Origin of the sequence: Acinetobacter sp. A22 (assembly GCF_030913345.1) — a bacterium.
In the GTDB taxonomy this organism is placed as follows: domain Bacteria; phylum Pseudomonadota; class Gammaproteobacteria; order Pseudomonadales; family Moraxellaceae; genus Acinetobacter; species Acinetobacter junii.
The window spans coordinates 2,421,181-2,882,553 of sequence record NZ_CP133162.1 but is presented as its reverse complement, the minus strand read 5'-3'; the positions used below and the strand labels follow the sequence as shown (position 1 = coordinate 2,882,553).

The window sequence follows — 461,373 nt, the reverse complement described above, 5'->3', positions numbered from 1 at the left end:
TCTTCATTCAAACGTCCTTCCAAGAAAGAACGCGCATAAATACCAGGTGCACAGTGACCTTGGTAGTAAATCATGTCGCCACCAAAATTATCAGAGGCAGCGCGGAAGAAATGGTTAAAACCAACATCATATAACGTCGCAGAAGATGCGAAACTAGCAAGGTGACCACCTAAGTCATCACCTGTTTTGTTTGCACGTAAAACCATTGCAAGTGCATTCCAACGAATCAAGGCACGAATACGTCGCTCCATGTCTTGATCGCCTGGCATTGCTGGTTGTTCTTCAACTGAGATCGTGTTGAGATAAGGTGTATTTAAGCGTTGGATCGGCACATGTTTTGCAATCGCACGTTGATATAGTTTTTCTAGTAAGAAAGCAGCACGTTCTGTGCCCATGTGTTGTAATACTGAATCAAATGCTTCTTGCCATTCCTGGGTTTCTTGCGCGTCAGAGTCGCCATAAAACGCCATACAATTCACCTTTTCCCTTAAGTTATTTTGACGTTCTATTTTTATCATGTTTTGACTTCATAAAGGTATCGCCCCAAATGAATACAAAATGCCTTAATATTTTCTCACTAAATAGTCATTGACCTAAATAAAACAAAAGACATAAAAAATCGCCAATAATGGCGATTTTCTCAGAATTAATATACAAATGTTATACAAATGATTTAAGGCAGCATCGCTAAGTATGTTGATGGATTTTTACGTTGACCATCTTTAACAACTTCAAAATGTAAATGTGGACCAGTACAACGACCAGTACAACCTACATTTGCAATGTGTTCACCTGCACTCACTCGATCACCAGCATTTACGATTAAACGCGAAGCATGAGCGTAGCGTGTGATATATCCATTGCCATGATCAATTTCAACGTATTGACCATAACCTGAACCCCAACCAGATTTTGTTACAACGCCAGGACCGGTTGCATAAATCGGAGTTCCAGATGGTGCTGAAAGATCAATACCTGAATGGTGACGAGTAGAACCGAGTAAAGTACGAGTTCCCCAAGATGAACTTACACGCCCTTCTTCCAACGGATGGCTCACTAACCAAGAATAACCCGTATTTGATGAAAATGATGATGTAGATTTTTCTTTCGGAGTAGAAATTGCCGAACGGCCATATTTCTTTTCAATCATTGCGTTGTTTAATTCAATCGTCTTTTCACGCAACTGAACAGATACATTTGAAACTGCTGGTAGATCTATATCATCTGGATGATTATAAGAACCTTGAGCAAGTGTTTTTGATAATTCTTCTAAACGGTCATCACCCGTAGTTTGAGTGATATTTTGATAATCTGCAAAGGCAACCGATGCTGCAGAAGCAGCTAATGAAAATGCGAGTAAAATACGACGCGTATGATGCATAAAAAACCTCTTGAAACCGTCCTTACTAAAGTTCCTTTATCATCTCTTCCTTGAAATCAGCTGAAGTGAACGCTTAAGATGAACATCTAACCTCGTGGGAAGTTAAAATGTCTGAACCTACAAACGTCTTTCAACAGAAAGGACAACACATAAAAACAGGAAACTTAACGTTTCTGACTACGCAAGTCACACAATGGAAACAACTTACGAAAATTATTCAACCATTATTGCCCCAACCAGAACAATGGCAGGTTGTTTGTTATCAACATGGCGTTTTGACCATAACAGGTGAAAATCAAGCAATGATTAGTCAGCTCAGTTATTTACAAAGTCACTATGTTGCGCAGTTAGCTCAGCTTGAAGGTCTCAGAGATTTAAGAAAAATCCAAGTCCGTTTAAGAAATAAGACCGTGGTTTCTCAACAAGTCTCTCCCCCGCCTCAAGCACTTTCTTCAGAGACAAAGGAGCTATTACGCAGTGCCGCTGAATATGTGAGCGACCCTAAGCTTAGCCAAGCTTTACTACGTTTGGCAAGCAATAAAAAGTAAAGGACCGATATTGACGATCGAAACACTCAATCAAATAATGAGAATCACATCACAATTTTAATTGTTATATTATAACATACACAATATAAGACAATGACTTATGTCACACTTACATACGGAATCGGACATTCATTCTCGTTAATAAATGTTACAATTTCATAGCTGCTTGGATCGTTTTGAACATTGCGAAGAAGCTGATTATTCAGAGCGTGTCCTGACTTATAGCCATCAAATTTCGCAATAATTTGATGCCCTAATAGATATAAATCACCTACTGCGTCTAAAATCTTATGGCGAACAAACTCATCGGCGAAGCGCAGCCCTTCTTCATTGACCACACCTGTATCATCAACACCAATCGCATTTTCCAAACTTGCACCTAATGCAAGATTGTTGGCTTTTAAATAATCCAAATCTTTCATGAAACCAAAAGTTCGGGCTTCGCTAACTTCATAGACAAAGGTTTCTGTAGAGAAGTCGATACTGACAGATTGATATTCTTTTGCGAAGGCGGGATGATCAAAATCGATCGTAAAATTAAGTTGAAAACCTGAATGAGGGGTAAAAATAGCACGCTTATCCTCAAGCAGCGCTTCTACAGGTTTTAAAATTCGGATAAATTTCTTCGGTGCATTTTGCTCTGCGAGCTCACCTTGCATAAGAAGATAGATAAATGGACCAGCACTACCATCCATGATTGGCACTTCAGATGCAGACACTTCAACGATAAGGTTATCAATCCCCAATCCTGCAATCGCACTCATCACATGCTCAATCGTTCCGACTTTAATGTCTTCTCGAACGAGATTGGAGCACATAAAGGCTTCTTGGATAAGTAAAGCATTTGCTGGAATATCAACTGGCGGATTTAAATCAATACGGCGAAAGACAATACCTCCATCAATATGGTGTGGAACAAAATTAATCAGCACCTTTTGACCACTGTGCAGACCAATACCGCTCGCTTTCACCACACGTTTCAAAGTACGTTGTTTCACCATGCCACGCCAACTTCATTTGCAAAAACCGATATAACTTAGCATATTTTGCCATTTTAAAAAAATAAAAAAGGGGACAATTACTGCACTGCTGTCCCATAGTTTGCTTTAAATAAAAAAACCTGAGTCTGAATAGTTAAAATATGAGTGCAAACAAACACTTTAACTATAAAGGACTCAGGTTTTGTCACATCAGAATACCGTATTTCATCAATTACTCAAACCCATTCTAAGACAAGATTTTGAACGTCTGGCTAAACTGCACCACTCTGGGCAAAAATTAAGATCAGCCACCCGCTGGGATCAGTTTGTTGCCATATTGATGTCCCAACTTTCTTGTCGGCAAAGCTTAAGAGACATTCAATCCAATCTCGAATCCCAGCAGGAAAAGCTCTATCATCTTGGCGCGAAGAGAATTGCGCGAAGCACCTTAGCAAGACTCAACGAAGAACAGCCCGCCAGCCTGTATCAGCAATTGTTCACACAGCTGCTTCAGCGCTGTGAAAACTCTAAAACTGCACATAAATTTAGATTCAAAAATCCGCTGTATTCACTAGATGCCAGTCATATTGATCTTTCACTGTCATTGTGCGCATGGGCAAAAGTACATGAATCCAAAGCCAGTATTAAACTCAGTGTTGGCTTAAATCACAGCAATACCATTCCTGAATTTGTAGCACTTGGGGATGGTATTGAAAATGATATGGTGCAAGGCAGAGCATTTAAATTTCCTGCTGGCAGCATTATCGTCTTTGATAAAGGATATGTTGATTATCAATGGTTTGCTCAGTTGACACTTCAGAACGTCAGCTTTGTAACCCGGCTACGCCCAAAGACAGTTTATCAAGTTAAATCAAGCCGCAGCGTATTAGCGACTAAAGGGATTATTGCGGATGAATGTATTGAATTGAGCAGTGCGTATGCCAAGAAAAGAGGCGCACCTGAATTATTAAGACGTATAGAGTTTTATGATACAGATAAGAAAAGAACATTCGAATTTCTGAGCAACAACTTTCATCTGGCAGCATCCACCATTGCTGCAATTTATAAAGACCGCTGGAAGATTGAGTTATTCTTTAAAGCCATCAAGCAGAATTTAAAACTGAAGTCATTTCTAGGTCGAAGCCGCAATGCGATACAAACGCAAATATGGATTGCATTAATTGCCTATTTGCTGGTGAACTTCGCTAAACACATGGCACAAGAAGGATGGAGTGTTCAGCGTTTACTGAGAATTATTCAGGTCAATTTATTTGAAAGGAAACTTTTAAGGTCACTCTTTGTGCCTGATAAAAAATGGCGAAAACAAGAAGAACCTCAATTGAGGTTCTTCTTGTGATATTTGTGGGACAGCAGTGACAATTACTGTCCCCCTTTAGCTAAACATATGATTTTGTTATTTACGCTGTTGATTTTTCAGATAGTCCTGAATGCTCATCGGCGAAGAACGCGGGGTTGAACTTGGTGCGTTCGCTACTGGTGATTCAGCATTTGTACGCTTACTAATTGCAGGTACATCATCTTCATCAACTGATTGTTGGGCTGTATGTGCTGTGGCATGATGCGTTGTCGTAACGCGCTTCTTCGCCTCAACTTCGCTCGCATTACGAGTCAGACCAGTTGCAATTACAGTCACACGAAGTTCATCACGTGCATCAGGATCAAATACCGTACCGTAGAAGATTTCACCTTCGTCCAAATCAACAATTTGATTGACCACATCGGTAATAATTTCTGTTTCACGTAACGTAATATCATCACCACCAGTAATATTGATCAATACACCTTTAGCATTGATAATATTCACGTTATCGAGTAATGGGCTACGGATTGCTTGTTCAGCTGCTTGGCGAGCACGGTCTTCACCACGTCCCAAACCAGCACCCATCATTGCATAACCACGTGTGCTCATCGCAGTTTTTAAGTCAGCAAAGTCTAGGTTAATGTGACCACGATTTACCACTAAGTCAAAAATACTGCGAACAGCATTTAACAATACATCGTCTGCCTTTTTATAGGCATCTTTCATTGAGATGTCACCATACACGCTGAGTAAGCGTTGATTTGGGATAATAATCAACGAATCTACATGTGCTTCAAGTGCATCGATACCTTTTTCAGCTGATTTTTGACGACGACGACCTTCAAAATTAAAAGGGGTTGTCACAACACCAACGGTCAAAATACCCATTTCTTTAGCTACTTCGGCAACCACAGGTGCTGCACCTGTACCTGTACCACCGCCCATACCTGCGGTGACAAAAACCATGTCCGTGCCTTCGAGATGTTGACGAATCACTTCACGGCTTTCTTCAGCAGCAATCTGACCAACCTCTGGATTTGCACCTGCACCTAAACCACGAGTACTTTGCTCACCCAGCTGGATCTTGAATGGAGCATTCATGCTATCTAGGGCTTGTTTATCCGTGTTTGCACAAACAAACTTTACGCCTTTGATGTCTGACTGCACCATGTGTTGAACAGCGTTACCGCCACCACCACCCACGCCAAATACTGTGAAACGGGCTTGACCGTTGCCATCGTCTAGTTCATCTTCTATAAATTCAAATGAGGCCATGACCTTTAGATTTCCTAATATATAAATGGCAGTTACTTCAGCCCGTTACTGCCTTGATTTTTAAAACTACTGATGCCTAGGATGCTGTTCAATATTACTCAGCTTGTCAAGTCCAGTGACTTACTATTACAACTTCCTAACAATTTTTCCCCAAAATACCTACAAGTTAGAAAATCGCCTTAAGCTTGCTATTGAGTGCATTCCAACCGTTTGCGACACGATCCATAAAACTTCGATCATTCGCTTCTTCAGGTTCTTCAACAGCATCTTGTAAGTCACTTTGGCTAAACATCAACAACCCTGCCGCTGTCGCATACATTGAACGGCGCAATGCAGGTAAGTGCTGATCTTCAGCATAAACTTGCAAAGGCGGATTACCCAAGTGTGCAGATACACCAAGCATACGACGCGCCAAATTCACCATTCCTTCAATTTGACAAGCATCACCTGTGAGTACAACACCATGATATAAACCATGAATTGCACCACTATGTTCTAACTCTTCACGGATAGATGTAAAGATTTCTTCATAACGTGCAATTACAATTTCTGCAAGCTCAATACGACTGATGGTTTGTGTACCATCAATACCTTGAACTTGAATCATATGGTCTGGTTTGACCACACTGATATCGACACAACCATGTAAAATTTTGATACGTTCGGCTTCTTCAGTTGTAGTCTGTAAAACTGCTGCAATATCACGTGTCACATTTTCACCGCCACGCGGTAAAGTACGTGCTAATGCCAAACGTCCATCCAAATAAACCGCAATATTGGTAATACCTGCACCAATATCAACTAAACAAACACCATATTCTTTTTCATCTTTCAACAAGCTCGATTCAGCTGTTGCAAGGCAAGATACCACCATTTTCTCAACACCAATGTTCGCACCTTTCATCGCGCGATCAAGGTTTTGCATGGTACTGATCGGCATCATCATCAACTGATAGTGTCCTGTCATGCTATGTGCTGACATATTCACAGGATTTTGTACCCATTCAACAGAGTCACCTAACTCAAAACCTAAAGGCACAGCACTTGCCAAATAATAATCAGGGGTCACATGGCTCGCTTTAGCCAACTCTAACGCTCTAACTACTTCATTTGTCGTAATAATATGATCATGATTTGCGACAGGAGTGCGACCTGAAGCATAAAAACTTTGTAATTCAGTACTTGGTATCGACACCCATGCGCTATGAATACGACATTCCGCCATATCTTCTGCTTCGGATACTGCATTTTTAATGGCAGCAATCACTTTGTCTAAGCTGACAATCTTGCCTTTAACCATACCTCGGTTGCGAGCAGTTGCCATGCCGATCACTTGGATTTTATCCGGTGCATGGATCTTACCAATCAAAACTGAGACTTTATGAGTCCCAATATCAATCGCAACAACTGAGGGAACAGCTTCACTCATTACTTCAATACCATATCTTTTGTTGTTTATACGGGCAAAATTGCCTGTTATTTTCAAGCCACGTATTATGGCTTTGCCTGAATTGCACCCGCAAGGTTTGTGTCATCAATCGTTACAACTAATTGACCATTGACAATCTTTGGCGGCATTGCATTTCTCCACTGAATGGCTAAACCATTTCGGTAACGTAAATCAATCGCCGAGATTTTTGACCATACAGGTTTTAAATCCGTTTGTGCCAATTGGCTCAAGCGTTGTAACTTATTCATGGTTTGATCTTGGTCAACAATAATACGTAAACCTGAGTCAAACTGCATGAACCATGTCATACGCTCTGTTAAATAAAGCTCTTTTAACCGCAAATTTGCAGGATAAAACAACTGATTAATTTCATTATAGCGACGCATCATCATTTTGGATTGGCTGACTGGACCATGCAAAAGCGGCAAGTTTGGATGTACCTTTGGCACAGCTTCGCTAAATACATCGCCATTATCACTGAGCAAGCGCCCTGTTCCCCAACGTGCAATCGCATGTCGCGGCATCACCCGCACACGAATTGCATTTGGCCAAGCTCGTGAAACTACCACCCGATCAACCCATGAGACTTGTAACGCCTGATCACGAATTAATTCTAAATCTGAAGTGAAATAATTATCTTTAATTATAGGATTGAGATGTTGAACCAACTGTTGGTTCTCAACTTCTGATTGAGTACCCACCACCTGCAATTGTGCAACAGTTGCATCTGTCATGACTTTATATAAGCCATAAAGACCAACTGCAAGCACGGCAAATGCAACAACAAGAAGCAGCCAACCACCCGCGTTCACCATTTTTTGTTTAGGCGAAGGCGGTTTCTCATGAATAGAGCTGATGGCAGGTCGTGTTTTACGACGCATTGATGCAGGAAGTTGAGCCATGAATAATTAAGCCGACTTTGTTAAAGTTTGCTCTAAAATTGCTAGGCAAAGCTCATCAAAACTATAACCGACCGCTTGTGCAGCTTTAGGTACAAGCGAGTGGCTGGTCATACCAGGTACAGTATTTACCTCTAACAACCAGAAATTACCTTGCTCATCTTGCATCGCATCAATACGTCCCCAACCTTCTGCACCTACTGCTTGAAATGCACGTAAGCATAGCGCTTGCAAAGACTTTTCTTCAGTTTCACTCAAACCACATGGAATACCATATTGCACATCATCGCGTTGGTACTTCGCTTCATAGTCATAAAATGCGACATCAGCTGGGGGTTGCAAACGAATAACTGGCAACGGTTGACCATTCAGGAAAGAAATCGTGAATTCACGACCCGTAATCCATTTTTCAGCCATGACCACTGCATCATGTTGGGTCGCTTTCTCGATTGCAGCAGCAAAATCTTCAGCTTTTTCAACCTTACTCATCCCGACACTCGAACCTTCATGTACAGGCTTGATGATCACGGGCAAGCCTAGATCAGCTACAACTGAGTTCAAATCAGAATCTTTTGTAATAATGCGGTATGGAGCTGTTGGCAAATCACTACCCTGCCAAATTTGTTTGGTTTTGACTTTATCCATACCAATCGCAGAGCCTTGAACGCCCGTTCCTGTATATGGAATATTTAACCACTCAAGCACACCTTGAATTTGTCCGTCTTCACCACCACGACCGTGCAATACAATAAATGCACGATCATAGGCAACAAGCTCAGTTACGCTTTTTTCCTGTGGATCAAATGCTTCTGCTTGTACACCTGAACGCAATAAAGCCTCTAATACAGCTTGACCACTGTCTAATGACACAGCACGCTCAGCCGACTTCCCACCAAATAACACAGCAACTTTTCCGAATTTTGCAGCATTTGACACGTTTATATCCTTAAAACTTTTCTAAATTCTCTAAATCTTCCCGCCCCATCTTTATGAAAGAGGGGAACTCCGCCCTTTGTTAAAAGAAGGTTGGGAGGAATTTTCTAAAACTACTGGGCATACAAGCGATGCTGAGCCAATTCTACCGAAATTGCACCGACGTTACCCGCACCTTGTGTTAATAACAGGTCATTCGGTTGTAACACTTTTTGCAAAACGTTTGGTAAATTTCCTTCAACAGGATCAACTAAAATCGGCTCAACCTGACCACGCAAACGAATACTACGCGCAAGAGCACGGCTGTCTGCACCCACAATCGGCTTTTCACCCGCTGGATAAACTTCTAACAATAAAAGTTGATCAACTTGCGAAAGAACATCCACGAAGTCATCAAAGCAATCACGAGTACGACTAAAACGATGTGGTTGGAACATCATGACTAAACGGCGATCTGGATGACTGGCACGCGCTGCTTTAATCGTTGCTTCAACTTCTTTTGGATGATGACCATAATCATCAACGAGTTTAACAGTGCCTTCACCAACCTCAAATTCACCTTGAACTTGGAAACGACGACCAACACCGCTAAAGCCTTCTAAAGCACGACAAATCGCACCATCAGAAACACCTTCATCTGTCGCAACACCAATCGCCGCAAGCGCATTTAGGACATTGTGCAAACCTGGTTGGTTAATCGTGACACGTAATGGTTCACGATCTTTACGTAATACAGTGAAATGTGAACGCATACCATCTTGTTCAACGTCAACGGCACGTACATCATTATCTTCATTAAAACCATAGGTCAGTACTGGACGACCAACACGCGGTAAAATTTCGCGAATATTGGCATCATCACCACATACCACAGCCAAGCCATAGAACGGCAAGTTATGTAGGAATTGAATAAAGGTATCTTTTAATTTATCGAAACTACCTTCATAAGTGTCCATATGATCGGCATCGATGTTGGTCACAATCGCGGCCATTGGCTGCAAATATAAGAAAGAAGCATCTGACTCATCTGCTTCTGCCACGATAAAACGGCTTTCACCCAGTGCCGCATTTACCCCTGTACTATTCAGCAATCCACCAATCACGTATGTCGGGTCAAGATTTTCTTCCGCCAACATCGTTGTTAATAAACTAGTCGTTGTAGTTTTACCATGTGTACCTGCAACTGCAATACCATGACGATAACGCATCAACTCACCAAGCATTTCAGCACGACGTACAATCGGTGTACGTTGTTCAATCGCGGCTTTAATCTCTGGATTTTCAGAATCAATCGCTGTTGAAACAACAAGGACGTTGGCATTTTTAATATTGTCAGCGCTATGTCCAATAAAGACTTTAACGCCATTCGCTTCGAGTTGCGCTGTGGTTTTTGAGGCTTTAATGTCTGAACCTGAAATTTTATAACCTTGGTTGGCTAATACCTCAGCGATACCGCACATCCCCGCACCACCAATACCAACAAAGTGGATGTTTTTAATACGGCGCATTTCAGGCACTTTGATTAGCTTTTTGGCTTGGTTTGGATTTGTAGGTGACATAGATGGACTCGAATTACAATTTTTTAATCAGATCAACCACATGCTGTGTAGCATTTGGTTGTGCTTGTTGACGTGCTTTAACTGCCATTTCAGAAAGTAACTGACGATTGATCAAGCTACTTAGCAGTTTATCCAACACATCAGGTGTCATTTCTGCTTGCTGACAAATCTTAGCCGCACCAACATTTGCTAAAAACTTCGCATTTGCAGTTTGGTGATCATCTACAGCGATCGGTAGTGGAACAAAAACAGCAGCAACCCCTGCTGTCGCAACCTCTGTGACGGTTAACGCACCCGCACGACAGATAATCAAATCTGCTTCACTATACGCCTTTGCCATATCATGAATGAATGGCTGAACATCAACTTTTAATGTCGCTGGCGCATCTTGATAACGCTCAAGCGTGACATCCTGTTGGTTCTGACCACATTGATGGAATACATTGAGAGGCGCATTTATTTTTTTCAATGCTGCGGGTAGGCGTTCATTCAACGCTTGTGCCCCCAATGACCCTCCCACAATCAAGATGCTAATCGGTTGATGCTCCTGCTCTCGGGTTTGATAACGCCAAGAAGGATTCAAAATCGAACTAATTTCCGCACGTACAGGATTGCCTGTGGTGACGACTTTATCACTGTTTGGGAAAGTATTTGGAAATGCCTGACACACGGTTTTGGCAATACGAGCCAATTGGGTGTTGGTAAATCCTGCAATCGCATTTTGCTCATGAATTAATACAGGAATACCAAGTAAACGTGCAGCTAAACCACCCGGCCCTGCGACATAACCACCAAAGCCTGCAACTGCATCAACTTTCAACTGTTTCATGTAGCGCATAGCGCTTAAGGTCGCTTTTAAGATTTTAAAAGGTGCGCTGAGCTTACGTAATAAACCATTACCGCGTACACCTTGAATATCAATTTGATAGATTGGAATGTTTTGATCTTTGAGTAAGCGATTTTCCATACCCGATGGTGTCGCTAACCATGAGACTTGGCAACCTTCTTGTTGAAGTTGTTTCGCAACTGCAAGTGCTGGAAAGACATGTCCACCTGTACCAGCGGCCATCATCATGACATGTTTGGGTTTGTTCTGTGGCGAATTGGTCACGGTCTAATTCTTCAACTCAAAAAAGAAGGTTATCGTCTATTGTTTTCGGGAGTTATTTTAATCCTAAAGCTTCATTCACGAAAAGCGAATTTCACCTGTTTACAACAGAAAGCGTGGCTTTTTTCAATTGTTTGCTAAAAACATGGTTCTGTCGACATCTAAATGCCCATTCGTATGTTAATTTTCGCAAAAAACAAATGGGCATTTGGGTCAAAATCTAACAGCTTGATTAATTTGAACGACCTGCTTCTAAGACATTAAATAGATCGTCTGCAATCGATGTTCCAAATTGTGCATCAATCTCGCGGATACAGGTTGGGCTCGTGACATTAATCTCTGTCACATAATTACCAATCACATCAAGACCGACAAAAACTAAGCCTTTTTCACGCAGGAAAGGACCCACTTTTGCTGCGATCATTTTATCATTTTCAGTGAGTGGACGCGCCTGACCTAGACCACCCGCAGCCAAGTTACCACGCACTTCGCCATTTTGTGGAATACGTGCCAAACAATACGGTACAGGTTCACCGTTCACCATCAAAATACGCTTATCTCCTTCGACGATTTCAGGAATATAACGTTGCGCCATGATTGGACGTGTGCCCATTTCGGTGAGCATTTCTAGAGTTGAACCGATATTTACGCCATCTTGATATAAACGGAAAATCCCCATTCCACCCATTCCATCGAGTGGTTTTACGATCACATCGCCATGTTCTTTAATAAATTCACGAATCAGGCTTTGTTGTGAAGTCACTAAAGTGGGCACTTGAAGTTCTGGGAATTGAGTTGCAAACAATTTTTCATTGCAGTCGCGTAGGGATTGGGGTTTGTTAATAATCCACGCGCCTTCACGTTCTGCTTGTTCCAAAATATAAGTGGTATAGACAAAATTCATGTCAAATGGCGGGTCTTTGCGCATCAACACCACATCGTAGTCAGCCAATGACTCTTTGCGCTTGTCACCCAACTCATAATAATGATCATAATCTTCAAAGACTTTAAGCGGTGCAATCAGACCAAATGCTTTACCTTGATCAATATATAAATCGTGTTGTAATGCATAACCCAATTCATGCCCGCGACGACTTGCCGCCCATAACATAGCCATCGTGGAATCTTTCTTAAGATTTACCGTTTCGATTGGGTCCATCACTACAAGTACACGCATAATTTGACGCTCGTATTTTTAATCTTGGCAAAAAGTATAGCGAAGTTTAGTGATGATGTTTAAACAAGTTATGTAATTCTTAAATCTAAAAAATTCTAATTTATTCAGATCACTAGATTCTATTTATTTTAATAGACGATTTTCTGAGTGATAAAAATTATAAAATTACTGGCAAATGATTTCATCGCCAGTAATTCGTGCAACATTCGCTTTCAGCGTCGAATTAAGCCAAAAGTTTTTGAATATCTTTGCCAATTTTTTCAGGTTTGGTCGTTGGAGAATAACGTTTAATCACTTCGCCATTTTGATTAATCAAAAACTTGGTGAAATTCCATTTGATGCTTTCACTACCTAAAATACCTTTGGCTTCTGAGGTGAGGTATTTATAAATCGGATGTGCATTTGAACCATTCACATCGACTTTGGCAAACATAGGAAATGACACACCATAGTTGCGTTGACAGAAGCTGCCAATTTCTTCATTGCTTGATGGGTCTTGGTTAGCAAACTGATTACATGGAAAGCCTAAAATCACCAAACCTTGTTGTTGATAGTCTTGATATAGCTTCTCAAGTCCTTCAAATTGTGGGGTTAAGCCACATTGACTTGCAGTGTTCACTACCAATAAAACTTTGCCTTGATAGTCTGCAAGGTTCTTTTGCTCGCCTTCTAAAAGTTCAGCCTGAAAATCATAAATTGTGGTCATACAACATCTCGCTCTGATTCAATCCATCTTATTTGCTTAATAGCTTTGTCTATTTGTTCAGCTATGTGAATTAATATTGCATACAATTATCTTGCATGCAAGTTAATTACGCACAATATACTTTTCCTATTAACCAAACTATACTGTGAGCTCGCAAAGGTGACCTTGAGGAGTAAAGCATGACTGAATTTTCTTACTTGGATAATCAAGTGTGTTTTGCAATGTATTCCGCGACCAATGCAATGATTCGTCAATATCGTCCCTTACTTCAGGAATACGACCTAACCTATCCTCAATTTATCGTACTGTTGGCTTTGTATGAAAAGGACAATGTAACGTTGTCTGAAATTGGTCAGAAGACCTTTTTTGATTCGGGCACGCTGACGCCAATTATTAAAAAACTTGAAGAAAAACAGTTTTTAAAGCGCGTTGCAGTCAAAGAAGATGAGCGTATGAAAAAAGTGATCTTGCTTGAAAAAGCACTTGCTGCAAAAGATGAAATTACCTTAATTCCGTTTAAACTCGCCTGCTCTTTGGGTCTCGATCCCAATGATTTGGTGGCAATTCATAATCTATGTCATCGCTTCTTAAAGGGTTTGGAAAGTTCTAAACTCGAAAGCATGAGTGAATAAATGCAACAGGCCATTGTTGGATTTCATCTGGATGAGGAAAGACATTACGTTGCTGACCTCGCTTGTGGTCATGGTCAGCATGTACGCCATGACCCACCGTGGCAAAATCGTCCTTGGGTGTTGACGGAGCAAGGGCGTAAGGAAAAGTTAGGGGTGATGTTGGAATGTAAAAAGTGTGATGAACTGTAATTTGTGTAACGCCGACTACGTTAAATGTCGAGATATGAAGCACTTTAAGCTTTACAACAAATATTTTTCTTATTCAGAATTAATCACAACCAAACTCTATCATTACTTTAAGACCAACCTTGTATAACTCTATATTTTTTATATATTTAAAAACAGCACTCTATAAATTAAAGCACAATTCTATGATTATGAACCTAAATAACCCATTCACAGATCATCAATATTATTGTAATAAATTCAATTATTTATACAAATTAATAAGAATAATAAATATATATATAAGTTAATCTTATTTTTTAGTGTATACTCAGCTTAACTAGAAAAAAGTTTTGTCTCGGTAAATCTTCTTGCAGTATCGTAGTTTTAGTAATAATCCTTCGTTTTTTAGATTTTAAGTTTCATTATTTATTATTTTCAAAGTTACAATATTTTAAACAAACTATTAAAAATCAATAGGATATATTATGTCAAATTCAAATACTGTTAAAGGTACTGTAAAGTGGTTCAATGAAACTAAAGGCTTTGGTTTTATTCAACAAGAATCAGGTCCAGATGTTTTTGCTCATTTCAGCGAGATATCGAATTCAGGATTTAAAACCTTATTTGAAGGTCAAATGGTTGAATTCAGTATAGCTCAAGGTCAAAAAGGACCAAATGCTGTAAATATTACAGCCCTCTAATGAATAAAAGATTATAAAAAGTACCGACACGTACTTTTTATAATTTAAAACTTGTTTTTTTAGATCAAAATTAAAAAAGGATATCAATTGTTAGAAACACATGATTTGATTGCAAAATCTCCAAATGGTACTGAAATTATAGTTTCATTAATTCCTATAAATAAAATGCAAAGTACGCGTCAAGGTTTTAAAAAAATTGAAGTTGGCAAAAAAGTCCTTTTACAATCAGGTATTGAAGTTGATTTAAACTTAGATGGTCGTACCTTTTATACCTCTTTAAATCAATTATTTAAATTTAATCAAAAGGTTATTTAAATAAAATTAAAACATTGTTTTTTAATTATTTCTAAGAATTTTATGAAGGTGAATAGATGTTAAAGCAAAGTATCAGCGTAAAAGATCAATTTGGTGTTAAGCACTTTATTCAAGCAACCGTAAATAATAACTTCGAAAACCCCCAGTTATTTTCTGATATAAAACACATTACAGTTGAAGGTGAAAACATAAGACCCAGTCTTGAAATGTTTTTTCAAAGTAACCTAAGCGGAAAAATTTTCGAGATAGTATGAATATTTAGAATTATTGAAAATTATCTTATTTAAATGAAATACTAAGTAAGTAGAAACCCGATATAAAGTCGGTTTTCAAAACTAAAAAAGGAAGCTTTCGCCACTGCTGTCCCACAAATATCACAAGAAGAACCTCAATTGAGGTTCTTCTTGTTTTCGCCATTTTTTATCAGGCACAAAGAGTGACCTTAAAAGTTTCCTTTCAAATAAATTGACCTGAATAATTCTCAGTAAACGCTGAACACTCCATCCTTCTTGTGCCATGTGTTTAGCGAAGTTCACCAGCAAATAGGCAATTAATGCAATCCATATTTGCGTTTGTATCGCATTGCGGCTTCGACCTAGAAATGACTTCAGTTTTAAATTCTGCTTGATGGCTTTAAAGAATAACTCAATCTTCCAGCGGTCTTTATAAATTGCAGCAATGGTGGATGCTGCCAGATGAAAGTTGTTGCTCAGAAATTCGAATGTTCTTTTCTTATCTGTATCATAAAACTCTATACGTCTTAATAATTTAGGTGCGCCTCTTTTCTTGGCATGCGCACTACTCAATTCAATACATTCATCCGCAATAATCCCTTTAGTCGCTAATACGCTGCGGCTTGATTTAACTTGATAAACTGTCTTTGGGCGTAGCCGGGTTACAAAGCTGACGTTCTGAAGTGTCAACTGAGCAAACCATTGATAATCAACATATCCTTTATCAAAGACGATAATGCTGCCAGCAGGAAATTTAAATGCTCTGCCTTGCACCATATCATTTTCAATACCATCCCCAAGCGCTACAAATTCAGGAATGGTATTGCTGTGATTTAAGCCAACACTGAGTTTAATACTGGCTTTGGATTCATGCACTTTTGCCCATGCGCACAATGACAGTGAAAGATCAATATGACTGGCATCTAGTGAATACAGCGGATTTTTGAATCTAAATTTATGTGCAGTTTTAGAGTTTTCACAGCGCTGAAGCAGCTGTGTGAACAATTGCTGATACAGGCTGGCGGGCTGTCCTTCGTTGAGTCTTGCTAAGGTGCTTCGCGCAATTCTCTTCGCGCCAAGATGATAGAGCTTTTCCTGCTGGGATTCGAGATTGGATTGAATGTCTCTTAAGCTTTGCCGACAAGAAAGTTGGGACATCAATATGGCAACAAACTGATCCCAGCGGGTGGCTGATCATAATTTTTGCCCAGAGTGGTGCAGTTTAGCCAGACGTTCAAAATCTTGTCTTAGAATGGGTTTGAGTAATTGATGAAATACGGTATTCTGATGTGACAAAACCTGAGTCCTTTATAGTTAAAGTGTTTGTTTGCACTCATATTTTAACTATTTAGACTCAGGTTTTTTTATTTAAAGCAAACTATGGGACAGTAGTGAGCTTTCGCTTCCTTTCCTAACATTTAAAACTTAAATGCCATATTTTTCACGATAAGCCTGCATATTTGCCAATGCTTCTTTCTCGCCTTTTGCATCCAAATAATCCATCAAATCTTTCATTGTGATTAAAGCATGCACTGGGATTTCGAGTTCTTTTTGTACTTCCTGAATCGCAGAAAGTTCACCTTGACCACGCTCTTGACGATCTAACGCCACTAATACCCCTGCAATCGTTGCACCAGCATTTTTTAAGATAGTCACAACTTCACGAATCGCAGTCCCCGCAGTGATCACATCATCAATGATCCAAACTTTTTGACCTGCAACCGATGCACCAACCAACACCCCCCCTTCACCATGATCTTTGGCTTCTTTACGGTTAAAACCCCAAGGAACGCTCTTACCATGTACTTGAGACAACGCAACCGCAGTTGCTGCTACAAAAGGAATGCCTTTGTACGCAGGACCAAAAATCACACCGACATTGTCACACTGAACCAATTTATCTGCATAGCCTTGTGCTAAAAGAGAGAGTGCTTCACCATCATTTAACAAACCTGCGTTAAAGAAATAAGGACTGACACGACCTGATTTTAAGGTAAACTCACCAAATTTAAGCACACCACGTGATAATGCGAGTTCAATAAAAGCTTGCGGATTAAATGACACAGGCGTTGTCATAAGGTGCTCCAAATTCATCAATTGAGGTTAAACATACGCATGATACCAAAGGATAGCTATCCAAGTGATGTAAAAATTCTTCGAGTCGTCTCAATTAACGTAAATGGGCTACGTTCATCAGTAACCAAAGGTCTACTCGAATGGTTAGAACAGTCCGATGCGGATGTCGTATGTATGCAAGAAAGCCGCATCACCCATGAACAATGGACTGATAAATTCAAACCTGAGGGTTGGTATACGCACTTATTTCCAGCTGAACGTGCAGGCTATGCAGGTACAGCAATTTATAGTCGTTTGCCATTTATTACGGTGAAAAATGGACTTGGCTTTGAACTTGCTGACTCGCAAGGGCGTTTTATCACGGCGGAGTTTGATTTAGGACTGTCACATCCTGTTCATATTGCTTCTCTATACTTACCATCAGGTTCAAGTGGTGAAGATGCACAAGCACGTAAAGATTTATTTTTACTAGAATACGCCAAGATTTTAAAACAATGGCGAGATGAAAATAAATCGATCATCGTGTGTGGTGACTATAATATCGTGCATAAACGTATTGATATTAAAAACTGGTCAGGCAATCAAAAATCATCAGGCTGCTTACCACATGAACGAGCATGGCTTGATCACATTTATGATGATTTGGGCTATGTGGATACTTTCCGTGAAGTCCGCCAAGAAGCAGAATTATATTCGTGGTGGTCAAATCGCGGTCAAGCCCGTGCGAAAAATGTCGGGTGGCGCATCGACTATCAAGCTTGCTCTCCAGACTGGAAAGCTCGTACAGCTAATGCATGGGTCTATAAAGAACAATGGTTTAGCGACCATGCCCCTGTGATTATCGACTACAAAATAAACGAATAAGTGAACAAGTGTTCACTTTGACCGCTTCTTTAGCTTACATACCGTGTCGTTTTTTGTGTATTTTTATTTATCCCCTGTAACGGCATTATAGCACCACGGCACAGGGAAGCGGTCAGGATGACCAGAAGGGATAGGACGCCGTAGGAAGATAAAATAAACTTAGTTTAAGTTTATTTGCAAGGATGAGACATTGGACGTTGAAATGAGACCCGCATGATCAGGATGATTAGATGCGGGTTTTCTCTTTTTTAGATATTCGATTTTTTTCTTGACGCTGTCTTTAGCTTTTATGCTCAAATATATAAGAACAATTTAATCAATCACCCATCTTTTAGAAATCTCTCAATCAACTTTATAAACAATATCGATTGGCAACTGAGTCAGTTTTTACGTTAGGCTTTCGAATAAATCTTTTCATCAATCTATATGGTTTTTCAGTATGTTTAAAATTTACGGTATTAAAAATTGCAATTCAATGAAAAAAGCTTTCGATGCTTTAACTGCCAAAGGAATTGCTTACGAATTTCATGATTATAAAAAACAAGGCATTGATGCTGAAACTTTAACAGTCTGGCTGAAAGAGATTGGCGCAGACAAAGTATTAAATAAAAAAGGCACCACATGGCGCAAACTCAGCGAAGCGGAACAAAATCATGCGACTCGTAACGAATCAAATCTGATTGAAACATTGATCGCACAACCGAGCTTGATTAAACGCCCAGTTTTACAAACTCCTCAAGGTTATGTGATCGGTTTTGATGAAGCGGCTTATGCAAATTTATCGGCTTAAAATAAGCAAACAATAAAAAACCGAGTGGATTTACACTCGGTTTTTTTATATCGAATTCGGTTTAGTTGGTACGAATCCAAGTTTGGTTACGACCTAATGCTGCAACGCCGATGTAGCCACGTAATTTAAGCTTTTTACCACCATCGATGATTTCAGCTTTCAATTTATAAGTTTTACCATTTTTAGGATCAATGATAGAACCGCCATCATAATTTGTACCGCCTGCATTTTTAAGACCATGAACAATTGTCACGCCTTTCAGCGGTTTATTTTTAAAAGTACCTTCACATTTAGTGCAGGCATTTTCCTGACCAGCCACTAAAAATTTTTGAATTGATGCATTGAGCGTACCGTCTTTTTGCTCTGTAAACTTCACAATCGCTTTCGGTTGTTTAGTATCATCATCAATCGTTTGCCAAACACTCCCGTTAAGCACATCTGCCGCATTGGCAAAAGTTGTTAAACCGAGCAATCCAAATGCTAAAGCAATTTTCTTCATTTTTGTAATATCCTTAAGGGGGTCTTTTCAAGACCAAGAGTATTGAGAATTTCTATCAATATTGCAATTCTTGATTATGACTATTGGGTATAGCCTGAGCAACAACAAAACATTGCTGTAATTACAGTGCAAGGCACATGAGTCAAAACTCTCTTAGTTATATACTGAACTAACAATATGGAAAAATTATGAAATTTGGTACTGTTTGGAAATATTATTTTACTGAATCGTTACTAAAAGCGACTATTCGCACACCGAGTCAGTTTAATTTAGCACCGAATGCGTTACGACCTGTTTTAGCTCAACTTTGTCGCTTGTTTCCTCAGAATCCAACAGTACAAATTCGACCACTACATTTGGCGGGTGTTCGCGGTGAAGAAATCAAAGCTCAAGCTTCTGCAACCCAACTGATCTTTCATATTCATGGAGGTGCCTTTTTCTTAGGTAGCCTAAACACACATCGTGCGTTAATGACTGACATCTCAGCTCGTACTCAAATGCAGGTGATCCATGTAGATTATCCACTCGCACCTGAACATCCATTCCCAGAGGCGATTGATGCAATTTTTGATGTATACCAAGCACTACTGGTACAAGGAATTAAACCCAAAGATATTATTGTCTCTGGCGACTCGTGTGGGGCTAACCTTGCATTGGCGCTTTGCTTACGCTTGAAGCAACAGCCTGAACTGATGCCAAGTGGTATGATTTTAATGTCACCATATTTAGATCTGACACTCACCAGTGAATCATTACGTTTCAATCAGAAGCATGATGCTTTACTTTCGATTGAAGCTTTACAAGCAGGAATCAATCATTATTTGAAGGATGGGATTCAAGCGGATGATCCTCGCGTATCTCCTTTATTTGATGATCTAAAAGGTTTACCGCCAACGTTGGTTCAAGTCGGCTCTAAGGAAATCCTATTGGATGATTCAAAACGCTTTAGAGAAAAGGCGGAAAAAGCCAATGTCAAAGTGAACTTCAAACTTTACACAGGTATGTGGCATAACTTCCAAATGTTTAATGCATGGTTCCCTGAAGCGAAACAAGCACTAGCGGATATTGCTGAGTTTGCTCATTCCTTAGATCAAAATTAACTCATTTTCTCCAAATGAAAAAATGGTCAGCAATGGCTGACCATTGTCACTCTTAATTTATTTTTGTCATAATAGTTAAAATTTGATCGATTATTTAGATAACCAAGCCTTTTTCCAAAAAATTTTCCCTTGCGATTTAACATTAAAAACCGAGAGCTAGACTTTTTTCTCAATCTAAAGATGCTATTGTAATTTCAATAATCGTTTTTCAATTTTTTTGATGACAAATTTACACTTATAACCGTTCTTAGGAATCTCATTGCATAAAGGATGCATGTCAATCATGAAGGTTCACTTTAAGAGTTTAGCAAAACGTGAAAAATGGAATTTCTCACAACTTTGGGAGCATGAACCGCTTATCAATTGGGACATGCTGAAAAAAAGTATTTTGTTGCTAATACTCGCTGCACTGATGAGCTTGTTTGGAATTTTGTGGGACAGTTTTGTCTTGCTGAATCCTAGTACATGGCAATGGGTGAATTTACCACTTGTTCGCTCAAAACTACTCACCAACTTGATCATGCTGATCGTTTTTCTCAGCTTGATTATTCCTAGTTATTTTTACAAAGATCGAGTGTGGGTTCAGGAAATTATTCCTATTTTGAGTGTACAGATTTTTACAGTATTGCTTTGCCATACAGGCTATCTGATCGGCAGTTTTAGTCCTGCGACCATGGTGACATACGCTAGTGTAGTCGGTGTCGGTCTCATCTTGTTTGATCGTCGCATGATCTACTGCGCATTGATTCCCGCGACTATTGCTCTGCTCTTTTGTAATTTCCTCAGTATGTATGGCATCCTTCAGTATGCGCCAATATTTAATCCTGAGATCTTAAATCAAGCGGAAATGCACCCTTTCTGGGTTGGCAGTATGTTCTTCTTTCTGCTCCCAATTCTATTGGCTTGTTTGTATTTATTTGAAATTTTACTGCAACAATGGCGTACTCGTGAAACTGCCATTCAAGCTCTGAGCCGCCTCGACCCTTTAACCAATGTCATGAATCGTAGAAGCATTAGTAATCAGCTAGAGAAGCTCAATCAACAAGCCGATCAGTTGTATTCTGTGATTTTGCTCGACCTTGATCATTTCAAAAATATTAATGATCACTTTGGACATAGTTTAGGGGATGAAGTATTAGTAAATGTCGCGAAATGCTTAACTGAAAATCTACGTGATCAAGACATGATTGGTCGCTTTGGGGGCGAGGAATTCATTATTTTGCTTCCCAACACCAGTACAGCACAAGCAAAAAGCATTGCTGAACGTTGTCGAATTGCGATTTCACAATTAAGTTTTATTTCTGAAGATCATCAAGAATTTTCGGTTAGTGCTAGTTTTGGAATTAGCAGCTCACAAAATGCCAGTGAGTCACACTTAATTATTAGTCAAGCTGACCAAGCATTGTATGCAGTCAAAGCAAATGGACGTAACCAAGTCAAAGTATTTAGTGAGCTGGTGGGTTGATCAATAAAAGAGGGAAATTCCCTCTTTTACTTTTTGTCTATTTCTTTAAATATTCATCTCGAGTCTGACGATATGGTTCATCAAATGGTACAAACATTTGCTCTTGTTTTGCTTCCGCAATCCACTGTTGAACCGATGGTAAAGACAAAATCTTGTCTATATAGCTTTTGCCTGATGCTGAAATAGGTAAGTCAAAACATTCAAAACGCATCACCACTGGTGCATAAAATGCATCGGCAATACTAAACTCACCACACAAAAACTGATCTTCGCGTGGTCGCTCTGACCAAATTTGAACAATACGTGCGACTTCATTACGCAGTTGCTCATGCTCAGCCCAAAGCTGTTTTCCAATATGGGATAAATCCGCTTCAACATTCATCGGACAAAGATTGCGTAAATTCTGAAAACCACTATGCATTTCTGCACTAATACAACGTGCGCGGGCACGTAACTTTTTATCTTGAGGTAATAAATTTTTATCAGGATGTTGTTCAGCAATATATTCTGCAATCGCCAGACTATCCCAAACAATAATATCCTCATCAACTAAAGCAGGTACTTTTCCTGTTGGATTAAGTTTTAGAATTTCAGTTTTAAACTGGCTATCTGGCTCAAAACTATCAAACTGAATCCAATGTTCTTGGAACGCAATACCCGCCTGTTTTAACAAAATCCACGGACGCATCGACCATGTGGAGTAATTTTTATTTCCGATGAACAGTTGATAACTCATAATGATTTCTCTTTTAATGCAGCGAGTTGTTGTATTAGTTCAGATTTCTGGAATGCACCCGTCAAACGTAAAGCACGTATTTCTTTCTTTTGTTGATCTAAGAATAAATAAGTTGGCGGACCTAATATGTCCCATTGATTGAGTAAGTTCTGATGCGATAGATCATACTGACTGAGGTCAAGCTTGATCAAATAATAAGGAGCCAAAGCATGTTGGACCTCTGCATCTTTTAAAATCCGATGCTCAATCGGTTGGCATGCCACACACCAGTCTGCATACACATCAACCACGATCATTTGATCTTTCGGCGCAGTTGCAAGAAGTTGTTCAAACTCATCTGCTGTTCGTGCAATATGCCAAGTAGCAAGTTGATCAGCTTGTTGCGTTGTCAAATTCTGTACATGTTGATATTGATTAAATGCTAAAAAAGGAACAACAACCAACAACAATAATGCGTATAGCCATTTTAATTGGCTCGTCTTCACAAAGAGTCGATACGCTGCAAAGACAATAAATCCAATACCTAATAATAGACTGAGAATCTGCATCGCCAATTCAGGTAGAAGTGGTCGAATAAAATACAAGCTGAGCGCCAACATCAAAAAGGCAAAAATCACCTTGATTTGATGCATCCATTCTCCCGCTTTAGGAAGTGCTTTTGCACCAAGTACACTCGCCAAAAGCAAAGGTATACCCATCCCGAATCCGAGCGTAAACAAGAGTAATGCACCTTGCCATTGACTTTGGGTCTGTGAAATAAACAGTAGCGTTCCAGCAAGTGGAGCAGTCATACATGGACCAACCAACAAAGCTGAAATCATCCCCATCACACTTGCGCCAATTAAGGTGCCACCTTGTTGCACCGATTGCATTCGATCAAGATGATTGACCCATTTTTGTGGCAGTTTAATTTCAAATAAACCAAATAAATTGAGTGCGAAAACCACAAACAATAAACTAAAGGCAATTAATGTCGCTGGCTGTTGAAGCCATCGTTGAAAGTTCAGCCCTGCGGCTGATGCGATTAATCCCAGTACCGCATATACCATCGCCATGCTGATCACAAACGTCAATGCAATCATCCATGCTTTAACACCTTTATGTTCACGCACGATCAATGATGTCAAAATAGGCAGCATCGGCAATGAACATGGCGTGAATGCCAGTAAAATCCCTAATCCTAAGAATAAAGCCAAACTATAAGCTAAAGAATGTTGTTCTAATGTGCTCGACCATTTCTGATCTTGGGCCATAACAGTATTGTTGCTGTCTACCGTTGATTGGTCTTGTGGCGTTTCACTTAATTCTGCGTTATTTGTATTCGCTGCCTGAGCAGATCGAGCAACATCTAAAAAACGCTTTTGAGAGTTTGCAGTGGTATTTTGCATACTCACCAAACCATCAATATCGGTTTGAAAGTCAATCGTTTGAGGTGGGTAACAAATTCGATCTTTGGCACAACCCTGCCATGTGACACGGTAGTGCTGCGATGCTAGTGTCGGAATATTGAATTCAACTTGCTGATAATAAACTTGGCTATGACCATAGTTTTCATCATATTGATCAACGGCTTTGGGCAAATCCAACGCAACAGCTTGATTGCCTTGCTGAACTTCAAATTTATGTTGATATAAATAATAGTTTGGCTGAATTTCCCAACGCAATCGTGCTTGATCTGTTTGCGTCGATTCAACTGAAAATGTAAATGCCTCTTCAGGGCTTAATAATGGTGCTGCTGAATTTTCTTGGGCGTAGGTTAAAGACCCACATAACAGCAATAATGTACCCAAAAAGTATTGGATCAGCGAGACACTAGCCTCACCCCGAACATGCATTTTCATATCATCTCTCTATGTTCTCTCAAATGCCCGATTTCTTGAATGGCAGTTCAACATAGAGCATTTGAGAGATCATCTATCAGAATAAAACGGATACGCCTAAACCACCGTTATAACTTCTCACATCACCATCTAAATCAACACCCACACTTGCATCAAGCTGTGCACGATCATTGATGGCATAAACCAGACCAGTCCCTAAACCATATTGATAGTCTTGGCTCTCTGCTTTGCGATAAATAAACTCAGAATATCCTGATAATTTACCTGCAATTTTATAATCAATGGTTGGAATCGCTGTCACTGCCCAATTACTATTTTGTGCTTCATAACGCATGGTAATTGACGTACCGATTAAATCACTAAACTCATAGGCAACAGCTGAAGTTAAGCTGTAAATATCATCATGTGCAGTGAATTCATCGTTACCCGTTGCAATAATCGCTTCAGCTAACACCGCCATCGATAAACGATCATCTTTCAGATCAATCGCTTTCTTTAAACCAATACTGACATCGCCTAAACCATCAGTTTCAGTTTTAAATCCAGCTCGCTTGTGTTGTTGCCATACTGGACCTTGCCAACCCAATTGCAGTTCTAGACCATTTGCTAAACCTGTACGCAACAACATATCGCCATTTAGGGTTAAAGTTTTATCTTTTACACCTTCAATATTTTGTTCTTGGTAACTTACTGTTGGTAAGCCCTGTTCCCAAGCAAGTTGACCAACAGGTGTAATCCCTGTTCCGATCCCTGCACCAGGAGGATCAAATGAAAATTCTGCCGCAAAAGCCGTGCTTGCTAGCATTGACGCAGCCACAAAAGTTAAAGCATTAAGCTTCTTCATGATGAACCCCTTTTCCTTGTTTCCGCTAAACTTATGCTGTTAGCTCTTTTGACATTTTGGCGCCATGCTGACGCAATAATTCGAGTGTCTCGCGCTCTTCTTTCAGCGATTCTGACCAATCAATTTCATCAAAATCACAATCAAAGAATAATTGGCTAATCGAAGATAAAATCGTTAGTCCTTCTTCATCACGTGTATTTGGATCAACTTTTTCGTCTAGTAAACGCTGTACCACAGGGACACATGCCGAGCTTGCAGCATCCCAAAGCGGACCATAAAATTCTTCAGCATCCCACAAATGTAGATTTGCTTTGGCTTGAATCAATGCATCTAAAATAGCAAGATAAACGTGAAGTTCTTGTTGTTTTTCATCTTCACTTAATGGCTTGCCAGCTTCATAAGCCTCACAAATTTTTTCCCACCACGCAAACAAACCATCACAAAGAACTGAAACAGGTGGTCCTTGTTCTGGATCAATAAAGTTTGGGTCAAGTCCTTCAGCAAGTAATGCTTGTACTTGGTCTAAATCGAGTTGTTGTATGGCTTGCACCAAGGCCTGTTGCTGATTGCTTAACATGACCAATTCTCACAAAGTATTTAATTCGCCTATTATGCCGAATATCCCATCGGGATTTTATAAAACGACCTAAAAATCATGTATAAATTTGATACAGGCATAAAAAAAGCCCAATACTGGGCTTTTTTTAAACGCGCTCACTACGCCTCATCATCTACTTTTATATCATCATCGACATCAACATATTCTGGTAAAGCTCCACGATGGTGGTCTTTTTTCTCATATAAATGTTCCAAACTACGTTGTAATTTATCAATTGCACCATGGATAGATGCATCGATATTTGCAGCTTTGTGTGTCACAGCTACAGGTTTCATACCTGCTGGACGGGCTTCGATCATACAGCGTTTGTCATGATCTCCCGTTTTTTCCCCATTTTCATCACTAATATGAACCGAAAAATGTGTAATACGTTCGCTATAACGTTGAAATTCTTGTTTAAGCTCTGCACGGATATAACTAATTAAACGTTCGCTACCATGGATGTTTTTATCTGTACGGATTTCAATATTCATAAATATCTTCCTCTCTTCTATATTGAGACGGTTCTACGAAGCTTTTTATTCAGCACACTTTGAGCATGCATTCATTCAGTGCAGTTGTATATTCTGATTATGTAAATGCTTGTCGTCTCCTTGCTTCACATCAGTTGTGTTTCAGTTATTTAGAAGATCTTCTATAATTCCAATATCTGTCTTTCATCAGAAATATGCAAGCTGATTTTTGACATTTTTATTAAAACTTGATCAAAAAGATTCTCTTACCGAATCTTATCTTTGGCAGACCTTTTACCGTATACAATTCTTTTGAGCATTTGGTCAAATTTGGCTTTATTTTTGCTTCATAACTTGTATGCTTTACACGCCTTTTGTGGGGGAGATTTTTTAAATGCAATTGAAGCAACTTGCGGCTACATCTTTATTGTTATCTACAGCAGTTTTCGCTCAAGCGAAACCAATTTGGCAGGATTTCAGCCTAACGGGTTTATACGGCGAAAACTACGAAGTGGTTGATGAAAAACAAACAACTTTAACAGTTGAATATGCGGCAAAAGTAAAATATGCCGATGTGTTCTTCTTTATGGATCGTATGCGTGGTAGCGACGATCATAAAAGCACTTATTTCGAGCTTTCTCCACGCTTGAGCTTGGGTGAGGTTTCAGGTCAGAAACTTGCTTTTGGTCCGATTAAAGATGTGTTGATCTCAACGACTTGGGAAAGTAACAATGATGACTTTTCTAGTTTTGATAACTTCTTATACGGCGTAGGTTTCGATCTTGCAATTCCTTATTTCCAATATGCGAATGTCAATTTCTACCGTGCAAACAATGAAAATACAGCAGATGACTATCAAATGACTATCGCTTATGCGGTTCCATTTAAAGTATCTAGCGAAGATTTCTTAGTTGATGGTTTCCTTGACTGGTCTACAGCAGAAAAAGACCATGCAAGTGAACTTAACTGGACAACCCAATATAAATGGAATGTAGGTAAACACATTTCACCTGAAACACGTTTATATTTGGGCGTAGAACATTCTGTTTGGAATAACAAGTTTGGTATCAAAGGCAGCGACGAAAATAATGTCAGTGCTTTAGTGAAATACCATTTCTAAACGGTTTTGACTGATCAAAACAGCAAGGAATTCCTTGCTGTTTTTTTTTAGATCGCGCATATTGAAATAGATGAATTTTCTTTTATTTTGTTATGTCTCACGATCTTATACTTGCAACGCACATACTACAAAACTCTTATCAAATTCGTTTTGCAACTACTGATGATCTCGAGCAGATTCTCACCATTTATAATCATGAAATCATCACGGGCACAGCCAACTGGAATGATCAAGCCGTTACTTTAGCGCAATATCAACAGCGCTTTCAGGAGATGCAACAACAGCAATTTCCTATGATTGTCGTCGAAGATCAGTCATTGAGAAAAATTACGGGTTATGCCTATTACTCTGCCTTTCGTAGTATTACAGGCTATCGACACAGTATTGAACATTCTGTTTTTATTGATCCGAATTATGCTCGTCAGGGTTTAGGTAAAGCCCTCATGCAACAACTGATTCATCTTGCGACTCAACAGCATATGCATGTCATGGTGGCTGCGATTGATAGCGAAAATATGGGTTCAATCGTATTACACCAACAATTGGGTTTTATTCAAACTGGCTATATGCCACAAGTGGGACAAAAGTTTGGCAAATGGCGTGATTTAGTTTTAATGCAGCTACAATTGAGTCGTTCATAAACAGAACAATTTCATCTCTACTATGCATATGTAGTTGGTTAGAATAAAAACATCTCATTTACAAAATAATTTAAAACATGAAAATTTCACAACTCGCTTTAATCATTACATGTGCTTCAGCAACAACCGTTAGTTTTGCAGAAACATCTTTTGAGCAAGAATTACAGCAAGGCTGTGCCAAAGTAAAACAATACGCTCTAAATGGGAAAAAGCTCTACGACCAAAAGCAATATGCCAAAGCAGTGAAACAATTTGAAGATCAAGCCGCATGGGCACATTTCTGCCAAATAAATGCTGAAGAAAGCGGTATTAAAGTGACTGATCGAGAGATTGAAATAGCCAATAATAATGTCGGGTTGAGTTATGCAAAATTAGGTAAACCACAATGGGCACGAGTGTGGTTTTTACGGGATAAAGATTCAAAAACCAGTCAATACAACTTAAAACAACTTCCTAAACCTCATATCAGCAAAGACTTACAAGGCACTTATGTAAGAGCCAATGGTTTTGGGCAATGGGATTACATCACGGTAAAGAAACAACAAAATAAATATCTAATTAATTTTGAAGGTTATTATTTTGGCATTCGTGGTCTGATTTATGGTCCAAATTTAGGTGAGTTTGACACCACAATGCCGATCACTGCAAAGCAAGCCAACTATCGCTATGGGGACTGTCAGATTAAGCTTCAATTTGCGAATGATACAAATAATGGTCAAAAAATTGAGGTGAAACAAAATAACGGCGAGTCTGGATGTGGTTTTGGGCATAACGTCTATGCGGGCGGCACGTTCTATAAGGTTGAAGGTAAATAAATGATCTTTACCCTCAAACTCAACAAAAAATTTAAGAAAACTTATGAGTCTCGGAAACGTCATTCACAACCTGCGTAATCTTTGAAAGATATTGTTTCTGCGAAACAATAGAAAAAATCCAAGAATTGAACAGGTTTTGTGAATGACAATGCCTTTGGTTACTTTGGGCAAAACCAAAGTAACTCCAGCAGAAGGCGTATTTAAAAATTAGAAGACTACTAGGTATGACTCCGAAAGATAATCATTTTTTTAATATCTAGTTTCTAAATAGTAAAATGAGATATATAGGGTCGATACTAAATCGCCACCAACTCCCTTATCCCCTTTTCAGGCATATCGCCCCCCTGTCCTTGCGCGATCACTTGACCACGCGCCATCACCGTATAGTTATCTGCCAGTTCTTCAGCAAAATCGTAAAACTGCTCCACCAAAACGATCGCCATTTCACCCTGATCTGCCAATTTACGAATCACTCGACCAATGTCTTTGATGATCGAGGGCTGAATCCCCTCAGTCGGTTCATCCAAAATCAAGACTCTTGGCTCCGAAGCCAACGCTCTCGCAATCGCGAGCTGTTGCTGTTGACCACCTGACAAATCTCCACCACGGCGATGCTTCATTTCATCCAAGACAGGAAAAATTTCGTAGAGATGACTCGGTACTTTTCGAGTTTTCGCACCTGAAAATTTCGCCATACCAATTAAGATATTTTCCTCTACGGTTAAAGTTGAAAAAATATCTCGTCCTTGCGGCACGTAAGCCAATCCTGCACGTACTCGTTGCTCAGGGGACATTTTGGCAATATCTTTGCCATCTAGCAAAATCTGTCCTGATTTAATCGGGAGAATCCCCATCAAGCATTTCAGCAACGTGGTTTTACCAACGCCATTCCGTCCTAGAACAACACTGCATTCCCCTACAGGCGCTTGAAAAGACACGTCACGCAGAATATGACTACCACCATAAAACTGGTTAATTTCTTTCACTTCTAACATGGCAGTCTCCTAGCGTCCCAAATACTTTTCAATCACATCTTCATTGGCTTGTACCTCTGCCAATGTGCCCTCTGCCAAAATTGCACCTTGCGCCAGTACCGTGACTTTTTCACTAATGGTGTCAATAAAGCTCATGTCATGCTCCACGACCACCAGCGTATGATTTTTTTTCAATTCCAAACACAATTCAGCAGTGCGTTCTGTTTCCGCATCAGTCATTCCTGCCACAGGCTCATCCAATAAAATCAGCTTCGGACGTTGCATCAATAACATACCGATTTCTAACCACTGCTTTTGACCATGAGATAATAATCCTGCGGGCTTTTTTACAAATTCCTTTAAGCGAATTTGCTCCAAACTTTCCTCCAGTGCTAACTGTGCTTCTGGATCAAGTCGGCTAAACAAACTTTTTTTCACTCGCTTATCGCGTGGTGCAGCGAGTAGTAAATTTTCCATCACAGTGAAATTTTCAAATACCGTTGGTTTTTGAAATTTTCGTCCAATCCCAGCTTCTGCGATTTCCTCGGTACTCATTTTGGCAAGATCATAGTTTTGTCCAAAAAAAGCAGTGCCCGTGGTTGGACGAGTTTTCCCTGTAATCACATCCATTAATGTGGTTTTCCCCGCACCATTTGGTCCAATGATGCAGCGTAATTCACCCTCAGCGATGTACAGTGATAAATCATTTAACGCACGAAACGAATCAAACCACACACTGACTTTTTCTAAATACAAAGCAATCCCGTGACTAAAATCTGCACCTTGGGTTTTGGCACGACCATAGCCCTCACCAAGTTGACCGCCATGTTGAGCTGAGTCTATGAATAAATCACTCATTTAATTGCTCTCCTTTTTAAAACGATCAAATAAACCAATCACGCCTTTAGGTAGGAAAATCGTCACTACGATAAATAGCGCACCTAAGATCAGTAACCATGCTTCGGGCGCAGCCACAGTGAAATAAGTTTTCACTGCATTAATCAAACCTGCACCTAAAATCGCCCCAATCAAGGTGCCACGCCCCCCTGCAGCCACCCACACTGCCATTTCAATCGAATTGACTGGATTCATTTCACTTGGGTTGATAATACCAACCTGTGGCACATACAACGCACCTGCGATACCTGCGATCACAGCCGACAATACCCATGCTGAAAGCTTGTACCACAGCGTACGATAACCCAAATATTGCAAACGGTTTTCGCTGTCACGAATCGCCCCCAACACACGCCCATAAGGACGATTCATCAGTTGACGTAAGCCGATAAAGCACAGCATTAACACCAAAGCAGTGACAAAACATAAACTGGCACGCATTGGCGCAGAAGTGATATCAAAACCCAATAAGGTTTTAAAACCCGTGAAGCCATTGTTTCCACCAAAACCTGTCTCATTGCGGAAGAACAAGAGTGCCGCTGCAAAGGTCATGGCTTGGGTAATAATTGAGAAATACACACCCTTGATTTTTGAGCGGAAAGCAAAGAAACCAAAAATAAACGCAACTAAGGCAGGTACAGATAAAACCAAGATCATCGCCCAAGCAAAATGCTCAGTGCCAACCCAATACCAAGGGAGTTCTGTCCAACTGAGGAAACGCATGAAATCAGGTAAACCATCACCTGCGGATTCGCGCATCAAATACATGCCAAAGGCGTAACCACCGAGGGCGAAATATAAACCGTGCCCCAAGCTTAAAATCCCTGCATAGCCCCACACTAAATCCAATGCCAAAGCGACCAAAGCCAAGCACATGATTTTGCCAATCAACGTAATCCAATACGCTGACAGATAAAATGCCGAATCAGGGGATAACAGATGTAACCACGGTAAGCTCAATAACACGGCAAAACAAATGGCAATCGCGATTGCGCTATACGGTTTATCTGCAAATAAAGAAGTGATTTTCATTGGCTTACTCCACGAAACGACCTTTGATGGCAAACAAACCTTGTGGACGCTTTTGGATAAACAAAATCACAAGAACCAAGAGAATAATTTTTGCTAAAACTGCACCTAAGCCAATTTCCAAAACTGTACCGCTAATCCCTAAACCTAAGGCTGCAAGTACTGCCCCCCATACTTGACCCACACCACCGACGACAACGACAAGGAAGGCATCAATAATGTAGTTTTGCCCGAGATCAGGGCCAACATTGCCGACTTGTGCTAACGCACAACCTGCCAATCCAGCTAAGCCTGAACCTAAGCCAAATGCCAGCATGTCGATACGTGCAGAACGAATGCCCACGGCACGCGCCATTTGACGGTTTTGTGTCACAGCACGGACAAATAATCCGAAACGGGTTTTATTTAATAAGAAAACTAAAAGCAGTAAGACCGCCACAGTAAAACCAATAATCGCAATACGGTTATACGGCAACATCAAGCTTGGCGTCAGGGCAATTCCACCACTAAGCCATGCGACATTCGACACTTCAACATTCTGTGCACCAAAGATCATGCGAACCGATTGCATCAAGATTAAGCTCACACCAAAGGTTGCCAATAATGTTTCTAGTTGGCGACCATACAACGGGCGAATCACCGTGCGTTCAATCAACATACCAATCAGCGCACTCACCAGAAATGCAGCAGGAATCGCTGCCAATAAATACCAATCAACCAAGCCTGCAAAGTGCGTTTTAAAAAAACTTTGAATGACGTAAGTGGTATAAGCACCGATCATGATGAGTTCACCATGTGCCATATTGATGACACCAAGCAAACCATAGGTGATTGCAAGACCAAGTGCTGCTAAAAGTAAAATACTAGCGGTACTGAGACCTGAAAATACATGCCCTGACCATTCACTGATTTGAATGCGCGTTTTAATTTTATTTTGTGCTTCAAGCAAAGCTGCTTTTAATGCAGGATTACTTTGTGGCTGTTCTAAGCTTTGGTTGATCAACGCCAATACATCTGGACGATTTGAATCCGCCAAAACTTTTACTGCTTCGATCTTGGTGAATTCATCTGAGCTATTAAAATCTAAACGTGCTTTCAGTTGTGCCAAACGTGCTTTAACCGCTTCACTTTTTTCATTGAGATAGAGTTGCTTAACTGTAGCAACATCGAGCTCATCTAAATTATTTTCTAAAATATCAACAGCGGCTAAACGTTGTGATGCATCATCAGAATTCAATTTAACTTTGGCTTGTCCAAAGTTCAGCGCCTTACGCAAAGTATTGACCAAAGTCACTTGAGACAAGTCTGAAGGCCAAGTTTCGACGACTTGTAGTTGTGGGTAACTTAATAATTCTTCATCGTTTTTTAGAATATAAGTATTGCCTGAACTATCACTATATAACTCATTTTGATCAATATATGCCACCAACTGATCGAGTTGCTCAATACTGGCTGGCCATTGATTCAACATGGCACGGCGAGTAGCAAAGTCAGATTTAACAAAAGTTTGGATGGCATCCTGAGAAGTTGTAGACGTCACAGTTGTTGGTGAAGTAACTTCTGCCCATGCAGGATTAAACATGATCTGTGCCATGATGCAGAGCATTGCCAAAACATAGTGTTTCGCCATAAGACTCCCCTTATATTTTCTATTTAAACCAATCAATAAGAAATAAAACTAAGAAAAACCTGCTGCCGAAACAGCAAGTTGCATAGGAAAATTATTTAGGAATGTATGGGCTCCAAGGCTCAGCTTTGATGGTTTGAGGCGTTTTATAAACCACATCAAATTGCCCATCACCACGGATTTGCCCAATCATCACAGGTTTATGTAAATGGTGATTGGTTTCATCCATTTTGAGGGTATAACCCGATGGTGCTGCAAAAGTTTGACCTGCCATTGCATCACGAACTTTATCAACCTCTGTAGAACCTGCTTTTTCAACGGCTTGTTTCCACATATTGATACCAACATAAGTCGCTTCCATCGGATCGTTGGTCACAACTTTATCGGCATTTGGAAGTTTGTACTCCACCGCATATTGCTTGAATTTATTCACAAACTCGGTGTTTTTCGGATTTTTAACTGACATGAAATAGTTCCATGCCGCTAAATGACCCACCAATGGCTTGGTATCAATACCACGTAACTCTTCTTCACCAACGGAGAATGCCATGACTGGAATATCAGCCGCTTTAATACCTTGGTTACCAAGCTCACGATAGAAAGGAACGTTAGAGTCACCATTGATGGTCGAAATCACCGCAGTCTTTTTGCCTGCAGAGAATTTCTTAATATTGGCAACAATGGTTTGATAATTACTATGACCAAACGGTGTGTATTCTTCCATGATGTCTGCATCGGCAATGCCTTTAGACTTCAAGAATGCCCGTAAGATTTTATTGGTCGTACGTGGGTAGACGTAATCTGTACCAAGTAAAACAAAACGTTGTGCTTTACCGCCCTCTTCTCCCATCAAATACTCAACTGCAGGAATCGCTTGTTGATTCGGTGCTGCACCTGTATAGAAAATATTTTTAGACTGTTCCTGACCTTCATATTGCACTGGATAGAACAATAAACCATTTAACTCTTCAACCACAGGAAGAACCGACTTACGTGATACTGATGTCCAGCAACCGAAAATAACGGCAACTTTGTCCTGAGTAATTAACTGACGTGCTTTTTCAGCAAATAGCGGCCAATCTGATGCTGGGTCAACAATGACAGGTTCGAGTTTTTTACCCATCACCCCGCCATTGGCATTGATTTCATTAATGGTCATCAATGCAGTATCTTTCAGAGAGGTCTCAGAAATTGCCATCGTGCCAGAGAGTGAATGTAAAATCCCGACTTTAATGGTGTCACCGCTTGCAGCTGGTGCCGCTTTCGTTTCAGTTTTTGTTTGTTCTGTTTTTTCGGCTGGTTTTGAACAACCTACCAGTCCTACCCCCATCATCGCTGCCATAAGAACGGACATTGACATTAATTTGTTTTGCATCTTTGTTCTCCACAGATTGATCTTTTCATTTTTACTGAGTGGAGTTATTCAATATCTGTGCCAACACATCAAGGCATTGTTTTATAATAAAATTAATTCAAACCAGTAGAAAAAAAATCCAATCTTGTATACAACATTGCATACAAAAAATACATGCTGAACTAAAATGAAGCACAATTAATCAAAATAAAAAATTGATACCTTGCTCAGATAAAGAATATTTAACTTTTTGATCCAGAAGATTCAAAAAATCAGATTGTTTCAACGAATCCAAGTGGCATTTCGGTATTTAAAACATAAAGCACACATGGTGACAGCTAAGCTATACGACCCAATTAAAGCAATCCAAAACCCATCAATACCCAATGGAATAATTTCAAAGATCCACCAATCCATTCCCCAATATGCCAATAGCTGTCCGCCACCTAAACCAAAGATCAACAATGAAGTGCTATAAATCATGCTTGGCACAATCGTTATGCCCCAACAGCGTAATACCGTTGCAAAAATACATAACATTGCATCTGCTAAATGAAACAAAATTCCGAGGATAAAGAGGGAGGTCGTGATTTGAATAACCGCTAGGTCTTGGGTAAATAGAGAAATGAACTCATCTCGAAGAAGCAGTAATACACTGCATAAAGTGACGGCAAAAATAAAGATAAGCAGAAAGGCTTTTTTTGACCAAAGCAAAGCAACTTGTTTCTGTTGGGCGCCAATTTTTTCAGATAACATTAAACTGAAAGCAACAGAAAATGCAGCAGGTAAAATATATAGCATGGAACAAATACTAGCGACCACCTGATGCGAGGCAATCACAATACTACCAAGTGGTAATGCTAGAATCGAAATTGCCATAAAAGCAATCACATCAATCACGATCATCAGTGCGGTAGGTATTCCAATTCGAAGAAAACGGCGCAACAATTCATAACTAAAGGAAAAGTGACTCAGATCAAGTTTAAAAATAGCTTTGCCACGTATATAACCATATAACAATATCAACATCACACTATCCCAAAGCAATGTCGAAAATACGGCGCCATAGACACCCCAAGGTGCAATATCAAAGTACGCTACACCGTTGATCAAAGCGTAGGACAGAGGCAACTTAATCAATAAAAAAATTACGCCTATATAAGTTGCGATAATTGGACGATCAAGAACCTGTATTTGTATGGTTAAGATACGGCAACATAGCCGAACCACTAGATCGACTGAAAAAATCATCAAACAATTTTTAACCAATAACAGGACGGTATCTGATGCTTGAAAAAAGGTTAATAAATGCTCGGTATTGTTGATCAAAACAATCGCAACAATACTAAACACAGCTGCGATTAATACGGCCAAACTCACGACGTTAGTTAATTTTTGTTGATTGATTTCCCGCCCTTTTTCTTCTGCGAGGATTTGAAACATTCCTTGTAGTAATCCGTAGCCCACCACAAAAACAATCATATAAACTGAGAGAGAAACCGATAAAGCTGTTAAATGCACATGGCTATAGTGAGATAAAAATGCGGTATCAATGACACCACTCATAATAAAAATCGTATTACTAAACAGAATTGGGAAAAAAATACTTAAAAAACGCTTCATTCTATTTTCACTATTATCATTTAAGAATTTGATATATTTGAATTTTAAAATCTTAAAAACAAACAAGATATTTTGACCAATGCGCTTCAAATGTTAGATAAAATTTTACCAAGAGATAAAAAGCAAATAGCATTCCATGTTTGTTTTTCAGCTTATGAATTTAAATTTTTTAAAAAGGCATAAAAAAAGCCCAGATCAACTGGGCTATGCAAAAATCGATTCAAATCAAACCACAATATCCGCCAAATTACCTTTCTGCTCTAACCAGTGTTTACGATCAGCCGCTCGTTTTTTCGCGAGTAACTTGTCTAACAAACCTGCAGTTAAATGTGCATCATCTAAATCTAGTTGCACCAAACGACGTGTATTTGGATCCATGGTGGTTTCACGTAATTGACTGGCATTCATTTCACCCAGACCTTTAAATCGAGTGATTTGTGGATTTTTATTACCTTTTACTTTTTTCAGAATTGCCTCTAACTCATCATCATCTAGGGCATAGTGCACATCTTTGCCAATATCAATACGATAAAGCGGTGGCATCGCGACAAATAAATGACCGTCCTCAACTAATGCTGGAAAATGTTTCACAAACAATGCACAGAGTAAAGTTGCGATATGTAGACCATCTGAGTCCGCATCGGCAAGGATACAGATTTTGCCATAACGTAGTTCAGACAAATCATCACTACCTGGATCAACACCAATCGCAATCGCAATGTCATGGACTTCCTGAGATGCCAAGACTTCATCCGAAGAGACTTCCCAAGTATTTAGGATTTTTCCACGAATCGGCATAATCGCTTGGAAATTTTTGTCCCGTGCTTGTTTGGCACTGCCACCTGCGGAATCCCCTTCGACAATAAACAGCTCACTGTCTTCACGGGTTAAGCCGACACAATCTGCTAATTTTCCAGGTAATGCTGGACCAGCCACAATCTTCTTACGTTCGACTTTCTTAGCTGCTTTTAAACGACGACCTGCTTTAGCGATTGCCATTTCAGCTAGTTGCGTTGCGATCTCAGCATGTTGGTTTAACCATAACGCAAACGCATCTTTGGCAATATTGAGCACAATATTCGAAGCTTCACGACTCGAGAGACGCTCTTTGGTTTGTCCTGAAAATTGTGGCTCTTGGAATTTTAAAGATAGGATGAAATTCACCCCATCCCAGACATCTTCTGCCGAAAGTTTCATGTTACGCGGTAATAAATTACGTAATTCACAGAACTCGCGTAAAGCCTCCGTGACCCCCGAACGCAATCCATTCACATGCGTACCGCCTTGCGCAGTTGGAATCAAGTTGACATAACTTTCTTGAATCTGTTCACCACCCTCAACATTCCAGCAAATTGCAAATTCACATGCGGCTCTTTCTGCTTGTCCACTACTCACAAAAGCAGGTGCTGGTAAAATCTCTCGATCTTCCAATTCATCCATTAAATAGTCAACGAGACCATTTTCGAACTGCCATTCGATTTTTTCATTATTGATTTTATCGTCATAAATAATTTTTAAGCCTGCTGCCAATACAGCTTTGGCTTTTAAATTATGTTTCAGCGCTTTTAATGCAAACTTAGGACTATCAAAATATTTAGCTTCCGGCCAGAAACGAACGGTTGTCCCTGTCGCACGTTTCGCAACTTTACCTTCTAACACAGACAATGGCGCAACGGGCTCACCTTGCTCAAATGCCATTTGATACAAGTTACCCTGACGTTGTACAGCGACTTCAACCCGTGTAGATAAAGCATTGACCACAGAAATACCAACACCGTGCAAACCACCTGAAAACTGATAGTTATCAGTACTGAACTTACCACCTGCATGTAGCTTGGTCAGAATGATTTCAATACCACTTTGACCATACTCTGGATGGATATCGACAGGCATACCTCGACCATTGTCTTCAACTGACAACGAACCATCCTCATAGACCGTCACACAAATTTGGTCGGCATGTCCTGCCAGCGCCTCATCGACAGCATTATCAATCACCTCTTGCGCCAAATGGTTTGGGCGTGAGGTATCTGTATACATCCCTGGACGACGACGAACAGGATCTAAACCAGAAAGAACTTCGAGGGATTGTGCCGTGTATTGTGTCACTTGATCTGACTTCCTTTTTATATGCCTGCCGACAAAAATTCGAGTACTAAGGGTAATTTGTCTTTGAAATCATCCATTGCATGATTACCACCCACATCCGTTAATATCAATGCAGATGGATGTAGGGCACTATAATAACGTTGTGCCTGACGATAATCCAAGACTTCATCATCTTGTTGCAACAGCACGAGAATTTTATCAGCCTGTTCTGGTTTCGTATCAGCAATTGATTGTAATTGCTGCAATTGATCGTGATCAAGCGTCCATGATTCAGTGACTTTGAGTGGGATTTGCTCAATACCAAACAATTCTTGAAAGAGTTGCCATGGTTGCATAGCAGGATTGATCAGTACAGCAGGACAATCATATTTGGCGACAAAATATGTCGCATAGAATCCACCCAAACTGCTACCGACCAAGACAACTTGATCGAGTGGTAAACTTTCGATTAAATTAGAAACGTATTTTAAGACCACTTCAGGTGGTTGATTCAAATCGGGCAAATGCACGTGAATATGATCGTGATTTGCACAATATTGATACAGCTCTTGCCCTTTTTTTGACAGTGGGCTGCTTCTAAAACCATGTAAATAGATAATTTGCATATGCACCAAATTAGACAAGCGCTTGACTTATTGTGAAATAAATCACATTTTTTTGCGTAATGATTAAACATATAACAATATAAATTACATTTAAGCTCGATATTGTCTGACATAAAAAACGATACTGAATTCCATTCATCAGTATTCTAAAAAAATTAGTTCTGAAAGACATAAGATGTAAGAGTTTGTTGTAGTTTATCTAAACAATGTTAAGTTAATAACTTCAAACCTTCGGTATATATATCAAGGATGGGGAAAAATAATATGCCAAGTTTAACACCTCTGCATGAAACCTACTGCAAATGGGACAGTACGCCCCCAAGTCAGGCAGATGTTTTGGAAGGTTTGGCACAATTAGTGAGCACAAGTTTAAGTGGTGTTCATGAACTGGTGCAATTAATTCAAACTGAAGTGTTAAGGACTACGCTCGGTTTAAGTGCACAAAAAGCCAAAAAATTACAGAAACATCCACAATTACAGAAATTCTATCAATTTTCATATGATGCTATTCAAAAATACGGAAGTAGCTTTCTTGCTCCTAGTCTGCGTCATATCGTTGAAAAATTTCCAGTTCTACACGATAAACCATTAACGCCAAGCCTTCATTTTGTTGTAGGGGCATTGAATGGGATTTTTGGGGATTTCTTCCTAAAACAACATAACCCAATGGCATTACCGATGGTGTTATATGATCACTATGGATCATTACAACAAGGTGAACTTACTGGGCGTATCGTAATACTTACACATGGTTTATGTATGAACCATTTGAGTTGGTCAAATCATCGTTATGGTGGAATCGGTGAGCGTTTACTTGCTCAGCGCGACAATAACACGATGCTGTATTTAAATTACAATACAGGTCGTCGAATCTCTGCAAATGGTCGCAGTTTTGCCAACGTATTAGAAGATTTGATCCAGAGAAACCCTCGTATTACCAGTATCGATTTGATCGGACATAGTATGGGTGGACTGGTTTCACGCAGTGCGCTTTTCTATGGCAAACAAAATCTACATCAATGGGTACATATGGTAGAAAATCTCGTATGTATCGGTTCCCCACATCACGGTGCCGTACTGGAACGATTTGGTTTTGTCTTACAAGACAAATTAGGGGCATTCCCTTTTATCAGCCTGATCGGTCAATTAGTAAATGTACGCAGTAATGGGATACTCGATCTACGTTATGGTAGTGTTCGTGATGATGACTGGGAACATAATGATGCGCGTATCGGCTTCGCGGACGACAATCGTAAACCTGCACCATTACCATCTCATATCAACACATTCCTGATTGCTGGAACATTAGAGTTTGAGAAAGTTAAAAATAAAGCACTTAAAGTGATAGGTGATTATCTCGTCAGTGTTAAAAGTGCTCTTGGTGAACATCCGAACCCTCGTTTTCAGCTTAAATTGCCAGATACACATAAAGCTGTTTTCTATGGTTTGAATCATTTTGAAATCCAATACCATTCGAGTGTTGCTGAGCAAATCACGAGATGGCTTTATCCAGAAGTTGGGGAAGTCGTTGAAGAAGGTGTTCAAACACATATGATTAATGTACCCAACAATTATACCTTTGATGATTTAGAAGGGATTGTTGAGACATAAAAGTAAAAAAGCTCAGCTGTATAGCTGAGCTTTTTTTAGATTTTTGAGATTAAATATTCAGATTAATTTTGCTTAACTGTAATTCTAATCATAAAATTCACTGTATCTTAGGTAAAAAAAATCTAAATTTAGAGCATTACTCCTCATAATCGCTGCAATCAATTTTATTGTTTTTCAAATTTTCATCAGTTGTATAGCCAATTTTAAAATTTAAATTCAATAAATCTTCTTTTCTAAAAACCTTAGGAACAATATTCCAAACATTTTTTCCATTAGTGACAAAAACTAAATTAAATTCTGGTACTTTATTATTATTAGTATCAATTTGATACTCTACAGAAAATTCGTCTTTTTTATTACCAACAATATTATATATACGTGGTTCATTTAATTTTTGATCACAAGCCTGATATATATATATCTTGTTTTTCAAAATCTTAATTATACTTTCATCACAATAACAACCACCTACTTCTAACTCTTTTATAATACCATCTTGATACTTAAATGGTTTTATTAAGCTCCGTTCCAAGCTATCAAAATCTAAATATGACTTTCTTAAATCTTTAATTTTTGAATTATTAAAATCACTTAGACATTTATAGTTTTCATAATTTGCTTCTTTTCCATTAAAATCACATTTTAAATTTCTATTTTTCAACCAAGAGCGTTGAGTATCAACAAGATATTTAACTTCATTTTTATTATCACTGATATAGCCTTTTATATCTGAATATACACTATTCAGATCATACTCACTATTACTATATATTTTTTTCTTGTCTAACCGTTGTGGTTTATAATCTGCAGCATTTGAATAGATACTCAAACTAGAGACTAATAAAACGTTAGAAAACTTAGTGAAACTATTTCTCACTATATGTACCTTCAATAAAAATCAAAACTCAGACAAGTTGCTATTTTTATAGTTTTTTTCTAATCCTAAAAACAAATATCACACCTAAGTTATTCATTTTAATAAACTATATTAGGTTGAAAAATGTAAGACTTACCATTCTTACATTTTTATTCAAAAAGAAAAACTAAATCAGTTTACCTGCTTAAAATATACTTTTTCCCCTTCGGAACATACTCCATAAAAAACCCCATAAGATTCATTCTTTACAGAGGGATTATTCAAATAACTATTACAGTCCAATACTAAATCTCCAGCATTTTTCTTAAAAAATATTTTTTGCTTTTGATAATATGGAGCACCCGTATAATTATCAGCTAAATAATAGATTCCCGATTTAAAATTCTTTGATTCAGCCTGTTTGGTTGCATATCCATTTTTTATAAAATCAATCCCTCCCAAGGCGAGGTTAACTTTATCAATATTTAAACTCAACTCACTACTATTATTTTTATCCGCTTTACCTTCTGCCCATCCAATTTGAACATCTTCACTATAAACATTTTTATAATATAAGGTAAAATTACCATTATTATCTTTTATATAAAATTCATCATATGCAGGATCAAGTCTTTTAAAGAGATAATTATCCATCTTTTTTGTAGGTGTAAAATTATTACACTTTCCTAACTTTTCACAGATTTGATATGAAAAATAAAGTTTTGTGTTACTTGATTTAGGCTGATCAGCTTCAGTTGTACATGCATACGTTAAACTAATTAAAAATACAAGAAATAATCTGCTCATCATTGCATAGTCTCTATGTGCATAGCACCTTCACCAGCTACATCTGCTAAAATAAAATATATTGAAACATTTGATACTTAATTTTGAACATCAACTGTTTTACGTAATTTAATATCAAATATTTTAGTTAAATATAATTAATAGTAATACATACCATCTTACACCTAATCTTATTACTTAAATAAGATTAGGTGTAAATAATATTATTCTCATATCAAGTACTTAGTCTCTCTAATTTATAAAAGTAAAAAAACTTACCACTCTTGCTATAAAGTTAAAGAGTTAATATAGTAAAAAACAACCTTGGTTATAACTCTGGAATTTCTTTAAAATAAATTTTTTCCTTATCAGAACAAACGCTATAGAACATGCCTGAATAATTATTCTTCGGATCTAAATCTTTCATATAACTTTTACAATCAAGTAAAAGCTGCTTATTTTTCTTTATAAAAGTTAATTTTTGATATTGTTTGAAAGAGTAACCATCATAGAAGTCATTAATTATATACATATCTTTTCTATAGTTTCTCGAGGGAACATAATTAGAGTTATCACCACTACCTATAGAATTATAGTTTCCTAAAGTTTGAAATATCTTATTAGTTTCCATAACTAGATTATTTTCATTATTTGTAACTATTTTCATTTGTGCCCACCCCATTTCAACACCTTCTGAAAAGATATTTTTATATATAACATAATATTTATTATCTTTTATTTCTATATAAAATTCATCTACCGGAGGCTTATAAGCAAACAATGCATAGCTGTTTTGATTTTTTGTATAATTAAATTCATTACAAATGTTTTTTAAAGTGCATTTTTTATATGAATAATAAATTGTATTAGCTGTATTAGCTGTATTAGCTGTATTAGCTGTATTAGCTGTATTAGCTGTATTGAAACATCCAGAAATTAATAAAACTAGTATTAATAATAAAGTATTTTTCATTGGGTTATCTCTATATGCATTGCACCTTCTCCAGGTTCATCCCCAGAAATAAAGCCACTAATGATACCATTAAGCTTAGCATCCTTACAGGCTTGCTTAAATTTTTTCCCTTGTGCATTCAAGTGACTATTAGTACCAAAACCATTACTATTCGTACCTAAATCAATAATATTATTTTTTCTATATTGCTCTTCTGAAACGCAGTGTTTCGAAACTCTTACCCCTTTATTTTCTATCAAAAAATCAATAAACTCACCATGTGTAGGCGTATCAAATTTAACAGTAACAATATTATCTGTTGGTTGTAGTATACTAAATTTACCTATATCATCTTGTGCATTACTTAAAATATTAAAATCTATATTACACACGCCATTTAAATTATTTCTACACTCATAATCTTTTACTAACATATTTGTTAATTGATTAGTAAAAAACCTAGAAATAGTTTTTATACCAGCATTCTCAATAATTTTATTTCCATCTACAGGATAATTTTTATATAAATTCGTGATTAAACTTTTTGAGTCTTTAAAACATTTCTCATCATTACTTGCATTTGTAATACCAAAGAAAAAGGATAGAAAAATAAATGTAAATAATTTGTATTTCATAAATTATACCTAAGCTGATATCTTATTTTACAAGGAAAATTATAAAAAATATCGCAACAATTTTTATTTTTATTTACATTTTTTGAAACTAATAGGGGAAATATTTACTCTTTGAATATCTTCCTTGTGAAAAATACTTTGACATTTATGTAATAATAAAAATATTACTAGTTTTCTCAAAATTTTCATTAAAAATTTCTATCTGAACCCCAAATCTATTGGGGTTCAGTCAAAGTATATATTAGTTTAATTTTTAAGACCATTCTTATTTTAAATTTTTCTTTAAAATTTTACCATTTTCATCTTTATAAGTTATCACTCCTGAACTATCAATTGAGTAATAATCTCCTATTTTCTCCACTTTTAAATCAGGCTTTATTTTGATTAAATAAAATTCGGAACTAGAACTTTCATCTGTATCTATATATTTCTCAGCAATAGAATAAAAACTATCTGTTAGTTGAGGAAGGAACCTAAATGTATTTACGTTCAATGATTTTATTTTTGTGTCATTAAATATATTTATAAAATCAGGAGATATTTTTCTTAATTCAGATAAAGAATAAGCCCGATTATTAGAATTTTCAAGTTGCGTGCATTTCTTAGCTGAGTTTTTCTCGTTACATTTGGAGAAAAAATCTGAAGAAATTGGAGTTTTTAAATAAACTAGTGACTTATTATTAGTTTTTTGATTTATATTTTCTACAATACTAACCTTTACAAAAGCATCATCAATAATTTTAAAACATGCTTTTGAATTTAAATATGTATCTCTATAAGAGTATAAATCTCCAGTTATACACAATTCATCTTTTTCAACAGAATAATTAAAGTTAGCTTTATTTTTACTCATTTGATAATTTAGAGGATAAACCACATAATTTTTTTGGTTTAATACAGACAATCTATAATATTTACCATCCTCAATCTTTATTACAGAATAATCTTTGTTAAAATCTGGCTGTATACCAATGTTATTTTCAAAAATTTTTAGTTTATCTTTTTTACAATAATAGTTATCTACATCATAATCAAAACCACAAGGCTCAACTTTAATACTCTTCAGGTTTTTTGGCTCTACTGATTTAGCATTACAACCTACTGTAAGGCCTATTGCAGATAATAATAATACGTATATTAGTCTTTTCACTGTTCCTCTCACTTTTGATGTTGCTGATGTTATTTCAAAATTTTTTCCAAAATTTCTTTAACCATTTTTGTAGAGCCCATATTTGCATGATTGGCCTTACTTTTATAAAAATATTTTGTTCAATCTGAAAGAAAACCATCATTCTCTTTAATAATTTTTAAGCTATTGACACCTTTTATATTTCAATTCAACATTTAAATTGCTTTACAAAGACAATCAAACTAACAATAAATCTACAAAATTTAAGAGTCAAAATAGTTAGCCTCTCAATATTAAATAGGTAAAATTCTATAATTTATCTTTTAAATTATTTTAATTTTAAAAAGTTCATTAAACCATCTTTATGATTAATTTTATTTTAGGAGAAGACTAAACACCAAATTTTCAAATTCAAAAAATAAAAAAAACAGTAAAAAGTTACTGTTTTTATCAATCATTTATTTTTTGAAATTTATATTTTATATTAATTTTTAATATTTTACTTTAATTTTAATATTTTTTCTTTATTACCATCTTTATAAATTAAATTATAGTTTTTATCGATTACTACATTTTTTTTTGCAGATATAGTTTTTTGTTCCACCAGGCCAAAAGCATTGATAATAGAAATTTCTAACTGGGGGCCTTCATATTCATTGTCTTCAAAAGGAGAAACAATTATTTGTTTACTATCATCTGTTTCAGGTAATACAACGCTATCTCCATATGCTGGTGAAATAAACGAATAGTATTTAGTTAAATTAGATGATTTTACTAAGTTAACTTTAGAACAACTATTTGCTTCATTTGTCATGATGCATTTAAGATGATCATTGGAGTTATATGGTAAATATGTTAATTCTAAACCATGAATATTTTTGTCACTTTTCTTAACTTTTGAATTGTCTGCATATGCTGATACACTTAAACTCAAGGTTGCTAATAACCAACCTGTATAAAACACATACTTTTTAAACATATTAAATTCCTTTAAAACCATAAGGTAGAACAATTTTAAACGGTTTGGGCATTTTATCTCTTAACTCTTAAACCTTTTCGTGGCATGTATAGCTTTACCTGTATCAAGTATCATACCATTTTTCACTGCCTTGTTATGAAATTTATCTACCCAAGCTTTTCTATTCTTTTCATCTGAATAATATTTATTTATATATTTTAAATTCTCTCCAATAATTGATTTTTCCATTAATCCACTCTATAAAATAACTATTAACAAAATTTTTAATTTTTTCTTACATGTGGCATACACATATTTTCAAAGCTCATATATCAATTCAGAATCTTTGGTCTAGTAATTTTAGAAAATCAATATCAGTATTCATACATTCTCCACACTATCTTCCATACCCTTAATTTAGTTTTTTTAGTCATATTAGCTTTAAAAATATCAAATACCTTTATATTAATTTTTATTAATTAAAAAAAGAAGATCTACTACTTAATTACTAGATTTCAAAAATACTTTTTTATTTTATCTTAAAAACAATTATCTTTAGTCATATATTTTAGCTATAATTTATAATTAATGATAGTACACAAAAAATCTACTAATTAAAATAACTTCAATAAGATATTATTAGTATATTTTATTATGTACTCATCTAAACTTGGATTATAGTTTCAAATTTCTATAAGAACACATCAATTTGAATACATTTTATTTAAAGATTTCAATTCTAACAATCTACTTTTATCACTGTTTAGTAAACAAGATTCTATAACTGTCTCTGCTCCATCGCCTTGAGCGTTAGCTGCTTCTTTTCCCATAAATTCTTTGCAATATGTATTTTTATATTGTGCCCATTTTATTTGTGAAGCTTTTAATTCACTAACATTATCTACTGACTTATATAAATTTTCTAGTATTCTTTTCATTTCAGAATTAGTTGAACTTGATGCACTTCTAATACAACTTAGATTATCAAAGTCTGTTTTACATGTAGATACGGGTTTGGCTATTACACTACATCCGCAAATCATAGTAATAACAGAAGTAATTATTAAACTTTGTTTTTTCATCTCTTTTGACTCTTAGTTTACAATCTTAATTTTAAATGAAGCAGGTTTATGCGGCTTCATATCTGATGTTGTACCATGATAATGTATGAAATCACCTCTACCAAAGATATAACCTGTTTTTTTTGCTTGATTTACTACATCTGCAACCCATTTTTTAGTACTTTGGCTAGCTTCTTGTAATTGGGTAGGATTTGCGTAATTTAATTCACTGCCAATAATAGAAGGTTTGCCATTAACTCTGTCATTAATATATTTATTAAAAGCTTTTCTATGAGCATCCGTTACTCTAGACCAAGGTACATTTTGTACACTACCATAAGCTGTAGGACGAGTGGAGTTAATATCAGAGAAAGCCCATTGTTCATTTAAAACTTTTCTGATAGTAGACCATTTATTTCTACCAGTCATTCTTCTATTTAACATAGTTTCAACAACTCCGCCCATTTGCTGGTACGTCATATCTTCATTATTTTTGAATATATGTACTTCTGTAGCTGCAGCTTTTAATAAGTCATCTAAATCCTGCTTTGTTAATTCCAAAACAGTTCCTGTGGTCTCTACAGAAAGTTTATTATTCGTAGGAATTTGACCTGAGCAATTTAATATAGAATTTAAAGAATTTTCTTTTATTAAAGTCAAGAGCTTAACACCATTAAGAGACTCTACTTTTTGTTTGAACAAATTATTGTTAAGGTATTTGTTTGAAAACGCTGTAACATCAAAATGTACCCATGTTTTTGCACCAGCCTCTCCACTTCTAAAGACTTTAGGTTCTAAATAAATTTTATCTCTGATTCTTTGTTCAGATGCTCCCATTTTTTTTGCCATAATATTTTTTCGAATAAATTCCATATCACTTAATTCTCGTGTCCTAACTCCATTTTTATGAAAATGTATATCCAGCGCTAGCCCCATATGGTTTACAGATGTTCTCTCATGTTTCTTATTATTTTCAATGCATCTATAACCAGATTCTATATATGCCACATTAATTTTCTTATCTTTAAACTCATTTTTTAAATAAAAATTTAAGGTTTTTAGTATCCAAATTAAAGACCTATGAATACCCGGATATTCATTAGCAGTATTTATACCTGATCGCACTCCCATCTTTCCATTTCCAAAACCAGAACACTTACCACAATTACATGCAGCTTTTCCCATGAAGCTAGAAATGGGGTATTCATCATAAAATTGATCTAAAGCAGCTAAAACAGAACCACAAATCTTCCCAGTATCTGGAACCCCCATATAATCCCGTTGAAATTGTTTAATACATGTTGCTGTTAGTTCTGTAAATTCATCTGTTGGTAATGCTCCACCAAAACCTGCTAAGCGAATATTAACTTCTCTGATTAACTCACTTTTACCACTGGAAATACATTGAGGATTGGTTTTACAAATATTTGTAGTATTTGCTTTAGGAGTACCTCCATCTTGACTACGATCATCAATAGTCAAAATTTTAGAAACTGAACTTGCAGCTTCATTCAATGCTTTTTTAGTATCTTCATAAAGTTGATGTACTTTTTCTGGAAGCCCATTTTCTTGTTTTGTTTGAGAAGCAGGATTAGCTGGCCTTTTTGCTGCTGGAGCTGGGGTAGTTTTTGTACTGCTCGTAGTAGATTTATTTGTAGATTGAGCTGAGTGCTTGTGCTTAGGTTTGTCTTGGTGTGAATGATTTCCAGAAGCAGGGATATGAACTGGCAGTTTAATTACTTGACCAATACTAATCTTATTTGGATCGTCTATTTTATTTAAACGTTCTAGTGCTCGAACGGTCGTGTGATTTTTTTGTGCTATTTCAAATAGCGTATCACCCTTTTTAACAATATGTGTTTTTCTTTTATATTGCCCATTATTACCTTGATTTGTTAATGTTTTTAAATTTAAAAGTACTTTGGGACTTGTAATTTTTACGACCATTCGGTCTTTAGACATTACAAAACTTTGTACTTTAACCATTGAGCCTTTAAACATACTTTTAATATATACATCTAAAGCAGTTCCTTTATCTCGGCTGATTTCAACAATACATCCAGATGAGTTTGTTGTTCCAGCAGCGATAACTTGCCCCGTTCTCTGATTTTTTACTTCATATTGTGCTTTTGAAATTGGGCTACCAAATAAATCTAAAATTTGTATTGTAACTAATGATTTTTTATTCATTTTCAGCCCCTATCTTCAATATTATTATCAATTGCAGAGTTATTACTATTTATGCTCTGATCTTCCAAAATGTCATCTTCATCAAAACTATCAATTAAAAGTCCCCATTCATCATCAGAGCCAATTAAAACTTGAACATTTGTTGGATCAGGAGTACCGATTTTTCCTGTTCGTCCATGCTCATCTATAGCTCCTGAAGTAAATGAATTTGTCTCTGGCATGAACGCTTTATAGCTAAGTTTGCTAAAATCACTTTCCCAAAATAGATCATAAATATCTAAACGGTTACTAAAAGTTGGGGTATTCGGTAACTCAGGAAGCTCATAAGAAACCTTTGCCCCCCCGTAAATAAATGCTGCCCAGCTTTACTTTCAAACTTACCGCCTGTTGTTGAAAATACGCCATCCGCATTAATTTTGAGCTGTGACCCACCTGCTGTTAATACAATTTCTTTTGGACTGGTAAGCTCGATTTTTTCTTCAGTAGAAATAAGCTTAATCACCTTCTTCGCAATTGCCTCAATCGCATCATCTTGTGCTTGTAGTTCGAGCTTTCCTTTCGCTGCATAAGCACGCAAACCCTTTTGCGCAGCAAACAAACTGATTTTGTCTTGTGCGTGCCCAATAATATTTTTTTGCGCACTTAAATTAATAGAACCGCTGGCACTTTCGGCAATATCTTGCGAAGCTTGCAAAATAATATTTTCAGGCGTCGTCAAAGCAATACCATTTGGCGATGCTAACAACATAAGGGCTTGTCTGAAGATCTTGCCTTGCTCTTGTTGTTTAGTATCGGAACTGCTTTCTAAACCTTGGGTATAACCCTCCATAAAGCCTTGTAAAGAACTCAATGCTTTAGAAGGTGATACTTCCAATTTACTGCCTTTACTAAAAGTTCCGCACGTACTCATCAAATCAAAGTCTTTAGTCTCGACATTTGCTAAGACTCTCCCGACCTCTTGAATACTTTCAAATGGATTTTTATGAATTCGGTCTTTAATACTTGCGAGTTTTCCTTTAACAATATCAGGGCCATGTTCTTCAACGTTTTCGATGAATGCTTTTAAATTTTCTACCGCATCTTTGGCATCGCTAAAGAAAGAATTAAATTCATCTACAACGCCTTTTGCGTTTCCTCCTAGTGCACCGATGTCTTGAATAAAGCCACCGCAGTCTTTTAGGGCATGGATAGGATCCTTATTAATTCCTTCTTTGAATAGGTTTACCGTACTATTTAATGCCTGACCTGTGGTTTTTAACTCAAGTGACTGAATGAATTTAGGTAAGCGATTAATCACGTTCAAAGCATCAGTTTGTTGCTTGGCTGCAACTTCACTGAGCATTTTCATGCTTTCATAGCCTTGTGAAAGTAAAGATTGTGCTTGTGCAGCCTCTAAATGGTCTGCAATTGCTTGCTCTTGTGCATAGGTACTAATGAGCATACCTTTACCCGCACGCACAGCTCCCCAAGCATCTGTTCTTAGCTCAAAGCCTTCACCACGACCTTGGCTCGTCGCTTGTTCTTTAGGGTGGCTTAAGTTCCCTAAATTCAGCTGTGTTGCTGCATGGCTGCTTTGTAGTTGAGTACTGATCTGCCCTGTTGTGTCATCAAAGCGTAATTGGTTGAAGCCATTACCATTGATTTCCTGACTGCGAATCCCGCTCAGTTTTTTAGTATCAGGAAGCTGCCCTTTTACATCGAATTTAGTTGGTGAACGCTGTGCTTCATGGATGCGACCAGTCACAAATGGACGGTCAATATTGCCATCAAAGAAATCAATGACCACCACTTCACCAATACGCGGCAAGAAACGTGCGCCATAGCCTTCTCCCGCCCAAGGTGTTAACACATCGACCCATGCTGAATCGGTATCATTGTCATTACTGCCCGCACCGCCATCATGTCCATGATCATCACTTCGGGTAAACAGAAAGCGAACCTTAATACGCCCCCACTCATCTACATAGATAGTTTCCCCTTCTGGTCCAACAACTTTAGCGCGTTGTGGATAAGCGATTGGGCGATGCTGTAGAGGATCATATTCTGGTGTAATTTTGATTTGACGGCGAATCAATGTCAGTTCATTTGCCTGCCGCTCAGCCCCTTCATCTTCAAGTGCATGCCAACGACTTTGTTTTAATAATTGGCGTACCTGTTGCTGTAAATCTTTCGGTAAATTATTTTGATTGTAGAACGTTTTAGCAATAATCAAGAACTCTTGATCTACGACGTCATGCTGATTAATTTCTGGATGATCAATAAGGTTGAACCAATATCCTACTTGGCTGTCACGCACAGAACTATAAGCTTTAAAAAACTTGGCCTGAAAAGCATACCTATCATTTAATATTTGATTTTGCTTTTCTAATTGGCTGTTACCTGAAGCTGTAGCTTGATCTTCACCTTTTAAATCCTGCATCCATGCTGGACTTACATGCCATGCTTGTTCAAGACCTAAACTGACTGAGTCAAAACTTGTGGAATGACTATGTGTGGTGATGACTGAACCAGCGCCTTCGTCTTGTGCTAAAGCATCAGGCTGCCAACGTTGCAAATGAACAGCAGTGGGTTGCAAACTTCGCACTGCGACAAAACCTGTAATACTGTCTTGGTATTCGGTTGCACTACTTCGATGATAGCGAATACTGCGTCGAGCTAAAGCTTGATATTGACTATTATCATCAATCAATCTTAGCTTTTGTGATTGAATCGGTATGGAAAAATGCGGAACAAAAAGCTCTGCTTCATCAATGAGCCAACTAATCCCTTCACTACGCCATAAGCGTGTAAGAAAATCATAATCAGATTCATTATGCTGCATCACAAATGGACGCACATCATAACTTTGCTTTAGTCCATTCAGGTCAAGACTCAAACTTGCCGCAAATAATGGGCTTTTTTCTTGCCATTCTTTGAATAAAACTTCTGTAACTTCAACGATTGTTTTATTCATAAAAACACGACTATTACGGCGTTTATGCCATAAGTTTGTCGCATCATTCAGAGTCAGTTTATATAGAGTTAAGGCACCATCACTTTGTCCATAGCACGCTTCAGTTACTATGCCAGTCATACGGAACAACTGTCCTGAATCTGTGACTTGATCCACAGCCAGTTGAACACCGATAAATTGTTTTAATGCAATATGAGCATTGGTAGAGAGGCAAATTAATTCCGCATGTAAGCCATCATTCAGTTGATGCTTTCCCTCGATACGCTGTAAAAAAACTTGGTTATTTAATTCTTCATTAGAAAATTGTACGTGTATTGCACGTTTTTGTGCATTTAGCCCTATTTTTTCTAATACATTAGATATATTAAAAAGCATTTTTTTATAATCATAGGATAAAGAAACGGCTGCACTTTATAAAAAACAGACCTATCTGTCTATAATTATGTTTTATTTTTAGCAAATCTTTACATTTCGCTTATCAATAAAAAAAGAGCCTATAAATTTCGGCTCTTTTTATTCAAAATGGTATTTTAAGCTTTAGTAGAATCATATTTTCTAAACAACTGCCACAAACAAATCAGCAGAATAAAACTAAAATATACCAAAGACCAAACAGGTAACGACTGACCTAAAAAAGTCCAATCGATCAAGGCACATTCACCAGAACCTGTTAGCACTTGCTGTAAAACCGTTTTCATCGGCAAAGCTTCTACCAAATAATCCAAACCAGGACCACAACTTGGCACTTGATCAGGTGGTAGATTCTGCAACCAAACATGACGTGCAGCAACACCCGCAGACCAACCAATTGATAAGGTCGCTAATAATGCATAAAAACGTTTGAAGCCATTCGAAATCGGATTATGAATAAAAGCAATCAATGCGATAAATCCCATACCGATCAAACCAATACGTTGGAAAACACAAAGTGGACATGGCTCTAATCCTTGTACGTGTTCTAAATACAAGGCAAATGAGATACCAATAATACTGGTTAGAACAAGTAAAGCACTGACCAAACGGTAATTCCAACGCATGGGAAATCCTCTAAAAAATTTTTAACGGTATTTTGCAAGATATTGGCTAAAACTCATGTCGTTATCTTGTTCAAGTTCAGCCTGTTTTTGCAACGAAGTTTGTGCCAGCTCATCAAAATACTGTTTTCTTTCTTGGTTTAATACATGCTGATCATAATATTGCACATGTTGCTGAGCCATAACACTGCCAAAACTCCATGTACCACCATGCTTCAAGGTATCTTCAATGACATGTGCTGAAAGCGTATTTTCAACATGTGCTAAGCGTTGTTGCATCACAACAATTGCGTCTTGATACAACTGTGTTTGATTCGCTTGATCAAGTAAAGTCGCACATTGTTGAATAGTAGCTAAATGCTGCTGTGCCCAAGCTTGAAAAGTCATTGTATTCTTACCAAGCTCAATCTTTACATCAGCTGCACGACCTCGATTCACAACCTCTGTTTGATTGCGATCAATCTGTTCTTGTTCATCTGCATACAACTCTGGACTATCACTCAGTAAACAATATAAAGCTAGACTTTCAAGAAAACCTGCAGCGATCTCATCAATACCGATTGAACTATACGGATTTACATCAACAGCACGAAGTTCGACATAACCAACACCACGATTTTTCAACGCTTGTGATGGCGTTTCACCGGCCTGAGGAACTTGTTTTGGACGGACCAAACTATAGTATTCATTTTCGATCTGAAGCACATGATCATTAATTTGGATAGGTTCACCAGACTCATCGTCTAAGCCCAACGCACTAAACTCTGGATAAGGTGTATGAACTGCTTTCTGCAATCCATCCAAATAGTCATGCAGATCGTTATAATGAATGCCTAATTCTTTCTGTGCTGAGTTTTGGTATCCCAAACGCCCCATACGTAAAGCCGTAGCCTCTGGTAAATACAAAGTGCCTTTAACCAAAGGTTGTAAATGATGTTCACGACCTGTCAGGAAACAACGACAAACGGATGGACTCGCTCCTAATAAATACATCACCAAAGGAGTTAAACGAATAAAATTACGAATTAAGCCAAAATAACGATGGCTACGATAATCTTGAGCACTGAGTTGTTTTAATTCTTGATCGCTCTCTTGCTGTTGTAACTCAGCAAACAATTGATCAGGGAAAGATAAATTATAATGCACCCCTGAAATCGTCTGCATACGGCGACCATAACGCACACCTAAACCACGGCGATAAAGCGTTTTAAAACGACCAATATTCGAGGTTCCGTACTGTGCTAATTGGATATTCTCTTCATTATCATCCAGCATACATGGCATCGACAGTGGCCATAAGCGCTCACCTTCTTCTAGGTGTTGATGCACCACGGTGTGAATATCTCGCAACTCATCTAATGCCGCTGCAATAGTAGATTGAGGAGTGGTAATAAACTCCATCAATGCTTCTGAATAATCAGTTGTAATATGAGGGTGCGTGAGTGCAGACCCTAAAGCTTTTGGATGATTTTTTTGTGATAAAAATCCATTGCTTTGCATTCTTAAACTTTCACGTTCTATGCCGCGTAACATCCCCTTCAATAGCGAAGCATCTACCCATGTTGGAATCACAGAGGAAGAAAATGTGTTGGGTTGATTCATAATTTATATGCTCGCTTATTCAAGATCGGCCAACAAGATAAGTGTTAGCGACTTCGTTATTCTGCCAATTATAACGACAATTGTGATCTAGTCATCTGATTTAATTTGGCAATTTTTATCACAATCTTGTTACATAAGACACGCTGAATTTGTGATTTTATTAAAATAATCGATCTTTCATTTGGCACTTCTTCATGCAAGCACAAGACATTCTCGACTTTTGGTTTGATCCGAATCATCGTTCACTTTGGTTCGCGAAAAGTGATGCTTTTGACGATAAAATTCGCGAGCAATTTCAAATAATTCACCAGCAAGCAAGCCAAGCAGAACTTTGGTCTTGGCGCAAAACACCAGAAGGTCGTTTGGCTGAAATCATTGTACTCGATCAATTCTCTCGTAATATCTACCGTGACCAAGCACAAGCATTTGCTTATGACAGTTTGGCATTGGCACTGGCACAGGAAGCAATTAGCTTACAACTTGATGCGCAATTGAGTCCTGAACAACGTTCTTTCTTATATATGCCGTTTATGCACAGTGAATCTAAATTGATGCATGAATATGCCCTCAAGCTTTTTCAACGCTTGGGTAATGAAATCAATCTGAGTTTTGAAAAGAAACATAAGATCATTATTGATCGTTTTGGCCGCTATCCACATCGAAATGAAATTTTAGGTAGAACATCAACGGCGGAAGAGTTGGAATTTTTAACCCAACCCAACAGTAGCTTTTAAGTCAGTTTTACAGACATTGAAATAGGAATTGCATATGAAAACTGTATTGAAATGCACCCCTCTCCTTGTCGCATTGGCATTTACAGGGTGCGCGACCATTCCACAACAACCCAAAACCTTTGATCAACTTGGTCACTTCACCGCTTATCCATTAAATAGCAAAACGTATCGTATTGGTTTTCAAGCAGGTCCAAATCTAAGTTATGGTACAGCTGAAGAAATTACCTTATTAAAAGCTGCTCAAACAACACTCAAAAATGGATACCGTTATTTTACGGTTGTGGATGACCCAAGTAATGCACGGAATAAAGCACCGCGTCAGACTGTGATTTATCCATCGCCTAGCTATTATCCATATGGCTACTATCGTCGCCATCCAGGCTTTTGGCCCGATCCATTCTATGATATGCCACAAGTGGTCAATATTGATCCAATCCAAGTATCGTATACTATCGAGTGTTTCAAGACTCAAGACCAATCTCCAGATGCTTTTGACGCGCAAATGATTTTGCAATCATTAGGATCAAAGTACGGATTGAGTCCATCAGGAGATGTGTTACAGCCCGCTGTGCCCACTCAAAACAAAAAGTGAATAAAGGATGACTAAATGAATTCAGTCGAAGAAATCCACGTACCTAGTCTCCAGAGAAGTAAATACTTCGCCACGATGGCACTGATTATTGCGGTAGTGTCATGGATTGGCTTAATGGTCGCGGCGCATTTTTTTCCTGAATATAAATGGATCATCCATATATTTATGCTTGGCGCGGAAGCAGGCGTAGTTGGTGGTTTAGCAGACTGGTATGCGGTCACAGTACTATTTCGTAATCCTTTCGGCAAAATGCCTTTACCGAAATTACTCCGTGACCACACGGAAATTATTCCACGTAATAAAGCCCGTATAGCCGAATCGATGGGTCGCTTCGTCCAAGAAAACTTTTTATCACCGCAAATCGTAGAACGTAGTCTCAAAAATGCAGACATGAGTTTGGCAATTGGTGAATGGTTAGCCAATCCTAAAAACAATACGCAAGTGGTGCAGATGATTCAGCACACAATCCCTAGAATTTTTGAATTTGTCAGCCAAGATCAAATTGCTCACTTTGTACAGAACAATAGTGTGCAATGGGTGCGTAGCACCAAAATAAACAAACTTGCCAGTGAAATGTTACGTGCTGTTTTAGATAATGATTTCCACCAAGATGTATTGCAACGTGGGCTTGATCTAGCACATGAATGGATGGTGTCTCATCCTGAAGAAGCACGAGACCTATCTCGTAAATTATTTCAAGAATTAGGCGTATGGAAACTGGCAAAAGGTGCGAGCTGGATTGGGATCGATGTACAACAACGGACGATTGATTCACTGATCGAAAAAGTTGAATCGATGTTAGCCAACCCTGATCACCCATGGCGCCAAGACATTGAAGCCACAACACATGCGCTCATGTTACAACTTGCTGATAACGATAGTGAAGCCAGTCTACGTCTAAATAGTGGCAAGGATGCTTTGCTCGATAGTCCTCAGGTGCTCAATTTTATTAGTGGTGCCATCGCGATCCTGTGTGATGCAATTAAAACGGATTTAATGCAAGAAGATTCAGGTATCGCGACGAATTTAAGAACTGCGATTCAACAGCTTGGTATAAGCTTGATTCAAAATGAAAAAGTTCGTGAAGTTTTGAATGAAAAAATGGTCGGCTTAGCAACCAACTTCAGTGAACAATATAGCGATAAAATTATTCGTTATATCAGTGAGCGCATCCACGAGTGGGATTCTAGAGAAATGATCGCCAAAATCGAAAGCGAAGTGGGCGGCGATTTACATATGATCCGTGTGAATGGTGTGATTGTCGGGGCATTTATTGGTTTGGCACTTGGTGTCATTCGTGCAATTGTTGAAAACGTTTTATAAACGATAGAGCCATATACGGTAGAGTCTTTCGACTTTGCCGTCTTTTGCCCTAAGCACCCTGTGATTAGGGCTCATCCATCTTCCCAACAAAAACACATAAAGAGAAGGGTCTCTTTTCCTGTCATTCATCAGCAAACCAACTGCTTACTTTCTTGATAATAGCGTGCCAAAGCTTCGGTATCTTGTTTTAAAAAGGCAGTTAAGTACGCTTTTACTTGAACCAGTGACAGATGGCTAAAATGAATTCGCTCTTTTGCCTGAAATTGTACTAAACCAAAGATTTGTTTTTTAGCAACGACCACAGGAATATCTGTTTTTACCGTGAAGCTCAACTCTTGAGATGAGGCATAGGGATTTAAAACGATTTCGATGGTGTGTTCTGTATTACCATCTGTAATGGTAAAAGTCGGGCTTGCACCGTCGAGCTGCAACCAACGATTGAGTTGTTGTTTCCAACCCATTCTGTCAAATCGAGTTAATACCCCAATGGTATTTAATGCTCCACATTGTTCCACATCATTTAAATCAAGATGATGCGGATAGCGTATTTTTAGATCGAAATTGTCCATTGCTTAATGTCCTATTTCACAATTATTCGTATTTATTTTAATCTCTCGATATAAATTATATCGCTTAAATAATTAAATTAAAACACCATATGTGATTGAAAAATAATAATTTATTAGACAAATTTAACTAAAAAATGACCAATTCTGTCACTATTGTTTTGATTAAGACACTATTCCACTATTTCTCTTGATATTTAGCACATTATTGAAGCAAGGAAGAGACGTAAATCTCTGTTCGCACCAGTTGCGACGATTTGGATATCTCATCCTTTTACCGATACAATCAACTCAAAACAAAACTTCAATTAGGTTAATCACCATGCTGCAACTTCAGTCAAAACTTCCAAGTCAAGGTGTGACCATTTTTAGTGTAATGACTGAACTCGCTCACAGGCTCAATGCCTTGAACCTATCACAAGGTTTTCCTGATTTTCCTGCCCCACCCGCTCTGTTAGAAGCACTTAGCCAAGCAACATTAGATGGCTATAACCAATACCCAGCAGGAGATGGTGTACTAGCTCTGCGCGAACAGTTAGCACAACAATTTCTGCAACGTGATCAATTAAATTGCGACCCCATCACCGAAGTTACCATTACACCTGGTGCAACCATTGCCATTTTCTGTGCAATTCAAGCCTGTATCCACGCAGGTGATGAAGTTATTATTTTTGATCCAAGTTATGACAGTTATGCACCTGCGGTACAACTCGCAGGTGGTAAGTCGATTCATATTCATTTGGAAGCACCCTCATTTCAGGTAGATTGGCAAAGGGTTCAAGACAGCATCACTGCCAAAACTCGCATGATTATTGTCAATACACCACATAATCCTACAGGAGCAATTTGGTCAGAGCAGGACTGGCAACAACTGATTCAACTTATTGAAGATAAAAATATTGTTGTATTGTCTGATGAAGTTTATGAACATCTGGTCTTTGATGGGCAAAAACATTTTAGTGCTCTAAGTTTTCTCGAACTGCGTGAACGTAGTTATGTTATTGGTTCTTTCGGAAAGACCTATCATGTCACGGGTTGGAAAACAGGATATTGTGTTGCTGCACCAGAATTAATGCGTCTATTTCGACAGATTTATCAGTACGCAAATTTTTGTGGTACTACACCATGCCAAATCGCACTGGCTAATTATATGCAGCAGCATCCTGAGCATATTCAAGAACTTCCTCATTTCTACCAAGCAAAACGTGATCGTTTTAATGCTCAAATCCGAGACTCACGTTTTAAATTTCTACCATCTCAGGGAACCTATTTCCAAAACCTCGACTATAGTGAAATTCGACCTGATCTAAATGATGTGGAGATGTGCCAATTCCTTGCAGAGCAACACAAAATTGTCGCTATCCCAATTTCCGTCTTTTATCAGCAGCCTCCTGAATCACTCAGACTCATTCGATTTTGTTTTGCTAAAACCGATATAACCTTGCAACGTGCGGGAGAAATCCTCGTACAGTGTTGATCAACAAAACATAAACTGAACTCAACCCAAGCTCGTGCTGCATATGTTATTTTGAAGAGATGATTTGCGTTTCCAATAGACGCGTAAAGGAGTTTAAATGACGCCACGCCAAACGTTGGTGATGCAACCCAATCTCTGGAAAACCTTTTTTGTTTTTCTTGTCCCGCTAATCGCCACAAATATTTTGCAGAATCTTTCAGGTACGATTAATACGATTTTTGTCGGTCAGATGATGGGCGTGGATGCGATTGCAGCCGTTTCTGTATTTTTCCCTATCCTGTTTTTTCTCTTGGCTTTTGTGATTGGAATTTCAGCAGGCACTACCGTATTAGTTGGGCAAGCATGGGGAGCACAAAATCTTGAAAAGGTTCGCTGTGTCATCGGCTCAACATTATTTATTACCCTGATTGGGGGCACCTTGATTGCCATTTTAGGTCTGGTATTTGCTGAGCAGATTTTAAATGTGTTGGGCACCGACCCTAAAGTCATGCATCTATCATTACCCTACGTTCAATGGATGCTAGTGGGTAGTCCGTTATTATTTGTTTATATTATTTATACCTCGATTTTACGGGGTGTTGGCGATAGCGTGACACCGCTAATTGCCTTGAGTTTAACCAGTTTAATTGGCTTGGTGGTTACACCTGTTTTATTAAAAGGCTATTTTGGTTTTCCTGAATTAGGCATTATCGCACCTGCAGTTGCCACCATCATGGGTTACGCGGCTGTACTCATTTTTCTAGCTTTCTACTTAAATTATAAAAATCATCCTCTTAAAATTGATCGACAACTGATTCGAAGTATTCGTCACGATCCAAATTTAAGTAAGTTAATTTTAAAACTGGGTATTCCGACAGGCGTACAAATGGTCACCACGTCTTTGGCTGGCTTAGTGATTATTGGCTTAGTTAATCGTTATGGCGCACACGCAACTGCCGCATATGGCGCAGTCAATCAAGTTCTGAACTACATTCAATTCCCAGCCATGTCGATCTCCATAGCGGCATCAATCTTTGCCGCGCAAGCAATTGGGGCTGGAAAATCCGACTTATTGGCAAAAGTGACACGGACTGCCTTAGGCATGAATATCTTGTTTACAGGAACACTCATCACTTTGGCTTATCTATTTTCTAAGTATTTAATGGCACTTTTTATCACCGATCATAGTGTGGTGGTATTAGGGCAACAGCTATTATTTATTGTGCTATGGTCAATTTTGTTTTTTGGTGCAAGCGCTATTTTTGCTTCAATCATGCGTGCCAGTGGTACAGTCAATGTCCCAATGATGATCAATATTTTGACCATCCTTCTGATCGAAGTGCCTTGTGCTTATTGGTTTAGTTCTATGTGGGGCTTAAATGGTATTTGGACAGCTTACGCGCTCGCCTTTGTATGCCTATGTATTTTCCAAGCAAGTTATTATCAATTTGTCTGGAAAAAACGTGATATTAAACGACTCATCTAATAAATAAAAAAGCCATTCAAATCTGAATGGCTTTTTGATCAAGCATATAAAGCTTAAAGCATCTTAGTTGCAAAAGCTGCAATACGTTGATAGCCCGTAGGGAATAGACGTTGGAAAGAATCTAAAATTCGAGCATCTGTTCCAATCAACAAACGGCGTTTATCTTTTAATACCGCATTTAAAATTTGACGTGCAGCTTCTTCTGGTGGTGTACGCAAGAATTTATCAAACTGCTTGATTGATTTGCCTGGATCCATACCTAGGCTCTTTAAGCTGTCGTTCATTTTTGCAGCTTTGGCAATATTGGTACGAATACCACCTGGGTGTACGCAAAGTGAACTTACACCGCTCTTTTCAATATCAAGTTCTTGGCGTAATGACTCTGTGAAACCGCGTACCGCAAATTTTGTTGCGTTATAAGCAGATTGAGTTGGTTGTGATGTCAAACCAAAAATACTTGAGATATTGATGATGTGACCATCTTTAGTTTGTTTGATGAATGGAAGGAATTCTTTTGTTCCATACACCACACCCCAGAAGTTAATTCCGACGATCCACTCTAAATCTTCGTAGCTTGCACCTTCAACGGTAGAACCCAATGCAACTCCTGCATTGTTAAAGATCATATTGACACAACCATGATCTTGAACTGTTTCTTGTGCCCATTGTTTTACCGCTTCGCGATCAGAAACATCAAGCACTTTGGTTGTAACTGTAATTGGATTATCTTTAACAAGCTCAACAGTTTGTGCTAAGCCTTTTTCATTGATATCGCTCAATGACAAGTGACAACCTTGTTTAGCCAATAAAACTGCCAGTTGTTGTCCAATCCCAGAACCTGCACCTGTGATCGCTGCGACTTTATTTTTAAAATTTTTCATTGCCTATCCTTTGTATTGCGAATGAATTGCACACATTTGAGTAGATCATGTGCAGTTTGAGTTATAACCAATATAATTTTGACAATACATATTGTCAATATAGTACAATATCACTTTAAGACAAATGGCAAGAATCAACATATTGCTTGTCATATTAGGTCTATTTACATTTCATGACCTAAGATCTTGGAACGAGACAAAGCATATTGTGTGGAATTTAGTTATGCTAGAGCCGCATAAAGAATCGACAATTAGTAAAAAATGTTATTGTCGAGAGTGTTAGGGCTAAGATGTTTCCCCAAACTTCGTTATAAAATTTAACATGGGGAATAATTTTATCTACCTTTTGCAAGTTGTGGTATGGATGGTCATCCTCATGATTTTTGATCTGAAATGACAGTAATTCAATGCAAACTCGTCCGAGCCACACGATTTAAAGATTTTTTAGGGAACGGTTTTTCTAATGACGACTCAAGATCAGGCGACACGTAAAAAAAAGAATGTTGACGCGAAAGAACGCCAATTTAAAGGGCTGTCTTTGAGTGAGCGTAAAGAAGCGCGCCGAGAGAAACTGATTGAAGCGGGTATCGCCACTTACGGGACACAAGGTTTTTTCTCTGTCACTGTGAAAGATGTCTGTAATGAGGCAAAACTTACTGAACGCTATTTCTATGAATCTTTTAAGAAAAGTGAAGAATTATTCCAAACCGTTTTCTTAAAAATGATTGGAAAAATGCAAACTTGCTTGACCCAAGCGGTCATCATGGCTGCCCCTGAACCTAAAAACATGGTGACTGCGGGTTTATCTGCATTGCTCACTGCGATTAAAGATGATCCGCGTATGGCACGTATCATTTATATTGATGCCATGCTCGTTCAAGACTTACATAACCAAGCCACAATTCAAGAAACATTGACGCAATTTGACCGTATTATTCAGGCTTTCGTCATGATCACGATGCCGAATGCACCTCAAGGCAATGATGAAGTGTCGTTAATGGCAACAGGGCTGAATGGATACGTGACCCATATTATTATTCGTTGGGTCTCTGAAGGCTTCAAACAACCACTTGATGAAGTTCTTGCAGCCTGTTGTGCCGTGTTTTTATCCTTTATCGAAACCACATCACAAAAAAATTAAAATCATTTTACAGTTTTGTTACAAAGCATATACTTAAATGATGATTAGATTAAACAAATGAATTCATTTGATTTATTAATCAGCAACCTGTCATCATTTGGTCATTGCTCTGCCCCACAATTGTCACAATTTATTGCTAAATTCGACTTTATTAACTCTTTTGCAATGATATTGTCATAATTAATCTTTGTAATAAGCCTGTCATAACAACAAAACGGTTCACCGTTACAGATATTAAGGGTATTGCGCTGTGAAAGATGACTATATTTTAATTGTCGATGATGAACTACCGATCCGCGAAATGATCCATACATCTTTGGATATGGCAGGCTTCCAATGTTTGCAAGCGGAAGATGCTAAACAAGCGCATCAGATTATTGTTGACCAGCGTCCTGCTCTTATTTTGCTGGATTGGATGCTACCAGGTGGTGTGAGTGGTGTCGATTTGTGCCGTCGCCTAAAACGCGATGAAAACTTAGCAGAAATTCCTGTGATCATGTTGACTGCACGTGGTGAAGAAGACCATAAAGTTCAAGGTCTTGATGCTGGTGCTGATGACTACATGACCAAACCATTTTCGACTCGTGAACTGGTTTCACGTATTAAAGCAGTGTTACGTCGTGCCAATGCTTTGAGCGGTGAAAAAGTTATTGATGCCAATGGCTTAATGCTTGATCCTGTCAGCCAGCGTGTGAGTTTTGGAAACAGCATCCTCGAGATGGGGCCGACTGAATATCGTTTGCTTGCTTTCTTTATGACTCACCCTGAACGTGCATATACACGTGCTCAATTACTTGACCAAGTTTGGGGCGGCAATGTATATATCGAAGACCGTACTATTGATGTACATATTCGTCGTTTGCGCAAAGTGTTAGAACCCTTTGGTGTTGATCGTTTTGTTCAAACGGTACGTGGCACTGGTTATCGTTTTTCTACACGAGCTGACTTAGCAGCAGGTTAAAACCCTTTATGTATGAACCTTATCCCGTCCCTGAACTGGCACGTGAGCACCAACAATTTCGTTACAGCAGTTTGTGGACGTTTGCAAAACAAGATTTAAGACTGTTGATGTTTTTCTTATTGATTGCAAGCTTAATTGGATTTGGGGTTGGATACTTTTGGAGCTGTATCTTTGTTGCCTTTGTTGTTTTTTTTCTTTTTCAGCTCCGCTCGCTTTATCTAGTCAATGATTGGATTTCAAACCGTCCCTACGATATGCCACCTAATCTAAATGGCATTTGGGGCGCACTATTATTTAATGTCTATCGCGCACAACGCCAAGAACGAATCGTACAAGCGGAGATGGTGGGATTAATAGATCGTGCTCAGTCATCATTAGTTGCATTAGCTGAAGCGGTGGTTTTAATCGATGATCAGCATCAGATTGAATGGTGGAATCCTGCTGCTGAAAAGTTATTGGGGATTAATCCTTTAGATCGTGGTCGCAATTTACTCTCTATTTTGCGCCAACCTAATTTCATTGAATATTTCAAAAATAGTGATCAAGCGCCAGATGGAATTCGTCTTCAAGCACAGATGGACGAAGAGCGTTATGTACAAGTTAAAATCACACGTTTTGGTGGGGAAAGTCGTCTCTTGGTTGCACATGACATTACTCGTATGCATAACCTTGAACAGATGCGTAAAGATTTCGTGGATAATATTTCCCACGAGCTACGCACGCCACTGACGGTATTGAGCGGATACCTTGAAACCTTTACCGATCAAGATGATATTACCCCACGTTGGAAACGTGCATTTACCCAGATGCAGTCGCAAACCAAACGTATGAATGCTTTGGTCAATGATTTATTACTATTGTCCAATTTAGAGAATAATAAAAAAGTCGCTAAAAATCAGATTATTGATATGGCAAATCTGATGAATCAATTATTTGATGATGCACGTGCCTATAATCTCGACTATGGTCATACACTTAATTTAGATATTGATAGCCACTGTGATCTGATTGGTTCAGACATGGAAATTGCTAGTGCTTTCAGCAACTTAATTACTAATGCCATTAAATACACCCCCAAAGGTGGAATTATTACCATTGGTTGGCACGAAGATGGTGATCATGCCTATTTTTCTGTCCAAGACAATGGTATTGGGATCAACCCTAAACACCTCCCTCGTCTCACGGAGCGTTTTTATCGGGTTGATAGCGCTCGCAGTCGTCAAACAGGCGGCACAGGTCTAGGTCTAGCGATCGTTAAGCATGTGCTGATGCAGCATGGTGCACATCTCGAAATCACCTCTAAAGAAAATGAAGGCTCTACATTTACAGCCGTGTTCCCGAAAGAACGCCTTTACCATATGATCTAAAATAATTACAGGGAACTGCCAAGTTCCCTGATTTATGATGTTTTTCTATACTGTTAAATAATATAATAAGTTGTTGTTTCATTTCGCTATTTCTACACTTCATCTCGATGTAAAAACGACTTATGATTATTTCTTTAATTCGCAGTTTTGCGTTACTCCTCGGACTCAGTACTGCTTTTCATATTCAAGCAAGCCCTTTTGATCCTTTAATTGGTACATGGAAAGTTGTCGATGAACGCACTGGTTCTTATGTATCAGATATTGTGATTCGACGCAATTCTAAAACAGAACAATACAGTGCTGTCATCGTCAAAATGTATCCCTCCGCTAAAGAGGTCGCTCCGACTACTTGCACAAAATGTACAGGTGCGTTGAAAGATCAACCTATCGTCGGTATGGAAGTATTAACTAAGCTCAAAAAACTCAATCAAGATGAGGAATTTGGTCAAGGTGTCTGGATCAACCCTTATGATGGTCATAAATACAGTATTCAAGGACGTTTAAGCAAAACTGGTAAAATGCTAAATATCAGTGCCAAACATCCAAGTAATAATAGCTTTCGTAATATGACATGGATTCGCTTATAAAAATATACATCGCTTAATATCATAGATAAAACATGGGGGCTTTTATAAGTCCCCATATTTATATGCAATCATGATTGCTTGAATAGGCTTTGATTTAAATTAAAGCTTAGTCGTTGAAGGCAATGGCTTAGTTTCAAGCAAGTGACTTGGCAAGCCAAACAAATGATCAAAAAAGTAATTATAAACAAAGGTATAACATGGGATGATGATCATCAAACTAAAATCTAATAAGAAGGCTTTGACTAAACTGATTTGCATCCACCAAGCAATCAATGGAATCAAAATAGTGACTAAGACCACCTGAAAACCGATAGCATGCACGACACGTCTAAAAATGGTTCGTGTCTTAGAATGCTGTCGTTTTTCCCACCATTCAAAGGCATAGTTGTAAAAGAAATTTACGCTGACAGCGATCACCGCAATTAATAATGACAAAGGTCCAGTGTGACTGATTGTTGAGCCTGAAAGTACAGCCAAAATCATCGCACAAATCAAAAAACTGAGTACTTCATAGAAAAATACATAGGTCACTCTTCTTTTCATTCCTTGCATGACAGCACCTCAAAATCAACAAAACGTGGATTTTACGCGCTCTTTCTGATAAAAAAAGTTAATCGTGATCAGTTTTACTGACAAGCAAGGCAGAGATAAATATGAATAGTGAACAGCTGGAATTAATTCTTGAAGTGATTGATCGAGGCAATTTCTCTGCTGCAGCACGTGCTTTAAATCGAGTTCCTTCGGCTGTGAGTATGGCCATTGCGAATTTAGAAGCAGAATTGAATTTAAAATTATTTGAACGTAGCAAAAATCATTTAGAACCTACCGAGATTGCCCTATCTATTGAACCACATGCACGATTAATTGTGACCAAATTGCGTCAACTTGAAATGCATCTCACAGAGCTTTCTATGGGATTGGAAACAAATCTTAAAATTGGTGTTGCGGCTGATATTAATCAAAAAATCGTATTGGCAGGCATCGAAGATTTAACGCATCGCTATCCGCTGTTAAATATCGAAATGCACTGCGCAGCACAGCAAGAACTCAAAGCACGCCTTAGAAATAATGAAATCGACCTGTATGTTGCTTATAGTTCATCTACGATTGATACCAATGAACGCTTCCGCTTATTGGGTGTTGAAAAATTTGTTGCTGCGATTTCCCCTAAAGAAGCACAACAGCTTCGGGCACAACATAAAAATGAGCTGACGATGTTATCTGAGCTTCGACAAATTATTGTGGCAAGTAAAAATTATCCTCTCCCTGACCCACGTATTTTGGTCTCAGATGCCTACTGGCATACAGATAATTTATCCATGGCGATTGGGATGGTGGAGCAAGGACTCGGCTGGGGTAATTTTCCGTTGTCCATCGTCCATGAGCATTTTGCTAAACAAAGTTTGGTTCGTTTGGAGTTTAGTGATACCACCAACGGACTAGATATGCCAATTCATGCGATTTGGCCAAGCTACAAACCGCTCAGCCAATCTCTGCAATTTCTTATTGAGTTTTGGGCAAAACAAATTCAAATCGAATAAAAAAAAGCCCGACATCCTGTCGGGCTTTTTCGTATTTCGCACTTTAGGTATAACTCCTGTTCTACCTCACGTCCTGATGCTCAAACTTATTATTATTGTTTTATGTTTTGGAACTTCCTGTTCCTGATGAGTTGATATTAGAGAATTTAACTTAGGCTGAAAATGGGACATTGACGTTAATCGGTGTAGGAAATGGCTTACACGGTTAGTTTTATGCTTGGTCAGAAACATCAAACATGCTTAAAAAGCAGCCGACTTGTATCTAAGTCAGTTTCTTTATCTTTTTTAGGACGGTATAAAAACCATTAAGGAATTGATTTAATATAATTTTTCCAATATGATTTCACATAAGCGCCACTATGTTAAATGAATGGGATAAATTAAGCTAAAATTAGGATTTTAATTTAGAGAAAGTAATGTCTCAGATAAAAATTTATGCTTTAGATGAAACTATAGAATTACATCGTGATAATTTAAGTAAAGCTATCCATCAGGCTTTAGTTAGAGAGTTAAAATACCCTGAAGAAAAAAGGTTTCAACGTTTTATTCCACTACAATCCAAAAATTTTATATATCCAGCAGACCGCAGTACATCTTATATAATTATTGAAATTTCCATGTTCGATGGACGAACAAAAGAGACTAAAAAAGCATTTATTAGATCCCTATTCGAAAATATAAACAATCTATGCGGTATTGATTCAAATGATGTTGAGATAACTATATTTGAAACCCCTAAAGAAAACTGGGGCATTAGAGGGGAAAATGCGGATGAACTACAGTTAAATTATAAGGTAAATGTTTAAATTTCCTAAAATTAACATAATACGCCTTATGCGAAATACGTAAAACAAAAAGCCCCTATCTATAGGGGCTTTTTATAATTTTATTGATTAAATCGAATGACCTAAACGCTCACCCATCACCACAGTCGAGTTCGCTTTAAACTGCTCTTCCCATACCATTTTATCTTTTTCAAATAAAACCACAGCAGTAGAACCTAAGTAGAAACGACCTAACTCAGCACCTTTATCTAACTGCATTTGATGATGCTGTAATTCAACTTTACCTGAAGGTTTTACCTTACCTGTTGCAACAGTTTCAATACCCGCAACAATCATCGCACCAACTAAAACCACCGCCATACGACCAAGTTCTGTATCAAACAAACATACCATCCGCTCATTACGCGCAAACAAACCTGGTACATTTTCAGCAGTCGTTTGATTAACTGAGAACAACTCTCCTGGAATGTATAAAGTTTCAGTCAATGTACCTGCAAATGGCATATGTACACGGTGATAATCTTTTGGTGATAAATAAACAGTTGCAAACTGACCATCTACAAATGGCTTTGCAAGTTGCGGATCACCAATCAATTTCTCTACAGAAAAACTTTGACCTTTGGCTTGGAAAATATCCCCTGCCTCAATCTTACCCAACTGAGAAATTGCACCATCTGCAGGACAAACAATACTATCCGCACGCTCGTCCACACCACGTACACCTTCCTTCAATGCACGGGTGAAGAACTCATTAAATGATTTATATTGATTCGGATTAGTCTGCTCAGCAATGCTCATGTCAATGCCGTATTTCGCTTTGAATGCCTGAATCACAGCAGTTTTTACCAAAACATTTTCACTGGCTGCCACTTTGCCGATGACACGGCTCAGTTGATGTTGAGGTACTAAGTTTTGTGCTTTGATAAAAAGTTGTTTTTTTAGGTCTGCTGAAAAACTCAAGATGGTGACTCCCCTGAAATAATAGGACTATCGAGGCGATTGCCCCATTCACTCCACGCACCATCGTAGGCTCTCACTTGCCAATTGAGTAATTTTGCCAAGATATACGCCAAACCCGAACGGTGATGTGACTGACAATACACCACCACAGGTTGTTGTAAATTAAAGCCTAATTGTTCCAAACGTTGTTGAGTGCGTTCAAGCGGGTGTAATTTTAGATGATTTTCACGATTTAGGGCAGTACTCCATTCAAAATGCAAAGCATTTGGGATGTGACCACCGCGTCGCGCAGCAAGACGTAAACCCGTATATTCATCTATGGTACGACAGTCCCAAAGTTGAATATTCTTATGATTGACTGCATTGAGGAGTTCATCATATTCAATACGATGCTGTTGTACCGCCTGCTCATCAATAGCAACTAACTCTGCAACAGGTTTGTATGGTTCAACTTCAGATGTGGTTGGCAAACCTGCACCTAACCAGCCGTGAATACCACCATTAATCAAACTGGTACGTGTGAAACCTAAGCAGTGTAAATTCCAAATCAAACGCCCTGCCCAAGCACCACCCTCGTCGTCATACACTACTACATGATGTTGCGGTGAAATATTTAATTTCTCAATCAAGGTTTTTAAACCATCGACATCTGGCAATACACCATTCGCTTGTTCATTCTGCGCAACTAAATATTTAGGTTGCAAATGAATGGCATGTGGAATGTGCAGTTGCTCATAAACCGAAGCTCGGCTTAGATCGATCACTCGAATCAACTCATGACCCAAGTATGGTACAAGTTGTTCAGGTTCAATCAATAAACCTAATTTAAAATCTGTGTCAGTCATTGTTATGGTGTCTTATGATTACAGCATTACATCAAATTTTAGCATAGCTCACTTTTTATCTTTGTCTGATTTTTCATATTCATTTAGCAGAAAACAAGATATAGGAAAAAACCCAACGATTTTAGATTTAAAGCATAAAATTTGCTGACAATTTCGAAAGTTAAGCCATATAAACCTGTCGAAAAAATTTACTGGTGCAGAGGCGGCATCCATGCCGGCTGTGTAGCTGCCTTGCGCTGCTTTCAAAGCGTTGCTTTGAAATTGCTCAGGATGAGCCGTCAGTTCAACAAAAAAATGTTACTTTGGATCTTTCAAAAGTAAAGAGTACCTATTACAGATCTCTCATAACATTTGAGCGATTCCACAGCCGTACTAAATTTTGAGTATGAAAGAATAACTAGGCCTCTTCAATCTCAAACACCTGACGCAAATACGCCAAAAACGTTTCATTATCGCTCATGGTCTTGCCTGAACTATCAGAAATTTTTGCTACCGATTGCCCATTACATTCCACCAGTTTTAAAACAATATTAAGCGGTGTCTGTCCCATGTCATTGGTGAGATTAGTTCCAATACCAAAACTAACCTGAAAGCGATCTTTAAAATATTGGTGCAATAACCATGCTTTCTCTAAATTTAAACCATCACTAAAAGTTAACATTTTGGTCTTGGTATCTATTTTTAATTTGCGATAGTGCGCAAAGGCTTTATCACCCCATTCATAAGGATCACCACTATCATGGCGCAAACCATCAAATAATTTAGCAAAATACAGATCAAAATCTCGCAGGAAAGCATCCATCCCAACCACATCGGTCAAAGCGATACCCAAATCCCCTCGATACTCTTGTACCCACGCTTCTAAAGCCGCTTTTTGGAAATTACGTAACCGAACATCCAATGCCTGAAAAGCCTGTAAAAACTCATGTGCCATGGTTCCGATCGGGCTAATGCCTAATTCTTTAGCTAACAGCACATTGCTGGTGCCACGGAAAACTTTGGGTGCAGCTGAGTGAAAGGCTTGAACTACATGTTTTTGCCATTCAAAACTGTAACGTCGTCGTGTTCCAAAATCTGAGACCAAGAATGGAGGATCATTTTCTTGCTGTTGCTGAGCATAATCTTGTAGTTGAACCAGCTTCTGCTGTAAACGGCGCTCGCCTTCTACAAAAACGTCATCATTACGGATGCGTTGGAAATACAGCTCATTGACGATAGCTAAAACGAAAATCTCAAACATCATGGCTTGTACCATTGGACCTTCGATTCGAATATCGAGCCGACCTGCCTCATCCATACTGGCTTGGATAAAACGACGTTTAAGTTGAAATAACTCTAAGTAATCAACAAAATCACTTTTAATAAAACGCAAGGAACGTAAATACTGTAACTCATCATCGGTGAAGCGCAGCTCACACAACAAATCAAGTTGATGGTTCAAATCATCCAAAATCTCAACTAGAGGATAAACCGTGTCATCTAAATTGCGGCAACGAAATAAATAAACACTGTGAGTTTGCGGAAACTGATGTAGCACGACTTGCAACATCGTGAATTTATACAAGTCCGTGTCGAGTAAAGATCGAATAATGGCAGGCATAAAGGATGGTTTTAACCAATTTTTATTAGATATCTGTTGTTATACAACCAAACGCTGGAGATTGAATAGTAGACTTTTGCTGCACGACTCATTTTTATCCTTTTGCTCTGCTAAAATTGCGCATCTCCTATCATCCAATTTTTAAAGTTATGCGTGCATTAATTCAGCGAGTTCTTGAAGCAAAAGTGGTTGTGGACGGACAAACGACGGGCGAGATTGAAAAAGGCTTATTGGTTTTTCTAGGCTTAGGGAAAGACGATACTTTAGAAAAGGGTCAGAAACTGATAGATAAGATTCTCAAATATCGAATCTTTGACGATGAAAATGGCAAGATGGGGTGGAATGTGAGTCAAGCCAGTGGCGGTATTTTATTGGTATCTCAATTTACCCTCATGGCACAAACTCAAAAAGGGTTACGACCAGACTTTGGACCTGCGATGCCACCTTCAGATGCCAAAGCACTCTATGAGCAATTGGTTGAATACGCACAACAGCAATTTGAAAATGTACAAACAGGTATTTTTGCTGCGGATATGAAAGTACATTTGGTGAATGATGGACCTGTGACTTTTAACCTAGAGATTGAATAACTTTAGGCAATAAAAAACTCCCATCTAGGGAGTTTTTTTCAGGCTTGTTATTTACCTGTTTTTTCTTTAATAAACGCACGTGCTTGGCGAATTTTTTCTTTTACAGGTTTTGGTACTTTAGGTGGAATCAATTTCGCTGCTTGGTTGAACCAAACCAATAAGCTAAAGTCACCTTCCATTTTAATGCTACCGTCTTGCATACCTGTCATGAATGCTGTTGGGTCGCCTTTTACTAAAGTTTTTACGCCTTGCTCACTTGAAGCAAATTGCAAAATAAAATCCGCTTTTTCAGGATTGCCCGCAACTGTATCGATCTTACCGTGATTGACAATAATCTGACGTGCCATACCCAAGTCTGTACCAATTTGAATACGAAATTCACGATCATGAACTAACTCAATAAACTTAGGGCTAGTACGTGCCAATTGCTTCATACGCAACGCCAAACCTGCCACCAACAAATCCAGTGGATCTGTACTTACGTCAACGATAGGTAACTTAACCACAGGTAGAGAAGAAAGCTTCATGACAATTATGCCCACAGTATAATGATGAAAATTAAGACAACCCGTATCCTAGCACAATTGTGAAGAACTCTGTAAAAGCTTTGTTTCAGAAAGTGAATGTAAAAAAGGCGTGCTGAGCACGCCTTTGATGTGATTAGAATTATTATGTATTTATCGACTAGAACATTGTTGTTGGTCATCCTTATAAACAGGCGTGTGTTCAATATACTGGCGATTTGCCAGTTGTTTTTGTGCTTGTTTGTCTTCACGTAAAAGAATAAATGTCACCGTCACCATCGCAAGGCTGAGCGCTGTCAGATAACTATAAGCGACAGACATTTCGAACATGGTTTGCACACCAAAGCGTACCACTTCGAGCAGTCCCCAACTAATCATACCCGCCAACATAAAACCTAACCAACGACGATAAGGAGAGAAGAAAACAGCAATAACTGCGACAGCGATCAAGCCAAATCCAACCCACATGGTGAAATTCGCTGCTTCCATAGAAACCTCCGTCTTTAAAAGGATGTCTGAATCAACGTTCAGACCTTATATTGTTCTGTAATCTCTAACAGTACTTCGTGTTGCATTAACGTCTTTATGCATTATGGAGCGTTTTTTTTAGAAAAAAAGAGCTTAAAATTAACGATACGACACAAGATGTCGCAATATGCTTTTGTAATTACATTTTTTAAAAATCAAAATTCTGAAATTTCTATATAGCATCAATTACTGAGTGTCATTACAAAAAAATACGCTTAATTTTGACCTCAAAAAAACTTTTTTCTGAATTTTTTAATTGTAGGTTTTCTATACATTTAGACATAAATATGACGAAGTGATGACAGCCAATAAAATCAATAAAGCCACATGATCTGTGGCTTTATTTGAAGGCTGAAATCTACACTTATCTATGCTCGATTGAGGTCTTTATCATGCATACCTAAAAGATAAAGCACGCCATCTAAACCCACACTCGAAATTGCCTGATTAGCATTTTGACGAACTAGAGGTTTGGCACGGAATGCCACACCTAGTCCAGCGATTGACAGCATTGGTAAATCATTTGCGCCATCACCAACAGCCATCGCCTGCTCTAGTGAGATACCCATTTTATCAGCCAACTGGCGTAACAGCTCTGCTTTACGCGCACCATCAACAATCGCACCTTTCACTTCGCCAGTGACAAGCCCATCTTGCACATCCAAAATATTGGCATGCACTTCATCAATGCCAAGTTTAGCTTGTAAATACTCTGCAAAATATTGGAAGCCACCCGAAAGAATTGCTGTCTTATAACCCAAGGCTTTCAACGTTGAAATTAAGCGCTCTGCACCTTCTGTCACAGTTAGACGCTCAGCAATTTTAGGCAGAACAGATGCATCTAAGCCTTTTAACAACGCAACACGTGCACGGAAACTTTGTTGGAAATCAAGCTCACCTTGCATTGCACGTTCTGTAATTTCAGCAACTTGCTCACCTACACCCGCTTCTAATGCAAGCTCATCAATCACTTCTTGCTCAATCAATGTAGAGTCCATATCAAAGCAAACCAAGCGACGATTACGGCGATAAGCATTATCTTCTTGTACGGCAACGTCGATGTTTAACTCACCTGATAAACTCAAACAAGCAGCACGCATTGCTTGTGCATCTAGCATTTGTCCACTTAATCCGAACTGAACGCAAGCGCGTCGTGGGAACTGACTTTGTTCTTCTAGTTCTAAACGTCCTGATAAACGTGTTACCGTTTCTATGTTAAACCCTTGACCCGAAACAATTTGAGTCACAGCTTGCAAATGTGCAGCGGTCAGTTCAGGTGCAAGAGCCGTCACGATATAGCGTGTACGTCCGCCCTCACTCACCCATTGGTCATATTCTGCGTTGCTGATTGGTTTAAATCGCACAGTTAAGCCAATATCATGTGCTAAAATCAGAATCTCTTTCATTGCTAATGCTGTTGCAGTCTCGTTATCTGATGCAACAACGATCCCAAGGGTCAGTTGATTGTGAATAACCGCCTGACCGACATCGAGTATTTGCAAAGAATGTACGGAGAGTACCTGCATTAATCGAGTAAACTGATTCGGTTGATCTGGTCCTAAAAAGGATATAAGAATGATTTCTCGCATGAATTGACTCGTGTTAGAGCGACAACTATTGTAAGAATCATAACATAACCCATGAATCTATTTGCCTTGGAAGTTTAACTTGAATGCGCCTCGCCAAGGGCTATTTGCTAGCCTACTGATCGTTAGTTTTGCCTTGCATACCTTTTTATTGGTGATTGCAACGACTCATCAACTCAATGAAAACCGCGCCAGCCAAGGACAACTGATGACCAGTCAGTTAGTGGCAGATACTCTTTCTGAAATGGAACCCGCCAATACTGTTTCTTTAGCATTGGTTGCTAATCGCTATGCGACCAATCCAAGTGTTGCCTCAATCCGCATTTTGGATGCCAACAAACAAGTGTTAGCAACTAGCGGTATGGCTAAAACTCGTCAAGGCGAAGTATTTGTCCGTGATGCCTTACAGAATGAAAAGAAAGTGGGAACAGTCGAAATAACGCTGATACAACCAAGTATTGGTGAAATTTTACGCACACAGTGGTTAGCGATTCTCTTGTCTCTCTTGATTCATGGATTAATTTGGTTAGGCTACCGTGCTATTGCACGCCCAACGCGAACCGAATATCTTGCTCGTATCAATCAAGAAAATCATCTCAAGCATGAAATTCAACGTTTAACTCAAGCTTTGGCATTAGAAAAACAAAATACCGTTACTTTGGTCGCTCAAGCACAACAACAAGCAAAAGTACAACCCAAAACTCGAGTTGAGAAAGTCAACACTGAAACACCTCAAGTTGATCAGCATACATTGGCGCTTAACATCCAGTTTTATGATCCAAAACAACTCTTAAATAGTGTTAACCAATCCGTTTCATTGCCTTATTTTAAGCTATGTCAGTTATTTTTGGATAAAAGTATCGATCTATGTGCTAAACATTATCAAATTGATCCATCTAAAATTTGTGTTGAACAAGAGTTTAATGCTGAAGGGGCAACCTTAAGTACTCAGTCAGATCAAACACATGCTTTAGAATGTCTTATGATGATTGGTGCTGTTTTCCAACTGCTCGCAGAAGTACTGTATAAACGTTATCGCGAAGACAAACGCTTTGCCTTGCAAACGCGTGGTTCTGTTGCTAGCCCTGTAGATGCCATGCAGATCGACGCAATTGAAGCTTCAAAACGCCTAACTCAACATTTACATGCAAAAGAAGCTGCCTTGCATTTGAATCACGAGCAATTAAAAGCGATTCAACATAGCTATGAATTAGTTGCTATGCCTAACCCAAGCAACATCATGACACGTCATGCATTTATGATTAATGGTATGAATGAGGAGTGTGCAACTTTAGCTCAAAATCTGCGCACTGAAATTTTAATGGGTAAAAAGGCAAAAGTCTCATCTGAATCATCCAGCCTTTCGTAATTCACCTCGATAAAATATCCCCATTTTTTAAGTATAGAATGGGGTTATTATTTGAATAATGATAAAGTTCATTCCATCAAAAAGTGCTTGATTTGCCTAAATCATCAACACACTCAAACTATTTTCTTAAATCGATTCAATGCAGCTTGAGTTAAAAATTATTGTAAAATAATGAAATTTTTAGAAAAAACAAAATATTATATTCTGAATCAAAACCAAATATTTAGATCAATAAAAGCGTTTACTCAGCATGATGTATAAATTCGTCACGAGCGATAAGAAGCACAGGCGAAAAGTTTTAAAATGCGGTAAACTATGCCAAATTTATCGAATACTAATGCCTTAAAAGGCTGCTTAAAAGGTGAAAGCGAATGCCGCTGAGTCGTGTTGAAGAACTTGTCGCAGATATTCGTGCAGGCAAAATGGTTATCCTTATGGATGACGAAGATCGAGAAAATGAAGGTGACTTAGTCATCGCTGCTACCCATGTTCGTCCTGAAGACATTAACTTCATGATTACACATGCACGTGGTTTGGTCTGCCTGACATTAAGCCGCGAACGTTGTAAGCAACTCAACCTTCCGCTTATGGTTGATCAAAACGGCGCTCAACATGCCACGAACTTCACCCTTTCAATCGAAGCAGCCGAAGGCATCAGCACAGGTATCTCAGCAGCAGAACGTGCACATACTATTCGCACAGCTGTAGCTGCCCATGCTAAACCAAATGATATTGTTCAACCTGGTCATATTTTTCCATTAATGGCTCAACCAGGTGGTGTCTTACACCGCGCAGGTCATACCGAAGCTGGATGTGACTTAACACGCTTAGCAGGTTTAGAGCCTGCTTCAGTGATCTGTGAAATTATCAATGAAGATGGCACTATGGCGCGCCGTCCTGATTTAGAAGTATTTGCAGAAAAACATGGTCTCAAGATTGGTACGATTGCGGATTTAATTCACTACCGCATGACCAACGAGCAAACTGTTGAACGCTTATCTCAAGAAACCATTCAAACTGAATACGGGACTTTTGATCTTTATAAATACCGTGAAATCGGTAACCCAGACATTCATTTAGCTTTGGTAAAAGGTGAGCCGAAAGAAGGCGTGACCACTGTTCGTGTTCATGGATTCAATCCTGTTCGTGATCTTTTAAAGCTCAATAAAGCTGATGGTTCTCCAGCATGGAATCTTGATCTTGCAATGAAAACGATTGCTGCAAGTGACCGTGGTGTATTGGTTTGGATTGGACAAGATCACTTGGAAGATTTAGGTCATGCCATTCATCATTTGAACCAACCAAAGCCACTGAAATCAAATGCAGCGCTATCGCAGCAATATCAAACAATTGGTGTCGGTGCACAAATTTTACGTGATCTTGGTGTTGAGAAAATGAAGTTGTTGAGTTCTCCGCTTCGTTTCAATGCTTTATCAGGATTTCATTTAGAGGTGGTGGAATACATCACTGCCGATCAAATCACAGCAAAATAATCGAGGTTGCTATGGCAATTCGCCGAATTGAAGGTTTATTACATCTCGCAAGCGAAGGTCGTTATGCGATCTTAGTTGGTCGTTTCAACAGCTTCGTTGTAGAACATTTACTTGAAGGTGCGATCGACACATTAAAACGTCACGGCGTTGCAGAAGATGCGATCACCGTGATTCATGCACCAGGTGCATGGGAGCTGCCGATCGTTGCGAAGAAATTAGCGGCTTCAAACAAATTTGATGCCATCATTGCTTTAGGTGCAGTAATTCGTGGTAGCACACCTCACTTTGACTTCGTTGCTGGTGAATGTGCTAAAGGTCTAGGTGTTGTAGCACTTGAAAGCACAATGCCTGTGATCAACGGTGTTTTAACTACCGATAGCATCGAACAAGCGATTGAACGTTCAGGTACGAAAGCAGGTAATAAAGGTAGCGAAGCTGCACTTACTGCTATCGAAATGGTTAACTTATTAAAGGCAATTTAAAGCATGTCGCAAACACTTCAGGCCGCTTATGCAGCGAAACGCAAAGCACGTCGTTTTGCTGTACAAGGGATTTATGAATGGCAAATGAGTCAAAATCCTGTTCATGAAATTGAAGCACGTACACGTGTTGAAAATGCCATGCACAAGGTTGACCTCAACTACTACCATGAATTACTCACTCAAGTGGTTGCTCAACATGAAGCTTTAGATGAGTTACTCATTCCTGTACTTGACCGTGAGCTATCTGCACTTGATGGTGTAGAACTTGCAACCTTACGATTGGGCGCTTATGAATTACGAGATCACCTCGAAGTTCCTTATCGCGTTGTACTTGATGAAGCAATTGAGCTAGCAAAACACTTTGGTGGTGCAGACAGCCATAAATACATCAATGGTGTATTAGATCGTCTTTCTTCAAAGCTTCGTGAAGCTGAAAAACAACAAGCGAAATAATAGGCTTGATGTTTCATGGCTGAGTTTTCAATTATTGACCGTTACTTTAAACGAGCATCTCATCAGGATGTCAGTTTAGGTATTGGTGATGACTCAGCCATTCTCACCCCTCTTACCTCGCAACAACTCGTCATTTGCACAGACACTCTAGTCGCTGGTCGCCATTTCCCTTTAGACACTTCCGCACATGCTGTGGGTTGGAAAAGTGTAGCCGTAAATTTATCAGATATCGCGGCAATGGGAGCTCAACCACACAGTATCTTGCTTGCACTTAGTTTACCAAGTGTAGATGAGACATGGTTGGCTGAATTCAGTCGAGGACTCTTTGAATGTTGTGACCAATTCAATGTTGCATTAATCGGCGGAGATACAACGCAAAGCTCCCAATTAACGATTACAGTGACAGCGCTAGGTTGGATCGAACAAGGGCAAGCAATTACGCGAGCTGGTGCGCAAGTCGGTGACTATATATGCGTGAGTGGGCAAGTCGGTGATGCTGCGTATGGACTGCACCATTTAGGTCATGCACTACAACAACGTTTAGATTATCCAACACCGCGTTGTGATTTAGGTCAGCGACTGAAAGGTCAAGCGACCAGTATGATCGATGTCTCGGATGGTTTAGCACAAGACTTAGGACATATTCTGAACGCCTCTGGCGTGGGTGCGACCTTATTTTTAGATCGTTTGCCAATAGATTCAGCGCTAAAAGCATTAGATCAACAACAAGCTTGGCAATATGCGCTCGCTGGAGGGGATGACTACGAATTATGCTTTACAATATCACCGCAAAAATTCGAAGAACTATCGCGACATCAATCTGATGTACCGTTTACAATAATCGGCGAAATTACCCAACAAACTGGATTGTTATTTAAGTATATGGGCGAAGTTTACCCATTACATGTTCATGGATATCAACACTTTGCATAAACCCCCTATTCACTTTAGCCAAATGACTTGGTTTGACCGCTTTATTGTGTTCTGCGGTGTAGGATTTGGCTCTGGTCTCAGTCCCAAAGCCCCTGGTACTTTTGGGTCAGCGTTTGCTCTTCTTTTCGTCCCCCTGTGGCTAATACTTGGCTTCAATGCCAGTGTTTTTGCAATCCTACTCATGTCGATTGCAGGTATTTATATTTGTGGTCACACTGCCAAAGTGATTAATGTCCATGATGATGGTCGTATCGTTTGGGATGAATTTGCTGGACAATCGATTACCTTTTTACCTCTGCTTTACTTACAGCAAATGAATTGGTTATGGGTCATTGCGGGTTTTATTTTTTTCCGTATATTCGACATTTGGAAACCATTTCCAATTAATTGGGCCGACCAGAAAGTTTCCGGTGGCTTTGGTATTATGCTTGATGACCTGATTGCAGGACTTTGGGCTGCATTATGTATTTTTCTTATTCAATTTTATTTTTTGACCTAACACATTAATATTAGGGTTAATTATGTCAACAACCGTCATTATTCTAGCTGCAGGGAAAGGAACGCGAATGCGTTCAAAGCTTCCTAAAGTATTACAACCACTTGCAGGTCGTTCACTTTTGGGACACGTCATTGAAACCGCAAAAAAACTCAACGCCCAAAATATTATTACCATTTATGGGCATGGCGGTGAACTTGTTAAACAAAGCTTTGCACAAGAACAGATTGAATGGGTTGAACAAGCTGAGCAATTAGGTACTGGTCATGCTGTACAGATGACCTTACCCGTTTTACCGCAAGATGGTATCTCACTCATTTTATATGGTGATGTACCTTTAGTTCGACTTAGTACTCTTGAACAATTACTAGAGGCATCTAGCCAGTCGGGTATTGGGATGATCACACTCGATGTCGAAAATCCAACGGGCTATGGTCGTATCGTTCGTCAGGCAGGAAAAGTTCAAGCCATTGTTGAGCATAAAGATGCCAATGAAGAACAACGTCAGATCCAAGAGATCAATACGGGGATCTACTGCGTTAGCAATGCAAAATTACACCAATGGCTACCAAAGCTGTCGAATAACAACGCACAAGGTGAATATTATCTTACCGATATCGTAGCGATGGCGGTTGCAGATGGTCTAGAAATCGCTTCCATTCAACCTGAACTGGCATTTGAAGTTGAAGGCGTAAATGATCGTCTACAACTCGCTACGTTGGAACGTCAATTTCAACAACAACAAGCCAAAGAATTAATGCAACAAGGCGTTCACTTAATTGATCCAAATCGTTTTGATCTACGTGGCACATTAAAATGTGGGCAAGATGTTCAAATCGATGTGAATGTTATTATTGAAGGTCACTGTGAGCTCGGTGATAACGTACAACTTGGTGCAGGCTGTATCCTAAAGAACACGCGTATCGCAGCAGGCACTAAAGTTCAGGCTTATAGTATTTTTGAAAATGCAGTAGTAGGCGAAAATACTCAAATTGGTCCTTTTGCTCGTTTACGTCCAGGCGCAAATCTTGCAAATGATGTGCATATCGGTAACTTCGTAGAAGTTAAAAATTCTAATATTGGTGTAGGTTCTAAAGCCAATCATTTCACTTATCTTGGTGATGCTGATATTGGTGCGGATTGTAATATCGGTGCAGGTACAATTACTTGTAACTATGATGGCGCAAATAAGCATAGAACTATTATTGAAGATCATGTATTTATTGGCACCAATAATTCACTGGTTGCTCCGATCAAAATCGGTACTGGTGCTACAACTGGCGCTGGTTCAACCTTAACACGAGATGTGGCTGACCATAGTTTAGCTGTCGAACGATCTAAACAGTTTGAAAAAGCAAATTATCAACGTCCCCAAAAGCTGAAAAAATAAGAGGATAAAATTATGTGTGGTATTGTTGGAGGCGTTGCTGAACGTTGCGTAACTGATATTTTGATCGAAGGACTTAAGCGTCTTGAGTATCGTGGTTACGACTCTGCTGGTTTAGCATTACTCAATAATCAAAAAATTCTACGTGAGCGTCGCGTAGGGAAAGTTGCCAATCTTGCCGAAGCTGTTTCAGAACAACATTTAACGGGTCATATCGGAATTGCACACACACGTTGGGCAACTCATGGTAAACCAACTGAAAATAATGCACATCCACACGTTTCTGGAAATGTCGCTGTCGTACATAACGGTATTATTGAAAATTACCAAGTATTAAAAGACGATCTACAAGCCTTAGGTTATGTATTTACCTCCCAAACAGATACCGAAGTTGTTGCTCATCTCGTACATGATGCATTAAAACAGACCGATAGCTTGCTTGAAGCCGTACAAAAAGTTATTCCTCAACTGAAAGGTGCTTACGCGCTTGGGATTATTCATACTGAACATCCAGATGAATTAATCACTGTCCGTGAAGGTTCTCCTCTCGTGATTGGTGTGGGTATCGGTGAAAACTTTATCAGTTCAGATCAATTGGCTCTACTTCCAGTCACGAATCGCTTTGTTTATCTAGAAGAAGGCGATATTGCTCGCTTAACTCGTACGAGCATTGAAGTTTTTGCGCAAGGTGAAGCTGTTCAACGCCCAGTGAAAGAACTGGATGCTACGGTTAGCAACGCATCTAAAGGTGAATATAAGCACTTCATGCTCAAAGAAATTTATGAGCAGCCAGAAGCGATCCAGCAAACCATTTCACAAGCCTTAAATGGCAATTATTTGCGTGAAGATTTTCTTCAATATGCTAATGCTGATTTTGCTAAAATCCAACAGGTACAAATTATTGCCTGTGGAACCAGCTATCACGCAGGTATGATTGCAAAATATTGGTTTGAACAATTAATCGGCGTACCTTGCCAAGTCGAAATTGCCAGCGAGTTCCGCTATCGTACGCCTGTCATTGTGGCAAATACGCTGTATATCTGTATTTCTCAATCTGGTGAAACGGCAGATACCCTAGCAGCCTTACGTGAAACCCAAAAACGCGCTAAAGCCAATACGATTGACATTAGCACGATGACGATTTGTAACGTTGCGACATCATCGATGGTTCGCGAAACTGATCATCATTTGCTCACTCTTGCTGGCCCTGAAATTGGTGTTGCTTCAACTAAAGCATTTACCACCCAACTTGCTGCATTAATGTTACTGATTCTAAAAATCGGTCAAGTGAAGCAACGTCTCTCTGATGCCCAGTTAACAGAAATTACTGAAGCTTTATGGCATTGCCCGAAAGTAATTCTAGATACTTTGCAGCACAATACTTCGATTCTTCGTTTGTCTGCGTTATTTGTAGAAAAGAACCACTGTTTATTCCTTGGCCGTGGAACACACTTCCCAATCGCACTGGAAGGTGCTTTGAAGCTCAAAGAAATTTCATATATTCATGCTGAAGGTTATGCGGCAGGTGAACTCAAACATGGTCCATTGGCATTAGTTGATAATGAAATGCCTGTGGTGATTTTGGCACCAAATGATGACATGCTCGATAAATTAAAATCGAATATGGAAGAAGTACAAGCGCGTGGCGGCGAGCTTTTTGTTTTTGCTGATGAAAATAGCGGAATCCAAGAAAAAGATCGCCAACACGTGGTTCATATCCCAGCAGTCAATGAATGGTTAGCACCTATTGTTTACAGTATCCCTGTACAGCTTCTGTCATATCATGTCGCTGTATTGCGTGGTACTGATGTGGATCAGCCACGTAACCTTGCAAAAAGTGTAACGGTCGAATAATAAAAAATGGAAGAAAGGTTCGCCTTGTGTTTGGACAATATAGTTTTAAACTAAACATTAAAGTTCTAAACTGTAACAATATAGTTCTAAACTAGACATTAAAGTTGTAAACTAGCTAAACCCAGCTATACTGATTAAAAAGTAGGCTGGGTTTTTCTATGAGTAGAGCACCGAGATTCTTCACACAAGAACAAATTAGCAAAAGAATAAAAAGTGGTCGTGGACAAGGTATGGGAAAAGATTACCAACCATGGCTGACTATTCAGGATGTACCCTCTCGTGGGGTCTCTCATCGTATTTACTCTCATAAAACGCAAAGAGTTCATCATTTACTTTCTAATTTGGAACTGTATGTTTTTTTGATTTTAGATTGGTCTAGTTCTGTTCAGGATATTCGGGAACAATTTCCTTTGAATCTAGATGACACAAAAGAAATCTGTTTAGAGCATGGTTTGAGACATCCCAGCATACAAGGCTCGGAACAGGTCATGACTTCCGATTTTCTGATTGATACAAATGATAAGAAAAAACCTCAATTCGTTATTCAGGTGAAACCATTAAAAGAACTCATCAAAGAAAGAACAATTGAAAAACTCGAAATTGAACGTCGATACTGGGAGGTTAAAGAAATCCCATGGAGTATTGTGACGGAACAAAATATTCCCACAACTGCCCGAAAAAATCTTGAATGGTTGAGCCCTTTTATTACTGAACATTTAGAACCTGATATCTGGGATAGCCTACATACAATTTCTTATTATTTGTCAAAAAAACCAGGGGTTTCTATCATTAAACTCTGTACAGAAGTGGATACACAGGAAAAAACTACCTCTGGAACAACCCTACAATATTTAAGAACACTTATAGCAAATCGTTTAATTAAATTTGATATCCAACAGCCATTCCAGAAATTAAAAGGGTCTGACCTGCTGTTTGATTTAGAGGTGTCATATGTGGCAAATCAATGAGGTCGTTAAATTTGATGAAAGCCACTACCGGATTTTATTCTTTCAATCTGGCGAAATCATATGGATTCATATGGAGGAAACCAAAGGAGTTCCATCTTTAGTTCTTGAAGAACAACTTTCACAATGGATTGATGAAAAACGCTTATTTAGAAGTTCAGACCCTTTTGAATATCTTAAGTCTATAGAGCCACCCGTAAACTCAGTCGCTTTTGAAAAACGTGCTCAGGCTTACCGAATTATTGAACCAATCGTATATGACACGGGCTGTTTTAATGAAGAGATTAGAGCTAAACGGGTTCGTTTAGTAGAACAGACAAATATCGCAACTAAGGCGACGATATACAAATACCTACGCCGCTATTGGCAAAGAGGCCAAATTCCAAATGCCTTATTGCCAGATTATAGAAATGCTGGTGCACCAGGAAAGCCAAGAACCTTAGCTGGTTCTCAAAAATCTGGAGCAAAGCGTAAATTTGGTAATGGAACTGGTATTAAAATTACACCAGAAATTGAACGGCTCTTTCGATTAATCGTTGAATCTGAATTATTAAATGACAAGAAAATCAATATCACATCGGCTCATCGACAATTTGAAGAACTTTTTGTCCAACATTACCCACATATAAAACAGGGAGATATTCCGACACGTAGACAGTTTGACCATTTCTACAAACGTGAATACGAACTTCCACAGAGAATAGAAGCCAGAACTCCTGTCTTGAGTTTCCAAAAAGATGTACGGCCATTAAGTGGAACTGCTACAGCTAATACCCTTGGGCCAGGTAGTCGTTATGAAATTGATGCAACTATTGCTGATATCTATTTAGTTGCTGATGATGATCGAAGCAAGATTCTAGGTCGTCCGATCCTATATGTAGTGGTTGACGTTTTTAGCAGAATGGTCGTGGGATTCTATATCGGATTTCATAATCCATCCTATGTTGTTGCTATGCAGGCGATTGTAAATGCTTGCAGTGATAAAGTCAGTTTATGCAAATTGCTTGGAATTGATATCGAGCCAGAACAATGGCCAACCCTAGGCTTGCCCGATGTCATCCTTGCTGACCGTGGTGAAATGATGAGTCATCAGGTCGAACGCTTAATCCAAGGCTATAATGTTCGTATTGAAAATGCGCCTGCTTATCGAGGGGATGCAAAAGGTATTGTTGAACGCTATTTTGGAACATTACAGGCAGAATTCAAACCTTATGCCCCTGGGGTAGTCAAAGGAAATCGTATTCAAAAACATGGTGAAAAAGATTACCGTCTTGAGGCGGTTGTACCTATTTCAGCCTTTGCCAAGATAATCATAAAGACCATACTTTATCGTAATCAGTATCATGTATTGGATACTTATGACAGAGATGCAGATTTCCCTCCAGACTTACCCTCAATTCCATTACATATATGGAACTGGGGAATCCAAAACCGTACAGGCCATCTTCGTACTGTAGATCCAGATACTTTACGGATCATGATACTACCTCGTAAAAAAGTTTCCATTTCCACTTCTGGTGTCAATTTATGGGGCCTGTATTACATTGGATCAGAGATACTTAGAGAAGGCTGGTTACATCGTAGTAAAGAAGTCACTCGCCCACAGGATCTCCAAGCTGCTTATGATCCAAGTTGTGTAGATAAGATATATTTATTCCCAAAACACGATAGTACGATCTATTGGGAATGTTCTTTATCAACCAAAAGTCGTCAATTTGCGGGTATGTCATTTTGGCAAGTGTGGGAGATACAAGATCAAGAAAAGAATCTACATGCAATTGAAAAAGATAACAGTAAAACTGCCCGTAGAGAGTTGGATCAATTTATTCGTGACACCATTGCTGAATCAAAAAAAATGGCGACCAACTCTGGTGTATCCAATCGCCAGCGTTTATCTGAAATTAAATCGAATAAAAAGTCTGTTCGTGAAAATGAGAAATTATCAAATACTTCCTTAAAAACTGATAAACACCCTAAAGATCAGGGAACAATTATTTCATTTAAGCCAAAACAAGATGAATCAAGCTATCCACAGTTCGTTCCAGGTCTTTTTGATGATGAGGATGATCAGTCATGACAAATCATATAATAAGTAATGCAGAATATCAGGACACTGGTGTTCATGCTTATAAAGATAACCCGTTCATTGAGGCTCTACCGCCTATTCAAGAACCTTTTGAAGATACAAAAAATCTTATCTCAAAAGTAACGCCTACTCTTGATGATCTAAAGCAAAAAAGAGTCATTCGTGCCCATAATATCCATCAGATCACAGGTTCTTTTTTTCAGCCTTTAGCAATGCATATGTTACTGAGTGAACGTATTTCTCTCATGATTCGTGGAGGATATGTTGGTCGTAATCCAAACACAGGAAAGTTGCAACAACACCTGCAAAATGGTTATGAAAGATTGCAAACACGTGATTTGAATGCCAAACGCTTTGATGAAACCGAATCAACTGCTCATAGCATGGCCATCATTGGCTGTTCAGGCAGTGGCAAGACGACCTCTTTACGAAGAATACTAGGGTCATATCCTCAAGTCATTTTTCACCCAGCATTAAATCGTCATCAGATCGTCTATTTAAAGATAGATTGCTCACATGATGGTTCACTTAAAGAACTTTGTCTCAATTTTTTTCGGGCGATTGATAAAATCATCGGTTCAAATTATGAGAAAAAGTATGGGATGAAAAGACATGGCGTAGAAACCATGCTTGCTCTCATGGCTCAAACAGCCAATATGTTTGCTTTAGGCCTGTTAGTCATCGATGAGATTCAACATTTAAGTCGGGCAAAGTCTGGTGGTTCAGAGAAAATGCTCAACTTCTTTGTCACTATGAGCAATACTATTGGTATTCCTGTACTTTTTGTGGGGACACCTAAAGCAAGAGACATCTTTGATCTTGATCTACGTTCCAGCCGACGTGCTGCTGGTCTAGGGTCTATCTTTTGGAACCCAATACCACAATACCTACCGGATCAGAAGAGTCAAAATCCTGAGTGGATAGCATTTACTAATACGCTTTGGAAGTTGCAGTATTTGCAGAAAAGAGACCCTATCTTAAGTGATGAGATTCGAGATACCTGGTTTGATTTGAGCCAAGGTATTCTCGATATTGTAGTAAAACTTTTTATTTTGGCCCAGTTACGTGCCCTCGCAACGGGAGCAGAAACGATTACTGTAGAGCTACTCAAGCGTGTTTATGAGGATGAACTGAAACTTGTACATCCTATGCTCAGCGCATTACGTTCAGGTATACCTGAAAGAATCGCTCAATTCTCAGATTTGGCTGTACCCGATATGGATAAGAAAATCATCCATCTTATTCAGAAAATCTCCGCATCTACGGTTGAATCCGAAGAAGACCGAGCCTTAAAACAGTTGAATAATGATGATCAACGACGTATCTACTTGATGCTAAAAGATGAGTTTCCGTCAGACTCCATCATCTTTGCCATTCAAAAAATTGTAGCGTTAAAACCCCAAATATCTAGACAACAGCTCTTGGCTGCTATTATTCAAGCAATGGAAACAGACAATACAACGTCACAAGTACCAGTAGTCAAAAAGAAAAACCAACGGATTAGCTTAAAACAATGGAATGAGCTGGAGGATACCGATCTTCGTCATGTTTTCTCAATGAACCCAACCAGCCCAGAAAGTATTTATACCCAATTAGACCATCAAGGTTTAATTCTGCAAATGTCAGACCTGTTGTCATAGTATGGGGTAAGAATCATGTGGAATTTTCCAACACCGCTTCCTGATGAGCTGATTTACAGTACCATCGCCCGTGCTGGATTACACCATGGCATTCAAAGTCCTAAACAGCTACTTGATGAGGTTTACCAAGATAGAAAAGTCGTTGCTACCATAGACTTACCCAGTCATTTAAATGCTATCGTACATTTATTAGAGCGAACTGGCTGTTTTACTTTAATAGACCTGATTTACAAACATACGATGTTTGGCTTATATGCACCTTTTGTTCAGGAATCCCATCGACAAAAAGCAATCATTTTAATGGCTGAGCAGGCATCTGGATCTATTCATCTTATGCTTGGTCTGAATGCTTCCAGAGTCCCCAACAACACCAAATTCCACTACTGTCCAATCTGCATACAGCAGCAACGAGAAACTTATGGAGAGTATTTCTGGAATCGGGCTTGGTTTCTACCCAATCTTTCAATCTGCCTGAAACACAATTGTTCACTTCTGTCTCAGGATTATATTCAACAACAGCATCGGCATCTTTTCTTGCCCTTATTACCAAATCAAACTCAAGACTCTGCTCATTCCTATTACAAGGAAGACTTCATATTAGGGCAAATGGCTGTAGATTTATTACAACTCGATCCTCAATCATCCCCAAGCTATGAACAATGGACTAGATTCTATCTGGAAATTGCTGATGCAAAGAATTTCCGTAGGGGGAATCATGTTTGTCATGATCAGACCTATGAGCAGGTGATTAATAAGTTTAACGATGTCTATCTCAAATCTAAGAATTTAGGGATTGATCCTGATCAAGATACGTCCTGGTTTAGATCGATTTTCAGAAAACATCGCAAAGCCTTTAGTTTCTTAGAACATTGTATTGTCTGGTCTTCATTTATACCCGAAATGTCACCTAAAGAAATTATGCAATATGTGGGTTCTATTTCAACAACCCCATATTTTGTAAAACGACCTATTTCTACTGAGAATGTTCCTCCTATAAAAATAAGAGAGATTAGACAAAAATGGCAAAATATCGTGCTACTTCATGGTGTAACGACTGGCCGTAATATTAAGTCAGGTCAGGCAATTTATATGTGGCTATATAGAAATGATCAAAATTGGCTACTGACCTTTAATTCAAGACATTTATCACAACCTCAAGTCCGAAAAAATAAAGTAAATTGGCTTATACGTGATTTTTCAATAACCAAAGAATTATTCAAAGTTTTATATCGTTCAAATGATGATTTAGCTTGTCCAAGAATGTCAAAAAATTGGTTTCTCAATCAGTTATCCAAAGGAAATTCCATTTCCAAACATTTGCACCAACTGCCTTTAAGTTCCAAATTTCTTTCAACTTATTCTGAAGATACAATGACTTATCAAATACGGAGAATTACCCATGCCATGATCAAGCTTGGTTATACCCAATCCAGTACTACAGATAGATGGCGGATATTACGACTTGCAGGATTAAGTAAAGAAAGAATTACTCAAGAAGCCCAAATTTTCCTAAATATGATTTGTGAGAAGAAGATTTATGCACATTAAACGCCTCCCTTTAGATACATTGATTACAGGTATAGGACGACTATTTAAATATGATGATAACCCCTGGTTTATTAATCTGTGGGGAGAATCCGAAGAATCTAAAGCAAAATATAACACCTCTTTTTCCCACATGCATTTGTTAGCCAAACGTCGCATTATCAACTCCACACAAAATGAGCATCGAAAGTCAGGCTTTTACCTAAAATTTAGATGTCCCCTACCAGCAGAGTGGATGTCTTTTGCCCAGTCTAAATCACAATTTCACTTTTTTGGGTTTGATGCTCTGGCAACGTTTTCAAATGAAGTTCAAACCGTTAAGCAAGTCCATATTCAATTGCCTCAGCTTGAGTTGGCAAGAGCTTTCTTCTTCCAGAATGCTTACCTAACTCGATCTGCGCTTGAGTTGAATGTGCTGGCAGAAGACTTTGACATTCAGAACAGGGCTGATCATTACTTGATTAATGTTCTTCCCTCATGTGAGGGTTCACTTGCACTTTCTCATTTCAATAAGCCTGGGTTTCGTCGATTTCTTGCATATTTACTCCTAAATAAAAACATAAGAGCTTCATACGAAAGCATCGCTCAACAGTGTCAGGCTTTTGAAAGTATCAATAATACGGTAAGAACATGGAACTTTAGTTTCATCCCACCCAATTTAACAGACGTGAACATTGAAGCGCATGGTTACTATGACAGGTTAACCAATACATTTAAGATAGATGAAATCATTGGCTTTTCTGGGCTCTCCACCCATATTGATAAGCCTGTTTATTTTCATCATGATAAATTTTCTAAAGCCTCAAAAAAATCGGGTAATACCAGTACCATACCACCAAAGCCGAATCATGCAGAGCCCAAACTCAATGATGAGGAAGAAGCAACGCCTAGCAACAAGCCTACTATTGTAGATGCTCCAACCACTTTACTTGATTTTAATGATCCATTTGAAACAAGGAAAGTCGCAGATAAAACTGGTACAAAAAACGCTGTTATCGTGGATGATGCTCAAGAGTATATTGATGAATTAATTGGTGATGTGAATGCAGATGAACCAGGAATTGGTGGTTCAGTTAAAGCGGGTGATTTTGAGGGTGCAAAGGATCAAACTGATGATGCCCATTTATACCTAGACCGTTTCTCCGCTTTTATGCAGATGCTTTATAAACTTGAGGAAAAGTATGGGATACAGTATTCACTAACTCTAAAAGTACTACCTGAAGTAGAAGGATTTACCAAACATCTAAAAGCAGATAAAAATCCACGCTGTATTGCTGAAGTACATTTCATTTATCGAGGCCAACATTTCATTTTACTAGAAGTTGATACATCCGATAATGCGACCCGTCTTTCAACGCAATTATTAACGATAAAAGATATGAATAGTTGGGAAGAAGATTATGAAAAACTTCGCAAGTTTGTGGTTCAAAAAACGCTTAACTGGCCACTTGGCTTTATCAAAAAAATAGCAATGCGACAGATCCGATTGAATCACCCTCGTATTGATGAAGGTCAAAACGTCGCTCTTGCAGACTTAGAAAGCTGGGCTAGTCGGATTTATACAGGTTTAACCCAATAAGAGTAGAAAACTATTAATAGCTATCTTCTAAATTTACACTTGTTTGGATGCTATTCTCTCATTCAATATTATAGATACTTTGTAAAGTGTAAATAGTGACTTTTTCATACTGGAGTCCTTGCTCAATGAAAGCTCTAAGGTTTCTTCGAATACTACCTTTTACGGCCCTCGCTTTAGCCAGTATTTGGGCTGCTAATCGGGCGCCTGATGGTCGTCGTCCTCCGCAGATGGACTTCACCGTTACGTTTGAAACAATCACCAATGCGCTTACCAAGGTTCCGCACATAGCGTCCATGGTTATGCTGTTTATTCTTGCAGTACTCGCAACTGGCTATTCTCGCACTTGGCTTGCTGCCATACTGACATTTCTTGTGGGAGTGAGCTGGGAACTCGTTCAGACCACCGTAATTGGCCACAATCCTCGTGTTGTTGACCTGTTTCCCAACCTCGTTGGCATTATCCTTGCCTGGATCATCGTATCGGTATCATTTTTTCTATGGCGCTCATTCCGTTCCCGCTTTCCAACCTATCGTTGAAAACATAGTATTGAAGGTTTAGAAAGTTGGGCTAATCGGATTTACAATCGGTTAATTACTCTTTAATAGGAAACCAGCTCTTTACTTTGGAATTTGAGAATGTACTAGAATGAATTTCATGCGATCAATCACCAATTTTAAAATTGGTGATTGCCATCCACAATATATGTAATTCAAAAATATATTTTTTCTTATTTCATCAAACTAAAATCATTTTGGATGGAATAAGAAAACTATCAGGTGGTGTTTCAAAAAGTATGCTGACATTAAATGAAGCCATTATTGATGTAAAAAAAGGTTAAGTCGAAAGCTTTAAAATGGTTTTCAATCTTTTTTGAAAAATTACAACTCCTTCTAAAACCGCGCCTAATTCGATGCCTTATTTTGCAATTATTACCTTCAATACCTACAGTAAAAAATTTACCAATACTTTGCTTGCAGTTTTTAAAAGCAGTTATGAAACTGTCCCAATGATCACTTGCAATTCGGGTGTAGTGAATACCTAATTGTTTAAGCTTTGCCTTCAATCGTTGAACTGTAGCTAAGTCTCTTTTACCCCAAACATAAGCAACAATCTCACCTATTTCTCGATGGTAGGCGTAAATAAGCCATTGTTTATTATTTTTATTTCCCACAAAAGTCCAAAACTCATCAACTTCAAGAGACTCATAATGACTTTGTTTAGGCTGAATTTGGTAGGTCGATTCGGTTAAAGTACGTAAAACTTTACCGATACTGATTCGCTCAACTTCAGCGATATCTCGTATACCACTACCTCTGACCATCAACTGTAATATTTTTCCAGTAATGCCTGAATGACATCCTAGATAGCTCAGAGCATGGCCACCAATAAACTGACGTTTACAGTCTTTGCACTGATAGTTTTGTTTCCCATCTACTTTGATGCCATTTTTCTTTATACTGTCACTGAGGCAGGTTGGACATTTGATTTCTAGAGTTATTCGCATTTCTCTATTTTATCAAAATTCAACCTGCTTTGTTTCAGCATACTTTTTGAAACACCACCCTTTTTCATTGATACAGGGACTGTTTTTGGGGGATTCTTAACAGTTTTAGAAATTTAAAAAGTTGTTCATTCGTAGTTAAGCTAATGCCATACATTTAATGCAATTAAAGGCCAGTCACATCGTAAAAATAAGAATATTTAAAAAAATAATTAACAGCGAGGCATATCAACGAGCGAAGCCCGACAATCAGAGTATTCTTAATTTTTTATCAAAGAAATCATAATGTTAATTAGATATCTATCCCAATAAAAAATTCCAAATATTGTTTTAAGAAAAGTGATTTTGTTATATGATAGGACTTACGCACTATCATTTATAGATTCTCTGTGGTAGCAGATGATTTTTATCGAGAATAAAGTCATCAATGAAGTCTTTGATGATTGGTCTAAATAATTTCTTCTGCCAACGATATACATTTTCAAAGATCCGCTCAAACTGGTTCTTTTGTATCTCGACGTAGGCCATCAAGGCTGCAAAAATATGATTCAAAATCAGTTTAGATCGTCTTACTTGAAACTTTTCAATATGACAAACCTGTTTAATCACTCGGTGATATTGTTCTATTTTCCAATGACTTGAATGTAATTCATGAAAACCCTCAAAGGACAATAAATCATCTTCATCTTGATGCACAATATAAAACCTCTGCTGTTCTTTTAACTGAGTCTTAAATAATTGTACAAAGCCAAAATCTTTGAGCCAGACTACTTGACCCTGATGAAAATTCGGCAATAAACGCAGTTGAAACCATTGTCCTTTTTCAGGGGAAACCTTACGGTTACTGTCGACACCAAACATAAATCGAATACCATATTTTCTTATGGTTTTTAGATTTGCAGTCGATGAATACCAACTATCACCTGTAATAAATTGAATCTTTGCACCCCAATCGAGTACTTCACTTAACATCTCCATAAAGTAATCATTCTTGGTTTTACTTGCTGACTTATCATAAATTCGAAAATTAATTGGAATATTTTGACCATTTTGATCTGTCGCATACAAGGTAATGAGATTAATACCCTTGACGGATCGGTGGTGTTTGCCTGACCAAAAATAGCTAACCAAGTCCATATGTTGACTATATGGCTTATCTAAAACAGTATCATCAATACTGACTATAAGTTTATTATTATCAATATGTTGAATTGCTTCTTGATATAGGTCGTGAGGTGTGTAGTCTTCCCGCTCTAGAAAGCGATTTACACTATCATGCGAGATGTTATAAGTCTCAGCAAGTTGTGTGCAGCTAATAGAGTTCGGTTCTGTCATGAGAAAACCCATATAAATGGGTAGAGTACAGGTTGCTGTAGAAACATGTTTAATTCGTCTAATCACAGATACTTTATAAAGCATTTTAATACTTTTTTGAATCCGTCAATGCGTAAGTCCTATATGATTTAGTATTTCATGCAATACAATTATTAAATATGACTGATGTACTTATTATTTGTGCCTTACGCGATGAATACAATGCCTTACTAAAAACACTAGGTGGTGAAACCTCTTGGAAAGAAGAGGTTGTTGATGGATGGACTGTTGCTAAAGCAACTATAGCAAGTGCATCAGGCACTTTATCTCTAATGGCTACTTGGCAAAACTTTATGGGCCGAGAGCAAGCAATTGCTGCAACCACCTCTTTACTACAACAAGAAAAAAATAGAATAAAGTGCATCTGTATGACGGGTATTTGTGCAGGAAGAAGAGGAAAAGTTCATCTTGGTGACGTTATATTTGCCGATAGGTTATGGTCATATGATGCTGGTAAATCAGTCGTTATTGGAGGTGTCGAAAGTTTTCAAGGAGATCAACTCCAATTTAGACCTAATCCTAAAATTTTACAGAGAATGCAAAGCTTTAAGCTTGAAGAAGAAAAATGGTTAGAATTTAGACCCCAATACTCATTAGACTATCAAGAAAGATGGCTTATTTTACAGCTATTTGAAGGAATCCAACCATCTGATAATGAAATATTTAAGACGTATTGTCCTAGCTTCTCTGAAGTAATTAAACGTTTAAAAAAGCGTAACTGGATTACACCACAGGGATTTAATTTAACTGATGTAGGTTTAAAGGAAGCAGCAACATTAAAAGAGGAATATCTTTTTGGTCTCCCCAATGATCCTGATTTTTCACTCCATATTGCACCTATGGCAACTGGAAGTACTGTGAAAGAAGATGAGAACATATTCAATTACTTAGCTGATCGAGATATGCGTAAAGTCTTAGGGATAGATATGGAGGCAAGTGGATTAGCAGCCTTAGGCGAAATATTAGATATTCCTATCATAATTTCCAAAGCTGTTTCAGATTACGGTGATACTTTTAAAGATGATACGTATAGACATTTTGCATCGCGAGCCGCAGCTGAATGCTTGATCAAACTTTTAATAAATTGTTCTGATTTAATTCTAGGCAATCAAGAAATAAATGAACTTATTCCTGGAGTTTCTGCCTTATCTAATAAAGGTCTAATTAATGAGTTATCAACTTTATATTATGATGTAAATAGTATAAGAAGTATTTGGGTTAAATCAGGCGGTAAACCTTCAGATATTTCTAATATCTCAAATATTTCTGACCTCTGGTTTGAGTTGATACATAAAGCAACTAATGGGGCAAATGTTACTATTGATGATTTAATTAAAAATATTTTAGTAGATTTTCCTAAAAATAAATCTCTTAGCAAATATGTAAATTAAAAGGAATTATCTAATGAGTATGAGTTTTTTAGAAGCTTTAAATAAAGCTGGTTGCATTGATAAACAAATTACTGAAAGTGATGATCGCTTTGATAAAGTAAATGCTGCGGCTGAAAAGTTTGCAAATGATATGGAGCCAAATCTCTTAATTGATGGATTTCATTCTTTAATTAAAGAGTCTTTTTTTGAGACAAATGTGGCAATGCAATCCGCATATTCTACATTGAAAGAGTATTGGATAAATGTTGGTTTTATTTATCCTGATGAAAAGCCCCATAGATTACTTACAGCAATGGTTCTATATGCATGTGTGAAACTTGCAGAAAAGAATAATAGCTATGCATCTATGTTGGCATTAAACATAGTTGATATTTGGCCATATTTATCTGTTCATAACCCTCATATAATTCTAAGTAAAGAGTTAGTTGATGAATGGAACAAAAAACTTAATATTTATTCTTATTCTACTTATACAGAAAGTGTAGAAATTAAAGGATTAAAAAATAAAACTTTTAAGTCTGAAATTTTTCAAGCTGACGGTGAAGTTGAAGTCTCTGCTGAAAAAGTTGCAAAGAATTTTACAGATACATTTAAAGAATTAAATGATCAGATAAATTCTGTTTCCTCAGCATTAAAAAGTCCTTTTGAATATCAAAATGAGCAATTAAATATACTCTGGTGGTATGAAGCAAAGTATTCACAAAGTTTTTTTAAAAGCTATCGAGAAATCGATCCTTTACTTAATCCATTAGTAATGGCAATCGATCTATTACAACTCATTAAAGGATATCCAGCTCCTGTTAGTTCAACTTATATTTTAGCTGAATCAATTAACCAAACAGAAAATGCTAATTATGATACAAAGTATCCATTAATAGATATTCTAAAAAAAATTAGAGAAAATAAAGCGGAGCTATTGACTAAAGATATCTTTAATAATCTTGAACTTTCTTCGAATCAAAATTGCTTGAATATAAGAGATCTTATCGTTTCAGCATTTAAAACTGATATTGATTTAGAAACTTTAAAAAATCAATGTATTATACAAATTGACGAAATCTCTTTACCAAATCTAGCCAAAGCCATTTATAGACAAGAGCAAGTTTATAGATTTCAGGAATAAAAATGTATAAATGTAATAATCCAGAATGTGGTATCGCAGATGGTATAAGCTGTGAAAAAGGTCATCTTCATATGACTGATTGTGAAGATTTTATTAAACCTGAGGAAACCGATGAACAATTAGTCGAGGATACATCTAAATCTGCATATAAAGTTTTTTGGAGTGGAACACATCTAGGTTTTAAAGGTCTACAAAAATTATCCGATGTTCGGAAACCTTTAATTATTGGTATCGTAGGTCCAGCAGAAGCAGGTAAATCTACAATTCTACTCTCACTATATTTACAGATTTTAAGTGGTAAAAAATTAAAATTTGGAGATTTTTGGGCAAGTTATACTCTTGAATCATGGGAGGCCCTAGCAAAAAACTCTAGATTCGCCTCTCCCTTATCCTCACCAGACTTTCCTCCTCGAACACCAAGGGGAGATGCGAGAACACCAGGTTTTTTACATCTATCTTTTAGAGATGAAAACGATGGAATTCGAGATGTTATATTTATAGATGCTCCAGGGGAATGGTTCAATCAATGGGCAACTAATCCTAATTTAGCTCAAGGTGCAAATTGGGTAATAACTCATTCTGACTTACTCATTATAACTTCTGATTCAGAAAAACTTTCACACAAAGATGCTAAAATCCGTGGAAGCACCAGAAATGATATCTCAAGTATTTTTGATCGATTAAAAGACTATCGTTATGCAAAACATATTGCTTTAGTTTGGACTAAAGCGGAAGAAAACAATAATATCCCGAAAACTATTCGTGATTTAATTACTCGTAATCTTAATTCAATCAACTTCTGCTCAACGTCTAATCATTCTTGTTCAATAACACAACCAGATGAAATGTTTACTATAATTAATGAATTAATTTCAAATATTTCAGTAGAACATAAAGAAATCACTGATCATATTATTGGTAATTCTATATTTGAGTCTTTTAGAGGAAACCATGGATAAAACTAATTCTATTATGGTATTAGGAAAGCCAAATAGCGGTAAAACTGTTTATTCAGCTCAACTATATGGAAGATTAACTCGAGGCGTAGAGCAACAAATTGCTATACGTAATACTCCAGAAAATCTTGATATCTTTCAAGAAGCTCTAGAAAGGTTAGCTGAGGGTAATAATCCTCAAAGAACAACCTCTTCTCAGTTTGCGAATGTATCATTACCTTTAGTCATAAAAAATGAAAAAGAAGTAGATCTTACTTGGTTCGATTATGCTGGCGAACAGTTGACTCATATTTTTGAAAGCAGATCAGTAAATGAAAAATGGGCCGAAACTTTAATCAATGCAAATGGTTGGATGGTATTTATTCGCCTGAATGATGAAACTAAATATAAACATAAAATTGAGGATCTATTAACAAATCGAGATGTAATAAAAAAAGGAAAGACAAAACAAGAGGACACAGATAGTGTTGATGCTAACATCTGGTGGATTGAACTATTTCAAATCATACTTCATGTTTGTAATTTGAAAAGAAGTAAAAGAATTTCAAAACCTAAACTTGCAATTGTCTTATCTTGTTATGATCAGATCTCTAACTCAACTAGCACTACTACACCTAAAGAAATTTTTGAAAAAGAATTACCATTATTAAATCAATTTTTACATTCTAACTGGGAAAAAGATAGAATCTCTATATGGGGGTTATCTTCACTAGGCAGACCTTTAGATAAAAGATCACAAAATACTTTTGTAGATAATGGTCCTGAAAATCAGGGATGGATTATTTCTCCAGATAACCCTGAAAGAAGTGCTGATCTAACCTCACCTATAGTTTGGATTTATGGTTAATAATAATGGATAAAATGGCTTGGCCTAAGTATTTAGTATTTGGATATACTTCTCGAGGTCATAAACTAATATCTGAAACTGATATTGAATTTCCTATAGAATTAGTTAGTCTAACAGATATCCCCCCCAGCCAACCTTCAAGCTGGGAATATACCCTTAATTGTGGAACTATAGATACCTATTTCGCTATTTGGTATACAACACCAGATTTAACCCAAACAAGATCTGGCTCAGTAAAGAGTAACGTCGCAATCTGGCCCATCACTCATCTACTGGAACAAGAAGAAATTGATACGGTACTCAATCAATTAATGGGTAAAAATATCATAAATTTTTCTTTACCCCATGATGAATGTTTAACTATTTTAAATACATTAATAGACTCAAATTCTGTATGTTTAACGAACAATATTGAGCAATGGCCCAATATTATTAGTTTTTTATGGAAGTCTTTATGGCCAAAAGCACGTCAAAACTTATCTCTGCATTGTGTATTTAAAGAGCAAGATACAACATCTTTGTTAAACCCAATATTATACTGTGTATTAGGTAACTATGAGCTTTCTTGGACAGATAGATTTAGTAAAGTTAAAAGTCATAGTATACAAAACAGAAAAAACATTTCAGAATTTCTACTGAACAAACACAGTGAAGGTTTTTTATTTTTTAAAGAACTAATTTGTGACTATAACAACTTAAATGAATTAAGAATTGTAGAGAAAATAATAAACAATTATCAGGAGTACAAAAAAAATCCCAACATACCAAACTCTATTAAACTATTAAGAGCTAGTTTATCAACAGGTAAGGATAAAAATTCACTAATTATAAAATTAGTAGAGGAAACTACTGATTTTATAAATAAAAATATAAATAATTTAGATATTGATCAATTGTTTACTCTTGCCAATATTCCTTTACCTCCAGACTATAGCATTGATATATACAATTGGATGATCTCAAATCTAAGCAATAATTTTAATCTAGAAAAAATTGAAATTATCCTTAAAACAGCTAGTGAAAAAAAGTCTTATAAATGGTGGAGTGAAATAGTTTTAGCTGGATTTAGTCACAATATAAATAAAACCAATGGGTTAGCGTCTGAATACTTATCACTATTATCCAATCCTATCATTTCACAAATTATAGAAAATATTCTTACTGATAAAAAATCCTTTGAAGTTAAGTTGTGTGATAAGTCTCAATTTTCAGAAGAAAATATTACTAAAAACTTCTTAGATTTTTGCAAGAAAAATAATTGGTATCATGCACATGCATTAGCCGCAGGATACTTTTATGATGCTAAAGAATCTCTTACACATCAATTAACTTTCAATAACTCACAGAGCTTACAAACCTTGGTAGATAATTATCCTAATTCAGAGATAATTTACGCTATCATTGAATATAAAAATACCAGTATTTTAAAATTTGTAACAAATAGAATTTTATTAGATAAAAAAATATTAAACAATATTGACCTAGGTAATTACATTTGGCTTAAAGTATGGCTTAACTGTCTTGATATCGACAATAAAATTCTTCCAACTAAAGAAACAAAAGAATATTATATTCTCTATATTTTAAGTGAAATTATTAGCAACAATAATCCAGAAAAAATTCTCAACAAAATAATTCAAATTTTGCATATAGATGACGAAATCTCTAATATTTTTTTAAATTATGATAATAGAGATTTAATATGGTCACATATTGAAAACCCTCAAAAAAATTTAATACTTCATTCTGTAGCTGAGAAAATATTGACTCTACTAGCAGTTAAAAATATTAGCCAACCAGAATCATTACTTAGTCAAAAAATCATTCAACTTGCTCAACAAAAAAGCTCTTTACCTTTAAATACGATTATACAACTAATCCAATGGCGCTCTATAAATGAGGAAATTGCAAGATATCTACTTAGCCATGGAAGTTGGAAAAGTCAGGGAAATATGATTGGTATTATAATTAGCCAAAACAAGTGGAAAAACATTGCAAAAGATATCTATTCTTCTTATAAGAGTGGAGACAAGACATTTAAGGAAACTATTCCACATATTAAGGCCTTATTATCTAAGACAGAAAGACTTAAGTTAAAACTATTCGAGGCCAGAAGCTTTCCTACAAGAAATACGATTATTTCTCATCATGAAATTAATGAAATAATTATAGAGTTATGTGCGGAGCTTTTTGCTGACAGATTAAAAACTATATGGCTAAGAGCTGGTGGAAATGCTAGTGATCTAGTTACTAACGGCACCATTTACGATCAATGGGTTCATGCGATTAATGTAGCGTCTCAAGGTAAAATTCATAAATATCCAAAAAGTATTGCAAATATTTTATCTCAAGAATTTCCACGCAATGAAGATGTGAGAAATCTTGTTCAACTTCTAGGATAGGTCAAGCTTTTTTTGACCTATTCGCTAGGCTGTAAAAGCAATGATACTACTTTCATAGTCTATACATGCCCTATCTAAAGTTAAATAAAACTTAAAAAATTTAAAAAGAGCTCTTTTTTATTCCATACCAAAAATATTTTGACATTTACTTGTTTGGACATTAATTTGATATCAAGCATCGATACTATGCTTGTCAGTCCACCGCTCAATTTTAGTTGAGTTGGCGAATGTCCCCTTGTGATAATGTATATTTCTTGTCTTGAGATGAATATTCCTATCCTTATTGTAATGCCATAAGGGTGATGTGGGCTGCACAGTAAAAATGGCAAGCTATAAGGTTAGCACTTATGCAAAACTTAGTTTTCCCATCAGGATTGTCTGTTCAGAGAGCAAAAAAACGTGCCAAAGAACTTGTCAAAAGTGAACAAGCTGTATATCACACTCAAAATCTGCCACCCATTTCACTTTAAAATCTACCACTCTTAAAGAGTGGTAGTTGTATCTAGCATTACAGTTTTCCTCATTGAGTCACCATCTATTTCCAGTGTATAAGAGTTATGGATAATTCGATCTAGAATTGCATCAGCAATGGTAGGATCTTGGAATTTTGTGTGCCATAAATCATATGAGAATTGACTTGTAATAAGTAAGCTGCCGCATATTGAATAATTATCAATAAATTCTAGTAAAAGACTTTCTATTTTTGGAGGAATATTACTAAGACCAAAATCATCAATTATAAGTAAATCATATCTAATCAATTTTTTAATAAAAAGCTTTTCATTTGATTGATCTATAGCTTGTTCTAATGCTTCAAAAAACTCAGATGCTCTATAAAAAATAGTCTTATAACCTTTTTTACATGCTTCAGTTGCGAAAGCACATGCAAGCCATGTTTTTCCTACCCCAGTTGGACCTTGTATGCTCATGTTCTTATGTAAATTAATCCAAGTGCACTCTGAAAATCTATTAACAAATTGCTTTGATAAGCCACGACGTTCTATATCAAACTTAATTTCATCAATACAAGCATGAGGATATCTTAGATGCGCATTTCGTATTAGTCGTTCAGTGAGCTTTCGTGCCCGAGTTAACAACTCGGTTTTACAAGCATCAATCATAGCTTCTTCAAAATTGATTTCACCTGAATAAACAGCATCAATATTAGAATCTAATGATTGAGTAAAACCATGCAATTTCAACTGTGCAAGTAATGTTGATAAATGAGGATTTAACATTTATTTATCCCCTTTATAATAACTGGAACCACGCAGATTTTTATGTTCTTTTACAACATCTTGTTGATCAAACTGGCTTTGTTGCATAAATAAATTTCATCCCCATACATGTTAGATGAATACACAATCAAAAAGCCGATACAAAACAACGAACTGGTCTGAGTACAATCAGGCTTTACGTCAACGGGGTGCTTTCACCATTTGGTTTGATCCCCAAATGCAATGGTCTGCAACACCTACTGGAAAAAAAGGACGTCAACCTACCTACACTGATATAGCAATTCAATTTGCCCTCACGATACGAAACCTGTTCCAACTGGCTTTACGCCAAACACAAGGTTTCATTCAAAGCCTTTTTCAAATGGCTCACCTCGACTGGAATGTTCCAGACTTCTCAACATTGAGTCGGCGAGCAGATAAGCTCCAGCCACTTCTACATAAATCAGCAAAAAATCCACAGGAAGACTTGCATATTTTAGTTGATAGCACAGGGATCAAAGTTACAGGCGATGGGGAATGGGTGCGTAAAAAACATGGCGTAAACCAACATCGTCAATGGCTGAAATTACATCTTGCGACAGATGCAAACAGTGGAGAAATACAAGCGGTTGAAGTCACGACCTGCCAATATGGTGATGCTGAAATGCTCCCACCTCTTTTAGATCAAATTGATGAACCCATTGCATCTGTCACGACTGATGGTGCTTATGACACAGTGAATTGTTATGATGCGATTTTGAAACGGCAAGCAAATGTAATTATCCCTCCTCGTTCCAATGCTGCTTTATGGGTAGAAAATGAAATTGGTAAAGCAAGGAATCATGCAGTACAAGGCTGTTGGGACAAGGGTCAAAAGCAGTGGAAACGAGATATTGGTTATCATCGACGATCCAGAATAGAGGCTAAAATGTTTGCCTTGAAACGACTTGGACAAGGTGTATCTAGTCGATGCTTTAATCGTCAGGTGGTTGATTTGCAAATAAGAGTCGATATTTTGAATAAATTTACTCAACTTGGTACAGCTAAAACGGTGGCTGTTGCATAAATATCTGAAGATTAGACAACTCTACCTTTCGTCTATTTGTGCAACAAAGCCGATCAAACTCCAAATATGATCTTGATTCAAAATTAGTAAGGACTTGATTTTTGATACAGTTTCACGAGAGATTTCTACAATTTTAGCTATTTCTCGATTGCTTTTATGACTAAATATATAGCTAATTACTAGCCTAATTTTTTCAATAGATGTGTTCATAATTATACCTCAGAATAAAAAATGAGGCAGAAAACACCCTACAACATTGATTAGAATATCAATGTCTTTTAGAATGAAATTGTCTTGGACCTACAAGTTAAAGACAAATTCATAAAGACTCATGTTCCCGCATGGGTCTTTATGTTTTCTGCAGTAAAAAAGAATAATTAACAATTAATCCATAGTTTTTTGCTCCTTAATACCTAGTTTTACTGCGATTCTGTGACTCTCTCCGCGTAGTGGGACTTTATTATTTTTTAAAATTCGATATACAAGATCAGGTGAGAAATTATTAATACGTGCCCATTCGGCTATAGAAATTCCAGACTGAGAAAAATCATCTCGAACTTGCTTAATTGACTTGATCATATCAGACTAATTTTGAATAAATTTGACGAAAAAATATCGGATGGGCATGCTTAAGTCAAGTAATTATTTTTTATTTTAAGCTATTGTTTTTACTATAATAAATTAATTGAGAAACGTTTATTTATTCATTATATCGTCCATTAATTTAATATTTGATTTTATATTTTTAATATCATTCTCCATAGTTTCTTTATAGTTAATAAAATATTTCTCTAACGTTTTATCATCTGATAATAATGACTGTAGAAATTCAATATTATTTTCTTTATCTTTGATCTGATCTAAAAATTCTGCTTTCTTTTTAGAAAAAATCTCTTCCAGTTTTTGCTTCTTTGTTCGATTCCTGAGTTCATTCATACGTGGTGTTTCCGTATAAGAAAAGATATTTTTTTTGGATATTGAAGGATTTACTTCCAAATATTGAAGTTGCATTAAAACTCTTAAACCAGAATACATAAGCCTCTTAGTTTTTTCATTTCTGTTGTTCTGACTAATATTAAGTTTTTCCCAAAATTGTTTGGCTTCCCAATTTTGAATTTCATAGTTATCGAATAATTCTAAGAATTTCTGATACAACGGCAAATGTACAGGTCTCTTCATGTTCAGTCTTTTAATCTTTTATTAAAAATGAGGATTATAGTCCGTGGATATTTAATCCTCAATTAGTGATATTTCTATTTTTGAACAATTTATTTTAAATGTTAGAATTATCTATTGAGATTGGTCAATTAATACGCAAAAAAAGAAAAGAGAAAAAAATTACACAAGAAGCTTTAGCGTTACAGTGTGGTATTGACCGTAGTTATCTTGGTCGTATTGAACGTGGAGAGGTCAATATTACAGTTTTAAAGCTTTATGAAATCGCTCATATTCTTAAAGTTGAACCTTATCATTTACTACCTAAAGATTAACCAGATATGAACTTTTTGCTAGAATTCTAAATTATGGTATAAATTTTTACGATAAAGGCTTATAGCATTCTGCTTAGTATGAGCTATTTGTTTGGGGTGCTAATTTTTGTTTCATTTTTTAATTTTGTAAGTTCCTCTACTAGCAAATTTTTTGGCGAGATCGGGGTTACGTCTAAACAATTGTTTAATTAAGATGGGATCACCATTTGGAGCCTTACTCCATACAGCATCATTCTTTACATACAGTACTGTTTCGGTGCGTGCAGCCTCAATAAATCTTTCTTGCAGTACCTTAGCTGCTGTGGCAGCTATCTCCCTTTCATCTTCTATACTTTGAATTTTCATGTCTAAAACCTTATGTTGCTTTAAATGGGTTAAATTATAGACTAGCAGAATAGATACATTAGTACAGAGCCTCGTGATTTGGAATGATATAAATATAACGCCAAACCCTGTCGCATCTGCTTTAATTCAAATAGCTTTTTTTGTTGATTTCTCCCACAATACTCTCAAAGAAATTTGAGAGTCATCAGCGTGATAACAGGCGAGATTAAAAGCAAAATTGACCAGATTTGGAATGCATTTTGGAGTGGCGGTATTTCCAATCCTTTAGAAGTCATGGAGCAAATGACTTATTTGCTCTTTATTCGCCGACTAGATGAAATTCAGATCACTAAAGAGAAGAAAGCCAATCGTTTAAAAAAAGACGTAGAACATCCTATTTTTACCCCAGAGCAAGATCATTTACGTTGGTCGAAATTCATCACTTTAGGCGATGCTGCAACTTTATATAATACCGTTGCCAATGAAGTCTTTCCTTTCATTAAAAACTTAGGTGCAGAAGACGAAACCACCTATAGCCACCACATGAAGGATGCCCGTTTTACCATTCCTACGCCTGCGCTACTCACCAAAGTGGTGGATTTGGTTGCCGATGTGCCCATGGATGATAAAGACACCAAAGGTGATATTTACGAATACATGCTCGGTAAGATCGCTTCAGCAGGTCAAAACGGTCAGTTCCGTACTCCTCGCCATATCATCAAGATGATTGTGGAGCTGATGCAACCAAAACCCACAGATACCATTTGTGACCCTGCGTGTGGTACAGCGGGCTTTTTAGTCGCTGCAAGTGAATATTTAAATGATCATTACAGCACTGAGATTTTTGCCAATCCTGAAGCTGCAAAGCGTTTTAGTGAAGACACTTTCTTTGGTTATGATTTTGATAGCACTATGCTTCGTATTGGTTCAATGAACATGATGCTGCACGGTGTAGAAAACCCAAGTATTGAAAACCGTGATTCTTTAAGTGAAGCGCATTCTCATATTGCTGAAAAATACAGTCTGATCCTTGCCAATCCACCATTTGCAGGCAGTTTGGACAATGAAAGCTGTGCCAAGAACATTCAAGCTGTAGTCAAAACCAAAAAGACTGAATTACTGTTTTTAGCGTTGTTTTTACGTTTGCTGAAAACTGGTGGTCGTGCTGCGGTGATTGTGCCTGATGGTGTGTTATTTGGTTCATCAACTGCACATAAAGCATTACGTCAAAAGATTGTGGAAGAGCAAAAACTTGAAGCAATTATTTCGATGCCATCTGGTGTATTTAAGCCTTATGCTGGGGTTTCAACTGCCATTATGATTTTCACCAAAACCATGTCGGGCGGTACGGACAAAGTTTGGTTTTATGATATGCAGGCAGATGGTTATTCACTGGATGATAAGCGTAATGAGCTAGATGCCTCTAAGCATGAAAATAACAACATTCCTGACATTATTGCCCGTTTTAAAAATTTAGAGGGTGAAAAAGGCCGTAAAGCCACAGAGCAAAGCTTTATGGTGGATAAAGCCGATATTGCTGCCAATGGTTATGATTTGTCGATTAACCGTTATAAAGAAGTGGTGTATGAGCAAGTGGAATATGAAGCACCAAGTAAAATTTTGGCGGATTTAGAGGTACTTGAGCAGGATATTTTAAAAGGAATGGCTACGCTTAAGGAGATGCTTAAGTGACTTATCCTCAAGTAGATTTAGGCTCAGTTGTTGATCTTCAGGCTGGTATTGGATTTCCAACAAGGTTACAGGGTAAAACATCTGGAAAGTTTCCATTCGCAAAAGTTGGTGATATTTCTCGTAATGGTAGAACAGGTAAACCAATACTATCAACAGTGGATAATTATATAGATCAAACAGATGTTGAATCTTTACGAGCTAAGATAATACCTGAAGGTAGTATTTTATTTGCAAAAATTGGTGAAGCAATCAAGCAAAATCATAGAGTTATTTCTCATCGAAGTTTATTGATAGATAATAATGCTATGGCAGCAATACCATCAGAAAAAATTGATAATCTATATCTCTATTATTTTTTGAAACAAGTTGACTTTTATCGTCTAGCTCCTGCTACGACAGTGCCAGCATTACGTAAAAGTGATTTAGAAAAAATAAAAATCCCACTCCCACCACTTGCCGAACAACGCCGAATTGCGTCTATTTTAGATCAAGCGGATGAGCTACGCCAAAAACGTCAGCAAGCGATTGAAAAGTTAGATCAGCTTTTACAAGCCACCTTTATTGATATGTTTGGTGATCCAGAAAAAAATCCTAAAAAGTGGAATAAAGTAGTTTTAGGGGATATTTGTGATCAAAAAGATAGGGTTAATTATGGAGTAGTTCAGCCAGGAAATGAGTTTGAAGGAGGAGTTCCACTTATTAGAGTTGGTGATATAGATGGAGGAATATTATCTTTTCATTTGATAAAAAGAATAGATCCTGAAATTGAGAAAGACTACAGTCGTTCTAGAATTAAGGGAAATGAAGTTTTAGTTAGCTGTGTTGGGTCAATCGGTACTATTGCTAAAGTTCCAAATGAAGCAATTGGTTTTAATATTGCAAGAGCAATCACACGAGTCCCTTTACAGGATAAAAGAATCATTAATTTTGTTGCTGAGTGTCTGAAAACCGAAGCGATTCAGAATTACTTCAAAAAAAATACTCGTACAGTAAGTCAACCTACTCTAAATGTCTCTTTTGTGAAAGAAACTGAAATTATTTTCCCAAATGAAGAGAAGATATTAGATTTTTGTAAAATAGTTGATAAAGTTGAGTTCCAGAAAGAATTACTGCAAAAGGCTCTTGTTATGCAAGAGAGTTTATTTCAATCATTACAAAACCAAGCATTTAACGGCACTTTATAAAATTTAATTAAAAATATGAGGGTATATACATGAGCAACTTCTCGTTTTTAGAACCTGAATTTAAAAGCTTGGCAGCCACTGCCAAAGAAGCCGAAAAGCTCACGTATATATCCCCTCAATTTGCCCTTGCTGCGGCTCGTACATCACTCGAAAACCTTGTACTGTGGCTGTATCAATACGACAAAAAACTGAACCAACCTTATGACCCGTCACTGCATAACTTACTCAACGATCTCAAGTTTAAAGACCTGATTCCACCCTATATTTGGGACAAAATGGACAACATCCGCATGGTCGGCAACAGTGCCGTACATGGGAAAAAGTTCAAGCAACTGACCACAGAAGAAACCGTTAAACACATCAGCCATTTATTCCTGATGTATGTCTGGTTTGAGCGTAATTATGGCTCTCCATCAAAAGACCGTTCTCAGTCGATTATATTTAACCCAAAACTGATTCCAAATACTGATAACACTCAGCAAATCACTGTCAATAAAGAACAACTGCAAAAAGAAACCGAAGCCAAAGAAAAACAATTTGCAGAACAACACAAAGCCCTACGTGAACTCGAACAACGCCTATTTGAACAATCTGCAAACTTAGAAGAACGAGAAAAACTACTCGCTCAAGCAGATGCGGAACGAGCGCAGATCCGTCAGCAAGTCGAACAAGCTAAAATTGCCAACAGCAAAATCGAAGACCATACCGACTATAAAGAAGACGAAACTCGAAAACTTAAAATTGACCTCATGCTTGAAGAAGCAGGCTGGGAAATAGGTACAACGGTTCGAGAGGAAGTTGCTGTAACAGGTATGCCGAGTCCATCGGGTAAAGGTGCAGTGGATTATGTGCTATATGATGCTAATGGCTTGCCTTTGGCAGTGGTTGAAGCTAAACGTACATCAACCGACCCTGATATTGGACAACAACAAGCCAAGCTCTATGCAGACTGTTTAGAGCAACAAACAGGACAACGCCCTGTCATTTTCTATACCAATGGCTACAAAACCCGAATTTGGAATGATGTGCAAGGTGGTCCACCACGCTTAGTTCACGGCTTTTATACGCAAGCAGAACTCAAGCGTCTGATCGAAAGACGTAAAAACAATCCTGATTTAAGTAGCTTCCCGATCAATGCGGACATTGTCGAGCGTTACTACCAAACTCGTGCCATCAAAGCCATGCTTGCAGCCTATCAACGTAAAGAACGTGCAGGCTTACTGATTATGGCAACAGGCACAGGTAAAACACGTACTGCCATTGCACTGGTCGATGTGCTGATGAAAGCCAATGTAGTGCAAAAAGCCTTATTCCTTGCAGACCGTACTTCATTGGTCAATCAGGCACACAATGCCTTTAAAGCCAATTTAAAAGATGCTTCATTCGTCAATTTGCTTGAAGATAAAAACCAAGTCGGTCGAGTGTATTTCTCTACCTATCAAACTATGATCGGCTTGATTGACGAAAAAAATGCCGATGGTACACGCCAATTCGGCACTGGCATGTTTGACCTGATTATTATTGATGAAGCACACCGCAGCGTTTACCAAAAATTTGGCGAGATTTTTAAATACTTCGATAGCTTGCTTGTCGGTTTAACCGCAACGCCACGAGATGAAGTAGATCGTGATACATACGCACTGTTTGGCTTAGAAAGTGGTGTCCCAACCGATTACTACGACCTTGATCAAGCCATTGCCGATGGTTATCTCGTGCCACCGAAAGCTTATTCTGTCCCACTTAAATTCATGCGTGAAGGCGTGAAATATGACGAACTTTCCGAAGAAGAAAAACAACATTGGGATAGCCTAAATTGGGGCGATGAAGATGCACCTGAAGAAGTCTCAGCATCCAAGATTAATAAAGAGCTGTTTAATACAGGCACGATTGATTTAATGCTCAAGCACTTGATGGAAAATGGCATTAAAACCGAAGGCGGTGATCGTCTTGGTAAAACCATTATCTTTGCCGTCAATCAAAAACATGCCCAGTTTATTGCTGATCGCTTCAATGAAAACTATCCGCAATATGATGGCAAGTTTGCCCGTGTCATTACCCATGCAACCAAGTATCCACAAAGCTTAATTGATGACTTTAGCAAGAAAGATTTAGCTGAGCCACAGATTGCGATTTCAGTGGATATGCTCGATACAGGGATTGATGTACCTGAAGTGGTCAACTTAGTATTCTTTAAAGCTGTACGTTCTAAAGTGAAGTTTATGCAGATGATCGGGCGTGGCACACGACTCTGCAAAGAACTGTTTAGCCCTGAAGAAGATAAAAAAGAATTTTATATCTTCGACTATTGCTCTAACTTTGAATACTTCAATGAAAACCCTGATGGTGCACCTGTTGCGACCACAGAGCCACTCGGACAACGCTTGTTTAAAGCACGTTTAAATATCCTGAGTTTACTGAATGCAAAGGACGATGCCACCGAAGAATTAAAAGCTGTACAGCAAGATATGCGTCAAAGCTTACAGACCGAAGTGAAGTCCATGAACAATGAGAACTTCATTGTGAAATCTGAGCTTGAGCATGTTGAGCATTTCAAAAATGATGATGCTTGGAACAACTTAGATGACCTTGCCATCGGTACATTACGAGAACACATCTCTAAATTACCGAATCAGCTTGAGCCTGAAACCTTAGAGGCCAAACTGTTTGATATGCTTTGCTACAACCTTGAGTTGGCAGTATTGGAAAAGAACAATACAGCGATTCAGAGTTATGCCAATCGAGTGATTGAAATTGCTTCTAAACTGGAAAGCAAAGAAAATATTCCTGTGGTTGCAGAACAAATTGCATTAATTCAAGACATTCAAACCGTTGAATACTGGAAAGGCATCACCTTGCCAATGCTTGAGGCGATGCGTAAGCCTATTCGCGGCTTGGTCAAACTGATTGAAAAATCCACATCGACTGTTGTGTATTCCATGCTAGATGATGAAATTGGAGAAATGCAAGCGGTTGATATTCCTGTCGTATCAAGTGGTGTCAATCTTGCACAGTACCGTAAGCGTGTAGAAAGTTTCATCAAAGCGAATGAAAATCATATTACGATTGCAAAGTTAAAACGTGGTTTGACTCTTACACCGACTGATTTAAGTGAGTTAGAACGCTTTGTTTTTGAAGCGCAAGAAGTTGAAAGCCGAGATAAATTTGAAGAATGCTTTGGTACAGATCAATCATTGCCAATGTTCATCCGCTCATTGGTCGGTTTGGATCGGAAAGCCGTACAAGAAGCCTTTTCTAAGTATTTACAAGGCTCAAGCTATAACGAAAAGCAAATCCGCTTTATTGAAATGATGATTGATCATTTGACTCAAAACGGTGTGCTGGATGCGGCACAACTTTATGAAGCACCTTTTAATCAAATCCACTATGAAGGAATTGACGGTGTGTTTAGCGAAGCAGATGCTGACAACATATTTGGGGTTGTTGAAGCATTTAATGAAGCGGTGGCGTAATAATTAAGGGTAAAATGATGAAAATTGATAAAGTAATTCTAAAAGGTTTTAGAAATTATAAAGATGCGACAATAAATTTTAATAATAACACTTTAATTATTGGTGAAAATGATGTTGGTAAAACTAATCTCATTTATGCATTACGCCTCATGTTAGACAGAAGTGTTTCTGAATTGGATATAGAGCCATCAGAGTTGGATTTTCATGTACAGGGTGGTGTCCAGTCTGAAAATTTAGAAATCATAATTAAATTCTTTGATATTAAAGAAGAAGCTGCATTATCCATTTTGAAAGAACACGTAAGTGATGATGGAGAATGTGTTTTTAAATACATGGCTTCTAAAGAAAATCTAGATTACAAATTATATCTTGGTCAAAATGAGACAGACTTATCTGAAATTCAAAGTCGTTATTATTTAAAATATATCAATTTAAAGTATATTTCTTCCCAAAGAGATTTAAGCAAATTTATTGCTAAAGAGAAAAAACAATTACTTAGGATCTCCAAAACAAAGATTACTGAAGAACAAGAAAAGCTTGATCGAGAAAACGTACTAGAAATTTCTAAGCAATTGGTTGACCTAGACGATAAAGTTGCACAATTAGAATATGTAAAAACTGCTACTCAAGAAGTTAATTTAGAATTAAAGAAATTAGCTTATGCCCATGATGATTATGATGTAAAACTAAATGCTAGCGGTATAGAAGTGGATGATTTTATTAATAAATTACAATTAGGGGCAATGAGCGGTGGCTCAAATGTTATGTTGGGTGGTGATGGACGTAATAATCAAATTTTAATTGCTTTATGGAAGGCACTGAGCGAATTTGAACACGATTCAAATGATGAAGTAGTGTTTTATGTTGTTGAGGAGCCAGAGGCACATTTACACCCACATCAACAAAGAAAATTAGCTAGTTATTTATCTTCAGAATTACAAAGTCAATGTTTAATAACAACACACTCTCCGCAAATAGCCTCAAGTTTTTCGCCAAGTTCTATTATTAGATTATTTAAGAAAGATTTCTCTACAATTGCGGCCAGTAATGGTTGTACAAAAGAACTAGAAAAAGCATGGGAAGAATTAGGTTATAGGATGAGCATTATCCCTGCAGAAGCATTTTTTTCAAGTGGTGTTTTTTTAGTTGAGGGCCCATCTGAAGAAATTCTATATAAGGAACTGTTGCTTAAAAATAAAGTTGATATTGATTACTACAATTTATCCGTTTTTGCAGTTGGAGGAATTCAATTTAAAGTATTTGCAGCCGTTTTAAGAGCTCTAGAAATACCTGTTTCATTAAGAACTGATAATGATATTAGTACTGTAGAAATGAATTGTAAGGTTTCTAGTTACACTAGAATTGATGGTGTAAATCCTTGCTATGTATATAAAAGGATTGAAATTAATTATAAAGAAGAAAAATGCAAAAAATGGCAGTATTTGGGGGTTAATAGATGCTATGGAGTTTTAAATGAAAATTCTGAAAAGTGGGAACATAGCCTTTATCCTTTAAATAGAGCTAAGATTCTAGGTGATAAAAGGTGGAAAGCTTTTGAAAAGATGATTAATTCTAAAGGCATATTTATGTCAAATAGGGATTTAGAGTTGGACTTAGTAAGTGTTGCTTCAGAAGAAATTAAAAAAGCTTTAAGTAAAAAAACTGATACTAGCTCGGTTGATTTTCTTAAAACCAATAAGGCACTAAATATGCAGATATTAGTATCAAAATTAGAAGATGAAGGGTTTAAGAAAATTTATGAAAGTTATTTTGGTGAGCCTATAAGATATTTAATAAAAATATTAATGAGTAAGCCTATATTAAAAACTGAATCGGAAATTGAATTAGAAACTGAATATGCTCAAGAAGAAGGTGCAGCATGAAACTTACTGATGATCAAATAAGAGCAATTCAAGATTTAGAAAATAATTCAGTAATCATGGCATGCCCTGGGAGTGGTAAGACCACCGTTCTTATCAATAAAATGAGTTTATGTTGTGAAAAGTTAAAAAGGCATAATGGAGTAATAGGATTATCTTTCACTAGGAAATCTAGTGCAGAGTTGAAAAGAAAATTTCAAAAAAAGATGCGAAATTCTAATCTTAACTTTCTAGGTACTATAGATAGTTTTTTAATCAATGAAATTATTCGACCATTTTTGCCAAAATTATGGGATATTGAAATAGATGATATTGAAATTATAAATATTTTGTCAGAAGAAGAATCTATTCCATTTGTTCAAGAGTATATTACAAGAGAAATATATTTAAGTGATATAGAAGGTGATATTGCTTTTCGAGGGTTATTTTTACAAGGAAAAGTTTGGCAAAAAACAGTAACACCTTTGGCTTTGTTTGTACTTAGAAATTCATCAATCTGTAGAAGATATATATCATCTAGATATAAATATTTATTTGTAGATGAATATCAAGATACTTCCTCAGGACATCATTTAATTTTTCTAGAAATTTTAAAACTAGGATTGAAATTTACAGCAGTAGGAGATATTGATCAGTCAATTTATAGATGGCGTGATGCTATTCCTGAAAATCTTACTTCACTCGTAAAAAATTACGAATTTAAAGAATATATTATTGATCAAAACCATAGGTGTGATCCATCTATTGATTTGTATGCGAGAGTTTTCTTAAAAGACCTAGATCTAGAAGAAAATGATGAAAAAAAAATATTTAGATTACATATAAATGATTCAGGAAAACACAGATATTCTAAATTAGATGATTTTATACAGAAAATTAAAGATGAGAATAATTTAGAATTCTCAGATTTTTTGATATTAGCAGCTAATAATGCAACACTTAAACATTATGCTATGAATACGCGGCATAGCTATAGAATTTATGAAGATGATCCTCTTGAGAGTATGAATCATTATATTGCACAATTATGTTCTGATTTGATTCAGTATAAATTTTGTAACAATTATTCAAGTTACTCAATATATGAAAATTATAAAGGTAAACTTATTAGTATTAAACTTAATGATTTCAAGGCTATAGCAAAAAAAATAAGGTGTCAAAATGATACTGATACGATTTGTGAAATAATTGAAGAGATGATTAGAAAAATTAAATATAAAGGTGACTATGAAAATTATATCTTAGCAGCAAGAAATATTTTGAATGATGAGTTTCTATTGAAAAAATATAAACCAAATAATAAGAATGAATTACAAATAATGTCAATCCATAAGTCAAAAGGTTTAGAGTTTAAAGCTGTTATCCATCTAGGTTTAGAAGCATGGGTATTCCCTAGAATGACTCGACGACACGGTCAATGGATTTTACAAGATTTAGATGGGGACAAAAATTTACATTATGTCGCGATCACAAGAGCTGAAAAATTATGCTATTTAGTAAACATGTCTATAAGAGTGAATTCACAATTTGAGGAAAGGACTGCGGAAAAGTCTGAGTTCTTATGCATCGAAAAACTAAACAAGCATATTGTTGATCTAGGAGTTATGTAGCTATTCTTAGATGTAATTTGGATTTAGAGATTTCTCTAGAACTATTAATCAGGAATCGGTGGACTATTCTTAATTGGAATCGGTGGACTACTCTTAATTGGAATTAGTGGACTACTATTGGTGATATATACAAACAAGCAAAAACACAGACTGATGCACTTGATGTAATTTCTTTCAAAGAAGTGAATAAGCCATGGGCTTTAGCAATGGCGCAACTTCAAAAAAAATCAGACTCTTTAAATCATTTAATTACATTGGCTGATATTGAAAGAATTCTGGAGCAAGAACCTCTACTAGACTATAACGGCTTTGGCCACTCTGACTCATACCATGAATCTTTTTATAAACGGTATACGTTTCAGGACTCTAAAGCTGAATATCTTCAAAATTTTAAAAAGAATAGAGAAAGTCTAAAAAAAGCGCTTGATGAATGCCAGCGATGCTGTATGTATCTACAACATCTGAAAAAAATAAAAGCTACTCGCTACAATCTAGGTAGTTATACATTTAAACATAGCGTTGAATACTATCACCGTCAATTGAACCACTTTGATAATGCATATGTGTCAAATGGAGCCTTTATTTGTGCAGCACTACATATGGGCTTTAAAGTAATTCGGAAAAATGACACTAGCCCTAATGCTTGGATCTGTGCCAGTATACAATCAGATATTGTTATGTGGGGTAGACTACTTGATCAACAAAATTCTTTAGAGCCTAAAGAACTAAAGCTTTTAGCAAAGTTGGAAAAGAAGATTGGTCTCTGATCAAGTAGGCATTTTTAGTTTACAACTATATTGTTAAATGGAAAATTAAAGTCTTAAACTTAGTTTAAGACTTTAATGTAAAAATTGAATGGTATAAAATTTTTAACTCATTGATTTTATTAAACCATAAGTTTACAACTTTATTGTTCAAACACACGCCTTTCTTCCATTTCCTTTTGAGAAACTTTTAATCGTATTAAGCAATATAACGACTGGTTTTATGATTCAATAAAATAATTAAATTTAAAATTACCGCACCCAAAATTGAAAATAGAACTAACTTCCAATCCACATAAAATAACGATGCCAGTAAAATTGCAACATCGATGCCCATCTGTACTTTTCCAGCAGGAATTTTAAATCGCTCTTGCAGATATAAAACCAACAAGTTAATTCCACCTAAACTCGAACGATGTCGAAATAAGATCAAAAAACTGACTCCCATCAACACATTTGCAAAGATAGTTGCATAAATCGGATTGACATCAGACAACTGAAAAAAATGTGGAATGGTCTCTGTAAAGCTAGCCAGCAAAGCAACAGCAATGAAGGTTTTGACCACCAATCCCATACCCATCTTTTTATAAGCAAAATAATAAAATGGAATATTAATCAGGAAAAAGAGTACCCCGAATTTAATATCGGTCACATAGTGGATGAGTAAGGATAGACCTGCTGTACCACCTGTCATAATGCCCGCTTGCTGCAATAGCGTCATCGCAAAAGATAAAATGAAGGTACCGATTAACATGGCCAAGGCATCCTCAATCTTAGAATGCTGATCTATTGCAGACATGACTGGACTTACCAAAGATACATTTTGATCGGTATTCATAATGGTATAACTCAATAGGAGAACAACAGAAGGGAGAGATCTTTAAAAAAGATATGACATATTTGATCATTTTTATTTAATTTTCGCAATTTTTTCTTATATTTTTATCATAAATGCAATTTATATTCACAATAACGGATTTCGAATGATCAATCAGATATGAATATCCAGCAATTTGACTAATCAGCTTTTAGCGTCATAGATCAAATTTTTTTATTTCATCGCGATGCCATTTTCTTTTAATTTTTCTAAAACAATTGAGGTATTTAAGTTACTTACACCAAAATCACTTGAGGACAAGATCCCAATCAGTTTTACCATTTCATCTAAGCTTTTAACAGCGACTTTAAGTGCAAAGTCATAACTGCCTGTAAGTTTATGAATATCTTTAACCGCAGGTTCTCTTAAGAGAAAGTCGACAAAGCGATCATGCGTCGCATCATTATAATTCTGCAATTTAACTTCAATAATTCCCATAATTGGCGTGGGATCTGCGCTTAGAGCCACCTGAGCATAATATCCTGTAATCACTTTGGTCTGTTCTAAATGGATTCGTCGACGAGAACATTGCGAGGTCGAAAGCCCCACCAGCTCAGCCAATTCTTGATTAGCTAAACGACCATTGAGTTGTAAATGATGAATAATTTTTTTATCAAAATCATCTAATTCGTCAATCATACAACTCTCAAATAAATCTGGGTAAATACAAAGCATCACTCGATAAAGTGTAGCTGTTTTGGGATATAAACCACAAGTTTAAAGCAAAATGCTGGAGGCTTCGATGCGATGCACGCCCTTCTGCGACATATCTTGCCATGCTTGTTGCAAAGAGCCGTTTAAATCAATTGCCTTGCAGGCATCTTCTATCACATAAGTATCAAAACCCAGTTCAGCAGCATCAATCGCAGTCCAAGCGACACAAAAATCTGTAGCAATCCCAACGATATACACAGTATTTATCTGATGTTCTCTCAAATATCCATTCAATCCAGTTGGTGTCTTACGATCTGCTTCCATAAAAGCTGAATAACTATCAATATTTTGATGGCAACCTTTTCGAATAATCAGTTGGGCTGTCGGGATATTTAAATGGGGATGAAATTCAGCATCATGCGTCCCTTGAACACAATGTTTAGGCCATAATACTTGGCGACCATAATCCAATTCGATGGTCTCAAAGGGCTTTTTATTGGGATGATTATCTGCAAAAGAAATATGTTGGTCAGGGTGCCAGTCCTGCGTTAGCACAATATGCTCAAATTTTTGTGCAAGTTGATTAATCTTCGGAATAATTTCATCGGCGTTTGCCACCGCTAAATTTCCTCCTGGCGTGAAACCATTCTGCACATCCACTACAATTAAAACACTTTGTTTTACTTGCTTAAGCATTTGATCACCCTATTTAAATTCCATCATTTTAAAATACGCTGCTGCTTGTTCTATGGCTAGTCATGTTTAACTTTTTCAGCAAATGAAAAGAATTCAATACAAAGATCAATTAAAGTTTTCCACAGTTTAACTAAAGCATATTGTTCTTATGTCGCTGATCAGTCATAATTTGCATAATTGTCATTCAACTCACCATATTGATTGAGTGACGAATCAAAATACTGCAACCATCCAATATTTCGTTTCAAATACTTCAATCTCGGATGGGAAAATAGGATATTTTTTCAAAATGACTCAGCTAGCACAGAATATTCAAGGCTCAATTGTCGCAATCGTCACCCCTATGTATGAAGATGGCAGCGTAGATTGGAAGAGTCTTGAGAAGCTTGTTGAGTGGCACATCCAACAAGGTACTCACAGTATCGTTGCGGTCGGCACAACAGGCGAAGCATCGACCCTTAGTATGGAAGAACATACTCAGATCATTAAAGAGGTGATTCGTGTTGCAAACAAACGCATTCCGATTATTGCGGGTACAGGTGCAAACTCAACACGCGAAGCGATTGAGCTGACCAAAGCTGCGAAAGAATTAGGCGCAGATGCAGCATTACTTGTAACGCCATATTATAATAAACCAACTCAGGAAGGCTTATACCAACACTATAAAGCTATCGCTGAGGCCGTTGATATTCCACAAATTCTTTATAATGTTCCAGGTCGTACGGGCGTGGATATGCAAAATGAAACTGTTATTCGTCTTGCAGATGTGAAAAATATTATTGGTATCAAAGATGCAACAGGCGATGTTCCACGCGGACAAGCTCTCATCGAAGGTTTAGCTGGTAAAATGGCTGTTTACTCAGGCGATGATGAAACTGCTTGGGAACTGATGCTACTAGGTGCTAAAGGCAACATCTCTGTAACTGCGAATGTTGCACCAAAGCAAATGAGTGACGTCTGTGAAGCTGCTTTTGCTGGCGACAAAGAAAAAGCTCAACGTTTAAATCAACAAATTGCAAATCTACACAATATTTTGTTTTGCGAATCAAACCCAATTCCTGTGAAATGGGCTTTGCATGAGATGGGTTATATCAGCACTGGTCTTCGTTTACCGCTAACCCCTCTCGCTGAACAATATCGTGAACCTATCCGTAACAGTCTAAAAGCTGCGGGAATAATTTAATACGAGCAATTTATGATGCAATTACGTCTTGGTGTTGTCCTTGTTATTTCAGCTTTAAGTTTGGCTGGTTGTGGTCGCTTTGCCCTCAATAATCACTCATTAGATTATAAAAATGCGAAAACACTGGAACCTCTCAAATTCCCTGAGAATGCAACGGTAAGACCATTTACACCATTGTATCCAGCTCCAACGGTTGATCCACTTGCGATTCAACATGCACCTACATTCGAAAATAAAAGTGGCAACCGTTACGCTTTACCTCGCCCTGATCCGATGCAGGCAACAGCGAATACCAGTGAAGCGACTACAGCAACTTTAGGTCGCCCTCAACTTGTAATGGATGGCAATAAAAACCCATTACTTAAAGTTGAAGGTCCAACTGCTGCAGCTTGGCAATACACTTTCGCAACATTGAGTAGTCTCAACTATAAGATCATCTCTCAAGCAGACAATGGTTATGAGGCGACGATTACTGTAGGTGATCAAAATTACCTACTCAAACTCTCTGCTGTGGGCTCAAGTAATACTGTTGCTCTGTTTAAGCTAGATACAACTTTTGCTGACCCTACTGTCGCAACTGAAGTATTAGCCCAGATTTATCAAAATTGGCCAGCCTAGTCGTTTACTAGGCATATTTTTCAAAAGGTTCCCCCATGTTAAAACAAACCTTGCTCTATACTGGTAAAGCAAAATCTGTGTATGAAACAGATAATGCTGACCACCTGATTTTAGTCTTTCGTGATGATGCCTCTGCGTTCAATGGCGAAAAAATCGAACAACTAGATCGTAAAGGCAAGGTCAACAACCGTTTTAACGCCTTCATCATGGAGAAGTTGGCTGAAGCAGGTATCGAAACTCATTTTGAAAAGTTACTTTCTCCAACTGAAGTACTTGTTAAAAAGCTTCAAATGATTCCTGTAGAGTGTGTCATCCGCAACTATGCTGCTGGCTCACTTTGCCGTCGTTTAGGTGTTGAAGAAGGCAAAGAGTTAACGCCTCCTACATTTGAATTATTCTTCAAAGATGATGCTCTTGGCGATCCAATGGTCAATGAGTCTCAAGCAATCGCTTTAGGTTGGGCAACTGCTGATCAACTTGAAAAAATGAAAGAACTTACTTACCAAGTGAATAATGTACTTAAAGCATTATTCGATGCAGGTAATATGATTCTTGTTGATTTCAAACTTGAGTTTGGTGTGTTCCATGACCGCATCGTATTGGGTGATGAATTCTCTCCAGACGGTTGCCGTTTATGGGATAAAGATACCAAGAAAAAATTAGATAAAGACCGCTTCCGTCAAGGTTTAGGCGGTGTGGTTGAAGCTTATGAAGAAGTTGCTGCGCGTTTAGGCATTAACTTAGATGATATCTAATCATTTTAAGCATTCATGATTTATAAAAAACCAGCTCCTTTGAGCTGGTTTTTTTATGTCTACATTTTGACTACTGCTGATAAATAAGTTTACCTTCTTTATAGGTCGCCAAAACTTTAATTTTTTTGATTTCTCGGCTTGGTACAGTCAGTGGGTTCTTATCTAAAATCACTAAATCAGCGAGCTTTCCTTGCTTTAAGGTACCCTTATATTGATCTTCAAAATATTGATAAGCAGCCCAATCTGTCATGAATTTTAAGGCAAGATAAGGACTTATACGTTCATCGGCACCTAGAACATAATCACTACGCGTCACGCGATTGACTGTAGCATCTAGCATCATCATGCTATGTGGCGGAACAACGGGGGCATCATGGTGCTCGGTAAAGATTAAATTTTTCTTTAGTGCAGTTGCTGTCGGGGAAATATGTGCTGCTCGCGTCTCGCCTAGTGTTTGTTGGCGATGCCAATCCCCCCAATAATAGGTATGTAATGAGAAGAACGAAGGAATAATATCTAAAGCCTTCAATTGGTCTAGTTGATCATCTCGAATCGTTTGCGAGTGAATCAATACACTTCTGCGGTCTGCTTTACCTTGTTTTGCCGTAGCATCTTTGACAGCACCTATAAACTGATCTATTGCCGCATCTCCATTGGCATGAGCGAGCACTTGCCAGCCATGTTTGAAGGCTACATTAATATATTGATCGACCTGTTGATCGTCTTTGATCGCTGGATAGCCTTTATAATTTTTATCTTTACCTTCAGGTGGAATCTTATAGGCTTGAGTTAACCATGCAGTCTTACCTTGAGGTGAACCATCTAAACTGATTTTAACGCCACCTATACGGAAGTGATGATCGTATTGTCGGCTACTTCCTTGCTTAAGCATATATTCTTGGCTAGTGGTGATATCAGGATAAGACACGACATCTATCGGAAGTTGATTTTGCTTGGCAAGAGCCTGCCACATCTCCGTCGTACCTTGATCTGCTCGTCCCTCTTGTACTGTAGTGAAACCATTTTTGACATAAGCATCAAGACCTTTACGAGCAATTTCAAACATCACTTGCGGTGGCACATCTTTGAATATTGAACCAATCGCAGTAAATAATGCGGACTCTTCCAGCACCCCATTAGGAACATTCGAATTTGCTTCTCGACGAATAATCCCCCCTGCTGGATTTTCAGTATTTTTATTGATATTTAGCTTTGTGATTCACTGAAGCGAGATGCCCTGATTGATGTAAGATCATCACGGGCTGATCTTTGGAGACTCGATCTAAATCGGTTGCTGTCAGATGACGCTGTTCACTTAATTGCGCATCATCATAGCCATTTCCCAAAATCCACCCCCCATCGTTTGAATGACTTGAGGATTTTGCTTTTTCCATTGTGTTAATACTTGAACCAAAGAATCAATATCAGAAACTTGACCGTCTGGCGCAGGATAAAGATTTGCAACCATCTGATGGAATCCAACCATATTTACATGGCTGTGTGCATCAATAAAACTTGGCAAAAGTGTTTTATTCTTTAAATCAATGGATTGAACATTCGAATTTGCTAAATGCTCTGCTTGTTTTTTTGAACCAACAAAAATGATCTTTCCATCTTTAACCAGCAAGGCTTCTGCATATGTTGGCGTCATACCTTCCATCGTTAAGATCGGACCACCAAAGAACAATTGTTCTGACCGATCTTGATCAAGTGGAGTACTTGCACAGCCTGATAAGGTAAAGGCGCTGATTGTTGCTGTCGTCAGTTTATTCAAATATTTAAAAGTCATAGATTAAAACCATATTTTTATTATGCCTTTTTAGATTAAAGCTCATTCTTTCTGATATAAAAAGGCATAACTTGTTATTTTTGTAATGCTTGATAAATTTTTGAATCAATAAACAGTTTAAACCATTGATCAATAGCTATTTCACCAAGCTGATTTGAATAAAAATCACTGTTTGTTTATGACTTCGCCTTTGTCGCCAACCAACACAGTATAGAACCTACACACACCATCAGCGCACCATACCAAAAAGAAAGACCCAATGGCGTACTCAGTAACAATGCAGCAAAAAAAGCGGAAAGCACAGGAATAAAATAAGATGCTCCTGCCAGTAATGTCACATTACCATGCAAAATTCCAACATTCCAAGCTGCATAGCCGAAGCCCATCGCAGCAGCAGCAAAAACCAAGGAAATAGAGGATGACCAATCAAAAATAAAGCTATTACCCCCCATCACAAGATATTTAATCCAAAGCACGATCGAAACCAAAATAAAGAATAAAGTAATTCCATTTGCTCCCTGAGCGATTCGTGCTGTAAGGGTACAATAAGCCGCCCACAACAATGTCCCTAGAAATGCCAATCCATAACTCAGTGGGTTCTGTTGAATATTGTTAGCCATGCCAATCAAATCAAATCCTTGCTCTCCTCCCAAAACCCAACAAATACCGAGTAGAGAAACAACGAAGCCAGGAATGATCAGAAAATTTGCTTTTTGTTTATTAAATAAAATCGCCGCAACCATCGTGAAAGTTGGCCATAAATAATTGACCATTCCAACTTCAATTGCTTGTCTATTTGTTTGGCTATATCCAATTGAAAGTGAAAGACAAATTTCATAGGCGACAAATAAAAAAGCACCCCAAATCAAATAAGTTTTTGGAAAACTTTTGAGAGGCGTCCAACCAACAGAAAGTAATAAGAATATTGAAGCAAGTGTATAGATTAATGCAGCACCACCAACTGCACCAAACTGAGTACTTACTTCTTTAATGAGCGCAACAATTAAACTCCAAAGCAAAATGGCAAGCAGTCCAATCAGTGTTGCTGTTTTTGAGTTCATATTGATATCAATTGAATCTTGGAACCAAAGCAACATGCCATCAATCGGGACTAGAATGCTGCTTTGGTAAATTTAAAATGAGGCATGCGCCCAGAAAGAATTATTGCTGTTGCTGTTCTTGCTGCCAGCGGCGCTGTTGCAAACGTTCAGCTTCAACTTCACGTTTATTTAAGGCTCGTTCATACAGCTTCGTACCACGCAATTCAGGTGGTAAATAGTCTTGTAATACAAAATGTTCAGGATAATTATGTGGATACAAATAATCCACCCCATATCCTTGTTGCTTCATCAGTTTGGTTGGCGCATTGCGCAAGTGCAATGGTACAGGCAAATTCGCCGTTTTCTCTGCCAGCTCTAAGGCACGATTGATGGCTAAATAGGTACTATTACTTTTCGGGCTGGTTGCCAAATAAACTGCGCATTGTCCTAAAATAATACGCGCCTCAGGCATACCCACCGCTTGAACTGAACGGAAGCACTCACCTGCAAGTAACAAGGCATTTGGATTAGAATTTCCAATATCTTCTGATGCCGCAATCAACATGCGACGAGCAATAAATACTGGGTCTTCTCCACCTTTCAGCATTCTTGCCATCCAATACAAGGTAGCATCTGGATCACTTCCCCGAATCGATTTAATAAATGCTGAAACCAAATCGTAGTGCTGCTCACCTGACTTGTCATAACGCGCAATATTCTGCTGTGCAACTTTGACGACAATCGCGTTGGTCACGACATTTTCAACATCAGCTTCAAAGGTACTGGCGATTAAATCGATCAGATTAAGCGCCTTACGCGCATCACCTGCAGCAAATTGAATCAATGCATCATATTCTTCAACTTGAATAAAACGCTCTTTGAGAAACTTATCACTTTGAATCGCTTTATTGATGAGTGTTTGAATTGCATCAGCATCCAAACTATTCAGCGTGTAGACCTGACAACGCGATAGTAAAGCGCTATTAACTTCAAAAGATGGGTTCTCTGTGGTTGCACCGATCAGCGTAATTTTGCCTTTTTCGACTGCATTTAGTAACGCATCTTGCTGTGATTTATTAAAGCGATGAATCTCATCAATAAACACCACTGGAGTCAGCAGATCACCACTTTCCGCAATCACTTCTCGCAGCTCTTTTACACCAGTATTCAGCGCAGATAAGCTAATAAATGGGCGATCAACTGCTTGCGCCAGCAATAATGCGATCGTAGTTTTACCTACCCCTGGCGGACCCCAAAAGATAATCGAAGGTAAATGCCCTTGATCTATCATTTGGCGCAAAGGTGCATTTTCACCTAACAAATGATCTTGTCCGATAATTTCGGATAAGTCACGAGGACGTAAACGTTCAGGTAAAGGAATATGCGTATCTGACATCATCACTGGCTTTATGCTGTTTTATCCTAGTCTATTGTGTCTGAATCAAATCTACAATTTGAATCTACCAACAACTGATCAAGTTAAGGGGCTGCCTTCTGTTTCAGAATCTGCTGCATCGCTTGATAGGTTGCTTTAATACGCGCTTCATTTGGGAAATTGGTATTGGCGAGCATCACCATACCGATTTTATGCTGAGGGACAAATGCGGCATAAGCTCCAAAGCCATTGGTAGATCCTGTTTTATTAAAATAAGTGGATTGTGAGGCAATTTGGGGGTGTTTGATCAGCGTTACTGCATGGCTTTCTAAAGCCATTTTACTTGAGTTGCCTTGTAAAAGTGTTTCAAGCTTAACGGGATAAGCATATTGCTCCCATCCCAAACCCTGCGTCATTGCACCGACTTTATAATAACCGATATGGGTATTTTCAACGGCTTGACGAATTTGCCGATCTAATTGAGCTGAATTAATCTGTGCATCTAAAAATTTCAGCATATCCGAACTACTGCTTTTAACACCATAGGCTTCAGCATCAAACATCCCCGCTGATACACGGATTGCTTCATTATTCTTATAGCCCCAAGCATATTGTGACATCTTTTGTTCAGGGACATGAATATAACTCTGCGTCATTCCTAATTGAGGAAGTAAGGTTTTCTCTATCAATTCCGCATATGGCTTTTTCATCGCCAAAGCTGTGACATAACCCATTAAACCAATACTCGGATTTGAGTATTGACGAGCCTCCCCGATTTTGGTTTTTGTTTTCCAGTTTTGAAAATATTGAACCATATCCTGCTGAGTAACAACTTCATCTGGAAATTGCAGTGGAAAGCCACCTGCACTATAAGTTCCCAAATTCAGCAATGTAGCCTGATTCACGGCTGTATTTTTAAGTTCAGGGAAGTATTTGGCAGGATGATCCGATAATGACAACCGCCCTTGTGCTTGCGCATACCCCGCTAAAGTCGCATTGAACGTTTTACTGACTGAACCAAGTTCAAACAAGGTACTATTGGTCATAGCTTGGTTGCTTTGTAGCGAAGCAACACCATAATTTACAAAGTAATGTTGACCATCTAAAGTCACGGCAACGGCTAAGCCAGGAATTTTATATTCCTCTAAAAGTGGTTTAAACTGCTGATCTACAATCTTTTTTATCTGTAGCTCAGTTAAAGGTTGTGCCCATAAACTAGAGCTAGAGAACAATAGCCCAATCAACATCAATGTTTTATTTGAAAATAAATTTTGGTATTCCGACTGCATCATTAATCTTTTCACTTTGAGTTCATATTTAGTTTGCATTGAGCTTTAGCAATTTTGCTTGTGGACCATCTTGAATCACCCAAATCGAACCGTCTTGTGCTTGTTGTAACCCACGAATTCGTTGCTTCATATCCAAACGTTGCACTTCTTTAACGGGTTGCGACTTTAAATCAACCACAACAATCGACTTGGAAGACAAACCGCCAATCAAAGCTTTCTGCTGCCATAACGGGAATTTATCACCCGTGTAAATAATCATGCTTGAAGGTGAAATCACAGGTGTCCAATCGATTGCTGGTGCTTTAAATTCTGGGCGTGTTTTGTGATCTGGAATTGGTAATCCTGAGTAATGATCGCCATTCGATACGATTGGATAACCATAGTTCGCGCCTTTAAGAATCTGATTAAGTTCATCACCTCCTTTCGGCCCCATTTCCACTACCCACAATTGTTTTTGGTCATCAAACGCCATACCCAGTGGATTACGATGACCCAATGACCAAATTTCAGCAGTCACGCCACCTTGTTGGCTAAAAGGGTTATCTGATAAAGGAGTTCCGTCTTCATTTAAACGTAGAATCTTACCCAGATTGCTTTTCATATCTTGGGCAGGATCGAATTTTTGTCGCTCACCTGAACTTACCCAAAGTTTTCCATCAGCACCAAATAACATACGATGAGCATAATGTCCTTGCCCTGACACTTTAGGTACTTGCTGCCAAATTCGTTTTAAATCCGTTAATTTCGGTTGCTCAGGATTAGATAAATCAAGTTTGGCACGAGAAATTTCAGCACCATAACCACCACTGCCTTGCACAGCATAGCTGAGATAAATCCAATGATTATTTTTAAAATCAGGATGCAAGACTACATCACCTAAGCCACCTTGCCCCCCATAACTTACAGTTGGGATGCCTTGAACATTAAGATTCTTCTTCGTTTTAGGATCAAATAATTTTAACTGTCCTTTACGCTCAGTGATCAGTAAACGCTGATCAGGTAATACAACAACAGCCCAAGGTTCATCAAACTGGGCAAAAGTATCAACTTGAAAAGTTTGGTTGAGCGTATTTTGAGTATGTTGAACAGAGTTTTCTGGTGCCTTAGAGTTGGTGTTATTGGGACCACAAGCGAGTAGCAAAAGTACACTGCTACAAATTAAAGGTGCTACAAATAATTTTGACATGACTGATCTCCCTTCGCATTCATTCATATTACGGAGATCAGCGCATAGAAATACTGTAAAATTGTTGTTTTTGATCAAGATCCATTTAACCAAATGATATGATTAAAAGATCAACGCACCCACCGTACGACATAATCTTCAATGTCATCTTCATTAATTTCAGTTTCTGAAATACAACGTCCTGCCGCAGATTTTTTTGCTTTTAGAACACTCTGACGAGAGCCAGTATTCAAATAATGCCATGACGGAAGATTTTTCCCCTCATTCAAACGTCTGTAAGCACAGCTTGGGGGCAACCATGTAATCGTTTGCAAACGTTCAGGGGTTAATTGTAGACAATCAGCAACATGCTCTTGGCGGTGTGCATAGTCTGAACAGCGTGCCGTTTTACAGTCTAGAAGCTTACATGCCACTTTGGTATATACGACTTCTGCGGTGTCTTCATCTTCAAGCTTGACCAAACAGCACAAACCACAGCCATCACATAGGGCTTCCCACTCAGCAGGGTTTAGCTGATCAAGTGAGTAGTTTTTCCAAAAGTTTGGACGCAATTCTAAAGACATGATTTTAAGCTGAAGAGGAGAATGCGCATAGTATAGCATTCCAATTCAAAAAACTGAGTTACTGAAATCATTCGCTTTTTAACACTTCTTTCTATAGTGAACATTTCAACCACAGAAACACCACATTTTGCTCAAAAAATACACGCTATAGTAAAAACATAATAAAATTAGGAGGGTAACTCATATGTTCCGTTGGGCTATAATATTTGCAATCATCGCATTAATTGCTAGTTTACTTGGCTTTGGTGGTGTAGCAGGTTTATCCAAAGATTTTGCCGTTATTTTACTGGTTGTCGCTGTTATTCTCGCTGTCGTGGGCTTTTTGTCACGTGGCAAAGTATAGAAAATTAACATCTCAATTTATAAAAAGAAGAATCTTTGTATTCTTCTTTTTTATTGCCATTATTTAACAAAAGCAACAGTTTATTAGTTTTCTCAGCGTATCAACTTTTGCTTTTTATGTTTTAATCAATGCATTCTAAAAATACAGATTAGGATTTGAAAATGAGCTTCCCGATTACAACTCGTGAAATTGAATATACAGCACCAGATGGTCAACGTTTGGTAGGTTATTTTGCTGCACCTGCAATCGATATGCCGACGGCAGGCGTAATCGTTGCACCTGAATGGTGGGGACGTAATGAATATACAGAACAACGTGCACGTGAACTGGCTGAACACGGCTTTGCTGCTCTCGCAATTGATATGTATGGTGATAAGAAAGTAACAACAGCTTCAGCACAAGCATACGAATGGATGATGCAAACGTTTGAGCATGTGGATACTGTAGTTGATCGTGCACAAGCAGGTCTAAATACTTTGGCAAATCAGCCTGAGGTAAATGCCGAAAAACTTGCAGCGATTGGCTTCTGCTATGGCGGCAAAGTGGTATTGGATCTAGCTCGCTCAGGTGCTAACTTAAAAGCGGTAACAACGTTCCATGCGAATCTCAGTCCCAAAGCTCCTGCTGAAAAAGGTAAGCTAAAAGCAGAAATCTTAGTGTTACATGGTGAACTAGATAGCATGGTGACTTTGGACGATGTTGCAAGTTTCCGTGAAGAAATGCACGCTGCTGAAGTGAACCATGAAGTAATTATTTTCGAAGATGCTAAACATGGTTTTAGTAACCCTCAGGCTGATGAGCGTGCTAAAGCCAATAACGTAGATTTGGGCTATAACGCAGAAGCAGAGCGTCAAGGTCTTGAAGCGATGTATGAGTTGTTAGATAAGCATTTAAAGTAATTTTAAAATTCGTATTTATACCAATACTCGCCAACATTGACTTGCGAAACGGCGACATGGATGTCGCCAACAGAATGTAAATTTTTTCGAGAGTTTTTAGAAATTTCAGATGATCCTCTCATCCTCCTAGATAGAAATCGTAAAGCTCATAAGCTCCTCACACAAACCCTCTAGTGCATATTTCCGCTATACTATAATTCTACTTTTCAATGTTCTGATTCATGTCTGATTTCTCATTTTCTGATGCTTTACTTACATGGTTTGATCAACATGGTCGCCATGACCTACCTTGGCAAGTTGCCGATGACCCGTATAAAGTTTGGGTGTCAGAAATTATGTTGCAACAGACTCAAGTCAAAACAGTGTTGCAATATTTCGATCGTTTTATTCAACGCTTTCCTACCGTAAATGATCTAGGTCAGGCAAGCTGGGATGATGTTGCTCCTTTTTGGGCGGGTCTTGGATATTATGCAAGAGCAAGAAATTTGCACAAAGCCGCAGCGATTGTTCATCAGCAAGGTAAATTCCCCGCAACCTTAGAACAATGGATTGAACTTCCTGGGATCGGACGCTCAACCGCAGGGGCGCTCATGTCGCTCGGTTTGCGTCAATACGGTGTGATCATGGATGGCAATGTGAAACGTGTTTTGGCTCGTTTCTTTGCGATTGAAGATGATTTGTCCAAGCCACAACATGAACGTGCTTTATGGAAAATTGCTGAAGATTTATGTCCAGAACAGCGAAATCATGACTATACCCAAGCCATTATGGATTTGGGTGCAACAGTCTGTACTCCGAAAAAACCTCTCTGTTTATATTGCCCTATGCAACAACACTGTCAGGCATATCAACAAGGCCTAGAACAAGAGTTGCCATTTAAAAAGGCCAAGAAGCCTGTTCCTGTTAAAACAGCAAGTGTCGTTGTGATTCAGTCAGGTAAAGAATGGTTTTGGCAACAGCGTGAAGCTCATGGTCTTTGGGGTGGATTGTATTGTCTTCCTATCATTGAAAGTGCAACTGAATTACAACAGATCGAACAGCACTTTAAGTTACAAGCTCAAGTATCATCCTTACAGATCAGTCATAGTTTTACACACTTCACATGGTTGCTCGATGAAAAAATGTTCCACGTGGAACATGATCAGAAAGAACAACTGAGCATAGAATTAAATGGGATATGGCTCACACCAGAATCTGCGATTGCTAAAGGTATTCCAACCGCGATGAAGAAACTGATCAATGCAAAACAAAAAACTTAAACACTTTAAAATGCGATGGATCAAAACATAGGAGTTTATGTGCGACATTCAATTTCGTATACGGTGATTGGACTGCTCATTATTTTTCTATCTGCGTGTACCACTACACCCCAAAAACCATCTCCTTTACGCAGCGCACAAGTCAGCAAATTAAAAAATATGCGCTTAGACACTCGCCTCCCCATACCTGTAAAAGGTGTTCGCAAAAACGAGTTACGCGATACTTGGGGAGCTGCACGTAGCCAAGGACGAAGCCATGAAGGGATTGATATCATGGCAGAGCGTGGCACGAAAGTGTATAGTGCAACCGAAGGACTCATCGCAGATTTACGCAATAATAATTTGGGTGGCAAGGTCATTTGGATCTTAGGACCATCAGGTTCTTGGCACTACTATGCACATCTGGATGACCACAAACGCGGACTTAAAGTTGGGGATTATATTCGCAAGGGTGATGTGATTGGCTATGTCGGCAATACAGGTAATGCACGTCATACTGCTCCGCATTTACATTACGGTATTTATTTAAATGGCAAAGGGCGTGGAGCAGTCAATCCATACCCATATTTACGTTAGGAACACACAATGTCAGAAGCATTGATAGAACGTCTGGTTACATTTGCAGAATCAGGAAATCAGCAAAAAATTATTCTGAATGGCACCAGCTATCAAGGTTGGATTATGGAAATCACAGAAGATGCTTTGCTGATCAGCACAGGTTTCGCAGATAAATCTGGTAAAGACTTTTGGTTGAAATTCACTGATTTGAGTTCTGCTGAGTTGTATTATTGGGATACTCGCCCAAATGAATGGGTTGCATTCAAACTTTAATTTTCTCGATATTTATAACGATAAGGAGCATCAAAATGACAAGTCAACGCTGTGGTTGGTGCTCTGATGATCCCCTGTATATCGCTTACCATGATGAAGAATGGGGTAAGCCTGAATACGATGAAGCGCGTTTATTTGAAATGCTTTGCCTAGAGGGTCAACAAGCTGGCCTTTCTTGGATTACTGTACTCAAGAAAAGAGAACACTACCGTGCTCATTTCTTTCAACATCCTGTAGCAAAAATTGCCGAGCTTACAGATGATCAACTGGAACATAAACTGAGTGATACAGGTCTGATTCGCCATTTAGGTAAACTAAAAGCAATTCGAGACAATGCGATTGCTTGGCAACAATTAAAGCAGGATGTGGACGATGTCTCTGCATGGCTGTGGGCTTTTGTCAGTCACGATGTATTGAACAATGATGTGATCAATTATCGAGAAGCCACAGCACAAACAGAGATCAGCCAAACCCTCTCTAAAACCTTAAAAAAGCGTGGATTTAAGTTTGTGGGTCCAACGACTTGTTATGCATTCATGCAAGCTGTGGGCATGGTCAACGATCACGAAAATCATTGTCCCTTTAAATAAAATACAATCCTATCCAAAGGAGTCCTTCCATGAGCAACAATCAAATACGTGCTTATGCTGCGATGCAAGCAGGTGAACAACTGGTTCCTTATCAATTTGACGCAGGCGATTTACAAGCCCATCAAGTCGAAGTCAAAGTTGAATATTGTGGTTTATGTCATTCAGATATTTCAGTGATTAATAATGATTGGCGATCATCTACTTATCCTGTGGTTGCTGGTCATGAAATTATTGGAACCATCACTACTCTTGGTTCTGAAGCGAAAGGGCTCAGAGTAGGTCAACGTGTTGGTATCGGATGGACAGCAGAAAGTTGTCAAGCTTGTGATCCCTGCATCGGTGGTAATCAAGTGTTATGTACTGGCGGCAGTGTTGCAACGATCGTAGGACATGCTGGTGGATTTGCAGATAAAGTTCGTGCTGGCTGGCAATGGGTGATTCCGCTACCCGATGATTTAGACCCAGAAAGTGCAGGTCCTTTGTTATGTGGTGGGATTACAGTTTTCGATCCTCTACTTAAACATAAAATCCAAGCCACGCATCATGTCGGTGTTATTGGTATCGGTGGCTTAGGTCACATGGCGATTAAACTGCTCAAAGCATGGGGTTGTGAAATTACGGCATTTAGCTCAAATCCTGAGAAAACTGATGAGCTGAAAGCCATGGGTGCAGATCACGTTGTGAATAGCCGCGATGCGCAGGCCATCAAAGCTCAACGAGGAAAATTTGATTTATTGTTGAGTACAGTCAATGTGACGCTAAACTGGCAAGCCTTTCTCAGTACTTTAGCACCTAATGGCTCATTGCATTTTCTAGGTCTGACTTTAGAACCTATTCCAGTTTCAGTCGGTGCTTTGATTGATGGTGCCAAATCAGTAACAGGTTCACCGACGGGTTCTCCTTTAGCACTTCGTCAACTTCTTCAATTTGCAGCACGTAAAAATATCGCCCCGCAAATTGAACTCTATCCTATGTCACAGCTCAACGATGCCATTGAGCGACTTCATTCAGGTCAAGCACGTTATCGCATCGTCTTAAAAGCAGACTTCGACTAACTCAATTTCGACTTGAGACTTTCTCTGACCCAATCCGCCAACTGCTGAATAGCTTGGCGGATTTCATCAGTCAAAGCATGGCCAGCGTTTAATCGTAGAAAATGCTGATAACGCTGATCTTCACCAAATACCTCACCTGGAACGATATTGATTCCATATTGCTGCGCGCGATAATACAACTCTAAACCTGTAATGGTGTTTGGTAGTTGCATCCACAGCACATATCCACCACTCGATTGGCTAAGTGCGATCGGAATCCCCTGAAACTGCTCCAAAATACATGCACGATATTGTTCGACTTGCTGCATGAGAGCAGGTCTTAAACGCTCCAAATGCTCTCGATAGGCACGACTATAGATAAAGTCGGCTAAACCAAGCTGTAAGGGGGTATTAACCCCAACATTATTTGCTAACAGAGCTGGTCTTAAGTGCTGTAATTGTTGACCTAAACAAAACCACCCCACACGATAAGCACTGGATAAAGATTTAGAAACAGAACCACACCAAATTACATAGCCCTGTTGATCCCAATAACGAATCGGTAAAGGGCGTTCTTTTTGAAAACTACATTCAGCATAAATATCATCTTCCAAAACAAAGCATTGATACTTTTGTGCCAACTCGGCAATTTTTTGTTTTTGCTGATTGCTCAGACAATAGCCCAAAGGATTTTGAAAATTCGCAGTCAGTAAGCATAACTTCGCACTACCCTGCTGCATAAAATATTCTAACCGCTCTAGGTCTATGCTTTGATGATCCGCAGGTATTTCAATAATTTTACGTTTCAATCCTGCAAGGAGCTGAAGCTGACCGTTAAAGGTTGGTGTTGGAACGATAATACTATCGCCCTCTCGACTCATTTGCTGAATCAACAGTGACAGTGCAGGCATACATCCATTACTAATAAAAGTATCGTCTGGGGCGATATAGATACCATCCTCACGCCAATGATCAGAAAGTGCTTGTCGGAGCTGTAGATGTCCTTGTTTATTACAGTACAAAAAATCTTCAGGTTGGCAATGCTTCAAAGCTCGCTGCAAAGAACGGCGCAAACCATCCACAGGTATTAAATGAGGAGATAACTGAATCGCACCTAAGGGCGTTAAATGACTTTGTATGGATGCCGTTTGGATTTGATTTTGCAACTCTAAATTTGAAACTCGTCTTGGCATCGATTCAAATTTTGGGCTTTCAGGTACCGGACTTTGGTATTGTCTCGAGCTAACAAAGTAACCTGATTTGGGTTTGACATAGATCAAGCCTTTGGCTTCTAACAATTCATAACATTGCTGCGCTGTGCTTAAACTGATTTTTTGTTGGCGTGCAAATTCCCTTAATGAACTTAACTTCTGTTGCGGTTGCAGTTCATGTTGGTAAATCTTTTGTGACAGCTGTTCCGCCAAGCGTTGATATTGAAATGTCATGTCTGTACTGATTTTTTAAAAATTTCTGTATCTGTATTGGTTTATACAACACCTTTAAGCTATAAAAATCAACAGCAGAGGAGTAAAACAATGAAAATTAATAACTTATTTTTAGTAAGTATATTGCTACTTACAGGTTGTCAGTTGCCTGATCAGAAAACACATCAGCAGCAAGAAATTTGCAAATCTCTCGCTGAAGGTTATTTGAAAATTCAAAACCGACAAGGTTATGAGCTATGGAAACTAAAAAATCATAACCCTCAAACCAAAACAGATACGGTAGAGTTGACCTATAAAAAACCCAATGAAAATGGTGTGGTCGTAAGCGCATCATTATTACCGACAGTTGTTTTGGAGTGTACGCGCAAAGAGCAACAGATTGTCATGTCTATCCCTCAAACAACAGGAGAATCTATTCCTGTTCTCGAAGTTCAAGTTCCACCCACGTCTACTGACACACAGAAAAACCTTGGCTTAGTTGCTCAGACAAAAATTCAATAAAGAGACGAACACGTTTGGGTAAATGCTCTTGTTGGTAATAAACAGCATGGATGCTTTGATAAGAGTGCTCAATTTGGTCTTCAAATAATGCGACCAAACGTCCTTGGTTTAAATCTTGCCAGATTTCGAACTCAGATAATCGTGCAATTCCCTGTCCTCGTAGACACAATTGCCGTACTGTCTCCCCACTAGATGCTTTGATTTTGGCTTGTGCAAAGAAGTATTCATCATCTACTTTAATCGGCCACTGATTAATATGAATCGGGCGTGTGAAGCCAATTAAATCATGCTGTAACAATTGTTTTGCTTGCGTCGGTGTCCCCATCCGTTTTAAGTAATGTGGACTTGCCACAATATACAAGCGACTTTTACATACCAATTTTGCATGAAGACTTGAGTCATGTAATTCACCAAAGCGAAATGCGACATCAGTTTTATGCTCTAGTAAATCAATCACTTGATCATTACTGTTTAATTCAATTTCAATATTCGGATAGCGCTGCCGAAATACACGCATCAAAGGAGCAATCACATGCAAGATAAATGGCGCGGCCGAATCAACACGAATCAAACCAGATGTATCTTGATCTGAACGCTGCAAAGCTTCTTCGGCCGCACTCAAATCATTTAAAATCTTTCGGGCATGCGCTAAGAACTGCTGACCTTCTTGAGTGAGTTTTAATTTTCGTGTGGTGCGTTCCAGCAAAGTCACTTCAAGCTTAGACTCTAAACGACTTAAAGAACGACTCAAGCCAGATGCTGTTTGACCTAATCGCTCAGCAGCTGCAATAAATGAACCTGTATCAACAATCGTTATAAAGGCGAGCAATTCCTCAATACTTGATTTCATCATCTCCCCCTATTGTTGATATTCAGTCAACTATATTTTGCAAATTCATCTATTTTTTAGCAACAATAATCATCGCAAAATTGCCTTCATCAACAAATTAGACTCTTTTGAGTTAAAAAATTAGGTGAAGAATATGCAAATTCCTCAATTTGGTTTAGGTACTTATCGTTTAAATGATCAAATCCTGATTGATTCAGTCAAAACTGCCTTAGATGTCGGCTATCGCGCTATTGATACAGCACAAATTTATGAGAATGAAGCAGCAGTAGGACAGGCTATCCGTGAAAGTGGGATTGCTCGCCAAGATTTATTCTTAACTACAAAAATATGGATCAATAACTTTTCTGAGCAATGCCTGATCCCAAGCCTAAAAGAAAGTTTGCAAAAATTAGGCACTGAAGCAGTTGATCTGACCTTAATCCATTGGCCAGCACCATCGCAAGGAACAGATATCACAGAAGTGATGCAATTATTATTAGAAGCCAAACAACAAGGCTTAACCAAACTCATTGGGATTTCAAATTTCAATATTGCACTTACTCAACAAGCGATTGATAGCATTGGCGCAGAACATATTGCCACCAATCAAATCGAACTAAGCCCTTATTTGCAAAATCAAAACTTGGCAAATTACCTGACACAACAACAGATTGATGTGACCTCTTATATGACTCTTGCTTACGGGAAAGTGCTCAAAGACCCAACTTTGCTTGAGATTGCAGCACAACATCAGGCTACTTCAGCACAAGTTGCTTTAGCTTGGGCATTACAAAAGGGTTATGCGGTTATTCCATCATCAACCAAACGTGAGAACCTGATCAGCAACTTGAAAGCACAAGAATTAAAACTAAGCGAACAAGAAATGCAGCTGATTGCGGAACTGGATCGTAATGGTCGTGAAATTGACCCACCTGAACTTGCACCAGTATGGGATAAATAAACATGAAGCAGCGCATCAATCTTCCTTTGCTCGCATTAGCTATTGGTGCGTTTGCCATTGGAACCACTGAATTCTCGCCTATGGGCTTATTGCCGAACATTGCCCATGATCTTGGTGTTTCGATTCCAAGTGCAGGTATGTTGATTACAGGTTATGCCTTGGGGGTGATGCTAGGTGCCCCAATCGTCACTTTATGGTTCGGTGGTTTTGCTCGTCGCAATGCTTTAATTCTTCTGATGGCCATTTTTACCATAGGCAACTTAATTGCGGCATTTGCACCAAATTATATGAGCCTGATGGGCGCACGCTTGATTACCAGTCTCAATCACGGTGCTTTCTTCGGGATTGGCTCAGTCGTCGCTGCGAGTGTCGTACCTGCACATAAACAAGCCAGTGCTGTAGCTACCATGTTCATGGGACTAACAATTGCCAATATTGGTGGCGTTCCTTTAGCGACATGGGTAGGACAAACCATAGGCTGGCGGATGTCTTTTCTTGCGATTGCGGTGTTGGGTGTAGTGACGATGTTTTCTCTATGGAAAGCACTGCCTGTGGGTGCTGTTGGAAAAAAAACCGACGTTAAAATGGAATTAAAAGTTCTCACTCGGCTCCCTGTGATTTTGGCACTTCTTACGACTGTGTTCGGTGCCTCAGCAATGTTTACCCTTTACACCTATATCGCCCCGAGTTTAGTTGCTTTCAATCACGCCTCACCGATGTTTATCACCACGATGTTAGTTTTAATTGGGGTTGGTTTTTCGATTGGAAACCATCTAGGTGGCAAGCTTGCAGATCGATCTATTGATAAGACTTTAATTGGTTTCTTCATCGCCTTGATTGTATTGATGGCCGTTTTCCCTCTGCTGGCTCAAACCCAAGTCGGAGCAGCTGTTGGGCTGGTTCTATGGGGCGCGGCAGCATTTGCAATTGTACCATCACTGCAAATGCGGGTTATGTCGGTAGCACATGAAGCATCTGGTCTCGCTTCCTCTGTAAATATCGGAGCATTTAACTTAGGCAATGCAGTTGGTGCGGCGGCTGGAGGAGCTGTTTTAAGTCTAGGTCTGAGCTATGCCTCAGTATCAATGATCGGAGCAGGTCTTGCAGCGATTGGATTACTTTTGGTGTTTATCCAAATCTTTCTCGCATCTCGATCTAAGCTTAACTATCAGCACTGCACCCAAACCTAGAACATAAAAAAGCCTGATTGAATCAGGCTTTTTTATTACTTCAGTACATCTGGTAATTTAGGTTGTGCATACAAAGGATTATTCACTTCCTTTTTCATTTTCATCAGCATTTGATAGGGTTGTTGCTGTACAAACATATTCACAAAACTAAGCGGAATTGCACCAGCTGGATCTGCATAACCTGTTGTTGATACTTTGACTTTATTATTTGCTAACTTTTGAAAAGTCCAATCACCCTCATAGCGGGTTAAACGAATCACATCAGGCTGTTCAGGATAGTTATTTTTAATGGCATTGTTTTTAATACTAATACTGCCATCCGCATTTTTACTCATTTTCCCTTTAATCACCACATCGCGATCTTTTAATGGAAAAGGAAAATCAAGCACCATATATAACGTGAACTCGCCCTTCTTCTCATCTCGAGATAATAGTTGAGCCTTACCCACATAAGGAACCCATTGTGGGGTGCGTTCAACATCTAGAACTACGGCTACAGCCCGTTCTAATGGCACATCAAAAGTTGTTTCTGCTTTATATTGGAATACTGGATTATTTTCAGTTTGATATGTCCAAACTTTAATATTATTTCGGTGCAAACTGAGTTTCGGAGCTTCTGCGGCACTGACGACCAAACTCGTCGCACTTAGCAGCGTAGCAAGAACAATATGTTTTTTATTCATGTCATGCTCAATTGTTGTAATGAGGTTTGGAGCTTATCGTGCTTTTTGGGATGTATTGAAAGCGCAATAAGCTCTTTTTATAGTGCAAAAAGGGAACTTTTTATACTTGAATATCGTTAAAGCCTAAGACATCTTTCATGTCATATTTGCGAGCTTCACGCCCTACAACCCATGCTGCTGCACGTACTGCACCCGAAGCGAAGTTCATACGGTTTGTCGCTTTGTGCGTCACTTCAACACGTTCACCTTCACCGATAAACATAACGGTATGCTCACCCACAATATCGCCACCACGAATGGTTTCAAAACCGATAGTTTGACGATCACGTGGACCCGTATAGCCTTCACGACCATAGACTGCAACTTCTTTTAAGTTGCGCCCTAAGGTATCAGCGATTGCTTCACCCATCATAAATGCTGTGCCAGACGGTGCATCTACTTTATGACGGTGATGTGCTTCAATGATTTCGATATCGACCGTATCACCAAATACTTTTGCTGCAAGTTCCAAAAGTTTGATTGATACATTTACACCTACAGAATAGTTTGCAGCATAAACAACTGGGGTTTGAGTTGCTGATTCATCTAAGAATACTTTTTGTTCCTCGGACATGCCCGTCGTTCCAATCACCATCGCTACACCAGCTTCACGACAAAGCTTTAAGTGTTGTTCTGTTGCGGCTGGTGCAGTGAAATCAATCACCACGTCACAATCTTTTAATACTTCAGCTAAACTGCCAACGATCTTTACGCCCAAACTTCCAACGCCTGCAAGCTCACCTGCATCTGCGCCGACTAAACTGCTTTCAGGGCGTTCTACTGCTGCTGCAAGTTGATAGCCTGCTTCTTGTACAGCCTGAATCAGAATACGGCCCATGCGTCCGCCAGCACCTAAGATCCCAATGCGTGGAGAAGTTGACATAATGTTTCCCAGTCTTTTATTTAAACAATTTCGCTACTATAGCAAATGAATGGCATCTATACATCTATAAAGTATTACTTATCATAGACTTAAATCCCACTAACACCTCTTTAAAAATAGAGGGTAAATTTCTGCTAATTCAGTATGTTATAGGATAGACAATGCGCCCTCATTTGAAAAATGAAGGTTGCGGAGGATTTAAAATTTCCCATAAAAAAACCTGCCGAAGCAGGTTTTTTATTGATGCCTATTAATCAAAGAGGCGATCAAAGAATGATTTTTTCTTTGGAGACGATGCATGACCATCACCATCTAAAGAGGCTTGTAATTCTTTAAGTAACTCGCGTTGACGGCTGGTTAAATTTACTGGGGTTTCTACAACGATGCGGCAAAGTAAATCACCCACCATACTGCTACGTACAGGACGAACACCTTTGCCACGTAAACGGAACAATTTACCCGTTTGAGTTCCCTCAGGAATCTTCAAACTCACACGACCGTCCAAGGTTGGGATTTCAATTTCTTTACCCAAAGCGGCATCCGCGATACTAACTGGCACATCCATATATAGATCAGCGCCATCACGTTGGAAAATTTCATGCTCGCGCACAACCACTTCAACGTATAAATCACCTGATTGACCATCACGAATCGCTTCGCCTTTACCTGTTAAGCGAACACGATCACCGTTGTCCACACCCGCAGGGATGGTAACTTCAAGTGTTTGTTGACGATCTGCAACACCAGAGCCATGACAAGTATTACATGGATTTTTAATAATTTTGCCTTGACCACGACAGGTGCTACAAGTTTGCTGCACAGAGAAGAAGCCCTGTTGCATACGAACTTGACCTGAACCATGACAAGTACGGCATGTTTCGACATCGTTTGGATTTTTAGATCCTTTACCATCACAAGTTTCACATGGCGCAGGAGCCGTAAAAGTAATGGTTTTTTTAACGCCTTTAACTGCTTCTTCTAAGGTCAATTCCATCACATAGCGGAGGTCTGAACCACGGCGTTGGCGTTGCTGCTGGCGACCGCCACCAAATGCACCACCAAAAATATCACCAAATTGGCTGAAAATATCTTCGGCACTAAAACCGCCACCGAAGCCACCACCACCACCAAAACCGCCTTCAAATGCACTATGTCCAGCACGGTCATACATACTGCGCTTTTCACTGTCAGATAGGATTTCATAGGCTTCTGATGCTTCTTTGAATTTTTCTTCAGCTTCAGCGTTGTCAGGGTTACGGTCAGGGTGATACTTCATCGCCAACTTACGATAGGCTTTTTTGATCTCATCATCACCTGCGGTTTTCGAAACGCCTAAAACCTCATAATAATCACGTTTAGCCATGGTTGGCGATGCTCCTCACGGAATTTATTAAATCTCTACGAATAAATAGGCTCTGTTGATCTTATTTTTGAGATCAACAGAGCCTAGATAGGGGCTATATTACAAATTTACAAGGTCTAAGTTAATAAAAAAGCAGCTTTATTAGAAAACTGCTTTATTTTTTAAATACTTAGAAAGTCCTTTCAGCCAAGCATTCAACAAGAATAACCAAGCAATTGAACTAAATACGACACCTGCGACTGTTGTAGCAGTCACCCAAATTGCACTGTCCCATGCAAAAAAGAACAATGGGATAAACCACAAAGAGGCAAAAAAAGCCATCATAATAAATAACAGCACATTACGCATGATCCATAGGGCATGCGCATGAATCCAAACTTCGGCATTATCCACAATCGCAACTTTTCGTGCAAACATGTATGCAAACGCAGCAAACAAAATTGTAAATAATGCAAGAAACATGAACACGTAAGAAATCGCTACATAGCGACGATGCTGCTCAATATTGTCTTGCCCCATGCTCTATTTCACCTCAATCCATGCATTTTGCCAAATCAATCATGCAATGAAATTCAATTATTTTTTGGTCTTAAAATATAGGTGCTACTATATTGAAATTTTCAATATTTCGCACCTTTATTCACAAAATAATTACGTTAGATATGTTGCTTTTTTGACCTTAAACCACGCTGCATAGAGTGCAGGCAGGAAAAATAGGGTCAATAAGGTCGCAACAATCAATCCACCCATAATTGCAACAGCCATTGGACCAAAGAAAATACTGCGTGAAAGTGGGATCATTGCAAGAACTGCAGCAAGTGCTGTCAGTACAATCGGACGGAATCGTCGCATCGTCGCATCAATCACCGCATCCCATGCTGCTTGTCCAGCCTGAATATCTTGCTCAATCTGATCAATCAAGATCAATGAGTTACGCATGATCATACCAGACAAGGCGATTGTCCCAAGCATAGCCACAAAACCAAAAGGCTTATTAAACAATAGCAAGAATGCAACAACGCCTATTAACCCTAATGGTGCGGTTAACAATACAATCGTCGCACGCGACATACTGCGTAATTGAATCATGAGCAAAGTCATCACTACAGCTAGGAATAATGGCATTCCTGCATTGACTGAACTTTGACCCTTAGCAGATTCTTCAACAGTTCCCCCAACTTCGAGCAAATAACCATTTGGCAGATCATCACGCACGTCCTGCATCTGATCAGCTAACTGCTGAACTACCGTGGCAGGTTGTAGATGGCTACGAATATCTGCTCTTACAGTAATGGTTGGTAAACGGTTACGATGCCAAATCAAGCCTTCTTCAAATCGTGATTCTATTTTTGCAATCTGTGCCAATGGGACTGTTGTGCCCTGCGTTGTCGGAACGGCTAAAGATGCTAAAGATGCCACTTCTGCACGCTCAGCCTGATCTCCTCGCAAGCGAATTTCAATTAACTCACGTTTTTCGCGATACTGATTCATCACTGTACCAGTCACCGAAGCATTCAAGAAATTGGCTAAATCAAAACTCGTAACACCCATTTGACGCGCACGGTCTTGATCGATTTCGATAGCAATAATCTTGCTTGGCTCACCCCAATCTAAATGCACATTGGTGGTATTCGGATCTTCACTCATCACTTTTGCCACTTTTTGTGCCCATAGACGCACGGTGCTTAGATCTTCTCCTGAAACACGATATTGCAATGGGTATCCCACTGGTGGACCATTTTCGAGCAACGAAACACGCGTACGCACTTGAGGCAATAATTGCTTGATTTGCGTTTCTAAAGAACGGCGAATTTCATCACGATCATCTAAAGACGATGCGAGTACGACAAACTGCGCAAAACTGGCTTGCGGTAGTTGTTGGTCTAAAGGTAAGTAAAAGCGAGGAGAACCTGTTCCAACGTAGGCAACATAATTATCGATCCCTTTTTGTTTAGATAAGAATGACTCCACCTTTTTAACAGCCTGTTCAGTCGCTGTCAGTGACGCACCTTCTTCAAGCTTTAAATCCACTAAGATTTCTGCACGGTTAGATTGTGGAAAGAATTGTTGAGGAACGAATTTAAACATCGCAACTGATAAAACAAAGATTGCCACCGTGACTGCGATTACTGTTTTACGGTACGTAATACAGAGCTCTACCATACGACGGAAAGACTGATAAAACTTGGTTTGATAGGGATCATGGTGCTGTCCATGTGCCTGTACAACAGGTTCAGGCTGTTTCCGCAATCTCGCCCAAAGCCTCAAATACCATGCTGCTTTCTGTTGTTGCTTGGTGAAGTCAGGGAGTAATTTTTCACCCAAATATGGAACAAAGAGTACGGCTGCTATCCATGACACAATTAACGCAATGGTTACGACTTGGAAAATAGAACGTGTATATTCACCAGTGCCTGATTGTGCCGTTGCAATCGGTAAGAAACCTGCTGCGGTAATCAATGTTCCTGTCAGCATTGGAAATGCCGTGGTTTGCCACGCAAATCCTGCTGCTTTGAGTCTGCTATAGCCCTGCTCCATTTTAATTGCCATCATTTCAACAGCAATAATGGCATCATCGACCAACAAACCGAGTGCAAGAATCAAGGCACCGAGGGAAATCTTATGCAGACCGACATCAAATAGATTCATCCCTGCAAAGGTCATTGCCAAAACGAGTGGAATAGACAAAGCCACCACCAGTCCTGTGCGAAAACCCAATGAAAAGAAGCTGACCAATAAAACGATAATGACCGCTTCAGCCAATACCTTTAAAAATTCCTGAATACTGCGTTGTACTGCGACTGGTTGATCTGAAACTTTTTGAAGTTTCATGCCCACAGGCAATGATTTCTGCAAATGATTAAATTCGGTTTCTAAGTTTTTGCCCAAAGCGATGATGTCACCGCCTTTGCGCATCGAAACCGCGATGCCAATGCCATTTTCCCCCATAAAACGCATACGAGGTTGAGCAGGTTCACTGAAGCCCCGATAAACATCAGCAACATCCCCCAATTGAATGGTTTTATCACCGACCAATAGCGGCATTTTTTTCAGATCATCTACACTGTGCAAATGTCCACTGACGCGAAGTTGAATACGATCTGTGCCAGTTTCAAAGAATCCTGCACTTGCCATATCATTTTGCTTTTGTATCGCTTCTTGAATGGCTGTCACAGGTACACCGAGCTGCACCGCTTTGGTATTGGATAATTCAATCCATATTTTTTGATCTTGTAATCCGACTAAATTGACTTTGCTCACATCTTTGACTCGTTGCAATTGCAGTTGCAAACGATCGGCATATTCTTTCATTACCGCGTAGTCAAAGTCGTTCCCTGTAAGGACATAGATGTTGCCAAAAGTATCGCCGAACTCATCATTGAAAAATGGTCCTTGTACACCACTGGGTAACTGATGGCGAATATCATTGACCTTTTTTCTGACGTTGTACCAAACATCAGGTATTGCACTCGAAGGTAAACTGTCTTTAGCAACAAAAGTCACCAAAGATTCACCGGGACGTGAATAAGCCATGATGCGGTCATACTGACCTGTGGTCATCAATTCTTTTTCAATTCGATCGGTCACGAGTGTCGAGACTTCTTTAGCCGTTGCACCAGGCCAGTAAGTCTGTACCACCATCACTTTAAAGGTAAAAGGTGGATCCTCACTTTGCGACAGCTTGGAATAAGACATAATCCCGACGATGCCGAGTAGCAGCATAAAATAAAGCACAATGCCTTTATTTTTCAGTGCCCATTCTGAGAGGTTAAATTTCATGATTAACCTCCAGTTTTGATCGTGACTTCACGATTCTCTCGGTCTACAGGATGAATCTTTTGTTGCTCACGTAACAAATGCACACCGCCAACCACAACCCAGTCTGTTGCTTTTAAACCAGACAGGACAGGAACACTATCTCGACCATAGGCGCCTAAGCGAACTGGAACTTTACGTAAGGTCTTATTTGTCGTCACGACCCATACAAATGCCTGCTGATCATTAGCCGTCACACTAGAGAGTGGGACGCTGAGGACATTTGTTTGATTTGCAACAAAGAATACACGCGCACTTTGTCCCAACTGAATGCTAGATTGACCTTCCAATAAGGAAACCTTGACCGTAAATGTTCGAGATTGATCAGCAGCAGGAGAAACCTCTCGTACTTTAGCTGCAAAGCGAAGGTCTGGCTGAGACCACAGTGTGACCCAAGCAGGCTGCCCCACTTTAATCGTTGCGACTGCTTGTTCAGGGACTCCAAATACAACTTCACGCTCTCCATCAATCGCGAGCAGATAGGCAGCCTGTCCTGCTGCAACCACCTGACCCACTTCAATTTGACGTTCGGTAATCACGCCATTTTTATTGGAGATCAGTTGGTTATATCCCGTTTGATTCGAAGAAACTTCATAGTTTGAGCGTGCTTGTTGCAAACTTGCTTGCGCTGCTTCGTATTGATTTTTGATCGCATCAAATTGTGAGCGACTGACTGCATTTACTGGCAATAATTGCTGATAACGCTGATATTCTTGCGCTGCAATTTTTGCTGCTGCTTGTGCACTGTCTAGCTGTGCTTTAGCTGCATTAAGTTGTAACTGAGCATCTTTAACATCTAACTTCGCTAATACTTGCCCAACTCTGACTCGATCACCAACATTGACAAAGCGTTCGGTAATTTGTCCTCCAACACGAAATGCCAATGCCGTTTGCTGTCTCGCCTGTACATCACCTGCATAGCTTTTTTGATCAATATGATTACTACTCGGTTGCGCGACCATGACATAAGGAATTTCTTCCGTCTTTGGAACCTCTTTTTGACATGCTGTTAAAGTGACACTGCTGAGTACGAGCAATCCCACAATTACATGATTTAGCAGATTCATCTCTTTTTCGCTCTTATTCAAATTGATTTTTTAAGGCACAATATGAATATCATGATAAATTGTTTATTTTTTAATTAATATACCCATGAGTACACTAATTAAAAATTAAAGTTATTTATTTGATTTTTAATTTAATTAAAAGAGAACGATAACGTGCAAAACAGTAGTGGTCGCCCTAAAGATTTGGAAAAAAGAGCTAAAATTTTACAGGCTGCGAAATCTCTTTTCCTGAAAATGGGGTATCACGCTGCCAACATGAATCAAATTGCCAAAGAAGCAGGCGTCACGAAACTGACCGTGTATAACCACTTTCAAGACAAAGCCAATTTATTTATCTGTGCAATTGAAGAAACCTGTGAAGAATCTATTTGTGCTAAAGAAATCATTCTCACGGCAGAAACCAATTTTACACAAGCACTCTATCTGATGTGCCATCGTGCTTTAACTATTATTTATCTTCCTGAGGCATTAAAACTTGATCGTTTATTGTTCGAACTCGCAGCAGAACAAAGCCCTTTAACACAGCAGTTTTTCGATGCTTCACATACACGTATGAGCAATGTTTGGTGTAATTTTTTTGAGCAGGCAATTGCACTTAAATTTATTCGTGCTGACGATCCTTTAAAACAAACTGAATTATTCGTGTCTTTAATGTTGGGCTTACGTCATTACCGAGTTCTACTCGGATTGGATGAAGTGCCGACCGCGAATGAAATCGATCAGATGATTCAACAAGCGATTGAGCTTTTTTTGCTTAAATATCAACCCAAAAATTAAATAAAATTCACATTTTTTACGTTCTGCTCTTGGATTGTCTCTCAATCGCGTTATAGTCGAATGAGAACATCAGGAGAAATAGAATGATTCAACAAATCACAGCTCCATTACGAGAAGACGTCCGTTTATTGGGCAACTTACTCGGCGAAACATTAAAACTACATGCTGGGCAAGATTTGTTTAATCAAATTGAGCAAATTCGCGCTTTAGCAAAAGGCGCACGTGACGGTCAAATAGAAGCAGAGAAGCAGTTAGAACAGCTTTTTCTTGGGCTAAAAGATGAGGAGATTTTGCCTTTAACACGAGCATTCTCACATTTTCTTAACTTCGCTAATATTGCTGAACAATATCACGTGGTACGTAGTCGACGTCATGCGGAGTTTGACGAGCATGCGCCTAGCCCCAATCCGCTCACTCACCTGTTTGAAAAATTTAAAAATCAGCAAATTTCTGAACAGCAATTATTTCAACAAATTTGCGATCTAAAAATTGAGCTAGTACTGACAGCGCATCCAACAGAAGTTAGTCGTCGTACCCTGATCCAAAAATATGATGATATTACGGATTGTCTATCACAGCTTGATCAAAAGAAATTAACGCCTCGTGAACGTCAACAGACCATCGCCACACTCAAACAGCTAGTCACCTCTGCATGGCAAACCGATGAAATCCGTCAACACCGCCCGACGCCTGTAGATGAAGCAAAATGGGGGTTTGCAACGATTGAACAAACGTTATGGAATGCTGTACCTAAATTTATTCGTGAATTAAATGAATTAACACAACAGCATTGCCTGCAAGCTTTGCCTCTCAGCATAGCACCGATCCGTTTTGCCTCATGGATGGGTGGCGACCGCGATGGTAATCCGAATGTCACTCATCAAGTGACACAGGAAGTCCTGTGGTTATCGCGTTGGCAAGCTGCAGATTTATACCTCCGAGATATTGAAAATCTACGTTGGGAACTTTCTATCCAAAATTGTTCTAAAGAGCTTAGTGAAGCTTTAGGTTATGAACATCCTGAGCCATACCGTGAATATCTACGCATTACCCGTGAACGACTTAAAGCAACACGTTATTGTTTAGGTCAACGTTTACAAGGTTTGGATGCCGACGATAGCAATATCATTCGAAATAAAGATGAATTATTGGCTCCTCTTCTGCTTTGCTATCGCTCCCTTGTGGACAGTAACCTTGCTGAAATCGCCAACGGACAACTGCTCGATTTTATCTATCGTGTGAATTGTTTCGGAATTGAACTACTCAAACTCGATATCCGCCAAGAATCAGGTCGTCATCGTCAAGCCATTTCTGCGATTACGGAATATTTAGGTTTGGGTAATTTCGAATCGTGGACAGAACAAGCGCGTCAAAACTTCTTGATTCAGGAATTACAAAGTAAACGTCCATTATTACCTAAGTATTTGAATGAGCCAGAAGGTAGTCTCATTCAACATCCAGATGTGCTCGAAGTGTTTGCCACTATGCGTACTCTAGCTGAGCAACCAGCAGAGAGTTTAGGGGCTTATATCATTTCAATGGCTGAATATCCTAGTGATGTGTTGGCTGTATTGCTCTTGCAAAAAGAAGCGGGCATTCAAAATCCTCTGCGTGTCGTGCCATTGTTCGAAACCTTGAAAGATTTGGACGGCGCTGCCAAAACCATGGATACCTTGTTTAATATGCATTGGTACAAGCAGCATATCCATGGCAAACATGAAGTGATGATTGGTTATTCTGACTCTGCCAAAGATGCAGGCTTTATGTCAGCAAATTGGGCTCAATATCGTGCACAAGAAGAACTCACCGCGGTTGCAAAAAAACATGATGTGCAATTAACCCTATTCCATGGTCGTGGTGGTTCAATCAGTCGTGGCGGTGCTCCAACCCAACAAGCACTCTTTTCTCAACCACCAGGCTCAATCTCAGGTGCTATTCGTGTCACTGAGCAAGGTGAAATGATCCGCTTTAAATTTGGTTTAGAAGGGATTGCCTTACAAAACTTGGAAATCTATACTGCTGCGACCTTAGAAGCGACTTTATTACCACCGCCAGAACCTAAGAAAGAATGGCGTGATTTGATGAATCAGATGACGGATCTCTCCGTTAAGGTATATCGCCAAACGGTTCGTGAGAATCCAAATTTTGTGAGTTATTTGCGTACGGTTACACCAGAATTAGAGCTGCAAATGCTGCCATTGGGATCACGCCCAGCAAAACGAAAAGTCAGTGGTGGCATCGAATCCTTACGTGCAATTCCATGGGTATTTGCTTGGACACAAATTCGTTTGATGTTGCCCGCTTGGCTGGGAACTGGCACCGCAATTAATCAAGTGCATGAACAACATAAAAATACGCTCAATGACATGCTAGATCAGTGGCCGTATTTCCAAACCTTAATTGATATGTTGGAAATGGTATTGTCTAAATCAGATGCAGACATTGCGTTGTATTACGAATCTCATTTGACTGATGATCAGGACCTCAAAGCACTCGGAATAGAGTTAAGACAACGATTACAAAATGCGGTTGATACACTTTTGAATCTGAAAGGTGAGTCTAAACTTCTGAGCAATAATGAGGTCTTAGATCAGTCGATGCAGGTTAGAAAACCTTATCTATTGCCACTTCATTTGTTGCAAGCTGAGTTGATGAAACGTCGTCGTTTATATTTAGCTGAGCATCAAACAGAACATACACCTGTTGATCATGCCTTAATGGTGAGTATTGCAGGTATTGCCGCAGGGCTTCGCAATACAGGTTAATCATTCTCTATGTCTAACCCTCATCAAATAATTCAGTTTGATGAGGGTTAAATTGGCAAAATATGCCAACCGGACAAAATTTTTTTAAATTTATTTTAAAAATTAAATTGAGCTATTTTGCAAATACAACAAGCAAAATCAACAATGAATTCTAAAGTTTATTTACATATATATTTTACCAAAAGGTAAAAATATGAAATTTATGACCATTTGCGTTCATTCAGATCAATGACCAATAGATGAAAGCATAATTTAAGACAGGGTATCATACGCGCTGATATCACATAATGAGTCTACTTTATGTCAAATTGGTTTCCAAAATGGCAGCCGTATCAGGGGAAGATTGATCATCGCCCTGTTGCGACAAACGAATATTTACCGCCCTTACAAAGCGCGGTACTCGGGGTACAACACGCATTTGCAATGTTTGGAGCAACTGTTCTTGCGCCATTGCTGATGGGTTTTAATCCAAATCTCGCGATTTTAATGTCAGGGATTTGTACGATTATCTTCTTCTTGATCACAGGTGGACGTGTACCGAGTTATCTCGGTTCAAGTTTTGCGTTTATTGGTGTGGTTGCAGCCGCTACAGGTCACATCACGGGCTCTGGTGCAAACCCGAATCTATCAGTTGCACTTGGAGGTATCGTTGCTTGCGGTATCTTGTATGCTTTAATTGGCTTTGCCGTCATGTTGACAGGCACACGTTGGATTGAAAAATTAATGCCACCTGTTGTAACAGGTGCGATCGTAATGATCATTGGTTTAAACCTTGCCCCAGTAACAATCAAAGGCGTTGCAGGTCAGCCTTTTGAAATGTGGATGGCGCTCATCACTGTGCTGAGCATGGGTGTTATCGCGGTATTTACCAAAGGCTTATTACAGCGTTTATTACTGTTGGTAGGTTTACTGATTGCCTATGCCATTTACGTCATCGTGACGAATGTGCTTGGATTTGGAAAACCAATCGATTTTTCACAAATCGCGGCAGCACCATGGTTTGGTATTCCAAGCTTTTCTCATCCTACTTTTGATATGAATGCCATGTTAATTATTGCACCTGTTGCATTAATTTTAGTTGCAGAAAACTTAGGTCATATCAAAGCAGTGGGTGCAATGACAGGCGAAGACCTAACCCCTCAACTAGGTAAAGCATTTGTTGCCGATGGTTTAGCAACCACGTTATCAGGTGGTGTGGGTGCACCAGGGATGACGACTTACGGTGAAAATATCGGTGTCATGGCTGTTACCCGTGTTTATTCAACCATCGTCTTTGTAATCGCTGGTGTCTTTGCAATCTTTTTAGGTCTATCACCAAAATTTGGTGCCGTGATCAGCACAATTCCTACCGCGCTACTTACGGGTGCCTCAATTGTGGTCTTTGGTTTAATTACTATTGCTGGCGCAAAAATCTGGATCGAAAACAAAGTCGACTTCTCTAATAATAAAAATCTGATCGTTGCATCTGTGACAATTATCTTGGGTGCGGGTAATTTCGAGTTATTATTCGGAAGCTTTAACTTAGGTGGAATTGGTACAGCAACCTTCGCCGCTATCTTTCTAAATGTTCTGTTTAGCCTAAAAAAATAAAAATTTAATTATCAAAGGCAGCATGAGCTGCCTTTTTTACTGTAAAGCATCATTTAACTGCTGAATGTTCCCCAACCATAACTCATATTCATCGGACTCTAGCCACAATTCCTTGAGTTCAGAATCATCAGCAACTATTCGTTCCAAAACACGCTTCGCCAATGACAACAGATCATCACTTGGTTGCTCCGAAATGGTTTCTAACCATTGATCTACTTTCTCAGTGTAAACATCGGATTGAGTCCCTTCGCCAAGACGCTTTGCAATGACTTCAACCGCAGCAATGGCTTCCATCGCTAAATCAGCATCTAAATACTCATCGCCCTCATCAAGTGCCACCTGTAAAGCAGCCTCAATCACTGCAAAGTCTGTCGCATCCTCTAGTTCGTATGCCCAGTCATTTGCAGTGTCATTTCCAAACGATTCATGTGACCACGTTCCCATCATTTTTTCCTTTTTTATTGTTCAGTATTAAAATGCTCAAAGTTACTCTTGGCTTTGTTGTTTATACTTTTCTTCTAAAACATTACTAATAATGCTTTCAATCATCCACACTCGATACAAACTATTAAACACATAAGTTTGTCCGTCTATACGAAACTCTAAGACTGGAAAATCAGGTTGATGCTTTTCCTGACACAGAACATCATTTTGCTTTAAGCATTGTTCAACATCTTGTTCAGTCAGTTGGTCAATATCCAAACGCTTTTGCATTTTTTGAAAATGCGCCTTAAAGGATAAATCTTTTCCACGTGTCCAAACCGCTTCTAAAATCTCATGCATGCAGTCGACTTGTTGCTCAACAGGGACGCTATAAAACAATTTTGCCATTTCATAGGTTGCCTCTTTGGTTGGTCGACAAAAAGGTGTAAATGCAACTTGTGTCCGCTTAGACACTCGTGTTGCCAAACTCCAATCAAACCAATCACGTCCGTGATAACTTAATGGATACACGCTTAATTGGATATTGTAATAATTTGCCAGTTCTTCTTTGATGTAGGCGAGTAATAGCCAGCTCATTGGATCTTCAAGAGCGATATATAAATCCAGCTCTGGATGCAAACCTTGAACTTCAGTTATAGACTCACCGTCATTGATTAAATGCTCTCGCCACTCAATATGATTAATCAAAAAGATGGGATTACCCGTAAGTAGTTTTTGTTGTTTTAAACGGCGGGTCAAACGTAATAAATCATCAACAGCTTGATACTTACGCTCACCAAATTCGAAATAGCTAGCAATCACTGGCACATCTTTAAAAATGCGTTCTGGGTAATTTTGTGGAGTTTGATGCTTGCTGGCCATAGCATGCAAAGTACGTAATTTTCCATATTGCTGCTGCCAAAGCATATGAAAGACATCTTCTAGTAAATGTAAAAAATTTTGTTCTCTTAATGGCGTATTTCTTAGAATTGTTTCTGCTTGTTGTAAGGCTTCTGCTGTTGGTATTTCAGGTGTATCGTCAAATCCAAAACGATGCTGTTTTGCTAGAATCTTGGCATCATTTAGACAATATTGAAGCCAATCTTCGGCTGTCATTCCATTTGGGGGTTCTGCACCCTGTCTAGATATAATCACCTTTAATGGTTTGAGTTCGTCACTCAAAATCTCATTCAACTGATCCAGTTGTTGTACCGCAAGATAACTATAAACATCGTCTAAACGAAGATAAATGCTTAAACCCTGTTCCGTGGGTAATTCCGCCTGACGAGAAGGTTTTTGGTAAAACCAACGCGATCGGATGGGATCAAACCAACGACGTAACAAAGACATGTCGATAGCCTCTAATGGTCATAAAATCTGTAAGTGAATGAAATTGTACTCACGTATCAATTTATACGTCAGCAAAAATTATCTTCAGTATCTAATAAAATCAAAAAAAAATCCCCCTTTTATTGTAAGAGGGATCTCGCCGCTTTAAGGGGCGATCAGAATTACAGAACGCGAACGGCGCCTTTTGCTGCGCTCGTAGAGTGCATTGCATAAATCTTAAGTGATTTAGAAACTTTACGCTTGCGCTCTTCAGCTGGATGCCAGCCTTTCGCTTCTTGAACCGTACGACGATGAGCCATCGTTGCATCATCTACATTCAAGTGAATCGTACGATTTGGAATATCGATTTCAATGGTATCGCCATCTTCAACCAATCCAATCGCACCGCCTTCAGCAGCTTCAGGAGACACGTGACCAATTGATAAGCCTGAAGAACCACCAGAGAAACGACCATCCGTAATCAAAGCGCAGTCTTTACCTAAACCTTTTGATTTCAAGTAGCTTGTTGGATACAACATTTCTTGCATACCTGGACCACCGCGTGGACCTTCGTAGCGAATCACAACAATGTCACCTGCAACGATTTTATGATCTAAGATTGCTTCAACCGCTGAATCTTGGCTTTCAAAAACACGTGCTGTGCCGGTGAATTTCAGAATCGATTCATCTACACCCGCTGTTTTAACGATACAACCATCTAATGCGATGTTACCGTAAAGTACAGCCAAACCACCGTCTTTAGAGAAAGCATGTTCCGCATTACGGATTACGCCTTTCTCACGGTCACCATCAAGCGTTGAATAATAACGGTTTTGTGAGAATGCTACTTGCGTAGGAACACCGCCTGGAGAAGAGCGATAGAACTCATAAACATCAGGATCTTCAGTGCGAATAATATCCCACTTATCTAAAGCATCTTTCAGTGTTTTTTCATGTACGGTTGGGCATGAAGTATTCAGTAGATTGGCACGATCAAGCTCACCTAAGATCGCCATAATACCGCCCGCACGATGCACATCTTCCATATGTACATCAGATTTTGCAGGTGCAACTTTAGACAACACTGGTACTTGGCGAGACAAGCGGTCAATATCATCCATTGTAAAATCAACTTCAGCTTCATGTGCAGCTGCAAGTAAATGTAATACAGTGTTGGTTGAACCACCCATTGCAATATCAAGCGTCATTGCATTTTCAAACGCAGCTTTAGTTGCAATTGAACGTGGCAAAATGCTGTCATCATTCTGTTCGTAATAACGTTTCGCAAGTTCAACAACTAAACGACCCGCTTTTAGGAATAATTTTTCACGATTGGCATGAGTTGCAACAATTGAACCATTGCCTGGTAATGATAAACCTAATGCTTCTGTTAAACAGTTCATCGAGTTTGCAGTAAACATACCTGAACATGAACCACAAGTAGGACACGCAGAGCGTTCGAAAGCAGCAACTTCTTCATCGGTATAGCTTTCATCAGCAGCAACAACCATCGCATCAACAAGGTCAATCGCTTTTTCATCACCTCGGAATTTAACTTTACCCGCCTCCATTGGGCCGCCAGAAACGAAAACCACTGGAATATTAAGGCGCATAGCCGCCATGAGCATTCCTGGTGTGATCTTGTCACAGTTCGAGATACAGACCATCGCATCTGCACAGTGCGCATTTACCATGTATTCAACTGAGTCCGCAATCAAATCACGTGATGGCAATGAATACAACATGCCGTCATGCCCCATCGCAATACCATCATCTACCGCGATGGTATTAAATTCTTTCGCTACACCACCAGCAGCTTCAATTTCTCGTGCAACCAGTTGCCCTAAATCTTTAAGATGCACGTGACCTGGAACGAATTGGGTAAATGAGTTGACGACCGCAATAATAGGTTTGCCAAAATCTTCATCTTTCATACCTGTCGCACGCCATAAACCGCGCGCGCCAGCCATATTTCTTCCATGTGTTGATGTTTTCGAACGATAATCAGGCATTTTTTATTCCCAACAAGTTTGTGCTCGAGATGAATAGGACATTCTCTCTGGCGAAATGATACTGAGCTTTTCCCATCATACTACAAGTTATCGTTTAACTGATGACCAGCGAACCTATCTTTTTTTGTTCAAAGACAATTCCTTTCACCTAATTAGGGGCTAGTGGCTTTTTGGCTTATAATTTGGGGTAAATTTTCTGTGGATTATCTTTGTGAAGATCATTTTTGCTGGTACGCCTAAATTTGCGGCAACCGCATTGGCGGCATTATTAAAAACACCACACCAGATTATTGCGGTTTACACTCAACCTGATCGTAAATCAGGACGCGGACAAAAGCTTACGCCTTCTCCTGTAAAGCAACTTGCACTTGAACATGGCTTACCTGTTTTTCAACCGCTGCATTTTAAAGCGTCAACTGAAGAAGGTTTAGCTGCTCAACAAGAGTTAGCAGCTTTGGGTGCTGATGTCATGGTAGTCGCTGCTTACGGTCTGATCTTGCCACAAACAGTGTTAGATACACCTAAATACGGTTGTTTAAACATTCACGGTTCTCTATTACCTCGTTGGCGTGGAGCAGCTCCGATTCAACGTGCAATCGCAACAGGAGATGCCGAAACAGGCATCACCATCATGCAAATGGCAGCAGGTTTGGACACAGGCGATATGATGTACAAAACCTATTGCCCAATTACTGCAGAAGATACCTCTGCAAGCTTGCATGACAAGTTGGCAACTCAAGGTGCTGAAGCCATTTGTACCGTGCTTGAATCTGAGCAAAGTTTGCAATCATTTATTGCCAAACGTGAAGCTCAAGATGAATCCCTGACGGTTTATGCACATAAATTAGTGAAATCAGAAGCACGTATTGATTGGACACAAACTGCAATCCAAATCGACCGCAATATTCGTGCGTTCAATCCTTGGCCTGTGGCTTTTATTCAATTGGATGAAAATAACGCTTTACGTGTTTGGAGTTCAATGCCCTCCGAGATCAGTAAAGCAAATGCTCAATTAGGTGAAATTCTTGCAATTGATAAGCAAGGCGTACATGTCGCTTGTGGTGAAAACAGTGTCGTGTGCTTAACCAGTTTACAGTGGTCAGGGGGTAAAGCGCTTAATCCTGTACAAATTGCCCAAACTCAAAAATTACATCTTGGACAAATTCTCCCATGAGCCAATCGAATCAATCATCTACAAAAAATTTGAATCTACGTGCGCAAGTGATCAAAACACTTTTGGCTGTTCAAAATGGGCAATCTTTGACTTCTGTATTGAATCAACATATCAATATGGTCTCTGAACGTGATCGTGGTTTATATCACGAACTGACTTTAGGTTGTTTACGCCAGTGGTTTTCATTAAAAGCCATTACCTTACCATTGCTCACCAAACCGTTAGACAATGAAGCATTAGAAAGTTGTTTATATCTTGGCTTATATCAAATTTTATGTACCCGTATTCCTGTACATGCTGCAATTTCGGAAACTGTAAATGCTGCTAAGCAATTAGGTTTCGAGCCAATGAGTGGTTTGGTCAATGCGATTCTGCGTCGTGTTTCACGTGAAACAGATGAATTTCAAATAGCTTTGAATAATACACATGGTTTACCAAGTTGGTTATTCAAACGAATCAAAAAAGATTGGCCTGAGCAAGCAGAGCATCTGTGCCAAGCCTTAAAACAAGTCGCGCCACTCACCCTGCGCGTCAATGAACGCCAAGTTAGTCGTGATGAATATTTAGAGATTTTGGACGAAGAACAGATTAATGCTCGTCCTTGCATGCTTTCTGACGTTGGTATTGTTTTGGAACAAACGGGCAATATTACCCATTTACCAGGTTTCGAAGAAGGTGGCTTTTCTGTTCAGGATGAACATGCACAATTGTGTGCCACGCTTTTACCGAACCTAGATAGCAAAGTGGTGGTTGATGCTTGTGCTGCACCAGGTGGAAAGACAGCACACATCCTTGAGCGCTTTAATCCTAAAAAGCTAATCGCATTAGATCATGATGCAAAACGTTTATTGCGTGTTTCTGAAAATATCGAACGTCTTGGCTTAGATCAAACTGAAGTGGAGATTATCGCAGCCGATGCCACCACATGGCAGGCACCAGAACCCGTCGATTGTATCGTGCTGGATGCACCTTGTTCTGCAACAGGTGTTATTCGTCGTCATCCTGATATTCGCTTGCTCAGACAATCCACAGACATCGCACAAACCGTGGCTTTACAGCAACAGATTTTGAGACAGATGTGGCAACAGCTTAAAGTTGACGGTACGCTGCTTTATATCACCTGCTCAATATTAAAAGTCGAGAATGAGCAGCAGATGGTCGAGTTTTTTGCAGACCATCCCGATGCAAAAGAAATTAAAATCTCTGCGGATTGGGGTATAGAACAGATCCATGGTCGTCAGCTGTTGCCTTCAAATCAATCAGGTGATGGTTTCTATTATTGTCATATCCAAAAACAAGCGTAATAAAAAAGCAGGCTTAAAAGCCTGCTTTTTTTTAAGAATCAATTACAGCGTATGCTGATCTTTAACTTCTTCAAGAACATCATCTAAATCTTCTGGATTCTTCATTAGGTGGCGAATCGACAAAGCGAGTCCACCCCATAAAAACACCATTGAAATAATCATCATTACGATTGCTGAAGTATTCATAATTTTATTCTCCTAGCGATCTTTCATTCTGCTTAAAACGAGCGCAACGACAGCACAGAAAATGACACTGCCCCATCCAAACACGCCTTGTAAGCTCATACTGTAAGTATCGTAACCGTTCTTAATCAAGTTAATCACTGTCATGCTCAAAGTCGTTAACAGGATCAATGATGTGATCACAGTAAGCGTAAACGCCCAACCTTTACCTAACTGAATCGTAGAAATACGGTTCACATGATCACGAAGTTCAATCAAAGCAGAGCGTTTAAACCAAGCAATACTAATGATAGAAACCAATGCTCCGCCAATAATACCGATGTTATTGATGAAGTGATCCACAATATCCACCAGCTTAATGGCATTAACGCTTGAGAATAAAATCACTGAAACTAGCGCACTACCACCACCGATGATCGTTACTGCCTTCTTGCGTCCCCATTTCAATTTATCCTGCATTGCTGCGATTGGCACTTCAAGAATACTCACCATCGATGAAATACCAGCAACAAACAACGATGAGAAGAACAACAGACCAAATACGTCTGCGCCTGCACCTAAGCTTGAAATAATTTTAGGGAATGCAATAAATGCCAGACCAATACCACCACTTACGACATCTTTAACTTCTGTACCCGCAGCATGTGCCATAAAGCCGAGTGCAGCAAAAATACCAATACCAGCAAGGATTTCAGTCGATGCATTGGCAAAACCAACGATCAAACCAGAGCCTGTTAAGTTAGTTTTAGGCTTCAAGTAAGATGCATAGGTCACCATGATCCCAAAACCTACAGAAAGTGAGAAGAACGTATGACCATAAGCTGCTAACCAAACTTTATAGTCCATCATCGCTGCCCAGTTTGGCGTAAAGAAAGCATTTAAGCCTTGAACCGCACCAGGTAAACGTAAAGATTGAACAACAAGGATAGTGAACAATACGAACAGTAAAGGCATGAAAATCTTGTTCGATAGTTCAACACCTTTTTTAACCCCACCATAAAGAATGATGAGTGTTAATGCCCAAATTCCCACAATTGGCCAGAATAGATGACTAACAAACTGAAAATCAAAACCTGAAGCTTTCGAAGTTTGTAGGTAAGTATTAAAGAAGAAGCTTTCAGGATCACTACCCCACGCTTGCCCGATCGAGAAATAAATATAACTTCCCGCCCAAGTCAAAACACTAGCGTAATATAAACCGATGATAATACAGACACAGACTTGCCACCAACCTAATGTTTCACCGCCTTTAAACAAAGAACGATAAGCTTTCGGTGGAGAATTACGAGCACGATGACCTGTGGCATAATCTAAAAACAAAAGCGGTAAACCCGCAGTGATAAGTGCCAATAAATACGGGATAAGAAAGGCACCACCACCATTTTCATAGGCAACATATGGAAAGCGCCAGATATTACCTAAACCTACAGCTGAACCTACAGCTGCAATAATAAAACCAGATCGTGATGTCCAGTTTTCACGAGAATCTGCCATAGAACACCTAATATATTCATGTGGCACTTTTCAAACTGCGTTCACTTGTTATTATCCAACAGAGAGAAAAGTACCGTAAAAATCTTGTTTTGCTTGCATGAAAGTTCAACCTTGTGGGTCTCTTATTTCCATGTACAAACAAGCAAAAACCAAACCATCTTCCTTAAAGATTGGATTTTGTTTTTCTGCTTTTAATAGCTGAACAATACCTGTTTTTATTTCTTTTTACTGTAAATTCCTGACGAAAAAATCACACTTTTCGAGCGATTGATTATTTTTCAACTCAGTCAATAGTTGACCTTATAGTCAAATGATAAATTTAAGATACAGAAAACTATTAGGTGCAGAATCACAAGGTCTACCTGAATAATCTATTGCTTGATCGCCAGCAACCGTTCTTCCTGCATATCTCGAATCGCGGATTGAATTCCCTCTCGACCTAAGCCTGAGTCTTTCACACCGCCATACGGCATATTATCGACACGGAAGGTTGGCACATCATTGATAATTACACCTCCTACATGTAAATGGTCCCATGCATACAACATTTTATTGAGATTTTGTGTATAAACTCCTGCTTGTAATCCAAAACGACTTTGATTAATTGTTGCAATTCCTTGCTCGAAATCCTTATATTTTTCTAAAATGGCAACAGGGCCAAATGCTTCATCTTTATAAATTTCTAAAGTTGAATCAACATTTTCCAATAAGGTCGGTTCAAAACAAACACCATCTAAAACACCACCAACAAGTATTTTTGCACCTTTCTTTTCGGCTTTATCAATCCATTTTTTCAGTCGAATCGCTTCAGCTTCTTTAATCATTGGACCGACCAACGTCGTTGCTAAGCTTGGATCATCAACTTTAATCTTTTTTAATTTTGTGATTAATTTCTTTTTTAGATCCGCATAAATATCAGCATGCACTAAAATCCGCTGCACGCTGATACAAATCTGACCTGCATGACCATAAGCTGCACCAATTAAACGGTCAATCAAAGCATCATCAATGATTGCATCCGCCTCAATCATCACCGCAGCATTACCCCCCAATTCAAGCGTAACCTTTTTACGACCTGCTCTCGCTTTCATATCCCAGCCGACTTGATCAGAACCCGTAAAGCTGAGCAACTTAAAACGATCATCCGTAACTAAAATATCCGCCGCTTGACGATCACAAGGCAATACTGACCATGAACCTTTAGGCAAATCTGTTTCAGCCAATATCTCTGCAATTTTAAGCGAACTAATTGGCGTTAAACTTGCTGGTTTCAGCACAAAAGGACAACCCGCTGCAATCGCAGGTGCAATCTTATGCGCCACTAAATTCAAAGGAAAATTAAATGGACTAATTAAGGAAACTGCGCCAATCGGCACCTGTTTAACCATCCCACGATAACGAGAAGCTGCTGGTGTGACCGCTAAAGGTATTATTCGACCATCATCCATTTGAGTCACTGCATCCGCAGCCAATTGGAAGGTATTAATCAGCCGTTCAACCTCAGCACTTGCTGCACCACGAGGCTTGCCGCCTTCCGCAATCAAAATCTCAGTCAATTCACCACGCAATTCATTGAACCGTTTCACGCAATGCAACAATATTTTTTGTTTTTCAAAAGGTTTTAAAGCAGCCATTTCAGCTTCAGCTTTAACAGCTGATGCAATTGCCTTTTCTAGTGTTTTAGCATCAGCCAAAGCAACTCGTGCGAAAACATGAGCCTGATATTTATGATGTACATCTAACCACACTGCTGTCTTTACCGCTTTACCAGCCAAATATAATGGATATTCAACAACGTTTTCTTGCTCTTTCATTTCTTATTCTCTTTTCAAAAAACTAAAATTAGACTACTGCATAATTTTACAGATCACTATATCATTCGCCCAATCTATGATGAATTCACAACAATTCATTACGGTTTACGCTCATAAATTAGGGTCTGTTGAGAATTACCGAGAGTTAATTACACTCGCGCACAATTGAATCATGGCTTCAAAACTCGTATCTGTTTTACAACTACGCATCGCTATACGTTTAAATTCTTTTAACTTACAGAAATAGTTTTCAATGAGATGACGCCATTTATACATAGTCGTATCAAATGCTCTCATTACTTTTCGATTAGATTTGGGTGGGATCACCACTTTCACTTTACGTTCATTGAGTTCTTGGATGAGCCAATCTGCATCAAATGCTTTATCAGCTAGTAATGCTTGAAAATCAACATCTTCAATTAAAGGTTTGGTTTCTACTAAATCGTGATATTGACCAGGCATTAATCGAAACTTAATGAGGTTGCCTAGACTATCCACTAAGGCAAGAATTTTACAGGTCATTCCACCTCGAGATTTACCTATAGACTGTTTGAAAGTCCCCCTTTTGCACCTTGCCCATGTCGATGAACTTTAACAATCGTTCCATCAATCATGGCGTATTCCAAATCAACATCTTCATTTACAGATGCAAAAATAGTTTCAAATACACCAGCTTTAACCCAGTCACGGTATCTTTTAAAGACGGTATTCCATTTACCAAAATGAGCAGGTAGATCACGCCATGGACTGCCTGTACGGGCAATCCATAGGACTGCTTCTAAAAATAATCGATTATCTTTTCCACTACGACCTCGATCGGTCACTTTACCTAGGCAAAAAGGTTCCATTTTTGCCCATTGGGCATCAGTAAGTATGTATCTATCCATAGTACTATTATAAATTAATCAGTAGTCTTTGTTAATTCTCAACAAGCCCTAGGACTATACGATGAAAATTTTAAAAATATCGATGCTTGCTTTAGGAACAAGCCTTTGTGGTTTAGCACAAGCAGATGTTATTGGTGTCAAAGGTGATGTGAGCTACTGGGCATACGACGGTAAAGCAAACATGGCAACCCAAACTTCTGCTCAAGATCAAGACCTTGACCGTAAAGGGGCTGCGCAAATTTCTCTTGCTGTTGAACACCCTGTTCCATTAATTCCAAATGCAAAAATCCGTTATGTGAATTTAAAAACACAAACTGAAAATGAAGTTTTAGGTCAACCTGTTTATGACTTAGATATCGATCATACCGATTTCATTCTATATTATGAAATTCTCAATAACGTTGTGAATGCAGATGTTGGTTTTGGTGCAACCAATTTGAATGGCGATGTCAAAACGTTGAATTTAACAAAAACTGATATCGATAAAACAATTCCAGTGATCTACGGTTCAGCTGGGGTCAAACTACCGTTTACAGGTTTAAGCGCAAAAGCGGAATTGTTATATAGCAACTTTAATGATGCTAAAATCACAGATGCCCAAGCAGAATTACAATATAACTTTATTGATAATTTATTGGTCGATGTTGGCTTAAAAGCAGGCTACCGTATTTTAAACATCGAATTAGATGATTATGAAAAAAATGATCTTAAATTTGATTTTAAAGGGCCATATGTTGGTTTAGACATTCATTTCTAAATCAAATTAATAAAAAAGCGGAGTCTGATGATTCCGCTTTTTTATTATAAAGCATATATTTGCCATGTAAGCTTAAGCCTACAACCATCGTCGTCATTGGCGAATAGTTTAATTTAAAACTTTGCCTTATCATACAAAACATAAAGAGAAAGGAAGTCTCATTGAAAATAACAAGATACGCAGGAAGCGGTCGTTGATAAGGAATATAAACGACTAGAAACTGAATACTAAGAAGCCCCGTCAGGATGATGGGGCTTCTTTTTATTTATCATTTTATGCGTGATTTAAAGACTTTTGAGATACGCGACTACATCGCGATGCTCTGCCATTTCTGCAAGCTGCAGCGCAGTATATTCGCCTTTATACGCAACATTTGCTCCTTTACTCACTAGTAGCTTCACCACCGCCAAATGATCATTCTCAGCCGCAGCCTGTAATGCACTATAGCCTTCGTCATCAGTTTGGTTTGGGTCTATACCGTCAGCCAATAATTGCTCGACTTGTTCCACATCACCAAGGGATGCCCAATAGACCAGCTCAGGAAGATGCAGTTCATCATCGTTTTCAGGGAGTGGAGAGAATGAATTGAGTTTCATAAGGAATGATCCTTTTTCTAGTGCTAACTAAAATTAAAATCTAAATTTTGTAGTGTATCTATCTCAAATTTTATGGAAATCTTATACCCGAGTTAAGTGAATTAAAATATGCTTTGGTTTATTCAACTTCAAATGTTGTTTCTGACCATAGCCTCCGCAATCTCAGTCAGTATGCCAAAATACATCTGGCTTACCATCTGAACGCTGGGGAATTGAGTCTCTGAGAGGATTCTCGAAAACCCACTCCTCACCACGTTGTACTGCAGTATAAAAGTCATATCCACCTTCTTTGCGTTTCAACTCTACATATTGAGTCCACCTCCCATTACGGGCAGTCCACTCAATCTTGAAGCGAATTGATGACTTAGTCATATCACACGGCACTATCTGGTTTTGCATGACAGCCAAATTTGGCTGCACTGTCCCGCAATTAAATTTCACATGATGCTTGAAAAAGTCATGCATATTACCAGTGCGCTTAAGTTCCTCAACTCCTAAACTTACTTTATCCAAATCCAGAACACTAGCGTGGGCATCAATAAGAGGATAATCCCCCTCAACATGGGCAGTGATATTCCTAATGACTCCACCCTGCGGATTAACAAGCATCAACCACCCGACACTCTTTCCACCAGAAGTTTACCCTTCCAATCGCTCAGCCACCTTTGTTAGCTCGTCCAGTAAGCTCTCTTGTTTCTGCACGATACCACTAAATCCGTTCTCAACAGATTGTTGCTTTTTTACACGAAACCATTGCGCAAACGCCCAACAGGCTAAAAAAAAGGAGGGACCAAAAATTGAGATGGCGTTAACCAAATTCCTCTTATCGGGAGCAACTACAAGACTGTAGATTGTCCAAATAACTGCTATCAGCAAGGGAAATCCCATCTCGCGGCCAAGCTGTCGTAATACATGTAAGATATTAGGCACCCAAGTTTGCTCCACAAACAAATAAAACTTCTATGTCATTATTCACAGCACTTTTAATATTTATCGCTATTTTGATTTTATAAACTATATATCTTTTCAATCATATGTATTCCACCCTATTTTCTTCTCACTATTTCCTCTTAAATATCTCTCGCGCAATAAAAAACACCCCCTCTGCATTAGCGGAGGGGGTGTTTTAGAATTAAAAGCTGGCGATGACTTACTCTCACATGGCAAACGCCACACTACCATCAGCGCGAAGAGGTTTCACTTCTGAGTTCGGGAAGGGATCAGGTGGTTCACTCTTGCTATTGTCGCCAGCAAACTGTTGTGGTGTTTTCGGGTCTTATTCACATTAATTAATAATGTTTGCCTTACTTACGATCCAAAGAGTTATTAACGGATTAGATAATTGGTCTGTATTGTAACTAGTTTGTACACTAAATCAAGTTGTGTATTGAATTTATCTTGAATACAACAACCGTTTGGGTGTTGTATAGTCAAGCCTCACGAGCAATTAGTATTGGTCAGCTTCACACGTCACCGTGCTTCCACACCCAACCTATCAACGTCCTAGTCTCGAACGGCTCTTTAGAGGAATAAATTCCTAGGGAAATCTTATCTTGAGGTAGGCTTCCCGCTTAGATGCTTTCAGCGGTTATCCCTTCCGAACATAGCTACCCGGCGATGCCACTGGCGTGACAACCGGTACACCAGAGGTTCGTCCACTCTGGTCCTCTCGTACTAGGAGCAGATCCTCTCAAATTTCCAGCGCCCACGGTAGATAGGGACCGAACTGTCTCACGACGTTCTAAACCCAGCTCGCGTACCTCTTTAAATGGCGAACAGCCATACCCTTGGGACCTGCTTCAGCCCCAGGATGAGATGAGCCGACATCGAGGTGCCAAACACCGCCGTCGATATGAACTCTTGGGCGGTATCAGCCTGTTATCCCCAGAGTACCTTTTATCCGTTGAGCGATGGCCCTTCCATACAGAACCACCGGATCACTAAGACCTACTTTCGTACCTGCTCGACTTGTGGGTCTCGCAGTTAAGCGCGCTTTTGCCTTTATACTCTACGCGTGATTTCCGACCACGCTGAGCGCACCTTCGTACTCCTCCGTTACTCTTTAGGAGGAGACCGCCCCAGTCAAACTACCCACCAGACATGGTCCTCGTCCCGGATTACGGGACAGAGTTAGAACCTCAACATTACCAGGGTGGTATTTCAAGGACGGCTCCATTGGAACTAGCGTTCCAACTTCAAAGCCTCCCACCTATCCTACACAAGTAAGGTCAAAGTTCAATGTCAAGCTGCAGTAAAGGTTCACGGGGTCTTTCCGTCTAGCCGCGGGTACACTGCATCTTCACAGCGATTTCGATTTCACTGAGCCTCTGCTGGAGACAGCGCCGCCATCATTATGCCATTCGTGCAGGTCGGAACTTACCCGACAAGGAATTTCGCTACCTTAGGACCGTTATAGTTACGGCCGCCGTTTACTGGGGCTTCGATCAAGAGCTTCGCTTACGCTAACCCCATCAATTAACCTTCCAGCACCGGGCAGGCATCACACCCTATACGTCCACTTTCGTGTTTGCAGAGTGCTATGTTTTTAATAAACAGTTGCAGCGGCCTGGTTTCTGCGGCTGCCAACCGCTCAGGGAGCAAGTCCCATCACCGTCAGCAGCGTACCTTCTCCCGAAGTTACGGTACCATTTTGCCTAGTTCCTTCAGCAGAGTTCTCTCAAGCGCTTTGGTCTACTCGACCTGACCACCTGTGTCGGTTTCGGGTACGATTCCTGTGTAACTGAAGCTTAGAGACTTTTCCTGGAAGCATGGTATCAGCCACTTCACTGTACAAGTACAGCTTGCTATCGACTCTCAGCATAGAGCACCCCGGATTTGCCTAAGATGCATGCCTACGGTCTTCCACCTGGACAACCAACGCCAGGCTGACTTAACCTTCTCCGTCCTCTCATCGCATTACACAGAAGTATTGGAATATTAACCAATTTCCCATCGACTACGCCTCTCGGCCTCGCCTTAGGGGTCGACTCACCCAGCCCCGATTAACGTTGGACTGGAACCCTTGGTCTTTCAGCGAACGGGTTTTTCACCCGTTTTGTCGTTACTCACGTCAGCATTCGCACTTCTGATACCTCCAGCATACTTCTCAATACACCTTCATCGGCTTACAGAACGCTCCCCTACCACGTATACAAAGTATACATCCGCAGCTTCGGCACATAGTTTTAGCCCCGTTACATCTTCCGCGCAGGCCGACTCGACTAGTGAGCTATTACGCTTTCTTTAAAGGGTGGCTGCTTCTAAGCCAACCTCCTAGCTGTCTATGCCTTCCCACATCGTTTCCCACTTAACTATGATTTTGGGGCCTTAGCTGGCGGTCTGGATTGTTTTCCTCTTGACTACGGACGTTAGCACCCGCAGTCTGTCTCCCGGATAGTACTCATTGGTATTCGGAGTTTGCATCGGTTTGGTAAGTCGGGATGACCCCCTAGCCGAAACAGTGCTCTACCCCCAATGGTATTCGTCCGAGGCGCTACCTAAATAGCTTTCGGGGAGAACCAGCTATCACCAGGCTTGATTAGCCTTTCACCCCTATCCACAAGTCATCCCCTGGCTTTTCAACGACAGTGGGTTCGGTCCTCCAGTTAGTGTTACCCAACCTTCAACCTGCTCATGGATAGATCGCCTGGTTTCGGGTCTATACCCAGCAACTAAACGCCCTATTAAGACTCGATTTCTCTACGGCTCCCCTATTCGGTTAACCTCGCTACTGAATATAAGTCGCTGACCCATTATACAAAAGGTACGCAGTCACCGAACAAGTCGGCTCCCACTGCTTGTATGCATGCGGTTTCAGGATCTATTTCACTCCCCTCACAGGGGTTCTTTTCGCCTTTCCCTCACGGTACTGGTTCACTATCGGTCAGTCAGGAGTATTTAGCCTTGGAGGATGGTCCCCCCATATTCAGACAAGGTTTCACGTGCCTCGCCCTACTCGTCATCATTATGTGTGCCCTTTCGTGTACGGGAATATCACCCTCTACGTTCGCACTTCCCAGAGCGTTCCACTAAAACACACATAACTTAATGGGCTGCTCCCCGTTCGCTCGCCGCTACTAAGGGAATCTCAATTGATTTCTTTTCCTAAGGGTACTGAGATGTTTCACTTCCCCTCGTTCGCTTCATAAACCTATGTATTCAGTTTATGATACCCGCCTTATAGCGGGTGGGTTCCCCCATTCAGAAATCTCCGGATCAAAGGATATTTGCCGCCTCCCCGGAGCTTTTCGCAGGCTATCACGTCTTTCATCGCCTCTGACTGCCAAGGCATCCACCACATGCACTTAATTACTTGACTATACAACCCCAAACAGTCGCTAACCCTTACAAGTAAGGTTAGGACAGATTGCCATGTTCGTTTTTCAACTTACATCGCTCTCATCCAGTTTGTTGTTTCGTGAACTTAATCACCGTACAGCTTCAATCTAAATTCATATACCAAAACGCTTGATTCAGTGTTTTTGCTAGTTCTCAATATGTTTAAATCAATCAAATTACTTCGATCAACTTAAATTCTTGAGTGAACAATTTATTTCAGACTCAATTTTCTAATCTGTTAATGATTAACTACCACCTCGTCGGTGCGTAGTAAACTGTGATAAATCACAGAAGTTAAGAAGCTATTTGCTTACTAAGTTCTGTAATCTTTAGCTCTAAGCTTCGTTCTATGTGTGCCTGCGCACAGCATAGCTGTTTGCTTAAATTCTCGGACAAAGCGTTGCTTTGTTTACCCTCGAATTTGGTGGAGACTAGGAGAGTCGAACTCCTGACCTCCTGCGTGCAAAGCAGGCGCTCTACCAACTAAGCTAAGTCCCCAGCTTTAATCATAATGAACGACATATCTTTTTATCTAGCAGCTTGTGATTATTCATCACTTCGTCAGTAGTGGTGGGTCTGACAAGACTTGAACTTGTGACCCCACGCTTATCAAGCGTGTGCTCTAACCAACTGAGCTACAGACCCTCAGATACATCTTCGAAGAACAACTTGTTGTGGATTCTTACCGGTCACCAATCTTTCGTTAAGGAGGTGATCCAGCCGCAGGTTCCCCTACGGCTACCTTGTTACGACTTCACCCCAGTCATCGGCCACACCGTGGTAAGCGTCCTCCTTGCGGTTAGACTACCTACTTCTGGTGCAACAAACTCCCATGGTGTGACGGGCGGTGTGTACAAGGCCCGGGAACGTATTCACCGCGGCATTCTGATCCGCGATTACTAGCGATTCCGACTTCATGGAGTCGAGTTGCAGACTCCAATCCGGACTACGATCGGCTTTTTGAGATTAGCATCACATCGCTGTGTAGCAACCCTTTGTACCGACCATTGTAGCACGTGTGTAGCCCTGGCCGTAAGGGCCATGATGACTTGACGTCGTCCCCGCCTTCCTCCAGTTTGTCACTGGCAGTATCCTTAAAGTTCCCATCCGAAATGCTGGCAAGTAAGGAAAAGGGTTGCGCTCGTTGCGGGACTTAACCCAACATCTCACGACACGAGCTGACGACAGCCATGCAGCACCTGTATCTAGATTCCCGAAGGCACCAATCCATCTCTGGAAAGTTTCTAGTATGTCAAGGCCAGGTAAGGTTCTTCGCGTTGCATCGAATTAAACCACATGCTCCACCGCTTGTGCGGGCCCCCGTCAATTCATTTGAGTTTTAGTCTTGCGACCGTACTCCCCAGGCGGTCTACTTATCGCGTTAGCTGCGCCACTAAAGCCTCAAAGGCCCCAACGGCTAGTAGACATCGTTTACGGCATGGACTACCAGGGTATCTAATCCTGTTTGCTCCCCATGCTTTCGTACCTCAGCGTCAGTATTAGGCCAGATGGCTGCCTTCGCCATCGGTATTCCTCCAGATCTCTACGCATTTCACCGCTACACCTGGAATTCTACCATCCTCTCCCATACTCTAGCTTCCCAGTATCGAATGCAATTCCCAAGTTAAGCTCGGGGATTTCACATCCGACTTAAAAAGCCGCCTACGCACGCTTTACGCCCAGTAAATCCGATTAACGCTCGCACCCTCTGTATTACCGCGGCTGCTGGCACAGAGTTAGCCGGTGCTTATTCTGCGAGTAACGTCCACTATCCAAGAGTATTAGTCTCAGTAGCCTCCTCCTCGCTTAAAGTGCTTTACAACCATAAGGCCTTCTTCACACACGCGGCATGGCTGGATCAGGGTTCCCCCCATTGTCCAATATTCCCCACTGCTGCCTCCCGTAGGAGTCTGGGCCGTGTCTCAGTCCCAGTGTGGCGGATCATCCTCTCAGACCCGCTACAGATCGTCGCCTTGGTAGGCCTTTACCCCACCAACTAGCTAATCCGACTTAGGCTCATCTATTAGCGCAAGGTCCGAAGATCCCCTGCTTTCTCCCGTAGGACGTATGCGGTATTAGCATTCCTTTCGGAATGTTGTCCCCCACTAATAGGCAGATTCCTAAGCATTACTCACCCGTCCGCCGCTAAGATAAGGTGCAAGCACCTCATCTCCGCTCGACTTGCATGTGTTAAGCCTGCCGCCAGCGTTCAATCTGAGCCATGATCAAACTCTTCAGTTAAAATCATTTTGCACCTTAGTTAAGACAAGGTGCTAATTCTGGCTCATCAATTTTCTGACTAAAAATTCGCTCAAATAAACTTCGAGAAATTTCTACCATTCAATCAATGAAAATTATTTCGATCGATCAACCAGTAAAAATCCACACAAGTTGTTCTTCTATTCTCTTAATGATCTTCTCGATGATTCGTCATCATCAAGCTAGGTCGGCTATATTACTCTAAATTTCTTTAAAGTCAACAGGCAATTTAGATATTTTTAAAACTTATCAACCAACTCAAGAATCCAACCACTTTAGCCAAATCCTTGTTTCTCAACAAGTTTTTATCCGCATCACCGCCGATGGATGTGCATTCTACAGTATTTCAGTATGGTTGCAACCCTGTTTTTTATTATTTTCTTTTGCATGTTTCTTTTTTCTACAAATCTGATGTTTTCGTTGTTTTTATCATCTATTTATGTACAAAAAGCAGGTTCATGGCCTGCTTTTTATTTTTTCCATTGCCGTATTAGTCAGTAAACGTCACACGGGCGATGGCTTTTTTACCAGACTGAATAATATAAGTTCCATTCTCTTTTACAGAGAAACTCATATCCACAACATTCCAATCGACTTTAACTGCACCACGTCCAACGGCATCTTTAGCTGATGCTGCATTCGGATTTAAACCCGCCACACGTAAAATAGTTGCAATAAATAATTCACCACCAAATTCAGCACGAGAAATGGTTACTTCAGGCGTATCTTCAGGAACTTCACCTTCAGTGATTCGATTCCCTGCACTCTTATGTGCATTTTCTGCTGCTTCTGCATCATGGAAACGTTCAACAAGCTCAAGTGCTAAGATGCGTTTAATTTCTTGTGGATTACGACCTGCAGCCATTTCCTCAAGTAGAACTTTAATTTCATCTAATGACTTAAAGCTAAGTAGATCAAAGTAACGTTCAATTAAACTATCTGGCATCGACAATATTTTTTGATACATTGCACCTGGTGTGTCGAACACGCCAATGTAGTTGCCTAAAGATTTAGACATCTTATTTACGCCATCTAAACCTTCAAGAATAGGTACTGTAATACACACTTGTGATTCTTGACCATAACGACCTTGCAAGGTGCGCCCCATTAACAAGTTAAAGGTCTGGTCTGTACCACCTAACTCAACATCTGCTTCAAGCGCAATTGAGTCATAACCTTGTACTAATGGATATAAGAACTCATGAATGGCAATAGGCTGATGATTGTTATAGCGCTTAGTAAAGTCATCACGTTCTAACATACGTGATACGGTTTGTTGGCTCGCCAATTGGATCAAATCAGCAGCAGACTTCTGATTGAACCATTCTGAGTTAAAACGGACTTTAGTTTTATTTGGATCTAAGATCTTAAAGACTTGTTCTTGGTATGTTTTTGCATTGGCAAGGACTTGTTCTTTTGACAACGGCGGACGTGTTGCACTTTTACCCGTTGGGTCACCAATCATCGCAGTATAGTCACCGATTAAGAATGTGACTTCATGCCCTAAATCTTGGAAGGTTTTTAACTTATTGATGAGAACAGTATGTCCTAAATGTAAATCAGGAGCCGTAGGGTCAAAGCCTGCTTTTACACGTAGTGGACGATTCTCTTTGAGTTTTTTCAATAAATCTTCTTCAGAAATAATCTCGTGCGTGCCTCGTTGGATGAGAGCAAGCTGTTCTTCGGCGGGCAAGAAATTTGACATCACAAAACCTAAACACATCAGTTATTCAATTTGTGCGATATACTAACATTTTTTCAGCGTCTTGCAGGGGAAGTTGTATATGAGCGCAATCTATATTGGTGTAATGACTGGCACAAGCATGGATGGTGTTGATATTGTTGCAGCTTCTTTTAATCCTTTAACTTTGCACGCAACCCTGACTGTTCCGTTTGATCCAGAATTACGTGATGAATTGATGGCGCTCACTTTGCCTGATGATAACGAAATCGATCGTATGGGCAAAGCTGATGTGGCTCTGGCACAGATGATTGGACATGGTATCAATGAACTGATCAAACAAAATAATTTAGATCGAAATCAAATTAAAGCCATTGGCTCACATGGGCAGACCATTCGTCATCGTCCTGAACATGGGTTTACCTTGCAAATTGGTGATCCCAATATTATTACTGAAATCACTCAAATCCCTGTTATTTCTGATTTTAGACGTCGGGATATGGCTGCTGGTGGTCAGGGCGCACCTTTAGTTCCTGCTTTTCATCAGGCCTTATTTCAGCATGACAGTATTCATCGCGTCATCTTAAATTTGGGCGGAATTGCAAATGTCAGTATGCTACCTGCAAACAATGCAGACGGCGTATATGGATTTGATACAGGTCCAGCCAATATTTTGATGGATGCATGGTGTCATCGTCATACAGGTCATCCATATGACGAGAATGGTGACTGGGCTGCATACGGCAATCCCATTCGCTCATTGCTAGATCGTTTACAAACACACGAATTTTTTGCAAAAGAACCTCCGAAGAGTACGGGTCGTGAAGACTTTAATTTAGAGTGGTTGGATGAGCAGCTCAGCGATTGGCGAAGTGATTTAGAATACGATGAACTTGAAGATACACCAGAGAATGTTCAAGCAACCTTAATGAAACTGACAACTCGTGCAATTAAGAAAGCAATTTATCGCAGTAAAGATGCTATGCCGACAGGTGAAATTTATGTTTGTGGTGGTGGTGCATATAATTCATATTTACTTGAACAACTACGCTGGCGTTTGCGCAAGCATAATTGGTCTGTGCAAACTACAGATGCGCTGGGTCTTGCTCCAACGTGGGTTGAAGCCACAGCTTTTGCTTGGTTAGCGATGCGTTTTATGAAGCAACTCAGTGGTAATTTACCAGCTGTCACGGGTGCATCAGGAAATCGTATCTTGGGGACAATTACTGCGGTGTAAATAGCAAAAAGCTTCTCGTATCGAGAAGCTTTTTTATATTTTTTTTAAACTTAAATCGAGAAAGAAGATCCACAACCACACGTCGTTGTTGCATTTGGGTTTTGTACAACAAAACGTGAACCTTCCAAACCTTCTAGATAATCAACGACTGAACCGACTAAATATTGATAACTTAATGAGTCAACCAACATTTTGACATCACCATTGGTAAATTCAGCATCGTCTTCATTGGCACTTTCTGCAAAGTTAAAACCATAAGAAAAGCCAGAACAACCTCCACCTGTTACATAGACACGTAACATAAGATCATTATTCCCTTCACTTTCGCGTAATTGGCGAACTTTTTTGGCAGCATTATCTGACAATTCAAGAGCTTGTGCGTTCATGATGGATATTCCTCGACTTTTCTTTGTCTTTCATACATAAAAGACCCGATATTCAGTATAGCATACTCAATATCGGGTCTGTATTTGAAGTTTTAAAGGGCTATTCAAAATACTTTTACAAGATTATTTGTAGTTTTCGTCTTGTAAGCCACATTCAAAATTCTTTGGATTTTCTTTACAACGGAATTGCCATAAAAGCTTCATCATGCGTTTATCGTAAATCCCTTTTGCTGTCAGGTTAATACGTGATTCACGCATAAGTTTTTGATAGCCTGGCTTATCAGACTCAGGAACTTCCATCCAATATTTTTGCGGAATATCCGCCTTCATTTTACCGAGGATACCAAATGCACGTGGTAGTTGGCTTTTAACCCACTCGCGTGACTTTTGACCAAATCCTGCTGGGAATTTATCTGGATGAATAATCAAATTACCTGTCACTTGTAAGATCGGATAATTCACAATTGCGCCTTTTGTACCCAAACCTTTATGCAATTCCAAAGGTTTAAATGCAGCTGCTGGCGCACCAATAATATCAACCTGACCGTTATTAAATTTTGCACCAAAGTTTGTAATATCTGAACTTACAGCCTGCGCTCCGACTTGTGAAGCCATAATTTTTTGTGCTTCATCATAGTCTAATACCGCAATTTTCTTACCTGCAGCTTTTGCCACCGTATTGATATTACGATCATTAACAAGTAAATAAGCATCACCGACTGGGATCACACCGACAACTTCATATTTGCCATTGACCATCGATTTTCCGAACACTGGGCTAGCAAGACCTTGCATCACTTTAACTGCAAGTTTTAAGTCAGTGATTGCGCCAATTGCATCGAGAGAACCTGTAAATTTATTGAATTGGCGACCACGCATTCCTGTGATACTCACACCATCACATTTTCCAGCTTTAAAGTCTTCAGCAATTACAGCCTCATTGGTGCCAACTTTCAATTCGATATCAGCGCCCCAAGTCTTTGCAGCGAGCTGATAATCTTTCATAAGTGCGTAAACATCGCCACTTTTACCAACAATATCAAATACACAGATTGTTTGCTTTGCTTGAGCGCCTGCGGATACGACTGCAACACCTGTTGCAAGCATTAATGTTTTAAACCATTGCATGTTCTTTTTTCCTTTGCATTTTGGTGATTGTTGTGACATCACACCCAAAATCGTAGAACCACGTTTAATTCCCTAATGGTATATAAACGAAATCCCTCATCATCAATCGTAAATCTTCCTGATCAAAATATATTTTAATCTTCACGATTTCATTTGATTTTTATCTCATTATGATTACGAGATTTTAAAGTAAAGGCTATGACTTAAATGACGATCACAAAAAAACAAAAAGCCTAGATAAATCTAGGCTTTAAGTGTCATTTTTGGCAATTACTGATTATTCACCAGGTAATGCACATTCAAAGTTTGATTTGTTCACTGAACAACGAGATTTTTTCAATACAGACATCATACCTGCATCGTAAATACCACGCTTAGTCAAATCCATACGACCATCACGTAATAATTTTTGATACTTCAATGTATCTTCTGCGCTTAAGTTCATTTTGTACTTCGCTGGAATTTCAGCTTCGTAACGTTTGATCATTGCGAATGCTTTTGGAAGTTGCTTCACAAAGTAATCACGAGATTTTTGACCAAAACCAGCAGGGAATTTTTCTGGACGAATAACAAGATCCGCAGTTACTTGTAAAACTGGGAAGTTGAAGATACCACCATTAGTACCTAAACCCTTGCTCAATTCTAATGGTTTGTATGCATAAGCAGGCGCACCTACCATATCAACTTGACCATTGTTAAATTTAGCAGCGAAGTTAGAAATATCAGAAAGTACTGCTTGAGCGCCTACGCGTTGTACCATGATTTTTTGAGCATCATCGTAACCCAATACAGCGAATTTCTTACCAGCAGCTTTTTCAATTGAGTTAATGTTCTTGTCACGTACGAAGATATACGCAGCACCCAATGGAGAGATACCCGCTACTTCATATTTGTTACCACCAAGATTAGTCGTCATCTTCGCAGCATTACGAGCATCTAGAACGTAAGTAATCGCACGTTGAGCAATTTCATTGCTCGGCGCACCACCTAAAGAATCGATAGAACCCGCGAATTTGTTGTATGGGCGAGCACGCATTGCTGTCATTGCTACAGCAGCACATTTACCAGCCTTGAAATTATTGTCAGCAACTTGCTCATCAGTGATTGCTAGAAGGTTAACGTCAGCACCCCAACCTTTTGCAGCAAGTGCCCAGTCTTGCATCATTTTGTATGATTCACCTGACTTCCCTAATAAGTCGAATACACACACATCGATTTTTGCTTGAGCAGATGCTGACATGCCCATCATCGCAGTTGCTGCAATAGCTAATGCAATTTTTTTCATATTTTTCATCCTTTCACAAACTTTATGTTTGTCTCCTTGTTCGAAGCAAATATTAATCATGTTTTCTGAAAAAAAATAGAGCTTGTGCTCTATTTTTATGTCAGGATTGTTTAATATTTGTCCTTTTTTATATCATCCACTTCTTTTATTAGACATTTTTGTGATAAGTCAAAAGTTGTACGCTAAGGTTCACGATTTGAAATAACGTAAAACTTCTATTCTCCACTCAATGTACATTCAAAGTTTGTACGTTCAACAGTACAACGTGCACGTTTGAGTACGTTCATCATAGTAGCATCGTAAACGCCTTGTTTTGTTAGATTCATACGCCCTTCTCGTAACATTTTTTGATAGCGTACTTTGTCTTCATTCGATAGGTTAATTTTTCGGGCATTCATGCCTGATTCTAAACGTTGCACCATGGCAAAGTTACTTGGAAGTTTATTGATGAACCATTGTCTCGATTGAGTACCAAAATTTGCAGGAAATTTACCTGGACGAATAATCAGATCACCTGTGATATTCACAACAGGGAAATTAAACAAAGCACCATTTGCCAATCCTTTGCTAATTTCTAACGGTTTATAGGCATATGCTGGTGCAGCAATTACATCGACCTGACCGCTGTTAAATTTTTTCACAAAATCAGAAATATCGGATGGCACAGCAATCAGATCTAAGCTTTCAACAATTGTTTTTTGTGCCTGATCGTAATGCAAATAAGCGAATTTTTTTCCTTTCGCTTTTTCTATCGTATCAATTCGTTTATCCCGCACAAAAATATAGGCAAGACCGACTTCAATGATTCCCGCAACTTCGTATTTTTCCCCATTGACTGTTGCAGTCAGACGGCTTTTATTACGTTTGTCGAGCACATAACTAATTGCTTTTTGCGCAATTGCATTACTCGTTACTGCACCCACAGCATCAATCGAACCAGCGAATTTGTTATATTTCCGCGCACGCATTGAGGTCATGTAAACCCCATCACACTTACCAGCATCAAAGTCTTGTTCAGCTTTTTGTTCATCTTGATAAGCAATTAACTCAACGTCACCCTGCCAAGTTTTTGATGCAAGCTTCCACTCTTCAATCAGTTTATAAGACTCCCCAGCCTTGCCTAACAAATCGAATACACAAATTTCTTGTTTTGCCTGCACAGAAGTGGTCATGGCAAAAAGCGTTGCAGCGCTCAGTGCCCAAAGTCCTTTTTTCATCTTGTTTTCCCTTAATTGCTGTTTTTGCATATTTTTCCACCAGCTAAGGACAAATATAGTCAGGTTTTATTTAAAAGCCTAGTCCTTTTGTCTACATATGTCGGGTTTTTCAGATATTTAACTATCCTGATCACACTTTCTAAAGAGTCAATTGACGATGTCTCATAGCAAAGCATTTGATTGAAATATTTGGACTAATCAGAACTAGGATCAGGATATTTACTATTCAGCACCTAAGGAGCATTCAAAGTTTGTGCGTTCTACCGTACAACGTGCGCGTTTCAGAACACTCATCATAATCGGATCGTATACACCTTGTTTCGTCAGATTTATACGTTCGTCTCTTAGTATTCGTTGATAGCGAACCTCATTTTCTTTACCTAAGCTCAATTTATATTTCGCGGGTATAGAGTCTTCTAGGCGTTTAACCATCGTAAAGCTTTTCGGTAGCTGCTTAACAAACCATTCCCGTGACTTTAATCCAAAATTAACAGGAAACTTTTCAGGACGAATAATTAAATCTCCTGTGATATTTACAACTGGGAAGGTAAACATGACACCCGACTTTGCAATCCCTTTTTCAATCTCGAGTGGCTTATAGGCGTACGCAGGTGCAGCAATTACATCGACCTGCTTGCTATTGAATTTTTTACAAAATCAGAGATTTCTGAAGGTACTGAAATCATTTGTAAACTATCTACTACTGCTTTTTGAGTTATATCGTAGTGAAGATAGGCAAACTTTTTTCCTTTGGCTTTTTCGATCGTATTTAAATTTTTATCTTGTACAAATACATAAGCCAAACCAAATTGTAAAATGCCAGCAACTTCGTAGTTTTGATCATCAACTTTTGCCAGTAATTGGTGCTTATTGCGTTTATCTAAAGCAAAACTAATCGCCTTTTGTGCTACATCATTACTGGTCACACCACCAATCGCATCAATCGAACCTGCAAAACGATTGTATTTGCGGGCCCGCATAGAGGTCATATACACACCATCACAGATTCCTGACTCGAAGTCTTTTTGTGCCTTCGCCTCATCCTGATATGGGATCAATTGAATTTCAGCTTGCCAATTTTTAGCCGTGACAGCCCATTCTTGCGTCACTCCAAATGTTTCACCTGCTTTTCCTAATAAACCAAATACACATACTTTTTGTTTTGCTTGAACAGTCGTTGCAAACCCCATCAATGTTAAGATTGATAAAGCAAATAGCCCCTTTTTCATTTTTCCCCCTATAAAAAAATAAAAACACACTTTAAAAAAACAAAAAATTATTCACCACCAAGACTGCATTCAAAGTTTGTGCGTTCAACCGTGCAACGTGCACGTTTTAAAACACTCATCATGGTTGAATCATAAATATCACGCTTGGTTAAACTGATTCGTTCTTCACGTAGAATTTGTTGATAACGGGTTTTATCTTCCTGACTTAAATTAATTTTGTATTTTGCAGGTAAATCCGCTTCCATGCGTTGTATCAAGGTGAAATTACTTTTTAAGCGTCCAAGAAACCAATCTCGTGAGTTTTGTCCAAAATTACTCGAAAATTTTTCAGGACGAATAATCAGATCTATTGTCATATTTACAGCTGGAAAGGTAATGATTGCTCCATCCTCTCCAAGCCCCTTATATAGCTCTAGAGGCTTATATGCGTAGGCTGGTGCTGCCATGATGTCAGCTTGACCACTATTAAATTTCTTTGCGATATCCGAAATATCTGACAATACTGCTTGCCCACCTAGACTTCGAACGACAATTTTTTGTGCTTCGTCATATCCAAGCACCGCAAATTTTTTCCCTTTGATTTTCTCAATGGTGTTGATCTTTTTATCTCGGACGAAGATATATGCCAGAGCAATTTCTGATATACCTGCAACTTCTTAGCTCTGATTTCCAACCCTACTTACCAAACGACGCTGATTACGTTTATCTAAGGCAAAGCTGATTGCTTTTTGGGCTATTGCGTAGGTTGGAACTGCACCAATCGCATCAACAGACCCAGCAAATTTATTGTAAGTTCGCGCGCGCATAGAAGTCATATACACGCCATCACATTTCCCTTGTTGAAAATCCTTTTCAGCCTGAGCTTCATTTTGGTAACTGATCAGATCAATATCACCACGCCAAACTTTTGCAGCTAACGCCCACTATTCAATCATTTTGTAAGCCTCTCCTGACTTACCTAATAGATCAAATACACAAACTTTTGCCGCATTTGATGATGTGTTTACCCCCAAAATTAACATTGCCCCCAATGCCAAAATTCCCTTATTCATCCTGAATTCCTGTCGTATAGTTTTGGTCTTGTTACTTATTTTTTCATCTAAACTAAATAATAATCTGATTTTAAACACAGAAGTAGAGTTTTTACTCTATTTTTATCATCTAAACGCATTTGATTTCAGCTTTGCATAAATTCATATAAAAATTTGCAATCGCTTCGGATCACCTTAAAATGCGGCTATCTATTCGCTATTTTGCATACTCATGATCCAATTTGACCAAGTTTCTTTACGCCGTGGTGGGCGCGTTCTCTTCCAAAAAGCATCTATGCAACTTCATCCAGGCTGGAAAATTGGTCTCACAGGCGTAAATGGCGCAGGAAAATCTACGTTATTTGCAGCACTTTTAGGTGATTTGGTCGCTGATGAGGGAAATCTAAGTCGTCCGTCTGTTTGGACAGTGGCTCATATGGCACAAGAAATTAAAGCCTTAGATATTCCTGCCATCGACTTCGTACTTTCAGGTGACGAAGAGTATTGGACGATTCAAGAAAAGCTCACGCATCCTGATCAATTGAGTAATGAGGATTTGGCACAGCTTCATGGTCGTTTTGATGAAATTCATGGCTATGCTGCCCCTGCTAAAGCAGCACAACTGATGGCTGGACTAGGCTTTTTAGATCATCAAATTCGATTAAATGTAGCCAGCTTTTCAGGTGGATGGCGCATGCGACTTAATCTTGCTAGAACACTGATGAGTCGTTCAGATTTATTATTATTAGATGAACCAACCAACCATTTAGATTTAGATGCAATTTTATGGCTTGAGGACTGGCTTAAAGCTTATGAGGGTACTCTGGTTTTAATCTCACACGATCGTGATTTCTTGGATGCAGTCACTGATCATATTCTGCATATCGAAAACCAAGAATTAACCTTGTATACAGGAAATTACTCAACATTTGAGACCACACGAAGCGAACGTTTAGCACAACAACAACAAGCTTTTGAGAAGCAACAAGAAACACGTGCTCATTTACAGAAATTTATTGATCGTTTCAAAGCAAAAGCCACCAAAGCCCGCCAAGCCCAAAGTCGGATTAAACAATTAGAACGTATGCAGCAATTAGCACCTGCACATGTGGATACACCTTTCACCTTTAGCTTCCGTGAACCTACCAAAATGAGTTCCCCATTACTCAGTCTTGATGGTGCAACGATCGGTTACGGTGACAAAGTCATCGCTGAAAAAATTCGTTTGCAGATTACGCCAAGCTCTCGAATAGGCTTACTCGGAATGAATGGCGCTGGTAAATCCACTCTAATCAAAACCTTGGTTGGTGACTTGCCACTATTAGCTGGAGAGCGTAAAGCTTCTGAACTTCTTAATATCGGTTATTTTGCTCAGCATCAAATGGATGCTTTAGACGCGCATGCAAGCCCAATGCTTCAACTGGCACGTATCGCAGATAAACAAATCAGTGAAGCATCTTTACGCTCTTTCTTGGGTGGCTTTGGCTTCAGTGGTGAACGCATGGACACACCATGTGAGAGCTTCTCTGGTGGAGAACGTGCTCGTCTGGCTTTAGCTTTAATTGTTTGGCAACGTCCTAATGTACTGATTCTAGATGAACCGACTAACCATTTAGATTTAGATATGCGCCACGCTTTGACCATGGCATTGCAAGATTTTGAGGGTGCAGTGGTCTTGGTTTCGCATGAACGTCAATTGATTGCAAGTGTGTGCGATGATTTGTTACTTGTTCATGCAGGAAAATGTACAGAGTTTGAAGGTGATCTTCAGGACTATGCAAAATGGTTACGTGAAACGCGCCAACAACAAATAAATGCACAGAGTGCTTCACAACAAGAGAGCCATTCATCTCAAGCTGCTACTCCTAAAGTTGATAAAGAAGCTCAACGTAAAGAAGCTGCTCGCCGTCGTGAACTGACTCGACCTATCCGAAAAGACATGGAAAAAGTCGAATCACAGATTGGTAAAATTCAACCACGACTCATTGAGATCGAAGAACTTCTAGGAGACACGACGCTTTATGAAGCAAATCGCAAAAATGATCTCATGAAGCTCATGAATGAACAAAATGAACTCAAAGCCAAATTGGAAAATTTTGAAGAGCAATTACTAGAATTCATGATGAGTTTAGAGGAACTTGAAGGCTCATTTGAAAACTAAGCAACATCCCCTAACCACACCAAATGTGTGGTTAGGTTTTTTCAATTTAATCAATACAAGAAAAATAGAAACTCAAACTCAATTACATTGATACTCCACATTTAAATACCATGTTTTTTTCTATCTAATCAGTTAAATTAAAAAATGGAAATTTCCTCAAAAATTGAGCTTTGTGTTTAGGCTCGATATACTCAGCTCCCATCATTCTAAAGTTGTGACTTTCGATTGACGTTTAAAACGTCTACTTTCTTAATATTTTTTGTACTTCAATTTGGTAAGTACCTGATTTGGACTCATACAAACTGAATGAATTCTTTAGATTTTATTTTTAATTTTGAACATTTTCTTCCAATCTTGATCCAAGAGTATGGCGTTTGGATCTACGCTATTCTTTTTTTAATTATATTTGCAGAAACCGCTTTTGTTTTTATGTTCTTCCTCCCTGGTGATAGTTTATTACTCACTGTTGGTGCACTCTGCTCAGTCATTGAAATGATGCATCTTGGCTATATGATTAGTTTATTGTTTGTAGCCGCAACATTGGGCTATATGGTGAATTATCATATTGGTCGTCATTTTGGTGATCGTATTTTTAAAATGGATTCACGCTTTATCAAACAAGAATATTTAAGAAAGACTAATACATTCTTCCTAACTCATGGTGGTAAAACGATTCTTCTGGCACGTTTTATTCCTTTTGCGCGCTCTTTTGCCCCTTTAGCAGCGGGCTCTGGCAACATGAATTATATGCGTTTCGTAGTCTATAACGTTTTAGGCGCATTGTTATGGATCAGTGTTTTAGTCACCGCTGGATATTTATTTGGTCATGCCTTAATTCAGGTGAATGATTTGGTTGACCAATAGCAAAGGTTCCACGTGGAACAAAAAAGAGCTTAAAACCAGTTTAGTTTTAAGCTCTTTTTTATAATGATCTTAAAGTTAATCTAAGTATCATTTAAATTGTTGGTGATACTCATTGCGCAATTTAACCAACTCTAGTGCCTGTACTTTGGCTTGTTCGAGCTGCCCCTTTTCAACCAAAGCATTGACTGAATCAATTTGAGCTAACAATAGATCTAAGCCATGTTGATATGCTTTAAGCTGTTCATCATCTTTAGACACACCTTCAAGCTTATGCGGTGAAGAAGCCTTTGATGCAACAGCTGCTTTGCGCATAAGCATCAATTGTTTCTTCGCTTCTGCTAAATCCTGAGTTTGAGCAAAAGCCGTCATACTTTTAGCCAATACTCGCATATCTGTTTCAAGTTGATGAGCAGATACACCTTGATTGAACATCAACACACTTGCAAATAAAGTAGCTAAGCAAAATCCTTTTTTCATTAAAAATATCCTTTTTAGCGCTTAAGCATCAATATCTGCATTCAAGGCATTCTCTTCAATAAATGCACGACGTGGTTCAACATCATCACCCATTAAACAAGAGAACATACGATCAGCTTCAATGGCATCATCAATCGTCACTTGGAGCATATGACGGTTTTCAGGATCCATCGTGGTTTCCCAAAGCTGCTCAGCATTCATCTCACCCAAACCTTTATAGCGTTGGATCATCATGCCGCGACGAGAATCTTGCAAAATATGCTGCCATACTTGATGGAAACTATTCACCTGAATACGACGATCACCCTTCTGCAAATAAGCGCCCGTTTCGAGCAACGTAAACCAGCTCTTCGCATTCTTCAGTAAGCGTGCATATTCAGCAGAGTTTAACAATCCTGCGTCAAGCAAATATGAATGTGGCAAGTTATGTACATACACGGTGACACGTGGCCAATAATGAGCTGATTTCTCGCCGTGTGAGTTCTCACGTTCAAATGATTCTAAAGAAATCTCTGGACGTAAACTTGGTTGGAGTTTCTCAATTGCAGCACGTAATTGTTCTGCCCAAGACTCAACATATTCACGCTCATGATTGTGATCCGCTTTAAAAGCTTCTAGTTCAAGCAGACCATCTAACAAACTCGCAGGATAACGTAGTGTTAAACGCTGCAAGCTTTTTTGCGACACTTGATAATCTGCGATAACTTTAGCCAAAGCTTCACCTGTAATCGCAGGCGAATCTGCACTTATATGCAAAGCAAGTTCATCAATCGCATTCGAAATAAGGTAGGTTTCTAATGCATCATTATCTTTGATGTATTGCTCCTGCTTACCTTTCTTTAATTTATACAAAGGTGGCTGAGCAATATAAATATGACCACGCTCTACCAATTCTGGCATTTGACGGAAGAAGAAAGTCAACAACAAGGTCCGAATGTGTGAACCATCAACGTCCGCATCCGTCATGATAATGATTTTGTGATAACGTAATTTATCAGGGTTGTATTCTTCACGACCGATACCACAGCCTAAAGCTGTGATCAGCGTTCCGACTTCCTGACTTGAAATCATCTTGTCAAAACGTGCTCGTTCAACGTTTAGGATTTTACCTTTCAACGGCAAAATAGCCTGCATCTTACGGTTACGACCTTGCTTGGCACTACCACCCGCAGAGTCACCCTCGACTAGATACAGTTCAGACAATGCTGGGTCTTTTTCCTGACAGTCGGCTAATTTCCCTGGCAAACCTGCAATATCTAAAGCGCTCTTACGACGTGTCATTTCACGCGCTCGACGAGCTGCATCACGTGCACGAGCTGCATCAATAATTTTGCCCGCGATTGATTTTGCTGCTTGAGGGTTTTCAAGCAAATAAGCTGAAAACTCTTTATTCATTGCTTGTTCAACAGCAGGTTTAACCTCACTCGAAACTAACTTCTCTTTGGTTTGAGAAGAGAATTTTGGATCAGGAACCTTTACTGAAATAATTGCAGTCAAGCCTTCACGAGCATCATCACCTGAAACAGCCACTTTCTCTTTTTTGAGTAAGTTTTCATTTTCCATGTAGCTGTTTAAACCACGGGTCAAAGCCGCACGAAAACCAGCTAAGTGAGTACCACCATCTTTTTGTGGAATATTGTTAGTAAAGCAACGAACATTCTCTTGATAGCTATCATTCCACTGCAATGCCACCTCTACACCAATGCCATTGTCAGCATCAGTCGTGAAGTGAAAAATTTCATTGAGATGTGTTTTGCCTTCGTTAATGTATTTAACGAATTCTGATAAACCACCTTCGTAATCATAAACATTTTCGAGATTTACGCGTTCATCACGCAATACGATACGCACACCCGCATTCAAGAAAGAAAGCTCTCTTAAACGACGTGCAAGGATATCCACACTAAAAATAGTCTGACTAAAAGTAAGCTCACTTGGCCAGAAACGAACAGTTGTTCCTGTTTTATCTGTCTCACCCACAACCTTCAATGGATATTGAGGATCGCCATGGCAATATTCTTGCTCATGAATTTGACCCGCACGTTGAATGGTCAAATGTAATTTTTTAGACAGGGCATTTACAACTGAAACACCGACACCGTGTAAACCACCAGAAACTTTATAACTGTTGTCATCAAATTTACCACCTGCATGCAGGATAGTCAGAATCACTTCTGCCGCAGATACACCTTCTTCAGGGTGAATATCTGTCGGAATACCACGACCATTATCAGATACGCTAACAGATTCATCTTCATGAATCGTCACTAGAATTTCATCACAGTGACCTGCTAGTGCTTCATCAATCGCGTTATCCACCACCTCAAACACCATATGGTGCAAACCTGTACCATCATCGGTATCCCCAATGTACATACCAGGACGTTTACGAACCGCGTCTAATCCACGTAATACTTTAATGCTAGAGGAATCATAAGCCTTTTCATTTGTTTGTTCTGTTTGAGAGACTGATTGAGACTCTGAACTCATGGTTACTCCCTAGTTAATATCGAATCTATCCAAAAATGAGGAAATAAAATTATGGTGCAGCAAGACTGACTTGACCGTGTACAACATGGAACAATTGAAAGGAAATCGACAAATCATGTAAGTGTTTTAATACCGACGCATGGTCTAAGGTGGTCAGAAAAACCTGACTTCCTAACTGACTCAGTCGCTCAATTAAACGTTGTTGTGCAGCTACATCTAACTCTGCTGTCAGATCATCTAATAATACCACAGTTTCCTTATTACTCGCATGTAGCATTGCAATTTGTGACAGTTTTAATGCCATGATTAACAACTTTTTTTGCCCTCGAGACAACACATCATCAGCGTTACCTTGTGGGGTTTTTAGACGTAAATCAGCCCGATGTGGACCGTATTCAGTATATCGACGCTCAAGGTCTTTTTGATGCTGTTGAATAAGGTCTTGAAATAACCCTTGCTCAGTATGAAATCCTGAATAGTATTCGAGTTCAATATCAATATCTGGCAAAAGCTGCTGTAAATCCTCACGAAAATATTGATTCCATTGCTCAACGATACTGATCCGTTGTGAATGTAAAATTTCACCATATTCACTGAGCATTTTGTTCCACGGCTCAAGTTCAGACAAACTGAGATTTCGACGTGTTTTTAATAAACTGTTTCGTTGTTTCAGAGCACGTGAATAATATTGCCAAGCAAAATAAAACTCAGGTTCCACGTGGAACATCAACCAATCCAAGAGCTGACGACGAGGTTTAGCACCATGATCGATAATATCGGTACTTTGCGGATCAATATGCTGCAAAGGGAGCAACTTTGCTAGCTGCCCTTGCGTTGCAATCGTATCGCCATTGACCTTAATTAATTGCTCACCAGAAATGAGTTTTTTCATGCCGACACGCTCAGTTGCGGACTGAGCAAATACGATCGCATCATTACACTGATGCTGAATATAATGTTTTGGAATATGCGTGCGAAAAGAGCGTCCAGTTGCTAACAAATGAATAGACTCTAGAATTGATGTTTTTCCTGAACCATTTGCACCATAGAAAATATTAAACGGCTGCAACTCAGTGAGTGCAACCGTCTTCAAATTTCGTACACGTTCTATATTTAAACGCGTGATTTGCATGATTTAAACCTAATACAACAATGCAAATTAAACTCGCATAGGCATAACAACATAAGTTTGATCAGGATGTGCAGGATCTTGTACCAATACCGACTGATTCGCCTCTGTCATACTCATTCGCACATCATCACCATCAAGAACACTCAACACATCAAGGATATATTGAGCATTAAAAGACATTTCAAGAGGTGCATCTTGATATTGGATTACTAAATCTTCACTCGCCTCGTCCTGTTCAGGGTTATTGGCGCGTAATTGCAATGTATCTTGGCTAAAGTTCAAGAAAACACCACGCAATTTCTCATTACTTAAAATTGCAACGCGTTGTAGCGATTGCTTAAATACATCATGTGCAATCAACACATGTTTGTCACCACCGCGAGGAATCACACGGCGATAGTCAGGGAATTTACCATCAATCAACTTAGTCGTAAAACGAACTGTAATATCACCCTGTTCCTTATCTCGACTTGGCGTATTGATAGTTACATTCAACAACTCACGACCGATTAATAAAGTGAGTTGTTCATCTTCAATACTGAGCAAACGTTGTAACTCCCCTACTGCCTTGCGAGGAACGATCGCTTGAATTGAAGATGTCGCTGTTGATGAAGCTAACACTTCACACAATGCTAAACGATGACCATCTGTTGTCACTGTACGTAACTGATTTTGATCAATTTCTAGTAATGTCCCTGTTAAATAAAAGCGAACATCCTGAACTGCCATAGCAAATGCAGTCTTTTCAAATAAACGTTTGAGTTCACGCTGAGTGACTTGAACTTGCGTGCCTAAACTATTCTCAGTAGAAAGTAGTGGATAGTCTTCAGCTGGAAGAGTACCCAATACAAAACGACTGTTACCTGATTTCAAGATACAACGTTGATCTTCTGTGATTTGTAAATAGATCAAAGCCGCACTAGGGAGTGACTTACAAATTTCGACTAATTTACGCGCAGGAACCGTCGTTTCACCTGCTTCAATACAAGCACCATCAGCTAAGGTCGTACTTGCCACCAACTCAACTTCCAAATCAGAACCTGTGATCGTCAAGGCCTGCTGTGTGGTTTGAATTTTAACGTTTGAAAGAATATTCAACGTATGACGGCGCTCAACCGCACCCACAACGTGTGACAAAACATTGAGTAAACTTTCTTTAGCGATTTTCAAACGCACGATTTTATTCCTCTTACAACGGAAGCCGATAAAAATGTTAGCAGTGTACTATGCTGCACTTAAAACGAGTTTGCAACTCTGAAAATGAGTTTAACTTTGTAACAGACGAAGTAGATTTTTATAATCTTCATTAAAAATCGGATCTTCTTCGCGAAGACTTACAACCTTTTCACAAGCATGCATCACCGTACTGTGATCTCGACCACCAAAGGCCATTCCAATCTCAGGGAAACTATCCCCTGTCAATTCACGTGCTAGACCCATTGCTAACTGACGAGGGCGAGCATAAATACGGGTACGCTTCGGTCCAACCAATTCTTTTAAGGGAATACGGAAATACTCACTCACGACACGTTGAATATTCTCAACACTAATCGTTCTCGCTCGAATCGCTAACACATCTTTCAATGATTCACGTACCACATCAAGATCAATAGAGGTACCTTTAAAGCGAGAAATAGCGACAACCTTATTCAACGCGCCTTCAAGTTCACGAACGTTTGCCACTACTTGTTGAGCGATAAATAAAGCACAATTTCGAGGTAAATCAACACCACTATTTTCAGCTTTTTTAAGCAAAATCTCGATACGAGTTTCAATATCTGGTGGTTCTACACCCACCGATAACCCCCATGAAAAACGAGAAACCAAACGAGGATCCAATTCAGTTAATTCTTTTGGATAACGATCTGAAGTTAAAATAATTTGCTTGGATTCATCTAACAGAGCGTTAAATGTATAGAAGAACTCAACAAGACTTGCCTCTTTACCTGCAAGTAAATGAATATCATCGACCAATAACAAATCTAGAGAACGACAGTTTTTCTTAAATTCTTCAACCTTGCCTTTTTGCAAAGAGCTTACAAAGTCTTGTACAAAACTTTCAGAAGTCATGTACATCACACGCGCATTCGGTTTTGCTTGTAACAGCGCATTTCCGACAGCTTGCATCAAATGCGTTTTACCCAAACCTGTAGGGCCATAGAGAAACAATGGATTATGTTGCGATGCACCAAGCTGCGTTAAAACTTTTCGACAAGTTTCAGCTGCCATCTGGTTTGAACGACCTTCGACAAATAAAGAAAAAGTGAATAAAGGGTTTAATTGTCTTTTCTTAGGAATTTTAGAAACTGGGGGATTCGCTTGAACCAATTCAGCTTCTTTTTTTACTTTCATTGGGGAAGGCACTGCTGTGCTCAAAGCAGCTGTCGTTGTTGCAGGCTGTTCACTCGAAGATAAAATCGTTCCAGGTCTTGAATCGACCAATATCTCTACTTGACGCACTCGCCCTTCAGACAGTTGTTCAGCCAATATAGAAATCAACTCGAGATGATTATCTTGAATATAACGAGTCCAATAAGGGTTGGGTGCATATAAACGCATCACACCATCCACTTCTTCTGCAACTAACGGGCGAATCCACATCGCAAAGACGTTATCAGATAGCTCTTGTCGCAAGCGAGTTAAGCAGTCTGTCCAGAGCATGTGCATCCCCTATATATCCATTTTTTTAAATTTAAAAGTAAAAAAGCCTACACCCCACCTTTCGAAGGGGTCGCCATTCTAACCAAGTTATCCACATCTGTCAGGCAAATTTATGGGACTTTTGCCGAAAAAGAAAGCGTTTGTTTATAAATTTAAATTCAAAAGCACTTGTGAATAACTTTTAGCACAAGCTGTGGATATTTTTAACACCAAAGTTATCCACAAAACATAAAACCATTAAAAACACACTTATCCACACCGTAATCTAATGATTAAAAATGAAAATAGTATGATTTCCACAAAAAACATCAACCCTAATAGTAATAAATTTAAATTTTAAAATTTGAATTTACTTATAAGTGAGATTCCAAATGTGGATAACTAAAATGTTTTAAATTTAAATTCAAAATACCGGAACTAAATTTAAAATCAAAAATGAATTGTTGATAACCTTGTTGGTATGATGTGAATATAAGGTATTTCATATAAAATTTAAATAGATAGCTTGTGAATAATTATTTTTCTTAATTTCATATATTTAGTTGAGAACAATCAACTTGCTGTAAAACAAAGCAAACAATATGTAAAGTTTTTGCATTTTGATTGACAGAATAAAGATTGCGCAATAAAATCGCGGACCTTTATAGAAAGATCATTTTTGGGAGTTTCGATATGAAACGTACTTTCCAACCATCTGAATTAAAGCGTAAACGCGTTCATGGTTTCCGTGCTCGTATGGCAACTAAAGCTGGTCGTCAGGTTTTAGCTCGTCGTCGTGCGAAAGGTCGTCACAGCTTAACTGTTTAATTACTGTTAAGCCGACCAGACTTGGGTGATGGCACTTTACAGTTTTGGCACTGAATCTCGTATTCGTTGTGCTGCAGATTATAAAAGTGTATTTGATGGTGCGCTTTTTAAAGTGCATCAGCCCCATTTCCTTTTTTTAGCAAAATTAACCGAACAGCCGAATAGCCGTTTGGGTATTGTCGTTGCTAAAAAAAAGGTGCGTCGTGCACATGAGCGAAATCGAATAAAACGTCTTGCTCGGGAGAGCTTTCGTTTACATCAAGCACAGTTTGATGCAGACATTGATATTGTGGTAATGCCTAAAGTGGGTATAGAAGCAATTGCGAATAAAGAATTACATCAGCAATTAGATTTTGCTTGGCAAAAATTACAACGTTTAGCAAAAAAGCATTCTAAAGTCGTTGTGACCTCCCTCCAAAATTAGAGATCTCCAATGGTACGTCTACTGCATTGGTTGATAAGATGTTATCAAATCGCAATCAGTCCATTATTGGGGCCTCGGTGCCGTTATATTCCAACTTGTTCACAATATGCGCTTGAAGCTTTACAAACGCATGGTGCGGCAAAAGGTGTATGGCTTTCTACCAAGCGGATTTGTCGTTGCCATCCATGGGGTGGATCAGGCTATGACCCAGTACCACCCAAAGCACTTCGTTTTATTTCGTTTCATCAAATAGATTCTCAAATGCATCACGTTGCTGTACCCTTTCGTGATCGTTTACTCAAGCAAAATCTCTCTAACCATTTGGGATAATAGATATGCAACAATGGGCCAGATTTGCAATTCTTGGAGCCATGTTTGTTACCGCATATTTGCTAATTTTGGCTTGGCAAAAAGATTATGGTCATGCACAACCTGCTCCGCAGCAACAAGCAGCAGCAGTCACCACGCATGAAGTATCTGCAGATTTGCCAAATGCTCAAAATGCAACAGCGGCTTCAGACTTGCCACAAGCAAATGTGACTGCATCACAAACCACAGAAAAGTCATCTGTGAATCAGCAACTGATTTCTGTTAAAACGGATCTTTATCATCTTTGGATTAACCCAAAAGGTGGAGATATTGTCCGTGTTGAACTACTAAGCCATGATGAAAGCAAAGACAGCGAAAAGCCGTTTGTTATGCTTGAAAGTGATGCGAAACGTACTTATGTCGCTCAATCCGGTTTAATTGGTTTGAATGGTCCTGACAGTAGCCGTAGTGGTCGTCCGACTTATGATGTTGAAAAAACAACATATACTTTGGCTGATGCAAAAAGCATAACGACGCAGGATGGAAAAAAACAACAGGTCTTAACAGTACCTTTGGTTTTCAAAACACCTGAAGGCGTAGAGATCATCAAATCATTTACCTTCACGCAAGGTGATTATCCGATTACAGTCAAGCACCAAGTCATCAACCGTAGCCAGCAAAACTGGCAAGGTCAAATGTTTGGTCAGCTGAAACGTGATAATTCTGATGATCCAGGGAAGTCTTCTCAAGGTATTTTCACACTAGGTACCTATCTAGGTGGAGCATGGGGTACACCTGAAGAGCCGTATAATAAGTTGAAATTTGCTAATTTCTCAGATGAAAAACTGAGTTTAGAAGCAAAAACAGCATGGGTTGCAATGGTTCAGCACTACTTTGTGAGTGCTTGGGTACCAGGTAATTTAAAACTGACACAAGCAGATGGTCAGCCTTATGTTGCCAAGTTAGAATCTCGTCAATCTACCGATAATATGAATATTATTGGCTTCACTTCACCAGTGATCAATGTACCCGCTGGTACTTCAATGGAAGTGGATGCTAAACTTTATTCAGGTCCAAAAATTCAATCAGAACTCAAAGATTTAGCACCTGGTTTGAACCAAACTGTAGATTATGGTTGGTTATGGCCAATTGCTAAATTATTGTTCTTAGGCTTACAGTTTTTCCATAACCTCGTAGGTAACTGGGGTTGGTCAATTATTCTATTGACGATTCTTGTGAAAGCGATTTTATGGCCACTTTCTTCGAAAAGTTATCGCTCTATGGCGAAAATGCGTGTGATTGCACCTGAAATGCAACGCATGAAAGAAGAGTTTGGCGATGACCGTATGCGTTTCTCTCAAGAAATGATGGCATTGTATAAGCGTGAGCAAGTTAATCCGTTATCAGGTTGTCTACCATTACTATTACAAATGCCAATTTTCTTGGCTTTGTACTGGGTATTGATGGAATCTGTAGAGCTACGTCACGCACCTTGGTTAGGTTGGATTCAGGATTTATCTGCGATGGATCCATGGTTTATTCTGCCGTTGATCATGGGTGTCACCATGTATGTTCAGCAGATGCTTAACCCACAACCAACTGATCCAATGCAAGCAAAAGTATTCCGTATCATGCCGATCATGTTTACGGTATTTATGTTGTTCTTCCCAGCAGGTCTAGTGCTTTACTGGATTGTGAACAACAGTATTACTATTTTGCAGCAATCGTTCATCAATAAAAGCGTTGAGAAAGATCGTCTGAACAAGTCAGAGTCAGCGTCTTAATCTCGAACTTTTACTGAATAAATCCGCTTAAGATGGTAATCTTAAGCGGATTTTTCTTTGGCTGTTTTTTGGATTTTTTAGATGAACACTATGCAACATCAAACCACTATTGCGGCGATAGCTACTCCCTTAGGTCGTGGCGGTGTTGGCGTGATTCGTTTGTCAGGACCAAAAGCGTATGCGATCGCTGAACAACTTACAGCGAAAGGTTTACCAGCAGCTCGTATGGCTGGATTTCGTCAGTTCTATGATGCTGATGGTACGGTCATGGACGAAGGAATTCTCTTATGTTTTCCAAATCCACATTCCTTTACAGGTGAAGATGTGGTGGAAATACAGGGACATGGTGGTCCTGTCATTCAAAATGCATTACTTGCCCGATTACTTGACTTAGGTGCTGTAGCAGCCAAAGCAGGTGAATTTTCAATGCGTGCCTTTGAAAATGGCAAAATGGATTTAGTACAAGCTGAAGCGATTGCAGATTTAATTGATGCAAGCTCTCAAGCGGCTGCACGTTCAGCAGTTCGTTCACTACAAGGTGCCTTTTCCACCAAAATCAACACCGTATTAGAAAAATTAATTCATTTACGTTTGCATGTTGAAGCTGCAATTGATTTTCCAGAAGAAGAAATTGATTTCCTTGCGGATGGAAAGATTCTAGCGTTGTTGGATGATGTACAAAATTCAGTTAAGGCAGTACAACAATCTGCGCGTCAAGGTCAGTTGTTACGCGAAGGATTACAAGTTGTGATTGCAGGCAAACCAAATGCTGGTAAATCGAGCCTCTTGAATGCGCTCGCAGGACATGAGCGTGCGATCGTTACCGATATTGCTGGTACGACACGTGATGTGTTGCATGAAAAAATTAGTTTAAATGGGTTACCGATCACATTGACGGATACAGCAGGTTTGCGTGAAACAGGAGATATTGTTGAACGTGAAGGGATCCGCCGAGCAATCAAAGAAATTGAACAAGCTGATCTATTGTTACTGGTTTATGATTTAAACCAAAACGATGATCCATTGTTGTTGGCTCAAGAATATTTTGCTGAACATTTAGAGCCGAAACGTTTACTTTTAATTGGAAACAAATGTGATTTGACAGGACAAGCGGCCGAATTAAGCGATTATCAGGGCTTCCGTCATATTCGTGTTTCAGCAAAACAAGATATGGGTGTTCAGGCATTGATAGATGCGATTACAGCGCATGCTGGCTTCCAACCAGAAGAAGATACCTTTATTGCGAGAACTCGTCATTTAGACGCAATGAAGCGTACTCAGCGCTATTTAGCAGAGGCGCGTGAGCAACTCCTTGTGTTTAATGCAGGAGAATTGGTTGCTGAATCATTAAGACTTGCTCAAAATGCCTTGGGCGAGATCACAGGTGATTTTAGTGCTGATGATTTGTTGGGTAAGATTTTCGGTTCATTTTGTATTGGTAAATAATAAATAAGCCTAGTTACTTTACAGGGAACTAGGCTTTTTTCTTGTGTCAAAGCTATTAAGCTTCTTCTTGCTCCTCAACTTCCTCTTCTTTGACCATGTTCAGTGAAGTGGTTGAAACCGGCATCCCATCTTGGCGTGAACTTTTTAATTTAATTTGCAAGCGTAACTCATTGACAGAGTCGGCGTTACGCAATGCTTCATCGTAACTAATTGCACCTTCGTTATATAGATCAAACAAAGCCTGATCAAAGGTCTGCATACCTAACTCGCGAGATTTGGTCATGATCTCTTTGAGCACATGGAATTGCCCTTTCAAAATATTGTCTGCGATTAATGGCGTATTGAGGAGGATTTCAATGGCAGCTCGACGACCTTGACCATCTTGAGTTCGCACGAGACGTTGAGAAATAATCGCTTTCATATTGGATGAGAGATCCATCAACAGTTGATTGCGACGTTCCTCTGGGAAAAAGTTAATAATACGATCCAGTGCCTGATTGGCATTGTTGGCGTGCAGTGTTCCCAAACATAGATGCCCTGTTTCAGCAAAAGCAATCGCATGTTCCATCGTTTCAGTATCACGTATTTCACCAATTAAAATCACATCTGGTGCTTGGCGTAGCGTATTTTTCAACGCGTGATGCCATGTATGACAATCAACTCCAACCTCACGGTGCGTGATCATGGATTTTTTGTGTTTATGGACGTATTCAACAGGATCTTCAACGGTAATGATATGTCCAGCAGAGTTCTCATTTCGATGATCAATCATGGCTGCTAAAGAGGTTGATTTTCCTGATCCTGTTCCGCCAACCACCAGTACCAAACCTCGTTTTTCCATAATCACATTTTTTAGTGATTCTGGGAGTTTTAGTTTTTGAAAGGTTGGAATTTCAGACGTAATGGTTCGAATCACCATGCCTATTTGTAATTGTTGTTTGAATACATTGACCCGAAACCTTGAAACATTCGGGACATTAATGGCAAAGTTACATTCCCAATCATTTTCGAAGTCTAGACGTTGTTTGTCATTCATTAAACTATAAGCAAACAACTTGGTTTTTTCTGCCGTAAGCGCTTGTTGTCCTAAAGGGCGCATCAAACCCTGTAACTTAATGCTAGGTGGGAAATCTGCGGTAATAAATAAATCAGATCCCCCATACTCAACTACTTTAGTGAGCATATGAAACATAAAGGTTTTGGCTTCTTCTAATAATTCAGTGGTATACATGGGTCAACCTAAAGTAAAAACGAGACTTATGAATGTTGTTTGTTGGAAAATGGTTCATCAAAAGAAAACATCTCCTTGTTTCTTTTAAATGAAGGACAACACGGTTTTTTGAATCATCAGATTATTTCAAAAAGCGACCAAACGTTCTACTTTTAATATATTTTTTGTTTTTATATCAATGTTCTGTGATAATTTTTGTCGCTTTTTTACTTCGCGTGTTTGTAAAAGTGTGATCCATTTCAAATCGAATTTAGCGCTATGATGTTCCACGTGAAACATTGCTGTATTTAGTTCAAGTTTGGTTGTATCTCGGTAAGCTCTGCTACACCCGAAATATGATATGCGTACAATACGGAAAACCTTTTATTCGAGTTGCACTATGCTAAAAAAAATTGGAATGCTGGCTGTGTTGGGAGGAGTGTCTACTCTAGCAATGGCGAATGTTGAGACATTGAAAAGCAATTTAAGCAAACAGTATCCAAATATGGAGATCACAAATATCCAAAAAACAGAAATGTCAGGCTTGTATAGTGCCAATCTTGATAATCAAATTATTTACTTGGATGAAAATGCACAACATATGTTCATAGGATCTATGATTCGCCTGCAAGATCAGAAAAATCTGACCAAGGATTTAGTGCTCAAACAAAACTCTATTGATTGGAAACAACTTCCTCTTCAGGATGCAATTAAAACGGTAAAAGGTAGTGGTAAACGTCAGTTGGCTATTTTCTCAGATCCGAATTGCCCGTACTGCAAACAGCTAGAAGCAGAACTTGATAAACTTAATGATGTGACTATCTATACATTTATTTATCCATTAAAAGCACAATCACTCACTGTATCTAAGCAGGTCTGGTGTGAGCAAAATCAAAGTGTAGCGTGGAAAAACTTGTTACAAAAAAATGTTCAGCCGAAAGCAAAAACATGCGAAAACCCAATTGAGAGAAACCTGAGCTTAGGACGTAAATTGGATGTGAATGGTACGCCAACCTTAATCTTTTCAAATGGTTTAAAAATGGTGGGTGGGCGAAGTGCCGCTGATATTCAAATGATTTGGAAAGAACTAGGTTTATAACATCAGATGCTCCCAATTCAAGCTAATGATTTGGGAGCTATCAGACTGATTAGGTTTTTTTCATAATTAAATTATAAATAAACAGAATAATCACTGCCCCTATCACAGAAGCAATAAATCCTGCTGCTGAATTTTCGCCATAAAGCCCCAATAGTCGACCACCATAAGTCGCGAGTAAAGAACCTGCGATACCAAGCGCGGTCGTCACTATAAAGCCTGCTTTATCATTTCCTGGATGCAAAGCGCGAGCAATCAAACCCGCAAAGAAACCAACGACGATTGCTACAATAAGAGACCACATTGTATTTTCTCCTTGTTTTAACATTAGTATTTTGTCTTATCCTGCTAGATTTCACCTTGAAATGTCTGTAGTCAATTGCCCACTTATGTCGTATTTTTGTGCAAAATTGAACAGTGTTTGATGAAAGCTCAAGTATAAAAAAAGGTACGCAAGCGTACCTTATCAATATTTAATCTGCTTTTAGTTATGACAGCATCGTTATCAAAAAATGCTAAGAACCTATGCCAATTAAAGACCAATTTCTCCAATGAATGGGAGATGACGGTACTTCTGATCGTAATCTAGGCCGTAGCCGACAATAAAACGATCTTCGACTTCAAAGCCTAAGAATTTCACTTCTAAATCAATTTCACGGCGTGATGGTTTGCTCACCAGAGTGCATAGTTCGATTGAATTTGGATTACGTGTTTTGAGCATTTCAACAACTTTGCTCAAGGTATTCCCAGAGTCAATAATATCTTCAACAACCAGGACATCTTTGCCGTTAATCTCACCATCGAGATCTTTTAATATTTTGACATCACGCGTGGAAACCGTACCACCGCCATAACTTGAAACCGTCATAAAGTCGAGTTCATGTGGCTTTTCAATTGCACGGCATAAATCTGCCATGAAAATGACTGAACCACGCAATAAGCCAATCAATACCAGTTCTTTATCACTTTGAGCATAGTGTGCGTTGATTTTGTCACCAAGTTGTTTCACTTTGGCTTGGATCTCTTCACTGGAAATCATTACGCGCATTGCAACAGTCATCGATAGATTCCTAAAACTTTAAAAATGGGAAAATAAAAAAGGTGTTGACCTGCAACACCTCGAAATCTTGAGTTAATACGAGAATTTTAAAACAAAATGAATTTTCATGCATCTTTTGATGCTGATGAAAATGTATCATTTTGAGAGGAATGACTGTCTCGTCGAAGTAAGACAGCACATCCGATCGTCAATAAGAGAAGTCCTAAGCTTTTTGAATTAAATGCTTTGGTTTTGCTGATAGGCTTTTTGTCCATAAATATAAGTCGCCTCAATATTGCGGTCATCGCCCATGGTAAATAGGGCAAACAAACTGTCTTCGATGGATTTAGCACGTGATTGACGCAATTGTTGTAATGCCGTTGCTTTAAGATCAAGTACTACAAAATCCGCTTCTTTACCTACAGTAAAGTTACCCAGCTTATCATCTAAATCCAGAGCTTTTGCACCACCTAGAGTGGCATGGTACAATGATTCATATGCGGATAATTTATCACCTTGTAGTTGTTGTACCTTGTAGGCTTCATTGACTGTTTGCAATAGGCTAAACGAAGTTCCTGCACCAATATCTGTACCGAGTCCAACTTTGACTTGCTGATCCCATGTTTTCTTTAAGGGAAATAAGCCACTGCCTAAGAACAAGTTTGATGTTGGGCAAAAAGCAATTGCTGAGTTTGTATCATGCATACATTTCCACTCAGTATCCTCTATATATACACAGTGTGCGAAAACGGAGCGCTGACCTGTTAAACCATAGTGGTGATAAACATCAAGATAACCATTTTGATGAGGAAATAAATCTTTCACCCATGCAATTTCATCTTTATTTTCACTTAAATGCGTGTGCACATACACATCAGGGAACTCTGCTTTAAGTTGCCCTGCTCGTTCAAGTTGTTCTGGTGTCGAGGTTGGTACAAAACGTGGGGTAATCGCATAAAGTGCGCGACCTTGACCATGCCACTTCTGTATTAACGCTTTAGAATCAACATAAGCGCTTTCTGCGCTATCACATAGCGCTTCAGGTGCATGACGATCCATCATTACTTTGCCTGCGATTAAACGCATTTGGTGCTGTTCTGCGGCTTCAAATAAGGCATCAACAGACTCTGGATGTACGGTACAAAAAACTAAAGCTGTGGTCGTACCATTTTTGAGTAGTTCATTAACAAAAAATTTGGCAATTTCTTGTGCATAGGCTTTGTCTTTAAACTGGATTTCTGTTGGAAATGTATAGGTATTTAACCAACTTAATAATTGTTCACCATAAGCACCCACCATTTCAGTCTGTGGGAAGTGAATGTGCGTATCAATCATTCCAGGAATGATCAGTTGTTCTGGGTAATGTTGAATCTCAACATCTGTAGGAAGATGATCTTGAGCAGCATCCCAAGGGCCAAACCAGCGAATTTTGCCCTGTTCAGTGATCAGAACACCATCCTCAATATAACGAACCTGCTCTGCGATCTCTGACGCGTGTGAAACTGTGTTTTGAATATCTAAGAAGCGACCACGAACAACCGTGATGGGAGTAGCCAAAGTCATAACAACCTACAATTTTACTTTTTTCGGTTGATTGTACCTGATTTTGATCATTTTACTGGATTGTTCTCATATTTTGACGCAGTAAAATGGATTGAAGTGAACTAATCATCTGAATCAATTCACTTTACTTTTAAGCTCAAATGAGTAAATTGTCAGCAATAATTATACTTTTTGGAAAAATAAGCATGTATTTTTGGAATACCAAAGCACTTGCACATGAACTTGCCGAAGATACTTTGAGCAAACAGCATTATAAAAATTATTATTTAGCTGCGGCTTTGGTCGTGAGTGTGGTGTATTACTATGGGATGTATTCACCTTATTATGATGTACGTGTGATTAGCCTAGAAGCCATTTTAACTTTATTGATTATGCTGATTGGTATTCAACGAACTTATCAAGCCAATGGTGCTGATGAGGGAATCAATTTTTTGAATCGGATCACCGCCCTCTCCTTTCCTATTTTGATTCAAACCACGGTTGCTGGTGTGGTTTTTGGAGTTGTTCTCTTGCTGATCTATCAATATTTTGGATTGGCTCAGACTGCATTTGCAATATGGTATGAATGGTGTGTGTCAGCCTTTACAATTTTTCTGCAAATTTTATTTTTTACACGTCTAGTATCTTATATGAAACGTGTGGCAGCACATACGATTTAAACTTGATACGGTCAGGATGTATCTCATTAAATCCTGACCGATTGATGATTGTTATCTAGATTTACTCTATAAAATAATGCGCTGCGAAATGTGCATCATTGCCAATAATGTCATAACAGTCTTCACGAATCGACATGCCTGCACATTGATGTCCGACCATCCATAACCCCAGTGTCGGTAACTGACCAGAAAATAACGGCGTGTCGACCCACTTCTGAATCACATAACCATATTTGTCATAGTCATCAAAATAAAAACTACCTGAAGCAGCGCCCTGATCCTGACCATCTTGCAAGACACGGATATTTGCCCCTTCTCTCGCCAAGATTGGTTTTTTTACCCATTTTCCACTGAAGTGTTGTTCAGGGTCATAGGCATAGGTTTCAACCAACAGTGGGTGATTTGGATACCGCTTCCATAGCTCAACTAAAATCGCTTTATTGGAGAGCAACATTTTCCAACACGGTTCGATCCAGTTCGTTTCTAGCTGAAGATACTGGGCAAATGATTCTTCCCAAATCCATTCCCACGGATATAACTTAAATAGATTTTGAATCGGTCGATTGTTTAGATCTACAAAACTCTGACCATTCCAACCAATATTTTCCATCGACAGTTCAGAGACCTGTAAATGAGCTTGAAAGGCAGTATCCATTAAGTATTCTAAATTGCCCCAATCTTCTCGCCCTGCTTCCTGACAAGCTGCAAAGTGGAGATGGCTCCCGCGAGGTAAAATAGTTTTCCAACGCTTAATCAGGTCTTCGTGAATGCTGTTGAATTGATCTCGATTTGGAATGCCTGAGACTTGTTCGATCCATAGCCATTGCGCTACAGAGGCTTCCAATAAACCCGTGGGTGTATCAGCATTGTATTCCAGCATTTTGATCTGCAATCCATCATAGGCGAAATCAAAACGTCCATAGAGCATCGGACTATTTCGTCGCCATGAATGCTCAATATGTGGAATAGCAGCCTGTGGAATCTGGAAATAATTGGGATAATCACCACGTTGAATTAAATCCCCTACTACAGCTAAACACATTTGATGAAGTTCGTTTGCTGCATCTTCCAACTGTTCGATTTGTTTTAGCGTGAACTCGTAGGCGACACCTTCCGACCAATAAATAGAACCGTCCAATGAAGGTAGATTAAAATAATCGAAACCAATCTTTTGGTGTTCAAGCTGCCAATCGGTACGTGGGGAAAATAATTTTCTTTTCATATTGTTGTTCTAATTTAACCACCGAAAGACATGCCACCACGTCCAAATCCGCCACGGATTGGAGAAGATAATGAAGAACTTTTCAGCGTAGTTGAAACAGTGGGTTGTCCCACACTAAGATTGCTTCTAGGTCGTAAAGTATGACCTCTAAACGAGACCTCACGATTATTTTGGTAGTATTGTGGCCCTAGATAACGGTTTGATCCATAACTACCTGCATAATAACCACTACTCACGTTGTTATTCTCTTCTTCACAAGTGTCAGTATTCCAGTCAGCTGCGCAGTCATATTGGTTGTTGTAAACATCTTGAACCAATGGACCATCATTATGGCTACATGCAGTTAATAATAGCGGGACGACAACGAGATTGATTTTTTTAGAACGCATAATCTGCCACTCATTTAATTTAGTTGTAAGCGCCTTCATAGCGAAGCAACTTTGTTTATTATGTTTCTAATCAGAAAGATAAAAGCGTAAAGCCGACATATCATATTGATCTGTTTTTTTAATGTACAGTCTAATTTTAGGTTTTTAAATCTCAAGACATCTGAAGCTCAGATGTCTTGAGTGATTCGCTTAGGATTGTAGCTGTTTTTTGTTATGACGCAGAGAAAGGTAAGCTGTAATGCTTAAGACGAGGACGATGAAGCCTAATGAAATCCAAATCGGCATGTGGAACACGTCGAGCATCAGCATTTTTGCACCAATAAACAGTAAGATAATCCCTAAACCGTATGGTAAGTAATGCAATTTCGTTGCCGCACCAGCCAACAAGAAGAACATTGCGCGTAAGCCTAAAATCGCCATTAGGTTTGCAGTCAATACGATAAATGGATCACTTGTTACCGCAAAAATCGCTGGAATTGAGTCGACCGCAAAGATAACGTCGGAACCTTCAACCAAAATCAGAACTAAAAATAATGGTGTTGCCCACAACAAACCATCACGGCGAACAAAGAATTTTTCACCCTCAAGCTGTGGCGTGATACGCATATGTTTGCGTAACCATTTTAAGGTTTTGATATCTTCGATATTGGTTTCTTCGTCTTGTCCTTTTAGGAATTTGAAACCGGTATAGACCAAGAACGCACCGAAAATGTAAAGAACCCATGAAAACTCTTGAACGAACCATGCACCGATAAAAATAAAGATGGTTCTTAATACGATGGCACCTAATACGCCGTAGAGTAAGATTTTACGTTGCAGCGCAGAAGGAATCGCAAATGCAGAGAAAATCATTAACCAAACAAAAACGTTGTCAATCGCTAAAGATTTTTCTAACAAATAACCTGCAAAGTATTCCATGGTTTTTTGGTTGGCTATACCTACCCCAACAGTTTGTTGTAAATAGAACCACAAACCACCACCAAACATTACCGCAACTGAAACCCAAGCAATACTCCAATAAGCCGCTTGCTTAATTGGAACATCCTGATTTTGCTTTTGTTTAAAGCCCAAAAAATCGATCAGTAGCATCACGATGACGATGCCAAAGAAGATGGCATATAGCCATATATTACCGATAGTGTCCATCACAACTCCCTATCTGGCAAATGGGCATAAAAAAACCTTGACCAGTTGCCAGATGAATAAAAAACATCTGTTTCAACATGATCAAGGTCTTGCCTACATCACAATGTACTGTGATGCTCAGAGTCCGACTTTTTGCAAAGTGTAATGACGAAACTCTGACACCGAAGGCATGATATGCACTTGGGCTTGGAGGAGGCTACTCCCCTTGTCAAACTAATTCTGTATGGACGGTAACATCCAAATATGTATATAGGATTACATAATTTGTGTGTTTGTGCAATTTTTGAATGAATAAATTTTCAACAATATTTTATCATGCTCGTTGTTGCCCTTTCATTCTGAAGGATTTTCTTTGCAATGATGAACAAAATACAGCGTAGAGAAAAAACATATGAGTGCTGAAAAACTTCACCACACAACATTAAAGGCATTTGCCCCACGAGATCCCCAAGAATCACATCGTGCCGCTACCCCTTTGGAGTTGTTATTTGATTTGGTTTTTGTTGTTGCGATTGCAACTGCAGGTCAACAACTGCATCACGCTATGGTCGAAGGTCATTTGTGGCATGCTTTACCGACCTACTTTATGGTGTTTTTTTGCACTTTGGTGGGCATGGATGAACTTTTCTTGGTTTGCTTCAGCCTATGACAATGACGATACGCTGTATCGTTGTTTGACCTTTGTGCAAATGGCTGGTTCTTTAGTCATGGCGGCAGGTATTCCTGCGGTATTTCAGCAGCATAATTTTGACATGATCATTATCGGTTATGTGATTATGCGTTTGGCTTTGGTGACCCAGTGGATTCGTGTCGCTAAACATGATCCTTTGCGAAAAGTAACCGCCTATCGATATGCCATCGGCATTGTATTAGTTCAATTAGGTTGGTTGATTACTAATTTTAGTTCGATTCATCTTAGTCAGTTGCTCTTTCTAGTCTTGGTAATATGTGAATTAGCAGTACCATTCTATGCCGAAAAACATGCGATCACACCTTGGCACCCACATCATATTGTGGAGTGTTATGGTTTGTTGACGATTATCGTATTAGGTGAGTCGATTATTGGATGTTTTGCTGCCACTCAAGATGCATTTTCGAATCAGGTATTGAATCTCGAAGAGATTTTTCTGATTGTAGGTGGGCTATTGATGATGTTTGCGATGTGGTGGGTTTATTTTGATCGCAGTCATCACCACCATCAACGCCGTGGTGTACAACCATTTTTATGGGGTTATGGGCACTTTCTCATTTTTATTAGTATTGCTGTGTTAGGGGCTGCATTAGCCGCTGCGGTCGATGTTTCAACGAAACATGCCGAAATTTCAGCTCAAATGATGGGTTTGATTATTGCCGCAAGTTTAGTTGTTTATAGCACCTGCGTATGGCTATTTTATGAAGCGTTTTATTTAAAGGGATGGAGACGTTAGATTTATCCAATCACGGTTTTTATTCTATTGTGTATGCCATTTATCTTTAATCAGATTGGACACATTGTGTTTGCGATGGCGATTGTCTACATCCTTCGTCTTATGTTGTCTAAAGCTTTTTGATGAATTGTGATGATGAGCAAAGCATCACAACGCATTAAGCTTCCTTTCCATTTGAACTACCACCAAGTTTGGCGTTTTAATACGCTAACTTGGTAGGCTCAAAAAATTTTCAAAATTTCATTTCGAAGAAACTGATGGCGAGGATTCTTTCTGACGTGTTCGTGCCAATACATCCCCATTTTAATTTTAGGCAGCTCGATGGGTAACTGATGTATTTTTAAATCTTGCGCATAATGCAGATGTTTTAAAATACTGTGAGGAATGGTGAGAATCGCCTTGGGATACTGAGCCAAGACTTGTAAGGCAGTGGAATAGTGCTGACAGCGCATAAAAATTTGTCGAGAAAGTTGCTGTCGATTGAGATAAATATCTTCAAGCAATAATCCTGTTCGCCGAGAGGACACACCGATATGTGGTGAGGATAAATAGAGCGATAAATCCATCTCTGTTTGAAGTGTACACGCCACAAAATGATCTTCAATCAAGTTTTCAAACTGTAAATTTTCTTGATAGGGTTGTACTAGATCAATCACAAAATCAATTTGTTGTGCTGAAAGATCAGCCAGCATATTTTTTCGATCAAGTTTGGAACTCAAAAACTGAATATCGAGATTGAGTTGACTAAAATGATGCACTAATTGAGGAAAAATAATCGGTTCAATTTCATCATGAATTGCGATTTTCAAGCTTTGTAGCATGCTAGGATCAAAGTCGTGTTGTGGAATCGCAATATTTTGAATCGTTGATAACGCCGTTTGAATCGGTTGATAAATTTGTTCGGCAAAAGGTGTGGGAAGCATTTTTTGTCCACTACGCACAAATAATTCATCTTTAAGTTGCAGACGCAAACGTTGTAAAGCATGACTGACCGCAGATTGACTAATACAAAGAAGTTGAGCGGCCTTAGAAATGCTTTTTTGCTCAAAAATCGCAATAAAAAGTGGATACAGATTGATATCAATACGAAGGAAGTTACCCACTTCCAATGGATTTGTATTATGAATCTGATTCATAGTTTTGCATAAAATAAAATCATTTCATTCATAATAAGTTTTCGCTTAAGGTGATGTAAAGCAGCGAATTCAGTTTCGCCACATATTTACCTTGAGGGAAATGATGATGTTTGCATTATCTGAACGTGCACAGGATTTTATTGCTCGCACACAGGCGTTTATCCAACAAGAAATAGAACCAATAGAAAAAGCATTTTGGGATGAAACACATCGTTTAAATGTCGATGGTGACTGGACCAAATGGCAATGGCCGGCACAACTTGAACAACTCAAAGCGAAAGCCAAAGCAGCAGGCTTATGGAATATGTTCTTGCCTGATAGTGAACTGGGTGCAGGTTTATCGGTACAGGAATATGCACATATTGCTGAATTGACGGGGCGTAGTTTACTGGCTCCGACAGTATTCAACTGTAATGCGCCTGATAGTGGCAATATGGAGCTGCTATGGCGTTATGGTAGCGATGAGCAAAAACGACAATGGCTACAACCCCTGCTTGCTGGTGAAATCCGTTCAGTGTTCTGTATGACGGAACCCGCCGTTGCTTCCAGTGATGCCACCAATATGCAAGCCACGGCAGTGATTGATGGCGATGAAATTGTTCTGAATGGGCGTAAATGGTGGTCGTCTGGTTTGGGTGATCCGAATGCCAAAGTGATTATTTTTATGGCCTACACCCCTGACCCAAGCAAAGACCGTCACCATCAACATTCGATGGTACTTGTGCCGATTGAAACGCAAGGCGTAACGATTGAACGGATGTTGCCTGTATTTGGTGATTACGATGCACCGCATGGACATGGACAGGTCAGTTTTGACAATGTGCGTGTGCCAGTGAGCAATTTTATTGGTGGTGCAGGTCAAGGATTTGAAATTGCTCAAGGACGCTTAGGGCCTGGTCGTATTCACCATTGTATGCGTTGTATTGGTGCAGCGGAAAAAGCGTTAGAACTCATGATTGATCGTGGCATGTCACGCAAGGCATTTGGTAAAGAAATTCTTAAACTTGGCGGCAATTTAGAACGTGTCGCGGAAGCCCGTGTGCAGATCGATCAAGCTCGCTTATTAACGCTGTATGCTGCTTATAAGATGGATACCTTAGGCAATATGGCAGCACTCACCGAAATTTCTGCAATCAAAGTCGTTGCACCGACTGTATTGCAAAACGTCGTTGATATGGCGATCCAAATTCACGGTGGTGAAGGTGTATCACGCGATACTCCGCTGACAGCATTTTTCAATCAAGCACGCAGTTTGCGTTTAGCTGATGGACCTGATGAAGTGCATAAGGGCATGATTGCTAAATTAGAATTGAAAAAACGTGGCTATGGTCGTTAATAAGGATAAAAAAATGACAATGATTGATATCGGCGGTCAGGTTCGTCACGGTGAAGAATTGGATATTTCCGCTGTTGAAAAGTGGTTAAAGGATCAAGGTGTTCAACTGCAAGGTCAAGCACAAGTCACTCAATACTCAGGGGGTGCTTCGAATTGGACCTATCGTTTGCAATACGACAATCAAGATTTAATCCTACGACGTCCACCGAAAGGTACTAAAGCCAAATCAGCGCATGATATGGCGCGTGAATACAATGTGCAGAAGCATCTTGCGCCGTTCTACCCTGTCTTACCTGAAATGGTTGCATTGTGTCAGGAAGAGAACGTAATAGGTTGTGATTTCTATGTCATGAAGCGGATTGAAGGCATCATTCCGCGAGCTAATTTACCCAAAGAATTACAATTGAATCAGTCACAAGTTCAACAGTTGTGTCTGAATGTTTTGGATAAATTAATTGAATTGCATCAAGTGCCATATCAAGGTACAGAACTGGAAAAACTGGGCAAAGGCGAAGGCTATTGCCGCCGTCAAGTTGAAGGTTGGGATGCACGTTATAGTAAAGCGCTTACGCCAAATGTACCTGATTTTAGCTTTGTGCGGGAATGGCTACAGCAACATATTCCAGCGGATTCTAAAACTTGTGTCATTCATAATGATTGGCGTTTTGATAATGTCATTTTAGATCCACAACAACCAACTACAGTGATCGGAGTACTGGACTGGGAAATGGCGACTATTGGTGATCCGCTGATGGATTTAGGCAGTGCTCTCGCCTACTGGATTCAAGAAGATGACGATGCTTTGATGAAGTCTAGTCGTCGTCAACCGACCAATCTACTAGGCATGCTGACACGTCAACAGGTGGTAGACTACTACTTGGAAAAAACTGGTTTGCAACCTGCCAATTGGGCATTTTATGAAGTATTTGGTTTGTTCCGTTTGGCGGTGATTGCTCAACAGATTTATTATCGTTATTACCATCAGCAAACCGATAATCCAGCCTTTAAGGATTTCTGGATCATGATCCATGCCTTACATATTCGGGCACTTAAATTAATTGCACAAAACAATGCTGAAGCACAGCAGTTAATTCCTGAATATGGGGCGAAATTACAGGATATTTTAAAACGATGACCACGATCTATTTGGTACGACATGGGCAGGCATCATTTGGTGCTGCGAGTTATGATCAGCTTTCAGCCAAAGGTGAACAACAGGCGCAGGTGGTGGGTGATTTTTTTAAACATACCTTGAAAGAACATCCTTTGGTGCTTGCAGGGTCAATGCAGCGGCATCAGCAAACAGCACAATTAGCCTTGGCTCAAGGTTTTGATGATGCGCCAATTCAAACAGAGTCGGCTTGGAATGAGTTTGATCATCAACAAGTATTTGCCAAATATGATGAACGTTTTAATCAACCAGAGTTATTGAAGCAGGATGTTGAGTTAATTGCCAATCCACGTGCTTATCTTGCCAAAATCTTTGATGGCGCGATTGAACGCTGGACAGGAGAGCACTATGACCATGAATATCATGAGACATGGTTAGGCTTTCAAACACGTGTAGAAGGTGCTTTGCATGGTTTATGTCAGCACATTGATGCCACGCAACCACGTCAGGCTGTAGTGTTTAGTTCAGGTGGTGTGATTTCTGTGGCGGTTGGCAAGGTTCTAGGTTTGAATGCTAAACAGATTTTTGCGCTGAATTGGTCGATTGCCAATGCCAGTATCACCACATTGCGTTGGACAGATGGTCGTTTGCAATTACTCAGTTTCAATGAGCATCATTATTTGAAAGCGCGTGATGCTGAACTCTTAACATGGATATAAATAAGAATAGGTGAAGGAAATGACAAAGACGATTTTAATTACAGGTGCAAGTTCAGGTTTAGGCGCTGGGATGGCACGTGAATTTGCAGCCAAAGGATACAATTTGGCATTGTGCGCACGCCGTTTAGATCGTTTGGAATCCTTACAACAAGAATTGCAAAGCCAATTTGCAATTCAGGTCAAAATCAAAAGTCTTGATGTGACTCATTACGATGATGTTTTTACGGTTTTTAAAGCTTTTCAGCAGGAATTTGGGACAATTGATCGGATTATTGTCAATGCAGGTGTAGGTGATGGTCGTCGTATTGGTAAAGGGCATTTTGAAGTAAATCGTGCCACAGCGGAAACCAACTTTATTTCAGCATTGGCACAGTGCGAAGCAGCAGTTGAAATCTTCAGAGCGCAAAATAAGGGTCATTTGGTGGTGATCTCCTCAATGAGTGCAATGCGCGGTTTACCGAAGCATTTGTCGACCTATGCTGCGAGTAAAGCAGCAGTGGCACATTTAGCGGAAGGTATTCGTGCAGAGTTGTTGGATACGCCAATTAAAGTTTCAACCATTTTCCCTGGCTATATTCGTACTGAAATGAATGAGGGTGCGAAAAAACTACCGTTTGAAGTGGATGAAAAGACAGGTTGCAAGGCGTTGGTGAAAGCCATTGAGAAGGAATCAGTAAAGGCTTATGTACCGCAGTGGCCATGGTTGCCAATGGGCATAGCAATGAAGATTTTGCCGTTAAAATTGGTGAATAAACTGAGTTAATTACTATTCAAAATAGATCGGAGATATCTCTATTTGGAAAGTTTGACAGCCTCATATAGGCTGAATCATTGACCTGTTTGGATATAGGCGTTTCCTTACTTTTCATGGGTGAGGAGTTTACTCCGCAAGGTAACAAAAATCCTTTGTTGGACTGATGGTATATCCCTATACCACAGTCCAACGGGCGGCATGGATGCCGCCTGTCACGATAGTGAATACCGTGACAAAATTAGATGATTAAAATAGGCTATTGGCTAAATTACGACAAAGCCTTAATTAACTTTTGGTGTAAACCACCAAAACCACCATTGGACATGATCACCACAGCATCGCCCTCGCCTGCTTCATTCACTACACGGGTAATGATGTCATCCAAAGAGCGGCTGACTTCAGCCTTGTTTGAAGATGCTGAGATTACAGGTTGTAAATCCCAGTCTAAACCTTCTGGTTGATACCAAATTACCTCATCCGCTAAACGCGCAGAGTGCGCCAAACCATCTTTATGACTGCCCATACGCATAGTGTTAGAACGTGGTTCAATGATTGCCCAAAGTTTACGTTCACCAAGACGTTTACGTGCGCCGTCGAGTGTAGTTTCAATCGCAGTTGGGTGATGGGCAAAGTCATCATAGACTTCGATGCCACGCACAGTACCTAACAGCTCCATACGGCGCTTTACACCACCAAAGTTAGATAATGCTTCACAGGCTTGTTCAAGGCTGACACCGACATGCTGAGCAGCAGCAATCGTTGCCAAAGCATTGGCTACACTATGCTGTCCTGTCATATTCCATTTTACTTCCCCGATTGCCTTGCCATTTTCAAGGACTTTAAAATGACTACCATCGGCACTGATCAGCTCCGCTGATAAAGCAGCTTGGTCATTAGGTTCAAGACTGGTGCGAACCACAGGCGTCCAACAGCCTTGTGCTAATACTTCATCAATATTGGTTTCAGTAATTGGAGCAATAATACGACCTTCGCTTGGAATGGTGCGTACTAAATGATGAAACTGTTTTTGAATCGCAGCAAGATCATCAAAAATGTCAGCATGATCAAATTCAAGATTGTTTAAAATCGCAGTTTTTGGATGATAATGGACGAACTTAGAACGCTTATCGAAGAAAGCAGAATCATATTCATCAGCTTCCACACAGAAATATTTGCCACCACCTAAACGTGCGCTTTCGCTAAAACCAAGCGGTACACCACCAATTAAGAAACCTGGATTTAAACCTGCTTGATCGAGTACCCACGCCAACATTGTAGTCGTCGTCGTTTTTCCATGTGTACCCGCGACACCTAAGACATGTTTACCTTGTAGCACATGATCAGCTAAGAATTGTGGGCCAGAAATATAAGGTAAACCTTCATTGAGCATATACTCGATGGCATCAATACCACGTTTCATGGCATTGCCGACGATCACGAGATCGGGATGTGGTTGCAAATGGCTACGATCATAACCTTGCATCAGTTCGATGCCTGCATTTTCGAGTTGAGTCGACATCGGTGGATAAACATTGGCATCTGAACCTGTGACTTTATGTCCTAAATCTCGTGCTAATAGAGCCAAAGACCCCATAAATGTGCCACAAATACCCAAAATATGCAGATGCATAACTCGCCTACTCCACTGCTTTGCATACAGCACGGAACACGTGTGTATGATTGTCGTTATCAATAAAATTCAATCGCAACGATAGCAAGGCTTGCAGTGAAAAGATAGTCAAAATTCGTTGTTGTTCTTCACTTAAAATTTAAGCGAGAAGTGTTAAGATTTCATCGTTTTTAAGATGTATCTATCTCCCTGTTGTCTTTATTTTCCGAATCAGAAGGACGCTATTTTGAGCCCGACGCTTTTAGCCCTGTGTTTATTGATTATTTCAAACTGTTTTATGACCTTGGCATGGTATGGACATCTCAAAATCTTACACGATGCTCCGCTATGGCAAGCGATTCTATTTAGTTGGTGTATCGCTCTACTCGAATACAGTTTTATGATCCCTGCAACGAAATTATTAAATCAATATGGCTGGAGCTTGGGGGAAATGAAAATTACTCAAGAAGTCGTGACACTATTGGTTTTTGTTCCGTTCATGATTTTTTTATTTAAACAGCCATTTAAATTAGATTATATCTGGGCAATGTTGTGTTTGCTTGGGTGCGTCTACTTTGTTTTTCGTAATCAGAGCTAGTTTTTCTATGCGATGCTTAATCGTTTCTGTAGTTGGGGATGCCTGAAAAAAACGCTATAATATCCCCCAATTTATTCCTTTGTGCTTGGCGCAAGTCGAGACACTCTCCTCTTTTTATCTTGTTTTGGAAAAGCCAATGAATGCGGTCGCAACAGATAACCAACCTTTAGTCGGGATTATCATGGGTTCTCAATCGGATTGGGCAACACTTGAACATACCGCAAACATGCTCAAACAGTTGGGTGTGCCTTTTGAAGCTGAAGTGGTTTCTGCGCACCGCACACCAGATCGTTTATTTGAATATGCTGAAACAGCACGTGATCGTGGTATCCAAGTGATTATCGCGGGAGCTGGTGGTGCTGCACATTTACCAGGAATGTGCGCAGCAAAAACTGATTTGCCAGTGCTTGGCGTGCCAGTAAAATCTTCGATTTTAAACGGTGTTGATTCGTTGTTATCGATTGTGCAGATGCCTGCAGGTATCGCGGTAGGCACATTGGCAATTGGCCAAGCTGGTGCAACCAATGCAGCAATTATGGCAGCTCAAATTCTAGGTTTAACACGTCCAGAGATCGCAAAAAATGTTGCAGATTTCCGTACTGCACAAACTGAAAAAGTATCGAGTAATAACATTCCTGGTCAAGTATAACGAGGTTGATCATGAATAAAACCATCGGTATTTTTGGTGGCGGACAGCTTGGACGCATGATGGCGCAAGCCGCTTTACCACTCAATATTCAATGTAGCTTTTTCGAAGCAGAAACAGATTGCCCTGCGGCTATTCTAGGTCCTGTATTTTCAAGTAAAGATCCACAAGCACTTCAAGCTTTCATCGCAAGTGCTGAAGTATTCAGCCTTGAGTTTGAAAATACGCCTGTAGCTGATGTGGATGTTCTGACTCAGACAAAAACATTACACCCTCCTCGTCTTGCTTTGGCGACTGCTCAGAACCGTTTAGCTGAAAAAGGCTTGTTTGATGAGTTAGCTATTCCTGTTGCGCCCTATCGCGCAGTGGATAGCTTGCAAAGTTTAAAGCAAGCTGTTGATGAATTAGGCTTACCGATCGTATTAAAAACCGTAACAGGTGGCTACGATGGTAAAGGTCAGTTCGTATTGCGTTCAGAAGATCAAATTGATACAGCTTGGGCTGAACTTGGGCCTGCAAAAAGTCTAATCGCTGAAAGTTTTGTGAAATTCAGTCGAGAAGTATCGATTATTGCAGTACGTGGACAAGATGGCGATGTCAAAACGTGGGCATTGGCAGAAAATCATCATCACAATGGTATCTTGTCACACTCGATTGTTCCTGCGCCAAACAGCACAGATCTACAGCCTGTTGCACAAGATTACATTACCCGTTTATTGAACCATTTGAATTATGTGGGTGTGCTTACGCTTGAGTTATTCGTAACTGAGCAAGGGCTTTATGCCAATGAAATGGCATGTCGTGTACACAACTCAGGACATTGGTCGATTGAAGGTGCGATTTGTTCGCAATTTGAGAATCATATTCGTGCAGTTGCAGGCTTACCACTTGGTGCAACGGATGTTGTTCGTCCAACTGTGATGGTAAATATCATCGGGCAACATCCTAAATCTGAGGACATTTTAGCTCTGAAAGGTGCTCATTTACATCTTTATAATAAGTCTGAGCGTGCTGGTCGTAAGTTAGGACATATCACTTTGATGCCGAATAATTCTGATGAATTAACAGATTTATGCCGTCAATTGGCTCAAATTTTACCTGTGCCTTTAGCTTTGACGACTGATATGAATATCTAAGTTATCCACAATGCAACGAAAAGCGATCTTCGGATCACTGCTGTCCCACAAATATCACAAGAAGAACCTCAATTGAGGTTCTTCTTGTTTTCGCCATTTTTTATCAGGCACAAAGAGTGACCTTAAAAGTTTCCTTTCAAATAAATTGACCTGAATAATTCTCAGTAAACGCTGAACACTCCATCCTTCTTGTGCCATGTGTTTAGCGAAGTTCACCAGCAAATAGGCAATTAATGCAATCCATATTTGCGTTTGTATCGCATTGCGGCTTCGACCTAGAAATGACTTCAGTTTTAAATTCTGCTTGATGGCTTTAAAGAATAACTCAATCTTCCAGCGGTCTTTATAAATTGCAGCAATGGTGGATGCTGCCAGATGAAAGTTGTTGCTCAGAAATTCGAATGTTCTTTTCTTATCTGTATCATAAAACTCTATACGTCTTAATAATTTAGGTGCGCCTCTTTTCTTGGCATGCGCACTACTCAATTCAATACATTCATCCGCAATAATCCCTTTAGTCGCTAATACGCTGCGGCTTGATTTAACTTGATAAACTGTCTTTGGGCGTAGCCGGGTTACAAAGCTGACGTTCTGAAGTGTCAACTGAGCAAACCATTGATAATCAACATATCCTTTATCAAAGACGATAGTGCTGCCAGCAGGAAATTTAAATGCTCTGCCTTGCACCATATCATTTTCAATACCATCCCCAAGCGCTACAAATTCAGGAATGGTATTGCTGTGATTTAAGCCAACACTGAGTTTAATACTGGCTTTGGATTCATGCACTTTTGCCCATGCGCACAATGACAGTGAAAGATCAATATGACTGGCATCTAGTGAATACAGCGGATTCTTGAATCTAAATTTATGTGCAGTTTTAGAGTTTTCACAGCGCTGAAGCAGCTGTGTGAACAATTGCTGATACAAGCTGGCGGGCTGTTCTTCGTTGAGTCTTGCTAAGGTGCTTCGCGCAATTCTCTTCGCGCCAAGATGATAGAGCTTTTCCTGCTGGGATTCGAGATTGGATTGAATGTCTCTTAAGCTTTGCCGACAAGAAAGTTGGGACATCAATATGGCAACAAACTGATCCCAGCGGGTGGCTGATCTTAATTTTTGCCCAGAGTGGTGCAGTTTAGCCAGACGTTCAAAATCTTGTCTTAGAATGGGTTTGAGTAATTGATGAAATACGGTATTCTGATGTGACAAAAACTGAGTCCTTTATAGTTAAAGTGTTTGTTTGCACTCATATTTTAACTATTTAGACTCAGGTTTTTTTATTTAAAGCAAACTATGGGACAGTAGTGTCTTCGGATCGCTTTTTTATTGGCTTAATGTTTTTGAATTTAAAAATGTATAATGAATTTGGTTGTGGATAACTCTTTCTGGTGTTTTGAATTTAAATATGATGTCCTTAATTTGAATTTAAAACTGAGTTTTGGTTGTTAGGATGTTTTTAAATTCAAAAGTATTGGGTGAGATTTAAATTTAAACTTGATGATTTAAGTTGTTTTGAATTTAAATTTTAGTGATGTGTATCAATGACTATATACTGATTTTAAAGAGATAATTGGCTTAATTCATCTTCTTGATTGTTTTAGGATGATTGCTAAAGAAATAAATTTAGGGGCTTAGGAAGTTAAAGAGGATTGTTACGGAGTAATTTAAGCAAATCGAGATATAAATTACCGTTCCGATGATTGAAGCGATACTCCGTTTCTTTTAGATGCAAATAAAACATCTTTTTGTCAATTCCATTAAACTTGACGAGTCGCTTTTTAGCATATCCCCAGAATGATTCTATGCCGTTAATATGACGCTCCCCGCATGCAAATTCGTTGTCCCCATGATTCACTCTTAAATGTTTGTCAAAACCAATATCAACTAAACCATCATAGCCTCTCCATCCATCTGTATTGATCACAGAATCAAGCTCTATATGCCCCCGAATAATACCCTGTAGCGTAGCTTTGGGGCACTCAGGCACAATTTCTGTGTATACGTTTCCATCTCTTTTGAGTAGTCCAAATACAATGGTTTTTCCTGATGCACCACGTCCACGTTTTCCTCGAATACGACGAGCACCAAAGTAGGATTCATCAAGTTCAACGATACCGTTGAAAGGAGATATTTCCTCACATTGTGCCGCAATCTTTTTACGCAACCTGATGTAAATTGTATTGATGGAACGTACAGAAATATTGGTGAGTTTAGCTGTATCTGAAGCAGTTAAATCCATGGCAAAAAAGCGAATGATCTGTCTGAATTTTGCCTCTGTGATTCTTGAACGGGAATAGTATCTATTTTTTGCTTTCATATAAGGAAGTTACCATACTTTTTGATATGCTTAACTTCCTAAGCTCCTAAATTTAAATTGAGTGGTTTTTTTGAATTTAAAACAAACTGTATCACTTGGATTGTGTTTTGAATTCAAAAAAAGATAGGTCGAAGTTTTAAATTTAAAAATCGCAAGTTTTATGAATTTAAAATATTCATTTAAATTTAAAAGACAAGAAATGAATTCAAAGTTACGATTCCAAACGATACATGCTGTTGCTGCATGCTATCTTGAATATGAAATTTAAATTTAAAAATTCTGGTTAAGACATGAAACATTCTTTGCGTTTTTTTCTAGGCACTGCCTTATTCACTTTATTAAATCAAGCTCATGCGGAACTGGTGATTAATGGTGCTACCATTTCAGCTACCACTGTAACGCCAACTAGCAACGTTTATTCTCCAAGTTCAAATTTTCAGGGATGTTTGGCAAATTTACGTTCTCAAGCCATCGCATCTGGTGTTTCTGCTTCGACCTATGATCGTTATACGCAAAATCTAACGCCAGATTATTCAGTGATTGATAAATTAAATTATCAACCTGAATTTTCGACGCCGATTTGGGATTATTTATCAGGTTTGGTTGATAACGAGCGTGTGCAAGCAGGTCAACAGAAACTTACACAGCATCAAGACGTACTACGCCGAGTAGAACAAGCCTATGGTGTTCCAGCAGAGACAGTCGTTGCTGTTTGGGGAGTTGAGAGTAACTATGGTGACATTTCAGGTAAATATCCTTTATTACAGGCTTTAGGCACTTTGAGTTGTGAAGGACGTCGCCAAGGTTATTTCCGCGGTGAGTTTTTTGCAACAATGCGTATTTTACAGCGTGGAGATTTAACCCAAGACCAACTTTATGGTTCATGGGCTGGAGCATTTGGACATACGCAATTTATGCCATCAACCTATGAAAGCTTAGCTGTAGATTTTGATGGAGATGGTCGCCGTGATTTGGTTTCTAGTACAACCGATGCGTTAGCCTCTACAGCAAATTTCTTGAAAAGAGCAGGTTGGCAAACAGGAATGCCATGGGGATTTGAAGTCAAAATTCCTGATGGAATGTCGATTTCAGGTGAAAGTCGCCGTAATAAAAAATCACTTAATCACTGGATTGCACAAGGTCTTACACGTGCCGATGGTACCGCTTTAATTCAAGGAAATCTCTCTGGTAGTACATTGGCAGGTTTAATGGCACCAGCAGGTTCAAATGGTCCAGTATTTTTGGTCTTCAAAAATTTTGATGCGATTTATAGTTATAACGCTGCGGAAAGTTATGGATTAGCGATTGCTCATTTATCTGACCGATTACGTGGAGGTACGCCATTTTTAACTTCATGGCCGACGGATGATGCGGGTACTTCACGCGCGGAACGCCGCGAAATTCAACAATTTTTACTACAGCGTGGCTATGATATTGGTGCAGTAGATGGGCTAATAGGTGATAAGAGTCGTCAAGCTATTCGACAAGAACAAACACGACTTGGCTTAAATCCAACTGGACGCGCAGGGCAGCAGATATTACGAGCTTTCCGTCAAGAACAAGCAAAACAAATGATGCAATAAATCATTTATCAATAATTTAAAAATAAAAAGGTCTACTTAAAGTAGACCTTTTTCTTAGGGTTCAACGTCTAATTTGACTGCTTCTAAGATATCAAAAATTACCGCAGTCACATCTTGGCTCAAATCTCGATCATTAAAGATTTCATAAGCAGTAATAGTGACATCTGTATCGCTTGGTAATTGTTTTTGTTCTTCTTCAATCAGATGTTCGATAGGTAATAGCGTTTGTTTTACTTCTAGATGAAGAATCTCATCATAAGTCACATTTTCATCTTCAAGTTCAACGATTTGTTCATTGAAATATGGAATCAAAATCGAGTGGAGATAAGGGCTAATATCTTGAATATTCAAGATCTCAATATCACGAGTTTGTTCAATCGTACTGATGTGGTCGTTCACTTCAATGAGGATATGATAATAACTCATGTTGATCTCCGTTAAGACTAAGATGATGTTTTATCAACACAATAACACGAATAAATCCAAAGAATCGACCTATTCTTGTTACCTGAATAGAAATGTAGATTTCATGTGATTTTATAGAGGGATCATCATTAATTTGTATGATTTAACAGTGCGAGATCAGTTGCTGTTAGTTGGAAGTTTTTGGGATCTTGCTCCTTAATTCGTGGATACATCAATGATTTAGGATTATGTGTGTGTTTCAATCCCAAAGCATGTCCAAATTCGTGGGCTAGGGTTAAGCGTAAATCATCAATCGAAGAAAACTCATAAATAAAGATCTGTTTTCCTTTAAATTGCCCTTTATGAACGAGTTGAGGTGCAAAGTTTTGATTAAATCGATCAACGGACTGAGTTAGCTGTTCATGAAGTTGTTTTAATTCATCTGTTTTAACCTGAATTTGTTGATGGTTACGATCATGATCATTGATCAGGATTTTTAAGACGTCTCTTTGCTGATTGAGTAGTTTTGTGCGCTCTTGAAGTAAGTTTAAATTTTTTGTATTTGATTTATTGAGATATTTATTCTGAGCGCTTGCATAAGCATTGAGTTGGGCCTGATATTTAATTTTTTGTAATTCTAATTGGGTGTGTAATTGTTGAGAGTCTTGCTTCAGTTTTAGCAGTTTTTGATTATCATCTAACCAGAGCTGCTTTTCCTGTTCTAAATTTTTGAGATTTTCAGTTCGTTTCATACTACGAACTTGACGCTGATCAAAGACCAAATTTACAGTAAATGTTGCTTTGGGATCATAAACAAAATAGCGTTTACCCGTACCTTGTTCCCAAATAGCGGCAGCTTCTTGACTAATTTCAATCATTTTTTGCTTACTAATGTTTAAGCGAGGATCAAGATCGGCAATACGATAGTGTAGAGGCGAATCATCATCTTCCGCCTCATTCAGATGTTGTGACACAGGGTGAGCATGAATATGGATTGAGGTAAATGCTGAAATAATGATAAACAACAGCCAAGATAATGGATGCATATACAGGAGATAAACTGGAAAAAGGATGTATTTTATTTAGTTAAAATGATCAGTCAAATTTCTAAAAAAACCATTTTTACTATTTTTTCTTAATAATGGAGTTCTAAATAAAATAGGGAATTGGCTTTAAAATTGCCATTTTTTGTGTTTTTTATGTACAAAATTTGAATAATAAAAATAATTACAGCATGTTAGATTTAATAATAAACTTTAAATATTATGTGAAATTAATTTCAATATTTACTTTCTTATTCATCTAATAAAAAAGTTTGTTTGTCTAATAAATATACCGAATGGTTAAATTGATCGGTGCAAATCAAGTTCTTAATATGATTAATTGACGGCACGAACCAACTCTTGTTGATCTGCATGTGCTAGCGCAAATCGTTCCATATTTTGTTTTTGAATGACAGGATACATTAATGACGTTGGATCATCAGTATGATCTAAACCTAAGGCATGACCGAACTCATGCGCAAGAGTCATACGTAAGTCATCTTTGGAAGAGAACTCATACACAGAGATTTGTTTTCCATTAAATTGACCTTTGTGGAAAAGGCGTGGTTGGAACGTTTGGTTAAACTGATTTGCTGAAAGTGCCAATTGTTGATTGTTTTGGTTTAACCCTTTGATTTGTTGATTTAGTTGTTGCGTTTTTTGACTGTGTTGTTGGATTGCTTGTTTCAATTCAGCAGATTGTTGCTGTAGTTGTTTTTGACGTTGTGCTAGTTGATCTGCCCATTCTTTAGAGGAAGATCGCATTTGATTGAAGCGTTGTACATCTGCATTGTATTGTTGGAATTGTGCAGTGAGTTGGCTTTGTTTGCTTGCAATTGAGGCGGTTGCACGTTGTATCTCATCTTTTACTTGTTGTATTTGTAGAGAGTCGATTTCCCATTGTTGCTGTTGTTGCTTAAGTTGATTGAGACCTTGTAGGCGATTTGAGGTGTGTTGTTGACGGTCATCGTAAACTAGATTGATTGTAAATTCAGCATTTGGATCATAAATGAAATGCTTTTTACCCGTTTCTTCTTCCCAAATTTTTGCAGCTTGCTGAGTCAGTTCAAGGACTTGTTTGCTACTCAAATTAAAACGAGGATCTATTGGAGCGATACGATAGCGTAGGGGCATGTCAGCAACTTGATGCTGATGCGAAGTTGCATTGTGCGGGTTATTTTGAGCATGGCTTAAACTGCTAATATTTAGACTCAAACACGCAACAATAATGGACAAAGCTTGATAACGCATGAGCAACATCCCCCCAAATAAAATTCATTTTTGAGCAAAATTTTGATGTCGTCAAAACGCTATCTAATTAATAATTAATATGAAAAAGTGTGATTTTTTTCCTTAAAATAAAAAAAATAATGCGATTCATAGCACAACGAAATAAAAGAGAGATGGAGTCTATATTGTTGTTTTTTTTATTCATAACATTAGATTAATCAATGCTTTAAAATTGATCAATTGACCGAAAGTGCATAACTTAAGCTTCTTTTTAGTTAAAAATCAAATTGTTATTTTTTGTAATTTAATTTTTAAGTGAGATATACATCACCTTCTATAACTTTCTCTATTGCACGCTTTGAAGTAACTCCAAATCAGCAGGTTTTAAACGGAAATCATTGAGGTCTTGATCTTGCATTAATGGATACATCAATGCTTGTGGATCATTATGATGGGCGAGCCCCAGTGCATGTCCAAATTCATGAGCAAGGGTGAGCCGTAGATCATTTTCAGATTGGAATTCATATATCAAAATCTGTTTTCCGTTAAATAGCCCTTTGTGAAAAAGGCGTGGCTGAAAGCGCTGTCGATATAATTTTACAGAACTATCAAGCTGTTGATCTAACGAATTTAAGCTGTCAATTTTTCTATTCAGTTCGACAATGTTCTGATTAAAGTTATCAATCTCAAGCCTGAGTTTTTGTACAAGCTGTTGTAATTCGTATTGTTGCTGTTGGAAATATTGGCGATCATGATCAGTAGCATTTTGTTTAGCCAAAAGTACTTGATGGTTATAGTTGTCAATTTGTTGATTTAGTTCTTGTTTTTTTAGATCTAGACTTTGTTTATTGAAGGCCAATTGCTGTTCCATTTGATCTAATTCTTGTTTTTTATTGATCCATTCTTGTTGATTCATTTTGAGTTGATTGAGATGAGCGCGTTGTTGTTCACTCTCAAATTGACGCTCATCATAGATCAAGTGAATTGTAAGCTGAGCATTTGGATCATAAACAATATATTGCTGACCTGTTCCATCGTTCCAAATCATCGCTGCTTGTTCGCTAATTTGTCGTACTTGTTCGATGCTGAGTTTAAAACGTGGATCAACATCGCCGATACGATAACGTAGGCGGGTATCAAAAGGATGAAGCACTCGATCTGAAAGCGCATTAAACTTGAGTTGTGGATGTTCCCGACTTTGATAATTCAGCCAAAATACAGCAATCAGTATAAATACAACTATCAGAAGGCGAGGCATTTTTGAATATTCTTGTCTAAGCTTACATTGCATCAATCTTGTAGAAGCATATTAACTTCATACATAAAGTAGCACTACTGTAAAAGAGTGGATTAAGAAAATATATCATTGTGTTTAGGCTTTTGCTTTAATAACGCAATACTTGGAATGATAAAAATAATCAAGGAATGCAGATGCGCAACTATTTATTAAAAGTACCTGATCACCAGTGGAATGCGAGTTCACCAGCAAAAAGTAGTTTCCAAAATTTAAAGATTCAATACTTGGGAACAGCAGGATTTATCCTTTCAGATCAACATCGAACTATAGTTTTGGATCCTTTTATTAGTCGTCCGAATTTTTGGCAAACATTCACGCAACCTTTGCTCAGTGACCCAACTTTAGTCAAAAAATATATTCCAAATGCCGATGACGTGTTAATTGGGCATGCGCATTACGATCATATCTTGGATGCACCAGAGGTATGTAAACAAACAGGTGCACGCCTAATTGGTTCGAAGGCTACTTTGATGTATGGGAGATCGGCAGGTTTGTCTGAAGCACAAATGCTGGAAACCAAAGGTCGGGAAATAATTGAATGTGGGCAATGGCAAGTTGTTGGGCTGCCGTCGATTCATGGCAAAGCATTGTTTGGTCGGGTGCCATTACCAGGGGATATGACTACACCGCCACCTTATCCACCGAAATTTCATCACCTGCGGCATGGTCAAGTGTTTAATTGGTGGATTAATACGGGGCATCTTCGCGTTGTACACATTGATTCAGCTGATTTTATTGAACAAGAATTACAAGGGAGGCAAGCAGATATTGTTTGTCTATGTGCGATTGGACGCAAATATCGCCCGAACTATGTCAAAGATGTCGTGCGCTTGCTGAAACCTAAATACATTATTCCATGTCATTGGGATACGATGCTTACGCCTATTGATCAACCACCAAAATTATTACCTGGTGTGAATATCCCTGAATTTTTAGAAGAAATAAAAGCTTCTGGAGTCGAACCATTATTTATGCCGATTTCGGGTGAACTATATTTCGATCAAAATAATGAATCTTAAAATAAAAAAAACCGCGCTTTCGCGCGGTCTTTTTTAAAGAGACAAATTATTTTTTGTCATCTTTAACTTCTGTGAACTCAGCATCTACAACGCCATCGTCCGCTTTTTGTTGTTGACCCGCATCACCACCTTGGAATGCATTTGGATCAAAACCTTCTGCGCCGCCAGCACCTTGTGCTTGTTCATAAGCACGTTGAGTGATTGGCATCAAGATGTTTTGTAAAGCTTCAGTTTTCGCTTTGATGTCTTCAACATCATTTTCTTTAGTTGCTGCTTCAAGCTCAGAAACCGCTGTAGCGATTGCAGTTTTTTCATCTTCAGTCACTTTGTCACCTAGATCTTTAACTGCTTTGTTTGAGCTAGATACTAAAGCATCTGCTTCGTTACGAGCTTTCGCTAACTCTTCAAATTTGCGGTCTTCTTCAGCATTCGCTTCAGCATCTTTAATCATTGCTTCGATTTCAGCATCAGACAAACCTGAGTTCGCTTTAATCTGGATTGATTGCTCTTTACCAGTGCTCTTATCTTTAGCCGATACTTTTAATATACCGTCAGCGTTGATGTCGAATGATACTTCAATTTGCGGTACGCCACGTGGAGCAGGTGGGATATCGCCTAATTGGAAGTTACCCAACAATTTGTTTTGTTGAGCCATTTTACGTTCACCTTGGTAAACAGAAATATCTACAGCAGGCTGGTTGTCAGCAGCAGTAGAGAACACTTGTGATTTCTTCGCAGGAATCGTAGTGTTCTTCTCAATGATTGGTGTTAATACACCGCCCATTGTTTCGATACCTAAAGTTAATGGTGTTACGTCTAATAAAAGAACGTCAGTTTTGTCACCAGACAATACTGCACCTTGAATCGCAGCACCGATTGCAACCGCTTCATCAGGGTTGACGTCTTTACGTGGCTCTTTACCAAAGAATTCTTGTACCTTTTGTTGTACAAGTGGCATACGAGACTGACCACCAACTAAAATTACGTCAGAGATGTCTGAAGTCGAAAGACCAGCATCTTTAAGCGCGATTTTGCAAGGCTCGATTGTACGAGCAACTAAATCAGCAACTAAACCTTCAAGTTTTGCACGCGTTACATTGATCACTAAGTGTTTAGGACCAGTTGCATCAGCGGTGATGTATGGAAGGTTGATTTCAGTTGCATTTGATGAAGAAAGCTCGATTTTTGCTTTTTCAGCAGCTTCTTTCAAACGTTGTAACGCAAGTGGATCATTTTTCAAATTCACACTTTGTTCTTTCTTAAATTCTTCAACCAAGAATTCAATTAACGCGTTATCAAAGTCTTCACCACCAAGGAAAGTATCACCATTTGTTGATAACACTTCGATTTGTTGGTCGCCATCAAGGTCTGCGATTTCAATGATTGATACGTCGAATGTACCACCACCTAAGTCGTAAACTGCAACTTTACGGTCGCCTTCTTTTTTGTCCATACCGAACGCAAGTGCCGCAGCAGTTGGTTCGTTAATGATACGTTTAACATCAAGACCTGCAATTTTACCCGCATCTTTAGTTGCTTGACGTTGAGCATCGTTAAAGTAAGCAGGAACTGTAATCACTGCTTCAGTAACTGTTTCACCTAAATAGTCTTCTGCAGTTTTCTTCATCTTTTTCAAGATTTCAGCAGAGATCTGTTGAGGTGCTAATTTTTTGTCGTTTACTTCAACCCAAGCATCACCATTGTCTGCTTTGATGATTTTGTAAGGTACAAGACCGATGTCTTTTTGTACCGCTTGATCTTCATAACGACGACCGATTAAACGCTTGATTGCGAATAAAGTGTTTTTCGGGTTTGTTACAGCCTGACGTTTAGCGCTTTGACCAACTAAAATTTCACCATCTTTATAAGCGATGATTGATGGAGTTGTACGTGCGCCTTCAGCGTTTTCGATTACTTTTACTTTATCGCCTTCAAGTACAGCAACACATGAGTTGGTAGTACCTAAGTCAATACCAATAATTTTTGCCATTTGGGATGTTCCTCTAAAATTTTGTGAACCCCCTGATTTCCTATTTAATAAATGGAATTTAAAAGGGGATTTGCTTGTTATTCGATATGAGAGTCAATCGGTTTTTTTCAAGCATTTTTATGAAAAAAAATCAAAAAACTCTCGAATTATTGTGTTTTGAGCAAAATTTTAAATGCTCAACGTCAATTTATTGACCTACCATCACCATTGCTGGGCGGAGTAGGCGACCATTTAAGGTATAACCTTTTTGCAATACGGTGCCGATTTGGTTCGCTTGAGCATTTGGATCGATACCGACTGCTTGATGAAGGTCTGCGTTGAAACCATTTTGTGTATCTGCTTCAACCACACCAAATTTTTCAAGTGTTGTCAGTAGCGATTTCAAAGTCAGTTTTACACCTTCAAGTAAAGGTGTTTGTTCATCACCAGCGGCTTGAATCGCACGTTCAAGATTGTCGACTGAATCCAACAACTCTTTAGCAAATTTCTCAAGAACGGTATCTTTGTGTTTTTCAGATTCACGCTGGATACGTTCAACACTCTTTTGTGCTTCGTACACGGCATTTGCAGTACGGGCTTTTTCAAGTTTCAAGCTTTCTTCGAGTTTGGTGATTTGCGCTTGTAAATCTTCAACGCTAAGCTCGTTTGCTTGCTCTACACCTTCAGCTTGAGTTTGTTCAGTTTGTTGCTCATTTTGAATGTCTTGAGCTTGCTCATTTTGCTCATTAGCCATTGATGATCTCCGTTGAAAAAAGTTCTTAAACATGTACAGTCCTTTTGGCGTGAATGCTCATAGGGTTAAACCCGAACTGCCACATCTTGGTCATTCATAGATAGGGATGAAGTATGGGCAAGGCGACAAAATTCAAGCGTTCAGGTTGATTTAAATCTTTTAATTTTGCTGATTTAAGTAAAAATTTAAGTTTTCGATGACAAAAGCAATAAATTCTTGTGTGATTTTCGGTAAATGTTGCCTTGATGCATAGACTAACGACAAGGTTAGGTCAGGTGCAGAAAAATCTGTAAATACCTGTTGCAAACGATGTTGTGCTATATCCTGACGCACCAATAGCGTTGGTAACATGGCAATGCCTTCTGCTTTGAGACACATTTGATAGAGCGCAATCACATCATTACTTTTAAACGTAACATTTAATGGATAATTCTGAGGTTGTTGATCTGTATCAAACAAAGTCCAATACTGATTATGCGTATGGTGGGCTATACATTCATGCTGAATCAGTTGGCTTGGGTGTGAAAGGGGAGTGTGATCTTGTAAATAATGTGGATGCGCACAAAAGATATATTCAATATCACAAACAGGCCGAGTAATTAAACCATCAGCAACTTTTTGTGTAATTCTGAGTGCAAGATCAACCTGAGCATCCATCAAATCAACAGTATTTTCAGTTAAATACACATCAAAATGAATGTGTGGATATAATTTTTTAAATTGCTTAATGCATTCATTTACCCCTAGTTGAAACAAAAACAAACCACAAGTAAAACGGATCGTACCACTATGTTGTTCAGGTGCAGCCAAACCTTCAAGCAACTGTTGCTGCTGTAAAATATTCTCACAATATACCAAGGCTTTTTCACCCGCAGGGGTAAGAGAAACTTTACGTGTATTACGCTGAAATAGGCTAGTAGAAAAGGTTTGTTCCAAGTGTTCAAGATAGCGTGACACCATCGCTTTCGAATAGTCTAAATGTTCCGCTGCTTTACTCAAATTGCCTTGTTGAGTAATACATACAAAAACTTGAATGGCTTTTAAAGTATCCATATAGAATTCTTATTGTTGCAATTTATGCAACATTTTATCTTAATTTAGGGTGTTTATTTGGCAATAATTGCAACTTAAAGTGTTTCTTATCAAATAGGAGACATATTAATGAATATCAAATCATTCACACTTGCACTAACTGCATTAGCGGCAACATCAACAAGCTTTGCACAGGATTTAAAAATTCAGAACTTCCTAGCAAAGCCTGAACATTTTGGCGTAACTTCAACATTAATCGAAGGTGACAAAGAAGTCTTACTGGTCAATGCGCAATTTTCTAAATCGGAAGCTTTACGTATTGCGGCAGATATTTTAGACAGCGGTAAAACTTTAAAAACAATTTTTGTCAGTTACGGTGACCCTGACTTCTATTTTGGCTTAGATGTATTTAAACAATATTTCCCAAATGTGCAAATCATTGCAACTCCTGAAACGGTAAAACATATTCAAGATACTCAGGCTTTAAAAGTTGCTTATTGGGGACCCAAAATGGGAGCCAATGCACCGAGTCAAATTATTGTTCCGCAAGCGTATACGGCTAAGATCTTAAAATTTGAAAATGAAAATATTGAGATTAAGGGAAAAAATGAGCTGACTTATTTGTGGATTCCAAGTGCTAAAGCCGTTGTAGGCGGTATTCCAGTCTCTTCCGGGATTCATTTATGGATGGCAGACACCCCAACAACAAAAGATCATAACGAAGTGGTACTGGCATTAGAAAGTATCAAATCATTAAAACCGAATGTTGTTGTTCCAGCACACATGAAAGCGGGTGCAGCAGAAGGATTGGATGCAGTTAACTTTTCTATCGATTATTTGAAGCAATATGAGAAAGCAGCAAAAGTTACGAAAACATCGACTGCTTTAATTCAAATGATGCAAAAAGAATATCCAACTTTAAGCGAATCAAGCAGTCTCGAATTTGGTGCTAAAGTGGTTAAAGGTGAGATGCAGTGGCCTTAAATTCGCTGTAAACGAAGAAAACCGTGATTAATTTTCACGGTTTTTTATTTTTAATACATCTATTGTTAACTCAAACTTTTTAATTGTAAGTTTTTAGCAGTGTTAATAGCACTTTGTATAAATGATAAATATTGAAGATAAGACTATATTTGTATGATCTGATCCGAATCGTATTGCAGAAAAATAATAAATTATAAATATTTAATCTAATTCAAAGAATTGCAAAATTAAGTGAATGCTCATCTAAACTGGTTTAATAAAAATTGCAAAACAATACGGCTTAAACAACAAACTGCAACCAATCCTCACCACGTTCATCGAAAAAATTGTGAATCATAGGCAACGCAAAGACAACTTTGCTTTTTGTCATAATGAAAGGAAATACACAATGAAAAAGTTAGCCCTAATCTCTATGGTTGTATCAGGTGTTGCATTCACAGCTGTAGGTTGTTCAACACAAGGTGGTCTTGATGCTTCTGGTTCAGCACAAACTAGTGTTAGCCCTTCAGGCGTACAAGGTGGCGTAGGTGTACAAGCGGGTTCATCTGTTGATGTTCAACCTGGTGGCGCTTCAGCAGGTGTTTCTGGTTCTGTTTCAGGCTCAGCAGATGCTTCGGCACAATAATTTCTTCGTTCTTGAGTAAAAGATATGATTAATTGGTGTGATAGATGCCCAATCCAATTGATCAAAATGTACTGCTATACATTGCATCAATTTACTCGTTAAGCACAAATGGATATTGATCCAGAGGATGAGAGTGAATAGAAAAAACTCTCATCCTTTAATGACGCTCATGAAGCATTTTTTGACATAGATTGGCAAAATAATCAGTTTGGATTAAGCAGAATAGTTAATGACTTTTTAAGCTTAGCTCTTTAGCGTACATCATATTTTTGAAATCTTGATCTTGATCTCTGGCTTTATAAAAGCATATAGTCGGAAAGAACAAGAATTATGAACAGTGCGATAAAGGGGACAAACGTGACAGCATTACCTCAGAAAATTCAAACGATTTTAGATAAAGGACAAGGTACAGCTGCACGTGCATTAGATAAACTTCCCAAAATAGTTCAAGAATCTCTCGCAAAAGTTTTAGGTTATCCTTATCAATATCCTGACTTAGACGCCTTTACCAAGTGCTTAATGGCGGTGCAAATTAAACAAGGGCGTATAGGGTTTATCGGGGAAGATCCAATTGAATCACGCCGCCAGTTTGATGCACAAATGTTGGCTATCCTAAACAAAGCGACACAGATTGAATCGGTAGAAGACATTCGATTACCTTTACAAAGTGGAACAGTCTTCGCTAGACATTATCATCCTGCACCCAATAAAAAACTACCTATGATCTTGTTCTATCATGGTGGTGGTTTTGTGGTTGGTGGATTGGATACTCATGATGAGGTGTGTCGACTCGTTGCCAAATATGCCAAAGTACAGGTGTTAAGTATTGATTATCCACTTGCACCTGAAGCTTCTCCGCAACTTTTAATCAAATCATGTGAAGATGCATTAGCATGGGTCTATCAGAATCGCCGACAATTAAAGATTTATAAAAATAGAATTGCTGTTGCTGGTGATAGTGCCGGCGGAAATATCAGTACAGTCGTTGCACAACACACAGCTGGTAAATCTTATGCTCCACAAGCTCAGTTACTTATATATCCAGTTGTAGACTTCAAAAGTAGACATCCATCATTTTATGCATATGGTGAAGGGCTGGTATTGACGAGTAAGGATGTTGATTATGTTACTCAGTATTATGCGATTCAACACAACATCGCTTTGGATAATCCACTGATCTCTCCAACCTATGGTAATTTGAGAAAGCTAGCACCTGCGTATGTTATTACAGCTGGGCATGACTTGCTTCATGATGAAGGGGAAATTTACAGCCATAAATTGAGACAAAGCGGAGTTAAAGTTCAATATGTAGATTATCCAGATCAAACACATGGATTTATCAATTTGACACCTATTTCTAGCAAGGCTAAGCGCAATACAATCGAAATAGCCAAGAACTTTAGAAAATTTTGGGATAAGCATAGCTGATTCAAAAAATGCCGATGTTTCACGTGGAACATCGGCATGCTTTAATTAACAATTAGAAATAGCAAAATTATAGATAGAAAACTAAAATCGGTACCCATTCTAAATAGACTTTAAATTGAGAACAGTAATCATGAAAAAACTATTCCTCGCAACCAGTTTGGTTTTAGCAAGTGGTCAGCTATTTGCAAATACAATTATTGATATGAAAACCTCAATGGGGAATATTGAAATTGAACTTTTTAATGATAAAGCACCCGTATCAGCAAAAAATTTTGAGAGTTATGTAAAAAGTAACTTTTATGCTGGAACCATTTTTCATCGAGTCATCCCAGGATTTATGATTCAAGGTGGGGGGATGGATGCCAATATGATTGAGAAGGCGACGAAAGCTCCAATTATTAATGAGGCAAATAATGGTCTCAAAAATGCAAGGGGAACTTTAGCAATGGCACGCACAAATGATCCTAATTCTGCCACGAGTCAATTTTTTATTAATGTTGCTGATAATAGCTTCTTGAATCGTTCAGCTATGGATGCAGGTTATGCCGTATTTGGTAAAGTCACCAAAGGAATGAATGTTGTTGATAAAATCGTAAATGTGCCTACAGGTAATTATGGAATGCATCAAAATGTACCAAAGCAACCGATTAAAATTATCAGTGTGCAAATAAAGAAATAACGAATGAATTAAAAGAAAACCTAATTTATTTTTTAAATTCAATATTTTAATGTAGTTTTCACTGTGTTTTTATGGGTGTTGTGGGTAAAAAAACAACACTCGTCACAATCTTTTTCTAAAAACACTTGCGCACCAAAAAAAACCTCCTATAATGCACACATCCCGACGCAATGAAGCAAATAACTTAGCTTTAAACGGTTAAGTTGATTAACTTTATTGTGTTAAATTTTTCACTGACGAGGTGAAAAAAGATCATTAAGAGAATAGAAGAACAACTTGTGTGGATTTTTACTGGTTGATCGATCGAAATAATTTTCATTGATTGAATGGTAGAAATTTCTCGAAGTTTATTTGAGCGAATTTTTAGTCAGAAAATTGATGAGCCAGAATTAGCACCTTGTCTTAACTAAGGTGCAAAATGATTTTAACTGAAGAGTTTGATCATGGCTCAGATTGAACGCTGGCGGCAGGCTTAACACATGCAAGTCGAGCGGAGATGAGGTGCTTGCACCTTATCTTAGCGGCGGACGGGTGAGTAATGCTTAGGAATCTGCCTATTAGTGGGGGACAACATTCCGAAAGGAATGCTAATACCGCATACGTCCTACGGGAGAAAGCAGGGGATCTTCGGACCTTGCGCTAATAGATGAGCCTAAGTCGGATTAGCTAGTTGGTGGGGTAAAGGCCTACCAAGGCGACGATCTGTAGCGGGTCTGAGAGGATGATCCGCCACACTGGGACTGAGACACGGCCCAGACTCCTACGGGAGGCAGCAGTGGGGAATATTGGACAATGGGGGGAACCCTGATCCAGCCATGCCGCGTGTGTGAAGAAGGCCTTATGGTTGTAAAGCACTTTAAGCGAGGAGGAGGCTACTGAGACTAATACTCTTGGATAGTGGACGTTACTCGCAGAATAAGCACCGGCTAACTCTGTGCCAGCAGCCGCGGTAATACAGAGGGTGCGAGCGTTAATCGGATTTACTGGGCGTAAAGCGTGCGTAGGCGGCTTTTTAAGTCGGATGTGAAATCCCCGAGCTTAACTTGGGAATTGCATTCGATACTGGGAAGCTAGAGTATGGGAGAGGATGGTAGAATTCCAGGTGTAGCGGTGAAATGCGTAGAGATCTGGAGGAATACCGATGGCGAAGGCAGCCATCTGGCCTAATACTGACGCTGAGGTACGAAAGCATGGGGAGCAAACAGGATTAGATACCCTGGTAGTCCATGCCGTAAACGATGTCTACTAGCCGTTGGGGCCTTTGAGGCTTTAGTGGCGCAGCTAACGCGATAAGTAGACCGCCTGGGGAGTACGGTCGCAAGACTAAAACTCAAATGAATTGACGGGGGCCCGCACAAGCGGTGGAGCATGTGGTTTAATTCGATGCAACGCGAAGAACCTTACCTGGCCTTGACATACTAGAAACTTTCCAGAGATGGATTGGTGCCTTCGGGAATCTAGATACAGGTGCTGCATGGCTGTCGTCAGCTCGTGTCGTGAGATGTTGGGTTAAGTCCCGCAACGAGCGCAACCCTTTTCCTTACTTGCCAGCATTTCGGATGGGAACTTTAAGGATACTGCCAGTGACAAACTGGAGGAAGGCGGGGACGACGTCAAGTCATCATGGCCCTTACGGCCAGGGCTACACACGTGCTACAATGGTCGGTACAAAGGGTTGCTACACAGCGATGTGATGCTAATCTCAAAAAGCCGATCGTAGTCCGGATTGGAGTCTGCAACTCGACTCCATGAAGTCGGAATCGCTAGTAATCGCGGATCAGAATGCCGCGGTGAATACGTTCCCGGGCCTTGTACACACCGCCCGTCACACCATGGGAGTTTGTTGCACCAGAAGTAGGTAGTCTAACCGCAAGGAGGACGCTTACCACGGTGTGGCCGATGACTGGGGTGAAGTCGTAACAAGGTAGCCGTAGGGGAACCTGCGGCTGGATCACCTCCTTAACGAAAGATTGGTGACCGGTAAGAATCCACAACAAGTTGTTCTTCGAAGATGTATCTGAGGGTCTGTAGCTCAGTTGGTTAGAGCACACGCTTGATAAGCGTGGGGTCACAAGTTCAAGTCTTGTCAGACCCACCACTACTGACGAAGTGATGAATAATCACAAGCTGCTAGATAAAAAGATATGTCGTTCATTATGATTAAAGCTGGGGACTTAGCTTAGTTGGTAGAGCGCCTGCTTTGCACGCAGGAGGTCAGGAGTTCGACTCTCCTAGTCTCCACCAAATTCGAGGGTAAACAAAGCAACGCTTTGTCCGAGAATTTAAGCAAACAGCTATGCTGTGCGCAGGCACACATAGAACGAAGCTTAGAGCTAAAGATTACAGAACTTAGTAAGCAAATAGCTTCTTAACTTCTGTGATTTATCACAGTTTACTACGCACCGACGAGGTGGTAGTTAATCATTAACAGATTAGAAAATTGAGTCTGAAATAAATTGTTCACTCAAGAATTTAAGTTGATCGAAGTAATTTGATTGATTTAAACATATTGAGAACTAGCAAAAACACTGAATCAAGCGTTTTGGTATATGAATTTAGATTGAAGCTGTACGGTGATTAAGTTCACGAAACAACAAACTGGATGAGAGCGATGTAAGTTGAAAAACGAACATGGCAATCTGTCCTAACCTTACTTGTAAGGGTTAGCGACTGTTTGGGGTTGTATAGTCAAGTAATTAAGTGCATGTGGTGGATGCCTTGGCAGTCAGAGGCGATGAAAGACGTGATAGCCTGCGAAAAGCTCCGGGGAGGCGGCAAATATCCTTTGATCCGGAGATTTCTGAATGGGGGAACCCACCCGCTATAAGGCGGGTATCATAAACTGAATACATAGGTTTATGAAGCGAACGAGGGGAAGTGAAACATCTCAGTACCCTTAGGAAAAGAAATCAATTGAGATTCCCTTAGTAGCGGCGAGCGAACGGGGAGCAGCCCATTAAGTTATGTGTGTTTTAGTGGAACGCTCTGGGAAGTGCGAACGTAGAGGGTGATATTCCCGTACACGAAAGGGCACACATAATGATGACGAGTAGGGCGAGGCACGTGAAACCTTGTCTGAATATGGGGGGACCATCCTCCAAGGCTAAATACTCCTGACTGACCGATAGTGAACCAGTACCGTGAGGGAAAGGCGAAAAGAACCCCTGTGAGGGGAGTGAAATAGATCCTGAAACCGCATGCATACAAGCAGTGGGAGCCGACTTGTTCGGTGACTGCGTACCTTTTGTATAATGGGTCAGCGACTTATATTCAGTAGCGAGGTTAACCGAATAGGGGAGCCGTAGAGAAATCGAGTCTTAATAGGGCGTTTAGTTGCTGGGTATAGACCCGAAACCAGGCGATCTATCCATGAGCAGGTTGAAGGTTGGGTAACACTAACTGGAGGACCGAACCCACTGTCGTTGAAAAGCCAGGGGATGACTTGTGGATAGGGGTGAAAGGCTAATCAAGCCTGGTGATAGCTGGTTCTCCCCGAAAGCTATTTAGGTAGCGCCTCGGACGAATACCATTGGGGGTAGAGCACTGTTTCGGCTAGGGGGTCATCCCGACTTACCAAACCGATGCAAACTCCGAATACCAATGAGTACTATCCGGGAGACAGACTGCGGGTGCTAACGTCCGTAGTCAAGAGGAAAACAATCCAGACCGCCAGCTAAGGCCCCAAAATCATAGTTAAGTGGGAAACGATGTGGGAAGGCATAGACAGCTAGGAGGTTGGCTTAGAAGCAGCCACCCTTTAAAGAAAGCGTAATAGCTCACTAGTCGAGTCGGCCTGCGCGGAAGATGTAACGGGGCTAAAACTATGTGCCGAAGCTGCGGATGTATACTTTGTATACGTGGTAGGGGAGCGTTCTGTAAGCCGATGAAGGTGTATTGAGAAGTATGCTGGAGGTATCAGAAGTGCGAATGCTGACGTGAGTAACGACAAAACGGGTGAAAAACCCGTTCGCTGAAAGACCAAGGGTTCCAGTCCAACGTTAATCGGGGCTGGGTGAGTCGACCCCTAAGGCGAGGCCGAGAGGCGTAGTCGATGGGAAATTGGTTAATATTCCAATACTTCTGTGTAATGCGATGAGAGGACGGAGAAGGTTAAGTCAGCCTGGCGTTGGTTGTCCAGGTGGAAGACCGTAGGCATGCATCTTAGGCAAATCCGGGGTGCTCTATGCTGAGAGTCGATAGCAAGCTGTACTTGTACAGTGAAGTGGCTGATACCATGCTTCCAGGAAAAGTCTCTAAGCTTCAGTTACACAGGAATCGTACCCGAAACCGACACAGGTGGTCAGGTCGAGTAGACCAAAGCGCTTGAGAGAACTCTGCTGAAGGAACTAGGCAAAATGGTACCGTAACTTCGGGAGAAGGTACGCTGCTGACGGTGATGGGACTTGCTCCCTGAGCGGTTGGCAGCCGCAGAAACCAGGCCGCTGCAACTGTTTATTAAAAACATAGCACTCTGCAAACACGAAAGTGGACGTATAGGGTGTGATGCCTGCCCGGTGCTGGAAGGTTAATTGATGGGGTTAGCGTAAGCGAAGCTCTTGATCGAAGCCCCAGTAAACGGCGGCCGTAACTATAACGGTCCTAAGGTAGCGAAATTCCTTGTCGGGTAAGTTCCGACCTGCACGAATGGCATAATGATGGCGGCGCTGTCTCCAGCAGAGGCTCAGTGAAATCGAAATCGCTGTGAAGATGCAGTGTACCCGCGGCTAGACGGAAAGACCCCGTGAACCTTTACTGCAGCTTGACATTGAACTTTGACCTTACTTGTGTAGGATAGGTGGGAGGCTTTGAAGTTGGAACGCTAGTTCCAATGGAGCCGTCCTTGAAATACCACCCTGGTAATGTTGAGGTTCTAACTCTGTCCCGTAATCCGGGACGAGGACCATGTCTGGTGGGTAGTTTGACTGGGGCGGTCTCCTCCTAAAGAGTAACGGAGGAGTACGAAGGTGCGCTCAGCGTGGTCGGAAATCACGCGTAGAGTATAAAGGCAAAAGCGCGCTTAACTGCGAGACCCACAAGTCGAGCAGGTACGAAAGTAGGTCTTAGTGATCCGGTGGTTCTGTATGGAAGGGCCATCGCTCAACGGATAAAAGGTACTCTGGGGATAACAGGCTGATACCGCCCAAGAGTTCATATCGACGGCGGTGTTTGGCACCTCGATGTCGGCTCATCTCATCCTGGGGCTGAAGCAGGTCCCAAGGGTATGGCTGTTCGCCATTTAAAGAGGTACGCGAGCTGGGTTTAGAACGTCGTGAGACAGTTCGGTCCCTATCTACCGTGGGCGCTGGAAATTTGAGAGGATCTGCTCCTAGTACGAGAGGACCAGAGTGGACGAACCTCTGGTGTACCGGTTGTCACGCCAGTGGCATCGCCGGGTAGCTATGTTCGGAAGGGATAACCGCTGAAAGCATCTAAGCGGGAAGCCTACCTCAAGATAAGATTTCCCTAGGAATTTATTCCTCTAAAGAGCCGTTCGAGACTAGGACGTTGATAGGTTGGGTGTGGAAGCACGGTGACGTGTGAAGCTGACCAATACTAATTGCTCGTGAGGCTTGACTATACAACACCCAAACGGTTGTTGTATTCAAGATAAATTCAATACACAACTTGATTTAGTGTACAAACTAGTTACAATACAGACCAATTATCTAATCCGTTAATAACTCTTTGGATCGTAAGTAAGGCAAACATTATTAATTAATGTGAATAAGACCCGAAAACACCACAACAGTTTGCTGGCGACAATAGCAAGAGTGAACCACCTGATCCCTTCCCGAACTCAGAAGTGAAACCTCTTCGCGCTGATGGTAGTGTGGCGTTTGCCATGTGAGAGTAAGTCATCGCCAGCTTTTAATTCTAAAACACCCCCTCCGCTAATGCAGAGGGGGTGTTTTTTATTGAATTTTTAAAATTTATAAAGAAAATTAAGGTGAGTACAGTTTAGTCTGGCTTTTGCATATGACAGCTTAAGACGTTCATAAATGAATTAAGGTATTTTTTAAACTTAAAATCTAGCATGCTATAACAAATAATAAATTTCCCAATATTTTATGCAAGAAAGACCTTATATTAGAGCTGTAAAGTTTAAGTCGCCTGAGTCTTTGGATTGGGCTAGACCCTTATGTCGAGCCAGCTGTTAACGATTTAGAAAGCATCAAGTTCCACCCACAAATAACTTTCTTTGTCGGGGAGAATGGTTCAGGGAAATCGACCATTCTTGAGGCCTTAGCACTTGCTTTGGGTTTTTCAGAAAAAGGTGGAACGCGTAATGTACAATTAAATACAGCGACCACAGCTTCTGATTTGCATCAGGCGATTCGAACGATAAAAAGCTATAAGAAGCCTCAAGATTATTACTTTTTACGTGCCGAGAGCTTTTATAACGTTGCAACTTATATGAAGCAAGTGAACTATTTGGTGGAGATATACACTTACGCTCACATGGGGAGGCTTTCTTAAAATTATTAACAATAAAATTAAAAGGGAAAGGTTTATACCTTTTAGATGAATCAGAAGCAGCCTTGTCTCCAACCATGTTGATGACAACCTTATCGGTTTTAGATCGTTTATGTCAGGAGCAATCTCAATTTATTATTGCTACCCATTCTCCTATTTTATTGGCTTATCCAAATGCCAAAATTTATCAGTTTTCGGACACAGGGATTAGAGAGATATCTTATGAGGAAACAGAACATTTTAGAGTGACAAAGGATTTTTTAAATAAGGGGCTTAGGAAGTTAAAGAGGATTGTTACGGAGTAATTTAAGCAAATCGAGATATAAATTACCGTTCCGATAATTGAAGCGATACTCCGTTTCTTTAAGATGCAAATAAAACATCTTTTTGTCAATTCCATTAAACTTGACGAGTCGCTTTTTAGCATATCCCCAGAATGATTCTATGCCGTTAATATGACGCTCCCCGCATGCAAATTCGTTGTCCCCATGATTCACTCTTAAATGTTTGTCAAAACCAATATCAACTAAACCATCATAGCCTCTCCATCCATCTGTATTGATCACAGAATCAAGCTCTATCTGCCCCCGAATAATACCCTGTAGCGTAGCTTTGGAGCAATCAGGCACAATTTCTGTGTATACGTTTCCATCTCTTTTGAGTAGTCCAAATACAATGGTTTTTCCTGATGCACCACGTCCACGTTTTCCTCGAATACGACGAGCACCAAAGTAGGATTCATCAAGTTCAACGATACCGTTGAAAGGAGATATTTCCTCACATTGTGCCGCAATCTTTTTACGCAACCTGATGTAAATTGTATTGATGGAACGTACAGAAATATTGGTGAGTTTAGCTGTATCTGAAGCAGTTAAATCCATGGCAAAAAAGCGAATGATCTGTCTGAATTTTGCCTCTGTGATTCTTGAACGGGAATAGTATCTATTTTTTGATTTCATATAAGGAAGTTACCATACTTTTTGATATGCTTAACTTCCTAAGCTCCTAAATAATTATCAAAAAAGAATTCAGCAATTGCTAGAGAAAGAATAGATAAAAAGAAGCCCCATCATCCTGACGGGGCTTCTTAGTATTCAGTTTCTTGTCGTTTATATTCCTTATCAACGACCGCTTCCTGCGTATCTTGTTATTTTCGATGAGACTTCCTGTCTCTTTATGCATCTTATATTAGCGGTCAAGTCAACAGTGGAATAGACGTAAATCTACCTGATCAATGTACGCCTAGACGTACAATTAGGCGATATTATATTTCTGTAATTTGGCAACGAGTGCTGCTAATCCTTTTACTTCAAATTCATTGGCTTCAAATTTTTCGTCTTTATTACGTTTAAAGATGTCGCGAATTTCAATCACTGCATTTGGATCAATAATTCCTAAGCTTGAAGTTACTTGACGAATTTGGCTAATTGAACGTGAACCATTGGTTGAACCATAGCCGATAAAAGCTGCAGCTTTGCCTTGCCATTCTTTACCAATATAATCCAAGGCATTTTTCAGTGCTGGACTATAGCCATGGTTATATTCAGGGCTAATAAATATGAATCCTTGTGCTTGAGCAATTTTATCTGCCCAAGCTTGCTGTTTAGGCTGATCATAGATACCTGTTGCGGGTGGGTGAGCACCTGCAAATAACGGTAAATCCCACTCTTTAAGATCGACGATTTCTGTTTGAAGATTATTTAACGTGAGCTCAGAGATTGCTTGTTGTACCCAGTTTGCAACTTTAATTGCAGTTCGACTTTCACGAACACTGCCGACTATAATATAAATGAGCATATTTAAATTCCTGTGTTATTGCTTTGATTTTAAAAATGAATGCCTTTAAATGATCTTATACTTTTTTTAGGCGATAAAAAAAGCTCTCATTTGAGAGCTTTTGTGTTACATCAATTTGATGCCTTGCTGACCTGCTGGGGTCACTTTAAAGATTTCAACTTCAAAGGTAATATTTTTACCAGCAAGTGGATGATTAAAGTCAATCTCTGTGATGTCATCATTGACTGATTTTACGATGCCAAACAAGGTTGCTTTAGCTTTATCTTCAAATTCAATCATATGCCCGATGATAGGACGTTGTTCAAACTTCACGGTATCAAAAGTTTGAATATTTTCAGGATTCCATGGACCAAATGCATCTTCTGGCGGTAAATGTACAGTACGACGATCGCCTGCACGTAAACCAAATAATGCCTTTTCAAATCCAGGGAGTAGGTTGCCATCCCCAATGACTAGACTAACAGGCTCTTCACGACCACGGGTATTATCAATTTCAACACCATTTTCGATCGATACTGAAAAATGTAAATCAACTTTTGAACCATCTTCAATCCGAATTTCTTCGTTTGGTTGGATAATTTCAGACATTTTTTGTTTCCGCATTTTGGATACGTTTCTTTTCAAGGAAGAAAGTATCAATAAGTAGCAGGATTGTTCCTAAGGTAATCGCACTATCTGCAATATTAAAAGCAGGGAAGTGACTGTCTTGATAATAGACATGAATAAAGTCAACGACATAACCCAATGAGACGCGGTCTATAAGGTTGCCTATAGCACCACCGAGAATTAATGCAATTGCCATCGGAAGGATGATCATTTTTTTTGGCATTTTCATTAACCAAAAAATAAAGATAATCGAGACAAAGCCTGCTAAAGAAGTAAAAAAGTAACGTTGCCAGCCACCAGCATCAGAAAGAAAACTGAATGCAGCACCATAGTTATGCAGTAATGTCCAATTCAGGAAAGGTAATACAGGAACAGGATCGGCATAGTTTAAGTGTGTACTTGCAATCCATTTTGTCCATTGATCTAACACAATGGCAAGGACTGAAAGTCCAAGCCACATGAGATTATGAGGATAAAACTGGAACAAGCCTTTTTTTGCTTGTGTATTAGGCATACTTTCTCACTTCGCCACTACCAGTGACATTGACGATACAACGAGCGCATAAACCAGCATGACCAACGTGGGTATTCACGTCTGGCAATACATGCCAGCAACGTACACATTTTTCACCATCAGCCGCAGAAACTTTGACACGTAATCCTGTTAAGTCAGTGCTTTCACCTTGTTCAGCATACGGGTAAACGATGACTTGAGACGTGATCAAGACGAAACGTAATTCATCAGCCAACTGATTTAATAATGTTTGTAATGCTTCATCTGCCCAAAGTTCAACTTTTGCAGATAAGTTACTACCAACGAGTTTAGCGTTACGTGCTGCTTCAATCTGTTTATTTACTGCTGATTTTACGCTAATCAATGTTTGCCAATCTGCTTCTGAAAGCAAATTTGCTGTTGATGCCGTTGGGATATCATACCATTCAGCAGTAAATACATATTTCTCAGTTTGCTCTGGGATCAATGGCCAAGCTTCTTGAGCAGTAAAGCTCAGGATTGGTGACATCCAGCGCACAAAAGCTTGTACTAAATGATACAGCGCAGTTTGTGCTGAACGACGAGCTTGTGAATCCGCTTTGGTGGTGTACTGACGATCTTTGATGATGTCGAGATAGAAACCACCTAAGTCATTGATACAGAAATTGGTCAATGCGTTAGTTACAATGTGGAAGTTCATCTCTTCATAGGCTTGCTGAATGGTTTTTTGTACTTCAGCCGCGCGTTGCAAGATGTATTGGTCTAATGCGATCAATTCGTTTACAGGTAAAGCATCTGTTGATGGCTTGAAACCATTTAAGTTTGCCAACAAGAAACGTAACGTGTTGCGGATACGACGATAACCATCAGACGCACGGCTAAAGATTTCTTTACCTGCGGTCATTTCATAGCGATAGTCAGCAGATGCGATCCAGAAGCGTAAACCATCTGCACCCATATCTTTGATGATGTCTTGTGGGGTGATGATGTTGCCTAATGATTTAGACATTTTACGACCTTTCTCATCCACGACGAAACCGTGAGTGAGTAGACCTTTATATGGTGCACGTTCATTGATCGCAATTGAAGTTAACAATGACGATTGGAACCAGCCACGATGTTGGTCTGAACCTTCAAGATACAAATCTGCAGGGTCTTGTAACTCTTCACGTTCACGCAACACTGCATAATGTGTAGTACCTGAGTCAAACCAAACGTCAAGTGTATCGCGTACGGCATTGTACTGTTCAGTATCTGCGCCAATGAAGTCGCTAGCATCGCGGTTATACCAACCATCAATACCTTCTTGTTCGATCAGTTGAGCAACTTCTTCAATGAGTTCAGGTGTACGAGGGTGTAATGCATTAGTATCTTTATGTACAAAGAATGGGATTGGTACGCCCCAAGTACGTTGACGTGAGATACACCAGTCAGGACGACCTTCGATCATCGATTGAATACGATTTTTACCCCAATCTGGAACAAATTCGATGTCATTTTCAATCGCATTTAAAGCAGTTTGACGCAAACCTTTGGCATCCATGCTGATAAACCATTGTGGTGTTGCACGGAAGATAATCGGTGTTTTATGACGCCAGCAATGTGGATAGCTATGTTTAATTGGCTGATGTGCCCATAAACGACCTACAGCACCCAAAGCTTCGATAATTTTTGGATTGGCTTTGTAGATGTGCTCACCCGCAAAAATCGGTGCAGTTGGTAAATATACGCCATTACCACCGACTGGATTATCGACTTTTAGATTGTATTGCAGACCGACTTTATAGTCGTCCACACCGTGTCCAGGAGCAGTGTGTACAGCACCTGTACCGCTGGTTGCGATAACGTGTTCACCTAAAATAACAGGCACTTGGCGATCAGTAATCAGAGGATGTTGTAATAAGACATTCTCGATTGCTGAACCTTTAAAATCAGCGAGTACCACTGGATTTTCAAGTTTATAGCGCTCAATTGCAGATTCAACCAGATCTTTGGCAAGAATAAAGTTTTGCTTGCCATGTTCAGTTGTCACTTGAACCAATTGATAGTCAATTTCAGCATGGAGTGCAACGGCTTGGTTAGCAGGCAACGTCCAAGGTGTGGTTGTCCAGATCACAATATCCGTCACATCTTGGACATCAACACCAAGACGGCTGCTTAAATCTTTAAGGTCAACAACGGTGAAACCAACGTCAATTGCATCAGACTTTTTATCTTCATATTCAACTTCAGCTTCTGCGAGCGCAGAACCACAATCCAAGCACCAGTTCACAGGTTTTAAGCCGGGTTCGATATGACCTGCTTTGGCAATTGCGCCAAGCGAACGAACAATGTCTGCTTCTTGCTTAAAATTCATGGTGAGGTAAGGATTATCCCAATCACCAAACACGCCCATGCGCACGAAGTCTTTTTTCTGTAATTCGACTTGGGTGTAGGCATATTCACGACACGCTTTACGGAAAGTTGAAGCATCGACTTTAACGCCCACTTTGCCTACTTTTTCTTCGACTTTCAGTTCGATTGGCAGACCGTGACAGTCCCAACCTGGTACGTATGGCGCATCGAAGCCATCCATAACACGGCTTTTAATAATAATGTCTTTGAGGACTTTATTGACTGCATGACCCAAATGGATTTGACCATTGGCGTATGGAGGACCGTCATGAAGAACATATTTTTTCTTGCCAATACGCGATGCACGAATCTGCTGATAAATGTTGTCGGCATACCACTCTTCTAACCATTTGGCTTCACGCACAGCCAAATTTGCTTTCATGGCAAATTCAGTATCTGGCAAATTGAGTGTGGCTTTATAATCCACTGCATTTTCAGGAGTTTGCTTATCGCTCATGCAAGTTTTCTTCCAGTTTTATCAGTCTAAACTGACATGTATTACAAATGAAATTTAAATTTAAAAAGGAAATTCTGGTGTGCGTTCACGATAGTCTCGTAATTTTTGCACATCATCATCGATTCCAGCTTTGAGTGCTTCAAGCGAAGGGTAATTCAGTTCACCATGTAGATAGTGAAGAAAAGTTACCCGCATCAATAAGCCATACAGATTAGCAGAAACATCAGGGAAATGTACCTCTAATCGCCATTCTGGTTGGTCTTGTTTGATGGCGGGGCGTGTCCCGACATGACCTGCACCAAACAAACTGTCAGTTTGATAGCCTGTTATCCCGTTGAGGGCAGGATCTGAATGTTTTATTTTTGCATTTAATGATGCATTTTCACAGACCACATCCACTGCATAAATCCCGTTTAAACAAGGTTTGTGACGGTTTAAACGGACATTAATGGTTGGAAAATCAAGGGTGCGACCAATCTGATCTCCATATTGCACTCGGCCTGTGATGCTATAAGGACGGCCCAAGAGTTTGGCTGCTAATGCCAGATCACCTTCTTGTAGAACCTGACGAATACGGGTTGAACTGACACGTTCACCATTTAAAGCGACGGTATTTAAATTGGTCACGTCAAAGCCATAATCGCGTAAAAATTCGCTGTTGCCTTGGCGGTCTTTGCCAAAATGAAAATCATCACCTAGCACTAAGCTTTGTGCATTGAGTTTTAATTTGAGTAGGTCGGCAAATTCAGTGGCATTTAAGCTTCTAAAATATTGATCAAACTTCGCAACTGCAATGTAATCAACACCGAGTTCAGTTAAATATTCTACTTTTTCTCTGAGCGAGCTGATGCGAGGAGGTGCATCATAACCTTTAAAAAATTCAAGTGGTTGCGGCTCAAAAATCATCACCAATGTTTTTAAGCCTTTGGTATCTGCCAATGTTTTGAGTTGGGCAATCATCGCTTGATGACCAAGATGGACACCATCAAAATTGCCAATCGTTACCGCAGTCGGCGGTAACTGAAAATCTGGCGATAATGCGTTGAGACGAAGCAACTTCATGGGCGTTAAATACAGTGATTTTGCAAAGGCTATATATTGCCATATTCTCAGCGTTTCGTCTTGTTGTTGTGTTTTTCATCAGTAAAAAATTCGGAGAAAGGCTTTTTAGGGTGATTGCTTAGCCCGCTTTATTCTGGTGGATAATTCGCTACACTACGCATTTTAAATTGTTGGGTGATCACGATGCAGTCTGATATTGCTTTAATCATGGCATTGCCGAATGAATCAAAGGGTCTGTTTGAGCAGGCAGGCATTCAGGTTCACTATAGTGGCATTGGCAAAATCAATGCGGCGTTTAAAGCCTTTGAAGTGATTCAGAAAACTGGCTGTAAAACCCTGATCAATCTGGGCAGTGCAGGCAGTCCACATTTTGATGCCCACAGTCTGGTTGAGGTGATTACCTTTGTGCAACGCGACATGGATGTGTCTCCACTGGGTTTTGCGGTGGGTGTGACCCCAATGGATGAGGACATTCCTGCCGAAATCCATGTTCAGCCGCATTTTGAACATTTACCTAAAGGGATCTGTGGTACAGGTGACTCCTTTGAAACAGGACAGCCAAAAGTATCCTGTAATCTGGTGGACATGGAAGCCTATGCCCTCGCCAAAGTGTGCCAGAAGCTTGGGGTGCGCCTGATTTCAGTCAAGTATATTACCGATGGGGCCAACGATACCGCGCATCTGGATTGGGAGGAAAATCTGCTGCTTGGCGCACAAAAATTATTGGCGCTGTATCAAGCCCATTTTTAAATGCAATGGTTGAATGCTGTGGTATGTAATTAGTGGACATATTTGTGGTGGGTGAGTTGTTGAAACTAAAGTGTTATTTTGTGTTGTGTTATTCACCAATTAAAATGTCTATGTTGTTGTTGAGTTCGCATAATGCCCATTATGTTAAATAGTTCTCTTTTTATATAAATATACATGTTTTCAATACATGCTAATTAGAGATTTTACACTCAAGCAATTCTATAAAATTTTAACTTATGTGTACCTCTACTTTTAACTTCGGTTATTTATGGGAGGATTACCCAACAGTACCCACGAAATAGCCAGTAGTAGTAGCTTTTGGTCAAAAAATACGTGCATTTTATTTTTATTTGAGTAATGTGTTAATTATTGTAAATCAAGCAGAAGAAGTGCTTCATGATTAACATTGAGCAGATGTCCATAGTTCTTGATACATTACCAGACCCTGCCTTTATCTTGTCCCGAAGTGGAAAGTACGTTGCGGTATTTGGTGGTCGTGATAAGCGCTATTATCACGATGGTTCCGGTCTCGTTGGTCTGTATATTTCGGATTTAATCAAGCCTGATAAGGCCAACTGGTTTCTTGAACAGATTGGCCGGACTCTGGAGTCTGGAGAACTAATCATCGAAGAGTACGAATTGAGCAACAGTGATGTAAAAGGTCTACCCGATCATGGTCCTGAAAAACCGATTTGGTTCGAAGGACGCATCCAGCCACTTAGTTTTTCTGTGGACGACGAAGATGTGGTGCTCTGGGTCGCAAGTAATATTTCAAAGCGACACGACCTGGAAATCAGACTGAGAGAACTAGGCGATACCGATCAGCTAACTGGCCTTTTCAACCGAAGAAAACTAGAGCATGAGTTGACGCTAGACTATGAGTCATACGTACGGTATTCAGTGCCAACTTCCATCTTGATGTTGGATCTTGATAACCTAAAAAAAATCAACGACGGCAAGGGGCATCACGTGGGAGATGAGGCGATTCGGGCAGTAGCTAACTTTCTTCGCTCAACACTACGGAAGACTGATTTTGCCTGCCGCTTGGGTGGTGATGAGTTTGTTGTTGCCTTGCCCAATACTGAGCATGAGCAGGCAATTCAGTTTGCCAAGCGTATACATGACAGTTCCAAAAAAGAGTTAAGCCAGTTTTCAGTGGACAGTTCAGTTGTCACGCTTAGTATTGGGGTGTCAGTTATAGTGCCGGAAGATCGTTCATACAAAGACACTATCAAACGAGCTGACCTAGCTCTATATGAAGCTAAAAATGCGGGGAAAGACAGAATTGTATCGGCCTGAGAGCGCTGTTACGAATAAGGACTTAAGTCAATGATATTCGATTCAAAAAAATCTTAGAGACCAAAAACGGTACTATTATTTCCATAATGCTAACACACGGTTTTGATTCTTTTCGGCTTTTTTGCATGAAGCTTTAAAATATAGAGTTTCTCTAAGCTAAACAAATTTAAGTGACAATTCGGGTATGTGGTCGGCCTAACTCTTTAACTTTGTTTAAAGCTGCTATATGGATATTAAAAATTAAGTTTATCTAAAATTAACATAATACACCTTATGCGAAATTCTTTAATTTTCCTTTTATTATCAATATCTTAAATAAATTCGTTTCAGTAAACAGCGTTCTGGAACGGTTTTTCTTGATCTTTTACGTTTCACGTGTGTTTATTAATCAATTTTCTATATTTTTGATGAGCTCAATTGAATAATCGCCTTAATTATTTGGCAAGAAAAAGCGACTAACACAGTCGCTTTTTTTGTGTACGCCAATCGCTAAAATTAAAGCTTGTAACTAAAGAAAATTTAACGTGGTAATACGCCGTATAACATCATATGCACAGTGTGCTCAACCGTGCGTTGAAACATGCTGCGATTGCGTAAAGTTTTGCCTGTCACCATCTCCATTTGTGTAGCAAAATCCGCATAATTCTGCGTAATTGACCAAATGTTAATAATTAACAGTTCTGCATCGATTTCTTTTGAGATTTTCCCTTGTTCCTGCCAAGTTTGGATCACTTTAGTTTTGCGTTTAAATAGCTTTCTCAAAGGTCCTTTTAAGATCGGCAAGATATGTGGAGCACCTTGGATGATCTCTAAAGCAAACAAACGAGATGCTTTAGGTTGGTCGCGTGAGCTTTCGAGTTTTTGAATGAGATAGTCAGTAAGTGCTTGAGTAGGCTCAAGTTCTGCTTCTAAAATTTGCAAAGGTGCAAGCCATTTCTGTAATACAGTTGTCAGCACCTCAACATAAAGCGATTCTTTATTTTCATAGTAATAGAAAATATTCGATTTATGCATATTTGCAAGTTGTGCAATCTCATCCAAACTTGCGCCGCTGAACCCATAGACGGAAAAAACATCTAGGGCAGCATTCAGCAGTTGATTGCGCTTTTGTGTACTTTTTTTCTGTTCCATCTGCGAGCTTGATTCAAAAAATGTCCTTGACATTGTAAGATAAATTCATATATCTGTGCACAAGAACACATTTTTTTTTAGCAAAAATCGTTCAGTTCTTAGATTAACGGTAACGTTCTGTTGATTAACGGTAAAAACTGACCATTTGGGGTATCTTCTGCCGCTTATTTTGTAGACAAAAACAGAACGATCAGTCATTTTTCTTAGTCGTAAAACATATAGCTCAAGTGGCTAAAACAGCCTCTAAAACCTGCTGTTCTAGGCGTGTGAAGGCAATATTCTTAACGCGTGGACGAGCTAAATCTACGTTGAAACTCTGTTTAATGTGACCTTGATCGAGCAAGATAATACGATCTGCCAGTTGAACGGCCTCACTAACATCATGGGTCACTAAAATAGCGCTAAAACCTTGCTCATTCCAAAGTTGTTCGATGAGATTTTGCATCTCTAATCGTGTGAGCGCATCTAATGCACCTAATGGCTCGTCCAGTAGTAGAATGCGAGGCGCATGCGATAGAGCACGCGCTAAAGCAACACGTTGACGTTGTCCCCCTGAAAGTTGAGTGGGCCAATGTTCGGCTTTATCTTTTAAGCCCACTTTTTCTAGCAATTGCTCGGTAAATTTATATTTTTCTTTGGCTAATCCAAGTTGCGTATTTTTCAATACACTTTTCCATGGTAGTAGACGTGGATCTTGAAACATGACCCTAATATCAGCATTGGTAATCCCTTCTCTAAAATGGCGTGCAGATTGATATTTGATTTCGCCATAACTTGGTTTTTCCAGTTGGGCGATTAAACGTAACAAGGTGCTTTTACCACAACCACTACGTCCAACAATTGCAACAAATTCACCTGCTTGAATATCTAAATCTAGATCTTCTAATACTTTGACATCACCATAATATTTATAGAGTTGCTCAATTTGAATAGCAGCCCCATTGCTATTGTCATCCTTTGATAGTGAGTCTTGGGTGCGAGATTCACTTAAGAATTTTAGGTTGAGATTCGTCATAAATTGATCCTTTTTATTTTTGATAGCCTGCATGCCAACGCAATAAATAACGTTCTAATATCTGTGCAAAAACATCAGCTAGTTTTCCAAGTAGGGCATAGAGCAAAATGCCGACCAAAACGATATCTGTTTGTAAAAATTCACGTGCATTCATAGTCATATAACCAATACCAGATTGCGCTGATATCGTTTCAGCTACGATCAGAAGCACCCAAACCAAGCCGAGTGAAAAACGAAAACCGACTAAAATCGAAGGCATGGCCCCAGGTAAAATAATTTCTTTATACAGTTGCCAGCGACTCAGACCATAACTTTTTCCCATTTCGATTAGTTGAGGGTCAACAGAACGAATACCGTGATAAGTGTTGATATAAATTGGGAAAAACACACCGACTGCAACTAGAAATAATTTGGCTGTTTCGTCAATACCGAACCATAAAATAACCAATGGAATCAGTGCTAAAGCAGGGATATTGCGGATCATTTGTAGAGTGGTATCGAGTAAGGTCGATGCGATCCGTGATGAACCATTCAACAACCCGAGCAGTAGACCTAGTCCGCCTCCGATGAGTAATCCTAGTAATGCCCGTCCAGCGCTGACCTTTACGTGCTGCCAAAGCTCGCCACAAATTAGTAAGTGCCAAAAGGCACCCACTACAGCGGTCGGTGCAGGAAGAACACGACTTTGCAAGAGACCCGAACTTGATGCAACTTGCCATATCACGATCAATAAAATAGGGAATAGCCACGGTAAAAGATTGGTAAAAATGCGTTGTGTTCCACGTGAAACATTTTGTGTAGTCATGCGGTCTCCTTGTTTAACACTTTAGGCTGTTTGACTTCGGGCACATAATTGTTAGCAATAATTTCACCAAAGGGGCCTGTTAAATGAGGTTGTGCAAGTTTCTCTCGTGTTTTTAGTGGCAATAACGGAAACACCAATTCTGCAAAACGGATTGATTCTTCTAAATGTGGATAGCCTGAGAAGATAAAAGTATCGATACCCAACTCAGCATATTCTTGAATACGAGCAGCAACGGTTTCTGGATCACCAACCAAAGCTGTGCCTGCGCCGCCACGAACTAAACCGATACCTGCCCATAAGTTTGGTGAGACTTCTAATTGATCTTTACGCCCGCCGTGCAAAGCTGCCATGCGCTGCTGGCCGACAGAGTCCATTTGTGCAAATTTTTTCTGCGCTGCTGCAATAGTCTCATCATCTAAATATTGAATTAATTCATCGGCTGCAGCCCAGGCTTGTTGGTTAGTCTCGCGTACTATCACATGTAAACGGATTCCATAATTCAAGCTACGGCCTTTGGAAGCAGCCTTAGCTTTTAAATATTCGATTTTTTCTTTTACAGCAGCTGGTGGTTCACCCCATGTTAAATAGGTATCCACTTGTTCCGCTGCAAGTTCAGTAGCATCTTCCGATGATCCACCAAACCAAAGGGGAGGATAAGGTTTTTGCACAGGTGGGTACAAAAGTTTGGCATCGTCAACGCTTAAGCGCTCACCATGAAAAGTGAATGATTCACCAGTATGTGATCGGCTTAGGATTTCACGCCAAATTTTTACATATTCAGATGCCGTTTGATAACGCGTACTATGGTCTTCATATAAACCATCACCTTTGAGTTCTTGCTCATCACCACCAGTCACAAGATTTAATAAAATACGACCATTTGATAAGCGATCAAATGTGGCAGCCATTCGTGCAGCGAGTGCAGGCGTCGTGATTCCTGGTCGAAGTGCGACTAAAAATTTAAGCTGTTTTGTGGCATCGATTAGGCTTGCTGCGGTGATCCAAGGGTCTTCACAAGAGCGACCAGTTGGAATTAATACTCCTGCATAGCCAAGATTATCTACAGCAACCGCAATCTGTTTCATATAAGCATGATCGACCTGACGAGCACCCTTGCTGGTGCCTAAATAACGACTGTCACCGTGAGTGGGAATAAACCAAAAAATATTCATGTCGATGTTCCTTATGAAAGTAAAATAAGCATTTATTTGGTAGACCAAACGCTGCGCTGAACGTCAATTTGCACAGGGATCAATTGCTCTTGTTGAAATAAATCGGCAATCTCTTGTTGGTGGAGAATTACCTCTGTTGTGAGAGGACGAACAGGCGAAGGTTTTGGTCTTTTGTCTAAAACACGTTGAGCAACTTGACTATCTAAGCCTGTACTGCCTGCATAGATTTTTAAGGCTTGATCTTGGTGTTTTACGATCCAGTGATCTGCATCATTGATCGCATTTATGACTTTCTGTACAGCTTGAGTATGCTTCTGGATGAAATTTGGGTTGCCAATATAAAAAGAATAAGTGGTTGGGAAAGATCGCCCGTCAATCAACGCTTTGGTATGACCCTGTAATTCCGCAGTGCCCAAATAAGGTTCCCAAATTGCCCAAGCATCTACCGCTTGTTTGTCAAATGCAGCACGTGCATCAGAGGGCGGTAACCAAATGGGTTCGATATCTTGCCAAGACAATTGAGCTTTCTGTAAGGTCTTAGCGAGCAGCTCATGTGCACTAGAACCTCTTTGCACAGCAATTCGTTTACCTTTCAAATCTTGTAGTGTATTGATTTGGCTATTGGGGTGAACCAATATGGCTTGTGCAGTAGGTGCGACAACTTCATAAGCCACATAAGTTAATGGCTTGGCAGCTGCTTGAGCAAAAATAGGTGGTGTATTTCCAACAGAACCAAAATCGACAGCACCAACAGCCAATGCTTCAAGTAATTGTGGACCTGCAGGAAATTCACGCCATTCAATTCTGGCATTTGGAAAGGCTTGCTCGAATAATTTCTGTTGTCTTGCGACCAGTAGATTCAGCGAAGATTTTTGGAAGCCGATAGAAAGTGTTTTTACCGCGCTATTTTCAGTAGAGCTCGCTGTGTCTACCAACGGCTGTTCGATTTTTTGACAGCCTCCGATTGTCACAGCCGCGATCAATACACCCAAAATTGAAACGCTAGAAAATACCTTCATCGAGATCTCCAATTATTTAACATCGTTTTTTAGGATGGCATCTTGGATGACAAGCTGTTTTGGAATAAGTTTTTGCGCAAAAAATGCATCAGCAACGTATTGTTGTTCTTTAGCGACTTTTTCAGAGATTGGTTGAACGCCGAAACCCATACGAGAGATTGATGTTTTTAAAACCGCAAATTCCAGCCCTGTCGGTTTTTCGAGTAATTTAGCTGCGTCATCAGGATGTGCTTTGACCCAGTCAGTTGTTTGATTCAGAGTGGCAACCAGAGTTTTCAAAACTGCTGGATTGGATTCAGCAAACTTACGATCAGCCAAATAGAATTGATGATTACTGACCAGATGTTCACCGTTCGCAATTACTCGAGCTTGGATTTGATGTTCAGCAGCAGAGAAGAATGGGTCCCAAATCACCCAAGCATCGACGGCACCTTTTTCAAAAGCAGCACGGGCATCAGAAGGAGGGAGATAAACGGGCTGAATGTCATTGAGCGTAAGGTTATGCGCTTCAAGCAGTTTTAATAAAAGATAATGAACGTTTGAACCTTTGTTTAAAGCAACACGTTTACCCTTCAAATCTTGTATTGATTGAATCGGTGAATTTTTCTGCACAATCAGAGCTTCAGCAGTAGGTGCAGGTGGTTGGTTTGCAACGTAAACTAAGTTAGGGTTCGCTGCTTGAGCAAAGATAGGTGGTGCTTCACCTGCTTCACCAAATACTACGCTCCCAACATTTAAACCTTCCAAGAGTTGAGGACCCGCTGGAAACTCAACCCATTTAATATTCACACCCTGAGCAGCAAGACTTTTTTCTAATTCACCTTTTGCTTTGACAATCGGCAAGATGCCATATTTCTGGAAGCCGATGTTTAATGTTGTGGTTTCTTGTTTTGTTTCTGCTTGCTGCTCAGGTTTTTTAGCACAACCAGAAATACCCAATAAGCTGCTAAGACTTGCAGCAAGAAGTGTGTATTTTAGCCATGAAGAATGCATTGAAATGTTCATAGTGGTTGTGCTCCCCGTAAATCCAAAAAGATCTAAATAAGTGAGCAACTAAACTAGAACGCTTTTTATTGCAGAAAAAATAAATAATCAGGCTTTAGTTATCAGTAAAAGTGCAAAATAGAAAAAAGAATAAGTTTAGTGATTTATTGAATAATGAAGGAATTAAAAAATATAACCTAAGCTAATGTTTATTATATTTTTTTAAATTTTATTTAAGGTTTTAGATCAAATTAAATTAAAACAATAATCACAGTATTGAGCGATTCGAAGATATCTTTATCAGAAATAAAAATATCTTCACGTACTGGAATTAGTTTAATGCCTTTTTAAACACAAGTGAATTTCTTTGATAATTATAGAGCGCTTGGCGAGCGTTGGGTAAGTCATCCACAGTGGCAGGAATAAATCCTTGCTCTAAAAACCAGTGGCCTGTTCGAGTGGTGAGAACGAATAATTGTTGTATACCTTGCTGTTTGGCTTTGCTTTCCAAGAATTGCAGAATTTGGCTGCCACGATTGGATTTTCGATAGCTAGAATCGACTGCAACACAGGCAATTTCCGCTGAACGAATTTCATCGTCCTGTGCAGGTATTGGATACAATGCAGCGCAAGCCAAGATCATGCCATCTCGTTCAATCACTGCAAATTGTTCAATCTCACTCTCAAGACGTTCCCGAGAGCGATAAACCAAAATACCTTCTTGTTCGAGTGGACGAAGTAGATTAATGAGACCACCAACATCATGGATATTGGCAATTCGAACTTCTTCATAATGTGCATCGGTAATCATGGTACCTATACCATCACGAGTGAATAACTCCTCGATCAATGCACCATCATAAGCATAAGAAATTAAATGTACACGATGAACCCCTGATAAAGAGGCTTGTTGAGCTTGTTTTAAATGTAATGAAAATTCAGGATTATTTGCTTGGAACTGTTGAATATAAGGTTCAAGTTGACGAGGGCTTAGTTCACGAAGCAAGTGCTGTTTTTGATTCATTAAACCTTGTTTTTCACCCAAGAAAATGAGTTTATCGGCTTTAATCGCAGTTGCAGTTTTGGTTGCAACCTCCTCAGCCAGTAAATTAAACACCTCACCTGTGGTGGAGTAGCCTGTCGGTCCTAGCAATACAATATTGTGATTATCTAAATGACGCTGAATAGCATCTGTATCGATCGAACGTACATCACCTGTCAGTTGGAAATCGATACCATCACGAATACCATAAGGTTTTGCGGTGACAAAATTACCCGATACAACATCAATACGGGCGCCGTACATCGGTGAGTTCGCAAGGCCCATAGACAGTAGTGCTTCGATTTCTAAGCGAATCGAACCAACAGCATTCATAACGCCGCGTAAAGACTCGCGTGTCGTTACACGACGATTTTGATGAAAAGGTGTTTCAATTTTGCGTTCAAGCAAATTTTGATTAATTTGAGGACGTGCACCATGTACTAGGATCAGACGAATACCTAACGAGTGCAGCAAGGCAATATCATGGATGATATGCTGGAAATTATCATGTTGAACCGCTTCACCGCCAAACATCAGGACGAATGTTTTATCACGATGAGCATTGATATAAGGTGCTGAATGGCGAAACCAATGTACATAATCTTGCGCTGTACTATTTGAAGTTTCAGTGATTTGGTTCGCCATGTCGATCTCAGATTTACTGCAATTTATTTGATTCTAACCAAAAAAAGTAAAAGATAAATCTCTTAGTGCTGTTGTGGCGAATTTAAATTGCTCAACTGAGGTTTTTTAAGGTTTAGAAACCGACAATACGAATAATACTATTATCATCGGAATTGACTAGAATGTAGTCATTATTGATTTTATACCATTGTTCATTTCGACCCGGTTTCGGAAGATTATTTTGTTTATAATCAACTTTATAACCATTACCTCGATAATGTTGAGGCATTACATAACCTGCTTGCCAACGATGTTGTTTCAAACGTTCAACACCACGTTCTTCGCGCATACGACGTTCACGCATACGATTTTCATTATCCGAGTTATCTAAACCACGACCTTGCCAACCACCTCGTGCGTCTTCTCCGCGATCAAAGTGGGGACCTGCGATGCTGTTCATACTACTTAATACAGCGGTTGAACCTAAAACAAAGATAATGAAAATTTTTTTCATGATGCACCTTAGTGACTTCGGATGTCTCTCATGTGAAAACTGTAACTTAAAAATGCAGAGAAACTGTGAAGATCAATTCATGATTCGTTTAAAACTATGAAGATTCCTTCAGCAGCCTCTCTCACTCATCCATTAGAATTTTTATCATTCTAGCTTTGAGCATCTATGCTTTGACCGTTCATTTCTAAACTGTCATCACCCATCAAATATAAATAGGCAGGCATGATGCTATCTGGTGTTGGTAAAACCTTTGGATCCTCTTCAGGATAGGCTTTTGCTCGCATGGCTGTTCGCGTCCCACCAGGATTGATGCAGTTGAATCGAATATTCGGATAAGTGTTTTCAGCTGCAAAAATTTTACTCATCGCTTCAATCGCAACTTTTGAAACGGAGTAAGCTCCCCACAATGCACGAGCTTCTCGACCTACACTTGAACTGGTAAATACAACTGAAGCGCGATCAGACTTTTCGAGTAAAGGTAATAATGCTTGAGTTAATGCAAAAGGCGCTCTTAGATTAACGGCCATAACATCATCCCAAACATCTACAGGATAATGTGCTAATTCGACGCGATCACCTAACATGCCTGCATTATGTAAAATACCGTCTAAACGCCCAAACTGTTGCTCGAGTGTGTCGACCAATAGCTCATAGTCATGGCTTGATGCGGTAGACAGCTGTAAAGGTAAAATTGCAGGTTGAGGTGCACCTAAGCCCTCAATTTCATCATAAATAACTTCAAGCTTATTCAGTGTGCGACCATGTAATACGACGGTAGCGCCATGCAAGGCATAACTAATAGCAGCCGCACGCCCAATTCCATCACCCGCACCTGTAATCAGAATAATGCGGTCTTTTAATAGATCAGGACGAGGTTGATATTCTGAATATTTCATTGTTATGCCTCCTATAATTATCTTTAATGTTTAACCCATCATACGCTGATTTTCTGACAAAACAGTGATTTTCTGTTTGAGCAATTCATGTAATTCCGGAACTGTTTGGATAATCGCATCTGCATTCCACGCATCAAGGTCATCACGAGATTCAATTGGTAAATAACCATACGCTGCCAAAATCGTATACATACTCGCATTACGACCTGCATCGATATCACGAGGATGATCACCAACATAGATGATTTCTTCGGCAGCAATTTGAAGTTGTTTTGCAGCCAAATACATCGGTTCAGGATCTGGTTTAGTATTTCGAACATCTTCGGGGCAAACCAAGACGGAACAACGTGAGCTGAGATTTAACTCTTTAAGCAGTGACTCACTCAGACCACGTGGTTTGTTGGTTACGATACCCCATGGAATTTGTTTTGCTTCTAGCTCTTCGAGTAAAGGATACATACCATTAAAAAGGTCTGTATCTACAACGATATTTTCACCATATACATCTAAAAAGCGTTGGCGATGAGCGAGAAACACTGGATCAGTCACGTCTAATTCTGGATAGACCAATTTCACCATGGCTCGTGCGCCTTCTGACACTTGAGTTCGAATTAACTCCGCATCAACAACTGGACGTTGCTCATCACGACACATCTGTTGAATGATGCGAATAAAGTCAGCCGCAGTATCTATGAGCGTTCCATCAAGATCGAATAATACCGCTTTCATTAGGCACCTGTATTGGTAGTATGAACCATATAATTCACATCGACATTTGGCGCTAACCAATAGTGTTTGGTGATTGGATTATAGTGAAGACCAATCATTTCTTTTAAGCTAAGACCAGCGTTACGAATATCGTGTGCCATTTCTGAAGGGCGGATGAATTTATGATAATCATGTGTGCCTTTTGGCAGTAAACGTAACACGTACTCAGCGCCAATGATCACAAACAAATACGATTTAGGATTACGGTTGATCGTTGAAAAGAATACATGACCGCCTGGTTTCACCAAACTTTGACATGCTTTTACAATCGAAGCTGGATCAGGCACGTGCTCCATCATTTCCATGCATGTGACAACATCGTATTGACCTGCTTGCTCTAGCGCAAGCTGCTCAACAGGGATTTGGCGATATTCAATGTTTTGTACATTTTCTTGTTGTGCGTGTAGACGACCGACAGCGAGTGGGGCTTCGCCCATATCAATACCGAGAACATCTGCACCACGACGTGCCATGCTTTCTGCGAGGATGCCACCACCGCAACCGACATCCAAAACTTTCTTGCCTGCCAATCCACCTACACGCTCATCAATCCAGTTTAAACGTAATGGGTTAATTTGATGGAGAGGGCGGAATTCAGAATGTTGATCCCACCATTTGGCAGCCAGTGCTTCAAATTTTGCGATTTCTTGTGGGTCAACATTCAATTGCGACATGGTGTCACCTCTATTTATTGGCATAATGATCTAGGTCTAGTGTAGCGATTCTTGAAAAAAAAGCGATAAATCCTATAAAAAACTTCACAGAAGCAAAACAAATTGATCGTGTTTGATTTATATTTAGCATATAAACTTACGAAAAATGCTTAGAGGAAAAGCAAACTCAATGAAAAAGTTAGTATTAGGTGGTTTAAGTGCGGTTGCAATGGCGTTTTCAATGAATGCTATGGCGGCTAATTTTGTTGCTGGTAAAGATTATACTGTGGTTGCGAATCCAGTGAAGACCGCTGCACCAGCAGGCAAACTCGAAGTACGTGAATTCTTTTGGTACGGATGTCCACATTGCTTCACACTTGAGCCACATATGCAAACGTGGTTAAAGAAGATTCCAAGTGATGTTTATTTCTTACGTACACCTGCTGCGATGAATAAAGTATGGGAGCAGGGCGCACGTGGTTACTACGTTTCTGAAGCGCTTGGCGTACGCAAGAAAACCCATATTCCATTGTTCCATGCGATTCATGAAGGTGGTCAACAAATCTTTGACCAAGCTTCTCAAGCAAAATTCTTTGCACGTTATGGTGTGCCAGAACAGAAATTTAACAGTATGTTCAATTCATTCCCAATTACTGCAAAAATTGCTGAATCTAACAAATTAGCTCAACAATATCAGTTGACGGGTGTTCCAGCAGTTGTAGTAAATGGCAAATATGTGGTGCAAGGTGGAGATGCTAAAGTGACTCAAGTCGTTGACTTCCTACTTGAGAAAGAGCGTAAAGCTAAATAATTGGCATGCTTAAATAAAAAAAGGACTGTCATCACAGTCCTTTTTTTATTTAAGCGTTTTCATCGAGCTGAAATTCTTTTAGATCGATCTGTACTGTTTGAGTAGGTAAAGATAGTGCTTGGCTGACATAGAGATTAATCAGTTTTTGGCGAGAGCCAATTGAACGTTGGTAATAGCTTGAGTTCAATAATAGTGCTGCGCCATAAGTCAGAGACCAAATATAAGATAAATAGTCTCGAATCGACATATCGTAGTTCTGTGATTTTAAATATTTTTCAGTCATGTCTTTGAGTGAAACAATACGTTGTTGGCGAACAGCGTATAGTTCATCAAACAAATGTTTGAGTTTCGACTCTGTCATGGTCAGATGTTCTTCTAACTGATGTAAAAGAATCGTACGACTCGGCGCCGTTAAATGATGCAGCATATAACGAGGGGCATATTCTTTGAAATCTGTATTGTATTGATCCGAAATCTTGAGAATTTCTTTTTCATTTTGAATGATCAGTTCAAGTAACAATTCATTTTTGCTACGGAAATGCTTATATAAGGTGCCTTTTGCGATATCCAGTTCGGCAACCAGTTCATCGAGGGTCATTTCTTGGTTGTTTTCTAATAATAGCTTTTCCGCAACCTGCAAAATTTTTTCTTTACGTATTAAGAACTGAGTATGACGATCAGGATTCATGATGCTTTTAAGCTCCTCATAGTGTTCTAAACGGCATCGCGCTATTGTCTAATGCATCATAACGCTTAGCAATGCTTTTATATATCAACCTTTCATATTGATATAATCAAGCGTTTTGAGGTTCCCAGTTTGAGATCCCACGAAATAGTAAGCGCACTTGAGTCGCTGCATTATCGATAAATAAATTTTGCTGCTCTAACAAATGATCAATCGTGAACTGTTTCGGTAAGTTGATCCATGTCATCGCCCATGTAAATGACATATTAATCAAAATCGTTGATAAGACTTGGAGGTCTTTGGCTTCCTTAATATGTTTAAAGGTTTCGAGTTTGCACAGGTCAATGGCAAGATCTTCAATCAAAAATTCGATTTCACGGGCAATCGCGATTCGTACTGTTTCAGAACCACCCCAACGTTCAGCGATCATAAATTGCCACTGTTGAGGGCTATGATTTACTGCTTGGACAAACAACTCAATGCTAGTTCGTGTTTTCGCAGACCCGCTGTGTTGTAAATAACTTTGCCCCAGTTGATGAATCAGGCTTTTGAGATGCAAAGAAACTTGATCAACGAGTTCTTGCCCTAACGCTTCCATGTCTTGGAAATGACGATAAAACGCCGTTGGTACTAAACCAACTTCGCGAGCCACTTCACGCAAACTGATACTACTAAATGAGCGTCCAGAAGTACTGAGATGGAGTGCTGCATCAAGCAGAGCTTGTCGGCTCTGTTGTTTTCGTTCATCTCTAATCGACATGAAAAAGATCCATTGAATTCATACAGCAGAGTCTAGCAAAAAAAACATGATTTTTTTAGCCCTGAGCGAGGATTAAACAAAGCAACTTTGTCCTGAGAAGTGTCTAAAGCCTAGCAAGAAAATGAGCAACTAGGCTGCAAATAGAATTTATACCAATACTTTCTTTGTTCTCATAACCATTTAATGCCTGTTAAGAGGTGAAGTTGCCAAGCGATAATAGGAACATGTTTTGTTAGGGCTAGATTTGTTGATTAATCCATTATTTTTTTCTCGTCATTTTAGCGATTTATAAAAAAGTATTAAAAATAACCAAAAATTAGTGAACAAGTGTTGACTCAGTGAACACAAATTAATATAGTGTACACATGTTCACTACATGAACATTTGTTCACTCAATATAAATAGCCAGATACAAAACGAGGAACGTATGAACGCTAAGTTAAATTATCAACCGCATTGGATTCGTGAAGATTTTGTTGATTTTATCCTTGCAAAAGTTAACCCGATGTGGGCTTTGCGCCGCATTATGGCAAAGATCGAAGCGATTGAGCCGATTGCAGATGAAATGATCAAGGTCACTTTAAGCAGTAACAATAAATTTACAACCTATCAGCCTGGTCAATTTGTGATGGTGACGGTTCGTATTGATGGTGTGCTGCATCAACGAGCGTATAGCTTGGTAAGTTCACCAAGTCACGACAAATTGGTATTGGGTATAAAAAAACAAGGTCGTGTATCTAACTATTTAGCCAACAGCGCACGTGCTGGTGATGTGATTGAAATTACTCAGGCGATGGGCGAATTTACGCTAAAAGACTTTGATACAGAAGAAGGTAAACAACCAATTCTTTTGGTATCTGCAGGTAGTGGTATTACGCCGATTATTCCGATTGCGAAACAGGCTTTAGCACGTTCAAATCAACCTGTAACGTTGATTTATTACTCACGTGATCCAGCGTTCCGTACTGAATTGGAAACACTGGCAGCAGAATATGCGCATTTTAAGCTACACATTATTGTCGATAGTGCTGAACAGCCTGCTTATTTTGATGAAGAAACTTTGGATCGTTTGTGTGCTGATGCTGCTCAACGTCAAACCTATGTGTGTGCTGCTCCAGGGTTGATGAAAGCGACACGTCAAATCTGGACGAACCGTGGTTGGTTAGACCGTTTAACGCAAGAAAGCTTCTTGCCAGTGACGATGGATGTGGATGCTCAAATCCAACCAGTCAATTTCCGCCGCAGTATGCAAGAGTTTGAAGGTCGTGGCAACCTATTGGCCAGTGCTGAAGCTGCGGGTTTGAAACCATCTTTTGGTTGTCGTATGGGGATTTGTAATACCTGTGTTTGTACCAAGGTTAGTGGTGCAGTGAAAAATCTACTTACAGGTGAAATCGATAACCAAAACAATGTGCAAATTAAGTTGTGTGTGAGTGAAGCGGTGAGTCCCGTTGAGATTGACCTTTAATTCATATTGACCAGATAGAGAATAATATTATGAACATGATGACAGTAAATCCGACTAAAACGATTCCTCCAATCAAATTTGGCGGTAACACAAGCCGTGCATTAACACCAGAAGAAGTACAAGAGTTTGGCCGTAAGATTGAAGCCATCCGTACTGAAACCATGGCTAAAATTGGCAAAGAAGATTCTGATTATATTTATAAAGTACGTAACTTTGTACGCTATACCGAAATTGCGTCACGAGGCATGTTGATGTTTGGTGGTTGGATTCCACCCGTATGGTTATTGGGTACAGTTATGCTAGGCGTATCTAAAATCGTTGAAAACATGGAACTTGGTCATAATGTGATGCATGGTCAGTTCGACTGGTTAAATGATCCAACGCTTAATGGTGCAACCTACGACTGGGATACGGTGTGTACGGGTGAAGATTGGAAATATACGCATAACTATAAGCACCATACTTATACCAATGTGTATGGCATGGATCATGACATTAGTGGTTATGGCGTGATGCGTATGAGTCGTGAGCAAAAGTGGGAACCTCGCTTTTTGTTTAACGTACCAACGGGTTTTGTATTATCTACAGGTTTTGAATGGCTATTGGCTTTACAACGTCTAGAGATGGAAAAAGTATTATTTGATGGCACCAAAACTTGGAAAGAAGTGTATGTAGAATCCAAAAATCTACGCAAAAAGATGGTACGTCAGTTTGGTAAAGATTATGTGCTGTTCCCATTGATTGCTGGCCCAATGTTCTTGCCAGTATTAGCGGGTAACTTTGTTGCCAATCTGATCCGTAACTACTGGGCATCGACCGTGATTTATTGTGGTCACTTTACAGAAGACTCTGAAATTATCACTGACAATATTGATAATGAAACCAAAGCAGAGTGGTACTTGCGTCAGATTCGTGGTTCAGCAAACTTTACTGGCGGTAAAATCATGCATTTCTTAAGTGGTAACTTGAGTCATCAAATCGAACATCACTTGTTCCCAGATGTACCTGCCAACCGCTATCAAGAGATGGCTCCTAAAGTACGTGCAGTCTGTGCAGAGTTTGGTCAACAGTACAATACAGCGCCGTTTGGATCTCAAATTGTGAGTGTATATAAACGTCTGGCGATTCACTCTTTGCCTGACAATGTGGTAGACCGTTTGGTGGCGATCAAACATAGCTTTGTTGACGCAGTGAAAAGTATGTTTGGTAAAGCTGCTTAATTAAGATAGAGCATTGTTTGAGTCATTAAGCGATGCTCTTTACCAACAAGCAAAAGGGAAAGTACGTGTAATTGAGATATACTATGGTGCTATTATAGTTGTGCTATCGTTTTAAGGAATTATTATGCGTATTGACCAAAGAGCATTAGACCAGTTACGTGACGTAAAGATTACGCGTAATTATACCCGTTACGCTGAAGGTTCAGTTTTGGTTGAATTTGGCCATACCAAAGTGTTGTGTACAGCAAGCATTGATAATTCAGTACCTCGTTTCTTGAAAGGTCAGGGACAAGGTTGGGTAACTGCGGAATATGGCATGTTGCCACGCTCAACGCACACGCGTAGTGATCGTGAGGCAGCACGTGGTAAGCAAACGGGTCGTACTCAAGAGATTCAACGATTAATCGGTCGTAGTCTTCGTGCGATGGTGGACTTGAAGAAGTTGGGTGAAAACACGATTACGATTGACTGTGATGTGATCCAAGCGGATGGCGGTACACGTACTGCGGCAATCACAGGTGCAGCGGTTGCATTGGTAGATGCAATGAATGTATTGCTGAGCAACAAGAAAATTAAACATGACCCATTAAAAGGTTTAGTGGCAGCGATATCAGTCGGAATGTATCAAGACGAAGTCCTACTAGATTTATGCTACGAAGAAGATTCAAATTGCCAAACGGATTTAAACGTGGTGATGACACAAGCAGGTGAATTTATTGAAATTCAAGGGACGGCAGAAGACAAACCGTTCACACGCCAGCAGTGTAATGCCATGTTAGAGCTTGCAGAAAAAGGAATCTCAGAGTTGATTCAAAAGCAACAGCAAGCACTCGGTTGGTAAGTTCCAGTTGATAGTGCGGGCGGTCTGTTTTTTTTAGACCGCCTTTTTTTTATTTAAGATTAGATCAGAAGGAAAAAATAAATAGCCAAAAAGATAACCATGCCCCATGTAATAAAGCCAACAATAAAAACCTCAGTGCTCTCAATATCAACGTGACGTCTCAATCGATAAACAGATACAACACAATACCCAGTGCCACGAATTAAGCCCTCGATAACCACCTCAAAAATGATATGCAGAAAAAAGCGGATGATTTGAAAAAGCAAAGTAAAGAAGGTTTCGAAAATAGATTCCATTTTTTATGATTTAAAATAGTTTATGGGTCAATGTATCTCTAAGCGACATAAAAATAAGCATGATCAATGAATATCTATCTCTACATAGACGCATTATAAATTTTCAAACGGTAACAATACCCGCTTATTCAGCTCATCTTAGTTTGGTACGCTTGCGTAAATTGAAAATAATAAGGAGGGGGAATAATGGTTCAGGTATTTCTCGTTTTTTTAACAGCAGTGACTTTTGTTTTGATGACTGTTGATCCACGCTCTACTGATTCGACACAAGCCAAGTCAGCTTGGAATGAAAAAGTCGAAGTATCTAGTGACACTTCGACTCAGAAGGAAACAAAAGATGTTGATGATGCTTAAGCATTAAAACGCATAGATAAATCTACAGCTCTCACATCCTTAGTCAGTACACCCATTGAAATATAATCTACGCCAGTTGTTGCAACTTCGCGTAAGTTCTCAATAGTAATATTGCCTGAGGCTTCTAACTTACAACGTCCAGCAACATGCTTCACTGCATCAATCATTTGTTGCTGGCTGAAATTATCTAACATCACGATATCAGCTCCAGCTTCGAGTGCTTGATTCAGTTCGTCCCAAGTCTCTACTTCTACTTCTACTGGTTTACCTGGTGCGATTTCATGTGCTTTGGTAATGGCTTGGGCAATACCACCTGCTGCCATAATGTGATTTTCTTTAATTAAGAAAGCGTCGAATAAACCTAGACGATGATTTTGACCACCACCGATTGCCACTGCATATTTTTGAGCAATGCGTAAGCCTGGTAAGGTTTTACGTGTATCCAAAAGTTTAGTGTTTAAACCATCCAATTGTTTTACGTAATTTGCCGTTTTGGTCGCCACAGCAGAAAGCGTTTGCACAAAATTCAAAGCAGGACGCTCAACAGTCAGTAAGCTACGGGCTGAACCTGCCAATTTTAGAAAAGCTTCATTGGCTTGAACAAGTTCACCTTCTTGCTTTAACCACGTGATTTGAACATCTTTATCATAAGCTTTGATTAAGGCGTTAACCCAAGGTTGACCAGCCAATACCATGTCTTCACGAGTGATAATCGTTGCTGTAGCTTGCTCATCTTCTGGTGTGAGCATTGCGGTAATATCACCGTCCCCAATATCTTCCTGTAATGCTTGTTGAATGTTAATTTGAATCGATTGTTCAAGCAAAGATTGAGGAATGCTCATACTATTTCCAGTATAGGTTGACCAAAAAACTAGTGCGTTATATTAGCACCCTCAACATAAAAAATAAGCATTTCATCTCGATTATTGCGCATAAAGCATGTCAAAATGGCAAAGATAAAGATTAAATTGCCGATTTGATAAACCATGCAACGTTCTAGATTTGCGCAAATTCGAAATGGTGTATTAGAAGGTGCGACGCAACTTCCATCACCAAATTTTAATGCACGTCCAATGGATGCTGACATTCAACTGATTGTTATTCATAACATCAGTTTGCCACCTTCTCAATTTGGTGGTGGTTATATCCAGCAATTCTTTCAAAATAAGTTAGATTGGAATACTCATCCTTATTTTCAGACCATTGAAGGCATGCAGGTATCCGCACATCTATTGATTTTGCGCACTGGAGAAGTGATTCAATTTGTAAATTTTAATGATCGTTCGTGGCATGCAGGACGTTCGAGTTATCTAGCACACAAAGAATGTAATGATTATTCGATCGGCATTGAGTTGGAAGGCAGCGATGATCTTCCTTTCGAGGACGCACAGTATCAAGCATTGGTTGATGTTGTACTGATGCTAGCTAAAAGCTATCCAAAAATTCAGAATCATATCGCGGGGCATTCTGATATTGCACCAATGCGGAAAACAGATCCAGGTCCTTATTTTGATTGGCAAAGATTCCGAAAAGCACTATCACAAGCCAAATTAACTTAAAAAATATCCGCCAATTTATGATTTCACAACGAAATCTATTTTGAGTTTCATTACAATAACGCTTTTTAAAGATAAGCCGTAGGTGAATGCGATGGCATTGTGGCGATCGACTATTATTGTCAGTGCAATGACGATGTTATCTCGAGTTTTGGGATTAGTGCGTGATATCGTGCTATTAAATGTATTTGGTGCGGGTAAAGATTTCGATACTTTCGTTGTTGCCTTTCGTATTCCAAACTTTTTTCGACGCTTATTTGCGGAAGGGGCTTTTTCTCAAGCTTTCATTCCTGTTTTAACCGAATATAAAACTAGTAAAACACATGCAGAAGTGCAGATTCTGATTAGCCGTGTATTTGGTTGTTTGCTGACGGCTATGTCATTGCTAACTTTTGTGGCGATGGTTGCCGCACCAGCGATTATTTATTTGTATGCACCAGGATTTCATAACGATCCAGAGAAATTTGATTTAGCGGTGGATATGTTCCGCCTCACGATTCCTTATTTAATGTTCATGTCATTGACGGCTTTTGCGAGCAGTATCTTAAATAGCTATGGCTCATTTGCATCGCCAGCATTTTCACCTGTGCTTTTGAACATTGCGATGATTGCAGGAGCATGGTGGTTAACACCTTTTATGGCAGAACCCATTATGGCATTGGGTTGGGCTGTCGTGGTTGCAGGTGTTTTACAGTTAGCGATACAAATCCCTGAGCTTTGGAAAAAGAATTTACTTATTCCACCTAAAGTTGATTTTAAGCATGAGGGTGTTGATCGTATCTTAAAACTAATGTTGCCAGCATTATTCGGTGTTTCAGTGACACAAATTAATTTACTGTTAAATACGATTTGGGCATCGTTCATGCAAGATGGTTCAGTATCATGGTTATACAGTGCTGAACGAATGACTGAACTGCCATTAGGTCTCATTGGTGTTGCGATCGGCACAGTTATTTTGCCTTCACTGTCTGCGCGTCACGCTGAGCAAGATCAAGCTAAATTTAAAAGCATGATTGATTGGGCTGCCAAGATCATTATGTTGGTCGGTATTCCTGCAAGTATTGCATTATTCATGTTATCGACGCCGATTATTCAAGCTTTATTCCAACGTGGCGAATTTACTTTAGAAGATACACATATGACGGCACTTGCATTGCAATGCATGAGTGCAGGTGTAATTTCATTTATGTTGATTAAAGTGTTTGCACCAGGTTTTTATGCACAACAAGATACCAAAACACCAGTTCGTGTTGGTCTCATGGCAGTTGCTGCAAATGCGATTTTAAACGTTGTATTTATTGGATTCTTTAAATTAATTGATTGGCATGCTGAGCATATGGCTTTAGCACTCGCTTCTTCGGGCTCTGCTTTAGTCAATGCTGGAATGCTTTATTTTTATTTACACAAAAGAAATATCTATCGTTTTGGGGCGCATTGGAAAAAGCTAGGTTTTCAATTTTTAGTTGCCAACATAACCATGATTGCTGCTCTTGCATATGCTTTAACATGGTATCAAGGTGATATCGCTCAGTGGTTGCGAATTGCAGAAGTTGTTGGCTTGTGTGTATTGGGTGTCGCTGCTTATGTTATTGGTTTACTAATCACGGGTTTTCGCCCAAGACATTTGAAACATTAAAAAATAAACCCTCCAACAAGGAGGGTTTATTACTATTTCACTTCGAGTAATTCAATATCAAAAATAAGTGTGCTGTTCGGTCCAATTGCATCTCCAGCACCCACGTCACCATATGCTAAGTTAGATGGAACAAAGAAACGACTTTTGCCACCTTCTTTCATCGTTTGGACACCTTCAGTCCAGCCAGAAATGACTTGATTCAGTTTAAATTCAACAGGGTGGTTACGAGCAATCGAGCTATCAAACACAGTTCCATCAATTAATCGACCTTCGTAATTAACTTTTACTGTCGATGTTAACTTTGGCGATTTACCAGTACCTTGTTGAAGAATTTGATACTGTAAACCTGATTTTGTTGTGATGATATCTGACTTTTTAGCATTTTCTGCTAGAAATTTTTTTCCTTCCTGAGCATTTTTTTCTGCCTGCTCTTGGAATTCAACTAATTGTTTGGCTTCAAGTCGTTTTTTATACTGGTTGAGAACTGTCGCCATTTGCTCATCACTGAGAGTTGCTGGTTTTCCCTTAATTGCATCTTCAAGCCCTAGTACAAAGGTTTCGATATTCAAGTCTTTGAGCGTTTCTGTATTTCCTTTCCCCATTAAATAACCGTAGCTATAACCCAATTGATCTTTTTGTGGACTTTTTAGGGTGATAGGAGCTGCTTGAACCGTTCCAATCATCAATGTTATGAGAGTAAGTGTAAGTTTTTTCATTCTTTCTTCCAAAATAAAGGAGAGCACAAGCTCTCCCTATATCATTATTTTACAGCGATTAATTCGACATCAAAAATCAAAGTACTATTTGGTGGGATAGAGCCTGGCACGCCTTGTTCACCGTAGCCTAGGTTGGCAGGGATATAAAGCGTTGCCTTACCGCCTTCTTTCATGAGTTGTAGACCTTCAGTCCAGCCAGGAATGACTTGATTTAATGGAAACTCGATTGGTTCACCACGATCGTATGAGCTATCAAATACTTTACCGTCAGTTAATTGACCTTTGTAATGTACTTTAACGACAGAAGTTGCAACAGGTTGTTTGCCAGTTCCTTCTTTGGTGATTTTGTATTGCAAGCCAGATGCTGTTGTTTGAACACCTTCTTTTTTAGCATTTTCAGCTAAGAAACTTGAGTTGCTTGCCTCAACTTTTTTGGTTTCGTCTTGTTGCTTTTGTTGCATCTCTTTTTGGAATTCTACATATGCTGCTTGTAATTCTTCCTCAGAGTATGCTGCAGGTTTTTGAGCATGTGCATCACGAAAACCTGTAATAAATGCATTCGTTTCAAGCTCTGGTGGAGTTTGTTTTGCAACTTCATAACCGAGAGCATAGCTGATCTTAGCAACAGGTGCTGCATTTTTATCAGCTTTCGCGCCAAACTCAGTGGTTGGATTTTGTGTCGCATAATAAACAGGTACTAGGGCCGCACCGCCTAACACAACTGCAGCAATGAGAGGTAAAGCTTTACTCATGAGATGTCCAAAAGTGAGATTCTAAATAAAAATATGTCAATGATCTTAGCATGTCTAAGCTTAAGCAATGAATAACTTAGCTGTAAAATGCGTAGGTTTTTTTATAAGATTTATGTTTAAAAAAAAGCCAAATCAAATGATTTGGCTTTGATTAAAGCTTGAAAAGAGAACTTAATCTTCTTTTTGGGCTTTATAGGCATATGCATAGTTATAGCTATAACCAGCACCTGCTGTGCGTTGGATATCATTCAAGATGAAACCATTGACTTTCACACCAGCTTGTTCGAAACGATTTAAGCTGAGTTCAAGCTCTTTCATTTGTGATTTCGAGTAACGTGCAATTAACAAGTTTACGCCAGCATATTGAGAAATAATGATACCGTCTGTCACTGCCAATACAGGCGGTGTATCAATAATAATATGGTCATACTGCGTACTTAATTCATCCAGCAAGGTTTTGAGTTTTTGTGAACTTAGGATTTCAGATGGATTGGTTGGACTTTTACCACGTGTAATCACATTCAAACCATTCACTTGTGTATTGTGAATAACTTGATTCAATTCTACTTGATTGCTAAGAAACTCAGATAAACCTGGTTTGACCTCAACATCAAAGTATTTGTGCATATAACCACGACGCATATCAGCATCGATTAGAAGTACTTTTTTATCACCTTGAGCAAAAATCGTTGCTAAGTTTGTTGAAATAAAAGACTTACCAACCTCAGGGGCAGGACCAGCAACCATAATAATATTATTTTTTGCATTCGATAGCGCAAAATGAATAGCGGTACGAATGCTCCGTAAACTTTCAATTGCAATATCATCGCTATGCTTGACAGCCAAGATAGTAATTGATTTTTTCTTTTTCAAGATCCTCATACGAGTTTCTTGTACAGGAGATCTTGGTACTGTTGCATAAACTGGTAGATCGAACTCGCGTTCAATTTGTGCTGAATCTTTGACTCCAGTACGTAGCATATTTCTTAGTAGAGCAACTAAAGCCCCTAAAAAGCCGCCAAGGAAAATAGCAAGAATGAGAATTTGTATTTTCTTCGGTTTAATAGGTTCTACTGGTTCAACGGCAGTATCAACAATACGAACATTACCAATTTCACCCGCTTTCGCGATACGTAATTGCTGATATGAGTTTAATAATGCTGTGTAGAGTTGTGTTTTAACTTCAACTTCACGGAAAAGTTGTAAATATTGGCGCTGAATATCAGGTAATTGTTTCAATGTACTGTTTAACTCAGTAATTTGTTTGTCAATAGCACCAATCTGAGCATTGATTTCACGCATTGCAGGATGTTCAGCTGTGTACTTTGCTGCAAGATCAGCTTGTTGTTGTTGTAACTCAATTTTCTTAGTTTCTAAGGTAATACTTTGAGTTAAATAAAGCTCTGATTCTTTAGTTACATCAACGGTATTGTATTGCTGACGAAATTTATTGAAGAGACGTTCAGCATCATCAAGTTGTTTTTTCAAATCAGGGAGTTGTTCATCCAAGAATTTCAAAGTTTGTGCCGTTTCTGCAGAGCGACGTTCCACATTTTGTGCGCTATAAGCAGCCAAAATCGCATTTAGAATCTTAGTAATATGCTCCTTATCTTGACCTTGATAATTTAAGCCTAAAATACCAGTTAATTTACCTCTTTCAGCTACAGAATAGTTTGAAAGAATAGCTTGGACTGTAGCAGGCAAAGAATTCTTTTGTACTAAATAATCAGTGTCAAATGCATCATTTGTAAAAATTGCAAGTTTCCATAACCCGTATTTAGTATTAATAGTATTTAATTGATTTAATGGGGCTGTTAGAATAATCTCATCTGTTTCAAGATCAGCAAGGCTAAAATTATTATTTTTAAAACTCAAACTAAGTTTTTTATCCAAGTAATAGTTTGGAATATCAAACTGTCTGATATCAAATGATCTCTCTTCATCATTAAAAATGACCGCTTTTGGTGTGTATTCTGTGGTGTAATCCACTTTATTGAATAAACGATGAGAGAAGGTATCTTCTGTACTGGAAACGTTTAGATCTAGATGAAGTGCTTGTATAACAGAACCAAGAACCAAACGGGACTTTAAAATTTCGATTTCCGATTGAGCTGGTGATTTTTGTTCAATCATCTGCGAAAGATCGCCAAGCAAAGCAGCAGAAGCTCCTTTACTGTCTTCTACTTGAACCAACGCATCAACTGAGTATGTATCTGGAGTTGCACGTAGGTATAATAAAGCAAAGACCAAACTCAAAATAATACACAGAGCAATAAGCTTCCATTGTGTAATCAAAGCAAAAAAAAGCTCTTTTAGGTCAATCGTTTCTTCAGTATCGGTTTTTTGGCTCATAATCTTAAATCTAAAAGTTAAATATATTTTTTCCAATCAGCTACACACTGCTGTATCAGCTGGCATGTACTATCAAAAAAGTCTTGATCAAGTTGATAGGGATCGGTCACATTCTTATTTTGCCAATGTCCCAGGCGAAAAACTTTGCCTTTAGCAAATGGCCATGTTTGTTCAAGGTGGCGTTGCTGATTATTACTCATTACTAAGATTAAATCAGCTTTCTTGACCAATTCAGCATTTAGTTTTTTTGCAATATGACTACTCATGTCGATATTAAGTCGGTGCATACATAATTGTGCTTTATCATCAGCAGGATGACCCACAAGTCCAGAAATTCCAGCGGATTCTATATGCAAATTAGGATGCTGCTGTTTTAATAAGTATTCAGCCATAGGGCTTCTACAGATATTACCAACGCAAACTACCAAAATATTTTGGATCTTCATTTAGATTACTGTCCTAAACGATCAATGTTATAGAGTGCGCTAGAGAAAGGGATGACTTGATTGATAACACGCTGCCAGCGAGTTAAGCCTGTTGCGTCGACATAGACAATATCATTACTACGCAGTCTAAACTGATTGGCGAGACCAAAATCACCTAGGCTCATTAAATTTAAGTGATAGAGTTCAGTATGACGATCATTTGGATTGGTACGGAGTACATAAATCCGACTGGCACTGGCTGAAAGAGGATTGAGACCTAAGCTTTCACCCAAAGCATCACTTAAGGTCATTCCTTGATCTCGCATTGGTAAAGCTTGATTTTTACCAGACTCACCCATCACATAAATTTTTTGATTTTCTTTAGTGCTTACATAAATCGTATCGTTAGGCTGGACCAATAATTTATGTAATGAGTAGCCTGCCTTTTCTAATGCGATGGTATTGAGATCATAAGTGATTCCATTACGAATGAGCTGGATAAAGGTATTATCGCCTTTATCTGTGACACCGCCAGCCATACCTAAAGCAGTATAAATACTAATTGGTTGATCATTCAAAAAGAATTGACCGCCCTTGATGACACTACCTTGGACCGAATAGCGCTGTCCTTGATAAGACAATATCCTTACGATGACATCGGGGTTTTTTAAATAACGTGCGAATTGCTTACGTAAGTCTGTATTGAGTTGGGCTAATGTTTTACCTGCGGCTTTGTAGCGGCCAACTAATGGAATTTGTACATAACCATTATAATCAATTGGGTATCCATTCGCTTGAATTGATTGATCGTTGGTTAAGTTGTTTACGGGTGGGGTAATTTCTGGATAGGCCCATAGTTGAATTGAGAGCACATCTCCAGAACTCAGGCGATAGGCTTGTTGCTGTTGTTTAAATAGAGCCGCGTAATTATTTCGATAGTCGATTTGAGCGGGCTGAATGGCTGGTAAGTTTTCCTGCGTAATTTTAATAACATTAACATCAGTCCCCAGATCAGTCGTGTAAACACCTTCACTAGGGATATCATATGTTTGTAAGCCAGAAGTAACAGCACAGCCTGTAGCACTAATACTAATCGCAAGAATGGAAAAAAGTTGGTAATGCTTCACACTTGACCCTTGAATAATTATAACTGTTGTTGCACAACAACATATCTTTAGATTTACGCTAATTCTAGCTTAAAAATATTAAAAAAACATCGAAGAATCATTTAGGTTTGTATGTTTAGTTTATCTAAATAAATTTTAAGGAGATGTCTTAAGAGGTATAACGATTTATATTTTAACTTAGAGAAAATGTATTGTTAAACATAATCATACAATTCCTATAGGGGGGGGAGTAAAAATCTGCTATATTACGCCCGTTTGTTTGTAATAAAGCGTAGCTGTGTTATTACAAGTGTAAGCATATAAAGAATCAGTATTGGAGCATTTTGAGATATGTGGGTGAATTTTAGTCAATGTGGCGTTTTTAAGGCTTCTTAATAATCTTAATGTACTACATTGGTTAGGTTGAAAAATAATCAATAAGACTATTTTTTGCTGTCATATAATCTCAATCTGATCGATTTAAACTCATTGTATTACAGTGGTTAATTGATAATTACATACCATAAATTGAATGAGTAAAGTGAAATAATATATGGGTTAAATATGTTTAATCCGTAATTTACAAGTCATGTTTAAACAGGGTGAATTGGGTGAGAAAAGTTTTATTAGTATTTGGTACTCGACCAGAAGCGATAAAAATGGCCCCTTTGGCTTTAAAGTTACAACAGTATAACGAATATTTTGAAACTAAAGTGTGTGTAACTGGCCAGCATAGACAAATGCTAGATCAAGTTTTAGAATTGTTCGATTTAAAACCAGATTTTGATCTTAACTTAATGAAACCTGGGCAAACCTTATCTGATGTAACTTCTGGTGTACTAAAAGGGCTGGAGCAAGTCTTCAATGAGTGGACACCAGACCTTATTTTGGTGCATGGAGATACAGCAACTACATTTGCAGCGTCATTAGCTGCTTATTATCACAAAATCAAAGTAGGACATGTTGAAGCTGGATTACGTACGGGCGACCTTTATTCTCCTTGGCCAGAAGAAGCCAATCGAAAATTAACAGGTGTACTGGCGAACTATCATTTTGCACCGACCCAATCATCGTATGAAAATTTAATTAAAGAAAATGTGAATCCTGCAAATATTGTAGTAACAGGAAACACCGTGATTGATGCTTTGCTGCAAGTCAAACAGAAGGTTGAACAAGATCAAGCATTAGTAACTCAATTTCAGCAAGAGTTTTCATTTCTTGATGCAGATAAAAAACTGATCTTAGTTACAGGACATCGTCGTGAGAATTTTGGGCAAGGCTTTTTAAATATTTGTACATCTTTAGCAAATTTAGCTAAAAAATATCCTGAGATCCAAATTGTTTATCCTGTGCATTTAAATCCGAATGTACAACAACCTGTTAACGAACTGTTGGCGGGTATTGCCAATATTCATCTGATCGCCCCGCAAGATTATTTGCCTTTTGTGTATTTGATGAATCGTAGTTATCTGATTCTGACCGACTCTGGTGGTATTCAAGAAGAAGCACCATCACTGGGTAAGCCAGTTCTGGTCATGCGAGATACCACTGAAAGACCTGAAGCGGTTCATGCAGGAACGGTACGTTTAGTGGGTACAGATACAGAAACTATTGAGCGTTCAGTCATAGAGTTACTTGAAAATCCAAATGTATATGCTGAGATGGCAGAAGCCCATAATCCGTACGGGGATGGTGATTCATGTCAGCAAATTATTGATTTTCTTAAAACAAACTAAGCCGAAATTTCCATTTATTTTGATTTAAAAGTATAGAGTATGAGCAATTCATTCAAGCATATCTGCGTTATAGGACTAGGTTATATTGGTTTACCCACAGCTGCGACATTTGCTGCACATGGGGTAAAAGTTACTGGTGTTGATGTGAATCAACATGCGGTAGATATGATTAATCAAGGTAAAGTTCATATTGTTGAGCCTGATTTAGATGCTTTAGTTCGTGACGTCGTTGCTCAGGGTAAATTGTCTGCTCAATTGGCGCCGACTGAAGCAGATGCTTATATTGTTGCAGTTCCGACACCTTTTAAAGATGATTATCAGCCAGATCTCAAATATATTGAATCTGCTGCTAAGGCTTTAGCACCTTTTTTAAAGCCAGGTAATTTGGTTATTTTAGAGTCGACGTCACCTGTGGAAGCGACTGAACAAATGTCGGCTTGGTTAAGTGAAGCACGTCCAGATTTAAGCTTCCCGCAACAAAAGGGTGAAGATGCTGATATTTTAGTCGCGCACTGCCCAGAACGTGTGTTGCCAGGTAAAGTTTTACAAGAATTGATCAGTAATGACCGTATTATTGGTGGAATGACACCACGTTGCTCAAAAGCAGCATGTGATTTATACAAAATCTTTGTAAAAGGCGCATGTATTGAAACCAATGCTCGTACTGCAGAAATGTGTAAGTTGACAGAGAACTCATTCCGTGACGTCAATATTGCTTTTGCAAATGAGCTTTCAGTTATTTGTGACAAGCTAGATATCAATGTATGGGAGTTGATTTCACTGGCGAATCGTCACCCGCGCGTCAATATTTTACAGCCAGGACCTGGGGTCGGCGGTCACTGTATTGCGGTTGATCCTTGGTTTATTGTAGCAAAGACACCAGAGCAGGCACGTTTGATTCGTACTGCACGTGAAGTGAATGATGCCAAACCTGAATGGGTCATTGATCAGGTTAAAATTAAAATTGCGGATTTCTTACAAGCAAATCCCAATAAGACGATTCAAGATGTCACGATCGCTTGCTATGGTTTGGCCTTTAAACCAGATATCGATGACCTGCGTGAGAGCCCAGCACTCGAAATCACAAAAAAGTTGGCTGAACAAGGTTTAAATATTCTTGCAATAGAACCGAATATTCATGAACTTCCTGCCAAGCTGCCTTCAAATATTAGATTGATTGCTCTTGAAGAGCATCAACAAGCAGATATCCATTTGATTTTGGTGGATCATAGACAGTTTAAAAATATGAACTTCTCTTTTTCTTATGTAGTCGATACAAAAGGCATTTTATAAATGTATAGCCTATTCAAATTTTTTTTTAGACTAGGTGATTACTATCGTGGTCTAAAATTATTTTTGTTAATTAATTTATGTGGCGGGATCTGTAAAGGAATTCCTAAAGTTGGGAAAAATGTCATTTTCAAATACCCACCGCATAAAGGTATTAAGTTTGGTAAAAAATGTGATATTGGGGCATTTAGTCATTTTGATATACCGCCATTTGGCCAACTAATAGTTGGTGATTGTGTGAAAATGACACAAGGCGTTGTTGTTTCTGCAATTAATAAAGTTGAGATACAAAGTAATACTTTAATTGCAGAGTGGGTCTCTATTAGAGACGCACAACATCTATTTGATAAGAATGAACCAATAAACAAACAAGGAATGAAGAAAGGTGAAATTCTGATAGAAGAAGATGTTTGGATAGGACGAGGGAGCAGTATTTTTTTAAATACTACGATTCGTAAGGGTTCAATTATTGGTGCTGAATCTATTGTTAAAAGTATAGAAATATCTTCTATGGAAATACATGCAGGTAATCCACTAAAGTTTATAAAGAATAGATAAAGTTTATGAAGATTCTATCCAAGCTTATAGCCGGTGGGGTAATTGTACAGATACTGGTAGCAGTATCTGTTGTGATTTCATCACGACTTTATAAACCAGAAGTATTTGGTGAGTTAGGTTGGTATCTAAGTTTTGCCTCAGTATTTGCAATTGTAGCTGCGATGCGATTTGATTATATTGTGCTCAGTGATAGAGTTTGTGCAGAAGAAAAAAATGAATTTTTCTCTAATGCTATAGTTGTAAGTATCATAACTTTCTTTTTATTGTGTATAGGCGTTGTTATTGCTAACAATGTCTTTCATTTTAAGTATAATATTATTTATTTGTTGTTATTCTGCCTGAGTCTAAGTTTTTTTAATTTATTGAGTCAATATCTTATATTAATAAAGGATTACAATAAATTTATTTTTTATAAAACAAATCAATTGCTTCTTCAAATTGTAATGATTGTAGGTTTTTATTATGTTTTTCATGAAAATGGACTATTGTTAGCCAATATTTTGCCTCAGTTAATAATTTCTATTCTATTCTTTTTGTTTATTAGGAAATCCTTATCATTTAAGTTGAATAATTTCATCCCTTTTTTTTATAAAAACTATAAGGAAGGTTTTAAGAACTCCTTTCTCACTTTTATACAATATTCAACTCCTGTGATACCAGTTTTGTTTGGTGGATATGTTTTTGACAAGAGTCAAATTGGTGCATATTTTTTATTTTCTCAAACAATGGCTGTTCCATTTTCATTGATAAGAAGAAATGTATTGATACTTTTTAATGGTGAATACAGTGATGCGAAAAAAATTAAAGAGCTTTTTGAAAGTGTATTGACGGCAAGAAATTTTATTATTGTCTTAATGTCTTTTGCATGCTTTTTAGTTTTTTTAGTGTTTTGCTCAAGTTATATAATAATGATATTTTTTGGCCGTGAATGGTTGGAATTCTCATGGTTGCTGTCCCTTTTGTTTATATACTACTTTTTTGATGCTTTGCTTCAACCTTTAACTACATTATATCCATTATGGGGCAAGGTTAATAAAGCTCTAGGTTTTGAATTAGTTAGATTTGCTTCTGTTGCTATAGTTTTGCCTTTAGTAGTTTTCTTTGCAAAGTTATCTTTTTCAAGTTTTGTGATTTTATTTTTGATAATTATGCTGCTCATTTATGTTGTAAATTTTTATAGCATTTTAAAGTATGTTAAGAGGTTGAAATGAATAGATTAGCATTTATTTGGGGGGTCATTTCACTTGTTATGATATGTCTACTATGGCTACTCATAAGTTTAGAGAGTTTAGATCTTTTTGTAAGTGTTGCTCTTATTTCTATTGTTTTGCTATCGCTGTTTCAGATTAAGAAAAGTGGAATTCTTTCACCGAGCACAATTGTTTTTGTTACTGCATTGCCATATTTTTTGACTGCAATCTTTAACTCATTTATTTATAGAGATTATAGTTATTTACTTGAAAGAACTAATGCAAGCTTAATTTTTTATACGTTTGTTTTTTTTGGGTCTTTTATTTTTTTTGATTCATATTTAAGTAAAGTGAAAATTCCAGAATTAAATTTTAGAAAAAGATTGAGTTTAAATGCAGTTTTTTTATTTTATAGTATTATCGTTTTTGTATATATAAGCATGGTTGCAACGCTTTTTTCACTAGATATTGGTGCTGTTTCTCGTGCAGATATTTATAAATCTAAATCCACTCTTTTTGATGTTTATAAACTTTTTGTTTATTCTTTTTCTGTATTTTATATTTGGTTTATTGTTAGTGTTGAGCAGAAAAATGGGAGGGCTTTGGTTTTTTGGTTGTTACCATTAATTTTATTCTCTGCTACGGATATTTTAATCCTAGGTGATAGGAAATTAGCAATAATTTTATTCGTTATTTGTGCATTTGCTGTTAATGTGCAAAAGCGTATTAATCCAATTTATATTGGATATGGGTTTGTATTCGGCTTATTAATGTGGGTTTATGGGTATTTGAGGAATACGAGCTTTTCTGAGTGGGGTGCTATTTTAAGTGAACTCGATTATGGAACAGCCTTTAGTCCTGATAAATCTGAATTTGGTGCTTTTAGTATTGTTTGGAATGACTATTTCTCTAGATACTCTTCAGTCCAAATGCAGCCTACTTATCTGGAAACATTTGCACAGATCGTTCCTACATTTATTTTTCCTAGTAGGCCTATTTCACCATCAGTTAACTTCGTGAAAGAGTTTTATCCAGATATTTATAATTCGGGTGGTGGTTTGGCTTTTAATGCCATTCTTGAATCTATGATGAATTTTAATATTTTCGGCCCTATCGCTTTTGCTTTTTTAATCGTGTTCTTTTCTAAGTTTTATAATAAGTCTCATTTTGGGGTTTTGTTAGGAGCAATATACATATTCTGTTTTTCCTTTACTCTCAGAAACGATATGATTAGTAATTTTAGAACTTTTTTTATTCTTAGTGTTGTTATTTCAATGTGTATTTTAATTTTTTGTAGAGTTGGAAAGTCTAGAGCAGGTGGGAATTAAGTGGATAAAATATTTTTTATTGGTAAACTTCCATCGCCCATAGGTGGTGTTACGGTTTTTAACCAACGCAAACTAGAGCAGCTAAGTAATAATACTAAAAATGCTAATATTGTTTTACTTGAACCATGTAAGAAAAACTTTTTAAAGATAGTTGTGGCTTTAAGATCTAAAGAAATTAAACATTTAAGTGCTTCTAATTTTATATTGATTTTATTGGCATGTTTTTTTGCACGATATGGAACTGTGATATTTTATGATCATAACTCAAGTAGGCATTTTTCTTCTTTGTTGAATTGGAGAAAAGAAATCTATTTGAAGTTTTTTCGTAAGTGTAAAAATATTATGTTAGTTAATGAGCATCTTAAGGAAAATTATAGAGTATTTAATGAGTTTTACGAAATTAATAATAAGTTTATAACTATTTCAGCTTTTTTGCCTCCTGCAAAAGCTGAATTAGCAGACATCCTATCTACTTATGATCAGAGGTTGTTAGATTTGTATGAAACTGCCTTAAAAAATAAACAAAGAAAAATCATATTAACTAGTGCATTTCAGCCAAATTTAGATGCTAAGGGAGCTGATATTTATACATTAGGTTCTTTAATAGATATTTTTGCGAAACTAGCACCAAAATATAAACATGATTATTTCCTTATTGCTATTGCAAATTATCCAGAAACTAGTTTTAGTCAAGAAATAAAAGAAAAGGTACGATTACTCACTGATAAATATGACAATCTTATATTTCTAGAGAATGATAAGAAAATCTGGCCACTTTTAACGGTGACGAAATTATTTATCCGAGCAACAACTACTGATGGTGATTCTGTTAGTTTGAGAGAGGCATTATATTTTGGTGCACCAGTTTTAGCATCAGATGTAGTACCTAGACCAGATGGTGTTATGTTGTTTAATTTAGAAAAAGATGATCTTAGTCAAAAAGTTGATGAATATTTAGGAAGTTATTAATGAAACAAATTCTTCAAGATATGGCAAATGGTGGTACGACTGTGACCGAGGCTCCAGTACCACAATGTTCAAAAGGTCATTTACTGATTTCCACAACGACTTCGCTTATTTCTGCTGGAACAGAACGTATGTTGGTTGGATTTGGTAAGGCATCTCTAATTGATAAAGCACGTCAACAACCAGAAAAAGTAAAAATGGTACTAGAAAAGGTACAAACAGATGGCTTATTAACAACTTACGATGCTGTAAAGTCTAAGCTTGCTCAACCACTTGCATTAGGATATTGCAATGTGGGTATCGTACATGAAGTAGGTGCAAATGTAGATGATTTCCAAGTTGGAGATCGTGTTGTATCAAATGGTCCCCATGCTGATATGGTGAAAGTACCTAAAAACCTTTGTGCAAAAATTCCAGATAATGTCAGTGATGAATCTGCTTCTTTTGCTGTCGTTGCAAGTATTGGCTTGCAAGGTATCCGTCTTGCTCAACCAACTTTGGGCGAAAGCTTTGTCGTGACAGGTGCGGGCCTGATTGGTCTACTTACCATTCAGATGCTAAGAGCAAATGGCTGTCGCGTTCTCGCTATTGATTTCGACCAAAGTAAATTAGATTTGGCAAAACAATTCGGTGCAGAGATCTGTAATCCTGGCAAAGGAGAAGATCCAGTGGCTGTTGGTCTAGCATTTAGTCGTGGTGCGGGTGTAGATGGTGTCATTATTACCGCTTCAACCAAGGTAAGTGATCCTGTTATTCAAGCAGCACGAATGAGTCGAAAACGCGGTCGCATTATTTTAGTTGGTGTAACTGGCTTAGAGTTAAATCGTGCCGATTTTTATGAAAAAGAACTCAGTTTCCAAGTTTCTTGTTCATATGGTCCAGGTCGTTATGATACCGAATATGAAGACAAGGGTAATGACTATCCACTTGGCTTTGTTCGTTGGACAGAGCAACGCAACTTTGTTGCCGTTTTGGATATGATGGCTGCAGGTACTTTAAATGTAGAGCCGTTGATCACGCAACGATTTGAATTTGAAGATGCACCTAAAGCGTATGATGCATTAACGGAAGACAAATCTGGTTTGGGTTTATTGCTTAAATATAACTCTCCAGTCGAGACCCGTTTAGAAAAACGAGTGGTGTTACGTCCAATTTCTATTGAAGCCAAAAATGCTGTCGTTGGTTTTATTGGGGCAGGCAACTATGCTTCACGTGTGTTGATACCAGCTTTCAAAAAAGCATCTTCTCAATTACATACCATCGTAACTTCTGGTGGCATTAATGGGGTTATTCATGGAGAAAAAACAGGATTTGCCGAAGCTTCGACAGATCTGGATGGTTTATTAAATAATAAAGATATTAATACCGTCGCGATTGCGACCCGTCATAATAGCCATGCATACTTTGTAGAAAGAGTTTTATCGGCAGGTAAGAATGTTTTTGTTGAAAAGCCATTGGCTCTGACTGTCGAAGAAATTGAAAAAATTGAAACGATTTACAATCAAAATATCCAGAATAATCAATATGCACGAGTCATGGTGGGCTTCAACCGTCGTTTCTCACCACAAGTGCAAAAAATGAAAACTTTGCTGGATACAGTAAAAGAGCCGAAGAGTTTTATCATGACCATGAATGCAGGTGCGATACCGGCGGATCATTGGACACAAGATAATGCTGTTGGTGGTGGGCGTATCATTGGAGAAGCATGTCACTTTATCGACTTGATGCGCTTCCTAGCAGGTTCAAAAATTGTGTCTATTCAGGCTCGACGTATGGGCGAAACTCATGCAGTACAAATTTTAGAAGATAAAGCTTCAATTACGCTTGGTTTTGAAGATGGGTCATTTGGCACCATTTTCTACTTGGCAAATGGCGCTTCAAGCTTCCCTAAAGAGCGTGTAGAAGTCTTTACAGCAGGTCGAGTATTACAATTAGATAATTTCAGAAAGCTAAAAGCATTTGGCTGGCCTGGATTTAACAAGATGAATCTCTGGCGTCAAGATAAAGGTCAAGATGCTTGTGCTGCAGTCTTTGTAGATAGTATACGAGATGGAAAAGAAGCACCAATTCCTGCCGATGAAATTTTTGAAGTTGCTAGAGTGACCATTCAGGTTGCCGAAATTTTAAGAGCACAAACATGAGTTTAGTCATGAAAGGTCAAACAGCGCTTGCATTAGGGCTGTTTAATTTGTTCAGAGTGTTTAAATATCGTGTGGGCGTAAAAACAGGTTTGAACCCTGTACAAAAGCTGTCTGCACAATTGCCAACGGGTTGCTTCTTTAATCAGAGTGCACCCACTGGCACAATGAATGTGCCCGTAAACTCAACGTTAACAGCCTTTGGATACCTCAAGTATCCAGTGGCTGGACAGTTGCCCAATTGGTTCTATAGCCCTTTAACCCAACATACCTTTCAAAATACAGAGAAGGCGTGGTATCAAATTCCAGATTTTGATGGAAATGTTGGTGATATTAAAGGCATCTGGGAGGCTTCTCGTTTTGACTGGTTAATCGACCTTGTGCTACACGAGCGTCAAATGAGAGATGGGCAAGCATTGCTTCAGCTTGATTTATGGTTGAATGATTGGTGTGAGAAGAACCCTGCTTATTTTGGGCCGAATTGGAAATGTGGGCAGGAAGCATCCATCCGTGTCATGCATATCATTACTGCACTCATTGGTTTAGAGCGAGAGCAGCATCCGCATGACAATGTCTGTGCATTTATCGAGGCGCATTTAAAGCGTATTGAACCTACAATTGATTATGCCATTGCTCAGGATAATAATCATGGGACCTCTGAGGCAGTTGCATTGTATATTGGTGGAGCTGTTCTAAATCTTTGGAAACCTAAGCCTCAATATCAACAATGGCAGGCATTGGGTGAAAAATGGTTGCTGAACCGTGCAAGCAAGCTCATTATGCAAGATGGCGGTTTTAGCCAATATTCGATTAATTACCATCGAGTGATGCTGGATTCTTATTGCTTAGCTGAAATCGTCCGCCAAAAATTTGAATTGAAACCTTTTTCAAGACAACTATACCGTCAATTGCAGAATGCAACAGACTGGTTATATGTATTAACCCAAGCTAATGGTGATGTTCCTAATTTAGGTGCCAATGATGGTGCGCGACTGATTCCTATAAGCCAAACAGATTATCGTGATTTTAGACCAACAGTTCAGTTGGCAAGTACTTTATTCCATCAACATAGTTATTATCCAGAACCAGATTTGTATGATGAAAGTCTAACGTTCTTTCAAATTCAAAAATTGAAGCAAGAAAACTTTGAACTGCCTTCGCGAAATCAATTTTTTAATGAAAGTGGTTTGATTAGTTCTGAAAATAATAATTTCTTTATTGCGCTCAAATTGCCGAAATTCAAATTTCGTCCAAGTCAATGTGATGCTTTGCATCTAGATGTTTGGTTTAAAGGACAAAACCTTTTACGTGATGGCGGAACTTATAGTTATAATTCCACCGTAAAGGATTTAAATTACTTTTCTGGTGTTGCCAGTCACAATACCGTTGAGTTTGATCAACATCAACAAATGCCGCGTTTAAGTCGCTTTTTATTTGGTGCATGGCTGACACCAAAAGAATTAACGTATAGCGCTAATGAATTTGGTTGTGGTTATGAAGATCATTGGGGTTGTACACACCACCGTAAAATTTCATTAACGGATAATGTAATTAAAGTAGCAGATAATATATCTGGTTTTCAGCAACAGGCGATCTTACGTTGGCGTTTACAGCCAGATCATTGGACTCTTGAGAACAATGTTCTAAGTAATGGTCAAATAGAGATTATTTTAGAGGCTGAGCATCCGATAACTCTTCGTTGGTGCGAAGGAGAGGAGTCTAGGTACTACTATCAAAAGAGCAAAGTGCCTGTTCTAGAAGTGATCGCTACACAAGCGACTACAATTTTTACTGTAATTAAAGATTTAACATGAAAATTTTATATTTCCATCAGCATTTTTCAACACCTAAAGGGTCTGCAGGAATCCGTTCGTATGCTATGGCTCAATCGCTCATTCGTAATGGTCATCAGGTGACGATGGTTTGTGGCTCTTTTGGTGCAGGTCAAACGGGATTAACTCAGCCGTTTAATAAAGGCATGCGACGTGGTATGGTCGATGGGATCGATATTATTGAATTCGAATTGCCTTATTCAAATGCGCTCTCTTTCCTCAAGCGTATTTTAATTTTTTTTAGTTTTGCTTTTAAATCGATCAAAGTTGCTTTAACTGAACAATACGATGTTGTATTTGCGACAACAACGCCATTAACTGCTGGTATTCCAGGTATTTTTGCCAAGTGGTTTCGACGAAAACCATTTGTTTTCGAAGTTAGGGATCTTTGGCCAGAGCTGCCTAAAGCGATGGGGGTGATCAAAAACCCAATAGTTTTATGGATGATGTCTGTGCTTGAATGGACTTCTTATCATTCAGCTGATCGTTTAGTAGGATTGTCTCCAGGTATTGTGGACGGCATTATTAAACGAGGGATTGCTCCTGAAAAAGTAGCCTCTATTCCAAATGGTTGTGATTTAGATATTTTTGCATCTGAGCATCAAGCATGGAGACCTGAGGGCGTTAAACCAACAGATCTTATGGCCATTTTTACTGGGACACATGGCTTGGCCAATGGCCTAAATGCAGTGTTAGACGCAGCAGTTGAATTGAAAAAACGTCAAAGAACGGACATTAAATTGGTTCTGGTTGGTGATGGCATGCAGAAAAAAGCATTGCTTGAACGAGCGATCGAGCTTCAATTGGATAATGTGATTTTTCATGATCCTGTGAATAAAACTAAACTAGCAGGGTTAATGGCCAGTGCAGATATTGGGTTGCAAATTTTAGCCAATGTTCCAGCCTTTTATTATGGAACGTCGCCGAATAAATTTTTTGATTATATTTCAGCAGGCCTACCCGTTTTAAATAATTATCCAGGCTGGTTAGCGGAGTTAATCACCAAATCGCAGTGTGGTTTTGCTGTACCCCCAGAGAATCCTCAAGCGTTTGCTGATGCCTTGGAACAAGCAGCGAATCAGCGCGAACGACTGATTGAAATGGGCAGAAATGGTCAGCAGGTTGCCAGAGAACAGTTTAATCGTTCTATTCTTTCGCAGAAGTTTTCTGATTGGGTCACAGGAGCGTAATATGCTTAAACGTTTACTGGATATCGTTATTGCTTCAATTGCTTTGGTATTGCTTTCACCTTTATATTTTTATGTAGCATATAAGGTAAAAAAGAACTTAGGCTCGCCAGTCTTATTCCGTCAAGTCCGTCCAGGTCTGCATGGTAAACCGTTTGAAATGATTAAGTTTCGTACCATGAAGGATGCTGTTGATGCACAGGGCAACCCACTACCAGATAGCGAGCGGTTAACTCCCTTTGGTAAGATGCTGCGTGCTACAAGTTTAGATGAAATGCCTGAACTTTGGAATGTGATTAAAGGTGACATGAGTATCGTGGGGCCACGCCCATTACTGATGGAGTACTTACCACTTTATAATAAAGATCAAGCAAAACGTCATGATGTACGTCCAGGTATGACAGGCCATGCCCAAGTGAATGGGCGGAATGCGATTAGTTGGGAAGAGAAATTTAAACTTGATACCTGGTACGTTGAAAATCAGTCGATTTGGTTAGACTTCAAAATCATGTTGAAAACAGTGAAAAAAGTGATCGCCAAAGATGATATCAATGAAGCTGGCGAAGCAACGATGAGTAAATTCACAGGAACAAATATTAAGGAGTTAGATAAGTGACAGAATTTATTGGTGTATACGGTGCGAGTGGTTTTGGTAAAGAAGTCATGCCATTAGTTCGCCAAAAATTTCAAAATTTAAAAAAAGAACAATTTGTTTTTATTGATGATGGTCAAGCAGGTGGAAGTCTGAATGGTTATTCTGTTTTAGCCTATACAGATTTTATTAATAACACTGCTAAACATAAGGCTGTAACGATTGCGATAGCAAATAGTATTGTTCGTGAAAAACTAGTTATGCGTCTAAATGAGGATAGTGTTCAACATTTAGCGATACAAGCAGAAAATACAGTGATTCTAGACGAAGTAGAGATCGGCGAAGGAAGTCTACTTTGTCCATTCACTTGTTTGACATCAAATATTAAAATTGGCAAATTTTTCCACGCTAACATCTATAGTTACGTTGCTCATGACTGTGTAATTGGCGATTACGTCACTTTTGCTCCAGGTGTGAAATGCAATGGTAATATTCATATTGAGGACCATGCCTATATTGGGACTGGTGCAGTTATTAAACAGGGCACACCTGATAAACCTCTAGTTATTGGAAAAGGTGCAGTTGTTGGAATGGGCGCTGTGGTTACCAAAAGTGTTCCGGCTGGTGTAACAGTGGTTGGAAATCCTGCACATATTTTGGAAAAGAAGTAATACAAAATATATGAAGAAAGATTGTTTTTCATATAAGTAAGATGAAAGCGGAAAGAATGCCATTTTTGATAATGGTCAATGAAAAGGTAAATTAAGATGTTAAATACTGCATTTGAACCATGGCCAAGTTTCACTCAACAAGAAGCAGATGCCGTATCTAAGGTATTACTTTCAAACAAGGTGAACTATTGGACGGGACAGGAGTGTCGTGAATTTGAAAAAGAGTTTGCTGCATTTGCTGGTACTCAATATGCGGTAGCTTTAGCGAATGGAACAGTTGCATTGGATGTAGCACTTAAAGCATTAGGTATCGGTGCAGGAGATGATGTAATTGTGACATCTAGAACCTTTCTTGCTTCAGCTAGTTCAATTGTCACAGCTGGTGCAAATCCTATATTTGCAGATGTTGAGTTAAATTCTCAAAATATTTCGCGACGAACCATTGAAGCTGTTTTGACACCCAATACTAAAGCAATTATCTGCGTGCATTTAGCAGGTTGGATGTGTGACATGGATCCGATTATGCAACTTGCTGAGGAAAAGGGTCTGTATGTTATTGAAGATTGTGCTCAGGCTCATGGTGCTCGATACAAAGGTAAACCTGCAGGATCTATCGGGCACATTTCAGCGTGGTCTTTCTGTCAAGATAAGATTATGACCACAGGTGGTGAAGGTGGTATGGTCACCACTAATGATGAAATACTTTGGAAAAAAATGTGGTCTTATAAAGATCATGGTAAAAGCTTTGACAGTGTTTATAGCAAGCAACATCCTCCTGGTTTTAGATGGTTACATGATTCGTTTGGCACAAATTGGCGTATGATGGAAATGCAGGCAGTGATAGGTCGTATTCAACTCACGCATATGGCGGAGTGGACGCGAAAAAGAACTGAAAATGCAGAGCAGATTCTGAAAGCATTTGCTAATTCTCCTTATTTTACAGTTCACTTGCCTTCGACTGACTATGTACATGCACATTATAAATGCTATGTACAAGTCAATTTAGCTGCTTTACCTGAAGGTTGGTCACGTGACCGAATTATGCAAGAGATTAATGCGCAAAATGTGCCATGCTTTAGTGGGTCGTGCTCAGAGGTGTATTTGGAACATGCTTTTGATGGTACACCTTGGCGTCCTGAACAGCGTTTACAGAACGCGCAACAACTTGGTGAAACAAGTTTGATGTTCTTGGTACACCCAACACTCAGCAAAGATAGTATAGATAAAACGGTTCAAGCAATTCAAACCGTAAAAACTGCGATTCACTAAGTGTAAAAATACATGCAAGAGTGAAATGAGCTCTAACTCTTGCTTTTTATGATTATGTAATCAGTATGTAAAGGTCATTTCAAGTTCAAGAAGAAATGCGTATAAAGATCAAACTGAAAAATGGATGATTAGAAGATCACTGTGAAAAAGATTATTCATCAATTCGCCTCAGCACCAAGGCTACTTAAGCAAACTTTCCTTGTTTTTCTGGATGCTTTAGCTATTCCAGTGATCTTATGGCTCTGTTATGTCATTCGATTATTTGATTTAGGTGCACAAATTATTCCAGGCATTGAACATGGTGTCCTGTTGGTGAGTTTGATTGCTATCGTCAGTTTAGTCATTACAGGCGTTTATCACTTTATTGTCAGAACATTCAATGAAGTTTTTATCGTTAAATTAGCTCTAGCTGTGGCGCTGACGATGATTGCTTTGTATGGTCTGAGCAGTTTTACCCATGCATATATTCCGATGTCTATCCCATTTATGTTCGGATTTATGATGTTTACGTGGGTATGGGTTAGCCGTGCTTCTATTCGTTTCATTATCAAAGCTTCATTCTATTCAGACATAGGTCGTAAGAGAATCGCCATATATGGTGCAGGGGATGCCGGGCAACAGATTGCAGCTGCATTAAACCGATCCGATGACCATTTACCTGTTTTTTTTATTGATGATCATACTTCATTGCAAGGTCAAATTGTTGAAGGACTACGAGTTTACTCTGTAGAAAAAGCATTACAGAGATTTAGCAAAGAACGCGTTGATGAGATTTTATTAGCCATTCCATCTGTTGGTCGAGTTCGTAAAACTGAAATTATTCAGCAGTTTGAATCAGCTCATTTAAAAATTACCGAACTTCCTGGACTTACCCAATTAGTTGATGGTGAAATACGAGTTTCCGATATTCAAGAAGTTGATATTATTGATTTACTTGGTCGAGATCCAGTTCCACCGATTGCGCACTTACTATCTAAAAATATACAGAATAAAATTGTGATGGTGACTGGCGCAGGTGGGTCGATTGGTTCAGAACTATGTCGCCAAATTATAAAGAATCAACCTAAAATGTTAGTGCTCTATGAGCTAACAGAATTTGCTCTATACGATATTGATAAAGAGTTAAGACAAGCTGCTAGTTGTCAAATCGTTCCGATATTGGGAACTGTTCAGGACCAACAAAAACTGGAACGAATTATAGAGCAATATCAAGTGCAAACAGTTTATCATGCTGCTGCCTATAAACATGTTCCTTTGGTGGAGTGTAATCCAATTGCAGGTCTAAAAAATAATGCAATTGGCACTGCAAACAGCCTTAATGCTGCTGTCAAAAAAGGCGTTGAAACCTTTGTACTTATTTCTACAGATAAAGCAGTTCGACCAACTAATGTAATGGGCGCTTCCAAGCGTATGGCTGAGCTTTATTGTCAAGCTGTTGCTGAAACTAAGCCTCATACACAAATTAGTATTGTTCGATTTGGTAATGTGCTCGGTTCATCAGGATCAGTAGTCCCTCTGTTTAAGCAACAAATTGCAAAGGGTGGGCCTATTACGGTAACTCATCCAGAAGTCACTCGTTATTTTATGACGATTCCAGAAGCGTCTCAGTTGGTTATTCAGGCTGGTGCTCTAGGATCAGGTGGTGATGTTTATCTCTTAGATATGGGTGAACCAGTACGTATCCAAGATTTAGCACGACAAATGATTAAACTGAGTGGTTTGAGAGTTCGGGAAACTGGGGAAACTGATGGCGATATCGAAATTGCTTATAGCGGTTTAAGACCTGGCGAGAAGCTTTACGAGGAGCTATTGATTGATCAGGATAATACTGAATACACAGAGCATACTCGTATTTTACGTTCTTTTGAAAAACATTTTCCATTACACGAAATTCAATCGGTATTTAGTAAAATCAACCAAATGACTGCTGTTGAGCAAGATATAGATTGGGCATTAACCCAGTTAGAACATTATGTTGATGGCTATAAACGTAGTGGCGAAGTTCGAGTAAATTAATTAGAGAAAATCTATGATCAAAAAAGCAATTTTGCCTGTTGCAGGGTTAGGTACACGTTTCTTGCCAGCCAGTAAATCGATTCCTAAAGAAATGGTGACTGTTGTAGATCGCCCCGCGATTGAGTATGTTGTTCGAGAGGCCGTTGATGCAGGTATTGAACAGATTATCTTAGTCACGCATTCATCTAAGGCATCTATTGAAAATTATTTTGATCGAAATTTCGAGCTTGAAACGACGCTGGAACAAAAAAAGAAATTTGATTTATTGAAAGAAATTACCGATATATTACCTAAACATATCAGTGTCGTAAGTGTACGCCAACCACAACCATTAGGTCTGGGGCATGCTGTACTTTGTGCGAAAGATATTGTTGGTGACGAAGCTTTTGCAGTTTTGTTACCTGATGTCTTGGTTAAAGATCATGCAGTTGAAAATGATTTATCGTTGATGATTCAACGTTTTCAACAGTCTCAAGCAGCACAAATTATGGTTGAAGCAGTGCCTGATCATTTAGTGGATCAGTATGGCATTGTAGATGTTGCAAAATCACCGAATGAAGGTGAAAGCATCATAATGAAAGGTATTGTAGAAAAACCCGCAGTAGGTACAGCACCTTCAAATTTATCAGTTGTTGGGCGTTATATTTTGCCAGCTAAAATCATGCAATTATTGCAAGATACACCCAAGGGGGCGGGCAATGAAATACAACTCACTGATGCAATTGCAAGCTTGCAACAACTTGAAACTGTAGAGGCTTATCGAATGAAAGGTCAAACCTTTGATTGTGGCAGTAAGATTGGTTATCTTAAAGCAGTATTGCACTATGGTATTGAGCATCCAAAGCTAGGTGCTGATTTTAAGGGCTTAATTCGTGAGTTAGCCCTGTAATTTAGGGTTAACGGTTATGAAAATTGCAATATTCGGCAATACTTTATATGCGGGAGTAATGTCCGTACTTTTATCTGAATCTGGGCATCAGGTTTTTTGGTGTTCAGATACTCAAAGCAATGAAAATAATTTGCAATATGCATTTCATGATGAGAATGTTAATCAACTATTAGAAAAACAATTAAAGAGTGGCTTTTTGAACTACGCAGCTCTTTCTGAGTTGCCACTGGATATAGATGGATATGTATTTAGTTTTAACCAAACTCAAGAAACTTTTGTTTTTCAGTTGCTCGGTAAACTAAAGCAGCGAAATATTATTCATCCAAAACTCATGATTAATGCATCTACTTTTGGTCTGCATGGTACTGAAAAGATGCAGAAAATACTTGCAGAGGATGATTGGGTATATTTACCTGACACAATCCAAGAAGGTAATGCTTTGCAGAGCTTAACCCAAGCTAAGCAATTGATCGTGGGCTGTTTGGATCATCGTGCTCAATGCAAAGTAAAAGAGTTATTAAGACCTTTTTTCCCTTTGGAACAGCAATTTTTGTTTATGCCCATCCTAGATGCCGAGTTTACTAAACTTAGCATCTCAGGCATGTTGGCGACCCGTATTAGTTACATAAATGATTTGGCTGTAGTCGCCGAAAAACTTGGAATAGATATTGCCTCAGTACGTCAAGGCATGGCTGCAGACAATCGGATAGGCTCTGCTTATTTATCACCTGGAGCGGGGTTTGGTGGTGAAAACTTTTCCCATGATGTTTTGACATTGGCTAGTACTGTAGCAAATACAGGAGTTAAAAGTCAGTTACTTGCACAAGTTTGGGATATTAATGAGCAGCAAAAAGAAATTCTGTTTCGTAAATTATGGAATTATTATCATGGTGATTTGCAAGGTAAAACAATAGCAATATGGGGGGCTTCCTTTAAGGAAAATACCTCCAGTATCCAACAATCACCTATCCATCACATGCTAAAAGCACTTTGGGCACAAGGTGTTACAGTTCATTTGCATGATCCACAGGCTTTAGATGAAATTGAAATGATTTATGGGCAACGCTCAGATTTGATTCTCTGTCAGAATCAATATGAAGCTGTTCAGAATGCTCACGCCCTTTGTCTTTTAACGGCGTGGAAACAATACTGGAGCCCTGATTTTAAGCGATTGCTGCAGCTGATGGAGCATCCTTTGATTTTGGATGGGCGTAATATCTATGACCCTCATTATGTGAAAGCACAAGGTTTTGCTTATATAGGCGTGGGGCGTTAATGATGACTCAACCGAACCAATCTTTAACGCAGAAGTCTTCTGCAATGGAAAACTTATCTTCTTTAAAAACACAATTAATCGATACTCATCTCAATACCTTATTTGCTGAAGATACAAAACGTTTTAATCGTTTTTCAGTTGAATATGATCAAATTGTTTTAGATTTTAGTAAGCACCGTATCAATCAAAGCATAATTAATGGTTTAGTTGAATTAGCAGATGAGCGAAATTTAGGGCAATGGATTCAGAAGTTATTTTCAACAGAGTTGATTAACTATACCGAGCGAAGAGCAGCAATGCATTGGGCATTGCGGCTGCCAAAGGATTCTAGTTTTCAACCTGAAATTACTGAACAAGTACATGTGCAACTTGATCGCATGTATGCCTTAGTAGAAAAGATTCATAGCGGTCAATATCGTGGCGCTACTGGTGAGGTAATTCAAGATGTCGTGAATATTGGTGTTGGCGGTTCAGATTTGGGTCCACTAATGGTGACTCACGCGCTGTCTGATTTTAAAGTGCCAACTGCAAAACCTTTAGCTGTCCACTTTGTCTCTACGATGGATGGTAGCCAGTTATCTGAGCTTTTGCATCAATTGCGACCTGAAACAACGCTATTTATTATTTCATCGAAGTCTTTTGGCACAATTGATACGCTTTCTAATGCACAAACCGTACGTCAATGGCTTGAAAAGGCGTTAGGTTACAATGACAAAATTCTCAAGAATCATTTTATTGGGGTTTCAACTAAACCTGAGAAAATGACGGAATGGGGAATAGCAGCTGATAAACAATTGTTACTGTGGGATTGGGTTGGTGGTCGTTATTCTCTATGGTCTTGTATTGGGTTACCGATCGCATTAACGATCGGAATTCAGGGTTTTAAACAACTTTTAGCAGGGGCTCATGCGATAGATCAGCATTTCCAAACCACATCATTTGAAGTGAATATCCCTGTTCTGATGGGTTTGTTAGGTGCGTGGAATAATAATTTTCTCGATATCCAAACACATGCTGTTTTGCCATATGATGGTCGGCTTAAATATTTTGCTGCCTATTTACAACAGCTTGAAATGGAGTCTAATGGTAAATCTATTCAACGGGATGGAGAAAAGGTTAGCTTAGCTACTTGCCCAATTGTATGGGGTGAAGTTGGACCCAATGCGCAGCACGCGTTCTATCAATTACTTCACCAAGGAACGCATAAAGTCAGTTGTGATTTTATCGCACCTGTAAAACGTTATAATTCAAATCAATTTACTTATGCTGAAAATGCGGATGCCTTGATAGAACAGCATCATTTGGCATTATCGAATTGTTTAGCCCAATCACGCCTGTTGGCTTTTGGGAACCAAGCACTTTCTCAAGATGAGTTAAATGAATTACCAAGATATAAACAATATGAAGGTAATCAACCAAGTTCAACCATTTTGTTAAAAGAGCTTAATCCATATAGTTTAGGGATGTTGATAGCAATGTATGAGCATAAGGTGTTCGTACAATCCGTCTTATGGAATATCAATCCTTTTGATCAATGGGGGGTTGAGAAGGGTAAGGAAATTGCTAATCAACTATTGCCAATTTTAAATCATGAGATCGATGATATTTCAACATTTGATGCTTCAACGCAGGGTTTACTCCGAATAATACTAGGAAAGATGAATGGCTAAAATATTAGTAACAGGTGGAGCAGGCTATATTGGTTCACACACTTGTGTAGAGTTACTGAATGCGGGTCACGATGTTATTGTTTTTGATAATTTGTCGAATAGCTCTGAAGAATCTCTAAGACGTGTGCAAAAGTTGGCGAATAGATCTTTAGTTTTTGTTCAAGGAGATATTCGTGATGCAAATGCTTTAGATCAGCTTTTTAAAAGTCATGAGATTGAGGCGGTGATTCATTTTGCAGGTTTGAAAGCCGTTGGGGAAAGTCAGGAAAAACCATTAATTTATTTTGACAATAATATTGCAGGTAGTATTCAGCTTGTAAAAGCTATGGAAAAAGCAGGTATATTTACTCTCGTATTTAGTTCATCAGCAACAGTTTATGATGAGATCAATATATCCCCTTTGAATGAGAATATGCCTACAGGTATACCTAGCAATAATTACGGCTATACGAAGCTTATCGTTGAGCAATTATTACAAAAAATATCCTTAGCTAATCCGAAGTGGTCAATCGCATTACTTCGTTATTTTAATCCCGTTGGTGCACATAAAAGTGGTCAAATTGGCGAAGACCCACAAGGTATTCCAAATAATTTAATGCCGTACGTCACTCAGGTTGCTGTAGGGCGTCGTGAAAAGTTATCAATTTATGGTAATGATTATGATACGGTAGATGGTACTGGTGTTCGAGATTATATCCACGTGGTGGACTTGGCGAATGCCCATCTATGCGCTCTAAATAATCGCCTGTCTAAACATGGCTGTCGTGTTTGGAATATTGGAACAGGAAATGGTTGTTCTGTTTTAGAAGTTAAAGATACTTTTGAGAAAGTAAATGGTGTGTCAGTTGCTTATGAGTTTGCACCACGGCGTTCGGGTGATGTTGCAATATCATTTGCTGATAATACACGGGCAATTACGGAGCTTGGTTGGCAACCGCAATATACTTTGGAAGATATGCTCGCTGATAGTTGGCACTGGCAAAAGAAAAATCCAAATGGATATCAATAATGTAAGCGTCCGCTGAACCCCATGCCTATTTTTTAATTTGAGTTGGATTTCCAGCGATGTGGCAGTAATTCTTCTATTTGGGTCGCTTTATGCGTCGGCAGCCTTTTCAGCACATCACTGAGATAGGCATACGGATCCAACCCATTCAGCTTTGCTGACTGGATTAAAGTCATGATATTTGCCGCTCGCTGTCCACTGCGCAGCGAACCTGCAAACAACCAGTTCTTACGGCCCAATGCCCAGGGGCGCATTGAGTTCTCTGCCCAGTTATTGTCAATGGGTAGATTGCCATCATCCAGATAGCGGCTTAAGGCTGGCCAACGCTTCAGACTGTAATTGATGGCCTTGGCGGTTGGAGAACTCGATGGCACCGTCAGATAATGTTGGTTGAGCCATTCATACAGTTGTTGCATCACCGGTTGGCTGTGCTGTTGTCGGTATTCGCGGCGGTGTTCTGCTGTACTATCGGTCTTTTTCCTGAGTTCGGCTTCTATCGCATACAGTTTCTGAATCATCAGTAATGCCTGTTCAGCGATCTGACTTTTCCCAGTCACATGTAGCTCATGGAATTTACGACGTGCATGCGCCATGCAGCCCACCTCAATGACATCGCCTGATTTAAAGCGTGCTTTATAACCACTGTAATCATCACAGACCAGATAACCCTGCCAGCCATTCAAGAACTCTGCAGCATGCTGACCTGAACGGCTATCCTGAAAGTCATAGATCACCGCTTGAACTGGATTGTACTGTGTAGTGGCATAGGCCCAGACATAACCTTTCTTCGGTTTTTTCTCATCATCACCCATCCGCATAATGGTGACTGGTGTTTCATCTGCATGGATCACCCGCTGTTGCAGCACCACCTGTTTTAAGGCATTGGCCAGAGGTTCCAGTTCCACACCGCAGCGACCTATCCAGTCAGATAAAGTAGATCTGGACAGATCAATGCCCGCCCGCTGATAGATCAGGCGCTGACGGTACAGCGGCAAATGATCGGCATACTTCGATACCAGCACATGGCTGAGCAGTTCAGGTGAAGCAATGCCTTTATCAATCACATAGGCGGGCATCGCTTGCTGAGTCAGGGTGTCACACTGATCACAGACCCATTTGCCACGCACATGCTGTTCCTTATAGAACTGTGCCGGTCTGAAATGCAGTTTTTCACTGATATCTTCGCCGATACGACGGAGTTGGCAGCCACAAGCACATTGGGTTGATGCAGGTTCATGCTCAATACGGATGGTGTGTAGATGATCTGGCAGTGGTCGACGTTTAGGTTTATTGACTGTGGCTTTGTGTGTCGCTGCATTGGTTTTATCTGCATTTAGCCGTTCCAGTTCTAGATCAACCGCGGCAATATCTTCTTCAACCGCTTCATCCCACAGATGGATTTGTTTTGCCGTTAAGTGTTCATTCTTTTGAGCGAATTTGTGCTTTTTAAACAGCGCCAGTTCATGCTCGTATTTTTGATTGAGAATAGAAAGATGTTGAACTTTAGAATCTAATTGCTGGTTTGATTTTTCTAATTCTTGATTTGATTGTGCCAGAGACTGATGCTGCATTGCCAACTGTCTGGTGAATTCCAGCAGTTGTTCATGGGTCAGTTGGCTTAAGTCAGGCAGCGTATTCATGACCGCAGTATGCCTGAGGTCATGACGCAGAGGAAATAGAACGTTTGGAGAATAGCAGAATGCACCAACCTGGTTTAGAGCATCGTCACTACCTGCTGTCGTCCAATGCGCTGCCAGGGCAAACCCTGGATCAGTGCCTGTAACTGTTCCGGGCTGAGGGCCACGGTTTCACCTTGGTGAACTTGAGCCCAGTGAAATTTACCCTGTTCCAAACGCCGGGCACACAGCCAGATGCCCAGTCCATCATGTACCAACACTTTCATACGATGACCACGTTTATTACAGAACAGGTAGGCGCAATGCGGTTTGATGTAGCCAAAGGCTCTCACCACCTGAGCCATGGTCGTATCCATACCTGCACGCATGTCCATGGGCTGAGTAGACAACCAGATTTCATCAATGCGGATCATGTTGCAAGTGCCTTGAGTAATTCTGCCAAGGCAGGTATTTCTGATACTTGCCATTTCAAGCCAATTTCTGCTTTTGAGTGGGGTAAAGTAATTTGAACCTTTAACATGTCAGTAGGAGTAGGATCTAATGGTGCAGAGCAAGATAAGGCAATAAATGCAGGTTTATTCGGTAGTGGTGAGCGATCATTCCCTGGCTTACCATCAATTAAGCGAATCCATTTGGATACAAGATTTGTATTCAATCCATGTTGCAAAGCGACCGAAGCAATTGAAACGTCCGGTGCTTTACAAGCCTGAACGATCTGCTGTTTAAATTCAGCACTGTATGTTCTTCGTTTTTTCGCAAGAGATGCGATGGATGTCTGGTGATTTGTAGTCATAAATTTTAGTCCCCACTTGTTTTTAAGTGGGGACTAAATTAAGGCTTATAGGATGAATTCATAAGGTGTGTTCAGCGGACGCTTACTCAATAATTATCGTTTTGTAGAAACAGGGAGCAATAGCTCCCTATTTCTTAACTCTTCGCTTATCCTTGAATCAAATCTGTCAATTCATCCACATAATTTTGCATAGGTTGCGGATTTTTATCAGCACGACTTTCAATGTTTAAGCGCAGTAATGGTTCTGTATTCGATGCGCGGACATTCAAACGCCAGGCACCAAAATCAAGGCTAACACCATCAGTACTGTCTACTAATGGATTTTGGTCTGCATAATGATCAAAGATCTTTTGAACTGTCGCTTGAGTATCTGCCACTTTAAAATTGATTTCGCCGCTACAAGGGAATTTGGCAATCATATTTTCAACGAGTGTCGAGAGTGATTGTTCTGTTTCTGAGAGTAGAGCAATGGTGAGTAACCAAGGAATCATACCGCTATCACAATAAGCAAAGTCACGGAAATAATGATGTGCACTCATTTCTCCACCGTAAACAGCATTGTGTTCACGCATCACATCTTTAATAAAAGCATGTCCAGATTTTGATTGAACTGCGATACCTTGGTATTGCTCTACGATATCAAAGGTATTCCAAACTAGGCGTGGATCATGCACAATTTTTTCGCCAGATTGTTTGATTAAGAATGCTTGTGCCAATAAGCCAACAATGTAATAGCCTTCGATGAATTGACCTTTCTCATCAAATAGGAAGCAACGGTCAAAGTCACCATCCCATGCAATGCCCATATCTGCATTGTGCGCAAGCACAGCATCACGGGTACTGTCTCGGTTTTCAATTAAGATCGGATTCGGAATTCCATTAGGGAAAGTTCCATCGGCTTCATGATGAATTTTAATAAATTCAACTGGAATATTCAGTTGCTGGAATTTCTGTTCAATCGCATCAATGACATGGCCTGCTGCACCATTACCTGCATTTACCACCAGTTTGAGTGGTTTAATTTTCTGAGGATCGATGTAGGTTAATAGGTGATCAACAAACTCTGGCAAAATATTATAGTTTTTAGTTGTACCTTTTTGCTCAACTTCTGTAAAAGTACCTGATTCAGCGAGTGCTTGGATGTCTTTTAATCCCGTATCAGCACTTATTGGACGTGCATTTTCACGTACCAATTTCATGCCGTTATAATCCATTGGATTATGGCTCGCCGTAACTTCAATGCCACCTTGTACATCAAGATGGAAAGCGCCGAAATAAACTTCTTCGGTACCCGTCATGCCTAAATCTAGAACATTGACACCTGCATCATTAAGACCACGAATGGTTGCTTGCTTTAAGCCTTCACTACTCAGACGGATGTCACAACCAATCACCACTTTTTTAGGTTGATAGATTTGTCCGTATGCACGACCAATTTTATAGGCAATTTCTTCATTGAGTTCAGTGCCTAGTTTTCCGCGAATATCGTAGGCTTTAAAGCAGGTCAGTTGAGTCATATTTAAAGGTGCTGTTTGTTGTTTATTCATGTGTTGCAGTATACAAAGACTGAGCTAGATTGAACATTGAATGATACAGATTTAATCATTCAGCACATTTATTCTTGGCTCTAGTTGTCGGATAAATTTTTGTTTTAATGACGCTGGTTTTGTAAAAATAAAAAAGGCTGTTTCACGTGAAACAACCTTTTTTGATCCATAAAGTCCCCCTTTTAAAAGGGAGATGAGGAGCGATTATAGCTCCGCAAGGGGATTTTAAGCTGATTTTGCTAAAACTTCTGCCATCGCTTTTGCAACTTTATAAATATTATTCATATTTAAACCAGCAACACAGATACGACCACTACGTACAAGGTAAATTGCATATTCTTCACGTAAGGTGTCGACTTGCTCGCCTGTCAAACCTGTGTAACTGAACATACCTTTTTGGTTTACAAGGTAGCTAAAGTCACGCTCAGGAAGTGCTTTAGTCAACTCATCTTTTAAGATGCTACGCATTTTGATAATACGTTCGCGCATCTCTTTAACTTCGTTTTGCCATTGTTGATTGAGATCAGCGTCATTGAGCACTTGATCAACCAACCATGCACCAGTTGTTGGTGGGCTAGAGTAGATACGACGTACCGTTGCTTTTAACTGACCGAATGTGCATTTTGCTGCTTCAGCATCGTCACATACGAAAGTTAAGCCACCAACACGCTCACCATAAAGTGAGAAGATTTTAGAGAACGAGTTGCTCACGATGAAGTTCAGACCAGCTTGGTCTAAAGCACGAATCGCATAAGCATCTTGTTCCATGCTATCGCCAAAGCCTTGATAAGCGATGTCGAGGAATGGAATTAAGTTACGCTCTTTTAATACTGCAATGACTTGATCCCACTGTGCTGGATTTAGATCCGCACCTGTCGGGTTATGACAGCAAGGGTGTAACAACACGATGCTTTGCTCTGGCAAAGTTTTTAATGTCGACAACATGCCATCAAAATCAACGCCACGTGTTTCAGCATCGAAGTATGGATAGTAGTTGCTCTTGATGCCAGCACCGTTGAAAATCGCAACATGGTTATCCCATGTTGGTTGGCTCACCCAAACTTCTGAATTTGGGAAATAAGTTTTTAAGAAATCTGCACCAACTTTTAATGCACCTGAACCACCAAGCGTTTGGATGGTAGCAACACGACCTTGTTGAATTGCAGGGCTATTTGCACCAAACAATAACGCTTGAATCGCATCACGGTAAGGTTTAAAACCTTCCATTGGTAGATAAAGTTTGGTTTGAGTATTTTTAGGTGCAATACGTTTTTGAGCTTCGATAATAGTTTCGAGCTGTGGAACGATACTGTCTTCGTTGTAGTACAAACCAATACTTAAATTAACCTTTTCAGCGCGTGGATCAGCGTTGAACTGTTCCATTAAAGAGAGAATTGGGTCGCCTGCATAAGGTGGGATATGTTGAAACATTAACAATGTCCTTTTATTCAACAAGGTGCATGGATGTGTCTTGTGGAGCGCTGCTCCAGATGCCCAATAATGTACCAATAAAGCGATGATGAAGCACGCTGTTATTTACATTTATGGTGCAGTATTTACTTAAAAAAATTTGTAGCAAAGCACTCGATTATAAAGATTGTCTACAATCAAGCTGTCATACCATAGTCGTAGCATAAGCAATATCAATGAGTCCAAAGATATACAAAATTGAGCGTAGATCAATTGCAATAAAATCATAAATATTTGTTTTATTTATAATTATTGTCATTTTTATGACGGTTTTGAATGATTCTAATCAGAATGGATAGAATGTCTGACTGACTGCACAGGTCTATTTTATTGTCGACAATCCTATTGCATTATTTCTATTATCCCGTTATAAAATCATCAAAACTGTAGAGATTGTCGACAATATGCAAGATACCCTTGTTCCTCAAGCCATCAGCACGAGTCAGAGTATTACTCTGACGGAACACGTATTTAAGCAAATTCAATCGGCGATTGTATTAGGACAAATTCCTGCGGGCAGTAAAATTTCTGAGCCTGAGTTAGCGCGTATTTACGGGATTAGTCGTGGTCCATTGCGCGAGGCGATTCATCGTCTCGAAGGGCAGCGATTGGTTGAGCGTACGGCACATGTTGGTGCGCGAGTTGTTTCTCTTTCTCTACAACAATTTAAAGAACTTTACCAAATTCGTGCTTCACTTGAAGGCTTAGCTTGTAAGCTGGCTGCACAGCACATTGATAAAAAACAAATTTTGGCATTGCGTGATGTGTTGCGAATGCATGCTGAAGATGAAAATTTTAAAGCAGGTAAGGGTTATTACCTACAAGAAGGTCAAGACGATTTCCATTACTGCATTATCAAAAGCAGTGGTAATAAAACCTTAGAAAAAATGTTATGTGATGAGCTGTATCACCTCATCCGTATGTACCGAATTCAATTTTCAAACACCCCAAATCGACCGAGCAAAGCTTGGGACGAACATATCCGCATTTTAGATGCGATCGCAGAAGGTGACGGTGAACTTGCCGAAATGCTGATGCACCGTCACATCAATGCATCTTACAAAATTGTTGAGCAAACATTGCTGCAAACCCAAGGAGAACATCAACATGGCTAAATCTGCTGGTCAGCTATTCCGCGACGCGGTCGCAAATGAAAAACCATTACAAGTGGTGGGTGCGATCAACGCCAATCATGCATTGTTAGCAAAACGTGCAGGCTATAAAGCAATTTATTTGTCAGGTGGTGGTGTTGCCGCAGGTTCGTTAGGTTTACCTGATTTAGGGATTAGTAACCTTGATGATGTATTGACGGATGTACGCCGTATTACTGATGTCTGTGATCTCCCATTATTGGTTGATGTGGATACAGGTTTTGGTGCTTCAGCATTCAACATTGCACGTACCACTAAATCAATGATTAAGTTCGGTGCAGCAGCAATGCACATCGAAGACCAAGTGGGTGCAAAGCGTTGCGGACACCGTCCAAACAAAGCGATCGTGACCCAACAAGAAATGGTTGATCGTATTAAAGCTGCGGTTGATGCTCGTACGGATGAAAGTTTTGTGATCATGGCGCGTACTGATGCACTTGCAGTTGAAGGCTTACAAGCAGCAATTGATCGTGCAGGTGCTTATATCGAAGCAGGTGCGGATATGTTGTTCCCTGAAGCGATCACTGAATTGGCGATGTACAAGCAATTTGCTGACCTGACTAAAGTTCCAGTATTAGCAAACATTACTGAATTTGGTTCTACACCATTATTCACGACTGAAGAATTGGCTTCTGCGGATGTGAGCATTGCGTTGTACCCACTTTCAGCATTCCGTGCGATGAATAAAGCAGCGGAAAATGTGTATGTGACTTTGCGTCAAGAAGGCACACAGAAGAACGTTGTTGACACCATGCAAACTCGTCAAGAATTGTATGAGCGCATTAACTACCATGCGTTTGAACAATATCTTGATGCGTCATTTGAAAAAGCAAAATAAGGAATCCCCCTAAATCTCCCTTTGGAAAGGGAGGTGAGGAGCGGTTTTAGCTCCGCAAGTGGGATTTTAGAACTCATAATTCACATAGAAAGAACAGAAAAGGACAATCTTATGAGCAGTAATGAAACTCCAACAGGCTTCAAGCCAAAAAAATCAGTTGCGTTAAGTGGTCAAGTTGCAGGTAACACAGCACTTTGTACAGTGGGTCGTAGTGGTAATGACTTGCACTATCGTGGTTATGACATTCTTGACCTTGCAGTGGGTAGCGAATTTGAAGAAGTTGCGCACTTGCTTGTACATGGCAAACTGCCAAACAAAGCTGAGTTGAAAGCATATAAAGCAAAACTGAAAGCACTTCGTGGCTTACCAGCAGCATTGAAAACTGCACTTGAGCAGTTACCGCCATCTGCACACCCAATGGATGTGATGCGTACGGGCGTTTCAGTTCTAGGTTGTTTAACGCCTGAACATGAAGACCACAATGAAGCAGGTGCGAAAGATATCGCTGATAAATTGATGGCAAGCTTGGGTTCAATGTTGTTGTATTGGTACCACTTCAGCAACAACGGTCGTCGTATCGAAGTTGAAACGAATGATGATTCAATCGCTGCGCATTTCCTCCATTTACTTCATGGCGAAGCGCCATCTGAAGAATGGATTCAAGCAATGCATACCTCTTTGATTCTGTATGCTGAGCATGAATTCAACGCTTCTACATTTACTTCACGTGTTGTTGCAGGTACAGGTTCAGACATGTATTCAGCAATTACAGGTGGTATTGGTGCGTTGCGTGGTCCAAAACATGGTGGTGCGAACGAAGTTGCATTTGTGATTCAACAACGTTATGACAACGCTGACGAAGCAGAAGCAGACATCCGTAGCCGTGTAGAGAAAAAAGAAGTAATCATCGGTTTTGGTCACCCTGTTTATACCATCTCTGATCCACGTAATGAAGTGATCAAGAAAGTGGCGCGTGATCTTGCTGATGCTCAAGAGAACACCAAAATGTACCTCATTGCTGAACGTTTAGAAGCAGTGATGAAAGAAGTGAAGAACATGTTCCCGAACCTCGACTGGTTCAGTGCGGTGAGCTATCACTTGATGGGTGTTCCAACAGCAATGTTCACTCCATTATTCGTGATTGCACGTACAGCTGGTTGGTCTGCACATGTGATTGAACAACGTCAAGACGGCAAGATTATTCGTCCAAGCGCGAACTATACTGGCCCTGAAAACTTAGAATTTAAACCATTGGCGGAGCGTGGTTAATGACAAATCAATACCGTAAACCGCTGCCAGATCAGAATGGCAATACCCAGCTCGAATACTATGACGTGCGCCAAGCCGTTGAAGACATTCAGCCAGGCGCATATGAAACTTTGCCATACACCTCGAAAGTGTTGGCAGAACAGCTTGTGCGTAAAGCTGATGCAGAAAATTTAACTGCCTATTTAACGCAATTGATCGAACGCCGTCAGGACTTGGATTTTCCTTGGTATCCTGCGCGCGTGGTCTGTCATGACATTTTGGGTCAAACGGCACTCGTCGACCTTGCGGGCTTGCGTGATGCGATTGCTGAAAAAGGTGGTGATCCATCTAAAGTCAATCCAGTGGTGCCAACTCAGTTGATCGTGGATCACTCTTTGGCAGTTGAATATGGCGGCTTTGATCCTGACGCGTTTGAAAAAAACCGTGCAGTAGAAGATCGTCGTAACGAAGACCGTTTCCACTTTATCGAGTGGACGAAAACCGCATTTAAAAATGTCGACGTAATCCCTGCGGGTAACGGCATCATGCACCAGATCAACTTGGAGAAAATGTCTCCAGTGATCCAAAATCGTGATGGTTTAGCGTTCCCAGACACATGCGTAGGTACAGACTCACATACACCACATACGGATGCACTTGGTGTGATCTCAGTGGGTGTGGGTGGTTTAGAAGCTGAAAACGTGATGTTGGGTCGTGCATCTTGGATGCGTCTTCCAGACATTATCGGTGTTGAGCTTGTCGGTCAGCGTCAAGCAGGCATCACAGCTACGGATATCGTATTGGCACTCACTGAATTCTTACGTAAAGAACGTGTGGTTGGTGCATACCTTGAGTTCTTCGGTGAAGGCGCAGACACCATGTCGATTGGTGACCGTGCAACCATCTCGAACATGACACCTGAATACGGTGCAACGGCTGCGATGTTCTACATCGACCAAAACACGATTGATTATTTACGCCTGACAGGTCGTGAAGATGCACAAGTGGCATTGGTTGAGCAATACGCAAAAGAAATCGGTCTTTGGGCATCAGATATGACCAAAGCACATTATCCACGCGTACTTCGTTTTGATCTTTCAACAGTCACTCGTAACATTGCAGGTCCATCAAACCCACATGCACGTGTATCAACTGCTGACTTGAAAGAAAAAGGTATTGCAGGTGTTGTTGAAAACCGTACTGATGGTTTAATGCCTGATGGCGCGATCATCATTGCTGCGATCACGTCTTGTACCAATACCTCAAACCCACGTAACACCGTGGCAGCAGGTCTATTGGCACGTAAAGCCAATGAACTTGGTTTAGTGCGTAAACCTTGGGTGAAATCTTCATTTGCACCAGGTTCTAAAGCGGCTGCACTTTATCTTGAAGAAGCTGGCGTACTCAAAGACCTAGAGAAACTTGGTTTTGGTATCGTGGCGTATGCATGTACTACGTGTAATGGTATGTCAGGTGCGCTTGATCCAGTGATTCAACAAGAAATCATTGACCGTGATTTGTATGCGACAGCGGTACTTTCGGGTAACCGTAACTTCGATGGTCGTATCCATCCTTATGCAAAACAAGCGTTCTTGGCATCACCTCCACTTGTGGTCGCGTATGCGATTGCAGGGACAATTCGTTTTGACATCGAAAAAGATTCATTGGGTACAGACAAAGACGGTAATCCAATTTACCTGAAAGATATCTGGCCATCTGATGCTGAAATCGATGCACTGGTAAAAGAAGCTGTGAAGCCTGAACAATTCCGCAAAGTCTACATTCCAATGTTTGACCTCGGTGAAGTTGAGCAAGCGGAAAGCCCACTTTACGACTGGCGTCCTATGAGTACTTACATCCGTCGTCCGCCGTATTGGGAAGGGGCGTTGGCTGCACCACGTACTTTGACCAACATGCGTCCGCTTGCAATTTTGGGTGATAACATCACGACTGACCATTTATCGCCTTCCAATGCGATCATGATGGATTCGGCTGCGGGTGAATACCTACACAAAATGGGCGTACCTGAAGAAGACTTCAACTCATATGCGACACATCGTGGTGACCATTTGACAGCCCAACGTGCAACATTTGCCAACCCGAAATTGTTTAATGAAATGGTGGTTCGTTCTGACGGCACGATTAAACAAGGTTCAAAAGCGCGTGTAGAGCCTGAAGGCGAAGTGATGCGTATGTGGGAAGCGATTGAAACTTACATGAACCGTAAGCAACCGTTGATCATCATTGCAGGTGCGGATTATGGTCAAGGTTCAAGCCGTGATTGGGCAGCGAAAGGTGTTCGTCTTGCAGGTGTTGAAGCGATCGTGGCTGAAGGTTTTGAGCGTATTCACCGTACTAACCTTGTCGGTATGGGCGTCTTACCGCTTGAGTTTAAACCGGGTGTGAACCGTAAAACGTTGAAGTTAGATGGTACCGAGCTTTATAGCGTGATTGGTAATATCTCACCGCGTTCGACTTTAACATTGGTCATTGAGCGTGCTACAGCGGATGGTAAAGAAGAGATTGTTGAAGTGCCTGTCACTTGCCGTTTAGATACAGAAGAAGAAGTTTCTGTATATGAAGCGGGCGGTGTATTACAGCGTTTTGCGCAAGACTTTTTAGAAGGTCAAGTGGCTTAATACTTTAGCTAAAAGTAATTGATATTGTTTAAAAAAGACCCTATCTTGATGATGGGGTTTTTTATAGAGAATAATAATGGAAAGATATTTAGATTTAGATGGTGATTCTGGAATCCTTGCATATGAAATTGGTGAAACTTATATAAGGGTAAAGTTTGATAGAACATTTAAAATTTATACTTATAGTTATCAAAGTGCTGGAGTTAATAATGTCGAAGAGATGAAAAGATTAGCTAGACATGGCGATGGTTTAAACTCTTATATTAAGTTAAATGCAAATAACCTTTACGAAAAATAAAAAATTATGAAATTCAAAAGTAAAAATTTAAGAGAAATTGCTGAATGTATTATTGGTGATAAAAATTACTTTGATTATAAAAGTAGTCGATATATTTCAGAGTTTTTTGAAGATTGTGGCTTACCCTTTACGCATGATGGTTCAACACGTTGGGCTTGGACATCAGACAGATTGGCAGAACTGTTGGAAGAGTCTTGTCCTCCAAATGCATTGCCACCAACGTTTGTACATGTATTAAGAGCTTTAATGCATAAATCTGATGCGACAGAAGATGATCCTGAACGTATAAATGCCTTAATTGAATTAAATAAGCCTTTAAGTAGAGAAGGGTATGAGGCTTTTTACGGTACAGACAATAATTTATATATTAAAAGTTTACATAATAATCAGACTATAAAACCTGTTGAAAATCCACATAGAATATTTTCTGAAATTGAGATTAAAAAAAGAGAGCGATTAATAAGTTATTTGGACATGTGCTCTGAGGATCAACTTATAGAAAATGTATTATTGCCATTATTTCGAATTTTGGGCTTTCAGCGAATTACTGTGGCTGGGCACAAAGATAAAGCACTCGAGTATGGAAAAGATATTTGGATGAAATTTATATTACCAACACAGCACATAATTTATTTTGGTATACAAGTTAAGAAAGGAAAGCTTGATTCATCAGGAGTGACAAAAACAGGCAATCATAATATTGCTGAAATCTACAATCAGACGATTATGATGTTAGGTCATGAAATTTTTGATCCTGAAACAAATAAAAGAGTTTTAGTTGATCATGCCTATATTATTGCTGGTGGTGAGATAACAAAAGCCGCTAGAAATTGGCTGGGAGGCAAATTAGATGCTCATAAGAGAAGCCAAATCATTTTTATGGATAGAGAAGATATTTTAAATTTATTTACTGTTAACGCGATTGATGTACCTGAAATAATTTAGGTAATAAGTATTTTAACCTTTCCGCCATCACCATTTGTCAGAAAGGTCAATAAATAATCAAAACTATCACGCTATAGTATATGAACCATTTCTAAAATCTATGGAGAACAAAGATGGTTACTGCTGGCGAAAGACCTGGAACTGGCTTCTATTTTTGTGTCCAATGCGGACATCGCACTTATTTAGAAATTGGTACTGATCGTTTACCTCCGTGTACCAAATGCCTTGGCAATCAATTCAACAGTAAGAATGCCTAAGCCGCAAACACCAAACAGTTACCCACTGTTTTGATGAAAGCCCTGTCACTCGATAGGGCTTTTTTGTTACTGTAAAATATGAAATAACAAGATAGCGATATAGACAAAAATAAGGAAAACCCAGATGGAAACAATTTTAGGACTTTGTATCGGCGTAGGATTAAGCGCAGCCTGTGGTTTTCGTGTCTTTGTTCCTTTATTGGTGATGAGCATTGCAACCCTGATGGGCTGGTATGAACCTGCAAAAGGTTTTGAATGGTTAGCGATCCCTGCCGTATGCGCTGCACTTGGATTTGCAACCATCTGTGAAATCGCAGCTTACTATGTGCCGTGGGTCGATAATCTCTTGGATACCATTGCCACACCTGCTGCTGTAGTGGCAGGCACACTCAGTACGATGGCAGTCAGTAGTGGAGAAATGTCACAATTTGCGACGTGGGCAGCCGCATTGATCGTGGGGGGTGGAACAGCAGGTATGGTGCAAATGAGTACGGTAGCTGCACGTGGCGTTTCAACAGCAACTACTGGTGGATTGGGAAATTTTGTAGTGGCAACAGGTGAGTTGATTGGCTCAATTGTCTTGTCGATCTTGGCATTTGTGATGCCTGTTGTGATTACGGTATTTGTGATTATTCTCGTGATTGTGGTCGCACGTTGGGTGAGCCAAAAAAAGCAAGAAAAGATCAGTCATTCAACATCGTGAGTTTTTAAATTCAGTACAATCAGGAAACTTAGAGTTTATTTTATAACCTAAGTTTCCTATGTGTATTACCACTTCACACGTTTTAATAAGATATCTTTATACATAATAAAATCGCAGGCGAGGCTAAAGAAAGGCTGCTTAAAGGTCGCAGGTTTATTATGCTCATAAAAGAAATGACCCACCCACGCAAAGCCATATCCCACTACAGGCAAAGCCCAAAGTAATTTGGCATTTCCAGTTGCAACAGATGCAGCAGCAATACCAATTACACAGCTTGTCCCCACGAAATGCAGACGACGACAAGTCGCATTTTCATGTTGCGAAAGATAAAAAGGATAAAATTCAGCAAGGGTTTTATAACGAACTTCACTGGCTTCCATCTGCACAGTATTGTTTTTCATCAGTTCTTGAGTATTGTGAGACATACGACTATTCCTTTCGTTTAAAGTCGTCTTCATTTTGAACACTCCAACCGAAATGGTCTTGAACGAATATGCTATCTCAACACATGGAATTAGACTCGATCACACCGCATAAAAGCTTGGTCTATGCGTGGGATGGCGTGATTGTGTATGTGACTCAAGATCATTTGAATAAAGCACACGCGCATTTTCCAGCACTATTACAAATCGGTTTGGGCACTGCTTTTGCATTGGCCGTTGAAGATCAGCCTGCGAACTATTATGAAATTGTAGTGATGGCACCCAATATTAGCCACAGTACCGATTCACAGAATCAACCTTATATTGCAATTCTGATCGATCCTGATCATGTGCTTTATGCTTATCTGCATCCTTTATTGAATGGACAGACATTTAATTCATTATCTGCTGATCGACTTCAAGCTTTTCAAAAACAGTTTCAGCAATTGATGACTGCTCAACTCTGCTTAGAACAAGTAAAGCAATTGCTGAAGGATGTGTTATTGGCACTCAATCCTCAGCCATTATTGGCTTTACCATGGGATCAACGGATTCAACTCGCATGTGAATACATCAAACGCTGTGTACCCCATCAAATTCCAACCATCGCAGATGTTGCGCTACAGGTTGGGCTATCAGAGTCACGTTTGATGCATCTGTTTAGTCAGCAACTCGGACTTTCTATGCGGCAATATATCTTGTGGTTGCGTATCCGCTATGCCATCAAGCTGTGGATGCAGGGCAAAACTTTGATTGAGATAGCAGTTGAATCAGGCTTTTCTGATCAAGCCCATTTCACCCGAATTTTACGTCGTATGGTGGATTTTGCACCGTCGATGTTGAAAGCTAATACGATTTTTATCAGCGATGACGCTACCGAAAAATAAACTAAGCATTGAAAGAGTTCGGTCAAAGTATTTCTAAGATTCGATGCTAAGATTTTCATGAACACTCAGAAGAATTACAGATATGAAAATCGTCGCCATTCAGCCTGCATTGCAGTTAGGACAGGTTGAAGCAAATTTAAAAAAACTCGAACAATTGATTTTAGCGGCATATCAAGAGCATTCGCCTGATGTGATCGTACTTCCTGAGTCGATGACTTCTCCAAATGTCTATTCACCACAAGCTTTGCTGACGCCACAACCATTACAGGGTCAGCCCTTACAGCTTTTAATTCGTTTAGCCAAGCAATTGAATGTGGTGATCACAGGGGGCTTCGTGGCAATTCGTGATGGGCATACGTATGGTACTTATGTCATGGTGGAGCGGAATGGCGATTATCATCTGCATGACAAAGATATTCCAACCGCATGGGAGCAAAATTTTTATCGCGGTGGTTCGGATGATGGAGTTGTGGATTCAAGTAGCTTGAACTGTAAGGTTCGATTACTCTCAGGTTGGGAGTGGGCAAGGTTCCGTACCGCCAAGCGTGTTCGAGAACAACATGCACAGTTGATTTTAGGTGGAATGTGTTGGTATTCGATGCCGATCAATTGGTATGGAGTGTTGGGAACTTGGATGCGTCGTGAACATGAAATTTATAAACAACAAAGTGAAGCGCTACCTGCGCAAATGGCACGCTTAACAGGTATTCCCGTAGTGCATGCCGCTCATGTCGGCGAAATCTTGAGTGATATGCCGTTGTTACCTTATGTCAAATGGTTAACTGAAATGGTGGGCGAAACGCAAATTTGTGATGCGGCTGGAAATGTATTGGCACGTATGAGTTTAGCCGATGGTGAGGGCTATATCGCCGCAGAAATTGAATTGGCTGAACCTAAACCTGTCGAACCTTTAGCATCTAGTTATTGGATTCCTGACATGACGCTGACTTCAAAATTAGCATGGCATGTCGGCAATCTTCATGGCGGACTGATGTATCGTGTGAGACATCGCCTAAAAAAGTTTCCTTGGCAAAAAGAATTGAAGTGAAGCAAAGTTAGTTTTAATTCAACAAACAGCGATGGCATGGTGATCTTATCCATCGCTTCTGAGTTGCAATGACAGTATTTTTCTCAATCAAAGCTCGAAAAATCATCTTCAAGCGAGTAAATTACACCCACATTTTGAGTGTGCATGGTTGATGATGGCGTTTACTTGGATTTTATTTACCTTGATGGCTGCTTTTATGCAGGCGTGGCGCAATGCATTTCAAAAACAACTCAGCACCACAGTCGATGTTTATGGCACGACATTGGCACGCTTTCTATTTGCACCGATTTTTGCTTTTAGTTATATCGTCATTCTTTATGCTCAGCAGCCTGTCAGTGTTGAAGTTAGTTTTTCTAATAAATTTTGGTTCTATGTGGTGATCGCAGGGATTAGCCAAATCTATGCAACGGCTTTAATGGTCAAATTATTTCAACAAAAGAATTATGCCATCGGGGTCGGACTCGCCAAAAGTGAAGCTATTTTAGCGGCATTGGTCGGTGTACTGTTTTTACAAGAGCATTTAACAGCATGGGGCTGGGTGGGTGTTTCGATTGGTGCAGTCGCGGTATTTTTACTGAGTAAAGGCCGACAACATACTGAACTTTCAATGAAAACTTTGATGATCGGTTTAGGCAGTGGTTTGTGTTTTGCCATCACCTCATTGTTGGTACGTGAAGCAAGTTTAGAGTTGAGCATGTTGCCATTTCTACATCGTGCCGCATGGGTGCTGTGTAGCTTGATTAGTTTTCAGTGCATTATATTGTTGCTATATCTTGGCATTTTCAGTCGTCAGACTTTATACAAAATGTGGCAACGTCTTGGACTGACTTTCAAAGTGAGTGTCTGTAGTTTTCTTGCTTCATTGGGGTGGTTTAGTGCGATGAGTATGCAAACCGTGGCAATCGTGAAAACACTGGGTCAGGTCGAGATTTTATTTAGTTTATTGATCTCTGCATTTTTCTTTAAGGAAAAATTGGCGAGAACCGATCATTTAGGTTTGTGGTTGGTGATCGTGGCTGCGATTATGGTGATTTGGGCTTAAATTTTATAAGCTCATGAAAAAATACACATGTAAATTTGAATATATCGGAATTTAAATCAGTTATTTTTTGTTGAAATGGGAAATAATTCTGATTTTATAATCTAGTATGCAAAACTATTTCATTTGTGGCGAAAAATACCATTTTTTAGGAAAACAATCCCATCCCGATCTGCCTAAACTATGTTTCAAGGGTGTGAAAGGGATCGAAAAGAGTAGCATGCACCGAGGCTTATAAAGCAAGTGTGTACGAACCCAAAAGGTCTCGATTCGGCTTAGGACGCTATAGATCAAAAGTTTATAGGCAAAGGTTATGGCTTACAAAGTCATAGGTGTTGAAGTAAACAACATGTTTTCCCTTGATACCCTAAAAAATTAATCTAAACAGAATATGACGAAAACATTAAAAATAATAAATACTAGATCAATAAAAGCAAATTCGAATGTGAAACACATCTTTAAATTCAAAAAATATGAATAGAAGTCGAGATTTTTATCTTAAAAAACAAAGTGATATAATGCCATTAAAAGCGAAAAATCAAAATATGATCATACTGGAATAGGTCAGAAAAATAATGAACGAGTTCGATCTGAAAATACGTTATCCCCATCAAACCAACAGAAATGATGCTGCTCATTTGGGTATATTTGACGCAGAGACGATCATTCGTAAGTTTGATGAAATGGGATGGCGACAACAAATGGTCCGTCAGTTACAACTGGATGGTACAAGCACCAGTTTTATCGTAACGAATGAATATACAGGACAAAGTGTCCGTATCATTTTGGATGCCTATGCTCAATCCCAGCAACTTGAATTTAAATTGGATAGTGATATTCCTGTTCTGATTTCGAGAAAGGATGTATTTGGATTGGTCACCCGCAAAGCCAAAGATACGATTTCCTTTAATCACCTGACACTGAACCGTGCCAAAGAATATCTCATCGCGTTTATGAATGGGGAGGTTGAGGAGTTAGAAGCCCTTTATCGTGACAGCTTAAATAAACCGTTGAAGACTGCGTCTTAACTTCTAATCTTCCTGAACACAATCGAATAAACCCTGAATAAAGACATTTTATTCGGGGTTTTTATTATAGATAAACCAAAGATAAAAAATAGCGATCCGCTGGTTGTGATTTTTTTGAATGGGTCGATTTTCTATCCGTTGTCGTTATAATCTGCTCGCTTGATTCAATCTGTTTGCTTCCTATGCCTTTAAACGATCATTTTATTTACCAACCTCCCCAAGAACCTCTTGAGATCATGTACGAAGATGAGGATTTGGTCGTGGTCAATAAACCTGCGGGCTTATTGTCCGTGATGGGGCGATTACCAGAACATCATGACAGCGCGTATTTGCGAGTATTGGATCTCCATCCAACAGCTAAAGTAACGCACCGTTTAGATATGGCCACTTCAGGTTTACTAATGTTTGCTAAGCATCGTGATGCAGAGGTCGCCGTGAGTAAAATGTTTCAAGCGCGTACCGTCAAAAAATATTATGAGGCCTTGGTACAAGGTGCAATTCAGGCTGAAGGCAGTGTCGATGTTCCATTGATTACAGATTGGGAAAATCGTCCACGTCAAATTGTGCATTTCGAGTTGGGGAAGCAAGCCAAGACACTGTTTCAATTGATGGATTACGATGCTGAAACTGATCAAAGTCGTGTGCGACTAGAACCCGTTACAGGTCGCTCACACCAACTTCGTGTGCATATGATGCATATCGGACATCCAATCATGGGTGATAAACTTTATCATCCTGAGCCTGCCAAATTTCATTTAAAACGTATGGCATTGCATGCTGCATTCTTGTCTTTTCAGCATCCTTTACAACAACATCTCGTTGAAATTAAATCGGTGATTCCATTTTAAAATGCAAGTTAAGGTGAAATGAAGTGTAGCTAAGCTAGGCATATGGATGGATTTATAATAGATTATAAAAACATATAATGTTCTGTGAGATGTCCGATGAGTCAACCATTAACCCAGCATTGGCAAACCATCTATTCCACCAAAGATCCTAAAGAAGTCAGTTGGTTCCAAGCTCAGGCTTCGACCTCCTTGCGATTGATCCAAAAAGCGCAACTCCACCCTGAGGCAGAAATCATAGACGTTGGGGGTGGCGCCTCAGTTTTAGTTGATCAGCTTTTAGAACAAGGCTTTAAACACATCACAGTTTTAGATTTGGCAGAGGCTGCGTTACAAAAAAGTCAGGTACGCTTGGGAGAACTTGCCAACAAAGTGACATGGCTTATTGCGAATATAGTCGAGGTTGAGTTTGCAGATCACCAATTTGATCTTTGGCATGATCGGGCAGTTTTTCATTTTTTGACAGAGCACAACGATCAGCAGCGTTATTTGCAAAAAGTAACTGCTGCGCTGAAATCAGGTGGTTATCTAGTGATCTCAACCTTTGCAGAAGATGGAGCATTGAAGTGTAGTGGTTTACCTGTGCTACGTTACAGCACACAAGAGCTGATACATTTCTTTGGACAATCTGCATTTGATGTGGTGGAAGAGGGGAAAGAAGTTCATATCACCCCAGCGGGAAATGAACAGAAGTTTAGTTATCTACTCTTGCGAAAAAAATAAAACAAGGAATAATGTTCTTAACTATGTATTCGTGTATCAACGAGTTAAAGTGGGCTGGTTTGCCAACTTTGACTCAAGCGCAATTAAAAAAATTACTACTTGAAGCCGATCCAGATTGGCAGCATGTTTTAACTTATCTATCAGAAGTAAAAATCTTTGTGATTTCCAATGATCGTCGGGATGTAATTGCAGAATTATGTTTATTACAACGCGGGGATGAAGCGGAACTTATCAATTTAGCCGTCACCAAAGAGCATCGAGGTTTTGGTTTAGCCAAGTCATTGATTAAACATGCGATAGAAAATGCATGGCAATCTTCGGTCAGCACTGTTTTGATTAAAACAGGCAACTCAAGTTTTGATCAGTTGGCTCTGTATCAGAAGTGTGGTTTTCGTATGTCATACATTGAGCGAGATGTCTTTAAACACTATCCTGAGCCGATTTATGAAAATGGAATCCGTTGTATCGATCAAGTTGTTCTATCCATCGAGTTGACCGTATAGCTATCGAAGATCGACATGAAGATCATTTATGCTTTCACTACAATAATGATCTTCATGCGTCTAAAAACTGACATAAAAATAGGTTAATCTATAGCCAAATAATTAAACTGAAACGACAACAAAGGATATTCAAATGACACGTGATTACGAGCAATTTCCTGATAATGACAATGGTAATGTGCTTTGGCAAATGGTTGAAGATGGCAATGACCTAAGTGAACCGCATGAAGTCGAATTTTCAATTGTATTTGAAAAGCAAGAACAAGCAGAAAAGTGTGCATTGCATCTGTTGCATCAAGAGCAAAAAATTTCACTGTATCAAGAAGAATTGCATTCAGATGGATCGGATTTGTGGGTGTTAAATATTCACGTCAATATGATGTTGGAATATGAAGATATTGCAGATTTAGAAGAGTGGATGACGCGGATTGCGCAAGAGTTTGATGGTGAATACGACGGATGGGGTTGTATGAGCTATATCTATGATGATGAAGACGAATAATGATACATATTCAGCCTGCGTTTGCAGGCTGAAATATTTTTAATGATGCATCCTACGACATCTAATTTTATTTACTCACATCTAAGTAAAGACTTTCTTTGACTTCTTCCATCACCACATAACTATGGGATGATGCCGAAGCAGGCAGTTTTTTCAGTAAATCACCCAATAAACGTCGATAAGCACTCATTTCTTTGAGTCGAGCTTTGACTAAATAATCAAACTCACCTGAGATCAGATGACATTCCAAGACCTCAGGAATATCGACTAAATCTCGAGCTACTTGATCAAAGACATCACCTGATTTTGCTGACAGTTTGATTTCCAAAAACACCAACAGGCTACGATCAACATGCGCAGGATTAAGCCGAGCGTAGTAGCCCATAATAATACCTTCACGTTCCAATCGTTTGACGCGTTCTGAGCAAGGCGTGGTAGATAAGTTCACACGTGAAGCCAACTCACTAATTGCGATACGCCCTTCACGTTGCAGAATGTCTAAAATCAGGCGATCAATACGGTCTAATTTACGCATAGATTATTCCCTTTTATTTTAATTTTTCCGCGATAAAAACATTAAATTACCTAGATTATAGCCATAAAACAGTCAAAAAAACTATTGAAGCAAAAATATACTAGTTAAATAAACTAGTGGGCGAGAGGGGCCTATTATGCGCGTCATCGTTTTAGGAAGTGGTGTTATTGGTGTAGCAAGTGCTTACTATCTTGCGCAACAAGGTGCCCAAGTGACTGTACTTGATCGTCAGTCTGGTCCAGCAAAAGAAACCAGTTTTGGTAATGCTGGGCAAATCTCGCCAGGATATTCAACACCTTGGGCTGCACCAGGGATTCCATTCAAAGCAGTAAAATGGATGTTCCAGCATCATGCACCACTTGCCATTAATATAGATGGCAGCATGTGGCAGCTTCAGTGGATGGCACAGATGCTGAAAAACTGTAATCCACAAAGTTATGCGGTCAACAAAGAACGCATGATGCGTGTGGCGGAATACAGTCGTGATTGTTTGCGTCAACTCAGAAGTGAAACAGGTATTCATTACGAAAATCGTTCCAAAGGTACCTTACAGGTATTTCGTAATGAAGCGCAGCTTGAAGCAGTGCAACGTGACATTCAAGTACTGAAAGAATGTGATGTTGATTTTAATTTACTCAATGCTCAAGAACTGGGCAGTGTAGAACCAGCATTGGCACACACCGATAAATTAGTCGGTGGTTTACATTTGCCGAATGATGAAACGGGTGATTGTTATTTATTCACCAATGCCTTAGCGAAAGTAGCGCAGGACTTAGGTGTCGAATTTAAATTCGATCAAAATGTTGAGCAACTGATCGTTGAAGGTGATGAAATCAAAGGCGTGATGGTCAATGGTGCGATTTTAACGGCTGATCGTTTCGTACTTGCCTTTGGTAGTTATTCACGCGATTTCTTAAAACCATTGCAATTGAATCTGCCAGTTTATCCAGTGAAAGGTTATTCATTGACGATTCCAATTGTTGAACCAAAATTTGCTCCGCAATCAACGGTTTTAGATGAGACATATAAAGTCGCGATTACACGTTTCGACCAACGTATCCGTGTGGGTGGTATGGCGGAATTAAGTGGCTTTAACTTGGGCTTGAATGATGATCGTCGTGCAACTTTGGAAATGGTTACCCAAGACTTATTCCCAGGTGGTGACTTACAACAAGCATCATTCTGGACAGGTCTACGTCCAATGACACCAGACAGCACACCGATTATTGGTGCAACCAAATATAAGAACCTATTCTTAAATACTGGTCATGGCACTTTAGGTTGGACCATGGCATGTGGTTCAGGCAAATTGATTAGTGATTTGGTGATGAATCATCGTACCGAGATTAGTACGGATGGCTTATCGATCCAGCGTTATTCACACGCGGCATAATTTGATTATACAAGGAAGTTGATTATGCCTCGCCCAATTACTGCGGTCATCCATACTCAGGCTTTGCGCCAAAATCTTGAGGTCGTGAGAACTTCTGTTCCAGACAGCAAGGTGTTTGCAGTGGTCAAAGCCAATGCCTATGGACATGGAATCGAACGAGTTTACGATGCTTTAAAAACTGCGGACGGCTTCGCATTGCTTGATATAGATGAAGCGAAACGTTTGCGTGCATTAGGTTGGACAGGTCCAATTCTATTGCTGGAAGGAATTTTTTCGCCACAGGATTTATTTGACTGCGCTGAATATCAGTTGAGTTTCACGGTACATAGCGAGCATCAAGTCGAATGGATACAGCAGCATATCTATCCAGCCCAGTTTGATATTTTCTTAAAAATGAACAGTGGCATGAACCGTCTAGGTTTCAAGCCTCAACAATACCGAAAAATCTGGCAACATCTGCAACGCCTCAATAATGTTTCCAACATCACCCATATGACGCATTTCTCTGATGCTGATGGCGAACGTTTTGGTCAAGCTGGGGTTGAATATCAACTCGCAGAATTTGAAAGCACTATTCAGGACTTACCTGGGGAAAGATCGGTGAGTAATAGTGCCGCCATTCTCAGATATCCCTCGCAAGTACACTCCGATTATGTCCGTGGCGGCATCATGCTGTATGGCAGCTCTCCCGATTATCCGAAGCATAGTATCCAAGATTGGGGACTTGTACCGACTATGAGTTTGCGCAGTGAATTGATCGCGATCCAGCAGTTAAATGCCAATGAAAGTGTGGGTTATGGTTCAAGTTTCGTAGCTGCATATGCAATGACGATTGGTATTGTCGCGTGTGGTTATGCAGATGGTTATCAGCGTACCTCTCCTACAGGCACGCCCGTGTTAGTCAATGGAATCCGTACCCGAACCATTGGGCGAGTCAGTATGGATATGTTGGCAGTCTATCTAACGCCAGTTCCGAATGCTGAAATTGGCAGTGAAGTTGTGCTTTGGGGAACATCAAAAACAGGACAAATACTCTCTATTGATGATGTTGCAGCAGCCTCAGGCACAGTTGGCTATGAACTTATGTGCGGCGTAACTGCACGAGTTCCATTTATCACTCAAGACTAAGGAAGTCATCATGTCACATTCAGATATCCAGAAAATCAATAGCACCGAAGTGATGAGTGCAGTCACGGTTTTTAATCAGGTGGTGTATCTATCAGGACAAGTGCCTAAAAATCCTGATTTAGATATCGAAGGACAAACGCGTGATGTATTGGCAACGATCGAGCAATTGTTAGCCTCCGCAAATAGCGATAAATCACGTTTACTTTCGGTACAGCTTTTTCTGAAAGACCTAGCGGATTTTCCTAAGGTCAATGCGATCTATGTTGATTGGTTAAAAGACTGTGTGGCGCCATCACGCGCTACGATTCAAGCTGATTTGATCAATCCAAATTGGTTAATTGAAATTGCAGTGATTGCAGCACAAAAATAAAGCGAATCGCTTTATTTTTGTTTAAGTGAGATTAAAAAGAAGAAAAATAACGTATTTGTCATAGATAAAAGTAAGGCAAATACGTATTTTCTTGCAGTCAAAATGAATGGGTCATTTATAAAGGACAGCTGGTTAAGCTCATAAATTAGCGACCGATTCATTTTAGGAAGTAGTAAAAAGGAACTTTTTTATGGCGGTGATACATAATCAGTCTTCAGGTGATGATGCACCTCAAGACTTACAACGAAAACTTTCCAATCGCCATTTGCAATTGATTGCCATTGGTGGCGCGATTGGGACTGGACTGTTCATGGGTTCAGGAAAAACCATATCCCTTGCTGGTCCATCAATCTTGTTTATTTACATGATTATTGGTGGCATGTTCTTCTTTTTGATGCGAGCACTCGGTGAATTGTTGCTTGCCAATTTACAGTACAAATCTTTCGTCGATATGGCACACGATCTGATTGGACCGTGGGCCGGATACTATTTGGGTTGGACCTATTGGTTAGGTTGGGTCTTGGTTGGTATTGCGGACTTAGCTGCTGTGATTAATTATCTGGGTTTTTGGCTGCCTGATGGAACGACCTTTACTCCAATGGGACAGGCGCTGATTAGTGCGGGCTGCGTATTATTCGTTTTGGCGTTGAATTTACTTACTGTAAAATTGTTTGGTGAAGTCGAGTTCTGGTTTGCACTGATTAAAATCTTGGCGATTATTGGTTTGATTGGGGTTGGGGGCTATATGATTTTTAGTCACTTTACCGCACCTCATGGCACAGTGGCTTCACTCAATAATATTTGGTCGCATGGTGGTATGTTCCCGAAAGGTGTTGATGGCTTCTTGGCTGGTTTCCAAATTGCTGTTTTTGCCTTTGTCGGTGTGGAGTTGATTGGAACCACTGCGGCAGAAACCAAAGACCCACGTAAGAATCTTCCCAAAGCGATTAATGCGATTCCGATTCGTATTATTTTGTTCTACGTCTTAGCTTTATTAGTGGTGATGGCTGTGACACCGTGGGATCAAATTCGCGCAGATAAAAGTCCATTCGTTGAGTTATTCCTGAATGCGGGGATTGTGACCTCAGCGATCATCATGAATTTAGTAGTGTTGTCTTCGGTGATGTCGTCGATGAACAGTGGTGTTTTTTCTACCAGTCGTATGTTGTTTGGTCTGTCAAAAGATGGTCAGGCGCCGAATTCATTTAGTCGCTTATCCAAAAGTGCAGTGCCAGCAAATGGTCTGATCTTCTCATGTGTATTTATCATGGGTGGAGCTGTGCTTCAGTATTTTGTCCCGAACACCATGGAAGCCTTTACTTTGGCAAGTTCGCTTTGTGTGATCCTGTTTATTAGCGTATGGAGCTTGATTATGGTCTGCTACATTCGCTATCGCAAATTACGTCCAGAGTTACATGAACAGTCTAAATTTAAAATGCCAGGCGGCGTGTTCATGTCTTATGTGGTGATCGCATTCTTATTGTTCACTTTGGTGATTTTGGCACTCGAACCTGACACGCTAAAAGCGCTGTATGTGAGTCCGTTGTGGGTGGTGATTTTAGCGGTGACCTATCAAGTATTATACAAACCACGTATGCGTAAACTTGGACGTGAATTAGCTTAATCGATTCATTAGCATCTCCCATAAAAAGAGCTGATCTAACTAGATCGGCTCTTTTTATGTCTACGCTGAGAAGTATTAATCAACCAATAAATGCTGATATTTATCTGCCTGTTTACGTAAATAATCCCAGACCAGTTTAATCCGTGGCTCATGCTGTAAATCTACAAAGGTAAGCATCCAGAATGTATGATTAAAACGTACTTGTTCAGCTAAAACATCCTGAAGTTCAGGTTTATCATGGGCTAAAAATTTCGGCAAAATTGCTAATCCAGCACCTGCACTTACTGCGATTTGCTGTGCCAAAATACTGCTACTGCGAAAATTTGCAGTGAGTTTTAAGGGTAAACGTTCTAGACAATACAGCTCAGGGCTATAGACCAAATCATCAATATAATTAACAAAACGATGTTGGGTTAAATCCTCTAATCCACGAATTGGTGGATGTTGAGACAGATAGTTTTGACTGCCATAAATCTTTAATGAGTAATCTGACAGTCGCGTGATGATATAAGGTCCAGACGTTGGTCGATCAATAGACACCACAATATCCGCTTCACGATGCGAGAGCTTAATCATCTTTGGCACAGGAATCAGGTCAATTGTGAGCTGAGGATAGTGAATCGAAAACTCTGCTAATAGTCGTGCAAGAAATGCGGTACCAAATCCTTCAGGTGTGCCAATTCGCACACGACCTTGCAAAGGTTGATGCGGTTTCTCAATCTGAAGAAAGGCCTGTTCCATTTGCTCAACCTGCGGAACAAGGGTTAATCCTTCCATCGTTAGTTCATAACCTGATGCTTCACGCTTGAACAAAGTCGTGCCTAAAGCCAGCTCCAATGCTTGAATCCGTCGAGCTACGGTACTGTGTTCCACGCCAATAATGCGTGCTGCATTGGTCAAGGTTTTGGTTCTCGCTAAAACCAGAAAAAACTGTAGATGATCCCAATCCACTTTCATTGTTATTGTCATCCCTGTGCATATTTGCACATCAATCGTGCATGAATTTGCGTTGGTGGTCAAAGCATTCTTTGCTAGTCTCAAACAAATGTTAAAAAAAGAAAATACGACGAATCGCTATTTTCGAACATCTGAACACAATAAAAATAGGCCTATGGAGAGGTTATGAATACAATCCAGAAAATCGAGCTGGACACAGCTAAGCTACTCATTAATGGACAGTTGATCGAGTCTGAAACCCAACACTGGCAAGATATCGTCAATCCTGCGACACAGGAAGTCATCGGTCGCGTACCTTTTGCAACAGTGCAGGAAGTGGATGCAGCAATTCAAGCTGCACAAGATGCTTTTGCCACTTGGCGTCAAACACCGATTCAAGCACGTATGCGCATTATGCTGAAGCTACAAGACTTGATTCGTGCCAATATGAAAGAGATCGCGAAAGTACTGACCGCTGAGCAAGGCAAAACCTTAGCTGATGCAGAAGGTGATATCCAGCGTGGTTTAGAAGTGGTTGAGCACGCTTGTTCTGTCGGTACTTTGCAAATGGGCGAGTATATCGAAGGCGTAGCACGTGGTGTAGATACCTATACTTTGCAACAGCCATTGGGTGTTTGTGCGGGCATCACTCCATTTAATTTCCCAGCCATGATTCCATTGTGGATGTTCCCGATGGCGATTGTTTGTGGCAATACCTTTGTACTTAAACCTTCTGAACAAGACCCATTAACCACGATGATGTTGGTCGAACTTGCGATTCAAGCAGGTGTACCTGCTGGTGTGTTGAATGTGGTTCATGGTGGCAAAGAAGTAGTCGATCGTCTCTGTACACATCCACACATTAAAGCGATTTCCTTTGTCGGTTCAACTGCGGTGGGTACGCATGTGTATAACCTCGCAGGGCAACATGGCAAACGTGTGCAATCGATGATGGGGGCGAAAAACCATGTGGTGGTGATGCCTGATGCCAACAAAGAACAAACCCTCAATGCTTTAGTCGGTGCGGCTTTTGGTGCTGCAGGACAGCGTTGCATGGCACTTTCAGTTGCTGTGATGGTGGGTGAAAGTAAGCAATGGGTTCAAGAGTTGGTTGAAAAAGCCAAAACCTTGAAAGTTAATGCAGGACATGAGCCGAATACAGATATCGGACCTGTCATTTCTCAACGTGCCAAAGCGCGTGTGATTGATTTGATCAATAGTGGTGTCGAGCAAGGCGCAGAGCTGTTACTCGATGGTCGTGATGTGCAAGTTAAAGGTTATGAGTCAGGTAACTTTGTCGGAGCGACCATTTTTAATGGCGTGACCACAGACATGCGCATCTATAAAGAAGAAATCTTTGGCCCTGTATTAGCAATTATTTCTGTTGATACTTTGGAAGAAGCGATTGAGCTGATCAATGCCAATCCATTTGGTAATGGTGTTGGACTCTTCACTCAAAGTGGTGCGACAGCACGTACCTTCCAAAACTTAATTGATATTGGTCAAGTGGGGATCAATATTCCAATTCCTGTGCCTGTACCATTCTTTAGCTTTACAGGTTCGCGTGGTTCAAAACTAGGTGATTTAGGTCCTTATGGTAAGCAGGCTGTACAGTTCTATACGCAGACTAAAACCATTACCAGTCGTTGGTTTGAAGATAGCCATGAAGTTGGCGGTGTAAATACCACCATTAGTTTACGTTAAGGGAGAATCAGGGATGAATATCGCCTTTATCGGTCTTGGAAATATGGGTGGCAGAATGGCCCATAACCTGCTCAAAGCAGGACTTACAGTTTATGGTTATGACCTCAGTGAAGTGGCGAATCAGCACTTTGCTGAAGCGGGTGGTGTGGTCTGCGACAGTCCACAAGCAGCAGCCCAACAAGCAGATGTGGTGATCACCATGTTACCAGCAGCCAAGCATGTCAAAGAGATTTACCTCGGTGAGGAGGGTGTGCTGGAAGTCTTGAAGGCAGGGGCATTGTGTATTGATAGCAGTACCATTGATCCACAGACCATCAAAGATATCGCTGCGCTTGCACAAAGTAAAAATATTCACATCTGTGATGCACCTGTGTCGGGTGGCACTATTGGCGCGCAAGCAGGCACCCTAACTTTTATGGTGGGTGCCAATGATCAGACCTTTGAGGAAGTCAAACCTGTGCTCAGCCACATGGGCAAGAATGTCATTCATTGTGGCGAGGTTGGTGCAGGACAAATTGCCAAGATTTGCAATAACTTAATTCTTGGAATCTCGATGGCTGCTGTGGCAGAGGGCATGGCATTGGGCGCCAAATTGGGGATCGATCCGCAAGCATTGGCGGGTGTGGTGAACACCTCAAGTGGTCGTTGCTGGAGTTCAGAGATTTGTAATCCATGGCCACATATCAATGAAAATGCGCCTGCTTCACGTGGCTATCAAGATGGTTTTGCGACACAACTGATGCTGAAAGATCTAGGTCTGGCAGTCGAGGCAGCAGGTCAGGTCAAACAGCCTATTTTGTTAGGTGGCATGGTACAGCAGATGTATCAGCAGATGTGTATGCGTGGAAATGCGCATTTGGATTTCTCCAGCATTATCCAGCAATACCTACCAGACCAAGTTTAAACATCAAGCCATTGGATGGCTTGTAATCCAATAAATGCAACTCTGTCGTAAATAACTACAAATCCAGACTGAGGGAATAGAGATGTTGAATTATAAAGATGTGGCAAACGCATTTGATTTTGAAAATACGGCTCAACAAATGTTGTCAGGTTCGTTGGATGCACTCAATGCAGGCTTTGAGTGTTGTGACCGACATGTAGACGGTGAAAAAGTTGCTTTGTACTGGCAAGGCAAAGATGGGCGTAAGGAACAATATACCTTTGCGCAATTCAAACAGTGGTCCAGTCAATTTGCTAATTTTCTAAAATCACAAGGTGTACAGGCAGGTGATCGTATTTCGGGTTTATTACCACGAACGCCTGAACTGATCGTGACGATTTTAGCCGCATGGCGAATTGGAGCCGTATATCAACCGCTGTTTACGGCTTTTGGACCGAAAGCGATTGAGCATCGTATTCAACTTGCACAAAGCAAGTTAGTCGTCACGGATGTGGGCAATCGCAGCAAGCTCGATGAAGTTGAACAATGTCCAGCTATCGTGACCGTTGCTGATACAGAAGGTTCAGTGCTCAAAGCCAGCGATTTTAATTTTTGGCAGGAGCTGAATCAGCAGCCTGATCAATGTGAATTAGTCATGCGTAATTTGCATGATCCATTCTTATTGATGTTTACCTCAGGGACCACTGGACCTGCCAAACCGCTCGAAGTTCCACTAAAAGCCTTGATTGCATTTGGTCGCTATATGCAAGATGCAATTGGCTTAACTGAAGATGATGCTTTTTGGAATATTGCTGATCCGGGTTGGGCCTATGGTTTGTATTATGCGATTACGGGGCCGTTATTCTTGGGACATGCCACTTTGTTCTACGAGGGTGGATTTAGTACGGATAGTTTGTGTCAAATCGTCAAGGATTATCAAATTACCAATTTGGCAGGTGCACCAACGGCTTATCGTATGATGATGGCGGCTGATCCAGCACAAATGGCGCCGTTAAAAGGTCAGTTCCGTGTGGTCAGCAGTGCAGGTGAGCCACTGAATCCAGAAGTGATTCGCTGGTTCAAACAAGTTTTAGATGCGCCGATTTACGATCATTACGGACAAACTGAAGTGGGTATGGTGGTCTGTAACCATCACGGTTTAAGCCATGAAATACGTGCGGGTGCGGCAGGTTTTCCAAGTCCGGGTTATCGGGTTGCCGTGGTCAATGAACAAGGTGAAGAGCTTCCGCCAGACACCGCCGGAATTTTAGCGGTGGATATCAGCCAGTCGCCAATGATGTGGTTTGGTGGTTATAAAGAAAGCCGTAAATCACCTTTTGTTGGCAATTATTACTTAACAGGCGATACCGCTGAGTTACATAGTGATGGCAGTATGAGTTTTGTGGGACGTAGCGATGATGTGATCACCACATCTGGTTATCGCATCGGTCCATTTGATGTTGAAAGTGCTTTGCTTGAACATGATGCGGTGATTGAAGCCGCAGTGATTGGTGTGCCTGATCCAGATCGTACCGAACTGGTTAAAGCCTTTGTGATTTTAGCGGCAGGCGTACAGTCTACGATTGCTTTGGCAGAAGAATTAAGCCAATTTGTGAAAAAACGCCTTTCTGCGCATGCATATCCACGTCTAGTGGAGTTTGTCACCGAGTTGCCGAAGACGCCGAGTGGTAAAATCCAACGTTTTTTATTGCGTAATCAGGAAATCGCTAAGCAACAAGCAAAAGCAGGGTAAGGGAAATAACAATGCAATTTACCGAAGAACAATTGTTAATTCGTGATATGGCGAAAAGTTTCGCCCAAGAACAAATCAAACCGAATGCCAGTGATTGGGATCGAGATGGCACCTTTCCCAAAGCTGCGTTAGCACAGATGGGGCAGCTTGGTTTTATGGGGATGCTCGTCCCAGAACAATGGGGTGGGTCAGATACGGGAAATTTGGCCTATGTATTGGCACTCGAAGAAGTCGCAGCAGCAGATGGTGCGACCTCGACCATTATGAGTGTGCATAATTCGGTGGGCTGTGTACCCATTTTAAAATTTGGTAATGACGAGCAAAAAGAACGTTTTTTAAAGCCCTTAGCTCAAGGTGAAATGATCGGAGCCTTTGCTTTAACCGAACCTCATACTGGTTCGGATGCCGCAGCTATCAAAACTCGCGCGGTTAAAGATGGTGATGATTATATTCTGAATGGTGCAAAGCAGTTTATTACTTCTGGTCATAATGCAGGGGTGATTATCGTCTTTGCCGTGACTGATCCAAGCGCAGGTAAAAAGGGTATTAGTGCCTTTCTCGTGCCACGCGATACACCCGGATATGATGTCATTCGTGTCGAAGAAAAGTTAGGTTTACATGCTTCGGATACCTGTCAGATTGCTTTGACCGATGTACGTGTGCATAAAAGTTTGATGTTGGGTAAAGAAGGCGAGGGTCTGAAAATTGCACTTGCCAATTTGGAAGGTGGTCGTATCGGGATTGCAGCACAAGCAGTGGGTTTGGCGCGTGCAGCTTTAGAAGAAGCCACGCACTATGCCAAAGAACGTCTGACATTTGGTAAACCAATTTTTGAACATCAAGCGATTGCCTTCCGTCTTGCCAGTATGGCAACAGAGATCGAAGCTGCACGACAACTGGTTCATTATGCTGCACGTCTCAAAGAAGCGGGTCAGCCTTGTTTGAATGAAGCATCGATGGCCAAATTATTTGCTTCTGAAATGTCAGAGCGTGTTTGTTCAAGTGCCTTACAGGTCTTTGGTGGTTATGGCTATCTGAAAGATTTTCCAATCGAGCGAATTTATCGTGATGCACGAATTTGTCAGATTTATGAAGGTACTAGCGATATTCAACGTTTAGTGATCGCACGTAGTCTATAAAACTCAAACAAGGATTGAATGATGCAGTGGCAAACTATTTTATTGGAAAAGCGTAATGGTGTAGGGTTAATTACCCTCAATCGTCCTAAAGCTTTAAATGCGCTAAATAGTGAATTGATCAGTGAAGTGAATCAAGCCCTCGACCAACTGGAAAAGGATCGTGAAATTGGTTGTATCGTATTAGCAGGTTCAGAAAAAGCTTTTGCAGCAGGCGCGGATATTAAGGAAATGGCACAGCTGAATTTTCCTGATATTTATTTTGATGATTTTTTCCATCTTGCTGATCGTATTGCCCAACGCCGTAAACCTTTGATTGCTGCGGTGAGTGGCTATGCTTTGGGTGGTGGTTGTGAATTGGCACTGATGTGTGACTTTATCTACTGCGCTGAGAATGCCAAGTTCGGCTTACCGGAAGTGACTTTGGGCGTAATTCCGGGAATTGGTGGAACACAACGTTTAACTCATGCCATTGGTAAAGCCAAAGCCATGGAAATGTGCCTCACCGCACGACAAATGGGTGCAGTAGAAGCTGAGTTAAGTGGTTTGGTTGCACGTGTATTCAACAAAGAAGACCTACTCGAACAAACCCTACAAGCCGCTGAACAAATTGCGACACGTTCTCTGACCGCAAACATGATGCTGAAAGAAACCATTAATCGAGCTTTCGAAGTCAATTTGACCGAAGGATTACGATTTGAACGACGCATGTTCCATTCTATTTTTGCCACTGCGGACCAAAAAGAAGGCATGCAAGCATTTGTAGAAAAGCGGCAGGCAAATTTTAAAAATCAATAAGAGATCAATAAAATGAACAAAGAAAATCACTTAATGATTGAGCAACAAGGTGGTCTAGGCATGATCACCTTAGATCGAGTGACACATCTGAACGCACTATCGCTTGAGATGATTGAGGGGATTCGAGCCCAACTTGAGCTTTGGCGAGATGATGCTGCTATCCAAGCGATTTTAATCAAATCGAACAGCCCGAAAGCCTTTTGTGCAGGAGGCGATATTCGCTATTTGTATGACAGTTATAAACTGGGCACGACAGATCATCAGGGGTATTTTAGTGCCGAATATAAGATGCTCACCACCATACGTGAGTACCAAAAACCTGTCATCGTTCTGCTCGATGGTTATGTGCTTGGTGGTGGTTTTGGCTTAGCGCAAGCCTGCCACATCATTGTGAGTAGTGAAAAATCACGCTTTGCCATGCCTGAAACAGCGATTGGTTTTTTCCCAGATGTCGGCGCTACTCATTTCCTATCGCGCTTGGATGACATAGGCGTGTATATGGCGATTACAGGTGAGCAAATCAGTAGCAGTGATGCCCTTTATTTGGATTTGATTGACTACCATGTACCGAGCGAAAGACTGCAAGCCTTGCAAGATGCATTGGTTGCAGAAGACGATTTAAGTCAACAAAACATTGAACATATTGTGAGTTGCTTTATCACCCGCCCAGCAGAAAGTGAATTGAAACAGTATGCTGAAGCGATTCGTAAACATTTCGGTTTTCAACATTTGGATGAGATTGAGCAAAGTCTTGTAAATGAACAAGATGAGCAGTTAAAAGAATGGGCAAGCAAATTACTGCATCTACTGCAACAACGCTCATTCGTAGCAAAACAAACTAGCTTGAAACTACAACATCTTGGACGTGGGCTTTCCTTACAGCAATGTATGCAACTAGAGCGTGATTTGCAGGATATTTGGTTTGAGCATGGAGACTTTATTGAAGGTGTGCGTGCCCTGATTGTCGATAAAGATAAACAACCGCAATGGAAACAAGCCAATCCTGAACTAGAGCAAATATTAGAAAATCTGAGCTAAGTACGGCTCATCCGATTGTTATCACAAAGGAGAAATATAAACAGGACGTAGACTTTTGATCAAGCATGATCATCAGCATAAAAATTCAGAATAAAAATTTCCAAGAAAGGAAAATGAAGATGCAAACATTACATGGAAACGGTTCACATCCTAAAAAGTCATCACATCGTTTGGCAGGTATCTCCAGTATGGTGGGTACCACCATCGAGTGGTATGACTTTTTTATCTATGGTGCAGCGGCAGCACTGATTTTCAATAAATTATTTTTCCCTAATCTTGATCCACTGACAGGCGTACTCGCAGCATTTGGTACTTATGCAGTAGGCTTTATTGGACGACCTTTAGGTGGTTTAGTGTTTGGACATTTCGGCGACAAGATTGGTCGTAAGTCCATGTTGTTACTGACTTTGATGCTGATGGGTATTCCCACTGTATTGATTGGGCTGTTGCCTACTTATGAATCAATTGGCTATTGGGCTGCGATTTGCTTGGTGATCTTGCGTTTTATCCAAGGTATGGCTATGGGTGGAGAGTGGGGCGGTGCTGTGCTCATGGCAGTTGAACATGCACCTGAGGGCAAAAAAGGATTTTGGGGCAGTTTGCCTCAAGCCAGTACAGGTGGCGGTTTAATGCTGGCTTCAATTGCGCTCGGTTTAGTGTCCCTACTGCCTGAACCAGCGTTGTTTAGTTGGGGCTGGCGCATCCCTTTCCTCGCAAGTATCGTATTACTGGCTGTAGGATGGTATATCCGTGTCAAAGTACCTGAGTCACCTGACTTTGAGAAAGTCAAAGAGCAAGCTGAGAATATTAAAGTTCCTGCGTTACAGGTCTTCAAACAACATCCAAAACAGTTGATTACGATTATTGTGGCACGTGCTGCTGAAAACGCATGGTTTTATATTGCATCAACATTCACCTTGGCTTATACCACGACTCAACTTGGAATCCCTCGACAAGAGATTTTATTTGCCACCATTTGTGGTGCAGCAGTCATTCTATTTATGACCCCATTGTGTGGACATCTGTCCGATCGGGTTGGTCAACGCAACATGTTTATGTTTGGCTTATGCGTGTTGGCAGTATTTAGCTATCCATTCTTTAGTATGCTCAATACCAAAGACCCTGTACTGGTGTGGACTGCGATTGTATTGGCAATTGGTGTGGTGTTCCCGATTATGTATGCGCCGCAAGCACAATTATTCGCGCGTCAGTTCCCTGCTGAGATTCGTTATAGCGGTATCTCGATTTCAGTGCAGTTGGCTGGTGTATTGGGTGGTGGTATTGCACCGTTGATTGCAACCAAGTTGTTGAGTGTCGGTGGTGGCAATCCATATTTGATTATGATTTATATTGGTTCGATGGCGATGATAGCAATTATTGCGACAACTTTTATGCCGCGTGACCGAATTGCTCAAACTTATCAGCAATCAAATGAGCTAGATTTAAAAACGAAGATTACTGAACAATCCTAGTTTGCAAAATCCATAGATAAGAAAAAAGCCCTAATCTTTCGACTAGGGCCTTTTAAATTTGGAGCGGGAAACGAGACTCGAACTCGCGACCCCAACCTTGGCAAGGTCACCGAGATTTATTTCATTAAATCACCTTAATTATAAGTATATGATTTAATTATTAGTATATGGTTTTTGATGGGGGTAAAATTTTGATCAATTTAGATCATTTAATGTGGTTTTGGTCACTTTATTTTGGATATTTCGGTTTGTAGAAGTCACCTATGTTTTCGCATTAATTTTATAAATTATTATAAACAATATATGATTAAATATAATATTTGTAAGTCATAAGTTTTGGCACATGAATTCTTATATTTTCTTTAAAAATACAATTATCAGATGAACAAGCCTGCATCCAATTTTATAATCTAACCAAGAGGTTTTATAACTTGGCTTAAATCAATTGAGAAATGCTTGGATTTAGTGTGATCTTCAATCTCAATAACCTGCTCGATCAAAAACAAGCTAGATCAAAAGCATTCACAAATCTTATATAACCAAGCCCCCTGAAACAGAACATTTTACAAATTTAGGACTTACGCATTGACAGATTCAAAAAAGTATTAAAATGCTTTATAAAGTATCTGTGATTAGACGAATTAAACATGCTTCTACAGCAACCTGTACTCTACCCATTTATATGGGCTTTCTCATGACAGAACCGAACTCTATTAGCTGCACACAACTTGCCGAGACTTATAACATCTCGCATGATAGTGTAAATCGCTTTCTAGAGCGTGAAGACTACACACCTCACGACCTATATCAAGAATCAATTCAACATATTGATAATAATAAACTTATAGTCAGTATTGATGATACTGTTTTAGATAAACCATATAGTCAGCATATGGACTTAGTTAGCTATTTTTGGTCAGGCAAACACCACCGATCCGTCAAGGGTATTAATCTCATTACCTTGTATGCGACAGATCAAAATGGTCAAAATATTCCAATTAATTTCCGAATTTATGACAAATCTGAAAGTAAAACCAAGAATGATTACTTTATGGATATGTTAAGTGAAGTACTCAGTTGGGGTGCAAAGATTCAATTTATTACAGGTGATAGTTGGTATTCATCGACTGGAAATCTAAAAACCATAAGAAAATATGGTATTCGATTTATGTTTGGTATCGACTGTAACCGTAAGGTTTCCCCAGAAAAAGGACAATGGTTTCAACTGCGTTTATTGCCAGATTTTCATCAGGGTCAAGTGGTCTGGCTCAAAGATTTTGGCTTTGTACAATTATTTAAGACTCAGTTAAAAGAACAGCAGAGGTTTTATATTGTGCATCAAGATGAAGATGATTTATTGTCCTTTGAGGGTTTTCATGAATTACATTCAAGTCATTGGAAAATAGAGCAATATCACCGAGTGATTAAACAGGTTTGTCATATTGAAAAGTTTCAAGTAAGACGATCTAAACTGATTTTGAATCATATTTTTGCAGCCTTGATGGCCTACGTCGAGATACAAAAGAACCAGTTTGAGCGGATCTTTGAAAATGTATATCGTTGGCAGAAGAAATTATTTAGACCAATCATCAAAGACTTCATTGATGACTTTATTCTCGATAAAAATCATCTCCTACCACAGAGAATCTATAAATAATAGTGCGTAAGTCCTAAAATTATAGAATTCACCAGACTTATAGTTTAATAACCATTTTTTGAAATTTTTTATTTTTCTTAGATTGGCTTCGCTAATGAACTCATTTTTAGTACTAAGATTTTAAGCAACATAGAATATATAGCATTTGACACTTCGGACAAAATGTCGAACTTTGTAATCATTGTCTAATTCAAATATTCCCTAAAATTATCTTAAATTTTTATCTTATTGTTTTTTAATAATAAAAAATATTGGCATGCACTTTGCTTTATATACGACATACAAATTGATCAACCTAAAGGGTGAAACCTATGTCAGATGTAATCGAGCAAACTCAAACTGTAAAAACTTATCTTAAACCAATTGACCGTGACGGTTTAATGGCATTTGCCGAAAAAGGTCGTAATAACCCACAAACTATGGGTGGCAATAAAGTTCATACCGTCATGCAGGGCATGTACCGCAGCTTAAGCTATGTCGGTAATCATCAGCCTGTTGTGGTAGATGAACCATTGCATTTATTTGGTGAAGATACAGCACCTGCACCTGGTGAGATTGTACTTTCTGGTTTAGGCGGTTGTTTGGCTGTGGGCATTACGGCAGTTGCAACATGGAAACGTATTGCATTAAGTAAGTTAGAAATTTTCTTGGAAGCAGATATTGGTAATCCTGCGGCTTGGGGTGCTGGCGGTGCCTTGAAAGCGCCAGAAGAAATGGGTTTTCAGGCTATTCGCGTCAAAGTATTGATTGAAGGAGATGCAACGCGTGAAGAGTTAGATGAAATTGTGAAGCATGCCAATTTCTATTCACCAGTTGCTAATTCAATGCGTAATCCAATCGCCTTTAGCATTGGTTTAATGGATGAGTAAAAAATATCCATAATCAGTATTACAGTTTTATCAATATATTAGGAAAAACATAATGATTACAAATCGAAGCCAAGTCACTGAGCAAATTATCTCAGCTAAGGTCACAAAAGGTTTGAAATGGGCAGATGTTGCTGCGCAGTTGGGTTTATCTAAAGAATGGGTAACTTCAGGTTGCCTTGGGCAAATGGCTTTTGATAAAGCACAAGCAGAAAAATTAGGTGAAATTTTTGGTTTGTCTGATGAAGCCGTAGCATGGTTACAAATTGTACCGTACAAAGGTTCATTACCTACAGCAGTGCCGACTGATCCATTGATTTACCGTTGGTATGAAGTGGTTAGTGTTTACGGCTCTACCATCAAAGAACTTATCCACGAAGAGTTTGGTGATGGGATTATGAGTGCAATTGATTTTAGTATGGATATTCAACGCGAAAGTAACCCGAATGGTGACCGTGTCAATGTCGTGCTCTCAGGTAAGTTCTTGCCCTATAAGAGTTATTAATTCCGTAATGACTAAAGGCTCAAGCTTGAGCCTTTAGGTCTTTTTATGAAGCAATAAGTTTTAGGAGAAACAGCAATGGGATTATCTATTTGGCATATTTTGGTCATGCTGATTGTACTCATTTTGGTGTTCGGTACGTCACGTATTAAGACATTAGGTCGTGATTTGGGCACAGCGATGAAAGATTTTCGACAAAGTATCGATGCGGATTCATCTCTAGGAGAGAGCCCGCAAGATGAGTTAAAACCCGACAATAAAAACACTCAAATTGCACAACCAAAACGGTAAATGCATGAGCGAACATGCTTTGCTGGTTTAGGGAGGTAGATCTATGCTCAATATAAGCATCACAGAGTTTATTGTATTTGTGGTCTTGGCTATTTTAATTTTAGGCCCAGAGAAGCTACCGCATGTTTTGCTGAAAGCACGTGCTTTTTATAAAAAATCCAAGTATCTCTTTGATCACAATATTTATGATTTAGAGGCACAAATTGAGAAATTTTGCACACCGTCAGCCTCATCTGCCAAACAATATCACTACCTTGATCCAATAGCATTATCGCCCTATCAGCGTCAGTTCATTCAGCAATTGTTTCAGCCTCAAACAGTACACCTTTGTAATATTGGTTTAATTCATCAAATGCACAGCCAAGCTTTGAAGCAAGAGATTTGGGAGGTAAAACGACAACAACACTCAGCGGATAAGAATTCAGTGCAGCATTTGCAAGAGGTGGCTTAGATGAAAAAATCTTGGGTGCTTTCAGAGCAAAATTCAGTGAGTTTGCCAATCACAGGGCACATTCAAGCTTTGAGAAAATGCTTAATGCAAATGATTGGTGTGCTGCTGTTGTTGGTCATAGGGCTGATGCCTTTTCATAAAAAAATTTATGAATGGGTGTCTCAGCCTTTAATTGAAAAGCTACCGCATCAAAGTCAGATGATCGCAACAACGGTCACAGGTACATTTGTCGCCCCATTACAATTAATTTTATTTGTGAGTATTTTAATTAGTTTGCCGCTATTGGTGTATTGTCTGTGGAATTTTATTAAACCCGGACTGAAGCATATTGAAAGAAAGCTGGTTTTACCTCTTTTTATCTGTGCCATTTTTTTATTTTATTTAGGCGTAAGTGGTGCTTATTATTTTGTCTTACCTACCGCTTTACAGTTTTTTATGAGCATTAGCCCAGATAGTGTGCTGCCAATGACGGATATTCAAAGTTATTTGCAATTTTGTTTGGGCTTGTTTTTTATATTTGGCATTATTTTTGAAATTCCAATTTTAATTTTTTTGTTGTCTATCAATCATATTGTGTCTGTAGAAGTATGGAAGCAACAACGTCGTTTGGTGCTTGTGGGCTGTTTTTTTATCGCAATGTTTATTACGCCACCAGATGCTTTGAGCATGATCATGCTTGCGCTGCCAATGTATTTATTATTTGAAATGGGTCTGGCTGTTGCAAATATTTATTTAAATCAGAAACCTAAAGATATCTGAATATTATCAGTAATTATCAATAAATTTATTCAGATGAAGTGATAACACTGTTTTCAGCATAAAGTGAGGCAGGTTTATATATTTAGAAGATGTATAGGTACGTCATGTTGTTTCTCTTTAAATAAATCCGTATACATATTTTTTTAGCGTTCTGCTCTGCATACTAGCCATAAACTGGCATGCGTCTTGCTATAGTTATTCCTGAATATCAAGATTGAATATAGAGGGATACGGTTTAACATGAGCAATAGCGTTAACGAAGTGACCCAACTGAATACAGAAACTGCGTATTGGCGTGCTCAAGAAATGTTACTTTTGCAGCAAGTCACATCTTTGGCGAGCAAACAGCTCAATACGCAGATTGTATTTAAAGAAATTCTGCATCTCATGTCTGAGTTATTAGGACTCAATAGAGGTAGAATTATTTTATTAGAAGATAATAAAAAATTCGGCAGTATTAAATATGCCTATGGTTTGACACGTCAGGAAATAGAACGTGGTCGTTACGCACTTGGTGAGGGAATTACTGGCAGTGTGTTGCAAATGGGGCAGACCATTATTGTTCAAAATATTGATGAAGATCATAATTTTCTAGCACGTAGTGTTAAGCGTGAAAACTTACCTCAGGACATTGTATCGTTTTATGCGTTGCCTATTCAGGTTGATTTTAAGACTGTGGGGGTGCTTGCTTGTCATCGTATTCGTATGCGCAGACGGATGATGAATGACGATTTAACCATTCTAAAAATTCTAACCACGATGATCAGCCAAATTTTGTATATGCATCAGCATATTGAAGAGCAAACCAGCGCACTTGCCTTACAGAATGACTGGCTCAAAAAAATGTTTCATTCCGACAGCACACGTTATGGAATTGTGGGTAAATCACCGCAGGTGCTTCAGGCCATAACAACCATTGAACAAGTATCACAAGCCAATGCGAGCGTTTTATTGCTCGGTGAGTCGGGAACGGGGAAAGAGTTATTTGCTCGTGCACTGCATTTGGCCAGTCCACGTCGTGAAGAAGCATTTATTAAAGTGAATTGTGCAGCGATTCCAGAAAATTTATTTGAATCTGAATTGTTTGGTCATGAAAAAGGGGCATTTACTGGCGCGGTGGGTATGCGGGCAGGTTTCTTTGAGCAAGCCAATGGGGGAACTATTTTTCTAGATGAAATTGGCGAAATGCCATTGCCAATGCAAACCAAATTGCTGAGAACCTTACAGGAAGGGACGCTGACACGACTGGGTGGGAAGTCTGAGATTAAAATTAGTGTTCGCGTGGTTGCAGCAACAAACCGTGACTTAGCCCATGAGGTAAATGCTGGAAACTTTAGACAAGATTTATTTTACCGACTGAATGTAATTCCAATTCAGCTACCATCTTTGGCAGAACGCCGAAGTGATATTCCTTTACTGGCCATGTACTTTCTGAATAAAACCAATCAGGCCAATCAAAAAAATTTACATTTAAACCAAAGTGCATTAGATCAACTACAGCAGCACGCTTGGCCGGGCAATATTCGAGAGCTGTCTAATTTTATTGAGCGTTTGGTTTTACTCAGTGACAAAACCATTGTGAATGCAGAAGATATTCAATTTTTCTTATCACAAAACCTTGCCGATAATATCCAACTTCCGAGCAGGCAGTCACATTCGGTAGCAACAACATCTGCAGTATTTCATGCTCCACAGCCCACGGAAATGTCGAATCATTTTGCAGTCCGACCTTATGCAAAATCCGACTCGCATGAGATAGATGAATTAATGAGTGCATTACAAAGAGCAGGGGGGAATAAAACCCGAGCCGCTCAATTACTGGGGATGACTCCACGTCAGTTTAGTTATCGTCTAAGCAAAATGAGCGAACAATCTGAATAGGATTGTTCGTTTTCTACAAAATGTCGGACATTGTAAATAATGTTGTACATAATAATTAAAAATAGAAAATAAAATAAATTTAAATTATTGATATTTAATGATTAAGTGAAATTTAAAAACTTGGCATGTTGATTGCATTTCTACTGGTATGAAGCCGTTAAATAATTTTTAAGCAAACGTGAAGTGAAGCCGACATGTCTTATCACGCTGCTTTTAAACCCAATACAAGAGGAATGTGCAAATGACCAGTTTAAATATTACACCTGAACAATATCTAGACGCAGATCAGGTTTTAATGAACGTGAAATCTGTCATTTTAGAAAAACTCGCACCTAAAGTTCAAAGTATTGATGAAGGTTATTACCCACTAGATGTCATGCAAGCATTAGCACAGACCGGTGCTTTGGGTGCTCATTTAAAAATGTATGGTAGCCGTTATGACTTGGCGCTTAAAGCCATGCATGAAGTCGGCAAAACTTGTGGTTCAACAGCATTTTTAATGTGGTGCCATATGGTGTGTGGTTTGTACATGCAAGAGTCAAATAACCCAGCACTGATTGCCCGTTTAAAAGACCATGCAGAAGGCAAAAGCTTTGGCGGCACAGCACTTTCAAATCCAATGAAGGCATTTGCTGGAATTGAAAAAATGGTTTTTAAAGCTAAAAAACTAGGCGATGGTTTTGAGGTTTCAGGCACATTGCCTTGGGTGAGTCATATTCAAACGGGTCAATACTGCGGTGCGATTGCAACGGTAGAGTCGGACGACCCACAACAAGCACCTTATGAAATCATGTTCCTGCTTGATTTAGATGATCGGGTGAAATTAAGTCAGTGTCCTGAGTTTTCAGGGATGGAAGGGACAAGTACTTGGAGAATTAATTTAGATGGCTATGTGGTATCGCCTGAGCAATTAATTGCAGTCCCTGCAAAGCCTTTCATTCAAAGCGTAAAACATGCATTTGTATTACTTCAAGCGGGTATGGCAAGTGGCTTAATTGCGGGCAGCATCGATTCGATTTTAGAAGTACGACAACCCTTGGGGCATGTAAATCAATTTTTAGAAGATTCAGCAGAACAATTACAAGCCGAACTTGATGATCTTTTGGCTCGAGTAATGGAGTTGGCTAAACAACCACTGACAGCACCTGCAGATGCCTTTTTAGATGTTTTGGATGCACGTGCAGAAGGTGCAACGCTCGCCTTACGTGCAACACAGTCTGCGTTATTGCATCAAGGCGCGCGTGGATATTTAAAAGCAGCCGCACCACAGCGCCGTATTCGAGAAGCTCATTTTGTCGCGATTGTCACACCTGCAATTAAACACCTGCGCTGGGAAATGCAACGCTTATTAAAAGAGGAGTTACCAGCATGAATACAGTTCAAACAGCAATTGAATGGAAAAAATATATCTGTAGAGCATGTGGCTTAATTTATGATGAAGCGATTGGTGACCCAGACAGCGGCTTAGCAGCAGGAACACGTTTTGAAGATATTCCTGATGATTGGGAGTGTCCTTTATGTGGTGTAACTAAACTCGATTTTGAGCCTTATGTTACTGTTGATTACACTCAAGCTACGACAGAAAGTGGTACATTTTTCAAAAATTCAGCTGAGCAAGTCATCATTATTGGGGCGGGTTTGGCGGGTTGGTCTGCAGCAGAACATTTACGCCGTCTAGACTCGAATACACCTATCACGATTATCAGCGCATGCGAAGCCAATATTTATCATAAACCTGAATTGTCTATTGCCTTTTCACGTCAGCGTAGTCTTGATCAGCTCATCAAAGAAAGTGCACCAGAGAAAGCCAAGCGATTAAATGTGCAACTGGTGACAGAATGCTTTGTCACAGGAATCAATGCCCAAGCAAAAATGATTCGCACGACCCGCGGCATGTTTGCATACCACAAATTGATTCTGGCGCAGGGCGCGCAGTCATTTCTGCCAGAACCATTTTCACCAAAGGTCTGCTGGCGCATTAATAATTTAACGCATTGGAAAGCTCTCGCAGCTCAACTGAAGCCTGAATCGACCATTGCTTTAGTCGGGGCAGGGATGATTGGTTGTGAACTTGCAGAAGATTTAGCCAGCTCAGGACTTCGTGTGCATTTAATTGAACGCAATGCCTATCCTTTATCGACTTTGCTACCGACTTGCGCAGGGCAAAAACTAATAAATGAACATGAAAAAATTGGGATTCAGTTTTATGGCAATTGCCAAGTAGAAAAAATTGAAGCACAAGGCAATTTAAAACGTTTGTATTTAGCTAATGGTCAGATATTAACGGTTGATTTCATCATTGTTTCATTGGGCTTAAAAACAGATGGCCGACTGGCTAAACAAGCAAATTTAGCATTTGAAAATGGTTATTTAGTGAACTCAGCAACCTTACAGACCAGTCAGCCTGATATTTACGCTTTAGGTGATTGCATTAGTTTAAATGGCTTGCCATGTCGCTTTATTGAGCCAATTGCGAAACAAGCACAGGCCATAGCACATCACATTTTAGGTAAAGACTATGCAGGTTATCAGCATCGTGCGCCACTGATCAAACTGAAAACTAAAACGGTGTCTATTGAAATTCAAGGTTCACCCAAAGCTGAGCTCGCTTGGGAAAGTATTGAAGACCGCACAGGGCTATTGCACATGCGACAAAGCCAACAACAAAAGATCACTGCCGAATTCAAAATGGCGCAAAAATAGGAAGTAGCACTATGGAATCTCATAACCGTTATCGTCCCTATGCTGCCGATTCTAGTTTAGGTGGATGTCAATGTGGTCAACATGCTTCTGAATCTGAGCATCAACTTGCCCTGCAAAGTGCAGAGTCAGCAATAGAGCAGCGTTCACATGATTTTGTGGAAGCTGCACTAATGAAAGCAATTTTCCCACACGAAGTGACGCGTCGACAATTTCTAAAAACTGTGGGCGCAGGTACAGCGATTGCAGCAATCAGTTCAATTTTGCCTATTCAATCTTTACAGGCAATGGCTTTAGAAAAGCGGCCTTTGGAGAAAAAGACACTAGATGTTGGGTTTATTCCAATTACTTGCGCGACACCTTTAATTATGGCCCACCCAATGGGGCTGTATAAGGAGCAAGGCTTGGATGTGCAACTGCAAAAGGTAGCAGGATGGGCTTTGGTACGTGACCGAATGTTAAATAATGAGCTAGATGCCTCACACTTTTTGGCCCCTATGCCGCTTTTTATTAGTATGGGGATTGGTTCAAGTGCTCAACCCATGCGTGTGGCATCCGTCCAGAATACCAATGGTCAAAGTATTACCTTAGCTTTAAAGCATAGAAATAACCGTAATCCGAAGAACTGGAAAGGTTTTCGCTTTGCAATTCCGTATGAACAGTCCATGCATAATTTTTTGTTGCGCTATTACTTGGCTGAACACGGTTTAAATCCAGATCGTGATATTCAGATTCGGGTAACACCACCTGCAGAAATGATTGCAAATTTAAGAGCAGGCAATATTGATGGCTTTTTAGGACCAGACCCATTTAATCAACGTGCCGTGTACGAAGAGGTCGGGTTTATTCATATTTTGTCTAAAGATATTTGGGATGGTCATCCATGTTGTGCTTTTGGGACATCGCAAGCCTTTATTCAACAAAATCCAAACACCTTTGCAGCGCTGTATCGCACCATCTTGAAATCTGCAAATTTGGCCAATCAACCTGAAAACTTGATGAATATTTCTAAGGTAATTTCAAAACCGAACTATTTGAATCAGCCTGAAATTGTGGTTCGTCAAACATTAACAGGTCGTTTTGCAGATGGTTTGGGGAATGTCATTGACCAGCCTAATCGTGCAGGGTTTGACCCTATGCCTTGGGATTCCATGGCGATCTGGATTTTAACCCAAATGAAGCGTTGGGGTTATCTCAAAGCAAATGTGAATTTTCAAGATATCGCCAAGCAAATTTTCTTAATGACGGATGCTGAAAAGCAAATGAAAGCATTGGGTGTATTTCATCCAAGCGAGTATCAAAGAAGTAAAAAAATTGTGGTTATGGGTAAGGTTTTTGACCCTGCTCAACCCGATGCCTATATCAATAGTTTCAAAATTAGACGCACATCATAGGAGTACTGCACATGTCCTTTAAATTAAAGTCGGCAGTTTTATCCTGTTTTCTCTTGTTATCACTTCTGATGGTGTGGCAGCTTGCAACTATGCCCAAACCCATGACCAGTATGACCAGTGAGCAAACTGAATATGCAAAATTAATGGGAAAAATTCCAGATGAGTATGGCAACGTCAAAGCCAATAATGGTATGCCAACGCCAGCTCAATTTGTCCAGATCACATTTAACCAACTGAAAGACCCATTTTATGACAATGGGCCAAACGATAAAGGTATTGGCATTCAGTTGATGCATTCATTAGGACGTGTCGCAATTGGTTTTTTACTGGCAGTTTTAGTGGCAATTCCAGTGGGGTTCTTAATTGGTAATTCTCCTTTACTGTACAAGGTGCTTGACCCATTCATTCAAATTTTAAAACCAATTTCACCTTTAGCTTGGATGCCAATTGCACTGTACACCATTAAAGATTCAACCACTTCAGCCATCTTTGTGATCTTTATCTGTTCATTATGGCCCATGTTGATTAATACCGCCTTTGGTGTAGCTGCGGTACGTAAAGATTGGCTGAATGTGGCACGTGTTTTAGAAGTAAATCCAGTTCGTAAAGCTTTCTTGGTGATTTTACCTGCAGCAGCACCAACCATTATTACAGGTATGCGTATTTCAATGGGTATTGCATGGTTGGTGATTGTAGCCGCAGAGATGTTGGTAGGTGGTACAGGTATTGGTTATTTTGTTTGGAATCAATGGAATAACTTATCAATTGGCAATGTCGTATTCGCAGTTTTTCTAATTGGTTTAATTGGAATGTTGCTAGATATGATGTTTGGAAAACTGCAAAAGAAAGTGACTTATGTAGAATAAATCGGAGAATAAGATGAATACACCTTTTATCAAAGTCGAAGGATTAGCAAAACGCTACCGTGAAGATCAACCTGCTGTATTTGAACATATTAACTTTAGCATTATGCCAGGTGAGTTTGTTTGTGTAATTGGTCATTCAGGTTGTGGCAAAAGTACAATTTTAAACGTGATTGCAGGTTTGGAAGAGGCCAGTGAAGGCGTTGCTATTATGGCAGGTAAGGAGATTAAGGGGCCAAGTCTAGATCGTGGCATAGTCTTTCAAAACCATGCTTTGTTGCCTTGGCTCTCAGTTGAAGAAAATGTGTGTTTTGCAATTAAATCACGTTACCCAGACTGGTCCAAACAGAAGACTCTAGAACACGCATCTAAATTTTTAGATTTGGTTGGACTCAAAAATGTAGGCAAGAAAAAGCCGAGTGAGCTTTCAGGTGGAATGAAACAACGTGTAGGCATCGCACGGGCATTTTCGGTTGAACCTAAAATGTTATTGATGGATGAGCCATTTGGCGCTTTAGATGCATTAACCCGAGGGGTGATTCAAGACGAACTGTTAAAAATTTGTGAAATGACTAAGCAAACGGTGTTTATGATCACGCATGATATTGATGAAGCCATTTTGCTGGCAGACAAAATCATGTTGATGAGTAATGGCCCGCAAGCCTGTGTTGCAGAAATTGTTGTGAATACTTTGCCACGTGATCGTAGTCGTGAAACCATGCATCACGATCCACAGTATTATCAAATTCGTAACCACTTAATTGATTTCTTGGTACGACGTTCTAAAGAAGTGAACAAAGTGCTCATTCCGATTGATGCAGAACCTTTACACGTTCATCCTGGCCTAAAAGCCAGAGATGTCAGTGATGAGAAAAGTTCAATTGGACAGGTTCAGCAAATGAAGGAACAACCTGTATAACCTTTTAGGCATCCACGTGTGACATTGAGAGTATGTTGATGCCTGAATCTTTAATTTCATTCGTTTCTAATGGAAATTAATGGAGGTGGCCATGCTTACAGTCATTTTTGGTCTGTTTGTTGGAATTTTACTAGGCTTAACAGGGGGCGGTGGGGGCATCGTTGCACTTCCTATTCTCATGATGGGGTTAGGATATAGCTTTGAAGAGGCAAAGCCCATCGCTCTGTTAGCGATTGCTTTATCTGCAAGTTGGGCTGCAGTTCAGGGACTCAATAAGGGTATCGTTCGCTATCGAGCTGCCTTGTATATGGCTGTGATTGGTTTTTGCTTAGTTCCCCTAGGTTTGTTGCTGGCAAACTATATTCCTTTAACGCTAAGTTTGACAGGATTTGTCTGTTTTCTATTTGGGGCTTAGGAAGTTAAGCATATCAAAAAGTATGGTAACTTCCTTATATGAAAGCAAAAAATAGATACTATTCCCGTTCAAGAATCACAGAGGCAAAATTCAGACAGATCATTCGCTTTTTTGCCATGGATTTAACTGCTTCAGATACAGCTAAACTCACCAATATTTCTGTACGTTCCATCAATACAATTTACATCAGGTTGCGTAAAAAGATTGCGGCTCAATGTGAGGAAATATCTCCTTTCAACGGTATCGTTGAACTTGATGAATCCTACTTTGGTGCTCGTCGTATTCGAGGAAAACGTGGACGTGGTGCATCAGGAAAAACCATTGTATTTGGACTACTCAAAAGAGATGGAAACGTATACACAGAAATTGTGCCTGATTGCTCCAAAGCTACGCTACAGGGTATTATTCGGGGGCATATAGAGCTTGATTCTGTGATCAATACAGATGGATGGCGAGGCTATGATGGTTTAGTTGATATTGGTTTTGACAAACATTTAAGAGTGAATCATGGGAACAACGAATTTGCATGCGGGGAGCGTCATATTAACGGCATAGAATCATTCTGGGGATATGCTAAAAAGCGACTCGTCAAGTTTAATGGAATTGACAAAAAGATGTTTTATTTGCATCTTAAAGAAACGGAGTATCGCTTCAATCATCGGAACGGTAATTTATATCTCGATTTGCTTAAATTACTCCGTAACAATCCTCTTTAACTTCCTAAGCCCCTCTATTTTATTCAGCCATTCAGCTTTGGAGAAAAGCCAGTTCATCAACGAAAGCAACCAGCATGCTATCAAGTGCGCCATGCCTGGTTAATTCTGAAACTCATCGCCTCAATTGGACATATCCCTGCTTTAAGAAACTCGGATTTTTAGGCGGTAGTTCAGGTTTATTGAGTGGCTTATTGGGTATTGGGGGAGGGATTATTATTGTCCCTGGAATGACAGCGAGTAGCGATATAAAACTGCATAGTATTATTGCAACATCCTTGATGGTGGTTGCTTTGGTTTCGATATCTACAATCAGCATCATGGCTTATCAAGGCATGCACATACCTGCAACGAGTTACCCTTTTATAGTGATGTCGATCCTAGGGCTTATTCTGGGAAGATGGGTAATACATTATATCCCTCAACCCATTTTACAGCGTATTTGTGCCGCAATTATGTTGTGTACAGCATGCATCATGATGAGTCAGTTGATTGCAAAATAAATTTTAAAATTAATATTTTATAGAGGTTATTTATGGCGCTTAGTATCCAAGCATTTTTAGAGCCAATAAGTTCAACATTTAGTTATGTGATTGCTGATACAGAAAATAAAAAATGTGCAGTAATTGATTCAGTGCTTGATTATGAGATTAATTCTGCGAGAACTTCAACATCACATGCAGATGAAATTATTGAATATATTCAAGATCATCAATATCATCTTGAATGGATTGAACCGTACCGGGTTTGTCGGAGAGTCAATATTCTGAGAGACTATCCCGATGACAAAATTAAAATATACCCCTGAAATCAGAGAAAGAGCGGTTCAATTATTGATTGAATCTGAAAAAGATTATCCTTCTACTTGGGCTGCAATCACAGCAATTGCGCCTAAGATTGGTTGTACTCCTGAAACACTTCGTGCCTGGCATCAAAAGCATTTAGATCAGCAAAATCCTATTAAAGTACAACAGATATCTGATCAAGAAAAAATGAAGCAAATGGAACGTGAAATTAAAGAATTAAAGCGTGCCAATGAAATTCTACGTAAAGCAGCCGCTTTTTTCGCCCAGGCGGAGCTCGACCGCCCATACAAATAATGGTGGATTTTATCCATAACAATAAAGATCGATATGGTGTTGATGCGATTTGTAGGATTTTACCGATCGCAGCTTCAACCTATTACCGAACTTTAGATCTCGCTGACAATCCAGAACATCGAGCAAAGCGAGATTTACATGACTTGCATCATGCTGAGGAGATTAAACGAATTTGGAAGGAAAGTTCAGGTCGGTATGGTGTACGTAAAGTCTGGCAAAAACTGAAACGTGAAGGCTATATTATTGCACGCTGTACTGTTGCTCGATTAATGAAAAAGCTAGGTATACAAGGTGTTTGGCGAGGTAAGAACAAACAAACCACCCGTAGCCGAGATGACCAAAAACGAGCACCTGACTTGGTGAAACGGAATTTTAGAGCTGATCAGCCTAATCACTTGTGGGTTGCTGACTTTACCTATATTCAAACAAATTCAGGCTGGGTCTATACCGCCTTTATTATTGATGTGTTCTCACGAGCAATTGTTGGATGGAAAGTATCTACACGGATGAATACAGATATGGTACTCGATGCACTTGAGCAAGCATTGCACGATCGAGGCATGCCAAAGAATGTGATTCATCATTCCGATAGAGGTGTTCAATATCTTTCTATTCGCTATACCAATCGTTTAGAAGCTGCAAATTTACGAGCATCAGTCGGTACAACTGGTGATTCATACGATAATGCTCTGGCTGAAACAGTGAATGGCTTATACAAAACAGAGGTGATTGAATATTTAAAAGCAGATTGGCAAGGTTTAGCAGATGTACAGCTTGCGACACTAAACTGGGTAGATTGGTTCAACAAAAAGCGTGTACACAGTGCACTGGGTTATGTATCGCCTTTTGAGTTTGAAGCAATGTACTATGATAAGATTAACCCGTTAGGTCAGGTGGCCTAACTTAAATAAAAAGTCTCCGACAAACCCGGTACGGTTCAGGATTTTAGAAACCCATATTCATGTAGATCACTTATCCGCTGCAACTTATATCAAGCAAAAATTAGGTGGAAAGATTGGGGTAAGCAAGCATATCCACTCTGTATTTGAGATGTTTCATCCTGTTTATGATCTTCCTCCAGCCACAGTATCTCAATTTGATTATTTTTTTGAAGAAGATGAAGTCTTTGAATTGTGTGGTCATCAGGCTATGGCATTGTATGTTCCAGGTCATACTCCGGCAGATATTGCCTTTAAAGTAGAGGAGCATATTTTTGTCGGAGATACATTATTCGCAACAGATATTGGTACTGCGAGATGTGATTTTCCAGGAGGAAATGCATATCAACTTTATAAATCTATTATGAAAATTTTAGCATTTCCTAGGGCTTGTTGAGAATTAACAAAGACTACTGATTAATTTATAATAGTACTATGGATAGATACATACTTACTGATGCCCAATGGGCAAAAATGGAACCTTTTTGCCTAGGTAAAGTGACCGATCGAGGTCGTAGTGGAAAAGATAATCGATTATTTTTAGAAGCAGTCCTATGGATTGCCCGTACAGGCAGTCCATGGCGTGATCTACCTGCTCATTTTGGTAAATGGAATACCGTCTTTAAAAGATACCGTGACTGGGTTAAAGCTGGTGTATTTGAAACTATTTTTGCATCTGTAAATGAAGATGTTGATTTGGAATACGCCATGATTGATGGAACGATTGTTAAAGTTCATCGACATGGGCAAGGTGCAAAAGGGGGACTTTCAAACAGTCTATAGGTAAATCTCGAGGTGGAATGACCTGTAAAATTCTTGCCTTAGTGGATAGTCTAGGCAACCTCATTAAGTTTCGATTAATGCCTGGTCAATATCACGATTTAGTAGAAACCAAACCTTTAATTGAAGATGTTGATTTTCAAGCATTACTAGCTGATAAAGCATTTGATGCAGATTGGCTCATCCAAGAACTCAATGAACGTAAAGTGAAAGTGGTGATCCCACCCAAATCTAATCGAAAAGTAATGAGAGCATTTGATACGACTATGTATAAATGGCGTCATCTCATTGAAAACTATTTCTGTAAGTTAAAAGAATTTAAACGTATAGCGATGCGTAGTTGTAAAACAGATACGAGTTTTGAAGCCATGATTCAATTGTGCGCGAGTGTAATTAACTCTCGGTAATTCTCAACAGACCCTAATAGCACTAAAATTTATTTATGCCACGATTATCCACCGGCTTATAGATCACATGAATTTTTAAGTACGGTAGATCAACAGAAAAAAGAAAATATTCATATTAAGCAAGAGGTAGATAAAACTAGTTTTGTACATATGAGACAGCAGCGTGACTCAACTTTAAGTCCACCTCAGTTATTGATTTATGCGATTCAAATTAACTTGGCAGCAGGTAAATTTCCACCTAACAGTCAAAATGGAGTCCAATACTTGAAGATCCCATTAAACCAAATTTAGTAAGGCCTCATAATTAATAATTATTCATTCTTAGGAACATTATAGAATAGACATCTTTCATGACTCAAAAGTGATCTTCTTTTTGATGGATATTTGGACCCCAGAATTTTTAGCTTCATGCATCATCTTTGAACGAAATATATTGATTGAAAAAAGCTATCTGATTTTTAGTGGGTAATGCTTCCTAAAATTAAACGAGTTTAAAAGTAGAAAATCGAATAACCTTTAAACGAGGAGATTTTCTATGAAAACATCTAAATATTTAGATAGCTTAATCATGAGTATTTTAAAGCAAGCTGAAGCAGGAACACTAAAAAATGGGTAACTGTCAGATCAGGTTTGAGCTAGTACATTAGAACAGAGCTGCATCTGACAGTACATGAAATGTCCAAGATCACTAAAATTTCGCTTCAAACTTTATAGAAACTAGAGCGATCAGATGCAAATCCAACTCTAGACACAATGCTAAAACTTTTAACCCCATTTGGTTTAAAATTAACTGTTGTGAAGAAATAAGAACTTTCTACCAAGATATTTTCGATCTAAATGATCGCTTAAAGACGAGAAACGATCATTAGGTACATCAGTAGTTTGAATACCCCAAGTGCTTTTGCATCTTTATACTTGAAAGAGAACTTGATTCGCTCTTCATCCTCATTCAGGCTGAAATTTTCTGTCCGTAATGCTAAATCTTGTAATGTGTTTTTGAGCTGTTCCTCGCTCTGTTGGGAAAGCTCAAGATGAAGATATTTTTTAGGAAATAAACTGCTGATAAAAGACATAAACTTTTTCAGTTGGCGTTTTTCATTCAGTTCAAAAATGAACTGGGCTGAATTGGGCTGAACTTTTTCAAGATAAATTGAGTAGATCGTATGAAGCTGTTTTTTATATTTACTTTGTACATTTGCATAACGCTCCTGGACATGGTGAATGACCTTTTTCTCCTCCTGATTGGTTGGCAACATGGTGACCAATGCATTCGGAGTTTTCCTTAAAAAATCTGTGGTAAATAACCTCGATGATTTTTTTTGGTTTACACAGGAGGTTTTCAAATGCTGGGCTCTAGCACGTAATTTTTGCGCGATTTGCAAAGGAATGGCTTCAGGTAATAGAAGGTCTTGTTCTTTTTCTACTGCAAGAATGTGATGCAATAATTCAAAAGTCATCTCTGAGTCATGAGCTCCTAGCATCAGTGAATCAGGTGATTTCTGTTGACCTGGTTGAAATTGATGATCATGTTGCCTGTAACGGTCTTTAGTGAGTTGATCAAATAAAAAATGTTTGATCGCCCGCTGCTGAACAGGATATTTAATAGAATCATCATGTTTCAGAATATTAAAATAGGCTTCTTTAGGAAGCGGGCTGTGCATTTGATTCAGCTGGTAGCTAATTGCTAGATGCATTAAATGCAGATAGCTTGAACAAGTGGTTTCAGGCGTTAGGTGCCCGGCAAAATGAGAAAGCGCATACCAGGTTTGCTGAGTATTTTTGTTTCGCAGCAATGCATAACGGATGCGTAGTTGATCATTTGGCGTATAGTCTGTAAATGCATCAGCAAGCGGTGAGTGTTTTAAAACCAGATAGAGATGATTAAATGCTGAATGACGCAGAGTATGGTAAGTAAAACTGTGTTCTCCAGAAGCAGACTGGATCAATTGTTTCAAGAGAGCATTGACTTCATTTTCGTGAGTTTCTTCTAGGGACTGTTTTAAAAATAGCGGTTGAGTAACTGATTTTCTTTGTTCTTTTAGCAGGCGTTTTCTATTCTGACTATATGTTTTAAATGCATGTAATTCATCGGCTTTAAGTAGATGATGTAAAGGAATCTTGCGGTAAGCTGAGTAGCTTTTTTGATTTTTATTGCGATTGTTGCGAATGGTGAGTATCACAGCATCTGCACCAATAAATAGATCACGTACGAAGATATTCAATGTTTCATTGATCCGTAGTCCGACTCTGAACCCCAGAATAAAAATCAGTTTAAATATATTTTTATCCTGAATTGAAATATCTTGAGTATTTTCGAGCTGCTCTAGCATGCGGTAAAAAATATGGGGCGAGATCAATGCGGTTCTGCAGATTTTTACTTGGATTAAACTATCCAGATCCACAGTGGGCGCGTTAAAAAATAATGTCTGTTTGTGATGAAACTCCTGTAGACGTTTTTGTAAAGTCTCTCTAGTTGTTTCCTTCCTTAATAAAAGCATTTCTCCATACAGATCTTCAAAATCAGCATTTGAAAATGATGAAATATCTTTGTCTTGCGTTGCCTGCAGCCAATGGACTGCAAACTGTGAAAACATGGTCTTCAGAGAACTTTGCTTGAGCGGCTGAAAATCTGCACGTATAAGCTTGCGCTTAAATCGTTGCTGCTGCTGAATAATATGATTGAGAAGGTCCAGTTGAGGTTCCGTTAATTTTGAACGTAGAATGCTCCACAGCAACAAACGCTCTAAGGCAGGAGACAGTTCTCTGGAATATAACCCTATGAGTTGATCTTTATAGTTTTTTGCACGAATGGCTTGACGTATTTCTACAAGAGTTTCTGCTATATCTGATGCGATATTGACTCTAGAGTGGGCCTGATGGTTTTCACAAGTATTCTCAACTTTAATGTTATTGGTGTGCTTTTGTTCAAACTGAACAAAATAAGCTTCTAATTGTTTTTCGAGAGGACTGGAACTGTAAATTTCATTTTTTAAGATACAAATGGACATTTGATCCAGTCCGCTGTTTTTCAGGAACTGTGTATAGTAAAAACCGTATTTTAACAGGTCTTTACAACGTAGCTTTTCCTCGGGGAAGCATTCAATAATACAAGCGTTAATCAGATGTTCTGCATCTTCAATATCCGAAAATAAATCAAACTTTTGATGTTTTAGTCTGTAGATCCAGCATTTCACAATGTCGTGTAGCACAAACGTTTTTGTATAGCTGACTGAAAAATCAGGGTCATTTATACGCTGATTACCGAAATTCCGGTTCGGGATTTCGAGTGTTACCATATGATTTAGGTTTAAAAAACTTTGAAATTTCTTTGTTTTTAAAATAATTTTTAAAAAAAATTGCAATTCGGCATGGTTATAAATGCCATTAAATAATATTGAACTGATCAAACAAAAAGCGAGGGATTGAGTTGGACTGAAGTCATTATGTTCTGTCCAGTGAGCAATCAAATTTTTGGCAAATTGAGTCACCTTTTTGCCATGTTTTAAGGTTTCAATATTTTGTAGTGGCAGAGACCTTTCGTACCTCACGGGGGCGGCAGGCACCGGATAGTGGTGATTCGATGAAAGATTAAAGCGCTTGATATATTTAGCAAATTCTATACGTGCGATTTGGTAGCTTCGGATATTTGACTTACAGTGCTCTAAAAGTCGATCGTCAACTTGTCGAAAAATTTCTGGATAATTTTCGGGTGTGAGTTCTGTGAATTTTTCGCTAAATAATTGCAAAAAAAACTTTTTTTTCTCTCTTTGCTTTTTTAATCGTTTTAGCGAGTGCGGATGTTTGCTCATGCAATAGTCATTCCTGTAAACGTAGACATGCTTTTAAGCGCTAAGATTTCGACCAGCTTGTCTTGTGCTGCTCTAATCTGATCGTAATCTATTGTCTTAAAACCTGAATAGCGGTCAAACAGTTCCTGCATAGCTTCATCATGACCAAAGATGCCATTTATTAGATCTTCATTGCAGTATTGGGCAAAAAAATAGCGAGCGAAATGGCGGGTCCAATTGCGCTGTAATGCTATTTCGGTACAGTATTTTTGAATATCAGAAAGTTCCAGATTTCGGACATATCCTTTCGAATCGTAAAATAAGAGCAAGAGACGTTCACCATCGAAGACCTCTTGGATTGCTTGTACTTGTTCTTGCGTCAAATAGGCTTTTGCGAGCTGCAGAAAATATTTCAAATACTTTAGGTAATGCTGTATTTCATCACGAAGAAAATTATTAAAAGGTAAATAGCGTCCAATGGTGCCTGAATAACGCTGCTCTTTATCTGCAACAGCCATCAATTTGTTGTCAAGGTCAATATAATCTAGACTGGGCGGGAAGGACTCACTCGGCCGTGCTGAAGTTGTCAACATGCAAATATGCCAAAGCCACATCGAATAATGATTTAAAGTCTGAAAGGGATTGAGATTATTCCTAACTTTGTGGTCAAGCTGGTAAAAAAAAGACTGGACGAATGGGAGATTCGGTACTTGCTGACTGCCAAACGTAATAGGGGATTTAAATTCCTCAATATATCCAGTGTCAAGCTGAGGGCAAACCAGATCAAGTGTTTGAATATAAATATCTAAGATATCAATAATTTTCGTTGAGAAATAATGGCATGGAGTGTAGTTATTAACATTTTCTCCAGCGAATAATTTACTTTCTAATTCATATCCTAGTTCATTCAATGTAATGTCACTGATTAAACGAGGAAGATTTTGAGTTGTTAAAGGGAAAGTAAGATCATCACTGATTCTACGTAGATAATCTTGTACATCAGAAGCAATATCAGCTTTATCCCAATTTTTTAACTGAAAGATTCGATCTAAATAAACTTTGGGTAAGGGGATGGTAAAAGAATTACCAATGTTGAGCATATATTCTTTTAATAATGCATCTTTAAATTTCGAATTATCAATACCTTGCTTGAAAAAACAGTTTTCATGACTAAAACGGATTTCTTTACTTCTTGAGCTTAGAAAGAAACGAGTTCTGAATACCAGTAGCTCTTCATAATGCGTGAAACTAAGTACTGAGAATAAAAGCAATGCATGAATTGGAGAGTTTTCTGCCCGTTCTAATAAAATTTGCATAATGTACTGTGCGGTAGGTAAATCGAAGACATGAGGATTTGACTTGCTCATTAATTCATTCTTGTTTTGATGCAGAATTCTGTTTTTGAGATTATTGATCTGAGCTGTAATAGAAGATTGCTCTAGTGGGTTGAATTCAAAATTATGGTCTTCAACTTTTTCTATAGTTTTATCCTCACGTGGTTGTTTTGCTATACCGCGTTCAAAATAAGTCTGATGTGTTTGCTCATCATCGATAGTTATTTTTGATGTTTTCCTAACATCGATTTGAGGAGGCTCCTGGGCGCTTGGATTATTTTGCCTGTGTCTTTTTTGCCGATCTGATTGCGTATGCGCATACGTATAAATAACGCGGATATTTGCCAATTGTCCAATTTGTTTTGCTGTTAATTTTGGAGTAGAACGTTCAAGTAAATTTTTATTCTCTGTTTCAGCTTTATTTAAAAACTCAAGTAGATCCTCCAACTCCATCGGGAGAGCTGGTAAGAAGTTATAAAGCCAATGGTATTCCCTTTTTCTGCAGGCTAAACGAAAACGCATACAAAGATTTGCTACGGTGGCTGCATGTTCTTTGCTATCAAGCAATTCAATACATCTAGTATTGAAAATGGCCCATTTCAGGGCATTAGCTTGATATGCTGAAGGGGTATTAATGACTGCAATAAGATAATGAACCAGAGGATATTCACTGATTGATTTTTCTATAAGTTTTTGATTTATAATATTGTTAAGTTCAATAATTTCAGTAGGTTTAATGAAGTCATTGAGTTTGATTGAATTTTGAAAACTTTCTAGCTTTGCTTCTGCCAGTGCTTGATAGAAGTCTCGAAATGGCTCAAGCTTTAATTCTTGAGTATCTTCTAAGTAACTATATCCGTTCATGATGATATTCCAGCCAGAATTTTTTCTAATGAAAGTGGACCAGCATAATTTGAAATAGAACTTACTGGACTTTGGGATTTAGATAGCCCTGATAATTCTCTTAGATGATTGATAGTTAAAACTTCCTGTCCGAAAACTTCCTGAAGATGTGCGGCTAAGTATTGTTCATTTAGCCAATGCGCGATGATATCTAAGCCATGAATTGAGTGATGTAATCCGGAACACAGTAAGGCCATTACTTCGCTTAAAGCCTGGATTGTGAATTCGTAGGAATTATTTTTCTCATAAGCTCTAAACGTAAATTCATTTTTATTCTTGTTGTAAAAATAGGCATAGATCCAGCTGAAATGACTACTAAAAAAATAGTGACCCAGGGTGTTAGTGGTAATGAGTGGAATGTCGATATTCTGTTTAAAAGCTAAATCAAGATGGTAGTTCTGTTGTTTATCACTCAATTGGAGGAATAAAGCTATCCATATTTGATATGCATGCATACATTTTGGATAACACTTTAAGTGCAGATTTTTTACAGCTACACGGTAATTTTGAATCCCCTTTTTTGATTTTGACATATTTTATTGTCTCGCAGAAAGTTTAGATCAGATCTAAATACTGATAAGTTTTTTTTAAAATTATTCTGTTAAATCAAAGGTTTTTTATTTTCCTTAAAATCTCTAAAATTAAAGTATTTATTGTTTACATTTATATTGTTCAAATACACACTAAAAAATTTGCTTAGTAGTTTCATTAGTAATAACCATCGAAAAATAATAATGTTTTAGGTTGTGTTACTAACTGAATCTCTAAAACTAAAGTCTTTAAGATTCAGTAAATATTAATTATTAGGGAAAAAAAGAAGGATGCCTTTTAGTATCCTTCAGTGATCCCAGTCTGCTAACCAGTTTTAAAAGTATCACATTAAGTTGTTGATAAAAATAGAATAAATATTTATTCTAATTGAGATTATTTTTTAAAAATTAGGCAGATAGCCTAAAAATTGTTTGAGTTCCGAGTCATTTTTAATACAAAAAATTACAATTAAATTTCGGCTGAGGTACATTGTGGCGTACAAGAAGTTTTAATTTAAATAGGTGCCAGTCCTGCTTTTTTTGTTAATATCGATTTAAAAATAAAAATCCTGTTGAAAGTGTATTATATAAATATCTTGTAAATATATAATGTTTATCAGTTTAAATTGGCTTTGTTGAACAAAGCTATTCTAAAAGGTTTCATCAGCAATATCATTTCCAAATGAAGAAACCTGAATCCAAAATCTATCGCACAACGAATTGTCTTATAACCAAGCTTTAATCAAGCGAGGAAATATTTCAATTTGGTTCGATCCCCAGACTCAATGGTATGCTCAGCCACAAGCTAAACATGCAAGAAATCAAACCTATTCTGATACAGCAATTCAGTGCTGTTTGATGATCAAATTTATCTTTCGACTTTTTTGCGTATGGTCACAGGCTTTGTGCAAAGCATTATTCAACTCAGTGAGTTAAATTAGACAGCACCGGATTATTCCACACTTTGCAGACGACAAAAGCAGATTAATATTGCGATCAGCTATCAAAAAAGTCATGAAGGACTACATCTATTAGTAGACTTAACTGGCCTAAAGTTTTTAGGCGAAGGCGAATGGAAACGCAAGAAACATCAGCCTGAATATCGTTGGCAATGGCGTAAAATGCATATTGGTATAGATGCTAAACCTTGCAAATACGAGCTATACAGCTCACAACAAATAATGTAAGTGATTCACAAGTCTTGGGTGATCTGCTAAATCAAATCTCATCTGATGAACTCATTGATTCTGTCTATACCGATGGAGCATATGATACGAAATTGTGCAGACACGTGATTTCAGATCGTCATGCACATGCGGAAATTCCTCCAAGAAAAAATGCAAGGTCATGGAATGATAGGAAATTGGGATCTTTAGAAAAAATGAACTATTGAAAACTGTCAAACCTCTAGGAAGAACGCTTAGCAAAAATGGCCTAGCTATCATCGGTGCAGTTTGGTTGAAACTAAGATGCATTGCATCAAATTATTGGGCGGTAAACTCAGTGCAAGAAGTTTTGATAGTCAGGTCAATGAAATTCATGCACCTTGCGTAGTAGTACTACTCATGCCTTAAATAAATTTACAGAATTAGGTCGACCTCAAACCCAAGTTGTCACTTAAATTTGAGCAACTTAGGAAAGCTATTTCTTTAAAATCTTTATACAACAAAGCCGATTGACTCTATATCTTCTTAATTTTATTATGCGATTGCGGGCACACATTGCCAGTCGGTTTTAGCAGACCGTTGATCCAGTACGGAAAATAGCTTGTCTATTTTTCGTGGACCTTCTCGTCCCCCTTTTATCTTTATGGTAGGACAGAAGGGGGACACCTTCGGGTGTGCTGGTTCCTTGGATCCCAGTCTGCTAACCCTCTTTTGTTCTGCCACCATTATTTAGCAGTGATATGGCAGAACTTCTTAAGATTCAAGGAGTTTCTCATGCTGTACCAATCTTTTCTAATTTGCGACTCACCCCATGTTCAACCTTGTTGTGCTTTGCAACGAGGGCGATACGGCTAATTTATTATTATTCGTCTGTATTCAAACAACATTTTTACAAGAACAATCCAACGGTGGATGGCTAAGTCACGCCTATAAAAAATAAACCTTTTTATATCTGCTGGTGATTGTGCATTGCATTGAACATGCGGGAAACAACCATGACTGAATTAAGCAAACCCAAAATCATAACCATTGAACACCGTCCACAAAAATCTAAGCTCTTTATAAAATGTGTGGTCTTACCCATCGTGATCTTTCTCATCGTTGCCAAAATCTTCTCTTTTGGTGCTTTCGGTTACATCTTCTTTGGCTTTGACCTGTTCTGGTTTGTGATCCTTTACTACCTTTATGAATATGGAAATACCTACTTTGACGGGATGACTGAACAACTCAAGCGTCAAGGAGAAACTTTTAACTACCAAAACCGTGGTGTTTGGATCAACAGCCAAGATAAAACCATTATTCTGTTTGATCAGCCAGATCAACGCCTCGTGAAATATCCCTTTGATTACATCACTTCCGTTGGACACTACAACTTAGTTGAAGATAATTTTAGAACCACGACCACTGTGATCAGCAATCCAATGATGGGAACACATGTCAATCAACAAGTTCATCGCACACCGATGAAACGAGAGTTTCAAGTCAATATTGGCACACGAGATCCATTCAAACCGAATTACAGTCTAAAAGTCCTATTTCCTTGGCGTAGTCCACAAATGGCCAGTGAAATCCGTCAGCTACTATCAGCGGATCATTATCAATAACTGATGTTAAACGATTAAAAATAAATAAGTATTTTACACGAGCACTTCTTGCGGGTAGCCAAAGCCCGTAGGAGATGCGAGGATCATTAAAATGAAATTTCGATTTAAACCTCTACTGATCAGCAGCATGACCTTGTTGATCATGCAGACTGTGACGGCTCAACCCCTGTCTACATCTAAGCCATTCACCTTAGAGCAGGGCTTAACTTGTCTGGATTGGGCCAAGAAAGAACAATCTTTGAGTAACCACTTAGCCTTGATGGGCACCGAAATGAAATGGCCATCTGGAATCACCTCATTACAGCAACAATTTCAACAGCAGTACCGCAAACAAAAGAGCAGCGTCATCAATGATCCTGATGATGAAAATTTCTGTGAAGATTGTCCTGAAACCGAAGTTTATTTACCCAATAGCAAAAGCAATCCCATCAAAAGGATTGAAACCTTAGTACACGTCAGTGTTGCAGGGGCAAAAACTGCAATCTATCGTGCTGATGACATTAATAACACCAAACAAAAGATTGAGGATGGATTAAAGATTCAATTTAGTCGCTATAGCGGACAACAATTGAAAAGCTTTAAACAGCAATGGGATAAAGCTTCAATGCATGATGATCAAAACAGAAGCAAGACCCACAAAGTCTTTCAGCAATATCCACATTTAAAGGTCTTTGATGGAGAGGTTTTCAACAATCAAAAGGTCTACACCCCCAAACAAATTTATATCTATAGCCAGCCCTATAAAAGAGATGTATCTGATCCGAATGACATGATTGCTTTTATTAGCCTTTATGACAATCCAGTAAATCCATCACAACACATCTTACAGTGTGGCTTTATTGACAATGTGTTTTAACAACTAAATTAAGAGTCTATTCAAATGAAAAAATTAATAATTGCAGGATTATGTTTAAGTCTTTCAACCTTGGCTAGTGCAGGCGTAAAAGAAAGCTTAGTTGGTAAACGATTGGTCTTAGATTTACCCGATGTAGAATGTGCAGGCTTGTCCTTTTCCAAGAATGGAAAAGATGCTGCAATGTATGCAGAAATAGGGCAATGCCAAGATCCATTACCATTAAGAGTAAAATGGTTAGATGACAAGACTTTCATTTTGATTGAGAAAGTACGAACCAATGAAGTTTCTCCACCACGTACTTATTTATACCTGGTAAAAAGCTACAAGAAAAATGGTGTTGAATTGACAAATATCTCGACAGGTTGGGGAGATCATAAAGATACGACCATCAGTTATTATTTTAAATAAAGAGAAGGATTGGCAGCTTAGAGCATGCGTTAAAAAACAATCAATCAACGATAAGTCATAGGTTTAAAACAATGAACTACTACGCAGAGGACCCCTTCTAGGTAATGTGACCTAGGAGGCAATATGAAAAAGCTGAAATTTCAGTACCTACAACCTGAAAATACTCACCCTAATGACGGTATACGACAACGATACCCTCATCTGAGAAATGTGTATCATAAAAAGTTCAGTACACTTCAAGAGCGTAGTTTTTATTTTCTTCATTTGATTGAATATAAGAACTATCCTTTAAAACTTCGTGTTGCACGAGGTACGGGCTTGCCTGAAGAATGGGATGATTTACCTGCTTATGTCTATAAAGTTGCAAAAAGTTGGAAGCATAATTCTAGAAGACGGAAGCAATATTTTAACAACAACCAAAATAGTAAAATGAGTAAAGAATAAGCTGACTAAAAGATAGAAATTGGAGCTATTTCTCCATTACTTTTTTGGATATATTTAAGGCTTTGTTGCACAAACCTATCTGTAAAGGCTTTTTCAGCGATATAATTTTCAAATGAAGAAGCCTACACACAAAATCTACCGCACAACCAATTGGCCCGCATATAACCGAGCACTCATTAATCGCGGAAATATTGCCCTTTGGTTTGATCCTGCTACGCAATGGTATGCTCCATCAAAAGGCAAACAAGGGCGAAATCAAACCTACTCCGACGCAGCCATCCAATGCTGCTTAATGATTAAATCCTTATTCCGTCTATCTTTACGTATGGTCACTGGCTTTGTGCAAAGTCTGATTAAACTTTGCGGATTAAATTGGACCGCACCAGATTACAGTACGCTTTGTAGAAGACAAAAGCATATTGATATTGCAATCAGCTACCAAAAAAGTAGCGATGGGCTGCATCTACTCGTAGACTCTACAGGGATGAAGTTTCTAGGTGAGGGCGAATGGAAACGCAAGAAACATGGAGCTGAATATCGTCGCCAATGGCGTAAACTACATATTGGTATAGATGCCAAAACCCTACAAATACGCGCTATTCAGCTCACAACCAATAATGTCAGTGATTCACAGGTGCTTGGTGATTTACTTAATCAGATTCCACAAGATGAGCAGATTGACTCTGTTTATACCGATGGAGCTTATGACACCAAGCAATGCCGTCAGGTCATTGCAGATCGGCAAGCACATGCGGTGATTCCACCTAGAAAAAATGCGAAACCATGGAAAGATACAAAGAGTAGCTCGCTAGAGCGAAATGAATTACTTCGAACAATTAAACGTTTAGGTAGGACACTATGGAAAAAATGGTCAGGCTATCATCGCCGAAGTTTGGTTGAGACTAAAATGCACTGCATCAAATTATTAGGAGATAAACTCAGTGCAAGGAGCTTTGATAGCCAAGTCAATGAGGTTCATGCACGTGTAGCAGTCCTCAACAGATTTACGGAATTAGGTCGACCACTTACCCAAGTTACGCCTTAAATTTGGCTCAATTAGGGGCGCTTTGCCTTTCAAATCTTTGTGCAACAAAGCCGATGCAGGCCTGCATAGTGAAGGGCAGTTTGTAAAAGCTCTTGATGAGTTTTCAAAACAAAATGGCTTAATGGGGAAAGCCACACATTGGATTAAAAATATTGGTTCTTTAAGTACAGAGGTGGCAGGGGTAAAAGCTGAAGTGACACTTCTACAAGGACAAGTGAATTCCAGTATTTTGTCTAGCATTACTAAACTGGCTCAGCAGGGGAAACCTATTTTACTGTTACTTGATGAGATTCAGGCTTTAGCTAGTTCAAAATATAAAACCACGATTGCCAGTTTACGTACCGCTTTAGATATGCATAAAGAAACAATAAAGGTAGTTTTTACTGGTTCAAGTCGAGAAGGCCTGAGACAAATGTTTTCTGTGAGTAGTGCTCCCTTTTTTCATTATGGACAGAATTTACCTTTTCCAAATCTAACAAAAGCATTTACAGATCATCTGGCAGATGTATTTAATCAGACAACAGGACGTAGTTTGAATAAAGAAATTTTATGGCACGCTTTTTTAGATATGAAGCAAAGTCCTCAACTAGCAAGATCATTAGTGGAGCGTTTAGCCTTAAACCCAATGCTGGCTATAGATTTTGCCAAGGAACAGCTTATAGCCGATACAATGGGGCATCGTGACTTTTCGGGATTATGGGGAGAGTTTAAGTTATTAGAACAGCTAATTTTAAAAGCCATAGCGGAATCACAAGTTGAACTTTATAGTAGTCAATTTAGACAACATCTGGCTGATTCCATTGGTGTAGATAACATTGCGGTATCAAGTATTCAATCGGCCCTACGTTCTTTATCAAAAAAACAAATTATTTTTAAACCAGAAAATGGTACTTATGAAATCGAGGATGCTCTTTTTAAAGAATGGATTATGGATGAAGCATAATTTTGAAAACTCATTTGGATAAAAATTAACCGTACTGAGCTTGTCGGAGAATTTTTATTTAAGTATTTTATTCATAGACATTATTTCAATATAATGGGTGTCTATGAACAGAGAAATTCAACAAAGACTCGTATGAGTTAAATTATTTGAAGAGACTAATGATGCTGGCCTAGTTTGTCGGAGATGTGGCATTTCTAGACCAACGTTACGCAAGTGGTGGAAACGATATTCTGAGCAAGGTATTGATGGATTAAGTAGCCAGAGTAGACGTCCCTTAAAATCGCCAAATACTAAAATCAATGCTGAGCTAAAAGCCTTAATATTAGAAATGCGCTCAGCTAGAAATTTTGGTGCTCGACGTTTGCAAACAGAATTGATGAGGCTGCACGGAGTCTCGTTGTCCTTAGCGACTATCCATAAAGTACTATCCACCCATCAAGTCAAACCGATTAAAAAATTCCGTCGTAAAGCAGATTTCATTCGTTATGAACGCCCATTACCAGGCGATAGAATTCAAATGGATACCTGTAAACTGGGTCCAGGACTATATCAGTACACATCTATCGATGACTGCACACGATATCGCGTTTTAAGGATATATAAACGCCGAACAGCAGCGAATACTCTCGACTTTTTAGACTGCGTAATTGAAGAAATGCCTTTTCCCATACAGCGAATACAGACCGATCGTGGGCGGGAATTCTTTGCTGAAAAAGTACAGAAAAAAATGATGCAGCATGGAATCAAATTTAGGCCAAATAAACCAGGTTCACCTCATCTGAATGGCAAGGTAGAGCGTTCACAAAAAACTGATAAATCTGAGTTCTACGCTACTGTAGATATCAATTCTGAGGATATCCAAGACAAGCTAGCCGAATGGCAGCATTACTATAACTGGATGAGACCACATTCAGCGTTGAAAGGTAAAACACCGATGGAGAGGTACTTTGAATTATGTGAAGAAACTCCTTTCTCAGATGAAGTCCAGAAGCAATACAACCCCTCAAATGAACGGATTCAACATGCCAATTACAAGATGGATCTAGAGATCGCTAAATTGAAATGATCTCTATGAATCACACATAGAAACAATGCTAAAACTTTTGACCCCATTTGGTTTAAAATTAACTGTTGTGAAGAAATGATCACTTTCTATCAGGATATTTTCGATCTCAATGAACTGTTTAACTTCTCGAATTTGATTGTCTTTATTCACAATATTCCTATTGAGTGAGTCGAATCTGTGCTCAGGTTGAGCAGTTCGGCTACTGTTCTGAAATGACAGCTTTGTCCGTTATAATTGTATAAACATTTTTAGTGTCTGGTAATCATGTCGTCATTGATCAATTTTCTATCTCGCTTTAGTACTGCAACTCTTCATCGTAGTCTGAGCTATGCTAAGCACATTGATAGGGAAACAATTGAGTTTTTTGAGGAAAATGATGATGTCACGATGTATGCTCAAATTGAAGGGACAGATTATTACGATACCGCGATTACCTATAATCCCCAAAAAGACCGTTTAATCGATGACGACTGCACTTGTCCGGTTGGATATAACTGTAAACATGCTGCTGCTTTAGCGCGGTTATTCTTTCAAGAATATCGTCAGGAATTTCAACAGCGTTATGCTGACTCTCAATCCCCGCAGGGAATCGCAAAACGCCAACGTGGGGATGATCAGGCACAGCGCTGGTTGAATGATTTTAAACGGTATTTACAACAGACTGAACCAGAGCAATCTGTCAAAACAAACAATTATTTAATTTACCTGCTAGATCAGTCGGTCAGCTTAAAGAAATTGACAGTTGATGTTCAGAAGGCCAGACGCAATAAAAACGGCTCAATTGCGGGGGAAAGTTATTATACCCAATATGAAAATATCACCAGAAAGCATCTGACTTTACCTGAACAAAAACGACAATTATTTAACCAGATTTATTATTATGCCAAAATAAACAGTGACGAACGCTTTTATCAAAGCAATCTTGATATCTCCAGCATTTTATTGGAGCATTTCAAATCTTTTATTCAAAGTGGCGATGTATACTGGCAAAAAAAGAGCCATACTGCACTTCAATGGTCAGAACAAGGCTATCACATCGAACTGATCTGGCAACAAGGTGTAAACAAACAGACAGAGCATTTAAACATTGAATTGGTCAATGGTGATATTCGACTCGATTTGAAATCAAATCCACATATTCAGATTCTCGCGAGCCATCCACCATGTTATGTGGATATTCAACAGAACACGGTGGGCCAGTTATATGGTGAATATACGGCAAATCTTCTGTACCATTTTTTACAGATGCCTGATCTTCCATCTATGCTCTTGCCAGAGTTTGAGAAACTGACTCATCAATATTCAGACGTGAAAAATCTGCCTCAGCCCGAGTCTATTCAGCATATTGATGTCCTTGAGGGTAGTCCCCAGCCAATTTTACGCTTCGGTGTTTTAGATAAATTTGATTGGAAATGGGAAGAGTCTGTTTGTGCTGAAATTGAATTCTCCTATGCAGGCGGAAGAATAAAAGCAGGTACATCAGGCGACAGTTTTATTGGTGAGCAGCATGGCAAAATGGTGCGACAGCTTCGGGACTTAGTTCAGGAACAACAGTCAATCCAGCGTTTACAGCTATTGGTCGAATCACTGAAGTGGGTGAAAGATCTTAGTTATGACCAGCAATTAAAACTGGATAAACAACGTCTTGATTCTATGGTTTTTGCTTTCTATGGAGACTGGATCAAACAGCTGATGCCCATCAATCAAATTGAGTTGATGGGCTGGCAGATAGAGCATCTGGAAAACAGCCCCTTTAACCTGCAATATGTTGAAAATTTAAATATTTCTATCACTGAATCTGAAGGCCAGCAGGACTGGTTCAATATCGGGGCGACGGTTCAAGACAGTGCAGGCAATTCTTATAATTTGCTTGATGCGCTCGTAGCTTTGGTGCGAGTAAATCCTGATTTACTTGATCCACGGACTTTTATTCATCTGCATGACAGTCAAATTTTCACCGTGAAAACTGCAGTTGATCAACCTGATTTGGCGCTATCCGCTAGGGATATTAAGCCGGTATTGTTGCATCTGCAGAGCATTTTACAGCAAGAAGAGCGCAGTATTGATCGCTATGATGCGAGTCAATTATTAGAATTGCAGCATAATCTTGGGATGACATGGCAGGTCAGTGACCAGCTGCAGCAATTTGTACAGAAATTCAAACAAGGCTACCAGCAACAACTGCCGACACCACAAGGTTTTCAGGGGGAATTACGTCCATACCAGCAGCAGGGCCTAGGCTGGTTACAGTTTTTAAGGGAAACCCAGCATGGCGGGATTTTGGCGGATGATATGGGCTTGGGTAAAACAGCACAAACTTTAGCCCACTTACTCATGGAAAAGCAGGCTGGTCATTTGCAGGACAGACCCGCCTTAATTGTTGCACCCACACCGCTGATGCATAACTGGTTCAAAGAAGCGGAAAAATTTACCCCTCAGCTGAAGGTATTGCTGCTACAGGGGCCCGACCGCCATCAGAATTTTGAGCAGATTCCGCACTATGATATTGTGTTAACCACCTATCCGCTTCTAGCGAGAGATGAAGAACAATTAAAGCAATATGAATATCATCAACTCATTTTGGATGAGGCGCAGAATATCAAAAATCCGCGTGCCAAAGCTGCACAGGTAGTACGCCAATTAAAAGCACGACATCGTTTGTGTCTAACAGGTACCCCGATGGAAAATCATTTGGGTGAACTGTGGGCACTATTTTATTTCCTGATGCCAGGATTTTTATATTCACAAGAAATTTTTAATAAAAAGTACCGTCATCCGATTGAAAAACGCGGTGATCAGCAGTTAAGGCAAAAGCTGGTCAACCGGATTAAGCCCTTCATTTTACGTCGCTTGAAAACTGACGTAGCCAAAGAATTGCCAGAAAAAACTACGATTGAAGTCAATATTGATATGAATGACCAGCAATCCAAGTTATATGAGGCTGTTCGTGCCACGATGCAGGAAAATATTCAGAAAATTGTGGCAGAAAAAGGCTTTAAACGTAGTCAAATTCAAATTTTAGATGCCTTACTGAAGCTACGTCAGGTGTGCTGCCATCCTAGCTTACTAAAGCTGGATTCAGTGAAAACCGGGCAGGCACACTCTGCCAAACTTGAACAGTTGATGGATATGGTCGTTCCAATGGTGGAGGAGGGGCGAAAAATTCTGATCTTCTCTCAGTTTACCTCAATGTTGGAACTGATTGAGCAGCAGCTCCATCACGCAGAAATTGGCTATGTGAAACTGACTGGAAAGACCAAGAAACGGGATGAAGTCATTACAGCATTTCAGTCTGGACAAGTGCCGGTATTTTTAATCAGTCTGAAAGCAGGAGGGGTCGGTCTGAATTTAACCGCCGCAGATACAGTCATTCACTATGATCCATGGTGGAACCCTGCTGCTGAAGATCAAGCTTCAGATCGTGCATGGCGGATTGGACAGGACAAGCCAGTATTTGTGTATAAGCTGATTACCAATAAAAGCATAGAAGAAAAAATTCTTGCCTTACAGCAAAATAAAGCAGAACTGGCACAGTCTATTCTAAGTACCGATCATGAGGGCGAAGCGAAACTGACGGAAAATGACGTGATGAACTTGTTTGAGAAATTTTAGCTTGGTTACAGGTTTCCTCTAATCATCTGTAAGTATCTGAAAGTCTGGATGCAATTTTTTCCAATGTTCTCTTAATTTTTCTTTATGAGCAGAAATCATAGGTAAGTCTAGTAATAGCACTGGCCATACTGACCGTGCTTTGTCCATGATCACGTGAAGCTGTTTTTCAATAACACGCCATGGAACACCGACTTTTTCAGCCCATTGTTCAAAGTGTTTCATCTCAGCTAAATACCAATCTTTATTTTTGGCAAGATTTAATGCGAAATGACGCTCATTTTCAATATATACACTGGTCATTAATATATCGTATGCGGGAGATAATCTGGGTGCACTTTTATCATGATAAATCATACTCCAGTTTTTTAAGTGCGCATCTCCATTGGCGAGTAAAATATTGACGAGTAAGCGGCTGGCAAATTGCTGAATATCAAGAATTTTGTTATCTGAATATTGATAAATGATCTTTCCTATCTGCTCATAATTTGTGGTGCTGTATTTCTGATGTGGATATGCGCCGAAGATCTGAGCAAAATCTTCGATGTGAATAAGCTCTGTAGTATCAGCAGTACTCTGTCTATCAAATCTTTTGATTGCGAAAGCATATTGCTCTTGGGGTAAATTTAATGGTGGAAGGTCTTGTAAAAGGGCCATATCCACCAAGCGAATCTCAGGGACATCTATTCCGACCGTTTTGGCAAGGGTCATCATAGAATATTCATTTAGCGGAACAAAAGCATGTCTGGAAGAAGGAGTTTTGATAATCCAGTCCCCGAGTAGAGTCGTTTCCGTTGCCTGTGCTAGTGTAAAACGCCCATCTTTGGCTTTCATGGAAAACTTCATTTGGACGCCGGCCAAGGAAAACTTATTATCTGTTCGAATCTCTTGCTTTAAAATCTGATCTGGATTCGAGATCTGCAGTTTGAATTTTATTTCATCTGGAATTTCTTCTGGATCTAATGGGGTCGCAATGAGTGCTCCAGGTAAGTCATGACCTAAAGCTGCCAATAACTGAAATTCATTGTCTATATGTACTTTAAGGCTTTGTGCAATGAGTTCGCGTAATGCGCCTTCTGGTAGCAAGTTTGATAGCAAGGGGTGTAAGCGCTGATGTGTAACATAAGTCTTTTCTAAAATCTTATCTGCTTGAGGATACAAGGGGGAAGTCAGCAAGCTCAAGGTCTGGCGTTGCTGATCAAATCGGAAAGAATCCGTAAAAACCAGAATATTTTTTCCGCTCTGAAATCCTGCCAAGTATCCAACGACAGCGTGATGTAATGTTAATTTCAGGACGGCAACAGTATTCATGGTTCCTCTCCTCCGAGAAGACCCTTCCATGGGTTAGTCATTAAGTCATCCTGATCTTCAATAGTGACTTTAATTTCATCATTCAATAATTGTCTAATCAAATGAACCTTATCATCAGGGATGAGCATCAGTTGAGCATTTAATCCTGCCGCGATAATTTCTAAGGTCTCTAATCGAGGGTTGCCCTGACTTTCCAGCTTTTGGTATTGCTGTCTTGAAATGCCTGTACGGGATTGCATATCAACTTGCTTTAAGCCCAATTGGGTTCGTCTTTTTTTGATTTGCTGAAGTAAAGACTCATTCATTGTAGACACATTTATTGCTTTTTAGTGTTATAAGAAACATATTAGTTTCTTTTTTCTTGAAAAGCAATTTATGATTTTATCATTTCGATCTGCAAAACAGCCTTAGCTACGTAGTGATCTGAAATGACTCTGAAAATACAGTTAAAATTTGCATTCGGACCCGCATCCTTTGTGATGGCCAGTTATTTTGATGCCAAGGAGACCCACACATTTAGAATTTTAAAAGCGGCTTTACGTTTAATTATCTTATGGATTGAAAATTGGGGTAGTGTCAATAGATCTAAAATTATAAAACGATATTATTGTGTGATTGTTCTACAATATAGCCTAGAGCTTTATAACTTTTACTCCTTCTCTGAAACATTTTGACAAATATCGGATGGTTAACATCAACATAATCATATACCTGAACTTCAAATTTACCTTCATTTGATCTATGAATACGCCCAACATATTGAGCCAAAGTGCCTTTCCATGAAATCGGGAATGCCAAGAACAAGGTATCTAAACGAGGAAGATCAAAACCTTCACCAATGTATTTTCCCGTGGCAATCACAACATGAGCATCATCTAAATTTTGTTTTTCTTTTATGTTTTTTGTATGGCTCATACCTCCCTGTAAAATAGATGTTTTATACCCTAAATCATTCAACTTATTTCTAAGATTTTCGGCATGTTTTCTACGTTCAGTTAAAATTAACGGGATCTGACCATTTTGAATACAATGAGAGACATCTTTAATAATGGCATTATTACGTTCTGTATCTTCAGTAAGATGTTGCATCAGCTTTGAAATATGTGGTTTATTTTCGGTACCAAAGAAAATTTCTGGGAATTCACCTTCATAATTTACTTTTATTAATAATTTTTTAAGCTGGGTGTGATTGTTGGATTTCGCTTTGTATACAATAGAACCAGCTTGCATGAAAATAATGGGTTGATGCCCATCTTGACGTTCTGGTGTAGCAGTTAACCCGAGAATGTAGTAGGGACTGACTTCACTGAGAAGAAATTCATAGCTTGGTGCGGATAAATGGTGGCATTCATCTACGATAATTTGTCCGTAATTAAAGGCGATAGGTTTGATTGAATTATTTACACGGTTGATTAGACTTTGATATGTTGCAATGTCAATTTGATTAGATGGTTTGGCTTTTCCACCTTGTATTGTACCAATTTCGACATCGGCTAAAAATGAATGTAATCGTTCTTTCCATTGAGAAACAAGTTCTTTGTTATGAACAATAATGAGTGTATTTGTTTGGCGTTTGGCAATGATAGAGATTGCAGTAACAGTTTTTCCAAAAGCCGTTGGTGCATGTAGAACTCCAACATCGTGTTCAAGGATTTTTTTACATGCCATTTCCTGTTCAGAGGATAATTCGGTAAGTAGATTTATATTGACTAATATGTTGCCTTTAGTACGTTGATCTTTTAGTTTTATTTTAGTATCTTGTTGATTAAGCAAGTGAATTATATCTGTTAGGCATCCTCGTGGTAAACTGAGATATTGTCCTTCAAGGCGGGCACAGCATATGTGTCTTGGAATTCCTGTCGTTGAAAAACGCATTGCTTGTGCTTTAAAAAAACGAGGGTTGGAGAAAGTGGCTAATCTTTTTAATTGAGCTATCAATTGAGAGGGTAATGTCTGAATTGGAATGTGAATCATATTTGCGAATACCAATTCAATAGCGTCTGGACATCCCGCGATCTTTTGATTTTTTTTAGGAATATTTTTTACCCATGGAGCCTCATGGTCAACATCTGTTTGATTCTGTTCGATGAAATTGTAGCCTAGTTCATTCACAATATTATTAACTTCAGAAGAACTCATTAATTCAGTTTGTTGTAAAACAGTCCATGGGTCAGTAAAGGCATTAAAGTTACTGTCAATAAAGGTACTATTTCCTAGCGCTCTTGCGTGCTTTTGTAAGGGTAATGCTATTAAATTTCCAAATCCGCCTGCTGGCATGTGATCTTGATTTGGAAACATACGATCATAAGATTCAAAATCTAGAGCTGGATAAAGTTCCATGGCCTTATCTAGAATACCTGCACCCATTAAGCGAGCTTGCTTAGCTGCAATTGGTTCAGAGAAAAATATCCAAACATGTGCGCCATTACCTGAACGAGAGCGCTCAACCAAAAATGGTATATTTAAAGATAAGCACGCTTCAGAAAATGCAGTTACACAATTTTTCCAATCTGATTTATCAAAATCTACTGCGAGTAACCTACATTGATCTGTTGCTAATAGTGGGTAAATGCCTATAACTTTCTGTCCAGTTAAATGAGAATAAAGAACTTCTTGTGTGATGGGTAATAGTTGACGGCTTTTACAGTCTGAACATTTAATTTGAGGTTTGTAACAAATGCCATGTTTCCACTCATTTGCACAAGCAACAGAATAACCAGATTTTCCACTGCTATTTTCCCAACGATAAGCAAAGGTATCAGTTCGTCCAATAAACCTTTGAGAAAATAATAAAAGTCTTTCTTCTGCTGATAAATAATTCTTATTTTTTTCTTCAAGCGATATAAGTTTTTCTTTTTCTTGATAAAGGCTTTGATATTCATTTTGTAATAATGTGATTTGGTCTAAAATTTGCTGTAATCTAACTGCAATTTCTTTTAACTTATTATTCACTGATTTTTCCTAAAACACAGCTATTACTGTCCTGATATCAAATCTTAAATTAAAGAATTACAATATAATAAATCAATTAATTTTCAAAATATTATACAAAATTATTTATATGCATTAATTTCTTTAAAGTTTTGCTCGAAGACCCTCTAGCAATTGTAAAACAGAGAACAATCCCTGAGCATTTTGAATCTGTTCTACCGGAATGCCATTAGTTAATTTATTTGATGACTTCATGAAATGCTGCATCCAGGTAGTATCTCCACCCGCCAGAGCATCTAGTGATGTGGTAATACGGATTAAAGTGAGGGCGATTTCTCCCTGTTTTGAAGTGGGATCTAATTCAAGAGAGGTTAAAGTTTTCACCGAATCTATACTGAGTATTAAGGCTAGTTGATCCTGTGCAAGACCAAGTCGTTCAGCAGCAGCTAAAACTGCCTTAGCTAATATCATTTTCTGTTTTGCAGTTTTTTCTGATGTTGTATGCATGACCGATCCCTGTTTCAGACGCTGCTAATTCATAGAGTTTATACTATTTAATTATCGTTGATCAGACACTCAATTTTTACTAAAGATATATTAAGTTTGGCTTTAGATAAGGAAGCAACGGTTAAATTATTTGATAAGGAAGCAACGGTTAAATTATTTAACCGCATGTAGTGATTTTTAGAGCTTCAACTTGCAGTTCAAGAGATCGAGGTCTGCCAATACAAGCTAGATGTAAGCAAAATTTAAATGCAGCAAGAGCATGACCATCTTTTACTGAGTAGAGTTGTAGACGAGGAAATTCCTCTTGAGTTGATGGATGTTTTTCTGTTGATGCTTTTGCTAATTTGAAAAGTTGAGGCTGTTGTTTAGCATCTAACTTTGTTTGCAAATCTTGTCCAAATAAGTGCCAAAATTTGGCAGGAAATAAAGCCTTAACTTGGGAGTAAAAATGTTCGAGTTGATTGATATCCTTCCAGCGATAATGGATACCTGTGTGTGATGCGGTCACTCGATTTAAAAATACATTCAGGACGCATGCAATTTGTATTGGATTTTTACGAGCTATTTTCTGTAGATGTTCAAAAAAATAAGTCACCGCATGAAGCTCTTCAGCGCTATCAAGCATTGCTGGTTTTAAGTGGGTTGAGCTATCAATACTAAATAAACGTGGATTCCCTTTTTTTGATTTAATGTTTGCTAAATTTAGAGCATTTTCATACCAATAATTGACGAGTTCTTCTGGCAAGCACATACGTTGAGCTGTACTTTTAGGATCTTTAGTAGTCTCCAATATATTGAGCGTTTCATAGAAGCGTTGAAGTGAAATTTTAGAATCTTCTGTTCCAACAAAGAAAGCAAAAAAATCATGGGATTGATCTATTTGTAACGACAGTTCATCTAAAATGTCAGTAGCATTACTTTGAAGCCATTTTGTTTGATCGTTCAATAATATAGTTGCTAGAACGGCCTGGTTTTTTTCAAAATTAAAGTCTTTTTCACCATTTGTTATTTGCAAATTTTTAAACGTTGCATTGTGGCCCATAATTTTTTTAGCCAATTCATTAGGCATATCTGGATGATGTTTTAGTAGTTTTTGACCAGCAATGAGATAACTTAAGTGAATATAATTTTTGAAAGTTTCAACGGGTTCTATATGCCCTAAAAGATGGGCGATAACAAACCAATGGTTTTGTCCATGTTGATTTTGAAGAAGTTCAGCTCGAATTTTTTCATATTCGTTTTCACTGTAGTCAGTCAGCTCTTGCACAAGTGGTGCATATTCACAGTTCAGTAAAAGCGATAAATGATTCGCTGCAGTGTGACGAAAAGAGTGAAAGGAGTAATGATGCTCTTTAAAGACCTGATTCAATATCAGTTTTAGGGGCACAGTAACAGTGTGTTTATTCAGTTTTTTATTTTCATTCAAGTTGCTGAATAAGTATAAACCTTTCTTATTCTCTAAACGTTTTTCAACAACAAAATCGCTAAAGAATTGGTACTCATCATCTTTCAGCAAAGCGTATGCAGGCACAATCCGTTCCGCACTATCCGTTTTGAGCAGATGTTGATTCCCTTGTTTTTTTGAACCATAAGGTTGAACCCAGATAGAAAATTGATTTAAACCCTCGATATCTTTTACACGTAACCCGAGTATTTCGTTAATACGCATACCAGTACGGTAGGCCAAAATATAAATGATTTTTAATAATTTATAATAATGGTCGGAGATGGAGTGTTCATGTAAGAGCTGATTTAACTTCTTTAATATTACTTGGAAGGCTGTGTGACCAATGATGCGTGCACGAGGTCGACTTTGCGATGAGATAAATTCAAGTTCGAAATCTTCTGCTTGAAAAACAATTTGTTGGAAGGTGTGAAAACGTTTCAACATGCGGATCGTTTGGTCTTTAGACTTCTTAAATTCGGGTTGATTGGATTCGTCAGCAAGGCGTGTATTGCTGATGATTTGTTGATAAATTTTGGTCAGCAGATCGTTAACATCTTCATCGGCATCAATGTATTGCAAGGCATGAGTTAAAAACGGTTCTGTAATTCGGGTGTAATATGTATAGATTGAACTATCTGCGAGTTTTTGATTGTCTTGAAATGCCTTCGTGTACTGAGTTGTATCAAAATCAAAGGTGGCTGATAATTCTTTTATTTGCTCTGAACTTGGTTGATAGAGACTGATGAGCCATAAGATAATGCGCTTAGAAAACTCATTAAACTGCTCTTGGTGACGCAGGCAAAAATCAATAATGAGTTTAGCAATGGGTTGGTCCGTTGATGATGTGCGAATAATTTTCAGCAAGTTTTTATGAATAAATATCACATTTTCTACTGCTTCAGACGTATTGAGATCTGGTAGGACTTTGGCTGTAGAAGAGACATTTCGTTCGATTTCATCACTTAATTGAGTTTTAAATTTTGGGAATGCAAAGTTTTCAAACTCATGTTCTGATAAACCACACGTGAGAGTGTTTTCTAACAAACATTGTGAGAGGGCAGGATCAATATCTGCATTCTGTAGTTGTAGCCAATTAAAATTGGCGTAGTCACGTAAAAACTTAAAAGTCTCGTTGGTGTATGGATGTTTTATTTTTTGAAAAATGAGGTGCAGATACGCATTCACATCTAGACTGATGTCACGAATTTGTCTTGTATTAAAATGAATGAGCCAGAGTCGTGTGAGTTGATCTGGAACAAAATTACGCGATTTTCGTATTGTTTTTTCATCAACAAATAGATCGCCATAGCTTGGAGAAAGTGGCTCTAAAAAGATGATATTAAAATCGAAAATTTTTTGGATTTTTTCAGGGTTTTTTAAATGTTCGAGCAAAGCATTTAATGAAGCTGTTTGATTTAATCCACCGTATAACATTGAGCAAAGCAGAATATTCCCAATAATTTCATCATCAGAAAAAGCGGAACTATCTTGAGCAAGAATCCAGTAATCCCACTGTCTTTCGAGGATGATGTCAATTTCATGACCGGCTTGGATCCAATCTAGGGTGAAAATTGGTTCATCGCGTTTCATCTCAAAGGTGAGATAAGGTAGAGGGAGGTCTAGGTTATTACTTTTATTGAGGTCTTTGATATATGTTCGGAAGAATTTCATGAGCATATTTTTTCCAGGCAAGATTCGGTGCTTTACGTTTAATAAACTCATAAATTGCAGGATAAGCTTGAATTAAGTCTTCATTTGAGAATTTTTGTTCATCAAAGTATTGTCGGAGCTCTTGTTCTGCATCAGCTCGTATGTCCTTTTTAGGCTCATCTCGTTTGAATTGACGTCTATCTTCAGCATAGCGTTTTTTTGGGATTTTTTTATTGAATGATGACATGAACTTCAATCCCGCTAATTTTAAATTGATCTTTCATTTGCTCTAAAACATTCGCAATTTTAGAAAATTGAGATAGTGATAAACTGGAAAAAGGATGTGCTGCTTCTTGTTGCATGAGCTCATGTCCAAAGAGAGCTAAAATTTCAGGTTCAGAAAATTTATGAGTCAAAAATGCACGAGCTGTGTGGCGATGCCAATTTTCATGAGCAAGTCCTAATTCAGGATATAAATTTTTGACTGTATAAGGTCTTAGTGGTGTCCACTTGTTATTTTGAATGATTCCAAGCAAGGGTAACTTACTTGTTTCTATTTGTTGTGTGACATCATTTAAAAGTGGGTAATTCATCGCGATTTGAATCGAAAAATATTCTAAAAATTTAAGGAATTTTTTTATCTCTTCAACTAAAAATGAACAAAGTGGGATTAAACGTCCGAATCCATTGCGGCCGCCTGCTTCTTTGTCAGAAACCATCAAAATTTGGCGTTTTAAATTAAAGTTTTTAAGAAATCCAGGGAATTCAGCAACGGGGCGTGCTGCTGTAAAAAGAAGGAGGATATGCCACATCCATATGTTGTAGTGGTTGTATATAGCAATCAGATCGTCTTCAGCTTGTGAAAAAATATTAAACTTCAATACAGCAAAAATCTCTGTAATGATCTGTGGTTTTGGAGCTTTACGACTACCAAAATGAATTATTGAATCAGGGGGCGAAGGTACACAACTTTCATATGTGCTTGCTATATCTGCACAAAGTGATTTTAGAATATCAACATATTGTGCATGTAATCGTGGAATATTCTGATGACAATAAGAAATAGATGATGACTGATTGGCATCAATCCCTGTGATTAAATCTGCGAGTTGTTTACTCCCTGTTTTTGCAAGAACCGTATGATGCAGTAGAGAACTCACCTTTACGACAGATAGTTTTGGAATCAATAATTCTTGTCTTAATTTGCGTAAATATTGCTGTATATCATCGAAACTAACCGAATCCATTTTGCGGAGATCCTCAATGAATAGATTCGGGATTGGAATGTCTAAATAGATCGTCTGATTAAGTAAGCTTGTTGAATACTCAAAATCACGGTTCTCAAATACATTAAATTTACTGCTTAAGAAGAATTGATCATTTTTATGGATCAATTTTTGGCGGTTATTTAAGTTTTTAGCTCGCTTGCTTTGTATATATAGCCACTCATTCACACTGTTGCCTGTCAAAAATGCGAGCATCAGGATTAAAGCACTTTTATTTTGATGTTCAGAGTAGTCCACATGAAGTCTTTTCAGTAGATGGTTCACGCTAGATGGATTCGGAAAAAAACTACTCGACGTGAGTAAATGTTCTTTGCGTTGAATATGTTTTGCAACAAGCGGTAGAACATAGTTTTGACTCGTTTCTGAATGTGCTGCGAGTGGTGTGACGTCAGTTGGATTGACAACAATTTGTCGATTAATCGGCTCATCGATTAAGGTTTCTATATTCAGTGCTTTAGATTTAGCCCCTTTTTTGATTTCGATACTTTCTTCAATGAATTGTTCTTCATCAAGAAACTGATGTTGAAGCTGCGTATCGATACTTGCACGTGCAATCTTCGCTTTGTTTTTTAAAATGTAGTTAAAAGTAATCCGAATATCATTGAGTAGATTGCGATCAAACTCAGGCAATTCATCCGTATCTAATGTGATCAGATGTTGAATAAATTGTTCTAAGCTCAACGTTAGATCTTTAAGATAGACATTCCAGAGGCGTTTATATTCTTCTGTATTATGATATTTTTTTTCAGTATCTAAATTTTTATTTGCAGTTCTAAAACGTTGGAATAAGCGCTTTACTGTATTGAAGTGTTCGGCGTGCGCTTGTTTAAAAAGATCTGGCTTGAGCTCAGGAAGAGCAATTAAATAAATTGCTGCTTTTAAAACTAGAATATTCCAATTTTTTGCATGCGTCTGCGATTCAGATAATTGCGAAATTGAATTGACATATGAAGTAATCGGTAGATCACTGATCTTAACTTTTTTAGAAAAAGAGATTACTGAAGGTTTGGGCAGATTTGACTGAAATTCTACATCGATGTCAAAGCAATCGAGATTGAGACCATCTAGACAGTTGTCAGTCTGTTGAGAAGACAATAGTTCAATCACAAAGTTGATATGTTGTGCACGTTCAAATTGCTCATCACCGAACAATTTTTCAATTGTTCTTTTAATTGAAATCATTGGTAAATCAAAATGTTCGTTTAGATCATTAGACATTTAAGATCTCCAAATTTTTTCTGCACTCAGATCGCTATTTGAGTGATCTAAGAGATCTTTTACACATCTGCTGTGTAATGATAATTCATTAAAAATCTGTGTACGTTCTTGCTTGATCTTTTTCATCCGCTGATTGAGTTGGTTTCGAGAGCATGAAAGCAAGTGTGCAAGTAACTCTAGGCTCATTTGATGGTGTGGCTTCAAAGATGATTCTTTGTTAAGAGTTAATAGTGTTTGACGTGAAAGATGTGTATTAATCAAGTGCAATGTTTTTCGTGGGTTCAAAGGCTTAATGTCAAATTTTGTAGATTTGATGAATTGAATAAATTCACGACTGCATAACTCCATCAGAAATGCTAACTCATCATCTGAAAAAGATTGTTGATTGTGAATAATTAAAGTGACTTCATTAATATCTTGCTTTAAATAGCTAAGATATAAGTGAATATTATTGAAAATGGAGTAGCCATCAAATTCTGAAGTTTTCCACACATGGAGTTCTTTTATGCGATTAGAAATATCTAAATCTGCAGTGAGATTTTTAAACATATTTAAGTAGCATAAGTTGAAACCATACGCTTGTGGATGAATGGTGATTCTGCTTTTTTTGAAATTTTTTAGAGTACTTATCTGTGTTGCTGGAAACTTCAAAAGTAGTTCAGATGTCAGATCCATGTGTGCTATTGAATAAAAATAATACAGCAATATTCACGTATATTTAGAGTTTTTGAATATGGCAGGAGGTATCATTTTTTCCTTGTTTTTAAAGTTTATTTATTATTGAAAGTTTCAAATTTTCCTCCTCGATTAGATACTCACTATTAGTTAGCTATATTTGTGAGTTGGCAAAAAATATCATGTTTCTATTATGATGTTCACATAGCAGATTACAATGAATACAGTAGGGATGAGTATAGTTGATTATTACAATAACAATGCTCAAATTTGATCTTTTTTAATGGTAATTAAAACCAAACAGGAATCAATTTTTGATAAGTATGTAGACAAATTTAACATGATTGATATCGGGAGCCGTATATGGAAATTAAACAACTGAAACAGGTAGAAGTCGTTACAGATGTTGTATGTGATGTATGCAACCAATCAACGAAATTGGAGTTTGGAACTTTATCGGCGCATTGAGGCTATGGTTCCAAGCATGACGGGGAAAGATATGAATTGCAGTTATGTGAGAAATGTTTCTTTTATGCCTTGGCGACATTAATAAAAGAGCGAGCAGATGAGTTTATGTTTGATGAAAATTTTGACCCTTCAACACTAGATGGGTTTGGGTTGAAGTGAACCTATCATCACGACAGGTTCTAAGAATCCAGAAAATACTGACTCAGATCCAAGCCAGCAGCTTCATTTTTAATGGCGAGTAAGGAATTCAGGAAAAATATTTTTCTTTGCTTCGAGGTCACTGAGTTCGGAAAATGCTTGAATACCGCCTGCGGCTTTAATTCCATCTATAGCAACAGATAGAGCTTCCTGATCTGACGGGAATGTTTCATCCCATACCGTAGAAGTACCATTTTGGTTTACCACTTCCAGTGTCCAGTTACTATCAGGTAATCGATAAATGAGAATTTCAACTTGCTCATTATCCTCTTGTAAAATTTGAGACAAGGGAGAATCGATTAAATCATTTTCATCATAATCCAGAGTACTGTCATTATCAGACATCAGTGGCAGCCTTTATTGTATTTAACATCTGTCCATAGTAATGAATGAATTAAATTTTGCCTATAGGAATGAATGTTATGGGTGCAAAGAATGGCTAAATTTAAAAAATAATTGCCCCGACAATAAAACAAAATAATCCAAAAATTACCCAAATCCAGACATTCGACCTAGGTTGCTCCGTATCTGATGTATAGAGCGGTTGTTGTTCCTGAGCAGGATTTTCTTGGTTGCCAACTCTGTTTTTATAGGGTTGGTGCTTGGAATAGGATAGGCCTGTGCCAGGAATACCAACGCTGGTTCGGGTGCCTTTTTTGCCAATATTTAAAGAAGCACCAGGTTTGCCAATGCTTGCACTGCTGATGCCTTTATGCGTCAGATTGATTTTTAATCCAGGTAATATTTTAATACTCTTGCGAAATCTGAAGCCCATATTTTTTCCATTTACAAGAACCAGTTTGGTTTCTATCTGAGTTGTCCGGATAAAGTGAAATAAGAGTTTGATTCATTCATAGGACTGATCATTTGACTTATCTAGTGAAATATCAGTATGTTCTTTAACATAAGATATTGGCTTTTAGACAATGAATCAAACATCAAATTATTACAATCAACATGCTCAAGCATTTTTTGAAAATACCTATCAGGTTGAGATGGAAAGTCTTTACGCACCATTTCTAAGATATTTGCCCGAACAGGCATTGATCCTGGATTTGGGCTGTGGCTCGGGGCGGGACACTTTGGCATTTAAGAAAAAAGGCTATCAAGTTGAGGCAATTGATTATTCTGCCGAGCTGGTTGAAAAGGCGAGAGAGCTGACAGGCATCAATGTACGTCAGCAAAGTTTTTATGAGCTGAATGAAGTAGCTAAGTATGATGGTATTTGGGCCTGTGCTTCTCTTTTGCACTGTGAAAGAGATCGCCTGACTGAAGTGCTGGCGCGCATATTTAAAGCATTAAAGCCAAATGGTGTGTGTTATATGTCTTTTAAATATGGCGATACAGACCGTGAGAAAGAAGGGCGCAGCTTTACTGACTTGAATGAGCAGCAAGCTTACGACTTACTCAAACAAATAGATCAGGCTTTACTGTTACAGCAATGGATTACTGTAGATAAACGTCCAGACCGTACAGAAGAGTGGATCAACGTAATATGGAAAAAGCAATCACATGCTTTTGATTATTACCCACAGCGTTTATACAGTCGTGCCGAGTTAATGAAAGAGCCCTCTTTGATTCCTGCAGAACACGGGATTTATTTTTGGTGGTTCAAAACAAATCCACTGGGAATCCCAACAAAAAACTGTATAACGTATCAAGAATACACTTTGTTGTATGTTGGCATATCGCCTGACAAAAAGACTAAACCAAATAGTAAATCAAACTTGAGAATACGGCTTAAAACACACTTTACAGGTAATGCAGAAGGTTCAACACTAAGACGAACATTGGGCATACTTCTGGCTGAGATGAGTGGGTATCCGCTTAGAAGAGTAGGGTCAGGTAATCGCATGACTTTCACGCATTCAGGTGAGCAATGGCTGGATGCATGGCTTGAAGATAATGCATATGTGTCCTGGATAATTTGTGAAGAACCTTGGAATGTTGAGGAAAAGGTTTTTGAACAAACGATACTGCCACTCAATTTGAAAGGTAATCAGCACGAGTTTAAAAAAACCCTTTCAGCTATGCGTAAAAAAGCCATTCAAAATGCGAAAATGATGGAAATCGCTACGGAAGCAGGATTACAAAGACAGGTGAAGCTTCAACATGTGGCAGGATGATCACTTTATAGAAAATAATAAACCTACACCCAACGAGCAGCTGAAATTCTTGAAGCATATTCAGCAGATATTGCAGTCAGGGACGTTTACTTCGACATATAAGTTTGCTTTGCTGATAAGTATCACGCGTCTGGCGATTGAACAGGGTCAAGATACCGGTGCTGCCTTGCATTTGGAATATCAGGATATTGCGGAAAAGTTTATTGACCTGTACTGGAAACAGTCACTGCCGTTTCAGTTTAACCAGTATGAGCCTTTTACTATTCATCAAAGCACTGGTAAGCAGGCAAAGATCATCAGTGAAATTCAGAATGCACAGCAACAATTCAAGACCTTGGCCGCGTTGAGAAAGGATGTACTTTACTGGAACAGGCTGAAGCGAACAGTTGCGACAACGGTAAAGCAAATGCCGGTAGTATATTTGCAGAATTTAAATGGTCAAACCGTAGAATTTCTCTATAATCTTGAAGATTCCAAGCAGTCCCTCAAGCTGTTGCCCAAGGTGATGTATTGCTTAAGACAATTTAGTGAAATCATTGAAGAGTTGTGTCAGAAACGTTGGATTGACTTTGTTCGACTGAATAAACAAAACCTTGTTGTCTTGGATGGGCTACCTGATTTGGATGAATTTATGTTTGCTCCTAGTCGTAGTCAATTGGGGCAAGTCGCAAACTTTCTCATTGACCTACAAGAATGTCAGTGTTTCTACTGTGGCAAGAGTCTTAAAAACAATAAATACGCAGTAGATCACTTTATACCGTGGTCACTTTACCCAGCAGATACGGGGCATAACTTTGTCCTGGCAGATGACAAATGTAACTCTCAGAAAAGTAACTATCTGGCCTCGGAAGAGTTCTTGAATCAATGGCTGGAACGGAATCATTTACATGATCAGCTGATCACACAAGAGATTTCTCAATTGGGTTTTTTAACCGATATTCAGCGTTCGCATCGGGTAGCTGATTGGGCATACAGACAGGCAGTTGAGAATGAGTATTTGGTTTGGTTGGGTGGTAGTGAAAAAAAACTAGTCTCTAAACTTATAGAAATTCGTTGTGAGAACAAAGTGATAATTTAATTAATAAGAAAAATATCAGCTATTATCATATTGTCTTAATTACTGCATTTGACAAATGAAACTCATTGATAACATCAACAGCACATTAGGTTCAGATATTGGGGGAAATCTCAGTAGTAAGTCCAGATTAAAGATCGCTGCTTCCTATTTCTCCATCTATGCTTACGCTGCTTTAAAAAAAGAATTAGAAAAGATCGAAGAGCTGCAATTTGTTTTTACATCTCCAACCTTTGTCGCTGATAACGTCACAGATAAGCTAAAAAAGGAAAAACGTGAATTCGTCATTCCTAAACAAGATCGTGAAAGCAGTCTGTACGGGACAGAATTTGAAATTCACTTAAAAAATCAGTTATCACAAAAAGCAATTGCTAAAGAATGTGCAGATTGGATACGACGAAAAGCAAAATTTAAGTCAAATAATAGCAATGCGCCGATGCAGGAATTTATCAGCATCCAAAAACCTGAGCAGTCTTTAACCTATATGCCTATTCAAGGGTTTACCCCGATGGGACTCGGTTTTGAAAAAGGCAATGCGATTTCCAATATGGTCAATTGCTTTGATGAGCAGCCGATGGTGCAAACCTATATTCAGCTATTCAATCAAATTTGGAATGACCCCTCAAAAGTTGACGATGTCACCAGTGAAATTATTCGACACATTGAGTCTGTCTATCAGGAAAATCCACCTGAACGTATTTACTTTTTAATGCTTTACAACATCTTCAAAGATTTTTTAGAAGATATCAATGCAGATGTGATGCCGAATGACCTGACAGGTTATCAAGATACCTTAGTATGGAATAAGCTGTTCAATTTCCAAAAAGATGCAGCCGTAGGCATTATCAATAAACTTGAAACCTATAATGGCTGTATCTTGGCGGATAGTGTTGGTTTGGGTAAGACCTTTACCGCATTGGCCGTAATCAAATACTACGAATTACGAAACAAGAGTGTTCTAGTTTTATGTCCTAAGAAATTGGGAGCGAACTGGACGAATTATAACGCCAATCTAGTCACGAACATCTTTGCCAAAGACCGTTTTAGCTACGATGTGCTGTATCACACCGATCTCTCTCGCAAAGGTGGTGAAACCCTAGGTATAGATTTGGCGAAAATCAATTGGGGCAACTATGACTTAGTGGTGATTGATGAGTCTCATAACTTCCGTAACCGTGGCACATTTAAGGATCGTGAAACACGTTATGACCGCTTAATGAATCAAGTGATTCGTCAGGGCGTGAAAACTAAAGTGTTAATGTTATCTGCTACGCCAGTAAACAATCACTTTACTGACCTTAAGAATCAGCTCGCCCTTGCTTATGAAGGCAATGCAGCGTTATTGGAAAATAAGCTCGATACTGAACGTGATATCGAAACCGTATTCCGTAGAGCACAGGCCAGTTTTAATGCCTGGGCAAAACTAGATCCTGCCCAACGGACAACTCAAGCGATTCTGAACCTTCTAGATTTCGATTTCTTTAAGCTGTTGGATAGCGTGACAATTGCTCGTTCAAGAAAACACATCCAAACTTTCTATGACACCAAAGATATTGGACAGTTCCCTCAACGACTCAAGCCGATTTCATTCCGTTGTGCATTATCAACTGATCAGGATAGCGTTTCTCTGAATCAAATTTATGCAGATCTGTCTTTAATCAAGATGTCAGTCTATGCGCCAGTCAGCTATATCTTTCCAAGTGCTTTAAAAAAGTATGAAGAAATTTTTGATACTCGTGTAGAAGGCAAAGGTAAATTAAGACAGGTAGACCGTGAAAAAAGTTTACAGGCCTTGATGACGGTCAACTTACTGAAACGCCTAGAAAGTTCTGTCCATGCGTTTAGGCTGACATTGAACGTTTTAAAGAAAAATATTGAAAATGTACTCACTAAAATTGCGGACTTTGAAGCTCGTCAGGCGGATGATGAGGTCAGTCTTTCACCAGACTTTGGCTATGATGAGGATGAGAATGGTGAGTTACTCAATACTGAAGATCTAATTGGTAATAAGCTCAAAATTCATTTGGCTGATATGGATCTGTTGAGTTGGAAAACGGATCTAGATGGTGACTACCACATTATTCTCGGTTTATTGCGAATGATTCAGCCAATTAATGCTGAAAAGGATGCCAAACTACAACATCTTAAAGCGCATGTTGTTGAGAAAATTCAGAACCCAATTAATGCCAATAACCGTAAAGTCATCATATTTACTGCCTTTGCGGATACAGCGAATTATATCTATGAGCATATTGCTCCGATTTTGCTAGAAACCTACGGTCTGCACAGTGCCAAAGTGATCGGCAGTGATAATACTTCAACGATTAAGACCAGAGTGGGAAGTCGTCAAAGTTATGATATGCAGGGCTTACTGACTCTATTCTCTCCACAATCAAAGCAAAAAGCAGACATATTTCCTGAAGAGTCCAGAGAAATTGATGTGCTTATTGCAACGGACTGTATTTCCGAAGGTCAAAACTTACAGGACTGTGATTATTTGATTAATTTCGATATTCACTGGAATCCTGTACGCATCATTCAACGTTTTGGGCGTGTGGATCGTATTGGCTCATCAAACAGCGTCATTCAGCTCGTTAATTACTGGCCTGATATTAGTCTGGATGAATATATTAACTTGCGTGAACGGGTCGAGAATCGCATGGTGATCGTCGATATGACTAGTACGGGAGATGATAACGTTCTCAGTGCTCAAGCCAATGATATTGCCTATCGTCGTGAACAATTACAGAAGCTACAAACTGAAGTTTTAGACTTGGAAGATGCCAACACAGGTGTTTCTATTACTGATTTAGGTTTGAATGACTTCCGTATGGATTTGCTTGGCTATATGGAAGAGCATCCTGAATTGGAGCGATTACCGAATGGACTACATACTGTTGTGCCTGCACAGCCAGAACTCGGTTTAAATGCGGGAGTCATTTTCACCCTAAGAGCACGACATCCTGAGTCGCCTAACAGCCAAAGCAACCGCCTATATCCATATTACTTAGTTTATATTAATCAAGGCGGTGAAGTCGTTTATGACTACACCCAAGCCAAATATTTATTGGATCTAGCACGTAAAGCATGTCGAGGAAAAGATCATCCGATTCCTGAAGCGTATGAAAAGTTTAATGATAAAACCAATGATGGACGAGATATGAGCCAATATTCAGAATTGTTGGATATTGTGATTCATACCATTCAGGACGTAAAAGCGGAAAAGGATATTGATAGCCTGTTTTCAGGCTTGACTACATCAGCGTTGGTAGATGTGGTTTCTGGATTAAACGACTTTGAGCTGATTAGCTTTATTGTGATTGAAGAACCTTAAGCATGAAGTTATACAAGTTTCCGCAGCAGGCTAAAGTGGATCGGTTAATTCCGAAAAATAAGTTTTATGAACAAGGAAAAGCCAATACCAAGATAGAACAGCTATTTGTTAATCAAGTGGAAAATATACGGTGGGCGTACAAGTTGGCTTCATCTACAATTCACCTCCAAGATCAGGAAGATTTGAAGGAAATTCAAATCTTTCGAGTAAAAAGTCGGGTTGAAGATTTAGATGTGTCAATTCTATCTTTCATTGATAAACTCATTCTCACTCCAATTATTTTTGAAGTTGTTTATCAAGATAAAGTGAAAGTTGTTGCAACCTATAAACGTTTGAATCAAGCAGACAAAACTAAAGCGGTGATAGGTCAATATTATGCTTCTGAGTGGCTAGAAGATCATGATCGTATTGAATTGCCCCTTTACTTAAAACTGGCTGATCTATATGAACATTTCATCACCCAAATATTGCCGATTGCATCAAGTAAAGATCAAGAAAACGATGATGAATCCGTTTCTATTGAACTTCAATTGCAAAAATCTCAACAACTTGAAAGCTTGCAAAAGCAGCTTGATAAGCTGAAATCCAAGTTAAGAAATGAAAAGCAATTTAATCGTAGAGTTGAGTTGAATAAACAATTGCAAAATTTGCAATTACAGATAAACCGTATTCATTAATGGTTGATATAAAATGATAAATTCCATTATTCAGCAGTTAGAGCAATTGATCGCAGGAAATTTTGCCCTTCTACGAGAAAGCGTAGATATTGAGTGCAAATTAGCTATTGGTCAGGATGGAAAAGGTGGTTTACCAAAAAGCCTTTGGGAAACATACAGTGCTTTTGCAAATACGGATGGTGGCATTATTATTCTAGGTGCTAAAGAGTTAAAAAATGACACATTTGAAGCACGTGGTATAGAAAATCTTATTCGGATCAAAGCAGATTTATTTAATACGCTGAATAATCCTGCAAAGATTAATAAAAATTTGTTAACCGATCAGTTTGTTCGAGAATGGCAAGTTGATGGTAAATGTTTGCTAGTGATTGCTGTGCCTAGAGCGTCACGAAAGCAGCAGCCAATTTATTTAAATAATAATCCACTCAATAATACTTATGTTCGTCAGAATGAGGGTGACTATAAACTTGATGATGAACATGTCAAACGCATGTTGGCTGAACAAGCACATGATGGTCGAGATGACGAAATTCTTCCGAATTTTGGGTTAGATGATTTAGCGATAGAGTCATTAAGGTCTTATCGACAACGATATAGTAATTTAAATCCTAATGCTGAATTAAATGACTTGGTTGATATAGATTTTTTACGTCGTATCGGAGCTTATGGGATTAACCGTGAAACAGGTGCGTACGGTCTAACTAAAGCGGGATTATTGATGTTTGGAATGCAGCATACAATAGCTGAGGTATTTCCAAACTACATGGTGGACTATCAAGAACGACCTCATGCGCAAACAGAAGCGCGTTGGGTTGATCGCGTCGTGCCCGATGGTTCTTGGAGCGGGAATTTATATGACTTTTACCGTAAGGTTTATAATAAACTTATACAAGATTTAAAAATTCCGTTTGAGCTTAAAGATGGAGTGCGTCAAGAAGATACACCAGTTCATATTGCATTACGTGAAGCTTTGGTGAATTGTATTGTACATGCGGATTATACAGATCGAGCTTCGGTCCTAATTGTAAAACGTCCCGATATGTTCGGTTTCCGAAATCCTGGGCTGATGCGGATTCCACTAGAGCATGCACTAAAGGGTAGTGAATCCGACTGTCGTAATCGCAAACTACATCAAATGTTTAGACTTATTAATGTGGGCGAGCAAGCAGGTTCAGGAATTCCAAAAATCCTATCTGGGTGGCATTCTCAGCATTGGATTCCACCTTATTTACATGAGAAGCGACAACCCAATAATCAAACCCTTCTCGAAATGACCATGGTCGATTTATTTCCATCTGACACCATGCAGCAATTGATGCAACAATTTGGCTCTAGTTTTACTGAACTCACGCAAAATGAGCGCGCTGCCCTTGCCATCGCTAAACTTGAAGGCACTGTAACACATGCACGTTTACAAACTGTTGTGACAGGACATTCAGTTGATATCACTCGTGATTTACAACATCTTGTCAAACTTGGCTTTCTAAATACAAGTGGTGGTCGTGGTTCTGTATATACCTTGGCTGGGGTAGATATTGTTCAGCCAGATGATATTTTTAATGAACAAAATAAAGAAATAAGTGAATCTAGCTCAGGTTCTAACGAAGCGAGCTTAGGTTCTAACGACGCTAGCTTAGGTCTTAAAGAGTCGAGCTCTATACCTAATGGATCATATAGAGATGAGATGGGGCGTTTGTGTAGCGATCGTTTGGACTTTCCAATTATTGATAATTTAATGGAACTGTCTGAGGATTTTAGGGAAAGTCTTTATGTATTGGCGAATGAAGCGAGAATGAAACAACGTCTTTCTTTAGAGGTCATGCAACATATTATTTTGCGACTTTGTAGTGAGCATTTTTTTACTATTTCCGCTTTGGGCGAATTGCTGAATCGTAAGGCTGACCCATTAAGAAAGCGTTATTTATCGCCAATGGTAAAAGCCAATCAGCTTTGTCTTGCATTTCCAACGACACCGACGCATGAAAAGCAAGCATACCGTACCAATACCGAATTCAATCATTCAGAAAATTAAGAGTTTATTATGTCAGACAAGTTAAAAATGCACTCACCCAATCTTGTTGATGCCAATATTGAAAAAATTGCAGCACTATTTCCAAACTGTGTTACAGAAGCACAAGGTGAAAATGGTGAGCTAAAAAAAGCCGTTGATTTTGACTTGCTTAAACAAGAACTTTCACAAGTTTTAGTTGAAGGTGAGCAGGAACGCTATCGTCTTGATTGGGTCGGTAAAAAAGAAGCCATTTTAACGGCTAATGCCCCAATTGCAAAAACTTTGCGTCCATGCCGTGAAGAGAGTGTAAGTTTTGACACCACAGAAAATTTATTTATTGAAGGCGATAACTTAGAAGCCTTAAAACTCCTGCAAGAGAATTACTTAGGTAAGATCAAAATAATCTACATTGACCCGCCATATAACACAGGAAACGACTTTATTTACGAAGATGACTTTACGGAAAGTACAGACGCTTTTTTTGAAAAATCGAATCAAATCGATGAAGAAGGTAACCGTTTAATTGCAAATACAGAAAGTAACGGGCGTTTTCATTCTGATTGGCTCAGCATGATGTATGGTCGTTTAAAGTTAGCTAGGAATCTACTTTCAGATGACGGAGTAATGTTTATCAGTATTGATGATAATGAATATCATAATTTAAAAAAGATTTGTGATGAAATATTTGGAGAAAATTCAAATAAAACTATTACAGTAAAGATGAGTGAAGCAAGTGGTTTAAAAATGGGTGGTGTCATAAAAAATGGTACTATCCCTAAACTTAAAGAATATGTGTTGGTTATTAAGAAAAATGGAGGAGTTAATGGGTTATTCTTTGATAAAATAGAAAAGGATAATTGGGATAAAGAATATAATATTTATCTTGAAAATTTTTCTTTAGAAGAAAAGAAAATAATTAATGAGATGTCTGAAAGAGAAAATATTTCAGATGATGATATTAGTATATTAGATGAAATAGTTTCTAAAATTTCTTTATTATCAGTTTCTGAAAAATTTAACTCACTAAATTTAAAAGAAACAGAAAAGGAAAAGTGGTTATTTGATAATGCTTGGAGAATTTGTCAATCCGCGACTTCTGCAAGTGTACTTCAACTAGCTAATAAGAAAAAAGGTTTCAATAAAAATCTATTATTTTTTGTGAAATCCTCTACAGGGATTCTATATTTAGTAAAATCTGATTATTCATCAGATAGTAAAAAACCTAGATTACAAATGATTTTCGCTGATCAAAATTTATCAGTTCATCCAGGGGATTTTTGGGGGCATATCAAAACAACTGGTCTAGATAATGAAGGTTATGTACCCTTTAAAAATGGGAAAAAACCATTAGCCTTATTAAAAGCACTCATAAAATCAAATATTGGAAATGATAAAAATGCAATAGTTTTAGATTTCTTTGCAGGCTCATCTTCGACTGCTGAAGCAATACTACAATTAAACTCCACCATGGAGTATGAGTTAAAGTTTATTCAAATTCAAATACCTGAAGATTTGAATAGATCTTATGCTCTTTCTTCTGGAAGTACAAAAAAGCAAGTTAAAGAAACTTTAGATTTTTTAAAAGCTAATAACTTACCAGAATATTTAACTGAACTTGGTAAAGAACGTATCCGTCGTGCGGGAAAAAAGATTCTAGATGACAATAAAGATAGAGAAGGTATCGAAAATTTAGATATTGGTTTCCGTGTCTTAAAAATTGATTCAACCAATATGAAGGATGTGTATTACACTCCTGATGCTTTGAAGCAATCTAATCTTTTAGATCTAGCATCCAATATTAAAGAAGATCGTACCTCTGAAGACTTGTTATTCCAAGTGATGTTGGATTGGGGGCTTGAACTTTCATTGCCAATTGAACGTAAAAATATTGCAGAAAAAGAAGTGTTTTATGTTGCTGGTAATAGCCTTGTCGCATGCTTTGATGATTTAACATTTGATGTTGTTGATGAAGTTGCCAAAGACTATCCATTGCGCTTCGTTTCAGCAGAAAAATCTATTCATCTCGATCATGATAAAACTAATATCAAGGAACGCTTTAAACAGCTCTCTTCTGATACTGAAGTTAAATTTCTTTAAGAGGGTTTAGGCAATGGAAATCCGTTTTAAAACTCTCGGTTATCAGAAAGACTCTGTACAGGCAATTGTGGATTGCTTTAAAGGACAGCCACGGTCTGAAGGTCATCGCTATATGATCGACCAAGGTGTAGCTAAAGTTAAAAAAGCAACTGCACAGGGTGATATGCTTGAAGAAACCTTGGATTTACAAGGTGGTAAGCCTAAAAAAGTGATTGCAGATGTTGGTTTTGAGAATGCCCATATTTTTGATCTACAAGCTGTACTGAAAAACATTCAGGACGTCCAAGCAGCAAGTGGATTACAAAGATCATCTCAACTCATCACGGATGATAATGGCAAAGGCAAGAACCTGACCAAAAGTCCATTAAACCTTGATATTGAAATGGAAACAGGTACAGGTAAGACCTATTGTTATATCCGTACCATGTTTGAACTGCATAAGCAGTATGGCTGGTCTAAATTTATTGTGGTCGTACCAAGCATTGCCATTCGTGAGGGCGTTTACAAAAGCCTGAATATGATGGCTGATCACTTTCAAGAGCAATACGGCAAAAAGGCCCGTTTCTTTATCTATGATTCCAAAGCATTACACCATTTGGAAAGCTTTAGCTCGAATGGTGGTATCAATGTCATGGTCATTAACGTTCAAGCATTCAATGCGACAGGTAAAGATAACCGTCGTATTTATGATGAACTAGATGAATTCCAATCCCGTCGTCCCATTGATGTGATTAGTCGTAACCGTCCAATTTTGATCTTAGATGAACCGCAAAAGATGGGGGCGGATAAAACCCTAGAGTCTTTATCTAACTTCAACCCATTGTTTATTCTGCGCTATTCCGCGACACATAAGCGCAATTATAACCTTGTTTACCGTTTGGATGCTTTGGATGCCTATAACCAAAAACTGGTGAAAAAAATCACTGTAAAAGGTGTGGAAGTACAAGGCTTAACGGGTACACATGGTTATTTATACTTACAGGACATCATCGTATCTAAATCTGCACCTGTCGCTCGCTTGGAAATTGAGATAGAAACAAAGAATGGTTTTAAACGTGAAGTCAGAAAGGTTAGTAAAGGCGATAACCTTTACGATATTTCCAATAAAGCTGAACAATACAATGACCGTTATGTCGTCTCAGACATTGATGCACGTGATAACTCTGTAACTTTCTTGAATGGCACAAAAATTCATGTGGGTGAAGCATTGGGGCATGTTGATGAAAAGATCATGCGAACCATTCAGATCCGTGAAACGATTCGGGCACACATTCAAAAAGAGCGTCAGTTATATAATCAAGGTATTAAAGTCTTGAGTCTTTTCTTCATTGATGAAGTGGCAAAATATCGTCAATATGATGAGGATAATAATCCTGTAGATGGCGAATACGTTCAAATTTTCAAGGAACAGTATCAACAGGTACTCAATGAAGTTCTGGATCTAAACTTAGAAAATGACCCATATTTTGACTATCTGAAAGCAATTGAGGTAGACCGTACTCACAACGGTTATTTCTCAATTGATAAGAAATCAAAACGTCTTGCCAATCCAGCAATTGATAAGAAAGCTGAAGAAGCTCAGGTATCCAATGATACAGACGCTTATGACCTGATTTTAAAAGATAAAGAACGCCTACTTTCCTTTGAAGAGCCAACTCGTTTTATTTTCTCTCACTCAGCGTTACGAGAAGGTTGGGATAACCCGAACGTGTTTGTGATCTGTACTTTAAAGCATTCAGATAATGTAATTTCTCGTCGCCAAGAAGTTGGCCGTGGTATGCGCCTTGCAGTGAATAAATTTGGCGAACGTATGGATGCCAACCATTTCCAAGGGGCATTAGGAGAAATTCATAAACTGAATAATCTCACAGTTGTGACCAATGAAAGTTACAAAGAGTTTGTGTCGAATCTACAATCAGAAATTCTGAATACGATTCAGAATCGCCCGACACAAGCGACCCCTGATTACTTTAAAGGGAAAATCTTTAAGTTATCCGATGGGTCTAGTGTTGAAGTCACTGAATTAATGGCAAAGCAGATTAATAAGCATCTGTCTAAGCACGATTATATTGATGACAATGATCAGTTAACGCCAAAGTATCACGAAGCGAAAGATCAAGGCACGCTGGCTGAATTGCCTGAAAGTTTAGTGGCTTATACTGAGCAAATTCACAAGCTGATTGATGGGCTGTTTGATCCTAAAGCTCTGGAAGGCATTGCAGACGATGGCAATAAGAAGCTGACCAATAACATCAATCAAGCCAATTTAGAACGTAAAGAGTTTCAGGCTTTATGGTCTCGAATTAATCGAAAAGCCGTTTATCAAATTCATTTAGATTCTGAAAAACTCATTGAGCAAAGCATTAGTGCTATTGAACGTACGGCTAAAGAGCGTAACAACAAATTTGTGGAAACGCTGAGTTATAAACTTGCTGAAGCAACGCAGAATGATGAATCCACCTATGAGCAAGTCAAAGCCAAAGAAATGTTTGGGAAGGTGACTTCAAAAACTGAGGTTGCGAATATTTCTATTCAGTCTCAAGTGACCTATGACCTAATTGGCAATATTGCCGATGATACCAATCTCACTCGTAAAACGGTTGCCCGTATCTTACAGGGAATTAACGCTGCGGTATTTGCACAGTTTAAGTTGAATCCAGAAGCTTTCATTCGTGAAATGAGTCGTATCATCAACGAACAGCAAGCAAAAATGGTCATTCAAGGACTGAAATACAACCCTTTAGATAGCACTTATCCTGACAATGAAATTTTTGTCAGTAATGAGAATATTCCATTACAGGCGTTTAAGGCAGAGCGGCATATTTGGGATTATGTCGTCACTGATTCTGATAATGAGCGTAAATTTGTTGAGGAGCTGGATGGTGCAGAAGAAGTTGTTGTTTATGCAAAACTCCCTGATCGTTTTCAGATCCCTACGCCTTTTGGTAGCTATAACCCTGATTGGGCAATTGCTTTCAATAAGGATAAAGTACGTCAAATCTATTTCGTTGCAGAAACTAAAGGCTCAATGCTAGACAGTGACCTAAGGGAAAAAGAGAAACGTAAAATTGACAGTGCTAAAAAGTTCTTCGCTACTTTAAATCAAGAAAATCAATCGTTGGAGGAGGTAGTTCATTATTCGGTGATTGATAGTTTTAGCAGTTTGATGAACTTAGTGAAATAAGCAATCGAAAGTCTATGACTAAGTCATAGACTTTCTTTTACGAGGAAATTATGGGCTTTTTTGATATGTTGTTTTCTGGCATTGGGTCTTTATTCAGTGCAGCAGTGAGCGTAGTTTCTGAAGTCGTTTCTACAGTCAAAACCTATTTCACGGCAAAAGAAATCGTGACAAAGACTGTCTACGATGAACGAGACAAAAAACAAGATCAAATACATGAGCTTAATCAAGAAATTCAATTTTTGCGTAGAAAATTGAATGAAGCAGGACGTATTACTGAACAACAACGTAAAAGACTGTATGAGCTTGATGAGGAAAGAAATTTTCTAAAACAAGGCATTAAAAGTGATAGTCAAATTATTGCTGCTGATAGATTTCAACAGAATGAAAATAATATTCATAAAGTTGATATTGATCTAGAAACAACACATGTTCTTCAGTGGAATGCTTTTGCAGATACCATGGCAAAGACATGCCCTAAATGTCAAAGACCTATGAAATTGCAGTGGGCACGTAATTTAGTTTATGTTAATCCACAAGATTTCTATTGGGGGTGTACAGGTTGGTATTTTAAGAATAAGCAGGTTCGTTTATGTGAATATCGTGAAAATTTATCTCGACAAGACTTAGCATTAATGACAGATACATCCGCACCTGAATTTAGTCTTTCAGCTCAAGACTTTAATATTATTATTCAGGATCATCATACGTCTGAAAGTATTATAGAGCGTATGGATGATTTACAGTCTGATTTAAAGAATAAAAAGCAAGGTATTAGCGTTGTTTGTTGCCCAATGCATGCTGAACCGATGGTTTTACAAAAGAAAAAGAATGGTATTGGGTTGTTAGATCAATATTATCTAAGATGTCCACATTGGGCACCTAATGACCAAGGTTGCCCTTATACAGAGAAGCTAAAATCAGGTTCACAATTGGCAGCTTTATTAAAGCATCAGACAGGTACAGGTATACTCTAACAATTCATGGAAATTTATCTAAGAGTTAATTTTCTGAGGTGTCCATGTAAAATAAGAACGGGTGTTCAGCTTCAAATAAGAATATCTGTCCATTTAATAAGAATATGCGATTAATGCAATTTTGAAAAATCTAATTATAAAAGCCAATCATCTCAGCAAGATAATTGGCTTAAGTAAAGAGTCGTATTATTTGGTTATTCGTCGATCATCCCAATAACACGGTACTACAATCAAATTGTTTTCATGTAATCGTGACCATAATCGGACACCTAAATCTCGCTGCATATTTTGGACTGTGAAATTGGAAATCAGCAGGGTAGATTTCATATTGTCATAACGGCTATATAGAACCTTATGTACCATCTCTAGGCGTTTTTCATGCCGGTCATGCAGGCCATATTCGTCTATCACCAATAAATCAAAACTGGAGAAATGGTCGATGACTTCTTTCTCAGAGCGTGAAGTATCTGACCAAGTATCCATCATTTTTTGAGCAATTTCTGCGCTGGTATAGTAGCGTGCAGATTTTGTACTGTTATGCAGAATGTTGCGAATAATTGATGCACTCAGATGGGTTTTACCTGTACCCGGTGTACCAATCATCAACATGTTCGGGTTGTGGTTAGAAATAATTTGCTGTGCAAAGGCCTGACATAGCTTGATGGTATTTTCTTGTGCAGGGCATGCAACTACAAAATTCTTGAAGCCACGGTCCAGATAGCGTTTATTGAGCCCTGAGTTTTTGATTTTCTGTTCTAGCAATCGCTGTTGCAGTCCATCCTCATAGGCTGCATTTGAGTGATGGACGGTTTCTTTGGCACACAATTTACAGAGCCTGTGACCTGCAATTTCCATCAGGGGTATATGATGGGTAGCGCAAAGTGTTTCCGTTGTTTCTGCGCGAAACTGAAGTGTTTTAAGCATCGTATTCATGACTCATCTCCTAAATCCACTTTGAATTTTCTAAAAAATTCTCATTTTTTTCTTCAAAATTTGAAGATGAAGATGAAGATGAAGATGAAGATGAAGATGAAGGGCATGATTCAAGCATGGCTTGAGTAATACTCGAGCTCTTCTCAGGAGTTGCTTGAGCATTTACTTTTCGTTGCTTGGTTGATGCTTGAGCATTACTAGCGGATTTCCCCCAACGTGCTTGAGCTGCATTTTTAGCTTTATCAGATTTCATTTGCTGATTTTGCAATGCCTGGCTTTTTAAACTGCTTAAGAAATTTGAATGAATCTGCTCAGACTCGACTTCAAACAATTCTAGGGCCATCAGCGTATTTAACAAAGTTTTAGCCTTGGTGTGCTGCGGTAATTTCGTGATGCTACATACAGTAGCTAGGTCGTGAGGAATGGCACCATTTTTCCAGAAATCCATCATTAACAGCAGTGCCGCACCAATTTGTTCTGCTGTCATTCGTGCAAATTTCGCCTGTAGGTCGCCAATATAGAGTGGCATCCAAATTGAAATATCTTTATTCATATGTTGACCTTTTTATAGGTATAAAGGGGCTAAGGTCATCGATTTGATGACCTTTTATGTTTGTTTTATGAGTGAGCGAGACTCATCAAGCGGAGACGGGCCTGTTGAGCCAAGTCATCGTAATGAGCTTGTCCTTCATCCAGCATTCGCTGTAACCAGAGTCTCAATGCTTGGTGATCATCGAAGCATTTATTGATTTCCAGCAAAAAGGCCAGATTGTGCAGTTTGGGAATGTGTAGCTCATGGATTAATTCACGAGCGACCATATCTGCTTCAGGACTGACGACCACACCACCAAAGAAAGCTTTACTATTCATGTGCAAGCTCCTCTGTATTTAGTTTTTCCAGCATGGCTTCAAATGCACTGCCATCGCGGCGCGTAACATTGGGGATGTAACGGCTATAGACCCGGAACAACATTTCAGTGGTTGAATGTCCCAATTGACGTGCGATCCATTCCGGATTTTCTCCTGCCGACAGCCAGAGCGTTGCGGCTGTATGACGTGTTTGGTAGGCTCTTCTAGACTTCAATCCTAGAAAGCGCAAGATCGGATGCCAGACACGTTTATTCACCAGACGGTAATCGAGAGGTCCACCATCACGATTGCAGAAAACAAACTCTGATTTACCGTTATTTAAGCTTTTCTGTTGCAGAAAGGCTTGGTAAACGCGGTCATTCATCTGGATCGTGCGGTCAGAACCATAAGTTTTGGTTCCACCAAGCACACCATTCACTAACGCTTCTCTGATATGGATTTCACGACGCTGTAAGTCGATATTTTTCCATTGCAGACCATCGATTTCACTGGTACGCATACCCGTAAAAAAGCGAATGGTGTAATAGGGGCGAAAGTCTTCACGCACTGTGGTAAGAATTTTATGCACCTCTTCCAGAGAAAAAGGTGTGACTTCAATCTTGCTTTCCTTCAGATTGTTAATATTTTTATAAGGCGACTCAAACTCGTATCGTTCAGCCGCATCATTGAGTATCATACGTAAAGGCGTCATGATTTGATTGATTCTCGATGCTTTCAGACTTGTCTGATTTTTTCCGTGAGTCACTTTGGCGAGAGAGGCACGGAAGTTCAGCAAGTCTGACTTCTTGATTTTCGAGAGAACCTGATTACCAAAAGCAGGAATCAAATAGTTTTTGATCACAATTGAAACCTTTTGCTGGTATGAGGTTCTCCATTCAACTTGTTTCTGCTTTAACCACAATTCAGTAAACTCTTTAAAAAGAGGAACTTTGGTCTGTACAGCAATTTGCTGACTTCTTTTTTCCTTAAACTCCTCAACACGGTTACTTTTTGGAAAGTACTTTTCGTATTCAAAAGTTCCCAAAGTAATTTCCGCCTCCAGCTGCTCGAGACGTTTTTTCAAAATACGACGATTATAGGCATTGTCTTCAAGACTAGTTGTTTCTCTGCAACGAATGCCCATGTAGCGAAAATCGGCAATCAGTTTGCCACTTCGTTCCCGGATGGTAGCCATCAGTTAAACCTCCTAAGCCTTATTGCAGGGCATCCATGCTTAAACCAGTGAATTTAAGCATTTCAGTTTCAATGCGTTCCCAAACAAAAAGAATTTTGCGGCCACCAAAAGGACGGATGTAGTGAACACCTTCGATAAAGACACTGTCCTTTAGCTGGTTGCGAATAGTACGAGCGTCGTACTGGATTTTTTCAGCCAGTTGCTGGGCTGTGAGATAGGTATATGACATAATAGAGCCTCATATTTTTTACTAGGTAACTAGGAAAAATTATTCCTAAGACATAAATTATCATATTTTTATGTTGTTGCAAGTACTTTTTATGATTTAAGTAGGAAATTTTATGATTATTTCAAACTTGGCAGTTTTATTAGCAGAAAGGAAACTTAAGGTTGCTGATTTGGTAAGAAGTACTGGAATTAATAAATCTACTTTGCACAAACTTTATAATGATGAATCTGTACGGATTGATTTTGAAACCATTGATAAAATTTGTATTGCATTAGATGTGGGAGTGGGTGATTTATTGATTTTTAAGAAAATTGATAATAATCAAAATGATAATGGTTAGTTTGGTCACAAATGGTCACATCAAAAAGTGAAATGGTCACAAATTATTGAACGATTGGTAAAAAACACTGTGCTTTGAAAAGAGTTAGGTGTTTTTTACAGCCAAAAAAGCTCTGAGAGGGCTAAAAAGTAGAGATGGAATGAGAGCATTTGAGATCAATTAAGACCATTTTTATTGTCGTGGGCACGCCATGGTCACATCTTGGTCACAAAATACAAATTACATTAAGAATATTTTTTATTGAATTGAATCACAAAGGAAGGCGGAATTTTCAAAAATATAATAAAATCAACAAGAAAAAAGCCCTAATCTTTCGAATAGGGCCTTTTAAATTTGGAGCGGGAAACGAGACTCGAACTCGCGACCCCAACCTTGGCAAGGTTATGCTCTACCAACTGAGCTATTCCCGCATATTGAGCAGTTTTTACTAAAACTTACACTTAAAAAAACCAATCTGGAGCGGGAAACGAGACTCGAACTCGCGACCCCAACCTTGGCAAGGTTATGCTCTACCAACTGAGCTATTCCCGCGTGCCAGCTATAATACATTAAGCAAAACAAGGGTCAACAACTTTATGCAAAGTTTTTGCTTAATTGCATAAAATAAAAGCATTTATCTTGAAAATACCGAAAAACTCACCTTTAGAGGCGAAGTTTTAATCTATTTTGCCCAGATACTCTGCGTTTGTATCTCCGAAATCATCACAGACCTCATGCAAGTAGTTATGTATAATCAATGCACTATCTCAATCTGATTTACAGAGTGAATGATGAACTTAGAACAACAGTTAATTGAGCGCTTAAACACGTTAAACCCAACTCAGCTTGAAGTTATCAATGAATCTTCAGGTCATGGTGGATACTTTCCAGGTAAAGAATCCCATTTTAAGGTTGTGGTGGTTAGTGAAGAGTTTCAAGGTTTACGTCTCGTGCAACGTCATCAGAAAATTTATGCGGTTGCTGCGGAACTGATGAGTCCTGGGAAAATTCACGCCTTAGCTATACATGCTTATATCCCTTCAGAATGGCAAGGACAAGCACCAGCAAGTCCTGAATGTGCCCATGCACCAAAAAACTAGGAATCGACTATGGACGCGCATTTAATTACCAAAATTATCCATATGTCAGCGGTGAGTTTGCTCATTCTAGTATTTGTCGCTCGAGCAGCAACTTTGTTTATTGGATTGCGAGATAATCAACAGCCAAATACTAGTTCAAGTAAAGCGATCGTAGGGTTACAGCATTTATCGTTAACTTTAATTATTGTTACGGGTGCTGTGCTGGTTTATATGAAGAACTTCCAAGTCGAGCCGTGGTTCTATGCCAAAGTCATCCTATTTTTTGTACTGTGGTCTTCGATGATCAAAATGTATAAAAAAGATGATACGGTGCTTTTGGTTCAACGTCGTGCTGGTTTATTGATCGGAACAGTGGCCTTAGTGGGTATTCTGGGCTTAGTTATGATCAAGCCAGTTTTTGCATGATTGTTTGACATTGTTTTAGTAATTGTTTTAGCACTAGGTTAAACTGCGTGCAGTTTACAAAAAATCTTGTAGAGGGAAATCATGTTAACTCGTGTGGTATTTAACCAAAAAGGTGGTGTGGGAAAATCAAGTATCACAGTCAATTTGGCAGCAATCAGTGCTAAACAAGGTCTAAGAACCTTAGTTATTGATCTTGATCCACAGGCAAATTCGAGCCAATACCTTTTGGGTGAAGATGCGACATATTCTGCTGATAAAACAGCATTAGAGCCAAACATTGAGAACTTCTTTGAAGATGTCTTAGGTACAACACAACAAAAAGGACTGATTGGTAATGCAATTGGTTCTATTTTGAAAGCCCCACGTGGTAAAGGGCTCGAAAGTTATGTACATCGTTCGTCATTTGAAAATTTAGATGTCATTCCTGCCAGCCCAAGTCTAGGTTCATTAGAACACGCATTAGAAAGCAAACATAAAATTTATAAATTACGTGATTCAATTCAATCGCTTAGTGCACGTTATGATCGTATTTTTATTGATACACCACCTGCATTCAATTTCTTTACTTTATCCGCATTAATTGCAGCAGATCGTGTATTAATTCCATTTGATTGTGATGTTTTCTCTAAACGTGCGTTACAAACTTTGATTGAAAATGTGATCGAAACCCAAGATGATCATAATGATCGCTTAGAGATTGAAGGTATTGTGGTCAATCAATATCAAGCTCAAGCAAAATTACCACGTGAAGTGGTTCAACAATTGAAAGATGATGGTTTGCCTGTACTTGAAAGTATGCTGCCGCCATCAGTTTTGATGAAAGAATCACATCAGAAGAATTTACCTTTGGTTCATCTCGCAGCTGAACATAAATTGACGCTTGCTTATGTCACTTTATTCAATGAGATTGAAGCAAAAAAATAAGAGAAGCTTATGAAGCGTTTATATTGGTTGCCAGTTTTGGCAACAACCTTATTTCTCGGTGCATGTGCATCGACGGTTAAACCTGCTTATGTATCTCCAACGCAATATCAGTCATTAAACTGTCAGCAACTACAAGCAGAATACAATCGTATTCAGCATTACATCGATAATGGTGTACAAACACCGAAGCGCACAGGCGTAGGGGTGGGAGTTGGACTAGGCGGTGGCTGGGGTAAAGGTGGTTGGGGCTTTGGGCCTTCGATCTCAGTCAATATGGGGCAGTCGATGAACACCAAAAATACTGAGCTTGCGAATGTACTGGGCCAACAAGATGCAATTGTTCAGGCTGCGAAGTTTAAAGGTTGCCCAATTATTGTCAAACAGCGTGCAAATTCTTAATCTTCATATGTGCATCACTGGTGTTTATGCTGGTGATGCTCAATTAAAGTTTAGCAAAATGTTTCATTAAAAAAATATATATAACAATGCCTTAATTGATTTTATCTTCAATTTTCTTCATTTCAAATTGTTCATTTTTCCCATAAAACTTGTTTGTCGCAGCGAATTTCGTATAAGGTGGCGAGCATGTTGAGTCAGTTGGTATCTATATGATTGAGAGTTGGTTTTTTGTTTTGGCGATGATCGCAGTGTTACTCATTCCAGGGCCGACGAATGCTTTATTAGCCAGTTCAACACATCAACAAGGCGTGCTGAAAACGTTGTCATATATACCTGTAGAGTGGCTAGGTTATATCTATGGGATCGGATTGTGGGCGTTATTTATCCATCTTTTTGACCCAATTTGGCCTGCTTTAATCATCATTTTGCATGTTTGTAGTGTTGCCTATGTTTTATGGCTAGCATTTCATTTATGGAAAAGTTCACATCTTCAAAAATATAATCAGCATCATCAACAAATTAAAACTCCTCGACTATTTGTTTCAAGTCTAAAGAATCCTAAAACATTGTTATTGGCAGCAGGAATTTTCCCAAGAGAAACATGGGACTCCGTTGAAAATGCATTATTGGTTTTCGCAGTGTTTAGCTTAGTGTTAATACCAGTATCAATCTTTTGGATGATCTTTGGGAGTGCATTATTGGCTGGTAGTTTGGTAGGAATCAAAGCCGATCACTTGTATAAAGGATCGGCTATGTTATTGATTATTTGTACCTTACCAATGATTTTTCGTTTCTTTTAATCAATGGGGCAGAGCATTATTTTCCTTTAATGCTTTGCATTTTCTGACGTAGAAAACCAATTACACCCGGTAAGATACTGATAATAATGATACCGAAAATTAAGTGCGTAAAATTATCTTTCACGATTGGCATATTTCCAAATAAATAACCCAAAGTAATGAATGATGCGATCCAACAGAACGCCCCCACCACATTATAAGTTAGGAAGTATTTATAGTTCATGCTGCCTGTACCAGCTACAAATGGCGCGAAGGTACGTGCAAATGGCACGAAACGTGCGAAGATAATGGTTTTCCCACCATGACGCTCAAAAAATTCTTGAGTCTTAAACAAGTGCTGTTTATTGATGAAACGCAAGTTCATTTCAAATACACGAGGACCTATGTATCGTCCGATATGATAATTGACAGTGTCACCAAGAACTGCAGCGATAAACAACAAGACACCGAGAACCCAAGGATCCATTGCACCAGTTGATGCTGCTAGCGCACCTGCCGCGAATAACAAACTATCGCCTGGCAGAAATGGCATCACCACTAAACCCGTTTCGACAAAAATAATCAAAAAGAGAATGGCATAAATCCAGACACCATAATTCTTAATAAACTCTAAAAGGTGTTCGTCAACGTGCAGAATAAAATCAATGAGTTCCATGAAGGCTTTAACACTATAAATTTGAGCTAAATCCTAGCAGTGCGTCTGTCTAATGTCAGTAAGAAAAGCAAATTAATTAGTAACTTTACTTAATGATGCAAAGCATAACGAATTGCTGTTAAATTAGTCATTATTGTTCTTAAAATGGAACGATGTATTAATAAATATGATGTTTATTGCAAATAGGAAGATACATAAACTGGTGTTAAGTTAAAAAACAAACAGTGTGGAATTGATTATGTTTAATCCTAATGTCGTTGTAAAAAATATCGTAACGCAATCTGGCGTAGAAAATACAGTGACTTTAATTGCTCGTATTTTAATGGCCTATATCTTCATTATTGCTGGATGGGGTAAATTGACCGCATATGGTGCTACAGCTGGCTATATGGAGTCGATGGGAGTTCCAGCGGCATTATTACCGATCACAATCTTGGTTGAGTTTGGTGGTGGATTAGCTCTGTTATTCGGTTTCCAAGCTCGTTTAGCTGCTTTGGGTTTGGGAGTGTTTAGTATTATTACTGCATTCATCTTCCATGGCACAGATGATCAAATGCAACAGATCAACTTTATGAAAAACTTGGCAATGGCGGGCGGATTATTTTACTTAATACTTTATGGTGCAGGTCGTCTGAGTTTAGATCACGCAATTGAAAAATAAACAATCAGTTTCAAAAAAGCCCCACTTTTGATGGGGCTTTTTTACATCCTTTGAATTTACCGTTTATTACAAAAAATGATCTCACTGTTTATCGAAATTTGTTTGAATATTAAAGGATTAAATTGTTTGGAATGAATCAATGAGAACAATAAGCTTAGGTTTAATGATCGGTCTTTTATCAATAGCTGCAAGCCACACATGGGCTGGGAAACAAGATGCTGTACTGTTGAAGGAAGCAGCTCAAAATAGTGTGCTGGTTAGGGATATCGTCAAATATGCAGATGAAACTGGTGTGACGCTCACAGGAAGAATTAGCAAACATTTACACAGTGATCATTATGAATTTCAAGATCAGAGTGGCAGCATTGTTGTAGAAATTGATGATGATTTATGGCAGCAAGCACGTTTAAGTGTTGGTGATTCTGTACGTTTAATCGTTGAGGTTGATACACATCGATATAAATCTACGGATATTGAAGTAATCAAAATTGAGAAATACGGACATCAATAAAAAAAGGAAGCCTTAGCTCACTGCTGTCCCACAAATATCACAAGAAGAACCTCAATTGAGGTTCTTCTTGTTTTCGCCATTTTTTATCAGGCACAAAGAGTGACCTTAAAAGTTTCCTTTCAAATAAATTGACCTGAATAATTCTCAGTAAACGCTGAACACTCCATCCTTCTTGTGCCATGTGTTTAGCGAAGTTCACCAGCAAATAGGCAATTAATGCAATCCATATTTGCGTTTGTATCGCATTGCGGCTTCGACCTAGAAATGACTTCAGTTTTAAATTCTGCTTGATGGCTTTAAAGAATAACTCAATCTTCCAGCGGTCTTTATAAATTGCAGCAATGGTGGATGCTGCCAGATGAAAGTTGTTGCTCAGAAATTCGAATGTTCTTTTCTTATCTGTATCATAAAACTCTATACGTCTTAATAATTCAGGTGCGCCTCTTTTCTTGGCATGCGCACTACTCAATTCAATACATTCATCCGCAATAATCCCTTTAGTCGCTAATACGCTGCGGCTTGATTTAACTTGATAAACCATCTTTGGGCGTAGCCGGGTTACAAAGCTGACGTTCTGAAGTGTCAACTGAGCAAACCATTGATAATCAACATATCCTTTATCAAAGACGATAATGCTGCCAGCAGGAAATTTAAATGCTCTGCCTTGCACCATATCATTTTCAATACCATCCCCAAGTGCTACAAATTCAGGAATGGTATTGCTGTGATTTAAGCCAACACTGAGTTTAATACTGGCTTTGGATTCATGCACTTTTGCCCATGCGCACAATGACAGTGAAAGATCAATATGACTGGCATCTAGTGAATACAGCGGATTTTTGAATCTAAATTTATGTGCAGTTTTAGAGTTTTCACAGCGCTGAAGCAGCTGTGTGAACAATTGCTGATACAGGCTGGCGGGCTGTTCTTCGTTGAGTCTTGCTAAGGTGCTTCGCGCAATTCTCTTCGCGCCAAGATGATAGAGCTTTTCCTGCTGGGATTCGAGATTGGATTGAATGTCTCTTAAGCTTTGCCGACAAGAAAGTTGGGACATCAATATGGCAACAAACTGATCCCAGCGGGTGGCTGATCTTAATTTTTGCCCAGAGTGGTGCAGTTTAGCCAGACGTTCAAAATCTTGTCTTAGAATGGGTTTGAGTAATTGATGAAATACGGTATTCTGATGTGACAAAACCTGAGTCCTTTATAGTTAAAGTGTTTGTTTGCACTCATATTTTAACTATTTAGACTCAGGTTTTTTTATTTAAAGCAAACTATGGGACAGCAGTGGCCTTAGCTTCCTTTTAAATTTGATAAAAATCTTAGAGCATAAAGTGGATTTGCATTTCCCCGACGAGGAAACCGAGCACAGCACCGACGATAATCAATGACCATTCATCTTCTTTGAATGCTGGACGTAACATACCTTCAAATTCTTCAGGGCTGAGGCGTTGCATACGATCAACTAAGGTATTACGAACATTCATTGCATCTTCAGCATAAGATTCAACATAACGCATCGTATCTGGCAGCTGTTTTAAAATACGCTCAGCAACTTCAGCTTTCAGGCTTTGATACTTCTCGCCGCCAATCGCGTACACCACCAATGGGCGAACAATACCTGCTTGTAAATCAATTTCTTGTTTTACATGGCGGCTTACCAGTTCAATTACCTTGTCTGAGTGAGTTCCTGAAAAAAGCTCTTCCATCATGTTACGAGAGGTGAGTAACTGTTTCGAGATTAATGCAGCGTAATCCGCAGCCACTTCATTTTGACGTTTAATGAATAGTCCTTGCCATGTGTAACCCATGATTTTTTTCGGGTACAAAGGTCTAAACATCATTTGTAATGCGATCCAGTCACTAAAGAAACCGACAAAACCACCAAACATTGGAAGCATCCAAGGATATTTTCCTTGTGTCACAATCCAACAAAGCATTTGTACGACACCAATCGCGAATCCAAAAACAAAGCCGACATTACTAAAGAATTTAAATTCTAGTTTGCCGACTTTTTTAAAGATTTCATTGAGGAGGCGTTTATCTTTGAGTAGGTTGTTGACAACCATGTGTTTGATATCGAAGTATTTAGACACATCACGCTGTACTTCACTCATGATATGTTCAACGATTTCAGGTGCTTTGGTTTGGACACGTTTGATCAGTTTTTGACGAGCAAACTCTGGCATCCCTTCCCATAAACCAGGTTGGTATTGCTGAGCAACTTCACGAGTGATGTCTTCAGCGGCTGCCATGAGCGGTTTTTCAATTTCTTTTGCGATGCGTTTCGGATCGAGTCGTGCAAATATTTCTTCAGGTTTGATCAGTTTTGAGGTCATCAATTCAACGGCAGTGGTTGCCATTTTTTCAGCTTTGCGAGGAACGATACCTTGCCAGCCAATAGGAAGACCAAATAATCTTAACCCCTTAAACTCAAGTGGTGAGAACATCATTTGAATCGCAATCACTTTTGTTACATAGCCAATAAAGCCACTAATAAAAGGGATTGAAATATATAACCAGAAATTCTGTTGAAAATCTGCAATCATTTCTTGAAACATTATTGTATTGGTCCTTCAAGTCCTAATTGTTGCCTTATGACAAGACAAGCCATAGATGATAATGAAATGTTTTAGGACATTGGTGGTACACCAATATCTTTAGATTCTTTTAATTTTTCCTTTTATCAAGGACATCGCATTCACATAAAAAGGAAACGATGAGATCTATTGAATACCTTTCCATGGTAATGCTTTTTTCAGTTCATCATCTTAGCACCAATTTTTGCTTTGTGTTGAGCAGAGTTGGCAAGAATTGTTGATTTAACTCTCTAAAATAGGCAAAAAGTTGTGAAATTTTAGTTTAAATTTCAGCAGGGATTAGCAAGTAAAGCTAAAAAATAAGATAGATGATGAATTGCGATGCGCCAAAGCGTGAAAAATGTTAGAATGTGGCGCTTAATTCATTTGCCTTTATGATTATCCCATGACGACCAATACTCAAATTACTGAAGATCGTATCCTTATTTTGGATTTCGGCTCTCAATATAGCCAGCTGATTGCACGTCGTGTACGTGAAGCGGGTGTCTATTCTGAAATGTATGCATTTGACATGTCTGAAGAAGATATTCGTGCATTTAATCCAAACGGGATTATTTTGTCAGGTGGCCCTGAGAGTGTACATGAAGAGGGTAGCCCACGAGCACCTCAAATCGTGTTTGAATTAGGCGTGCCAGTTTTGGGTATTTGTTATGGTTTACAAACCATGTCGGAACAACTTGGTGGAAAGGTAGAGCCAGGTACAGTTCACGAATTTGGTTATGCAGAAGTTGATATCTTGGTACGTGACCAGTTAATTGGTAACTTGCAAGATCGTGAGAACCAGCTGCATGTTTGGATGAGTCATGGTGATAAAGTAAGCGCGATTCCTGAAGGTTTCCAAGTTACTGCAAGCACACCAAGCTGTCCTTTTGCTGCTGTAAGTGATGAAACACGTCGTTTCTATGGCGTTCAATTCCACCCTGAAGTGACTCACACTGCGAAAGGTGAAGAATTACTTTCTAACTTTGTTCATAAAATTTGTGGTTGTCGTGGTCTTTGGACACCTGAGCACATCATTGATTTACGTGTAGAACAATTACGTAAACAAATCGGCGATGAAAAAGTTCTTTTAGGTTTATCAGGTGGTGTTGATTCATCTGTAGTCGCAGCATTGTTGCATAAAGCGATTGGCGATCAGTTAACGTGTGTATTTGTAGATAATGGTTTACTTCGTTTAAACGAAGGTGATCAAGTTATGCAGATGTTCGCAGAGAACATGGGTATTCGTGTGATCCGTGCAGATGCAGAAGAGCGTTTCTTGACTGCGTTAGCGGGTGAAGTTGATCCTGAGAAAAAACGTAAAATCATTGGTCGTGAGTTTATCGAAGTATTCGCAGAAGAAGCTCGTAAACTTGATGGCGTAAAATTCTTGGCACAAGGTACGATTTATCCTGACGTAATCGAATCTGCTGCAAGCAAACAAGGTAAAGCACACGTCATCAAATCACACCACAACGTAGGTGGTTTACCAGAAGATTTAGCTTTTGATCTTGTTGAGCCATTACGTGACTTATTCAAAGATGAAGTACGTAAATTAGGTACAACTTTAGGTTTACCTCATAGCATGATTTATCGTCATCCATTCCCAGGTCCGGGTTTAGGCGTGCGTATCTTGGGTGAAGTGAAAAAAGAATATGCAGATATTCTACGTCTTGCTGATGACATCTTTATGCAAGAACTTCGTGCGAGTGGTTGGTATGACAAAACTGCTCAAGCATTTGCGGTATTCCAACCTGTGAAATCAGTGGGTGTTGTGGGTGATGGTCGCCGTTATGCATGGGTGATTGCACTTCGTGCGGTTGAGACTGTTGACTTTATGACAGCGCGTTTCGCTCACTTGCCATACGAGTTGGTTGATAAAATCTCTACTCGTATCATGAATGAAATCAAAGATGTTTCACGTGTAGTTTATGACGTGTCATCTAAGCCACCAGCAACGATCGAATGGGAATAATTTTCCAAAGAAAATTAAAAAAAAAGAGCGCTTAGGCGCTCTTTTTTATTTTAATATGTATAAAAATAGCACTTTAAGACAATCAAAATGCCTGTACCCAAATATCATGAACTCACACTTCCTATGCTGAAATATTTAAAGATGCAAACAGAAGCTGTAACTATTGCTGATATTAAAAATACATTGGCAATTCAACTCTCATTAACAGATGAAGATCTAGCACAGCGGCTGCCTAGTGGTTTGAATATGTTTAGCGATAGACTAAGTTGGGCAAAAACTTATTTATTAAAAGCTGGGTTAATTGAGCAGCCTAAAAGAGCATTCTGTCAAATCAGTGAATTAGGAAATTCAATAGATCTATCCAATTTAAGAATTATTGATAATAATTTTTTAAATCAATTTGAGAGTTTTGTAGCTTTTAAATCAGGAAAAGTGGTGGAAAATGGGGGAGTCTATCAATCAGCGATAGTGAATCAAAATGAACAGACCCCAGAGGAAAGTATTGAAGTCGCATCGAAGCAGCTTAAAGAGTCATTAAAAGATGAATTATAGGACTTACGCATTGACGGATTCAAAAAAGTACTAAAATACTTTATAAAGTATCTGTGATCAGACGAATTAAACATGCTTCTACAGCAACTTGTACTCTACCCATTTATATGGGCTTTCTCATGACAGAACCGAACTCTATTAGCTGCACACAACTTGCCGAGACTTATAATATCTCGCATGATAGTGTAAATCGCTTTCTAGAGCGTGAAGATTACACACCTCACGACCTATATCAAGAATCAATTCAACATATTGATAATAACAAACTTATAGTCAGTATTGATGATACTGTTTTAGATAAACCATATAGTCAACATATGGACTTCGTTAGCTATTTTTGGTCAGGCAAACACCACCGATCCGTCAAGGGTATTAATCTGATTACCTTGTATGCGACAGATCAAAATGGTCAAAATATTCCAATTAATTTCCGAATTTATGACAAATCTGAAAGTAAAACCAAGAATGATTACTTTATGGATATGTTAAGTGAAGTACTCAGTTGGGGTGCAAAGATTCAATTTATTACAGGTGATAGTTGGTATTCATCGACTGGAAATCTAAAAACCATAAGAAAATATGGTATTCGATTTATGTTTGGTATCGACTGTAACCGTAAGGTTTCCCCAGAAAAAGGACAATGGTTTCAACTGCGTTTATTGCCAGATTTCCATCAGGGTCAAGTAGTCTGGCTCAAAGATTTTGGCTTTGTACAATTATTTAAGACTCAGTTAAAAGAACAGCAGAGGTTTTATATTGTGCATCAAGATGAAGATGATTTATTGTCCTTTGAGGGATTTCATGAATTACATTCAAGTCATTGGAAAATAGAGCAATATCACCGGGTGATTAAACAGGTTTGTCATATTGAAAAGTTTCAAGTAAGACGATCTAAACTGATTTTGAATCATATTTTTTCAGCCTTGATGGCCTACGTTGAGATACAAAAGAACCAGTTTGAGCGGATCTTTGAAAATATATATCGTTGGCAGAAGAAATTATTTAGACCAATGATCAAAAACTTCATTGATGACTTTATTCTCGATAAAAATCATCTGCTACCACAGAGAATCTATAAATAATAGTGCGTAAGTCCTAAATTATTAGATAAAATTAAAAAAAATTCCCCAAGATTTTTTGAACAACTCGTTGTCGATCTTTTAGTAGCTATGGGATATGGCGGTTCACATCAAGATGCTGCACAAGCGATTGGGAAAACAAATGATGGTGGGATTGATGGAGTTATTAGTGAAGATCGTTTGGGATTAGATAAGATTTATATTCAAGCTAAGCGATGGGAAAATACTGTGGGTCGTCCTGATATTCAACAATTCAAAGGTGCATTAGCTGATCAGGTCGCTAAAAAAGGTGTGTTCATCACGACTTCGAATTTTAGCAAGGAAGCAGTTGAATCGGCTAAGAAATCAGGAATTGTATTGATTGATGGTAGTAAGCTAACTTCATTAATGATTGAATTCGGATTAGGTGTTCAAATAGAACGAAGTTTTCATATATATAAAATAGATCAAGATCGCTTTGATGAAGATAATTTTTAAGAGTGTGAACCGTACCGGGTTTGTCGGAGACTTTTTTATTTAAGTTAAGCCACCTGACCTAACGGGTTAATCTTTTAAGAGCTATTTATTTGCATATGTATACCCAAATAAATATTGTCCCAAAGATAACACTCAGCGTATTACCAAAACACTATATTGATTCATGCTTGAATTGCTAAGATCATCAGAACAACTCATTGCAACAGCATAGGTAAAAGAGAGCGACATCATGAGTAATAATAACGATTACAACATTTCTGATTCAAAAGACTGTGAAACTTATATTAATCAGTTTATTCAAGATTTTACGATCCGTTCAGCAGAGATTGGAAAAGGGACAACGATTAAACGTGCATTACCAAGCCGCCAAAAACGTTTAGTTGGTGCTTGGTGCTTTCTAGATCATGCAGGGCCAGTCAGCTTTCCAGCTGGAGATGGGTTAGATGTTGGGCCACATCCTCATATTGGTTTGCAAACCTTTACATGGATGATTGAAGGCACTATGATGCATACCGATAGCTTGGGTTCAAAACAGCTTATTCGTCCAAAACAAGTAAACTTAATGACAGCTGGACGTGGTATTTCTCATACAGAGGTCGCGCCTGATACTGAAACTCAAATGCATGCTGCACAGTTGTGGATTGCTCTTCCTGATAACAAGCGCAATATGGAGCCTAACTTTGAGCATTACCCAGAACTTCCTGTTGTGGTTAAAGATCAAGTTGAATTTACAGTTTTAGTCGGTGACTTCCTCAATACTCTTTCTCCAGTTCAAGTACATACACCTTTAGTTGGTGTTGATCTAACAGCTCAAGCGGATACTAAAACGCGTATACCACTCAATCCAGCATTTGAATATGCTTTCATGGCGCTTGATGGCACAGCTCGTGTGAACGGACATGAATTAACTGCTGATAATATGGTGGTTTTAGAAACAGGTTTGACGGAAATCGAAGTTGAAATCAAATCTGGTAATCGAGTGCTTCTCATTGGCGGTGAACCTTTTGAATCACCTATTTTGTTGTGGTGGAACTTCGTAGGACGCACGATGGAAGACTTGGAGCAAGCACGTGAAGACTGGATTAACCATGATGTACGCTTTGGTGAGATTCCAGATTATCAAGGCAAACGCTTGGAAGCACCAACGCTACCTGATCAAATGAGGGCTTCAAAATGAGTGTTATCGCAAGTGCAAAAGTTCTAACTTTACCTGAACCGTGGAAAGGGGAAGTGGCTAGTGGAACGCATCAATTTTTGACAGATAAGCCTGAATCTTTCGGTGGACATGACACAGGTCCCGCACCATATGATTTTCTTACAGCTAGCCTAGCATCATGTACCATGATCACCTTGCGCATGTATGCTCAACATAAAGAAATAGACTTAGGTGAGTTTACGGTTGAGGTGGATTTTTATACTAATCGTGAACAACAGGAGCGAATTGAACGTCGTGTCACCTTTAAGCAACCTGTTTCACCAGAGCTAAAAGAAAAACTTCTCAATGTCTGTAGCAAGACACCTGTCACTAAAACTTTGTTACGCAGTTTAGACATTCAGACCGTGATTCTTTAAGGCTTTAGTGCTATTGTGCTTGGGCAAAACATAATTCTAAACGCAACTGTTAGAGGGATAAAAAACAACAGTTGCGTAGCACAAGCAGGCACACAAAATGATTACCTTACATTATCTGCAATGCTCCCGTTCGTTTCGAATACTGTGGGCGTTAGAGGAGCTTGGTGTGGACTACCAAGTAGAGTTTTATCAAAGGTCAGCCAGTTACGCAGCACCAGAAATCCTTAAAAACATACATCCTCTCGGCAAAGCACCTATCTTGGTAGATGATGGTGATGTGATTGTTGAATCGGCAGTGATTTTGGATTATTTGCAGCAACAATATGATCGACTTCAGCAGTTCAAACCCCAACAAGCGAAAGATCAAAGACAATATGACTATTGGATGCATTATGCAGAAGGTTCTTTGATGCCGCTTTTGGTGATGACTTTAGTCATGAACAATGTTAGTAAGCATGTACCGTGGGTGATTCGTCCAATTGCTGAGAAAATCACAGATGGCGTAAAAGGTGGTTTTATTCGTCCTCGTGTAAAAGAACATATTCTGTATTTAGAACAATATCTGTCTGAGCATGATTATTTTGCAGGTGAGTTTTCATTTGCTGATATTCAAATGGCGTTCCCATTGATTGCGTTACAAAAACGTCTACATGGGAAATACCCAAATATTCAAGCCTTTGTACAGCGAATACAAGAGCGCGCAGCATTTCAACGTGCTGAACAGAAAAGTTTAGAATCTGAGTGTGGCTAGTTCAAATCATCTTGCTTTAAATAAAAAAGGAACGATCAAGCGTTCCTTTTCTATTTGATATTTTGCCGATCAACGTTTGATGACAATCGAATCAATACCACTATTTTGAAGTGTTTGTTGTGCTGCTAAAGCGGCATCTTGGCTATCGTATGGTCCTGAAAAAACACGATACCATGTTTGACCATTCTCAACAGTTTTGACTACATCTGCCGATAAACCATTCAAAATAATTTCGGCACGTCGTGCATCGGCACTATCAGGATCTGGATAGCTTCTCACTTGTAAAATATAAGTGGCTTGAGCAGGAGCTGTTTGCTCACTTGGCGTAATTCCTCCTGACGCATCAGCGTTTGTCGTCTCTGCGGCTGGGGATTCAATAATCACGACATTACCTTGCTGTTTGGTTTCAGGAACAGCTTGTTCAGGAATTGGAGTGACTTGTTGTTGAGGGAGCAGATCATAGAAGCGATAGTCTTTGTTGGTATCTTCTTCTTGATAATGCTCTGATGTCACCTGAATTTTAGCAGGTACAGGTTGCCATGGTTTCCATAGCATCAACATAACCGCTACACATAGAATCGCCAAAATGGCTACAAGCATACCGAGCCACTTAGGTATGAGTGGTTTTTTGGGTTTATTTGGTCGTTCAGATACACCACGTTGCGTTTTTCCAAACACCTGAAATTCCTCTTGATCCTATTATGTTATTTGTAACGTGAATCATTGAATAAACAAAGCATTATGTTCAAAAATAATGCGTTATTCACCTTATTATTTATCAGATAAAACCTAAGATAGTGTTTTTTTCTGTAAAGTGAATATGAATCTCTCATTTGTTAAACTTAAACGATATAAATAATAAAGCAAGCAAAGCGAACTTTGCTTGCATCTATTAATTATAACGTTGTTTAGATTACATTGAGTCTGGTGCAGATACGCCCAATAACTCTAAACCATTACGTAACACTTGCTGTACATTCGTTGAGAGCAGTAAGCGTGCTTGAGACAATGAGGTATTTGTTTCATCTACAAATTTCACACCATCTTGTGCATACCAACCATGGAATAGTGCAGCCAAATCTTTGAGATAGTTACCAATTTGATGTGGTTCGCAAACATTTGCAGCTCGTACAACAATTTCAGGATAAGCTGCTAATTTCGCGAGGATTTCTGTTTCTGTCTCTAAGGTTAATAGATTAGCAAACTGTCGTGCATTCGTAGCGTCAAATACAATGCCTTTTTCTTTAGCACGATTGACAATACTGTTTACACGTGCATGCGCATATTGGATGTAATACACCGCATTGTCTTTGCTTTGCGAAACTGCGAGGTCTAAGTCAAAATCAATATGTTGCTCAGATTTACGCATCACGTAATAGAAGCGTGCCGCATCATTCCCAACTTCTTTACGTAGATCACGCAATGTGACGAACTGACCTGAACGAGATGACATTTGTACCATCTCACCGCCACGCCACAAACTCACGAACTGAACTAAAAGTACAGTCAATTTCTTCGAGTCATAGCCCATCGCGTCAATTGCTGCTTTGACACGTGAGATATAACCATGATGGTCTGAACCCCAAATATCAATTAAGTCAGTATAACCACGTTGTAATTTATTCAAATGATAAGCAATGTCGGATGCAAAATAAGTGGTTTGACCGTTACGACGTTTCACAACACGATCTTTTTCATCACCAAATTCAGTTGATTTAAACCAGATATTGCCATCTTTTTCGTATAGGAAACCGCGTTGATCAAGTGTTGCAAGTGCTTCATCAATTTTATCAGCCAATGATGCTTCACTAAACCATTGATCAAAGGTCACACCAAAGTCTGCGAGGTCGTCTTTAATATCATCTAAAATGGCATGCAAAGCCGCTTGGTGGAAAACGCGATAGCCTTCACCTAAATGCTGTTGAGAATTCGCAATTAAACCATCAATATGCTTTTCTTTATCCCCAGAGAGCACAACTTTGTTGCCATCAGCGTCTAATTCTTCTGCATATTGAACGTCTTCTGGAACATCTTTGTAGATATCTGCAACTGGACGAACGTGTGCATCGCCATCTTTATCTATAATGCTTTGTGCGATTTCTTTAACATAGTCGCCTTGATAGGCATTTTTAGGGAAAACAAGCGTTTGCCCAGTCAATTCTAAATAACGTAAATAAGTTGATGTTGCCAAAATATCCATTTGGCGACCTGCATCATTGACATAGTATTCACGGTCAACTTGTGCACCTGTTGCTTCTAAAAGATTCGCAACAGTCATGCCATAAGCAGCACCACGACCATGCCCAACATGTAGGCTAGAAGTAGGGTTTGCTGATACAAACTCAACTTGGATTTTTTTCGCAGCGTTCACTTGGCTACGACCATATTGATCTTTTTGTGCTTGAATTTGGTCGAGCACAGCAAAGCGTTGATCAGCATTTAGAAAGAAGTTAATGAATCCTGGACCAGCAATTTCTGCTTTACTAATATCAGCAACTTCTGGAAGTGCTGCTAGGATTTTTTCAGCAAGATCACGAGGTTTCATACCTGCAGCTTTCGAGCCAATCATCGCAATATTCGAAGCAAAGTCACCGTGACTTCGGTCTTTAGTACGGGTTAAATGGCTCGTGTTTGTCCAATCTGAAGGAAGTACCCCTTGTTGTTGAAGGGATTGCACCGCATGATCAAGAGCTGATTGTATTGCCGTATTCATAGTTACCGAAATAAATGTCGCGGAAAAACGCTAAATATAGCAAATTTCGCCCCTGTTAGGGGAGACATTTGGCGGCTGAGTGAATAATTTTAGTTAAGTAATGACCTGTGTGAATGAGAGGTTCATTGAATCTCAGCTTTTAGTTTGATTGGTAATTTCTGATTTGAATGAATGTGGATTGGATCAAGTGTTCAAGAGTTTCATATTATTTAATTGTGAAATGGCTGATAACATAAAAATTTATGTGCATAAGATTTACTGATAACTATTAATGATCACAATATAATTATAATTGTATGAAAATATTATGAAATATCTCTTGTATGTCGCTATTGAATACTAAGCCTAAACTGTATCACTGTTTAAAATGTCATTTTTATACGAAATAGCCTTAAGCTATTAGACACCACGAGCATGAAGTGATCTTTAAGAGGCTTTTGTGCTCTAAGCTGGAAAATGAGATAGGCAATGACAACAGGAAATCCAAGTAAACACCCTCTTTACATCCCATATGCAGGTTATACCCTCCTAGAATTACCACTTTTAAATAAAGGTTCGGCGTTCACTCAAGAAGAACGAACCAATTTTAATTTGCACGGTTTACTTCCACATATTATTGAAACCATTGAAGAACAAAGTCAGCGTTCATATCAGCAATATTGCGCGTTTAGTGATGATATCAATAAGCATATCTATTTACGTAATATTCAAGACACCAATGAAACCTTGTTTTATCACCTCATCGAACATCATTTAGAAGAAATGATGCCGATTATTTATACACCAACTGTCGGGGAAGCATGTCAGCGTTTCTCAGATATTTACCGCCGCCATCGTGGTGTTTTTATCTCATATCCTGATCGTGAATTTATTGATGATATTTTACAAAATGTGAATAAAAACAATGTAAAAGTGATCGTGATTACTGATGGTGAGCGTATCTTAGGATTAGGCGACCAAGGAATTGGTGGGATGGGTATCCCGATTGGGAAGCTGTCTTTATATACTGCTTGTGGTGGAATTAGCCCTGCCTATACTTTGCCGATTACAATTGATGTCGGAACCAATAATCAGCAATTATTAAATGATCCGATTTATATGGGGTGGCGTCAGCCTCGTATCAATGGCGATGAATATTATGAATTTATCGATCATGTGATCAATGCAGTTAAACGACGTTGGCCAAAAGCTTTGATTCAGTTTGAGGATTTTGCTCAAAAGAATGCCATGCCGTTATTGCAAAAATACCGCGATAAGATTTGTTGTTTCAATGATGATATTCAAGGTACTGCGGCCGTTTCGGTTGGAAGTTTAATTGCAGCGAGTCGAGCAGCAGGAAAACAATTAAAAGATCAAACAATTGCCTTTTTGGGTGCAGGCTCAGCAGGTTGTGGTATTGCTGAACAAATCATAGCCCAAATGATGGCAGAAGGTTTGACGGATGCTGAAGCGCGTGCGCGCGTTTATATGGTTGATCGTTTTGGTTTAATCACTGAAAATCAGCCGAACTTGTTAGATTTCCAGCGTAAGTTGGCGCAAAAGGCGGAAGTCATCGAGCAGTGGGCGAAAGTTGAAGATACTATTTCTTTATTAGATGTTGTGCAGAATGTCAAACCGACCGTATTGATTGGTGTCTCGGGGCAACCAGGCTTATTTACTGAAGAAATTATTCGTACCATGGCGGCACATTGCGAACGTCCCATAGTCATGCCTTTATCGAACCCAACTTCTCGCGTTGAAGCAGTACCTTCAGACATAATTGAGTGGACTGAAGGGCGTGCGTTGATTGCAACAGGTAGTCCATTTGCACCTGTGAATTATCATGGTCAACTATACAATATTGCTCAATGCAATAATTCTTATATCTTCCCAGGTATTGGTTTGGGTGTAGTCGCTTGTGCGGCTACCCGAATCACTGAAAATATGTTGATGGCTTCAAGTCGTGCATTGGCTGATTGCTCTCCTTTATTAGCAGATGCTAAAGCGGACTTATTACCTCCATTAGGTGAGATTCAGGCTGTGTCTAAAGTGATTGCTTTTGAGGTGGCGAAAGCTGCGATTCAAGATGGTGTTGCGGTAACGATCAGTGATGATTTATTGCAGCAAAAAATAGAAGAATCTTTTTGGCATCCTGAATACCGTCGATATAAACGAATCCCGTTTTAAATAAAAAGGAGCGTTACGCCACTGCTGTCCCACAAATATCACAAGAAGAACCTCAATTGAGGTTCTTCTTGTTTTCGCCATTTTTTATCAGGCACAAAGAGTGACCTTAAAAGTTTCCTTTCAAATAAATTGACCTGAATAATTCTCAGTAAACGCTGAACACTCCATCCTTCTTGTGCCATGTGTTTAGCGAAGTTCACCAGCAAATAGGCAATTAATGCAATCCATATTTGCGTTTGTATCGCATTGCGGCTTCGACCTAGAAATGACTTCAGTTTTAAATTCTGCTTGATGGCTTTAAAGAATAACTCAATCTTCCAGCGGTCTTTATAAATTGCAGCAATGGTGGATGCTGCCAGATGAAAGTTGTTGCTCAGAAATTCGAATGTTCTTTTCTTATCTGTATCATAAAACTCTATACGTCTTAATAATTTAGGTGCGCCTCTTTTCTTGGCATGCGCACTGCTCAATTCAATACATTCATCCGCAATAATCCCTTTAGTCTCTAATACGCTGCGGCTTGATTTAACTTGATAAACTGTCTTTGGGCGTAGCCGGGTTACAAAGCTGACGTTCTGAAGTGTCAACTGAGCAAACCATTGATAATCAACATATCCTTTATCAAAGACGATAATGCTGCCAGCAGGAAATTTAAATGCTCTGCCTTGCACCATATCATTTTCAATACCATCCCCAAGCGCTACAAATTCAGGAATGGTATTGCTGTGATTTAAGCCAACACTGAGTTTAATACTGGCTTTGGATTCATGTACTTTTGCCCATGCGCACAATGACAGTGAAAGATCAATATGACTGGCATCTAGTGAATACAGCGGATTCTTGAATCTAAATTTATGTGCAGTTTTAGAGTTTTCACAGCGCTGAAGCAGCTGTGTGAACAATTGCTGATACAGGCTGGCGGGCTGTTCTTCGTTGAGTCTTGCTAAGGTGCTTCGCGCAATTCTCTTCGCGCCAAGATGATAGAGCTTTTCCTGCTGGGATTCGAGATTGGATTGAATGTCTCTTAAGCTTTGCCGACAAGAAAGTTGGGACATCAATATGGCAACAAACTGATCCCAGCGGGTGGCTGATCTTAATTTTTGCCCAGAGTGGTGCAGTTTAGCCAGACGTTCAAAATCTTGTCTTAGAATGGGTTTGAGTAATTGATGAAATACGGTATTCTGATGTGACAAAACCTGAGTCCTTTATAGTTAAAGTGTTTGTTTGCACTCATATTTTAACTATTTAGACTCAGGTTTTTTTATTTAGAGCAAACTATGGGACAGTAGTGGCGTAACGCTCCTTTTTTTATGCTGCCAATATTTCCTCTAGAAGTTCATCACTAGGCGCAAAGTAATAGGCACCATCAACTGCTGTAGTGAAATGTAATAGGCGATCATGAATGCCATCACCAGCAGTTCCGAACATACGCTGTAACATTGCATCAATAATATTTAGATCATTGGTATAGGCGACGAAAAATAAACCTTGTTCACCTTTGCCATCACCATATGGCAAGCTGTGACGGAGGATTTCCATTTCTTCACCCTCATCGTCCTCCACGACTGTGCGTGCAACATGAGAGTTTTCAGGTTTGATATCATCATCAAGTTCAATTGACTCTAATTTGGTACGACCAAATACTTGCTCTTGCGTATCGACTTTGAGTTGTTGCCATTTCGCTAAGTCGTGGACATAACGTTGAGCAAAAATAAAACTTCCATCCGCAAATTTGCCTGCTTGCTCAGGTAGCAGCGCGGCTTCAGCACGATCGTCAGGAAATTGAGGGTTTTCAGTGCCGTCAATAAACCCTGTCATATCACGTCCATCAAAAAATCTAAAGCAATGGCGTTCATCCAAGACTTCTACTTTGTCTTGAATACCTGCAAAGAAAGCTTGACTGATTGAGAAGCAAATATCAGCACGTGCACTTGCAATATGAATAAATACATCTGCTGGTACAACAGGCATATTAAATGCGCCACTTTGAGGGTCGAGTTGTTTAAAACCTTCTGGTGTTTCAGTGCTGAGTTGTGCCCACAACTCAGGACCAAACGCCACAGCAGTTTTAATTTGATCATTTGGATGTTGGGTGATGAGGCGGTCGCGAGTTGACAGGAGAGCTTCAATCTGTTGTTTTAATTCAGAAATTGTAAGATCTTTTAAGCGAAGCACGATAAAGCGTGCATGATCTGAAGGTAGTGGAAGAATTACAGATTGAGCAGTCATTAAAATCTCCTTAATTATTTTTTAATACAGCAAAAAACAATATTGTGCCTGATGATATAACTGTTTAATAGTTTATTTATTCTTTTTTACCTCATGAATTAGCAGAAAATTTCAGCAATAAAACAGTATAATTCCACTTTTATTTATCTCTTTTATATATGAGTTTCCATGTTTGGTTCGCCTTTATGTTGGCATGCTGGGTGATTAGTCTTTCTCCAGGGGCGGGGGCGATCGCTTCAATGTCGAGTGGTTTAAACTATGGCTTTAAGCATGGCTATTGGAATGCGATTGGCTTGCAGCTGGCTTTGATTATTCAAATTATGATTGTAGCCGCAGGTGTGGGAGTTCTTTTTGCGACGACACCGTGGGCGTTTCAGGTGGTGAAATGGTTTGGGGTCATTTATTTATTATACTTAGCTTATGTTCAGTGGACTGCCCCAGCTCAAAATATTGATATTCAAACCGAGCAGAAAAACACACCTGCTTTAGTACTAGTGTTTAAAGGATTTATCGTCAACATGAGTAATCCTAAAGCTATCGTTTTTTTGTTGGCTGTACTCCCGCAATTTTTAGATTTAAACCAACCGCAGTGGATACAATATGTGATCATGGCGATTACAATGGTCGTGATTGATTTGATGGTGATGGCGGCATATACAGGACTTGCATCAAAAATCTTGAGATTACTGCGTTCACCTCGACAGCAAAAATATTTAAATCGAAGTTTTGCGGTGATGTTTGGTTGTGCAGCTGCATTGTTGAGTGCAATTCAGCAAACGAGTTAATCTTTTGCTGAAGACACGCTAAGAGATTTAAATTTTTGTGTTGCAAAAATAGCTGCGAATGTCAGTGCCATACACAAAACGATGCTTAATCCTGTAGCAATATTCAATGCTGCACTTGACCATAATCCAACGGTCACTCCAAATTGAGCAAGCATAAATGCCCAAATCACCATTTGTTTAGGGGAGTGAGCCAGTAAGCGAGCACTCAATGCGGGAATGACCAGCAAAGCACCCATCAGTAGAGAGCCTACTGCGCGAAGTGCCAACACGGTAAATAAAGCGAGAAGCAACATAAAAACTAGACGTTGCCATTTAGCATTCACGCCTTCACTGATCGCAATGTCAGGATCAATAGAAATCTGAATTTGTGCGGACCATGAGCGATAAAGAACAACCAATGCTGCAGCGATAACAATCGCAAATAAAGGTAAATCAGCCCATTCGATACTCAACAGATCGCCAAATAAATAGCTTAATAGTTCAGGTCTTAAACTTGGTAAATGCTGTATTAGAAGTAGGCCTGAGCACAGTAATGTCGCTGAACACAATGCCAATAAGGCATCATTTGGCAATCTTGAATCATGTAGAACCCATAAAATAGCGACTAAGAGTCCTGCTAAACAACCAACACCTAACCAAAAAGGCAGTTGAAGCATTCCTGCTATAGCAACACCGAGTAATGTGCCATGCGCCATAGTGTCTGCAAAAAATGACATCCTGCGCCAAAGCATCAGACAGCCTAAAGGTGCTGTGAGAAATACTAGTAATGTCCCCATGATCCAAGCAGGTAACAGTAACTCTAACCATTCCATCATCGCTTAGACCTTTGGTTCTGGGTGGATATGTGGACGAGGGTCATGCGTACAGGGTTCAACATGATCGCTATGCCCACAATGATTGTGGTGATGCTGATAAAACATGCGTTGAGTTCCAAAAATTGCTTGATACTCAGGATGCTGTTGAATGCTTTCAGGTAGTCCGCTACAACAAATGTGCTTATTGAGACAAACTACACGATGCGTACCTTGCATAACCCACTGTAAATCGTGAGAAACCATTAAAACAGCACAACCATAACGCTCTGGCAAACTACGTACGTATTCATACAGTTCGGCTTCTGATTGGATGTCTAAACCCTGCATGGGTTCGTCAAGAACTAAAATATCAGGTTGACGTAATAAGGCGCGAGCAAGGAGAACACGCTGACGTTCTCCTCCAGATAACTGCTGAACTTTAGATAATTGTAGTTTTGAAATCCCAGTGTCCTGAATAATTTCTTTGCGAAGATCACTTGCACATGCTTCTAGATCAAGTAAGTCTTGGACACGTAAGGGTAGGCTGCTAGACGGATTAAATTTTTGTGGGACATATGCCATTTTTAGCTTTTTAGCAAAAGTGACTTTGCCCGCGTTGGGTTGCATGATGCCAAGCAATACTTTGATCAACGTAGACTTACCAGCGCCATTCGGACCTATTAATGTGACGATTTCTTTTGCTTGTAAAGCAAAATTAACATTTCTAAGGATGTCTCGTTCATCTCGTCGAACCGAAATATTTTCAAGTTCAATCAATGAAGGGCTTATTGACGAGTGCTGCACTGATGACATTTTCCAGAGATTTCAATAATGCTGTGTTGCGCGATAAATTGATCAGATGCCGCCAATTGATCTAACTGTTGAATTAAGCCTTGAGCAGATGCTTCTTTTACAGAGTGGCATTCTGTACAAATCAAAAAAGCAGCTTGATGTCCTTCACGTGGATGGCAGCAAGGGATGTAAGCATTGATTGAGGTTAAACGATGGATTAAACCTTTCTCTAGCAGGAAATCTAATGTTCGATACACCGTCGGTGGTGCAGCAGGGCGATCAGCTTGACCTTTTATTTTTGCCAGCAGATCATAGGCGCCCATAGGGGCTGAGGCATTTAGAATGAGTTCAAGAACTTCTTTGCGTAAAGGTGTTAGTCGTGCGCCAACCGCAGTACATAAAAGCTCTGCTTCCGCAATTCTTGCTTTAATATCGTGATGACCGTGGACACCGTGCAAAGCATTATCATGTTCATGTGAACAAGAACTCATAACTTGACCTCATTGTTTTGCACATATCATAACATGCAAATGATCTATAACTATCTATATCGTGATCTTGATGATTATGGTGACAAAGGGGGTAGAAAATAGACATATGCAATTTTTAACTTTTGTTATATTATAACATGCTTCGCTAAGTTGAGTACTACTGTAATGTCACGCCTTTTAATCTTTGTTTTCTTTTCAATGTTTAGTACATGGGGGTGGACTCAAAGTTTAGTGGTTTCGACACATCCAATTTATTTGATCGCTAAGGAAGTAACACAAGGAATTGAAGAACCTGTATTACTTTTAAATGATCAAACTGGACATGATGTTCAATTGACACCTGCTCACCGCAAAGCGATTCAGGATGCCTCTTTAGTGATATGGCTAGGCAAGGCACATGAAGCACCTTTAGAAAAGCTCTTAGGTCAAAATCGAAAAGCGATTGCTTTATTGGACTCAGGAATTTTAACGATACTTCCTCAGCGTAGTTTACGTGGAGCAGCTTTAGCGAATACGATGGATAGTCATGTTTGGTTGGAACCAAATAATGCAGTTCGTATTGCTTTCTTTATTGCGACTTTGCGATCACAGCAAAATCCAGAAAATAAAAATAAATATATGTCAAATGCAAAAAACTTTGCACAACAAGTGCTACAGGCTTCGCAAATATACGAGAGTACTAATAAGGCAAAACCATATTGGTCTTATCATGATGCCTATCAATATTTAGAGCGGGCGCTGAATTTGAAGTTTGCTGGAGCATTAACTGATGATCCGCATATTGCGCCTACAGCTGCACAAATAAAGTACTTAAAAGATAGTCGACCAAAGTCAAAAATGTGCCTATTGGCTGAAACTTCAGCAAGTTCAAGCCAATATCAGAAGCTGAATCCCATCATCTTTGAATCGGTAGATGAAAGCATGAGAGGGGAGGATGATTTTGTGGTTGCTTGGAAAAAATTGGCTTCAAAAACCGATAAGTGCGTATTAAGTGCGCAAAAATGATGAAAAAAAATTAATTGAGTTGACTCTATCGTCAGAAAATATGGTAACGAAAAAAACAGACTTAAGTCGAGAAAAGATTGCATGTTCAGGGGTGTAACTCTATAATGCCTGCGATTCGAAACGATCATCAATAAAACTTGTCAAGCAGTTACGCTGTAAGTGGGTAAAAAATGAGCCGAACTAGTCGCATGATTGACCGACGATTAGCAAAAGCTTTGGTCTTCTTACAAGCGTGTATGATTCCAGTGGCAGCTTTATTGGCTTGGCTGATTAAAGATACAACTGCTGCTTTAAGTGCTGCGCTTGGAGCTTTGGTCTGTTGGTTAGCACACTGTTATTTTGCTTGGCAGTCGTTCAGAACGACAGGTGCCAGAGCATCAAAACAAGTCATGCTAAACATGTATCGAGGCATGCTTGGGAAGTTTGCGATTGTGATCGTTGGTTTTATATTAATTTTAAGCAATGTTAAACCGCTGTCACCGGTTGCATTGTTTAGTGGATTTATCCTCGTACAAGCGATGTCGTGGGTCGCGCCGTTTTGGGCGTCGCGTCTACAAAAACGTGGATAAAGCACATTTTGAGATTTTTGGAAGTAAAAACGAGATTATTGCAGTACGCATGGTTCGTTTAACTTCTTTTTAATGATTGACATTGACCAGGTGTGATTTATGGCTGCTGAAGAACATGCCCTGACTTCGACCGAGTATATCAAGCATCACTTGACCAATATGACCTATGGCAAAATGCCTGATGGTACATGGAAATTGGCTGAGACTGCTGAAGAAGCTCAATCGATGGGGTTCACTGCAATTCACTTGGATTCAATGGGTTGGTCTATCGGACTTGGTGTTATTTTCTGTTTGTTGTTCTGGACAGTTGCGAAAGCTGCGAATGCAGGTGTACCAACTAAATTCCAATCAGCGATCGAGATGATCATTGAGTTTGTTGACTCAAGTGTTCGTGATACTTTCCACGGCAAATCACGTTTAATTGCTCCACTTTCATTGACCATTTTCGTGTGGATTTTCCTCATGAACGCAATGGACTTGATTCCTGTAGACTGGATTCCTTATCTAGCTCAACAGATTGGTGCAAGTGTATTTGGTATGGACCCTCACCACGTTTATTTCAAGGTTGTTCCATCTACTGACCCGAACATTACTTTAGGTATGTCATTGTCGGTATTTGTGTTGATCTTGTTCTACAGCATCCGTGAAAAAGGTGTTGGAGGATTCGTTGGCGAGTTGGCACTTAACCCGTTTAATCCAAGTAACCCAGTTGCAAAAGCGTTATTGATTCCAGTGAACTTGATTTTGGAATTAGTAACTTTCCTTGCTCGTCCAGTTTCGTTGGCTCTACGACTGTTCGGTAACATGTATGCAGGTGAGTTAATCTTCATCTTAATCGCGTTATTACCGTTCTGGATCCAGTGGGCGTTATCTGTGCCTTGGGCTATCTTCCACATTCTTGTAATCACGCTGCAAGCATTTATCTTTATGATGCTGACCATCGTTTACTTGAGCATGGCAAGCGAAAAGCATTAATGGTATTGCCTAACTATCACCTGATGGTTGGGCTTAAATTTTAGTTTAATTTGGTAATAACCTAACCTCTGAGGAATTTTTCATGGAACTCACTTTAGGTCTAGTTGCAATTGCATCTGCTATCTTGATCGCTTTCGGTGCTTTAGGTACTGCGATTGGTTTTGGTCTTTTAGGTGGTCGCTTCTTAGAAGCTGTTGCTCGTCAACCAGAATTGGCTCCACAACTTCAAACTCGTATGTTCTTAATCGCGGGTCTTCTTGATGCTGTGCCTATGATCGGTGTTGGTATTGGCTTGTTCTTCATCTTCGCTAATCCATTTGTAGGTTAATAGCTTAATTCCTAAATCCACATATTGAGGAATAGCGAAATGAATATCAACCTCACATTGATTGGCCAAGCAATTGCATTTGCGATGTTCGTCGCATTCTGCATGAAGTTTGTTTGGCCACCACTAATCAATGCGATTAGTGAGCGTCAGCGTAAAATTGCTGATGGCTTAAACGCTGCTGAAAAAGCTAAAGCTGACCTTGCTGATGCGCAAGCACAAGTTAAGGCAGAGTTAGATGCAGCGAAAGCACAAGCGGCTCAATTGATCGAACAAGCGAACCGTCGTGCAGCACAATTGGTAGAAGAAGCGCGTACCCAGGCTGCGGCTGAAGGTGAGCGTATTCGTCAACAGGCAAAAGAAACTGTTGATCAAGACATCAATGCTGCTCGCGAAGAATTACGTCAACAAGTTGCTGCTTTGGCAGTTGCTGGCGCAGAAAAAATTCTGAACCAACAAGTTGACGCAGAAGCTCATAATGCCATGCTGACTCAGCTGGCTGCTAAACTATAAGCGAGGCGAAATATGGCTGAACTCTTGACGTTAGCACGCCCGTACGCCAAAGCAGCATTTGCTTATGCATCTGAGCAGAATGCAACTGACGCTTGGTCAAATGCGTTACAACTGCTCAGTGCTGCGGTGCAAGACGAAGCATTTTCCGCTTATTTAAATCGCCCTGAGCTGACTCCTGCGGAACAAGTAGGTCTTTTTGCGAAAGTTTTAGGTGAAGATCAATCTCAATCAGTGTCTAACTTTTTGACACTTCTTGCAGATAACGATCGTTTAGTTTTATTGCCTGAAATTGCTGCAGAATACGAATTACTTAAATCGCAGAACAACAACACGTTGGAAGTGGAGATTGAATCTGCTTTTCCAATGGATGCGACACAAGAGCATATTTTAGCTCATGCGCTTGAAAAACGTTTTAACAGAACTGTACATGTGACTGTTAGCGTTAATCCAGCGTTAATCGCAGGTGTTGTGATTCGTGCAGGCGACCAAGTGATAGATGACTCTGCGCTTAACAAGCTTGAAAAAATGCGGACTCGTCTTCTTGCGTAACAGCAAAAAGACTGAACTTAAAAAAGATTGAGGAATAGCGCAATGCAACAACTGAATCCATCCGAGATCAGTGCGCTCATTAAACAGCGTATCGGCGATCTGGACACCAGCGCGACCGCTAAGAATGAAGGTACCATCGTCATGGTATCTGACGGTATCGTGCGTATTCACGGTCTTGCGGATGCAATGTACGGTGAAATGATCGAATTCGACGGCGGCTTATTTGGTATGGCACTGAACCTAGAACAGGATTCAGTGGGTGCCGTTGTTTTAGGTAACTACCTAAGCCTTCAAGAAGGTCAAAAAGCTCGTTGTACAGGTCGTGTATTAGAAGTTCCGGTAGGTCCTGAACTTCTTGGCCGTGTCGTAGACGCTTTGGGTAACCCAATTGATGGTAAAGGCCCTATTGATGCAAAACTAACTGATGCTGTTGAAAAAGTAGCACCAGGCGTAATTTGGCGTCAATCTGTCGACGAACCTGTTCAAACTGGTTATAAATCAGTTGATACCATGATCCCTGTAGGTCGTGGTCAGCGTGAGTTGATCATTGGTGACCGTCAAACTGGTAAAACAGCAATGGCGATCGATGCGATCATCGCTCAGAAAAACTCTGGCATTAAATGTGTATACGTTGCAATTGGTCAAAAACAATCAACAATTGCAAACGTTGTACGTAAGCTAGAAGAAACTGGCGCTATGGCGTATACAACTGTTGTCGCAGCTGCGGCAGCTGATCCTGCAGCTATGCAGTATTTAGCTCCGTACTCAGGCTGTACAATGGGTGAATACTTCCGTGACCGCGGTGAAGATGCGTTAATTATTTATGATGATTTGTCTAAGCAAGCTGTTGCTTACCGTCAAATTTCATTGTTATTACGTCGTCCACCAGGTCGTGAAGCGTATCCAGGTGACGTATTCTATCTTCACTCACGTCTTCTTGAGCGTGCTTCGCGCGTTTCAGCTGACTATGTTGAGAAGTTCACGAACGGTGCAGTAACTGGTCAAACTGGTTCTTTAACTGCGTTACCGATCATTGAAACTCAAGCCGGTGACGTATCTGCATTCGTACCAACGAACGTAATTTCGATTACTGACGGTCAGATCTTCTTAGAAACATCATTATTCAACGCAGGTATTCGTCCTGCAGTGAACGCGGGTATCTCTGTATCGCGTGTTGGTGGTTCTGCTCAAACTAAGATCATCAAAAAATTGTCTGGTGGTATCCGTACTGCTTTAGCACAATACCGTGAATTGGCTGCGTTTGCTCAGTTCGCTTCAGATCTTGATGAAGCAACTCGTAAGCAACTTGAGCATGGTCAACGTGTAACTGAGTTAATGAAGCAGAAACAATATGCTCCTTACTCAATTGCTGACCAAGCTGTATCTGTTTATGCATCTAACGAAGGCTACATGGCTGACGTTGAAGTGAAGAAAATCGTAGACTTTGATGCTGCGTTAATTGCTTACTTCCGTTCAGAACATGCTGCGTTAATGCAACAGATCGATGAAACTGGTGATTATAACAAAGACATCGAAGCAGCATTCAAAGCAGGTATTGAGAGCTTCAAAGCGACTCAAACTTACTAAGTTTATCTTTAGTTAAGTTTGGTTCACGGATCAACCTTCGGAAGCTCGAAAGAGCTTTCGAATACTAGGTTAAGCGTATGGCAAATTTAAAAGAAATTCGCGCCAAAGTAGCTAGTATCAAAAGCACGCAGAAAATTACTCGCGCGATGCAAATGGTAGCTGCTTCTAAAATGCGTCGTGCGCAAGAGCGCATGGCTCAAGGCCGTCCGTATGCCGATAATATGCGCCGTGTAATTGCTCACTTAGTTCAAGCAAATCCTGAATATAAACACCGTTATATGGTTGATCGCCCTGTTAAGCGCGTTGGCTATATCGTGGTGTCTTCAGATCGTGGCTTGGCAGGTGGCTTGAACATTAACTTGTTCAAGAAAGTTGTGCAGCATGTCAAAGCACAACAAGAGCAGTCAATTGAAGTTGAATTTGCTTTGATTGGTCAAAAAGCGGTTTCGTTTTTTAAGAATTACGGCGGTAAAGTGCTTGGTGCAACGACCCAACTTGGCGACGCGCCGAGTTTGGAACAGTTAACTGGCTCTGTACAAGTTATGCTTGATGCATTTGATAAAGGCGAATTAGATCGTATCTATCTCGTTTCAAATGGTTTCGTCAATGCGATGACTCAACAGCCTAAAGTAGAACAACTTGTTCCTTTAGCACCAGCGCAAGCAGGCGATGATCTCAACCGTACTTATGGTTGGGACTATATCTACGAACCAGAAGCAGAAGAATTGTTAAATGGTTTGTTGGTTCGCTACATCGAGTCTATGGTTTATCAAGGTGTGATTGAAAACGTTGCATGTGAGCAGTCTGCTCGTATGGTCGCGATGAAAGCAGCGACAGACAACGCAGGCCAATTGATTAAAGACCTACAACTCATTTACAACAAGCTGCGTCAAGCCGCGATTACTCAGGAAATTTCCGAGATCGTTGGCGGTGCCGCTGCCGTTTAACATTATTAAGTTTGAATTGAGGAGACAGCAATGAGTAGCGGTCGTATCATTCAGATCATCGGCGCGGTTATCGACGTCGAGTTTGAGCGCAATAGCGTTCCTAAGATCTATGACGCTCTCCAAGTTGACGGTACTGAAACTACTTTAGAAGTTCAGCAACAGCTTGGCGATGGTGTTGTTCGTACCATCGCAATGGGTTCTACAGAAGGTCTTAAACGTGGCCTTAATGTAACTAGCACAAATGCACCGATTTCTGTTCCAGTGGGTCCTGCTACGCTTGGTCGTATCATGGACGTATTGGGTCGCCCTATCGATGAAGCAGGTCCTGTAGCGACTGAAGAACGTTTGCCGATTCACCGTCAAGCACCTTCTTATGCTGAACAAGCAGCTTCTACTGATCTTTTAGAAACTGGTATTAAAGTAATTGACTTACTTTGCCCATTCGCGAAAGGTGGTAAAGTTGGTTTATTCGGTGGTGCGGGTGTTGGTAAAACCGTTAACATGATGGAGTTGATCAACAACATCGCGAAAGCACACTCAGGTTTATCTGTGTTTGCTGGTGTTGGTGAGCGTACTCGTGAAGGTAACGACTTCTATCACGAAATGAAAGATTCTAACGTTCTTGACAAAGTAGCAATGGTCTACGGTCAGATGAACGAGCCACCAGGTAACCGTTTACGCGTAGCGTTAACTGGTTTGACTATGGCTGAATACTTCCGTGATGAAAAAGACGAAAATGGTAAAGGTCGTGACGTATTATTATTCGTCGACAATATCTACCGTTATACACTTGCGGGTACTGAAGTATCAGCATTGTTAGGTCGTATGCCATCTGCAGTAGGTTACCAACCGACACTTGCAGAAGAAATGGGTGTTCTCCAAGAGCGTATTACGTCTACTAAGTCTGGTTCGATCACATCGATCCAAGCTGTGTACGTACCTGCGGATGACTTGACTGACCCATCACCTGCAACAACGTTTGCTCACTTAGATGCAACAGTAGTATTGAGCCGTGACATCGCATCTTCTGGTATTTATCCAGCGATCGATCCACTTGACTCAACTTCACGTCAGTTAGATCCATTGGTTGTTGGTCAAGAGCATTATGAAATTGCACGTTCTGTACAGAACGTATTGCAACGTTATAAAGAGCTTAAAGACATTATCGCAATCTTGGGTATGGATGAATTAGCTGAAGAAGATAAATTGGTTGTTTACCGTGCGCGTAAAATCCAACGTTTCTTCTCTCAACCATTCCACGTAGCTGAAGTATTTACTGGTGCTCCTGGTAAATTAGTACCGCTTAAAGAAACTATTCGTGGCTTTAAAGGTCTATTAGCTGGTGAATACGATCACATCCCAGAACAAGCGTTCTATATGGTTGGTGGTATTGACGAAGTGATTGCTAAAGCTGAGAAACTCTAATTTAAGGAGATCATCTCATGGCGACTATGCAATGTGATGTCGTAAGTGTTAAAGAGTCTATTTACTCTGGACAAGTTACGATGTTAATCGCAAAAGGTGCGGGTGGTGAGTTAGGTATTTTACCTGGACATGCACCACTTGTAACTTTACTCCAACCTGGACCGATTCGTGTTCAGTTGGAAAATGGTACGGAAGAAATTGTTTACGTATCTGGCGGTGTGTTAGAAGTTCAACCTCATGTTGTTACGGTACTTGCAGATAGTGCAATCCGTGCAGACAACTTGGATGAAGCTGCAATTATGGAAGCTCGTAAACAAGCTGAACAATTGCTAGCAAATCAAAAGAGTGATTTGGATTCTGCTGCTGCACTTGCTGCGTTGGCTGAAACAGCTGCTCAGCTTGAAACGATCCGTAAAATCAAGAATCGTGCAATGTAATTGCAGATTTAAGATTGAAAAAGCCACCGTCAGGTGGCTTTTTTATTTGGATTGGCTTTATGAATCTGACAATTATCACAATTGCCTTTATAAAAAGGTTCAGTAGCAATACGATCAAGAATAGATATTCTTAAAGATATAAGAAAATAATGCTTAGTTTATTTAAACTTTTTTTATTTGGTAATCTGTGCGTGAAGCATAAATTAAGGATATATTTAACAATCTAGCAACTCGCTTAACAATAGTGATCGGAAGTAAGAGCTTGCTGATTTTTCTATATTTGCAATAACGAATAGATCTTATAAAAATTCAATTAGGAAGTATATGTTACCGAGTAATGTCTTAAAGTTGCGTTTAGATCGCATCGAACAACAAGGGCATCATTTATCTGTCAAAGACCAATTGAAGCTGGTAACGCTCACCCAACCTGATTTAACTGCAAATATTTACACACAAATATTTAATCTTACTTTACCCAAGATTTGGAATTTTCGTCATTCCACCAAAGAAGATATTCATTGTGCTTTACGTTTAATTCAATTAATTACAGAGACCTTTATTCCTGTTTATAAGTTCCATGCACAAAAAAATGCATGGCTAGAGCAGTGTTTAGCATTTCGTTTGCAATATTCAGAAGAAAAATTTAGCTCAAATGAAATTCAAACGATTTTGTTGCAGTTATCAGAGTGCAAAGACGGTGAATTAAAACTGAGTGTTTTGAAACAATTGTGTGATGAATACGATATTGTTGAAATCAAATTGAATCTTGCGAAGTTGTATGTGCGTTTGGAAAATTGGCATGCAGCTATAGAAATCTATGATCGTGTCTTCCAGCAACAACCTACACAGCATGAAGATATTCACTACGATTACATTCAAAGTCTGTTAAATCGTAATCATTATTCGAATGAACATGGTCATGGTGATATCGTTGAGGCTTTGGATCGACTAGGAAATCTTGATCAGATTCAACAGCAAAAACTACACGATGAACTGACACGACGAGCTGTAGGCTTATTATTGCCTGAGAATCTCAACTCGCATATTGTGCAATCTCCAAAACCATTTATACATCTTCAGCATAAGCTAAAGTTCGTTGGATACTCTTTAAATCATTGGCTATCGGCTGATGAGTTTGTTGTACCTTATTATAAAAATAGAATTGAACAAGCACCTAAATTGCTCAATAACCAAGAGGTTGTTATGCATTTAGATCGCCATAAAGCAGCAAATGCAGCACTACAGAAAATATTAACTGGGCGAGATTTAAAATTTGTTAGTGGGATTAACGCTGCAAATCATAGCTTAGGATTTATTTGGAATTATTTTCATATAAACCCTTTGGTTTTAGATGCGCTTGTCACTGCTTCAAAGGGTGATCCAGAAGCATTTTATAATTTAAAACAGATTCCAGCGCCTGATTATAATCATGATGCTGCTATGCAGCAGATTTCATCTTATTTGGCTAAACAACAAGTAGCATATAACTTGAGTCAGCAGGGACATAGCATTGAGTTTGTAGAGCATTCACATTTAGCTGGATTTGACCTTATTGTGGATGGTACACCGATGCAGGTTAAATGCACGCTTGATACTGAAAAAGTCGAAAAATTTGCGCAGAGCTATCCACATATTGCAATCATTGTGAATATTGAACTGGCTCATTTGCAAGAAAAATACCCATCGGTTTTTGCTGATTTAGCACTTAGTTATGAGTCGGTCCAACGCACTGCTCAGCAAAGCTTACAGCAAGTCGTTGGACGTGAGAATTTTTTACCAATCCCTTTAATGAATACTGGTTTTGCTGTCTATCGTAATTTTAATAAAGTACAAACTAGACAAACAGTACGCCCTTTTCTGCAATACAAATCGTCTAACTCTACTATGAAAAATGGTTTGGCTTTAGGAGCAGCAATCGGTGGGATTGTCTCAGGTTCGATCGGTGCTTTTTTTGTTGGGGGACTAGCGATTTATCGAACTTGGCGTGTTCAGAATAAAGAACAAACCAAATCGGCTCATGAGAAACAACAAATCATTGCGCAAAGAAACCAAGTCATGGATTTGTTGATTGATTTTGCGGAATGGTTTACTCACGACCTACTCAAGTATCGGATTGATTTATATGCTTACCAACTCAGACAAATTGAAATGAAGCTGATGGGACAGATACCTGAGTTGTCTCTTTCTACTTTGTTGTTTGCCTATAAGTTTGAAGCGCATCATCGAGCGGTAAAGTTGTATGAATGGATGCAGCAACAATTGACACATGACAATCCCAAACGCAAAGTTCAAGCAGGTTGGGTGGCATTAGCACAATCAGATCAGTTTATGTCGATTGAGTTGAAGCAACGTCTTAATCAATTAAATACTGTATTAGATCAATATAAAAAGATGACTCAAATGGGGCATGATTTTCCAAATCTAAGCAAGCAGAAAGCTAATACTTCAGTTTCTATGCCATCGTATCAGATACAACCCATCAAAATGAGTTATGAGATTTGATATTACTAAGATCATGTAATTAGTATTCTCATTCTCTAAAAGCTCAAGTATTTCTAATAAAGATACTTGAGCTCAAGAATTTAAATACTCATATCAGCAAGCCAGAGGAAATAACCACCGTAGCTATTAAATTTAAATTAACCACCAATATTTTTCCCTTCATCTGTTAATTGGTGCCTACCTTTATCATTAATTATGAGAAAGCCTTTAGCTACAAATTTTTCTAAAAGCTCATTTGTTTTCAGTTTATGTTTGGCAGCAAGTTTCGAAGTTGTTAATTTGCTAAAATCATCTTGTTCACTATTTTCTTGGCTTATTTCTGTATCTCTCACCTCATCAAGAGAAATTCTAACTTCATCGCTGATTCGAATAATGCGTTGGGCTTCTTCATAAGCATCTTTAAACACCGATTCATCATGATCTTTTTCAATCAAAATCCCCATCTCATTATTATTCACTTGGCTAAACTCATATAAGTTTAGACTGGAAATTATACAAGTTGATTCATTGATGTAACATTTAGCATGAAGGTTCTTACAGAAACTCACCCTTACATAATCAAGTTTTTGCATCCATTTGATTTCATCAGGATGTAAATCACTTTTGCCATAAATTATACGAATATCAATTTTAAGACGATTTTTATCTTCAAGAAGTTCCTTTATACGATCATTTAGTTTTAAAAAAGGGCTAGGGCTTGTTGAGAATTAACAAAGACTACTGATTAATTTATAATAGTACTATGGATAGATACATACACTGATGCCCAATGGGCAAAAATGGAACCTTTTTGCCTAGGTAAAGTGACCGATCGAGGTCGTAGTGGAAAAGATAATCGATTATTTTTAGAAGCAGTCCTATGGATTGCCCGTACAGGCAGTCCATGGCGTGATCTACCTGCTCATTTTGGTAAATGGAATACCGTCTTTAAAAGATACCGTGACTGGGTTAAAGCTGGTGTATTTGAAACTATTTTTGCATCTGTAAATGAAGATGTTGATTTGGAATACGCCATGATTGATGGAACGATTGTTAAAGTTCATCGACATGGGCAAGGTGCAAAAGGGGGACTTTCAAACAGTCTATAGGTAAATCTCGAGGTGGAATGACCTGTAAAATTCTTGCCTTAGTGGATAGTCTAGGCAACCTCATTAAGTTTCGATTAATGCCTGGTCAATATCACGATTTAGTAGAAACCAAACCTTTAATTGAAGATGTTGATTTTCAAGCATTACTAGCTGATAAAGCATTTGATGCAGATTGGCTCATCCAAGAACTCAATGAACGTAAAGTGAAAGTGGTGATCCCACCCAAATCTAATCGAAAAGTAATGAGAGCATTTGATACGACTATGTATAAATGGCGTCATCTCATTGAAAACTATTTCTGTAAGTTAAAAGAATTTAAACGTATAGCGATGCGTAGTTGTAAAACAGATACGAGTTTTGAAGCCATGATTCAATTGTGCGCGAGTGTAATTAACTCTCGGTAATTCTCAACAGACCCTAATTAGAATAAGGCGTTCTTTTGCATTTTTAATTAATTCTTCTAGATAAAAATTAGTTGCACTTGTATTAAGAAATTTAGACATGTCGTTCCAACATTTATGTAAATATTAAAATTAAAGTAAAAAAATTATAATATTTATTTTAATAAAGAGAATAGTTAAACTATTCTCTTTATTAATTTTTTATTTTATTTTGCTAATTCAGCTTCAATTGCATTTACGATGCGTTCATCATCCGCTGTAATATCTGGTGCAAAACGCGCCACAATTTCACCATTTTTATTTACCAAGAATTTTTCAAAATTCCATAAAACTTCAGGCGGATTGTTTGGCGTTAAACCATAATCAACTAAATCTTTCCACCAAGGACCTTCACCAATACGTTCAGGGATTGCTTGAGTTAGTGTTTGATAGAGTGGATGTTTGTCATCGCCAGCAACGGAGATTTTTGCAAATAAAGGGAAATGAACATCATAATTCAATGAACAAAATTGCTGAATTTCATCATTACTGCCAGGTTCTTGCTCTAAGAAGTTATTTGCTGGAAAACCTAAGATTTCTAAACCTTGATCTTTCTTCGCTTGGTACAGTTTTTCCAAACCTTCATATTGGGGAGTTAAGCCGCATTTAGATGCGACATTGACGATTAAAAGTACTTTACCTTGGTATTGTTCAAGGTCGACTTCCTGACCTTTGATATCCTTAACAGGAATGTGATAAACCGATTGGCTCATGGAATACGTCCTAGTTTGTTGTTGTGACAAGACTTGTTTGTTTTAACTGCTTATTTATCAGAGTGCAATCTTATTCATAGTAATCAATACAAATAATGAGCAAAAGAAGAAAGCTGAATTAGGTAGATGCATTTTTGAGTTGAATAGGTGTTTGTCCTGTATAGCGCTTAAAAAATTCGATAAAACTTGAGCTGTGTTGATAACCTAGAGAAAACGCAAGTTGTTTAATGGTCATCCCTTGGCGAATTTGATTGATCGCATAGATGATCTTAGCTCGATTGCGCCATTCTGCTAAAGATAGCTGTAACTCTTGTTGGCTGAGGCGAAACAGATGACGTTCACTGAATGTAAAGTGCTGTAAGATCTGTTGTAGGCTCATATGAAATAATTCAGGATTCGCAAGTTGATCGAGAATCGGAGCTAAGGTTGGATGCGTGCTTTGCGGCAAATAATGTGTATATGCTGGAGCTTGTTTTAGTTGATCGAATAACACTTGTAATAAATGTTCAAGATATTCGGGTGCAGGATTTTGCTTTTGTTGCTCTAGAATTTGAATGACCAAGGCGCGAAAAAAAGGTTGAATACTAAAACAGCGGCAGACATCGCCTAATGCATTTCCGAAACGAGGATGAAGTCGGATGCAAATATAATGAATTTCATGTTCAACAGGCAGTGATTGGTGTTCTGTGCGTGGTGGTAGCCATAGCCCATAGCTTGGCGGTGATAAGTAATATTTTCCTTCAATATCAAACTCTAGTGTTCCATTTAAACTAAAATTAAAGTCACCCCAAAGTGAAGAGTGAGGACTAACAACGTCATTCTTTTGATAGAGAAATTCATGCACCTCTATACCTGTTAATAATGGAAATTGTTGGGTACCGTCAAACTTCATTTGGATTCTCAACTTTTAATTTTCACAAGTGACTTTTGGATTATTTAAGCCTTTGGCTAAAGTAAAAATGCTAATCAAGGCTAAAGCCACAAAGCTAATTACACCATAAATTAAGATATTTTCATTAAAGTGATCAACGACATAACCGCCTAATAATGAGCCAACAGCAATCAAGACCTGGAACATGCCAACAAATAGAGGCATTCCTTTTTCAACAGCATTGGGTGCATGAACAAACATCCAAATATTCGCGGAAGTTGGAAAAGCTCCAAAGGCAAAACCCCAAAGTGCGGTGAGGATGACAGCACCCAGTTCATGCACTGCAAATATTGGGAAGCCAAAGAACACAACTGCAAAGCAGAAACCCACAAAAGCAAGTGTATAGCGAACATTTAAATTGCCACTATAACCTGCGAATGCATTCCCAAATACACCAGCAATTCCATAAAGTAACAATAGAGAACTGATGGTGTTGCCATCAAAACCTGCAATATTTTTAAAGAAAGGGGCTAAATAACTATAGGCACAGAAATGTGCTAAACCAATCAAGAGTACAATCAACATGCCACTACGTGCTTTGGGTATTCTTAACAGCGCAGGAAGATCACGCAGGTGAATAGCGGATTCAGGATTTAATTTGGGTAAGAAGATGATTTGTAATAAGAGGACTATTAAGCCAATTGCTGCCGTTATTCCAAATGCGCTACGCCATCCGTAGAACTCGCTGAGCCATGTGCCGATAGGAACGCCTAATACCGTTGCAAAGGTTACACCTGCCATGACGACTGCGGTTGCCTTAGCGATGGGCAAATGAGCAGGAGCAAGTTTGCCACTCAAAGCAATTGCTGTTGCCCAAAAGCCTCCAATTGCAATTCCTAATACTAACCGACTCAGTAAGAGGATATTAAAACTCTCAGCAAATGCAGTAATGGTATTTGCTATCACCATGATCGCAGTCAGTAGAATTAAGACATAACGACGATCTAGTTGTTTCACTGATATCGGGAGAAGGGGGGCTGCAAATGCTGCCATGACGCCTGGTAGAGTGATAATCAAACCCGCTGTGCCAATAGAAATATTCAAATCAGCTGCAACACTGTTGAGTACACCTACAGGGAGAAATTCACTGGTCACAAGTGCAAAAGCGCCGATCGCGACTGCGAGAATCGCATACCAACTCCCTTGATTTTTCGTTGATGATGCGCCACTAGATTCGGGAGAGTAAGAGTTTTCCATATAAAATTCTTTTATTGTTAGATGCATAACAATAAAATTTCGAATACTGGTTAAATTTTTATAACGATCGTTATAAAATAAAAATAGATGCGTCAATTAATTTAATAATGATCGTTATGAAAATATCTGTGGCTTTTATGAAAGATACGCATGAATCTCACCTAATGCCTTGTGATAATAGCTTTAAAAAGAAACGTGGTCGCCCAAAGTGTTTTGATGAACAACAAGCCTTACAAAAAGCCATGCTATTGTTTTGGGAACATGGCTTTGAAGCGACATCGATGAGTGATTTAACTCAAGCTTTAGGGTTAACTGCACCAAGTTTATACAGTAGCTTTGGTGATAAGGTGGGACTTTTTTATAAGTGTATCGACTACTATTTGGCTCATGAAGCATGTCCAATTGAAGCGATTTTCTTAGAGGCGAAAACTGCCAAAGTCGCATTTGAATTATTTCTTTATGACAATGTACAACGTTTGGTTCAACCCAATAAACCTACAGGTTGTATGCTTGTCGTTGCTACCATGAATTGTTCTGATCATGCGCAGACAGTGCAGCATACTATTCTTGAAAGGCGTCTGAAGACCAAACAGAAAATGCTTGAGCGTTTAAAACAGGGTGTAGAAAATGGTGACATTGCCCATTCTGCCTCTCTACAAGAGATAGCAGATTTCTATGCAACAGTCTTACAAGGATTGACTGTGCAAGCACGAGATGGTGCAACGGTTCAACAATTGCATAAGGTGGTTGAACACGCAATGCGTAGCTGGGACTTATTCTAAATTTGATGTCTAAACAGCGATATAAATGTCTGAAATACGATATTTAAATTGATTTAGACATCTTTCAAAATATTCGCATTACTTAGAAAATGCGGGAAAGTGGATGGGTCTGCTAAGCAAATATCAAAAATGGGTGTTTATCTTACCTCTCATTGCTATTTTCATTTGGTCATTGAACATTGCGGTGACTCGTTATGTTGCAGATTATATTTCACCTGCCAGTATTAGTTTTTATCGGTGGTTTGTCGCTTTTATTATCCTGACGCCATTCATGCTACCCAAAGTTTGGCAACAACGTGCTTTGATTCGACCTTTGATTGGACGTTTAGCTGTGCTAAGTGCTTTTGGTATGGTGTTATATCAAGGTCTCTCATATACCGCGGCACATTATACGACTGCGACCAATATGGGCATCGTCAATGCATTTGTTCCCATTTTTACTATATTTATTTCATATTTGATTTTAAAGGATAAACCTAATCGTTTTGCGATCTTTGGTAGTTTATTGTCCTTTGCTGGATTGATCTATGTGATGAGCCAAGGTCAGCTTTCTAGTTTGTTTGCTCAAGGTGGGCATTGGGGAGATGCTGTCATGGTGATTGCTGTAGGATTCTATGCATTTTATGGGGTGTTTCTCAAAAAATGGCAAGTCCAGTTACCCTTGATGACCAGTTTATATGTCCAAATAGGGTTTGCATTGTTATATCACGTCCCATTTTTATTATATTTAGGCTTGGATGCGATTGATGCAGAGAATGCCATGAGTGTGCTTTATGCTGGTATGTTTCCATCTTTGATTGCTCCCTTGTTATGGATGGTAGCAGTACAAGCGATTGGCCCAAATCGAACCAGTATTTTTATGAATCTTATGCCTGTATTTACGGCAGTGATAGCCAGTTTTTGGTTGGCTGAACAATGGGCAATTTATCACTCGATTGGCGGTATAATGATTCTCATAGGGATTATTTTGGCCCAAAAAAAGACAAAAAAAGTTGTTCAATCACAGTTGGAAACGGCGACTTAGTTGCGCATAAATGAGATGGTTTTGCTTAAAAGAGCAACAAACGAACGTAATTTTTTTATTAACTGTTTATTCTTTCTATATGATTTACAAATATATTTTAAAGGAGTGCCTCATTTGTGATTCTGAAAAAGATCAATAAAAATAAAAATATATTTTTATTAGATCTTTAAAACTGACAAAAAAGGTACGCTTTTCACTTTTTTTGTTAGATAAATAATATATTTGTATAAGATGAATGATTGATCCATAATACTCAACACAGCAAGATGATTCGTTTTAGAATGAATGAGTTGCTTAACAAATTTGTGAACCCTCTGGATGTGATGATACACATCCTTTTTATGCTCAGTTATCCCTATATAACTGAGCTTTTTTTTATCTGCTATTCATGTAATTAAGCGCGAATCACTTCACCTGTTAACGCATTGAGAATACGACTTGGTTCTTGGCTCAAGCCTAATTTACCATCTAGATAATGCAGAGATGAACCAAAATAAGCTTGTGCTTCTTCTAAACTTTTTGCTGGAGTTAAGCCTGCGGGATTTGCGCTTGTCGATACGATAAATCCACCAAATGAATCACATAGCTCTACGCACAAAGGATGTGTTGTTACACGAACAGCAACCAAAGGGTGTTGTCCTTTAATCCAAGTCGGGATATGTTGGTCGGCTGGAAGTAGCCATGTTGTGGCACGTTCGGTCTCTTGACGATTTGACCAACTGGCAATCACTTGGTTGCGGAGGTTCGATTCTAGGTTCTGTAGTAGATGTTCTACTTGTTCTAGATGCCCAGCTAATAAAATCACGCCTTTTTCAACTGGACGATGTTTTAACTCAAGAATGTCTTGAAATGCTTGTTGATTAAAAGGATCACAGCCCAAACCCCAAACGGCTTCTGTTGGATAGGCGAGGACTTGTCCTTGTTTTAGACAATCAGCGGCTTCGGCAATCGAGTTTGTAATCATGTCTAGGAGGGTACTAACAGAAAAGATTGGCTATAGTTTAATGGATTGGACGACAACGTAAATAGCGACCACCTTGTTGTATGCACAAACCTAGTAACTCTAATTCCATTAATTGAGATGTGATTTCAGAGATCGGTGCTGGATAGCGTTGGCTGAGTAAATCTAAATCCTGTCCAATCCAATCTAAATTCTGATACAAGCTAATCAAATGTGGTGGAAGTGTTGAGTGCTGTTCTACAGCATCTTTAGTGTGTTGTTGGGTCTGCCAATGTGTAGGTAATGCTAAATCTTCAATAATCTGTTCAGGATGATCGACCAAAACAGCCCCTTCACGAATAAGTTGATGACAGCCTTGATGGTATTCACTGTAAATATGACCAGGGATAGCAAATACCATTTTACCTTGATTGGCTGCTTCATTCGCCGTAATCAAAGATCCACTTTTTAGTGCTGCTTCAACCACTAAGACACCTAAACTTAAGCCACTAACAATCCGATTTCGTCGTGGAAAATGTTGTTGTAATGGGAGTGTCGTAGGAAGAAACTCTGTGATGATGGCACCTGATTGAGCAATTTGTTGTGCCAATGGTTTATTTTGAGTGGGATAAACGGTATCTAACCCAGTACCTGTGACAGCGATACTTCGATGATGTGCTAAGCCACCGCGATGAGCAGCTTCATCAATCCCATGTGCAAGACCACTGGTAATATAAAATCCTTTCTCACTAAGGTAATAAGCAAAATCATAAGCCACTTGGCGACCATGTGGACTAGGTTTGCGGCTCCCCACCAATGCAATTTGCGGTTGCAGTAAAGCCTGAAGATGACCTTGACCAAATAATATGGGGGGATGATCTGCATAAGGCATGAGTTGTTTGGGATAGTCAATATCGTGTGGCGTCACGATAAAGTCACAGTGCTTCAAAATCAGTTGAACTATCTGTTCAAATTGTTTTTGACCTTGTGTACTTTGAAATTCTTCTAAGCGTTTTAGATGGTTTGCATGTAAACTGAGTTGATACCACTCAGAGAATCTGTGGTTTTGTGTTGCTTGTTCACAACTCCCAAAATGTTTCAGAATTTTGTGAAAGCTGGATAGGGAATGTTGAACCAAATACCACACCAACACGGTATGGTAGTGGTGGGGTGATAATTGATTCAACATAGTTTGTTCTTAGTCATCCAAGCGTGGTGGTTGAATGTTTGAACCGACCTTGATTGGTAGTTCACTTTCTAAAACGTAGGCATAGCTGATACGATCAAAACTCTTGAAGATCATCAAGCTACCCACATATTGTCCAGGTAATTTAACTTTCTCTTTAGTTTTTGGATCTTGTACGATCTCACCCTCTTGGTAGGTGCTAAAGACTTGACCAATTTCAACGCCATCAGCAGTACCACGATCAACAGTGACAACACCATTTTTTGCGGCTGTACCAATCGATCCTAATACACGAATCACTTTACCGCCATCGCGTACTTGTTTTGCATCGATAGGATAGAACAAGGTTGGCAACATTGCCTCTTGTTCAAGCATCACGCGATCACCACGACGAACTTCGCCGTTATAGCTATCAGTGAGTTCAACCGTAGTAATGTCGTTTTCATTGCGCACAGCAACACCAGATGCGACTTGAAGTAATTCAACACCTAGGTTTTGCTTTTTGCCTTGCTCATCAACAACGATGTAAGGTTCACCTTCACGGTAAACGCCATAACGCTGACCATTTTCTAGACCTTGACCACGGACGTAAACACTTTGTCCTTTGCCTGCAAGCACGCGATTGTCAGCTGTGCCTAAGATATAAGGGGTATTCGCAATCGCATCCGCTGGTAATACTGAACTACGTTCTAACCATTGTTGAATATGAGCCAATGGAATAACTGGCACACTATTGTTCAATGCTTCGATACGTACTTGCGGACGTAAAGTTGTTCCGCCACCTGTATAACGACGAATAATACCGTCACAGCCATCACCTTCATCTTTACCGATTAACGGTTTGCCATTCAAACTACAGAGTAGTAAGCGGTCACCTGGATAAATCCAGTGAGGATTCTTAACGTGTTTATTGCTTGCCCAAATTTCTGGCCAGCGCCATGGTTTACTTAAAAACTTGCCTGAGATATCCCAAAGGGTATCGCCTTTTTTCACTACATAGACATGTGGTGCCCCAGCTTTAACAGAGGGTGGGCTAACATTAGGGCTTGCTGCATGCGTTATATTTACCGTCATGCCTAATCCTGCACAGATGGCAACAGCAATCAGTTGTTTTTTTAACCCCAAGGCATGAAATGAGTGTATGCCGTTTAAAACCTTTTTCATTATCATAATTCCTAAAAATTATGTGTGTAGTTGCGCTATAATAACGACTTTACACACAATTTTTTGATCAAGCATTCCCTTCAGTTGGTTTTCTGATCAATGGCATAAATGAGGAACAGTATGGCCTTATTACCTATTTTAAGTTTTCCTGATCCCCGTCTTCGTACCATTGCCAAGCCAGTCGAAGAAGTCACTGATGATATTCGTCAGCTTGCAGCAGATATGTTAGAAACCATGTACGAGGCACCGGGTATAGGTTTAGCGGCAACTCAGGTTGATCATCATATTCAGCTTATTGTCATGGACCTTTCTGAAGAGAAAAATCAACCGATGGTGTTCATTAACCCCAAAGTCACTCCACTGACTCAAGAGACTCAGCCATACGAAGAAGGCTGTCTCTCTGTGCCTCAAATATACGACAAAGTTGAGCGTCCGTCACGTGTAAAAATTGAAGCAATTAACCTTGATGGTCAAGCATTTGAGTTAGAAGCTGACGAACTTCTCGCAGTTTGTATCCAACATGAAATGGATCACTTAAATGGCAAACTTTTTGTTGATTATTTATCGCCATTAAAACGTCAGCGTGCACGTGAAAAGGTTGAGAAAGTAGTACGCCAGCGTGAAAAAGAGAAAGTTGCTGTGAAGCGCTAAGCTCATCGTCGGTTTTTCGTGATGCCATTATTGTTTCGCAGCGGTTTATTATTCGCATTTACCGCAGTCTGTTTGCAGATTGCGGTCTTTTTGCAGCCGCTACTGCCGAAGCAATATCAAATCGCACCAGTCTGTGAAACGATTACCAAAGCTTTACTGTTACCTCAGGTACAAGCTGAGCAAAGTCAATCACAGCATCATGCTCATCATCATTCACATCAACTCGAACAAGCACCCGCATCTGCATCTTCGCACGATCATCACGATCCCAATCATCAATGTCAGTACTGTACGGTATATGCCAATTTAGTATTGCCGCCTGATGTGGGTGTCAAAGAAATTTTAGTTCGTGTTCAAGTACGTTTAGTCGCATTTCAGCAAACATTTCATCATGTTTATTTTGCGCTACAACGACTTTTTCTATTGCCACAAGGGCGAGCCCCACCTGTTTTCGCATAAATCAAAGCACTTTTTCTTAGGGTTTGTATGAACTCTAAGCCCGTTTTATTTATGTTTTAAGAGAAGACATCTCATGGCACAGCCTAAATTTTTATTACAACCCTTAACGGTTGCGATTCTTGCTGCCTCAAATTCGAGCTTACTTTGGGCAAATTCTGAAGATTTATCGACTCAGCAACGTGTTGAAGCAAAGCTTGCACCTATTGTTGTGACTGCTCAACAACCGAACCAAAATAATGGTTTAGTCATTGAAGCGGATCCTAAACAACCCATACAACCTGTACCAGCAACTGATGGTGCTGATTATTTGCAAAGCATCTTAGGCTTTAGCGCCATCAAAAATGGCGGAACGAATGGTGATATTACATTTAGAGGAATGTTTGGTTCTCGGATAAAAATGCTGGTGGATGGCAGTGAGAGTTTAGGTGCTTGTCCACAACGAATGGATGCTCCGACTTCATATATTCAGCCTGAAAGTTTTGACAAAATTACGGTAGTGAAAGGTCCACAAACTGTTCAATATGCAACGCCTGGCTCTGCAGCAACGGTGATTTTTAAGCGCCAACCAGAGAGTTTGAGCAAAGATCAGCCTTATCGTGGACAAGCGAGCGTCTTGATCGGTTCATATGGGAGACTCGATCATAATGTAGAGGCTGCGATTGGGGATGAGAGCAAATATGCGCGATTAAATGCTAATCGTTCTGTCTCAAATGATTATCAAGATGGTGATGGTCAGACGGTTCATTCAAATTGGGAGCGCTGGAATGCCGATCTTGCCTTAGGCTGGAAGCCAACAGATGATTCTTGGTTAGAATTGCGTGCAGGTAAAGGTGATGGTGAGGCTGCCTACGCTGGTCGTAGCATGGATGGTTCGCAATTTAAACGAGAAAGCCTTGGTCTACAAGCTGAACAGAAAAATATTACAGAGGTGATCAATAAAGTTGAAGCCCAAGTGGACTACAGCTATAACGATCATGTGATGGATAATTTTAGCTTACGTACGCCGCCAATGACGACCATGAATATGCACGGAATGAATATGACTGTGCCAAATAAAATGTCGATGCGGGTTGATCGTCGTACTTTAAATACCCGTTTAGCTGTAACGACAGATTGGGATAAATTTAGCGTCATTTCAGGTGTAGATACGCAGCAGAATAAGCATGGTGGTGATATGGTCATGTATGCCATGCCATCAATGAATTCGCCTTATGCTGAAGATTTGAAATTTCAATCTTATGGTGCATTTAGTGAATGGACTTATGCGATTGATCAAGATCAAAAAGTCGTAGCAGGAGCGCGTGTAGATCAAGTCAAAATAGACAATCTGCAAAATGCTAAAAATCGTAAAGATACTGTACCAAGTGGTTTTGTACGCTTGGAAAAGAGTCTCCCAGAACATGGTTTAAAGACTTATCTAGGTTTGGGATATGTGGAGCGTACACCTGACTTTTGGGAGTTGTATAGCACCACGACAGATCATGGTGTAGGTTCCACAGATATGATGGGTAAAACCACATATAAAATGGTGGATAATCTAGACAATCTGAACAATGAACGCACTGCACAATTGGATCTCGGTTTGCAAGCAGAGCATGGTGCATGGAGTACTTGGGCATCAGTTTATGCTGGATTAATCAAAGATTTCATCCTACTTGAATACAATACACCAGATAAAAGAAAACCACTTGCGCGTAATGTTAATGCCACAATTGCTGGGGCAGAGGCTGGGGTAGGTTATCAATTTAATGATCATTTCCAAGCAGATATTTCAGCAATGTATGCGTGGGGTGAAAATAGGTCAGATGATCGTGCTTTGCCACAGATAGCACCTTTTGAAGCGCGTATGAATCTTCGTTATGTGGATGAAAAATATAGTCTAGGATTGTTATGGCGTGCCGTTGCAAAACAGGATCGTATCAGTCTTAATGAAGGGAATGTGGTTGGTTATGATATGAATGAAAGTAAAGCGTTTAATACCTTGGCGATCAATGGAACATATCAATTGACCGATACTGTCGATGTTTCGGTAGGCGTTGATAATCTTTTAGATAAGGCTTACACCGAGCATTTAAATAAAGCAGGCGCTTCGATGTTTGGTTATGCAGCCAATGAGCAATTCAATAATATTGGACGTAATTATTGGATGCGTATGAGTATGAAGTTCTAAGGAATAAAAAAACAAGGTGGGAATTCCACCTTGTTTTATTTTGTAGTTATAGTTAAGTCTTTATAAAATCGATACAGCCCATATCATAAAATAGTTTAGGTAGATTATTCTCCATCCACCCTTGGCGTAGAAACTTAGCCTGTGCCCACTTCTTCTCGATAGGGTTTAGATCAGGGCTGTACGGTGGTAGCCAAAGAATACGATGGCCATGTCTGTTGAGTAGCTTTTGAATACGTTTGCTTTTATGAAACCGAGCGTTATCCATGACAATCACGCATTTAGTCTTGAGACTTGGAATTAAAGTGTGTTTGCACCAGTCGTAGAATATGGTGCCATTGATGTTCTGCTCAAAGTAATCAAGCGCAAAAAGCATTTTTTCATAGAGAGCTCCGATGACGTTGGTTCGCTTTTTTGCTTGCCAGTTGTAGCTATCGATACAGGGTGTACCAATCGGTGCATAGCCATGAGAACGAATGGTTTCAGCCTCAAAACCGCTTTCGTCCATATACACAATGGGATAACCTTGCTGTTTAAAGTTATCAAGCTTACTCTGATACGCCGCTCTTTTTATTGGACATGCTTTTGGATGTTCCAAGGTCTTTTTTTTGACTGACACCAAGACGCTTTAAAGCATTAAAGATGCCCGTTTTACTACAGTTCAAGCGACGAGCTCTTTCATAGTTATAATCATCTGGGTATCTTTTTACGTCTTCAATCAATGCGTCATCAGGTATTTTAGTCGGTGCTTTATTTCTGGTTGTTTTAGGCGCTAATTTCTTCTGCCAGCTGTGAATGGTGCTGGTGCTAAGTCCATAAAATAGCGCAGCTTCTCGTATGGTCATACCATCAGCAATGCTAGAAAGTACCTGTTTGCGATAGTCTATTGAATAAGTCATTGTTTATTTCATTAATTAAGATTGTTATAAATATTGTATCGGTTTTATTTGGATTAGACTATACTTATTAAGATCATCTACTTTATACTCTTGTAACATGTAGCTTTTAGCGTACTGCAGTCACTGTTCACTACTGAACGCTATTAAATGGTAGCGAAACGAGCCAATAGCAGTCATTTGCACGCAGATTTGCTATCATAAGCGCTACTATTTATAAGGTTTTATTATCGAGCCGCTAGGATAGCCCCTAGTATTTAACTCATAAGTATTTAGCTCACAAGTATTTCTTTATTGGCAACAGACTGCAAGCACAAAAAAGCTAAATAGAGCAGTTATGTTTGGCTAAAAAGTAATGCTTTTTTATTTAAAGGTGACATATGAATCAAGTTCAACCTAGGGTAGCGCCGCTAAACAAATGGCCTATGATCAGCCGTGTTTTTCATTGGATAAGCGCACTGCTATTATTAGTGACATGGGCGCTGATATTTCTTTATGACAATACTGATGACTCGTTTTATATCGGTTTGCATAAAGCGTTTGGGTTAAGTTTATTGTTTTGGATGCTGGCTCGAGTGATTAGTCGAATATTCACAAAAGCACCACCTGCCGTGCCAATGCCAAAATGGCAAGATATCATTGCTAAGTTCACCCACTTTGCACTTTATGCGCTACTGATAGCGATGCCGGTAGTCGGGCTGTTGATGTCTGTTTATGGCGGCCGAGCCGTTGATATGTTTGGCCTGTTCGAAATCCCGGTGTTCGTTACCCCAGATCGCGGTTTGGCGCGTACCTTTCATGACTGGCATACAGAGATCATTTGGCCGCTGATTCTTGCCTTTACTGCCGCTCACATTGGCGCGGCGCTATACCATCAATTTATCAAAAAAGATAAGCTGATAAAGCGTATGTGGTAGCGCTGATGACGTCGTTTATAATGATTGACTGATGTTTTGCTAAATATAGTTAAGTCTTTATAAAATCGATACAGCCCATATCATGAAACAGTTTAGGTAGATTATTTTCCATCCACCCTTGGCGTAGAAACTTCACTTGAGCCCATTTTTTCTCAATAGGGTTCAAGTCTGGGCTGTACGGCGGCAGCCATAGGATACGATGACCATGCCTGTTCAGTAATTTTTGGATACGTCTACTTTTATGAAACCGAGCGTTATCCATGACAATCACGCATTTGGTTTTAAGGCTTGGGATTAGGGTGTGTTTGCACCAATCGTAGAATATGCCGCTGTTAATGTTGTGTTCAAAGTAATCCAGTGCAAATAGCATCTTTTCATATAGAGCCCCAATGACGTTGGTTCGCTTTTTACCTTGCCAGTTGTAGCTGTCGATACAGGGTTTGCCTATCGGTGCATAACCATGAGGACGAATGGTCTGGCTTTCAAAACCGCTTTCGTCCATATACACAATGGGATAACCTTGCTGTTTAAAGTTATCAAGCTTACTCTGATACGCCGCTCTTTTTATTGGACATGCTTTTGGATGTTCCAAGGTCTTTTTTTTGACTGACACCAAGACGCTTTAAAGCATTAAAGATGCCCGTTTTACTACAGTTCAAGCGACGAGCTCTTTCATAGTTATAATCATCTGGGTATCTTTTTACGTCTTCAATCAATGCGTCATCAGGTATTTTAGTCGGTGCTTTATTTCTGGTTGTTTTAGGCGCTAATTTCTTCTGCCAGCTGTGAATGGTGCTGGTGCTAAGTCCATAAAATAGCGCAGCTTCTCGTATGGTCATACCATCAGCAATGCTAGAAAGTACCTGTTTGCGATAGTCTATTGAATAAGTCATTGTTTATTTCATTAATTAAGATTGTTATAAATATTGTATCGGTTTTATTTGGATTAGACTATAAGCCAAGCAATCTTGTTTTGGCATCAAACTATCGCAGTACAACGGATTTAAAGCACATTGTAGGTCATCAATTTGTTCTTGGGTCACATAGCCTTTAGCTTTGAGATATTCTGCAACGCGATCATCTCTTAAACTTAAGAATGCTGCATCGTAAACTCCTAAATCTACAAATAAAGCAGCAGTTTCTAAGCTATTAAAATGATCTAAAAATACGTCATTTTCATACATCAGGAATACATGGTCTAAGTCTGCATTCGTATCGACTTTGAGTCGTTGTGCAAGCTCTAAAGGACGTGTTTTGATAAACAGTAAATCGGTCAATTCATCAAATTGTGATTTATCGAGTTGATGTGTGCCTGTTTTAACGTGCCCTAACCATGCTTTAAAGACGAGAACTGCACCACCACGAAGTAGCATGCTCCACATTTGATGGCGTGTATCGTGATCTAGATGTGCAGATTCATTTTCCAAGGCTTTCACTAGATTCTCTTCTTGCTGAGCCAATTTATCAAAAAGCCCTAAACCTTGTGGATGATATGCAGCTGGTGCAAAAACATCAAAATTCAGATCGTGAAACACTTTTAGCGCGAGAGGAACAGCCGCTTGATATAGTGTATTTAATGCACGAGTGTGTAATTCACTGAGCTTGCTTTGTTCGAAAATTTGTTGCCAGTCAAGTTCTGGAAGTAGCGCATTTGCACTGTATTGGCGATAAAATTGTAATGCGGTATGCTCTGAAGGGGCTGTATTGCTATTCATGATCAATGTCCTTTTTGGCGAGAGTAAGAAACCAAAGGATTGATGCATTGGTTTCTTGCAATTTGATCAATTTATGCGTGATTTAAAAAGCAAGTAGAATACGACTAAAGTTGTAGATGTGGATTTTTATGTTATAAAAATTATTAAAATCAATGATATATGTAATTGTAAGTAAGTGTACAAACGTTCACTAATGTAAGTGATTTATTTTGCCATAGTCAACTACTGTTTGAGCATTTTGGTCAATTTTTTAGCAACCAAAATGCTTTTTGTTGATCACTTCTGCCTATATCTAAAAATATTATGCTAGTCGCTGATCATTAATGGGCGTTTGATCCTTTTAACTCAATCTTTGTGCATCGGCATAATTTTTAATCCCGAAAGCCACGAACGCAGACCTGCTGGTTTTAGTGGTTTTTTCAGTAAGACGATATTCTGTTGTTTAAGTTTTTGCGGTAACTCTGGGTCAGAATCCGCAGTGATGAGTGCAACAGGAATGTGGGCAGGGCGATGCTGTTCGATAAAATCGAGTCCACGTTGATCATGATTTAAATGTTGATCAATTAGCCAAACCTGAATATCTTCATGTTGGATCAGCTCTAATGCTTCTGCTGGTTCAGTGGCAGTAAAGATTTGATAACCCCATTTGCTGAGTAAAGTCCGCATACCTTCCAAAATCGTTTCATCATTATCCAAACATAAAACTTTATAAGCCGTATGTTGTAAGGCGGTCAGTTGTGGTGAGGCGACTTGAATTTTTGGAGCTTCTGCTAGAGGCACTTCAATCATAAAACAAGAACCTTTACCCAACTCAGAATAAACTTGAACAGGGAAATCTAGTAAGCTCGTCATACGTTGCACAATCGCTAGACCTAAACCAAGTCCTTGTTCACCCCATGGTGAAGTATGTCCACAACGTTCAAACTCTTGGAAAAGTTTTACGCGTTGTTGTTCATTGATACCAGGTCCTGTATCCCACACACCGATTCGAATATGATTCGGACGTTGAGCTGAACGTAATACACCTACTACAACACGACCTTGAGCAGTATAACGTAATGCATTGCTGACAAAATTTTGGATTATTCGTCGCATCCATTGTGGATCAGTATCTACCCAAAACTTAGTGTCATGCACTTTGAGTTGAATATTGCGTTGAGCTGCGATGGATTTAAATTGCAATTCGAGATCACTCAATAAATCATGTAATGAATATGCTTGGCGCTTCGGTTGAATGGTTCCACCTTCGAGGCGAGCAATATCTAAAAGTGCGGATAACATACTCTCTGCACCATAGAGTGCACGGTCTAGCTGTTGTAGGGTGAGTTGATCATCTGGATTATCAATACTTTGCTCAAGTGCAGTACTAAACAGTCGTGCCGCATGCATCGGTTGCAATAAGTCATGGCTTGCAGCAGCCAAGAATCGACTTTTGGATTGATTGGCTTTATCGGCTTGTTCAAGTGCTAATTGCTGTTCTGTCAATGCATCGGCAAGCTGTCGGGTACGATCACGGACTCTTTCTTCTAAAACAGCCTCATTTTCACGGAACGCCGTAATATCTGCGAAAGTCGTGACAAAACCACCACCTTCGATTGGATTACCACGCATTTGAATCACAAGACCATCTTTACGAATCCGTTCAAATTCATGAGCACTTCCAACTTTCATCCAATGAATACGTTTACGAACATGTTCCTCAACTGGTCCTGGACCACATTCACCACGTTCGGCGTTATAGCGTATAAGATCAGCAATTGGACAGCCGACATAAACTAAATCTTTAGGGTAATCAAACAGTTTTAGATATTGATTGTTCCATGCAACTAAACACATATTTTTATCGACCACACTCACCCCTTGAGTCATATGATCAATCATGGTCATCAGTAAGTTTTGGTTGAAACGCTGCCATTGGGAGGCTTGGTCTAAGATATTGGCGACTTGACCTAAAGCTAAACCATTATTGATCAAAGCAGTGGTCAATAAAGTTCGCGCCGATGCTGCACCAATGATCCCCGCTAAATATTGTTCAGTAAAACGCCACCACATCCCATTTGCGACATGATTTTCATTTAAAACCACATGATTTTGTTCACAAAATTGCTGGAATGCTTGGATTGTCGGTTTTTCACCTGTAATTCTTTTCGCGAGAGCGAGTAGGTCACCGACTTTTAATCGTGCGGCATTTTGATGTAAATCACTGAGATCTGTTGAAGTCTGTGCTGAAGGTAGAGGTTTGCTTTCGTAATAAAAGAAACTTTCAGCCTGAATTTGTTCAGCAATACTTGGGCGGTACAAGCGTGAAACCCAAATATACATGGCGATATTCAGTCCTAAAGACCATAAAACACCATGTGTTAATGGAACAAAAGATTCAAAACCCAATAATGCTTCTGGGCGTAAGCTATTAATATCAAAAGGACCAAACAGCAATAAATGTTGCGCAAAATTTTGATAATGCCCAGGAAGGCTACGTAAAACTGTTGGGAATAATAGTGTATAGCTCCACATCACAAAGCCAACAATCAGTCCCGCGTATACTCCTTGACGACTAGCTCCTCGCCAGTACAAACCACCAATCAAAGCAGGTGAAAATTGTGCGACTGCACTAAAAGCGAGTAAGCCAAAAACAGATAGTTGGTTGATATCATTAAAAAAATGGAAAAACAAAAAGCCGAGCAGCATGACACCAACGATACTAATCCGACGAGTTAATTTCAAAACACGTGGCAGTTGTTGATCTTGACGAGAAATGATCTTAAATCGCCAAAGTGCAGGCATGATCAAATCATTACTAAGCATGATTGAAAGTGCCACAGATGCAACCAATAACATTCCTGTAGAAGCCGAAAATCCGCCTAGAAATGCCAGTAATGTAAGCCATTCTTGTTGATAACTGAGCGGTAGTGCGAGCACCGCAATATCAGGTGTGCCCAATGATTCAGGCAATGAGTGTAATGCCCAACTTGCGATAGGAATAATCGCGATGATGGTCAAAATCAAATACGCTGCAAACCAACGTCGAGCACCACGGATATGTTTTTCATCGCGTAACTCAACCACTGCAACGTGGAACTGACGAGGTAAACAAATCATGGCTAAACCAGCCAGTAGCGTTTGCACCCAAAAGGTTTCTGGAACGCCAACTTGTTGTAAGTCATGAAAATGTTGACTGACATCGTTGCTGACTTGTTTAATGTTTTCAGGCGATTGCAATAAGAAAAATCCTGCAACACAGAGGAGGGCGAATAATTTCACAAAGGATTCAAAGGCAACCGCCAGCATCAAACCGCCATGCTGTTCCGTGTGTGCAATATGTCGTGTTCCGAAAATCATAGCCAAAATAGCCAAAAGGGCTGTCAGCATTAACACACTGTTTGTTGTCGTAGTGACGTGTGCATTTTGTTCTAGAATGACCGATGCACTGAGTGCAATAGCACGTAATTGCAATGCCAAATAAGGAACAATAGCAATGACTGCTAAAATCGTGACGAGTGCAGCCAAACTTCCACTTTTACCGTAACGAGCAGCAACAAAATCGGCAATAGATGAAATGGCATGGTATTGGCGAATACGTCCCAACCGTTTCCAAATATCGTATCCAAACCAAATAAATAGCAAAGGACCCAGATAAATCGGGAGGAAAATAACACCTTCTCGAACAGCAGCGCCTGTAGCACCATAAAACGTCCAAGATGAACAATACACGCCGAGCGTTAGGCTAAACAACAGCATACGACCGCGTGGACTCAAGCGGCTAGCGTGTTTTTCACCGAAGAAAGCACAGCCGAAAAGTAGCACGATATAGAGGGCGAGTACCCCGATAATAAGCCAACTGTTCATATTGCCCACGTGTTCAAATTCCATTTTTTGGTGGTGTTTCAAAAAGTATGCTGAAACAAAGCAGGTTGAATTTTGATAAAATAGAGAAATGCGAATAACTCTAGAAATCAAATGTCCAACCTGCCTCAGTGACAGTATAAAGAAAAATGGCATCAAAGTAGATGGGAAACAAAACTATCAGTGCAAAGACTGTAAACGTCAGTTTATTGGTGACCATGCTCTGAGCTATCTAGGATGTAATTCAGGCATTACTCGAAAAATATTACAGTTGATGGTCAGAGGTAGTGGTATACGAGATATCGCTGAAGTTGAGCGAATCAGTATCGGTAAAGTTTTACGTACTTTAACCGAATCGACCTACCAAATTCAGCCTAAACAAAGTCATTATGAGTCTCTTGAAGTTGATGAGTTTTGGACTTTTGTGGGAAATAAAAATAATAAACAATGGCTTATTTACGCCTACCATCGAGAAACAGGTGAGATTGTTGCTTATGTTTGGGGTAAAAGAGACTTAGCTACAGTTCAACGATTGAAGACAAAGCTTAAACAATTAGGTATTCACTACACCCGAATTGCAAGTGATCATTGGGACAGTTTCATAACTGCTTTTAAAAACTGCGAGCAAAGTATTGGTAAATTTTTTACTGTAGGTATTGAAGGTAATAATTGCAAAATAAGGCATCGAATTAGGCGCGGTTTTAGAAGGAGTTGTAATTTTTCAAAAAAGATTGAAAACCATTTTAAAGCTTTCGACTTAACCTTTTTTTACATCAATAATGGCTTCATTTAATGTCAGCATACTTTTTGAAACACCACCCCATTTTTTATCATACCCGATGCTTCGCTTGCATGATGAGTTGAGATGTGCATTTAGAGACCAAAGTCTAAGTTACGAGTCAAGCATAATCTTGTTAACTTTAATTATGAAAAATCCCATTTGAAAAAGGGGTCCATGGTTGGACACAAAAATAAGGAGTCGGTTATGGATGATTCACAGGTAGAACGAATTCTACGTAATCCAAAGTTTCAAGAGATGGTGAGCAAGAAGCGTACTTTAAGTTGGACATTAACAGCAATCATGTTGTTTATCTACGTCGGCTTTATGCTTTTAGTTGGCTACAACAAAGAATTTCTAGCAAGTTCATTTAGCGGTGGTGTAACAACATGGGGGATGCCTCTTGGTTTGGGCATTATCGTGTTGTCTTTTTTGTTATGTGGTGTGTATTCATATATCGCCAACAATAAATTAGACCGTCTAAATGAAGAGGCTCTCAAGGAAGTTGAGGCGATCACACATGAAAAAGGAATGCACTGAGATGAAAGGGACGTCAATAAAAGCGAAACTCTTCGCTCTCACAAGCTTGGTGAGTTCTGGAATCGCCTACGCTGGACCAGACCTTGGAGCAGCAGAGCAGCAAGCAACCAACTGGCACGCGATCATTATGTTTATGATCTTCGTGGGTTTTACGCTGTTTATTACTAAATGGGCAGCAAAACAGACAACAAATGCTAGTGATTTCTATACGGCAGGCGGTGGTATCAGCGGTTTCCAAAATGGTTTGGCGATAGCGGGTGACTATATGTCGGCAGCATCGTTCTTGGGTATTTCCGCACTTGTTTTCAGTTCAGGTTTTGATGGCTTACTCTACTCACTTGGTTTCATGGTGGGTTGGCCAATTGTATTATTCTTAGTTGCAGAGCGTTTACGTAACTTGGGTAAATACAATTTATCTGACGTGGTTTCTTTCCGCTTAGATGAGAAGCCAGTCCGTACCTTAGCAGCATTTAGTTCATTGGTTGTTGTTGCATTCTATTTGATTGCTCAAATGGTGGGTGCAGGTCAGTTAATCAAATTATTGTTTGGTCTGAACTATAACATCGCTGTTGTGATCGTTGGCTTATTGATGATGGCATACGTAATCTTCGGTGGTATGTTGGCGACCACTTGGGTACAAATCATCAAAGCGGTGATGTTACTCAGTGGTGCGACTTTCATGGCATTTATGGTAATGAAAGCTGTTGGATTTAGTTTCACGAATATGTTTAACCAAGCGATTGGTGTTTATAGCCAAGCGCATGGTATGAGCTGGGAAGAAGCTGCAAAAATCATGGGGCCAGGCAAACTCGCTGCAAACCCAATTGATGCACTGTCATTAGGTCTTGCTTTGATGTTTGGTACTGCTGGTTTACCACATATCTTAATGCGTTTCTTCACAGTTAAAGATGCAAAAGAAGCACGTAAGTCTGTAGTTGTAGCAACTGGTTTTATTGGTTACTTCTATCTTTTAACTTTCATCATTGGTTTCGGTGCAATCTTGTTTGTTGCAAACAACCCTCAATTCCTTGATGTTGCAAAAGCTGCTATGACAGGAAAATTAGAGTTGGTCGGTGGTAACAACATGGCTGCGGTTCACCTTAGTGATGCTGTGGGTGGCGACCTATTCATGGGCTTCATCTCAGCAGTGGCTTTCGCAACAATCTTGGCGGTTGTTGCTGGTTTGACACTCTCAGGTGCTTCAGCAATTTCTCATGACCTTTATGCAAACGTATTCAAAAAAGGTAAAACGACTCCTCAATCAGAATTGCGTATGTCTAAAATTGCAACTTTAGGCTTAGCAATCTTTGCAATGATCTTGGGGATTTTGTTCGAGAAACAAAACGTTGCCTTCATGGTTGGTTTAGCATTCTCTGTAGCATGTTGTGCAAACTTCCCAGTCCTTGTTTTATCAATGTTCTGGAAAGGCTTAACGACTCGTGGTGCGGTTATCGGTGGTGTTGTTGGTTTAGTTGGTGCAGTGACTCTGATTATCTTATCAAAAGCAGTTTGGGTAGATACGCTTGCGATCTCAGAAACAGCACCAAACCCATTTAATGGTCCTGCATTATTTGCTATGCCACTATCGTTCTTATGCTGCTGGTTCTTCTCTGTAACAGACAAGTCAGCACGCGCTCAAAAAGAACGCAAAGCATTCGACGCACAGTTTGTTCGCTCACAAACAGGTATTGGAATCTCAGGTGCATCTGATCACTAAGTAGATTCTACGCTTTATTAAAAAGCCCTCATCATTGAGGGCTTTTTAATTGCTAATGCATACTGGCCAGTTGTTGTGCTTGATTGCGATAAAGAGACAAGCCAAGTTTTTGCAGATGGCGTCCATTATGCTCAAGAAACTGATTCAATCGTGGAATATGTTTAGCACCTGAGTAAAGTGCCAAGTTTCGACCAATCAAATAATAGGCAAACCAAGAGGCCGACTGAGGGGTTAAGCCCAACAATTTCATCTTCTTACGCCCTATAAAGAACTGAGTCAGTTCTAAGTGTTGTTTATATGCCAATTTTTGTTGAAAAGTGCGCAAATAACGATATTTTCGTTCAAAAGGTTCTTTGGAAAGACTTGAGCCAAGTGAAATACTACTTGCATCCGATTTTGGATGCGCGAATTGCATCCAGTAGATGAGTTTCCATCCTTCAGATTCCTGATCCACCAACCATTTTTCCTCAATTCCCATCAACCAACCTGCATATTTCCAAAAGTGTAAAAAGCTGTCGACTTCCTCCGCACTTGGAAAGATACCTAAGGCTCGAATTCCTAATAGCACCACACCACTAAAGGCAATATTCGTCATGGCTTGATCATATTGATTAATTGGTAAGCCCCATGTTTCAGCATCCCATTTTTCTGATTTTTGTAGCTGATGCCGTACTAAAGAATGAATGAAACGAACATAAATTGTGGAACAAAAGCCCTTGTTATAACGTTCAAAGCCCTCTTTCTCTGTGATATCAACCCACCATTTTGTGGTTTCTGCAAGGCGCGTAGCTGCTTGTTTTTTTAATGCACCTGTGAGGATTAGCGGTTGGTTAAAACCAGGATACATATAGCCCGCCATTAAAGAGAGATCTCTAAGAATCAGACCATTATTTGCTCCCAATCGATAAGTGAATTGCAGAGCTTTATCTATTTTGACTTGGTCATACCAAGTGGGTTTTCGTTCAACTAAGCTAAAAAATTGTGTCAGTTCAGGAACGTCATGAGGCAGTTTATCTAAACCTTCATATAACGCCGTCTCAAAGTATTTTCGATGAAGTTTGGGATTTTGTAATACCCATCGCATCACCTGATCCATCGGCTCATCACCTGCTTGAAGCGCTTCATTGAGTTGTAAATATTCAGCATAGCTTGGTTGTAGATGTTGATTGGTCATATAACCCAAGATTTTGGTTTTTAAATTGGACTGCACCATAGTTTCAAATGCAGCTAAACGACTTGGCTTAGGGATGCTTAGCATTGCAAAACACCTTTGATTGTTATTTAATCAAAGCATAATATGAATATTTATTCGCATTCAATTCGCATTTCAACAGAGCCTCTTGATGAGAAAACGCCCACAACAACAACGCGCCAAAATGATCGTTGAAAGTATTTTGGAAGGTACGCAAAAATGCATTTCCGAACAGGGGATTCTGCAACTCACAACACCAAAAATTTCAGAAAAATCAGGTGTAAGCGTTGGTTCGATTTATCAATACTTTGAAAATAAAGATCAGATCGTTTCTGAACTGCTGTTAAGAAAAAGTGAAAATTTAGGACAAGCACTGAAACAGCTGGTGATGCTTCAACAACAGACTGCGATTCAAGATATCATCAGATTGAGTATTGCATTTGGTTTTGAGTCCCTAAAATCCGATCAAGGTTTTTTCATTGAAATGGCTTTGTTGCACAAAGATTTGAAAGGCAAAGCGCCCCTAATTGAGCCAAATTTAAGGCGTAACTTGGGTAAGTGGTCGACCTAATTCCGTAAATCTGTTGAGGACAGCTACACGTGCATGAACCTCATTGACTTGGCTATCAAAGCTCCTTGCACTGAGTTTATCTCCTAATAATTTGATGCAGTGCATTTTAGTCTCAACCAAACTTCGGCGATGATAGCCTGACCATTTTTTCCATAGTGTCCTACCTAAACGTTTAATTGTTCGAAGTAATTCATTTCGCTCTAGCGAGCTACTCTTTGTATCTTTCCATGGTTTCGCATTTTTTCTAGGTGGAATCACCGCATGTGCTTGCCGATCTGCAATGACCTGACGGCATTGCTTGGTGTCATAAGCTCCATCGGTATAAACAGAGTCAATCTGCTCATCTTGTGGAATCTGATTAAGTAAATCACCAAGCACCTGTGAATCACAGACATTATTGGTTGTGAGCTGAATAGCGCGTATTTGTAGGGTTTTGGCATCTATACCAATATGTAGTTTACGCCATTGGCGACGATATTCAGCTCCATGTTTCTTGCGTTTCCATTCGCCCTCACCTAGAAACTTCATCCCTGTAGAGTCTACGAGTAGATGCAGCCCATCGCTACTTTTTTGGTAGCTGATTGCAATATCAATATGCTTTTGTCTTCTACAAAGCGTACTGTAATCTGGTGCGGTCCAATTTAATCCGCAAAGTTTAATCAGACTTTGCACAAAGCCAGTGACCATACGTAAAGATAGACGGAATAAGGATTTAATCATTAAGCAGCATTGGATGGCTGCGTCGGAGTAGGTTTGATTTCGCCCTTGTTTGCCTTTTGATGGAGCATACCATTGCGTAGCAGGATCAAACCAAAGGGCAATATTTCCGCGATTAATGAGTGCTCGGTTATATGCGGGCCAATTGGTTGTGCGGTAGATTTTGTGTGTAGGCTTCTTCATTTGAAAATTATATCGCTGAAAAAGCCTTTACAGATAGGTTTGTGCAACAAAGCCCATTGAAATTTTAAAAAACTGGCATGCTTATAGTGATTCAGATGCAGCGCAAGTTTTAGAACAGCATTTTTTAGAAATAGGGATGTATTTATTTGGGCGTTATTATCCGCATTGGGATTTTGAAACTTTAAAACATAAGTCCTTTGTGATTATTAATAGTACATTATTTACAATGATGCGTTATGCCAGTAAGAATACGTTTTTAATCGAAGAACAACGCTTACAACAAGAACTCACCAATATGATTATTTCTTATTTAGATGCCGTATCATGAGTTCAGAAAAACAATAATTTGGACATGGAAAAGTAATGCAAACAATAAAACAGTTTTGGAATGGATTTAGATTGTTGCCATCAGCTTGGCTCTTATTGGTGCAATTGGCTTTATTAATTTTAGCCACAATCACTTATGACGATAGTGCCTATCGTGCATTAACCTGGTCATTAGGTGTTTTGGCCTTACTTATTATTGCAAAAGTCATTCGACAAACCCCAGTATTTGCATTTTGGGGACTATTCTTTGTCAGTGGTGCATTTATATTTTCTATTTTGATCTTTGTCGGTTTTGACAATCATACAATACAGATTACGGCATACAGTTTTGAAGCCTTAGCCTATTTTTATGCAGCGTATGGTTTACTAAAGTATATGTTTTCAGATCGTTATCTCACAAAAGACGAATTATTTGCGGCTGGTGCCGTATTTACTTTGATCGCTTGGGCATTCGCTTTTTTATATAGGGTGTGTTGACACTTTTAGCTTAAAAAAATAGCGAAGTAGTAAAATCAAATCGCCAAACCCAATTTTACTATTCGCTATGCCTCGTACCATGCTGACAGATCAACACTGGCAAAAGTTGAAAACTATTTTGCGTAATTTATCTATTCATCACAACTCAAATTTACGTAATTTTATTGAAGCTATTCTCTATAGAATTAGAACAGGCTGTCCGTGGCGAGATATTCCTTCCTATTTCGGTCAATCAAACTCTATTTTCAAACGTTTTAATCGTTGGTCAAGCAGCGGTAAGTTGCTTAGATTATTCAAATTATTAGCATCATGCCCCGATATGGAGTGGATTTTTATTGATGGCTCTCACGTACGTGCTCATCAACATTCTGCCGGTATAGCGAATCAATCCATTTCTAAAAGTGTAGGAGGAAACTCCTCAAAAATACATTTGATTGTTGATTCACATGGCAATCCTATTGATTTCATGATTACCGATGGCACTACACATGACATCAAAGTTGCACCTGATTTAATAGCAACATTAGATTTAAAAGAGACAGAAGTGGTATGCGCAGATAAAGGCTATGATTCAGAACCACTGCGTGAGCAGATCAGAAAAACAGGAACAAAAGCGAATATACCAAAGAAAATAAATAGCCAATCGAACAATGATCATATGGACTGGTATTTATATAAAATCAGGCATTTAGTTGAAAATATGTTTTGTAGATTAAAACAATTTAGAGGGATAGCTACTCGATATGACAAGCTCAAAAGAAATTATCAAAGTGCTGTTGCCTTAGCCTGTATATTTTTATGGCTACCTTTATAGGTTTAATTATGAACAGTAAATGTCAACAGACCCTAGTATTTGTCAGATTATTTTGCCGAATAGTTTTCAAAATCCAAACCATCCTGAAGCCTTACAACGTTGGTTAGACCTACTCTTTTTGAGTTTTAGTTTGCAATCAGCCACAGGATTATCTGATCTTATGCCACTCAGTCCAGCCGCTCGAGTATTAACCATGCTACAGATGTTTGGTGGTGTGATGTATTTTGCAGTGATTGTTTCGAGATTAATTGCGCTGCAATATATTCCTCATGCACCGAAAAATTCACAAGATTAATCTTTAATCCTGTTACAGCATTACAACTGCGTTATTTTTCACGTTTTATATACTTTTGTTTGAGTTTTTCTTGTTTTGAACTCGCTTTTGTTCACATTAAGTGAATGTCTTATTTGACCTATAGGTCTGTCATGATCATTAAAATAATATGGGTGAATTATGTCTTCCAAGACTCCTTCGCAGTTTGCGAATGTGAATCCAAATGTGTTTTTTAGCACAGTCATTATTATCGCAATTTTCTTAGCAATTGTGATAATTGCCCCAAGCTCGTTTGAGTTTTTAACTCAACAACTGAAACAGTGGATCACTGACTCGTTTAGTTGGTTCTATGTATTATCAGTCGCCGTTTTCCTTATTCTACTGATTTACATCGCCTGTTCGGACAGTGGGAAAATCAAACTCGGACCTGATCACAGCCAGCCTGAATATAAAAATGGTTCGTGGTTTGCCATGCTATTTACGGCAGGCATGGGGATTGGTTTGATGTTTTTTGGTGTGGCTGAACCTGTCATGCACTATGTCAGTCCGCCGAGTGGTGATCCTGAAAGTGTCGCCTCAGCTCAACAAGCATTAAGAATTACCTTTTTTCATTGGGGATTACATGCATGGGCAATTTATGCCTTGGTGGGTTTAGCTCTAGCGTATTTTGCGTATCGACATAATTTGCCTTTAAAAACACGTTCAGCACTTTATCCTATTATCGGTGAACGGATTTATGGCCCTTTGGGCGATAGTATTGATACTTTTGCAACGATTGGAACTGTATTTGGTGTCGCGACTTCATTGGGTTTTGGGGTAACGCAAATTAATTCAGGTTTGCATTATTTATTTGGGATAGAACAAAGTACAAATATCCAAGTTGGACTTATTATATTTGTCAGTATTTTGGCATCTTTATCTGTTTTTCTAGGACTCGATAAAGGCGTGAAACGCCTTTCTGAATTAAATCTAATTCTCGCTTTAACCCTTCTTGCTTTTGTATTTATTGCAGGGCCGAGTATCTATCTGTTACAGACCACGATTCAAAATACAGGTTCTTACATCTCAAATTTATTTGCGATGACTTTTAATCTTTATGCCTATCAACCCAATGGTTGGATTGGAGGATGGACAATCCTTTATTGGGCATGGTGGATTTCATGGTCTCCATTCGTGGGAATGTTTATTGCAAGAGTATCAAGAGGACGAACAATTCGCGAGTTTATTGTTGGTGTATTACTGATTCCTACAGGCTTTACTATTATTTGGATGGGCTTTTTAGGAAATGCGGCACTTTTTAGCATCATGCAAGAAAGCAATACCAATTTAATTCAGGCGGTACAGTTAGACTCTTCGGTTGCATTATTCGAATTTTTAAATCATCTTCCATTCTCAGGAATTTTAAGTTCTGTTGCCACGCTTTTGGTTATACTTTTTTTCGTTACCTCAGCTGATTCGGGTGCATTGGTGACGGATTATCTCACCTCAAAAACTGAAAACTCACCGACTTGGCAGCGTTTATTTTGGACTGTCTTGATGGCGCTATTGGCGATTACGCTTTTACTCGTCGGTGGTCTAGCCGCATTACAGTCATCCATTATTATGAGTGCATTGCCTTTTACGATTGTGATGTTGTTGATGAGTTGGGGGCTTTTAAAAGCATTGAATTTGGATGTAACCAAAACTCGAGCTATCCAAGAGGCACGTATCACACCACGCGCAATCAACAACCCACGAAGTTGGCAGCAACGTTTAGGATTGATTATGCATTATCCGCATACAGAACAAGAGGTGAGAAACTATATTGCAAATGACGTTCGCAAAGCCTTCGAAAGCATTCAACGAGAATTCAAACGTCGACATTTAGAAGTTGACATTCAAGAGACTGAACAGGGTTTGCAGCTACATGTTGACCATCAGCATGAAATTAACTTTATTTATAAAGTCGTATCACATGCAACGCTTCCACCGAGTTTTATGCTCGGTCGATCTGAGATCGATGATTCTTCATATTTCCAAGCCGAAGTGTTTTTGCGAGAGGGTGGTCAAAACTATGATGTAATGGATTGGACGCAAGAAGATTTAATTCAGGACATTATTGATCAGTATGAACGACATCTTTATTTCTTAAATATTGTACGAACGACAACTTCCTAACCCTCAAAAATAATTTCCTGAGAGATTAAAATAACGGCTTCAAAGTAATTGAAGCCGTTATTTTATTTTGAATGAATTAAATTTGAGCATTATTGAACTTTAAGAAATATTTTCTAACTCAGGATATTGTCTTAAATACAGGCTAAATATAAAAATAGAGCTAGTTTTCTGTAGATAATTAAAACAATTTTTTAATAAAATTATTAAATTACAGTAAGTTAGGTTTGTAAAATTCGTTTTTTCTTATAATTAATAAATTTTAAATTATATAAATCAGTAAATTAGATAAGTTAAAGTTTAAAAATAAAACAACCAAATAATTAAATAGGACTTACGCATTGACAGATTCAAAAAAGTATTAAAATGCTTTATAAAGTATCTGTGATTAGACGAATTAAACATGCTTCTACAGCAACCTGTACTCTACCCATTTATATGGGCTTTCTCATGACAGAACCGAACTCTATTAGCTGCACACAACTTGCCGAGACTTATAACATCTCGCATGATAGTGTAAATCGCTTTCTAGAGCGTGAAGACTACACACCTCACGACCTATATCAAGAATCAATTCAACATATTGATAATAATAAACTTATAGTCAGTATTGATGATACTGTTTTAGATAAACCATATAGTCAGCATATGGACTTAGTTAGCTATTTTTGGTCAGGCAAACACCACCGATCCGTCAAGGGTATTAATCTCATTACCTTGTATGCGACAGATCAAAATGGTCAAAATATTCCAATTAATTTCCGAATTTATGACAAATCTGAAAGTAAAACCAAGAATGATTACTTTATGGATATGTTAAGTGAAGTACTCAGTTGGGGTGCAAAGATTCAATTTATTACAGGTGATAGTTGGTATTCATCGACTGGAAATCTAAAAACCATAAGAAAATATGGTATTCGATTTATGTTTGGTATCGACTGTAACCGTAAGGTTTCCCCAGAAAAAGGACAATGGTTTCAACTGCGTTTATTGCCAGATTTTCATCAGGGTCAAGTGGTCTGGCTCAAAGATTTTGGCTTTGTACAATTATTTAAGACTCAGTTAAAAGAACAGCAGAGGTTTTATATTGTGCATCAAGATGAAGATGATTTATTGTCCTTTGAGGGTTTTCATGAATTACATTCAAGTCATTGGAAAATAGAGCAATATCACCGAGTGATTAAACAGGTTTGTCATATTGAAAAGTTTCAAGTAAGACGATCTAAACTGATTTTGAATCATATTTTTGCAGCCTTGATGGCCTACGTCGAGATACAAAAGAACCAGTTTGAGCGGATCTTTGAAAATGTATATCGTTGGCAGAAGAAATTATTTAGACCAATCATCAAAGACTTCATTGATGACTTTATTCTCGATAAAAATCATCTCCTACCACAGAGAATCTATAAATAATAGTGCGTAAGTCCTATTAAATTTTTAAAATCTCTTGCAAGCGATTAGAAATGCTGTAGAATGCACATCCATCGGCGGTGATGCGGATAAAAACTTGTTGAGAAACAAGGATTTGGCTAAAGTGGTTAGATTCTTGGATTGGTTGATAAGTTTTAAAAATATCTAAATTACCTGTTGACTTTAAAGAAATTTAGAGTAATATAGCCGACCTAGCTTGATGATGACGAATCATCGAGAAGATCATTAAGAGAATAGAAGAACAACTTGTGTGGATTTTTACTGGTTGATCGATCGAATATATTTTCATTGATTGAATGGTAGAAATTTCTCGAAGTTTATTTGAGCGAATTTTTAGTCAGAAAATTGATGAGCCAGAATTAGCACCTTGTCTTAACTAAGGTGCAAAATGATTTTAACTGAAGAGTTTGATCATGGCTCAGATTGAACGCTGGCGGCAGGCTTAACACATGCAAGTCGAGCGGAGATGAGGTGCTTGCACCTTATCTTAGCGGCGGACGGGTGAGTAATGCTTAGGAATCTGCCTATTAGTGGGGGACAACATTCCGAAAGGAATGCTAATACCGCATACGTCCTACGGGAGAAAGCAGGGGATCTTCGGACCTTGCGCTAATAGATGAGCCTAAGTCGGATTAGCTAGTTGGTGGGGTAAAGGCCTACCAAGGCGACGATCTGTAGCGGGTCTGAGAGGATGATCCGCCACACTGGGACTGAGACACGGCCCAGACTCCTACGGGAGGCAGCAGTGGGGAATATTGGACAATGGGGGGAACCCTGATCCAGCCATGCCGCGTGTGTGAAGAAGGCCTTATGGTTGTAAAGCACTTTAAGCGAGGAGGAGGCTACTGAGACTAATACTCTTGGATAGTGGACGTTACTCGCAGAATAAGCACCGGCTAACTCTGTGCCAGCAGCCGCGGTAATACAGAGGGTGCGAGCGTTAATCGGATTTACTGGGCGTAAAGCGTGCGTAGGCGGCTTTTTAAGTCGGATGTGAAATCCCCGAGCTTAACTTGGGAATTGCATTCGATACTGGGAAGCTAGAGTATGGGAGAGGATGGTAGAATTCCAGGTGTAGCGGTGAAATGCGTAGAGATCTGGAGGAATACCGATGGCGAAGGCAGCCATCTGGCCTAATACTGACGCTGAGGTACGAAAGCATGGGGAGCAAACAGGATTAGATACCCTGGTAGTCCATGCCGTAAACGATGTCTACTAGCCGTTGGGGCCTTTGAGGCTTTAGTGGCGCAGCTAACGCGATAAGTAGACCGCCTGGGGAGTACGGTCGCAAGACTAAAACTCAAATGAATTGACGGGGGCCCGCACAAGCGGTGGAGCATGTGGTTTAATTCGATGCAACGCGAAGAACCTTACCTGGCCTTGACATACTAGAAACTTTCCAGAGATGGATTGGTGCCTTCGGGAATCTAGATACAGGTGCTGCATGGCTGTCGTCAGCTCGTGTCGTGAGATGTTGGGTTAAGTCCCGCAACGAGCGCAACCCTTTTCCTTACTTGCCAGCATTTCGGATGGGAACTTTAAGGATACTGCCAGTGACAAACTGGAGGAAGGCGGGGACGACGTCAAGTCATCATGGCCCTTACGGCCAGGGCTACACACGTGCTACAATGGTCGGTACAAAGGGTTGCTACACAGCGATGTGATGCTAATCTCAAAAAGCCGATCGTAGTCCGGATTGGAGTCTGCAACTCGACTCCATGAAGTCGGAATCGCTAGTAATCGCGGATCAGAATGCCGCGGTGAATACGTTCCCGGGCCTTGTACACACCGCCCGTCACACCATGGGAGTTTGTTGCACCAGAAGTAGGTAGTCTAACCGCAAGGAGGACGCTTACCACGGTGTGGCCGATGACTGGGGTGAAGTCGTAACAAGGTAGCCGTAGGGGAACCTGCGGCTGGATCACCTCCTTAACGAAAGATTGGTGACTGGTAAGAATCCACAACAAGTTGTTCTTCGAAGATGTATCTGAGGGTCTGTAGCTCAGTTGGTTAGAGCACACGCTTGATAAGCGTGGGGTCACAAGTTCAAGTCTTGTCAGACCCACCACTACTGACGAAGTGATGAATAATCACAAGCTGCTAGATAAAAAGATATGTCGTTCATTATGATTAAAGCTGGGGACTTAGCTTAGTTGGTAGAGCGCCTGCTTTGCACGCAGGAGGTCAGGAGTTCGACTCTCCTAGTCTCCACCATGAATTAAATGAAATGTTTAATTCTGAGCTAAATAGATTATAGAGTTTAATGAATAAAAAGATTAAGTAATTGATCTTGGTTTATTAATCTCTGTGATTTATCACAGTTTACTACGCACCGACGAGGTGGTAGTTAATCATTAACAGATTAGAAAATTGAGTCTGAAATAAATTGTTCACTCAAGAATTTAAGTTGATCGAAGTAATTTGATTGATTTAAACATATTGAGAACTAGTAAAAACACTGAATCAAGCGTTTTGGTATATGAATTTAGATTGAAGCTGTATGGTGATTAAATTCACAGACAACAAACCAGTAGCAATTAAGTTTGCAACGATAACACTCACTTGTATGTGTTAACGACTGTTTGGGGTTGTATAGTCAAGTAATTAAGTGCATGTGGTGGATGCCTTGGCAGTCAGAGGCGATGAAAGACGTGATAGCCTGCGAAAAGCTCCGGGGAGGCGGCAAATATCCTTTGATCCGGAGATTTCTGAATGGGGGAACCCACCCGCTATAAGGCGGGTATCATAAACTGAATACATAGGTTTATGAAGCGAACGAGGGGAAGTGAAACATCTCAGTACCCTTAGGAAAAGAAATCAATTGAGATTCCCTTAGTAGCGGCGAGCGAACGGGGAGCAGCCCATTAAGTTATGTGTGTTTTAGTGGAACGCTCTGGGAAGTGCGAACGTAGAGGGTGATATTCCCGTACACGAAAGGGCACACATAATGATGACGAGTAGGGCGAGGCACGTGAAACCTTGTCTGAATATGGGGGGACCATCCTCCAAGGCTAAATACTCCTGACTGACCGATAGTGAACCAGTACCGTGAGGGAAAGGCGAAAAGAACCCCTGTGAGGGGAGTGAAATAGATCCTGAAACCGCATGCATACAAGCAGTGGGAGCCGACTTGTTCGGTGACTGCGTACCTTTTGTATAATGGGTCAGCGACTTATATTCAGTAGCGAGGTTAACCGAATAGGGGAGCCGTAGAGAAATCGAGTCTTAATAGGGCGTTTAGTTGCTGGGTATAGACCCGAAACCAGGCGATCTATCCATGAGCAGGTTGAAGGTTGGGTAACACTAACTGGAGGACCGAACCCACTGTCGTTGAAAAGCCAGGGGATGACTTGTGGATAGGGGTGAAAGGCTAATCAAGCCTGGTGATAGCTGGTTCTCCCCGAAAGCTATTTAGGTAGCGCCTCGGACGAATACCATTGGGGGTAGAGCACTGTTTCGGCTAGGGGGTCATCCCGACTTACCAAACCGATGCAAACTCCGAATACCAATGAGTACTATCCGGGAGACAGACTGCGGGTGCTAACGTCCGTAGTCAAGAGGAAAACAATCCAGACCGCCAGCTAAGGCCCCAAAATCATAGTTAAGTGGGAAACGATGTGGGAAGGCATAGACAGCTAGGAGGTTGGCTTAGAAGCAGCCACCCTTTAAAGAAAGCGTAATAGCTCACTAGTCGAGTCGGCCTGCGCGGAAGATGTAACGGGGCTAAAACTATGTGCCGAAGCTGC

The 461,373-nt window shown here is 39.2% G+C and carries 403 protein-coding genes, 8 tRNA genes, 8 rRNA genes, 20 pseudogenes and 1 other annotated feature (2 of these 440 cut by a window edge); of the genes and pseudogenes, 245 read left to right on the top strand and 194 right to left on the bottom strand.

The annotated features are described in order from the left end of the window. Together aceE and Q9Q86_RS14005 are read right to left on the bottom strand one after the other, a co-directional pair. On the bottom strand, window positions 1-470 hold the 5' end (the start) of the coding sequence (gene aceE / locus Q9Q86_RS14010; protein ID WP_004964934.1) for a pyruvate dehydrogenase (acetyl-transferring), homodimeric type. Its footprint begins 2,248 nt before the window's first position; 470 of the gene's 2,718 nt are visible here — the first part of the coding sequence; it begins with the start codon at window positions 468-470; the stop codon falls past the left edge of the window. 203 nt (window positions 471-673) lie between these two features. Continuing rightward, a complete protein-coding gene (locus tag Q9Q86_RS14005) occupies window positions 674-1,381 on the bottom strand; it encodes a M23 family metallopeptidase (protein ID WP_004909910.1) in 708 nt (235 codons plus the stop codon). Window positions 1,382-1,488: 107 nt separating this feature from the next. Here Q9Q86_RS14005 and Q9Q86_RS14000 point away from each other — a divergent pair, with 107 nt between their 5' ends. Then, window positions 1,489-1,929 carry a hypothetical protein gene (locus Q9Q86_RS14000; RefSeq protein WP_004951302.1) on the top strand — a complete coding sequence of 147 codons (441 nt, stop codon included), beginning with the start codon at window positions 1,489-1,491 and terminating at the stop codon, window positions 1,927-1,929. Window positions 1,930-2,027: 98 nt separating this feature from the next. On the opposite strand, the gene lpxC is transcribed toward Q9Q86_RS14000, so the two are convergent. Then, window positions 2,028-2,930, bottom strand: coding sequence for a UDP-3-O-acyl-N-acetylglucosamine deacetylase (gene lpxC, locus Q9Q86_RS13995; protein WP_004909915.1), 903 nt, complete (start codon window positions 2,928-2,930; stop codon window positions 2,028-2,030). A gap of 181 nt (window positions 2,931-3,111) precedes the next feature. On the opposite strand from lpxC, the gene Q9Q86_RS13990 reads away from it, so the two are divergent. Beyond that, a complete protein-coding gene (locus Q9Q86_RS13990) occupies window positions 3,112-4,266 on the top strand; it encodes an IS4 family transposase (RefSeq protein ID WP_004738527.1) in 1,155 nt (384 codons plus the stop codon). A gap of 57 nt (window positions 4,267-4,323) precedes the next feature. Here Q9Q86_RS13990 and ftsZ read toward each other — a convergent pair whose 3' ends face one another. From ftsZ to Q9Q86_RS13950, 8 genes are all read right to left on the bottom strand, one after another. Then, on the bottom strand, window positions 4,324-5,505 hold the full coding sequence (gene ftsZ / locus Q9Q86_RS13985; RefSeq protein ID WP_004909919.1) for a cell division protein FtsZ: 1,182 nt from the start codon (window positions 5,503-5,505) through the stop codon (window positions 4,324-4,326). Window positions 5,506-5,671: 166 nt separating this feature from the next. Continuing rightward, on the bottom strand, window positions 5,672-6,934 hold the full coding sequence (gene ftsA / locus Q9Q86_RS13980; RefSeq protein WP_112986955.1) for a cell division protein FtsA: 1,263 nt from the start codon (window positions 6,932-6,934) through the stop codon (window positions 5,672-5,674). Window positions 6,935-6,999: 65 nt separating this feature from the next. After that, entirely contained in the window at window positions 7,000-7,857 is an 858-nt protein-coding gene (locus Q9Q86_RS13975) for a cell division protein FtsQ/DivIB (RefSeq protein ID WP_112986956.1), read from the bottom strand. A gap of 6 nt (window positions 7,858-7,863) precedes the next feature. After that, complete coding sequence (locus tag Q9Q86_RS13970) at window positions 7,864-8,790, bottom strand: D-alanine--D-alanine ligase (RefSeq protein WP_112986957.1); 927 nt, start codon at window positions 8,788-8,790, stop codon at window positions 7,864-7,866. 110 nt (window positions 8,791-8,900) lie between these two features. Beyond that, on the bottom strand, window positions 8,901-10,346 hold the full coding sequence (murC, locus tag Q9Q86_RS13965) for a UDP-N-acetylmuramate--L-alanine ligase (RefSeq protein ID WP_112986958.1): 1,446 nt from the start codon (window positions 10,344-10,346) through the stop codon (window positions 8,901-8,903). 13 nt (window positions 10,347-10,359) lie between these two features. Beyond that, the gene (murG, locus tag Q9Q86_RS13960; RefSeq protein ID WP_099947881.1) at window positions 10,360-11,457 is read right to left on the bottom strand and encodes an undecaprenyldiphospho-muramoylpentapeptide beta-N-acetylglucosaminyltransferase; all 1,098 of its coding nucleotides are present in this window, start codon (window positions 11,455-11,457) and stop codon (window positions 10,360-10,362) included. Window positions 11,458-11,686: 229 nt separating this feature from the next. Continuing rightward, entirely contained in the window at window positions 11,687-12,631 is a 945-nt protein-coding gene (gshB, locus tag Q9Q86_RS13955; RefSeq protein ID WP_099947880.1) for a glutathione synthase, read from the bottom strand. A gap of 223 nt (window positions 12,632-12,854) precedes the next feature. Continuing rightward, a complete protein-coding gene (locus tag Q9Q86_RS13950; RefSeq protein WP_004951282.1) occupies window positions 12,855-13,337 on the bottom strand; it encodes a glutathione peroxidase in 483 nt (160 codons plus the stop codon). A gap of 179 nt (window positions 13,338-13,516) precedes the next feature. On the opposite strand from Q9Q86_RS13950, the gene Q9Q86_RS13945 reads away from it, so the two are divergent. The 5 genes from Q9Q86_RS13945 to Q9Q86_RS13925 all read left to right on the top strand — a co-directional run bounded on the left by Q9Q86_RS13945 (window position 13,517) and on the right by Q9Q86_RS13925 (window position 15,407). Next, entirely contained in the window at window positions 13,517-13,969 is a 453-nt protein-coding gene (locus Q9Q86_RS13945; protein WP_112986959.1) for a MarR family winged helix-turn-helix transcriptional regulator, read from the top strand. Further along, entirely contained in the window at window positions 13,970-14,158 is a 189-nt protein-coding gene (locus Q9Q86_RS13940) for a DUF3565 domain-containing protein (RefSeq protein WP_112986960.1), read from the top strand. 464 nt (window positions 14,159-14,622) lie between these two features. Continuing rightward, window positions 14,623-14,838: a cold-shock protein gene (locus Q9Q86_RS13935; RefSeq protein WP_004951274.1), complete on the top strand. Its 216-nt coding sequence runs from the start codon at window positions 14,623-14,625 to the stop codon at window positions 14,836-14,838. A gap of 87 nt (window positions 14,839-14,925) precedes the next feature. After that, on the top strand, window positions 14,926-15,153 hold the full coding sequence (locus tag Q9Q86_RS13930; protein ID WP_004951266.1) for a hypothetical protein: 228 nt from the start codon (window positions 14,926-14,928) through the stop codon (window positions 15,151-15,153). Window positions 15,154-15,209: 56 nt separating this feature from the next. After that, a complete protein-coding gene (locus Q9Q86_RS13925) occupies window positions 15,210-15,407 on the top strand; it encodes a hypothetical protein (protein ID WP_005403413.1) in 198 nt (65 codons plus the stop codon). Window positions 15,408-15,527: 120 nt separating this feature from the next. On the opposite strand, the pseudogene Q9Q86_RS13920 reads toward Q9Q86_RS13925, so the two are convergent. Beyond that, window positions 15,528-16,682: pseudogene (locus tag Q9Q86_RS13920) on the bottom strand (IS4 family transposase). Between the two features lie 129 nt (window positions 16,683-16,811). After that, window positions 16,812-17,462 (bottom strand): orotate phosphoribosyltransferase, encoded by a 651-nt coding sequence (gene pyrE, locus Q9Q86_RS13915; protein ID WP_004951249.1) that lies wholly within the window; start codon window positions 17,460-17,462, stop codon window positions 16,812-16,814. 39 nt (window positions 17,463-17,501) lie between these two features. Here pyrE and Q9Q86_RS13910 point away from each other — a divergent pair, with 39 nt between their 5' ends. Together Q9Q86_RS13910 and Q9Q86_RS13905 are read left to right on the top strand one after the other, a co-directional pair. Next, a complete protein-coding gene (locus Q9Q86_RS13910) occupies window positions 17,502-18,326 on the top strand; it encodes an exodeoxyribonuclease III (protein WP_004909961.1) in 825 nt (274 codons plus the stop codon). Window positions 18,327-18,765: 439 nt separating this feature from the next. Then, window positions 18,766-19,116 carry an arsenate reductase gene (locus tag Q9Q86_RS13905; RefSeq protein WP_039047790.1) on the top strand — a complete coding sequence of 117 codons (351 nt, stop codon included), beginning with the start codon at window positions 18,766-18,768 and terminating at the stop codon, window positions 19,114-19,116. Between the two features lie 61 nt (window positions 19,117-19,177). Here the strand turns inward: Q9Q86_RS13905 and Q9Q86_RS13900 are convergent, their stop codons facing one another. Next, window positions 19,178-19,615 carry a DUF2147 domain-containing protein gene (locus Q9Q86_RS13900; protein ID WP_112986657.1) on the bottom strand — a complete coding sequence of 146 codons (438 nt, stop codon included), beginning with the start codon at window positions 19,613-19,615 and terminating at the stop codon, window positions 19,178-19,180. Window positions 19,616-19,803: 188 nt separating this feature from the next. Between Q9Q86_RS13900 and Q9Q86_RS13895 the strand changes: the two genes are divergently transcribed. Next, window positions 19,804-20,715 (top strand): alpha/beta hydrolase, encoded by a 912-nt coding sequence (locus Q9Q86_RS13895; RefSeq protein WP_112986656.1) that lies wholly within the window; start codon window positions 19,804-19,806, stop codon window positions 20,713-20,715. Window positions 20,716-20,998: 283 nt separating this feature from the next. Next, window positions 20,999-22,180 (top strand): GGDEF domain-containing protein, encoded by a 1,182-nt coding sequence (locus tag Q9Q86_RS13890; protein ID WP_112986655.1) that lies wholly within the window; start codon window positions 20,999-21,001, stop codon window positions 22,178-22,180. Between the two features lie 37 nt (window positions 22,181-22,217). On the opposite strand, the gene Q9Q86_RS13885 is transcribed toward Q9Q86_RS13890, so the two are convergent. The 5 genes from Q9Q86_RS13885 to Q9Q86_RS13865 form a co-directional block, all read right to left on the bottom strand. Further along, window positions 22,218-22,916, bottom strand: coding sequence for a glutathione S-transferase family protein (locus Q9Q86_RS13885; protein WP_112986654.1), 699 nt, complete (start codon window positions 22,914-22,916; stop codon window positions 22,218-22,220). Further along, window positions 22,913-24,757, bottom strand: coding sequence for a protein-disulfide reductase DsbD (gene dsbD / locus Q9Q86_RS13880; RefSeq protein WP_112986653.1), 1,845 nt, complete (start codon window positions 24,755-24,757; stop codon window positions 22,913-22,915). Before dsbD ends, Q9Q86_RS13885 begins: the two co-directional genes overlap by 4 nt. A gap of 76 nt (window positions 24,758-24,833) precedes the next feature. Continuing rightward, window positions 24,834-25,601, bottom strand: a complete 768-nt coding sequence (locus tag Q9Q86_RS13875) for a transporter (protein ID WP_004909972.1) — start codon at window positions 25,599-25,601, stop codon at window positions 24,834-24,836. 31 nt (window positions 25,602-25,632) lie between these two features. Next, window positions 25,633-26,178, bottom strand: coding sequence for an ankyrin repeat domain-containing protein (locus tag Q9Q86_RS13870; RefSeq protein WP_004909975.1), 546 nt, complete (start codon window positions 26,176-26,178; stop codon window positions 25,633-25,635). 140 nt (window positions 26,179-26,318) lie between these two features. Beyond that, complete coding sequence (locus Q9Q86_RS13865) at window positions 26,319-26,693, bottom strand: HPF/RaiA family ribosome-associated protein (RefSeq protein WP_004909977.1); 375 nt, start codon at window positions 26,691-26,693, stop codon at window positions 26,319-26,321. A 373-nt stretch (window positions 26,694-27,066) separates the two neighbouring features. On the opposite strand from Q9Q86_RS13865, the gene Q9Q86_RS13860 reads away from it, so the two are divergent. From Q9Q86_RS13860 to Q9Q86_RS13850, 3 genes are all read left to right on the top strand, one after another. Beyond that, entirely contained in the window at window positions 27,067-27,792 is a 726-nt protein-coding gene (locus Q9Q86_RS13860) for an outer membrane protein OmpK (protein WP_004909979.1), read from the top strand. A 92-nt stretch (window positions 27,793-27,884) separates the two neighbouring features. Continuing rightward, a complete protein-coding gene (locus Q9Q86_RS13855) occupies window positions 27,885-28,433 on the top strand; it encodes a GNAT family N-acetyltransferase (protein ID WP_112986652.1) in 549 nt (182 codons plus the stop codon). Window positions 28,434-28,510: 77 nt separating this feature from the next. Continuing rightward, on the top strand, window positions 28,511-29,248 hold the full coding sequence (locus tag Q9Q86_RS13850; protein ID WP_112986651.1) for a hypothetical protein: 738 nt from the start codon (window positions 28,511-28,513) through the stop codon (window positions 29,246-29,248). Between the two features lie 296 nt (window positions 29,249-29,544). Here the strand turns inward: Q9Q86_RS13850 and urtE are convergent, their stop codons facing one another. From urtE to Q9Q86_RS13810, 8 genes are all read right to left on the bottom strand, one after another. Continuing rightward, a complete protein-coding gene (gene urtE, locus Q9Q86_RS13845) occupies window positions 29,545-30,243 on the bottom strand; it encodes an urea ABC transporter ATP-binding subunit UrtE (protein WP_004951225.1) in 699 nt (232 codons plus the stop codon). Window positions 30,244-30,252: 9 nt separating this feature from the next. Further along, window positions 30,253-31,080, bottom strand: a complete 828-nt coding sequence (gene urtD, locus Q9Q86_RS13840) for an urea ABC transporter ATP-binding protein UrtD (RefSeq protein ID WP_112986650.1) — start codon at window positions 31,078-31,080, stop codon at window positions 30,253-30,255. Further along, a complete protein-coding gene (gene urtC / locus Q9Q86_RS13835; RefSeq protein WP_112986649.1) occupies window positions 31,081-32,151 on the bottom strand; it encodes an urea ABC transporter permease subunit UrtC in 1,071 nt (356 codons plus the stop codon). It lies immediately after the preceding gene. Between the two features lie 4 nt (window positions 32,152-32,155). After that, complete coding sequence (gene urtB / locus Q9Q86_RS13830; protein WP_112986648.1) at window positions 32,156-33,778, bottom strand: urea ABC transporter permease subunit UrtB; 1,623 nt, start codon at window positions 33,776-33,778, stop codon at window positions 32,156-32,158. Between the two features lie 91 nt (window positions 33,779-33,869). Continuing rightward, entirely contained in the window at window positions 33,870-35,150 is a 1,281-nt protein-coding gene (gene urtA / locus Q9Q86_RS13825) for an urea ABC transporter substrate-binding protein (protein WP_112986647.1), read from the bottom strand. A gap of 261 nt (window positions 35,151-35,411) precedes the next feature. Continuing rightward, a complete protein-coding gene (locus Q9Q86_RS13820; protein ID WP_112986659.1) occupies window positions 35,412-36,752 on the bottom strand; it encodes an MATE family efflux transporter in 1,341 nt (446 codons plus the stop codon). Between the two features lie 225 nt (window positions 36,753-36,977). Beyond that, on the bottom strand, window positions 36,978-38,861 hold the full coding sequence (parE, locus tag Q9Q86_RS13815) for a DNA topoisomerase IV subunit B (RefSeq protein WP_004910003.1): 1,884 nt from the start codon (window positions 38,859-38,861) through the stop codon (window positions 36,978-36,980). 17 nt (window positions 38,862-38,878) lie between these two features. Then, window positions 38,879-39,466, bottom strand: coding sequence for a YqiA/YcfP family alpha/beta fold hydrolase (locus tag Q9Q86_RS13810; protein WP_004951198.1), 588 nt, complete (start codon window positions 39,464-39,466; stop codon window positions 38,879-38,881). 264 nt (window positions 39,467-39,730) lie between these two features. On the opposite strand from Q9Q86_RS13810, the gene Q9Q86_RS13805 reads away from it, so the two are divergent. Continuing rightward, window positions 39,731-41,077: a hypothetical protein gene (locus tag Q9Q86_RS13805; RefSeq protein WP_004910011.1), complete on the top strand. Its 1,347-nt coding sequence runs from the start codon at window positions 39,731-39,733 to the stop codon at window positions 41,075-41,077. Between the two features lie 136 nt (window positions 41,078-41,213). Here Q9Q86_RS13805 and Q9Q86_RS13800 read toward each other — a convergent pair whose 3' ends face one another. From Q9Q86_RS13800 to gshA, 13 genes and pseudogenes are all read right to left on the bottom strand, one after another. Next, a complete protein-coding gene (locus Q9Q86_RS13800; protein WP_112986646.1) occupies window positions 41,214-41,954 on the bottom strand; it encodes a lysozyme inhibitor LprI family protein in 741 nt (246 codons plus the stop codon). Between the two features lie 171 nt (window positions 41,955-42,125). Next, a complete protein-coding gene (locus Q9Q86_RS13795) occupies window positions 42,126-42,743 on the bottom strand; it encodes a hypothetical protein (protein WP_112986645.1) in 618 nt (205 codons plus the stop codon). Between the two features lie 304 nt (window positions 42,744-43,047). Then, window positions 43,048-43,692: a hypothetical protein gene (locus Q9Q86_RS13790; protein WP_004965014.1), complete on the bottom strand. Its 645-nt coding sequence runs from the start codon at window positions 43,690-43,692 to the stop codon at window positions 43,048-43,050. After that, window positions 43,689-44,306: a hypothetical protein gene (locus Q9Q86_RS17500; RefSeq protein ID WP_112986644.1), complete on the bottom strand. Its 618-nt coding sequence runs from the start codon at window positions 44,304-44,306 to the stop codon at window positions 43,689-43,691. The genes Q9Q86_RS13790 and Q9Q86_RS17500 overlap by 4 nt, the downstream gene beginning before the upstream one ends. A 265-nt stretch (window positions 44,307-44,571) precedes the next feature. Next, the gene (locus Q9Q86_RS13780) at window positions 44,572-45,456 is read right to left on the bottom strand and encodes a hypothetical protein (RefSeq protein WP_112986658.1); all 885 of its coding nucleotides are present in this window, start codon (window positions 45,454-45,456) and stop codon (window positions 44,572-44,574) included. 478 nt (window positions 45,457-45,934) lie between these two features. Continuing rightward, the gene (locus tag Q9Q86_RS13775) at window positions 45,935-46,414 is read right to left on the bottom strand and encodes a hypothetical protein (RefSeq protein ID WP_112986643.1); all 480 of its coding nucleotides are present in this window, start codon (window positions 46,412-46,414) and stop codon (window positions 45,935-45,937) included. 60 nt (window positions 46,415-46,474) lie between these two features. Further along, complete coding sequence (locus Q9Q86_RS13770; protein ID WP_167370371.1) at window positions 46,475-46,642, bottom strand: hypothetical protein; 168 nt, start codon at window positions 46,640-46,642, stop codon at window positions 46,475-46,477. A gap of 455 nt (window positions 46,643-47,097) precedes the next feature. Next, entirely contained in the window at window positions 47,098-47,475 is a 378-nt protein-coding gene (locus Q9Q86_RS13765; protein ID WP_039252358.1) for a lysozyme inhibitor LprI family protein, read from the bottom strand. A 12-nt stretch (window positions 47,476-47,487) separates the two neighbouring features. Beyond that, window positions 47,488-49,644: a LysM peptidoglycan-binding domain-containing protein gene (locus tag Q9Q86_RS13760; protein ID WP_112986642.1), complete on the bottom strand. Its 2,157-nt coding sequence runs from the start codon at window positions 49,642-49,644 to the stop codon at window positions 47,488-47,490. 2 nt (window positions 49,645-49,646) lie between these two features. Further along, window positions 49,647-49,865 (bottom strand): hypothetical protein, encoded by a 219-nt coding sequence (locus Q9Q86_RS13755; protein ID WP_227540290.1) that lies wholly within the window; start codon window positions 49,863-49,865, stop codon window positions 49,647-49,649. Between the two features lie 80 nt (window positions 49,866-49,945). Further along, window positions 49,946-52,972: pseudogene (locus tag Q9Q86_RS13750) on the bottom strand (type VI secretion system Vgr family protein); the annotation flags it as partial. A gap of 155 nt (window positions 52,973-53,127) precedes the next feature. Continuing rightward, window positions 53,128-53,634 (bottom strand): disulfide bond formation protein B, encoded by a 507-nt coding sequence (locus tag Q9Q86_RS13745; RefSeq protein ID WP_004910048.1) that lies wholly within the window; start codon window positions 53,632-53,634, stop codon window positions 53,128-53,130. 21 nt (window positions 53,635-53,655) lie between these two features. Then, window positions 53,656-55,233, bottom strand: a complete 1,578-nt coding sequence (gene gshA, locus Q9Q86_RS13740; protein ID WP_112986641.1) for a glutamate--cysteine ligase — start codon at window positions 55,231-55,233, stop codon at window positions 53,656-53,658. Between the two features lie 194 nt (window positions 55,234-55,427). Between gshA and Q9Q86_RS13735 the strand changes: the two genes are divergently transcribed. From Q9Q86_RS13735 to Q9Q86_RS13725, 3 genes are read left to right on the top strand one after another with little or no spacing between them, the layout of a single operon-like run. After that, window positions 55,428-55,967, top strand: a complete 540-nt coding sequence (locus Q9Q86_RS13735) for a DUF924 family protein (protein WP_004965025.1) — start codon at window positions 55,428-55,430, stop codon at window positions 55,965-55,967. A 34-nt stretch (window positions 55,968-56,001) separates the two neighbouring features. Further along, window positions 56,002-56,559, top strand: coding sequence for a hypothetical protein (locus Q9Q86_RS13730; RefSeq protein ID WP_112986640.1), 558 nt, complete (start codon window positions 56,002-56,004; stop codon window positions 56,557-56,559). Between the two features lie 15 nt (window positions 56,560-56,574). Continuing rightward, window positions 56,575-57,882: a DUF445 domain-containing protein gene (locus Q9Q86_RS13725; protein WP_112986639.1), complete on the top strand. Its 1,308-nt coding sequence runs from the start codon at window positions 56,575-56,577 to the stop codon at window positions 57,880-57,882. A gap of 128 nt (window positions 57,883-58,010) precedes the next feature. Here the strand turns inward: Q9Q86_RS13725 and Q9Q86_RS13720 are convergent, their stop codons facing one another. Beyond that, on the bottom strand, window positions 58,011-58,451 hold the full coding sequence (locus Q9Q86_RS13720) for a hypothetical protein (protein ID WP_004910063.1): 441 nt from the start codon (window positions 58,449-58,451) through the stop codon (window positions 58,011-58,013). 319 nt (window positions 58,452-58,770) lie between these two features. On the opposite strand from Q9Q86_RS13720, the gene Q9Q86_RS13715 reads away from it, so the two are divergent. Together Q9Q86_RS13715 and Q9Q86_RS13710 are read left to right on the top strand one after the other, a co-directional pair. Beyond that, the gene (locus Q9Q86_RS13715; RefSeq protein ID WP_112986638.1) at window positions 58,771-59,925 is read left to right on the top strand and encodes a pyridoxal phosphate-dependent aminotransferase; all 1,155 of its coding nucleotides are present in this window, start codon (window positions 58,771-58,773) and stop codon (window positions 59,923-59,925) included. 97 nt (window positions 59,926-60,022) lie between these two features. Next, window positions 60,023-61,390, top strand: a complete 1,368-nt coding sequence (locus Q9Q86_RS13710) for an MATE family efflux transporter (protein ID WP_039047202.1) — start codon at window positions 60,023-60,025, stop codon at window positions 61,388-61,390. 53 nt (window positions 61,391-61,443) lie between these two features. On the opposite strand, the gene Q9Q86_RS13705 is transcribed toward Q9Q86_RS13710, so the two are convergent. Further along, window positions 61,444-62,271 carry an SDR family oxidoreductase gene (locus tag Q9Q86_RS13705; RefSeq protein WP_004910072.1) on the bottom strand — a complete coding sequence of 276 codons (828 nt, stop codon included), beginning with the start codon at window positions 62,269-62,271 and terminating at the stop codon, window positions 61,444-61,446. Between the two features lie 463 nt (window positions 62,272-62,734). Here Q9Q86_RS13705 and Q9Q86_RS13700 point away from each other — a divergent pair, with 463 nt between their 5' ends. From Q9Q86_RS13700 to Q9Q86_RS13685, 4 genes are all read left to right on the top strand, one after another. Then, complete coding sequence (locus Q9Q86_RS13700; RefSeq protein ID WP_004910075.1) at window positions 62,735-63,412, top strand: TetR/AcrR family transcriptional regulator; 678 nt, start codon at window positions 62,735-62,737, stop codon at window positions 63,410-63,412. Between the two features lie 250 nt (window positions 63,413-63,662). Further along, window positions 63,663-64,373 carry a phosphate regulon transcriptional regulator PhoB gene (phoB, locus tag Q9Q86_RS13695; protein WP_004679100.1) on the top strand — a complete coding sequence of 237 codons (711 nt, stop codon included), beginning with the start codon at window positions 63,663-63,665 and terminating at the stop codon, window positions 64,371-64,373. 8 nt (window positions 64,374-64,381) lie between these two features. Further along, window positions 64,382-65,740, top strand: a complete 1,359-nt coding sequence (gene phoR / locus Q9Q86_RS13690; RefSeq protein WP_112986637.1) for a phosphate regulon sensor histidine kinase PhoR — start codon at window positions 64,382-64,384, stop codon at window positions 65,738-65,740. 122 nt (window positions 65,741-65,862) lie between these two features. Then, entirely contained in the window at window positions 65,863-66,327 is a 465-nt protein-coding gene (locus Q9Q86_RS13685) for a DUF2147 domain-containing protein (RefSeq protein WP_112986636.1), read from the top strand. Between the two features lie 99 nt (window positions 66,328-66,426). Here the strand turns inward: Q9Q86_RS13685 and Q9Q86_RS13680 are convergent, their stop codons facing one another. Continuing rightward, entirely contained in the window at window positions 66,427-66,879 is a 453-nt protein-coding gene (locus Q9Q86_RS13680) for a PACE efflux transporter (protein ID WP_004910084.1), read from the bottom strand. 95 nt (window positions 66,880-66,974) lie between these two features. Here Q9Q86_RS13680 and Q9Q86_RS13675 point away from each other — a divergent pair, with 95 nt between their 5' ends. Together Q9Q86_RS13675 and Q9Q86_RS13670 are read left to right on the top strand one after the other, a co-directional pair. Beyond that, window positions 66,975-67,868, top strand: a complete 894-nt coding sequence (locus tag Q9Q86_RS13675; RefSeq protein ID WP_112986635.1) for a LysR family transcriptional regulator — start codon at window positions 66,975-66,977, stop codon at window positions 67,866-67,868. A 416-nt stretch (window positions 67,869-68,284) separates the two neighbouring features. Continuing rightward, the gene (locus tag Q9Q86_RS13670; RefSeq protein ID WP_112986634.1) at window positions 68,285-68,674 is read left to right on the top strand and encodes a tautomerase family protein; all 390 of its coding nucleotides are present in this window, start codon (window positions 68,285-68,287) and stop codon (window positions 68,672-68,674) included. A gap of 87 nt (window positions 68,675-68,761) precedes the next feature. Here the strand turns inward: Q9Q86_RS13670 and asd are convergent, their stop codons facing one another. The 3 genes from asd to pncB form a co-directional block, all read right to left on the bottom strand. Continuing rightward, the gene (asd, locus tag Q9Q86_RS13665; RefSeq protein WP_004910093.1) at window positions 68,762-69,613 is read right to left on the bottom strand and encodes an archaetidylserine decarboxylase; all 852 of its coding nucleotides are present in this window, start codon (window positions 69,611-69,613) and stop codon (window positions 68,762-68,764) included. After that, window positions 69,610-70,458, bottom strand: coding sequence for a sulfurtransferase (locus tag Q9Q86_RS13660; RefSeq protein ID WP_005403448.1), 849 nt, complete (start codon window positions 70,456-70,458; stop codon window positions 69,610-69,612). Before Q9Q86_RS13660 ends, asd begins: the two co-directional genes overlap by 4 nt. A 397-nt stretch (window positions 70,459-70,855) precedes the next feature. Beyond that, a complete protein-coding gene (gene pncB / locus Q9Q86_RS13655; protein WP_004951160.1) occupies window positions 70,856-72,058 on the bottom strand; it encodes a nicotinate phosphoribosyltransferase in 1,203 nt (400 codons plus the stop codon). Window positions 72,059-72,207: 149 nt separating this feature from the next. Between pncB and dtd the strand changes: the two genes are divergently transcribed. Further along, the gene (gene dtd, locus Q9Q86_RS13650; RefSeq protein WP_004910099.1) at window positions 72,208-72,648 is read left to right on the top strand and encodes a D-aminoacyl-tRNA deacylase; all 441 of its coding nucleotides are present in this window, start codon (window positions 72,208-72,210) and stop codon (window positions 72,646-72,648) included. A gap of 47 nt (window positions 72,649-72,695) precedes the next feature. On the opposite strand, the gene Q9Q86_RS13645 is transcribed toward dtd, so the two are convergent. The 3 genes from Q9Q86_RS13645 to serB form a co-directional block, all read right to left on the bottom strand. After that, window positions 72,696-73,175, bottom strand: coding sequence for a hypothetical protein (locus Q9Q86_RS13645; protein ID WP_004910100.1), 480 nt, complete (start codon window positions 73,173-73,175; stop codon window positions 72,696-72,698). 150 nt (window positions 73,176-73,325) lie between these two features. Continuing rightward, window positions 73,326-73,661: a ciprofloxacin tolerance protein AciT gene (gene aciT, locus Q9Q86_RS13640; protein WP_004951151.1), complete on the bottom strand. Its 336-nt coding sequence runs from the start codon at window positions 73,659-73,661 to the stop codon at window positions 73,326-73,328. Window positions 73,662-74,068: 407 nt separating this feature from the next. Then, window positions 74,069-75,289 carry a phosphoserine phosphatase SerB gene (gene serB / locus Q9Q86_RS13635; protein WP_004951148.1) on the bottom strand — a complete coding sequence of 407 codons (1,221 nt, stop codon included), beginning with the start codon at window positions 75,287-75,289 and terminating at the stop codon, window positions 74,069-74,071. 61 nt (window positions 75,290-75,350) lie between these two features. On the opposite strand from serB, the gene Q9Q86_RS13630 reads away from it, so the two are divergent. The 14 genes from Q9Q86_RS13630 (at window position 75,351) to Q9Q86_RS13565 (ending at window position 92,104) form a co-directional block, all read left to right on the top strand. Beyond that, window positions 75,351-76,655, top strand: coding sequence for a hypothetical protein (locus tag Q9Q86_RS13630; protein WP_171293839.1), 1,305 nt, complete (start codon window positions 75,351-75,353; stop codon window positions 76,653-76,655). Between the two features lie 371 nt (window positions 76,656-77,026). After that, window positions 77,027-78,148 (top strand): bifunctional 3,4-dihydroxy-2-butanone-4-phosphate synthase/GTP cyclohydrolase II, encoded by a 1,122-nt coding sequence (ribBA, locus tag Q9Q86_RS13625; RefSeq protein WP_112986631.1) that lies wholly within the window; start codon window positions 77,027-77,029, stop codon window positions 78,146-78,148. Between the two features lie 11 nt (window positions 78,149-78,159). Further along, complete coding sequence (ribE, locus tag Q9Q86_RS13620) at window positions 78,160-78,630, top strand: 6,7-dimethyl-8-ribityllumazine synthase (protein ID WP_004637206.1); 471 nt, start codon at window positions 78,160-78,162, stop codon at window positions 78,628-78,630. Window positions 78,631-78,633: 3 nt separating this feature from the next. After that, the gene (nusB, locus tag Q9Q86_RS13615; protein WP_004679125.1) at window positions 78,634-79,083 is read left to right on the top strand and encodes a transcription antitermination factor NusB; all 450 of its coding nucleotides are present in this window, start codon (window positions 78,634-78,636) and stop codon (window positions 79,081-79,083) included. 15 nt (window positions 79,084-79,098) lie between these two features. Continuing rightward, window positions 79,099-80,016 carry a thiamine-phosphate kinase gene (gene thiL, locus Q9Q86_RS13610; protein WP_112986630.1) on the top strand — a complete coding sequence of 306 codons (918 nt, stop codon included), beginning with the start codon at window positions 79,099-79,101 and terminating at the stop codon, window positions 80,014-80,016. Then, window positions 79,994-80,515, top strand: coding sequence for a phosphatidylglycerophosphatase A (locus tag Q9Q86_RS13605; RefSeq protein ID WP_112986629.1), 522 nt, complete (start codon window positions 79,994-79,996; stop codon window positions 80,513-80,515). Before thiL ends, Q9Q86_RS13605 begins: the two co-directional genes overlap by 23 nt. Before the next feature lie 22 nt (window positions 80,516-80,537). After that, the gene (gene glmU, locus Q9Q86_RS13600; RefSeq protein WP_112986628.1) at window positions 80,538-81,902 is read left to right on the top strand and encodes a bifunctional UDP-N-acetylglucosamine diphosphorylase/glucosamine-1-phosphate N-acetyltransferase GlmU; all 1,365 of its coding nucleotides are present in this window, start codon (window positions 80,538-80,540) and stop codon (window positions 81,900-81,902) included. 12 nt (window positions 81,903-81,914) lie between these two features. Further along, the gene (gene glmS / locus Q9Q86_RS13595; protein ID WP_112986627.1) at window positions 81,915-83,753 is read left to right on the top strand and encodes a glutamine--fructose-6-phosphate transaminase (isomerizing); all 1,839 of its coding nucleotides are present in this window, start codon (window positions 81,915-81,917) and stop codon (window positions 83,751-83,753) included. 158 nt (window positions 83,754-83,911) lie between these two features. Continuing rightward, a complete protein-coding gene (locus tag Q9Q86_RS13590; RefSeq protein WP_005142106.1) occupies window positions 83,912-84,721 on the top strand; it encodes a heteromeric transposase endonuclease subunit TnsA in 810 nt (269 codons plus the stop codon). Continuing rightward, entirely contained in the window at window positions 84,705-86,795 is a 2,091-nt protein-coding gene (locus tag Q9Q86_RS13585) for a DDE-type integrase/transposase/recombinase (protein WP_024436734.1), read from the top strand. The genes Q9Q86_RS13590 and Q9Q86_RS13585 overlap by 17 nt, the downstream gene beginning before the upstream one ends. Further along, the gene (locus Q9Q86_RS13580; RefSeq protein ID WP_112986626.1) at window positions 86,792-88,444 is read left to right on the top strand and encodes an AAA family ATPase; all 1,653 of its coding nucleotides are present in this window, start codon (window positions 86,792-86,794) and stop codon (window positions 88,442-88,444) included. Before Q9Q86_RS13585 ends, Q9Q86_RS13580 begins: the two co-directional genes overlap by 4 nt. Before the next feature lie 15 nt (window positions 88,445-88,459). Next, window positions 88,460-89,992: a TnsD family Tn7-like transposition protein gene (locus tag Q9Q86_RS13575; RefSeq protein WP_005142112.1), complete on the top strand. Its 1,533-nt coding sequence runs from the start codon at window positions 88,460-88,462 to the stop codon at window positions 89,990-89,992. Next, window positions 89,982-91,568, top strand: a complete 1,587-nt coding sequence (locus Q9Q86_RS13570; RefSeq protein WP_005142113.1) for a Tn7-like element transposition protein TnsE — start codon at window positions 89,982-89,984, stop codon at window positions 91,566-91,568. Before Q9Q86_RS13575 ends, Q9Q86_RS13570 begins: the two co-directional genes overlap by 11 nt. 125 nt (window positions 91,569-91,693) lie before the next feature. Further along, window positions 91,694-92,104 carry a VanZ family protein gene (locus Q9Q86_RS13565; protein WP_005142114.1) on the top strand — a complete coding sequence of 137 codons (411 nt, stop codon included), beginning with the start codon at window positions 91,694-91,696 and terminating at the stop codon, window positions 92,102-92,104. A gap of 266 nt (window positions 92,105-92,370) precedes the next feature. Here the strand turns inward: Q9Q86_RS13565 and Q9Q86_RS13560 are convergent, their stop codons facing one another. After that, window positions 92,371-93,072, bottom strand: coding sequence for an IS1-like element ISPa14 family transposase (locus Q9Q86_RS13560; RefSeq protein ID WP_308150311.1), 702 nt, complete (start codon window positions 93,070-93,072; stop codon window positions 92,371-92,373). A gap of 369 nt (window positions 93,073-93,441) precedes the next feature. Continuing rightward, window positions 93,442-94,470, bottom strand: a complete 1,029-nt coding sequence (locus Q9Q86_RS13555; RefSeq protein WP_305156084.1) for a transposase — start codon at window positions 94,468-94,470, stop codon at window positions 93,442-93,444. Between the two features lie 92 nt (window positions 94,471-94,562). On the opposite strand from Q9Q86_RS13555, the gene Q9Q86_RS13550 reads away from it, so the two are divergent. From Q9Q86_RS13550 to Q9Q86_RS13525, 6 genes are all read left to right on the top strand, one after another. After that, entirely contained in the window at window positions 94,563-95,834 is a 1,272-nt protein-coding gene (locus tag Q9Q86_RS13550; protein ID WP_112986303.1) for an effector-associated domain EAD1-containing protein, read from the top strand. Window positions 95,835-95,847: 13 nt separating this feature from the next. Continuing rightward, entirely contained in the window at window positions 95,848-96,957 is a 1,110-nt protein-coding gene (locus tag Q9Q86_RS13545; protein WP_005317202.1) for a GTPase-associated system all-helical protein GASH, read from the top strand. Window positions 96,958-96,959: 2 nt separating this feature from the next. Then, a complete protein-coding gene (locus Q9Q86_RS13540; RefSeq protein WP_005142130.1) occupies window positions 96,960-97,916 on the top strand; it encodes a hypothetical protein in 957 nt (318 codons plus the stop codon). Further along, entirely contained in the window at window positions 97,909-98,760 is an 852-nt protein-coding gene (locus Q9Q86_RS13535) for a hypothetical protein (protein WP_005142131.1), read from the top strand. The genes Q9Q86_RS13540 and Q9Q86_RS13535 overlap by 8 nt, the downstream gene beginning before the upstream one ends. A gap of 5 nt (window positions 98,761-98,765) precedes the next feature. Then, a complete protein-coding gene (locus Q9Q86_RS13530; RefSeq protein WP_112986304.1) occupies window positions 98,766-101,162 on the top strand; it encodes a hypothetical protein in 2,397 nt (798 codons plus the stop codon). A 347-nt stretch (window positions 101,163-101,509) separates the two neighbouring features. After that, complete coding sequence (locus Q9Q86_RS13525; RefSeq protein ID WP_005142134.1) at window positions 101,510-101,632, top strand: hypothetical protein; 123 nt, start codon at window positions 101,510-101,512, stop codon at window positions 101,630-101,632. A 12-nt stretch (window positions 101,633-101,644) separates the two neighbouring features. Here the strand turns inward: Q9Q86_RS13525 and istB are convergent, their stop codons facing one another. Beyond that, entirely contained in the window at window positions 101,645-102,400 is a 756-nt protein-coding gene (istB, locus tag Q9Q86_RS13520; protein ID WP_005317197.1) for an IS21-like element helper ATPase IstB, read from the bottom strand. A gap of 115 nt (window positions 102,401-102,515) precedes the next feature. Here istB and Q9Q86_RS13515 point away from each other — a divergent pair, with 115 nt between their 5' ends. Next, window positions 102,516-103,445, top strand: coding sequence for an IS5-like element ISAba10 family transposase (locus Q9Q86_RS13515; protein WP_112986305.1), 930 nt, complete (start codon window positions 102,516-102,518; stop codon window positions 103,443-103,445). 384 nt (window positions 103,446-103,829) lie between these two features. On the opposite strand, the gene Q9Q86_RS13510 is transcribed toward Q9Q86_RS13515, so the two are convergent. Both Q9Q86_RS13510 and Q9Q86_RS13505 read right to left on the bottom strand, forming a co-directional pair. Continuing rightward, entirely contained in the window at window positions 103,830-104,024 is a 195-nt protein-coding gene (locus tag Q9Q86_RS13510; protein WP_005142171.1) for a DNA-binding protein, read from the bottom strand. A gap of 117 nt (window positions 104,025-104,141) precedes the next feature. Continuing rightward, on the bottom strand, window positions 104,142-104,624 hold the full coding sequence (locus Q9Q86_RS13505) for a hypothetical protein (protein ID WP_112986307.1): 483 nt from the start codon (window positions 104,622-104,624) through the stop codon (window positions 104,142-104,144). Window positions 104,625-104,722: 98 nt separating this feature from the next. On the opposite strand from Q9Q86_RS13505, the gene Q9Q86_RS13500 reads away from it, so the two are divergent. Beyond that, on the top strand, window positions 104,723-104,935 hold the full coding sequence (locus Q9Q86_RS13500) for a helix-turn-helix domain-containing protein (protein ID WP_005142173.1): 213 nt from the start codon (window positions 104,723-104,725) through the stop codon (window positions 104,933-104,935). Window positions 104,936-105,046: 111 nt separating this feature from the next. Here Q9Q86_RS13500 and Q9Q86_RS13495 read toward each other — a convergent pair whose 3' ends face one another. Continuing rightward, window positions 105,047-105,280, bottom strand: coding sequence for a hypothetical protein (locus tag Q9Q86_RS13495; RefSeq protein WP_112986308.1), 234 nt, complete (start codon window positions 105,278-105,280; stop codon window positions 105,047-105,049). 189 nt (window positions 105,281-105,469) lie between these two features. On the opposite strand from Q9Q86_RS13495, the gene Q9Q86_RS13490 reads away from it, so the two are divergent. The 6 genes from Q9Q86_RS13490 (at window position 105,470) to Q9Q86_RS13465 (ending at window position 115,862) form a co-directional block, all read left to right on the top strand. Continuing rightward, on the top strand, window positions 105,470-106,951 hold the full coding sequence (locus Q9Q86_RS13490; protein ID WP_112986309.1) for a class I SAM-dependent DNA methyltransferase: 1,482 nt from the start codon (window positions 105,470-105,472) through the stop codon (window positions 106,949-106,951). After that, a complete protein-coding gene (locus Q9Q86_RS13485) occupies window positions 106,948-108,135 on the top strand; it encodes a restriction endonuclease subunit S (RefSeq protein ID WP_112986310.1) in 1,188 nt (395 codons plus the stop codon). The genes Q9Q86_RS13490 and Q9Q86_RS13485 overlap by 4 nt, the downstream gene beginning before the upstream one ends. Before the next feature lie 29 nt (window positions 108,136-108,164). Further along, entirely contained in the window at window positions 108,165-111,605 is a 3,441-nt protein-coding gene (locus tag Q9Q86_RS13480; protein ID WP_112986311.1) for a DEAD/DEAH box helicase family protein, read from the top strand. A 17-nt stretch (window positions 111,606-111,622) separates the two neighbouring features. Further along, window positions 111,623-113,488 carry an ATP-dependent endonuclease gene (locus Q9Q86_RS13475; RefSeq protein WP_005317189.1) on the top strand — a complete coding sequence of 622 codons (1,866 nt, stop codon included), beginning with the start codon at window positions 111,623-111,625 and terminating at the stop codon, window positions 113,486-113,488. Further along, window positions 113,485-115,095, top strand: a complete 1,611-nt coding sequence (locus Q9Q86_RS13470; protein WP_005142264.1) for a UvrD-helicase domain-containing protein — start codon at window positions 113,485-113,487, stop codon at window positions 115,093-115,095. The genes Q9Q86_RS13475 and Q9Q86_RS13470 overlap by 4 nt, the downstream gene beginning before the upstream one ends. Window positions 115,096-115,301: 206 nt before the next feature. Next, entirely contained in the window at window positions 115,302-115,862 is a 561-nt protein-coding gene (locus tag Q9Q86_RS13465; protein WP_005142271.1) for a hypothetical protein, read from the top strand. A gap of 196 nt (window positions 115,863-116,058) precedes the next feature. On the opposite strand, the gene Q9Q86_RS13460 is transcribed toward Q9Q86_RS13465, so the two are convergent. The 3 genes from Q9Q86_RS13460 to pncA all read right to left on the bottom strand — a co-directional run bounded on the left by Q9Q86_RS13460 (window position 116,059) and on the right by pncA (window position 118,086). After that, window positions 116,059-116,697 carry a YitT family protein gene (locus Q9Q86_RS13460; protein ID WP_112986312.1) on the bottom strand — a complete coding sequence of 213 codons (639 nt, stop codon included), beginning with the start codon at window positions 116,695-116,697 and terminating at the stop codon, window positions 116,059-116,061. 213 nt (window positions 116,698-116,910) lie between these two features. Then, window positions 116,911-117,375, bottom strand: a complete 465-nt coding sequence (locus tag Q9Q86_RS13455) for an Lrp/AsnC family transcriptional regulator (protein ID WP_004910252.1) — start codon at window positions 117,373-117,375, stop codon at window positions 116,911-116,913. 78 nt (window positions 117,376-117,453) lie between these two features. Further along, window positions 117,454-118,086: a bifunctional nicotinamidase/pyrazinamidase gene (gene pncA / locus Q9Q86_RS13450; protein ID WP_004951129.1), complete on the bottom strand. Its 633-nt coding sequence runs from the start codon at window positions 118,084-118,086 to the stop codon at window positions 117,454-117,456. 289 nt (window positions 118,087-118,375) lie between these two features. Here pncA and dapA point away from each other — a divergent pair, with 289 nt between their 5' ends. The 3 genes from dapA to purC are packed head-to-tail and all read left to right on the top strand — an operon-like array spanning window position 118,376 to window position 120,642. Beyond that, window positions 118,376-119,269: a 4-hydroxy-tetrahydrodipicolinate synthase gene (gene dapA, locus Q9Q86_RS13445; protein ID WP_112986313.1), complete on the top strand. Its 894-nt coding sequence runs from the start codon at window positions 118,376-118,378 to the stop codon at window positions 119,267-119,269. A 15-nt stretch (window positions 119,270-119,284) separates the two neighbouring features. Continuing rightward, window positions 119,285-119,887 carry a lipoprotein-34 precursor (NlpB) gene (locus Q9Q86_RS13440; protein WP_112986314.1) on the top strand — a complete coding sequence of 201 codons (603 nt, stop codon included), beginning with the start codon at window positions 119,285-119,287 and terminating at the stop codon, window positions 119,885-119,887. Window positions 119,888-119,922: 35 nt separating this feature from the next. Next, window positions 119,923-120,642: a phosphoribosylaminoimidazolesuccinocarboxamide synthase gene (purC, locus tag Q9Q86_RS13435; protein ID WP_004965104.1), complete on the top strand. Its 720-nt coding sequence runs from the start codon at window positions 119,923-119,925 to the stop codon at window positions 120,640-120,642. A 70-nt stretch (window positions 120,643-120,712) separates the two neighbouring features. Here the strand turns inward: purC and Q9Q86_RS13430 are convergent. The 6 genes and pseudogenes from Q9Q86_RS13430 to Q9Q86_RS13405 all read right to left on the bottom strand — a co-directional run bounded on the left by Q9Q86_RS13430 (window position 120,713) and on the right by Q9Q86_RS13405 (window position 127,884). Then, window positions 120,713-122,431, bottom strand: a pseudogene (locus tag Q9Q86_RS13430) (amidohydrolase). 176 nt (window positions 122,432-122,607) lie between these two features. Continuing rightward, window positions 122,608-123,492, bottom strand: a complete 885-nt coding sequence (yddG, locus tag Q9Q86_RS13425; RefSeq protein WP_112986333.1) for an aromatic amino acid DMT transporter YddG — start codon at window positions 123,490-123,492, stop codon at window positions 122,608-122,610. Window positions 123,493-123,592: 100 nt separating this feature from the next. Further along, window positions 123,593-124,867, bottom strand: coding sequence for a replication-associated recombination protein A (locus Q9Q86_RS13420; RefSeq protein WP_017397391.1), 1,275 nt, complete (start codon window positions 124,865-124,867; stop codon window positions 123,593-123,595). Window positions 124,868-124,950: 83 nt separating this feature from the next. Continuing rightward, complete coding sequence (gene ampC / locus Q9Q86_RS13415) at window positions 124,951-126,138, bottom strand: class C beta-lactamase (RefSeq protein ID WP_171293747.1); 1,188 nt, start codon at window positions 126,136-126,138, stop codon at window positions 124,951-124,953. Window positions 126,139-126,163: 25 nt separating this feature from the next. Beyond that, window positions 126,164-127,321 carry a PQQ-dependent sugar dehydrogenase gene (locus Q9Q86_RS13410; RefSeq protein ID WP_112986316.1) on the bottom strand — a complete coding sequence of 386 codons (1,158 nt, stop codon included), beginning with the start codon at window positions 127,319-127,321 and terminating at the stop codon, window positions 126,164-126,166. Between the two features lie 110 nt (window positions 127,322-127,431). Then, a complete protein-coding gene (locus Q9Q86_RS13405; RefSeq protein ID WP_099947846.1) occupies window positions 127,432-127,884 on the bottom strand; it encodes a YcgN family cysteine cluster protein in 453 nt (150 codons plus the stop codon). Between the two features lie 184 nt (window positions 127,885-128,068). Here Q9Q86_RS13405 and Q9Q86_RS13400 point away from each other — a divergent pair, with 184 nt between their 5' ends. From Q9Q86_RS13400 to Q9Q86_RS13370, 7 genes are all read left to right on the top strand, one after another. Further along, a complete protein-coding gene (locus Q9Q86_RS13400; RefSeq protein WP_004910276.1) occupies window positions 128,069-128,227 on the top strand; it encodes a DUF1328 family protein in 159 nt (52 codons plus the stop codon). A gap of 161 nt (window positions 128,228-128,388) precedes the next feature. Then, complete coding sequence (locus Q9Q86_RS13395; RefSeq protein ID WP_075695988.1) at window positions 128,389-129,126, top strand: dienelactone hydrolase family protein; 738 nt, start codon at window positions 128,389-128,391, stop codon at window positions 129,124-129,126. A 221-nt stretch (window positions 129,127-129,347) separates the two neighbouring features. Continuing rightward, window positions 129,348-130,385, top strand: a complete 1,038-nt coding sequence (gene mutY, locus Q9Q86_RS13390) for an A/G-specific adenine glycosylase (protein ID WP_112986317.1) — start codon at window positions 129,348-129,350, stop codon at window positions 130,383-130,385. A 15-nt stretch (window positions 130,386-130,400) separates the two neighbouring features. After that, the gene (locus tag Q9Q86_RS13385) at window positions 130,401-130,961 is read left to right on the top strand and encodes a M23 family metallopeptidase (RefSeq protein WP_374050024.1); all 561 of its coding nucleotides are present in this window, start codon (window positions 130,401-130,403) and stop codon (window positions 130,959-130,961) included. 9 nt (window positions 130,962-130,970) lie between these two features. After that, window positions 130,971-131,216 carry a hypothetical protein gene (locus Q9Q86_RS13380; RefSeq protein ID WP_004910282.1) on the top strand — a complete coding sequence of 82 codons (246 nt, stop codon included), beginning with the start codon at window positions 130,971-130,973 and terminating at the stop codon, window positions 131,214-131,216. Between the two features lie 35 nt (window positions 131,217-131,251). Further along, complete coding sequence (locus Q9Q86_RS13375; protein ID WP_112986319.1) at window positions 131,252-131,806, top strand: DNA-3-methyladenine glycosylase I; 555 nt, start codon at window positions 131,252-131,254, stop codon at window positions 131,804-131,806. Window positions 131,807-131,835: 29 nt separating this feature from the next. Further along, window positions 131,836-132,861: an NAD(P)-dependent alcohol dehydrogenase gene (locus tag Q9Q86_RS13370; RefSeq protein WP_112986320.1), complete on the top strand. Its 1,026-nt coding sequence runs from the start codon at window positions 131,836-131,838 to the stop codon at window positions 132,859-132,861. Here Q9Q86_RS13370 and Q9Q86_RS13365 read toward each other — a convergent pair. Further along, complete coding sequence (locus Q9Q86_RS13365; protein ID WP_112986321.1) at window positions 132,858-134,285, bottom strand: PLP-dependent aminotransferase family protein; 1,428 nt, start codon at window positions 134,283-134,285, stop codon at window positions 132,858-132,860. The genes Q9Q86_RS13370 and Q9Q86_RS13365 overlap by 4 nt on opposite strands. A 90-nt stretch (window positions 134,286-134,375) precedes the next feature. Here Q9Q86_RS13365 and Q9Q86_RS13360 point away from each other — a divergent pair, with 90 nt between their 5' ends. After that, entirely contained in the window at window positions 134,376-134,786 is a 411-nt protein-coding gene (locus Q9Q86_RS13360; protein WP_099947841.1) for a hypothetical protein, read from the top strand. Here Q9Q86_RS13360 and Q9Q86_RS13355 read toward each other — a convergent pair. Then, window positions 134,734-135,636: a LysR family transcriptional regulator gene (locus tag Q9Q86_RS13355; RefSeq protein ID WP_112986322.1), complete on the bottom strand. Its 903-nt coding sequence runs from the start codon at window positions 135,634-135,636 to the stop codon at window positions 134,734-134,736. The two genes, Q9Q86_RS13360 and Q9Q86_RS13355, sit on opposite strands and share 53 nt — an antisense overlap. A gap of 133 nt (window positions 135,637-135,769) precedes the next feature. On the opposite strand from Q9Q86_RS13355, the gene dkgB reads away from it, so the two are divergent. Together dkgB and Q9Q86_RS13345 are read left to right on the top strand one after the other, a co-directional pair. Beyond that, on the top strand, window positions 135,770-136,576 hold the full coding sequence (gene dkgB, locus Q9Q86_RS13350) for a 2,5-didehydrogluconate reductase DkgB (RefSeq protein WP_112986323.1): 807 nt from the start codon (window positions 135,770-135,772) through the stop codon (window positions 136,574-136,576). A gap of 2 nt (window positions 136,577-136,578) precedes the next feature. Beyond that, on the top strand, window positions 136,579-137,766 hold the full coding sequence (locus tag Q9Q86_RS13345) for an MFS transporter (RefSeq protein WP_112986324.1): 1,188 nt from the start codon (window positions 136,579-136,581) through the stop codon (window positions 137,764-137,766). Between the two features lie 35 nt (window positions 137,767-137,801). Here the strand turns inward: Q9Q86_RS13345 and Q9Q86_RS13340 are convergent, their stop codons facing one another. From Q9Q86_RS13340 to Q9Q86_RS13315, 6 genes are all read right to left on the bottom strand, one after another. After that, window positions 137,802-138,449 (bottom strand): START domain-containing protein, encoded by a 648-nt coding sequence (locus Q9Q86_RS13340; protein ID WP_004951085.1) that lies wholly within the window; start codon window positions 138,447-138,449, stop codon window positions 137,802-137,804. A gap of 100 nt (window positions 138,450-138,549) precedes the next feature. Then, complete coding sequence (dapB, locus tag Q9Q86_RS13335; RefSeq protein WP_112986325.1) at window positions 138,550-139,371, bottom strand: 4-hydroxy-tetrahydrodipicolinate reductase; 822 nt, start codon at window positions 139,369-139,371, stop codon at window positions 138,550-138,552. 250 nt (window positions 139,372-139,621) lie between these two features. After that, window positions 139,622-140,734, bottom strand: a complete 1,113-nt coding sequence (dnaJ, locus tag Q9Q86_RS13330) for a molecular chaperone DnaJ (RefSeq protein WP_004951083.1) — start codon at window positions 140,732-140,734, stop codon at window positions 139,622-139,624. 141 nt (window positions 140,735-140,875) lie between these two features. Beyond that, the gene (locus Q9Q86_RS13325; RefSeq protein WP_004910303.1) at window positions 140,876-141,253 is read right to left on the bottom strand and encodes a hypothetical protein; all 378 of its coding nucleotides are present in this window, start codon (window positions 141,251-141,253) and stop codon (window positions 140,876-140,878) included. Between the two features lie 132 nt (window positions 141,254-141,385). Continuing rightward, complete coding sequence (locus Q9Q86_RS13320; RefSeq protein WP_112986326.1) at window positions 141,386-144,514, bottom strand: efflux RND transporter permease subunit; 3,129 nt, start codon at window positions 144,512-144,514, stop codon at window positions 141,386-141,388. Between the two features lie 2 nt (window positions 144,515-144,516). Next, window positions 144,517-145,617: an efflux RND transporter periplasmic adaptor subunit gene (locus Q9Q86_RS13315; protein WP_112986327.1), complete on the bottom strand. Its 1,101-nt coding sequence runs from the start codon at window positions 145,615-145,617 to the stop codon at window positions 144,517-144,519. 153 nt (window positions 145,618-145,770) lie between these two features. On the opposite strand from Q9Q86_RS13315, the gene Q9Q86_RS13310 reads away from it, so the two are divergent. The 3 genes from Q9Q86_RS13310 (at window position 145,771) to Q9Q86_RS13300 (ending at window position 150,749) form a co-directional block, all read left to right on the top strand. Next, a complete protein-coding gene (locus Q9Q86_RS13310; protein ID WP_112986328.1) occupies window positions 145,771-146,394 on the top strand; it encodes a TetR/AcrR family transcriptional regulator in 624 nt (207 codons plus the stop codon). Between the two features lie 83 nt (window positions 146,395-146,477). Further along, window positions 146,478-149,159, top strand: a complete 2,682-nt coding sequence (ppc, locus tag Q9Q86_RS13305; protein WP_112986329.1) for a phosphoenolpyruvate carboxylase — start codon at window positions 146,478-146,480, stop codon at window positions 149,157-149,159. 300 nt (window positions 149,160-149,459) lie between these two features. Next, on the top strand, window positions 149,460-150,749 hold the full coding sequence (locus Q9Q86_RS13300) for a solute carrier family 23 protein (protein ID WP_005403484.1): 1,290 nt from the start codon (window positions 149,460-149,462) through the stop codon (window positions 150,747-150,749). A gap of 36 nt (window positions 150,750-150,785) precedes the next feature. Here Q9Q86_RS13300 and Q9Q86_RS13295 read toward each other — a convergent pair whose 3' ends face one another. From Q9Q86_RS13295 to ilvD, 3 genes are all read right to left on the bottom strand, one after another. After that, window positions 150,786-151,193 carry a DUF4259 domain-containing protein gene (locus Q9Q86_RS13295; protein WP_005403485.1) on the bottom strand — a complete coding sequence of 136 codons (408 nt, stop codon included), beginning with the start codon at window positions 151,191-151,193 and terminating at the stop codon, window positions 150,786-150,788. A gap of 42 nt (window positions 151,194-151,235) precedes the next feature. Then, a complete protein-coding gene (locus Q9Q86_RS13290; RefSeq protein WP_004951069.1) occupies window positions 151,236-152,522 on the bottom strand; it encodes a hypothetical protein in 1,287 nt (428 codons plus the stop codon). 161 nt (window positions 152,523-152,683) lie between these two features. Continuing rightward, window positions 152,684-154,513: a dihydroxy-acid dehydratase gene (gene ilvD, locus Q9Q86_RS13285; RefSeq protein ID WP_004951068.1), complete on the bottom strand. Its 1,830-nt coding sequence runs from the start codon at window positions 154,511-154,513 to the stop codon at window positions 152,684-152,686. 211 nt (window positions 154,514-154,724) lie between these two features. On the opposite strand from ilvD, the gene fmt reads away from it, so the two are divergent. Next, window positions 154,725-155,687: a methionyl-tRNA formyltransferase gene (fmt, locus tag Q9Q86_RS13280; protein WP_112986330.1), complete on the top strand. Its 963-nt coding sequence runs from the start codon at window positions 154,725-154,727 to the stop codon at window positions 155,685-155,687. Next, entirely contained in the window at window positions 155,684-156,991 is a 1,308-nt protein-coding gene (gene rsmB / locus Q9Q86_RS13275) for a 16S rRNA (cytosine(967)-C(5))-methyltransferase RsmB (RefSeq protein WP_112986331.1), read from the top strand. The genes fmt and rsmB overlap by 4 nt, the downstream gene beginning before the upstream one ends. A 42-nt stretch (window positions 156,992-157,033) precedes the next feature. Here the strand turns inward: rsmB and Q9Q86_RS13270 are convergent, their stop codons facing one another. The 4 genes and pseudogenes from Q9Q86_RS13270 to Q9Q86_RS13255 all read right to left on the bottom strand — a co-directional run bounded on the left by Q9Q86_RS13270 (window position 157,034) and on the right by Q9Q86_RS13255 (window position 161,330). Next, window positions 157,034-157,177, bottom strand: coding sequence for a methionine/alanine import family NSS transporter small subunit (locus Q9Q86_RS13270; protein WP_004910340.1), 144 nt, complete (start codon window positions 157,175-157,177; stop codon window positions 157,034-157,036). A 12-nt stretch (window positions 157,178-157,189) separates the two neighbouring features. After that, window positions 157,190-158,668, bottom strand: coding sequence for a sodium-dependent transporter (locus Q9Q86_RS13265; RefSeq protein WP_004910343.1), 1,479 nt, complete (start codon window positions 158,666-158,668; stop codon window positions 157,190-157,192). A gap of 371 nt (window positions 158,669-159,039) precedes the next feature. After that, window positions 159,040-160,482: an aldehyde dehydrogenase family protein gene (locus Q9Q86_RS13260; protein ID WP_112986332.1), complete on the bottom strand. Its 1,443-nt coding sequence runs from the start codon at window positions 160,480-160,482 to the stop codon at window positions 159,040-159,042. A 135-nt stretch (window positions 160,483-160,617) separates the two neighbouring features. Further along, window positions 160,618-161,330 (bottom strand): annotated as a pseudogene (locus Q9Q86_RS13255) (IS5 family transposase). 100 nt (window positions 161,331-161,430) lie between these two features. Here Q9Q86_RS13255 and Q9Q86_RS13250 point away from each other — a divergent pair. Further along, on the top strand, window positions 161,431-162,126 hold the full coding sequence (locus Q9Q86_RS13250) for a TIGR04219 family outer membrane beta-barrel protein (RefSeq protein WP_112987704.1): 696 nt from the start codon (window positions 161,431-161,433) through the stop codon (window positions 162,124-162,126). Between the two features lie 284 nt (window positions 162,127-162,410). Here Q9Q86_RS13250 and Q9Q86_RS13245 read toward each other — a convergent pair whose 3' ends face one another. From Q9Q86_RS13245 to tyrS, 9 genes are all read right to left on the bottom strand, one after another. Beyond that, window positions 162,411-162,722: an ankyrin repeat domain-containing protein gene (locus tag Q9Q86_RS13245; RefSeq protein ID WP_112987705.1), complete on the bottom strand. Its 312-nt coding sequence runs from the start codon at window positions 162,720-162,722 to the stop codon at window positions 162,411-162,413. 162 nt (window positions 162,723-162,884) lie between these two features. Next, window positions 162,885-163,094, bottom strand: a complete 210-nt coding sequence (locus Q9Q86_RS13240) for a hypothetical protein (RefSeq protein WP_146751492.1) — start codon at window positions 163,092-163,094, stop codon at window positions 162,885-162,887. Between the two features lie 267 nt (window positions 163,095-163,361). Then, complete coding sequence (locus Q9Q86_RS13235) at window positions 163,362-163,652, bottom strand: hypothetical protein (protein ID WP_112987707.1); 291 nt, start codon at window positions 163,650-163,652, stop codon at window positions 163,362-163,364. Between the two features lie 207 nt (window positions 163,653-163,859). After that, window positions 163,860-163,974 (bottom strand): 5S ribosomal RNA (rrf, locus tag Q9Q86_RS13230). 174 nt (window positions 163,975-164,148) lie between these two features. Continuing rightward, window positions 164,149-167,040 (bottom strand): 23S ribosomal RNA (locus tag Q9Q86_RS13225). A 442-nt stretch (window positions 167,041-167,482) separates the two neighbouring features. Next, window positions 167,483-167,558: transfer RNA gene (locus Q9Q86_RS13220), tRNA-Ala, on the bottom strand. A gap of 70 nt (window positions 167,559-167,628) precedes the next feature. Continuing rightward, window positions 167,629-167,705 (bottom strand) — tRNA-Ile (locus tag Q9Q86_RS13215). A gap of 59 nt (window positions 167,706-167,764) precedes the next feature. Beyond that, window positions 167,765-169,301: ribosomal RNA gene (locus Q9Q86_RS13210) — 16S ribosomal RNA — on the bottom strand. A 508-nt stretch (window positions 169,302-169,809) separates the two neighbouring features. Beyond that, a complete protein-coding gene (tyrS, locus tag Q9Q86_RS13205) occupies window positions 169,810-171,042 on the bottom strand; it encodes a tyrosine--tRNA ligase (protein ID WP_005404005.1) in 1,233 nt (410 codons plus the stop codon). Window positions 171,043-171,103: 61 nt separating this feature from the next. On the opposite strand from tyrS, the gene Q9Q86_RS13200 reads away from it, so the two are divergent. Then, window positions 171,104-172,237: an anhydro-N-acetylmuramic acid kinase gene (locus tag Q9Q86_RS13200; protein ID WP_004950027.1), complete on the top strand. Its 1,134-nt coding sequence runs from the start codon at window positions 171,104-171,106 to the stop codon at window positions 172,235-172,237. 50 nt (window positions 172,238-172,287) lie between these two features. Here the strand turns inward: Q9Q86_RS13200 and erpA are convergent, their stop codons facing one another. From erpA to Q9Q86_RS13170, 6 genes and pseudogenes are all read right to left on the bottom strand, one after another. Continuing rightward, the gene (gene erpA / locus Q9Q86_RS13195) at window positions 172,288-172,623 is read right to left on the bottom strand and encodes an iron-sulfur cluster insertion protein ErpA (protein WP_004914604.1); all 336 of its coding nucleotides are present in this window, start codon (window positions 172,621-172,623) and stop codon (window positions 172,288-172,290) included. Between the two features lie 123 nt (window positions 172,624-172,746). Further along, on the bottom strand, window positions 172,747-173,751 hold the full coding sequence (locus Q9Q86_RS13190; protein WP_004914600.1) for a putative solute-binding protein: 1,005 nt from the start codon (window positions 173,749-173,751) through the stop codon (window positions 172,747-172,749). A gap of 277 nt (window positions 173,752-174,028) precedes the next feature. Continuing rightward, a complete protein-coding gene (locus Q9Q86_RS13185) occupies window positions 174,029-175,036 on the bottom strand; it encodes a putative solute-binding protein (protein ID WP_112986335.1) in 1,008 nt (335 codons plus the stop codon). A 215-nt stretch (window positions 175,037-175,251) separates the two neighbouring features. After that, window positions 175,252-176,253 carry a putative solute-binding protein gene (locus tag Q9Q86_RS13180; RefSeq protein ID WP_005404003.1) on the bottom strand — a complete coding sequence of 334 codons (1,002 nt, stop codon included), beginning with the start codon at window positions 176,251-176,253 and terminating at the stop codon, window positions 175,252-175,254. Window positions 176,254-176,475: 222 nt separating this feature from the next. Next, window positions 176,476-177,482: pseudogene (locus tag Q9Q86_RS13175) on the bottom strand (putative solute-binding protein). A 47-nt stretch (window positions 177,483-177,529) separates the two neighbouring features. Continuing rightward, window positions 177,530-178,534: pseudogene (locus tag Q9Q86_RS13170) on the bottom strand (putative solute-binding protein). Window positions 178,535-178,745: 211 nt separating this feature from the next. Between Q9Q86_RS13170 and Q9Q86_RS13165 the strand changes: the two are divergent. Together Q9Q86_RS13165 and Q9Q86_RS13160 are read left to right on the top strand one after the other, a co-directional pair. Beyond that, on the top strand, window positions 178,746-180,674 hold the full coding sequence (locus tag Q9Q86_RS13165; RefSeq protein ID WP_112986336.1) for an ATP-binding cassette domain-containing protein: 1,929 nt from the start codon (window positions 178,746-178,748) through the stop codon (window positions 180,672-180,674). A 306-nt stretch (window positions 180,675-180,980) separates the two neighbouring features. Then, complete coding sequence (locus Q9Q86_RS13160; RefSeq protein WP_004950015.1) at window positions 180,981-181,538, top strand: VTT domain-containing protein; 558 nt, start codon at window positions 180,981-180,983, stop codon at window positions 181,536-181,538. Between the two features lie 87 nt (window positions 181,539-181,625). Here the strand turns inward: Q9Q86_RS13160 and cybC are convergent, their stop codons facing one another. The 5 genes from cybC to dnaA form a co-directional block, all read right to left on the bottom strand. Next, entirely contained in the window at window positions 181,626-182,015 is a 390-nt protein-coding gene (gene cybC / locus Q9Q86_RS13155) for a cytochrome b562 (protein ID WP_004914578.1), read from the bottom strand. Between the two features lie 21 nt (window positions 182,016-182,036). Further along, window positions 182,037-184,505 carry a DNA topoisomerase (ATP-hydrolyzing) subunit B gene (gene gyrB, locus Q9Q86_RS13150; RefSeq protein WP_112986337.1) on the bottom strand — a complete coding sequence of 823 codons (2,469 nt, stop codon included), beginning with the start codon at window positions 184,503-184,505 and terminating at the stop codon, window positions 182,037-182,039. 49 nt (window positions 184,506-184,554) lie between these two features. Continuing rightward, window positions 184,555-185,637, bottom strand: a complete 1,083-nt coding sequence (gene recF, locus Q9Q86_RS13145; protein WP_004914572.1) for a DNA replication/repair protein RecF — start codon at window positions 185,635-185,637, stop codon at window positions 184,555-184,557. A gap of 27 nt (window positions 185,638-185,664) precedes the next feature. Then, complete coding sequence (gene dnaN / locus Q9Q86_RS13140; protein ID WP_112986338.1) at window positions 185,665-186,813, bottom strand: DNA polymerase III subunit beta; 1,149 nt, start codon at window positions 186,811-186,813, stop codon at window positions 185,665-185,667. Between the two features lie 90 nt (window positions 186,814-186,903). Beyond that, complete coding sequence (dnaA, locus tag Q9Q86_RS13135) at window positions 186,904-188,298, bottom strand: chromosomal replication initiator protein DnaA (RefSeq protein ID WP_004914566.1); 1,395 nt, start codon at window positions 188,296-188,298, stop codon at window positions 186,904-186,906. A 672-nt stretch (window positions 188,299-188,970) separates the two neighbouring features. Between dnaA and rpmH the strand changes: the two genes are divergently transcribed. The 5 genes from rpmH (at window position 188,971) to mnmE (ending at window position 193,068) form a co-directional block, all read left to right on the top strand. Then, window positions 188,971-189,105: a 50S ribosomal protein L34 gene (rpmH, locus tag Q9Q86_RS13130; protein WP_000831329.1), complete on the top strand. Its 135-nt coding sequence runs from the start codon at window positions 188,971-188,973 to the stop codon at window positions 189,103-189,105. A gap of 28 nt (window positions 189,106-189,133) precedes the next feature. Beyond that, on the top strand, window positions 189,134-189,529 hold the full coding sequence (gene rnpA, locus Q9Q86_RS13125; RefSeq protein WP_004950005.1) for a ribonuclease P protein component: 396 nt from the start codon (window positions 189,134-189,136) through the stop codon (window positions 189,527-189,529). 9 nt (window positions 189,530-189,538) lie between these two features. Then, window positions 189,539-189,859, top strand: a complete 321-nt coding sequence (gene yidD / locus Q9Q86_RS13120; RefSeq protein ID WP_004950001.1) for a membrane protein insertion efficiency factor YidD — start codon at window positions 189,539-189,541, stop codon at window positions 189,857-189,859. A 5-nt stretch (window positions 189,860-189,864) separates the two neighbouring features. Next, entirely contained in the window at window positions 189,865-191,622 is a 1,758-nt protein-coding gene (yidC, locus tag Q9Q86_RS13115) for a membrane protein insertase YidC (RefSeq protein WP_112986339.1), read from the top strand. A 90-nt stretch (window positions 191,623-191,712) separates the two neighbouring features. Then, entirely contained in the window at window positions 191,713-193,068 is a 1,356-nt protein-coding gene (gene mnmE, locus Q9Q86_RS13110) for a tRNA uridine-5-carboxymethylaminomethyl(34) synthesis GTPase MnmE (RefSeq protein ID WP_112986350.1), read from the top strand. Window positions 193,069-193,123: 55 nt separating this feature from the next. Here mnmE and Q9Q86_RS13105 read toward each other — a convergent pair whose 3' ends face one another. Further along, entirely contained in the window at window positions 193,124-194,299 is a 1,176-nt protein-coding gene (locus Q9Q86_RS13105; RefSeq protein WP_004914541.1) for a PilT/PilU family type 4a pilus ATPase, read from the bottom strand. 379 nt (window positions 194,300-194,678) lie between these two features. Here Q9Q86_RS13105 and Q9Q86_RS13100 point away from each other — a divergent pair, with 379 nt between their 5' ends. Next, window positions 194,679-195,377 (top strand): DsbC family protein, encoded by a 699-nt coding sequence (locus tag Q9Q86_RS13100; RefSeq protein ID WP_112986340.1) that lies wholly within the window; start codon window positions 194,679-194,681, stop codon window positions 195,375-195,377. Between the two features lie 49 nt (window positions 195,378-195,426). Here the strand turns inward: Q9Q86_RS13100 and Q9Q86_RS13095 are convergent, their stop codons facing one another. The 3 genes from Q9Q86_RS13095 to guaD all read right to left on the bottom strand — a co-directional run bounded on the left by Q9Q86_RS13095 (window position 195,427) and on the right by guaD (window position 197,976). Further along, window positions 195,427-195,678, bottom strand: coding sequence for a GlsB/YeaQ/YmgE family stress response membrane protein (locus Q9Q86_RS13095; RefSeq protein WP_004949988.1), 252 nt, complete (start codon window positions 195,676-195,678; stop codon window positions 195,427-195,429). A 228-nt stretch (window positions 195,679-195,906) separates the two neighbouring features. Next, window positions 195,907-196,434, bottom strand: coding sequence for a hypoxanthine phosphoribosyltransferase (gene hpt, locus Q9Q86_RS13090; RefSeq protein WP_004914531.1), 528 nt, complete (start codon window positions 196,432-196,434; stop codon window positions 195,907-195,909). A gap of 216 nt (window positions 196,435-196,650) precedes the next feature. Then, window positions 196,651-197,976, bottom strand: a complete 1,326-nt coding sequence (gene guaD, locus Q9Q86_RS13085) for a guanine deaminase (RefSeq protein ID WP_112986341.1) — start codon at window positions 197,974-197,976, stop codon at window positions 196,651-196,653. Between the two features lie 185 nt (window positions 197,977-198,161). Between guaD and Q9Q86_RS13080 the strand changes: the two genes are divergently transcribed. After that, entirely contained in the window at window positions 198,162-198,635 is a 474-nt protein-coding gene (locus Q9Q86_RS13080; protein ID WP_004914520.1) for a hypothetical protein, read from the top strand. A 61-nt stretch (window positions 198,636-198,696) separates the two neighbouring features. Here Q9Q86_RS13080 and Q9Q86_RS13075 read toward each other — a convergent pair whose 3' ends face one another. The 3 genes from Q9Q86_RS13075 to Q9Q86_RS13065 form a co-directional block, all read right to left on the bottom strand. After that, window positions 198,697-199,857: a glutathionylspermidine synthase family protein gene (locus Q9Q86_RS13075; protein ID WP_112986342.1), complete on the bottom strand. Its 1,161-nt coding sequence runs from the start codon at window positions 199,855-199,857 to the stop codon at window positions 198,697-198,699. Window positions 199,858-199,871: 14 nt separating this feature from the next. Beyond that, window positions 199,872-200,246: a hypothetical protein gene (locus Q9Q86_RS13070; RefSeq protein ID WP_112986343.1), complete on the bottom strand. Its 375-nt coding sequence runs from the start codon at window positions 200,244-200,246 to the stop codon at window positions 199,872-199,874. A 189-nt stretch (window positions 200,247-200,435) separates the two neighbouring features. Continuing rightward, entirely contained in the window at window positions 200,436-201,392 is a 957-nt protein-coding gene (locus Q9Q86_RS13065) for a TerC family protein (protein ID WP_004914511.1), read from the bottom strand. Window positions 201,393-201,783: 391 nt separating this feature from the next. Between Q9Q86_RS13065 and Q9Q86_RS13060 the strand changes: the two are divergent. Beyond that, window positions 201,784-202,980 (top strand): annotated as a pseudogene (locus tag Q9Q86_RS13060) (low temperature requirement protein A). A gap of 60 nt (window positions 202,981-203,040) precedes the next feature. Here Q9Q86_RS13060 and Q9Q86_RS13055 read toward each other — a convergent pair. After that, a complete protein-coding gene (locus Q9Q86_RS13055; RefSeq protein ID WP_112986344.1) occupies window positions 203,041-203,955 on the bottom strand; it encodes a LysR family transcriptional regulator in 915 nt (304 codons plus the stop codon). 106 nt (window positions 203,956-204,061) lie between these two features. On the opposite strand from Q9Q86_RS13055, the gene Q9Q86_RS13050 reads away from it, so the two are divergent. Genes Q9Q86_RS13050 through Q9Q86_RS13035 form a run of 4 tightly spaced genes read left to right on the top strand, consistent with a single transcriptional unit; the run spans window position 204,062 to window position 207,884 of the window. Further along, window positions 204,062-205,291, top strand: a complete 1,230-nt coding sequence (locus Q9Q86_RS13050; RefSeq protein WP_171293868.1) for an acyl-CoA dehydrogenase family protein — start codon at window positions 204,062-204,064, stop codon at window positions 205,289-205,291. Window positions 205,292-205,304: 13 nt separating this feature from the next. Beyond that, on the top strand, window positions 205,305-206,426 hold the full coding sequence (locus Q9Q86_RS13045) for a phosphotransferase family protein (protein WP_112986346.1): 1,122 nt from the start codon (window positions 205,305-205,307) through the stop codon (window positions 206,424-206,426). Then, window positions 206,423-207,121 (top strand): histidine phosphatase family protein, encoded by a 699-nt coding sequence (locus Q9Q86_RS13040; RefSeq protein ID WP_005403983.1) that lies wholly within the window; start codon window positions 206,423-206,425, stop codon window positions 207,119-207,121. Before Q9Q86_RS13045 ends, Q9Q86_RS13040 begins: the two co-directional genes overlap by 4 nt. Before the next feature lie 19 nt (window positions 207,122-207,140). Next, the gene (locus Q9Q86_RS13035) at window positions 207,141-207,884 is read left to right on the top strand and encodes an SDR family oxidoreductase (protein ID WP_004914490.1); all 744 of its coding nucleotides are present in this window, start codon (window positions 207,141-207,143) and stop codon (window positions 207,882-207,884) included. 259 nt (window positions 207,885-208,143) lie between these two features. Here the strand turns inward: Q9Q86_RS13035 and mpl are convergent, their stop codons facing one another. Further along, window positions 208,144-209,505, bottom strand: a complete 1,362-nt coding sequence (mpl, locus tag Q9Q86_RS13030; protein WP_112986347.1) for a UDP-N-acetylmuramate:L-alanyl-gamma-D-glutamyl-meso-diaminopimelate ligase — start codon at window positions 209,503-209,505, stop codon at window positions 208,144-208,146. A gap of 175 nt (window positions 209,506-209,680) precedes the next feature. On the opposite strand from mpl, the gene Q9Q86_RS13025 reads away from it, so the two are divergent. From Q9Q86_RS13025 to Q9Q86_RS13015, 3 genes are all read left to right on the top strand, one after another. Continuing rightward, a complete protein-coding gene (locus Q9Q86_RS13025) occupies window positions 209,681-210,082 on the top strand; it encodes a DMT family protein (RefSeq protein ID WP_171293869.1) in 402 nt (133 codons plus the stop codon). Between the two features lie 136 nt (window positions 210,083-210,218). Beyond that, window positions 210,219-210,731: a 5-(carboxyamino)imidazole ribonucleotide mutase gene (gene purE / locus Q9Q86_RS13020; RefSeq protein ID WP_004914484.1), complete on the top strand. Its 513-nt coding sequence runs from the start codon at window positions 210,219-210,221 to the stop codon at window positions 210,729-210,731. 11 nt (window positions 210,732-210,742) lie between these two features. Further along, on the top strand, window positions 210,743-211,864 hold the full coding sequence (locus Q9Q86_RS13015; protein ID WP_112986349.1) for a 5-(carboxyamino)imidazole ribonucleotide synthase: 1,122 nt from the start codon (window positions 210,743-210,745) through the stop codon (window positions 211,862-211,864). Window positions 211,865-211,918: 54 nt separating this feature from the next. On the opposite strand, the gene Q9Q86_RS13010 is transcribed toward Q9Q86_RS13015, so the two are convergent. Further along, window positions 211,919-213,073, bottom strand: a complete 1,155-nt coding sequence (locus tag Q9Q86_RS13010) for an IS4 family transposase (RefSeq protein ID WP_308150310.1) — start codon at window positions 213,071-213,073, stop codon at window positions 211,919-211,921. 430 nt (window positions 213,074-213,503) lie between these two features. After that, the gene (locus tag Q9Q86_RS13005; RefSeq protein ID WP_308150309.1) at window positions 213,504-214,181 is read right to left on the bottom strand and encodes an IS1595 family transposase; all 678 of its coding nucleotides are present in this window, start codon (window positions 214,179-214,181) and stop codon (window positions 213,504-213,506) included. 290 nt (window positions 214,182-214,471) lie between these two features. Between Q9Q86_RS13005 and Q9Q86_RS13000 the strand changes: the two genes are divergently transcribed. After that, a complete protein-coding gene (locus Q9Q86_RS13000; RefSeq protein WP_112986669.1) occupies window positions 214,472-215,764 on the top strand; it encodes a lytic murein transglycosylase in 1,293 nt (430 codons plus the stop codon). Window positions 215,765-215,818: 54 nt separating this feature from the next. On the opposite strand, the gene Q9Q86_RS12995 is transcribed toward Q9Q86_RS13000, so the two are convergent. From Q9Q86_RS12995 to Q9Q86_RS12980, 4 genes are all read right to left on the bottom strand, one after another. After that, on the bottom strand, window positions 215,819-216,190 hold the full coding sequence (locus tag Q9Q86_RS12995; protein ID WP_004914476.1) for a hypothetical protein: 372 nt from the start codon (window positions 216,188-216,190) through the stop codon (window positions 215,819-215,821). Between the two features lie 128 nt (window positions 216,191-216,318). Further along, window positions 216,319-217,215, bottom strand: a complete 897-nt coding sequence (locus Q9Q86_RS12990) for a matrixin family metalloprotease (protein ID WP_112986670.1) — start codon at window positions 217,213-217,215, stop codon at window positions 216,319-216,321. A gap of 333 nt (window positions 217,216-217,548) precedes the next feature. Further along, window positions 217,549-218,463, bottom strand: coding sequence for a matrixin family metalloprotease (locus Q9Q86_RS12985; protein ID WP_112986671.1), 915 nt, complete (start codon window positions 218,461-218,463; stop codon window positions 217,549-217,551). 325 nt (window positions 218,464-218,788) lie between these two features. Then, a complete protein-coding gene (locus Q9Q86_RS12980; protein WP_112986676.1) occupies window positions 218,789-219,700 on the bottom strand; it encodes a matrixin family metalloprotease in 912 nt (303 codons plus the stop codon). Window positions 219,701-219,873: 173 nt separating this feature from the next. Between Q9Q86_RS12980 and Q9Q86_RS12975 the strand changes: the two genes are divergently transcribed. Then, window positions 219,874-220,758, top strand: a complete 885-nt coding sequence (locus Q9Q86_RS12975; protein WP_004914467.1) for an MBL fold metallo-hydrolase — start codon at window positions 219,874-219,876, stop codon at window positions 220,756-220,758. 46 nt (window positions 220,759-220,804) lie between these two features. Here the strand turns inward: Q9Q86_RS12975 and dnaK are convergent, their stop codons facing one another. The 3 genes from dnaK to Q9Q86_RS12960 all read right to left on the bottom strand — a co-directional run bounded on the left by dnaK (window position 220,805) and on the right by Q9Q86_RS12960 (window position 224,534). Next, window positions 220,805-222,748 carry a molecular chaperone DnaK gene (dnaK, locus tag Q9Q86_RS12970; protein WP_004949942.1) on the bottom strand — a complete coding sequence of 648 codons (1,944 nt, stop codon included), beginning with the start codon at window positions 222,746-222,748 and terminating at the stop codon, window positions 220,805-220,807. 187 nt (window positions 222,749-222,935) lie between these two features. Further along, a complete protein-coding gene (grpE, locus tag Q9Q86_RS12965; RefSeq protein ID WP_005158808.1) occupies window positions 222,936-223,481 on the bottom strand; it encodes a nucleotide exchange factor GrpE in 546 nt (181 codons plus the stop codon). Between the two features lie 159 nt (window positions 223,482-223,640). After that, entirely contained in the window at window positions 223,641-224,534 is an 894-nt protein-coding gene (locus tag Q9Q86_RS12960; protein WP_112986672.1) for a LysR family transcriptional regulator, read from the bottom strand. A gap of 108 nt (window positions 224,535-224,642) precedes the next feature. On the opposite strand from Q9Q86_RS12960, the gene Q9Q86_RS12955 reads away from it, so the two are divergent. The 10 genes and pseudogenes from Q9Q86_RS12955 (at window position 224,643) to Q9Q86_RS12910 (ending at window position 235,008) form a co-directional block, all read left to right on the top strand. Then, complete coding sequence (locus Q9Q86_RS12955) at window positions 224,643-225,497, top strand: MBL fold metallo-hydrolase (protein ID WP_112986673.1); 855 nt, start codon at window positions 224,643-224,645, stop codon at window positions 225,495-225,497. A gap of 388 nt (window positions 225,498-225,885) precedes the next feature. Beyond that, window positions 225,886-226,122 (top strand): hypothetical protein, encoded by a 237-nt coding sequence (locus Q9Q86_RS12950; protein WP_004914451.1) that lies wholly within the window; start codon window positions 225,886-225,888, stop codon window positions 226,120-226,122. Window positions 226,123-226,479: 357 nt separating this feature from the next. Further along, entirely contained in the window at window positions 226,480-227,550 is a 1,071-nt protein-coding gene (locus tag Q9Q86_RS12945; RefSeq protein WP_205669711.1) for an alpha/beta hydrolase, read from the top strand. 130 nt (window positions 227,551-227,680) lie between these two features. Next, window positions 227,681-228,229: a peptidylprolyl isomerase gene (locus Q9Q86_RS12940; RefSeq protein ID WP_112986675.1), complete on the top strand. Its 549-nt coding sequence runs from the start codon at window positions 227,681-227,683 to the stop codon at window positions 228,227-228,229. Window positions 228,230-228,654: 425 nt separating this feature from the next. Continuing rightward, window positions 228,655-230,191 (top strand): 16S ribosomal RNA (locus Q9Q86_RS12935). A gap of 59 nt (window positions 230,192-230,250) precedes the next feature. Further along, window positions 230,251-230,327 (top strand) — tRNA-Ile (locus Q9Q86_RS12930). A gap of 70 nt (window positions 230,328-230,397) precedes the next feature. Next, a tRNA-Ala gene (locus Q9Q86_RS12925) sits at window positions 230,398-230,473 on the top strand. Between the two features lie 442 nt (window positions 230,474-230,915). After that, window positions 230,916-233,807: ribosomal RNA gene (locus Q9Q86_RS12920) — 23S ribosomal RNA — on the top strand. 174 nt (window positions 233,808-233,981) lie between these two features. Then, a 5S ribosomal RNA gene (gene rrf, locus Q9Q86_RS12915) occupies window positions 233,982-234,096 on the top strand. A 201-nt stretch (window positions 234,097-234,297) separates the two neighbouring features. Continuing rightward, window positions 234,298-235,008, top strand: a pseudogene (locus Q9Q86_RS12910) (AAA family ATPase). Here Q9Q86_RS12910 and Q9Q86_RS12905 read toward each other — a convergent pair. From Q9Q86_RS12905 to ribF, 6 genes are all read right to left on the bottom strand, one after another. Continuing rightward, window positions 234,985-235,662 carry an IS1595-like element ISAju1 family transposase gene (locus Q9Q86_RS12905; protein WP_305156052.1) on the bottom strand — a complete coding sequence of 226 codons (678 nt, stop codon included), beginning with the start codon at window positions 235,660-235,662 and terminating at the stop codon, window positions 234,985-234,987. The pseudogene Q9Q86_RS12910 and the gene Q9Q86_RS12905 sit on opposite strands and share 24 nt — an antisense overlap. Before the next feature lie 295 nt (window positions 235,663-235,957). After that, window positions 235,958-236,500, bottom strand: coding sequence for an NADPH-dependent FMN reductase (locus Q9Q86_RS12900; RefSeq protein WP_112986951.1), 543 nt, complete (start codon window positions 236,498-236,500; stop codon window positions 235,958-235,960). Between the two features lie 105 nt (window positions 236,501-236,605). Then, window positions 236,606-237,088 carry a peptidylprolyl isomerase gene (locus tag Q9Q86_RS12895; RefSeq protein WP_004907359.1) on the bottom strand — a complete coding sequence of 161 codons (483 nt, stop codon included), beginning with the start codon at window positions 237,086-237,088 and terminating at the stop codon, window positions 236,606-236,608. Beyond that, window positions 237,081-237,620 carry a signal peptidase II gene (gene lspA / locus Q9Q86_RS12890; RefSeq protein ID WP_004907358.1) on the bottom strand — a complete coding sequence of 180 codons (540 nt, stop codon included), beginning with the start codon at window positions 237,618-237,620 and terminating at the stop codon, window positions 237,081-237,083. The genes Q9Q86_RS12895 and lspA overlap by 8 nt, the downstream gene beginning before the upstream one ends. Continuing rightward, the gene (ileS, locus tag Q9Q86_RS12885; RefSeq protein ID WP_112986950.1) at window positions 237,613-240,450 is read right to left on the bottom strand and encodes an isoleucine--tRNA ligase; all 2,838 of its coding nucleotides are present in this window, start codon (window positions 240,448-240,450) and stop codon (window positions 237,613-237,615) included. The genes lspA and ileS overlap by 8 nt, the downstream gene beginning before the upstream one ends. 60 nt (window positions 240,451-240,510) lie before the next feature. Beyond that, a complete protein-coding gene (gene ribF / locus Q9Q86_RS12880) occupies window positions 240,511-241,512 on the bottom strand; it encodes a bifunctional riboflavin kinase/FAD synthetase (RefSeq protein WP_112986949.1) in 1,002 nt (333 codons plus the stop codon). Between the two features lie 183 nt (window positions 241,513-241,695). On the opposite strand from ribF, the gene Q9Q86_RS12875 reads away from it, so the two are divergent. Then, window positions 241,696-242,262 (top strand): 5'-nucleosidase, encoded by a 567-nt coding sequence (locus Q9Q86_RS12875; RefSeq protein WP_112986948.1) that lies wholly within the window; start codon window positions 241,696-241,698, stop codon window positions 242,260-242,262. 396 nt (window positions 242,263-242,658) lie between these two features. Beyond that, the gene (locus tag Q9Q86_RS12870; protein ID WP_112986947.1) at window positions 242,659-243,561 is read left to right on the top strand and encodes a GGDEF domain-containing protein; all 903 of its coding nucleotides are present in this window, start codon (window positions 242,659-242,661) and stop codon (window positions 243,559-243,561) included. Window positions 243,562-244,080: 519 nt separating this feature from the next. Here the strand turns inward: Q9Q86_RS12870 and Q9Q86_RS12865 are convergent. From Q9Q86_RS12865 to ubiG, 11 genes are all read right to left on the bottom strand, one after another. Then, window positions 244,081-244,692, bottom strand: a complete 612-nt coding sequence (locus Q9Q86_RS12865; RefSeq protein WP_112986946.1) for a TetR/AcrR family transcriptional regulator — start codon at window positions 244,690-244,692, stop codon at window positions 244,081-244,083. A 223-nt stretch (window positions 244,693-244,915) separates the two neighbouring features. Further along, complete coding sequence (locus Q9Q86_RS12860; protein WP_112986952.1) at window positions 244,916-245,707, bottom strand: ABC transporter ATP-binding protein; 792 nt, start codon at window positions 245,705-245,707, stop codon at window positions 244,916-244,918. Window positions 245,708-245,720: 13 nt separating this feature from the next. Continuing rightward, window positions 245,721-246,512: an aliphatic sulfonate ABC transporter permease SsuC gene (gene ssuC, locus Q9Q86_RS12855; protein ID WP_112986945.1), complete on the bottom strand. Its 792-nt coding sequence runs from the start codon at window positions 246,510-246,512 to the stop codon at window positions 245,721-245,723. After that, window positions 246,509-247,684 carry an FMNH2-dependent alkanesulfonate monooxygenase gene (ssuD, locus tag Q9Q86_RS12850; protein ID WP_112986944.1) on the bottom strand — a complete coding sequence of 392 codons (1,176 nt, stop codon included), beginning with the start codon at window positions 247,682-247,684 and terminating at the stop codon, window positions 246,509-246,511. Before ssuD ends, ssuC begins: the two co-directional genes overlap by 4 nt. A 32-nt stretch (window positions 247,685-247,716) precedes the next feature. Continuing rightward, a complete protein-coding gene (locus Q9Q86_RS12845) occupies window positions 247,717-248,703 on the bottom strand; it encodes an aliphatic sulfonate ABC transporter substrate-binding protein (RefSeq protein WP_112986943.1) in 987 nt (328 codons plus the stop codon). A 12-nt stretch (window positions 248,704-248,715) separates the two neighbouring features. After that, window positions 248,716-249,708 (bottom strand): sulfonate ABC transporter substrate-binding protein, encoded by a 993-nt coding sequence (locus tag Q9Q86_RS12840; RefSeq protein ID WP_112986942.1) that lies wholly within the window; start codon window positions 249,706-249,708, stop codon window positions 248,716-248,718. Between the two features lie 310 nt (window positions 249,709-250,018). Continuing rightward, window positions 250,019-251,374 carry an amino-acid N-acetyltransferase gene (gene argA, locus Q9Q86_RS12835; protein ID WP_099949416.1) on the bottom strand — a complete coding sequence of 452 codons (1,356 nt, stop codon included), beginning with the start codon at window positions 251,372-251,374 and terminating at the stop codon, window positions 250,019-250,021. 112 nt (window positions 251,375-251,486) lie between these two features. Beyond that, window positions 251,487-251,867, bottom strand: coding sequence for an RcnB family protein (locus tag Q9Q86_RS12830; protein ID WP_005403823.1), 381 nt, complete (start codon window positions 251,865-251,867; stop codon window positions 251,487-251,489). 149 nt (window positions 251,868-252,016) lie between these two features. Continuing rightward, window positions 252,017-252,763, bottom strand: a complete 747-nt coding sequence (locus Q9Q86_RS12825) for a YciK family oxidoreductase (RefSeq protein ID WP_004907319.1) — start codon at window positions 252,761-252,763, stop codon at window positions 252,017-252,019. Between the two features lie 30 nt (window positions 252,764-252,793). Continuing rightward, window positions 252,794-253,492: an HAD family hydrolase gene (locus tag Q9Q86_RS12820; protein ID WP_075695949.1), complete on the bottom strand. Its 699-nt coding sequence runs from the start codon at window positions 253,490-253,492 to the stop codon at window positions 252,794-252,796. Beyond that, window positions 253,492-254,205 carry a bifunctional 2-polyprenyl-6-hydroxyphenol methylase/3-demethylubiquinol 3-O-methyltransferase UbiG gene (ubiG, locus tag Q9Q86_RS12815; protein WP_112986941.1) on the bottom strand — a complete coding sequence of 238 codons (714 nt, stop codon included), beginning with the start codon at window positions 254,203-254,205 and terminating at the stop codon, window positions 253,492-253,494. The genes Q9Q86_RS12820 and ubiG overlap by 1 nt, the downstream gene beginning before the upstream one ends. A 169-nt stretch (window positions 254,206-254,374) precedes the next feature. Here ubiG and Q9Q86_RS12810 point away from each other — a divergent pair, with 169 nt between their 5' ends. Beyond that, window positions 254,375-254,995, top strand: a complete 621-nt coding sequence (locus Q9Q86_RS12810; protein WP_112986940.1) for a thiol:disulfide interchange protein DsbA/DsbL — start codon at window positions 254,375-254,377, stop codon at window positions 254,993-254,995. 49 nt (window positions 254,996-255,044) lie between these two features. Here the strand turns inward: Q9Q86_RS12810 and Q9Q86_RS12805 are convergent, their stop codons facing one another. Then, on the bottom strand, window positions 255,045-255,683 hold the full coding sequence (locus tag Q9Q86_RS12805; protein WP_004907310.1) for a TetR/AcrR family transcriptional regulator: 639 nt from the start codon (window positions 255,681-255,683) through the stop codon (window positions 255,045-255,047). 106 nt (window positions 255,684-255,789) lie between these two features. Then, the gene (locus Q9Q86_RS12800; RefSeq protein WP_004956897.1) at window positions 255,790-256,440 is read right to left on the bottom strand and encodes a TetR family transcriptional regulator; all 651 of its coding nucleotides are present in this window, start codon (window positions 256,438-256,440) and stop codon (window positions 255,790-255,792) included. Between the two features lie 427 nt (window positions 256,441-256,867). Here Q9Q86_RS12800 and Q9Q86_RS12795 point away from each other — a divergent pair, with 427 nt between their 5' ends. The 4 genes from Q9Q86_RS12795 to Q9Q86_RS12780 all read left to right on the top strand — a co-directional run bounded on the left by Q9Q86_RS12795 (window position 256,868) and on the right by Q9Q86_RS12780 (window position 260,619). Continuing rightward, on the top strand, window positions 256,868-257,908 hold the full coding sequence (locus tag Q9Q86_RS12795) for a ferredoxin reductase (RefSeq protein WP_112987028.1): 1,041 nt from the start codon (window positions 256,868-256,870) through the stop codon (window positions 257,906-257,908). A gap of 29 nt (window positions 257,909-257,937) precedes the next feature. Then, the gene (locus Q9Q86_RS12790; protein WP_004966919.1) at window positions 257,938-259,128 is read left to right on the top strand and encodes an acyl-CoA desaturase; all 1,191 of its coding nucleotides are present in this window, start codon (window positions 257,938-257,940) and stop codon (window positions 259,126-259,128) included. Window positions 259,129-259,252: 124 nt separating this feature from the next. Next, window positions 259,253-259,969: a ribonuclease PH gene (gene rph, locus Q9Q86_RS12785; RefSeq protein WP_004907303.1), complete on the top strand. Its 717-nt coding sequence runs from the start codon at window positions 259,253-259,255 to the stop codon at window positions 259,967-259,969. 482 nt (window positions 259,970-260,451) lie between these two features. Continuing rightward, window positions 260,452-260,619 carry a hypothetical protein gene (locus Q9Q86_RS12780; RefSeq protein WP_171293817.1) on the top strand — a complete coding sequence of 56 codons (168 nt, stop codon included), beginning with the start codon at window positions 260,452-260,454 and terminating at the stop codon, window positions 260,617-260,619. On the opposite strand, the gene nadC is transcribed toward Q9Q86_RS12780, so the two are convergent. After that, entirely contained in the window at window positions 260,616-261,461 is an 846-nt protein-coding gene (nadC, locus tag Q9Q86_RS12775; protein WP_004956879.1) for a carboxylating nicotinate-nucleotide diphosphorylase, read from the bottom strand. The two genes, Q9Q86_RS12780 and nadC, sit on opposite strands and share 4 nt — an antisense overlap. A gap of 144 nt (window positions 261,462-261,605) precedes the next feature. Between nadC and ampD the strand changes: the two genes are divergently transcribed. Both ampD and murJ read left to right on the top strand, forming a co-directional pair. Continuing rightward, window positions 261,606-262,178, top strand: a complete 573-nt coding sequence (ampD, locus tag Q9Q86_RS12770) for a 1,6-anhydro-N-acetylmuramyl-L-alanine amidase AmpD (RefSeq protein WP_039048111.1) — start codon at window positions 261,606-261,608, stop codon at window positions 262,176-262,178. An 82-nt stretch (window positions 262,179-262,260) separates the two neighbouring features. Further along, window positions 262,261-263,811 carry a murein biosynthesis integral membrane protein MurJ gene (murJ, locus tag Q9Q86_RS12765; RefSeq protein WP_171293815.1) on the top strand — a complete coding sequence of 517 codons (1,551 nt, stop codon included), beginning with the start codon at window positions 262,261-262,263 and terminating at the stop codon, window positions 263,809-263,811. A gap of 32 nt (window positions 263,812-263,843) precedes the next feature. Here murJ and Q9Q86_RS12760 read toward each other — a convergent pair whose 3' ends face one another. From Q9Q86_RS12760 to Q9Q86_RS12740, 5 genes are all read right to left on the bottom strand, one after another. Further along, window positions 263,844-264,527, bottom strand: coding sequence for an FKBP-type peptidyl-prolyl cis-trans isomerase (locus Q9Q86_RS12760; protein WP_112987031.1), 684 nt, complete (start codon window positions 264,525-264,527; stop codon window positions 263,844-263,846). Between the two features lie 44 nt (window positions 264,528-264,571). Continuing rightward, the gene (locus tag Q9Q86_RS12755) at window positions 264,572-265,279 is read right to left on the bottom strand and encodes an FKBP-type peptidyl-prolyl cis-trans isomerase (protein ID WP_112987032.1); all 708 of its coding nucleotides are present in this window, start codon (window positions 265,277-265,279) and stop codon (window positions 264,572-264,574) included. A 171-nt stretch (window positions 265,280-265,450) separates the two neighbouring features. After that, the gene (locus Q9Q86_RS12750; protein ID WP_112987033.1) at window positions 265,451-267,631 is read right to left on the bottom strand and encodes a polysaccharide biosynthesis tyrosine autokinase; all 2,181 of its coding nucleotides are present in this window, start codon (window positions 267,629-267,631) and stop codon (window positions 265,451-265,453) included. A 17-nt stretch (window positions 267,632-267,648) separates the two neighbouring features. Beyond that, entirely contained in the window at window positions 267,649-268,077 is a 429-nt protein-coding gene (locus tag Q9Q86_RS12745) for a low molecular weight protein-tyrosine-phosphatase (RefSeq protein ID WP_112987034.1), read from the bottom strand. Window positions 268,078-268,082: 5 nt separating this feature from the next. Beyond that, entirely contained in the window at window positions 268,083-269,183 is a 1,101-nt protein-coding gene (locus Q9Q86_RS12740) for a polysaccharide biosynthesis/export family protein (RefSeq protein WP_112987035.1), read from the bottom strand. A gap of 590 nt (window positions 269,184-269,773) precedes the next feature. On the opposite strand from Q9Q86_RS12740, the gene wecB reads away from it, so the two are divergent. The 17 genes from wecB (at window position 269,774) to galE (ending at window position 290,779) form a co-directional block, all read left to right on the top strand. Then, complete coding sequence (gene wecB / locus Q9Q86_RS12735) at window positions 269,774-270,898, top strand: non-hydrolyzing UDP-N-acetylglucosamine 2-epimerase (protein WP_112987036.1); 1,125 nt, start codon at window positions 269,774-269,776, stop codon at window positions 270,896-270,898. 39 nt (window positions 270,899-270,937) lie between these two features. Next, complete coding sequence (wecC, locus tag Q9Q86_RS12730) at window positions 270,938-272,191, top strand: UDP-N-acetyl-D-mannosamine dehydrogenase (protein ID WP_112987037.1); 1,254 nt, start codon at window positions 270,938-270,940, stop codon at window positions 272,189-272,191. Next, the gene (locus Q9Q86_RS12725; RefSeq protein ID WP_112987038.1) at window positions 272,192-272,746 is read left to right on the top strand and encodes an acyltransferase; all 555 of its coding nucleotides are present in this window, start codon (window positions 272,192-272,194) and stop codon (window positions 272,744-272,746) included. It abuts the gene before it with no gap. A 5-nt stretch (window positions 272,747-272,751) separates the two neighbouring features. Next, window positions 272,752-273,957 carry a lipopolysaccharide biosynthesis protein gene (locus Q9Q86_RS12720; RefSeq protein ID WP_112987039.1) on the top strand — a complete coding sequence of 402 codons (1,206 nt, stop codon included), beginning with the start codon at window positions 272,752-272,754 and terminating at the stop codon, window positions 273,955-273,957. After that, window positions 273,954-275,264, top strand: coding sequence for an O-antigen polymerase (locus Q9Q86_RS12715; RefSeq protein WP_112987040.1), 1,311 nt, complete (start codon window positions 273,954-273,956; stop codon window positions 275,262-275,264). The genes Q9Q86_RS12720 and Q9Q86_RS12715 overlap by 4 nt, the downstream gene beginning before the upstream one ends. After that, window positions 275,265-276,233 (top strand): glycosyltransferase, encoded by a 969-nt coding sequence (locus Q9Q86_RS12710; protein ID WP_112987041.1) that lies wholly within the window; start codon window positions 275,265-275,267, stop codon window positions 276,231-276,233. Then, window positions 276,233-278,371: a bi-domain-containing oxidoreductase gene (locus Q9Q86_RS12705; RefSeq protein ID WP_112987042.1), complete on the top strand. Its 2,139-nt coding sequence runs from the start codon at window positions 276,233-276,235 to the stop codon at window positions 278,369-278,371. The genes Q9Q86_RS12710 and Q9Q86_RS12705 overlap by 1 nt, the downstream gene beginning before the upstream one ends. Further along, window positions 278,368-280,182, top strand: a complete 1,815-nt coding sequence (locus Q9Q86_RS12700) for a heparinase II/III family protein (RefSeq protein ID WP_112987043.1) — start codon at window positions 278,368-278,370, stop codon at window positions 280,180-280,182. Before Q9Q86_RS12705 ends, Q9Q86_RS12700 begins: the two co-directional genes overlap by 4 nt. Then, entirely contained in the window at window positions 280,179-281,390 is a 1,212-nt protein-coding gene (locus Q9Q86_RS12695; RefSeq protein WP_112987044.1) for a glycosyltransferase family 4 protein, read from the top strand. The genes Q9Q86_RS12700 and Q9Q86_RS12695 overlap by 4 nt, the downstream gene beginning before the upstream one ends. Window position 281,391: 1 nt before the next feature. Further along, a complete protein-coding gene (locus tag Q9Q86_RS12690) occupies window positions 281,392-282,003 on the top strand; it encodes a sugar transferase (RefSeq protein ID WP_112987045.1) in 612 nt (203 codons plus the stop codon). Further along, window positions 282,000-282,650, top strand: a complete 651-nt coding sequence (locus tag Q9Q86_RS12685) for an acetyltransferase (RefSeq protein ID WP_112987046.1) — start codon at window positions 282,000-282,002, stop codon at window positions 282,648-282,650. The genes Q9Q86_RS12690 and Q9Q86_RS12685 overlap by 4 nt, the downstream gene beginning before the upstream one ends. Window positions 282,651-282,746: 96 nt before the next feature. After that, window positions 282,747-283,919 (top strand): DegT/DnrJ/EryC1/StrS aminotransferase family protein, encoded by a 1,173-nt coding sequence (locus Q9Q86_RS12680; RefSeq protein WP_112987047.1) that lies wholly within the window; start codon window positions 282,747-282,749, stop codon window positions 283,917-283,919. A 141-nt stretch (window positions 283,920-284,060) separates the two neighbouring features. Beyond that, entirely contained in the window at window positions 284,061-285,935 is a 1,875-nt protein-coding gene (locus Q9Q86_RS12675; RefSeq protein ID WP_112987048.1) for a nucleoside-diphosphate sugar epimerase/dehydratase, read from the top strand. A 13-nt stretch (window positions 285,936-285,948) separates the two neighbouring features. After that, entirely contained in the window at window positions 285,949-286,824 is an 876-nt protein-coding gene (gene galU, locus Q9Q86_RS12670; protein WP_112987049.1) for a UTP--glucose-1-phosphate uridylyltransferase GalU, read from the top strand. Window positions 286,825-286,840: 16 nt separating this feature from the next. After that, window positions 286,841-288,100: a nucleotide sugar dehydrogenase gene (locus Q9Q86_RS12665; RefSeq protein ID WP_112987050.1), complete on the top strand. Its 1,260-nt coding sequence runs from the start codon at window positions 286,841-286,843 to the stop codon at window positions 288,098-288,100. A 44-nt stretch (window positions 288,101-288,144) separates the two neighbouring features. Then, window positions 288,145-289,770, top strand: coding sequence for a glucose-6-phosphate isomerase (pgi, locus tag Q9Q86_RS12660; RefSeq protein WP_235655796.1), 1,626 nt, complete (start codon window positions 288,145-288,147; stop codon window positions 289,768-289,770). Then, window positions 289,763-290,779, top strand: a complete 1,017-nt coding sequence (gene galE / locus Q9Q86_RS12655) for a UDP-glucose 4-epimerase GalE (protein ID WP_112987051.1) — start codon at window positions 289,763-289,765, stop codon at window positions 290,777-290,779. The genes pgi and galE overlap by 8 nt, the downstream gene beginning before the upstream one ends. A 32-nt stretch (window positions 290,780-290,811) precedes the next feature. On the opposite strand, the gene Q9Q86_RS12650 is transcribed toward galE, so the two are convergent. From Q9Q86_RS12650 to Q9Q86_RS12630, 5 genes are all read right to left on the bottom strand, one after another. Then, a complete protein-coding gene (locus Q9Q86_RS12650) occupies window positions 290,812-292,416 on the bottom strand; it encodes an IS66 family transposase (protein WP_305155932.1) in 1,605 nt (534 codons plus the stop codon). 74 nt (window positions 292,417-292,490) lie between these two features. Next, on the bottom strand, window positions 292,491-292,802 hold the full coding sequence (tnpB, locus tag Q9Q86_RS12645) for an IS66 family insertion sequence element accessory protein TnpB (RefSeq protein ID WP_158319084.1): 312 nt from the start codon (window positions 292,800-292,802) through the stop codon (window positions 292,491-292,493). Window positions 292,803-292,822: 20 nt separating this feature from the next. Next, a complete protein-coding gene (locus Q9Q86_RS12640) occupies window positions 292,823-293,206 on the bottom strand; it encodes a transposase (RefSeq protein ID WP_148699016.1) in 384 nt (127 codons plus the stop codon). A 146-nt stretch (window positions 293,207-293,352) separates the two neighbouring features. Then, window positions 293,353-294,723 carry a phosphomannomutase CpsG gene (locus Q9Q86_RS12635; protein ID WP_112987171.1) on the bottom strand — a complete coding sequence of 457 codons (1,371 nt, stop codon included), beginning with the start codon at window positions 294,721-294,723 and terminating at the stop codon, window positions 293,353-293,355. Window positions 294,724-294,978: 255 nt separating this feature from the next. After that, window positions 294,979-296,184: an amino acid aminotransferase gene (locus Q9Q86_RS12630; RefSeq protein WP_112987170.1), complete on the bottom strand. Its 1,206-nt coding sequence runs from the start codon at window positions 296,182-296,184 to the stop codon at window positions 294,979-294,981. Between the two features lie 443 nt (window positions 296,185-296,627). Between Q9Q86_RS12630 and Q9Q86_RS12625 the strand changes: the two genes are divergently transcribed. The 8 genes from Q9Q86_RS12625 (at window position 296,628) to Q9Q86_RS12590 (ending at window position 304,302) form a co-directional block, all read left to right on the top strand. Next, window positions 296,628-297,338, top strand: a complete 711-nt coding sequence (locus Q9Q86_RS12625) for a GntR family transcriptional regulator (RefSeq protein WP_004956801.1) — start codon at window positions 296,628-296,630, stop codon at window positions 297,336-297,338. Continuing rightward, window positions 297,331-298,212, top strand: coding sequence for a methylisocitrate lyase (gene prpB / locus Q9Q86_RS12620; protein ID WP_005163496.1), 882 nt, complete (start codon window positions 297,331-297,333; stop codon window positions 298,210-298,212). The genes Q9Q86_RS12625 and prpB overlap by 8 nt, the downstream gene beginning before the upstream one ends. 111 nt (window positions 298,213-298,323) lie before the next feature. Next, window positions 298,324-299,481 carry a 2-methylcitrate synthase gene (gene prpC / locus Q9Q86_RS12615; RefSeq protein WP_004907222.1) on the top strand — a complete coding sequence of 386 codons (1,158 nt, stop codon included), beginning with the start codon at window positions 298,324-298,326 and terminating at the stop codon, window positions 299,479-299,481. Next, window positions 299,481-302,099: a Fe/S-dependent 2-methylisocitrate dehydratase AcnD gene (gene acnD, locus Q9Q86_RS12610; RefSeq protein ID WP_112987169.1), complete on the top strand. Its 2,619-nt coding sequence runs from the start codon at window positions 299,481-299,483 to the stop codon at window positions 302,097-302,099. Before prpC ends, acnD begins: the two co-directional genes overlap by 1 nt. A gap of 76 nt (window positions 302,100-302,175) precedes the next feature. Continuing rightward, complete coding sequence (locus Q9Q86_RS12605; RefSeq protein ID WP_112987168.1) at window positions 302,176-302,397, top strand: hypothetical protein; 222 nt, start codon at window positions 302,176-302,178, stop codon at window positions 302,395-302,397. Between the two features lie 6 nt (window positions 302,398-302,403). Beyond that, window positions 302,404-303,342, top strand: a complete 939-nt coding sequence (locus tag Q9Q86_RS12600; RefSeq protein WP_112987167.1) for a hypothetical protein — start codon at window positions 302,404-302,406, stop codon at window positions 303,340-303,342. A gap of 113 nt (window positions 303,343-303,455) precedes the next feature. Further along, window positions 303,456-303,599, top strand: a complete 144-nt coding sequence (locus Q9Q86_RS12595) for a hypothetical protein (protein WP_004665293.1) — start codon at window positions 303,456-303,458, stop codon at window positions 303,597-303,599. A gap of 124 nt (window positions 303,600-303,723) precedes the next feature. Beyond that, window positions 303,724-304,302 (top strand): DUF4126 domain-containing protein, encoded by a 579-nt coding sequence (locus Q9Q86_RS12590; RefSeq protein WP_112987166.1) that lies wholly within the window; start codon window positions 303,724-303,726, stop codon window positions 304,300-304,302. A gap of 65 nt (window positions 304,303-304,367) precedes the next feature. On the opposite strand, the gene Q9Q86_RS12585 is transcribed toward Q9Q86_RS12590, so the two are convergent. After that, the gene (locus Q9Q86_RS12585) at window positions 304,368-304,727 is read right to left on the bottom strand and encodes a DUF962 domain-containing protein (RefSeq protein ID WP_042893579.1); all 360 of its coding nucleotides are present in this window, start codon (window positions 304,725-304,727) and stop codon (window positions 304,368-304,370) included. A gap of 68 nt (window positions 304,728-304,795) precedes the next feature. Between Q9Q86_RS12585 and Q9Q86_RS12580 the strand changes: the two genes are divergently transcribed. From Q9Q86_RS12580 to Q9Q86_RS12545, 8 genes are all read left to right on the top strand, one after another. After that, window positions 304,796-305,611 (top strand): AraC family transcriptional regulator, encoded by an 816-nt coding sequence (locus Q9Q86_RS12580; RefSeq protein ID WP_112987165.1) that lies wholly within the window; start codon window positions 304,796-304,798, stop codon window positions 305,609-305,611. An 82-nt stretch (window positions 305,612-305,693) separates the two neighbouring features. Next, window positions 305,694-306,659, top strand: a complete 966-nt coding sequence (locus Q9Q86_RS12575) for a carbon-nitrogen hydrolase family protein (protein WP_112987164.1) — start codon at window positions 305,694-305,696, stop codon at window positions 306,657-306,659. 154 nt (window positions 306,660-306,813) lie between these two features. Then, complete coding sequence (locus Q9Q86_RS12570; RefSeq protein ID WP_020899790.1) at window positions 306,814-307,701, top strand: DMT family transporter; 888 nt, start codon at window positions 306,814-306,816, stop codon at window positions 307,699-307,701. A gap of 572 nt (window positions 307,702-308,273) precedes the next feature. Further along, the gene (locus tag Q9Q86_RS12565) at window positions 308,274-308,726 is read left to right on the top strand and encodes a hypothetical protein (protein ID WP_112987163.1); all 453 of its coding nucleotides are present in this window, start codon (window positions 308,274-308,276) and stop codon (window positions 308,724-308,726) included. 182 nt (window positions 308,727-308,908) lie between these two features. Next, on the top strand, window positions 308,909-309,574 hold the full coding sequence (locus Q9Q86_RS12560; RefSeq protein WP_099949380.1) for a pseudouridine synthase: 666 nt from the start codon (window positions 308,909-308,911) through the stop codon (window positions 309,572-309,574). A 96-nt stretch (window positions 309,575-309,670) separates the two neighbouring features. Then, on the top strand, window positions 309,671-310,294 hold the full coding sequence (locus tag Q9Q86_RS12555) for a class I SAM-dependent methyltransferase (protein ID WP_005403872.1): 624 nt from the start codon (window positions 309,671-309,673) through the stop codon (window positions 310,292-310,294). A gap of 23 nt (window positions 310,295-310,317) precedes the next feature. Then, window positions 310,318-310,797 (top strand): N-acetyltransferase, encoded by a 480-nt coding sequence (locus Q9Q86_RS12550; protein ID WP_112987162.1) that lies wholly within the window; start codon window positions 310,318-310,320, stop codon window positions 310,795-310,797. Between the two features lie 133 nt (window positions 310,798-310,930). After that, window positions 310,931-311,299: a ribonuclease E inhibitor RraB gene (locus Q9Q86_RS12545; RefSeq protein ID WP_004907196.1), complete on the top strand. Its 369-nt coding sequence runs from the start codon at window positions 310,931-310,933 to the stop codon at window positions 311,297-311,299. Between the two features lie 67 nt (window positions 311,300-311,366). On the opposite strand, the gene Q9Q86_RS12540 is transcribed toward Q9Q86_RS12545, so the two are convergent. Further along, window positions 311,367-311,834, bottom strand: coding sequence for an Lrp/AsnC ligand binding domain-containing protein (locus Q9Q86_RS12540; protein ID WP_004665270.1), 468 nt, complete (start codon window positions 311,832-311,834; stop codon window positions 311,367-311,369). 136 nt (window positions 311,835-311,970) lie between these two features. Between Q9Q86_RS12540 and Q9Q86_RS12535 the strand changes: the two genes are divergently transcribed. From Q9Q86_RS12535 to Q9Q86_RS12520, 4 genes are all read left to right on the top strand, one after another. Further along, a complete protein-coding gene (locus Q9Q86_RS12535; protein ID WP_112987161.1) occupies window positions 311,971-313,227 on the top strand; it encodes a D-amino acid dehydrogenase in 1,257 nt (418 codons plus the stop codon). A 24-nt stretch (window positions 313,228-313,251) separates the two neighbouring features. Further along, window positions 313,252-314,355 carry an alanine racemase gene (alr, locus tag Q9Q86_RS12530; protein ID WP_112987160.1) on the top strand — a complete coding sequence of 368 codons (1,104 nt, stop codon included), beginning with the start codon at window positions 313,252-313,254 and terminating at the stop codon, window positions 314,353-314,355. 10 nt (window positions 314,356-314,365) lie between these two features. After that, a complete protein-coding gene (locus Q9Q86_RS12525) occupies window positions 314,366-314,725 on the top strand; it encodes a RidA family protein (protein ID WP_112987159.1) in 360 nt (119 codons plus the stop codon). 190 nt (window positions 314,726-314,915) lie between these two features. After that, complete coding sequence (locus Q9Q86_RS12520; RefSeq protein ID WP_112987158.1) at window positions 314,916-316,349, top strand: amino acid permease; 1,434 nt, start codon at window positions 314,916-314,918, stop codon at window positions 316,347-316,349. A 75-nt stretch (window positions 316,350-316,424) separates the two neighbouring features. Here the strand turns inward: Q9Q86_RS12520 and Q9Q86_RS12515 are convergent, their stop codons facing one another. Beyond that, the gene (locus tag Q9Q86_RS12515) at window positions 316,425-317,306 is read right to left on the bottom strand and encodes a LysR family transcriptional regulator (RefSeq protein WP_112987157.1); all 882 of its coding nucleotides are present in this window, start codon (window positions 317,304-317,306) and stop codon (window positions 316,425-316,427) included. A gap of 165 nt (window positions 317,307-317,471) precedes the next feature. Between Q9Q86_RS12515 and Q9Q86_RS12510 the strand changes: the two genes are divergently transcribed. The 27 genes and pseudogenes from Q9Q86_RS12510 to Q9Q86_RS12380 form a co-directional block, all read left to right on the top strand. Further along, the gene (locus Q9Q86_RS12510; RefSeq protein WP_112987156.1) at window positions 317,472-318,989 is read left to right on the top strand and encodes a CoA-acylating methylmalonate-semialdehyde dehydrogenase; all 1,518 of its coding nucleotides are present in this window, start codon (window positions 317,472-317,474) and stop codon (window positions 318,987-318,989) included. A 13-nt stretch (window positions 318,990-319,002) separates the two neighbouring features. Next, window positions 319,003-319,893: a 3-hydroxyisobutyrate dehydrogenase gene (mmsB, locus tag Q9Q86_RS12505; protein ID WP_112987155.1), complete on the top strand. Its 891-nt coding sequence runs from the start codon at window positions 319,003-319,005 to the stop codon at window positions 319,891-319,893. An 82-nt stretch (window positions 319,894-319,975) separates the two neighbouring features. After that, complete coding sequence (locus Q9Q86_RS12500; protein WP_112987154.1) at window positions 319,976-321,625, top strand: AMP-binding protein; 1,650 nt, start codon at window positions 319,976-319,978, stop codon at window positions 321,623-321,625. An 11-nt stretch (window positions 321,626-321,636) separates the two neighbouring features. Then, on the top strand, window positions 321,637-322,764 hold the full coding sequence (locus Q9Q86_RS12495) for an acyl-CoA dehydrogenase family protein (protein ID WP_112987153.1): 1,128 nt from the start codon (window positions 321,637-321,639) through the stop codon (window positions 322,762-322,764). A 21-nt stretch (window positions 322,765-322,785) separates the two neighbouring features. After that, window positions 322,786-323,559 (top strand): enoyl-CoA hydratase, encoded by a 774-nt coding sequence (locus Q9Q86_RS12490; protein WP_004956737.1) that lies wholly within the window; start codon window positions 322,786-322,788, stop codon window positions 323,557-323,559. Window positions 323,560-323,571: 12 nt separating this feature from the next. Next, window positions 323,572-324,597 carry an enoyl-CoA hydratase/isomerase family protein gene (locus Q9Q86_RS12485; RefSeq protein WP_112987152.1) on the top strand — a complete coding sequence of 342 codons (1,026 nt, stop codon included), beginning with the start codon at window positions 323,572-323,574 and terminating at the stop codon, window positions 324,595-324,597. A gap of 119 nt (window positions 324,598-324,716) precedes the next feature. Further along, window positions 324,717-326,069 (top strand): MFS transporter, encoded by a 1,353-nt coding sequence (locus Q9Q86_RS12480; RefSeq protein ID WP_004967014.1) that lies wholly within the window; start codon window positions 324,717-324,719, stop codon window positions 326,067-326,069. Between the two features lie 628 nt (window positions 326,070-326,697). Continuing rightward, on the top strand, window positions 326,698-327,726 hold the full coding sequence (locus Q9Q86_RS12475) for an IS701-like element ISAba11 family transposase (protein ID WP_142028625.1): 1,029 nt from the start codon (window positions 326,698-326,700) through the stop codon (window positions 327,724-327,726). A gap of 311 nt (window positions 327,727-328,037) precedes the next feature. Further along, a complete protein-coding gene (locus tag Q9Q86_RS12470; protein WP_005092608.1) occupies window positions 328,038-328,595 on the top strand; it encodes an OsmC family protein in 558 nt (185 codons plus the stop codon). A gap of 52 nt (window positions 328,596-328,647) precedes the next feature. After that, complete coding sequence (gene cynS, locus Q9Q86_RS12465) at window positions 328,648-329,097, top strand: cyanase (protein WP_005092607.1); 450 nt, start codon at window positions 328,648-328,650, stop codon at window positions 329,095-329,097. A gap of 75 nt (window positions 329,098-329,172) precedes the next feature. Continuing rightward, window positions 329,173-329,385: a twin-arginine translocase TatA/TatE family subunit gene (gene tatA, locus Q9Q86_RS12460; protein ID WP_005092605.1), complete on the top strand. Its 213-nt coding sequence runs from the start codon at window positions 329,173-329,175 to the stop codon at window positions 329,383-329,385. A 43-nt stretch (window positions 329,386-329,428) separates the two neighbouring features. Then, complete coding sequence (locus tag Q9Q86_RS12455; RefSeq protein WP_005092602.1) at window positions 329,429-329,836, top strand: hypothetical protein; 408 nt, start codon at window positions 329,429-329,431, stop codon at window positions 329,834-329,836. Continuing rightward, complete coding sequence (tatC, locus tag Q9Q86_RS12450; protein ID WP_005092593.1) at window positions 329,837-330,595, top strand: twin-arginine translocase subunit TatC; 759 nt, start codon at window positions 329,837-329,839, stop codon at window positions 330,593-330,595. It abuts the gene before it with no gap. Window positions 330,596-330,835: 240 nt separating this feature from the next. Then, entirely contained in the window at window positions 330,836-332,476 is a 1,641-nt protein-coding gene (locus Q9Q86_RS12445; RefSeq protein ID WP_005092590.1) for a sigma-54-dependent Fis family transcriptional regulator, read from the top strand. Window positions 332,477-332,717: 241 nt separating this feature from the next. After that, a complete protein-coding gene (locus Q9Q86_RS12440) occupies window positions 332,718-333,848 on the top strand; it encodes an acyl-CoA dehydrogenase family protein (RefSeq protein ID WP_005092588.1) in 1,131 nt (376 codons plus the stop codon). Beyond that, window positions 333,845-335,179, top strand: coding sequence for an FAD-dependent oxidoreductase (locus tag Q9Q86_RS12435; protein ID WP_005092586.1), 1,335 nt, complete (start codon window positions 333,845-333,847; stop codon window positions 335,177-335,179). Before Q9Q86_RS12440 ends, Q9Q86_RS12435 begins: the two co-directional genes overlap by 4 nt. A gap of 11 nt (window positions 335,180-335,190) precedes the next feature. Next, window positions 335,191-336,570, top strand: coding sequence for an ABC transporter substrate-binding protein (locus tag Q9Q86_RS12430; RefSeq protein WP_112986701.1), 1,380 nt, complete (start codon window positions 335,191-335,193; stop codon window positions 336,568-336,570). Between the two features lie 11 nt (window positions 336,571-336,581). After that, window positions 336,582-337,436 (top strand): nitrate ABC transporter permease, encoded by an 855-nt coding sequence (ntrB, locus tag Q9Q86_RS12425; RefSeq protein ID WP_005092581.1) that lies wholly within the window; start codon window positions 336,582-336,584, stop codon window positions 337,434-337,436. A 13-nt stretch (window positions 337,437-337,449) separates the two neighbouring features. Next, window positions 337,450-338,352 (top strand): ABC transporter ATP-binding protein, encoded by a 903-nt coding sequence (locus Q9Q86_RS12420; protein WP_112986702.1) that lies wholly within the window; start codon window positions 337,450-337,452, stop codon window positions 338,350-338,352. 91 nt (window positions 338,353-338,443) lie between these two features. Further along, window positions 338,444-338,767, top strand: a complete 324-nt coding sequence (locus tag Q9Q86_RS12415; RefSeq protein WP_227540312.1) for a TSUP family transporter — start codon at window positions 338,444-338,446, stop codon at window positions 338,765-338,767. A 38-nt stretch (window positions 338,768-338,805) separates the two neighbouring features. Next, window positions 338,806-339,483: an IS1595-like element ISAju1 family transposase gene (locus tag Q9Q86_RS12410; RefSeq protein WP_004960139.1), complete on the top strand. Its 678-nt coding sequence runs from the start codon at window positions 338,806-338,808 to the stop codon at window positions 339,481-339,483. A 74-nt stretch (window positions 339,484-339,557) separates the two neighbouring features. Continuing rightward, window positions 339,558-339,983, top strand: a complete 426-nt coding sequence (locus Q9Q86_RS12405) for a sulfite exporter TauE/SafE family protein (RefSeq protein WP_235655799.1) — start codon at window positions 339,558-339,560, stop codon at window positions 339,981-339,983. Between the two features lie 32 nt (window positions 339,984-340,015). Next, a complete protein-coding gene (locus tag Q9Q86_RS12400) occupies window positions 340,016-340,288 on the top strand; it encodes a hypothetical protein (protein ID WP_227540316.1) in 273 nt (90 codons plus the stop codon). Next, window positions 340,263-341,482 (top strand): IS3 family transposase gene (locus Q9Q86_RS12395; protein ID WP_304457407.1). Its coding sequence is split into 2 segments (ribosomal slippage): window positions 340,263-340,539 and window positions 340,539-341,482, totalling 1,221 coding nucleotides; the frame shifts between segments, so codons are not numbered across the junction. The genes Q9Q86_RS12400 and Q9Q86_RS12395 overlap by 26 nt, the downstream gene beginning before the upstream one ends. Beyond that, window positions 340,538-340,654: a sequence feature (AL1L pseudoknot), on the top strand. Its footprint overlaps the gene before it by 117 nt. A gap of 40 nt (window positions 341,483-341,522) precedes the next feature. Beyond that, window positions 341,523-341,915 (top strand): MBL fold metallo-hydrolase, encoded by a 393-nt coding sequence (locus Q9Q86_RS12390; RefSeq protein WP_227540315.1) that lies wholly within the window; start codon window positions 341,523-341,525, stop codon window positions 341,913-341,915. A 38-nt stretch (window positions 341,916-341,953) separates the two neighbouring features. Continuing rightward, a protein-coding gene (locus Q9Q86_RS12385) for an IS5 family transposase (protein WP_112987637.1) occupies window positions 341,954-342,705 on the top strand; the annotation gives its coding sequence in 2 pieces (ribosomal slippage) (window positions 341,954-342,290 and window positions 342,290-342,705; 753 coding nt in all). A gap of 639 nt (window positions 342,706-343,344) precedes the next feature. Then, a pseudogene (locus Q9Q86_RS12380) lies at window positions 343,345-343,512 on the top strand (helix-turn-helix transcriptional regulator); the annotation flags it as partial. Window positions 343,513-343,550: 38 nt separating this feature from the next. Here the strand turns inward: Q9Q86_RS12380 and Q9Q86_RS12375 are convergent. From Q9Q86_RS12375 to Q9Q86_RS12365, 3 genes are read right to left on the bottom strand one after another with little or no spacing between them, the layout of a single operon-like run. After that, the gene (locus Q9Q86_RS12375; RefSeq protein WP_112986559.1) at window positions 343,551-346,514 is read right to left on the bottom strand and encodes a site-specific integrase; all 2,964 of its coding nucleotides are present in this window, start codon (window positions 346,512-346,514) and stop codon (window positions 343,551-343,553) included. Then, the gene (locus Q9Q86_RS12370; protein ID WP_001014911.1) at window positions 346,511-348,691 is read right to left on the bottom strand and encodes a hypothetical protein; all 2,181 of its coding nucleotides are present in this window, start codon (window positions 348,689-348,691) and stop codon (window positions 346,511-346,513) included. The genes Q9Q86_RS12375 and Q9Q86_RS12370 overlap by 4 nt, the downstream gene beginning before the upstream one ends. Further along, complete coding sequence (locus Q9Q86_RS12365) at window positions 348,688-349,185, bottom strand: hypothetical protein (protein ID WP_000543471.1); 498 nt, start codon at window positions 349,183-349,185, stop codon at window positions 348,688-348,690. The genes Q9Q86_RS12370 and Q9Q86_RS12365 overlap by 4 nt, the downstream gene beginning before the upstream one ends. A gap of 757 nt (window positions 349,186-349,942) precedes the next feature. Here Q9Q86_RS12365 and Q9Q86_RS12360 point away from each other — a divergent pair. The 9 genes and pseudogenes from Q9Q86_RS12360 to Q9Q86_RS12320 all read left to right on the top strand — a co-directional run bounded on the left by Q9Q86_RS12360 (window position 349,943) and on the right by Q9Q86_RS12320 (window position 360,404). Beyond that, window positions 349,943-350,881: pseudogene (locus Q9Q86_RS12360) on the top strand (IS5 family transposase). Window positions 350,882-351,421: 540 nt separating this feature from the next. Next, complete coding sequence (locus Q9Q86_RS12355; protein WP_112986560.1) at window positions 351,422-352,030, top strand: hypothetical protein; 609 nt, start codon at window positions 351,422-351,424, stop codon at window positions 352,028-352,030. Between the two features lie 91 nt (window positions 352,031-352,121). After that, window positions 352,122-352,886, top strand: coding sequence for a hypothetical protein (locus Q9Q86_RS12350; protein WP_000672051.1), 765 nt, complete (start codon window positions 352,122-352,124; stop codon window positions 352,884-352,886). Between the two features lie 24 nt (window positions 352,887-352,910). Continuing rightward, complete coding sequence (locus tag Q9Q86_RS12345; protein ID WP_000733361.1) at window positions 352,911-353,294, top strand: hypothetical protein; 384 nt, start codon at window positions 352,911-352,913, stop codon at window positions 353,292-353,294. 123 nt (window positions 353,295-353,417) lie between these two features. Continuing rightward, a complete protein-coding gene (locus tag Q9Q86_RS12340; protein WP_000734101.1) occupies window positions 353,418-353,738 on the top strand; it encodes a hypothetical protein in 321 nt (106 codons plus the stop codon). 112 nt (window positions 353,739-353,850) lie between these two features. Beyond that, window positions 353,851-354,783, top strand: coding sequence for an IS5 family transposase (locus Q9Q86_RS12335; RefSeq protein ID WP_160132045.1), 933 nt, complete (start codon window positions 353,851-353,853; stop codon window positions 354,781-354,783). Window positions 354,784-354,805: 22 nt separating this feature from the next. Then, window positions 354,806-355,726: a hypothetical protein gene (locus tag Q9Q86_RS12330; protein ID WP_005092561.1), complete on the top strand. Its 921-nt coding sequence runs from the start codon at window positions 354,806-354,808 to the stop codon at window positions 355,724-355,726. 103 nt (window positions 355,727-355,829) lie between these two features. Next, window positions 355,830-356,792: pseudogene (locus Q9Q86_RS12325) on the top strand (IS481 family transposase). A gap of 264 nt (window positions 356,793-357,056) precedes the next feature. After that, window positions 357,057-360,404, top strand: a complete 3,348-nt coding sequence (locus Q9Q86_RS12320) for a DEAD/DEAH box helicase (RefSeq protein WP_112986538.1) — start codon at window positions 357,057-357,059, stop codon at window positions 360,402-360,404. A gap of 18 nt (window positions 360,405-360,422) precedes the next feature. Here Q9Q86_RS12320 and Q9Q86_RS12315 read toward each other — a convergent pair whose 3' ends face one another. The 7 genes and pseudogenes from Q9Q86_RS12315 to Q9Q86_RS12285 form a co-directional block, all read right to left on the bottom strand. Beyond that, a complete protein-coding gene (locus Q9Q86_RS12315) occupies window positions 360,423-361,712 on the bottom strand; it encodes a type II toxin-antitoxin system HipA family toxin (RefSeq protein ID WP_045126937.1) in 1,290 nt (429 codons plus the stop codon). Beyond that, window positions 361,709-362,017: a helix-turn-helix transcriptional regulator gene (locus Q9Q86_RS12310; RefSeq protein WP_001005874.1), complete on the bottom strand. Its 309-nt coding sequence runs from the start codon at window positions 362,015-362,017 to the stop codon at window positions 361,709-361,711. The genes Q9Q86_RS12315 and Q9Q86_RS12310 overlap by 4 nt, the downstream gene beginning before the upstream one ends. Window positions 362,018-362,303: 286 nt before the next feature. Continuing rightward, the gene (locus tag Q9Q86_RS12305) at window positions 362,304-364,664 is read right to left on the bottom strand and encodes a DEAD/DEAH box helicase family protein (protein ID WP_001060549.1); all 2,361 of its coding nucleotides are present in this window, start codon (window positions 364,662-364,664) and stop codon (window positions 362,304-362,306) included. 123 nt (window positions 364,665-364,787) lie between these two features. Next, the gene (locus Q9Q86_RS12300; RefSeq protein ID WP_004647815.1) at window positions 364,788-365,150 is read right to left on the bottom strand and encodes an antitoxin Xre/MbcA/ParS toxin-binding domain-containing protein; all 363 of its coding nucleotides are present in this window, start codon (window positions 365,148-365,150) and stop codon (window positions 364,788-364,790) included. A gap of 157 nt (window positions 365,151-365,307) precedes the next feature. Next, a pseudogene (locus Q9Q86_RS12295) lies at window positions 365,308-368,494 on the bottom strand (site-specific integrase). Then, on the bottom strand, window positions 368,478-370,751 hold the full coding sequence (locus Q9Q86_RS12290; protein ID WP_112986537.1) for a hypothetical protein: 2,274 nt from the start codon (window positions 370,749-370,751) through the stop codon (window positions 368,478-368,480). Before Q9Q86_RS12290 ends, Q9Q86_RS12295 begins: the two are co-directional and overlap by 17 nt. Next, on the bottom strand, window positions 370,752-371,426 hold the full coding sequence (locus tag Q9Q86_RS12285; RefSeq protein WP_004681107.1) for a hypothetical protein: 675 nt from the start codon (window positions 371,424-371,426) through the stop codon (window positions 370,752-370,754). A gap of 363 nt (window positions 371,427-371,789) precedes the next feature. Here Q9Q86_RS12285 and Q9Q86_RS12280 point away from each other — a divergent pair. Beyond that, a pseudogene (locus tag Q9Q86_RS12280) lies at window positions 371,790-372,053 on the top strand (hypothetical protein). Window positions 372,054-372,122: 69 nt separating this feature from the next. Here the strand turns inward: Q9Q86_RS12280 and Q9Q86_RS12275 are convergent. Both Q9Q86_RS12275 and Q9Q86_RS12270 read right to left on the bottom strand, forming a co-directional pair. Further along, complete coding sequence (locus tag Q9Q86_RS12275; protein WP_087547281.1) at window positions 372,123-372,437, bottom strand: hypothetical protein; 315 nt, start codon at window positions 372,435-372,437, stop codon at window positions 372,123-372,125. A 100-nt stretch (window positions 372,438-372,537) separates the two neighbouring features. Then, window positions 372,538-372,867, bottom strand: coding sequence for a DUF4236 domain-containing protein (locus tag Q9Q86_RS12270; protein WP_005092535.1), 330 nt, complete (start codon window positions 372,865-372,867; stop codon window positions 372,538-372,540). 151 nt (window positions 372,868-373,018) lie between these two features. Between Q9Q86_RS12270 and Q9Q86_RS12265 the strand changes: the two are divergent. The 9 genes and pseudogenes from Q9Q86_RS12265 to Q9Q86_RS12230 all read left to right on the top strand — a co-directional run. Beyond that, window positions 373,019-373,597: pseudogene (locus Q9Q86_RS12265) on the top strand (class I SAM-dependent methyltransferase); the annotation flags it as partial. Between the two features lie 54 nt (window positions 373,598-373,651). Next, complete coding sequence (locus Q9Q86_RS17495; protein ID WP_033133982.1) at window positions 373,652-374,218, top strand: GIY-YIG nuclease family protein; 567 nt, start codon at window positions 373,652-373,654, stop codon at window positions 374,216-374,218. Next, window positions 374,205-375,296, top strand: a complete 1,092-nt coding sequence (locus Q9Q86_RS12260) for an HNH endonuclease (protein WP_112986535.1) — start codon at window positions 374,205-374,207, stop codon at window positions 375,294-375,296. The genes Q9Q86_RS17495 and Q9Q86_RS12260 overlap by 14 nt, the downstream gene beginning before the upstream one ends. 55 nt (window positions 375,297-375,351) lie before the next feature. Next, window positions 375,352-378,627, top strand: a complete 3,276-nt coding sequence (locus tag Q9Q86_RS12255) for a helicase-related protein (protein WP_112986534.1) — start codon at window positions 375,352-375,354, stop codon at window positions 378,625-378,627. 2 nt (window positions 378,628-378,629) lie between these two features. Then, a complete protein-coding gene (locus Q9Q86_RS12250) occupies window positions 378,630-379,304 on the top strand; it encodes a DUF4391 domain-containing protein (protein WP_112986533.1) in 675 nt (224 codons plus the stop codon). Window positions 379,305-379,317: 13 nt separating this feature from the next. Next, window positions 379,318-381,336: an RNA-binding domain-containing protein gene (locus tag Q9Q86_RS12245; protein ID WP_112986532.1), complete on the top strand. Its 2,019-nt coding sequence runs from the start codon at window positions 379,318-379,320 to the stop codon at window positions 381,334-381,336. A 9-nt stretch (window positions 381,337-381,345) separates the two neighbouring features. Continuing rightward, complete coding sequence (locus Q9Q86_RS12240) at window positions 381,346-383,412, top strand: site-specific DNA-methyltransferase (protein ID WP_205669701.1); 2,067 nt, start codon at window positions 381,346-381,348, stop codon at window positions 383,410-383,412. 13 nt (window positions 383,413-383,425) lie between these two features. After that, complete coding sequence (locus tag Q9Q86_RS12235) at window positions 383,426-386,596, top strand: type III restriction-modification system endonuclease (protein WP_112986531.1); 3,171 nt, start codon at window positions 383,426-383,428, stop codon at window positions 386,594-386,596. A 50-nt stretch (window positions 386,597-386,646) separates the two neighbouring features. Next, window positions 386,647-387,570 (top strand): hypothetical protein, encoded by a 924-nt coding sequence (locus Q9Q86_RS12230; RefSeq protein WP_077165048.1) that lies wholly within the window; start codon window positions 386,647-386,649, stop codon window positions 387,568-387,570. 186 nt (window positions 387,571-387,756) lie between these two features. Here Q9Q86_RS12230 and Q9Q86_RS12225 read toward each other — a convergent pair whose 3' ends face one another. From Q9Q86_RS12225 to Q9Q86_RS12205, 5 genes are all read right to left on the bottom strand, one after another. Further along, window positions 387,757-388,503, bottom strand: a complete 747-nt coding sequence (locus Q9Q86_RS12225; RefSeq protein ID WP_112986530.1) for an ATP-binding protein — start codon at window positions 388,501-388,503, stop codon at window positions 387,757-387,759. A 10-nt stretch (window positions 388,504-388,513) separates the two neighbouring features. Then, window positions 388,514-389,056: a DUF1376 domain-containing protein gene (locus tag Q9Q86_RS12220; RefSeq protein WP_112986529.1), complete on the bottom strand. Its 543-nt coding sequence runs from the start codon at window positions 389,054-389,056 to the stop codon at window positions 388,514-388,516. A gap of 65 nt (window positions 389,057-389,121) precedes the next feature. Continuing rightward, on the bottom strand, window positions 389,122-389,373 hold the full coding sequence (locus Q9Q86_RS12215) for a hypothetical protein (protein WP_001084945.1): 252 nt from the start codon (window positions 389,371-389,373) through the stop codon (window positions 389,122-389,124). Further along, window positions 389,366-390,547 carry a site-specific integrase gene (locus Q9Q86_RS12210; RefSeq protein WP_112986528.1) on the bottom strand — a complete coding sequence of 394 codons (1,182 nt, stop codon included), beginning with the start codon at window positions 390,545-390,547 and terminating at the stop codon, window positions 389,366-389,368. Before Q9Q86_RS12210 ends, Q9Q86_RS12215 begins: the two co-directional genes overlap by 8 nt. A 19-nt stretch (window positions 390,548-390,566) precedes the next feature. Continuing rightward, window positions 390,567-390,776, bottom strand: coding sequence for a hypothetical protein (locus Q9Q86_RS12205; RefSeq protein WP_000122748.1), 210 nt, complete (start codon window positions 390,774-390,776; stop codon window positions 390,567-390,569). Between the two features lie 112 nt (window positions 390,777-390,888). Between Q9Q86_RS12205 and Q9Q86_RS12200 the strand changes: the two genes are divergently transcribed. Continuing rightward, on the top strand, window positions 390,889-391,116 hold the full coding sequence (locus Q9Q86_RS12200) for a helix-turn-helix transcriptional regulator (RefSeq protein ID WP_112986527.1): 228 nt from the start codon (window positions 390,889-390,891) through the stop codon (window positions 391,114-391,116). 334 nt (window positions 391,117-391,450) lie between these two features. Here Q9Q86_RS12200 and Q9Q86_RS12195 read toward each other — a convergent pair. Together Q9Q86_RS12195 and Q9Q86_RS12190 are read right to left on the bottom strand one after the other, a co-directional pair. Further along, window positions 391,451-391,526: transfer RNA gene (locus Q9Q86_RS12195), tRNA-Gly, on the bottom strand. A 45-nt stretch (window positions 391,527-391,571) separates the two neighbouring features. Beyond that, window positions 391,572-391,647, bottom strand: a tRNA-Gly gene (locus Q9Q86_RS12190). Between the two features lie 239 nt (window positions 391,648-391,886). Here Q9Q86_RS12190 and Q9Q86_RS12185 point away from each other — a divergent pair. The 5 genes from Q9Q86_RS12185 (at window position 391,887) to Q9Q86_RS12165 (ending at window position 394,723) form a co-directional block, all read left to right on the top strand. Then, entirely contained in the window at window positions 391,887-392,195 is a 309-nt protein-coding gene (locus Q9Q86_RS12185) for a BolA family transcriptional regulator (protein ID WP_112987642.1), read from the top strand. 9 nt (window positions 392,196-392,204) lie between these two features. After that, complete coding sequence (locus Q9Q86_RS12180; protein ID WP_004905615.1) at window positions 392,205-392,600, top strand: SirB2 family protein; 396 nt, start codon at window positions 392,205-392,207, stop codon at window positions 392,598-392,600. An 81-nt stretch (window positions 392,601-392,681) separates the two neighbouring features. Beyond that, entirely contained in the window at window positions 392,682-393,524 is an 843-nt protein-coding gene (locus Q9Q86_RS12175; protein ID WP_004905614.1) for a ParA family protein, read from the top strand. Between the two features lie 9 nt (window positions 393,525-393,533). Further along, window positions 393,534-393,923 carry a hypothetical protein gene (locus Q9Q86_RS12170; protein ID WP_004956592.1) on the top strand — a complete coding sequence of 130 codons (390 nt, stop codon included), beginning with the start codon at window positions 393,534-393,536 and terminating at the stop codon, window positions 393,921-393,923. A gap of 209 nt (window positions 393,924-394,132) precedes the next feature. Continuing rightward, complete coding sequence (locus Q9Q86_RS12165; RefSeq protein ID WP_112987641.1) at window positions 394,133-394,723, top strand: LysE family translocator; 591 nt, start codon at window positions 394,133-394,135, stop codon at window positions 394,721-394,723. 16 nt (window positions 394,724-394,739) lie between these two features. Here Q9Q86_RS12165 and Q9Q86_RS12160 read toward each other — a convergent pair whose 3' ends face one another. Beyond that, window positions 394,740-395,378, bottom strand: coding sequence for a DedA family protein (locus Q9Q86_RS12160; RefSeq protein ID WP_112987640.1), 639 nt, complete (start codon window positions 395,376-395,378; stop codon window positions 394,740-394,742). A 238-nt stretch (window positions 395,379-395,616) separates the two neighbouring features. Here Q9Q86_RS12160 and Q9Q86_RS12155 point away from each other — a divergent pair, with 238 nt between their 5' ends. Continuing rightward, complete coding sequence (locus tag Q9Q86_RS12155; RefSeq protein WP_112987639.1) at window positions 395,617-396,039, top strand: DoxX family protein; 423 nt, start codon at window positions 395,617-395,619, stop codon at window positions 396,037-396,039. Between the two features lie 139 nt (window positions 396,040-396,178). Beyond that, window positions 396,179-396,550 carry a NirD/YgiW/YdeI family stress tolerance protein gene (locus tag Q9Q86_RS12150; RefSeq protein ID WP_112987638.1) on the top strand — a complete coding sequence of 124 codons (372 nt, stop codon included), beginning with the start codon at window positions 396,179-396,181 and terminating at the stop codon, window positions 396,548-396,550. Window positions 396,551-396,587: 37 nt separating this feature from the next. Here Q9Q86_RS12150 and Q9Q86_RS12145 read toward each other — a convergent pair whose 3' ends face one another. Continuing rightward, window positions 396,588-397,742, bottom strand: a complete 1,155-nt coding sequence (locus tag Q9Q86_RS12145; protein ID WP_192596769.1) for an IS4 family transposase — start codon at window positions 397,740-397,742, stop codon at window positions 396,588-396,590. Window positions 397,743-397,872: 130 nt separating this feature from the next. Then, window positions 397,873-399,099, bottom strand: coding sequence for a DUF445 family protein (locus Q9Q86_RS12140; protein ID WP_171293809.1), 1,227 nt, complete (start codon window positions 399,097-399,099; stop codon window positions 397,873-397,875). 436 nt (window positions 399,100-399,535) lie between these two features. On the opposite strand from Q9Q86_RS12140, the gene guaA reads away from it, so the two are divergent. The 7 genes and pseudogenes from guaA (at window position 399,536) to Q9Q86_RS12105 (ending at window position 405,535) form a co-directional block, all read left to right on the top strand. After that, window positions 399,536-401,104 (top strand): glutamine-hydrolyzing GMP synthase, encoded by a 1,569-nt coding sequence (gene guaA / locus Q9Q86_RS12135; protein WP_004905594.1) that lies wholly within the window; start codon window positions 399,536-399,538, stop codon window positions 401,102-401,104. 87 nt (window positions 401,105-401,191) lie between these two features. Continuing rightward, on the top strand, window positions 401,192-401,656 hold the full coding sequence (locus Q9Q86_RS12130; RefSeq protein WP_112987663.1) for a winged helix-turn-helix domain-containing protein: 465 nt from the start codon (window positions 401,192-401,194) through the stop codon (window positions 401,654-401,656). A 53-nt stretch (window positions 401,657-401,709) separates the two neighbouring features. Then, window positions 401,710-402,738, top strand: coding sequence for a transposase (locus tag Q9Q86_RS12125; RefSeq protein WP_305156051.1), 1,029 nt, complete (start codon window positions 401,710-401,712; stop codon window positions 402,736-402,738). Window positions 402,739-402,771: 33 nt separating this feature from the next. Further along, window positions 402,772-403,212 (top strand): annotated as a pseudogene (locus Q9Q86_RS12120) (restriction endonuclease); the annotation flags it as partial. Between the two features lie 229 nt (window positions 403,213-403,441). Then, on the top strand, window positions 403,442-404,389 hold the full coding sequence (locus Q9Q86_RS12115) for a pirin family protein (protein WP_112987643.1): 948 nt from the start codon (window positions 403,442-403,444) through the stop codon (window positions 404,387-404,389). After that, window positions 404,386-404,784, top strand: coding sequence for an OsmC family protein (locus Q9Q86_RS12110; RefSeq protein WP_112987644.1), 399 nt, complete (start codon window positions 404,386-404,388; stop codon window positions 404,782-404,784). The genes Q9Q86_RS12115 and Q9Q86_RS12110 overlap by 4 nt, the downstream gene beginning before the upstream one ends. 97 nt (window positions 404,785-404,881) lie before the next feature. Then, entirely contained in the window at window positions 404,882-405,535 is a 654-nt protein-coding gene (locus tag Q9Q86_RS12105) for a glutathione S-transferase family protein (protein WP_004905585.1), read from the top strand. 69 nt (window positions 405,536-405,604) lie between these two features. Here the strand turns inward: Q9Q86_RS12105 and Q9Q86_RS12100 are convergent, their stop codons facing one another. Next, window positions 405,605-406,213 carry an SPOR domain-containing protein gene (locus Q9Q86_RS12100; protein WP_112987645.1) on the bottom strand — a complete coding sequence of 203 codons (609 nt, stop codon included), beginning with the start codon at window positions 406,211-406,213 and terminating at the stop codon, window positions 405,605-405,607. A gap of 235 nt (window positions 406,214-406,448) precedes the next feature. Then, a complete protein-coding gene (gene argS / locus Q9Q86_RS12095) occupies window positions 406,449-408,248 on the bottom strand; it encodes an arginine--tRNA ligase (protein WP_112987646.1) in 1,800 nt (599 codons plus the stop codon). A 468-nt stretch (window positions 408,249-408,716) separates the two neighbouring features. On the opposite strand from argS, the gene Q9Q86_RS12090 reads away from it, so the two are divergent. Then, the gene (locus Q9Q86_RS12090) at window positions 408,717-410,414 is read left to right on the top strand and encodes an NAD-dependent malic enzyme (RefSeq protein WP_112987647.1); all 1,698 of its coding nucleotides are present in this window, start codon (window positions 408,717-408,719) and stop codon (window positions 410,412-410,414) included. Window positions 410,415-410,452: 38 nt separating this feature from the next. Here the strand turns inward: Q9Q86_RS12090 and Q9Q86_RS12085 are convergent, their stop codons facing one another. Next, window positions 410,453-411,607, bottom strand: coding sequence for an IS4 family transposase (locus tag Q9Q86_RS12085; protein ID WP_136700459.1), 1,155 nt, complete (start codon window positions 411,605-411,607; stop codon window positions 410,453-410,455). A 115-nt stretch (window positions 411,608-411,722) separates the two neighbouring features. Continuing rightward, window positions 411,723-412,643 (bottom strand): Dyp-type peroxidase, encoded by a 921-nt coding sequence (locus tag Q9Q86_RS12080; RefSeq protein ID WP_112987353.1) that lies wholly within the window; start codon window positions 412,641-412,643, stop codon window positions 411,723-411,725. A gap of 158 nt (window positions 412,644-412,801) precedes the next feature. Between Q9Q86_RS12080 and Q9Q86_RS12075 the strand changes: the two genes are divergently transcribed. Further along, complete coding sequence (locus tag Q9Q86_RS12075; protein WP_004956574.1) at window positions 412,802-413,428, top strand: LysE family transporter; 627 nt, start codon at window positions 412,802-412,804, stop codon at window positions 413,426-413,428. Here Q9Q86_RS12075 and znuB read toward each other — a convergent pair. From znuB to Q9Q86_RS12060, 3 genes are read right to left on the bottom strand one after another with little or no spacing between them, the layout of a single operon-like run. Further along, window positions 413,425-414,243, bottom strand: coding sequence for a zinc ABC transporter permease subunit ZnuB (gene znuB, locus Q9Q86_RS12070; protein WP_004905559.1), 819 nt, complete (start codon window positions 414,241-414,243; stop codon window positions 413,425-413,427). The two genes, Q9Q86_RS12075 and znuB, sit on opposite strands and share 4 nt — an antisense overlap. A gap of 3 nt (window positions 414,244-414,246) precedes the next feature. Then, window positions 414,247-415,035 (bottom strand): zinc ABC transporter ATP-binding protein ZnuC, encoded by a 789-nt coding sequence (znuC, locus tag Q9Q86_RS12065; RefSeq protein WP_004956570.1) that lies wholly within the window; start codon window positions 415,033-415,035, stop codon window positions 414,247-414,249. Continuing rightward, window positions 415,008-415,505 (bottom strand): transcriptional repressor, encoded by a 498-nt coding sequence (locus tag Q9Q86_RS12060; protein WP_004905556.1) that lies wholly within the window; start codon window positions 415,503-415,505, stop codon window positions 415,008-415,010. Before Q9Q86_RS12060 ends, znuC begins: the two co-directional genes overlap by 28 nt. A 165-nt stretch (window positions 415,506-415,670) precedes the next feature. Between Q9Q86_RS12060 and Q9Q86_RS12055 the strand changes: the two genes are divergently transcribed. The 11 genes from Q9Q86_RS12055 (at window position 415,671) to Q9Q86_RS12005 (ending at window position 426,339) form a co-directional block, all read left to right on the top strand. Next, window positions 415,671-416,510 (top strand): metal ABC transporter substrate-binding protein, encoded by an 840-nt coding sequence (locus tag Q9Q86_RS12055; RefSeq protein ID WP_112987354.1) that lies wholly within the window; start codon window positions 415,671-415,673, stop codon window positions 416,508-416,510. Window positions 416,511-416,680: 170 nt separating this feature from the next. After that, window positions 416,681-417,079 (top strand): ATP synthase subunit I, encoded by a 399-nt coding sequence (locus tag Q9Q86_RS12050; protein WP_112987355.1) that lies wholly within the window; start codon window positions 416,681-416,683, stop codon window positions 417,077-417,079. 99 nt (window positions 417,080-417,178) lie between these two features. Next, window positions 417,179-418,054 carry a F0F1 ATP synthase subunit A gene (atpB, locus tag Q9Q86_RS12045; RefSeq protein ID WP_004905552.1) on the top strand — a complete coding sequence of 292 codons (876 nt, stop codon included), beginning with the start codon at window positions 417,179-417,181 and terminating at the stop codon, window positions 418,052-418,054. A gap of 82 nt (window positions 418,055-418,136) precedes the next feature. Next, window positions 418,137-418,382, top strand: a complete 246-nt coding sequence (atpE, locus tag Q9Q86_RS12040) for a F0F1 ATP synthase subunit C (RefSeq protein WP_000424060.1) — start codon at window positions 418,137-418,139, stop codon at window positions 418,380-418,382. Between the two features lie 39 nt (window positions 418,383-418,421). Then, window positions 418,422-418,892 (top strand): F0F1 ATP synthase subunit B, encoded by a 471-nt coding sequence (locus Q9Q86_RS12035; protein ID WP_004905548.1) that lies wholly within the window; start codon window positions 418,422-418,424, stop codon window positions 418,890-418,892. Between the two features lie 12 nt (window positions 418,893-418,904). Further along, the gene (locus tag Q9Q86_RS12030; RefSeq protein ID WP_004905545.1) at window positions 418,905-419,441 is read left to right on the top strand and encodes a F0F1 ATP synthase subunit delta; all 537 of its coding nucleotides are present in this window, start codon (window positions 418,905-418,907) and stop codon (window positions 419,439-419,441) included. 42 nt (window positions 419,442-419,483) lie between these two features. After that, window positions 419,484-421,028 carry a F0F1 ATP synthase subunit alpha gene (atpA, locus tag Q9Q86_RS12025; protein WP_004777723.1) on the top strand — a complete coding sequence of 515 codons (1,545 nt, stop codon included), beginning with the start codon at window positions 419,484-419,486 and terminating at the stop codon, window positions 421,026-421,028. A 77-nt stretch (window positions 421,029-421,105) separates the two neighbouring features. Next, complete coding sequence (atpG, locus tag Q9Q86_RS12020; protein ID WP_004905540.1) at window positions 421,106-421,975, top strand: F0F1 ATP synthase subunit gamma; 870 nt, start codon at window positions 421,106-421,108, stop codon at window positions 421,973-421,975. A gap of 30 nt (window positions 421,976-422,005) precedes the next feature. Next, on the top strand, window positions 422,006-423,400 hold the full coding sequence (gene atpD / locus Q9Q86_RS12015; RefSeq protein WP_004798063.1) for a F0F1 ATP synthase subunit beta: 1,395 nt from the start codon (window positions 422,006-422,008) through the stop codon (window positions 423,398-423,400). Between the two features lie 17 nt (window positions 423,401-423,417). Continuing rightward, window positions 423,418-423,837 carry a F0F1 ATP synthase subunit epsilon gene (locus tag Q9Q86_RS12010; protein ID WP_004905537.1) on the top strand — a complete coding sequence of 140 codons (420 nt, stop codon included), beginning with the start codon at window positions 423,418-423,420 and terminating at the stop codon, window positions 423,835-423,837. A 324-nt stretch (window positions 423,838-424,161) separates the two neighbouring features. After that, complete coding sequence (locus tag Q9Q86_RS12005; protein WP_112987356.1) at window positions 424,162-426,339, top strand: hypothetical protein; 2,178 nt, start codon at window positions 424,162-424,164, stop codon at window positions 426,337-426,339. A gap of 137 nt (window positions 426,340-426,476) precedes the next feature. On the opposite strand, the pseudogene Q9Q86_RS12000 reads toward Q9Q86_RS12005, so the two are convergent. Beyond that, a pseudogene (locus tag Q9Q86_RS12000) lies at window positions 426,477-427,031 on the bottom strand (phospholipase D family protein); the annotation flags it as partial. An 87-nt stretch (window positions 427,032-427,118) separates the two neighbouring features. Between Q9Q86_RS12000 and Q9Q86_RS11995 the strand changes: the two are divergent. Further along, a protein-coding gene (locus Q9Q86_RS11995; protein ID WP_305156050.1) for an IS5 family transposase occupies window positions 427,119-427,831 on the top strand; the annotation gives its coding sequence in 2 pieces (ribosomal slippage) (window positions 427,119-427,416 and window positions 427,416-427,831; 714 coding nt in all). A gap of 203 nt (window positions 427,832-428,034) precedes the next feature. On the opposite strand, the gene Q9Q86_RS11985 is transcribed toward Q9Q86_RS11995, so the two are convergent. From Q9Q86_RS11985 to Q9Q86_RS11975, 3 genes are all read right to left on the bottom strand, one after another. Next, window positions 428,035-428,580 (bottom strand): glutathione peroxidase, encoded by a 546-nt coding sequence (locus tag Q9Q86_RS11985; RefSeq protein WP_004956561.1) that lies wholly within the window; start codon window positions 428,578-428,580, stop codon window positions 428,035-428,037. Between the two features lie 118 nt (window positions 428,581-428,698). Beyond that, on the bottom strand, window positions 428,699-429,472 hold the full coding sequence (locus Q9Q86_RS11980) for an AraC family transcriptional regulator (RefSeq protein WP_004967045.1): 774 nt from the start codon (window positions 429,470-429,472) through the stop codon (window positions 428,699-428,701). A 15-nt stretch (window positions 429,473-429,487) separates the two neighbouring features. Next, window positions 429,488-430,708 (bottom strand): MFS transporter, encoded by a 1,221-nt coding sequence (locus tag Q9Q86_RS11975; RefSeq protein WP_112986696.1) that lies wholly within the window; start codon window positions 430,706-430,708, stop codon window positions 429,488-429,490. 116 nt (window positions 430,709-430,824) lie between these two features. Between Q9Q86_RS11975 and Q9Q86_RS11970 the strand changes: the two genes are divergently transcribed. Then, window positions 430,825-431,490 carry a TetR/AcrR family transcriptional regulator gene (locus Q9Q86_RS11970; protein ID WP_004967048.1) on the top strand — a complete coding sequence of 222 codons (666 nt, stop codon included), beginning with the start codon at window positions 430,825-430,827 and terminating at the stop codon, window positions 431,488-431,490. Window positions 431,491-431,593: 103 nt separating this feature from the next. Next, on the top strand, window positions 431,594-432,514 hold the full coding sequence (locus Q9Q86_RS11965) for a DMT family transporter (protein ID WP_112986697.1): 921 nt from the start codon (window positions 431,594-431,596) through the stop codon (window positions 432,512-432,514). A 394-nt stretch (window positions 432,515-432,908) separates the two neighbouring features. On the opposite strand, the gene Q9Q86_RS11960 is transcribed toward Q9Q86_RS11965, so the two are convergent. Genes Q9Q86_RS11960 through Q9Q86_RS11950 form a run of 3 tightly spaced genes read right to left on the bottom strand, consistent with a single transcriptional unit; the run spans window position 432,909 to window position 435,804 of the window. Beyond that, window positions 432,909-433,478 (bottom strand): Sua5/YciO/YrdC/YwlC family protein, encoded by a 570-nt coding sequence (locus Q9Q86_RS11960; RefSeq protein ID WP_112986698.1) that lies wholly within the window; start codon window positions 433,476-433,478, stop codon window positions 432,909-432,911. A 37-nt stretch (window positions 433,479-433,515) separates the two neighbouring features. Further along, entirely contained in the window at window positions 433,516-434,643 is a 1,128-nt protein-coding gene (dprA, locus tag Q9Q86_RS11955; RefSeq protein ID WP_112986699.1) for a DNA-processing protein DprA, read from the bottom strand. Between the two features lie 9 nt (window positions 434,644-434,652). Continuing rightward, the gene (locus Q9Q86_RS11950) at window positions 434,653-435,804 is read right to left on the bottom strand and encodes a LysM peptidoglycan-binding domain-containing protein (RefSeq protein WP_004905510.1); all 1,152 of its coding nucleotides are present in this window, start codon (window positions 435,802-435,804) and stop codon (window positions 434,653-434,655) included. Between the two features lie 120 nt (window positions 435,805-435,924). Here Q9Q86_RS11950 and def point away from each other — a divergent pair, with 120 nt between their 5' ends. From def to Q9Q86_RS11935, 3 genes are all read left to right on the top strand, one after another. Next, window positions 435,925-436,455 (top strand): peptide deformylase, encoded by a 531-nt coding sequence (gene def / locus Q9Q86_RS11945; protein WP_004905508.1) that lies wholly within the window; start codon window positions 435,925-435,927, stop codon window positions 436,453-436,455. A 21-nt stretch (window positions 436,456-436,476) separates the two neighbouring features. Continuing rightward, window positions 436,477-436,914 carry a DUF2946 family protein gene (locus Q9Q86_RS11940; protein WP_004967052.1) on the top strand — a complete coding sequence of 146 codons (438 nt, stop codon included), beginning with the start codon at window positions 436,477-436,479 and terminating at the stop codon, window positions 436,912-436,914. A 73-nt stretch (window positions 436,915-436,987) separates the two neighbouring features. Continuing rightward, entirely contained in the window at window positions 436,988-439,084 is a 2,097-nt protein-coding gene (locus Q9Q86_RS11935) for a TonB-dependent copper receptor (RefSeq protein WP_112986700.1), read from the top strand. Between the two features lie 52 nt (window positions 439,085-439,136). Here the strand turns inward: Q9Q86_RS11935 and Q9Q86_RS11930 are convergent, their stop codons facing one another. Together Q9Q86_RS11930 and Q9Q86_RS11925 are read right to left on the bottom strand one after the other, a co-directional pair. After that, complete coding sequence (locus Q9Q86_RS11930; protein WP_305155981.1) at window positions 439,137-439,679, bottom strand: IS630 family transposase; 543 nt, start codon at window positions 439,677-439,679, stop codon at window positions 439,137-439,139. Next, the gene (locus tag Q9Q86_RS11925) at window positions 439,630-439,980 is read right to left on the bottom strand and encodes an IS630 transposase-related protein (RefSeq protein ID WP_112987694.1); all 351 of its coding nucleotides are present in this window, start codon (window positions 439,978-439,980) and stop codon (window positions 439,630-439,632) included. The genes Q9Q86_RS11930 and Q9Q86_RS11925 overlap by 50 nt, the downstream gene beginning before the upstream one ends. Before the next feature lie 377 nt (window positions 439,981-440,357). On the opposite strand from Q9Q86_RS11925, the gene Q9Q86_RS11920 reads away from it, so the two are divergent. After that, a complete protein-coding gene (locus tag Q9Q86_RS11920) occupies window positions 440,358-440,894 on the top strand; it encodes a cytochrome b (RefSeq protein ID WP_112987369.1) in 537 nt (178 codons plus the stop codon). A 49-nt stretch (window positions 440,895-440,943) separates the two neighbouring features. Here Q9Q86_RS11920 and Q9Q86_RS11915 read toward each other — a convergent pair whose 3' ends face one another. The 4 genes from Q9Q86_RS11915 to Q9Q86_RS11900 form a co-directional block, all read right to left on the bottom strand. Then, window positions 440,944-441,486 carry an IS630 family transposase gene (locus tag Q9Q86_RS11915; RefSeq protein WP_305156049.1) on the bottom strand — a complete coding sequence of 181 codons (543 nt, stop codon included), beginning with the start codon at window positions 441,484-441,486 and terminating at the stop codon, window positions 440,944-440,946. Continuing rightward, complete coding sequence (locus Q9Q86_RS11910) at window positions 441,437-441,787, bottom strand: IS630 transposase-related protein (RefSeq protein ID WP_112987694.1); 351 nt, start codon at window positions 441,785-441,787, stop codon at window positions 441,437-441,439. The genes Q9Q86_RS11915 and Q9Q86_RS11910 overlap by 50 nt, the downstream gene beginning before the upstream one ends. A 24-nt stretch (window positions 441,788-441,811) precedes the next feature. Next, window positions 441,812-442,609, bottom strand: coding sequence for a hypothetical protein (locus Q9Q86_RS11905; RefSeq protein WP_305156048.1), 798 nt, complete (start codon window positions 442,607-442,609; stop codon window positions 441,812-441,814). A 345-nt stretch (window positions 442,610-442,954) separates the two neighbouring features. Further along, entirely contained in the window at window positions 442,955-446,455 is a 3,501-nt protein-coding gene (locus Q9Q86_RS11900) for a PAS domain-containing hybrid sensor histidine kinase/response regulator (protein WP_171293875.1), read from the bottom strand. Window positions 446,456-446,543: 88 nt separating this feature from the next. Between Q9Q86_RS11900 and Q9Q86_RS11895 the strand changes: the two genes are divergently transcribed. From Q9Q86_RS11895 to Q9Q86_RS11885, 3 genes are all read left to right on the top strand, one after another. Then, window positions 446,544-447,245, top strand: a complete 702-nt coding sequence (locus Q9Q86_RS11895; RefSeq protein WP_004678526.1) for an IS1-like element ISPa14 family transposase — start codon at window positions 446,544-446,546, stop codon at window positions 447,243-447,245. A 192-nt stretch (window positions 447,246-447,437) separates the two neighbouring features. After that, entirely contained in the window at window positions 447,438-447,770 is a 333-nt protein-coding gene (locus tag Q9Q86_RS11890) for a DUF485 domain-containing protein (protein WP_004956538.1), read from the top strand. A gap of 1 nt (window position 447,771) precedes the next feature. After that, window positions 447,772-449,487 (top strand): cation acetate symporter, encoded by a 1,716-nt coding sequence (locus Q9Q86_RS11885; RefSeq protein WP_004905491.1) that lies wholly within the window; start codon window positions 447,772-447,774, stop codon window positions 449,485-449,487. Window positions 449,488-449,539: 52 nt separating this feature from the next. Here the strand turns inward: Q9Q86_RS11885 and Q9Q86_RS11880 are convergent, their stop codons facing one another. Next, window positions 449,540-450,745: an oxygenase MpaB family protein gene (locus Q9Q86_RS11880; protein WP_112986334.1), complete on the bottom strand. Its 1,206-nt coding sequence runs from the start codon at window positions 450,743-450,745 to the stop codon at window positions 449,540-449,542. An 85-nt stretch (window positions 450,746-450,830) separates the two neighbouring features. Here Q9Q86_RS11880 and Q9Q86_RS11875 point away from each other — a divergent pair. Then, window positions 450,831-451,166 (top strand): annotated as a pseudogene (locus Q9Q86_RS11875) (TetR/AcrR family transcriptional regulator); the annotation flags it as partial. Window positions 451,167-451,217: 51 nt separating this feature from the next. On the opposite strand, the gene Q9Q86_RS11870 reads toward Q9Q86_RS11875, so the two are convergent. Beyond that, the gene (locus Q9Q86_RS11870) at window positions 451,218-452,150 is read right to left on the bottom strand and encodes an IS5 family transposase (RefSeq protein ID WP_005064486.1); all 933 of its coding nucleotides are present in this window, start codon (window positions 452,148-452,150) and stop codon (window positions 451,218-451,220) included. 55 nt (window positions 452,151-452,205) lie between these two features. On the opposite strand from Q9Q86_RS11870, the pseudogene Q9Q86_RS11865 reads away from it, so the two are divergent. The 10 genes and pseudogenes from Q9Q86_RS11865 to Q9Q86_RS11820 all read left to right on the top strand — a co-directional run. Next, window positions 452,206-452,478: pseudogene (locus Q9Q86_RS11865) on the top strand (TetR/AcrR family transcriptional regulator); the annotation flags it as partial. Window positions 452,479-452,513: 35 nt separating this feature from the next. Further along, window positions 452,514-452,951: pseudogene (locus Q9Q86_RS11860) on the top strand (two pore domain potassium channel family protein); the annotation flags it as partial. A 70-nt stretch (window positions 452,952-453,021) separates the two neighbouring features. Beyond that, window positions 453,022-453,768, top strand: a complete 747-nt coding sequence (locus tag Q9Q86_RS11855; RefSeq protein ID WP_004912080.1) for an IS5 family transposase — start codon at window positions 453,022-453,024, stop codon at window positions 453,766-453,768. Between the two features lie 34 nt (window positions 453,769-453,802). Further along, window positions 453,803-454,063 (top strand): annotated as a pseudogene (locus Q9Q86_RS11850) (ion channel); the annotation flags it as partial. A gap of 159 nt (window positions 454,064-454,222) precedes the next feature. Next, window positions 454,223-456,199 carry a choline BCCT transporter BetT gene (locus Q9Q86_RS11845; RefSeq protein ID WP_075695880.1) on the top strand — a complete coding sequence of 659 codons (1,977 nt, stop codon included), beginning with the start codon at window positions 454,223-454,225 and terminating at the stop codon, window positions 456,197-456,199. A gap of 381 nt (window positions 456,200-456,580) precedes the next feature. Then, a complete protein-coding gene (locus Q9Q86_RS11840; protein ID WP_142028625.1) occupies window positions 456,581-457,609 on the top strand; it encodes an IS701-like element ISAba11 family transposase in 1,029 nt (342 codons plus the stop codon). Window positions 457,610-458,022: 413 nt separating this feature from the next. Continuing rightward, window positions 458,023-459,559 (top strand): 16S ribosomal RNA (locus Q9Q86_RS11835). A gap of 59 nt (window positions 459,560-459,618) precedes the next feature. Further along, window positions 459,619-459,695 (top strand) — tRNA-Ile (locus tag Q9Q86_RS11830). A gap of 70 nt (window positions 459,696-459,765) precedes the next feature. Continuing rightward, a tRNA-Ala gene (locus Q9Q86_RS11825) sits at window positions 459,766-459,841 on the top strand. Window positions 459,842-460,221: 380 nt separating this feature from the next. Continuing rightward, a 23S ribosomal RNA gene (locus tag Q9Q86_RS11820) occupies window positions 460,222-461,373 on the top strand (it continues 1,740 nt past the right edge of the window).

What these genes read in the sequence shown, in the direction of transcription:
- Q9Q86_RS14005 (WP_004909910.1), bottom strand. Translation starts at nt 1,381, where the DNA reads ATGCATCATACGCGTCGTATTTTACTCGCATTTTCATTAGCTGCTTCT.
- Q9Q86_RS14000 (WP_004951302.1), top strand. Translation starts at nt 1,489, where the DNA reads ATGTCTGAACCTACAAACGTCTTTCAACAGAAAGGACAACACATAAAA.
- lpxC (WP_004909915.1), bottom strand. Translation starts at nt 2,930, where the DNA reads ATGGTGAAACAACGTACTTTGAAACGTGTGGTGAAAGCGAGCGGTATT.
- ftsZ (WP_004909919.1), bottom strand. Translation starts at nt 5,505, where the DNA reads ATGGCCTCATTTGAATTTATAGAAGATGAACTAGACGATGGCAACGGT.
- ftsA (WP_112986955.1), bottom strand. Translation starts at nt 6,934, where the DNA reads ATGAGTGAAGCTGTTCCCTCAGTTGTTGCGATTGATATTGGGACTCAT.
- Q9Q86_RS13975 (WP_112986956.1), bottom strand. Translation starts at nt 7,857, where the DNA reads ATGGCTCAACTTCCTGCATCAATGCGTCGTAAAACACGACCTGCCATC.
- murC (WP_112986958.1), bottom strand. Translation starts at nt 10,346, where the DNA reads ATGTCACCTACAAATCCAAACCAAGCCAAAAAGCTAATCAAAGTGCCT.
- gshB (WP_099947880.1), bottom strand. Translation starts at nt 12,631, where the DNA reads ATGCGTGTACTTGTAGTGATGGACCCAATCGAAACGGTAAATCTTAAG.
- Q9Q86_RS13950 (WP_004951282.1), bottom strand. Translation starts at nt 13,337, where the DNA reads ATGACCACAATTTATGATTTTCAGGCTGAACTTTTAGAAGGCGAGCAA.
- Q9Q86_RS13945 (WP_112986959.1), top strand. Translation starts at nt 13,517, where the DNA reads ATGACTGAATTTTCTTACTTGGATAATCAAGTGTGTTTTGCAATGTAT.
- Q9Q86_RS13940 (WP_112986960.1), top strand. Translation starts at nt 13,970, where the DNA reads ATGCAACAGGCCATTGTTGGATTTCATCTGGATGAGGAAAGACATTAC.
- Q9Q86_RS13935 (WP_004951274.1), top strand. Translation starts at nt 14,623, where the DNA reads ATGTCAAATTCAAATACTGTTAAAGGTACTGTAAAGTGGTTCAATGAA.
- Q9Q86_RS13925 (WP_005403413.1), top strand. Translation starts at nt 15,210, where the DNA reads ATGTTAAAGCAAAGTATCAGCGTAAAAGATCAATTTGGTGTTAAGCAC.
- pyrE (WP_004951249.1), bottom strand. Translation starts at nt 17,462, where the DNA reads ATGACAACGCCTGTGTCATTTAATCCGCAAGCTTTTATTGAACTCGCA.
- Q9Q86_RS13910 (WP_004909961.1), top strand. Translation starts at nt 17,502, where the DNA reads ATGATACCAAAGGATAGCTATCCAAGTGATGTAAAAATTCTTCGAGTC.
- Q9Q86_RS13905 (WP_039047790.1), top strand. Translation starts at nt 18,766, where the DNA reads ATGTTTAAAATTTACGGTATTAAAAATTGCAATTCAATGAAAAAAGCT.
- Q9Q86_RS13900 (WP_112986657.1), bottom strand. Translation starts at nt 19,615, where the DNA reads ATGAAGAAAATTGCTTTAGCATTTGGATTGCTCGGTTTAACAACTTTT.
- Q9Q86_RS13895 (WP_112986656.1), top strand. Translation starts at nt 19,804, where the DNA reads ATGAAATTTGGTACTGTTTGGAAATATTATTTTACTGAATCGTTACTA.
- Q9Q86_RS13890 (WP_112986655.1), top strand. Translation starts at nt 20,999, where the DNA reads ATGAAGGTTCACTTTAAGAGTTTAGCAAAACGTGAAAAATGGAATTTC.
- Q9Q86_RS13885 (WP_112986654.1), bottom strand. Translation starts at nt 22,916, where the DNA reads ATGAGTTATCAACTGTTCATCGGAAATAAAAATTACTCCACATGGTCG.
- dsbD (WP_112986653.1), bottom strand. Translation starts at nt 24,757, where the DNA reads ATGAAAATGCATGTTCGGGGTGAGGCTAGTGTCTCGCTGATCCAATAC.
- Q9Q86_RS13875 (WP_004909972.1), bottom strand. Translation starts at nt 25,601, where the DNA reads ATGAAGAAGCTTAATGCTTTAACTTTTGTGGCTGCGTCAATGCTAGCA.
- Q9Q86_RS13870 (WP_004909975.1), bottom strand. Translation starts at nt 26,178, where the DNA reads ATGTTAAGCAATCAGCAACAGGCCTTGGTGCAAGCCATACAACAACTC.
- Q9Q86_RS13865 (WP_004909977.1), bottom strand. Translation starts at nt 26,693, where the DNA reads ATGAATATTGAAATCCGTACAGATAAAAACATCCATGGTAGCGAACGT.
- Q9Q86_RS13860 (WP_004909979.1), top strand. Translation starts at nt 27,067, where the DNA reads ATGCAATTGAAGCAACTTGCGGCTACATCTTTATTGTTATCTACAGCA.
- Q9Q86_RS13855 (WP_112986652.1), top strand. Translation starts at nt 27,885, where the DNA reads ATGTCTCACGATCTTATACTTGCAACGCACATACTACAAAACTCTTAT.
- Q9Q86_RS13850 (WP_112986651.1), top strand. Translation starts at nt 28,511, where the DNA reads ATGAAAATTTCACAACTCGCTTTAATCATTACATGTGCTTCAGCAACA.
- urtE (WP_004951225.1), bottom strand. Translation starts at nt 30,243, where the DNA reads ATGTTAGAAGTGAAAGAAATTAACCAGTTTTATGGTGGTAGTCATATT.
- urtD (WP_112986650.1), bottom strand. Translation starts at nt 31,080, where the DNA reads ATGAGTGATTTATTCATAGACTCAGCTCAACATGGCGGTCAACTTGGT.
- urtC (WP_112986649.1), bottom strand. Translation starts at nt 32,151, where the DNA reads ATGAAAATCACTTCTTTATTTGCAGATAAACCGTATAGCGCAATCGCG.
- urtB (WP_112986648.1), bottom strand. Translation starts at nt 33,778, where the DNA reads ATGGCGAAACACTATGTTTTGGCAATGCTCTGCATCATGGCACAGATC.
- urtA (WP_112986647.1), bottom strand. Translation starts at nt 35,150, where the DNA reads ATGCAAAACAAATTAATGTCAATGTCCGTTCTTATGGCAGCGATGATG.
- Q9Q86_RS13820 (WP_112986659.1), bottom strand. Translation starts at nt 36,752, where the DNA reads ATGAAGCGTTTTTTAAGTATTTTTTTCCCAATTCTGTTTAGTAATACG.
- Q9Q86_RS13810 (WP_004951198.1), bottom strand. Translation starts at nt 39,466, where the DNA reads ATGCAAATTATCTATTTACATGGTTTTAGAAGCAGCCCACTGTCAAAA.
- Q9Q86_RS13805 (WP_004910011.1), top strand. Translation starts at nt 39,731, where the DNA reads ATGCCAAGTTTAACACCTCTGCATGAAACCTACTGCAAATGGGACAGT.
- Q9Q86_RS13795 (WP_112986645.1), bottom strand. Translation starts at nt 42,743, where the DNA reads ATGATGAGCAGATTATTTCTTGTATTTTTAATTAGTTTAACGTATGCA.
- Q9Q86_RS13790 (WP_004965014.1), bottom strand. Translation starts at nt 43,692, where the DNA reads ATGAAAAATACTTTATTATTAATACTAGTTTTATTAATTTCTGGATGT.
- Q9Q86_RS17500 (WP_112986644.1), bottom strand. Translation starts at nt 44,306, where the DNA reads ATGAAATACAAATTATTTACATTTATTTTTCTATCCTTTTTCTTTGGT.
- Q9Q86_RS13775 (WP_112986643.1), bottom strand. Translation starts at nt 46,414, where the DNA reads ATGTTTAAAAAGTATGTGTTTTATACAGGTTGGTTATTAGCAACCTTG.
- Q9Q86_RS13770 (WP_167370371.1), bottom strand. Translation starts at nt 46,642, where the DNA reads ATGGAAAAATCAATTATTGGAGAGAATTTAAAATATATAAATAAATAT.
- Q9Q86_RS13765 (WP_039252358.1), bottom strand. Translation starts at nt 47,475, where the DNA reads ATGAAAAAACAAAGTTTAATAATTACTTCTGTTATTACTATGATTTGC.
- Q9Q86_RS13760 (WP_112986642.1), bottom strand. Translation starts at nt 49,644, where the DNA reads ATGAATAAAAAATCATTAGTTACAATACAAATTTTAGATTTATTTGGT.
- Q9Q86_RS13755 (WP_227540290.1), bottom strand. Translation starts at nt 49,865, where the DNA reads ATGCCAGAGACAAATTCATTTACTTCAGGAGCTATAGATGAGCATGGA.
- Q9Q86_RS13745 (WP_004910048.1), bottom strand. Translation starts at nt 53,634, where the DNA reads ATGCGTTGGAATTACCGTTTGGTCAGTGCTTTACTTGTTCTAACCAGT.
- gshA (WP_112986641.1), bottom strand. Translation starts at nt 55,233, where the DNA reads ATGAATCAACCCAACACATTTTCTTCCTCTGTGATTCCAACATGGGTA.
- Q9Q86_RS13735 (WP_004965025.1), top strand. Translation starts at nt 55,428, where the DNA reads ATGCAAGCACAAGACATTCTCGACTTTTGGTTTGATCCGAATCATCGT.
- Q9Q86_RS13730 (WP_112986640.1), top strand. Translation starts at nt 56,002, where the DNA reads ATGAAAACTGTATTGAAATGCACCCCTCTCCTTGTCGCATTGGCATTT.
- Q9Q86_RS13725 (WP_112986639.1), top strand. Translation starts at nt 56,575, where the DNA reads ATGAATTCAGTCGAAGAAATCCACGTACCTAGTCTCCAGAGAAGTAAA.
- Q9Q86_RS13720 (WP_004910063.1), bottom strand. Translation starts at nt 58,451, where the DNA reads ATGGACAATTTCGATCTAAAAATACGCTATCCGCATCATCTTGATTTA.
- Q9Q86_RS13715 (WP_112986638.1), top strand. Translation starts at nt 58,771, where the DNA reads ATGCTGCAACTTCAGTCAAAACTTCCAAGTCAAGGTGTGACCATTTTT.
- Q9Q86_RS13710 (WP_039047202.1), top strand. Translation starts at nt 60,023, where the DNA reads ATGACGCCACGCCAAACGTTGGTGATGCAACCCAATCTCTGGAAAACC.
- Q9Q86_RS13705 (WP_004910072.1), bottom strand. Translation starts at nt 62,271, where the DNA reads ATGAAAAATTTTAAAAATAAAGTCGCAGCGATCACAGGTGCAGGTTCT.
- Q9Q86_RS13700 (WP_004910075.1), top strand. Translation starts at nt 62,735, where the DNA reads ATGACGACTCAAGATCAGGCGACACGTAAAAAAAAGAATGTTGACGCG.
- phoR (WP_112986637.1), top strand. Translation starts at nt 64,382, where the DNA reads ATGTATGAACCTTATCCCGTCCCTGAACTGGCACGTGAGCACCAACAA.
- Q9Q86_RS13685 (WP_112986636.1), top strand. Translation starts at nt 65,863, where the DNA reads ATGATTATTTCTTTAATTCGCAGTTTTGCGTTACTCCTCGGACTCAGT.
- Q9Q86_RS13680 (WP_004910084.1), bottom strand. Translation starts at nt 66,879, where the DNA reads ATGCAAGGAATGAAAAGAAGAGTGACCTATGTATTTTTCTATGAAGTA.
- Q9Q86_RS13670 (WP_112986634.1), top strand. Translation starts at nt 68,285, where the DNA reads ATGTCTCAGATAAAAATTTATGCTTTAGATGAAACTATAGAATTACAT.
- Q9Q86_RS13660 (WP_005403448.1), bottom strand. Translation starts at nt 70,458, where the DNA reads ATGACTGACACAGATTTTAAATTAGGTTTATTGATTGAACCTGAACAA.
- pncB (WP_004951160.1), bottom strand. Translation starts at nt 72,058, where the DNA reads ATGCCTGCCATTATTCGATCTTTACTCGACACGGACTTGTATAAATTC.
- dtd (WP_004910099.1), top strand. Translation starts at nt 72,208, where the DNA reads ATGCGTGCATTAATTCAGCGAGTTCTTGAAGCAAAAGTGGTTGTGGAC.
- Q9Q86_RS13645 (WP_004910100.1), bottom strand. Translation starts at nt 73,175, where the DNA reads ATGAAGCTTTCTTCTCTACCTGTGGTTAAGTTACCTATCGTTGACGTA.
- aciT (WP_004951151.1), bottom strand. Translation starts at nt 73,661, where the DNA reads ATGGAAGCAGCGAATTTCACCATGTGGGTTGGATTTGGCTTGATCGCT.
- serB (WP_004951148.1), bottom strand. Translation starts at nt 75,289, where the DNA reads ATGCGAGAAATCATTCTTATATCCTTTTTAGGACCAGATCAACCGAAT.
- ribBA (WP_112986631.1), top strand. Translation starts at nt 77,027, where the DNA reads ATGCCGCTGAGTCGTGTTGAAGAACTTGTCGCAGATATTCGTGCAGGC.
- ribE (WP_004637206.1), top strand. Translation starts at nt 78,160, where the DNA reads ATGGCAATTCGCCGAATTGAAGGTTTATTACATCTCGCAAGCGAAGGT.
- nusB (WP_004679125.1), top strand. Translation starts at nt 78,634, where the DNA reads ATGTCGCAAACACTTCAGGCCGCTTATGCAGCGAAACGCAAAGCACGT.
- thiL (WP_112986630.1), top strand. Translation starts at nt 79,099, where the DNA reads ATGGCTGAGTTTTCAATTATTGACCGTTACTTTAAACGAGCATCTCAT.
- Q9Q86_RS13605 (WP_112986629.1), top strand. Translation starts at nt 79,994, where the DNA reads ATGGATATCAACACTTTGCATAAACCCCCTATTCACTTTAGCCAAATG.
- glmU (WP_112986628.1), top strand. Translation starts at nt 80,538, where the DNA reads ATGTCAACAACCGTCATTATTCTAGCTGCAGGGAAAGGAACGCGAATG.
- glmS (WP_112986627.1), top strand. Translation starts at nt 81,915, where the DNA reads ATGTGTGGTATTGTTGGAGGCGTTGCTGAACGTTGCGTAACTGATATT.
- Q9Q86_RS13590 (WP_005142106.1), top strand. Translation starts at nt 83,912, where the DNA reads ATGAGTAGAGCACCGAGATTCTTCACACAAGAACAAATTAGCAAAAGA.
- Q9Q86_RS13585 (WP_024436734.1), top strand. Translation starts at nt 84,705, where the DNA reads ATGTGGCAAATCAATGAGGTCGTTAAATTTGATGAAAGCCACTACCGG.
- Q9Q86_RS13580 (WP_112986626.1), top strand. Translation starts at nt 86,792, where the DNA reads ATGACAAATCATATAATAAGTAATGCAGAATATCAGGACACTGGTGTT.
- Q9Q86_RS13575 (WP_005142112.1), top strand. Translation starts at nt 88,460, where the DNA reads ATGTGGAATTTTCCAACACCGCTTCCTGATGAGCTGATTTACAGTACC.
- Q9Q86_RS13570 (WP_005142113.1), top strand. Translation starts at nt 89,982, where the DNA reads ATGCACATTAAACGCCTCCCTTTAGATACATTGATTACAGGTATAGGA.
- Q9Q86_RS13565 (WP_005142114.1), top strand. Translation starts at nt 91,694, where the DNA reads ATGAAAGCTCTAAGGTTTCTTCGAATACTACCTTTTACGGCCCTCGCT.
- Q9Q86_RS13560 (WP_308150311.1), bottom strand. Translation starts at nt 93,072, where the DNA reads ATGCGAATAACTCTAGAAATCAAATGTCCAACCTGCCTCAGTGACAGT.
- Q9Q86_RS13550 (WP_112986303.1), top strand. Translation starts at nt 94,563, where the DNA reads ATGACTGATGTACTTATTATTTGTGCCTTACGCGATGAATACAATGCC.
- Q9Q86_RS13545 (WP_005317202.1), top strand. Translation starts at nt 95,848, where the DNA reads ATGAGTATGAGTTTTTTAGAAGCTTTAAATAAAGCTGGTTGCATTGAT.
- Q9Q86_RS13540 (WP_005142130.1), top strand. Translation starts at nt 96,960, where the DNA reads ATGTATAAATGTAATAATCCAGAATGTGGTATCGCAGATGGTATAAGC.
- Q9Q86_RS13535 (WP_005142131.1), top strand. Translation starts at nt 97,909, where the DNA reads ATGGATAAAACTAATTCTATTATGGTATTAGGAAAGCCAAATAGCGGT.
- Q9Q86_RS13530 (WP_112986304.1), top strand. Translation starts at nt 98,766, where the DNA reads ATGGATAAAATGGCTTGGCCTAAGTATTTAGTATTTGGATATACTTCT.
- Q9Q86_RS13525 (WP_005142134.1), top strand. Translation starts at nt 101,510, where the DNA reads ATGCAAAACTTAGTTTTCCCATCAGGATTGTCTGTTCAGAGAGCAAAA.
- istB (WP_005317197.1), bottom strand. Translation starts at nt 102,400, where the DNA reads ATGTTAAATCCTCATTTATCAACATTACTTGCACAGTTGAAATTGCAT.
- Q9Q86_RS13515 (WP_112986305.1), top strand. Translation starts at nt 102,516, where the DNA reads ATGAATACACAATCAAAAAGCCGATACAAAACAACGAACTGGTCTGAG.
- Q9Q86_RS13510 (WP_005142171.1), bottom strand. Translation starts at nt 104,024, where the DNA reads ATGATCAAGTCAATTAAGCAAGTTCGAGATGATTTTTCTCAGTCTGGA.
- Q9Q86_RS13505 (WP_112986307.1), bottom strand. Translation starts at nt 104,624, where the DNA reads ATGAAGAGACCTGTACATTTGCCGTTGTATCAGAAATTCTTAGAATTA.
- Q9Q86_RS13500 (WP_005142173.1), top strand. Translation starts at nt 104,723, where the DNA reads ATGTTAGAATTATCTATTGAGATTGGTCAATTAATACGCAAAAAAAGA.
- Q9Q86_RS13495 (WP_112986308.1), bottom strand. Translation starts at nt 105,280, where the DNA reads ATGAAAATTCAAAGTATAGAAGATGAAAGGGAGATAGCTGCCACAGCA.
- Q9Q86_RS13480 (WP_112986311.1), top strand. Translation starts at nt 108,165, where the DNA reads ATGAGCAACTTCTCGTTTTTAGAACCTGAATTTAAAAGCTTGGCAGCC.
- Q9Q86_RS13475 (WP_005317189.1), top strand. Translation starts at nt 111,623, where the DNA reads ATGAAAATTGATAAAGTAATTCTAAAAGGTTTTAGAAATTATAAAGAT.
- Q9Q86_RS13470 (WP_005142264.1), top strand. Translation starts at nt 113,485, where the DNA reads ATGAAACTTACTGATGATCAAATAAGAGCAATTCAAGATTTAGAAAAT.
- Q9Q86_RS13465 (WP_005142271.1), top strand. Translation starts at nt 115,302, where the DNA reads ATGGCGCAACTTCAAAAAAAATCAGACTCTTTAAATCATTTAATTACA.
- Q9Q86_RS13460 (WP_112986312.1), bottom strand. Translation starts at nt 116,697, where the DNA reads ATGAATACCGATCAAAATGTATCTTTGGTAAGTCCAGTCATGTCTGCA.
- Q9Q86_RS13455 (WP_004910252.1), bottom strand. Translation starts at nt 117,375, where the DNA reads ATGATTGACGAATTAGATGATTTTGATAAAAAAATTATTCATCATTTA.
- pncA (WP_004951129.1), bottom strand. Translation starts at nt 118,086, where the DNA reads ATGCTTAAGCAAGTAAAACAAAGTGTTTTAATTGTAGTGGATGTGCAG.
- dapA (WP_112986313.1), top strand. Translation starts at nt 118,376, where the DNA reads ATGACTCAGCTAGCACAGAATATTCAAGGCTCAATTGTCGCAATCGTC.
- Q9Q86_RS13440 (WP_112986314.1), top strand. Translation starts at nt 119,285, where the DNA reads ATGCAATTACGTCTTGGTGTTGTCCTTGTTATTTCAGCTTTAAGTTTG.
- purC (WP_004965104.1), top strand. Translation starts at nt 119,923, where the DNA reads ATGTTAAAACAAACCTTGCTCTATACTGGTAAAGCAAAATCTGTGTAT.
- yddG (WP_112986333.1), bottom strand. Translation starts at nt 123,492, where the DNA reads ATGAACTCAAAAACAGCAACACTGATTGGACTGCTTGCCATTTTGCTT.
- Q9Q86_RS13420 (WP_017397391.1), bottom strand. Translation starts at nt 124,867, where the DNA reads ATGTCAGATACGCATATTCCTTTACCTGAACGTTTACGTCCTCGTGAC.
- ampC (WP_171293747.1), bottom strand. Translation starts at nt 126,138, where the DNA reads ATGATGCAGTCGGAATACCAAAATTTATTTTCAAATAAAACATTGATG.
- Q9Q86_RS13410 (WP_112986316.1), bottom strand. Translation starts at nt 127,321, where the DNA reads ATGTCAAAATTATTTGTAGCACCTTTAATTTGTAGCAGTGTACTTTTG.
- Q9Q86_RS13405 (WP_099947846.1), bottom strand. Translation starts at nt 127,884, where the DNA reads ATGTCTTTAGAATTGCGTCCAAACTTTTGGAAAAACTACTCACTTGAT.
- Q9Q86_RS13400 (WP_004910276.1), top strand. Translation starts at nt 128,069, where the DNA reads ATGTTCCGTTGGGCTATAATATTTGCAATCATCGCATTAATTGCTAGT.
- Q9Q86_RS13395 (WP_075695988.1), top strand. Translation starts at nt 128,389, where the DNA reads ATGAGCTTCCCGATTACAACTCGTGAAATTGAATATACAGCACCAGAT.
- mutY (WP_112986317.1), top strand. Translation starts at nt 129,348, where the DNA reads ATGTCTGATTTCTCATTTTCTGATGCTTTACTTACATGGTTTGATCAA.
- Q9Q86_RS13385 (WP_374050024.1), top strand. Translation starts at nt 130,401, where the DNA reads ATGGATCAAAACATAGGAGTTTATGTGCGACATTCAATTTCGTATACG.
- Q9Q86_RS13380 (WP_004910282.1), top strand. Translation starts at nt 130,971, where the DNA reads ATGTCAGAAGCATTGATAGAACGTCTGGTTACATTTGCAGAATCAGGA.
- Q9Q86_RS13375 (WP_112986319.1), top strand. Translation starts at nt 131,252, where the DNA reads ATGACAAGTCAACGCTGTGGTTGGTGCTCTGATGATCCCCTGTATATC.
- Q9Q86_RS13370 (WP_112986320.1), top strand. Translation starts at nt 131,836, where the DNA reads ATGAGCAACAATCAAATACGTGCTTATGCTGCGATGCAAGCAGGTGAA.
- Q9Q86_RS13365 (WP_112986321.1), bottom strand. Translation starts at nt 134,285, where the DNA reads ATGACATTTCAATATCAACGCTTGGCGGAACAGCTGTCACAAAAGATT.
- Q9Q86_RS13360 (WP_099947841.1), top strand. Translation starts at nt 134,376, where the DNA reads ATGAAAATTAATAACTTATTTTTAGTAAGTATATTGCTACTTACAGGT.
- Q9Q86_RS13355 (WP_112986322.1), bottom strand. Translation starts at nt 135,636, where the DNA reads ATGAAATCAAGTATTGAGGAATTGCTCGCCTTTATAACGATTGTTGAT.
- dkgB (WP_112986323.1), top strand. Translation starts at nt 135,770, where the DNA reads ATGCAAATTCCTCAATTTGGTTTAGGTACTTATCGTTTAAATGATCAA.
- Q9Q86_RS13345 (WP_112986324.1), top strand. Translation starts at nt 136,579, where the DNA reads ATGAAGCAGCGCATCAATCTTCCTTTGCTCGCATTAGCTATTGGTGCG.
- Q9Q86_RS13340 (WP_004951085.1), bottom strand. Translation starts at nt 138,449, where the DNA reads ATGAATAAAAAACATATTGTTCTTGCTACGCTGCTAAGTGCGACGAGT.
- dapB (WP_112986325.1), bottom strand. Translation starts at nt 139,371, where the DNA reads ATGTCAACTTCTCCACGCATTGGGATCTTAGGTGCTGGCGGACGCATG.
- dnaJ (WP_004951083.1), bottom strand. Translation starts at nt 140,734, where the DNA reads ATGGCTAAACGTGATTATTATGAGGTTTTAGGCGTTTCGAAAACCGCA.
- Q9Q86_RS13325 (WP_004910303.1), bottom strand. Translation starts at nt 141,253, where the DNA reads ATGGGGCAAGACAATATTGAGCAGCATCGTCGCTATGTAGCGATTTCT.
- Q9Q86_RS13320 (WP_112986326.1), bottom strand. Translation starts at nt 144,514, where the DNA reads ATGAAATTTAACCTCTCAGAATGGGCACTGAAAAATAAAGGCATTGTG.
- Q9Q86_RS13315 (WP_112986327.1), bottom strand. Translation starts at nt 145,617, where the DNA reads ATGAATCTGCTAAATCATGTAATTGTGGGATTGCTCGTACTCAGCAGT.
- ppc (WP_112986329.1), top strand. Translation starts at nt 146,478, where the DNA reads ATGATTCAACAAATCACAGCTCCATTACGAGAAGACGTCCGTTTATTG.
- Q9Q86_RS13300 (WP_005403484.1), top strand. Translation starts at nt 149,460, where the DNA reads ATGTCAAATTGGTTTCCAAAATGGCAGCCGTATCAGGGGAAGATTGAT.
- Q9Q86_RS13295 (WP_005403485.1), bottom strand. Translation starts at nt 151,193, where the DNA reads ATGGGAACGTGGTCACATGAATCGTTTGGAAATGACACTGCAAATGAC.
- Q9Q86_RS13290 (WP_004951069.1), bottom strand. Translation starts at nt 152,522, where the DNA reads ATGTCTTTGTTACGTCGTTGGTTTGATCCCATCCGATCGCGTTGGTTT.
- ilvD (WP_004951068.1), bottom strand. Translation starts at nt 154,513, where the DNA reads ATGCCTGATTATCGTTCGAAAACATCAACACATGGAAGAAATATGGCT.
- rsmB (WP_112986331.1), top strand. Translation starts at nt 155,684, where the DNA reads ATGAGCCAATCGAATCAATCATCTACAAAAAATTTGAATCTACGTGCG.
- Q9Q86_RS13270 (WP_004910340.1), bottom strand. Translation starts at nt 157,177, where the DNA reads ATGAATACTTCAGCAATCGTAATGATGATTATTTCAATGGTGTTTTTA.
- Q9Q86_RS13265 (WP_004910343.1), bottom strand. Translation starts at nt 158,668, where the DNA reads ATGGCAGATTCTCGTGAAAACTGGACATCACGATCTGGTTTTATTATT.
- Q9Q86_RS13260 (WP_112986332.1), bottom strand. Translation starts at nt 160,482, where the DNA reads ATGAAAGAGCAAGAAAACGTTGTTGAATATCCATTATATTTGGCTGGT.
- Q9Q86_RS13250 (WP_112987704.1), top strand. Translation starts at nt 161,431, where the DNA reads ATGAAAATTTTAAAAATATCGATGCTTGCTTTAGGAACAAGCCTTTGT.
- Q9Q86_RS13245 (WP_112987705.1), bottom strand. Translation starts at nt 162,722, where the DNA reads ATGAAACTCAATTCATTCTCTCCACTCCCTGAAAACGATGATGAACTG.
- Q9Q86_RS13240 (WP_146751492.1), bottom strand. Translation starts at nt 163,094, where the DNA reads ATGACTAAGTCATCAATTCGCTTCAAGATTGAGTGGACTGCCCGTAAT.
- tyrS (WP_005404005.1), bottom strand. Translation starts at nt 171,042, where the DNA reads ATGTGTTTAGGTTTTGTGATGTCAAATTTCTTGCCCGCCGAAGAACAG.
- Q9Q86_RS13200 (WP_004950027.1), top strand. Translation starts at nt 171,104, where the DNA reads ATGAGCGCAATCTATATTGGTGTAATGACTGGCACAAGCATGGATGGT.
- erpA (WP_004914604.1), bottom strand. Translation starts at nt 172,623, where the DNA reads ATGAACGCACAAGCTCTTGAATTGTCAGATAATGCTGCCAAAAAAGTT.
- Q9Q86_RS13190 (WP_004914600.1), bottom strand. Translation starts at nt 173,751, where the DNA reads ATGCAATGGTTTAAAACATTAATGCTTGCAACAGGTGTTGCAGTCGTA.
- Q9Q86_RS13185 (WP_112986335.1), bottom strand. Translation starts at nt 175,036, where the DNA reads ATGAAAAAAATTGCATTAGCTATTGCAGCAACTGCGATGATGGGCATG.
- Q9Q86_RS13180 (WP_005404003.1), bottom strand. Translation starts at nt 176,253, where the DNA reads ATGAAAAAAGGACTTTGGGCACTGAGCGCTGCAACGCTTTTTGCCATG.
- Q9Q86_RS13165 (WP_112986336.1), top strand. Translation starts at nt 178,746, where the DNA reads ATGATCCAATTTGACCAAGTTTCTTTACGCCGTGGTGGGCGCGTTCTC.
- Q9Q86_RS13160 (WP_004950015.1), top strand. Translation starts at nt 180,981, where the DNA reads ATGAATTCTTTAGATTTTATTTTTAATTTTGAACATTTTCTTCCAATC.
- cybC (WP_004914578.1), bottom strand. Translation starts at nt 182,015, where the DNA reads ATGAAAAAAGGATTTTGCTTAGCTACTTTATTTGCAAGTGTGTTGATG.
- gyrB (WP_112986337.1), bottom strand. Translation starts at nt 184,505, where the DNA reads ATGAGTTCAGAGTCTCAATCAGTCTCTCAAACAGAACAAACAAATGAA.
- recF (WP_004914572.1), bottom strand. Translation starts at nt 185,637, where the DNA reads ATGCAAATCACGCGTTTAAATATAGAACGTGTACGAAATTTGAAGACG.
- dnaA (WP_004914566.1), bottom strand. Translation starts at nt 188,298, where the DNA reads ATGCTCTGGACAGACTGCTTAACTCGCTTGCGACAAGAGCTATCTGAT.
- rpmH (WP_000831329.1), top strand. Translation starts at nt 188,971, where the DNA reads ATGAAACGTACTTTCCAACCATCTGAATTAAAGCGTAAACGCGTTCAT.
- rnpA (WP_004950005.1), top strand. Translation starts at nt 189,134, where the DNA reads ATGGCACTTTACAGTTTTGGCACTGAATCTCGTATTCGTTGTGCTGCA.
- yidD (WP_004950001.1), top strand. Translation starts at nt 189,539, where the DNA reads ATGGTACGTCTACTGCATTGGTTGATAAGATGTTATCAAATCGCAATC.
- yidC (WP_112986339.1), top strand. Translation starts at nt 189,865, where the DNA reads ATGCAACAATGGGCCAGATTTGCAATTCTTGGAGCCATGTTTGTTACC.
- mnmE (WP_112986350.1), top strand. Translation starts at nt 191,713, where the DNA reads ATGCAACATCAAACCACTATTGCGGCGATAGCTACTCCCTTAGGTCGT.
- Q9Q86_RS13105 (WP_004914541.1), bottom strand. Translation starts at nt 194,299, where the DNA reads ATGTATACCACTGAATTATTAGAAGAAGCCAAAACCTTTATGTTTCAT.
- Q9Q86_RS13100 (WP_112986340.1), top strand. Translation starts at nt 194,679, where the DNA reads ATGCTAAAAAAAATTGGAATGCTGGCTGTGTTGGGAGGAGTGTCTACT.
- Q9Q86_RS13095 (WP_004949988.1), bottom strand. Translation starts at nt 195,678, where the DNA reads ATGTGGTCTCTTATTGTAGCAATCGTCGTTGGTTTCTTTGCGGGTTTG.
- hpt (WP_004914531.1), bottom strand. Translation starts at nt 196,434, where the DNA reads ATGACTGTTGCAATGCGCGTAATGATTTCCAGTGAAGAGATCCAAGCC.
- guaD (WP_112986341.1), bottom strand. Translation starts at nt 197,976, where the DNA reads ATGACTTTGGCTACTCCCATCACGGTTGTTCGTGGTCGCTTCTTAGAT.
- Q9Q86_RS13080 (WP_004914520.1), top strand. Translation starts at nt 198,162, where the DNA reads ATGTATTTTTGGAATACCAAAGCACTTGCACATGAACTTGCCGAAGAT.
- Q9Q86_RS13075 (WP_112986342.1), bottom strand. Translation starts at nt 199,857, where the DNA reads ATGAAAAGAAAATTATTTTCCCCACGTACCGATTGGCAGCTTGAACAC.
- Q9Q86_RS13070 (WP_112986343.1), bottom strand. Translation starts at nt 200,246, where the DNA reads ATGCGTTCTAAAAAAATCAATCTCGTTGTCGTCCCGCTATTATTAACT.
- Q9Q86_RS13065 (WP_004914511.1), bottom strand. Translation starts at nt 201,392, where the DNA reads ATGGACACTATCGGTAATATATGGCTATATGCCATCTTCTTTGGCATC.
- Q9Q86_RS13055 (WP_112986344.1), bottom strand. Translation starts at nt 203,955, where the DNA reads ATGAATCAGATTCATAATACAAATCCATTGGAAGTGGGTAACTTCCTT.
- Q9Q86_RS13050 (WP_171293868.1), top strand. Translation starts at nt 204,062, where the DNA reads ATGTTTGCATTATCTGAACGTGCACAGGATTTTATTGCTCGCACACAG.
- Q9Q86_RS13045 (WP_112986346.1), top strand. Translation starts at nt 205,305, where the DNA reads ATGACAATGATTGATATCGGCGGTCAGGTTCGTCACGGTGAAGAATTG.
- Q9Q86_RS13040 (WP_005403983.1), top strand. Translation starts at nt 206,423, where the DNA reads ATGACCACGATCTATTTGGTACGACATGGGCAGGCATCATTTGGTGCT.
- Q9Q86_RS13035 (WP_004914490.1), top strand. Translation starts at nt 207,141, where the DNA reads ATGACAAAGACGATTTTAATTACAGGTGCAAGTTCAGGTTTAGGCGCT.
- mpl (WP_112986347.1), bottom strand. Translation starts at nt 209,505, where the DNA reads ATGCATCTGCATATTTTGGGTATTTGTGGCACATTTATGGGGTCTTTG.
- Q9Q86_RS13025 (WP_171293869.1), top strand. Translation starts at nt 209,681, where the DNA reads ATGTATCTATCTCCCTGTTGTCTTTATTTTCCGAATCAGAAGGACGCT.
- purE (WP_004914484.1), top strand. Translation starts at nt 210,219, where the DNA reads ATGAATGCGGTCGCAACAGATAACCAACCTTTAGTCGGGATTATCATG.
- Q9Q86_RS13015 (WP_112986349.1), top strand. Translation starts at nt 210,743, where the DNA reads ATGAATAAAACCATCGGTATTTTTGGTGGCGGACAGCTTGGACGCATG.
- Q9Q86_RS13005 (WP_308150309.1), bottom strand. Translation starts at nt 214,181, where the DNA reads ATGAAAGCAAAAAATAGATACTATTCCCGTTCAAGAATCACAGAGGCA.
- Q9Q86_RS13000 (WP_112986669.1), top strand. Translation starts at nt 214,472, where the DNA reads ATGAAACATTCTTTGCGTTTTTTTCTAGGCACTGCCTTATTCACTTTA.
- Q9Q86_RS12995 (WP_004914476.1), bottom strand. Translation starts at nt 216,190, where the DNA reads ATGAGTTATTATCATATCCTCATTGAAGTGAACGACCACATCAGTACG.
- Q9Q86_RS12990 (WP_112986670.1), bottom strand. Translation starts at nt 217,215, where the DNA reads ATGCATCCATTATCTTGGCTGTTGTTTATCATTATTTCAGCATTTACC.
- Q9Q86_RS12985 (WP_112986671.1), bottom strand. Translation starts at nt 218,463, where the DNA reads ATGCGTTATCAAGCTTTGTCCATTATTGTTGCGTGTTTGAGTCTAAAT.
- Q9Q86_RS12980 (WP_112986676.1), bottom strand. Translation starts at nt 219,700, where the DNA reads ATGCCTCGCCTTCTGATAGTTGTATTTATACTGATTGCTGTATTTTGG.
- Q9Q86_RS12975 (WP_004914467.1), top strand. Translation starts at nt 219,874, where the DNA reads ATGCGCAACTATTTATTAAAAGTACCTGATCACCAGTGGAATGCGAGT.
- dnaK (WP_004949942.1), bottom strand. Translation starts at nt 222,748, where the DNA reads ATGGCAAAAATTATTGGTATTGACTTAGGTACTACCAACTCATGTGTT.
- grpE (WP_005158808.1), bottom strand. Translation starts at nt 223,481, where the DNA reads ATGGCTAATGAGCAAAATGAGCAAGCTCAAGACATTCAAAATGAGCAA.
- Q9Q86_RS12960 (WP_112986672.1), bottom strand. Translation starts at nt 224,534, where the DNA reads ATGGATACTTTAAAAGCCATTCAAGTTTTTGTATGTATTACTCAACAA.
- Q9Q86_RS12955 (WP_112986673.1), top strand. Translation starts at nt 224,643, where the DNA reads ATGAATATCAAATCATTCACACTTGCACTAACTGCATTAGCGGCAACA.
- Q9Q86_RS12950 (WP_004914451.1), top strand. Translation starts at nt 225,886, where the DNA reads ATGAAAAAGTTAGCCCTAATCTCTATGGTTGTATCAGGTGTTGCATTC.
- Q9Q86_RS12940 (WP_112986675.1), top strand. Translation starts at nt 227,681, where the DNA reads ATGAAAAAACTATTCCTCGCAACCAGTTTGGTTTTAGCAAGTGGTCAG.
- Q9Q86_RS12905 (WP_305156052.1), bottom strand. Translation starts at nt 235,662, where the DNA reads ATGAAATCAAAAAATAGATACTATTCCCGTTCAAGAATCACAGAGGCA.
- Q9Q86_RS12900 (WP_112986951.1), bottom strand. Translation starts at nt 236,500, where the DNA reads ATGCTCATTTATATTATAGTCGGCAGTGTTCGTGAAAGTCGAACTGCA.
- Q9Q86_RS12895 (WP_004907359.1), bottom strand. Translation starts at nt 237,088, where the DNA reads ATGTCTGAAATTATCCAACCAAACGAAGAAATTCGGATTGAAGATGGT.
- lspA (WP_004907358.1), bottom strand. Translation starts at nt 237,620, where the DNA reads ATGCCTAATACACAAGCAAAAAAAGGCTTGTTCCAGTTTTATCCTCAT.
- ileS (WP_112986950.1), bottom strand. Translation starts at nt 240,450, where the DNA reads ATGAGCGATAAGCAAACTCCTGAAAATGCAGTGGATTATAAAGCCACA.
- ribF (WP_112986949.1), bottom strand. Translation starts at nt 241,512, where the DNA reads ATGAAGTTGCTTCGTCTCAACGCATTATCGCCAGATTTTCAGTTACCG.
- Q9Q86_RS12875 (WP_112986948.1), top strand. Translation starts at nt 241,696, where the DNA reads ATGCAGTCTGATATTGCTTTAATCATGGCATTGCCGAATGAATCAAAG.
- Q9Q86_RS12870 (WP_112986947.1), top strand. Translation starts at nt 242,659, where the DNA reads ATGATTAACATTGAGCAGATGTCCATAGTTCTTGATACATTACCAGAC.
- Q9Q86_RS12865 (WP_112986946.1), bottom strand. Translation starts at nt 244,692, where the DNA reads ATGGAACAGAAAAAAAGTACACAAAAGCGCAATCAACTGCTGAATGCT.
- Q9Q86_RS12860 (WP_112986952.1), bottom strand. Translation starts at nt 245,707, where the DNA reads ATGACGAATCTCAACCTAAAATTCTTAAGTGAATCTCGCACCCAAGAC.
- ssuC (WP_112986945.1), bottom strand. Translation starts at nt 246,512, where the DNA reads ATGACTACACAAAATGTTTCACGTGGAACACAACGCATTTTTACCAAT.
- ssuD (WP_112986944.1), bottom strand. Translation starts at nt 247,684, where the DNA reads ATGAATATTTTTTGGTTTATTCCCACTCACGGTGACAGTCGTTATTTA.
- Q9Q86_RS12845 (WP_112986943.1), bottom strand. Translation starts at nt 248,703, where the DNA reads ATGAAGGTATTTTCTAGCGTTTCAATTTTGGGTGTATTGATCGCGGCT.
- Q9Q86_RS12840 (WP_112986942.1), bottom strand. Translation starts at nt 249,708, where the DNA reads ATGAACATTTCAATGCATTCTTCATGGCTAAAATACACACTTCTTGCT.
- argA (WP_099949416.1), bottom strand. Translation starts at nt 251,374, where the DNA reads ATGGCGAACCAAATCACTGAAACTTCAAATAGTACAGCGCAAGATTAT.
- Q9Q86_RS12830 (WP_005403823.1), bottom strand. Translation starts at nt 251,867, where the DNA reads ATGAAAAAAATTTTCATTATCTTTGTTTTAGGTTCAACCGCTGTATTA.
- Q9Q86_RS12825 (WP_004907319.1), bottom strand. Translation starts at nt 252,763, where the DNA reads ATGAAATATTCAGAATATCAACCTCGTCCTGATCTATTAAAAGACCGC.
- Q9Q86_RS12820 (WP_075695949.1), bottom strand. Translation starts at nt 253,492, where the DNA reads ATGAAAGCGGTATTATTCGATCTTGATGGAACGCTCATAGATACTGCG.
- ubiG (WP_112986941.1), bottom strand. Translation starts at nt 254,205, where the DNA reads ATGTCGCAATTGAATGTTGACCCACAAGAAATCGCAAAATTTGAAGCA.
- Q9Q86_RS12810 (WP_112986940.1), top strand. Translation starts at nt 254,375, where the DNA reads ATGAAAAAGTTAGTATTAGGTGGTTTAAGTGCGGTTGCAATGGCGTTT.
- Q9Q86_RS12805 (WP_004907310.1), bottom strand. Translation starts at nt 255,683, where the DNA reads ATGAATCCTGATCGTCATACTCAGTTCTTAATACGTAAAGAAAAAATT.
- Q9Q86_RS12800 (WP_004956897.1), bottom strand. Translation starts at nt 256,440, where the DNA reads ATGTCGATTAGAGATGAACGAAAACAACAGAGCCGACAAGCTCTGCTT.
- Q9Q86_RS12795 (WP_112987028.1), top strand. Translation starts at nt 256,868, where the DNA reads ATGAACGCTAAGTTAAATTATCAACCGCATTGGATTCGTGAAGATTTT.
- Q9Q86_RS12790 (WP_004966919.1), top strand. Translation starts at nt 257,938, where the DNA reads ATGAACATGATGACAGTAAATCCGACTAAAACGATTCCTCCAATCAAA.
- rph (WP_004907303.1), top strand. Translation starts at nt 259,253, where the DNA reads ATGCGTATTGACCAAAGAGCATTAGACCAGTTACGTGACGTAAAGATT.
- Q9Q86_RS12780 (WP_171293817.1), top strand. Translation starts at nt 260,452, where the DNA reads ATGGTTCAGGTATTTCTCGTTTTTTTAACAGCAGTGACTTTTGTTTTG.
- nadC (WP_004956879.1), bottom strand. Translation starts at nt 261,461, where the DNA reads ATGAGCATTCCTCAATCTTTGCTTGAACAATCGATTCAAATTAACATT.
- ampD (WP_039048111.1), top strand. Translation starts at nt 261,606, where the DNA reads ATGCAACGTTCTAGATTTGCGCAAATTCGAAATGGTGTATTAGAAGGT.
- Q9Q86_RS12760 (WP_112987031.1), bottom strand. Translation starts at nt 264,527, where the DNA reads ATGAAAAAACTTACACTTACTCTCATAACATTGATGATTGGAACGGTT.
- Q9Q86_RS12755 (WP_112987032.1), bottom strand. Translation starts at nt 265,279, where the DNA reads ATGAGTAAAGCTTTACCTCTCATTGCTGCAGTTGTGTTAGGCGGTGCG.
- Q9Q86_RS12750 (WP_112987033.1), bottom strand. Translation starts at nt 267,631, where the DNA reads ATGAGCCAAAAAACCGATACTGAAGAAACGATTGACCTAAAAGAGCTT.
- Q9Q86_RS12745 (WP_112987034.1), bottom strand. Translation starts at nt 268,077, where the DNA reads ATGAAGATCCAAAATATTTTGGTAGTTTGCGTTGGTAATATCTGTAGA.
- wecC (WP_112987037.1), top strand. Translation starts at nt 270,938, where the DNA reads ATGAGCAATTCATTCAAGCATATCTGCGTTATAGGACTAGGTTATATT.
- Q9Q86_RS12725 (WP_112987038.1), top strand. Translation starts at nt 272,192, where the DNA reads ATGTATAGCCTATTCAAATTTTTTTTTAGACTAGGTGATTACTATCGT.
- Q9Q86_RS12720 (WP_112987039.1), top strand. Translation starts at nt 272,752, where the DNA reads ATGAAGATTCTATCCAAGCTTATAGCCGGTGGGGTAATTGTACAGATA.
- Q9Q86_RS12715 (WP_112987040.1), top strand. Translation starts at nt 273,954, where the DNA reads ATGAATAGATTAGCATTTATTTGGGGGGTCATTTCACTTGTTATGATA.
- Q9Q86_RS12705 (WP_112987042.1), top strand. Translation starts at nt 276,233, where the DNA reads ATGAAACAAATTCTTCAAGATATGGCAAATGGTGGTACGACTGTGACC.
- Q9Q86_RS12700 (WP_112987043.1), top strand. Translation starts at nt 278,368, where the DNA reads ATGAGTTTAGTCATGAAAGGTCAAACAGCGCTTGCATTAGGGCTGTTT.
- Q9Q86_RS12695 (WP_112987044.1), top strand. Translation starts at nt 280,179, where the DNA reads ATGAAAATTTTATATTTCCATCAGCATTTTTCAACACCTAAAGGGTCT.
- Q9Q86_RS12690 (WP_112987045.1), top strand. Translation starts at nt 281,392, where the DNA reads ATGCTTAAACGTTTACTGGATATCGTTATTGCTTCAATTGCTTTGGTA.
- Q9Q86_RS12680 (WP_112987047.1), top strand. Translation starts at nt 282,747, where the DNA reads ATGTTAAATACTGCATTTGAACCATGGCCAAGTTTCACTCAACAAGAA.
- galU (WP_112987049.1), top strand. Translation starts at nt 285,949, where the DNA reads ATGATCAAAAAAGCAATTTTGCCTGTTGCAGGGTTAGGTACACGTTTC.
- Q9Q86_RS12665 (WP_112987050.1), top strand. Translation starts at nt 286,841, where the DNA reads ATGAAAATTGCAATATTCGGCAATACTTTATATGCGGGAGTAATGTCC.
- pgi (WP_235655796.1), top strand. Translation starts at nt 288,145, where the DNA reads ATGGAAAACTTATCTTCTTTAAAAACACAATTAATCGATACTCATCTC.
- galE (WP_112987051.1), top strand. Translation starts at nt 289,763, where the DNA reads ATGGCTAAAATATTAGTAACAGGTGGAGCAGGCTATATTGGTTCACAC.
- Q9Q86_RS12650 (WP_305155932.1), bottom strand. Translation starts at nt 292,416, where the DNA reads ATGAATACGCTGCCTGACTTAAGCCAACTGACCCATGAACAACTGCTG.
- Q9Q86_RS12640 (WP_148699016.1), bottom strand. Translation starts at nt 293,206, where the DNA reads ATGACTACAAATCACCAGACATCCATCGCATCTCTTGCGAAAAAACGA.
- Q9Q86_RS12635 (WP_112987171.1), bottom strand. Translation starts at nt 294,723, where the DNA reads ATGACTCAACTGACCTGCTTTAAAGCCTACGATATTCGCGGAAAACTA.
- Q9Q86_RS12630 (WP_112987170.1), bottom strand. Translation starts at nt 296,184, where the DNA reads ATGTTTCAACATATCCCACCTTATGCAGGCGACCCAATTCTCTCTTTA.
- Q9Q86_RS12625 (WP_004956801.1), top strand. Translation starts at nt 296,628, where the DNA reads ATGCAAGATACCCTTGTTCCTCAAGCCATCAGCACGAGTCAGAGTATT.
- prpB (WP_005163496.1), top strand. Translation starts at nt 297,331, where the DNA reads ATGGCTAAATCTGCTGGTCAGCTATTCCGCGACGCGGTCGCAAATGAA.
- prpC (WP_004907222.1), top strand. Translation starts at nt 298,324, where the DNA reads ATGAGCAGTAATGAAACTCCAACAGGCTTCAAGCCAAAAAAATCAGTT.
- acnD (WP_112987169.1), top strand. Translation starts at nt 299,481, where the DNA reads ATGACAAATCAATACCGTAAACCGCTGCCAGATCAGAATGGCAATACC.
- Q9Q86_RS12605 (WP_112987168.1), top strand. Translation starts at nt 302,176, where the DNA reads ATGGAAAGATATTTAGATTTAGATGGTGATTCTGGAATCCTTGCATAT.
- Q9Q86_RS12600 (WP_112987167.1), top strand. Translation starts at nt 302,404, where the DNA reads ATGAAATTCAAAAGTAAAAATTTAAGAGAAATTGCTGAATGTATTATT.
- Q9Q86_RS12595 (WP_004665293.1), top strand. Translation starts at nt 303,456, where the DNA reads ATGGTTACTGCTGGCGAAAGACCTGGAACTGGCTTCTATTTTTGTGTC.
- Q9Q86_RS12590 (WP_112987166.1), top strand. Translation starts at nt 303,724, where the DNA reads ATGGAAACAATTTTAGGACTTTGTATCGGCGTAGGATTAAGCGCAGCC.
- Q9Q86_RS12585 (WP_042893579.1), bottom strand. Translation starts at nt 304,727, where the DNA reads ATGTCTCACAATACTCAAGAACTGATGAAAAACAATACTGTGCAGATG.
- Q9Q86_RS12580 (WP_112987165.1), top strand. Translation starts at nt 304,796, where the DNA reads ATGCTATCTCAACACATGGAATTAGACTCGATCACACCGCATAAAAGC.
- Q9Q86_RS12575 (WP_112987164.1), top strand. Translation starts at nt 305,694, where the DNA reads ATGAAAATCGTCGCCATTCAGCCTGCATTGCAGTTAGGACAGGTTGAA.
- Q9Q86_RS12570 (WP_020899790.1), top strand. Translation starts at nt 306,814, where the DNA reads ATGGCGTTTACTTGGATTTTATTTACCTTGATGGCTGCTTTTATGCAG.
- Q9Q86_RS12565 (WP_112987163.1), top strand. Translation starts at nt 308,274, where the DNA reads ATGAACGAGTTCGATCTGAAAATACGTTATCCCCATCAAACCAACAGA.
- Q9Q86_RS12560 (WP_099949380.1), top strand. Translation starts at nt 308,909, where the DNA reads ATGCCTTTAAACGATCATTTTATTTACCAACCTCCCCAAGAACCTCTT.
- Q9Q86_RS12555 (WP_005403872.1), top strand. Translation starts at nt 309,671, where the DNA reads ATGAGTCAACCATTAACCCAGCATTGGCAAACCATCTATTCCACCAAA.
- Q9Q86_RS12550 (WP_112987162.1), top strand. Translation starts at nt 310,318, where the DNA reads ATGTATTCGTGTATCAACGAGTTAAAGTGGGCTGGTTTGCCAACTTTG.
- Q9Q86_RS12545 (WP_004907196.1), top strand. Translation starts at nt 310,931, where the DNA reads ATGACACGTGATTACGAGCAATTTCCTGATAATGACAATGGTAATGTG.
- Q9Q86_RS12540 (WP_004665270.1), bottom strand. Translation starts at nt 311,834, where the DNA reads ATGCGTAAATTAGACCGTATTGATCGCCTGATTTTAGACATTCTGCAA.
- Q9Q86_RS12535 (WP_112987161.1), top strand. Translation starts at nt 311,971, where the DNA reads ATGCGCGTCATCGTTTTAGGAAGTGGTGTTATTGGTGTAGCAAGTGCT.
- alr (WP_112987160.1), top strand. Translation starts at nt 313,252, where the DNA reads ATGCCTCGCCCAATTACTGCGGTCATCCATACTCAGGCTTTGCGCCAA.
- Q9Q86_RS12525 (WP_112987159.1), top strand. Translation starts at nt 314,366, where the DNA reads ATGTCACATTCAGATATCCAGAAAATCAATAGCACCGAAGTGATGAGT.
- Q9Q86_RS12520 (WP_112987158.1), top strand. Translation starts at nt 314,916, where the DNA reads ATGGCGGTGATACATAATCAGTCTTCAGGTGATGATGCACCTCAAGAC.
- Q9Q86_RS12515 (WP_112987157.1), bottom strand. Translation starts at nt 317,306, where the DNA reads ATGAAAGTGGATTGGGATCATCTACAGTTTTTTCTGGTTTTAGCGAGA.
- Q9Q86_RS12510 (WP_112987156.1), top strand. Translation starts at nt 317,472, where the DNA reads ATGAATACAATCCAGAAAATCGAGCTGGACACAGCTAAGCTACTCATT.
- mmsB (WP_112987155.1), top strand. Translation starts at nt 319,003, where the DNA reads ATGAATATCGCCTTTATCGGTCTTGGAAATATGGGTGGCAGAATGGCC.
- Q9Q86_RS12500 (WP_112987154.1), top strand. Translation starts at nt 319,976, where the DNA reads ATGTTGAATTATAAAGATGTGGCAAACGCATTTGATTTTGAAAATACG.
- Q9Q86_RS12495 (WP_112987153.1), top strand. Translation starts at nt 321,637, where the DNA reads ATGCAATTTACCGAAGAACAATTGTTAATTCGTGATATGGCGAAAAGT.
- Q9Q86_RS12490 (WP_004956737.1), top strand. Translation starts at nt 322,786, where the DNA reads ATGCAGTGGCAAACTATTTTATTGGAAAAGCGTAATGGTGTAGGGTTA.
- Q9Q86_RS12485 (WP_112987152.1), top strand. Translation starts at nt 323,572, where the DNA reads ATGAACAAAGAAAATCACTTAATGATTGAGCAACAAGGTGGTCTAGGC.
- Q9Q86_RS12480 (WP_004967014.1), top strand. Translation starts at nt 324,717, where the DNA reads ATGCAAACATTACATGGAAACGGTTCACATCCTAAAAAGTCATCACAT.
- Q9Q86_RS12470 (WP_005092608.1), top strand. Translation starts at nt 328,038, where the DNA reads ATGTCAGATGTAATCGAGCAAACTCAAACTGTAAAAACTTATCTTAAA.
- cynS (WP_005092607.1), top strand. Translation starts at nt 328,648, where the DNA reads ATGATTACAAATCGAAGCCAAGTCACTGAGCAAATTATCTCAGCTAAG.
- tatA (WP_005092605.1), top strand. Translation starts at nt 329,173, where the DNA reads ATGGGATTATCTATTTGGCATATTTTGGTCATGCTGATTGTACTCATT.
- Q9Q86_RS12455 (WP_005092602.1), top strand. Translation starts at nt 329,429, where the DNA reads ATGCTCAATATAAGCATCACAGAGTTTATTGTATTTGTGGTCTTGGCT.
- tatC (WP_005092593.1), top strand. Translation starts at nt 329,837, where the DNA reads ATGAAAAAATCTTGGGTGCTTTCAGAGCAAAATTCAGTGAGTTTGCCA.
- Q9Q86_RS12445 (WP_005092590.1), top strand. Translation starts at nt 330,836, where the DNA reads ATGAGCAATAGCGTTAACGAAGTGACCCAACTGAATACAGAAACTGCG.
- Q9Q86_RS12440 (WP_005092588.1), top strand. Translation starts at nt 332,718, where the DNA reads ATGACCAGTTTAAATATTACACCTGAACAATATCTAGACGCAGATCAG.
- Q9Q86_RS12435 (WP_005092586.1), top strand. Translation starts at nt 333,845, where the DNA reads ATGAATACAGTTCAAACAGCAATTGAATGGAAAAAATATATCTGTAGA.
- Q9Q86_RS12430 (WP_112986701.1), top strand. Translation starts at nt 335,191, where the DNA reads ATGGAATCTCATAACCGTTATCGTCCCTATGCTGCCGATTCTAGTTTA.
- ntrB (WP_005092581.1), top strand. Translation starts at nt 336,582, where the DNA reads ATGTCCTTTAAATTAAAGTCGGCAGTTTTATCCTGTTTTCTCTTGTTA.
- Q9Q86_RS12420 (WP_112986702.1), top strand. Translation starts at nt 337,450, where the DNA reads ATGAATACACCTTTTATCAAAGTCGAAGGATTAGCAAAACGCTACCGT.
- Q9Q86_RS12415 (WP_227540312.1), top strand. Translation starts at nt 338,444, where the DNA reads ATGCTTACAGTCATTTTTGGTCTGTTTGTTGGAATTTTACTAGGCTTA.
- Q9Q86_RS12410 (WP_004960139.1), top strand. Translation starts at nt 338,806, where the DNA reads ATGAAAGCAAAAAATAGATACTATTCCCGTTCAAGAATCACAGAGGCA.
- Q9Q86_RS12405 (WP_235655799.1), top strand. Translation starts at nt 339,558, where the DNA reads ATGCTATCAAGTGCGCCATGCCTGGTTAATTCTGAAACTCATCGCCTC.
- Q9Q86_RS12400 (WP_227540316.1), top strand. Translation starts at nt 340,016, where the DNA reads ATGGCGCTTAGTATCCAAGCATTTTTAGAGCCAATAAGTTCAACATTT.
- Q9Q86_RS12375 (WP_112986559.1), bottom strand. Translation starts at nt 346,514, where the DNA reads ATGAGCAAACATCCGCACTCGCTAAAACGATTAAAAAAGCAAAGAGAG.
- Q9Q86_RS12370 (WP_001014911.1), bottom strand. Translation starts at nt 348,691, where the DNA reads ATGAACGGATATAGTTACTTAGAAGATACTCAAGAATTAAAGCTTGAG.
- Q9Q86_RS12365 (WP_000543471.1), bottom strand. Translation starts at nt 349,185, where the DNA reads ATGCATGCATATCAAATATGGATAGCTTTATTCCTCCAATTGAGTGAT.
- Q9Q86_RS12355 (WP_112986560.1), top strand. Translation starts at nt 351,422, where the DNA reads ATGACTGAATTAAGCAAACCCAAAATCATAACCATTGAACACCGTCCA.
- Q9Q86_RS12350 (WP_000672051.1), top strand. Translation starts at nt 352,122, where the DNA reads ATGAAATTTCGATTTAAACCTCTACTGATCAGCAGCATGACCTTGTTG.
- Q9Q86_RS12345 (WP_000733361.1), top strand. Translation starts at nt 352,911, where the DNA reads ATGAAAAAATTAATAATTGCAGGATTATGTTTAAGTCTTTCAACCTTG.
- Q9Q86_RS12340 (WP_000734101.1), top strand. Translation starts at nt 353,418, where the DNA reads ATGAAAAAGCTGAAATTTCAGTACCTACAACCTGAAAATACTCACCCT.
- Q9Q86_RS12335 (WP_160132045.1), top strand. Translation starts at nt 353,851, where the DNA reads ATGAAGAAGCCTACACACAAAATCTACCGCACAACCAATTGGCCCGCA.
- Q9Q86_RS12320 (WP_112986538.1), top strand. Translation starts at nt 357,057, where the DNA reads ATGTCGTCATTGATCAATTTTCTATCTCGCTTTAGTACTGCAACTCTT.
- Q9Q86_RS12315 (WP_045126937.1), bottom strand. Translation starts at nt 361,712, where the DNA reads ATGAATACTGTTGCCGTCCTGAAATTAACATTACATCACGCTGTCGTT.
- Q9Q86_RS12310 (WP_001005874.1), bottom strand. Translation starts at nt 362,017, where the DNA reads ATGAATGAGTCTTTACTTCAGCAAATCAAAAAAAGACGAACCCAATTG.
- Q9Q86_RS12300 (WP_004647815.1), bottom strand. Translation starts at nt 365,150, where the DNA reads ATGCATACAACATCAGAAAAAACTGCAAAACAGAAAATGATATTAGCT.
- Q9Q86_RS12290 (WP_112986537.1), bottom strand. Translation starts at nt 370,751, where the DNA reads ATGTCTAATGATCTAAACGAACATTTTGATTTACCAATGATTTCAATT.
- Q9Q86_RS12285 (WP_004681107.1), bottom strand. Translation starts at nt 371,426, where the DNA reads ATGGATCTGACATCTGAACTACTTTTGAAGTTTCCAGCAACACAGATA.
- Q9Q86_RS12275 (WP_087547281.1), bottom strand. Translation starts at nt 372,437, where the DNA reads ATGTCTGATAATGACAGTACTCTGGATTATGATGAAAATGATTTAATC.
- Q9Q86_RS12270 (WP_005092535.1), bottom strand. Translation starts at nt 372,867, where the DNA reads ATGGGCTTCAGATTTCGCAAGAGTATTAAAATATTACCTGGATTAAAA.
- Q9Q86_RS17495 (WP_033133982.1), top strand. Translation starts at nt 373,652, where the DNA reads ATGAAAGAGCCCTCTTTGATTCCTGCAGAACACGGGATTTATTTTTGG.
- Q9Q86_RS12260 (WP_112986535.1), top strand. Translation starts at nt 374,205, where the DNA reads ATGTGGCAGGATGATCACTTTATAGAAAATAATAAACCTACACCCAAC.
- Q9Q86_RS12255 (WP_112986534.1), top strand. Translation starts at nt 375,352, where the DNA reads ATGAAACTCATTGATAACATCAACAGCACATTAGGTTCAGATATTGGG.
- Q9Q86_RS12250 (WP_112986533.1), top strand. Translation starts at nt 378,630, where the DNA reads ATGAAGTTATACAAGTTTCCGCAGCAGGCTAAAGTGGATCGGTTAATT.
- Q9Q86_RS12245 (WP_112986532.1), top strand. Translation starts at nt 379,318, where the DNA reads ATGATAAATTCCATTATTCAGCAGTTAGAGCAATTGATCGCAGGAAAT.
- Q9Q86_RS12240 (WP_205669701.1), top strand. Translation starts at nt 381,346, where the DNA reads ATGTCAGACAAGTTAAAAATGCACTCACCCAATCTTGTTGATGCCAAT.
- Q9Q86_RS12235 (WP_112986531.1), top strand. Translation starts at nt 383,426, where the DNA reads ATGGAAATCCGTTTTAAAACTCTCGGTTATCAGAAAGACTCTGTACAG.
- Q9Q86_RS12230 (WP_077165048.1), top strand. Translation starts at nt 386,647, where the DNA reads ATGGGCTTTTTTGATATGTTGTTTTCTGGCATTGGGTCTTTATTCAGT.
- Q9Q86_RS12225 (WP_112986530.1), bottom strand. Translation starts at nt 388,503, where the DNA reads ATGAATACGATGCTTAAAACACTTCAGTTTCGCGCAGAAACAACGGAA.
- Q9Q86_RS12220 (WP_112986529.1), bottom strand. Translation starts at nt 389,056, where the DNA reads ATGAATAAAGATATTTCAATTTGGATGCCACTCTATATTGGCGACCTA.
- Q9Q86_RS12215 (WP_001084945.1), bottom strand. Translation starts at nt 389,373, where the DNA reads ATGAATAGTAAAGCTTTCTTTGGTGGTGTGGTCGTCAGTCCTGAAGCA.
- Q9Q86_RS12210 (WP_112986528.1), bottom strand. Translation starts at nt 390,547, where the DNA reads ATGGCTACCATCCGGGAACGAAGTGGCAAACTGATTGCCGATTTTCGC.
- Q9Q86_RS12205 (WP_000122748.1), bottom strand. Translation starts at nt 390,776, where the DNA reads ATGTCATATACCTATCTCACAGCCCAGCAACTGGCTGAAAAAATCCAG.
- Q9Q86_RS12200 (WP_112986527.1), top strand. Translation starts at nt 390,889, where the DNA reads ATGATTATTTCAAACTTGGCAGTTTTATTAGCAGAAAGGAAACTTAAG.
- Q9Q86_RS12185 (WP_112987642.1), top strand. Translation starts at nt 391,887, where the DNA reads ATGAACTTAGAACAACAGTTAATTGAGCGCTTAAACACGTTAAACCCA.
- Q9Q86_RS12180 (WP_004905615.1), top strand. Translation starts at nt 392,205, where the DNA reads ATGGACGCGCATTTAATTACCAAAATTATCCATATGTCAGCGGTGAGT.
- Q9Q86_RS12175 (WP_004905614.1), top strand. Translation starts at nt 392,682, where the DNA reads ATGTTAACTCGTGTGGTATTTAACCAAAAAGGTGGTGTGGGAAAATCA.
- Q9Q86_RS12170 (WP_004956592.1), top strand. Translation starts at nt 393,534, where the DNA reads ATGAAGCGTTTATATTGGTTGCCAGTTTTGGCAACAACCTTATTTCTC.
- Q9Q86_RS12165 (WP_112987641.1), top strand. Translation starts at nt 394,133, where the DNA reads ATGATTGAGAGTTGGTTTTTTGTTTTGGCGATGATCGCAGTGTTACTC.
- Q9Q86_RS12160 (WP_112987640.1), bottom strand. Translation starts at nt 395,378, where the DNA reads ATGGAACTCATTGATTTTATTCTGCACGTTGACGAACACCTTTTAGAG.
- Q9Q86_RS12155 (WP_112987639.1), top strand. Translation starts at nt 395,617, where the DNA reads ATGTTTAATCCTAATGTCGTTGTAAAAAATATCGTAACGCAATCTGGC.
- Q9Q86_RS12150 (WP_112987638.1), top strand. Translation starts at nt 396,179, where the DNA reads ATGAGAACAATAAGCTTAGGTTTAATGATCGGTCTTTTATCAATAGCT.
- Q9Q86_RS12140 (WP_171293809.1), bottom strand. Translation starts at nt 399,099, where the DNA reads ATGATTGCAGATTTTCAACAGAATTTCTGGTTATATATTTCAATCCCT.
- guaA (WP_004905594.1), top strand. Translation starts at nt 399,536, where the DNA reads ATGACGACCAATACTCAAATTACTGAAGATCGTATCCTTATTTTGGAT.
- Q9Q86_RS12130 (WP_112987663.1), top strand. Translation starts at nt 401,192, where the DNA reads ATGCCTGTACCCAAATATCATGAACTCACACTTCCTATGCTGAAATAT.
- Q9Q86_RS12115 (WP_112987643.1), top strand. Translation starts at nt 403,442, where the DNA reads ATGAGTAATAATAACGATTACAACATTTCTGATTCAAAAGACTGTGAA.
- Q9Q86_RS12110 (WP_112987644.1), top strand. Translation starts at nt 404,386, where the DNA reads ATGAGTGTTATCGCAAGTGCAAAAGTTCTAACTTTACCTGAACCGTGG.
- Q9Q86_RS12105 (WP_004905585.1), top strand. Translation starts at nt 404,882, where the DNA reads ATGATTACCTTACATTATCTGCAATGCTCCCGTTCGTTTCGAATACTG.
- argS (WP_112987646.1), bottom strand. Translation starts at nt 408,248, where the DNA reads ATGAATACGGCAATACAATCAGCTCTTGATCATGCGGTGCAATCCCTT.
- Q9Q86_RS12090 (WP_112987647.1), top strand. Translation starts at nt 408,717, where the DNA reads ATGACAACAGGAAATCCAAGTAAACACCCTCTTTACATCCCATATGCA.
- Q9Q86_RS12080 (WP_112987353.1), bottom strand. Translation starts at nt 412,643, where the DNA reads ATGACTGCTCAATCTGTAATTCTTCCACTACCTTCAGATCATGCACGC.
- Q9Q86_RS12075 (WP_004956574.1), top strand. Translation starts at nt 412,802, where the DNA reads ATGAGTTTCCATGTTTGGTTCGCCTTTATGTTGGCATGCTGGGTGATT.
- znuB (WP_004905559.1), bottom strand. Translation starts at nt 414,243, where the DNA reads ATGATGGAATGGTTAGAGTTACTGTTACCTGCTTGGATCATGGGGACA.
- znuC (WP_004956570.1), bottom strand. Translation starts at nt 415,035, where the DNA reads ATGTCATCAGTGCAGCACTCGTCAATAAGCCCTTCATTGATTGAACTT.
- Q9Q86_RS12060 (WP_004905556.1), bottom strand. Translation starts at nt 415,505, where the DNA reads ATGAGTTCTTGTTCACATGAACATGATAATGCTTTGCACGGTGTCCAC.
- Q9Q86_RS12055 (WP_112987354.1), top strand. Translation starts at nt 415,671, where the DNA reads ATGTCACGCCTTTTAATCTTTGTTTTCTTTTCAATGTTTAGTACATGG.
- Q9Q86_RS12050 (WP_112987355.1), top strand. Translation starts at nt 416,681, where the DNA reads ATGAGCCGAACTAGTCGCATGATTGACCGACGATTAGCAAAAGCTTTG.
- atpB (WP_004905552.1), top strand. Translation starts at nt 417,179, where the DNA reads ATGGCTGCTGAAGAACATGCCCTGACTTCGACCGAGTATATCAAGCAT.
- atpE (WP_000424060.1), top strand. Translation starts at nt 418,137, where the DNA reads ATGGAACTCACTTTAGGTCTAGTTGCAATTGCATCTGCTATCTTGATC.
- Q9Q86_RS12035 (WP_004905548.1), top strand. Translation starts at nt 418,422, where the DNA reads ATGAATATCAACCTCACATTGATTGGCCAAGCAATTGCATTTGCGATG.
- Q9Q86_RS12030 (WP_004905545.1), top strand. Translation starts at nt 418,905, where the DNA reads ATGGCTGAACTCTTGACGTTAGCACGCCCGTACGCCAAAGCAGCATTT.
- atpA (WP_004777723.1), top strand. Translation starts at nt 419,484, where the DNA reads ATGCAACAACTGAATCCATCCGAGATCAGTGCGCTCATTAAACAGCGT.
- atpG (WP_004905540.1), top strand. Translation starts at nt 421,106, where the DNA reads ATGGCAAATTTAAAAGAAATTCGCGCCAAAGTAGCTAGTATCAAAAGC.
- atpD (WP_004798063.1), top strand. Translation starts at nt 422,006, where the DNA reads ATGAGTAGCGGTCGTATCATTCAGATCATCGGCGCGGTTATCGACGTC.
- Q9Q86_RS12010 (WP_004905537.1), top strand. Translation starts at nt 423,418, where the DNA reads ATGGCGACTATGCAATGTGATGTCGTAAGTGTTAAAGAGTCTATTTAC.
- Q9Q86_RS12005 (WP_112987356.1), top strand. Translation starts at nt 424,162, where the DNA reads ATGTTACCGAGTAATGTCTTAAAGTTGCGTTTAGATCGCATCGAACAA.
- Q9Q86_RS11985 (WP_004956561.1), bottom strand. Translation starts at nt 428,580, where the DNA reads ATGAGCCAATCGGTTTATCACATTCCTGTTAAGGATATCAAAGGTCAG.
- Q9Q86_RS11980 (WP_004967045.1), bottom strand. Translation starts at nt 429,472, where the DNA reads ATGAAGTTTGACGGTACCCAACAATTTCCATTATTAACAGGTATAGAG.
- Q9Q86_RS11975 (WP_112986696.1), bottom strand. Translation starts at nt 430,708, where the DNA reads ATGGAAAACTCTTACTCTCCCGAATCTAGTGGCGCATCATCAACGAAA.
- Q9Q86_RS11970 (WP_004967048.1), top strand. Translation starts at nt 430,825, where the DNA reads ATGAAAATATCTGTGGCTTTTATGAAAGATACGCATGAATCTCACCTA.
- Q9Q86_RS11965 (WP_112986697.1), top strand. Translation starts at nt 431,594, where the DNA reads ATGGGTCTGCTAAGCAAATATCAAAAATGGGTGTTTATCTTACCTCTC.
- Q9Q86_RS11960 (WP_112986698.1), bottom strand. Translation starts at nt 433,478, where the DNA reads ATGATTACAAACTCGATTGCCGAAGCCGCTGATTGTCTAAAACAAGGA.
- dprA (WP_112986699.1), bottom strand. Translation starts at nt 434,643, where the DNA reads ATGTTGAATCAATTATCACCCCACCACTACCATACCGTGTTGGTGTGG.
- Q9Q86_RS11950 (WP_004905510.1), bottom strand. Translation starts at nt 435,804, where the DNA reads ATGAAAAAGGTTTTAAACGGCATACACTCATTTCATGCCTTGGGGTTA.
- def (WP_004905508.1), top strand. Translation starts at nt 435,925, where the DNA reads ATGGCCTTATTACCTATTTTAAGTTTTCCTGATCCCCGTCTTCGTACC.
- Q9Q86_RS11940 (WP_004967052.1), top strand. Translation starts at nt 436,477, where the DNA reads ATGCCATTATTGTTTCGCAGCGGTTTATTATTCGCATTTACCGCAGTC.
- Q9Q86_RS11935 (WP_112986700.1), top strand. Translation starts at nt 436,988, where the DNA reads ATGGCACAGCCTAAATTTTTATTACAACCCTTAACGGTTGCGATTCTT.
- Q9Q86_RS11925 (WP_112987694.1), bottom strand. Translation starts at nt 439,980, where the DNA reads ATGACTTATTCAATAGACTATCGCAAACAGGTACTTTCTAGCATTGCT.
- Q9Q86_RS11920 (WP_112987369.1), top strand. Translation starts at nt 440,358, where the DNA reads ATGAATCAAGTTCAACCTAGGGTAGCGCCGCTAAACAAATGGCCTATG.
- Q9Q86_RS11910 (WP_112987694.1), bottom strand. Translation starts at nt 441,787, where the DNA reads ATGACTTATTCAATAGACTATCGCAAACAGGTACTTTCTAGCATTGCT.
- Q9Q86_RS11905 (WP_305156048.1), bottom strand. Translation starts at nt 442,609, where the DNA reads ATGAATAGCAATACAGCCCCTTCAGAGCATACCGCATTACAATTTTAT.
- Q9Q86_RS11900 (WP_171293875.1), bottom strand. Translation starts at nt 446,455, where the DNA reads ATGAACAGTTGGCTTATTATCGGGGTACTCGCCCTCTATATCGTGCTA.
- Q9Q86_RS11895 (WP_004678526.1), top strand. Translation starts at nt 446,544, where the DNA reads ATGCGAATAACTCTAGAAATCAAATGTCCAACCTGCCTCAGTGACAGT.
- Q9Q86_RS11890 (WP_004956538.1), top strand. Translation starts at nt 447,438, where the DNA reads ATGGATGATTCACAGGTAGAACGAATTCTACGTAATCCAAAGTTTCAA.
- Q9Q86_RS11885 (WP_004905491.1), top strand. Translation starts at nt 447,772, where the DNA reads ATGAAAGGGACGTCAATAAAAGCGAAACTCTTCGCTCTCACAAGCTTG.
- Q9Q86_RS11880 (WP_112986334.1), bottom strand. Translation starts at nt 450,745, where the DNA reads ATGCTAAGCATCCCTAAGCCAAGTCGTTTAGCTGCATTTGAAACTATG.
- Q9Q86_RS11870 (WP_005064486.1), bottom strand. Translation starts at nt 452,150, where the DNA reads ATGAAGAAGCCTACACACAAAATCTACCGCACAACCAATTGGCCCGCA.
- Q9Q86_RS11855 (WP_004912080.1), top strand. Translation starts at nt 453,022, where the DNA reads ATGCCTCGTACCATGCTGACAGATCAACACTGGCAAAAGTTGAAAACT.
- Q9Q86_RS11845 (WP_075695880.1), top strand. Translation starts at nt 454,223, where the DNA reads ATGTCTTCCAAGACTCCTTCGCAGTTTGCGAATGTGAATCCAAATGTG.